The 461,373-nt window shown below is 36.3% G+C and carries 497 protein-coding genes, 8 tRNA genes, 1 other RNA gene, 2 pseudogenes, 5 riboswitches and 8 other annotated features (2 of these 521 running past the window's edge); of the genes and pseudogenes, 87 read left to right on the top strand and 421 right to left on the bottom strand.

The window, feature by feature from the left end:
* The 15 genes from EDC24_RS03335 to EDC24_RS03265 all read right to left on the bottom strand — a co-directional run.
* Window positions 1–244, bottom strand: partial view of a DnaD domain-containing protein gene (locus EDC24_RS03335; RefSeq protein WP_245997951.1) — the 5' portion only. 431 nt of this gene lie to the left of the window's left edge; 244 of the gene's 675 nt are visible here — the first part of the coding sequence; its start codon is at window positions 242–244; its stop codon lies off the left edge, out of view.
* Window positions 245–307: 63 nt separating this feature from the next.
* Entirely contained in the window at window positions 308–1,600 is a 1,293-nt protein-coding gene (gene asnS, locus EDC24_RS03330; RefSeq protein WP_124219723.1) for an asparagine--tRNA ligase, read from the bottom strand.
* A gap of 18 nt (window positions 1,601–1,618) precedes the next feature.
* Window positions 1,619–2,803 carry a pyridoxal phosphate-dependent aminotransferase gene (locus EDC24_RS03325; RefSeq protein WP_124219722.1) on the bottom strand — a complete coding sequence of 395 codons (1,185 nt, stop codon included), beginning with the start codon at window positions 2,801–2,803 and terminating at the stop codon, window positions 1,619–1,621.
* Between the two features lie 23 nt (window positions 2,804–2,826).
* Window positions 2,827–3,354, bottom strand: a complete 528-nt coding sequence (locus EDC24_RS03320; protein ID WP_170158453.1) for a cell wall elongation regulator TseB-like domain-containing protein — start codon at window positions 3,352–3,354, stop codon at window positions 2,827–2,829.
* Between the two features lie 77 nt (window positions 3,355–3,431).
* Entirely contained in the window at window positions 3,432–4,172 is a 741-nt protein-coding gene (locus EDC24_RS03315) for an MBL fold metallo-hydrolase (protein ID WP_124219718.1), read from the bottom strand.
* A 45-nt stretch (window positions 4,173–4,217) separates the two neighbouring features.
* Entirely contained in the window at window positions 4,218–6,899 is a 2,682-nt protein-coding gene (locus EDC24_RS03310; protein ID WP_124219717.1) for a helicase C-terminal domain-containing protein, read from the bottom strand.
* Between the two features lie 45 nt (window positions 6,900–6,944).
* Entirely contained in the window at window positions 6,945–7,328 is a 384-nt protein-coding gene (gene panD / locus EDC24_RS03305; protein ID WP_124219715.1) for an aspartate 1-decarboxylase, read from the bottom strand.
* Complete coding sequence (gene panC, locus EDC24_RS03300; protein WP_124219714.1) at window positions 7,321–8,199, bottom strand: pantoate--beta-alanine ligase; 879 nt, start codon at window positions 8,197–8,199, stop codon at window positions 7,321–7,323. Before panC ends, panD begins: the two co-directional genes overlap by 8 nt.
* Window positions 8,196–9,035 (bottom strand): 3-methyl-2-oxobutanoate hydroxymethyltransferase, encoded by an 840-nt coding sequence (gene panB / locus EDC24_RS03295; RefSeq protein WP_124219712.1) that lies wholly within the window; start codon window positions 9,033–9,035, stop codon window positions 8,196–8,198. Before panB ends, panC begins: the two co-directional genes overlap by 4 nt.
* A 12-nt stretch (window positions 9,036–9,047) precedes the next feature.
* Complete coding sequence (locus EDC24_RS03290; RefSeq protein ID WP_124219710.1) at window positions 9,048–10,016, bottom strand: biotin--[acetyl-CoA-carboxylase] ligase; 969 nt, start codon at window positions 10,014–10,016, stop codon at window positions 9,048–9,050.
* Window positions 9,992–11,194, bottom strand: a complete 1,203-nt coding sequence (locus EDC24_RS03285; protein WP_170158451.1) for a CCA tRNA nucleotidyltransferase — start codon at window positions 11,192–11,194, stop codon at window positions 9,992–9,994. The genes EDC24_RS03290 and EDC24_RS03285 overlap by 25 nt, the downstream gene beginning before the upstream one ends.
* A 13-nt stretch (window positions 11,195–11,207) precedes the next feature.
* Window positions 11,208–12,329 (bottom strand): N-acetyl-alpha-D-glucosaminyl L-malate synthase BshA, encoded by a 1,122-nt coding sequence (gene bshA, locus EDC24_RS03280; RefSeq protein ID WP_124220368.1) that lies wholly within the window; start codon window positions 12,327–12,329, stop codon window positions 11,208–11,210.
* Entirely contained in the window at window positions 12,322–12,738 is a 417-nt protein-coding gene (gene mgsA / locus EDC24_RS03275) for a methylglyoxal synthase (RefSeq protein ID WP_124219707.1), read from the bottom strand. The genes bshA and mgsA overlap by 8 nt, the downstream gene beginning before the upstream one ends.
* A 14-nt stretch (window positions 12,739–12,752) precedes the next feature.
* On the bottom strand, window positions 12,753–13,556 hold the full coding sequence (dapB, locus tag EDC24_RS03270) for a 4-hydroxy-tetrahydrodipicolinate reductase (RefSeq protein ID WP_124219705.1): 804 nt from the start codon (window positions 13,554–13,556) through the stop codon (window positions 12,753–12,755).
* Window positions 13,553–13,900 (bottom strand): nucleotide pyrophosphohydrolase, encoded by a 348-nt coding sequence (locus tag EDC24_RS03265; protein WP_124219703.1) that lies wholly within the window; start codon window positions 13,898–13,900, stop codon window positions 13,553–13,555. Before EDC24_RS03265 ends, dapB begins: the two co-directional genes overlap by 4 nt.
* Window positions 13,901–14,035: 135 nt before the next feature.
* Here EDC24_RS03265 and EDC24_RS03260 point away from each other — a divergent pair, with 135 nt between their 5' ends.
* Entirely contained in the window at window positions 14,036–14,905 is an 870-nt protein-coding gene (locus EDC24_RS03260) for a YitT family protein (RefSeq protein WP_124219702.1), read from the top strand.
* Between the two features lie 56 nt (window positions 14,906–14,961).
* Here EDC24_RS03260 and EDC24_RS03255 read toward each other — a convergent pair whose 3' ends face one another.
* The 39 genes from EDC24_RS03255 to EDC24_RS03065 all read right to left on the bottom strand — a co-directional run bounded on the left by EDC24_RS03255 (window position 14,962) and on the right by EDC24_RS03065 (window position 49,242).
* Complete coding sequence (locus EDC24_RS03255) at window positions 14,962–15,657, bottom strand: zinc metallopeptidase (protein ID WP_124219700.1); 696 nt, start codon at window positions 15,655–15,657, stop codon at window positions 14,962–14,964.
* Between the two features lie 21 nt (window positions 15,658–15,678).
* Window positions 15,679–15,858 (bottom strand): sporulation protein YpjB, encoded by a 180-nt coding sequence (locus tag EDC24_RS03250; protein ID WP_124219699.1) that lies wholly within the window; start codon window positions 15,856–15,858, stop codon window positions 15,679–15,681.
* 28 nt (window positions 15,859–15,886) lie between these two features.
* On the bottom strand, window positions 15,887–16,486 hold the full coding sequence (gene lhaT / locus EDC24_RS03245) for a lipoprotein heptaprenylglyceryl N-acetyltransferase LhaT (RefSeq protein ID WP_124219697.1): 600 nt from the start codon (window positions 16,484–16,486) through the stop codon (window positions 15,887–15,889).
* 116 nt (window positions 16,487–16,602) lie between these two features.
* Entirely contained in the window at window positions 16,603–17,424 is an 822-nt protein-coding gene (locus EDC24_RS03240) for a menaquinol-cytochrome c reductase cytochrome b/c subunit (protein WP_124219695.1), read from the bottom strand.
* A gap of 32 nt (window positions 17,425–17,456) precedes the next feature.
* Window positions 17,457–18,131, bottom strand: a complete 675-nt coding sequence (qcrB, locus tag EDC24_RS03235; protein ID WP_124219694.1) for a menaquinol-cytochrome c reductase cytochrome b subunit — start codon at window positions 18,129–18,131, stop codon at window positions 17,457–17,459.
* A gap of 3 nt (window positions 18,132–18,134) precedes the next feature.
* On the bottom strand, window positions 18,135–18,644 hold the full coding sequence (locus EDC24_RS03230) for a QcrA and Rieske domain-containing protein (protein ID WP_124219692.1): 510 nt from the start codon (window positions 18,642–18,644) through the stop codon (window positions 18,135–18,137).
* A 137-nt stretch (window positions 18,645–18,781) separates the two neighbouring features.
* Window positions 18,782–19,249 (bottom strand): DUF2487 family protein, encoded by a 468-nt coding sequence (locus EDC24_RS03225; protein WP_124219690.1) that lies wholly within the window; start codon window positions 19,247–19,249, stop codon window positions 18,782–18,784.
* 18 nt (window positions 19,250–19,267) lie between these two features.
* On the bottom strand, window positions 19,268–19,813 hold the full coding sequence (locus EDC24_RS03220) for a ReoY family proteolytic degradation factor (RefSeq protein ID WP_124219688.1): 546 nt from the start codon (window positions 19,811–19,813) through the stop codon (window positions 19,268–19,270).
* Window positions 19,814–19,830: 17 nt separating this feature from the next.
* On the bottom strand, window positions 19,831–21,084 hold the full coding sequence (locus EDC24_RS03215; protein WP_124219686.1) for a tetratricopeptide repeat protein: 1,254 nt from the start codon (window positions 21,082–21,084) through the stop codon (window positions 19,831–19,833).
* Between the two features lie 46 nt (window positions 21,085–21,130).
* Window positions 21,131–22,417, bottom strand: coding sequence for a 3-phosphoshikimate 1-carboxyvinyltransferase (aroA, locus tag EDC24_RS03210; protein WP_342769339.1), 1,287 nt, complete (start codon window positions 22,415–22,417; stop codon window positions 21,131–21,133).
* Window positions 22,389–23,501, bottom strand: a complete 1,113-nt coding sequence (gene aroB / locus EDC24_RS03205) for a 3-dehydroquinate synthase (protein ID WP_124219684.1) — start codon at window positions 23,499–23,501, stop codon at window positions 22,389–22,391. Before aroB ends, aroA begins: the two co-directional genes overlap by 29 nt.
* On the bottom strand, window positions 23,501–24,667 hold the full coding sequence (gene aroC / locus EDC24_RS03200; RefSeq protein WP_124219683.1) for a chorismate synthase: 1,167 nt from the start codon (window positions 24,665–24,667) through the stop codon (window positions 23,501–23,503). The genes aroB and aroC overlap by 1 nt, the downstream gene beginning before the upstream one ends.
* A gap of 40 nt (window positions 24,668–24,707) precedes the next feature.
* Window positions 24,708–25,484, bottom strand: coding sequence for a CheR family methyltransferase (locus EDC24_RS03195; protein WP_124219681.1), 777 nt, complete (start codon window positions 25,482–25,484; stop codon window positions 24,708–24,710).
* A gap of 137 nt (window positions 25,485–25,621) precedes the next feature.
* On the bottom strand, window positions 25,622–26,068 hold the full coding sequence (gene ndk / locus EDC24_RS03190) for a nucleoside-diphosphate kinase (RefSeq protein ID WP_124219679.1): 447 nt from the start codon (window positions 26,066–26,068) through the stop codon (window positions 25,622–25,624).
* Between the two features lie 84 nt (window positions 26,069–26,152).
* Window positions 26,153–27,118 (bottom strand): polyprenyl synthetase family protein, encoded by a 966-nt coding sequence (locus tag EDC24_RS03185; RefSeq protein WP_124219678.1) that lies wholly within the window; start codon window positions 27,116–27,118, stop codon window positions 26,153–26,155.
* 25 nt (window positions 27,119–27,143) lie between these two features.
* A complete protein-coding gene (locus tag EDC24_RS03180; protein ID WP_124219676.1) occupies window positions 27,144–27,848 on the bottom strand; it encodes a demethylmenaquinone methyltransferase in 705 nt (234 codons plus the stop codon).
* Between the two features lie 11 nt (window positions 27,849–27,859).
* Window positions 27,860–28,471 carry a heptaprenyl diphosphate synthase component 1 gene (locus EDC24_RS03175; RefSeq protein ID WP_124219675.1) on the bottom strand — a complete coding sequence of 204 codons (612 nt, stop codon included), beginning with the start codon at window positions 28,469–28,471 and terminating at the stop codon, window positions 27,860–27,862.
* A 194-nt stretch (window positions 28,472–28,665) separates the two neighbouring features.
* Complete coding sequence (locus EDC24_RS03170; RefSeq protein WP_054753168.1) at window positions 28,666–28,938, bottom strand: HU family DNA-binding protein; 273 nt, start codon at window positions 28,936–28,938, stop codon at window positions 28,666–28,668.
* 410 nt (window positions 28,939–29,348) lie between these two features.
* A complete protein-coding gene (spoIVA, locus tag EDC24_RS03165; RefSeq protein ID WP_124219673.1) occupies window positions 29,349–30,827 on the bottom strand; it encodes a stage IV sporulation protein A in 1,479 nt (492 codons plus the stop codon).
* Window positions 30,828–30,970: 143 nt separating this feature from the next.
* Window positions 30,971–31,699, bottom strand: coding sequence for a hypothetical protein (locus EDC24_RS03160; RefSeq protein WP_124219671.1), 729 nt, complete (start codon window positions 31,697–31,699; stop codon window positions 30,971–30,973).
* Between the two features lie 12 nt (window positions 31,700–31,711).
* The gene (locus EDC24_RS03155) at window positions 31,712–31,912 is read right to left on the bottom strand and encodes a DUF2768 domain-containing protein (protein WP_124219669.1); all 201 of its coding nucleotides are present in this window, start codon (window positions 31,910–31,912) and stop codon (window positions 31,712–31,714) included.
* 307 nt (window positions 31,913–32,219) lie between these two features.
* Window positions 32,220–32,483: a stage VI sporulation protein F gene (locus EDC24_RS03150; RefSeq protein ID WP_124219668.1), complete on the bottom strand. Its 264-nt coding sequence runs from the start codon at window positions 32,481–32,483 to the stop codon at window positions 32,220–32,222.
* A gap of 80 nt (window positions 32,484–32,563) precedes the next feature.
* Window positions 32,564–33,586 (bottom strand): NAD(P)H-dependent glycerol-3-phosphate dehydrogenase, encoded by a 1,023-nt coding sequence (locus EDC24_RS03145; RefSeq protein WP_124219666.1) that lies wholly within the window; start codon window positions 33,584–33,586, stop codon window positions 32,564–32,566.
* A gap of 12 nt (window positions 33,587–33,598) precedes the next feature.
* The gene (gene der / locus EDC24_RS03140) at window positions 33,599–34,909 is read right to left on the bottom strand and encodes a ribosome biogenesis GTPase Der (protein WP_124219664.1); all 1,311 of its coding nucleotides are present in this window, start codon (window positions 34,907–34,909) and stop codon (window positions 33,599–33,601) included.
* Window positions 34,910–35,091: 182 nt separating this feature from the next.
* Window positions 35,092–36,231, bottom strand: coding sequence for a 30S ribosomal protein S1 (gene rpsA, locus EDC24_RS03135; RefSeq protein ID WP_124219662.1), 1,140 nt, complete (start codon window positions 36,229–36,231; stop codon window positions 35,092–35,094).
* Between the two features lie 78 nt (window positions 36,232–36,309).
* Window positions 36,310–36,888: a lysophospholipid acyltransferase family protein gene (locus tag EDC24_RS03130; RefSeq protein WP_124219661.1), complete on the bottom strand. Its 579-nt coding sequence runs from the start codon at window positions 36,886–36,888 to the stop codon at window positions 36,310–36,312.
* 12 nt (window positions 36,889–36,900) lie between these two features.
* On the bottom strand, window positions 36,901–37,560 hold the full coding sequence (gene cmk, locus EDC24_RS03125) for a (d)CMP kinase (protein ID WP_124219659.1): 660 nt from the start codon (window positions 37,558–37,560) through the stop codon (window positions 36,901–36,903).
* Window positions 37,561–37,579: 19 nt separating this feature from the next.
* Window positions 37,580–38,248 carry a flagellar brake protein gene (locus tag EDC24_RS03120; RefSeq protein ID WP_124219658.1) on the bottom strand — a complete coding sequence of 223 codons (669 nt, stop codon included), beginning with the start codon at window positions 38,246–38,248 and terminating at the stop codon, window positions 37,580–37,582.
* A gap of 77 nt (window positions 38,249–38,325) precedes the next feature.
* On the bottom strand, window positions 38,326–39,669 hold the full coding sequence (ypeB, locus tag EDC24_RS03115) for a germination protein YpeB (protein WP_124219656.1): 1,344 nt from the start codon (window positions 39,667–39,669) through the stop codon (window positions 38,326–38,328).
* A 15-nt stretch (window positions 39,670–39,684) separates the two neighbouring features.
* The gene (sleB, locus tag EDC24_RS03110; RefSeq protein ID WP_245997972.1) at window positions 39,685–40,521 is read right to left on the bottom strand and encodes a spore cortex-lytic enzyme; all 837 of its coding nucleotides are present in this window, start codon (window positions 40,519–40,521) and stop codon (window positions 39,685–39,687) included.
* 140 nt (window positions 40,522–40,661) lie between these two features.
* Window positions 40,662–41,618 carry an asparaginase gene (locus EDC24_RS03105; protein ID WP_124219653.1) on the bottom strand — a complete coding sequence of 319 codons (957 nt, stop codon included), beginning with the start codon at window positions 41,616–41,618 and terminating at the stop codon, window positions 40,662–40,664.
* 5 nt (window positions 41,619–41,623) lie between these two features.
* On the bottom strand, window positions 41,624–42,610 hold the full coding sequence (locus EDC24_RS03100) for a YpdA family putative bacillithiol disulfide reductase (protein ID WP_124219651.1): 987 nt from the start codon (window positions 42,608–42,610) through the stop codon (window positions 41,624–41,626).
* 84 nt (window positions 42,611–42,694) lie between these two features.
* Window positions 42,695–43,963 carry a Glu/Leu/Phe/Val family dehydrogenase gene (locus EDC24_RS03095; protein WP_124219650.1) on the bottom strand — a complete coding sequence of 423 codons (1,269 nt, stop codon included), beginning with the start codon at window positions 43,961–43,963 and terminating at the stop codon, window positions 42,695–42,697.
* A gap of 175 nt (window positions 43,964–44,138) precedes the next feature.
* Window positions 44,139–45,068, bottom strand: a complete 930-nt coding sequence (locus EDC24_RS03090; RefSeq protein ID WP_124219648.1) for a D-alanine--D-alanine ligase family protein — start codon at window positions 45,066–45,068, stop codon at window positions 44,139–44,141.
* A 14-nt stretch (window positions 45,069–45,082) separates the two neighbouring features.
* The gene (locus EDC24_RS03085) at window positions 45,083–45,658 is read right to left on the bottom strand and encodes an adaptor protein MecA (protein WP_124219647.1); all 576 of its coding nucleotides are present in this window, start codon (window positions 45,656–45,658) and stop codon (window positions 45,083–45,085) included.
* 200 nt (window positions 45,659–45,858) lie between these two features.
* Complete coding sequence (locus EDC24_RS03080) at window positions 45,859–46,104, bottom strand: hypothetical protein (RefSeq protein ID WP_124219645.1); 246 nt, start codon at window positions 46,102–46,104, stop codon at window positions 45,859–45,861.
* Window positions 46,076–46,684: a CPBP family intramembrane glutamic endopeptidase gene (locus EDC24_RS03075; RefSeq protein WP_124219643.1), complete on the bottom strand. Its 609-nt coding sequence runs from the start codon at window positions 46,682–46,684 to the stop codon at window positions 46,076–46,078. Before EDC24_RS03075 ends, EDC24_RS03080 begins: the two co-directional genes overlap by 29 nt.
* Window positions 46,685–46,729: 45 nt before the next feature.
* Window positions 46,730–48,184 (bottom strand): RecQ family ATP-dependent DNA helicase, encoded by a 1,455-nt coding sequence (locus tag EDC24_RS03070; RefSeq protein WP_124219642.1) that lies wholly within the window; start codon window positions 48,182–48,184, stop codon window positions 46,730–46,732.
* Window positions 48,181–49,242 carry a YpbB family protein gene (locus EDC24_RS03065; protein WP_124219640.1) on the bottom strand — a complete coding sequence of 354 codons (1,062 nt, stop codon included), beginning with the start codon at window positions 49,240–49,242 and terminating at the stop codon, window positions 48,181–48,183. The genes EDC24_RS03070 and EDC24_RS03065 overlap by 4 nt, the downstream gene beginning before the upstream one ends.
* Window positions 49,243–49,283: 41 nt before the next feature.
* On the opposite strand from EDC24_RS03065, the gene EDC24_RS03060 reads away from it, so the two are divergent.
* Entirely contained in the window at window positions 49,284–49,529 is a 246-nt protein-coding gene (locus EDC24_RS03060; RefSeq protein ID WP_124219639.1) for a ferredoxin, read from the top strand.
* A 10-nt stretch (window positions 49,530–49,539) separates the two neighbouring features.
* Here EDC24_RS03060 and EDC24_RS03055 read toward each other — a convergent pair whose 3' ends face one another.
* On the bottom strand, window positions 49,540–49,995 hold the full coding sequence (locus tag EDC24_RS03055) for a helix-turn-helix domain-containing protein (protein ID WP_124219637.1): 456 nt from the start codon (window positions 49,993–49,995) through the stop codon (window positions 49,540–49,542).
* A gap of 117 nt (window positions 49,996–50,112) precedes the next feature.
* Here EDC24_RS03055 and EDC24_RS03050 point away from each other — a divergent pair, with 117 nt between their 5' ends.
* A complete protein-coding gene (locus EDC24_RS03050; RefSeq protein WP_124219636.1) occupies window positions 50,113–50,604 on the top strand; it encodes an inorganic diphosphatase in 492 nt (163 codons plus the stop codon).
* Window positions 50,605–50,654: 50 nt separating this feature from the next.
* Here EDC24_RS03050 and EDC24_RS03045 read toward each other — a convergent pair whose 3' ends face one another.
* From EDC24_RS03045 to EDC24_RS02875, 35 genes are all read right to left on the bottom strand, one after another.
* Window positions 50,655–51,818, bottom strand: a complete 1,164-nt coding sequence (locus EDC24_RS03045; protein ID WP_124219634.1) for a hypothetical protein — start codon at window positions 51,816–51,818, stop codon at window positions 50,655–50,657.
* Window positions 51,815–52,345: an RNA polymerase sigma factor SigX gene (locus tag EDC24_RS03040; RefSeq protein ID WP_124219632.1), complete on the bottom strand. Its 531-nt coding sequence runs from the start codon at window positions 52,343–52,345 to the stop codon at window positions 51,815–51,817. Before EDC24_RS03040 ends, EDC24_RS03045 begins: the two co-directional genes overlap by 4 nt.
* A 136-nt stretch (window positions 52,346–52,481) precedes the next feature.
* Window positions 52,482–54,227 carry an ATP-binding protein gene (locus tag EDC24_RS03035; RefSeq protein WP_124219630.1) on the bottom strand — a complete coding sequence of 582 codons (1,746 nt, stop codon included), beginning with the start codon at window positions 54,225–54,227 and terminating at the stop codon, window positions 52,482–52,484.
* Entirely contained in the window at window positions 54,227–54,943 is a 717-nt protein-coding gene (locus tag EDC24_RS03030; RefSeq protein WP_124219628.1) for a response regulator transcription factor, read from the bottom strand. Before EDC24_RS03030 ends, EDC24_RS03035 begins: the two co-directional genes overlap by 1 nt.
* A gap of 25 nt (window positions 54,944–54,968) precedes the next feature.
* The gene (ccsB, locus tag EDC24_RS03025) at window positions 54,969–56,156 is read right to left on the bottom strand and encodes a c-type cytochrome biogenesis protein CcsB (RefSeq protein ID WP_124219626.1); all 1,188 of its coding nucleotides are present in this window, start codon (window positions 56,154–56,156) and stop codon (window positions 54,969–54,971) included.
* Between the two features lie 15 nt (window positions 56,157–56,171).
* Entirely contained in the window at window positions 56,172–57,797 is a 1,626-nt protein-coding gene (gene resB / locus EDC24_RS03020) for a cytochrome c biogenesis protein ResB (protein ID WP_124219624.1), read from the bottom strand.
* A 16-nt stretch (window positions 57,798–57,813) separates the two neighbouring features.
* A complete protein-coding gene (resA, locus tag EDC24_RS03015; protein ID WP_124219623.1) occupies window positions 57,814–58,353 on the bottom strand; it encodes a thiol-disulfide oxidoreductase ResA in 540 nt (179 codons plus the stop codon).
* Window positions 58,354–58,418: 65 nt separating this feature from the next.
* Window positions 58,419–59,159: a pseudouridine synthase gene (locus tag EDC24_RS03010; protein WP_148087079.1), complete on the bottom strand. Its 741-nt coding sequence runs from the start codon at window positions 59,157–59,159 to the stop codon at window positions 58,419–58,421.
* A gap of 69 nt (window positions 59,160–59,228) precedes the next feature.
* A complete protein-coding gene (locus EDC24_RS03005; RefSeq protein ID WP_124219619.1) occupies window positions 59,229–59,753 on the bottom strand; it encodes a spore maturation protein in 525 nt (174 codons plus the stop codon).
* A complete protein-coding gene (locus tag EDC24_RS03000) occupies window positions 59,734–60,342 on the bottom strand; it encodes a nucleoside recognition domain-containing protein (protein WP_124219618.1) in 609 nt (202 codons plus the stop codon). Before EDC24_RS03000 ends, EDC24_RS03005 begins: the two co-directional genes overlap by 20 nt.
* Complete coding sequence (locus EDC24_RS02995) at window positions 60,330–61,232, bottom strand: D-alanyl-D-alanine carboxypeptidase family protein (protein WP_124219616.1); 903 nt, start codon at window positions 61,230–61,232, stop codon at window positions 60,330–60,332. Before EDC24_RS02995 ends, EDC24_RS03000 begins: the two co-directional genes overlap by 13 nt.
* A 102-nt stretch (window positions 61,233–61,334) precedes the next feature.
* Window positions 61,335–61,793, bottom strand: a complete 459-nt coding sequence (locus EDC24_RS02990) for a DUF3907 family protein (RefSeq protein ID WP_124219615.1) — start codon at window positions 61,791–61,793, stop codon at window positions 61,335–61,337.
* A gap of 32 nt (window positions 61,794–61,825) precedes the next feature.
* The gene (scpB, locus tag EDC24_RS02985) at window positions 61,826–62,401 is read right to left on the bottom strand and encodes an SMC-Scp complex subunit ScpB (RefSeq protein ID WP_124219613.1); all 576 of its coding nucleotides are present in this window, start codon (window positions 62,399–62,401) and stop codon (window positions 61,826–61,828) included.
* A gap of 1 nt (window position 62,402) precedes the next feature.
* The gene (locus EDC24_RS02980; RefSeq protein WP_124219611.1) at window positions 62,403–63,140 is read right to left on the bottom strand and encodes a segregation/condensation protein A; all 738 of its coding nucleotides are present in this window, start codon (window positions 63,138–63,140) and stop codon (window positions 62,403–62,405) included.
* Between the two features lie 167 nt (window positions 63,141–63,307).
* Entirely contained in the window at window positions 63,308–63,655 is a 348-nt protein-coding gene (locus tag EDC24_RS02975) for a GNAT family N-acetyltransferase (RefSeq protein WP_124219610.1), read from the bottom strand.
* 129 nt (window positions 63,656–63,784) lie between these two features.
* Complete coding sequence (locus EDC24_RS02970) at window positions 63,785–64,216, bottom strand: peptidylprolyl isomerase (RefSeq protein WP_124219608.1); 432 nt, start codon at window positions 64,214–64,216, stop codon at window positions 63,785–63,787.
* A 33-nt stretch (window positions 64,217–64,249) separates the two neighbouring features.
* Window positions 64,250–65,515: a diaminopimelate decarboxylase gene (gene lysA, locus EDC24_RS02965; protein ID WP_124219606.1), complete on the bottom strand. Its 1,266-nt coding sequence runs from the start codon at window positions 65,513–65,515 to the stop codon at window positions 64,250–64,252.
* A 184-nt stretch (window positions 65,516–65,699) separates the two neighbouring features.
* Complete coding sequence (locus EDC24_RS02960) at window positions 65,700–67,163, bottom strand: spore germination protein (RefSeq protein WP_124219605.1); 1,464 nt, start codon at window positions 67,161–67,163, stop codon at window positions 65,700–65,702.
* 5 nt (window positions 67,164–67,168) lie between these two features.
* The gene (gene spoVAE, locus EDC24_RS02955) at window positions 67,169–67,519 is read right to left on the bottom strand and encodes a stage V sporulation protein AE (RefSeq protein ID WP_124220365.1); all 351 of its coding nucleotides are present in this window, start codon (window positions 67,517–67,519) and stop codon (window positions 67,169–67,171) included.
* 7 nt (window positions 67,520–67,526) lie between these two features.
* Entirely contained in the window at window positions 67,527–68,534 is a 1,008-nt protein-coding gene (gene spoVAD, locus EDC24_RS02950; protein ID WP_124219603.1) for a stage V sporulation protein AD, read from the bottom strand.
* Window positions 68,535–68,552: 18 nt separating this feature from the next.
* Complete coding sequence (gene spoVAC / locus EDC24_RS02945) at window positions 68,553–68,999, bottom strand: stage V sporulation protein AC (RefSeq protein ID WP_124219601.1); 447 nt, start codon at window positions 68,997–68,999, stop codon at window positions 68,553–68,555.
* Window positions 69,000–69,008: 9 nt separating this feature from the next.
* Window positions 69,009–69,428, bottom strand: coding sequence for a stage V sporulation protein AB (locus EDC24_RS02940; protein WP_124219599.1), 420 nt, complete (start codon window positions 69,426–69,428; stop codon window positions 69,009–69,011).
* Window positions 69,418–70,041 (bottom strand): stage V sporulation protein AA, encoded by a 624-nt coding sequence (locus EDC24_RS02935; protein ID WP_124219597.1) that lies wholly within the window; start codon window positions 70,039–70,041, stop codon window positions 69,418–69,420. The genes EDC24_RS02940 and EDC24_RS02935 overlap by 11 nt, the downstream gene beginning before the upstream one ends.
* A gap of 226 nt (window positions 70,042–70,267) precedes the next feature.
* Window positions 70,268–71,020, bottom strand: coding sequence for an RNA polymerase sporulation sigma factor SigF (gene sigF / locus EDC24_RS02930; RefSeq protein ID WP_124219596.1), 753 nt, complete (start codon window positions 71,018–71,020; stop codon window positions 70,268–70,270).
* 4 nt (window positions 71,021–71,024) lie between these two features.
* Window positions 71,025–71,468 (bottom strand): anti-sigma F factor, encoded by a 444-nt coding sequence (spoIIAB, locus tag EDC24_RS02925; protein ID WP_124219594.1) that lies wholly within the window; start codon window positions 71,466–71,468, stop codon window positions 71,025–71,027.
* The gene (gene spoIIAA, locus EDC24_RS02920; RefSeq protein WP_124219592.1) at window positions 71,465–71,818 is read right to left on the bottom strand and encodes an anti-sigma F factor antagonist; all 354 of its coding nucleotides are present in this window, start codon (window positions 71,816–71,818) and stop codon (window positions 71,465–71,467) included. Before spoIIAA ends, spoIIAB begins: the two co-directional genes overlap by 4 nt.
* A 100-nt stretch (window positions 71,819–71,918) precedes the next feature.
* A complete protein-coding gene (locus tag EDC24_RS02915) occupies window positions 71,919–73,076 on the bottom strand; it encodes a D-alanyl-D-alanine carboxypeptidase family protein (RefSeq protein WP_124219590.1) in 1,158 nt (385 codons plus the stop codon).
* Between the two features lie 156 nt (window positions 73,077–73,232).
* The gene (locus EDC24_RS02910) at window positions 73,233–74,537 is read right to left on the bottom strand and encodes a pyrimidine-nucleoside phosphorylase (RefSeq protein ID WP_148087078.1); all 1,305 of its coding nucleotides are present in this window, start codon (window positions 74,535–74,537) and stop codon (window positions 73,233–73,235) included.
* A gap of 15 nt (window positions 74,538–74,552) precedes the next feature.
* Entirely contained in the window at window positions 74,553–75,374 is an 822-nt protein-coding gene (locus EDC24_RS02905) for a purine-nucleoside phosphorylase (protein WP_124219588.1), read from the bottom strand.
* 11 nt (window positions 75,375–75,385) lie between these two features.
* A complete protein-coding gene (gene deoB / locus EDC24_RS02900) occupies window positions 75,386–76,567 on the bottom strand; it encodes a phosphopentomutase (protein WP_124219587.1) in 1,182 nt (393 codons plus the stop codon).
* A gap of 69 nt (window positions 76,568–76,636) precedes the next feature.
* Window positions 76,637–77,524 carry a site-specific tyrosine recombinase XerD gene (gene xerD, locus EDC24_RS02895; protein ID WP_124219585.1) on the bottom strand — a complete coding sequence of 296 codons (888 nt, stop codon included), beginning with the start codon at window positions 77,522–77,524 and terminating at the stop codon, window positions 76,637–76,639.
* A gap of 118 nt (window positions 77,525–77,642) precedes the next feature.
* Window positions 77,643–78,092 (bottom strand): ferric iron uptake transcriptional regulator, encoded by a 450-nt coding sequence (fur, locus tag EDC24_RS02890; RefSeq protein WP_124219583.1) that lies wholly within the window; start codon window positions 78,090–78,092, stop codon window positions 77,643–77,645.
* 108 nt (window positions 78,093–78,200) lie between these two features.
* Window positions 78,201–78,830, bottom strand: coding sequence for a stage II sporulation protein M (gene spoIIM / locus EDC24_RS02885; protein ID WP_170158450.1), 630 nt, complete (start codon window positions 78,828–78,830; stop codon window positions 78,201–78,203).
* Between the two features lie 82 nt (window positions 78,831–78,912).
* Window positions 78,913–80,031, bottom strand: coding sequence for an endonuclease Q family protein (locus tag EDC24_RS02880; RefSeq protein WP_342769338.1), 1,119 nt, complete (start codon window positions 80,029–80,031; stop codon window positions 78,913–78,915).
* A 71-nt stretch (window positions 80,032–80,102) separates the two neighbouring features.
* Window positions 80,103–80,648 carry an NUDIX domain-containing protein gene (locus tag EDC24_RS02875; RefSeq protein WP_124219578.1) on the bottom strand — a complete coding sequence of 182 codons (546 nt, stop codon included), beginning with the start codon at window positions 80,646–80,648 and terminating at the stop codon, window positions 80,103–80,105.
* 101 nt (window positions 80,649–80,749) lie between these two features.
* Here EDC24_RS02875 and EDC24_RS02870 point away from each other — a divergent pair, with 101 nt between their 5' ends.
* The 3 genes from EDC24_RS02870 (at window position 80,750) to EDC24_RS02860 (ending at window position 83,379) form a co-directional block, all read left to right on the top strand.
* Entirely contained in the window at window positions 80,750–81,676 is a 927-nt protein-coding gene (locus EDC24_RS02870) for an aldo/keto reductase (protein ID WP_124220361.1), read from the top strand.
* 120 nt (window positions 81,677–81,796) lie between these two features.
* Window positions 81,797–83,029 carry a DNA polymerase IV gene (locus EDC24_RS02865; RefSeq protein WP_124219576.1) on the top strand — a complete coding sequence of 411 codons (1,233 nt, stop codon included), beginning with the start codon at window positions 81,797–81,799 and terminating at the stop codon, window positions 83,027–83,029.
* Window positions 83,030–83,040: 11 nt separating this feature from the next.
* Window positions 83,041–83,379, top strand: coding sequence for a YolD-like family protein (locus EDC24_RS02860; protein ID WP_124219575.1), 339 nt, complete (start codon window positions 83,041–83,043; stop codon window positions 83,377–83,379).
* Window positions 83,380–83,644: 265 nt separating this feature from the next.
* On the opposite strand, the gene EDC24_RS02855 is transcribed toward EDC24_RS02860, so the two are convergent.
* Window positions 83,645–84,619, bottom strand: coding sequence for an MBL fold metallo-hydrolase (locus EDC24_RS02855; protein ID WP_124219573.1), 975 nt, complete (start codon window positions 84,617–84,619; stop codon window positions 83,645–83,647).
* A 246-nt stretch (window positions 84,620–84,865) separates the two neighbouring features.
* Here EDC24_RS02855 and EDC24_RS02850 point away from each other — a divergent pair, with 246 nt between their 5' ends.
* From EDC24_RS02850 to EDC24_RS02840, 3 genes are read left to right on the top strand one after another with little or no spacing between them, the layout of a single operon-like run.
* The gene (locus tag EDC24_RS02850) at window positions 84,866–85,576 is read left to right on the top strand and encodes a glycerophosphodiester phosphodiesterase (protein WP_245997946.1); all 711 of its coding nucleotides are present in this window, start codon (window positions 84,866–84,868) and stop codon (window positions 85,574–85,576) included.
* A 45-nt stretch (window positions 85,577–85,621) separates the two neighbouring features.
* Window positions 85,622–86,548: a ribonuclease Z gene (gene rnz, locus EDC24_RS02845; RefSeq protein WP_124219571.1), complete on the top strand. Its 927-nt coding sequence runs from the start codon at window positions 85,622–85,624 to the stop codon at window positions 86,546–86,548.
* Between the two features lie 5 nt (window positions 86,549–86,553).
* The gene (locus EDC24_RS02840; RefSeq protein WP_211342331.1) at window positions 86,554–87,924 is read left to right on the top strand and encodes an aldehyde dehydrogenase; all 1,371 of its coding nucleotides are present in this window, start codon (window positions 86,554–86,556) and stop codon (window positions 87,922–87,924) included.
* A gap of 27 nt (window positions 87,925–87,951) precedes the next feature.
* Here the strand turns inward: EDC24_RS02840 and EDC24_RS02835 are convergent, their stop codons facing one another.
* From EDC24_RS02835 to EDC24_RS02810, 5 genes and pseudogenes are all read right to left on the bottom strand, one after another.
* The gene (locus EDC24_RS02835; RefSeq protein ID WP_124219568.1) at window positions 87,952–89,199 is read right to left on the bottom strand and encodes a DNA polymerase IV; all 1,248 of its coding nucleotides are present in this window, start codon (window positions 89,197–89,199) and stop codon (window positions 87,952–87,954) included.
* A 64-nt stretch (window positions 89,200–89,263) separates the two neighbouring features.
* Window positions 89,264–90,349: a M20/M25/M40 family metallo-hydrolase gene (locus tag EDC24_RS02830; RefSeq protein WP_245997971.1), complete on the bottom strand. Its 1,086-nt coding sequence runs from the start codon at window positions 90,347–90,349 to the stop codon at window positions 89,264–89,266.
* A gap of 58 nt (window positions 90,350–90,407) precedes the next feature.
* Window positions 90,408–91,955, bottom strand: a complete 1,548-nt coding sequence (locus EDC24_RS02825) for an acyl-CoA carboxylase subunit beta (protein WP_124219564.1) — start codon at window positions 91,953–91,955, stop codon at window positions 90,408–90,410.
* A gap of 2 nt (window positions 91,956–91,957) precedes the next feature.
* Window positions 91,958–92,766, bottom strand: a pseudogene (mce, locus tag EDC24_RS15295) (methylmalonyl-CoA epimerase).
* Between the two features lie 16 nt (window positions 92,767–92,782).
* The gene (locus tag EDC24_RS02810) at window positions 92,783–94,441 is read right to left on the bottom strand and encodes an acyl-CoA mutase large subunit family protein (RefSeq protein WP_124219559.1); all 1,659 of its coding nucleotides are present in this window, start codon (window positions 94,439–94,441) and stop codon (window positions 92,783–92,785) included.
* Between the two features lie 166 nt (window positions 94,442–94,607).
* Between EDC24_RS02810 and prli42 the strand changes: the two genes are divergently transcribed.
* Window positions 94,608–94,757 carry a stressosome-associated protein Prli42 gene (gene prli42 / locus EDC24_RS02805; protein ID WP_124219557.1) on the top strand — a complete coding sequence of 50 codons (150 nt, stop codon included), beginning with the start codon at window positions 94,608–94,610 and terminating at the stop codon, window positions 94,755–94,757.
* A gap of 55 nt (window positions 94,758–94,812) precedes the next feature.
* Here the strand turns inward: prli42 and EDC24_RS02800 are convergent, their stop codons facing one another.
* The 11 genes from EDC24_RS02800 to EDC24_RS02750 form a co-directional block, all read right to left on the bottom strand.
* The gene (locus EDC24_RS02800) at window positions 94,813–95,766 is read right to left on the bottom strand and encodes an aromatic acid exporter family protein (protein WP_124219556.1); all 954 of its coding nucleotides are present in this window, start codon (window positions 95,764–95,766) and stop codon (window positions 94,813–94,815) included.
* Between the two features lie 99 nt (window positions 95,767–95,865).
* Entirely contained in the window at window positions 95,866–96,297 is a 432-nt protein-coding gene (locus EDC24_RS02795; protein WP_124219554.1) for a BrxA/BrxB family bacilliredoxin, read from the bottom strand.
* 115 nt (window positions 96,298–96,412) lie between these two features.
* Window positions 96,413–96,877: a GNAT family N-acetyltransferase gene (locus tag EDC24_RS02790; protein ID WP_124219552.1), complete on the bottom strand. Its 465-nt coding sequence runs from the start codon at window positions 96,875–96,877 to the stop codon at window positions 96,413–96,415.
* Window positions 96,878–96,964: 87 nt separating this feature from the next.
* Window positions 96,965–98,233, bottom strand: a complete 1,269-nt coding sequence (locus EDC24_RS02785; RefSeq protein ID WP_124219550.1) for a dihydrolipoamide acetyltransferase family protein — start codon at window positions 98,231–98,233, stop codon at window positions 96,965–96,967.
* A gap of 27 nt (window positions 98,234–98,260) precedes the next feature.
* Window positions 98,261–99,244 (bottom strand): alpha-ketoacid dehydrogenase subunit beta, encoded by a 984-nt coding sequence (locus tag EDC24_RS02780; RefSeq protein WP_124219548.1) that lies wholly within the window; start codon window positions 99,242–99,244, stop codon window positions 98,261–98,263.
* 2 nt (window positions 99,245–99,246) lie between these two features.
* The gene (locus EDC24_RS02775; protein WP_124219546.1) at window positions 99,247–100,251 is read right to left on the bottom strand and encodes a thiamine pyrophosphate-dependent dehydrogenase E1 component subunit alpha; all 1,005 of its coding nucleotides are present in this window, start codon (window positions 100,249–100,251) and stop codon (window positions 99,247–99,249) included.
* 17 nt (window positions 100,252–100,268) lie between these two features.
* Window positions 100,269–101,690: a dihydrolipoyl dehydrogenase gene (gene lpdA, locus EDC24_RS02770; protein WP_124219544.1), complete on the bottom strand. Its 1,422-nt coding sequence runs from the start codon at window positions 101,688–101,690 to the stop codon at window positions 100,269–100,271.
* Window position 101,691: 1 nt separating this feature from the next.
* On the bottom strand, window positions 101,692–102,768 hold the full coding sequence (gene buk, locus EDC24_RS02765; protein WP_245997970.1) for a butyrate kinase: 1,077 nt from the start codon (window positions 102,766–102,768) through the stop codon (window positions 101,692–101,694).
* A gap of 34 nt (window positions 102,769–102,802) precedes the next feature.
* Entirely contained in the window at window positions 102,803–103,903 is a 1,101-nt protein-coding gene (locus tag EDC24_RS02760; protein WP_124219540.1) for a Leu/Phe/Val dehydrogenase, read from the bottom strand.
* A gap of 21 nt (window positions 103,904–103,924) precedes the next feature.
* Entirely contained in the window at window positions 103,925–104,824 is a 900-nt protein-coding gene (locus EDC24_RS02755; RefSeq protein WP_124220357.1) for a bifunctional enoyl-CoA hydratase/phosphate acetyltransferase, read from the bottom strand.
* A 24-nt stretch (window positions 104,825–104,848) separates the two neighbouring features.
* Window positions 104,849–106,897, bottom strand: a complete 2,049-nt coding sequence (locus EDC24_RS02750) for a sigma 54-interacting transcriptional regulator (protein ID WP_124219538.1) — start codon at window positions 106,895–106,897, stop codon at window positions 104,849–104,851.
* 138 nt (window positions 106,898–107,035) lie between these two features.
* Between EDC24_RS02750 and EDC24_RS02745 the strand changes: the two genes are divergently transcribed.
* Window positions 107,036–107,275 carry a DUF2627 domain-containing protein gene (locus tag EDC24_RS02745; protein ID WP_124219536.1) on the top strand — a complete coding sequence of 80 codons (240 nt, stop codon included), beginning with the start codon at window positions 107,036–107,038 and terminating at the stop codon, window positions 107,273–107,275.
* Window positions 107,276–107,305: 30 nt separating this feature from the next.
* Here EDC24_RS02745 and EDC24_RS02740 read toward each other — a convergent pair whose 3' ends face one another.
* From EDC24_RS02740 to EDC24_RS02600, 28 genes are all read right to left on the bottom strand, one after another.
* Complete coding sequence (locus tag EDC24_RS02740) at window positions 107,306–108,670, bottom strand: aspartate kinase (RefSeq protein ID WP_124219534.1); 1,365 nt, start codon at window positions 108,668–108,670, stop codon at window positions 107,306–107,308.
* A gap of 193 nt (window positions 108,671–108,863) precedes the next feature.
* Window positions 108,864–109,649 (bottom strand): sporulation transcription factor Spo0A, encoded by a 786-nt coding sequence (gene spo0A / locus EDC24_RS02735; RefSeq protein ID WP_124219532.1) that lies wholly within the window; start codon window positions 109,647–109,649, stop codon window positions 108,864–108,866.
* A gap of 193 nt (window positions 109,650–109,842) precedes the next feature.
* Window positions 109,843–110,925 carry a SpoIVB peptidase gene (gene spoIVB, locus EDC24_RS02730; RefSeq protein WP_245997944.1) on the bottom strand — a complete coding sequence of 361 codons (1,083 nt, stop codon included), beginning with the start codon at window positions 110,923–110,925 and terminating at the stop codon, window positions 109,843–109,845.
* A 184-nt stretch (window positions 110,926–111,109) separates the two neighbouring features.
* Window positions 111,110–112,822, bottom strand: coding sequence for a DNA repair protein RecN (gene recN, locus EDC24_RS02725; RefSeq protein ID WP_124219528.1), 1,713 nt, complete (start codon window positions 112,820–112,822; stop codon window positions 111,110–111,112).
* A gap of 14 nt (window positions 112,823–112,836) precedes the next feature.
* Complete coding sequence (gene ahrC, locus EDC24_RS02720) at window positions 112,837–113,292, bottom strand: transcriptional regulator AhrC/ArgR (protein WP_124219526.1); 456 nt, start codon at window positions 113,290–113,292, stop codon at window positions 112,837–112,839.
* Window positions 113,293–113,322: 30 nt separating this feature from the next.
* A complete protein-coding gene (locus EDC24_RS02715; protein WP_124219524.1) occupies window positions 113,323–114,144 on the bottom strand; it encodes a TlyA family RNA methyltransferase in 822 nt (273 codons plus the stop codon).
* A gap of 4 nt (window positions 114,145–114,148) precedes the next feature.
* Window positions 114,149–116,041, bottom strand: coding sequence for a 1-deoxy-D-xylulose-5-phosphate synthase (gene dxs, locus EDC24_RS02710; RefSeq protein WP_124219522.1), 1,893 nt, complete (start codon window positions 116,039–116,041; stop codon window positions 114,149–114,151).
* Between the two features lie 29 nt (window positions 116,042–116,070).
* The gene (locus EDC24_RS02705) at window positions 116,071–116,652 is read right to left on the bottom strand and encodes a hypothetical protein (RefSeq protein WP_124219520.1); all 582 of its coding nucleotides are present in this window, start codon (window positions 116,650–116,652) and stop codon (window positions 116,071–116,073) included.
* Between the two features lie 707 nt (window positions 116,653–117,359).
* Window positions 117,360–118,235 (bottom strand): polyprenyl synthetase family protein, encoded by an 876-nt coding sequence (locus EDC24_RS02695; protein ID WP_124219518.1) that lies wholly within the window; start codon window positions 118,233–118,235, stop codon window positions 117,360–117,362.
* A 3-nt stretch (window positions 118,236–118,238) separates the two neighbouring features.
* Window positions 118,239–118,475, bottom strand: coding sequence for an exodeoxyribonuclease VII small subunit (locus EDC24_RS02690; RefSeq protein WP_124219516.1), 237 nt, complete (start codon window positions 118,473–118,475; stop codon window positions 118,239–118,241).
* Entirely contained in the window at window positions 118,476–119,825 is a 1,350-nt protein-coding gene (gene xseA / locus EDC24_RS02685) for an exodeoxyribonuclease VII large subunit (RefSeq protein ID WP_124219515.1), read from the bottom strand. It abuts the gene before it with no gap.
* Window positions 119,826–119,842: 17 nt separating this feature from the next.
* On the bottom strand, window positions 119,843–120,691 hold the full coding sequence (gene folD, locus EDC24_RS02680; RefSeq protein ID WP_124219513.1) for a bifunctional methylenetetrahydrofolate dehydrogenase/methenyltetrahydrofolate cyclohydrolase FolD: 849 nt from the start codon (window positions 120,689–120,691) through the stop codon (window positions 119,843–119,845).
* Between the two features lie 10 nt (window positions 120,692–120,701).
* The gene (gene nusB, locus EDC24_RS02675) at window positions 120,702–121,085 is read right to left on the bottom strand and encodes a transcription antitermination factor NusB (protein ID WP_124219512.1); all 384 of its coding nucleotides are present in this window, start codon (window positions 121,083–121,085) and stop codon (window positions 120,702–120,704) included.
* A 169-nt stretch (window positions 121,086–121,254) separates the two neighbouring features.
* Window positions 121,255–121,656: an Asp23/Gls24 family envelope stress response protein gene (locus tag EDC24_RS02670; protein ID WP_124219510.1), complete on the bottom strand. Its 402-nt coding sequence runs from the start codon at window positions 121,654–121,656 to the stop codon at window positions 121,255–121,257.
* Window positions 121,657–123,030: an acetyl-CoA carboxylase biotin carboxylase subunit gene (accC, locus tag EDC24_RS02665; RefSeq protein ID WP_124219508.1), complete on the bottom strand. Its 1,374-nt coding sequence runs from the start codon at window positions 123,028–123,030 to the stop codon at window positions 121,657–121,659.
* A gap of 14 nt (window positions 123,031–123,044) precedes the next feature.
* Window positions 123,045–123,551, bottom strand: a complete 507-nt coding sequence (gene accB, locus EDC24_RS02660; RefSeq protein WP_124219507.1) for an acetyl-CoA carboxylase biotin carboxyl carrier protein — start codon at window positions 123,549–123,551, stop codon at window positions 123,045–123,047.
* A 177-nt stretch (window positions 123,552–123,728) separates the two neighbouring features.
* A complete protein-coding gene (locus tag EDC24_RS02655; RefSeq protein WP_124219504.1) occupies window positions 123,729–124,322 on the bottom strand; it encodes a SpoIIIAH-like family protein in 594 nt (197 codons plus the stop codon).
* Entirely contained in the window at window positions 124,322–124,957 is a 636-nt protein-coding gene (gene spoIIIAG, locus EDC24_RS02650) for a stage III sporulation protein AG (protein WP_124219502.1), read from the bottom strand. Before spoIIIAG ends, EDC24_RS02655 begins: the two co-directional genes overlap by 1 nt.
* Window positions 124,957–125,574, bottom strand: a complete 618-nt coding sequence (gene spoIIIAF, locus EDC24_RS02645; protein WP_170158449.1) for a stage III sporulation protein AF — start codon at window positions 125,572–125,574, stop codon at window positions 124,957–124,959. The genes spoIIIAG and spoIIIAF overlap by 1 nt, the downstream gene beginning before the upstream one ends.
* Before the next feature lie 12 nt (window positions 125,575–125,586).
* The gene (gene spoIIIAE / locus EDC24_RS02640; RefSeq protein WP_124219499.1) at window positions 125,587–126,750 is read right to left on the bottom strand and encodes a stage III sporulation protein AE; all 1,164 of its coding nucleotides are present in this window, start codon (window positions 126,748–126,750) and stop codon (window positions 125,587–125,589) included.
* Window positions 126,751–126,768: 18 nt separating this feature from the next.
* A complete protein-coding gene (gene spoIIIAD, locus EDC24_RS02635) occupies window positions 126,769–127,158 on the bottom strand; it encodes a stage III sporulation protein AD (protein ID WP_124219497.1) in 390 nt (129 codons plus the stop codon).
* The gene (gene spoIIIAC / locus EDC24_RS02630; RefSeq protein WP_124219495.1) at window positions 127,158–127,382 is read right to left on the bottom strand and encodes a stage III sporulation protein AC; all 225 of its coding nucleotides are present in this window, start codon (window positions 127,380–127,382) and stop codon (window positions 127,158–127,160) included. The genes spoIIIAD and spoIIIAC overlap by 1 nt, the downstream gene beginning before the upstream one ends.
* Window positions 127,383–127,406: 24 nt before the next feature.
* Window positions 127,407–127,919 (bottom strand): stage III sporulation protein SpoIIIAB, encoded by a 513-nt coding sequence (spoIIIAB, locus tag EDC24_RS02625; protein ID WP_124219493.1) that lies wholly within the window; start codon window positions 127,917–127,919, stop codon window positions 127,407–127,409.
* Window positions 127,855–128,847 (bottom strand): stage III sporulation protein AA, encoded by a 993-nt coding sequence (gene spoIIIAA / locus EDC24_RS02620; protein WP_124219491.1) that lies wholly within the window; start codon window positions 128,845–128,847, stop codon window positions 127,855–127,857. The genes spoIIIAB and spoIIIAA overlap by 65 nt, the downstream gene beginning before the upstream one ends.
* A gap of 166 nt (window positions 128,848–129,013) precedes the next feature.
* Entirely contained in the window at window positions 129,014–129,571 is a 558-nt protein-coding gene (gene efp, locus EDC24_RS02615; protein WP_124219489.1) for an elongation factor P, read from the bottom strand.
* Between the two features lie 22 nt (window positions 129,572–129,593).
* On the bottom strand, window positions 129,594–130,655 hold the full coding sequence (locus tag EDC24_RS02610; protein ID WP_124219487.1) for a M24 family metallopeptidase: 1,062 nt from the start codon (window positions 130,653–130,655) through the stop codon (window positions 129,594–129,596).
* Between the two features lies 1 nt (window position 130,656).
* The gene (gene aroQ / locus EDC24_RS02605) at window positions 130,657–131,103 is read right to left on the bottom strand and encodes a type II 3-dehydroquinate dehydratase (protein WP_124219485.1); all 447 of its coding nucleotides are present in this window, start codon (window positions 131,101–131,103) and stop codon (window positions 130,657–130,659) included.
* 42 nt (window positions 131,104–131,145) lie between these two features.
* Window positions 131,146–131,646: a YqhR family membrane protein gene (locus EDC24_RS02600; RefSeq protein WP_124219483.1), complete on the bottom strand. Its 501-nt coding sequence runs from the start codon at window positions 131,644–131,646 to the stop codon at window positions 131,146–131,148.
* Window positions 131,647–131,817: 171 nt separating this feature from the next.
* Between EDC24_RS02600 and EDC24_RS02595 the strand changes: the two genes are divergently transcribed.
* Window positions 131,818–132,153 carry an SA1362 family protein gene (locus EDC24_RS02595; RefSeq protein WP_124219481.1) on the top strand — a complete coding sequence of 112 codons (336 nt, stop codon included), beginning with the start codon at window positions 131,818–131,820 and terminating at the stop codon, window positions 132,151–132,153.
* 103 nt (window positions 132,154–132,256) lie between these two features.
* Here the strand turns inward: EDC24_RS02595 and EDC24_RS15105 are convergent, their stop codons facing one another.
* Window positions 132,257–132,496 (bottom strand): hypothetical protein, encoded by a 240-nt coding sequence (locus tag EDC24_RS15105; protein ID WP_170158448.1) that lies wholly within the window; start codon window positions 132,494–132,496, stop codon window positions 132,257–132,259.
* Between the two features lie 67 nt (window positions 132,497–132,563).
* A complete protein-coding gene (locus EDC24_RS02590; RefSeq protein ID WP_124219479.1) occupies window positions 132,564–135,122 on the bottom strand; it encodes a vitamin B12-dependent ribonucleotide reductase in 2,559 nt (852 codons plus the stop codon).
* A gap of 357 nt (window positions 135,123–135,479) precedes the next feature.
* Here EDC24_RS02590 and EDC24_RS02585 point away from each other — a divergent pair, with 357 nt between their 5' ends.
* Complete coding sequence (locus EDC24_RS02585) at window positions 135,480–135,815, top strand: rhodanese-like domain-containing protein (protein WP_425455173.1); 336 nt, start codon at window positions 135,480–135,482, stop codon at window positions 135,813–135,815.
* A 60-nt stretch (window positions 135,816–135,875) separates the two neighbouring features.
* Here EDC24_RS02585 and gcvPB read toward each other — a convergent pair whose 3' ends face one another.
* From gcvPB to gcvT, 3 genes are read right to left on the bottom strand one after another with little or no spacing between them, the layout of a single operon-like run.
* On the bottom strand, window positions 135,876–137,345 hold the full coding sequence (gene gcvPB, locus EDC24_RS02580) for an aminomethyl-transferring glycine dehydrogenase subunit GcvPB (RefSeq protein ID WP_124219475.1): 1,470 nt from the start codon (window positions 137,343–137,345) through the stop codon (window positions 135,876–135,878).
* A complete protein-coding gene (gcvPA, locus tag EDC24_RS02575) occupies window positions 137,338–138,687 on the bottom strand; it encodes an aminomethyl-transferring glycine dehydrogenase subunit GcvPA (RefSeq protein WP_124219473.1) in 1,350 nt (449 codons plus the stop codon). The genes gcvPB and gcvPA overlap by 8 nt, the downstream gene beginning before the upstream one ends.
* A 14-nt stretch (window positions 138,688–138,701) precedes the next feature.
* Window positions 138,702–139,796 (bottom strand): glycine cleavage system aminomethyltransferase GcvT, encoded by a 1,095-nt coding sequence (gene gcvT, locus EDC24_RS02570; protein WP_124219471.1) that lies wholly within the window; start codon window positions 139,794–139,796, stop codon window positions 138,702–138,704.
* Between the two features lie 70 nt (window positions 139,797–139,866).
* A riboswitch (glycine riboswitch) is annotated at window positions 139,867–139,949 on the bottom strand.
* Window positions 139,950–139,952: 3 nt separating this feature from the next.
* Window positions 139,953–140,046: riboswitch (glycine riboswitch) on the bottom strand.
* Between the two features lie 122 nt (window positions 140,047–140,168).
* On the opposite strand from gcvT, the gene EDC24_RS02565 reads away from it, so the two are divergent.
* The gene (locus EDC24_RS02565; RefSeq protein ID WP_124219469.1) at window positions 140,169–141,782 is read left to right on the top strand and encodes a DEAD/DEAH box helicase; all 1,614 of its coding nucleotides are present in this window, start codon (window positions 140,169–140,171) and stop codon (window positions 141,780–141,782) included.
* Entirely contained in the window at window positions 141,769–142,575 is an 807-nt protein-coding gene (locus EDC24_RS02560) for a YqhG family protein (RefSeq protein ID WP_124219467.1), read from the top strand. Before EDC24_RS02565 ends, EDC24_RS02560 begins: the two co-directional genes overlap by 14 nt.
* Window positions 142,576–142,713: 138 nt before the next feature.
* Here the strand turns inward: EDC24_RS02560 and EDC24_RS02555 are convergent, their stop codons facing one another.
* Window positions 142,714–143,205, bottom strand: coding sequence for a shikimate kinase (locus EDC24_RS02555; protein ID WP_124219465.1), 492 nt, complete (start codon window positions 143,203–143,205; stop codon window positions 142,714–142,716).
* Window positions 143,206–143,237: 32 nt separating this feature from the next.
* On the opposite strand from EDC24_RS02555, the gene comGA reads away from it, so the two are divergent.
* The 9 genes from comGA to EDC24_RS02515 all read left to right on the top strand — a co-directional run bounded on the left by comGA (window position 143,238) and on the right by EDC24_RS02515 (window position 147,537).
* Complete coding sequence (comGA, locus tag EDC24_RS02550) at window positions 143,238–144,230, top strand: competence type IV pilus ATPase ComGA (protein WP_124219464.1); 993 nt, start codon at window positions 143,238–143,240, stop codon at window positions 144,228–144,230.
* A complete protein-coding gene (locus tag EDC24_RS02545; protein ID WP_170158447.1) occupies window positions 144,205–145,233 on the top strand; it encodes a type II secretion system F family protein in 1,029 nt (342 codons plus the stop codon). The genes comGA and EDC24_RS02545 overlap by 26 nt, the downstream gene beginning before the upstream one ends.
* Before the next feature lie 16 nt (window positions 145,234–145,249).
* Window positions 145,250–145,534, top strand: coding sequence for a competence type IV pilus major pilin ComGC (gene comGC / locus EDC24_RS02540; protein WP_124219460.1), 285 nt, complete (start codon window positions 145,250–145,252; stop codon window positions 145,532–145,534).
* Window positions 145,524–145,964, top strand: a complete 441-nt coding sequence (comGD, locus tag EDC24_RS02535; RefSeq protein ID WP_124219459.1) for a competence type IV pilus minor pilin ComGD — start codon at window positions 145,524–145,526, stop codon at window positions 145,962–145,964. The genes comGC and comGD overlap by 11 nt, the downstream gene beginning before the upstream one ends.
* On the top strand, window positions 145,948–146,283 hold the full coding sequence (locus tag EDC24_RS15100; protein WP_170158446.1) for a hypothetical protein: 336 nt from the start codon (window positions 145,948–145,950) through the stop codon (window positions 146,281–146,283). Before comGD ends, EDC24_RS15100 begins: the two co-directional genes overlap by 17 nt.
* Before the next feature lie 97 nt (window positions 146,284–146,380).
* Window positions 146,381–146,728, top strand: a complete 348-nt coding sequence (locus EDC24_RS02530; RefSeq protein WP_170158445.1) for a ComGF family competence protein — start codon at window positions 146,381–146,383, stop codon at window positions 146,726–146,728.
* A gap of 64 nt (window positions 146,729–146,792) precedes the next feature.
* On the top strand, window positions 146,793–147,071 hold the full coding sequence (locus EDC24_RS02525) for a hypothetical protein (RefSeq protein WP_170158444.1): 279 nt from the start codon (window positions 146,793–146,795) through the stop codon (window positions 147,069–147,071).
* Window positions 147,072–147,107: 36 nt separating this feature from the next.
* Window positions 147,108–147,179 (top strand) — tRNA-Gln (locus tag EDC24_RS02520).
* Window positions 147,180–147,294: 115 nt separating this feature from the next.
* On the top strand, window positions 147,295–147,537 hold the full coding sequence (locus EDC24_RS02515; protein WP_124219456.1) for a DUF2626 domain-containing protein: 243 nt from the start codon (window positions 147,295–147,297) through the stop codon (window positions 147,535–147,537).
* An 86-nt stretch (window positions 147,538–147,623) separates the two neighbouring features.
* Here EDC24_RS02515 and EDC24_RS02510 read toward each other — a convergent pair whose 3' ends face one another.
* Window positions 147,624–148,253 carry an MBL fold metallo-hydrolase gene (locus tag EDC24_RS02510; protein ID WP_245997943.1) on the bottom strand — a complete coding sequence of 210 codons (630 nt, stop codon included), beginning with the start codon at window positions 148,251–148,253 and terminating at the stop codon, window positions 147,624–147,626.
* 138 nt (window positions 148,254–148,391) lie between these two features.
* Between EDC24_RS02510 and EDC24_RS02505 the strand changes: the two genes are divergently transcribed.
* On the top strand, window positions 148,392–148,574 hold the full coding sequence (locus tag EDC24_RS02505) for a DUF2759 domain-containing protein (RefSeq protein WP_124219455.1): 183 nt from the start codon (window positions 148,392–148,394) through the stop codon (window positions 148,572–148,574).
* Window positions 148,575–148,606: 32 nt separating this feature from the next.
* On the opposite strand, the gene EDC24_RS02500 is transcribed toward EDC24_RS02505, so the two are convergent.
* The 7 genes from EDC24_RS02500 to EDC24_RS15265 all read right to left on the bottom strand — a co-directional run bounded on the left by EDC24_RS02500 (window position 148,607) and on the right by EDC24_RS15265 (window position 154,607).
* Window positions 148,607–149,383: an ABC transporter permease gene (locus tag EDC24_RS02500; RefSeq protein WP_124219454.1), complete on the bottom strand. Its 777-nt coding sequence runs from the start codon at window positions 149,381–149,383 to the stop codon at window positions 148,607–148,609.
* A 9-nt stretch (window positions 149,384–149,392) separates the two neighbouring features.
* On the bottom strand, window positions 149,393–150,094 hold the full coding sequence (locus tag EDC24_RS02495; RefSeq protein WP_124219453.1) for an ABC transporter ATP-binding protein: 702 nt from the start codon (window positions 150,092–150,094) through the stop codon (window positions 149,393–149,395).
* 96 nt (window positions 150,095–150,190) lie between these two features.
* Window positions 150,191–152,080 carry an LTA synthase family protein gene (locus EDC24_RS02490; RefSeq protein WP_124219452.1) on the bottom strand — a complete coding sequence of 630 codons (1,890 nt, stop codon included), beginning with the start codon at window positions 152,078–152,080 and terminating at the stop codon, window positions 150,191–150,193.
* Between the two features lie 117 nt (window positions 152,081–152,197).
* Complete coding sequence (locus EDC24_RS02485) at window positions 152,198–152,395, bottom strand: YqgQ family protein (protein WP_124219451.1); 198 nt, start codon at window positions 152,393–152,395, stop codon at window positions 152,198–152,200.
* Between the two features lie 17 nt (window positions 152,396–152,412).
* Complete coding sequence (locus EDC24_RS02480) at window positions 152,413–153,600, bottom strand: rhomboid family intramembrane serine protease (RefSeq protein WP_124219450.1); 1,188 nt, start codon at window positions 153,598–153,600, stop codon at window positions 152,413–152,415.
* 57 nt (window positions 153,601–153,657) lie between these two features.
* On the bottom strand, window positions 153,658–154,209 hold the full coding sequence (locus EDC24_RS02475; protein WP_170158443.1) for a hypothetical protein: 552 nt from the start codon (window positions 154,207–154,209) through the stop codon (window positions 153,658–153,660).
* A gap of 17 nt (window positions 154,210–154,226) precedes the next feature.
* A complete protein-coding gene (locus EDC24_RS15265; protein ID WP_211342330.1) occupies window positions 154,227–154,607 on the bottom strand; it encodes a hypothetical protein in 381 nt (126 codons plus the stop codon).
* Window positions 154,608–154,765: 158 nt separating this feature from the next.
* Between EDC24_RS15265 and rpmG the strand changes: the two genes are divergently transcribed.
* Both rpmG and EDC24_RS02460 read left to right on the top strand, forming a co-directional pair.
* Window positions 154,766–154,915 carry a 50S ribosomal protein L33 gene (gene rpmG / locus EDC24_RS02465; protein WP_054752974.1) on the top strand — a complete coding sequence of 50 codons (150 nt, stop codon included), beginning with the start codon at window positions 154,766–154,768 and terminating at the stop codon, window positions 154,913–154,915.
* Window positions 154,916–154,997: 82 nt separating this feature from the next.
* A complete protein-coding gene (locus EDC24_RS02460; RefSeq protein WP_124219446.1) occupies window positions 154,998–155,561 on the top strand; it encodes a 5-formyltetrahydrofolate cyclo-ligase in 564 nt (187 codons plus the stop codon).
* A gap of 65 nt (window positions 155,562–155,626) precedes the next feature.
* Here EDC24_RS02460 and EDC24_RS02455 read toward each other — a convergent pair whose 3' ends face one another.
* The 9 genes from EDC24_RS02455 to EDC24_RS02415 form a co-directional block, all read right to left on the bottom strand.
* The gene (locus EDC24_RS02455) at window positions 155,627–157,729 is read right to left on the bottom strand and encodes a peptidoglycan D,D-transpeptidase FtsI family protein (RefSeq protein WP_124219444.1); all 2,103 of its coding nucleotides are present in this window, start codon (window positions 157,727–157,729) and stop codon (window positions 155,627–155,629) included.
* 75 nt (window positions 157,730–157,804) lie between these two features.
* Entirely contained in the window at window positions 157,805–159,025 is a 1,221-nt protein-coding gene (locus tag EDC24_RS02450) for an MFS transporter (protein WP_124219441.1), read from the bottom strand.
* A 109-nt stretch (window positions 159,026–159,134) separates the two neighbouring features.
* On the bottom strand, window positions 159,135–159,746 hold the full coding sequence (locus EDC24_RS02445) for a superoxide dismutase (protein WP_124219440.1): 612 nt from the start codon (window positions 159,744–159,746) through the stop codon (window positions 159,135–159,137).
* A 227-nt stretch (window positions 159,747–159,973) separates the two neighbouring features.
* Window positions 159,974–160,066: transfer RNA gene (locus EDC24_RS02440), tRNA-Ser, on the bottom strand.
* Between the two features lie 8 nt (window positions 160,067–160,074).
* A tRNA-Ile gene (locus EDC24_RS02435) sits at window positions 160,075–160,151 on the bottom strand.
* Between the two features lie 42 nt (window positions 160,152–160,193).
* Window positions 160,194–160,270: transfer RNA gene (locus tag EDC24_RS02430), tRNA-Met, on the bottom strand.
* Between the two features lies 1 nt (window position 160,271).
* Window positions 160,272–160,346, bottom strand: a tRNA-Asn gene (locus EDC24_RS02425).
* Between the two features lie 148 nt (window positions 160,347–160,494).
* Complete coding sequence (locus tag EDC24_RS02420) at window positions 160,495–162,126, bottom strand: Na/Pi cotransporter family protein (RefSeq protein WP_124219438.1); 1,632 nt, start codon at window positions 162,124–162,126, stop codon at window positions 160,495–160,497.
* Window positions 162,127–162,313: 187 nt separating this feature from the next.
* Window positions 162,314–162,940, bottom strand: a complete 627-nt coding sequence (locus EDC24_RS02415; RefSeq protein ID WP_124219436.1) for an NfeD family protein — start codon at window positions 162,938–162,940, stop codon at window positions 162,314–162,316.
* 149 nt (window positions 162,941–163,089) lie between these two features.
* On the opposite strand from EDC24_RS02415, the gene ispG reads away from it, so the two are divergent.
* The gene (ispG, locus tag EDC24_RS02410; RefSeq protein ID WP_124219435.1) at window positions 163,090–164,196 is read left to right on the top strand and encodes a flavodoxin-dependent (E)-4-hydroxy-3-methylbut-2-enyl-diphosphate synthase; all 1,107 of its coding nucleotides are present in this window, start codon (window positions 163,090–163,092) and stop codon (window positions 164,194–164,196) included.
* 56 nt (window positions 164,197–164,252) lie between these two features.
* Here ispG and EDC24_RS02405 read toward each other — a convergent pair whose 3' ends face one another.
* The gene (locus EDC24_RS02405; protein ID WP_170158442.1) at window positions 164,253–164,675 is read right to left on the bottom strand and encodes a hypothetical protein; all 423 of its coding nucleotides are present in this window, start codon (window positions 164,673–164,675) and stop codon (window positions 164,253–164,255) included.
* 140 nt (window positions 164,676–164,815) lie between these two features.
* Between EDC24_RS02405 and EDC24_RS02400 the strand changes: the two genes are divergently transcribed.
* Entirely contained in the window at window positions 164,816–165,088 is a 273-nt protein-coding gene (locus tag EDC24_RS02400) for a DUF2624 family protein (protein WP_124219431.1), read from the top strand.
* On the opposite strand, the gene EDC24_RS02395 is transcribed toward EDC24_RS02400, so the two are convergent.
* Together EDC24_RS02395 and EDC24_RS02390 are read right to left on the bottom strand one after the other, a co-directional pair.
* The gene (locus EDC24_RS02395; RefSeq protein ID WP_124219429.1) at window positions 165,089–165,985 is read right to left on the bottom strand and encodes a deoxyribonuclease IV; all 897 of its coding nucleotides are present in this window, start codon (window positions 165,983–165,985) and stop codon (window positions 165,089–165,091) included. It lies immediately after the preceding gene.
* Complete coding sequence (locus EDC24_RS02390; protein WP_124219427.1) at window positions 165,985–167,304, bottom strand: DEAD/DEAH box helicase; 1,320 nt, start codon at window positions 167,302–167,304, stop codon at window positions 165,985–165,987. Before EDC24_RS02390 ends, EDC24_RS02395 begins: the two co-directional genes overlap by 1 nt.
* A 141-nt stretch (window positions 167,305–167,445) precedes the next feature.
* Between EDC24_RS02390 and EDC24_RS02385 the strand changes: the two genes are divergently transcribed.
* Window positions 167,446–168,405, top strand: coding sequence for a 4-hydroxy-3-methylbut-2-enyl diphosphate reductase (locus tag EDC24_RS02385; protein ID WP_124219426.1), 960 nt, complete (start codon window positions 167,446–167,448; stop codon window positions 168,403–168,405).
* Window positions 168,406–168,436: 31 nt separating this feature from the next.
* On the opposite strand, the gene guaA is transcribed toward EDC24_RS02385, so the two are convergent.
* From guaA to rpsU, 24 genes are all read right to left on the bottom strand, one after another.
* The gene (gene guaA, locus EDC24_RS02380; protein WP_124219424.1) at window positions 168,437–169,975 is read right to left on the bottom strand and encodes a glutamine-hydrolyzing GMP synthase; all 1,539 of its coding nucleotides are present in this window, start codon (window positions 169,973–169,975) and stop codon (window positions 168,437–168,439) included.
* A gap of 76 nt (window positions 169,976–170,051) precedes the next feature.
* A riboswitch (purine riboswitch) is annotated at window positions 170,052–170,153 on the bottom strand.
* 25 nt (window positions 170,154–170,178) lie between these two features.
* Window positions 170,179–171,645, bottom strand: coding sequence for an IMP dehydrogenase (guaB, locus tag EDC24_RS02375; protein WP_124219422.1), 1,467 nt, complete (start codon window positions 171,643–171,645; stop codon window positions 170,179–170,181).
* Window positions 171,646–171,784: 139 nt separating this feature from the next.
* Complete coding sequence (locus tag EDC24_RS02370; protein ID WP_124219420.1) at window positions 171,785–172,894, bottom strand: Nif3-like dinuclear metal center hexameric protein; 1,110 nt, start codon at window positions 172,892–172,894, stop codon at window positions 171,785–171,787.
* A complete protein-coding gene (locus EDC24_RS02365; RefSeq protein ID WP_124219418.1) occupies window positions 172,857–173,588 on the bottom strand; it encodes a tRNA (adenine(22)-N(1))-methyltransferase in 732 nt (243 codons plus the stop codon). Before EDC24_RS02365 ends, EDC24_RS02370 begins: the two co-directional genes overlap by 38 nt.
* 98 nt (window positions 173,589–173,686) lie before the next feature.
* On the bottom strand, window positions 173,687–174,049 hold the full coding sequence (locus EDC24_RS02360; protein ID WP_124219416.1) for a c-type cytochrome: 363 nt from the start codon (window positions 174,047–174,049) through the stop codon (window positions 173,687–173,689).
* A gap of 105 nt (window positions 174,050–174,154) precedes the next feature.
* Entirely contained in the window at window positions 174,155–174,694 is a 540-nt protein-coding gene (locus tag EDC24_RS02355; protein ID WP_124219414.1) for an LTA synthase family protein, read from the bottom strand.
* A gap of 21 nt (window positions 174,695–174,715) precedes the next feature.
* Window positions 174,716–175,840, bottom strand: coding sequence for an RNA polymerase sigma factor RpoD (rpoD, locus tag EDC24_RS02350; protein WP_124219412.1), 1,125 nt, complete (start codon window positions 175,838–175,840; stop codon window positions 174,716–174,718).
* A gap of 34 nt (window positions 175,841–175,874) precedes the next feature.
* A complete protein-coding gene (gene dnaG / locus EDC24_RS02345; protein ID WP_124219410.1) occupies window positions 175,875–177,695 on the bottom strand; it encodes a DNA primase in 1,821 nt (606 codons plus the stop codon).
* A 321-nt stretch (window positions 177,696–178,016) separates the two neighbouring features.
* Window positions 178,017–178,817, bottom strand: coding sequence for a pyruvate, water dikinase regulatory protein (locus EDC24_RS02340; protein WP_124219408.1), 801 nt, complete (start codon window positions 178,815–178,817; stop codon window positions 178,017–178,019).
* Between the two features lie 17 nt (window positions 178,818–178,834).
* On the bottom strand, window positions 178,835–179,458 hold the full coding sequence (gene ccpN / locus EDC24_RS02335; protein WP_124219406.1) for a transcriptional regulator CcpN: 624 nt from the start codon (window positions 179,456–179,458) through the stop codon (window positions 178,835–178,837).
* A gap of 112 nt (window positions 179,459–179,570) precedes the next feature.
* Window positions 179,571–180,314, bottom strand: a complete 744-nt coding sequence (recO, locus tag EDC24_RS02330; protein WP_124219404.1) for a DNA repair protein RecO — start codon at window positions 180,312–180,314, stop codon at window positions 179,571–179,573.
* A gap of 24 nt (window positions 180,315–180,338) precedes the next feature.
* Window positions 180,339–180,488, bottom strand: a complete 150-nt coding sequence (locus tag EDC24_RS02325; protein ID WP_124219402.1) for a YqzL family protein — start codon at window positions 180,486–180,488, stop codon at window positions 180,339–180,341.
* 166 nt (window positions 180,489–180,654) lie between these two features.
* Window positions 180,655–181,560, bottom strand: coding sequence for a GTPase Era (gene era / locus EDC24_RS02320; protein WP_124219400.1), 906 nt, complete (start codon window positions 181,558–181,560; stop codon window positions 180,655–180,657).
* A 133-nt stretch (window positions 181,561–181,693) separates the two neighbouring features.
* A complete protein-coding gene (locus EDC24_RS02315) occupies window positions 181,694–182,044 on the bottom strand; it encodes a diacylglycerol kinase family protein (protein ID WP_124219398.1) in 351 nt (116 codons plus the stop codon).
* A complete protein-coding gene (gene ybeY, locus EDC24_RS02310) occupies window positions 182,037–182,513 on the bottom strand; it encodes an rRNA maturation RNase YbeY (protein WP_124219396.1) in 477 nt (158 codons plus the stop codon). The genes EDC24_RS02315 and ybeY overlap by 8 nt, the downstream gene beginning before the upstream one ends.
* Entirely contained in the window at window positions 182,514–183,956 is a 1,443-nt protein-coding gene (locus tag EDC24_RS02305; RefSeq protein WP_170158441.1) for an HD family phosphohydrolase, read from the bottom strand.
* Between the two features lie 33 nt (window positions 183,957–183,989).
* Complete coding sequence (locus EDC24_RS02300) at window positions 183,990–184,943, bottom strand: PhoH family protein (RefSeq protein ID WP_124219393.1); 954 nt, start codon at window positions 184,941–184,943, stop codon at window positions 183,990–183,992.
* Window positions 184,944–184,946: 3 nt separating this feature from the next.
* On the bottom strand, window positions 184,947–186,146 hold the full coding sequence (gene yqfD, locus EDC24_RS02295; protein ID WP_124219391.1) for a sporulation protein YqfD: 1,200 nt from the start codon (window positions 186,144–186,146) through the stop codon (window positions 184,947–184,949).
* Window positions 186,097–186,402, bottom strand: a complete 306-nt coding sequence (yqfC, locus tag EDC24_RS02290) for a sporulation protein YqfC (protein WP_124219389.1) — start codon at window positions 186,400–186,402, stop codon at window positions 186,097–186,099. Before yqfC ends, yqfD begins: the two co-directional genes overlap by 50 nt.
* A 132-nt stretch (window positions 186,403–186,534) precedes the next feature.
* Entirely contained in the window at window positions 186,535–186,990 is a 456-nt protein-coding gene (locus tag EDC24_RS02285; protein ID WP_124219387.1) for a hypothetical protein, read from the bottom strand.
* A gap of 23 nt (window positions 186,991–187,013) precedes the next feature.
* Window positions 187,014–188,015, bottom strand: coding sequence for a flotillin-like protein FloA (gene floA, locus EDC24_RS02280; RefSeq protein ID WP_124219385.1), 1,002 nt, complete (start codon window positions 188,013–188,015; stop codon window positions 187,014–187,016).
* A gap of 25 nt (window positions 188,016–188,040) precedes the next feature.
* Window positions 188,041–189,363, bottom strand: coding sequence for an NfeD family protein (locus EDC24_RS02275; protein ID WP_124219383.1), 1,323 nt, complete (start codon window positions 189,361–189,363; stop codon window positions 188,041–188,043).
* A 151-nt stretch (window positions 189,364–189,514) separates the two neighbouring features.
* Window positions 189,515–189,958, bottom strand: coding sequence for a GatB/YqeY domain-containing protein (locus EDC24_RS02270; protein ID WP_124219381.1), 444 nt, complete (start codon window positions 189,956–189,958; stop codon window positions 189,515–189,517).
* A 20-nt stretch (window positions 189,959–189,978) separates the two neighbouring features.
* Window positions 189,979–190,155, bottom strand: coding sequence for a 30S ribosomal protein S21 (gene rpsU, locus EDC24_RS02265; protein ID WP_124219378.1), 177 nt, complete (start codon window positions 190,153–190,155; stop codon window positions 189,979–189,981).
* 157 nt (window positions 190,156–190,312) lie between these two features.
* Here rpsU and EDC24_RS02260 point away from each other — a divergent pair, with 157 nt between their 5' ends.
* Window positions 190,313–191,266: a Na/Pi symporter gene (locus EDC24_RS02260; RefSeq protein WP_124219376.1), complete on the top strand. Its 954-nt coding sequence runs from the start codon at window positions 190,313–190,315 to the stop codon at window positions 191,264–191,266.
* A 137-nt stretch (window positions 191,267–191,403) separates the two neighbouring features.
* Here the strand turns inward: EDC24_RS02260 and deoC are convergent, their stop codons facing one another.
* The 13 genes from deoC to gpr all read right to left on the bottom strand — a co-directional run bounded on the left by deoC (window position 191,404) and on the right by gpr (window position 205,940).
* The gene (gene deoC / locus EDC24_RS02255; protein ID WP_124219374.1) at window positions 191,404–192,075 is read right to left on the bottom strand and encodes a deoxyribose-phosphate aldolase; all 672 of its coding nucleotides are present in this window, start codon (window positions 192,073–192,075) and stop codon (window positions 191,404–191,406) included.
* A gap of 15 nt (window positions 192,076–192,090) precedes the next feature.
* Window positions 192,091–193,443 carry a tRNA (N(6)-L-threonylcarbamoyladenosine(37)-C(2))-methylthiotransferase MtaB gene (mtaB, locus tag EDC24_RS02250; RefSeq protein ID WP_124219372.1) on the bottom strand — a complete coding sequence of 451 codons (1,353 nt, stop codon included), beginning with the start codon at window positions 193,441–193,443 and terminating at the stop codon, window positions 192,091–192,093.
* A gap of 2 nt (window positions 193,444–193,445) precedes the next feature.
* On the bottom strand, window positions 193,446–194,201 hold the full coding sequence (locus EDC24_RS02245) for a 16S rRNA (uracil(1498)-N(3))-methyltransferase (protein WP_124219370.1): 756 nt from the start codon (window positions 194,199–194,201) through the stop codon (window positions 193,446–193,448).
* A 14-nt stretch (window positions 194,202–194,215) separates the two neighbouring features.
* Complete coding sequence (prmA, locus tag EDC24_RS02240) at window positions 194,216–195,160, bottom strand: 50S ribosomal protein L11 methyltransferase (RefSeq protein WP_124219368.1); 945 nt, start codon at window positions 195,158–195,160, stop codon at window positions 194,216–194,218.
* Between the two features lie 105 nt (window positions 195,161–195,265).
* Complete coding sequence (gene dnaJ, locus EDC24_RS02235; RefSeq protein WP_124219366.1) at window positions 195,266–196,387, bottom strand: molecular chaperone DnaJ; 1,122 nt, start codon at window positions 196,385–196,387, stop codon at window positions 195,266–195,268.
* A 163-nt stretch (window positions 196,388–196,550) separates the two neighbouring features.
* Complete coding sequence (gene dnaK / locus EDC24_RS02230; RefSeq protein ID WP_124219364.1) at window positions 196,551–198,371, bottom strand: molecular chaperone DnaK; 1,821 nt, start codon at window positions 198,369–198,371, stop codon at window positions 196,551–196,553.
* 44 nt (window positions 198,372–198,415) lie between these two features.
* The gene (gene grpE, locus EDC24_RS02225) at window positions 198,416–198,982 is read right to left on the bottom strand and encodes a nucleotide exchange factor GrpE (protein ID WP_245997942.1); all 567 of its coding nucleotides are present in this window, start codon (window positions 198,980–198,982) and stop codon (window positions 198,416–198,418) included.
* A gap of 145 nt (window positions 198,983–199,127) precedes the next feature.
* A complete protein-coding gene (hrcA, locus tag EDC24_RS02220; protein ID WP_124219362.1) occupies window positions 199,128–200,159 on the bottom strand; it encodes a heat-inducible transcriptional repressor HrcA in 1,032 nt (343 codons plus the stop codon).
* Window positions 200,160–200,240: 81 nt separating this feature from the next.
* On the bottom strand, window positions 200,241–201,401 hold the full coding sequence (hemW, locus tag EDC24_RS02215) for a radical SAM family heme chaperone HemW (RefSeq protein ID WP_124219360.1): 1,161 nt from the start codon (window positions 201,399–201,401) through the stop codon (window positions 200,241–200,243).
* A 49-nt stretch (window positions 201,402–201,450) separates the two neighbouring features.
* Entirely contained in the window at window positions 201,451–203,259 is a 1,809-nt protein-coding gene (gene lepA, locus EDC24_RS02210; RefSeq protein WP_124219358.1) for a translation elongation factor 4, read from the bottom strand.
* Between the two features lie 91 nt (window positions 203,260–203,350).
* Window positions 203,351–203,650 (bottom strand): hypothetical protein, encoded by a 300-nt coding sequence (locus EDC24_RS02205; RefSeq protein ID WP_124219356.1) that lies wholly within the window; start codon window positions 203,648–203,650, stop codon window positions 203,351–203,353.
* A 25-nt stretch (window positions 203,651–203,675) separates the two neighbouring features.
* Entirely contained in the window at window positions 203,676–204,776 is a 1,101-nt protein-coding gene (gene spoIIP / locus EDC24_RS02200) for a stage II sporulation protein P (RefSeq protein ID WP_124219354.1), read from the bottom strand.
* 69 nt (window positions 204,777–204,845) lie between these two features.
* A complete protein-coding gene (gene gpr, locus EDC24_RS02195) occupies window positions 204,846–205,940 on the bottom strand; it encodes a GPR endopeptidase (protein WP_124219352.1) in 1,095 nt (364 codons plus the stop codon).
* Window positions 205,941–206,142: 202 nt separating this feature from the next.
* Between gpr and rpsT the strand changes: the two genes are divergently transcribed.
* Window positions 206,143–206,409 carry a 30S ribosomal protein S20 gene (gene rpsT, locus EDC24_RS02190; protein WP_124219350.1) on the top strand — a complete coding sequence of 89 codons (267 nt, stop codon included), beginning with the start codon at window positions 206,143–206,145 and terminating at the stop codon, window positions 206,407–206,409.
* Between the two features lie 52 nt (window positions 206,410–206,461).
* Here rpsT and holA read toward each other — a convergent pair whose 3' ends face one another.
* A complete protein-coding gene (holA, locus tag EDC24_RS02185; protein WP_170158440.1) occupies window positions 206,462–207,547 on the bottom strand; it encodes a DNA polymerase III subunit delta in 1,086 nt (361 codons plus the stop codon).
* 246 nt (window positions 207,548–207,793) lie between these two features.
* Here holA and EDC24_RS02180 point away from each other — a divergent pair, with 246 nt between their 5' ends.
* Window positions 207,794–207,928 carry a YqzM family protein gene (locus tag EDC24_RS02180; RefSeq protein ID WP_124219346.1) on the top strand — a complete coding sequence of 45 codons (135 nt, stop codon included), beginning with the start codon at window positions 207,794–207,796 and terminating at the stop codon, window positions 207,926–207,928.
* Window positions 207,929–208,002: 74 nt separating this feature from the next.
* On the opposite strand, the gene EDC24_RS02175 is transcribed toward EDC24_RS02180, so the two are convergent.
* The 3 genes from EDC24_RS02175 to EDC24_RS02165 are packed head-to-tail and all read right to left on the bottom strand — an operon-like array spanning window position 208,003 to window position 211,409.
* Window positions 208,003–210,207 (bottom strand): DNA internalization-related competence protein ComEC/Rec2, encoded by a 2,205-nt coding sequence (locus EDC24_RS02175; RefSeq protein WP_124219344.1) that lies wholly within the window; start codon window positions 210,205–210,207, stop codon window positions 208,003–208,005.
* Window positions 210,208–210,777, bottom strand: coding sequence for a ComE operon protein 2 (locus tag EDC24_RS02170; RefSeq protein ID WP_124219342.1), 570 nt, complete (start codon window positions 210,775–210,777; stop codon window positions 210,208–210,210). It lies immediately after the preceding gene.
* A 50-nt stretch (window positions 210,778–210,827) separates the two neighbouring features.
* Complete coding sequence (locus tag EDC24_RS02165) at window positions 210,828–211,409, bottom strand: helix-hairpin-helix domain-containing protein (RefSeq protein WP_124219340.1); 582 nt, start codon at window positions 211,407–211,409, stop codon at window positions 210,828–210,830.
* 68 nt (window positions 211,410–211,477) lie between these two features.
* On the opposite strand from EDC24_RS02165, the gene comER reads away from it, so the two are divergent.
* Complete coding sequence (gene comER / locus EDC24_RS02160; protein WP_124219338.1) at window positions 211,478–212,311, top strand: late competence protein ComER; 834 nt, start codon at window positions 211,478–211,480, stop codon at window positions 212,309–212,311.
* Window positions 212,312–212,391: 80 nt separating this feature from the next.
* On the opposite strand, the gene EDC24_RS02155 is transcribed toward comER, so the two are convergent.
* From EDC24_RS02155 to EDC24_RS02120, 8 genes are read right to left on the bottom strand one after another with little or no spacing between them, the layout of a single operon-like run.
* A complete protein-coding gene (locus EDC24_RS02155; RefSeq protein ID WP_124219336.1) occupies window positions 212,392–213,129 on the bottom strand; it encodes a class I SAM-dependent DNA methyltransferase in 738 nt (245 codons plus the stop codon).
* A 12-nt stretch (window positions 213,130–213,141) separates the two neighbouring features.
* A complete protein-coding gene (gene rsfS / locus EDC24_RS02150; RefSeq protein ID WP_124219334.1) occupies window positions 213,142–213,486 on the bottom strand; it encodes a ribosome silencing factor in 345 nt (114 codons plus the stop codon).
* A 21-nt stretch (window positions 213,487–213,507) separates the two neighbouring features.
* On the bottom strand, window positions 213,508–214,074 hold the full coding sequence (gene yqeK, locus EDC24_RS02145; RefSeq protein ID WP_124219333.1) for a bis(5'-nucleosyl)-tetraphosphatase (symmetrical) YqeK: 567 nt from the start codon (window positions 214,072–214,074) through the stop codon (window positions 213,508–213,510).
* A complete protein-coding gene (locus EDC24_RS02140; protein ID WP_124219331.1) occupies window positions 214,064–214,627 on the bottom strand; it encodes a nicotinate-nucleotide adenylyltransferase in 564 nt (187 codons plus the stop codon). Before EDC24_RS02140 ends, yqeK begins: the two co-directional genes overlap by 11 nt.
* Before the next feature lie 11 nt (window positions 214,628–214,638).
* Window positions 214,639–214,929: a ribosome assembly RNA-binding protein YhbY gene (yhbY, locus tag EDC24_RS02135; RefSeq protein WP_124219329.1), complete on the bottom strand. Its 291-nt coding sequence runs from the start codon at window positions 214,927–214,929 to the stop codon at window positions 214,639–214,641.
* 5 nt (window positions 214,930–214,934) lie between these two features.
* Complete coding sequence (gene aroE / locus EDC24_RS02130; RefSeq protein ID WP_245997941.1) at window positions 214,935–215,750, bottom strand: shikimate dehydrogenase; 816 nt, start codon at window positions 215,748–215,750, stop codon at window positions 214,935–214,937.
* A gap of 11 nt (window positions 215,751–215,761) precedes the next feature.
* Window positions 215,762–216,865, bottom strand: a complete 1,104-nt coding sequence (gene yqeH / locus EDC24_RS02125; protein ID WP_124219325.1) for a ribosome biogenesis GTPase YqeH — start codon at window positions 216,863–216,865, stop codon at window positions 215,762–215,764.
* A 1-nt stretch (window position 216,866) separates the two neighbouring features.
* Window positions 216,867–217,418, bottom strand: coding sequence for a YqeG family HAD IIIA-type phosphatase (locus EDC24_RS02120; protein ID WP_124220351.1), 552 nt, complete (start codon window positions 217,416–217,418; stop codon window positions 216,867–216,869).
* 302 nt (window positions 217,419–217,720) lie between these two features.
* Here EDC24_RS02120 and sda (EDC24_RS02115) point away from each other — a divergent pair, with 302 nt between their 5' ends.
* From sda (EDC24_RS02115) to EDC24_RS15095, 9 genes are all read left to right on the top strand, one after another.
* Window positions 217,721–217,861: a sporulation histidine kinase inhibitor Sda gene (sda, locus tag EDC24_RS02115; RefSeq protein WP_124219324.1), complete on the top strand. Its 141-nt coding sequence runs from the start codon at window positions 217,721–217,723 to the stop codon at window positions 217,859–217,861.
* A 217-nt stretch (window positions 217,862–218,078) separates the two neighbouring features.
* Entirely contained in the window at window positions 218,079–220,412 is a 2,334-nt protein-coding gene (locus EDC24_RS02110; protein ID WP_124219322.1) for a Na+/H+ antiporter subunit A, read from the top strand.
* A 1-nt stretch (window position 220,413) separates the two neighbouring features.
* Complete coding sequence (locus tag EDC24_RS02105) at window positions 220,414–220,752, top strand: Na(+)/H(+) antiporter subunit C (RefSeq protein WP_124219320.1); 339 nt, start codon at window positions 220,414–220,416, stop codon at window positions 220,750–220,752.
* The gene (locus EDC24_RS02100) at window positions 220,745–222,232 is read left to right on the top strand and encodes a Na+/H+ antiporter subunit D (protein ID WP_124219318.1); all 1,488 of its coding nucleotides are present in this window, start codon (window positions 220,745–220,747) and stop codon (window positions 222,230–222,232) included. Before EDC24_RS02105 ends, EDC24_RS02100 begins: the two co-directional genes overlap by 8 nt.
* A gap of 7 nt (window positions 222,233–222,239) precedes the next feature.
* Window positions 222,240–222,716: a Na+/H+ antiporter subunit E gene (locus tag EDC24_RS02095; protein ID WP_124219316.1), complete on the top strand. Its 477-nt coding sequence runs from the start codon at window positions 222,240–222,242 to the stop codon at window positions 222,714–222,716.
* Window positions 222,716–223,021, top strand: coding sequence for a monovalent cation/H+ antiporter complex subunit F (locus tag EDC24_RS02090; RefSeq protein ID WP_124219314.1), 306 nt, complete (start codon window positions 222,716–222,718; stop codon window positions 223,019–223,021). The genes EDC24_RS02095 and EDC24_RS02090 overlap by 1 nt, the downstream gene beginning before the upstream one ends.
* Window positions 223,002–223,349, top strand: coding sequence for a monovalent cation/H(+) antiporter subunit G (mnhG, locus tag EDC24_RS02085; protein ID WP_124219313.1), 348 nt, complete (start codon window positions 223,002–223,004; stop codon window positions 223,347–223,349). Before EDC24_RS02090 ends, mnhG begins: the two co-directional genes overlap by 20 nt.
* A gap of 123 nt (window positions 223,350–223,472) precedes the next feature.
* Entirely contained in the window at window positions 223,473–224,195 is a 723-nt protein-coding gene (sigK, locus tag EDC24_RS02080; protein WP_124219311.1) for an RNA polymerase sporulation sigma factor SigK, read from the top strand.
* An 82-nt stretch (window positions 224,196–224,277) separates the two neighbouring features.
* Window positions 224,278–224,427 carry a hypothetical protein gene (locus EDC24_RS15095; protein WP_170158438.1) on the top strand — a complete coding sequence of 50 codons (150 nt, stop codon included), beginning with the start codon at window positions 224,278–224,280 and terminating at the stop codon, window positions 224,425–224,427.
* 49 nt (window positions 224,428–224,476) lie between these two features.
* Here the strand turns inward: EDC24_RS15095 and EDC24_RS02075 are convergent, their stop codons facing one another.
* The 18 genes from EDC24_RS02075 to EDC24_RS01995 all read right to left on the bottom strand — a co-directional run bounded on the left by EDC24_RS02075 (window position 224,477) and on the right by EDC24_RS01995 (window position 240,936).
* The gene (locus EDC24_RS02075) at window positions 224,477–225,175 is read right to left on the bottom strand and encodes a 5'-methylthioadenosine/adenosylhomocysteine nucleosidase (protein ID WP_124219309.1); all 699 of its coding nucleotides are present in this window, start codon (window positions 225,173–225,175) and stop codon (window positions 224,477–224,479) included.
* A 15-nt stretch (window positions 225,176–225,190) separates the two neighbouring features.
* On the bottom strand, window positions 225,191–225,910 hold the full coding sequence (locus EDC24_RS02070; protein ID WP_124219307.1) for a YrrS family protein: 720 nt from the start codon (window positions 225,908–225,910) through the stop codon (window positions 225,191–225,193).
* Between the two features lie 131 nt (window positions 225,911–226,041).
* Window positions 226,042–226,518: a transcription elongation factor GreA gene (greA, locus tag EDC24_RS02065; protein WP_124219305.1), complete on the bottom strand. Its 477-nt coding sequence runs from the start codon at window positions 226,516–226,518 to the stop codon at window positions 226,042–226,044.
* A 71-nt stretch (window positions 226,519–226,589) separates the two neighbouring features.
* On the bottom strand, window positions 226,590–227,219 hold the full coding sequence (gene udk / locus EDC24_RS02060; protein ID WP_124219303.1) for a uridine kinase: 630 nt from the start codon (window positions 227,217–227,219) through the stop codon (window positions 226,590–226,592).
* An 8-nt stretch (window positions 227,220–227,227) separates the two neighbouring features.
* Window positions 227,228–227,857 carry an O-methyltransferase gene (locus EDC24_RS02055; RefSeq protein WP_170158437.1) on the bottom strand — a complete coding sequence of 210 codons (630 nt, stop codon included), beginning with the start codon at window positions 227,855–227,857 and terminating at the stop codon, window positions 227,228–227,230.
* 71 nt (window positions 227,858–227,928) lie between these two features.
* The gene (gene mltG, locus EDC24_RS02050; protein ID WP_124219299.1) at window positions 227,929–229,056 is read right to left on the bottom strand and encodes an endolytic transglycosylase MltG; all 1,128 of its coding nucleotides are present in this window, start codon (window positions 229,054–229,056) and stop codon (window positions 227,929–227,931) included.
* Window positions 229,057–229,229: 173 nt separating this feature from the next.
* Entirely contained in the window at window positions 229,230–229,508 is a 279-nt protein-coding gene (locus tag EDC24_RS02045) for a DUF1292 domain-containing protein (RefSeq protein WP_124219297.1), read from the bottom strand.
* A gap of 20 nt (window positions 229,509–229,528) precedes the next feature.
* A complete protein-coding gene (ruvX, locus tag EDC24_RS02040; RefSeq protein ID WP_124219295.1) occupies window positions 229,529–229,945 on the bottom strand; it encodes a Holliday junction resolvase RuvX in 417 nt (138 codons plus the stop codon).
* A gap of 2 nt (window positions 229,946–229,947) precedes the next feature.
* The gene (locus tag EDC24_RS02035) at window positions 229,948–230,211 is read right to left on the bottom strand and encodes an IreB family regulatory phosphoprotein (RefSeq protein ID WP_124219293.1); all 264 of its coding nucleotides are present in this window, start codon (window positions 230,209–230,211) and stop codon (window positions 229,948–229,950) included.
* A gap of 47 nt (window positions 230,212–230,258) precedes the next feature.
* Window positions 230,259–232,904, bottom strand: a complete 2,646-nt coding sequence (gene alaS, locus EDC24_RS02030; protein ID WP_124219291.1) for an alanine--tRNA ligase — start codon at window positions 232,902–232,904, stop codon at window positions 230,259–230,261.
* Between the two features lie 104 nt (window positions 232,905–233,008).
* Window positions 233,009–233,211, bottom strand: a binding site (T-box leader).
* A gap of 98 nt (window positions 233,212–233,309) precedes the next feature.
* Window positions 233,310–233,444 (bottom strand): hypothetical protein, encoded by a 135-nt coding sequence (locus tag EDC24_RS15355; RefSeq protein WP_281274487.1) that lies wholly within the window; start codon window positions 233,442–233,444, stop codon window positions 233,310–233,312.
* Between the two features lie 29 nt (window positions 233,445–233,473).
* Window positions 233,474–233,650 (bottom strand): hypothetical protein, encoded by a 177-nt coding sequence (locus tag EDC24_RS02025; RefSeq protein WP_211342328.1) that lies wholly within the window; start codon window positions 233,648–233,650, stop codon window positions 233,474–233,476.
* 112 nt (window positions 233,651–233,762) lie between these two features.
* Entirely contained in the window at window positions 233,763–236,054 is a 2,292-nt protein-coding gene (gene recD2 / locus EDC24_RS02020; protein ID WP_124219287.1) for an SF1B family DNA helicase RecD2, read from the bottom strand.
* A 15-nt stretch (window positions 236,055–236,069) separates the two neighbouring features.
* Window positions 236,070–236,735 (bottom strand): tetratricopeptide repeat protein, encoded by a 666-nt coding sequence (locus EDC24_RS02015; protein WP_124219285.1) that lies wholly within the window; start codon window positions 236,733–236,735, stop codon window positions 236,070–236,072.
* A gap of 72 nt (window positions 236,736–236,807) precedes the next feature.
* Entirely contained in the window at window positions 236,808–237,920 is a 1,113-nt protein-coding gene (gene mnmA / locus EDC24_RS02010; RefSeq protein WP_124219283.1) for a tRNA 2-thiouridine(34) synthase MnmA, read from the bottom strand.
* Between the two features lie 12 nt (window positions 237,921–237,932).
* A complete protein-coding gene (locus EDC24_RS02005) occupies window positions 237,933–239,087 on the bottom strand; it encodes a cysteine desulfurase family protein (protein WP_124219281.1) in 1,155 nt (384 codons plus the stop codon).
* Window positions 239,088–239,102: 15 nt separating this feature from the next.
* A complete protein-coding gene (gene cymR, locus EDC24_RS02000) occupies window positions 239,103–239,522 on the bottom strand; it encodes a cysteine metabolism transcriptional regulator CymR (protein WP_124219279.1) in 420 nt (139 codons plus the stop codon).
* A 136-nt stretch (window positions 239,523–239,658) separates the two neighbouring features.
* Entirely contained in the window at window positions 239,659–240,936 is a 1,278-nt protein-coding gene (locus EDC24_RS01995; RefSeq protein ID WP_124219277.1) for a replication-associated recombination protein A, read from the bottom strand.
* Window positions 240,937–241,143: 207 nt separating this feature from the next.
* Here EDC24_RS01995 and EDC24_RS01990 point away from each other — a divergent pair, with 207 nt between their 5' ends.
* Window positions 241,144–241,755 (top strand): RsfA family transcriptional regulator, encoded by a 612-nt coding sequence (locus EDC24_RS01990; RefSeq protein ID WP_124219275.1) that lies wholly within the window; start codon window positions 241,144–241,146, stop codon window positions 241,753–241,755.
* 69 nt (window positions 241,756–241,824) lie between these two features.
* On the opposite strand, the gene ssrS is transcribed toward EDC24_RS01990, so the two are convergent.
* From ssrS to EDC24_RS01940, 10 genes are all read right to left on the bottom strand, one after another.
* Window positions 241,825–242,006: non-coding RNA, 6S RNA (ssrS, locus tag EDC24_RS01985), on the bottom strand.
* Window positions 242,007–242,098: 92 nt separating this feature from the next.
* Window positions 242,099–243,871, bottom strand: coding sequence for an aspartate--tRNA ligase (gene aspS / locus EDC24_RS01980; protein WP_124219273.1), 1,773 nt, complete (start codon window positions 243,869–243,871; stop codon window positions 242,099–242,101).
* 12 nt (window positions 243,872–243,883) lie between these two features.
* The gene (gene hisS, locus EDC24_RS01975; RefSeq protein WP_124219271.1) at window positions 243,884–245,152 is read right to left on the bottom strand and encodes a histidine--tRNA ligase; all 1,269 of its coding nucleotides are present in this window, start codon (window positions 245,150–245,152) and stop codon (window positions 243,884–243,886) included.
* Window positions 245,153–245,263: 111 nt separating this feature from the next.
* Window positions 245,264–245,490, bottom strand: a binding site (T-box leader).
* A gap of 54 nt (window positions 245,491–245,544) precedes the next feature.
* Window positions 245,545–245,988 (bottom strand): D-aminoacyl-tRNA deacylase, encoded by a 444-nt coding sequence (gene dtd, locus EDC24_RS01970; protein WP_124219269.1) that lies wholly within the window; start codon window positions 245,986–245,988, stop codon window positions 245,545–245,547.
* A 15-nt stretch (window positions 245,989–246,003) separates the two neighbouring features.
* Window positions 246,004–248,196, bottom strand: a complete 2,193-nt coding sequence (locus EDC24_RS01965; RefSeq protein WP_124219267.1) for a RelA/SpoT family protein — start codon at window positions 248,194–248,196, stop codon at window positions 246,004–246,006.
* Between the two features lie 154 nt (window positions 248,197–248,350).
* A complete protein-coding gene (locus tag EDC24_RS01960; protein ID WP_124219265.1) occupies window positions 248,351–248,863 on the bottom strand; it encodes an adenine phosphoribosyltransferase in 513 nt (170 codons plus the stop codon).
* On the bottom strand, window positions 248,853–251,168 hold the full coding sequence (recJ, locus tag EDC24_RS01955; protein WP_124219263.1) for a single-stranded-DNA-specific exonuclease RecJ: 2,316 nt from the start codon (window positions 251,166–251,168) through the stop codon (window positions 248,853–248,855). Before recJ ends, EDC24_RS01960 begins: the two co-directional genes overlap by 11 nt.
* Before the next feature lie 63 nt (window positions 251,169–251,231).
* Window positions 251,232–251,552 (bottom strand): LapA family protein, encoded by a 321-nt coding sequence (locus EDC24_RS01950; protein WP_124219261.1) that lies wholly within the window; start codon window positions 251,550–251,552, stop codon window positions 251,232–251,234.
* A 96-nt stretch (window positions 251,553–251,648) separates the two neighbouring features.
* Window positions 251,649–253,922 (bottom strand): protein translocase subunit SecDF, encoded by a 2,274-nt coding sequence (secDF, locus tag EDC24_RS01945; RefSeq protein WP_124219259.1) that lies wholly within the window; start codon window positions 253,920–253,922, stop codon window positions 251,649–251,651.
* A gap of 35 nt (window positions 253,923–253,957) precedes the next feature.
* A complete protein-coding gene (locus EDC24_RS01940; protein ID WP_124220349.1) occupies window positions 253,958–254,242 on the bottom strand; it encodes a post-transcriptional regulator in 285 nt (94 codons plus the stop codon).
* 142 nt (window positions 254,243–254,384) lie between these two features.
* Between EDC24_RS01940 and spoVB the strand changes: the two genes are divergently transcribed.
* On the top strand, window positions 254,385–255,929 hold the full coding sequence (spoVB, locus tag EDC24_RS01935; protein ID WP_124219257.1) for a stage V sporulation protein B: 1,545 nt from the start codon (window positions 254,385–254,387) through the stop codon (window positions 255,927–255,929).
* On the opposite strand, the gene EDC24_RS01930 is transcribed toward spoVB, so the two are convergent.
* Together EDC24_RS01930 and EDC24_RS01925 are read right to left on the bottom strand one after the other, a co-directional pair.
* Window positions 255,926–256,567: a YetF domain-containing protein gene (locus EDC24_RS01930; protein WP_124219255.1), complete on the bottom strand. Its 642-nt coding sequence runs from the start codon at window positions 256,565–256,567 to the stop codon at window positions 255,926–255,928. The two genes, spoVB and EDC24_RS01930, sit on opposite strands and share 4 nt — an antisense overlap.
* A 78-nt stretch (window positions 256,568–256,645) precedes the next feature.
* The gene (locus EDC24_RS01925) at window positions 256,646–257,929 is read right to left on the bottom strand and encodes an ArsB/NhaD family transporter (RefSeq protein ID WP_124219253.1); all 1,284 of its coding nucleotides are present in this window, start codon (window positions 257,927–257,929) and stop codon (window positions 256,646–256,648) included.
* 125 nt (window positions 257,930–258,054) lie between these two features.
* On the opposite strand from EDC24_RS01925, the gene EDC24_RS01920 reads away from it, so the two are divergent.
* A complete protein-coding gene (locus EDC24_RS01920) occupies window positions 258,055–258,423 on the top strand; it encodes a TIGR04086 family membrane protein (RefSeq protein WP_124219251.1) in 369 nt (122 codons plus the stop codon).
* A gap of 180 nt (window positions 258,424–258,603) precedes the next feature.
* Here the strand turns inward: EDC24_RS01920 and yajC are convergent, their stop codons facing one another.
* The 34 genes from yajC to EDC24_RS01750 form a co-directional block, all read right to left on the bottom strand.
* The gene (gene yajC, locus EDC24_RS01915) at window positions 258,604–258,867 is read right to left on the bottom strand and encodes a preprotein translocase subunit YajC (RefSeq protein WP_124219249.1); all 264 of its coding nucleotides are present in this window, start codon (window positions 258,865–258,867) and stop codon (window positions 258,604–258,606) included.
* A 15-nt stretch (window positions 258,868–258,882) separates the two neighbouring features.
* A complete protein-coding gene (gene tgt / locus EDC24_RS01910) occupies window positions 258,883–260,022 on the bottom strand; it encodes a tRNA guanosine(34) transglycosylase Tgt (RefSeq protein ID WP_124219247.1) in 1,140 nt (379 codons plus the stop codon).
* 15 nt (window positions 260,023–260,037) lie between these two features.
* On the bottom strand, window positions 260,038–261,066 hold the full coding sequence (gene queA, locus EDC24_RS01905) for a tRNA preQ1(34) S-adenosylmethionine ribosyltransferase-isomerase QueA (protein ID WP_124219245.1): 1,029 nt from the start codon (window positions 261,064–261,066) through the stop codon (window positions 260,038–260,040).
* A 15-nt stretch (window positions 261,067–261,081) separates the two neighbouring features.
* On the bottom strand, window positions 261,082–261,279 hold the full coding sequence (locus tag EDC24_RS01900; RefSeq protein ID WP_124219243.1) for a DUF2905 domain-containing protein: 198 nt from the start codon (window positions 261,277–261,279) through the stop codon (window positions 261,082–261,084).
* Window positions 261,280–262,278, bottom strand: coding sequence for a Holliday junction branch migration DNA helicase RuvB (gene ruvB, locus EDC24_RS01895; RefSeq protein WP_124219241.1), 999 nt, complete (start codon window positions 262,276–262,278; stop codon window positions 261,280–261,282).
* Window positions 262,279–262,294: 16 nt separating this feature from the next.
* Window positions 262,295–262,903, bottom strand: a complete 609-nt coding sequence (gene ruvA / locus EDC24_RS01890) for a Holliday junction branch migration protein RuvA (protein WP_124219239.1) — start codon at window positions 262,901–262,903, stop codon at window positions 262,295–262,297.
* Between the two features lie 118 nt (window positions 262,904–263,021).
* Window positions 263,022–263,741, bottom strand: coding sequence for a YebC/PmpR family DNA-binding transcriptional regulator (locus EDC24_RS01885; RefSeq protein ID WP_124219237.1), 720 nt, complete (start codon window positions 263,739–263,741; stop codon window positions 263,022–263,024).
* Window positions 263,742–263,759: 18 nt separating this feature from the next.
* Window positions 263,760–264,518: a (S)-benzoin forming benzil reductase gene (locus EDC24_RS01880; protein WP_124219235.1), complete on the bottom strand. Its 759-nt coding sequence runs from the start codon at window positions 264,516–264,518 to the stop codon at window positions 263,760–263,762.
* 51 nt (window positions 264,519–264,569) lie between these two features.
* A complete protein-coding gene (locus EDC24_RS01875; RefSeq protein ID WP_124219233.1) occupies window positions 264,570–265,070 on the bottom strand; it encodes a YhcN/YlaJ family sporulation lipoprotein in 501 nt (166 codons plus the stop codon).
* Window positions 265,071–265,121: 51 nt separating this feature from the next.
* Window positions 265,122–265,880 carry an NAD(+) synthase gene (gene nadE / locus EDC24_RS01870; protein ID WP_124219232.1) on the bottom strand — a complete coding sequence of 253 codons (759 nt, stop codon included), beginning with the start codon at window positions 265,878–265,880 and terminating at the stop codon, window positions 265,122–265,124.
* A 68-nt stretch (window positions 265,881–265,948) separates the two neighbouring features.
* Complete coding sequence (locus EDC24_RS01865) at window positions 265,949–266,497, bottom strand: LysM peptidoglycan-binding domain-containing protein (RefSeq protein WP_124219230.1); 549 nt, start codon at window positions 266,495–266,497, stop codon at window positions 265,949–265,951.
* A gap of 147 nt (window positions 266,498–266,644) precedes the next feature.
* Window positions 266,645–267,937: a GTPase ObgE gene (obgE, locus tag EDC24_RS01860; RefSeq protein ID WP_124219228.1), complete on the bottom strand. Its 1,293-nt coding sequence runs from the start codon at window positions 267,935–267,937 to the stop codon at window positions 266,645–266,647.
* 9 nt (window positions 267,938–267,946) lie between these two features.
* Window positions 267,947–268,456, bottom strand: a complete 510-nt coding sequence (locus EDC24_RS01855) for a Spo0B domain-containing protein (RefSeq protein WP_124219226.1) — start codon at window positions 268,454–268,456, stop codon at window positions 267,947–267,949.
* Window positions 268,457–268,580: 124 nt separating this feature from the next.
* On the bottom strand, window positions 268,581–268,865 hold the full coding sequence (gene rpmA / locus EDC24_RS01850; RefSeq protein WP_124219224.1) for a 50S ribosomal protein L27: 285 nt from the start codon (window positions 268,863–268,865) through the stop codon (window positions 268,581–268,583).
* A 14-nt stretch (window positions 268,866–268,879) separates the two neighbouring features.
* Window positions 268,880–269,212, bottom strand: a complete 333-nt coding sequence (locus tag EDC24_RS01845; protein WP_124219222.1) for a ribosomal-processing cysteine protease Prp — start codon at window positions 269,210–269,212, stop codon at window positions 268,880–268,882.
* A gap of 12 nt (window positions 269,213–269,224) precedes the next feature.
* Complete coding sequence (gene rplU / locus EDC24_RS01840; protein WP_124219220.1) at window positions 269,225–269,533, bottom strand: 50S ribosomal protein L21; 309 nt, start codon at window positions 269,531–269,533, stop codon at window positions 269,225–269,227.
* A gap of 13 nt (window positions 269,534–269,546) precedes the next feature.
* Window positions 269,547–269,623, bottom strand: a sequence feature (ribosomal protein L21 leader region).
* A 167-nt stretch (window positions 269,624–269,790) separates the two neighbouring features.
* Window positions 269,791–270,255: a hypothetical protein gene (locus EDC24_RS01835; protein ID WP_124219218.1), complete on the bottom strand. Its 465-nt coding sequence runs from the start codon at window positions 270,253–270,255 to the stop codon at window positions 269,791–269,793.
* A 29-nt stretch (window positions 270,256–270,284) separates the two neighbouring features.
* Window positions 270,285–270,815 (bottom strand): DUF5412 family protein, encoded by a 531-nt coding sequence (locus EDC24_RS01830; protein WP_124219216.1) that lies wholly within the window; start codon window positions 270,813–270,815, stop codon window positions 270,285–270,287.
* A gap of 9 nt (window positions 270,816–270,824) precedes the next feature.
* Entirely contained in the window at window positions 270,825–271,223 is a 399-nt protein-coding gene (locus EDC24_RS01825; RefSeq protein WP_124219214.1) for an EbsA family protein, read from the bottom strand.
* A gap of 34 nt (window positions 271,224–271,257) precedes the next feature.
* Complete coding sequence (locus EDC24_RS01820; RefSeq protein WP_124219212.1) at window positions 271,258–271,656, bottom strand: VOC family protein; 399 nt, start codon at window positions 271,654–271,656, stop codon at window positions 271,258–271,260.
* 66 nt (window positions 271,657–271,722) lie between these two features.
* A complete protein-coding gene (locus EDC24_RS01815; protein WP_124219209.1) occupies window positions 271,723–272,190 on the bottom strand; it encodes a hypothetical protein in 468 nt (155 codons plus the stop codon).
* A gap of 16 nt (window positions 272,191–272,206) precedes the next feature.
* On the bottom strand, window positions 272,207–272,809 hold the full coding sequence (locus tag EDC24_RS01810; RefSeq protein WP_124219207.1) for a hypothetical protein: 603 nt from the start codon (window positions 272,807–272,809) through the stop codon (window positions 272,207–272,209).
* Window positions 272,799–273,305, bottom strand: a complete 507-nt coding sequence (locus EDC24_RS01805; RefSeq protein WP_124219205.1) for an HIT family protein — start codon at window positions 273,303–273,305, stop codon at window positions 272,799–272,801. Before EDC24_RS01805 ends, EDC24_RS01810 begins: the two co-directional genes overlap by 11 nt.
* An 89-nt stretch (window positions 273,306–273,394) precedes the next feature.
* Window positions 273,395–273,781 (bottom strand): VOC family protein, encoded by a 387-nt coding sequence (locus tag EDC24_RS01800; RefSeq protein ID WP_124219203.1) that lies wholly within the window; start codon window positions 273,779–273,781, stop codon window positions 273,395–273,397.
* A 227-nt stretch (window positions 273,782–274,008) separates the two neighbouring features.
* Window positions 274,009–274,287, bottom strand: a complete 279-nt coding sequence (locus tag EDC24_RS01795; protein WP_124219201.1) for a hypothetical protein — start codon at window positions 274,285–274,287, stop codon at window positions 274,009–274,011.
* 24 nt (window positions 274,288–274,311) lie between these two features.
* Window positions 274,312–274,545, bottom strand: a complete 234-nt coding sequence (locus EDC24_RS01790; protein WP_124219199.1) for a hypothetical protein — start codon at window positions 274,543–274,545, stop codon at window positions 274,312–274,314.
* 312 nt (window positions 274,546–274,857) lie between these two features.
* Window positions 274,858–275,262, bottom strand: coding sequence for a DUF3221 domain-containing protein (locus EDC24_RS01785; RefSeq protein WP_124219197.1), 405 nt, complete (start codon window positions 275,260–275,262; stop codon window positions 274,858–274,860).
* A 74-nt stretch (window positions 275,263–275,336) separates the two neighbouring features.
* Window positions 275,337–275,627 carry a hypothetical protein gene (locus tag EDC24_RS01780; protein WP_124219195.1) on the bottom strand — a complete coding sequence of 97 codons (291 nt, stop codon included), beginning with the start codon at window positions 275,625–275,627 and terminating at the stop codon, window positions 275,337–275,339.
* 236 nt (window positions 275,628–275,863) lie between these two features.
* Window positions 275,864–276,250, bottom strand: coding sequence for a hypothetical protein (locus tag EDC24_RS01775; protein ID WP_211342327.1), 387 nt, complete (start codon window positions 276,248–276,250; stop codon window positions 275,864–275,866).
* 43 nt (window positions 276,251–276,293) lie between these two features.
* Window positions 276,294–276,614, bottom strand: a complete 321-nt coding sequence (locus tag EDC24_RS01770; RefSeq protein WP_124219193.1) for a hypothetical protein — start codon at window positions 276,612–276,614, stop codon at window positions 276,294–276,296.
* 81 nt (window positions 276,615–276,695) lie between these two features.
* The gene (locus EDC24_RS01765) at window positions 276,696–277,691 is read right to left on the bottom strand and encodes an alpha/beta fold hydrolase (RefSeq protein WP_124219191.1); all 996 of its coding nucleotides are present in this window, start codon (window positions 277,689–277,691) and stop codon (window positions 276,696–276,698) included.
* A 182-nt stretch (window positions 277,692–277,873) separates the two neighbouring features.
* Window positions 277,874–278,803, bottom strand: a complete 930-nt coding sequence (locus tag EDC24_RS01760; protein WP_124219189.1) for an SDR family NAD(P)-dependent oxidoreductase — start codon at window positions 278,801–278,803, stop codon at window positions 277,874–277,876.
* Window positions 278,804–278,849: 46 nt separating this feature from the next.
* The gene (locus EDC24_RS01755; protein WP_245997940.1) at window positions 278,850–279,434 is read right to left on the bottom strand and encodes a TetR/AcrR family transcriptional regulator; all 585 of its coding nucleotides are present in this window, start codon (window positions 279,432–279,434) and stop codon (window positions 278,850–278,852) included.
* Between the two features lie 198 nt (window positions 279,435–279,632).
* The gene (locus EDC24_RS01750; protein ID WP_124219186.1) at window positions 279,633–281,417 is read right to left on the bottom strand and encodes an ABC transporter substrate-binding protein; all 1,785 of its coding nucleotides are present in this window, start codon (window positions 281,415–281,417) and stop codon (window positions 279,633–279,635) included.
* 123 nt (window positions 281,418–281,540) lie between these two features.
* Between EDC24_RS01750 and EDC24_RS01745 the strand changes: the two genes are divergently transcribed.
* Window positions 281,541–282,419: a DMT family transporter gene (locus tag EDC24_RS01745; protein ID WP_124219185.1), complete on the top strand. Its 879-nt coding sequence runs from the start codon at window positions 281,541–281,543 to the stop codon at window positions 282,417–282,419.
* A 113-nt stretch (window positions 282,420–282,532) separates the two neighbouring features.
* Here the strand turns inward: EDC24_RS01745 and EDC24_RS01740 are convergent, their stop codons facing one another.
* The 18 genes from EDC24_RS01740 to EDC24_RS15090 form a co-directional block, all read right to left on the bottom strand.
* Window positions 282,533–283,012 carry a GNAT family N-acetyltransferase gene (locus EDC24_RS01740; RefSeq protein WP_245997939.1) on the bottom strand — a complete coding sequence of 160 codons (480 nt, stop codon included), beginning with the start codon at window positions 283,010–283,012 and terminating at the stop codon, window positions 282,533–282,535.
* Window positions 283,013–283,083: 71 nt separating this feature from the next.
* Window positions 283,084–283,566 carry a GNAT family N-acetyltransferase gene (locus EDC24_RS01735; RefSeq protein ID WP_124219181.1) on the bottom strand — a complete coding sequence of 161 codons (483 nt, stop codon included), beginning with the start codon at window positions 283,564–283,566 and terminating at the stop codon, window positions 283,084–283,086.
* A gap of 95 nt (window positions 283,567–283,661) precedes the next feature.
* A complete protein-coding gene (locus EDC24_RS01730; protein WP_124219179.1) occupies window positions 283,662–283,982 on the bottom strand; it encodes a hypothetical protein in 321 nt (106 codons plus the stop codon).
* Between the two features lie 116 nt (window positions 283,983–284,098).
* A complete protein-coding gene (locus tag EDC24_RS01725; protein WP_124219177.1) occupies window positions 284,099–284,596 on the bottom strand; it encodes a ribosomal-processing cysteine protease Prp in 498 nt (165 codons plus the stop codon).
* A 106-nt stretch (window positions 284,597–284,702) separates the two neighbouring features.
* The gene (locus tag EDC24_RS01720; RefSeq protein WP_124219175.1) at window positions 284,703–285,188 is read right to left on the bottom strand and encodes an immunity 26/phosphotriesterase HocA family protein; all 486 of its coding nucleotides are present in this window, start codon (window positions 285,186–285,188) and stop codon (window positions 284,703–284,705) included.
* 229 nt (window positions 285,189–285,417) lie between these two features.
* Window positions 285,418–286,263: a site-2 protease family protein gene (locus EDC24_RS01715; RefSeq protein WP_124219173.1), complete on the bottom strand. Its 846-nt coding sequence runs from the start codon at window positions 286,261–286,263 to the stop codon at window positions 285,418–285,420.
* Complete coding sequence (locus EDC24_RS01710) at window positions 286,250–287,017, bottom strand: M23 family metallopeptidase (protein ID WP_124219171.1); 768 nt, start codon at window positions 287,015–287,017, stop codon at window positions 286,250–286,252. Before EDC24_RS01710 ends, EDC24_RS01715 begins: the two co-directional genes overlap by 14 nt.
* Before the next feature lie 120 nt (window positions 287,018–287,137).
* The gene (gene minD, locus EDC24_RS01705) at window positions 287,138–287,935 is read right to left on the bottom strand and encodes a septum site-determining protein MinD (protein ID WP_124219169.1); all 798 of its coding nucleotides are present in this window, start codon (window positions 287,933–287,935) and stop codon (window positions 287,138–287,140) included.
* Window positions 287,936–287,937: 2 nt separating this feature from the next.
* Complete coding sequence (minC, locus tag EDC24_RS01700) at window positions 287,938–288,609, bottom strand: septum site-determining protein MinC (RefSeq protein ID WP_124219167.1); 672 nt, start codon at window positions 288,607–288,609, stop codon at window positions 287,938–287,940.
* A 36-nt stretch (window positions 288,610–288,645) separates the two neighbouring features.
* Window positions 288,646–289,176, bottom strand: a complete 531-nt coding sequence (gene mreD, locus EDC24_RS01695; protein WP_124219165.1) for a rod shape-determining protein MreD — start codon at window positions 289,174–289,176, stop codon at window positions 288,646–288,648.
* Window position 289,177: 1 nt separating this feature from the next.
* Window positions 289,178–290,041: a rod shape-determining protein MreC gene (mreC, locus tag EDC24_RS01690; protein ID WP_124219163.1), complete on the bottom strand. Its 864-nt coding sequence runs from the start codon at window positions 290,039–290,041 to the stop codon at window positions 289,178–289,180.
* Between the two features lie 17 nt (window positions 290,042–290,058).
* Window positions 290,059–291,093 (bottom strand): rod shape-determining protein, encoded by a 1,035-nt coding sequence (mreB, locus tag EDC24_RS01685; protein ID WP_124219161.1) that lies wholly within the window; start codon window positions 291,091–291,093, stop codon window positions 290,059–290,061.
* 195 nt (window positions 291,094–291,288) lie between these two features.
* On the bottom strand, window positions 291,289–291,975 hold the full coding sequence (gene radC, locus EDC24_RS01680) for a RadC family protein (RefSeq protein WP_124219159.1): 687 nt from the start codon (window positions 291,973–291,975) through the stop codon (window positions 291,289–291,291).
* A 153-nt stretch (window positions 291,976–292,128) separates the two neighbouring features.
* Window positions 292,129–292,974 carry a hypothetical protein gene (locus EDC24_RS01675; RefSeq protein ID WP_124219157.1) on the bottom strand — a complete coding sequence of 282 codons (846 nt, stop codon included), beginning with the start codon at window positions 292,972–292,974 and terminating at the stop codon, window positions 292,129–292,131.
* A 152-nt stretch (window positions 292,975–293,126) separates the two neighbouring features.
* Window positions 293,127–294,845 carry a sensor domain-containing diguanylate cyclase gene (locus EDC24_RS01670; protein WP_124219155.1) on the bottom strand — a complete coding sequence of 573 codons (1,719 nt, stop codon included), beginning with the start codon at window positions 294,843–294,845 and terminating at the stop codon, window positions 293,127–293,129.
* A 29-nt stretch (window positions 294,846–294,874) separates the two neighbouring features.
* Window positions 294,875–296,170 carry a bifunctional folylpolyglutamate synthase/dihydrofolate synthase gene (locus EDC24_RS01665; protein WP_124219153.1) on the bottom strand — a complete coding sequence of 432 codons (1,296 nt, stop codon included), beginning with the start codon at window positions 296,168–296,170 and terminating at the stop codon, window positions 294,875–294,877.
* Between the two features lie 53 nt (window positions 296,171–296,223).
* Entirely contained in the window at window positions 296,224–298,869 is a 2,646-nt protein-coding gene (locus tag EDC24_RS01660; RefSeq protein WP_124219151.1) for a valine--tRNA ligase, read from the bottom strand.
* 68 nt (window positions 298,870–298,937) lie between these two features.
* Window positions 298,938–299,160, bottom strand: a binding site (T-box leader).
* A gap of 79 nt (window positions 299,161–299,239) precedes the next feature.
* On the bottom strand, window positions 299,240–299,413 hold the full coding sequence (locus tag EDC24_RS15090) for a hypothetical protein (protein WP_170158436.1): 174 nt from the start codon (window positions 299,411–299,413) through the stop codon (window positions 299,240–299,242).
* A gap of 142 nt (window positions 299,414–299,555) precedes the next feature.
* Here EDC24_RS15090 and EDC24_RS01655 point away from each other — a divergent pair, with 142 nt between their 5' ends.
* The gene (locus EDC24_RS01655; RefSeq protein WP_124219149.1) at window positions 299,556–299,744 is read left to right on the top strand and encodes a hypothetical protein; all 189 of its coding nucleotides are present in this window, start codon (window positions 299,556–299,558) and stop codon (window positions 299,742–299,744) included.
* Here the strand turns inward: EDC24_RS01655 and EDC24_RS01650 are convergent, their stop codons facing one another.
* A complete protein-coding gene (locus tag EDC24_RS01650; protein WP_124219147.1) occupies window positions 299,745–300,860 on the bottom strand; it encodes a LysM peptidoglycan-binding domain-containing protein in 1,116 nt (371 codons plus the stop codon).
* A gap of 119 nt (window positions 300,861–300,979) precedes the next feature.
* Between EDC24_RS01650 and EDC24_RS01645 the strand changes: the two are divergent.
* Window positions 300,980–301,090: pseudogene (locus EDC24_RS01645) on the top strand (IS1595 family transposase); the annotation flags it as partial.
* Window positions 301,091–301,220: 130 nt separating this feature from the next.
* Complete coding sequence (locus EDC24_RS01640; RefSeq protein ID WP_124219145.1) at window positions 301,221–301,505, top strand: hypothetical protein; 285 nt, start codon at window positions 301,221–301,223, stop codon at window positions 301,503–301,505.
* A 108-nt stretch (window positions 301,506–301,613) separates the two neighbouring features.
* On the opposite strand, the gene hemL is transcribed toward EDC24_RS01640, so the two are convergent.
* The 6 genes from hemL to hemA are packed head-to-tail and all read right to left on the bottom strand — an operon-like array spanning window position 301,614 to window position 307,827.
* Window positions 301,614–302,900, bottom strand: coding sequence for a glutamate-1-semialdehyde 2,1-aminomutase (gene hemL, locus EDC24_RS01635; protein ID WP_124219143.1), 1,287 nt, complete (start codon window positions 302,898–302,900; stop codon window positions 301,614–301,616).
* A gap of 14 nt (window positions 302,901–302,914) precedes the next feature.
* On the bottom strand, window positions 302,915–303,892 hold the full coding sequence (gene hemB, locus EDC24_RS01630) for a porphobilinogen synthase (protein ID WP_124219141.1): 978 nt from the start codon (window positions 303,890–303,892) through the stop codon (window positions 302,915–302,917).
* On the bottom strand, window positions 303,885–304,667 hold the full coding sequence (locus EDC24_RS01625; protein ID WP_124219139.1) for a uroporphyrinogen-III synthase: 783 nt from the start codon (window positions 304,665–304,667) through the stop codon (window positions 303,885–303,887). The genes hemB and EDC24_RS01625 overlap by 8 nt, the downstream gene beginning before the upstream one ends.
* Window positions 304,667–305,599: a hydroxymethylbilane synthase gene (hemC, locus tag EDC24_RS01620; protein WP_124219137.1), complete on the bottom strand. Its 933-nt coding sequence runs from the start codon at window positions 305,597–305,599 to the stop codon at window positions 304,667–304,669. Before hemC ends, EDC24_RS01625 begins: the two co-directional genes overlap by 1 nt.
* Before the next feature lie 10 nt (window positions 305,600–305,609).
* Complete coding sequence (locus EDC24_RS01615) at window positions 305,610–306,437, bottom strand: cytochrome C assembly family protein (RefSeq protein ID WP_124219135.1); 828 nt, start codon at window positions 306,435–306,437, stop codon at window positions 305,610–305,612.
* Window positions 306,438–306,456: 19 nt separating this feature from the next.
* Window positions 306,457–307,827: a glutamyl-tRNA reductase gene (gene hemA / locus EDC24_RS01610; RefSeq protein ID WP_124219133.1), complete on the bottom strand. Its 1,371-nt coding sequence runs from the start codon at window positions 307,825–307,827 to the stop codon at window positions 306,457–306,459.
* Window positions 307,828–308,024: 197 nt separating this feature from the next.
* Here hemA and EDC24_RS01605 point away from each other — a divergent pair, with 197 nt between their 5' ends.
* The gene (locus EDC24_RS01605) at window positions 308,025–308,504 is read left to right on the top strand and encodes a LiaI-LiaF-like domain-containing protein (protein WP_124219131.1); all 480 of its coding nucleotides are present in this window, start codon (window positions 308,025–308,027) and stop codon (window positions 308,502–308,504) included.
* 159 nt (window positions 308,505–308,663) lie between these two features.
* Here the strand turns inward: EDC24_RS01605 and yihA are convergent, their stop codons facing one another.
* From yihA to EDC24_RS01580, 5 genes are all read right to left on the bottom strand, one after another.
* Window positions 308,664–309,245, bottom strand: coding sequence for a ribosome biogenesis GTP-binding protein YihA/YsxC (yihA, locus tag EDC24_RS01600; RefSeq protein ID WP_124219128.1), 582 nt, complete (start codon window positions 309,243–309,245; stop codon window positions 308,664–308,666).
* Between the two features lie 18 nt (window positions 309,246–309,263).
* Window positions 309,264–311,594: an endopeptidase La gene (gene lon / locus EDC24_RS01595; RefSeq protein ID WP_124219127.1), complete on the bottom strand. Its 2,331-nt coding sequence runs from the start codon at window positions 311,592–311,594 to the stop codon at window positions 309,264–309,266.
* Between the two features lie 162 nt (window positions 311,595–311,756).
* The gene (gene clpX, locus EDC24_RS01590) at window positions 311,757–313,043 is read right to left on the bottom strand and encodes an ATP-dependent protease ATP-binding subunit ClpX (RefSeq protein ID WP_124219125.1); all 1,287 of its coding nucleotides are present in this window, start codon (window positions 313,041–313,043) and stop codon (window positions 311,757–311,759) included.
* 251 nt (window positions 313,044–313,294) lie between these two features.
* On the bottom strand, window positions 313,295–314,581 hold the full coding sequence (tig, locus tag EDC24_RS01585) for a trigger factor (RefSeq protein ID WP_124219123.1): 1,287 nt from the start codon (window positions 314,579–314,581) through the stop codon (window positions 313,295–313,297).
* A 138-nt stretch (window positions 314,582–314,719) separates the two neighbouring features.
* Complete coding sequence (locus EDC24_RS01580; RefSeq protein WP_124219121.1) at window positions 314,720–315,700, bottom strand: tetratricopeptide repeat protein; 981 nt, start codon at window positions 315,698–315,700, stop codon at window positions 314,720–314,722.
* 265 nt (window positions 315,701–315,965) lie between these two features.
* On the opposite strand from EDC24_RS01580, the gene EDC24_RS01575 reads away from it, so the two are divergent.
* The 4 genes from EDC24_RS01575 to EDC24_RS01560 all read left to right on the top strand — a co-directional run bounded on the left by EDC24_RS01575 (window position 315,966) and on the right by EDC24_RS01560 (window position 317,836).
* Window positions 315,966–316,211, top strand: a complete 246-nt coding sequence (locus tag EDC24_RS01575) for a DUF1450 domain-containing protein (protein ID WP_124219119.1) — start codon at window positions 315,966–315,968, stop codon at window positions 316,209–316,211.
* A gap of 15 nt (window positions 316,212–316,226) precedes the next feature.
* A complete protein-coding gene (locus tag EDC24_RS01570; protein WP_124219117.1) occupies window positions 316,227–316,706 on the top strand; it encodes a DUF1189 family protein in 480 nt (159 codons plus the stop codon).
* Between the two features lie 256 nt (window positions 316,707–316,962).
* The gene (locus EDC24_RS01565) at window positions 316,963–317,307 is read left to right on the top strand and encodes an ArsR/SmtB family transcription factor (RefSeq protein ID WP_124219115.1); all 345 of its coding nucleotides are present in this window, start codon (window positions 316,963–316,965) and stop codon (window positions 317,305–317,307) included.
* A gap of 16 nt (window positions 317,308–317,323) precedes the next feature.
* Complete coding sequence (locus tag EDC24_RS01560) at window positions 317,324–317,836, top strand: SRPBCC domain-containing protein (RefSeq protein WP_124219113.1); 513 nt, start codon at window positions 317,324–317,326, stop codon at window positions 317,834–317,836.
* Window positions 317,837–318,037: 201 nt separating this feature from the next.
* Here EDC24_RS01560 and EDC24_RS15085 read toward each other — a convergent pair whose 3' ends face one another.
* The 3 genes from EDC24_RS15085 to EDC24_RS01550 form a co-directional block, all read right to left on the bottom strand.
* The gene (locus EDC24_RS15085; RefSeq protein ID WP_170158428.1) at window positions 318,038–318,208 is read right to left on the bottom strand and encodes a hypothetical protein; all 171 of its coding nucleotides are present in this window, start codon (window positions 318,206–318,208) and stop codon (window positions 318,038–318,040) included.
* A gap of 272 nt (window positions 318,209–318,480) precedes the next feature.
* Window positions 318,481–318,554 (bottom strand) — tRNA-Arg (locus tag EDC24_RS01555).
* A gap of 43 nt (window positions 318,555–318,597) precedes the next feature.
* Window positions 318,598–319,464: a fructosamine kinase family protein gene (locus EDC24_RS01550; protein WP_124219111.1), complete on the bottom strand. Its 867-nt coding sequence runs from the start codon at window positions 319,462–319,464 to the stop codon at window positions 318,598–318,600.
* A 104-nt stretch (window positions 319,465–319,568) separates the two neighbouring features.
* A riboswitch (cyclic di-GMP riboswitch) is annotated at window positions 319,569–319,654 on the top strand.
* A gap of 102 nt (window positions 319,655–319,756) precedes the next feature.
* On the opposite strand from EDC24_RS01550, the gene EDC24_RS01545 reads away from it, so the two are divergent.
* Entirely contained in the window at window positions 319,757–320,116 is a 360-nt protein-coding gene (locus tag EDC24_RS01545; RefSeq protein WP_124219109.1) for a response regulator, read from the top strand.
* 25 nt (window positions 320,117–320,141) lie between these two features.
* Window positions 320,142–320,288: a sporulation histidine kinase inhibitor Sda gene (gene sda, locus EDC24_RS01540; protein WP_124219107.1), complete on the top strand. Its 147-nt coding sequence runs from the start codon at window positions 320,142–320,144 to the stop codon at window positions 320,286–320,288.
* A gap of 432 nt (window positions 320,289–320,720) precedes the next feature.
* On the opposite strand, the gene EDC24_RS01535 is transcribed toward sda (EDC24_RS01540), so the two are convergent.
* The 22 genes from EDC24_RS01535 to zapA form a co-directional block, all read right to left on the bottom strand.
* Window positions 320,721–320,797, bottom strand: a tRNA-Arg gene (locus EDC24_RS01535).
* A gap of 13 nt (window positions 320,798–320,810) precedes the next feature.
* A tRNA-Gly gene (locus EDC24_RS01530) sits at window positions 320,811–320,884 on the bottom strand.
* Window positions 320,885–321,029: 145 nt separating this feature from the next.
* A complete protein-coding gene (locus EDC24_RS01525; protein ID WP_124219105.1) occupies window positions 321,030–321,620 on the bottom strand; it encodes an XTP/dITP diphosphatase in 591 nt (196 codons plus the stop codon).
* A 2-nt stretch (window positions 321,621–321,622) separates the two neighbouring features.
* Window positions 321,623–322,375 carry a ribonuclease PH gene (gene rph / locus EDC24_RS01520; RefSeq protein ID WP_124219103.1) on the bottom strand — a complete coding sequence of 251 codons (753 nt, stop codon included), beginning with the start codon at window positions 322,373–322,375 and terminating at the stop codon, window positions 321,623–321,625.
* A 136-nt stretch (window positions 322,376–322,511) separates the two neighbouring features.
* A complete protein-coding gene (gene racE / locus EDC24_RS01515) occupies window positions 322,512–323,354 on the bottom strand; it encodes a glutamate racemase (RefSeq protein ID WP_425455170.1) in 843 nt (280 codons plus the stop codon).
* On the bottom strand, window positions 323,323–323,802 hold the full coding sequence (locus EDC24_RS01510; protein WP_124219101.1) for a MarR family winged helix-turn-helix transcriptional regulator: 480 nt from the start codon (window positions 323,800–323,802) through the stop codon (window positions 323,323–323,325). Before EDC24_RS01510 ends, racE begins: the two co-directional genes overlap by 32 nt.
* A 117-nt stretch (window positions 323,803–323,919) precedes the next feature.
* Window positions 323,920–324,144: a helix-turn-helix domain-containing protein gene (locus EDC24_RS01505; RefSeq protein WP_124219100.1), complete on the bottom strand. Its 225-nt coding sequence runs from the start codon at window positions 324,142–324,144 to the stop codon at window positions 323,920–323,922.
* A 106-nt stretch (window positions 324,145–324,250) separates the two neighbouring features.
* Entirely contained in the window at window positions 324,251–324,715 is a 465-nt protein-coding gene (locus EDC24_RS01500; protein ID WP_124219099.1) for an acyl-CoA thioesterase, read from the bottom strand.
* Window positions 324,716–324,817: 102 nt separating this feature from the next.
* Entirely contained in the window at window positions 324,818–325,585 is a 768-nt protein-coding gene (sdhB, locus tag EDC24_RS01495) for a succinate dehydrogenase iron-sulfur subunit (protein ID WP_425455169.1), read from the bottom strand.
* 16 nt (window positions 325,586–325,601) lie between these two features.
* Window positions 325,602–327,359 carry a succinate dehydrogenase flavoprotein subunit gene (sdhA, locus tag EDC24_RS01490; RefSeq protein WP_124219097.1) on the bottom strand — a complete coding sequence of 586 codons (1,758 nt, stop codon included), beginning with the start codon at window positions 327,357–327,359 and terminating at the stop codon, window positions 325,602–325,604.
* A 34-nt stretch (window positions 327,360–327,393) separates the two neighbouring features.
* Window positions 327,394–328,008, bottom strand: a complete 615-nt coding sequence (locus EDC24_RS01485; protein ID WP_124219096.1) for a succinate dehydrogenase cytochrome b558 subunit — start codon at window positions 328,006–328,008, stop codon at window positions 327,394–327,396.
* A 154-nt stretch (window positions 328,009–328,162) separates the two neighbouring features.
* Window positions 328,163–329,959, bottom strand: a complete 1,797-nt coding sequence (gene uvrC, locus EDC24_RS01480; RefSeq protein WP_124219095.1) for an excinuclease ABC subunit UvrC — start codon at window positions 329,957–329,959, stop codon at window positions 328,163–328,165.
* Window positions 329,960–330,044: 85 nt separating this feature from the next.
* Window positions 330,045–330,359 carry a thioredoxin gene (trxA, locus tag EDC24_RS01475; protein ID WP_124219094.1) on the bottom strand — a complete coding sequence of 105 codons (315 nt, stop codon included), beginning with the start codon at window positions 330,357–330,359 and terminating at the stop codon, window positions 330,045–330,047.
* Between the two features lie 185 nt (window positions 330,360–330,544).
* Window positions 330,545–331,501 carry an electron transfer flavoprotein subunit alpha/FixB family protein gene (locus EDC24_RS01470; RefSeq protein ID WP_124219093.1) on the bottom strand — a complete coding sequence of 319 codons (957 nt, stop codon included), beginning with the start codon at window positions 331,499–331,501 and terminating at the stop codon, window positions 330,545–330,547.
* Window positions 331,502–331,531: 30 nt separating this feature from the next.
* Window positions 331,532–332,305, bottom strand: a complete 774-nt coding sequence (locus EDC24_RS01465; RefSeq protein ID WP_124219092.1) for an electron transfer flavoprotein subunit beta/FixA family protein — start codon at window positions 332,303–332,305, stop codon at window positions 331,532–331,534.
* Window positions 332,306–332,324: 19 nt separating this feature from the next.
* On the bottom strand, window positions 332,325–333,098 hold the full coding sequence (locus EDC24_RS01460) for an enoyl-CoA hydratase (protein WP_124219091.1): 774 nt from the start codon (window positions 333,096–333,098) through the stop codon (window positions 332,325–332,327).
* Window positions 333,099–333,111: 13 nt separating this feature from the next.
* A complete protein-coding gene (locus EDC24_RS01455; protein WP_124219090.1) occupies window positions 333,112–333,702 on the bottom strand; it encodes a fatty acid metabolism transcriptional regulator FadR in 591 nt (196 codons plus the stop codon).
* A gap of 74 nt (window positions 333,703–333,776) precedes the next feature.
* Window positions 333,777–335,486, bottom strand: a complete 1,710-nt coding sequence (locus tag EDC24_RS01450; protein ID WP_124219089.1) for a long-chain-fatty-acid--CoA ligase — start codon at window positions 335,484–335,486, stop codon at window positions 333,777–333,779.
* A 287-nt stretch (window positions 335,487–335,773) separates the two neighbouring features.
* Window positions 335,774–338,122 carry an endonuclease MutS2 gene (locus tag EDC24_RS01445; protein WP_124219088.1) on the bottom strand — a complete coding sequence of 783 codons (2,349 nt, stop codon included), beginning with the start codon at window positions 338,120–338,122 and terminating at the stop codon, window positions 335,774–335,776.
* A 1-nt stretch (window position 338,123) separates the two neighbouring features.
* Window positions 338,124–339,839 (bottom strand): DNA polymerase/3'-5' exonuclease PolX, encoded by a 1,716-nt coding sequence (gene polX, locus EDC24_RS01440; RefSeq protein ID WP_124219087.1) that lies wholly within the window; start codon window positions 339,837–339,839, stop codon window positions 338,124–338,126.
* A gap of 86 nt (window positions 339,840–339,925) precedes the next feature.
* Window positions 339,926–340,453, bottom strand: a complete 528-nt coding sequence (locus EDC24_RS01435; RefSeq protein WP_124219086.1) for a CvpA family protein — start codon at window positions 340,451–340,453, stop codon at window positions 339,926–339,928.
* Window position 340,454: 1 nt separating this feature from the next.
* Window positions 340,455–340,727 (bottom strand): cell division protein ZapA, encoded by a 273-nt coding sequence (gene zapA, locus EDC24_RS01430; RefSeq protein ID WP_124219085.1) that lies wholly within the window; start codon window positions 340,725–340,727, stop codon window positions 340,455–340,457.
* A gap of 134 nt (window positions 340,728–340,861) precedes the next feature.
* On the opposite strand from zapA, the gene rnhC reads away from it, so the two are divergent.
* Complete coding sequence (rnhC, locus tag EDC24_RS01425; RefSeq protein WP_124219084.1) at window positions 340,862–341,773, top strand: ribonuclease HIII; 912 nt, start codon at window positions 340,862–340,864, stop codon at window positions 341,771–341,773.
* A gap of 12 nt (window positions 341,774–341,785) precedes the next feature.
* The gene (locus tag EDC24_RS01420) at window positions 341,786–342,175 is read left to right on the top strand and encodes a hypothetical protein (protein ID WP_124219083.1); all 390 of its coding nucleotides are present in this window, start codon (window positions 341,786–341,788) and stop codon (window positions 342,173–342,175) included.
* Between the two features lie 133 nt (window positions 342,176–342,308).
* On the opposite strand, the gene pheT is transcribed toward EDC24_RS01420, so the two are convergent.
* The 3 genes from pheT to EDC24_RS01405 all read right to left on the bottom strand — a co-directional run bounded on the left by pheT (window position 342,309) and on the right by EDC24_RS01405 (window position 346,870).
* Entirely contained in the window at window positions 342,309–344,735 is a 2,427-nt protein-coding gene (gene pheT / locus EDC24_RS01415) for a phenylalanine--tRNA ligase subunit beta (protein ID WP_124219082.1), read from the bottom strand.
* Between the two features lie 14 nt (window positions 344,736–344,749).
* The gene (pheS, locus tag EDC24_RS01410) at window positions 344,750–345,784 is read right to left on the bottom strand and encodes a phenylalanine--tRNA ligase subunit alpha (RefSeq protein ID WP_124219081.1); all 1,035 of its coding nucleotides are present in this window, start codon (window positions 345,782–345,784) and stop codon (window positions 344,750–344,752) included.
* 58 nt (window positions 345,785–345,842) lie between these two features.
* Window positions 345,843–346,071 (bottom strand) — a binding site (T-box leader).
* 46 nt (window positions 346,072–346,117) lie between these two features.
* A complete protein-coding gene (locus EDC24_RS01405; RefSeq protein WP_124219080.1) occupies window positions 346,118–346,870 on the bottom strand; it encodes a TrmH family RNA methyltransferase in 753 nt (250 codons plus the stop codon).
* 92 nt (window positions 346,871–346,962) lie between these two features.
* On the opposite strand from EDC24_RS01405, the gene sspI reads away from it, so the two are divergent.
* Window positions 346,963–347,175 carry a small acid-soluble spore protein SspI gene (sspI, locus tag EDC24_RS01400; RefSeq protein ID WP_124219079.1) on the top strand — a complete coding sequence of 71 codons (213 nt, stop codon included), beginning with the start codon at window positions 346,963–346,965 and terminating at the stop codon, window positions 347,173–347,175.
* Window positions 347,176–347,318: 143 nt separating this feature from the next.
* Here the strand turns inward: sspI and EDC24_RS01395 are convergent, their stop codons facing one another.
* The 30 genes from EDC24_RS01395 to EDC24_RS01245 form a co-directional block, all read right to left on the bottom strand.
* Entirely contained in the window at window positions 347,319–348,404 is a 1,086-nt protein-coding gene (locus EDC24_RS01395) for a M42 family metallopeptidase (protein ID WP_124219078.1), read from the bottom strand.
* Window positions 348,405–348,478: 74 nt separating this feature from the next.
* Entirely contained in the window at window positions 348,479–348,967 is a 489-nt protein-coding gene (locus EDC24_RS01390; RefSeq protein ID WP_124219077.1) for a dUTP diphosphatase, read from the bottom strand.
* A 69-nt stretch (window positions 348,968–349,036) separates the two neighbouring features.
* Window positions 349,037–350,299, bottom strand: coding sequence for an MFS transporter (locus EDC24_RS01385; protein WP_124219076.1), 1,263 nt, complete (start codon window positions 350,297–350,299; stop codon window positions 349,037–349,039).
* 108 nt (window positions 350,300–350,407) lie between these two features.
* Entirely contained in the window at window positions 350,408–350,986 is a 579-nt protein-coding gene (locus tag EDC24_RS01380) for a TVP38/TMEM64 family protein (RefSeq protein ID WP_124219075.1), read from the bottom strand.
* A 55-nt stretch (window positions 350,987–351,041) separates the two neighbouring features.
* Window positions 351,042–351,299 (bottom strand): DUF1294 domain-containing protein, encoded by a 258-nt coding sequence (locus EDC24_RS01375; RefSeq protein ID WP_124219074.1) that lies wholly within the window; start codon window positions 351,297–351,299, stop codon window positions 351,042–351,044.
* A 65-nt stretch (window positions 351,300–351,364) separates the two neighbouring features.
* Complete coding sequence (gene rplT / locus EDC24_RS01370) at window positions 351,365–351,721, bottom strand: 50S ribosomal protein L20 (protein WP_124219073.1); 357 nt, start codon at window positions 351,719–351,721, stop codon at window positions 351,365–351,367.
* A 33-nt stretch (window positions 351,722–351,754) separates the two neighbouring features.
* Entirely contained in the window at window positions 351,755–351,952 is a 198-nt protein-coding gene (rpmI, locus tag EDC24_RS01365) for a 50S ribosomal protein L35 (RefSeq protein WP_124219072.1), read from the bottom strand.
* 31 nt (window positions 351,953–351,983) lie between these two features.
* Window positions 351,984–352,487 (bottom strand): translation initiation factor IF-3, encoded by a 504-nt coding sequence (gene infC, locus EDC24_RS01360; RefSeq protein ID WP_124219071.1) that lies wholly within the window; start codon window positions 352,485–352,487, stop codon window positions 351,984–351,986.
* Between the two features lie 120 nt (window positions 352,488–352,607).
* Window positions 352,608–352,756, bottom strand: a sequence feature (ribosomal protein L20 leader region).
* A gap of 109 nt (window positions 352,757–352,865) precedes the next feature.
* Window positions 352,866–354,806, bottom strand: a complete 1,941-nt coding sequence (gene thrS / locus EDC24_RS01355; protein WP_124219070.1) for a threonine--tRNA ligase — start codon at window positions 354,804–354,806, stop codon at window positions 352,866–352,868.
* 229 nt (window positions 354,807–355,035) lie between these two features.
* Window positions 355,036–355,256 (bottom strand) — a binding site (T-box leader).
* Between the two features lie 50 nt (window positions 355,257–355,306).
* Complete coding sequence (gene ytxC, locus EDC24_RS01350) at window positions 355,307–356,116, bottom strand: sporulation protein YtxC (protein WP_124219069.1); 810 nt, start codon at window positions 356,114–356,116, stop codon at window positions 355,307–355,309.
* Window positions 356,117–356,351: 235 nt separating this feature from the next.
* Window positions 356,352–356,786, bottom strand: coding sequence for a hypothetical protein (locus EDC24_RS01345; RefSeq protein ID WP_124219068.1), 435 nt, complete (start codon window positions 356,784–356,786; stop codon window positions 356,352–356,354).
* 327 nt (window positions 356,787–357,113) lie between these two features.
* Complete coding sequence (locus EDC24_RS01335; protein ID WP_124219066.1) at window positions 357,114–357,554, bottom strand: NUDIX hydrolase; 441 nt, start codon at window positions 357,552–357,554, stop codon at window positions 357,114–357,116.
* A 12-nt stretch (window positions 357,555–357,566) separates the two neighbouring features.
* On the bottom strand, window positions 357,567–357,902 hold the full coding sequence (locus EDC24_RS15290) for a hypothetical protein (protein ID WP_245997938.1): 336 nt from the start codon (window positions 357,900–357,902) through the stop codon (window positions 357,567–357,569).
* 126 nt (window positions 357,903–358,028) lie between these two features.
* Window positions 358,029–358,613 carry a hypothetical protein gene (locus tag EDC24_RS01325; protein WP_124219065.1) on the bottom strand — a complete coding sequence of 195 codons (585 nt, stop codon included), beginning with the start codon at window positions 358,611–358,613 and terminating at the stop codon, window positions 358,029–358,031.
* A 129-nt stretch (window positions 358,614–358,742) separates the two neighbouring features.
* Window positions 358,743–359,300 (bottom strand): hypothetical protein, encoded by a 558-nt coding sequence (locus tag EDC24_RS01320; RefSeq protein WP_124219064.1) that lies wholly within the window; start codon window positions 359,298–359,300, stop codon window positions 358,743–358,745.
* A gap of 41 nt (window positions 359,301–359,341) precedes the next feature.
* Window positions 359,342–359,998, bottom strand: coding sequence for an HAD family hydrolase (locus EDC24_RS01315; RefSeq protein ID WP_124220345.1), 657 nt, complete (start codon window positions 359,996–359,998; stop codon window positions 359,342–359,344).
* 217 nt (window positions 359,999–360,215) lie between these two features.
* On the bottom strand, window positions 360,216–360,617 hold the full coding sequence (locus tag EDC24_RS01310) for a hypothetical protein (RefSeq protein ID WP_124219063.1): 402 nt from the start codon (window positions 360,615–360,617) through the stop codon (window positions 360,216–360,218).
* A gap of 341 nt (window positions 360,618–360,958) precedes the next feature.
* On the bottom strand, window positions 360,959–361,171 hold the full coding sequence (locus EDC24_RS01305; RefSeq protein ID WP_124219062.1) for a hypothetical protein: 213 nt from the start codon (window positions 361,169–361,171) through the stop codon (window positions 360,959–360,961).
* Between the two features lie 300 nt (window positions 361,172–361,471).
* Complete coding sequence (gene dnaI / locus EDC24_RS01300; protein ID WP_124219061.1) at window positions 361,472–362,404, bottom strand: primosomal protein DnaI; 933 nt, start codon at window positions 362,402–362,404, stop codon at window positions 361,472–361,474.
* 12 nt (window positions 362,405–362,416) lie between these two features.
* Complete coding sequence (locus tag EDC24_RS01295; RefSeq protein WP_124219060.1) at window positions 362,417–363,808, bottom strand: replication initiation and membrane attachment family protein; 1,392 nt, start codon at window positions 363,806–363,808, stop codon at window positions 362,417–362,419.
* Window positions 363,809–363,829: 21 nt separating this feature from the next.
* The gene (nrdR, locus tag EDC24_RS01290; RefSeq protein WP_124219059.1) at window positions 363,830–364,291 is read right to left on the bottom strand and encodes a transcriptional regulator NrdR; all 462 of its coding nucleotides are present in this window, start codon (window positions 364,289–364,291) and stop codon (window positions 363,830–363,832) included.
* A gap of 366 nt (window positions 364,292–364,657) precedes the next feature.
* On the bottom strand, window positions 364,658–365,662 hold the full coding sequence (locus tag EDC24_RS01285) for a glyceraldehyde-3-phosphate dehydrogenase (RefSeq protein ID WP_124219058.1): 1,005 nt from the start codon (window positions 365,660–365,662) through the stop codon (window positions 364,658–364,660).
* Window positions 365,663–365,770: 108 nt separating this feature from the next.
* The gene (coaE, locus tag EDC24_RS01280) at window positions 365,771–366,382 is read right to left on the bottom strand and encodes a dephospho-CoA kinase (RefSeq protein ID WP_124219057.1); all 612 of its coding nucleotides are present in this window, start codon (window positions 366,380–366,382) and stop codon (window positions 365,771–365,773) included.
* Window positions 366,383–366,391: 9 nt separating this feature from the next.
* Window positions 366,392–367,039, bottom strand: a complete 648-nt coding sequence (gene ytaF / locus EDC24_RS01275) for a sporulation membrane protein YtaF (protein WP_124219056.1) — start codon at window positions 367,037–367,039, stop codon at window positions 366,392–366,394.
* A gap of 46 nt (window positions 367,040–367,085) precedes the next feature.
* The gene (gene mutM, locus EDC24_RS01270) at window positions 367,086–367,913 is read right to left on the bottom strand and encodes a DNA-formamidopyrimidine glycosylase (RefSeq protein WP_124219055.1); all 828 of its coding nucleotides are present in this window, start codon (window positions 367,911–367,913) and stop codon (window positions 367,086–367,088) included.
* A gap of 13 nt (window positions 367,914–367,926) precedes the next feature.
* Window positions 367,927–370,557, bottom strand: coding sequence for a DNA polymerase I (gene polA / locus EDC24_RS01265; protein ID WP_124219054.1), 2,631 nt, complete (start codon window positions 370,555–370,557; stop codon window positions 367,927–367,929).
* Between the two features lie 44 nt (window positions 370,558–370,601).
* Window positions 370,602–372,299 (bottom strand): two-component system histidine kinase PnpS, encoded by a 1,698-nt coding sequence (gene pnpS, locus EDC24_RS01260; RefSeq protein ID WP_124219053.1) that lies wholly within the window; start codon window positions 372,297–372,299, stop codon window positions 370,602–370,604.
* Between the two features lies 1 nt (window position 372,300).
* On the bottom strand, window positions 372,301–372,987 hold the full coding sequence (locus EDC24_RS01255) for a response regulator transcription factor (protein ID WP_124219052.1): 687 nt from the start codon (window positions 372,985–372,987) through the stop codon (window positions 372,301–372,303).
* A 67-nt stretch (window positions 372,988–373,054) separates the two neighbouring features.
* Complete coding sequence (locus EDC24_RS01250) at window positions 373,055–375,130, bottom strand: thioredoxin domain-containing protein (protein ID WP_124219051.1); 2,076 nt, start codon at window positions 375,128–375,130, stop codon at window positions 373,055–373,057.
* A 405-nt stretch (window positions 375,131–375,535) separates the two neighbouring features.
* Window positions 375,536–375,763 carry a DUF3892 domain-containing protein gene (locus EDC24_RS01245; RefSeq protein ID WP_124219050.1) on the bottom strand — a complete coding sequence of 76 codons (228 nt, stop codon included), beginning with the start codon at window positions 375,761–375,763 and terminating at the stop codon, window positions 375,536–375,538.
* A 106-nt stretch (window positions 375,764–375,869) separates the two neighbouring features.
* On the opposite strand from EDC24_RS01245, the gene EDC24_RS01240 reads away from it, so the two are divergent.
* Window positions 375,870–376,709 (top strand): protein-glutamine gamma-glutamyltransferase, encoded by an 840-nt coding sequence (locus EDC24_RS01240; RefSeq protein WP_124219049.1) that lies wholly within the window; start codon window positions 375,870–375,872, stop codon window positions 376,707–376,709.
* 43 nt (window positions 376,710–376,752) lie between these two features.
* Here EDC24_RS01240 and splB read toward each other — a convergent pair whose 3' ends face one another.
* The 9 genes from splB to EDC24_RS01195 all read right to left on the bottom strand — a co-directional run bounded on the left by splB (window position 376,753) and on the right by EDC24_RS01195 (window position 385,424).
* Window positions 376,753–377,781, bottom strand: a complete 1,029-nt coding sequence (gene splB, locus EDC24_RS01235; protein WP_124219048.1) for a spore photoproduct lyase — start codon at window positions 377,779–377,781, stop codon at window positions 376,753–376,755.
* Entirely contained in the window at window positions 377,774–378,037 is a 264-nt protein-coding gene (locus EDC24_RS01230) for a transcriptional regulator SplA domain-containing protein (RefSeq protein WP_425455168.1), read from the bottom strand. Before EDC24_RS01230 ends, splB begins: the two co-directional genes overlap by 8 nt.
* Before the next feature lie 73 nt (window positions 378,038–378,110).
* On the bottom strand, window positions 378,111–378,719 hold the full coding sequence (locus tag EDC24_RS01225; protein WP_124219047.1) for a class I SAM-dependent methyltransferase: 609 nt from the start codon (window positions 378,717–378,719) through the stop codon (window positions 378,111–378,113).
* Window positions 378,720–378,803: 84 nt separating this feature from the next.
* Window positions 378,804–380,543 carry an aminodeoxychorismate synthase component I gene (gene pabB, locus EDC24_RS01220; RefSeq protein ID WP_124219046.1) on the bottom strand — a complete coding sequence of 580 codons (1,740 nt, stop codon included), beginning with the start codon at window positions 380,541–380,543 and terminating at the stop codon, window positions 378,804–378,806.
* A complete protein-coding gene (locus tag EDC24_RS01215) occupies window positions 380,518–381,126 on the bottom strand; it encodes an anthranilate synthase component II (protein WP_245997937.1) in 609 nt (202 codons plus the stop codon). The genes pabB and EDC24_RS01215 overlap by 26 nt, the downstream gene beginning before the upstream one ends.
* A 185-nt stretch (window positions 381,127–381,311) precedes the next feature.
* Entirely contained in the window at window positions 381,312–382,259 is a 948-nt protein-coding gene (gene mdh / locus EDC24_RS01210; protein WP_124219045.1) for a malate dehydrogenase, read from the bottom strand.
* 24 nt (window positions 382,260–382,283) lie between these two features.
* Window positions 382,284–383,555, bottom strand: a complete 1,272-nt coding sequence (icd, locus tag EDC24_RS01205) for an NADP-dependent isocitrate dehydrogenase (RefSeq protein WP_124219044.1) — start codon at window positions 383,553–383,555, stop codon at window positions 382,284–382,286.
* Between the two features lie 73 nt (window positions 383,556–383,628).
* The gene (citZ, locus tag EDC24_RS01200) at window positions 383,629–384,744 is read right to left on the bottom strand and encodes a citrate synthase (RefSeq protein WP_124219043.1); all 1,116 of its coding nucleotides are present in this window, start codon (window positions 384,742–384,744) and stop codon (window positions 383,629–383,631) included.
* A 206-nt stretch (window positions 384,745–384,950) separates the two neighbouring features.
* Window positions 384,951–385,424: a DUF441 domain-containing protein gene (locus tag EDC24_RS01195; RefSeq protein ID WP_124219042.1), complete on the bottom strand. Its 474-nt coding sequence runs from the start codon at window positions 385,422–385,424 to the stop codon at window positions 384,951–384,953.
* Window positions 385,425–385,467: 43 nt separating this feature from the next.
* On the opposite strand from EDC24_RS01195, the gene ytvI reads away from it, so the two are divergent.
* On the top strand, window positions 385,468–386,568 hold the full coding sequence (gene ytvI, locus EDC24_RS01190; protein ID WP_170158435.1) for a sporulation integral membrane protein YtvI: 1,101 nt from the start codon (window positions 385,468–385,470) through the stop codon (window positions 386,566–386,568).
* On the opposite strand, the gene EDC24_RS01185 is transcribed toward ytvI, so the two are convergent.
* The 8 genes from EDC24_RS01185 to dnaE all read right to left on the bottom strand — a co-directional run bounded on the left by EDC24_RS01185 (window position 386,565) and on the right by dnaE (window position 397,081).
* Complete coding sequence (locus EDC24_RS01185) at window positions 386,565–386,960, bottom strand: FxsA family protein (RefSeq protein ID WP_124219040.1); 396 nt, start codon at window positions 386,958–386,960, stop codon at window positions 386,565–386,567. The two genes, ytvI and EDC24_RS01185, sit on opposite strands and share 4 nt — an antisense overlap.
* 13 nt (window positions 386,961–386,973) lie before the next feature.
* Window positions 386,974–388,734, bottom strand: coding sequence for a pyruvate kinase (gene pyk, locus EDC24_RS01180; RefSeq protein WP_124219039.1), 1,761 nt, complete (start codon window positions 388,732–388,734; stop codon window positions 386,974–386,976).
* A 26-nt stretch (window positions 388,735–388,760) separates the two neighbouring features.
* Entirely contained in the window at window positions 388,761–389,720 is a 960-nt protein-coding gene (pfkA, locus tag EDC24_RS01175; protein ID WP_124219038.1) for a 6-phosphofructokinase, read from the bottom strand.
* Between the two features lie 131 nt (window positions 389,721–389,851).
* Window positions 389,852–390,817 carry an acetyl-CoA carboxylase carboxyl transferase subunit alpha gene (accA, locus tag EDC24_RS01170; RefSeq protein ID WP_124219037.1) on the bottom strand — a complete coding sequence of 322 codons (966 nt, stop codon included), beginning with the start codon at window positions 390,815–390,817 and terminating at the stop codon, window positions 389,852–389,854.
* Window positions 390,814–391,671 carry an acetyl-CoA carboxylase, carboxyltransferase subunit beta gene (gene accD / locus EDC24_RS01165; RefSeq protein ID WP_124219036.1) on the bottom strand — a complete coding sequence of 286 codons (858 nt, stop codon included), beginning with the start codon at window positions 391,669–391,671 and terminating at the stop codon, window positions 390,814–390,816. The genes accA and accD overlap by 4 nt, the downstream gene beginning before the upstream one ends.
* A gap of 101 nt (window positions 391,672–391,772) precedes the next feature.
* Window positions 391,773–392,387, bottom strand: a complete 615-nt coding sequence (locus tag EDC24_RS01160; protein WP_124219035.1) for a FadR/GntR family transcriptional regulator — start codon at window positions 392,385–392,387, stop codon at window positions 391,773–391,775.
* Window positions 392,388–392,404: 17 nt separating this feature from the next.
* Window positions 392,405–393,640 (bottom strand): NADP-dependent malic enzyme, encoded by a 1,236-nt coding sequence (gene ystJ / locus EDC24_RS01155; RefSeq protein ID WP_124219034.1) that lies wholly within the window; start codon window positions 393,638–393,640, stop codon window positions 392,405–392,407.
* Between the two features lie 108 nt (window positions 393,641–393,748).
* Window positions 393,749–397,081: a DNA polymerase III subunit alpha gene (gene dnaE / locus EDC24_RS01150; protein WP_170158434.1), complete on the bottom strand. Its 3,333-nt coding sequence runs from the start codon at window positions 397,079–397,081 to the stop codon at window positions 393,749–393,751.
* A 133-nt stretch (window positions 397,082–397,214) separates the two neighbouring features.
* Between dnaE and ytrH the strand changes: the two genes are divergently transcribed.
* The 3 genes from ytrH to EDC24_RS01135 all read left to right on the top strand — a co-directional run bounded on the left by ytrH (window position 397,215) and on the right by EDC24_RS01135 (window position 398,335).
* Window positions 397,215–397,547, top strand: a complete 333-nt coding sequence (gene ytrH, locus EDC24_RS01145) for a sporulation membrane protein YtrH (protein ID WP_124219032.1) — start codon at window positions 397,215–397,217, stop codon at window positions 397,545–397,547.
* Window positions 397,544–398,053: a sporulation membrane protein YtrI gene (ytrI, locus tag EDC24_RS01140; protein ID WP_124219031.1), complete on the top strand. Its 510-nt coding sequence runs from the start codon at window positions 397,544–397,546 to the stop codon at window positions 398,051–398,053. The genes ytrH and ytrI overlap by 4 nt, the downstream gene beginning before the upstream one ends.
* A 99-nt stretch (window positions 398,054–398,152) precedes the next feature.
* Window positions 398,153–398,335, top strand: coding sequence for a YtzJ family protein (locus EDC24_RS01135; RefSeq protein WP_124219030.1), 183 nt, complete (start codon window positions 398,153–398,155; stop codon window positions 398,333–398,335).
* A 230-nt stretch (window positions 398,336–398,565) separates the two neighbouring features.
* Here EDC24_RS01135 and EDC24_RS01130 read toward each other — a convergent pair whose 3' ends face one another.
* Window positions 398,566–399,513 carry a DHH family phosphoesterase gene (locus EDC24_RS01130; protein WP_124219029.1) on the bottom strand — a complete coding sequence of 316 codons (948 nt, stop codon included), beginning with the start codon at window positions 399,511–399,513 and terminating at the stop codon, window positions 398,566–398,568.
* 89 nt (window positions 399,514–399,602) lie between these two features.
* Here EDC24_RS01130 and EDC24_RS01125 point away from each other — a divergent pair, with 89 nt between their 5' ends.
* Window positions 399,603–399,893, top strand: a complete 291-nt coding sequence (locus EDC24_RS01125) for a YtpI family protein (RefSeq protein WP_124219028.1) — start codon at window positions 399,603–399,605, stop codon at window positions 399,891–399,893.
* On the opposite strand, the gene EDC24_RS01120 is transcribed toward EDC24_RS01125, so the two are convergent.
* Window positions 399,883–401,187 (bottom strand): DRTGG domain-containing protein, encoded by a 1,305-nt coding sequence (locus EDC24_RS01120; protein WP_124219027.1) that lies wholly within the window; start codon window positions 401,185–401,187, stop codon window positions 399,883–399,885. The two genes, EDC24_RS01125 and EDC24_RS01120, sit on opposite strands and share 11 nt — an antisense overlap.
* 351 nt (window positions 401,188–401,538) lie before the next feature.
* On the bottom strand, window positions 401,539–402,219 hold the full coding sequence (locus EDC24_RS01115) for a metal-dependent hydrolase (protein WP_124219026.1): 681 nt from the start codon (window positions 402,217–402,219) through the stop codon (window positions 401,539–401,541).
* A gap of 114 nt (window positions 402,220–402,333) precedes the next feature.
* Here EDC24_RS01115 and EDC24_RS01110 point away from each other — a divergent pair, with 114 nt between their 5' ends.
* Entirely contained in the window at window positions 402,334–403,425 is a 1,092-nt protein-coding gene (locus EDC24_RS01110) for a M24 family metallopeptidase (RefSeq protein ID WP_124219025.1), read from the top strand.
* A 59-nt stretch (window positions 403,426–403,484) separates the two neighbouring features.
* A riboswitch (SAM riboswitch) is annotated at window positions 403,485–403,586 on the top strand.
* A gap of 78 nt (window positions 403,587–403,664) precedes the next feature.
* The gene (locus EDC24_RS01105; protein ID WP_124219024.1) at window positions 403,665–404,771 is read left to right on the top strand and encodes a 5-methyltetrahydropteroyltriglutamate--homocysteine S-methyltransferase; all 1,107 of its coding nucleotides are present in this window, start codon (window positions 403,665–403,667) and stop codon (window positions 404,769–404,771) included.
* A gap of 344 nt (window positions 404,772–405,115) precedes the next feature.
* Here EDC24_RS01105 and ald read toward each other — a convergent pair whose 3' ends face one another.
* Entirely contained in the window at window positions 405,116–406,228 is a 1,113-nt protein-coding gene (gene ald / locus EDC24_RS01100) for an alanine dehydrogenase (protein ID WP_124219023.1), read from the bottom strand.
* A gap of 98 nt (window positions 406,229–406,326) precedes the next feature.
* A complete protein-coding gene (locus EDC24_RS01095; RefSeq protein ID WP_124219022.1) occupies window positions 406,327–407,079 on the bottom strand; it encodes an SDR family oxidoreductase in 753 nt (250 codons plus the stop codon).
* Window positions 407,080–407,213: 134 nt separating this feature from the next.
* On the opposite strand from EDC24_RS01095, the gene EDC24_RS01090 reads away from it, so the two are divergent.
* Window positions 407,214–407,675 carry a universal stress protein gene (locus tag EDC24_RS01090; RefSeq protein WP_124219021.1) on the top strand — a complete coding sequence of 154 codons (462 nt, stop codon included), beginning with the start codon at window positions 407,214–407,216 and terminating at the stop codon, window positions 407,673–407,675.
* Between the two features lie 30 nt (window positions 407,676–407,705).
* Here EDC24_RS01090 and EDC24_RS01085 read toward each other — a convergent pair whose 3' ends face one another.
* From EDC24_RS01085 to refZ, 11 genes are all read right to left on the bottom strand, one after another.
* Window positions 407,706–408,518 (bottom strand): EcsC family protein, encoded by an 813-nt coding sequence (locus EDC24_RS01085; protein WP_124219020.1) that lies wholly within the window; start codon window positions 408,516–408,518, stop codon window positions 407,706–407,708.
* Between the two features lie 57 nt (window positions 408,519–408,575).
* Window positions 408,576–409,556: a class I SAM-dependent methyltransferase gene (locus EDC24_RS01080; protein WP_124219019.1), complete on the bottom strand. Its 981-nt coding sequence runs from the start codon at window positions 409,554–409,556 to the stop codon at window positions 408,576–408,578.
* 86 nt (window positions 409,557–409,642) lie between these two features.
* The gene (ytfJ, locus tag EDC24_RS01075) at window positions 409,643–410,125 is read right to left on the bottom strand and encodes a GerW family sporulation protein (RefSeq protein WP_124219018.1); all 483 of its coding nucleotides are present in this window, start codon (window positions 410,123–410,125) and stop codon (window positions 409,643–409,645) included.
* Window positions 410,126–410,127: 2 nt separating this feature from the next.
* Window positions 410,128–410,715 carry a hypothetical protein gene (locus tag EDC24_RS01070; protein WP_124219017.1) on the bottom strand — a complete coding sequence of 196 codons (588 nt, stop codon included), beginning with the start codon at window positions 410,713–410,715 and terminating at the stop codon, window positions 410,128–410,130.
* Window positions 410,716–411,011: 296 nt separating this feature from the next.
* A complete protein-coding gene (locus tag EDC24_RS01065) occupies window positions 411,012–412,595 on the bottom strand; it encodes an amidohydrolase (RefSeq protein ID WP_124219016.1) in 1,584 nt (527 codons plus the stop codon).
* A 148-nt stretch (window positions 412,596–412,743) separates the two neighbouring features.
* A complete protein-coding gene (locus EDC24_RS01060; RefSeq protein ID WP_124219015.1) occupies window positions 412,744–412,944 on the bottom strand; it encodes an alpha/beta-type small acid-soluble spore protein in 201 nt (66 codons plus the stop codon).
* 80 nt (window positions 412,945–413,024) lie between these two features.
* The gene (thiI, locus tag EDC24_RS01055; protein WP_124219014.1) at window positions 413,025–414,227 is read right to left on the bottom strand and encodes a tRNA uracil 4-sulfurtransferase ThiI; all 1,203 of its coding nucleotides are present in this window, start codon (window positions 414,225–414,227) and stop codon (window positions 413,025–413,027) included.
* 5 nt (window positions 414,228–414,232) lie between these two features.
* Window positions 414,233–415,366: a cysteine desulfurase family protein gene (locus tag EDC24_RS01050; RefSeq protein ID WP_124219013.1), complete on the bottom strand. Its 1,134-nt coding sequence runs from the start codon at window positions 415,364–415,366 to the stop codon at window positions 414,233–414,235.
* Window positions 415,367–415,469: 103 nt separating this feature from the next.
* Window positions 415,470–415,775 carry a hypothetical protein gene (locus tag EDC24_RS01045; RefSeq protein WP_124219012.1) on the bottom strand — a complete coding sequence of 102 codons (306 nt, stop codon included), beginning with the start codon at window positions 415,773–415,775 and terminating at the stop codon, window positions 415,470–415,472.
* 26 nt (window positions 415,776–415,801) lie between these two features.
* Complete coding sequence (locus EDC24_RS01040) at window positions 415,802–417,502, bottom strand: septation ring formation regulator EzrA (RefSeq protein ID WP_124219011.1); 1,701 nt, start codon at window positions 417,500–417,502, stop codon at window positions 415,802–415,804.
* A 127-nt stretch (window positions 417,503–417,629) separates the two neighbouring features.
* On the bottom strand, window positions 417,630–418,217 hold the full coding sequence (refZ, locus tag EDC24_RS01035) for a forespore capture DNA-binding protein RefZ (RefSeq protein ID WP_124219010.1): 588 nt from the start codon (window positions 418,215–418,217) through the stop codon (window positions 417,630–417,632).
* 103 nt (window positions 418,218–418,320) lie between these two features.
* On the opposite strand from refZ, the gene EDC24_RS01030 reads away from it, so the two are divergent.
* The 3 genes from EDC24_RS01030 (at window position 418,321) to rpsD (ending at window position 420,252) form a co-directional block, all read left to right on the top strand.
* Complete coding sequence (locus tag EDC24_RS01030) at window positions 418,321–418,806, top strand: GAF domain-containing protein (protein WP_124219009.1); 486 nt, start codon at window positions 418,321–418,323, stop codon at window positions 418,804–418,806.
* A gap of 108 nt (window positions 418,807–418,914) precedes the next feature.
* Complete coding sequence (locus EDC24_RS15260; protein ID WP_211342326.1) at window positions 418,915–419,421, top strand: hypothetical protein; 507 nt, start codon at window positions 418,915–418,917, stop codon at window positions 419,419–419,421.
* 228 nt (window positions 419,422–419,649) lie between these two features.
* A complete protein-coding gene (rpsD, locus tag EDC24_RS01020; protein WP_124219008.1) occupies window positions 419,650–420,252 on the top strand; it encodes a 30S ribosomal protein S4 in 603 nt (200 codons plus the stop codon).
* 53 nt (window positions 420,253–420,305) lie between these two features.
* Here the strand turns inward: rpsD and EDC24_RS01015 are convergent, their stop codons facing one another.
* Window positions 420,306–420,584, bottom strand: coding sequence for a DUF3219 family protein (locus tag EDC24_RS01015; protein WP_124219007.1), 279 nt, complete (start codon window positions 420,582–420,584; stop codon window positions 420,306–420,308).
* A gap of 121 nt (window positions 420,585–420,705) precedes the next feature.
* Between EDC24_RS01015 and EDC24_RS01010 the strand changes: the two genes are divergently transcribed.
* Window positions 420,706–423,468: a UPF0182 family membrane protein gene (locus EDC24_RS01010; protein ID WP_124219006.1), complete on the top strand. Its 2,763-nt coding sequence runs from the start codon at window positions 420,706–420,708 to the stop codon at window positions 423,466–423,468.
* Between the two features lie 57 nt (window positions 423,469–423,525).
* Here EDC24_RS01010 and tyrS read toward each other — a convergent pair whose 3' ends face one another.
* The gene (gene tyrS / locus EDC24_RS01005) at window positions 423,526–424,794 is read right to left on the bottom strand and encodes a tyrosine--tRNA ligase (protein WP_124219005.1); all 1,269 of its coding nucleotides are present in this window, start codon (window positions 424,792–424,794) and stop codon (window positions 423,526–423,528) included.
* A 49-nt stretch (window positions 424,795–424,843) separates the two neighbouring features.
* Window positions 424,844–425,044, bottom strand: a binding site (T-box leader).
* 149 nt (window positions 425,045–425,193) lie between these two features.
* On the opposite strand from tyrS, the gene EDC24_RS01000 reads away from it, so the two are divergent.
* The 4 genes from EDC24_RS01000 to EDC24_RS00985 all read left to right on the top strand — a co-directional run bounded on the left by EDC24_RS01000 (window position 425,194) and on the right by EDC24_RS00985 (window position 430,820).
* The gene (locus EDC24_RS01000; protein WP_124219004.1) at window positions 425,194–428,220 is read left to right on the top strand and encodes a transglycosylase domain-containing protein; all 3,027 of its coding nucleotides are present in this window, start codon (window positions 425,194–425,196) and stop codon (window positions 428,218–428,220) included.
* Between the two features lie 137 nt (window positions 428,221–428,357).
* Window positions 428,358–428,996, top strand: coding sequence for a GNAT family N-acetyltransferase (locus tag EDC24_RS00995; RefSeq protein WP_245997935.1), 639 nt, complete (start codon window positions 428,358–428,360; stop codon window positions 428,994–428,996).
* 13 nt (window positions 428,997–429,009) lie between these two features.
* The gene (locus tag EDC24_RS00990) at window positions 429,010–429,657 is read left to right on the top strand and encodes an acetoin utilization AcuB family protein (RefSeq protein ID WP_124219003.1); all 648 of its coding nucleotides are present in this window, start codon (window positions 429,010–429,012) and stop codon (window positions 429,655–429,657) included.
* On the top strand, window positions 429,654–430,820 hold the full coding sequence (locus EDC24_RS00985; protein WP_124219002.1) for an acetoin utilization protein AcuC: 1,167 nt from the start codon (window positions 429,654–429,656) through the stop codon (window positions 430,818–430,820). Before EDC24_RS00990 ends, EDC24_RS00985 begins: the two co-directional genes overlap by 4 nt.
* Before the next feature lie 113 nt (window positions 430,821–430,933).
* Here EDC24_RS00985 and EDC24_RS15080 read toward each other — a convergent pair whose 3' ends face one another.
* The 5 genes from EDC24_RS15080 to EDC24_RS00965 form a co-directional block, all read right to left on the bottom strand.
* Window positions 430,934–431,107, bottom strand: coding sequence for a hypothetical protein (locus EDC24_RS15080; RefSeq protein WP_170158433.1), 174 nt, complete (start codon window positions 431,105–431,107; stop codon window positions 430,934–430,936).
* Entirely contained in the window at window positions 431,100–431,900 is an 801-nt protein-coding gene (gene motS, locus EDC24_RS00980; protein ID WP_124219001.1) for a flagellar motor protein MotS, read from the bottom strand. The genes EDC24_RS15080 and motS overlap by 8 nt, the downstream gene beginning before the upstream one ends.
* On the bottom strand, window positions 431,890–432,714 hold the full coding sequence (gene motP / locus EDC24_RS00975) for a flagellar motor protein MotP (RefSeq protein ID WP_124219000.1): 825 nt from the start codon (window positions 432,712–432,714) through the stop codon (window positions 431,890–431,892). Before motP ends, motS begins: the two co-directional genes overlap by 11 nt.
* A 52-nt stretch (window positions 432,715–432,766) precedes the next feature.
* Entirely contained in the window at window positions 432,767–433,765 is a 999-nt protein-coding gene (ccpA, locus tag EDC24_RS00970; protein ID WP_124218999.1) for a catabolite control protein A, read from the bottom strand.
* 114 nt (window positions 433,766–433,879) lie between these two features.
* Window positions 433,880–434,935: a bifunctional 3-deoxy-7-phosphoheptulonate synthase/chorismate mutase gene (locus tag EDC24_RS00965; RefSeq protein ID WP_124218998.1), complete on the bottom strand. Its 1,056-nt coding sequence runs from the start codon at window positions 434,933–434,935 to the stop codon at window positions 433,880–433,882.
* A gap of 130 nt (window positions 434,936–435,065) precedes the next feature.
* Here EDC24_RS00965 and EDC24_RS00960 point away from each other — a divergent pair, with 130 nt between their 5' ends.
* A complete protein-coding gene (locus EDC24_RS00960; RefSeq protein WP_124218997.1) occupies window positions 435,066–437,216 on the top strand; it encodes a cell division protein FtsA in 2,151 nt (716 codons plus the stop codon).
* 195 nt (window positions 437,217–437,411) lie between these two features.
* Here the strand turns inward: EDC24_RS00960 and ytxJ are convergent, their stop codons facing one another.
* The 3 genes from ytxJ to EDC24_RS00945 form a co-directional block, all read right to left on the bottom strand.
* Window positions 437,412–437,729: a bacillithiol system redox-active protein YtxJ gene (ytxJ, locus tag EDC24_RS00955; protein WP_342769335.1), complete on the bottom strand. Its 318-nt coding sequence runs from the start codon at window positions 437,727–437,729 to the stop codon at window positions 437,412–437,414.
* 91 nt (window positions 437,730–437,820) lie between these two features.
* Window positions 437,821–438,249 carry a YtxH domain-containing protein gene (locus tag EDC24_RS00950; protein WP_124218995.1) on the bottom strand — a complete coding sequence of 143 codons (429 nt, stop codon included), beginning with the start codon at window positions 438,247–438,249 and terminating at the stop codon, window positions 437,821–437,823.
* 21 nt (window positions 438,250–438,270) lie between these two features.
* Window positions 438,271–438,675 carry a DUF948 domain-containing protein gene (locus EDC24_RS00945; protein WP_124218994.1) on the bottom strand — a complete coding sequence of 135 codons (405 nt, stop codon included), beginning with the start codon at window positions 438,673–438,675 and terminating at the stop codon, window positions 438,271–438,273.
* Window positions 438,676–438,825: 150 nt separating this feature from the next.
* On the opposite strand from EDC24_RS00945, the gene EDC24_RS00940 reads away from it, so the two are divergent.
* A complete protein-coding gene (locus EDC24_RS00940) occupies window positions 438,826–439,941 on the top strand; it encodes an aminopeptidase (protein WP_124218993.1) in 1,116 nt (371 codons plus the stop codon).
* 587 nt (window positions 439,942–440,528) lie between these two features.
* Here the strand turns inward: EDC24_RS00940 and murC are convergent.
* The 6 genes from murC to EDC24_RS00910 all read right to left on the bottom strand — a co-directional run bounded on the left by murC (window position 440,529) and on the right by EDC24_RS00910 (window position 446,301).
* Window positions 440,529–441,824, bottom strand: coding sequence for a UDP-N-acetylmuramate--L-alanine ligase (murC, locus tag EDC24_RS00935; protein WP_124218992.1), 1,296 nt, complete (start codon window positions 441,822–441,824; stop codon window positions 440,529–440,531).
* A gap of 141 nt (window positions 441,825–441,965) precedes the next feature.
* A complete protein-coding gene (locus EDC24_RS00930; RefSeq protein WP_124218991.1) occupies window positions 441,966–443,084 on the bottom strand; it encodes a nicotinate phosphoribosyltransferase in 1,119 nt (372 codons plus the stop codon).
* A 67-nt stretch (window positions 443,085–443,151) separates the two neighbouring features.
* Entirely contained in the window at window positions 443,152–443,757 is a 606-nt protein-coding gene (ytpR, locus tag EDC24_RS00925; protein WP_124218990.1) for a YtpR family tRNA-binding protein, read from the bottom strand.
* A gap of 5 nt (window positions 443,758–443,762) precedes the next feature.
* Complete coding sequence (locus EDC24_RS00920) at window positions 443,763–444,575, bottom strand: DUF1444 domain-containing protein (RefSeq protein WP_124218989.1); 813 nt, start codon at window positions 444,573–444,575, stop codon at window positions 443,763–443,765.
* A 97-nt stretch (window positions 444,576–444,672) separates the two neighbouring features.
* Window positions 444,673–445,704: a PTS sugar transporter subunit IIC gene (locus tag EDC24_RS00915; RefSeq protein ID WP_124218988.1), complete on the bottom strand. Its 1,032-nt coding sequence runs from the start codon at window positions 445,702–445,704 to the stop codon at window positions 444,673–444,675.
* A gap of 24 nt (window positions 445,705–445,728) precedes the next feature.
* On the bottom strand, window positions 445,729–446,301 hold the full coding sequence (locus tag EDC24_RS00910) for a hypothetical protein (protein ID WP_170158432.1): 573 nt from the start codon (window positions 446,299–446,301) through the stop codon (window positions 445,729–445,731).
* A gap of 44 nt (window positions 446,302–446,345) precedes the next feature.
* Here EDC24_RS00910 and EDC24_RS00905 point away from each other — a divergent pair, with 44 nt between their 5' ends.
* Window positions 446,346–446,786, top strand: a complete 441-nt coding sequence (locus tag EDC24_RS00905) for a YtoQ family protein (RefSeq protein WP_124218986.1) — start codon at window positions 446,346–446,348, stop codon at window positions 446,784–446,786.
* 57 nt (window positions 446,787–446,843) lie between these two features.
* On the opposite strand, the gene EDC24_RS00900 is transcribed toward EDC24_RS00905, so the two are convergent.
* Window positions 446,844–447,911: a M42 family metallopeptidase gene (locus tag EDC24_RS00900; RefSeq protein ID WP_124218985.1), complete on the bottom strand. Its 1,068-nt coding sequence runs from the start codon at window positions 447,909–447,911 to the stop codon at window positions 446,844–446,846.
* 142 nt (window positions 447,912–448,053) lie between these two features.
* On the opposite strand from EDC24_RS00900, the gene EDC24_RS00895 reads away from it, so the two are divergent.
* The 5 genes from EDC24_RS00895 to EDC24_RS00875 all read left to right on the top strand — a co-directional run bounded on the left by EDC24_RS00895 (window position 448,054) and on the right by EDC24_RS00875 (window position 452,708).
* Entirely contained in the window at window positions 448,054–448,362 is a 309-nt protein-coding gene (locus EDC24_RS00895) for a peptidase M4 (RefSeq protein ID WP_124218984.1), read from the top strand.
* A 116-nt stretch (window positions 448,363–448,478) separates the two neighbouring features.
* The gene (locus tag EDC24_RS00890; protein ID WP_124218983.1) at window positions 448,479–449,246 is read left to right on the top strand and encodes a gluconate 2-dehydrogenase subunit 3 family protein; all 768 of its coding nucleotides are present in this window, start codon (window positions 448,479–448,481) and stop codon (window positions 449,244–449,246) included.
* Between the two features lie 12 nt (window positions 449,247–449,258).
* Entirely contained in the window at window positions 449,259–451,001 is a 1,743-nt protein-coding gene (locus tag EDC24_RS00885) for a GMC family oxidoreductase (protein ID WP_124218982.1), read from the top strand.
* 19 nt (window positions 451,002–451,020) lie between these two features.
* Window positions 451,021–451,203 (top strand): twin-arginine translocase TatA/TatE family subunit, encoded by a 183-nt coding sequence (gene tatA, locus EDC24_RS00880; protein WP_124218981.1) that lies wholly within the window; start codon window positions 451,021–451,023, stop codon window positions 451,201–451,203.
* A 479-nt stretch (window positions 451,204–451,682) separates the two neighbouring features.
* Complete coding sequence (locus EDC24_RS00875; protein ID WP_342769333.1) at window positions 451,683–452,708, top strand: serine hydrolase domain-containing protein; 1,026 nt, start codon at window positions 451,683–451,685, stop codon at window positions 452,706–452,708.
* A 51-nt stretch (window positions 452,709–452,759) separates the two neighbouring features.
* On the opposite strand, the gene EDC24_RS00870 is transcribed toward EDC24_RS00875, so the two are convergent.
* From EDC24_RS00870 to thpR, 7 genes are all read right to left on the bottom strand, one after another.
* Window positions 452,760–453,212 carry an SRPBCC family protein gene (locus EDC24_RS00870; protein WP_124218980.1) on the bottom strand — a complete coding sequence of 151 codons (453 nt, stop codon included), beginning with the start codon at window positions 453,210–453,212 and terminating at the stop codon, window positions 452,760–452,762.
* A 185-nt stretch (window positions 453,213–453,397) separates the two neighbouring features.
* Window positions 453,398–454,249: a YtnP family quorum-quenching lactonase gene (locus tag EDC24_RS00865; RefSeq protein ID WP_124218979.1), complete on the bottom strand. Its 852-nt coding sequence runs from the start codon at window positions 454,247–454,249 to the stop codon at window positions 453,398–453,400.
* Window positions 454,250–454,270: 21 nt separating this feature from the next.
* Window positions 454,271–454,906, bottom strand: a complete 636-nt coding sequence (gene trmB, locus EDC24_RS00860) for a tRNA (guanosine(46)-N7)-methyltransferase TrmB (RefSeq protein WP_124218978.1) — start codon at window positions 454,904–454,906, stop codon at window positions 454,271–454,273.
* A 99-nt stretch (window positions 454,907–455,005) separates the two neighbouring features.
* Window positions 455,006–455,797 carry a phosphotransferase family protein gene (locus EDC24_RS00855; protein WP_124218977.1) on the bottom strand — a complete coding sequence of 264 codons (792 nt, stop codon included), beginning with the start codon at window positions 455,795–455,797 and terminating at the stop codon, window positions 455,006–455,008.
* 105 nt (window positions 455,798–455,902) lie between these two features.
* Entirely contained in the window at window positions 455,903–456,835 is a 933-nt protein-coding gene (locus EDC24_RS00850) for a diacylglycerol/lipid kinase family protein (RefSeq protein ID WP_124218976.1), read from the bottom strand.
* Between the two features lie 20 nt (window positions 456,836–456,855).
* Window positions 456,856–457,764, bottom strand: a complete 909-nt coding sequence (locus EDC24_RS00845) for an NERD domain-containing protein (protein WP_124218975.1) — start codon at window positions 457,762–457,764, stop codon at window positions 456,856–456,858.
* Window positions 457,765–457,774: 10 nt separating this feature from the next.
* Complete coding sequence (thpR, locus tag EDC24_RS00840; protein WP_124218974.1) at window positions 457,775–458,338, bottom strand: RNA 2',3'-cyclic phosphodiesterase; 564 nt, start codon at window positions 458,336–458,338, stop codon at window positions 457,775–457,777.
* 187 nt (window positions 458,339–458,525) lie between these two features.
* Between thpR and EDC24_RS00835 the strand changes: the two genes are divergently transcribed.
* Window positions 458,526–458,732: a DeoR family transcriptional regulator gene (locus EDC24_RS00835; RefSeq protein ID WP_124220335.1), complete on the top strand. Its 207-nt coding sequence runs from the start codon at window positions 458,526–458,528 to the stop codon at window positions 458,730–458,732.
* On the opposite strand, the gene EDC24_RS00830 is transcribed toward EDC24_RS00835, so the two are convergent.
* Both EDC24_RS00830 and EDC24_RS00825 read right to left on the bottom strand, forming a co-directional pair.
* The gene (locus tag EDC24_RS00830) at window positions 458,729–459,439 is read right to left on the bottom strand and encodes a pseudouridine synthase (RefSeq protein WP_124218973.1); all 711 of its coding nucleotides are present in this window, start codon (window positions 459,437–459,439) and stop codon (window positions 458,729–458,731) included. The two genes, EDC24_RS00835 and EDC24_RS00830, sit on opposite strands and share 4 nt — an antisense overlap.
* Window positions 459,440–459,456: 17 nt before the next feature.
* A complete protein-coding gene (locus tag EDC24_RS00825; RefSeq protein ID WP_124218972.1) occupies window positions 459,457–461,076 on the bottom strand; it encodes a putative polysaccharide biosynthesis protein in 1,620 nt (539 codons plus the stop codon).
* 90 nt (window positions 461,077–461,166) lie between these two features.
* Between EDC24_RS00825 and EDC24_RS00820 the strand changes: the two genes are divergently transcribed.
* Window positions 461,167–461,373 carry the beginning of a BaiN/RdsA family NAD(P)/FAD-dependent oxidoreductase gene (locus EDC24_RS00820; protein WP_124218971.1) on the top strand. It continues 1,053 nt past the right edge of the window, so the window shows 207 of its 1,260 coding nt (coding positions 1–207); the start codon lies at window positions 461,167–461,169; its stop codon lies off the right edge, out of view.

Raw genomic sequence — 461,373 nt, 5'->3', positions numbered from 1 at the left:
TGAGCAATCCTTGATTCCTAAGCTTTTTTAAGACATTTGAAACATCATTAGAATTTATAGACATATATTTTGCAATTTCATCAAATGAAGGCAAAAGTTCTCCTGTTGATTGTAATCTAACTAATTGTAAAACAACCATTAAATCAACTTCTGAAAGATTTAGATTTTGATAATCTTTAATCAATAAAGAAGGAATATTCATTTGTTCCATTAATAATCTTTGGTACGAAAATGGTAAGTTCAATGTTTACCCACCTTTATCTTCTAATAGAAAGGATGACTCGACTTGAGTCATCCTCTAATCTCCTTATGGATATAAACGGTTTAATAGTCTTGGGAATGGTATTGTTTCACGAATATGCTCAATACCCGCAATCCATGCAACTGTACGCTCGAGCCCTAAACCAAAGCCAGAATGTGGTACACTACCGTATTTTCTTAATTGTAAGTACCATTCATAAGCAGGTCCATCTAATTCATGCTCTTGATAACGTTGTTTCATTAATTCGAAATCATCAATACGCTCAGAACCACCAATGATTTCTCCGTAGCCTTCAGGTGCAATTAAATCAGCACATAAAGCCACATTTGGATTATCAGGATCTGGTTTCATATAGAACGCTTTAATCTCAACAGGGAAATGCGTAATAAAGACTGGCTTATCATAAGCTTCCGCAATAGCAGTTTCATGTGGAGCACCGAAATCGTCTCCCCAATCAATATCATCAAAACCTTGGTCTTTAAGGAATTGAATCGCATCATCATATGTGATTCTTGGGAACGGTGCCTTAATATTTTCTAGTTTAGACGTATCGCGTTCTAACGTTTCTAGCTCAAGTTTACAGTTTTGTAAAACAGATTGAACGACATGAGAGACATACTCTTCTTGCATTTGTAAACTATCATCATGGTCCATAAAAGCCATCTCAGGTTCAATCATCCAGAACTCAATTAAATGACGGCGTGTTTTGGATTTTTCTGCTCTAAACGTAGGGCCAAATGAGAAGACTCGTCCAAGTGCCATTGCGGCAGCTTCCATATATAACTGACCGCTCTGAGATAAATAAGCATCTTCATCGAAGTATTTTGTATGAAATAACTCTGTTGTTCCTTCTGCTGAAGCTCCTGTTAAAATTGGTGGGTCTACTTTTACGAACCCTTCTTGATTAAAGAATTCATATGTAGAGCGAATAATTTCATTACGTACCTTCATAATAGCATGTTGCTTTTTAGAACGTAACCATAAGTGGCGATGGTCCATTAAAAACTCTGTTCCGTGTTCTTTTGGTGTAATAGGATAATCTTCAGCTTCTTGAATTACCTCGACATCTGTCACCTGTAATTCATACCCTAATGGACTTCTACTATCTTCTACTACTTTTCCTGTTACATATAAAGATGTTTCTTGAGTTAGTGTTTTAGATAATTCAAAAACCTCTTCAGATACAGCTGATTTAGGTACGACACCTTGAATAAATCCTGTTCCATCTCTTAGTTGTAAAAATGCAATTTTACCACTTGAGCGTTTATTGTGTAACCATGATCCAATTGTCACGGTTTCATCTAGATGGTTCTTAACTTGATCGATCGTGGTTTTCAACTTTGTCTCCTCCTTCAATTATTTCGTATGCGTTTCAACAAATTTTTTAATCCGCTTAGCCGCTTCCTCTAATTGATCTAGTGAATTCGCATATGACAATCTAATATTATCTTCTGCTCCAAAACCAGAACCAGGTACAAGTGCTACTTTCTCTTCTTCAAGTAGCTTAGCTACCCATTCATCAGTCGTTTTAAATGGAGAGTTCTCCACGACTTGTTTCACATTCGGAAATAAATAGAAAGCGCCATCTGGTTTAACGCATGTAACGTTTGGAATTTCTACAATCCAATTATATAGTTTATGAAGCCGTTCTTCAAAAGCTTTATTCATTCGCTCAATTTCTTCTTCACCATGAGTATAAGCGGCTATTGCAGCATGCTGTGCAATAGATGTTGGATTAGAAGTGGCATGAGACACTAAATTAGACATCGCTTTAATAACCTCTGAGTTCCCAGCGGCATAGCCGATTCGCCAACCTGTCATAGAATGAGATTTACTAACCCCATTTATAATAATCGTCTTATCTTTAATTTCTTTTGTTGACGCTGCAATGGACTGGTGTTGCTTCCCACCATAAATTAACTTTTCATAGATTTCATCTGATACAATCCATATATTATGTTTTACTGCCACTTCTCCTAATGCTCTTAACTCTTCCTCACTATATAAAACACCTGTTGGATTACTTGGTGAATTAATGACAAATGCTTTCGTTCGATCAGTAATAGAGGCCTCTAGTTGTTCAGGTGTAATCTTAAATTGATTGCTTTCCTGAGCTTTAATATAGACTGGCACACCTTCTGATAACTTAACTTGTTCAGGATAACTAACCCAATATGGGATCGGGATAATCACTTCATCATCTTTATTTAAAAGGACTTGAAATAGCGTATATAACGCATGTTTAGCACCTGTAGTGACAATGACTTCATCACGGTTGAAATCTAAATTTTGATCATGTTTGAATTTTTCAATAATCGCATCTTTTAACTCAACTAAACCTCCAGCAGGTGTATACTTAGTTTTCCCTTCATCCATCGCTGTTTTGGCAGCTTCTAAGATATACTTTGGTGTATTAAAATCAGGTTCACCTGCACCTAATCCGATCACATCATGCCCGTCAGCTTTTAATGCTTTGGCTTTAGAGGTTATAGCTAATGTACTGGATGGTGTTAATGATTGTACTCGTTTGGCTAAACTCATATGTAACCTTACTCCTCCTTCAATTAATCCTTATTAAAAGAAATCGAATCGTAAATTTCACCGTTAATAAATCGATATGTTTGAAAATAAATACGGTTATTTTCTTCGTAAATGATTTCCCAGACATAACGGCTATTCATAATTCCAGGCGTAATACTCATCAAATCACATTGACTACAATTATTACGCCACTCGGTTAACATCTCTTCTTCCGTTAAGCCTTCTTCTGCTTCTACCCACTCAACTTCTAATTCTTCGTCATTAGAATCTGGTATAAACGCATGTAATAGCTTTTCGTTTTCATTTTGTCCTGTCACAACGATATAAGAAGATTGGCCATTAAATTGTCTAACGCCTTCAACCGTTTCAATCGGTGAGTTAGATTTTGCCTGATTAATTGACCTTTCTTCCATCTCGGACATATCATTTTGAATTCCATTATAAATAATTAAAAATGTGAATAATCCTATAATAGCTATTGCTATTAGTATAGTTAGGCAAATTAGTAATACTTTTCTCATAGTTCCGCCAAGTAATTGCAACGTATTCATCCTCTATGTCATCGTAATCCACCTTATTATTATAACAAGGAATGGCATGCAATTGTTAGTATTAGAATGAATAATCGTTAATCTTTTTTTAAATAAAAATCATAATCATTCTGAACAATGGATATATGAGCAGATGCTCCACGTTTTAACGTATAAATATCAACCCATTGCTTTTGAAATAATTCGATTAAAGATTTAATATTCTGCCTTTGATTAATAATAGCAACTTCTGGGTCTAATTTAATTAACTCCTGTTCCGTCAAATGAGCATAAGATGGTTGGTCTGGTAAATATAAAATTTGGACTTTATGGTCCCAATTTTGTATTTCGATATGGTTTTCATACCAAAAACAACTAAATTCTCCGTTAGATATGGCAAAATTTCCTGTTTCGCTGTCTTCACCGAAAATGAACTCAATATAGTATTTAGAACTAATAGCCATACGATCATTCTTTGTCAGCTGGTAAGTATACTTCTTCATTGACTGTGGTATTTCACACGTTGAGTTATCATGTTTTGCCATATAAATATTATCGATTTTATATCGATTAACAATTTCGGAAAGATTACCACAGTTATTAGCGGTCTGTTGTGTAATTAAGATACCTTTAATATGTTTGTCTTCGACTTTATTTAAATAACGTAAGACTTCACCCTGACTATTAGGGCTTCCTGTGTTAATTAAAAAAACCTCTTCATCATTTAAATGCAAAATGGCAAAGTTCCCAGAAGAAACCGGTTCAAATACGAGTTCTTCTGCTGAGGCTTGAAACGATGCCATAAGGACTAAAACCAATGCTGAAATCCAATATTTCAATTCCTTCACCTACTTCTAAGTAACTAATCAATAGGTTTTGTAATTTCAGTCCTTATATGACAACCAGTTTTTTGCATCCTCAATTAGTTGGTCGCGATGATTTTGTATAATTGGTACTTCAGGTATAGAATTTAAAAATTGTTTCCCATAACTTTTATTTAAAATTCTTTGATCTAGGACAAAGAATAATCCTTGGTCGGTTTCTGAACGAATCAATCTGCCAAATGCTTGCCTGAATTTTAGAATAGCTTGTGGTAACATCCAATGATAAAAAGGATTTTTGTTTTCATGCTCTAAATACTTGGACTTAGCTTGAAATAATGGATGGTTCGGCGCATCAAATGGTAATCGTACCATAATAATGATTTTAACGGATTGACTTTGAATATCTATACCTTCCCAAAAAGAATTTGTACCTAGTAGTATTGCTTGATCTGATTTTTCATATAGTTTCTTAAGTTTTTCACGACTACCTGATTGAACACCTTGGGCTAATACGACATGTTGTTGCTTTTCGTCCATCAATCTCATCATTTGATAAACAGATCTTAACATTTCATAAGACGTAAATAGAACCATCGCTTTATCATTCAATTGACGATTAAGTTTTAATAAATACTCAGCCACTTGGTATGCATAATCAGATGGTTCACTTGTTCGGACATCTGGAAAATCATTTGGGACATAAAGCCTTGCCTGATGTTGGTACGAATACGGTGTAGGAATATACACGCAATCTGTATCCTCAGGTAAACCTAAGTCATCCATAAATGATTGAAATGAATGATTCGTTCTCAATGTTGCACTCGTTAGGATTGTTGGCATTTCATCTTTAAGAATCTTTTCTTTAATAAAATACTGAACTTGTACTGGCTCTAAATTTAGCTGAACAGCATTCTTTGCTCCGTCTTGATCAATATTAATCCAACGCGCTTCATCGCGTATCGAATCAAAAAAGTCACGAATGGTTTCCAACATCATCTCTATTTCGAATAACAGATTCTGCTTCAATAATTGTTTCCATATACTTTCAAATTTAGATGAAGTTAATTTTGTAACTACTTGTTCCAAGGATAGTATTAGCTCATTTAATTCTTGTTTAATGTGGCCTGCTTTCATAACATCTAACTGAAACTGGTCAATCGATAGTTGTATTTTACCCGTATCAGAAAGCGCATCCTGTTCAGAATGCAAAAATAAGACCGCTTGATAAATTGACCTAAAGAATAAATCTGCTTTTGATTTTACGTTGTCAATCTCTTCATAATTGATGAGCTGAGATAAGTTATTTAACGCATGGGCAATTGAAACATAATCAATTTGTTGACCAAGTTGATGTCTGACAACTTCATCAAATCGGTGAGCTTCATCGATAATGAGCTGTTGGTAATTTGGCATGCGTTTATGATTTAGCAAATGTTCCGTAACTAAAAAGGCATGATTGACAATGACGACTGATGCTTGTTCTGCCCTTTTTAAAGCTAATTGAAAATACGAGGCTCTTTGATCATCCTCTTTAAGCTCATCACCTGAAATAAACGGCCAAATATCTTCACCTTTTGTCGGCAGTTGTAATTCATCTTTATCTCCTGTTGTCGTTTCAGTCAACCACACTAATATCATGGCTAAGCTAAGTGCTAAGTCATAGTTTAAATCTTCCGCATGTTCTAAAAACTGTCTTAATTTGACTAAATGTATATAATGAGTTGGACTCTTTAAAATAGATACGTGTGTATTTAAATTAGAATTTTGGTTAATTAGTGCAATATCTCGAGTTAGTATTTGATGTTGTAATTGAATCGTACTTGTACTGACAGTTGTTTTCTCACCCGTACATACAGCATGGTATATTGCAGGTAATAGATAACTAATGGTTTTACCAATTCCAGTTTCAGCTTCGATTACTGTATTTTGCCCTTTTTGAAAGGCATTATATATAGTTTCTGACATATTAAGCTGTTCATTTCTTAATTTTATTGTTGAATGTTTAAAGACTTGGTCTAGAAATTCTTCAAATGAATGATAATCACCATTTGAAGGCTCAACTAATGAACTTAATTGGCGGACAGCAAAACCATGTTGCATTATAGTTTGTTCTTTACCATACGTATACTCCTTTTCTTGGATCGCATCTTCAATAAATTGTTCTATGTCACTTTTTAAAAATCTTGTTAAAGGTTGTATTTGCGTTAACAACTCATAGGGCATCGATTCTAAACGTTGAATCATTTCAATAAGCAATAGCCCTGTTACGTATGCATCTGACAATGCTCGGTGCGGAGCATAATGCTCAATCCCTAAATATTGTGTTATATCTTCTAATTTGAAGCTGTCTGCTCTTGGATATAATACTCTTGCCAGTTCAACTGTATCTAGAAGAGGGCATTGTAGTTGCTCATAACCATAAACCTTTAACATATGGTTTAAAAATTGATAATCAAATTGCACTTGATGCGCAACAAAATAACCCTCATCAAAATAAGTCATTAATTTAGGTATGACATCGTAAAAGCTTGGTGAATGTTGAACATCTTTCTCTTCAATTCCGGTTAAATGTGATATAAAAGATGGAATGGAATGATTAGGTTTTATCTTAGTTGAAAATTCATCTACGATTTCACGATTTTCAATGACGACTAATCCGATTTCTATAATCTCATCACCTTTTTTAGGTGAGTGACCAGTTGTTTCAAGATCAACGACTACATAACGATTCAATGCTGCCACCTCTTTTCTGCCCTAGCAAAAATAAAACCCCCATCACACTGGGAGTTACATCATGGTCATAGGTGCTTCTTCTGTGATGAGTTGTTCAATTTGGTTTTTTTTGTCTAATACGGCAATTTTGGGCTGATGGTTTAATGCCTCTTCTTTAGTTAACATTGCATAAGACATAATGATGACAACATCACCTTTTTGTACACGACGTGCCGCTGCACCATTTAAACAAATAACACCACTATGACGTTCTCCAGCGATTACATAAGTTTCAAAACGCTCGCCATTATTGTTATTAACAATTTGAACTTTCTCATGAGGTAAAATATCTACCTCATCTAATAATTGTTGATCAATCGTTACACTACCAACGTAATTAAGGTTTGCTTCTGTAACGGTTGCCCTGTGTAATTTAGCATTCATTAATGTTCTAAACATCTGACTCACTCCCATACTTAATCTTCCCATTACAGTCGAGAATAATATTATCAATTAGTCGAGCTCTCTTATAATAAACGGCAACCGCAATAATCACATCATCATCTTTTGAAATATCAGCGGTTAATTCAGGAAAAGACAAACAATCAACATAATCTATTTCTCCAGAAATTCGTTTAACTAAATAATTTCTGACATAATCGATGACTTCCTGCCTTGTCCAAGTAGATGATGATTCAATAAATATTTGAACACTTTTTAAAGATTGATAGATTTCGCTAGCTTCTTGCCTTTCATGGTCTTCAAGGTTGACATTTCTTGAACTCATCGCTAGACCATCTTTTTCGCGTTTCGTTGGCACAGGCTTTAATTGAATATCGAAATTCAAATCCTGAATTAGTGCATCCACAACTGCTACTTGCTGTGCATCCTTAATTCCAAAATAAACTTGATTAGGCTTAACTATATTAAACAATTTACTTAGCACCATCACAACACCTTCAAAATGACCCGGTCTTGACTGACCACATAAAACATCCGTTCTTTTAACAATGCTCATATTGATCGTTAATGGATTGGGGTACATTTTATTACCCTCAGGATAAAACACGTAATCTACACCATCACGCTCTAATATTTGACGGTCACGTTCAAAATCTCGAGGATAGTTCTCTAAATCACTCGATTGATTGAATTGTAGAGGATTTACAAAAACACTAACGACGACGATATTATTTTCTTCTTTTGCGTGTTTAATTAACACTCGATGACCATCATGTAAATAACCCATAGTCGGTACAAACCCAACTGTTTGGGCTTTTAAGTTCCGTACCTCTTGATGCATATCACTCACATTAGTGATGACTTTCATGACTCTATTCCTCCATATAATCCATCTAAAATAGACTCATCAACAGTATAAGTATGACCCTTTTCTGGGAAAGACTGTTCTTTTACTTCTTTAACATAATGCTTTAGAGCTTGACTGGCTTCCTGATTAAGATTACCAAAGGGCTTAACAAACTTCGCTATACGATCAACGCCATATTGATTTAAGTCATGATAGACTAACACTTGCCCATCACAAATTTTACCGGCCCCTATTCCAATGGTTGGTATGTTTAATTCTTGTGTAATGATCCCTGCTAATTTTTCAGGAACACATTCTAAAACTAATGCAATTGCTCCTGCTTCTTCTACAGCTTTGGCTTCTTCAATTAAACGTTTAGCATCCTCATTCGTTTTACCTTGGACACGATATCCCCCCATAACATTTACTTGTTGAGGAGTTAGACCAATATGAGCCACAACAGGTATACCTGCTTGGGTTAAATCCTTTATAGTGTCAGTGACTTCATGACCACCTTCTAATTTTAAAGCTTGGCAACCAGTCTCTTGAAAGATTTTTTTAGCATTTAGTAGGGTGTCTTCTTTTGAAATATGAAAAGACATAAAGGGCATGTCGACAACCGTGTATGTATTAGGGGCCCCTCTTTTGACTGCTTTTCCGTGATGGATCATATCGTCTACTGTCACAGGGATTGTCGAGTCATAACCTAACACAACCATGCCTAAGCTATCTCCGACAAGTATGACATCAACGTCTGATTGTTCACTCGTCTTAGCTGATGGATAATCATACGCAGTTACCATAGCAATTTTTTCTTTTTCTTGTTTCATTTTAAGTAACGATCGATGTGTCTTCATTTCCAACACTCCTCACCATAATATTTCTGCCGAATATAGCTCGTGTTGTTGACCGTCTGTATCCCTAACTTTTAATGCTCCATCTTCATGAATTCCAATTAATTGAGCCTGCCATTCTTTGTGTGTCTTTACGATAATCCATTCTCCCATTTTATAGGCAAGTTGTTCCCATTCATGTTTAATCTCATGAAACCCTTCTTCTATAAAAAGTTCATATTTTCTTTCTATGTTCATTAGTAGACCGTTTAGCACTTCATTTAAGTTAAAGGATTCACCAGTTTCTATAAGTAGCGACGTTGCTTTTTCCTTAACTGTTTCATGCAAATCGTCTTGTGTATGATTGATATTCATACCAATTCCTAAAACGATATATTGAATCGCATCTTGTTCTGCCTGCATTTCGGTTAATATGCCTGCTAATTTTTTACCATTTAAAAATAAATCGTTTGGCCACTTAATTTTAACATCGACCGGGAATTTCTCTAAATATTGAGCAATTGCAACAGCAGCAACTAACGTCAATTGAGAAGCATCTTTCGGTTCAATATTGTCTGGTCTTAAAATGCTACTGAACCACAATCCTAAACCCGCTTTCGAATCCCAATGCCTTCTCATTCGACCACGACCAGAAGTCTGTTCGCCAGCTACAATGACGCTCCCTTGTTTTGCATCTTTACGAGCTAAATCATGTGCCACTAATTGTGTGGATCTAACCGACTCTTTATAAATTAACGATTGCCCTAACCACTTCGTTTGTAAATTCCATTGCAATGAGCTTTCATTCATTTGGTTGGGGATTTCTATTATTCGATATCCTTTATTTGTAATGCCTTCTATCTGGTAGCCTTCTTTCTTCAAATGGTTCATATGTTTCCACACAGCAGACCTAGATATGTTCAATTGCTCTGATAGCTCTTGACCGGATACATAGCCTTGATGGTTTGAAAGGAAATCTATTAATTGTTTTCTGGTGCTTTCCATTGCTTCACCAACCTCTCAATTTCGTTTCGGTCGTTCTCTAGTTCTTCTTTAACAATTCTATATTCAATCTGTTCAAGAAAATCACCAATCCACTTACCACGTTTGACGTTTGAAAACCAATTCATAAGGTCTTGGCCATTGATAGCCATTTCATGACGATTCTTTATTCGTAGGTGTTCATATCGTTCATAAACAGATTGTATATCTACTACCGGTTCATCTAATAAATGAATAAGCTTCATAACGTCTTTTAAAGCGCAGTCTGCTTTATATAGCACATAATTAGTTAGACCTTCTGATTCATAACGTTCATATACTTCAACTAAGTGGTTTGCTTTATTTCTTATATCATTCGAAAGTTTGTAAGCTTTAATCCATTGTTGTATGGAAATTCGCCGATCCAATAGATGTAAAAAAGCCACTAATAAGCCCGTATGTTCAAAAGGACTATCAAAGTCATAAGATAATAATTTCATAAAAACATGTTCTTGATCATTTAGTATCGGTAAAGATTTATATATACCTGTCTCATTCATCATATCTAAAGCAAATTGAATATGTTGTTTTGAAAAAAGCTTTGATATTTCGTCTGCTATTCGTTCAACTGATATTTTCTCTAACAATTGTCGTTGATTTTGAATCGCTTGAATCGCTTCATGACTCATACTAAAGTTTAGCTGACTTACAAAACGTATGCCACGTAACATTCTTAATGGATCTTCATTAAAACGGTCTTCCGCCTTACCTACTGTTCTTATTATACGATTCTGAAGGTCTTCCTGTCCGCCAAATGGATCAATTATTCTACCCATTAAGTCCATAGCGATTGCATTAATCGTAAAATCTCTTCTACTTAGGTCTTCTTGAATGTTCTTAACGAACTCTACATAACTAGGGTGTCTGTAATCCTTATATTCACCTTCAGTTCGATAGGTAGTCACTTCAAATGATACACCATCTTCAATGACTAACACGGTACCATGTTCAAAACCAACTGGAACAGTCTTTTGAAATATTCGTTGAATCTCCTCAGGCGTTGCATTTGTTGCAATATCAATATCCCCAATGGACTGATTTAATAAATAATCTCTTACAGCACCACCAACAAAGTAGCACTCAAATCCATTGCTATATAAATTCTCAAATATTGGCTTCGCCTGTGTGAATGGTTTATTCACCATAATGGTCACCTTAATTCTTCAAGACATTTTGATAAATGTTTTCGTATTGTTTTACAATTTGTTCTGCACTGAAATGTTTAATTGCGTATTTTTTCGCTTTAATAGAAAATTCATTCCATTTTTCATCATCTGTTAAAAGTGTTATAGATTTTTGGGCGATATCATCGATGTCACTTACTTGACTGATGAAACCAGTCTCATTATCAATTATAACCTCTGGAATTCCACCTATATCAGTTCCAATACAAGGTACGCCACTCACCATAGCCTCTAAAAGGACAAGTCCAAAACTTTCTTTCTCAGATAATAACAGCTTCAAATCACTGATCGTTAATAAATCATGAACATTATCCTGACGTCCGAGGAAAATAACACTTTCGCTAAGTCCCAGCTCATCAACTAAATTACGGATTTTAAGATGTTCAGGACCATCTCCTACTAAAAGTAGCTTACTATCCATTTGATCATGAACTGTTTTAAATACCTTTACAACATCATCAACACGTTTGACTTGTCTAAAGTTTGAAATATGTATTAACACTTTTTCATGCTCTTGAATACCCAATTGAGACCTTAAATTGCCTTGTGTATAACGTGGTTCAGGATCAATGAAATTATAAATAACTTCTATAGGCTTAGTTATATTAAATGCATTTTCTGTTTGTTTTCTCAAGCTGTTGGATACGGCCGTTACTTGATCTGATTGATCAATTGCATAACTAATCATGTGGTTGAAATTATCATCAATACCTAAAATCGTAATATCTGTTCCATGCAACGTCGTAACGATTTTGACATCACGATTAGCCATTTGTTTAGCAAAAATAGAACAAATCGCATGTGGTACTGCATAATGAGCATGTATGATATCTAATTCCTCACGGTCAATAACTTCTGCAATTTTGCTAGCTAAAGACAAATCATAAGGTGGATGCTTAAATACTGGATAATTCGAGACTTCAACTTCGTGAAAATAAATGTTTGGATACAGTTTCTTTAATCTAAATGGCATCGTAGTTGAAATAAAATGTACTTCGTGATTTTGTTCTGCTAATTGAATACCTAACTCAGTGGCTACAACACCAGAGCCACCAACTGTTGGGTAGCAGACGATCCCTATTTTTCTAGTCATCATAACGCACTCGCTTATCTTTGATGGCACGCCAATCAAGCCAACCACTGCTTAAACCTCTCACCAAAATCTCAGCAGATGCTTCATTAGTTGCAAGTGGTACTTTGTAAACATCACAAAGTCGTAGTAAAGCTGAAACGTCAGGTTCATGCGGTTGAGCTGTTAAAGGGTCTCTAAAAAAGATAATCATATCCATAGCATCTTCTGCAATTTTACTTCCAATTTGTTGGTCTCCACCTAATGGACCACTCTGGAATCGATTAATACTTAAACCTGTTTCTTTCGATAGAAGTTTTCCCGTCGTTCCAGTAGCATATAATTCATGTTCATTAAAAATTTCCTTATAGGCCGTTACGAAATCTATTAAATTTTGTTTTTTTTGATCGTGTGCAATTAGTGCAATATTCAAAGTGACAACACCTACTATTCCATTAAATTTTCTAATCCATAGACAAAATGATCAATGGTCATAACTTGTTCAACAGCAAATTTCACACCACTCATGAAGGATTTTCGGTCAGTTGAATTGTGGTTAATTGTTAACGTTTGTCCACTTTGACCAAAAATGACTTCCTGTTGCGCAATATATCCTGGTAGACGAACACTATGTATGTGCATCCCGTCAACATTAGCTCCACGCGCGCCTGGTAAGCTTTCCTGTTCATCTGGATGTCCTTGCTGATGAGAATCTCGTACTTCTTTAATTAATTGAGCTGTTTTAACAGCCGTACCAGAAGGTGCATCTAATTTTTCGTCATGATGTTTCTCAATAATCTCAACGCTATCAAAATACTTAGCTGCCATTTGAGAAAAACGCATCATTAACACAGCGCCTATTGCAAAATTAGGTGCAATAACAATGCCAGTTTGCTTGTCTGAACTTAACTGTTTCAATTCATCTAGTTGATCTTCTGAAAACCCTGACGTTCCAATTACAGGTCTAATATGGTGGTTAAGAGCTAGTTTTGTATGTACATAACCGGACTCAGGATTCGTCAAATCGATAAATACATCAGCGTTCAGCCTGTCAAATGCTTCTTGTGCATCACTGTAAATTGGAGCATCTATATCAGGTAATCCATCAATTTCTTTAATGGTTTTTCCTTGGTGTTTTCGGTCTACACAGCCAACAAGCTGGAAATGGTCAGTACCTTCAATCATATTTAAAGCCTCTGACCCCATTTTGCCTCTTGGTCCAGCTAACATAATGTTAATAGTCTCGGTCATGATTCATTCTCCTTATCCTTTGGTGTCCAACGATTTTGATCACGTGTTTCAATTTTTGACATACTTCTATCGAAGGCCTCTGATAAATCTATATCTAAGGAATTCGCAAAAGTCATCATTACGAAGAGGAAATCACCTAACTCTTCTTCAACTAGTTTTTCCTTTTCTGAGTCCTTTTTAGGTTTTTCACCGTAATAATGGTTCACCTCTCTAGATAATTCACCAAGTTCTTCAGTTAGTCTAGCGATCATAGCTAATGGTGAAAAATAACCTTCTTCAAACTGACTTATAAAATTATCAACTCGTTTTTGCATTAATTTTAAGTCTTGTTTTGAGTTTTCCATTATAATCACCTTTCTTATTACCTATCCTAATGGTAGCTAAATCCAAGTATTTTGACAAATCTTTTATTTAATCATTGAACCAATATTAACCATTGTCTATAATATTTAAAGGTGTGTTTATAAGGAGGGGTTCGATTGTTTCAACATATTAAAGTGAAAAATACATTATTTATATTAATCGGCTCGGCTATATTTTCCTTTGGGATTGTTAATTTTAATATGGAAAATAACTTAGCTGAAGGTGGGTTTACAGGAATTACACTTTTGCTTTATTTCATGTTTTCGTTAGATCCAGGCATTATGAACCTAGTTCTAAATATACCAGTCTTTTTTATCGGCTGGCGAATGTTAGGAACAACAACACTTATTTATACGGTAATTGGAACATTTGCGGTATCCATATTTTTATGGGTGTTTCAATTCTTTCCACTCGAATTTTCACTTAGAAATGATATGACGTTAGCAGCTTTGTTCGCAGGTACCTTTATAGGTGTAGGGTTAGGTATAATATTCCGCTATGGTGGTACTACTGGTGGAGTCGATATTATCGCCCGTTTAGTTCATAAGTATGTTGGTTGGAGTATGGGCCGGACAATGTTTTTGTTCGATGCTGTTGTCATTTTTTCATCCATTATACTATATCTTCGTCCAATTCAAGGGATGTATACGTTAGTCGCCGTATTCATTGGAGCTAGGGTTATTGATTTTATTCAAGAAGGTGCGTATTCTGCTCGTGGCGCTATGGTGATCTCCAATCATAGTGCATCAATAGCAGAACAAATCAATAAACAAATGGACCGAGGCGTTACAGTATTACACGGTAGTGGAAGTTTTACTGGTGAAGAACGTAAAGTGTTATACTGCGTTGTTGGTCGAAATGAAATTGTAAAACTAAAAGAGATTATTAATGAAACTGATTCTCATGCGTTCGTCTCGGTTATGTCGGTTCACGATGTACTTGGTGAAGGATTTACTCTAGATGAGAATAAAAAGCCGATCACATAAATTAACCCAACTAGCTGTATTTGCTAGTTGGGTATTTGTTTAGATATAAAAAAACCTTATTCGTTCATATGCAAGAACATTAAGACAAATCGAGCTAATTCCATTAGCGCTACTACTGCTGCAGCAACATATGTCAATGCTGCGGCATTCAGGACTTTCTTCGTTTCACCATGTTCATTATTTGCAATGACACCCGTTGATACGAGTTGGTCCATTGCACGATTTGATGCATTGAATTCAACTGGTAATGTGACTAACTGAAACAATACAGCAAATGCCATGAAAACAATACCTACACCTAATAATCCAGGTATCGTTAAAAGAATACCTGCAATAATTAAGAAGAATGAAAAGTTAGACCCTAAATTCGCTAGTGGTACTAATGAATGTCTAAAACGTAAAAACGCATAATCTTCTGCATCTTGAATAGCGTGTCCAACTTCGTGAGCAGCAATAGCAGCTGCTGCTTTAGATGGTTCATGATAGTTATGAGAAGACAATCTAACGACTTTCTTTCTTGGGTCATAATGATCACTGAGGAACCCCTTAGTTTCTTCAACTCGCACGTCATAAATACCATTTTCTTGTAGAATTCTACGTGCAACGTCAGCACCGGGCATTCCTGATGAGCTAGGAACTTTCATATATTTTTTATAAGTGTTTTTAACTTTACTTTGAGCCCAAAGCGGTAATATTAATAAGACAGCAAAATAAATTAGTAATGTACCTAACCCCACGACGCATTCCTCCATTATTCTATCTATACTTTTATTTTATTTGTGTTCGTTTTCCTGGTCAATATTTTTGCCTGTTTCATCGTTGTCATGATACTTCTTCCAGCCTACATAGCTTAACGTTAAGACCACAGCGCCAAAAATAATGAAAATAGTAACAAAAAAAGCACTTATCGATGCGTGAGTGGCTAATGTTAGTAAGCCGCTGATTAGTTCCATTCAGTCAGCCCCCACAACCTTTTTTATATTATATGGTTAGTGAGGTCGATTTAGTACGTTGTCCCATCCCGTACTTATAGACTATCCAAATTGAAATTAAACTTAACCAAAATGTGAAATAACCTATATGTTCCATATATTGATCAAGAGATCCGTAAATTGGCATCATACCATAAACATAGTCAATAATATCATTATGTAATGTCCAAATAGCTGCAATAACGACATGTACTGGTTTTATATCATAAAATGAGGCGTACAATAAACCTTGTACAGCCATAGCACCATGCGACACAATTAACAATAAACCAGAAAAAGTGATGATCCCTGTCTCATTAAACGTTAAAATGTTCATTACGACTGCCCAAACACCATACTTAAATAACGTTAACATAGCTAGTGCTTCAAACAACCTGTAGTGTTTTCCGGCAAGAAACCCGATTAATACTATAACAAAAAACAATGACGCAGTTGGACTATCTGGGACAAATGGAATGAAATGTAGCGGTGTACGTACTAGTTGATATTCATACCAAATATACCCGTAAATTGTCCCCAAAAAGTTAATAATTAATAAAAGAATGATAAATGTACGATCCATTAATATAAATTTGTATTTAGATAACATAAAATCACCATTTTTCTACAGATCTTAAATTTTTAAATCGTTTCAATCGCGTGCTGCATTATATAAAAAGCTGACTTGCCTTAAAAACAAGTCAGCTTAACTTAAAACAGAACCTATTATTCAGATTCTTCTTCAGATTCGCCTTCTTCACCTTCACCATTAGCCTGTTCATTTACAGATATAATGAATTCCGCTAATTGGTCTAATTCTTCATCAGTACCTTCGAACATGTTCGCTGGCATTTCTCCAACACCATTTACCGCTATGTCTTTAAGTGCCTCTTTTCCATGTGGAATACCAACTAGTGAAGGGCCACCTGACGCAGGATTACCTTCTAATTGTCCACCATGACAACTCATACAATTGTTTTGGTAAACTTCATATCCTGGGTCTTCTTCATCAATCTCTACATCAGGGACTGCTTCTACTGAGTAATTGGCTCTATCTTCCCAATTAACAGCTTCTACAGATTCATATGTTAACCAAATCGTAGCAATGACACCAAGCAACATTAACCCTGTAGCAATTGGTCGTTTTGAAGGTCTACGCTCTGGTCCTCGATCTAAGAACGGAGCTATTAATAGAGCACCAAACGCAAGGCCTGGGATGACAACTGTACCAATCACAACATAGTCACCTGCTGCAAATTCATACTTCAATAATTCATATAAGAATAAGAAATACCAGTCCGGTAACGGGATATAAGAAGCGTTGTTTGGGTCAGCCTGTTGTTCTAATGGTGATGGGTGTGCCGCAACTAGGCATAGAAAACCAATTAGAAATACAGCGCCGACTAACCATTCCTTCAATAAGAAGTTCGGCCAAAACGCTTCCGTTCTACCTGGGTATTCTGAATAATCTTTTGGTATTTTATTACGACTTTCTTTATCGAGGACACGTGAATCCTCAACAAATTTCATTCCTTTACCTCTTTGCACGGTGTTCCCTCCTTTTCATGACTTAGTAAAACTTATAGTGGACCTGAAATACCTTGACGTCTAATCATAATAAAGTGAGCACCCATTAATGCAAACAGTGCTGCTGGTAAGAAGAAAACATGTATCGCAAAGAAACGCGCTAATGTTTTCGCACCCACAATTTCAGGATCACCCGCTAGTAAAGTTTTCAGATCTCCACCGATATACGGAACACTTTCTGCGATTTCAAGACCAACTTGAGTCGCGAAGAATGCTTTATTATCCCAAGGTAATAGATATCCTGTGAAACCTAAACCTAACATCACAAAGAATAATAATACACCTACGACCCAGTTAAGCTCACGAGGTTTTTTATACGCACCTTGGAAAAAGACACGTAATGTATGTAGGAAAATCATTACGATAACAACACTTGCTCCCCAGTGGTGCATACCTCTTACTATTTGGCCGTGGGCAACTTGAGTTTGTAAATATTTAACTGATTCCCAAGCATTTACAATGTCAGGAACATAGTACATGGTTAAAAACATGCCGGATAAAATCTGAATAACTGTTACGAAAAATGTTAAACCACCAAAACAGTAAACAAATGCTGAAAAGTGGTGTGCTGGATTAACATGTTCAGGAACTTCGTGGTCAGCGATATCTCGCCAAATAGGCGTAATATCTAATCGCTCATCGATCCAATCATACAACTTATGCAGCATCTATTACGCCTCCTTTCTTGATTTCGCTTTTCCTAGATATAATTTTCCGTCTTCAACTTTGTACTCATAAGCATGTAAAGGCTCTGTAGGTGGTGTGTCTGCAATATTAACACCGTTCTTATCATAACGACCGTCGTGACAAGGACAGAAAAATTCATTAGAGAATTCTTCTCTTGAATTCCAGTCTACCGTACAACCTAAATGAGTACATACTGGTGATAGTGCAAGAATCTCTCCATTTTCATCTCTAAAGACCCATGCTGTTCGATCAACTTGTGACTCATACCAGCCATCTACTTGATCGACTTTAAAGGTTTTACGTTGTGGTTCGTTTGTGATTTCATTTTCATCCATTACGTAAACAAAATCAGTGTCTTTCTCACCTTTTAATAAAGGGTCCACAGCAAAACCTACCATTGGCGCAACTAATGCCGCACCCATAAAACCACCTACACCAGTAAGCGTATAATTCAAAAATTGTCGTCTTGATACTTGGTTCTTCTTATCAGTCATGTCTTTCCCCCCTCTATTCATCAATTACAACGAACAGGGTATTGATGATACACATATTTATTAGGACAATACAATAATAGCGTAAAGATATAAACCGGTCAATAAAAACCACATTTTAGATGAAAAAATGTCATAAATTATTCTGACCAACTATCTTTGATTAATGATTGAATTTCTTCGATTTGTGATTGCACCAACTGTTGTGTTTCCGATTGATTCAAATCTCCACCTTTCATTGCAGGAATCCATATTAATTCAGCATCCATATCTTTTGTAACTTTTCTCCATTTATTATCAAATGTTAATAAAAAGATATACTTAAACGGTTGACTCTTCATATGATTAATCAAATGTTCTAATCTAAAAGATTCAGTTTCCGTTATTTTATCAGTTTTTAAATAGTAATATTCAGGAGTTAGAAATACTCGCCCTTTCAACTCTTTTTCAATTTGATTAGCAAAAAGGTATATGTACTCTCCTTGTAAAGCTAGATCCTCCAATTCCTGATCATTTGAAAAAGAATAAGGAATTAATGGAATCAGTGCTGTATCAATGTATTCTTTGGCCTTTACATACTGATTAATGTCTATATTCTTATATTTCATGATTCAGTCTCCTAATTTTTAATGATTACTTTTCATTAAATCATTTAATTCTTGACTCCATTTATGGAAACCTTCAACATCACCAATGTCAAGTGCTTGGTCTATCTTTAACTTTAAAATATTAATTTTTGAGTAATAGGTGGCATTTGATAAAAACTTCTCGAGAAGTACATAGTCTTCATTTTCTAAATAATAATCTTCAGGCAAATATGGGTTGTCCTCTAGAACTTCTGCATATTCTAATGAAGAACGATTATAATCAAAAATTAATTCAATATAAAGTGTTTCATCGGGATTCAAACGAATGTCATGAAAAGCTTTATCGACATCAGTTGTCACAACATGGTCTTTATAATATCTAAAAGGACGTTTTGCATTTTCGTCTGATGTCATAACGATGCTACGAGGGCATAAATGAGCTTCATAAACAAAATGAATATTCTGTAATAAATTGTCTCGCTTCATAACATATTCTAATAACCATACCATTTCACGTTTTTCGGTATGAAAAGTTTCTAAGTACCATTTAATAAATAAACGTTTTTGATTGGTTGAAACGCCCATATTAGCACCCTCTTTTTTTATTCGCCTTTCATTCGATTAATAAACTCAGCGGTCTCTCTGTCTTCAGGATTTTGCGCTAAGTACTTTTCTAACAATGATATAGCTTGCTCAATCTGGCCTTCTTCAACTAAGAAATAACCATATTCACGTAAAAAGTCTGCTTCCTGATGAAAAGTGGTATGTGCTTTTGTATATGCTTCCTTCGCTAAATCATATTCTTCTAGTTCATTATAAACTTGTCCTGCTTTCCAATCTAAAATTTCTGGATATGGTTCGAACTTTTTCAATTCTTCGATTAGTTTTCTAGCATCTTCCCAATCGCCATGAGTTTCGTAAATATTATAAAGTTCCACGATTGCCTTTTCATGACCTGGGTCTAGAGCGATAGCCTCTTTTAAATATCGTTTTGCTTCTTCAATATGATCTTGTTTTAACTCGTTTTTAGCAATCGTTATATATAGTTCTATGTTGTGCTCGTCTTTCTTAAGACCTTTCTTTAATACATCGCTAGCTGCATCCATAATGCCTTCTTCTTCATAGGCTTTTGCTAAATATGGGTATACGCTTGTATAGTCAGGATCTAAATCAAGTAAATCGTTCCACACTTTAATTGCAATATCATAACGTTTTAATTGATAAGCCGTATAACCATATTTAAATAGTGGATCTGGCTCTTTTAATTCAAGCTCTTCATAATATGATAAAGCCTCTTCCCATTTTCCAATTGAGGAATATGATTCAGCTAACCGTTCGTGAATGTTTACAAAAGGAAATTCTCCTGAATGAGATTCAATCTTTTCATAATGTTCAACAGCTTTTTGGAACTCACCATTGTGAAAAGCTAACTCTGCAATGCCAAAATCAATTAAATAGTTGTCAGGTTGTAGTTCTTTTGCTTGCATTAATTTTTGTTCAGCCACTTCATTTAATCCTTGAGATTGATAAATATCCGCTAAAATCATTAGGGCATTTATATATTCCGGATCATCTGGTTCGATACTTTCTACTAACTCTAAGGCAACTTCGTCCATTTCTAAATCAATATAAATATCAGCTAACTGAAACTTAATTTGATGATCACCTGGATAAGTTCTGTGTAACTCTTCAAATAGTCTCCTTGCTTCATCCAAGAAACCCCATTGCTGTAGTAGCTCTGCTACTGAAAACTGGTCTTGTTCACTGATCTCATTGGCATGTTCCATAATATGGTTTACCGCCTCATTGACATTACCAGCTTCATATAAATCTAATGCTTCTGCTATTGGATCCATGTTACCCCTCCATACGTGCCGTTTAAAATACTAATAATGATCATTCTTAATTCGAATATCGATACAATTCCTTATAAAAACTTGGGTAAGATATATTAACACAATCACCATCACTTAACGTCACGGCACCGTCAGTGATTAATGATGCAATAGAAGCAACCATTGCAACTCGATGATCGTGATACGTGTTAATATAATTTCCTTGCAACCGACTTTTACCCTCTATAAATATTCCATCTTCCACCTCTTCAACGTTAGCGTTTAAGGCCTTTAACATATCGACGATAGCCTTAACTCGATTGGACTCTTTATACTTCAGCTCTTCAATGTGATTAATGTACATATTCCCCTCTGATTGTGTAGCTATTAAAGCTAATAGTGGCACTTCATCAATTAAAGAGGCCACTTCCTCTTGATAGAGTTCAGTTCGATAAAGCTTTGAGTACTGAACATAAATATCTCCTACAGGTTCTTCACCCTCATACCTTGTAATTTCTGTACGAATATTTGCGCCCATCCGTTTCAAAACACTAATTAAGCCTGTACGTGTTGGATTAAGTCCAACATTTCGTAAGACAATATGGCTATTGGGTGTAATGACCGCTCCGGTTATCCAAAACGAAGCTGAAGATATATCTCCAGGAATATTGATCGTCGTACCCACAAGTTTCTGTGGACCATCAATAGAAATATGATTACTGTCTTTATCTATGTTTCCATTAAATAGTGGAAGCATACGTTCAGTATGATCCCTCGTTGGATGGCGTTCAATAACTGTTGTTTTTCCCGTTGTCATAAGCCCTGCTAATAAGATGGCTGATTTTACTTGGGCGCTATCAACTGGTAGGTGATATTCAATGGGTGTCAAACCTCCTCCTCGAATCGTTATGGGTAACATATCATCGTTTGATTCAATCGTAGAACCCATTTCTTTTAGTGGACGAATGACCCGCTTCATCGGTCTTTTACTCAAAGATTCATCACCTGTGAGTTTCGTTTCAAACGGTAACCCAGATAAAATACCACTAATTAACCTTAAAGTAGTACCAGAATTCCCCATATACAAATGATTTTGAGGTGCTTTAAATCTCTGCCACCCAGCACTTTGTACAAGGACTGATGTGTGATCCATTTCAATTTTTACACCTAACGCTTTAAAAGCTTCTACCGTTCTCATGCTATCTTCCGAATTTAAAAAATTATTAATTCGTGTCTGTCCATTAGCAAGTGAAGCTAACATAATCGACCGATGTGAAATGGACTTATCTCCAGGTACTCTAATATCTCCTTTTAACCCTTTTTGATTAGCCGTTATTGTTTTCAATATAACCACCCTTTAACAGATCTAACGTTAAAAACGTATGTAAATAATGTTTTATTTCAACAGGTGTATAAGATTTAGTATACGGCTTTCCAGTCTCCTCAATTAATATAAAATTAATACGTCCATTTGAATTTTTCTTATCATATTTTATCGTTTGTATTACTTTATCCACATTTAAAGACGATGAAAGATTGATAGGAAAACCTAAACGGTTAAACCATTCAACCAGATCTGAAGTTAGTAATGTATGATAATTTAACTCCAAATCTGACAAATATAGAGCGAAAAGCATACCGTACGCCACACACTCACCGTGAGTATAACCTAGTTGTTGTGCTTCAACAGCATGACCTAACGTATGACCAAAATTCAAAACTTTTCTATGACCTTTTTCTAGTTCATCACTTTCAACAACTTGCTGTTTAATTCTAATAGACTCAAGTAATAAATGGTTAAATGATGCATGATTTGGATCGATTTGCTTTGGAAAAGTTTTTATTAACCCTTCTAATAAAGTGCGATCAGCTATAAACCCATGTTTGATCATCTCGGCAAATCCAGACTTTAATTCATTCTTACTCAATGTTAATAACGTTTCTGTATCATAAATAACCATTTTGGGTGGATAAAATTGGCCTACAATATTTTTAGTTCCATTAAGGTTAATGGCCACCTTTCCCCCTACACTACTGTCATGAGCCTGCAAAGTAGTAGGAGCTTGAATGAATGCAATACCTCTCATATAGGTTGAGGCTACAAAACCTGCTAAATCTCCTGCGACACCTCCGCCCAATGCAATTACTGCTGAGTTACGGTCAAAATTTTGGTTTAACATATAATTTAAAATTAATTCATATTGCTTCATTGATTTTGAATTCTCACCAGCTGGTAAGACATATGAAAAAACGTTGAATTTATCTTTTAATGCGACTTCAACATCTTTTAAATAAAGACCTGAGACGTTACTGTCTGTAATAATTAAAACTTGACTGAATTCATACTCAGTTAGTAGTTCTTTCATCTCATGTCGCAGTCCGTGTTTAATGAATACCGGATAATCTCCTTGGTTAGCATGAATGGTTATTTTATGCATTAGAATGATTGAATCCTTTCTCTGTACCGTTTAACCTCTGATTTTAGTTGATCAATCGTATCTGATGTGAACTGTTCTAAAAGTGCATTGGCGACCTCCCAAGCCACCACATGTTCCATCACAACTGATGCTGCTGGAACAGCGCATGAATCAGACCGTTCAATACTAGCTTGAAAAGGTTCCTTTGTATCTATATCGACACTATTTAAAGGTTTATACAAAGTTGGAATAGGCTTCATAACACCTTTAACTATTATTGGCATACCCGTCGTCATACCACCTTCAAATCCACCTAATCGATTAGAAGTTCGGTAAAAACCTTGATCTTGGTGATGGACTATTTCATCATGGACGTCACTACCACGTCGTTTAGCGGCATCAAATCCAACTCCGAATTCTACACCCTTAAAAGCATTAATACTAACAACACTTCCTGCTATTCGACTATCAAGTTTACGATCATAATGAACATGAGATCCTAACCCTGCAGGTACACCTTCAACATGAACTTCTGCTATACCCCCAATTGAATCTCCATCTCTTTTGGCTTGATCAATCGCATCCATCATCTCTTGTTCTTTTGAGGAATCTAGTGTTCTTACCGGACTTTGATTTGAACGTTCTATTTTTTCTTCAACAGATAAATGATGATGGTCTTCTGCTTCTACTTGGTAGATTCGTTTCACGTAACCAATTACCTTTATACCAAGTTCATTTAGAATTTTTTTTGCTACCGCTCCTGCAGCTACTCTCGCTGTCGTTTCTCTTGCTGATGATCGTTCTAATACATTTCTCATGTCCCGATGATCATATTTAAGTGCTCCATTTAAATCCGCATGACCTGGCCGTGGTTTGGTTATTTTCCTTCTAATGTTTGCGTCTTCATCAATAGGGTCTTCTCCCATGACATCGACCCAATGTTTAAAATCATCATTCGTAATAACCAAACTGATAGGTGAACCTAATGTGTATCCATGGCGAACACCGCTAGTAATTTCAACCAAGTCTTTTTCAATCTTCATCCTTCTGCCTCTTCCGTATCCACCTTGGCGGCGTAATAGAGAATGATTGATGTCATCTTTTACTAGCTCCATTTTTGCAGGAACACCCTCTATGATTGTTGAAACTTGTTTACCGTGCGACTCACCAGCCGTTAAATACCTCAACCATAACACCTCTAATCTAAACCTAGTAATTACGTAGTTACTACACAATTTTTCTGTAAAAGAACGTACTGACAACTTCTAAACCATATTCCTTAGGATTAAAAAGTTGTTCTGTACTCCCTACAAACAAAATACCATTCGGTTTCAAAGCATCAGCAAATTTTTGATAAACTCTGTGCTTCGCTTCTTCTGTAAAATAGATTAAAACATTTCTGCAAACGATTAAATCATATGTACCTTTCTTGTAATGACCAGAAAGTAAATTATGCTTTTGAAATGTTACACTTTCTTTTATTGTAGGGTCAACCGAATACATCTCACCATCAAAATTCATATAAGCTTGTTTTTTATCTTCTGGCATTTCTTTTAACGCTCTATCAGGATATACTCCTAATTTAGCTCGTTGTAAAACTTGCTCATCTAAATCAGTAGCTAAAATATTAATTTTATTGAGCTGAAAAAAATCACTCAATAACATAGCTAATGTATAAGGTTCTTCACCTGTCGAACATGCCGCACTCCATACATTAACGCTCGAACCCGTGTTAAAGTCGGGTAAAATATTGTTCCTTAAAATCTCCCAACGTTTGTAATTACGATAAAATTCGGATACGTTGATGGTCATTCGATCTAACATTTCATGAAGCAATATTTGGTCCGATTTTAATGCACTAAAATATGTCTTAAACGACTGAAAACCTCGTTTATCTCTAAGTGACGTTAATCGTCGCTTCATTTGTTTCTCTTTATATTGACTGAGATCAATTCCCGTCAATTCATACAAATCTTGAATGAATGCCGTATAATCATCTTTCATATGTTTGTCTGTTCTCCCTTTATGTAACCTTATAACCCTATTATAAAAAATACTGAATAAAAGTGCTAACATTTAGGTAGAGAAATTACAATTCCATAAGAAAAAGGCCTTGTATTAAACAAAGGCCTTTTTGATTATTAATAAATCCATTGATCTTGGTCTTTATTATAAGTTAATAAGTCTTCTTCGTTGAAGAATAGTCCAATTTCGCGTTCAGCTGATTCAGGTGAGTCAGAACCGTGAATGACGTTTTTACCAACTGTTAAACCATAGTCACCGCGAATTGTACCAATGTCTGATTCAGCAGGGTTAGTAGCACCCATCATCTTACGAGCAGTAGCGATGACGTTTTCGCCTTCCCAAACCATTGCAAAAACTGGACCAGAAGTAATAAAACCAGTTAACTCTCCGAAAAAAGGCTTGTCTTTATGTTCACCATAATGTTCTTCAGCTAGTTCAGGTGAAATTTGCATCAATTTTGCTGCAGATAATTTAAATCCTTTGTTTTCAAAACGAGAAACGATTTCACCCACTAGATTACGTTGTACACCGTCTGGTTTAACCATAATAAATGTTTTTTCCATGATAATTCACCTCTATATTAAATTTGTAAGCCGTCAAAAATTTTAACAAAGTTTGCCTTAAAAAACAATTGTTTTATGAATCGTTTAAAATTTCCTTTGACCTAAATACTCGGCAATATCTTCTAATAAATTTTTAGCCTCTATATCTGGTAATTCTTTTAAAGTGTTAAAAGCTTTTTGTAAATACCGTTGACTAATATTATACGATTGTTCAATAGCATTCGATTGTTTAATGGTTTGAATAACTTCTTCTATGGATAATTCATGAACATCTTCGTTAAAATAAGCTTTTACAGCTTCAAAAATTGTAGGATCTTCCATCGCAAACAATGTCGGTAATGTAATATGCCCGTTTAACAAATCACTTCCTACTGGTTTACCTAAATCTTTTTCCGTTGAAGTAAAATCCAAAATGTCATCCATGATTTGATAAGACATTCCAATGTGATATCCATACTGTTTTAATAGACGTTCTGTCGATGGTTCAACACCTGATGCAATCGCACCCATTTGAGTACTAGAGGCGATTAACAAAGCCGTTTTTCGTTTAATCCGCTTAAAATAAGTAAACTCATTTTGTTGAATGTTAAATTTATCTCTTATTTGTTCGATCTCACCAATACATAAATCGTGAATCGTGTTAGACAAAACTGTATGTAAGCGATTATTTTTAAATGGTTTGAGTAGTTCTAGAGTTCTTGCAAAGATATAATCTCCTGTATAAATAGCTGTACCATTATTCCATTTTTTGTTGACGGTCGGTTTGCCTCGCCTAACCATAGAGCGATCAATGACATCGTCATGAACTAAAGAGGCCATATGAATTAGTTCTAATGCAACAGCAACATCAATCATTTGATTTTTTTGACCATGACCAAATTTTGCAGCAAGCAATACAAATATAGGTCTAATACGCTTTCCACCAGCAGATAACAAATGGTTGGAAGCGGATTGGATCATAGAACTTTCTGTATTGGTGACTTGTTTAATCTGTTTTTCAACTTGCTGCATATCTTTATTCATGTATTTAAACGCTGTAGCTAACTTCATGACCTTTTTCACCTTTAGATATGGTTTATTTTTTAGATAAATGCATGGCTGCAGCACCTAATGCATAGCTTTTTACTTCCACGGATTGAAACCCTGCTTGTTTAAACATTTCAGCTAATTTCTCTTTATTCGGGAAGTTTTTTGTGGATTCGTATAACCAGACATATTCATCGTAACTTTTGGCAAAAACTTTCCCAAACAGAGGCATAATATGCTCGAAATAAAAGAAATATAGTTGTTTATAAATTGGTAACGTCGGTTGAGATGTATCTAAGCAAACAACCTGACCACCAGGTTTTACAACACGATGCATTTCTTTTAACACTTGAGTGTAATCAGGTGTATTGCGAAGCCCGAACCCTATCGTGACATAATCAAATTGATCTGTCTTGAATGGTAAATTCATCGCGTCACCGTGGATAAATGATACATTATTAATCTGTTGATCTTTAATCTTCTTTTCACCAACAGATAACATGTTTTGACTGAAATCCAGTCCCGTAACTTGGCCGTCTTCACCTACTGCTTCAGATAAAGCAATCGTCCAATCACCTGTTCCACAACAGACGTCTAAACAATCAGAACCTTTATCAACCTTCATTCGTTTCATTACATCTTTTCGCCATGACTTATGTCGTTGAAAAGAAATGATAGAATTCATGCGATCGTAACGTTTATAAATTTTTTCAAAGACAGAATGAACTTTTTCAGATTTAGTTTGTTGATCCATGTATTTTTCTCCTAGTTGATAAAATGATATAGTTCCCAATAGTTTATCCGGGCATCAAACACTCGTTTAAACTCTTGAGAAAATTGCTCTTTTAAAATGCTTAGCCAAAAATTATCTTTACTATAGACTAGCTGTTTAATTAATCTTGGTTTTAATTGTTCTTCATAATGGTCAACTTTACAAATATCATTGGTTGCATCAAAAAGTCCTGTATGAATATATTCAACTTGTTTGATTAACTCTTCTAGTGATAAAGCTTTGTCGTTATGTAATACTGACATTTTGCACTCATTAATCTTCTTAATGGCTTGTATAAAATGATACAGCTCATCTAGTAAGTTATGTTGTGATAAAAGATTATAGAAATATGAACTATGGTAATCTCCTACAAGAACTTGTAATTGATTTGAAAAGTTACGTCCCTTTGAATCTTCTTTAAATGTTAGATCAACTTGATCATGTATATCTAGAGAAGCTTGCATATGTAACAAAGACTCAAATAAAACATCGTGTGTCTTTGAATTAAATTTACTGAATAACTTCTTAAAGAAATCTATTTGACTATATGTTAGAACTTGCTCATACAATTGTTCCGGCACGTAAGAGTGCTTGTATTGTTTCATAAACTGATCTCTTATAAGTTCCACTTGTTTATTTAGCACAATTATCACCTAATTTATCCATTGAGTGCCTTATTGAGGACATTTCTATTGTAGCATGATATTGTTGTATAATCTAACATCAACTTTTATAAAACTAGTATTAAAACATAAAAAAAGGAGAGGAAAACCTCTCCTTTTATGCCCTATGTATTGCATTATTTTACAGCATCTTTAAGGGCTTTACCTGGTTTAAATGCAGGTACTTTGCTAGCTGGAATGTTAATCTCTTTGCCAGTTTGAGGGTTACGGCCTTTACGAGCAGAACGCTCACGTACTTCAAAGTTACCGAAACCGATAAGTTGTACCTTCTCAGATTTCTTTAAAGAGCCTGTAATAGATTCTAAAACAGCATCAACAGCTTTTGCTGCATCCTTTTTAGATAAGTCCGCTTGATCAGCTACTGAGTTTACTAAGTCTGTCTTGTTCATTGATTTCACCTCCTCTCAAATTGCTAATTATCAGATAATACCATTGTTACCACAATTTAAACAAAAATACGTGAACAATGCAACATATTATCGCAATTAACTACAAATTTTTACATAACCATTAGTGTTTAGCATAATTTTCTAGCTCGTTTAAGTGCATATTATCATAGGTTCAGAGGTTTAATCAAGGAAAAGTAGCGTCAAAATAGCATTTTATAAGCTTTTCGACTAGTTTTTTTGTATTTCGAGCACTATTTTAACCTAATATATACCATTTAGTTACATTTAATGTAAAACGTTGTTTTGTTGCGGTATTGATCATTTAAGGTATACCAAAACTATAACTTTTTAAAAATAAAATGAATTATCACTAATTAAGACAAAATAAAAAAGCGACTAAATCGTCGCTTTTATAATATAATCGCTATTAAACCACCGTTGCCTTCATTAATTATTCTCTCTAATGTATCTTTCAGTTTATAACGTGCATGTTCAGGCATAAGCGTTAGTTTTGCGTGGATTCCCTCTCTAACAATTGAGCTTAATGAACGTCCGAATATATCAGACTTCCAAATTGATAACGGATCCTCTTCAAAGTCTTGCATAAGGTATCTCACTAATTCCTCACTTTGTTTTTCTGTACCGATAATCGGTGCAAATTCAGATTCTACATCTACCTGGATCATATGAATGGATGGTGCAACAGCTTTTAATCTTACTCCGAATCTAGATCCTTGACGAATAATTTCTGGTTCCTCTAATCGCATATCTTCTAATGCTGGTGTTGCAATACCATAACCGGTTTGCTTAACCATTTGTAATGCGTCTGAGACTTGATCGTATTCACGCTTAGCGTCAGCATAATCTTGAAGCAACTCAAGTAGATGATCTTTCCCTCTAATTTCAACACCTACAATTTCCTTAAGCACTTGATCATACAATTCATCGGAAGCATGAAGATCAATCTCGGCTACCCCTTCACCCATTTCCATTCCAGATAAGTGAGCATCGGTAATAAATTCATAGTCATAGAAATCGCCAACTACACGATCTACATCCCGTAAACGTTTAATGTTTTGCACGGTTTCTTGAATAGCACCTTGGAATTGTTTACGCAACCAGTGATCTTCTTTTAGCGCCATAACCCAGCTTGGTAAGTTAACATTAACTTCTAGAACTGGGAACTCATATAATGCTTCTCTTAACACGTTGTAAATATCATCATCTGTTAAATTTTCTACCGATACTGGTAGCACTGGAATATCGTATTCTTCAGCTAGCTCGTTTCTTAATTCCATTGTCTCAAGCTCATGTGGTCTACTTGAGTTTAAAATCATAATAAACGGCTTTCCTACCTCTTTTAACTCTTCAACCACTTTACGTTCAGGCTCAACATAATCATCACGCGGAATATCACCGAATGAACCATCCGTTGTAACAACAATTCCAACTGTTGAGTGTTCCTGAATGACTTTTCGCGTTCCAATCTCAGCCGCATCATGGAACGGAATAGCCTCTTCATACCATGGTGTGTGAATCATTCTTGGCCCGTTTTCATCTTCGAACCCTTTAGCTCCTTCAACTGTGTAACCTACGCAGTCAACCATCCTAACTTTAACATCTAGCCCTTCATCAACTGAGATCTCAACAGCTTGATTGGGGATAAACTTTGGTTCAGTTGTCATAATGGTTCGACCAGCGGCACTTTGAGGAAGTTCATCTTTAGCTCTTTCTCTGTCGTCTTCACTTGTGATGTTTGGAATAACAACTAAATCCATGAACTTCTTAATAAATGTTGACTTACCTGTTCGGACTGCACCTACAACTCCTAAGTAGATATCACCGTTCGTCCGTTTCGATATGTCATGAAACACGTTGAATTTTTCCATTATATCCCTCCGACCCTGTACAATATCGTACACCTATTATTCGATGCAATATTAATTTATGATGTTGTCCTATTCAAATATGACTTAATTACAAAAAAAATAGAGATTCTTATTTAATTTAAATAGAATCTCCATACAATAGCTTATTCATTTGTTTCCTTTTCATATTCCTTAAATTGAATTTCTCCGTCTTCTAAAACCATTGGAGGTGAATAAGTTGGAACTATAGGATGTTGCTCCACTAATAATTCTCTTAGATCCCCTTCATACTGCGAAATATCCTCTTCTTCTAACATTTGATATACATCCGGTCTGTAATCAACTAGTGGTTGCCCTTCGTGGTCGATAATTACTTCAAGTTCACGATTACTATACGGACTTACGACTGTAAAAGGTTCATCTATATTCATTTTATCAAGATTAATTTCAAAATAATCTTGATTAATTTTCTTTCCATAAGGGGGGACAATCGCCTTATTGCGGTAAAGGTTGATTTCGTAATTAATAGACCTTAAATCTTGGTTAACTCTAACATCTGAAACTTTAACTTCTGTGTCATCTTCAGGGTCAATGATGACGTAGGAATATTGTCCACCATTTTCATAAGAATTACTAGGTGGTTGTCCTAATATATTTTCATCCTGAAGTGTTTTAAAATCAATTGCATATTTAATATAGAACGGTGTGTTTTCATCACTGTTTTTAATCGGTAATAAACCGGTATGACGTTCTCTATATTCTAAAACCGCTTGTTGTACCTCTTCTAGCTGTTCATCGTTCGTTGGCGTGTTTTCCATTTTGCGTTCTTCTGGATATAAACAAGCGGATAATATTAAAGTAATAAAAATAATAAAGACTAATTTTAACTTCATAAAACATACCACCTATTCTGGAGTTGGTCCGCTAAAGACAATGAAAAAGATAATGAAACCACCTATAATTAATAGTGCATAAGCAATAATACTTACCAAGATTCTAAAAAAACCATTTAATTTATGTCTTGCTAGCATAATTAAAACTGCTGAGATGACTAATGCACCCATTCCAGCAAAAGATATGTACATTCTAAGTAACGGTTCTGACATTTAATCAAACCCTTTCTGTATTTGCTATCCGGTGGTATTATAGCATATCTGAATAGTATTCAATGACTGAAATGATGGAGAAAATGTTAAAAATTATTCAATGGTTAGATTAATGTTGGTTAAATGGGATTCGTATAATAATGAACATTAATCTTAAGAATGCTTTAATAGAAAAAAGAGGTGCTGGGGCAAACACCTCTTTTTGACTAAATCCTCATTTAAAGTAGCTCATTTTTGACTGTTGCAATTTATAGTATGATGTGACACGAGCTGTGAAACTTCGCTTGCCTAGAACATACTAGTTCGTTTACTTTTTAAAGATCTGTTGCAATGTTTGCTGATCGATTTGGTGACCTTTTTCTGTAATCATCTTTACAATCCGATCTTCTTTTTGCTGACTAAGTGGCTTATTGGCCATAGCCGCTAATTGTTTGACTAACTTTCTAACGGTTCTTTCATCTGAAAAATTGGCATTTTGCATCGATTTTGCAACATTTAGTACTTCATTTGGAGAAATGTCAGCTTTCTTTTTCAGATGTTCAAAAATAGACTGTTGGAAATCTTGACTCATTTCATGCTCCTCCCTAAGATTGCATTCGTAATACTATATGCAATCCTAGGAAAGCTGTTGTGTGTGTTTATCGTCTATTTTTATAAAAATGATGATAAATCTTCTAACTCTTGAGTTTTTCCTCTTCTCATGAGTTCGTCCACTACTTTCTTCGGTTCTTTTTCATGAAAGAGCAGTTCATATAAACCTTCTGTAATCGGCATGGCTATGTCCATTTTTTGAGATAATTGATAAGCTGCCTTAGTCGTTCGGACACCTTCAACAACCATCCCCATCTGATCTAAAACATCATCCAATACATAACCTTTTCCTAACATATGACCAGCACGGTAGTTTCTTGAGTGTTGGCTTGTACATGTCACAATTAAATCGCCGACTCCCGTTAAACCTGCAAATGTTAATGGATTGGCGTTTAAGCTAGTTCCTAATCTCGCGATTTCAGCTAAACCACGTGTGATTAGAGCGGCTTTAGCATTATCCCCGTAACCTAAACCGTCAGAGATACCTGCACCTAAAGCAATAATGTTTTTAAGTGCACCTCCGATTTCCACTCCTACGACGTCATTATTCGTATATACTCTGAAATTTTCGTTCATAAATAAATCTTGAGTGAACTCTGCGCTTGACATATGATGAGCGGATACCGTAACAGTGGTCGGTTGTCTTAAGGCGACTTCTTCAGCGTGGCTTGGTCCAGATAAGACGACGACTTGATTCTGTGCCTGGTGTCCTACTTCATCAATGATCATCTCAGAGATACGTTTATGTGTTTCGGGTTCAATCCCTTTTGAAGCATGGATAATTATTTGATTTGAATTTAAAAATGGCCTTATTTGTCGACAGACTTCTCGAATTGCCTTCGTTGGTACAACTAACAAAATAGCTTCTGCATTTTGCACAGCACTTTGTAAATCTGCATAAGCAGTTAATTGATTTGGTAAGTTGATCTCCGGTAAATACTTTTTATTCATACGTTCTTGATTAATTTCATCCACTTGGTCCTGTCTGTGAGACCACAGACGAACTTCGTGCTGATTATCAGCAAGAACCATTGCCAAAGCTGTTCCCCAGCTTCCTGCGCCTATAACTGCTACTTGGTTCATAATCGTCACCCCTTATTTGCGCACTCGAGCATAAATTTTGATTGGAGTTCCAACAAACCCAAAGGCATCCCGAATTCGATTTTCTAAGAAGCGTTCATAAGTAAAATGCATTAATTCAGGATCATTAACAAATACAACAAACGTCGGTGGTTTTGCTGCAACCTGCGTCGTATATAGTATCTTTAACTTTTGACCTTTAATAGAAGGTGTTGGATTCATGGCTAGCGCATCTTCAATCACTTCATTTAAAAGGTTTGTTCTTACTCTTTTGGCGTGATTTTCACTAACTTCAACGATCATTGGTAACAATGTGTGCATTCGTTTTTTGGTTTTAGCTGATAAAAATATAATTGGAGCGTATGATAGAAATTGGAATTGTTGACGAACATCATCTTCAAACTCTTTCATCGTATCTTGATCCTTATCAACGGCATCCCATTTATTTACCACAATTACAATAGCTTTACCAGCTTCATGTGCATAACCTGCAATTTTCTTATCTTGCTCAATAATACCTGTATCAGCGTCTATGATAACTAAAACGACATCAGAACGTTCTATCGCTTTTAAAGCTCTTAGAACACTATATTTCTCAGTTGTTTCATATACTTTTCCGCGTTTTCTCATTCCAGCTGTATCAATAATCGTGAAATCTCGGTCTTCCTTCTTAAATTCAGTATCTACTGCATCTTTTGTCGTGCCGGCAATATCACTTACTATAACACGTTCTTCACCTAACAAAGCGTTTACTAACGAAGACTTTCCAACGTTCGGTCTACCTATTAATGAAAAGCGTATACGATCGTCATCATCATAAACATCCGACTGATCTGGAAAGTGTTTAATTACTTCGTCCAATAAATCACCTAAGCCTAAACCATGTGAACCAGAAATAGTATACGGCTGACCAAAGCCTAATGCATAAAATTCATATAATAAATCTTGCATTTCAAAGTTATCGATTTTATTAACGCCTAAGACAACAGGCTTATTTGATTTATATAATATTTTAGCAACTTCTTCATCAGCTGCGGTGATTCCTTCACGTCCATTGACTAAGAAAACAATAACATCTGCTTCATCAATGGCAATTTGCGCTTGTTCTCTTACTTGGACGATTAAAGGTTCATCACTTATGTCGATGCCACCTGTATCTATTAGATTAAAAGTTGTGTGTAACCATTCTGCCTCAGAATAGATACGGTCTCTTGTAACACCTGGTGTATCTTCAACAATTGAAATACGCTCTCCAACTAGTCGATTGAAAATAGTTGATTTGCCTACATTTGGTCTACCCACTATCGCAACTACTGACTTCTTCATTTTCATTCATCCTTTATGCTACGATCATAAAAATCTTTAATAAAACATGATTAGACAAAGAAAAAAGTGGCATGGTGCCACTTTTTTACGGACTACAGCGGCTAATCATGATGGTTTACTTTGGATTAAAAGTTAAGGAAAATAATCAAAAGCAACTAGCTGATCCGTTTAATTACTGCTTTTTATTTGTTAAGATCTTTTAAACGATCACCAATAATGTCTCCTAATTGGAAACCATTGTCATCATCTTCTTTTTTATATTTTTGTAATTCAACATTATCTTGTTCTTCTTGCGCTTCCTTTATGCTTAATGAAATGCGTTTTTCACTTTCATTAAGGTCTAACACTTTAACGTTTACTTTTTGTCCAATTTCGAGTACTTCTTGTGGGTTTCCAATATGTTCTTTAGAAATTTGAGAAATATGAACAAGACCTTCGACACCTGGTTTAACTTCTACAAATGCACCAAAGTTAACTAGACGCTTAACTTCTCCTTCTACAACGTCACCTGCACTTAGTTCTTGACTAATACCATCCCAAGGCCCTGGTGTTGTATCTTTCAAGGATAAGGCAATACGTTCTGTATCACGGTCAATCGAAAGTACTTTCACTTTGATTTCATCACCTTCACTCACAACATCTGATGCTTGTTCTACATGGTCATGTGATAATTGTGAAATATGGATTAAACCATCTACTCCACCTAAATCTACAAATGCACCAAAGTTAGTGATTCGTTGAACTTTACCTTCAACAACTTCGCCTGCATTTATGGACTGTAGTGTTTGTTTGCGTTTTTCATTTTGTTCGTCTTCAACTACAGCACGGTGAGACACAATGACTCGATTCTTATCTTGATCCATTTCAATTACTTTAATTTTTAATGTTTGCCCTTTATAAGATTCAAAATCCTCTACGTAAAAAGCTTCAACATGTGACGCTGGCATAAAGGCTCTTAATCCTGCGTCTAATACTAAACCACCGTTCACAACTTCTACAACTGTAGCTTCAAAGATTTCAGATTGATTAAACTTTTGTTCGAGATTCTTCCATGCTTCTTTTAAAGCTACTTGTTTTTTAGAAAGTACAATTGCTTCATCTTCTACTTTTGTTACAACAAGGGGTAATTCTTCACCTTCATCCAATACTTCCTTAGGATGTTCAATGTGTAAATGAGATAGTTCAGAAATTGGAATAATACCATCATATTTATGTCCTACATCTACGACAACTTGTTTATCTTCTAATTTAAGTACTTTTCCTGTCACTTCTTGTCCAACATCAAGTTGGATATCCATTTGTTCATCATGACGTTCACTCATAATATTTCCTCCTTAAGCTTTCAAACTGCTTTAAAACATAAAACTTATATGATTACTAATAATTTCATATTAACATGATTATCGATGTTCATCTAACAAACTTTTAATATTACCCATAATTTCATCCGTCACTTCTTGTGCACCAGGCTTTTCTTTCTCAAGTGTTTTAAATTCAATTGGTCGTCCATAAACAACCTGTAATTTTGAAAATTTTTCGTATGACCCTATTATAGCACACGGAATAACAGTTGCGTTTGAACGCATTGCGAAAAAACCTGCACCAGCCAGTCCCTTTTTTACTTCTCCATTTTTACTTCTAGTTCCTTCAGGAAAAAGTCCTAAAGTGTGACCTTTTTCTAAACGTTCTATTCCAGTTCTTAGAGCGTTACGGTCTCTCATTCCACGCTTAACCGGAAAAGCATTTAAATTGCTCAATAATACATTTAGCCACTTCTTTTCGAATAACTCTTCTTTTGCCATAAAATCAATAGATCTTGGACTTGTTATTCCTACAACAGGTGGGTCATAGTTCGAAATGTGATTAGAACAAATAATGACTGGACCTTTCTTCGGAATATTCTCAGTCCCAATTACTTCTATGCGGAACATGATTTTAAAGATCACTTTAACGATGAATCTTGCAAATCTATAAAACATATGGTTTCTCCTTTAACGTTTTGAATGAATAAGGGTTAATATTTGTTCAGCCACTTCATCAATGCTTTTACTTGTTGTATCAATTTCAACAGCATCTTCTGCTTTAATTAATGGAGCGACCTCTCGTTCTGAATCAATTTGATCTCGCCTTCTAATTTCATCTTTTAGGTTTTCTAAATCAGACTCAAAACCTTTTTCAATATTTTCTTTATGCCGTCTTTCTGCACGTTCTTCAACTGAAGCAATTAAAAATATTTTCAATTCTGCACCTGGTAAAACAAAAGTACCGATGTCTCGTCCGTCCATGACAACATTTCCTTCTTCGGCTAAAGATTGTTGCATTTCTACTAATTTTTCGCGAACTCGTTTATGTTTCGCAACATAAGAAACATGATTCGTTACATCATGGTTCCGTATTTCATCAGTGACATTTTGTTTATCTATGAATACTTTCTGTATTTCTCCTACATTTTTAAATGATATTTTTATCTGATCAGCTAAATTAGCAAGTGAATTTTCGTCCTCAAGATCCGTAGAGGTTTGTAGTGCTTTTAATGTTAAAGCTCTATACATGGCTCCTGTGTCTATGTACACATAACCTAATTTTTTTGCAATGATTTTTGCTACTGTACTTTTTCCTGCTGCTGCTGGTCCGTCTATTGCTATCTTCATCAGAGCTACCCCCTAGTTGTTATCGATTAATTGTTTTTCTGCGGTTTTCTAGCTGTTTTTCAAAACAGTACTTAATAATCTTTTCTCTATTTTGATCCGTAATATTAACAAATTTATATGTAATCTTAGAAGGTTCATTTCCAGAACCCATAATACATCTTACAACCTCTACATCTGTAAGTAAATAATTATAATGCGTTGAACTGAAAGGAAGAACAAGCGTTATTTTCATCTGATCTCCTGGCTGATAATTCAACTGACCGCCATCCCCAACGACAGCCACGCCTCCGCCACTTATATCAATAGTTCTAGTCATAAGCGGGTTTAATTCTTCAGTATATGGATGGATAGCAACATCCAGTGATACATCTACACGAACATATTCGCGGCGCTGAATTTTGCGAATGTCTTTTGGATTAGGTTTATGAATGGCTAGTACCGGTATTTTAATCTTTTTACGTTCCATAACCTCTGAAGAAAAAGTGTAGACATTACCATCTTCATGAACATAAGATACTTTAAACTCCGATCCATCCAAAAATAAAGAAGATCGTCCTGTTCTTTCATTGACAGGATAGTCTATATAGATTGTCTTTTGACTAACTTCAACAATTCGACATTGAAATTGTTCATCTACTTCACCATCTTTAAATGTTTCGATTGATAAACGTTGACCGATTTTGAACATAGTATCTCCCCCGATTAGAGTTACTATTATTATGTCAAAAAAAATGAAAAAGGGGAAGACAAAAATTGCCTTCCCATTTAATCCATGCCATATATTTCTTCTGATTGTTGAAGTCGCTCTACTTTTTCTTCAAAACCATCACTAGTGTTAATATAAACTCGATAAGTTTGGTCATTTAAGGTTCCAATCAATTCATAACACAATACTTCATCGCCTAAATCATTTTCAATGACGGCTTTTCTTGTTTCCATTATTTCGATATTAGGGTTAACATACTCTTCTGCTTCTTCTTCAGATATGTTTTCTGTGAAATCAACATCTTCACGTGCAGTTGTGTTTATAATATAATCTCTAGCAGTTAAGCCTACAATATCCCCTTCATCCAGTGCTACTTTTACTTGAAGGCTGTCAGGATAATATAAAACGCCATCTTCTTCTCTTACAAAACGAAACACCCCGACTTTTTCGTATTGCGAGCTTTCAACCATCTGAATCTCTTCATAACCTAAGCCACTTAATAAATCTTGAGCCTGATTCATAGCTTCATTAAGCCCAATCTCAGCTTCACCCATATCTCTTGTCAACATATACGAGATCATATTTCCACCTTGTTGCGTTACCTCTGCATATCCATGGAGATCTCCAGTATCAAAGGAAACGTTATACATCGGAATATCTGAGCCTTCACCTGTTTCAGTTACATTTAGTTCAATATCGTTTTCTAATTCAAATTGTTCTCTTACTAGATCTTTTATTTCACTTTCGTCATAAGTTCGACCGTCGAATTTGATCTCTTCCTTGTTTGTCTTATTATCTAAGGTAAATACACCCTCATTGTCATTACTATTAAATTGCTCTGTATTTTTTTCAATTGTTTGTAGACCATCAACAATCGTGTTATCTCCTGGTTCATTAGTAGCTAATGCAACTTCAACATCCATCCATCGTAGTCCTTGATCTAACACCTCATGTTGAACCGTCCTTAACTCACGCTTAATTTCATTAGAGCTATCGTGAAGCTCACTAAGCAATTGTTTTTCATCATCATTTAACGGATTTTCATCCAATCCCCTAATCGCTACACGATAGGAGAATTCACCAATATTGCTCAGAAATTCTTCCGTTTTATTAAATGGTAGTAAGGTTAGTGGTAATTGGCCGACATCCGCTTGAGCTTCTGATGATATTTTCCAGATTTCAGTTAATTGAGGTGATAAATTTTCAGGCGTATTCATTGCCATTACCGTACCAATTTTCTCATTTAACAAATCTATACGGTATGTTAAGTCATGAAAAGCCCGCTGATAGTTATTCTCCGCTTGTATTAATACAGCATTTTTCTCCTGGTGCTCCTGATAACCGTATATAATAGCACCTATAAACCCAATGAGTAAGACTATATAAAGTATCCAACGTATCACGTATAGACCTCCAATCTACTTACAAAATATATGCTTTCCGATTTTTTTAATTTGTGGCCTAGACCATATCCAATCCGACGTTGCTGTATCTGGATTAAAATAGTATGTTGCACCACCTGATGGGTCCCATCCATTAATGGCATCAAGTACAGCCTCTTTCGACTGTTCATCTGGGTCCATATAAAACTGCCCGTCTGCAACAGCCGTAAATGCTAAAGGTTCAAATACGATACCTGAAATAGAATCAGGAAACGTTGAATCTTCTAATCGATTTAAGATAACTGCTGCAACAGCAACTTGACCTGAATATGGTTCACCTCTAGATTCTGAATAAACAGCTTGTGTCATTAATTGAATATCATTTTGAGAGAACCCTTTAGGAACATTCGTAGCCGTTGGTTCTTGCGGTTGTCCTTCTCCTTCAGCAGTTTGGCCTTGTTCACCTTGTGGTTGTTCTCCTCCACCTTGACCTTGATTTTGAGATTGTTGTTGAGCTTCAGACCATGGACGTTTTTGACCACCATAATGGGAAAACTCATTTCCCTGTCTTATTTGCTCCTGTACCCAATCTTGGTCATACTCAGAAGCTTTAATTAGCTTATCTTTCGTCTCTTGCCCAACTAAACCATCAATTTCTAACCCAAATTCTTCTTGAAAATTTCTAACTGCCCAGTAAGTCCCCCAACCAAATACGCCATCTATTTTTCCGTTATAAAAACCAATGTACTGAAGCCGAGATTGAAGTTCAATGACATCTTCACCTACTGTCCCTTGTTGAATAACTTGATCTGTAAATGCTTCAGAAGATTGATTAGCCGTTAAAATACCAAAACATAACGTAATACTGACTATAGTTACTTTGAGAAACGAAAGCCTATTCAATGTTGTTCTTCCTCCTCATTACAAACTAATACGCTCTATTATCTTTTGTTTTTTCCGCGTTTATATTCTATAAAATATAAAAAAGCCGACAAAGAATATGTCGGCTTTTCTTAAAATTTAAATCCCGTTTCTAAAGAAGCAAGCTGAACTGCCAGTTTAACTTTCGCCTTTTTACTATCTAAATCGCTCCCTAAAATGACACCTTGATTTATAAGGTCATAAGCACTACCTTCATAATCATATGTAGGGTAAACAGCACCTTCTTCAGATGCTGTAGAAATAACGATTACTACATTTTCATTTAAGCTTTGTTTGATTGCTGGCATCATCAGTGGAGGTACTTGACCACGGCCAACCCCTTCTATAATAATACCTTTCGTACCGGATTCTCTTAAAGCATTTATGACTGTTCCGTCTGCATCCGTATAGCATTTCACAATATCTACTCTTGGTAATGGGTGTTGAAGTTGGTACGTTTCTCGTTTAATTGGTTTTTGAAAAACTTTAACCTCATCATTATCGATAATACCTAAATAGCCAAAACCAAAAGCATTAAACCCTTGAATATTACTCGCATGTTCCTTCTTAACGTGCTTAGCTGCAAAAATTCGTTCATTAAATACGACAACTGTTCCACAATGTTGAAGGTCCTCACTACATGCAGAATAGATTGCATGTCGTAAATTAATATATACATCACTTCCTAAATCTGAAATAGAACGTTGAGAACCTGTTACAACAACAGGACGATGGTCGTTAATCGTTAGATCAAGGAAGTATGCCGTTTCTTCCAAAGTATCTGTTCCATGTGTAATAACAGCCCCGTCTATATTAGGGTCTTCAAAATAATAGTCCACTTTCTCTTTTAATAACAACCAGTCTTCTGATGTTAAATGGGCGCTAGGTTTTTGAAAAGCTGAATCAATTTCAATTTGAATTTCGTTAGGAAGATCACATAAAGAAGCTAACTCTTCACCTGTCATTGCTCCTGAAGTTAATTTCCCACTGTTTTCGTTTGGTTTACTAGCAATAGTACCACCAGTTGTAATTAAAATGACTTTTTTCATCGACTTCACCTATTTTTCTTTTTTAACGTAATATGCTCTGCAATTAATTCACCATGGTGCCTGCCGTTCTCAATGAAGATTTCGTTATTATTGTATCCTGCTGCAATGACACCGGCAATATAAACATTTGGTACATTAGTTTCCATTGTATGACGATCAAACATGGGGCGGCCCGTTTCATAATCAATGTCAATTCCAATATTTTTAAGGAAGTTTTGATTAGGGTGATAACCAATCATAGCAAATACGTAATCCGATTCAATAACTTGTTCTTTACCATCAATGACAGCCAATACGTCTTTTGGTCTAATTTCTATAACATTTGCATTAAAGTACATATTAATTTTTTTATGTCTAACTAATGATTCAAATAATGGCAATATCCATGGTTTCACACTTGGGGAATAATCTAAACCACGATATAGGACGGTCACATCAGCCCCTGCCTTCTCTAATTCTAGTGTTGCGTCTACGGCCGAGTTCTTACCTCCAATTACAGTTACTTTCTTATTAAAAAATGGATGAGCCTCTTTAAAATAATGGCTTACATGAGGTAATTCCTCACCCTTTATTCCAAGTTTATTAGGATGGTCGTAATAGCCTGTAGCAATAATTATATGATCAGCGACGTAATAACTCGTTTCTCCAATTGACGTTTCTGAATGAATATGAAACTGATCGCCTTCTGGCTCTATTTTTGTCACTCTTTCATAATTATTGATTCGAAGCTCATTACGCTTAGCTACAGTTCGATAGTAAGTTAAAGCCTCGTTTCGAACTGGTTTTTGACGTTCTGAAATAAATGGTATATCTCCGATTTCTAGTTTTTCACTAGAGCTAAAAAACATCTGATGTGTTGGGTAATGGTAAATCGCATTCGCCACATTTCCTTTTTCAATTAGTAACGGATCGATGCCTTTTTCTCTCAATTTTAAAGCAGCCGATAGACCACACGGGCCTGCACCTATTATGATGACTTCTTCTTTCTGCATCTTACTCTCCACTCCTAAACGTACGAAAATCTCCTACCAAAACTATGATAGGAGATTGTTCTACAAATATCAAATATCCACACTTTAAATCCAACCGCGGAAACGAGCCGCTTCAGTTAGTTTTCTTACACCAACCATATATGCAGCTAACCTCATATCGATTTGACGATTTTGCGCTGTGGTATATACGTTGTTAAACGACTTCACTAATACTTCGCGAAGTTTCTCTTGCACTTCTTCTTCTTTCCAATAATAACCTTGGTTATTTTGTACCCACTCAAAGTAGGATACCGTCACACCCCCAGATGATGCTAAAACGTCTGGGACGATTAATATGTCTCGTTCTGTTAAGATCTTCGTTGCTTCAAGTGTTGTTGGACCATTAGCAGCTTCAACAACGATGCTTGCCTTAATGTTATGTGCATTATCCTTAGTAATTTGATTTTCAATTGCAGCTGGGACTAAAATATCCGTATCCAATTCCAACATCTCTTCATTTGAGATCGTATCTTCGAATAAGTTAGTAACCGTTCCAAAGCTGTCACGGCGATCTAATAAGTAATCAATATCCAAGCCATCTGGATCATGTAATGCACCTTCAGCATCTGATATGGCAATAATTTTTGCTCCCATATCATACATGAATTTAGCTAAAAAGCTTCCAGCATTACCGAAACCTTGTACAACTACACGTGCACCTTTTATCTCTATCCCGAGTTTTTTACACGCTTCTTCAATACAAATTGTGACACCTTTTGCTGTAGCAGATTCTCTTCCGTGTGAACCACCTAAAACAATAGGTTTACCCGTAATAAATCCTGGATTATTAAATTCGTCAATACGACTGTATTCATCCATCATCCAAGCCATAATTTGTGAGTTCGTGAACACATCAGGAGCTGGGATATCTTTTGTTGGTCCAACAATCTGAGAGATGGCACGAACATATCCACGGCTTAATGCCTCTAATTCTCTAAAAGACATCTTACGTGGATCACAAATGATACCACCTTTACCTCCACCATATGGTAAATCAACAATTCCAGCTTTCAGGCTCATCCAAATTGATAATGCTCTGACTTCATTTTCTGTAACATTCGGGTGAAAACGAACTCCACCTTTTGTAGGGCCAACTGCATCATTATGTTGAGCTCTATATCCAGTAAAAATTTTAATCTTACCATCGTCCATTCTAACCGGAATTCTAACCGTCATCATTCGGACAGGTTCTTTCATTAACTCGTACGCTTCTTCAGGATAACCCAGTTTATTCAAGGCAGTTTTAATCACTTCTTGAGTTGACAATAAAATATCATCTGACTTATTAGAATCTGCTTGCTTATCGGCTACCATGTGTTTACCTCCTATATTCAAAACAAGAAATAATAATAAAAATAGTTCTTTCAATGACTAGTATACATCCTCGTAATGATTATGCAACATAATTCAACCACATTTTTCCCTGCTTATATTCTTCTTTATGAGTTCAAAACTATTCATATATTTGAACTAAAACGAACTACTTATACTATTCCTCTAAAGTCAACTTGATAAACTTCTCAAGCATCTCTTCATAAGTCATCTGAACAGCTTTAGCAGCATCAGGATATAAACTTGTTGGTGTCATGCCTGGTAATGTATTGACTTCAAGAATAATCGGTTCATTTTGGTCATTTAAAATAAAATCCACTCTTGAATAGGTTTCGCAACCAAGCGAACGGTGAGCCTTAACAGCATACTCTTGAATTTGTTTTGTTAGCTCCTCTGAAATATTTGCAGGGCAAATATGCTCACTACCACCTTGAGAATATTTAGATTCATAATCATAAAATTCACTTTTAGGTATGATTTCAATAACAGGAAGCGAATATTCTCCTCCTTGTTTCCCTATAACAGCACAGGTCAGTTCGCGTCCTTTGACATATTCTTCAACTAATATTTCAAAATCATGTTTAAAAGCAGTTTGAACAGCGCGCTCGATTTCCTCCTGATCATTAACAATAGAAAGACCTAAAGTAGATCCTTCTTGATTTGGCTTTATCACAAATGGGAGTTCAAACTCATTTTTTATATCATCTATAATGTATTTTTGTAGCTCATGATTTCCATATGTTTTACCTTTAGCCACAGGAATTCCTTGCATATAAAAAATTTGCTTTGCTTTTGATTTATCCATCGCTAATGAAGAGGCTAAAACGCCTGAACCAATATAAGGAATACCCATTAGCTCTAACAGTCCTTGTACGGTCCCGTCTTCCCCTTGCTTTCCATGTAGCCCTATAAACACTAGATCCACATCTTGTATATGTTCCATCGTATGATTGAGATCCCTGGGGTTAAAATCAATCCCAATAACATCGTGATTTAATTTTTTTAAAGCTTGAATAATTCCTTTTCCGGTAGACAATGACACTTCTCTTTCTTTTGATGTACCGCCATACAATACTGCTATTTTCAATTTATTCACCTCAATTAGAAATACCTTACAACGGTTTGTAGAGCATTATTATTTATAATTAAATTCCCGTGTTCTCTAAGGATAAATGAAGTCATTGTACTAGGAGATGCATATTCGGATAATACAGAGATGAGGTCTAATCTTATTTTTTCGGTTAATGTAGGTTCACTAATATGAAGATAATAAACATCATCATGTACATATAAACTGGCATTCAAATCATACTGATATTGAATCCCTTTTGCAGCCTGAATCACATCTTCAATATCCTGGAATACAAAAATCATCTCTTTACTCTCATCCATGGTTACTTTCAACTCAATATACTCGTCATTTTCGTTTTGCTCCTGATCATTTTGAGTAACAATAATAATCATCCCTTGAGCTTGCAACATATGCACTTTGACCATTAACATACCATCTAAATCCATATTTAATTCTTCACAAGCTTCATATAACATATCCTGAAACAACTGATTTGCTTTCGGCAAATTATTCCAAAGGTCTTCTTTTGAATAACCGCGTTCATTTAAGTCGTCATAAGTCAAAAATATCTTAAATTGGTTAACGCTCAAACGTTCTAATCGCACGTAACCACCTCCACCATCTCACTATTATCTTATGTTCCTACCTAAGTTAAAATTGCCTGTATCATTTAAAGTTATTGAATATATTTTTATACGTATGGATAAATTAACGATTTCGATTATTAATAACAAAATCCTGCCAAAATGCATTAGTTTCCATAAAACATTTTAAAATATATAAGTAATATTTATAAAGTGTCATCTTATTGTAACCAGTAATGATATGCTACTGGTACTGCAATGATGATTAAGATAAATAAAACTACAATAACATTCAAAATAGCTTTATTGACTATTAATGAGTTTTGTTGATCTTGTTTTTTTGTCTTCTTATCATTTTTACTTCTACTGCTACTGCTACTCTTTTGATGTTTTTGGCTTCTTGGGGGTAGCTCTAATACATCAACTTCTTCTTGTATATCATGATGTAGTTGTTTTTTCTGTTCCATTGATGTCACTCCTGCGTAAACGATAATAAATTCCTAATAGAAAATCAATAGTAAAATGAGCTGTAATGGTTACGAGTAAATTCTCGGTTAATACATACATATAACCTATCAAAAATGAAAGAAGTAAAACAGAGACTAGAAGTACTATTTTTTTTAAATACCTAAAGTGTATTAATGCAAAAATTAAACTAGCAAATATATACCCAAAGTTTGTTTGAATAACACCTCTAAATAGGAGCTCCTCAGAAACACTAACGACTAAAGCGATTAAGAATATTCCAGTGATTGAGGCATTCTCAAAGACTTTCTGATTGATCCCACCGTCATCATAAGCTTTTTCTGGCAACCAGCGGATTAATAGAATATCAATGAGAACGACTAATAATCCTGGTACTAACCCAAATAATAAAATCTCTCTAGGGTTCCATTTAAATAGCTGAAACAAATCAGATATATCTTGAAACATAAAAATAGCAAACACTATTGCCAAACCTAGGAAAAGTAATTGAGAGAAATATACATTTAACATTAATTCTCTATGTGATAATTGCTTCACAATCTCTGCTTGAGTTTTTCTCATGACAAACTCCTCATCATAACCTACGTATTATTTCGTTGTGTTTATTCAAAATGAAACCCCATTAAACAAGTCGTTTAAAACACCTTCCCAGTTAGTTCTATTAACGACATAGCTTTTTTGATTGAGGTCTATATTATAAAATTCAAAACCACAATAATCACAGCAATCATAATCAGCCGCTCTAACATTTGGTTGATATAGTTTAAATAAACCTTCTCTTCTACAAGAATCTGATTTAATCCAACCCAGCAGATCCATTAAACTCTTGATTTTTACTTTCTTTCGTTGATCGCGAACCTGTTTAATTGTATCGATAAGATTAAACTCTGTTTCTGATGCATGATTAAGTTGATAGTCTAAAAACCTCAATTTAATCTCACTATATTCTTCATCTTCCAACTTACCATGGTCTATGTATTGCTTAATTTCAATGTCATTTGGAAGTTCTGAATCAATCATTTGAAATGGAATATTTTCATCTCCGTGAGTATAAAGCAAAACACTCACACTGTGGTTTCCGTCTCGACCTGCTCTTCCAGATTCTTGTATAAATGATTCTAGATTAGATGGAAGGTGATAATGAATGACTAAGCGAACATCGTCTTTATTAACTCCCATCCCAAACGCGCTTGTACAACAAATGATATCTAATTGCCCGTGCATAAACTGCTGTTGTATTAGTAATCGGTCTTGTTGTTCCATGCCTCCGTGATAAAAGGCAATTTGACGGTTCGGGAACTTTTTCTTTAATAGAGATGATACTTCTTCAGTTAATAAACGGCTCGAAAAATAAACCATTGTCGGTGCATGAACTTGATTTATTATATTTACTAATTGTTCTTGTTTTTCACTATGATTCTCTGAATACTGAACTTGATAAGTTATATTCGTTCGATCCATGGGATATATGATTTTGTTTAAAGAAATAGATAAATCATGTATGATATCTTGTTGGATTTTTGGTGTTGCGGTTGCACTTAGTGCTAAAACTGTTGGCTCCTCAAGTGATTTAATGACGTCCTTTAAACGCAAATAATCTGTACGGAATTCATGACCCCATTGTGATATACAGTGAGCTTCATCAATCACAAACAATGATATTTTAATTTGTTTTAAGCGGTTAATCACAACAGGCTGTTGTAGCATCTCTGGCGAACAATATATTAAATCATAGTGTTCGAGTTTACTCAATGTTTTATTTTTTTGTTCCTTATCTAATAAACTGTTTAAAGCTGCTACACGTTTAAAACCTTGTGACTTAAGTATTTTTACTTGGTCAATCATTAGAGAGATAAGTGGTGATACAACAACTGTCACGCCGTCTAAGAGTATTGAAGGTAATTGATAACAGATTGACTTACCACTTCCCGTTGGTAATGTGGCTAATGTATGGTTTCCGTTCATCACTGATTCAATAATTTCTTTTTGACCTTCCCTAAACGCCGGGAAGCCAAACTTTTCTTGTAACTGTTTTTCTAACTCAAATACCGTTTCATTCATATTGAAACACTCTCTTTAATTTGATTAAATTTAGCCAACACTAAACGAATCTGAAAATACGTCACTGCTTCATCTAATTGCAATTTTATATCTTTTAAACGTCTAGATTCTGATTTGTTAATAACCTGACCAACTTGATCAATCGTTTTTTGATCAACATAAGCTCCGATATCAAAATGGTCTACACGTGTAGCAATCTCAACGACATGATCATGAATCGTGCTAGTTTTTAGTTGCCGCAAACTCTCAATCTCAGGCAAGGTATAGCCTTTTTCTATTAGCTGAAACGTTCTAAAAGCTGATTCTGTCATTCCATATTGTTGATTTTGAACAGGTATAATCGAATTTAAGATTGGAAAACGTTGCTGGTCACTTTCTATAATCTTCAGCATTTGATGAATGATTTGGATATGTGTTATATGGATGTCGTCAACTAACAGATCGTATTCTTCGGCTAATTGGACTTTACTTAACCCAATTCGGTTATAGCCAGTTAATTGTTTTGATATGAAAGCAGCTTGCTCATCACTTAGCGCATGCAAGACTTGATATAATTCGCTAGTAAATTTTTGAGTTAACAACTTTTTATCTTGTTGATATTTCTTGATCAGTTGTTTAACACGAAATTGTATATGTAAATCATCTGTTACTGGAATAAAATATTTATCTCCATAAGACAAATTTGATAAAGTCTGAACTAACAGTTTAACCGATTCATCCCACTTTCGATCAATTCGATGATATTTAAAGCCGTTTAAACCACTAATCGTAAAATCATGCCAATCATTTAGAACGTCATATCCTTGGTCAGTTAAAGTATAAGTGTCTTCATCAATCGTTAACCATGAAGAGTCTTTAAAATACTGAATCCATTTATGATAAATATTAGGGTCTAGGTTTTGATATACACCGAAAACATGTTGCATTTGAAATAGATGAATATCTTGAATGGTTTGAGCAGACTTTTTACCACGCAAAATATGGAATGCAGATGAAATCGTGCGTTGTTTGTCTAAACGTGATAACATATATAATAACAATTTATTGAATTGAATCATCAGATTTCACCTCTATCATTCAAGACTCAAGGAGGGTCATAATGCCTTTATACACAATTGTGAATCAAGATACGTGTATTGCTTGCGGTGCATGTGGGGCTACAGCTCCAGATATCTTTGATTATGACGATATGGGTGTTGCCTTCAACTTAATCGATCAAAATAATGGGAATATAAAGATATCAGATAATTTAATAGATGACTTAGAAGACGCCTTCGAAGGATGTCCAACAGAATCTATTAAAATCTCTAAAGAACCGTTTACAGCTAATATACAGGCGAGATAAAGATGACTACCTAGTCATCTTTTTTTATGATCTGCTGAAAATGCCTAAGAACACTTGTCTTATAAAAGCTACTAAATATACGATTACCAAACTGATCAATTACACGATAATATTTCGTGATGGTGTTTTTTTGTAATATATAGCCATTTTGTTCGTCAATTTTTGCCCAACGACTCTTAGTTTGATGACCTGTATTAGCCACCACATTCTTCCTTGCCAATATTTGAATATAATGCACGACATCGTCTTCGCCTAACTTACGTTGAATATAAACACTATCACGAAACAGGCTTGTCAAGACAACAATCGTTGGCCAAGTTGCAGTCTTTCTCCCTTTTTCATATTGCACAAGCGTTTTTTTAGAAATCCCTAATAGTTCGGCCATTTGGTTTTGATTATAGTTGAATTCAGTACGTACGGTTTTAATCAAAGGTGTGAGAGTATGTTTCAACTCTTCAACATCCATAAAAAATCCCCTCGCACAATTTGTCATTTTATATCATTTTACCATGAATCTTGCTTTTATTACTATATAAAGATTGGTATAATAAGTAATTGAAAATACATAAAGGAGGAAATACTCATGGCAGACAATAAAATTGTTGAAGTGTTTGTAGAAATTCCAACAGGTAGTCAAAACAAATATGAATATGATAAAGAACAAGGTGTTTTTAAACTTGATCGCGTATTATTTTCACCACAGTTCTATCCAGCTGAATATGGATACCTAGATGAAACTTTAGCTTTAGACGATGATCCTTTAGACGCTTTAGTTCTTGTCACTAATCCAACATTCCCTGGATGTGTCATTGAATCAAGAGTTATCGGATTCCTTAATATGATCGATGATGGTGAAGAAGATCAGAAACTAATTGCGGTTCCAATCGAGGACCCTCGTTTCAAAGATGTATACACACTTGACGATATTCCTCAGCATAAGCTTGATGAAATCTCACACTTCTTCCAAACCTATAAAGATCTACAAGGTAAGAAAACGGAAATCGGTGAATGGGAAGGCTCTGAAGCAGCATCTAAACTTATTGAAGAATGTGTTCAGCGTTACCACAATCAATAAAATAGTAAAAAGCCAAGAAACATTTTCATGTTTCTTGGCTTATATTTTGTTTAATCACTAATAGGATTCACATAGACTGGCACTTTGACTGGTGAGTCTAAATTATATTTTCCTATTTGGTCACGGCCTAATTGCTCGAATTTAACCTCTGTAAAACCATAAGATTTAGCCGTTAGCAAAATCGATTCTACTAAATACAATAATTCTTGTTCTGTATTTACATTAGGTATTGATTCAAACGTCATTGTTAGCTCATTTTGATCTTCACTTAGTGTAAAGTTTAACTCCTCAGGAAGAGGAGCCATTACTCCTGATTCTTCATCTGACACTTTTAAATTATCTATGGCAGCTGCTATTGACGAATTTGACGTCATATTGGACTCTAACCATAATAACTGATTAGCGTTTGTATACAATTTATAAGTCTTCTTAGACTGCTGTAATTGAATTTCATTAGTCGTTCCCATCTGTGGGAACTCCACATCAGTTCCTTCTGAATTTTGTACGATGACTCGATTATAACCTAGTGGTTCAAAAAAATTTAAGGCATTAATAACAGCCGTCTCCATTGCTGAACCTTGAATTGATGATTGATCAACCTCAATTATTGGCAACCCTTCATCATTTAAACCTAAATATACTAAATGATTAAATATACTTGTATCAACCCCTAGTCTATCTTCATTTAGATGTTCGTTAATTAGATTAAACATTTCTTCAGGTTGTTCAGTTCTACTTGGTATTGATAGAGGTATATAACCCGTCAAATCGTTATTAGGAACGACATAAGTCATTTGCTCTTGTTGATTTGAACCCTCAAGTTCTTGTTCTGTGACCGTCATTGATTGACTCAGTAAGATATCCATTTCCTCAGCTTCTTCGTCTTGAGTCGATATTTGACCGGATTCATCAGCTGATTCATTTTCTTCCATACTTCCTTCTTCCGCCGATGATTCTGAGTCATCTTGTGCCATGTTCATATCCGTCGTTTCATTTGAGTTCATAAACTGTAAACCAATGATTATTAATAAACATGCAGCTGCAGCAGTCACGAATGCTGGCAACATCCACCGCTTATTTGTTTGATTATGAGTCTGTTTTTCATCATTTAATTGCGTTGATATACGCTGATAATATTCATCAAAAGAACGTTCATCATTTATATCGGGCATCTCAGATAATAAATTTTCTATGTCTTGATCTTTTTTACTCACTCTGTATGCCCTCCTTTTACCTTTTGCATTTGGTCCTTTAGATCTTGAATCGCTCGATGCTGAGTTGTCTTCACTTTACTTTCTGTCCAATTCAAAATATCAGCTGTTTCTTTGATTGACATTTGTTGAATAAACCTTAAGATCACAACCATTCTTTGGTCTTTAGTACAACCATCCAAACATTTATATAGCATTTGAATATCTTCACTCTTCTCAGCAATTTCATCTGGTGTTGGCTGTTCATCTTTAATTAAATTTCCGTGTTCTTCAAAATCAAATCGATTAGCAGATTGTTTCTGACGTCTTCCTTGTTTACGAAAATAATCAATCGTAACATGACGTGCTATTGAGAACAGCCATGTTTTTTGACTACTTCGACCTTCAAATGTGTCATAAGCTTTGAGAACTCTAATATATACTTCTTGAACTAAGTCTTCTGTCGTGTATTTGTCTTTAACCATGTAGAAAATAAATTGGTATAAGTCCTGGTGGAATCGATCATACAGCTCTTGAAAGGTCTCTTTCATCATCGAGCCTCCGTTCTCAATAAATTAGTCGAATAATATTCTATAATGTTACAACTTAATTTATTCTATCATATCAATAGTAATCTAAAATGAAAAAAACAGCATTATAGATTCTCTACAATGCTGTTCAAGTTGTTTATTCTTTCGGTAGAGTAAACGTAAATGTAGTGCCTTCGTTAACTTGGCTTTTAGCATAAATCGTTCCGCCGTGCGATTCAACTATATGTTTCGCAATGGATAAACCTAAGCCAGTACCTTTTTTCTTACCATTTCTCGTTCTTGCTTTATCACTTTTATAGAACCGTTCGAATATAAACGGTAAGTCCTCTTCTGGTATACCTGAGCCATTATCTGATATATGAACAGCAATCTCTTGATTAGCTTCTTCTATCTTAATGTGTATCTCACCATTTTCGGTCGTATGACGTAACGCGTTATCAATTAAATTAGTTAACACTTGTTCAATACGATCAGGATCCAGATCATATTCGATATTAGGAGGTACATCAGAAGAAATAGTTATTTGTTGCTTTTCAGCAATGGAATTAAATTTATTTAAAATACGATCAACAAAAGGTCCAATGGTAACCTTCTCTTTATGAATTTGTATATGACCAGCTTCCATTCTTGCTAAATCTAAAAGTTCATTAACAAGTCGTCCCATTCTTAATGATTCATCGTAAATAATTTGGGCTAGTTCCTGCTTTTCTTCTTTAGATTCTGCAATATCATCTACAATCGCTTCTGAATAACCTTGCATCATAGAGATTGGAGTTCTTAACTCGTGTGAGACATTAGCTAAGAAGTCTTTTCTCAGTTTATCTAATTGACGTTCTTCCGTCATATCTCTAATCAGTGCTACTGCACCTCGTATTTCATTCTCAATATATAATGGTGTCATCACAAGGACAAAGTTTCGACCTTGTGCAACAAATTCTCTTGAATATTCCTGTTTATGTTCAATAACCTGCTGAAAAACATCTCTTAATTCTTGTGGCAAAGTGTAATTCTGATCTTCTTGAGCAAAATCTAACTGAAATAAAAACTTCTCTGCAGGCGGATTCATTAACATAACACCCAATTGCTTGTTTACTGTTATGACGCCATCAGCTATAGATTTTAATATGCTAGATAACTGTGATTTCTCTTGATTAAGTGCTGTCATATGGTATCTTAGTTGTCGTCTCATTCGGTTAAATGAGATCGCTAATTCACCAATTTCATCGTGAGTTAACACAGGTACCTTTGTATTAAATTCTCCTCGAGATAACTCACCAGCAACCTTACGCATTTTTATTAACGGTGCAGTTATTCGACTTGATAAGAAAAAAGCAAATACCGTTGTTAAAATAATAGCAATTGTTGCAGCTAATAATATAAGCTTTGTTGCTCTACTCGTTGTTTCTTCTACAACTTCTAATGATTGATAAGCATAAATGCCCCCGTTAAAATCTTCAGTCGGAATTCCAACAATAATAATTTCAGCATCACTATTTGGAATATCTGTAATCTTCCGCACAGACTCATTCTCGTTTAAAACGCTATTCACGACGTTATTGGTAATAAACCAACTAGGTTCTATATCCGGTAGATAAGACTCATCAAATTCATTTTGCCAATAATTATGTTCATCAAAAAATACGGTCACTCTCGTTTGGGGTGCCAATAATTGATCAATTGTATTCATGGGTAATTCTGTTTGCTCATGCTGGTCAATGACGACCGCTACATTCTCAGCCTGGTTCATTAGATTTTCTTCGGCATCTTCAATATAATAGCTTTCAAAAAATTCAAGTAAGAAAATTGTTAATATGAGTAACACAAAGGCTACTAATAATATAATAGTAAACCATAGTTTAAAAACAACACTTCTCCAAAGCATTATGCGTCAATAACCTCGAATTTATAACCAATTCCCCAAACAGTTACGATCATTCGAGCTGCATCTTCTGAAACTTTACTAAGCTTTTCTCTTAAGCGTTTTACGTGCGTATCAACGGTTCTTAAATCACCAAAGAATTCATATTCCCAAACTTCTTTTAATAATTCTTCACGATCGAAGACCTTATCTGGCGTTTTGGCTAAATAATACAATAATTCATATTCTTTTGGTGTCAAATTAACCTCAACCCCATCTGCGATCACACGATGAGCATCTTTATCAATCGTTAAATGAGGATAAACAATAACATCGTGACTGTCAGTATCTGTTTTTAAATACTTAGTCGTCGATGAGCGTCTTAATAACGCTTTTACTCTCAATACGACTTCTCTTGGACTGAATGGTTTAACGATGTAATCGTCAGCGCCAACTTCAAAACCTTGAACTCGATTAGATTCTTCACCTTTAGCCGTTAGCATAATGACTGGTGTTGCCTTACGCTCTCTAAGCTGCGTACAAACATCAATTCCGTCTGTTCCAGGAAGCATTAAATCTAATAAAATTAAATCAAAATCCGTATCCAAAGCTTTAAGTAAGGCTTCGTCACCGTCTTCAGCCTCTTCTATTTCGAATTCCTCACGTTCTAAATATAACCTTAATAAACGCCTGATTCTTTCTTCATCATCTACTACTAAAATTTTGACCTGCTCAGACATGTAAGACAACTCCTTTTCCCATTAATTACGCATAAGAATGAATACCAGCAATCACTAAATTAACGACAATTAAATTCATCATAATTATAGCAAAGCCTATAACGGCTAGCCACGCAGACTTTTCACCATGCCAACCAGCACCTAATCTAAGATGTAGGAACACAGCATAGAACAACCAAGTCACTAAAGCCCAAACTTCTTTAGGGTCCCAGCCCCAGAAACGACCCCATGCTTCTTGTGCCCAAATGGCCGCAAAGATTAGAGCTCCTAGTGTAAAGATTGGAAAACCAATTGCGACAGCACGATACATAATTTCATCTACTTTTTCTAGGTTAACATTATCTAATTTTGGCTGAATAGCCGCAGCTACACGTTTTCTAACAATTAATCGAATAATACCATATAAACCTAGCCCAACCAATAATGACCACACTAAGGTATTCAGTTTTTTACCAGCATCTTCTCCTTGCATCCATTTTGGAGCTTCAAAACCAGTTGTGAAAACACCATCAGTAACTAATTCAGCGTCATTTGGCTCGATTAATATCGGCATATGATACGTAATTTCTGTTTCTTGCTCAGCTACTTCTTTTGTAAAAGTAGATTCATACCCTGTTGTGTTAAATGTAATCGTCACGATGATAAATGCAAGGGTTGTTATTAGTAGAAATAAAACAATTTCTAACCATGTTGTATGCTTAGATGTTGAGGTTTGATCAATCTTTTTAATTAAATATACCAAACCAGCAACAAAACTGATGGCTAATATTGCTTCACCTAAAGCAGCCGTTGTGACATGAATATAGAGCCAATTGGACTGCAATGACGGTACAAGTGGTGAAATTTCTGTTGGGAACATACTTCCATAACCAATGATTAACACAGCGATCGGAAGTGCAAATAGCCCGACCGTTGTTTCACGATATATAAAGTAGATGACGATGAAGCCAAATACCATCATCATGCCAAAAAATGATATAAACTCAAACATATTACCAATAGGTGCGTGTCCTGAGGCAATCCACCTTACAATAAACGCGACTAAATGAGATATAAAACCAAGAATCGTAACACTAATTCCAATGGCTGCCGCCTTTGATTTTACATTCTCAGTTCGTTTATTTCCCATTGTTGCACCAAAGAATATAGTGGCAATTAAATATAAAACAAATGCAGCATATAAAAAGTTGCTGCTAATTGCATGATAATCCATCATAATGCCTCCTTTTTAAAGCTTTTCCTGTTGGTCCTTAACCAAATTTAAAGACGTATCTGACATGGCTTGTCTAATATCTTCTTTAAGCCCATACCAGTTTTTATTCGTATGCCCTGCAATTAATAAGCTGCCATCTTCTTTTGGATGAATCCAGACTCGTCTGTGATGCCAATATAAACCTTGTGCGACACCAACCATAAAGATCATCGCACCAATCAAGAAATAAATTAAAGAGTGGTCCTTTTGCACAAGTAGTCCGGTAGCCGTAATTAACTCAGTATCTTCAACGTCGACGTTATATACTGAATCATCTGATAGCGGAATAATTTGTTCACCTAAGTAAAAATATCTTCCTTCAACGTCACCATTAGGATTATGGACCTCAAATACAAAACCTGGATTTCTAGGGTGTTTAGAAGATGACGATGGCCCTTCTTCTGTAAATTCTAACTCTGGATAATAACTATCAATATAGGCAATATAACCATCATTTAATTCATATTCTCTTTTATTATTATTTGGTAGAAAACCAAATGAACCTAATGAACTACCATCTTCATTATTTACAGATAATGTGATCCTTCCATATTCACTTCTTAACTGTGTACCTGACTGATAGATCTTATAAGAATCAACATTTAATGGTTCATTTAAACGAATTTCATGACGTTTGACTTCTTCCATCTCTGGTAATTGACCAGTAACTACTTCTTCTTTAGCTTTATAAACAACAGCATTCGTTTGAAAGTTACTTGGGACATCAAATTCTTCATTTTTTAAGGCTTCCTGGAATCGATCATCATGTCGGTCCCAAGTTTCATATACAAATTTCTCGTTTTCAATGTAGTATTCTCCATTAGTTGTTGGGACTTCGCGTGTCTCACCTTCGCGGACCCAAACATAGCCCTCATCATACATAAAAGGAAACATTCTTAAGATGGCCGCTAATAAAATTATAATAAGTCCAATATGATTAACGTATGGCCCCCAGCGTGAAAATCTATTTTTTTCCGCCATTATATGACCATCTTGTTCGGTAATTTTATAACGCCTTTTCTTTAAATTTTCAATTAGCGTTTTTCGCTCACTTTGGTTAACATTTTCTGTTTCAGCAAAGAAACGCTGTCTTTTGACGAAAATTTCATGTCGTTTCGGTTTTTGGTTTTTTAGTGCTCTATGTAATGGTACAACGCGATCAATCGAACAGATGACTAGTGAAATACCTATTAAAGCAATTAGTATAATAAACCACCATGAACTATATAGTTCATGAAAACCTAACTGATAAAATATTTGTCCCGTTATACCATATTCTTGTTCATAATATTGATTAGCAGGAATTGGTGTGTTGGCATTCATATATTGCGGATAGATTGTACCAATTGCCGATGCAATTAAAGCGAGTGCAATAAGCCAAACCCCAACTTTAACTGATGAGAAAAAGGCCCAAGTCTTATCTATAAATGTACGCTTATACGTTTGTGAACGCCTTGCAGAACCATCATAACGCATGTTTAATAATTTATTTTGATCATTACCATCGATATGTTGGTTACCTTCGATCGGTTTACCACACGCTTCACATAGTACAGTTCCTTCATGGTTAATATGACCACATTCACATTTTACTTTCTTCATCATTCATCCCTCGCGGTTAGTCTTCCGGTAATATTTCTTTAAAATAACCTTCTAATTTCTCTAGCGTTAGAGGACCTTTAACCACACGTTCAATCGTGCCATCTGGATTGATAAAATAAGACGTTGGTAAAGGAACGACTTGATATCGGTCCATAACAGTACCGTTTTTATCATGAACTAATGGAAAACTTAGATTTAGCCTATTATAGAAATCCTCTATAACCATGCTATTTTTATCTACACTTACTGCGACTATTTCAATACCCTTCTCTTCATATTCTGCATATAATTCTTCCATATGAGGCATTTCTTTTTTACAAGGTTCACAATAAGTAGCCCAGAAGTTAATCATAACGCCCTTTCCTTTAAGCTCTTCAAGTTCTATTGTTTCATCACTCAACATACGCTCTAGAACAAAGTTAGGTGCTTGATCTCCTTGAGCTAATAATGGGTCGTCGCTTTTGGCATTTATATATAAAACAAAGATCGTTGTTGCAACTAGCACTGTCAAAACAACAGTACGGAATATTAGTCGTCTTTTCTTCTTCTTTGTCAACGGGCATCCTCCTTTAATCCCATTATAACACCTTGCCTATATGAACCGTTTTTCATGTTTGAACATTATTTAACATTTTTTTCTGCAAGATTTAAGAGTTGTTTAACTTCTTTTGGTGTTAATTCACGGTAATCTCCAGGGTTTAAATTACCTAACGTCAATGGTCCAAAATTTTCGCGCTTTAATTTTTCCACTTCATACCCTAAAGACTCAAACATACGTTTAACTTGTCTATTCTTGCCTTCTTGTAGCGTTAATTCAATAATGCTTTTTCCTTTTTTCTTATCTACTTTTAGTATTCTGCTATGAACACATTTTAAATACTCACCATTATGTTCTATACCCTTTTTAAAAGATGATATTTCAGGTTTAGTTGGAACTCCCTTGACTTTTGCCACGTAGACTTTATTTATTTTGTACTTAGGATGAATTAATTTTTGTGTGAATTCCCCGTCATTCGTTAACAAAATAAGACCAGACGTGTCATAGTCCAATCGTCCAACTGGGTATAGGCGAGTCTCAATCTCTTCGCTTAATAAATCTCCTAAGACCTTTCTTCCTTTATCATCACTTACACTTGAGATCACGCCTCTAGGTTTATAAAGCATGATATATAGTGGTTCTTCCTTTTCGATTGGAATTCCGTCAACTTCTATATCGTCATTAGGACCAACTTTGGTTCCTAATTCTGTTACCTTCTTATTATTAACTTTTACTCTACCTTCTGTTATTAAGTTTTCAGCCTTTCGTCTTGAAGTATAACCACTCTTAGCAATCACTTTTTGTAAACGTTCTTTTGAACTCATTAAACCACCTTTTCTCTCCATAATAAAGACAAAAGCGTTAACTTAAAGTTAACGCTCCCCCTTTTCTTTCTAACCGAATAGCAAATAACATATGATTAACGATGCTATTATACCAATAAAGTCAGCTAACAGTCCAACTTTAAGCGCATCACCCATTTTTTTAATACCAACTGCTCCAAAATAAACGGTTAGAATATATAATGTTGTATCAGTACTACCTTGCATCGTCGAAGCTAGTTTACCTAAATAAGAATCTGGTCCCTCAGTTTTTATAATATCTGTTGCAACACCTAATGATGCTGTTCCTGATATAGGCCTCGTTAAGGCAAGTGGCACAATATCCGGTGGGACATGCAAAAATGTCAATAAAGGAGATATTAATAATACAAATGCATCCATTGCACCAGAAGCCCTAAAAATACTAATAGATACAATCATTCCTAATAAAAAAGGAAGCAAGGAAATAGCGAGTGATACTCCTTCCTTACCCCCTTCTACGAATTTTTCATATGTAGGAACTTTCTTATATGTTCCGTACAATAAGACAAATAAAATGATAAATGGGATGATGTAATTACTTAACTGTAAGATCATAGTCTATTCTCCCTTGTCTACGATAATAAAAATAACGATCAACTAAAATAGCACCAATTGTCGATATCAATGTCGCAAAAATAGATGAAATAACTATTTCTGTCGGTGCTGTTGATTCGTACTGCATCCTGATAGCAATCATCGTAGTTGGAATAAGGGTTACACTCGATGTATTTAAAGCTAAAAAAGTAATCATAGATCTCGATGCTTCATCTTTGTCATCATTTAGACTTTTCATTTCTTTCATAGCTTTAATACCTAATGGTGTTGCAGCATTACCTAACCCAAATATATTAGCTGAAAAATTGGATAATATATATCCCATTGCTGGGTGGTTATGAGGTATATCAGGGAACAACCTTGTAAACAATGGTTTAAAAAATTTAGCCAGCTTAACTAATAAACCTGCTTCTTCAGCAACTCTCATTAAACCTAACCAAAATACTAATATACTAACTAAACTAATTGTTAAATAGACGGCTTCATTAGCACTTTCGAAAATGACTTCATTTACTTCTTCAATTGTACCGTTAAAAACAGCATATATAATGCCAATCGCCGCCATACTCACCCAAATTATATGGACCATTGTCTGACACCATGCATTCTATGGATCACATCAAAGTACGATTCTATAAATTGAGGGAAATCAAGAATTTCTTCATCAATGGGGTCTGATTGATCCTCTAAGGCTTTAAAACCATAATCATACAACGTTCGATGGTCTTGCCAATCACTTGAAGCATTTAAAGTAACCACCACTATTTGTTCACCATTACGTTCAGCTGTTGTTACTAGTGTTCTGCCGGCGGATTTCGTAAAACCTGTTTTTCCACCCGTACAATAATCATTCGTCATAAGCATTTTGTTTTTATTAAACCAATAATAATTAATATTTTCTGGTAGATGTTTTTTTGTTCCAAAGATCTTTCTAAAATCACTATTAGTGCTCATTGCATATGACGTCAAAAGAGCCATATCATATGCTGTTGAGTAATGGTTCTCTTCATCAAGTCCATGCGGATTTTGAAATGAGCTGTTATTCATTCCAATCCAAGTTGCTTTTTGATTCATAAGAAAAGCAAAGCCTTTTACGCTTCCCCCAACATGTTCTGCAATAGCAGTTGCCGCATCATTACCTGACCTTAACATTAATCCATATATTAAATCTTCCAAAGTATAAATATCACCAGGTTTTGTATAAATAGAAGAACCCTCTTTCATAGCTGCATTTCGGCTAATGAGGACACGATCTTTTATTTCTTCCTGTTCAAGTGCAACAATGGCAGTCATGATTTTAGTTATACTAGCAATATTTTTTTGTTGGTTTGCATTTTTTTCAAAAATAATTTCATTCGTATCCATATCCAATACAACAGCATTTTCAGCTGAAATTGAAGGTGTAACTTCTGTTTCGGATGGAACAGTCGTCAAAAATAATAAAGTAAATACCAGGATTATCATCAATGCATTTTTCATGTGCGAACTCCTCACTTGGTGGACTTGTCTACCTAGTATTCAATATATGAACTTGTCTTTTGTGTATGAATAAAAAATAAAGCTGAGGAAGAATCCTCAGCTTTATAAATCTAAATAATCTAATTGTTCTCTCAGTTCATGAAATGAAGGTTCTACTTTTTTCATTGTCTGTTCAATAATCTCCCCGGGATCATCTCGAAAATCAATTGAGCACTTATTTCGATAAGAAGCTCGACTATCCTCCGTCCAAATCTCATCTTTTGGCGAAAAATACTCAATCACACATTTATAGTAAATACCTTTATAAACTCGATCAACATAATTTTGTTCGAGTTGATCGGTCTGTATTAGTTTAGTGATGGCCCTTTTACCTTCACCACAATAGACAGCTAAATACCTAAATTCACGAAATATGTTTTGTATATAATCAATTGGAACTTGATGATTAGAATCCAATACTTTATCTATACTTGTAAAATCTAAAAAATCATTTAATTCATCTTCAATTATTTCTAAATGGTCATTGATTAACTCTGCTTGTGAGCGAAGCTGCGTATCCATTCGAGTAATATATCCTCCTTAGAATGTTAAACCTACTCATTTTCTGGCAAATCGCTAAAAAATAAATCAGCCTCTTGTACTGCCTCATTGAAGCCTTCTTCAGGTAATGGTGGTAATTCGTCTAACGACGTTAAGCCAAAGAATGTCAAAAACTCTTTTGTTGTTTGGTAAAGAATTGGTCGTCCGCTTGTTTCCTTTCTCCCACATTCTTCTATTAAGAATCGAGATACTAATGTTTGGACTGGCCCATCACTTTTAACTCCTCGGATATCTTCTACTTCAACCTTTGTAATGGGTTGACGATAAGCAATAATCGCGAGTGTTTCTAATGCCGCTTGCGATAAACGAGAAGACACCGTCGTTTCTATCATTTTTTCATAATAAAGAGCATGTTCCGGCTTAGTTGTTAGATAAAAAACCCCCTTTAATTCTAATATAGATAACCCTCGTTGATTATGTTCATAATCAAACCTTAATTCATCTAATAGAACATGAACGGTATCCTCATCTATTGAAAGAACGTCTTTTATTTGTTTAACGGATAACCCTTCATCTCCAGACACAAATAATAGTCCTTCTAGAACCCCTTTTAATTGTTTCAGTTCCATCTTAAACCTCCATAAGTTCAACCATTATATCTTCGAAGTTATGTGTTTGATAACAACTAATCTTTACTGCTTTCATTAACTCCAAAATAGCTAGAAACGTTGCTACTATTTCAAATTTTTCTTGGTATGGAAACAATGATTCGAAGTTTTTTCGGCCTTCTGACACTTTTAATTCACCGATGACTTCATCCATTCTTTTTTCTATCGAAATCTCTTGCCTTTGTACTGTTGTCTCCATCGGTTTAAGTAACTGTTTACGTCTAAGAACTTTTTGGAACGCTTGTGCTAAATCTACAATTGACACACTGTCACTTTTAGTCACTTTAACTGTACTTTCATAGTCAGATAAATCTGATGGAGGTTTTGTAAATATTTGATTACCTTCTTGTTCCCTTTCTTTTAATTCTTTGGATGCCTCTTTATATTTACGATATTCAATAATTCGTTGTATAAGTTCATCTCTTGGGTCTTCTTCGTATTCATCTTCTACCTCTAACTCTTGTTTAGGTAAAAGCATATGACTTTTTATAGCCAATAACGTTGCTGCCATAACTAGATATTCACTGGCAACATCTAACTGCATTTCTTGCATGGTGTGTATGTAATCTAAATACTGGTCCGTGATTTCTTTTAATGGTACATCGTATATATCAATTTCATATTGATTAACTAAATGTAATAGTAAATCAAGTGGGCCTTCGAAAGTATCAAGTTTAACTTGATAGATGGATTGTCCCAATTTATCTCACTCATTTCAACGTCATTTCATTATTCTCATTCAAATCTTAACAAATAATGAATGAGATTGAAATACTATATAAACCCCTAAACCTAATATGGTGCGTGTTTTTAAGAAATTACAACTGAAAGAAGTCCTACCAGTTAACATACTAGTAGGACTTCGAATCACTCTTCACAATGACTGACGAAGTTCTCCGTCTTTTCATTAGCACAGATTAAATATTCTTGACCAAACTGATCTTTTAGTGCTTGCACCATCTTTTTACCGATACCTTGGTTTCGGTGCGATGGGGTGACACTTATGTGTTGGACAATCATTTTTTGGTCATCTTCAATACGTACTCCAACGGCACCTAGGACGTCTTCTTCTTTCCAAAGAAATAAACGCCATTGGTCATTAGTTTCGTACTCTTTAATCGTAGATTGTAACTTTTTGACTTCTTTTTCATCAGGCATGAAAGAAAGTAAGCCCATGGCAATCTTCTCAAAACTCTTTTTATATTTAATAAGCATAAAAACCCCTCTTAGTTCATACTCTATCTACTTACTAAAGATTTATAGTTTTCTCAATATATACTTTAATCATTATAACTAATTTGTCAAACGACAAAAAGAATATTTTAAATAGAGTATGTCAAATCACTACTTGTCGATTGTGACTTTATCCATAACATCACCGGGTCTAACACGATCAACGACTTCAAAACCTTCAGTTACGTTTCCAAACACTGTGTGTACACCGTCCAAATGAGGTTGTGGTGAATGGCAGATAAAAAACTGACTACCACCAGTATCTTTACCCGCATGTGCCATAGACAGTGTTCCGCGCTCGTGTTTACGTGGATTATCTTCTGTTTCACATTTAATAGTGTAACCTGGACCGCCTGTTCCATCTCCATTTGGGCAGCCCCCCTGAATAACAAAGTTTGGAATAACTCTATGGAATGTTAAGCCGTCATAAAACCCTTTCTCAGCAAGCTCCACAAAATTTTCGACTGTTTTCGGGGCTTCTTCATCAAATAATTGAATTTGAATCGCTTCACCGTTTTCAAAATGAATCGTTGCTTTTGTCATAATTCATTTCTCCCTCTTCATCATTCATAATGTTTATTCATATGATAAATCACTTTGTGTTAAATCTCTATACGTTTCTCGTTTTACAACTAAATGATCTTGGCCGTCCTCAATAAATACAACAGCAGGTTTTGCGAAACGATTATAGTGATTAGCCATCGAATAGCCATATGCGCCTGTCGATTTTACAGCTAATAAATCACCACTCTCAACTTTAGGAACCTCTAAATCCCAAATTAACATATCACCTGACTCACAACATTTGCCTGCAACGGACACGATCTCTTCTTTTGGTTGGTCCATTTTATTAGCTACAACAGCATCATATTTAGCTTGATATAAAGCTGGACGAATATTGTCGGTCATTCCACCATCGACCGATACATATTTTCGAATACCTTCTAGTTCTTTTATAGATCCTATGGTATATATTGTTGAGCCAGCCTCTCCAACAATTGACCGACCGGGTTCAATCCAAATCTCTGGCGTACTTAATCCATGTTGACTAGCTTCTTCTCTTACAGTCTCAACTAATGATATGACGTATTGATTTAACGGTAGTGGTTCATCTTCTTGTGTATATTGTATACCAAAACCACCGCCTAAGTTTACGACTTTTGCTTCGAACTGGAATTTTTCCTTCCATGATTTTAACATTTGATAAATCTTTCTTGTAGCTAAAACAAAGCCTTGAGTTTCAAAGATTTGTGAACCTATATGACAGTGTACACCTTGTACATGGATTCGGTCACTTTGAATTAATTGGCTAAGAGCATCATCAGCCTGTTCGCTTGAAAGGTCAAAGCCGAATTTAGAATCTTCTTGCCCAGTTAAGATATAGTCATGCGTATGCGCCTCAATTCCAGGTGTTACACGCAAAAGGACTTCCATCTCAGTATTATGTTGATCTAATAGTTTCTTCAATAGGTCAATTTCATAAAAATTATCAACGACGATACATCCGATATTATGTTCTATAGCCATTTCGAGTTCTTCTATGTTTTTATTATTACCGTGAAGATGTATTTTTTCTACTGGAAACCCCGCTTCTATCGCTGTATATAATTCACCTTGTGAAACGACATCAAGGCTCAACCCTTCTTGCTTAGCAACCTGAAGCATAGCAATCGAAGAAAATGCTTTACTAGCATACGCGACTTGATAATCAACATTTAATGATTCAAATGTATGAACAAAAGCTCTAGCATTTTCCCTAATTTGATTCACATCATAAACAAAAAGTGGTGTGCTATATTTATTAACTAAATACTCAGCACTGACTCCATTGATATGTAACATATTCTCCCGCACCACTTCATCACCTTCCTGAATCAGTTCATAAATATATGTATAAACAAAAGAATTAAGAGTTTTTGTAAATAGAAAACGATACTTGTTGTTAGCCTTTGCAAACAAACAAGTATCGATTACTATATCAATAATCTCTAAAACTATACCATAAAGTTTTAAATATTATCAATAATTAACGACGCTTTTCATCTTGTGGGTGTACTATACTCGGTCTAACTTTATGAAGTGGAACTGGTACTCTGAACAAAATATGATAAAGAGCCTTAGCATTAAACGGAATCACTGGCCAAAAGTAAGGTGTGTTTAAAGAAAGTGTCCTTGTTAATAGTAGAATGTATAATGTAAAGCCAACTACGAGCCCTATAACGCCTAACCAGGCAGTAATTACAACTAAAAGTAACCTTGCAATTTTATTAGCTACGCTTAGTTCATAACTCGGTGTCGCATAAGCTCCCATTGCACTAATTGCTACATATAAAATGATCTCTGGCGTGAATAAACCAACTTGTATAGCAATTTCACCAATCAAAATCGCGGCAATCAACCCCATTGCTGTAGAAACAGCTGTTGGCGTATGAATAGCTGCAATTCTGAGGAACTCTACACCAACATCCGCCAACAAGACCTGTACTAATAAAGGAATATTTCCTTCTTCATTTGGCCCAATATAGGCTAAGTTTGGTGGTAGCAACTCAGGGTTCATAACAAATAATAACCACAATGGTAATAAAAATATAGAAAAGAAAATAGCAAAAAATCTAACCCAACGTACGAACGTCCCAACCACAGGAGATTGTCTGAATTCTTCTGCATGTTGAACATGATGAAAAAAGGTTGTCGGAGTGATAATGACACTAGGTGAAGTATCCACCATAATTAACACATGACCTTCAAACAAATGTGCTGATGCAACGTCTGGCCTTTCAGTAAATCTGACAAGCGGAAACGGGTTTCCTTTTTGATTGACTACGAACTCTTCTAAGCTCTTTTCAGCCATGGATAAACCATCAACATCTAGCTTTTTTAAACTCGAGCGAATCTCATCGACTAACCCTGGGTCTGCAACGTCATCTATATATGCAATAGCTACGTCTGTTCTAGATCTAGCCCCTATTCTTAACATCTCAAAACGCAAGTTATCGTCTCTAACTCTTCTTCTCGTCAACCCAGTATTTACGATAATATTTTCTGTATAGCCATCTCTTGACCCTCTTACGACCTTTTCAGTATCAGGTTCTGATGGTGGTCTCCCAGGATAACTACGTGTATCAACAGCAAAAGCTTCGGCATATCCATCTACAATAACGACAATTAGTCCGGAAAGGATTTCAGTCACCGCATCATAAGTGACATCCACTTTTTCGACTTGATTATTCACTAGTCGATTTTCAATGAGTTCATGAATGTTTTTAGGCTTAGATTCGACATCATTTAATTCTAATAGTTCCTTCATTACGATGTTGATGTGATCTTTATCATTCAATCCATTAACAAAATAGATGTCAATTTCAGTTCCTAAAATGTTTAATGTTCGAAACTCTGCATCAAACGACACATCGATTCCAAGCAACTCTTTTAAAAACTTTCGATTATCCTTAAGTGACTTACTTAATTTTCTCTCTTTATCCGGTTTCATTAGGCTCATCCTTTAGGTTTGAAGATTAATGCGACAATAAATCCAAATAGAATAGCTGAAGCAATACCGGCTGATGTCAACTGAAATATCCCAACTGATACACCGATAAACCCATGCTCTTCTGCTTGTGTCATAGCTCCATGAAGTAATGAATGACCAAAACTTGTAATTGGCACAGTTGCACCGGCTCCGGCGAATTCAATTAATTTATCATATAGATTAAAACCATCTAAAACTGCTCCTGCCACGACGAACGAAGACATCACATGAGCTGGGGTTAATTTAAAAACATCTAATACAATTTGACCGACAACACATATAGATCCGCCAACTACAAAAGCCCAGAAAAAATCCATAAACATTTTATACATCAACCCTTTGTAACACCACGCCGTGTGCAATACATGGAATGGTCTCTTTTTGCTGAACAATGGTTGGACTAAGTAGTGCACCAGTCGCAACAACAAGCACTTTTTTAAGCTTATTTTGTTTTAATTGTTGAATAATATAACCATAAGTAACGACAGCTGAGCATGCACAACCGCTACCACCTGAGAAAACTTGTTGGTTCGCTTGGTAAACCATTAAACCACAATCTCGATGAATACCTTCCATATCATAACCTGATTGCTCGGTCATTTTTTTTACAATTGGTGAACCAACACTAGATAGGTCACCCGTTAAAATAAGATCATAATCTGAAGGGTCTCGGCCAAAGTCTTTAAGATGCTGAACAATCGTATCAGCTGCAGCAGGTGCCATAGCTGAGCCCATATCTAGTGGATCATTCATACCATAATCAATAACTCGCCCAATCGTTGCACCTTCGATTTGAATATCTGAAGGTTCATTATTAATCAACAGTGTCCCAGCGCCAGTAACAGTTGTTGTTGCTGTATCAGGCTTTTGTCCACCGTATTCTGTTGGATATCGAAATTGACGTTCTGCTGTTGAATAATGACTACTTGTGCTAGCCAGTACATTTTTACAATTTCCACTATCGACTAATGAAGATCCGATTGCTAAAGCTTCCATGGATGTTGAACAAGCTCCAAATACACATAAAAATGGTGACTCAATATTTCGTGCTACATAATTTGATGTCACATTTTGATTGAGTAAGTCACCACTTATAAATAAATCAATCGCATCTTCACGCATATTAGTCTTACCCATACAAATATCAATTGATTTCGTTAACAGTGCTTGTTCTGCACCTTCCCAAGTTGATGCTTCACAATGAAGATCTTCAAAAGAATAATCAAAGGTTTCACCTAATGGACCTTGCTTTTCTTTTGGACCAGTAACGGTTGCTGATGATTGAATATAAACACCTTGATTAAATTGCCAAGAATTTTTTCCTATTTTCATGATGTTATTCACCCTTAGTTATAAAAACTGTTCTACTAAATAACGAATTAAGCCAACAACATATGCAGATACGGCACCAAAAACGATCACTGATCCTGCTAATTTAAACATATTAGTCGCAATCCCTAATACGATGCCTTCACTTTTGTGTTCCAGAGCAGCGCTGGCTATGGAATTGGCAAAACCAGTCACCGGAACAGCTGAACCTGCACCTGCAAATTGTCCAATTTTATCGTAAACGCCAAAACCAGTAAGGATAGCTGCTATAAGTATTAAAGTAGTAACAGTTGGATTTCCTGCCGTTTTTTCAGTAAAACCAAAAACTTCAATATAAAAAAATGTGAGCCCTTGGCCAATAGCACATATTAATCCACCAACTAAAAACGCTTTAATACAATTACGTAATAGTTTGGGTTTTGGTTGATATTTTTTGACTTCACTGGCGTAATTATCTTTTGTAATCATTCGTTTTCCCTACCTCACATATATAATCCATTGAAATAAAGAGCCAATTATCTTACCAAACACGATGGCTAGCACTAACAATTCAATTTTTTCATTTAACTTCATTCGTTTTGCCATTATGGGAAATACGTTTAATACTTCAGTTAAAGCTGCTGCAAGCATTCCGATAAATATTCCATGTAACAAACCCCAAATCATTTCAAATACTATTGGGAGGTTGAAAGTCAAATGAGAAAAAGACAGAAAAATACCAAATAATGCACCTAATATGACTGCCCACTCATAAAACTGTAAAAAAGGTTTTGATTTACTTAATTGAACCAGCCTTGGAATAATCCCTAAAACGGTAATGAAAGCTACAAAACCCGACCCTACAGCCAATCCTCCGGCTAAGCCGACAAACATCTCAACAACATGACTAACGGTCATCTTCTTTATTCAGCTCATTCTCATTAAAAGATACATAGTGGTGTAGGTCCTGATCGTAGTTAAACATCTCAACTTCTAACGGACTTGGTTCTTCATTGAATCGTTTTTTGAAAAAATGATTAAAAAATAAAATCATGCCAAGCCCCAAGCCTATCGAATAAGGAATTTGTAGCCACAATACGCTGCGGTTTTTATGATCTGCAGACGACATCATGTTGTGTAATGATGACTGTACTTCTTCCATACTTACGTCAAAGTGAAAGTTCATAATCGCCATAGCTGCACCTACAAAAAGTAATAGCCAAATGAAAAGTACATATAAGGGGTAAACTTTTGGTTTAGGTTGATAGATCACTAAAATTGCTTGTGAAGCCCCGACTGACTCTATTTCGATTTCAGGGTATAAAGTGTGGATTCGCTCAATTATGTTAAACAAATCGAAAACTTTATAAGTTTGATCATCTTTTGTGACTGTGTGTAGATAAAGGGTTGAAAGTTTCTTTTTCACATCTACATTATTCGTGCTAATCCAGGCAATATCATTGAGGTGAATTTGTTGACCCATTTGTACGACTTGCTTTGGTTTTAATCTGATATAAATCACTCGTGTCATCTCATCCACCCCGTTACAATATTTCCTTTCCATACATATATAGCCATCGCTCTATCATGTATTATGTACATTACATTCTTTAAAATGTATGTTGAAAATAAAAAAAGAGCTTGAAACTACAGAAAATAACCATAATAAAAAACCGTACAATGAACCAATCGTTTTAATCATTGTACGGTCATGATTATTCTTGCTTTTTACTCGTAAATACATCTTTAAACCATTACTATTTATTCAGTAAATGCCCCATATCTTTTAGTATATTTTTCTCAAGCCGTGAGACTTGAACTTGTGATATGTTTAATCGCTTGGCCACTTCCGCTTGTGTTTGATCCTTGAAATATCTTAAGTAAATAATTAGTCGTTCCCTTGGACTCAACTGACGGATTGCTTCTTTTAACGCAATATGTTCAAACCAGCTAGAGTCTTTTTCTGCTATTTGATCCATAAGCGTAATTGGATCACCTTCGTTTTCAAATACGGTTTCATGAATTGAATGTGGATTTTGGTTAGCTTCAAGTGCCATAATGATATCTTCCTTAGGAATATCTAAGGCTTCACTAACTTCTGATATGGAAGGAGAACGTCCATTCTGCTTAGAGTACTCCTCCATATGCGCTTTAATTTTATTATTTAATTCTTTTAAAGAACGACTTATTTTAATTGAGCCGTCATCCCGAATAAAACGTTGAATCTCCCCTATAATCATAGGCACTGCATATGTTGAGAACTTCACATCGTACGATAGGTCAAACTTATCAATCGATTTAATCAAACCAATACATCCAATTTGAAATAAATCGTCCGCTTCATACCCTCTATTTAAAAACCGTTGGACAACAGACCACACCAGGCGTTGATTACGTTTAACTAGTTCATCTCGAGCTGCTTCATCGCCAGATTGACTTCGTTCAATCAATTCCCTAACTTGTTCAGGTGATAATGCTTGCTCCTCTTTTACTTTACCGTTTTTGCTCATAGCATCACCTATGGGAGGCGGTTTCGTTTTGATTGAACTTCTTTTTTAGCCTTACGGTGGTTCCATAGCCAACTTGAGAGTCTATCGTCAGATCATCCATAAAGTTCTCCATAATTGTAAAGCCCATACCTGATCGTTCTAATTCAGGTTTTGAAGTATACATTGGTTGAACGGCTTCATCTACATCTTCAATTCCCCGTCCATGGTCCATAATTTTAAGTTCGACCTCACTATTTACGATTGAACATTCTAGAGTTACGAGGCCTTCTTCAGATTCTTCATATCCATGGATGATTGCATTTGTAACTGCTTCTGACACCACCGTTTTAATTTCCGTTAATTCATCAACTGTCGGGTCTAATTGAGCAATAAAAGAAGCAACCGTCACCCTAGCAAAAGATTCATTTTCACTTTTTGCGGAAAAATCAACTTTCATGTAATTATTCATGAAGCCACCCCCAAACGCTCAAGAGCCGCTTCTTCATCGTTAGCTGTTCGAACAAGCTTGAATAAGCCTGACAGCTCAAATAATCGTTTAATAGCCTGGTTATATGAACATACAACCATTTCACCGTTTTGTTGTTTTACTTCTTTGTAACGGCCTAAAAATACGCCTAATCCAGACGAATCCATAAAGGATAACTTCTCTAGATTAACGACAACATGCTTAATGTTTGAATCGTTTAATTGCCCTTTCCATTCATCTTTCAACCGTTCCGCCTCATGGTGATCTAACTCACCCACAAGCCTTACTAACAATACATCTTCTCTCTTTTCAAAATGTGAAATAAGACTCAACGCTTTTTCCTCCTTACAAATTGAAATTAAGCTATTGAGTCTTTCTTTCTTTTCCTTGTATATTCCTGCTAATAGACAAAACTAGTTATGTTTCGACTATTTATTTACCTTGGTGGATTGATCTTAGAGTCTTTTTCCACAAATTCCAAAGGTTAGCGTCTTTGACATCTTGATTAATAACCAAAGGATACTCAGATACTGTGTTTTCATCTTTCATAATTTTAATCTTACCAACCACATCCCCTTTTTGAACCGGCCACTGATTTACATTTTCTTTCACGATTTCGGTTTGATAATCCTCAATGGATTCTCCCTTTTTTAGTAATAGTGATATGTTGTGTTTAGGAGAAGCTGTAATCTTTTGTCTTGATTTGAGCGGTTCCCATTCAAAAATGGCTTCATTCTTGCTGTAAAGCCTCTCAATATCGTAATGACCAAAAGCATAATCCAATAAATTAGAGATTTCCTTATTCCGATCTTTTGAAGTTTCAGCTCCCATAACAACTGCAATGACTCTCATATCATCCCGTTTAGCCGTTGCCGTTAAACAATATTTAGCTTTAGAAGTATATCCTGTCTTTAATCCATCTACTCCATCATAAAAGCGCACTAATTTGTTTGTATTTACTAACCAAAACTCATCTTCACTACCTTTTCGTAAGTAATCTTCGTAGATTTTAGTGTATTCCGTTATCTCTTCATACCCTAACAATGCCTTAGCCATAACCGCCATATCCTTTGCTGTTGTATAGTGATTATCAGCTGGTAGACCTGTAGCATTTACGAAGTTTGTATCCTTTAGCCCAAGTGCTTTTGCTTTTTCATTCATTTGTTCTACAAAAGCTTCTTCGGTAACAGAAATACGTTCAGCAAGAGCCACTGACGCATCATTTGCTGAAGCAACGGCTACACTTTTTAACAGATCTTGTACACTCATCTCTTCAAAGGGTTCTAAATATATTTGCGTACCTCCCATTGACGCAGCGTGTTCACTAATCCTTACGTTTTCATCAAGTTTTAACGTTCCTTCATCTAAAGCTTCCATGATTAATAACATCGTCATAACTTTTGTCATACTAGCCGGCGGAAGCTTTTTCGTTTCGTTTTCCTTATATAATATTTCACCTGTGTCCGCTTCCATTAATAATGCAGATTGAGCAGAAGTTGTCAGTTTCGCCGTTTCTTGTTCCTCAGCAAACAAACTGTAACTAGGGAACAATAGAGTAAAAATTAGTAAACATGATATAACTTTCTTCATCTTCAATTCCCTCCATTTCATGTTTCATATTTTTTCCAAGGTCTTAATTTTTATTACAAATATTTAATGACATTATTTGTTTGGAATATAAAAAAAGACTGTTCTTAACGTCACTTATTGTGATGACGTCAAGAACAGTCTCATAATGGTTACTTATTATTCACTAATGATTTGATAAACAAGTTGAGGTTTGTCTATGTTGCCAGATTTAATCGTTATATTGTTATACAATTTTTCTTTAACTAATTCAACTTCTGATGTATTAGCATGGATTGTTAAAATAGACTCGCCTTTTTCAACATAATCGCCTACTTTTTTATTTAATACAAGCCCTACAGACAAATCAATTTCAGATTCTTTGGTCTCTCGTCCTGCCCCTAGCATCATAGCTGCATGACCAATTTCATCTGCTACGATCTCATGAATATAACCTGCTTCTTTGGCTTCTAAATCAAATGTTTGTGATGCTACAGGTAGGCGTTCGGGATGGTCGACAACGCTTGCATCTCCACCTTGAGCAGATAAGAAATCTTTTAGCTTTTGAATAGCTTTCCCATTTTTCATATTGTCTTCAAGCATTGATCTCGCTTCTTCTAGCGTATTTGCTTTACCACCTAATACAACCATTTGACTTCCAAGTGTTAAGGATAACTCTGTTAGATCTTCTGGACCTTGACCTTTTAACGTATCAATAGCCTCTTGAACTTCTAATCCATTACCAATTGCTAAGCCTAGTGGTTGACTCATATCACTAATGACGGCCATTGTTTGACGCCCAACATTGTTTCCGATTGACACCATAGCTTTAGCAAGTTCTTCGGCTTCTTCTTTTGATTTCATAAACGCACCTGCACCCGTTTTAACATCTAAAACAATTGCGTCTGCTCCTGAAGCGATTTTCTTACTCATAATGGAGCTTGCGATTAACGGAATCGAATTGACAGTGGCTGTTACGTCTCTAAGACCGTATAGTTTCTTATCAGCAGGCGTTAGATTGCCTGTCTGACCAATAACCGCAATTTGATTTTGGTTCACTAAGTTTACAAATTCTTCACTTGAGATCTCAACATGGAATCCAGGAACAGATTCTAGTTTGTCTATCGTACCACCCGTATGTCCTAAGCCACGACCACTCATTTTAGCTACTGGCACACCAACTGAAGCAACTAACGGAGCTAATACTAGTGTCGTTGTATCGCCTACTCCACCAGTTGAATGTTTATCTACTTTGATACCATTAATGTCGGATAAATCAATGGTATCACCAGAATGAACCATTGCCATAGTTATTGCTGCTCGTTCTTCTTCATTCATGTCTTGGAAGAATACTGCCATTGCAAGTGCACTGACTTGATAATCTGGTATACTCCCATTTGTATAACCTTCAATAAAGAAATCAATTTCTTCCTGAGTAAGTGGTTGACCGTCTCTTTTCTTGGCAATAATATCGTACATTCTCATACTTTAACACTCCATTTAATTCATCTTTTCAACTACATGTCTAACAAGCTTAATGAAATCTTCACGAACTTTTTCAGTCGTCTCAATGACTTCATCGTGTGATAACGGTTGGTCTAAAATTCCTGCAGCCATGTTTGAAATACACGAAATACCTAATACGTCTATTCCGGCATGGTTCGCGACAATAACCTCTGGAACTGTCGACATGCCTACCGCATCACCGCCAAGTGTACGAAGCATTTTAACTTCACTACCTGTTTCATAAGTTGGACCTGTATTTCCAACATAAACCCCTTCACGTAATTCTAAGTTTAAATCTTCGCCACATTGCTTTGCTAATTGAATTAATTCACGATTATAAGCTTGTGACATATCTGGGAATCGTGGACCTAAATCATCATCATTTGGGCCGATTAAAGGATTATCACCCATCATATTGATATGATCATTAATGATCATTAAGTCACCTGGATTAAATGATTCATTAATTCCGCCAGCAGCATTAGTTACAACCAGTTTTTCAACACCTAGCGCTTTCATGACACGCACTGGAAATGTCACTTGATTCATTTCGTAGCCTTCATAGTAATGAAAGCGCCCTTGCATAGCGATGACGTTTTTGCCTTGTAAGTTTCCAATCACTAATTGACCTTTGTGGCCAGATACCGTTGAAGTTGGAAAGTGCGGAATTTCTTTATAAGCAATCGTTGTTGGGTTTTCAATTTCATCTGCTAAAATCCCTAGACCTGAGCCTAAGATAAGTCCAATATCAGGTTTGAAATCGTTAAGTTGTTGTTCAATATAAGACTTAGTTTCGTTAATTTGTTCAATCACTATAATAACTCCCTTTACTTAATATCATCTAAGAAACTTTGACCGTGTTTTGGTGCTTTAACATCAAAGTTGTCCGCAATCGTCGCACCGATATCTGAGAAAGTTTGACGAAGTGGTAGTTCTTTACCTTCTTTAATACCATTGTGATACACCAATAATGGTACATATTCACGTGTGTGATCCGTACCGTGGTGTATAGGGTCGTTCCCATGATCAGCAGTAATTATTAGTAGATCTTCATCCCCAATTTTGTCCAACACTTCTGGTAATTGACGATCAAATTCTTCTAATGCTTCACCATAGCCTTGCGGATCACGACGATGTCCATATTTTGCATCAAAATCTACAAGGTTTAAGAAGCTAAGGCCATGGAAGGATTGATCTAAACTGTTTAACAATTTATCCATACCATCATTGTTATCTTTTGTACGAATAGCTTCTGTAATACCTTCTCCGTCATAAATGTCACTAATTTTACCTAAGGCAATGACATCGTAATTTTCATCTTTCATTTCACTCATAACGGTTCTACCAAAAGGTTTTAACGCATAATCATGACGATTGGATGTACGATTAAAGTCTCCAGGTTCCCCGACGAATGGTCTTGCGATAATTCGACCAATCATGTACGGTTCATCCTTCGTCATCTCACGAACAGTCTCACAAATTTCATATAATTCTTCTAGAGGAACTACTTCCTCATGTGCTGCAATTTGAAGAACAGGGTCTGCTGATGTATAAACAATTAAGGCACCTGTATCCATATGTTCTTTACCAAGCTCTTCAATAATCTTTGTTCCAGAAGCTGGTTTATTTCCAATTACTTTACGACCTGTTTTTTCTTCTATTTGTTGAACTAGATCATCCGGAAAACCTTCTGGAAATGTACGGAACGGTTGGTTCATACGCAAGCCCATGATCTCCCAGTGACCAGTCATCGTATCCTTACCAACGGATGCTTCTTGCATTTTAGTATAATGAGCTTTTGGTTGCTCAGCTGGGCTAATTCCTTTTATTTCTCTAATATTACTCAGACCTAATGATGCCATATTGGGCATCGTCAGACCTTGCATATGCTCAGCGATATGGCCTAATGTGTCCGCCCCTTCATCATTAAAGTCTTTCGCATCTGGCGCTTCGCCAATTCCAACTGAATCCATAACTACTAAAAATACGCGTTTAAATGATTCGTTCATGATGATTCTACCTCCGTTAAATACAAAATTCTAAATTACAAGTACCCACAATTAAAAAACTATAACATATCATGCCCTTGGATGGTAATTTTGATAAATATCTTTCATCCGAGTTTTTGAAACATGGGTATAAATTTGAGTCGTTGAAATGTCGGCATGGCCTAACATTTCTTGAACTGCACGTAAATCTGCACCATTTTCTAACAAATGTGTGGCAAAGGAATGTCTTAATGTATGCGGTGTCAAAGGCGTTTTAATTCCTTTTTCCACTGCGATTTTTTTCAAGACTTTCCAAAACCCTTGCCTGGACATTGGAGAGCCTCTATGGTTAACGAATAAAGCATCTACATTTTCCTTTTTTATAAAGGTCGGTCGTGCAAATTCAACATACTCCTCTAATGCTTTCTGGGCATGCTTCCCGAGAGGTACAATGCGCTCTTTACCTCCCTTACCTACAACCCTTACAAATCCCATTAACAAATGCAAATCATTAAACTTAAGCGATAATAATTCTGAAATTCTTAAACCGGTTGCATATAACATCTCTAGCATGGCTCGATTACGTATCGTAAGTGGATCATCACCAGGTAAATCTAACAACTTATCGACATCTCGATTAGATAGTACTTGAGGTAATTTACGCTCTTTTTTCGGTGTATGAATATGTAGAGTTGCATCGTGTCTTAAGTCATACTCTTGAATTAAGAAGCGATGAAAAGATCTTAGGGTTGATATCATACGTGCTAAACTAGATGAAGATTTCCCCGCTTCATCTAAGTATTTTAAAAAAGCGCGTATATGAGCTCTTTCAATAAGAACTGGATCAGTAATCTCCTCAACTTCTTTCATATATTGATTGTATTGATTTAAATCCCGTCGATAAGAAGCAATGGAATTAGTCGCTAATCCCTTTTCGATTTGTAAAAAGTGAAGAAAATCATTTACGGCATCATCCATCATTCATCCTCCTGAACTAGGTGATTGGTATATTTAACATAAACCGTTTGGTTCCCGTGAACAATGTTTAAACAAAAAAACCTTTTTTCCTGATGAAAAAAGGTCGCTCTATGTAGGTCTATTCGTTCCCATTATTTTGACATTGTTTGCAAATGCCATGAAATGTTAAACGGTGGTCTTTTACTTGAAATTCCCATTGCGATTCAATTGTTTCTTCGACATCACCTAATAAATCTTCTTCTATTTCTTGTACAGAACCACATTCCACACAAACAAGATGGTGGTGAAAATGTTCGGCCCCTTCTTTTCTTAAATCATACCGTGAAACGCCATCACCGAAATTAATTTTATCAACCACTTTAAGCTCTGATAGTAATTCTAATGTACGATAAACCGTTGCAAGACCAATTTCAGGTGACTTTTCTTTTACGAGGAGGTAAACATCTTCCGCACTCAAATGATCTTCTTCGTGTTCTAATAACACACGTACAGTGGCTTCTCGTTGTGGTGTTAATTTATAGCTTTGAGAATGCAATTGTTTTTTTATTTTTTCAATGCGGTTTTCCACTAGTATCCCCCCCTCTGAACTACTCATTATCATTATAAGTAACAGGGGGAATAGTGTCAAATTAAAATGATTATAATTAACACTTTATAATTATTATTATTTAATAATTTATTTTATAATCCAATACATGATTTGAGACGAGATAAACGCTTCAACAATTGATCCACCAAGAACGATCAATAAAGCTATTAAATAACTTCTAAAATATAGTGAAACAGCCTGGCCAATCGTATAATAACTTTTTCCCTTAGCAAATAGCATTTTCATAACATGTATACAGAAAATCATACTACTTGCAACAATTAATAAATAAGCCGGTACAATGAGTAAATTTTGTGGTGCAACGGATGTGATGGAAATAAAAAATCCCTGCCACGATAATTGATTAACTAAAAAGCCTACCGTAAAACCAATGACAATGCCTTTTAAAAATAATAAAAACCATACAACGGGCAGGCCAATAAAGGATAAACCAAACAAAAAGAGAAACGTGACATACTTGCCATGTGTCCAAAAAGTGCTAAATAGTTCTTGTAAACTATATTGTCGATCTGATTCGGTAAATGAGTGAAAAAACTGTTCAACAAAAAATAGCAAATCTTGCTTCTGTAAAAAACTCAAGCTTCCAACCAACCCTGCTCCAAACATTACACCAATGACAAATAAAACAAATAAAAATACGTATAGACTGATATATGGCTCCAATGTGTAGGACGACCCTTTTAACCAACGTTTCATCCCGGTTCCTCCATTCATTTCTAACTCTAGTAAAATCCTATGTCGATAGAAATGAAAGTAGAACCAATAGAATCAACCAAATTTAATTTTCACGATCAGGAAGTTTTACACTTCCATATGTGCCTCCTCCACCAGGGTTAATTTCAAGTTCACCATGTCTAAGCTGTAAAATTCGGTCAGCTAATACCCTAGGACTAATCGCTAGTAACTGCTCTTCACTTGCCTTATGAATAATATACATATCATGATGTAATTCTTTCCTCATTTTCTCTAGCGTTTTTGGACCTAACCCTGGAATATACTCTAAAGGCACTTGATGAATGTACGGTGGCCTTGGCCTTTGTGAAAGTTGGTGATCTTGACTAACTTCCTGGATTCTCTCACTTACACCTTTTATAATTTTCTTCGACTGACAATGCGGGCAAGTTGGTGCATATTGAATGCGACTACCACATCCTCTACAAATCGTCGTATAATACTTCCCTAACAATGGGTTCATCCCATAATTGGCAACGACGGTTCGCTCACCTGATTCGGAAAGCACGCTTCTAAATTCCTCAAATGAAGGTTCTTTCATTTTGATTTCTTGATATTCCCTACCTATTTTCTCAAGAGAATGAGCATCTGAGTTCGTTAAAAAGACATAGCTTTCCAATTCAGAGATCGTATCTGCCATTGATGTGTCTGAGCTTAGTCCTAGTTCCACACCATCTATTAAATTTGGGTCAAAAACCTCAGTTAGACTGTACTGAACCCCTTTTCCATATAAACTCTTAAAGGGTGTAAAAACGTGTGCTGGAATAAATAAGCCGTCCATACTCTTAACTTTTTTCTGTAGTACAGGGGCTTCAATATACATTCGTTGAGAACTTAGTGTTTCGTTTTTAACATATTGCTGATACCAAAGAGAGAATTCCTTCATCCTCTTTAATGTAGGTAAAAAACACAACACATGAATAGGACCTGAACAATTTTCATCATAAAGCTCGATCTCTGAACCTAACAACATCGTGACAGAACCATTAGAGATCCCCCCACCATTCAGTTCGACACATGCTTGTTGGTTGATTAATAAGTCGATTTCTTCTAATACTTCAGGGACATGGGCGTCTATGACTCCAACTAGGTCCAGCCCTTTCTTCTCACTGACATAATGAAAAATATTAAAGATCGTTAAATGATTGGACGCAGAAATTTTCACCGGATTGTTGCGAATAGTTCTTCCGATATGAACATGTAGGTCCGCAAAATAGCTGTTTAACGTCACAAGCCTCATCCTTCTTTTTGCATTAAGTAATAAATGGCATGAATCGTTTTTGCATCGTGAATTCGTTGTGATCGAATTAATTCTAATGCTTCTTCTATACTCACTTCAATTAACTCGACAAATTCATCGTCATCACCATCTAATTTGTTCTCAACTTCATTAAGCCCTCTTGCTTCGAAAACGTAAATAATCTCATTAGCAAATCCAGGCGATGTATAATATGAAACAACGAAATCAAGGGATTCCGCTTGATAACCTGTCTCTTCCTCTAGTTCTCTTCTAGCCGTAACCTCAGGCTGTTCACCTGATTCTAGTTTACCTGCAGGAATCTCAATAATACTTTTTTCTAATGCTTTTCGGTATTGCTCTACCATGACGATTTTATCGGCTTCGGTAACAGCAATAATTGCAACAGCTCCTGGATGCTCGACTAACTCTCGTTTGGACGTTTGGCCATTTGGTAATTCAACATCATCGATTTTGACATCTATCACTTTGCCTTCATAAATAGTTTCAGTATTAATGGTTTTCTCTTCAAATTTCTTCGACATACAGATCCCCTTTCTAACCCCCATTGTAGCATATACAGACTTATCGTTTGTCTTCCCTAATTGTTATACTAAAATAGATTAAAGAAGGAGGCATGATGATGATCCAAAAAAGAACATTAGGACATTCTAATTTAAAAGTGTCCGAAATTAGTCTTGGCTGTATGAATTTAGGTACCAATGTGAAACAGGCTGAAAACATTATTCAAACAGCACTTGATCAAGGGATTAATTATTTAGATACTGCTGATTTATATGATTTTGGTGAAAACGAAAAAATAGTCGGTCAAGCGATTAAAGGTAAGCGTGATCAAGTCATGATAGCAACTAAAGGTGGAAACCATTTTGAACCTGGACAAGAAGGTTGGTATTGGGATCCATCTAAGTCTTATCTAAAAGAAGCGTTCAAAAACAGTCTTCAACGCCTTGGTCTCGATTATATTGATCTATACCAGTTGCACGGCGGAACAATTGATGACCCAACTGATGAAGTGATTGAAGCGTTTGAGGAGCTACAACAAGATGGGTTAATTCGTTATTATGGAATCTCTTCTATTAGACCTAATGTCATCAAGAAATTCGTTGAAAAATCTAACATTACCAGTGTTATGATGCAATACAGTTTATTAGACCGTCGACCTGAGGAAGAAATATTGGAATTATTAAAAGAACATCAAATTGGTGTTGTTGCAAGAGGCGCCTTAGGAAAAGGCATGTTAACTCACCATGGTCAAACACAATGGCAAAAGAAAGGTCAAGACGGCTTTTTAGATTATAACGGAAATGAACTTAAATCTGCGATTACCTCTTTACAAGACTTAGCTCATGAGTCAGGCATATCTCCTCAAGCATTAGCTATTGGGTATGCTTTGAAACATCCAACCTTATCAAGTTTAGTGTTAGGTGCAAGCGACTCGCAACAAGTCATCGATAATGTACGTGCTTATCAAGAAGCTCAAATTTCTAATGAAACTTATGAACGTTTAAAACAAATTACAAAAGCAAATATATATCAAAATCATCGCATATAACTTAACTCGCTACTCGATTTTCGGGTAGCGAGTTTTTGTTGTCATAAATTTCTATTGATAAAAGAACAAACGTTCGTATATAATAATATCACGAACATAAGTTCTGTTGGAGAGGATTATATGGACAACAAATTAATTTTTTTAGTTGATATGCAATCATTTTACGCTTCCGTTGAAAAATCGGCGAATCCAAAGCTGCAAGACCACCCAGTTGTTGTAGCTGGAGACCCAGAGCGAAGAAGCGGGATTATATTAGCGGCATGCCCGATTGCCAAACAGTATGATGTGGAGACAGCTGAAGCTCTCTGGCAGGCACAGCAAAAATGCCCTGACCTCATCATCGTTCGGCCTAGAATGAAATTATATATTGAGTTATCTTACCAAATCACTCAAATCCTTGAACGGTTTACAGATCAAGTCGAAGTCTTTTCAGTTGATGAACAATTTCTAGATTTAACAGGAACGGAGCGATTGTTTGGGGATCGTTATACAGTTGCTCATAACATTCAGGACGAAATTCAAGAGGAACTCGGTGTTTATGCACGTGTTGGAATAGGACCCAACAAAGTTTTAGCGAAGATTGCCTGTGATGCTTTTGCTAAGAAAAATGAACAAGGAATCTTTGAGCTTACGCATCACCATATGAAAGATACGATGTGGAAACTTCCGGTCGGAAAAATGTTTGGTGTCGGAAGTCGTATGGAAAAGCATTTTAGTCGTATGGGGATTCAAACGATCGGTGACCTTGCCAACTACCCTGTCCAATATTTAAAGAAACGTTGGGGAATTAACGGTGAAGTGCTTTCGAATATTGCTAACGGTATCGATTACTCACCTGTCAGCACACAAACTCATAACGGCCAAAAAGCCGTCGGGCATCACATGACATTGCCAAGAGATTATGAAACGTTAGAAGATATTAAAATCGTCTTATTAGAATTAAGTGAGGAAGTTGCTAAGCGTGCGAGGGCTAAAAATTACCGCGGACACACTTTGTCCCTTGGGTTACGTGGGGCTAATGTTAATGACCCGACAGGATTTCACCGACAAATCAAACTGACATCCCCGACTAACTACGGAATGGATTTGTTTCATGCTGCCCTGCAGCTATTAAATAAACATTGGGATGGACTCCCGGTCCGAAGCGTTGGTGTAACTTTATCGCAGTTACAATCAGCAGATGTTTATCAACTCAGCCTGTTTAACCCTTCCGTTGAAAAAGATCAACTAAGCAAGGCTATGGATGATATTCGAAAGAAGTTTGGGCAAACAGCCATTGTACGCGCCTCTTCTTTACAAGAAGCAGGGCAAGTGTTTGACCGTGCTCAAAAAATCGGTGGTCACTATAAATAAGGAGGGACATCATGCAACCTAATAAATTAACACGCGGCCATAACTTACTATGGGAATCTAGTCGAATGATGCTACCAGAGCATAAAGAATTAATTGAACACCATCAACAACGAATAAGACAACAAACGAAACCACAACTAGATGAACAGGAAATCGAGTGGCTAGAACAACGTATTCAAAAAGCTTTATACGACCAATCACTTGTTCAATTAACCCTGTTTGACCCTTACCAAAGCCAAATCATTTCTGGGGTCATCGTGCAGGTTGACTCATTAACACAACGGCTATTACTCCAAACCCCACAACATCAGCAGTGGATCTTATTTCATGATCTGATAGATGTAAAATGAACTGGGACAATAGAATTTAAATTGATAGAAACTCCGTACTTTGATTAAGTGCTTTGAAGCAAAGTACGGAGTTTCCTATTACGCTCCGTCAAAATGCTCCACTTTCCGCAGGCACGGCTTCAACTTCCCAAAACTCACTTCCGTTCGTTTTGCGTGATTTTCAGCTCGTGCTATTCCTGCAGGAGTCTACGCATTTTGACTACGCTTAATTAATATTTCAACTAATCCAACTTACAGTTTGTCTTTGGCACCCTTTGACTCATCCTCATTCTTTGGTTATAACGTACTTAGGTGCGAAATAGCTGGTGCCTGAATCTTGTTGCTCAACTATTTCACCCACATCCATTAAATAGTCTAATTGGCCGACCGTCTCAGACATGGTGAGACCGAATTGACGCTCATAATGTTTCGGGAATAAAAATTGACAAACTTCAAAAGGTGTTGCCGGCTTTTCTTTTAGAAAATCAAGAACTTTATAAGCACGTTTTTCCTGTTTAGCTAACCGGTCTAAAATTAATGAATGATGGCCGGAAAAAATCTCCCCGTGCCCTGGGTAAATACTGGAAAAATTATAGTCCAAAACCTTTTTCATCGAATCGCGATAATGAAGTAATGGCTTAGGGCGCTCCTTTCCCTTTGTTCTAGGTGGCTCTAACAAAGGGTTAGATGAAATATGCTTAATTAAAAAGTCGCCGCCTAAGAAATCACCTGTTTTAGAATTATAAAATGAAAGGTGGCTTTCAGCATGACCGGGTGTTTCTAACGTTATAAAGTCAGATAACCCTGGAATAGCATCACCTTCTGTTAACACATCCGTTAACGCCCCTTCAGTTGAAAATTTCAAAGTCTGAGATAATGATTTATGAATAATACGAAATGGCTCAGGTACTCCCCATTTTTCATACATTTGATTAAAGAAATCCAAATAATGATCAAAATAAGCTTGATCACGGGTTAACCAAGTATGAACTAATTCATCTCCATAAATTCGATCAACGTGGTCTAATCGCCCAACTAATCCTATATGATCAGGATGATGATGTGTCAGCACAACTTGATCAATATCATGAATTGTTAAATTAAGCTTTTTAAGCTCTCCTTTAAAGACTTCCCATGCTTCATCGGTATGAACGCCTGCATCAATTAAGGTAACCGCTTCATCTATGACAACATAAAGATGGACATCCCCGACAGCGTAAGGGGTAGGTAATGTTATTTGATGTATTGTTTGTTCAGTCATTTTGTAGCCTCCACTGAATAGGTATTCATTTTTATTATACTACAAAAACACTTTACATTCATGTTATGAAATTAGATTTATTCAAGTTAAGTTTAACAAGCTTCTCCACCCACTTTTTCCTTGAATTCAATTGACTTTTTATGCGTAATAAACCACAATCATAAAAGAAATGACAGGATTTATATATTTTTTATCGTAATTATTAATATGACCATATAGAAAGAGGTGGCCATTATCTCTACAAAAGTGTTCGCACATCGAGGTGCCAGCCAATATGCACCTGAGAATACATTGCCAGCTTTTGAGCTAGCTGAGCAATTAGGGGCTGACGGGATTGAATTAGACGTCCAACTAACTAAAGATTTAATTCCCGTAATTATTCATGATGAAAACATTAGACGAACAACTAATGGAACCGGATTCGTCCAAAATTACACATTAGACGAATTACAAGAATTTGATGCTGGTTACTGGTTTTCTAAACACTATATACATACCCCTATTATGTCACTAAAAGAATTTTTACAATGGATTCAAAATAGGGACTTACTCATTAATGTTGAACTTAAGACAAATGTCATTGAATACCCAACGATTGAAAAACGCGTGATGGATCTAATAAACGAGTATAATGTTATCGATCGGACTATTATTTCTAGTTATAATCCAAATACGATTAAACGTTTGCGAGACATTAATGACGATATAGAACTCGCTCTATTAACCAATATACAGTTAGGAAAAGTGGATGAAGTATTAGACGATATAGGTGCAAATGCATTACACTTCAAGTCACGTTTACTATCATCTAAAATGGTCAAACTTTTATTCGACAAAAACATTCCTTACCGTGTCTTCACAGTTAATCGCGTGAGTACAATGAAAAAATGTGTCACAATGGAAGCAGATGGCATATTTAGCGATGTTCCTGATATTATGAAGAAACATAAACCCTAAATTAAAAACAAAATTAATATAGATTAGATGGGAGGCTATTTAACCGTGGAGATCACGTTTATCGGTACAGGTTCTGGGGTACCGTCAAAAAAGAGGAATGTCTCATCACTTGCTTTATCCATGCTTCAACAACGTGACGAAGTATGGTTATTTGATTGTGGTGAAGCCACACAACATCAAATCTTACATTCTAAAATCAAACCTAGAAAAATCTCTAAAATATTTATTACGCATATGCATGGTGATCATATTTTTGGTCTTCCAGGTCTCCTCAGTAGCAGATCCTTCCAAGAAGGGACAACACCATTAGAGATATACGGGCCACCCCGTTTAAAAGAATTTATTGAACTGAGCCTTAAAGTAAGTGAGACTCATTTAAAATATCCGATTGTTTTCAAATCGATTGATTCAAATATACTCTTTGAAGATGAGCACGTTATCGTAAAGTCATTACGATTAAAACATGGTGTGCCTTCTTATGGTTTTATTATTGAAGAAAAGGATTCAGTTGGTCATCTATTACCAAATAAATTAAAAGAATTAGGAATTAAGCCTGGACCGATCTATCAAGACATTAAAAACCATGAGAAAATAACGCTGCCAGATGGACAAACCATTTATAGAGAAGATGTGACAGGCCCAATAATTAAAGGAAAGAAAGTGTCTATATTAGGTGACACACTTCCAACCGAAGAAATTATAGAATCTATTTATGATTCGGACCTACTAATTCATGAAGCGACTTTTACGGATGAAGACCGAGCTTTAGCAAAAGACTATAACCACTCAACGAGTATTCAAGCAGCCGAACTTGCAAAGAAAGCCAATGTAAAACAATTAATATTAAATCACGTCTCATCTCGTTATCAAGATCATGACTTAGAAAAAGAATTAGACAAAGTTAATGACGTGCTTCCAAATACAATCTATGCAAAAGACTTATATACTTACACGGTTCAAAAGGAGGGGTGATGAGTATGACCGATATTCAAACGCTAGTTCAAAATCAAAAGACGATGTTTCGAGCTGGGAAAACAATGACCTATACGTATCGAATTCACCAACTTCAAAAATTACAAGAAATGCTTAACCGTTATGAACCTAGAATATATGAATCGTTGCACAAAGACTTAAATAAGTCGAGTTATGAAGTTTTAACAACTGAGTTTGGATTCTTGCAACAAGAAATAAATTATACGATTAAACATTTACGTGAATGGATGCAACCTAAAAAGGTTAAAACTCCAACGACCCATAAAGGAGCTAAAAGTTTAATCTATAAACAGCCATATGGTGTAACATTAATTATTAGTCCTTGGAATTATCCATTACACCTGGCAATAGCTCCACTAATTGGTGCCATTGCCGCTGGTAATACAGCCATTATAAAACCATCTGAACTAACACCTTATACGAGCGAATTAATTAAAGAAATGATTACAGAAACATTCGAAGAAAAATATATAACTGTCGTTCAAGGAGATAAGGAAGTAAGTCAAGAGCTTCTTGAGCAACCTTTAGACTTTATCTTCTTTACTGGTAGTGTAAATGTTGGGAAAATTATTATGGAAAAAGCGAGTCAACAACTCATCCCAGTCACACTAGAATTAGGCGGTAAAAGTCCTTGTATCGTGGACAAAGATGCCAAATTAGAATATGCAGCAAGGCGGATTACTTGGGGTAAGTTTGTCAATGCGGGTCAAACTTGTGTTGCACCCGATTATTTATTAGTACATCGAGATATCAAACAACCTTTAATTGACCACTTGAAAAAAGAAATTGAAAAAATGTATTCAGAAGACCCTATGCAAAGCGGAGATTTCTCTAAGATTGTAAATGATGCTCATTTTGATCGCTTAGTGAGCTATTTGGATCAGGGTAAAATCGTTTACGGTGGAAAGTCGGACAGAACGAATAGGCAAATTAATCCTACTTTAGTTGATAACGTTGATTGGACTTCAAAGATGATGCACGATGAAATTTTTGGACCTATTCTTCCAATTCTAACGTATGAAAATCTAGAAGAAATTCATGATCATATCGAACATTCTCGTAACCCATTAGCCTTATACTTCTTCTCAGAAAATGAAAAAAAACAAGAATGGGCTATAAAGAACATCTCGTTTGGCGGTGGGTGTATAAACGACACAATTATGCACCTCGGTAATAACCAACTTCCATTTGGAGGAATTGGTACGAGTGGGATTGGTAAATATCATGGTAAATATAGTTTTGATGCGTTTACACACGAAAAAAGCGTCCTGAAACAAACAACTTCGTTTGACTTAGCGTTTAGATACCCTAATTCAAAAGTGGGACGAAAAATACTAAAGAAATTATTTAAATAACTCAAAAATAACTCCAAGTGATTACGATCATTTGGAGTTATTTTGGTTATTTTTATATTCATTTAAAAAATCTTTTTGAAAGCTCGTACTCATTTTTGCCTGCCTCTGGCTTTTTAATTTTACGAAAGTATTGTCTCCATACTTTTCCTTTAACTGATCCACAGTAAGGTATAGTTCTTCCTTCTCTGCCTCTTTCTCATAATTAAACAAATCAAGTTGTTTAAACATTTCATCTTTTGCGGTTAATTGCTGGGCTGTGACTCCTAAAAGTCTGACAGGGTCCTCATTCCAATGTTGCTGAAATAGTTGCTTAGCAAGTTGACTAATCTCTTGTTTTGTCTCAACAAATTCACGTAATTGCCTGCTACGAGTAATTGTTTTTCGGTCATGATAACGAATCATAATTTGAATATTTTCTGAGACGACTTCTTTTCTCTCCATTCGATCAGCAACTTTTTCAGATAATTGATCAAAAATCCGATTAATCTCCTGTTGGTCTGTCATGTCATATGGGAGTGTTGTAGAATTTCCGATACTTTTAAAATCATTAACGGCATCTGGGTCCACAGGGCGATCGTCTATACCATTTGCTCTTTGATGTAGCCTCTCACCGTTTATCCCTAATAAATTTTTTAGTGTCATCACATCTTTTAATGCAAGGTCACCAATCGTTTCAATATCAAGCTTCTTTAATTTATCAGCCGTTTTTTGGCCAACACCATACATTTCACCAATAGATAACTTCCATAATTTTTCCTTAATTTCTCGTTTTCTAAGAACGGTAATCCCTAAAGGTTTTTTCATATCAGATGCCATTTTGGCCAAAAACTTATTAGGCGCGATTCCAATGCTAGATGGGAGATCTAGTTCATTTAAAACTCGCTTTTGCAATTCCTCTGCAAGTTTTATTGGATTTTGACTACCGACATAATCTGTCACATCCATATACCCTTCATCTATGGATACTGGTTGAACAATCGGTGTGACTTCTGAAAGAATAGAAAACATATGACGTGACGCTTCTCTATATCGATCAAAATTTGGTTTTAAGACGATTAACTCAGGGCAATGCTGGAAAGCTTGCCACAAAGGCATCGTCGTTTTGACACCTTTTGCTCTTGCCTCGTAACTGCTCGTGACGACAATCCCCCTTCTTTCTTCTGGATTTCCTGCAATTGCTACAGGCTTTCCTTTCAATTTGGGATTATAAGCCATTTCAACCGAGGCATAGAAGCTATTCATATCAACATGATATATAATTCGACCTTTTTTCATCTTAAAACCACCAACAAAATATTAATATGAAAAGTGCTTGATGACGAACACCAAGCACTTTAGATTACTGTTCTTTGGCTTCGATTATAATCGAAGTAACGAATTCAGAGATCTTAACTAATTCATCAACTGGCATACGTTCATTTGTCGTGTGGATGTTCTCATAACCAACACACAAATTAACCGTAGGAATACCTAATCCGGCAAAAATATTAGCGTCACTTCCACCGCCGCTCTTCTTAAGTTCACTTTCTCTACCAATTTTTGAAGCTGCCTTTCGAGCGACTTCGACTACCTGGTCTCCTGCTTTATGCTTATAGCCTGGATACATCGTTTCGGTTTTTACTTCGATTGAACCACCTAGTTCATTTTCCGCTACTTGGCACGCTTTTTTCATTTCCTCTAATTGCCTATCAAGTTTCTCAGGATCAAGCGAACGGGCTTCGGCTAAAATATTCGCTTCATCACTTACTATATTGGTCGCTTTACCACCTTCAAAACGGCCAATATTAGCTGTTGTTTCATCGTCAATTCGACCTAGTGGCATTTTAGCAATGGCTTTAGCAGCTAATGTAATAGCCGATATTCCTTCTTCTGGTGCCACACCAGCATGAGCAGTTTTACCGTGGGACGTCATATAGAGCTTAGCCTGAGTAGGTGCTGCTACAATAATGCCCCCAACTTGCCCATTACTGTCGATGGCATAACCGTATTTCGCATTTAATAAGCTTGAGTCAAACGCTTTGGCCCCTACAAGACCTGATTCTTCCCCCACCGTGATAACGAATTGTAGATCACCGTGTTCAACATCTTGTTCTTTAAGGCTCTTAATTGCTTCAAGCATTGCTGCAATGCCAGCTTTATCGTCAGCGCCTAAAATCGTCGTTCCATCCGATACGATAAAATCGCCTTCAATAGACGGTGTAATTCCGGCACCTGGAACTACTGTATCCATATGGGAAGTAAAAAAAATTGGGTCAGCATCCTCTGTTCCTTTTAACGTAAACACTAAATTGTTAGAACCATGACCCGTTTTTTCTTTGGCATTATCTTCTTTAACTGTTAGACCTAGGGCGGTGAATTTTTCTTTAAGAACCTCTGAGATTTTCTCTTCATGCTTCGTTTCTGAATCCACTTGTACTAATTCCATAAATTCATCAATTAATCGTTGTTTATTTACTTCAATCAAGATGTAGCACCTCCACTAATTATAGAGGAATATTACCGTGTTTCTTATTTGGTCTATCCTCTTGCTTGTTCTTTAACATTTCTAAGCTCTGGGTCAATTTAATTCGAGTTTCTCTAGGGTCAATGACATCATCGACCATGCCTAAACCTGCTGCGACGTATGGATTTGCGAATTTTTCGCGGTATTCGTTAATTTTATGTTGACGTGTTTCTTCAGGGTGATCACTTTCTTTAATTTCTTTAGCAAAAATAATATTAGCAGCTCCGTCAGGTCCCATAACAGCAATTTCAGCATTCGGCCAGGCGAATACTAAATCGGCACCTATAGATTTACTATTTAAAGCGACGTATGCTCCGCCATAAGCTTTTCGCGTAATCACTGTAATTTTAGGAACGGTTGCTTCTGAATAAGCATAGAGAATTTTTGCTCCATGTCTAATAATACCACCATGTTCTTGCTTAACTCCAGGGAAGAATCCTGTTACATCCTCAAATGTAATAATAGGGATATTAAATGAGTCACAGAATCGAATGAATCGAGACGCTTTATCACTAGAATCAATATCTAATCCACCCGCTAAATATTTAGGTTGGTTACAAACTAAACCGACACTCTCACCATTAATTCTGGCAAAACCGACCACAACATTCTTAGCGAAGTCTGGATGTATTTCGAAGAACGAGTCGTCATCCACCACTTCATTAATAATCGTACGGACATCATAAGGTCTTACCGCATCAAATGGAATTAAATCTGTTATATCTTCTCTAAATGCTTCTTTTTCACCTGAGTCAAGTTTTGGCGTTTTTTCATTTTGATTTTGCGGGAGATACTCAATTAGTTGTTTTACTTGATCGAGTGCTTCCTCTTCATTTTTTGCTTTTAAGTGGGCATTCCCACTCTTACTATTATGTACGCCAGCCCCTCCTAGGTCTTCAGAAGAAATGGACTCACCTGTTACCGTTTCGATCACTTTAGGGCCTGTAATAAACATTTGAGATGTTTCCTCTACCATGACGACAAAATCGGTAATCGCTGGCGAATAGACAGCTCCACCAGCACATGGCCCCATAATAACAGAAATTTGTGGTATGACACCAGAATAAATAGAATTACGATAGAACACGTGACCATAACCATCTAGTGATGCAACACCTTCTTGAATTCTAGCACCACCAGAGTCATTTAGCCCGATAAACGGTGTTCCATTCTTCGCAGCTAAATCCATAACAGCAGCAATTTTTCTGCCGTGCATTTCACCTAACGCACCACCATAAACCGTGAAATCTTGAGCGAATAAATAAATCGGACGACCGTTAACCGTACCATAGCCGGTTACGACACCTTCACCAGGTACGTCCTTACCATTCATCCCAAAGTCCGTCACACGGTGTTCGATGAATGGATTTAATTCTACAAATGACCTTTCATCAAGCAAATAATCAATTCGTTCGCGTGCGGTCATTTTACCTTTATCACGTTGTTTTTGGATTTTTTCATCTCCGCCACCTAGTTCTACTTTACGTCGTTTATCGTACAATTCATTAATTTTATCATAGATATCCATAACTATTCCTCCTGCTTCTGTTCACAAAGTTCGAATAATACGCCGTTTGCAGCTTTGGGGTGTAAAAATGCCACTTGACTCTCATGTGCACCCATTTTAGGTTCTTCATGAATCAGTGGAATCCCGTTTTCTTTTAGATGATCAAGACGCTTTTGAATATTGTCGACATCTAAGGCAACATGGTGAATTCCTTCGCCTTTCTTTTCTATATACTTAGCAATTGGTGATGTCTCATTTAAAGGCTCTAATAATTCTATGGCACTTTCGCCAATTTTAAAGAATCCAACTCGCACGCCTTCAGATTCAACCTCTTCAGTACCTTGAAAGGATAGCCCTAATTGATCACGGTAAAAAGGAATCATGGCATCTAAATCCGATACAGCAATACCAATATGAGCTATTTTTTTCATACCTTTTCACCTCGGATTAACTCATCGATAAATTTCGCAATTTCTGTCGTCGGAGTTCCTGATGTAAAGATCTTCTTTACACCCTTTTCCTCTAAAAAGTCGACATCCTCATCTGGAATGACGCCACCTCCGATGACGGGAATATCCTCAGCATCACGTTTTGATAACTCTTCTACCACTTTTGGAAATAAAGCTTTATGACCACCGGATAAAGATGATAACCCAACAACATCTACGTCTTCTTGAATAGCAGCTTGTGCAATTTGAGCTGCTGATTGACGTAAGCCTGTATAAATAACTTCCATTCCATAATCTCTTAACGCTTGAGCAATGACTAAAGCACCGCGGTCATGACCATCTAACCCTGGTTTTGCTATTAAAACTCTAATTTTCTGTTCCATTGATTACCCTCCTTCATTAAGCTCCCGTGTACTCTCCAAATACATCACGTAATGTGTGACAAATTTCACCGACTGTTGCATAGGCTTTAACCGCATCTAAAATGTATGGCATTAAATTTTCCGATTCGTCTCGTGAAGCTTGCTTCAAATCATTTAATACGCGATCTACTTCACCTTGGTTACGGTTTTTACGTATATTTTGAACTTGGTTAACCTGGTTCTGTTCTAATGCTTCATCTACTTTTAATAGATCTGCTTGAACATCTTCATCAATCTGAAATTCATTCATACCGACTATAATTTCTTCATTAGATTCAATTTTCTTCTGAGCTTCGTATGCAGCCTGGTGAATCTCTCGCTGCATATACCCTTCTTCAACAGCTTGTACCGCTCCACCTATTTCTTCAATTTTGTCTATATAAGACATAATATCTTCTTCTAATTGATCCGTCATAGATTCAACATAATACGAACCTGCTAGTGGGTCGACTGTATCTGCAACACCACTTTCATGAGCGATCACTTGCTGTGTTCTTAATGCAATACGGGCTGATTCCTCAGTTGGTAACGCTAACGCCTCATCACGAGAGTTCGTATGCAGACTTTGTGTTCCCCCCATGACAGCAGAAAGCGCTTGGAGTGCAACACGAACGATGTTGTTATCAGGTTGTTGAGCCGTTAAAGTAGAACCTCCTGTTTGAGTATGAAAACGTAGTCGTAGACTTTTTTCACTCTTTGCACCAAACTTCTCCTTCATGATGCTCGCCCATATTCTTCTAGCTGCCCTAAATTTAGCAACTTCTTCAAAGAAATGATTATGAGCGTTAAAGAAAAAAGCTAATCTTGGAGCGAATTCATCCACATCTAAACCGCTTTCAATTGCTGCTTTAACGTAAGCCATGCCGTTAGCTAGTGTGAACGCGACTTCCTGTACGGCAGTCGAACCAGCTTCGCGAATGTGATAGCCTGATATACTAATGGTGTTAAATTTAGGTACTTCTTTAGCACAGTAATCAAAAATATTTGTGATCAGTCGCATTGATGGCTTTGGTGGATATATGTAAGTTCCTCTTGCAATATATTCTTTTAATATATCATTTTGAATCGTACCGGTAATCTTTTCTTTAGGAACATCTTGCTTTTCTGCTACAGCAATATACATACATAATAAAACAGATGCCGGTGCGTTAATCGTCATAGACGTACTAACTTGATCTAATGGAATATCCTTCAGTAAAATCTCCATATCTTCCAACGAATCAATGGCTACGCCTACTTTTCCAACTTCGCCTTCAGCCATTGGATCATCTGAGTCATAGCCAATTTGTGTTGGAAGATCAAAAGCAACAGACAAGCCTGTTTGGCCTTGTTCTAGTAAATATTTAAAGCGTTCATTTGTCTCTTTAGCCGATCCAAAACCTGCGTATTGTCGCATCGTCCAAAAACGACTACGATACATCCCAGGCTGAATGCCACGTGTATATGGGTATTGACCCGGAAACCCTAATTTCTCCATATATTCATCATATACAGCTTCATTTTCGGGATAATACAACGGATCAACTTCAATATCCGATTTATTCACAAATGGATCTTTCCTTTCAGGAAAACGTTTCTGAGCTTTTTGTAAGCTTTCTTGCCAATTTTGTTTCGATTGATTAAAATCGTTTCCCATTTTTATGAGCTCCTTTCCCTTCTAATCTATTACTTCTCATTTTAATTCAAAAAAATTTAAGAAAATTCTATCCTATTTCTATTTTAAAGGAAAGATTCATCTTGTCCAATCTTACTTTTTCTTTTACAATAAAATTAGTGTTAACGTTTTAAGGGAGGAATCTAGCGTGACTAAAAAGCAACAAAAAAAGAAGCCTCAGGCTCCTTTTTCATCAGGTAGAAGAAAACGCAAAAAATGGACAACGGTTGTAATTTGGTTAATGATTATCGCAATGCTATTATCCACATTCACATTCGCAGCCGCTATGTTTATATAAACTCGAGATCTAATTATATTAAAATCCCTCAGACTTATGTCTGGGGGATTTTAAATTATATGTCACTTTTTTTATAAGAACGTTTCAATATTAAGTATTGTTCAATTTCATTTAATAGTAAATATAAATTAGCTCTTTCCTCAAATGCTTGCCTGTCTTGAGGTAACTCTTCTTGATTAAACTGCTTTCGAATATTCCGGAGTTGCTCTAAGTACTTAACTGCGGTGTTTTTAGGTTGCACGTGATAAGCTAACTCTTCAAATAACTCCCCTATATATTCATACTCATCATCATTTGCTTTAATTCTGCTAATTAATGGCAGCATCCGCTCTAAAATTTCAAATTGTTTCTGTCTCATTTGAAAGTAGTGATAATGCGGATGATGACTTCTTAACAGGTGATTTTCAACATCTCTTGAAGCTAAATGATTAGCTTGCTCTAACAAATGCGATACTTCAGTAAGCTCTGAGCCATTCCAAGTATGATCGCCTGTCTTTAGAAAATGTGCAATTTCTTTAAGAATCACCCCGAAGTTGTACTCAATTTCTTTTTGTACGTTTTCAAGATCACTCTCTAAACTTGGCATATAAAGATTTAAAATTAGCGCCACACCAATACCTACCGAAAGCAAAATCACTTCATTAAGTACGAGGTCAAATGTAAATTGACCTGCACCATAAACGTGTAGAATAATGACTGCGCTCGTGATTACTCCCTCAGTAATCTTTAAGGCTACAGTAATAGGTATAAATATAATAAGAACTAATCCTACAGATAAAGGGTGATAACCGATGAGCTCAAATACAAGACCTGAGACAGCAATTCCTACTAAACAGGCATAAAACCTGTACCAGGCACTTAAAATCGAACTTCGTCTAGTCGCTTTGATACATAGAATGGTTAAGATTGCGGCTGAGATGAAGTTATCTAGACCTATTATTTGAGCTATGAAAATGGATACAGGAGCACCAATGGCTGTTTTAATGGTACGTGAACCAATTTTAAACATGCAGTCTTGCCTCTTTCTTTATCATTGTTCTTTGTCATAACTATATCTTATTAATTTATGAAACAAAAGAAAAAGGTGGTCCAAAACCACCTTTCATCTTTAGTATTCTTCACAGTATTCATCAAATAAAGCTTGAAGCTGTTGAACAACTTCCATTGGTGTTGAGCTTTCAATCTCATGGCGCTCCACCATCTTTTGGATTTTACCGTCTTTTAATAAAGCAAATGAAGGTGATGACGGTGGATAACCTTCAAAGTATTCACGTGCTCTTTCAGTTGCTTCTCGGTCTTGACCAGCAAAAACCGTTACTAAGTAATCTGGACGATGATCATGATGTATTGCATTAGCTGCAGCTGGACGTGCAACACCACCAGCACATCCACAAGTTGAGTTAACCATCGCTAAAGTTGTACCTTTTCTAGCAAAAGCTTCGTCAACTTCTTCAGGTGTAGTCAGATTTTCGAAACCGGCTTCGTTAATTTCCGTTCTAGCCTGGTTCACAAAATCTTGCATATAAATGTTAAAATCCATGAGTTAAATGGCTCCTTTTTTCTAAAAATTTAAGTTTCAATAACATATTAACAATTTTAGGTGTACGTTTCAATTATATTAAACCACACCACGATATAACCTATTTTTTTATTTTCTAGCTAACAATTTCTCTGTAAAAGCGTTGATCTTCACCTTTTTGTTTAAACCCTCTTGATTTGTAAAATGGTATACCTAGCTTATTCCCTTCTTGTACGGAAGCATATTGTTCTGTTGCACCCTTTTTGATATGTTCCTTGGTAAATGCCTCTAGAAGTTTAGTTCCTATACCACTATATCTATAAGCGTCATCTACGTAAAATACATAGATTTCACTTGTACCTAACTTACTCACTATTCCACCTATGGTTCCGGCAACTTGTTCATCTACGATGGCTACGTGAGTATAAATACCGTTAACAATATCTTCATGAACGCGTTTATGATTATACCAATGCTCGACGTTTTTTATTTGGTACTCTTCACTATAGATTCTTTGAACCGTTTGTCTCCAACCTAGTGAACAAATTCTGCTAATGTCTTCTGTATGTTCAGGAGCTGCTTTAACAATTGAAACGTTCATCATTATCTCTCCCCGAAATATTATTGATACATATAAACCCCAGCAAGAACTTTATTAAAGTTCAATTACTGGGGTTTGGACTATCATTTAGTAGACTGATGTATTGTCCTTAGACATATTTTCAAGAATTTCTTTAACTCTGGATAAGAAATTACCGCATACTAATCCATCTAATATACGGTGGTCTAATGATAAGCATAAGTTCACCATGTCACGCGCAGCAAACATACCGTTCATATATACTGGTCGTTTAACAATGGATTCCACCTGTAAAATGGCAGCCTGAGGGTGATTGATCACACCCATTGACTGAACAGAACCAAATGATCCTGTATTATTTACCGTGAATGTTCCGCCTTGCATATCGTCATTGGTTAACTTGCCATTACGGGCTTTCGTAGCTAAGTCAACGATATCTTTCGCTATACCTTTGACGCTTTTCTCATCAGCATTTTTGATAACTGGTACAAAAAGTTGGTTATCATTCGCAACAGCAATCGATAAGTTGATATCTTGTTTTTGTATGATTTTATCTCCAGCCCATGTACTATTTAGCTCTGGGAATTCTTTTAGGGCTTGAGCGACAGCTTTTACAAAGAAAGCAAAATAAGTTAATGAAAAGCCTTCTTTACGCTTGAATTCATCTTTTAATTCATCTCGCATATTCACTAATTCAGTCACATCAACCTCTACCATCATCCAAGCATGTGGAATTTCAGTCGTTGATTTAACCATATTTTGTGCAATAGCTTTTCGAACGCCAGATACCGGAACTTCTACATCTCCTGCTTGAGTAGTTGGCATATCAGCAGGTTTGGATACGTCTTGCTGTGGCGTTGCGAATGATTCAGTTTGTGATTTTTCTTGCTTGCTAGCTGATTTTGACGGTACATGATCAGACTGAATTAATTTTTCTAAATCTTTTCGTGTAATACGTCCACCACGACCAGAACCATCGACTTGATTTAAATCAATGTCATGTTCTTGTGCCATTTTTAACACGGCAGGTGAATAGCGCTTCTTCATCGATTGATCTTTTGATTCTTCGTTTGTTTCTTCTTTAGGCTGTTCATCAGAATTAGATGAACCAGCATCACTTGACGTATCAGAACTTCCTTCTACCTCGATGTAGCATATCAATTCGCCTACTTCAATGGTGTCTCCTTCATTAGCTACAAGCTCTGTAATTTTACCTGTAAAGGAAGACGGCACTTCAGCATTGACTTTATCTGTCATGACTTCGGCGATTGGATCGTATTTATTTACTTGATCTCCGACGCCTACTAACCAAGAACTAATAGTACCTTCCGTCACACTTTCTCCTAATTGAGGCATCGTGATTTTCTCGACACTCATCTATTGAAACCTCCTTTATACAACCAATTAAAATTCTGCTAAATCGCGCATCGCTGCTTCTACTTTATCAGGACTAACCATGAAGAATTTCTCCATTGTATGGGCATAAGGCATTGCTGGTACATCTGGTCCTGCTAAGCGCTGTACAGGTGAATCAAGATCAAATAAGCAGTTTTCTGAGATAATTGCAGAAACTTCACTCATCACACTGCCTTCTTTGTTATCTTCTGTAACTAATAACACTTTACCCGTTTTCTTAGCTGCTTCAATTATCGCTTCTTGATCAAGAGGGTATACTGTTCTTAAATCTAAAATATGAGTAGAAATACCTTCTTCTTCTAATTTTTCAGCAGCTTGAAGGGCAAAGTTGACACATAACCCGTAAGTAATAACCGTAATATCATCACCTTCACGCTTAACATCGGCTTTTCCGATTGGTATTACGTAATCGTCCTCTGGTACTTCTTCTTTTAAAAGACGGTACGCACGTTTATGTTCAAAGAATAATACAGGGTCTTCATCACGGATCGCCGCTTTTAATAGACCCTTAGCATCATATGGATTTGAAGGCATGACAATCTTTAGCCCTGGTTGATTGGCAAAGACCGCTTCAACTGATTGTGAATGATAAAGGGCACCGTGCACACCACCGCCATATGGAGCTCTGATCGTAATGGGACAACTCCAATCGTTATTTGAACGATAACGAATGCGAGACGCTTCAGAAATGATTTGATTAACAGCAGGCATAATAAAATCAGCAAATTGCATCTCAGCAATTGGACGCATGCCATACATAGCGGCACCAATTCCGACACCGGCAATTGCCGATTCAGCTAAAGGCGTATCAATGACTCGCTGCTCTCCGAATTCATCGTACAAGCCATCAGTAGCTTTAAAGACACCGCCTTTCTTACCAACGTCTTCACCTAATACAAATACTTTCTCATCACGTTGCATCTCTTCACGCATCGCTTGTGTCACAGCTTGAATATAGGACATGACTGGCATGATTATTCCCCTCCCTCTTCAGCATATACGTATTTTAGTGCATCTGTCGGTTCTGGGTATGGTGCATTCTCTGCATACTCCGTTGCATCATTAATTTCGTCATCAATTTCCTTCATCATCGCTGTCTCAGCATCATCTGTTAGTACACCTTGCTCTTTAAGGTATTCAGAGAATAACATGATACAATCATTTTTCTTCATTTCTTCTATTTCTTCTTTATCACGATAAGCCGTGTGGTCATCATCACTTGAATGTGCAGTCAGGCGATTTGTAATGGCCTCAACTAACGTAGGTCCTTCACCATTTACTGCACGTTCTCTTGCTTCTTTAATAACAGCAAAAACGTCTAACGGATCATTACCATTTACTTGATAACCTGGCATTCCATAACTTTTCCCACGATCTGCAACCGTCTCAGAAGCTACCTGACGATCAAGTGGAACCGAAATAGCGTATTTATTATTTTCCACCATCGTAATGACAGGTAATTTATGAACCCCAGCAAAGTTTAACCCTTCATGAAAATCACCTTGGTTAGATGAACCTTCGCCTAGAGTTACGAATGAAACAAAATCTTTCTTTTCCATTTTCCCTGCTAAAGCCACTCCAACTGCATGTGGTAGTTGTGTTGTAACAGGTGAAGATCCTGTTAAGATTCGATTTTTCTTTTGACCAAAGTGACCTGGCATCTGCCTTCCGCCTGAATTCGGGTCTTCAGCCTTGGCGAAGCCAGATAGGAATAAATCCCTCGTTGTCATTCCAAAGGCTAATACGACGCCCATATCACGATAATATGGTGCAGCATAATCCTCTTCTAAGTTAAGAGCATATGCAGCTCCTACTTGTGCTGCTTCTTGACCTTGACAAGAAATCACAAAAGGTATCTTACCTGCGCGGTTTAATAACCACATTCTTTCGTCAATTTTACGTGCTCTTAGCATTGTGCGGTACATGTCCAATACTTTTTCATCAGTTAGTCCTAATTCCTGATGACGACTTTTTGCCATATTAAAACCTCCCCTTTTTATCCATGAATTTGTTTTCCTTCAACAGCTAACGCCGCCTCACCAATAACTTCTGATAATGTTGGGTGAGGGTGGATTGAGTGAGCAATTTCCCATGGTGTTGCATCAAGTACTTGTGCAAGTCCTGCTTCTGAAATCATGTCTGTTACGTGTGGGCCAATCATATGCATCCCTAATAAATCTTCTGTTTCTTCATCAGCTATGACTTTTACAAAACCATCCGACTCACCATGAACTAACGCTTTCCCAACTGCTTGGAATGGGAACTTCCCAACTTTTACGTTGTATCCTTGATCTTTTGCATGTTGTTCTGTTAATCCGACGCTTGCCATTTCTGGATTTGAATAAATACAACTTGATACATGGTCATAATTTATAGGTAATGGTTCTTCATTTGCAATATGCTCAATAGCCACAATTCCTTCGTGTGAAGCGACATGGGCTAATTGCATGCCACCTATCACATCACCAATGGCGTAAATATGAGACTCTTTTGTTTGATAGAACTGATTCGTTTTAATAGCGCCATTTTCAACTTCAATATCGGTGTTTTCTAACCCAATCTGTTCTACGTTTGGTGTACGTCCGACAGATACTAACATTCTGTCAGCCGAGAACGTTTTATTCTCACCATTTAATTCTGCTTGGATTTCAATATTTCCTTCTTTTTGTAAACTATCAGGCATCACTTTAGCACCTGTTACAAAGTGAATTCCTTTCTTCTTGAGAAGTTTTTGGGCCTCTTTTGCCACATCCTCATCTTCAGTCGGTAAAATCCGATCCATATACTCAACTACCGTTACATCTACACCAAAGTCGGCTAACATTGACGCCCACTCAATACCGATGACGCCGCCACCAACGATCAAGATAGATTCCGGTAATTCTTCCATATGAAGGGCATGATCTGAAGACATCACATACTGACCGTCTAATTCTAAACCTGGTAAGGACTTTGGTTTAGATCCCGTTGCAATAATGACATTTTTAGGGATTATAATCGTGTTTTCTTCACCATCATTACGTTCAACTGAGATCGTACCTGCCGTTGGTGAGAAGATACTTGGACCTAAGATTCTTCCAAACCCTTCAAATACGTCGATTTTCCCTTTTTTCATTAATCCCTGAACGCCTTTATGTAGTTGATTTATAATGCCTTCTTTACGCTCTTGAACTTTCACAAAATTTAATGATGTATTCTCTGTTAAAATACCAAACTGTTCTGCTTCTTTTGTTTGTTTAAAGACTTCCGCACTTCTAAGTAATGCTTTAGAAGGAATACAGCCATTGTGTAAGCATGTGCCCCCTAACTTCCCCTGTTCCACTATTGCCACTTTCAACCCAAGTTGACTGGCACGAATGGCTGTTACATAACCACCCGTACCGCCGCCTAATACGACAACATCATATTCTAAGGCCACATTATAACCCCTTTCTAAACACTTCGTACTCTTTTGGTTTCTCTACTTGCTTCAAAACGCGAAGTGCCCCTTCAGCAAGGGCCTCCATTTCATTTTCACCTGGAAACACTAATACATCCGCAATCCACTCAACACGTTTTGTGATTTTACTAATGAAATCCTTGCCATATGCTAAACCGCCAGTTAAGACAATAGCATCTACTTGACCATTTATGACAACGCTTTGCGATCCAATCTCTTTAGCAATTTGATAAGCCATTGCATCATATATCTTAGCGGCCTGGCTATTATCATTCTCCATCATTTGCTCAACGTCTATGGCGTCATTTGTTCCTAAATAGTCAACTAATCCACCCTTGCCTACTACTTTTTTCTTTAAGTCATCCTTCGTATACTGACCGGAAAAACAAAGGTCTATTAATTGTCCAACAGGTAAGGTACCGGCTCTTTCAGGTGAAAATGGACCATCACCATCAAGTCCATTATTGACATCGATTACTTTCCCAAAACTGTGAACGCCAACCGTTATTCCGCCTCCCATATGGCAGACGATTAAGCGACTATCTTCATAATGTTTGTTAAGTTGTTCACTCGCTTTTCTAGCTACGGCTTTTTGATTTAGTGCATGAAATATACTTTTTCTTGGCAGCTCTTCTAATCCACTTATTCTAGCTATATCTTGCATCTCATCAACAACTACAGGGTCTACAATATAAGCCGAAATATTTAAATCCTGTGCAATTTCATATGCTATTAATCCACCTAAATTTGAGGCGTGTTCACCATTATATCCTTGCTTCAAGTCCTCAATCATAGCCTGATTAATCGTATAGGTTCCACCTTCAATCGGCCTTAATAAGCCGCCTCTTGCACATATGGAGTCGAATTTTGATAAGTTAATACCTTCTTCATCTAAAACACCTAAAATGATGTCTTTTCGATATGGAAATTGATTGATTAACTTAGGAAATTCATCTAACTCGTGAACATCATGACGAATGGTTCGTTCGAATATACTTTTATCATCTTCGAATACTGCAATTTTCGTCGATGTTGATCCTGGGTTTATGATTAGCATTCGAAATAATATAGACAAAAAGACTCCTCCACATTTATGAATTTCTTCTTGAGATGATATTGTGTTCATTTCTTAAAAATGTGTTTCTTGAACGGTTTACACTCTCGATTCTTTCTTCAGCCATACGATCAGCCGCTTCATGAGTTGAAATGTCATCACGTTTAGATATTTCAAAGATTTTTTCTAAACTATCATAAATCTTTTCAATTTGCTTAAACGCTCGGTCTTTGTTATAACCATTTAATTCATCGGCAACGTTTATAACGCCCCCAGAGTTAATGACGTAATCTGGTGCATAAGCAATACCTAAGTCATGTAACTTTTGTCCATGTTTCTCTTCTGCTAACTGATTATTAGCAGAACCAGCAATGGCTTTAGCTTTAAGTCTAGGGATGGTATCATCATTAATCGTTGCACCTAAAGCACATGGGGCATAAATATCACAATCCACATCATAAATCTCATTAGGGTCAACAGCCTGTGCACCGAAGTCTTCCATCGCACGTTTAACTGATTCCTCATTGATGTCAGTTACAATTAATTTTGCACCTTCTTCATGCAAGTGTTTACACATGTTATACGCAACATTTCCAACACCTTGTACTGCAACAACTTTACCTTCAAGTGAATCTGTTCCAAATGCTTCTTTCGCTGTTGCTTTCATCCCTAAATAAACACCATAAGCTGTTGCTGGTGAAGGGTTACCTGAAGAGCCAAACTCTGGTGAAATACCTGTTACAAAATCAGTTTCCATATAGATAGTATCCATATCTTGGACAGTTGTGCCCACATCTTCTGCTGTGATATAACGGCCATTTAATCCTTGAATGTAACGGCCAAACGCACGGAACATCTCAGGGTTTTTATCTGTCTTAGGGTCACCAATAATAACTGTTTTACCTCCACCAAGATTTAAACCAGCTGCCGCATTTTTGTATGTCATTCCTTTAGCGAGTCTTAAGGCATCGACAACAGCTTCTTCTTCAGAATCATAAGTCCACATTCTTGTACCACCTAATGCAGGTCCTAATGTTGTGTCATGAATCGCAATAATCGCTTTCAATCCTGAATTTTTATCTTGGCAAAAAACAACCTGTTCATAATCTTGATCCTCTAAATACTTGAATAATTCCATTTCGTATTCCTCCCTTAAAAATTAAGATGATAATAATGCAAACGCTAATGAATATATTTTACTCTCTGCCGTATCGGCTCGAGAAGTTAACACAATAGGTGCTTTAGCTCCACTTATAATTCCAGCTACTTTTGCTTCTGCAAAATACGTAAACGATTTATATAATGTATTGCCAACTTCAATGTATGGACAAACTAATATATCTGCATGACCTGCTACGTCAGATTGAATACCTTTTTGTTGTTTCGATTCTAATGAAATCGCATTGTCAAAGGCAAGTGGCCCATCTACGATACAGTCGGTAATTTGTCCACGTTTTTGCATTTGTGATAATACAGCTGCATCGACTGATGCTTGCATGGCTGGATTAACAACTTCAACAGCTGCTAGTGGTGCTACATAAGGGTTGTGCATTCCAATTCGATTAACAACGTCAACAGCATTTTGAATAATTTGGACTTTTTCTTCTAAATTTGGTGAGATATTCATTCCTGCATCTGTTAAAAACAATAATTTATCTCGACCTTTCATTTCAAACATAGCTACATGAGATAAAATTCTCCCATTTCGTAATCCCGATTCTTTACGCAACACAGCTTTTAACAATATTTTGGTGGCTACATTTCCTTTCATCAAAATATCTGATCGTTCTTCTGATACAGATGTAACAGCTTTATCTACGGCATTTTCGACTGATGTTGCATGGTGTAAGGTTATTTTGTCTGTATTGAGGCTTAAGTTAATCTTATTGGCTGCTTCTGTAATGTCTTCTATGTTTCCAAATAGAGTGAATGCTGCTAAATCTTGATCCACTCCATCTTTTACAGCTTTTAATGTTTCGATATTGGTCGCTTCAGCAACAGCTACCACTTTCTTTTCTTTCTTATTACATAATTGACTCACTAAACCATCTAATGTCATTTCTTTTGTAATCATGATGTTAATCTATGAATCCTTTCCAATGTTGTATTTTTTCATTTTATAGTATAAATTCCGAATCGAGATGTTTAATTGCTTTGCAGTTTTAGATTTTATAAAATTATTTTTCTCAAGCGTTTCTAAAATCAGCGTTTTCTCAAATTCATCAATAGCTTCTTGTAATGGAATAACTTCTTCTTCCTGAGAGCCATACATAATATCTAAGTCTTCTAACGACGTTTTTCTAAGAGGTGGTAAATGATGTTCTTGAATAACTTCCTCAAACACCCCCATATTAATCATGGCTCGCCCGATAATATTTTCTAATTCACGAACATTACCAGGATAATTATATTTTTTCAGTTTATCTAAAGCATGTTCTGAAATACTTGTTACATTTCGCCCATAGTTTTCATTTAATTGGCTTAAAAAATGTAAAGTTAATGATTTTAACTCATCTACTCGATCACGTAGCGGCGGAATATTTATAGGAAACTTGCTTAGTCGATAATATAAATCTTCAAGAAATTCTTCTATCATAATCGCTTTTTCAAGATTAACGTTCGTTGATGCAATCAATCGAACGTCAGTATAGATCGGCTTATTTCCATTCACACGTATTATCGTGTGTTCTTCTAATACCCTCAGGATTTTTTGTTGTAAGTGAATAGATAAATCGCCAATTTCGTCAATGAATATGGTTCCTAAATGGGCCTCTTCAAAATAACCCCGTTGTTGTTCAGGTGAACCTTTCTCATCCCCGAATAACATTCGCTCTAGGACATCTTCATCAAAAGCAGCACAATTAACACGAATAAATTTCATGTGTTTTCGGTCACTTTCATTATGGATGGCATGTGCTACTAACTCTTTTCCAGTCCCCGACTCACCACGTAAAAGTACCGTAGTGTTAGTCTTGGCACCGACTTTTGCTTGTTCTAAAGCGAGTTTCATATCTTCTGACTGAGCTATAATATCATCAAATGTATACTTAGCTTCTAAATTACGAATGATTTGTCTAGCTCGTTTCAATTCAGAAGTTAATGATTCAATTTCGGAAAGGTCATGAATCACTCCTACGCTTCCTTTAAGTTTACCATCCACTATAATTGGCGCTACGTTAACGAGTACATCCCGCCTATTCGGGCCAACTTTCATTCTAGCCCCTCTAACTGGCCTTCTCGTTTGAAGAACTTTCATGTGCATACTTTCGCCTTCAGATATATCTGCTGTTGCTGGTTTACCAATGACTTCATTTTCGGATAAACCTGTTAACTGAGTATAAGCAGGATTAATCATAATCCCTTCTCCACGCTCATCAACAACAGAGATGGCTTCTTCACTTGAATGAATAATCGACTCTAACATGACATGCATCTCTTTAAGGTTTGTAATTTCCTCAGCTAGACTGACGACTTCTGTTATGTCTTTAAAGACCGCAAAGGCCCCAAGTAATTCTCCGGAATCACTAATTAGCGGAATTCGAGTCGTAATGACTTTCTTCCCGTTTTCTAGCGTCAAGCGTTGATTGATTTCCTGTTTACGACTATGTAAGATCTCAGGTAGTTTAGAATCAGGTATAATATCCGTCACTTTTTGCTTAATCATATGACGTTTATGAACACCTAGCACTTCACTTGCTGATTCATTAACAAATGTGATGTTTTCATTTGTATCAATAACAATCATACCATCATGAATAGAATTTAAAACGAGCTCTCTAATTTTCGTGTTCTTTTGATTTTGTTGTACAAGTGTTTCTTTTTCATCTAATAACTGAAAAATGATATGTGCAATTGTCCCTGGAATTAATACACAATGATCTGGTTTTAATTCCATTAACTGCTGAAACACTTTTTCTTTACCTGTGGCATCTACAATAATATCAACTGAGGACGAAATTATTTTTTTATATTCTGTATGAGTCTTGATATTTAATTGTTTGGCTACATGTATTCCAGGTGCTTGTGAATCGATATCAGCTACGGCTTCTATATTCAACATTTCAACTTCATTAAAAAGCTCTAATATCGCTGTACCACCTTGACCTGCTCCAACTATGATAACATTTTGCATGTTTTTCACCTACACCCTGCAAAAAATTGCACACTTCTATCATAATGAAAGCGCTTTAATAATGCAAGTTATTTTCACGATTTATATTTTACATATGTTATACTATTTAAGTACTATTTCAACGAAGGTCGTGTAAAAATGGTTCGATTAATTGCTTTTATTATTCTTTTAATACCAGGGATCGTTGCCGTATATGGCATTAAGCTTATAAGAGACTCATTTTTTGGGATCTTAGATTCCATTTATCCGAATGTTTTTCTTCAATTATTTTTTGGTTTTGTATTTGTCGTATTAGGTATTGGCTTTATTGGTGGATATCTATTACATAGAGACCGTAAGAAAAACAAAACAAAAGGCCGATTTGAGGCAAATAAATAACCTGACATCCAAAAGGTGTCAGGTTATTTATTATCGAACTGGCATGGCTGATTCAAAGAAATCGTAATATAAGGATTGTACTGTTTTATTTATATCCTCTTCTTTTATTCCAAACATCATCGAAACATCTGATGACCCTTGGTTGATCATTTCGATGTTCACACCAGCTTTTGCGATTGCCGTCGTGGCGATTGCTGCAACATTTACACGTTGACTTAACCCTTCACCAACAATCACAACCATCCCAATGCCATGTTCAATGGAAACTGTATCAAGATCTAATTCTTGTTTTAACCTTCTCAACAACCGCTCTTCCTTCTTTTCGTTCAATTGCTCAGAGCGAACAATAACAGACATACTATCAATTCCAGATGGTGCGTGCTCAAATGAAACGCCTTCTTCAACCAAAATATTTAATAAATTACGTCCAAAACCCAGCTCACGGTTCATTAAATACTTTCCAACATAAATACTTGAGAATCCTTTGTCACTTGCAATACCAACAATCGGTCCATTATATTCATTTTTTTCTGATTCAATCATTGTACCAGGTGCTTGTGGGTCATTTGTATTTTTAATGCAAACAGGGATTTTTTGATTAAACGCAGGTATTAAGGCTTCATCATGAAATACTGAAAACCCTGAATAAGAAAGCTCTCGCATTTCTTTATACGTTAACCCTTTGATTTCCTTAGGCTGTTCAACAATAGATGGGTTTACACAATATACAGAACTAACATCTGTAAAGTTCTCATACAACTCGGCTTTTACACCTGCAGCAATAATGGAGCCTGTAATATCAGAACCACCTCTTGGGAACGTTGTTAATATTCCTTTTTCTGTGTAACCAAAGAAACCAGGGATCACCACAATGCCTTCGCGATTTCTTAAATTGTATATTAACTCATAACTTTTATCCAACACCTGCGCATCACCTGGGTCATCACTCACATATATACCAGCATCCTTTGGATTTACATATGTAGCGTTTAGTCCCATTTGATTTAAATAAGCACTTAATACTCTTGCTAATGAGTCTTCACCCATTGCTTTTAACGCATCTTTAAGATGGTTAGTATTATTCGTTTCATTCAAAACATGTTCCGTTTCCTTTTTTATTCGGTTAACAATCTTGTCTGAAAGATTTAATTCTTGTGTTATCGATAAAAACCGATCCATGATTTGACTTAATGTTTGTTCAATATCTTGACCACTTACGTGTTGCTCTCCAAGTTTAATGAATAAATCTGTTACCTTAATATCATCATCAAAGCGTTTTCCAGGAGCTGATACGACGATAAATTTTCGCTCTTGATCTTCCTGGATAATGTTTGCAACTTTTCTTAGCATGTCCGCGCTTGCTACGGAACTTCCGCCAAACTTAGCGACTTTCATGTTTTTAAACTCCCTCCAAAGTTGTAATACATTTTTTAATTTTATCACTTCCCTTAATATTAATGAAACCGTATATTCGCAAGGACTATTAAGGATGATGACATAATTTAAAGCATATTAAATTTGCGGAAACAATTAACAAAAAAAATAACACCTCATAGTATGAGGTGCTAAATAATCAAAAAATTTGGTTTTAACCTACTTTATGTTCCAAACGTAATTTGTCTGCAATCATTGCGATGAATTCAGAATTAGTCGGTTTCGCTTTAGAAACACTAACCGTATAACCAAAAATGGATGATAGCGAGTCAATATTACCACGATTCCACGCCACTTCAATTGCGTGTCTAATTGCACGTTCCACACGTGAAGCCGTCGTGTTATACTTCTTAGCAATATCAGGATATAACACTTTCGTAATGGACCCCAACAGCTCAATATCGTGATAAACCATTGAAATGGCTTCACGTAAATATAAATATCCCTTAATATGCGCCGGTACACCTACTTCGTGAATAATGGATGTAATGTTTGCATCTAAATCAATCTTTTTGGTTGGTCTAGAAGGTGGTTGTTCAGCTGTTTTAAATGGTGTTTGATAACTTGCACCCGCAGCCTGAAGGACTTGATCTCTTAACATATCTAAGTCAAAAGGCTTCAACATGTAATATGTAGCACCTAATTCGACTGCTTTCTTTGTTACTGACTCATGACCAAATGCTGTTAGCATGATGACATTCGGTAATTCATCTAAATTCAAACTGTGCATCTTCTCTAGTACAGCTAAACCGTCAACATGTGGCATAATAATGTCTAAGATGAGTACGTCTGGATTAATGTCTTCGATCATTGTTAAGCATTCTCTACCATTAAATGCCGTACCGACAACGTCAACCAATTCCTCCTCGCCAAAGTAATTTTCCAACATTGTGACTAACTCTCTGTTGTCATCTGCGATCCCTAAACGTACTTTTTCCATTAATGTTACCTCCCAGAAATTTCTGCTATCTTCATTAACTAACTTCCATGTAACTCTAAAAAATCCTTCTTTTATCTTAAAAAAAATTAAAATTATTATAATTTTTCACCTTTTCTTATATTTTCTTCAAATTACGACATTTTTCTTTTTTATTTAATAAAAAATGTCGATTAATTAAAAAAGAAACGAGTTATTAACTCGCTTCTTTAAAGGTTTCTTTATCTTCTATCTGTAATCCTGCTTCATTTAACATCCATTCCACATGCACTCCATAGCCACTTGTTGGATCATTCAAAAATACGTGCGTTACAGCACCAACAATTTTACCGTCTTGTATAATAGGGCTGCCACTCATTCCTTGTACAATACCACCAGTTTTATCTAATAACTCTTGATCAGTTACTTTAATAACCATACCTTTTGTCTCAGGGTTTTTACTTGGAACACTGCTTATAATTTCTACATCAAACTTTTTAACTTGTTCTTCCTCTACTACAGTTAAAATTTCAGCCTTACCCTCTTTAACTTCATTAGCTTTAGCGACAGGTAAAGGCTTTTGATTATGATCTATAAATGACTCGTCATTTATTTTACCAAAAATGCCATAATCACTGTTTCGTTGTATGGTCCCTAAGCTATCATCATCCATTGAGAAACGGGCCTTTTTCTCACCTGGACTTCCATTTTTTCCTTTGTTAATGGAAGTGATATCAGAGGTTACAATTTTTCCATTATAAATATCGATTGGCTTTTTGGTTTGTTGGTCCATTATAACATGGCCTAATGCGCCGTATTTTTTAGATTTCGGGTCGAAAAACGTAAGTGTGCCAATACCAGCCGTTGCATCTCGAATAAAAAGACCTAATCGGTAAGCTTCATCCTCTTCATCTAAAGTAGGTTGAATCGATAGCGGGAAAATGTGCTGTTCTCGTTTGATGAGTAATTGAATAGGGTCTTTCTTTTTCTCTAATGTTTTCATCTCTTGGACAAAATCATTCATATTGTTAACTTTATCACCATTTAACTGAAGAATTATATCTCCAACTTTAACACCAGCTTCTTCTGCTGACGATACTTTTCCTTGATCAGTCTCAACAGGACTGAATCCGACGACAATGACGCCAGATGTGTGTAATTTAACACCTATCGATTGACCACCAGGAATCACTTCACTAACTGTTGAATCAGTTTGGGCTAGAACTGTATCTGCATGTGTCATTGGAATCAAAAACGAAACAAGGAGAATAAGATGTAAAATTGGGCGAGACTTTTTCATGTTCACACTCCTCATTTCTTGATTGAGCTGTAAGCTTAATTTGAGCATTTCACGGTGTTTTTAAACGATTAAAACACATGCAATACAGTTTAACTTTTCCTACGTTACGTTTTATTTAACAGTATAAAAAAATCGCCTAATTAAACGTTCATTAGGCGAAGATCTTATCAATAAAATACATGCATTATTTAACACTTTTGGCTTGCTCAATTAATTCCTCTGCATGTTGTTTGGTGGTTTCTGTTATTTCAGTTCCAGAGATCATCCGGCTTAATTCTATAACCGATTCATCTTGGTCTAACTTACGGACGAATGTTTTAGTTTGATGATCATCTTGGCTCTTTTCAATAAGTAAGTGATGGTCCGCAATAGCTGCTACTTGAGGTAAATGGGTTATACACAACACTTGGGAATGTCTAGATATACGGTGTATTTTCTGTGCAATCGCTTGAGCGACACGACCACTGACACCTGTATCCACTTCATCAAAAATAACGGATGTCATATGTTGATGTTCAGAAAAAATACTCTTCAAAGCCAACATAATTCTTGAAATTTCTCCACCAGATGCAACTTTTTGTAGAGGTTTTTCAGGTTCACCAGGATTTGTACTAATCATGAATTGAATATGATCCATACCGTTTTTATTCAAAGCAATGTGATTATTGTGATACTTAATATCCCCAGATAATGTTTTAAAAGCCACATTAAACTTAGACTTTTCTAAATATAGATCCTTTAATTCTTCATGAATGGAATGTGATAAATCTTCACTTATTTGTTTGCGGAGTTCATGTATTTGTTCAGCTTCCATTAGAACATCTTTTTCAACATCTGCAATTTGATTTTCTAAGGCTTGTAGGTGTGTATCTTTATTCTCGAGCTGCTCTAATTCCTCTTCCATACTTGCCATTAAATGAAGCATGTCATTAACGTCTTTACCATATTTTCTCTTTAAACGGTTAATTTCATGCAATCTTTTTTCAATTTCATTGAGACGCTCTGGTTGAAATTCCAATTCATCCAGATCATTACGAAGTTGAAATGATATCTCTTCTATTGCATAGTAATGATTTTTTAGCTGTTCAGAAAGCTGTGAGTATGTATCATTTACATCTTCTAATTGCTCTAATGATGTCATGGCATGGCTAAGAAAATCCAAGCCTTTATGTTCACCATATAAAGAATAATAAGCGGTTTGTAAGTTTTCATATACTTTTTCGAAATTTGATAATTGGTGACGTTCCTCTTCAAGCTGTTCATCTTCATTTGATTGTAATTGCGCTTCTTTAAGTTCATTGTATTGAAATCTTAATAAATCCATACGCTGTGCAATTTCTTGTTCATTCTCAGACAAATCCTTAAAACGTCTTTTAAGCCTTAAATAATCTTCGTATATGTGAAGATAAGATTCTTTTGCTTCAGCAAGAGCTTGTTGATCAAATTCGTCTAAGAGTTCAATATGTTGATCAGATTGCATTAAACTTTGAGTTTCATGCTGACTATGTATATCTATAATTGTTTGTCCAATTTCTTTTAAAATAGCTAACGTGATTAGCTTTCCGTTAACACGGCAAATACTTTTACCTTTTGAGGTAATTTGACGTTGCAACACGATACTTCCTTCATCATCGTAAGGTAAATCAAAGTGATTTAACACGTTATAAACATCATGATCAGCGTCATCTATAAAAAAGATACCTTCTATATTTGCTTTCTCAGACTCATGACGCACAAATTCAACTGATGCTCTTGCACCAGCTAATAATTGAATAGCATCGATTATGATGGATTTACCTGCACCTGTCTCACCTGTTAAAACAGTTAAACCATCGTTAAAACTAAGGCTTACTTCATCGATTATTGCAAAGTCTTTAATCGTAATTTCAGCTAACACGTTAGACACCCTCTTTATTCATTTAACATATCATGAAAACTGTTAAATACGTCTTCACAATTTTGTGGTGAACGACAAATAATTAAACATGTATCATCACCACAAATGGTTCCCATTATTCCATCCCAATCTAATTGATCTAATAGAGCTCCTACAGCTTGAGCATTGCCCGGAATTGTTTTTAACACAATGAAATGATCTGCTTTGTCAATTGACACAAAGCTATCCGTTAACATACGTCTTATTTTCTGAACCGGATCATATCGTTGATCTTGTGGCAAACTATATTTATAAGAACCATCATGTGTTGGAACTTTTACTAATTGTAATTCCTTAATATCTCTAGATATAGTCGCCTGTGTCACTGGATAACCCAATTCATGAAATCGACTCACCATTTCATCTTGTGTTTCGATAATTTCATTTGTTATCAGTTCTCTAATTTTCATTAATCGCTGAGCTTTTTTCACGTATGATTCACCAACTTTATGTCAATAACCTTACTTATTTTCATGAAACCTTTGATGTGCAGTTTCAACTATATGATGAACTAATGATTCCGTTAAGTGGTATTCAGGTGCATCATCAGTCCATTTCACATGTACTAAAAATTCAATATTTCCATCTCCACCTGTAATCGGTGAATGATCTAAATTAATAACACTATACCCTTCTTCATGCAACATTTGAACAATGTCATTAATAACCTGCATGTGCACTTTCGGATCTCGGACAATTCCTTTTTTTCCAACTTGTTCTCTACCTGCTTCAAACTGAGGTTTGATTAATGCGATCGCATCAGAACCGGGCATTAACAACTGTTTTAAAACAGGAAAAATTAATTTTAATGATATAAATGAGACATCGGTCATGGCAAAATTAGGTGCACCATGTTTTAAATCGTCCGGTGTGACATAACGAAAATTAGTTCGTTCCATGACATGCACACGAGAATCATTCCGCAGACTCCAATCTAATTGATTATACCCAACATCTATTGCATAAACAGCTTTCGCTCCATTTTGAAGAGCGCAATCAGTAAATCCACCTGTAGATGAGCCAATATCTATAACCGTTTTACCAGAAATATTGACTTCAAACGTGTTTAATGCCTTTTCTAACTTTAAACCTCCACGGCCAACATACGGAATCGCTTTTCCTTTTACATGGAGTTCAACGGTTGGGTCAATTTTTAAACCAGGTTTATCTAAACGTTCATGTTTATGATAAATCAGTCCAGCCATAATAGACCTCTTGGCTTTTTCCCTTGTGTCAAAGTGTCCTTGTTCAACTAATAATGTATCTAGTCTTACTTTCTTCATAAAATTAAGCTCTTTTCTCTTTAGTTGGTACCATGTCCTTTATTTTATTAGCAATACCATCTGTTGTTAGTCCAATTTCATTTAATAAATCTCCAACGCTTCCATGTTCAATAAATCGATCTGGGATTCCCATTCGTTGAATATAAGGGAATGGTTTGTTTTCTTCTTCAAAAAATTCAAGTACAGAGCTACCAAAACCACCTTTTAATGCATGTTCTTCAACAGTTAGCATAGGCATATTCTGATTAGAAAGTTCTCTTAATAAATCCTCATCCAGCGGTTTGATAAAGCGAGCGTTAACGACTTTTACAGATACATCTTGCTTCTCTAATACTTCTGCAGCTTCAAGAGATAGATCAATCATCGTACCAAACGTTAAAATAACAGCGTCTGAGCCTTCTTTTAAAACTTCCCATTTTCCAATAGGTAGAGTTTTTAACTCGCGTTCCTCTGGAGCTTCACTTGCATTTCCTCTAGGGAATCTTACTGCTATAGGGCCATTTTGATGTTCTAAAGCTGTATAGACCATATCTTGGCACTCGTTCGCATCTTTAGGCATCATAATAGTCATATTTGGTAAATCGCGTAAGAATGATATATCGAAAACACCTTGATGTGTTTCACCATCTGCTCCAACTAATCCAGCACGATCAATTCCAAATGCGACGTTTAAATTTTGACGGCTTACATCATGAACAACTTGGTCAAAGCCCCTTTGTAAAAACGTTGAATAAATGGACAAGAATGGCTTCAAGCCTTGTGTTGCAACACCGCCAGCGAGAGTTGTCGCATGTTGCTCTGCAATTCCAACATCAAAAAGGCGATCAGGGAACTTCTTCTTAAAATCTTCAAGTTTTGAACCTACTGTCATAGCAGGTGTTATAGCTACGACATCTTGATCTTTTTCTGCCACTTTAATTAATGTATCACTTACAACTTTACTCCAACCTGGACCATTGGAAGCTTTCTTAAGGCTTTCACCTGATTCAATTTTATACGGTCCAACGCCATGCCAAGTACCTACTTTATCGGATTCAGCTGGATGATAACCTTTTCCTTTTTTAGTAATGACGTGCACTAATATTGGACCTTCTGTTTTTTTAGCATAATTAATCGAATTAAATAAATCTTCATAGTCGTGACCATCTACAGGACCATAATAAGTAAACCCTAATTCTTCAAAAAACATACCTGGTACGACTAAGTATTTCATGCTGTCTTTTACGCGTTCTGCTACAGTTGCTAAACGTCCGCCAACAGCTGGTATCTTTTTAAGAACCCATTCAAGTTCATCTTTAACCCAGTTATACTTCTGACCACTTCTTAACCGACCTAATATATTGTGAAGAGCTCCAACGTTAGGAGCGATTGACATTTCATTATCATTTAAAATGACAATAACATTCTTCTTTTCACTACCGATATGATTTAAAGCTTCCAGTGCCATTCCGCCAGTTAATGCTCCATCACCAATAATCGGGACGACCGAATGATCTTCATTTCTAACATCACGTGCAATCGCCATTCCCATAGCAGCAGAAAGAGATGTAGAGCTATGACCAGTTTCCCAAATATCGTGTTCACTTTCATTCATTTTAGGAAAACCACATAAGCCCTTATATTGTCTTAAAGTTGAAAATTGCTCTGTTCGACCAGTGAGCATTTTATGAACATAAGATTGATGACCCACATCCCAAATTAATTTATCCTTAGGACTATCAAAAATCTGGTGCAAGGCTAATGTTAGCTCTACAACCCCTAAATTAGGTCCTAAATGGCCACCTGTAATGGATAATTGTTCAATGAGAAAATTTCTAATTTCCTCACTTAATTGTTTTAATTCATCAATTGATAAATTTTTAATATCAGATGGTTGTTTAATCTCATTTAGATCCACAACGGATCACTCACCTTTATTCTTAATATTTAACTCTTTTTTCTCTTTTTTATATTAGGTAAAATCTTGATATGTAGTTTACGTTCGACAAAGTAAATGATTTTCCCTGCTATTAAGATGATATCAGTGGATTTCGTTATTGCTAGCGTCTTTCCCATCGCTTTACCTCCAACGGTAAGCGCTGCAACAACACTCGTTAAGACAGTATTTAATGTCAGTTGTTCTAAATTGATGACATAATTCAACTCAATAACAACCAAGGTTGCTGCAACCCCACTAATTACTCCGGCAATATCCCCTATTACATCGTTACAGAATGATGCAAATCGATCTGCATTCCGTACGATGACGATGGATTCTTTGGCACCTTTAACTTTTTCAGAAGCCATGGAGTGAAATGGAGTTTCGGACGCTGCTGTTGCAGCTATCCCCATCATATCAAAAAAAACACCAATAAATACAATTATAAAAACAATGATTAATCCAATTGACCAAGCTGTCCCATCTAATGCTGCGTTTGAAGCGATTGAAAAAATTGCCGCTAACACGAACGTGATAACGGCGATACTTATGCTAAATCGGATTGATTTTTTTATCATATTTTTATTCATAATTTACCTCGTTACAGCTCAAAATATGTGTAATAAACAATTTCAATATGTAGGTAGGGATGGTCACTTAAAAGGTAAATATTGCGGCTTAGGTCCAGTAGGTTTTCCCAATTCGGTACCGTGTGTTGCCACACCGGCGGTTCCCCCTTTAAACCGAACTTAGCTGCGTCACCACAGCTAGACTGGATTACCACTCAGTCCACACTACAATCCCTTTTAAGCGTCTACAGAACAGTCTAGGAGTTTTCCTCGACAGTCTTTGACCACTTCCTAGCCTCTTTTGCAGTGTTTATTTCATACAATGTCAACAGCACGTCCTCGGTGGCCATCCGAATCTGCACTTTTAATTGTAATCCCCTAAACACCACTCAAGGCAGGCTACGCTGCACCATAAGGGGGTTACCCTTATAATACAGGTTCATACCCCATTTCGTATCCCATTAAGCGCGATTAATGGGACACAATAATGGGCCTCCGCGGAAGCAGGGTCAACGCCCACATGCCATTGTGGATCGCCCTGCAACCTTAACTCCCAGCATTGACCCAAGGCTGGGCGCCTCAAGCCAACACCAGGAACTTCATCGATATGCCCTTTGGCGGATTTTTAGGCCCGCCTTCAGAAGTGGAGGACCGACTAGAATACTGCACCATCCCTAATCCATTAACTATTTTATCATATGCTAGAGAATAAAAACAATTGAAGATGACTAAGCATTACGATTTCCAAAAATGTTTAATAGGCCCAGTAAAATAGGCTCGTCAATATTTGCTTCATCATATTTTTCTTTTGCATATTCCATATATTCTTCCTTTATAGAAATAGCTTGATCGAGTCCTAATAATTCAGGGTATGTGCTTTTATTATTTTCTTCATCACTTCCAACTGGTTTTCCAATTAACTCCATTTCACCACTGACATCTAAGATATCATCTTGAATCTGGAATACTAATCCTAAATATTTACCAAATTCATCTAAGGCTTCTATTTGTGGTGGTGCGGCTCCACCCAAGTAAGCTCCAATCTTGATAGATGCCCTGATGAGTTCTCCTGTTTTTAGTAAGTGAATATGATGAAGCTCTTGTTCATTCATTTCTTTGTTTTCAGCTTGTAAGTCAAGGAATTGACCTGAGATCATACCTTTAAAGCCACTGGATTGACTTAATTGTTGAATAGTATAAATCTTCTCTTCAGCTTCTAAAGCGTTTGAATTCACAACGAATTGAAAGGAATAGGTTAAAAGACCATCTCCCACTAAAATTGCTGTTGCTTCATCAAACTTCTTGTGAATCGTCTCTTGACCTCTTCTAAAATCATCATCATCCATCGCAGGTAGATCATCGTGTATTAAAGAATATGTATGAATCATTTCTAATGCCAAAGCCGGATGAATGACTTTATTTAAGTCTTTAGAAAAAGCTTCGAATGAAGCCATCATTAATATAGGGCGAAGACGTTTGCCCCCAGCTTGGATTGAATATACTAAAGCTTCGTGTAAATGACTTGGTAGATCTAAGTTTGAGAATTCTTTTTCAAATTGATCATTTATTTGATTTTGTTTCTTTTGAATGTATTGTTCAATCACCGGTTACTCTTCCTCCACATGATAGGGTTCTGTTTCACCATGGTCTTTCATAATTTCGGTCATTTCATTTTCCACCGATTGAAGTTTACCGTGACAAACCTTCGAAAGTTTCATACCTTCTTTGTAGTACTCAATCGCTTTTTCTAAAGGAACATCGCCTTCTTCTAACTTCTCAACAATACCTTCTAGCTGATTCATAGCCTGCTCAAAAGTCATCTCTTTTTCTTCTTGATTAGACATCTACAATTCCTCCTCCTTTTCTTCAATTCCCCAAACTTGACAATCTAATTGTCCATCACTTAATGATAAGTGAATAGCATCCCCAGGCTCGACATGTTTGACTGATTTTACGATTCGTTTGTCTTTATAAGGGATTGAGTAACCTCTTCTCATCGTTTCTAATGGATTTAAAATGGTAAGCTTGTTTAATTGGTTTTGAAAATTATGGCCTTTTTGTTCTTTGATGTTTGTCATCTGCTGATTTAATCGTGACATTTTATATTCAAGTTCTTTAGTTTGTTCAAGGATCACTTGTCTTGGTTGATAAGTTTTGATTTGCTCACCCAACCTTGAATATCTCGTTTTCTGATCTTGAACAAACCGCTTAGCAGATTTGTTTAATTGATTTACAACTCGGTCTAAATCTTGTTCTTTTTGCCTTGTCATTTGAATTGGGTACTTAAAAGCATAAGATTGATCTATTGACTTTATTTTTTCTCTTATATGTTCAATTTTATATTTCATGGATTGATTTAATCTTTGATTTAGGTTTTGTACTTGTTGAGTTAAGTCAATCAGTGACGGAACTGCTAATTCTGCTGCAGCTGTTGGGGTTGGCGCTCTTAAATCAGCAACAAAATCACTGATTGTAAAATCTGTTTCATGACCAACTGCTGAAATCACAGGTGTTTTAGACTGAGTAATCGCACGAGCAACTTCTTCTTCATTAAAGGCCCACAATTCTTCAATCGAACCTCCACCTCGACCAACAATAATCGTGTCAAAATCATTCAATTGATTCGCATATTCAATGCCTTTTACGATGGAAGGCGCCGCATGTTCACCTTGAACCGATACAGGAATAATGGTCCGTCGCGCCATTGGATATCGACGTTTTAAAGTGGTTATAATATCACGTACAGCTGCTCCTGTTGGTGATGTAATAATGGCAATTCTTTTTGGAAATTGAGGGATGGGCCGCTTGCGCTCTGGATGAAATAACCCTTGTTGGTCAAGCTTCTTTTTTAGTTCTTCATATGCTAAATACAATGAGCCAATTCCATCTGGTTGCATATTTTGAACATAAATTTGGTACTGGCCTTGTGGTTCATATACCGATATATCGCCTAGAACTAATACTTTCATTCCATCTTCAGGACGGAATTTTAAGTGTCTGTTAGATGAAGCAAACATGACTGCCGAAATTCTCGCTTTTTCATCCTTAAGCGTAAAATACATATGACCTCGAGAATGATGCTTAAAATTAGATATTTCGGCTTGAAGCCACACATCTTTTAAATGCTGATCTGATTCAAACTTACGCCTTATGTATTTAGTTAAAGCGGTTACGGTTAAGTACTGCTTCTCCAAGTTTAGAACTCCCTTTTCTACATAGAATATTTGGCAGCTTTAATCGTGTTGTTTAATAGCATGGTAATGGTCATCGGTCCAACCCCTTTAGGGACTGGTGTAATTTGACTAGCAATATCTTTAACTTGATCAAATGCCACATCTCCAACAACTTTTCCAGTCTCTAAAAACGTGTTGCCAACATCTACTACAACGGCTCCTTCTTTCACATATTCCTCATTAATTAACTCAGCACGCCCTACTGCAACTATTAGAATGTCAGCTGTTTTTGTTATTTCTTTTAAATTTTGAGTTTTCGAATGACAATACGTCACTGTTGCTTGGCGATTTAACAATAATTGACCCACTGGTTTCCCAACAATGTTGCTTCTTCCAATGACGACTGCATGTTTTCCCTCTATTGACACATTATAGTAATCTAATAAAGCCACAATACCTAAAGGTGTACACGGAACTAATGCATCTTGGTCAATAGATAAACGCCCTACATTTATAGGGTGAAATCCATCAACGTCTTTATTTGGGTCAATATATTCTAATACTCTTTTCTCATTTACATGCTCAGGTAAAGGTAGCTGCACTAAAATCCCATGAACTGAGCGGTCATTATTCAATAGTTCAATTTGTTTTAATAATTCATCTTCAGAAACATCTGATTGAAGTTTAATGACATCGGATTCAATTCCTACTTTTTCACAAGCTTTCTGCTTCATCCGAACGTAAGTTTTTGATGCCGGATTATCACCTATGATCAAAACACTTAACTTTGGCTTAATCTGATGTTGAACTAACTCTTGAACGTCTGTTTTTATCTCTTCTCTTATCTTATCTGCTAATACTTTTCCATACATAATAGAGGCCGACATCAAATCACCTTCACTCTTGCATAAATTTCGATAATACACCGTTTATAAACTTACCGGATTTATCTTCGTTAAAGCGTTTTGCGATTTCAACCGCTTCATTTATAGCTACCTTGCTTGGCACATCTTCTATATAAATAATTTCAAATAAAGCTATACGCAACACCGTTTTTTCAACTGTACCAATCCGGTTTAACGACCAATTTTCAAGTTTCTCATCTAGTTGTTTATCAATAATTCCTCTCTTTTCAACAACACCTTGAATTAAAGATTTAGCATATTGACTAATATCTTCATCCACCGCTTCATACATACTTTCTAATGATGCGTCTTGATTAATATCTAATTGGTATAAAACTTGAAATGCCTTCTCTCTTGCATGTCTACGTTCTTCCATTCGGTTCGTTCTCCTTTAAATATCAAAATCTCTTCTATATCCTATCACGTCCAACTATAGTTTACCACGATTTTTAACCTAAGAAAAAAGAAGGCATTAACTCCGGACGGCTAAGCTGATTTTCTGAATAAAAAGACTTGCTAGTATGAACTAGCAAGCCCCAAAATAATTAAGAATTTTGTTGTTCTTGTTCTTCTGTTTTTTCTTCCATTTGAACGCCTACAACATGAACATTTATCTCTAAAATCTCTAAAGCTGTCATGTTCTTTAATGTAGAACGAATACTGTCCTGAATTTTTTGGGCAACAGTTGGAATGGAAACACCATAATCTAATACTGTAAAAACATCAATGACTATTCCTTGGTCAGAAAGGTCGACTCTTACGCCTTTTCCATGTTTCTTTTTTCCGAAGCGCTCTGTGACATTTGAAGCGAGATTGCCTCGCATATTAGCGACGCCACTTACTTCGTTCGCTGCAATACCTGCTATTACCTCAATGACTTCCGGAGCAATTTCAACTTTACCTAAAGACTGGTCATCACTTACATTTAATAATTGTTTTTCCTCCATTTAGTTCACCTCTTCAACAGAATCATCCGTTAATACATCGTACTCTTCTAAAAATTTCGTGTTAAATTCGCCTTGGATAAATACTGGATGATTCATCATACGTTTATGGAATGGGATGGTCGAGAAAATCCCTTCAATAACAAATTCATCTAATGCACGGTTCATCCGTTTAATGGCCTCTTCTCTAGTTTGATCATAGGTAATCAGTTTTGCAATCATTGAGTCATAATAAGGCGGTATGTTCCATCCAGTATAAGCAGCGGAGTCAACTCTCACACCTAAACCACCCGGCGGAAGGTACATCTCGACTTTACCAGCGGAAGGCATAAAGTTACGGAATGGGTCTTCTGCATTAATACGGCATTCAATCGCCCATCCTTCAAACTTGATATCTTCTTGTTTGAAGGATAATGGCTCACCATTGGCTACTTTTATTTGTTGTTTGATTAAGTCAACGCCAGTTACCATTTCTGTCACAGGATGCTCCACTTGAATTCTTGTATTCATTTCCATGAAGTAGAAATTACTTTGTTTACGATCATAGATAAATTCGATCGTTCCAGCACCTACATAATCGACAGCTTCAGCAGCTTGAACCGCTGCTTGCCCCATCTTTGCTCTCGTCTCTTCATCAATGGCTGGAGATGGCGTTTCCTCAATTAACTTTTGAAGACGACGTTGAATGGTGCAATCTCGTTCACCTAAATGAACAGTGTTACCATGTTTATCAGCTAAAACTTGGATTTCAACGTGGCGGAAGTCTTCAATAAACTTCTCTAAGTAAACACCAGGGTTACCAAATGCAGTTTCGGCTTCATTTTGAGTTAATCGAATACCTTTAACGAGTTCTTCTTCGTCTCTAGCTACTCGAATCCCTTTTCCGCCACCACCGGCTGTCGCTTTAATGATCACAGGATAGCCGATTTCCTCAGCAATTTTTTTACCCTCATCAACATCTTTAATAATTCCTTCTGACCCGGGAACGATTGGTACATTTGCTTTACGCATCGTCTCACGCGCGACATCTTTTGTACCCATTTTTGAGATCGAATCAGCAGATGGGCCAATGAATGTTACGTTGACCGCTTCACACATTTCTGCAAAATCTGCATTCTCAGATAGAAAACCGTACCCAGGGTGAATAGCGTCTGAGTTAGTTAATTTAGCCAGACTCATAATATTAGTTTTATTTAAATAACTTTCTTTACTAAGCGTAGGTCCTACACAATAAGCTTCATCTGCTAACTGTACATGCAATGAATCCTTATCTGCCTCAGAATAAATTGCAACAGTTTCAATGTCTAATTCTTTACAAGCACGAATCACTCTTACCGCAATTTCTCCTCGGTTTGCAACTAAAACTTTTTGAATCACGGACAATCCCTCCTTTATTTATTTTTCACTCTGAATAGTGGTTGTCCGTATTCAACTAATTCACCGTCGTCTACTAATATTTCTACAATTTCACCTTTAACTTCAGCTTCAATCTCGTTAAATAGCTTCATTGCCTCAACAATGCAAACAACTGAATTAGCATCTACTGTATCGCCAACTTTAACATATGAATCGTCGTCTGGAGATGGTGACGCATAAAACGTTCCAACCATTGGGGATACGATTTCATGGTCAAAATCAGTTGAAGTAGTTGCTGGCTCTTCAGCAGGTACTTCTTTAGGTTCTTCTTTAGGTTCTTCTTTTTCAACTTTAGGTTTAGCTGAAGGTTGAGGTGCTTCTTGTTGAACAGGTTGTTCTTGCACTGATTTGCTAACCGTAACAACCTCTCCTTGTTCTTTTTTTAGCGTTACTTTAGTTCCATTTGTTTCATAAGTAAAATCAGAAATTGATGATTCATCAATAAGTTTAATCAGTTCACGAACTTCTTGTACTTTTAACATACCTTGCAACTCCTTTTACTTTTATTAACAGGTACTAATAATTCCTACTAATTATTGTACGATAAACAACTCACAGACTTCAACTTATCTTCAAGAATAATTTTAAAACCTTTTAAAAATTAAGTTTTAAACACAATAAATCCCATATCCTTTTAGATATGGGACTAGTTTAACAGTTTATTCTTGATTATCGTCTTCTTTGTTATCTTCTTCTTGATTATCGTCTTTTTGGTTACCTACAATGACATTCATCATGCCAAATTCATCTCTTGCCATTTGCATAAGTTCGTTTGCTTCTGTTTTCGATAATTCATCTGTAATCACAGTAATTCTTACATCATCTTCATCCTTTTGAACTAACACATCGCGATAATCCTTATCATATCGGATTGTATTTTCAAGTACTGCTTCCTTTTGACTAACGGTTAGAATCTCATTAATTTGCTCTTTAGCTTCGTTCTTTTCTTCAGAAGAGGCATTGGCTGATGCGATTACATCTTCCCACTGCTCAATTTGCTGACTTCTAGTTTCATCTTGCTCTAAACGAGTTGTTGTGAATAACTCATCGACTGTCATACCAGAAACATCTACATTTGTACCTTCGGATTCTGTACCACCTTCACCATTTTCTTCACCGTTGTTTTCATCCTGTTGTTCATCATCTTGGTCTACCACCGCCATATCATCTGGAGCAGTCATGTAATACACACTTAAAACAATTAACAAGCTTAACATTGTAATTAACCATACAGTTTGTTTTTTCAATACCATTATGATTCCTCCCTATCTTTTTGCATTACAGCAATTCGATGTGTTGAAACATCTAATAATCTTGACACTGCTTCAACCACATTTTGTTTACTCTGAACATTATCAACCCCTTCCGCGATGACCAGGACACCTCGAACAGGTGGGTTTTTCTGCTGGATCAATAATGGCTCTTCCGAGTTGTTTTTACGAAGAATGACCGTTTGATGTTCGATCGTTTCATCTTCTACGTTTCGTGTCCCACCATTTTGATCTGTTTCACTTGTTCTTTGGCGTCCGGTAATTGTATTTTTTTCATATACTTTAGAGGAAGTAGCTTCTAATTGAAGCATGACTTGTACATTTGAGATACCTTCTAGCGTTTCCAAAGCTTGAGCCAATTCTTTTTGCATTTGATTTCTAAGTTCACTTGCAACATCACCCTTTGAAGAGCTGCTGGATTGTTCTTCTTCCTTTCCTAGAAACACCTCTTCTTCCTCTATGACTGTAGGCTTCGGCTCATTTGTGTTATTTGAAAACATACTAGAAGCTATTAGAAATAAAAGACCAATCAAGCCAACTAAAATAATGTAAGAACGTTTGGTTGGCTGATTATCTTCATTCTTGAACTTAAATAGTTTCTTTAAGCTTTGAATCATTATGAATCTCCTTCCCAAATGATCTTAATTTGATCAGATGATAAATTTAATTTAGAAGAGATTTGCTGTTTGATTTCTTGATCTTGTTGTGAATTTTTTTCAGTTTCGTTTTTATTTGGTATGGTAATTGATTCTATTTCTTCGACATGGTTGTCCGATTTTTCATTGAACTGAAATGCAATAGAGTCAATATATTGTGTGGGGTCCTGGACATCGTTTAAATTGATTCCTTCTTCTAGATTGATAGATAGATTTTGTATTGCATATCCGAACTCTTCTTCAAGGTCAGGTTCTACTAAAGTTATTACTTCTTGTTCTAACTGTTCTAATATATATGCATGTTGTGAGGCTTGTATTTCATTTTTTTTAGAATTTATTTCATCTTCTAAATCTTCCCCTACGATATTTTCAACAGACGCTTCCCATTCATTCACGAACTCATTTGGATTAACGTTAAAAAGTTCAGTCAATGGGTATAAAAACAACAGGAAAATGACTAATCCAAAGACAAGTTTAATAGCCTTGTCATGTGCTGTTGAAGGAATAAGTAGTGAGATGATCGTAGCTAAGAATATGAAAAATACAACTTGTGATACCCAATCTGTAATAAAATTCAAATGCCTCACTCCTTACCTGACCATCAGCGTTAAATTTCCTACGATAATTAACATCACTAATGCAAAAAAGAACATAATCGCAACAGCTAATAAAGCTGCTAGTATATAGAAAATGTGTTTTCCCATCGTATCGATTGCTTCAACAATGGGTCCTTCTGCTACAGGCTGTAATAATGCTGCTGATAATTTAAAGATTAATCCTAAAACGAGTACTTTTAATACTGGGAATAAAACAATAATCATGATTAGGACAACACCAGCAATGCCGATTGAGTTTTTGAGCAATACAGATGCTGATAAAACGGTATCTGTTGCGTCTGTGAACATCCTTCCAATAACAGGAATAAAGTTACTCGTCATGAATTTTGCTGCTCTTATGGCAACACCATCCGCAACTGCTGCGTTCACCCCTTGTAATGACATGATTGATACAAATAATGTTAGAAAAACACCTAAGATAATAAATGCAGCTTGTTTCATCAAATTAGCTAAACGATCCACGTTGTATTCGTTGTTAATCGTACTTGCAATACTTAAAATGGCTGATAAGAAAAAAAGTGGTAAAACAACTTTACTAATTAAGACACCACTAATTTGCACAAAAATTAAAATAATGGGATTAAAAAAAGCAACGGACGCTATATTGCCAAAGGCTGCCATAAGACTTAACATTAACGGCAAAAGGGCAATCATAAAATTTCCCATAGCATCTATGGTTGCAGTTGTATATGACACAGCGTTCTGAAAGCTTGTGATGGCCAGCGTTAGTAGTACGCCAAATATGACCAGATAACTCACTTTTGAAACAGACTGATTTTCAAATGACCCAATCAAGACTTTTAAAAATACACTAAGTAACGTCAGGAAAATGAGCATTCCTAATAATTTGCCATTTGCAATCCATTCATGAATAAAAAACATCAAAAATCCATTCAACCAGTCTTGAATTGAAAATACAGAGCCGTCTTTTACAGCATCAAGCCAGTGATCACGAGTGGAAAATGGTAAATATTCTTGATAGTTTGCTAGTATTTCTTGCCACTGAGCTTGCATTTCTTCGCTTTCTGACCACTCTTCTGGTACTTCAAATAATTGATCACGTTCAGTTGCATAAATAGGCTCCACAATCGAAAAAACGGCGATAAATATTAATAAGGAAACCAAGAATTTCTTCATGAATAAATCCCTTCTTCACTAATGCGGTATAAAATTCATTAATGTCTCAAGCACAGCTATAAATATAGGTAAGGCAAAAAGCAGAATGAATATTTTTCCGACAAGTTCAACTTTTATAGCAATCGCTTCTAAATCTGCATCTTTTAATAATTGAGCCGTAAATTCTGTGATGTAAGCTATTCCTATAACTTTGAAAATCGTATCTAGATGAAGAAGTGACACGTTAAATCTAGCAACAATCTGTTGAATGACAACAAAAAGTTGTTCGATTTTATCAAGTATAAAAATAAAGACGATAACACCTGTGAAAACAATTAATAAAAAGCCAATGGATTCATGTTTTTCGCGCACTAAAATGATTAATAAAGCAGCAACAATTACGACCGTTAATATTTGTAAGATTTGCATTACATAAATAAACCTCTGACGATAATTTGTAAGAGAAATACAGATTTGATTTGTTGGAATAGTCTAGACAGATGATCGACTACGATCACTAAAACAATAATAAAACCGATTAATGTCGCCCATTGTGCCATGTCTTCCTTCCCCATTTGCTTCAGAATGGTATGAATCATGGCGACGATAATGCCAATGCCTGCTATTTGAAATAATAAATATACATCCCCCATCTATCTAAACCTCCTAGATCATTCTTATAAGAATATTAAAGTCAGTAATAAACCAAATAACACTCCTAGTGCGCGAAACATATTAGAAAACCTTTTTTCCTCTTCTGATGCCTCATTTAGCTCATGTTGAAGGTGTACCTTGGCCAGATGAATTTGTTTCTGTTGTTGTTCTAGATTGTGAATACCTAATGTTTGTCCAAACTGAATCATAATTTCTTTCTCACGGTTTTTCATAGCTGTATGATGCCATTTCTTCTCGAACATTCGATTCCAAATGGTATGTAGAGGTTCATGGGTATTTTTTAACTCAACAGAGATGTCATAAAACATATAACTTAAAGGGGGGTGAAGCTGTTTGGATATTTTATTTAACACCTGGTGTATCGGTTCTTGTCCATAAACCATTTCTGCTTCCATAATCTGAAGAGCATGTAACATATCACGAATTTGTTTGGGACGCTTGGCGTAATTTCTAGCGATATCGAGTCCGACCCACGTGCACGTGAACAGTATCAGAATGGCCCCGATCCATTTCATGTCGATTTCCCCTTACTTTTTTTGTTAATAATTTAAAGTTCTCATCATACACGCTTTCTACTACTCCAGGAGAGTTTTCATAATTGAGCACGATATACCGCTCGAATACTTGTCCATCGAATAATGGTTTCAACGAAGGACGTTTTAAAACTTCATCTAATGTGTAACCATGAACACTACAGATGACTTGTACACCGGCATGTATAGCTTCATTAATGCTATTAACATCCTCTTCATCACCAATTTCATCAACGACTATGACTTCTGGTGACATAGAGCGGATCATCATCATCATGCCTTCTGCTTTGGGACAATCGGCCATAACGTCCGTTTTTCTACCTACATCATGCTGTGGGATACCTTCATATGAAGCTGCTATTTCTGACCGTTCATCAATTAATGAAATCCGTCTTGGCTGAAAACCATTAACGCCATTACTAATCGTACGAACAAGATCTCTTAATATCGTTGTTTTACCAGATTTAGGAGCACCTATTATCATCGTATTGTGTATCTGTTTATTTTTATGATTGTAAATATGATTCATCACTTTAGATGCAGAACCAATATGTTCTTTAGCAACCCGAATGTTAAAAGAAGAGATTTGCGTAATAGCTTGAACTTGTCCATCTGATAACGTTACTTTCCCTGCAATGCCGATGCGGTGACCTCCCTTGATCGTTATAAAACCATTTCTAAGTTCTTCTTCCATTCGATAAACGGAATGTTGACTAATTTTGCCTAAAAACTCTTTTGCATCTTGTTCACTGAACGTTAAATGCTCTAAAAATTCACTATGATGGTGAAAAACATATTCGATAGGTTTATTAATACGAAGGCGAATCTCTTCTAAATTTTGTAGTCGATCGTTTAATTGTATGGTCGAATGCTCGATATGTTGGGGAAGCATGTCTAATATTTCTTTCATCTGTCACCCTCCTATAGATACAACTATTCTATGAAAGCTATGATGTGAATATGAAAAACGTTAAGGAATTCTATTAAAAAAGATAAATCGAAGGAGAAAGATTTAAACAAAAAAAGAAGTGCCTTAAAAGACACTTCTTTAAAACATGTTATTAACTTATAAATGACTAGGCACGTGATACATATTTTCCATCTGATGTACTAACAACTAGAACATCACCTTTATTTACGAAAAATGGTACCTGTACCGTATATCCTGTTTCTAATGTAGCCGGTTTTGTTCCGCCACTTGCTGTATCACCCTTAACTCCAGGTTCAGTTTCTACAACTTCTAACTCAACGTTATTCGGAAGCTCTATTCCTAATGTATCACCTTCGTACATTAGAACTGTTACTTCCATATTTTCTTTCATGAAGTTTAAATCATTTTCAATAGTTTTATTTGGAATCTCAATTTGTTCAAATGTTTCTGTATCCATAAATGCGTGATTGTTTCCATCTGCATAAAGGTATTGCATTTTTCTTCTTTCTAAGTGTGCTTTATTAACTTTCTCACCAGCTCTAAATGTTTTTTCTTGAATACTCCCAGTTTCTAAATTACGAAGTTTAGATCTAACAAAGGCTGCACCTTTACCTGGCTTAACGTGTTGGAATTCAATGACTTGCCATATAGAACCATCTAGTTCAATGGTTAGTCCTGTTTTAAAATCGTTTACTGATATCATGTTACTTCCTCCTTCAAGTCCATTATAACGTAATAAGTTCTTTTGTTGAGAATGTTAGTGTTTCATTACCGTTTTCAGTAATGACTGTATCGTCTTCAATTCGGCAGCCTCCGACGTCTGGTACGTAAATACCAGGTTCAATTGTAACAACCATGCCTGGTTCTAATTTCTTTTCTGATCTAAAGGATAGCGCAGGTCCTTCATGTACGTCCATGCCTAAACCGTGACCTGTTGAATGTCCGAAATACTCACCATAACCTTGTTCTTTAATGTAATCACGAGTGAGTGCATCCGCTTCAACCCCGGTCATTCCTGCCTTGGTTCCCTTCATTCCACGTAGTTGTGCTTCTAATACGACATCATAAATTTCTTTTAATTGATCGTTAATCTCACCAACGGCTAAGGTTCTTGTAATATCAGAGCAATAACCATTATATAACGCACCAAAATCAAGTGTCACTAGTTCTCCTGATTGAATTTCTTTCTCTGATGCTACGCCGTGAGGTAATGCTCCACGGTAACCTGATGCGACAATGATATCAAATGACGAAGATACAGCCCCTTGTTTACGCATAAAGAATTCTAATTCATTGGACACATCAATTTCTTTAACACCAGGCTTAATAAACGATTGAATGTGTTCATAGGCTGCATCTGCTATTTGAGCAGCATCCTTAAGGACTTTAATCTCATCCTCTGTTTTAATTAGTCTTAATTCCTCAACCATTCCTGATAAAGGGATAAATTCACTGGATAATTCATCACGATATGTTTCAAACGTCGAGTAAGTTACATGTTCTTTTTCAAACCCTAAGCGTTTAATTCCTAGTTTTTTAACTTGGTCTGCCACTTCTTTATGAATAGGGCCTTTGTGTTCAACGAGTTCAAAACCTTTTACTTGTTCACGGGCTTGAACCGTATACCTGAAATCAGTTATAAATAGGGCTTGCTCCCCTGTTACTAATACAACTCCAGCTGTTCCTGTGAAACCCGTTAAATATCTTCTGTTCTGCCCATTCGTTACTAAAAATCCGTCAACGTCTTGTTTTTGTAGCTGTTCACGTAAACGTGTTAGTTTCTTCATTTTAAGACTCTCCCTTTTCTAGTATTTTTACCATTGCAAGTGCTGCTGCTAAATAGCCATTTGAACCCAACCCAGTAATTTGACCATCAGCAACTGGCGCGATATAAGAATTAGATCGGAATGATTCGCGATTATGTATGTTTGAGAGATGCACTTCAATGACAGGAATGTCAATAGCATCAACGGCATCTCTAATGGCAACACTGGTATGAGTGTATCCTGCTGGGTTAAAAATTACACCAGAAGAAGATTTACTTGCTTTTTGCAAAGCATCTACCAGTTCCCCTTCGTGATTTGATTGAAAGGTTTCTACTTCCAAATCATAACGTTTTAAAAATCGAATTACTTCCTGCTCAATGTCTTGTAACGTTTTCGCACCATAAACCGATTGATCTCTTTGCCCTAAAAGGTTAAGATTAGGTCCATTCAGCAATAAAATTTGACGCATGATTATCCCCTTAAAAATTTTTCTGATAATAGTTTACCATACTTATGCTTCATTTTGTGTACGTTCTGGCACAACCCTTCGATCATGATGTTCATATGAAATCGTATAACCAACAAAAACACCGTATAAAATAAATTGACACAACGTTGTTACAATTGTATCAGATTTCATCTCTGTAATTGAAGGCACGTAAGAGAACATAGGGTTCATAATAATTAAAATAAGGACCCAAATACCAATTCCAAACATAACCCCTGGCATAATTCCATGTAACTTCTTAAATAAAAAATAATATATAAGCGCTGGAATAATACCGAGAATGATTAAGATTAATAAACTGATGACTTCACCAAGTATTCCTTCAGTCCAACTACCACTGAAAAATGAACGTAATATAAATGAAGCATGTGAAACTTCAGAGAATGAAAAGAAATAAGCAATTGAGCTTACAATCCCCCAAATCAACCCACCAGCGGCTCCACAAAACAAACTTTTTAAAAATACGGAATGCTGACTTTCCTCTTGATTATTATGTTTCGACATCTCCTATCACTCCTTCGATTCATATTTTATACGTTTAAATTGATTTCATACTCGAGGTCTTCATGTACGAATATCTTATTTTTTAGTAAAATATAAATAGGATATTGTATAGATTTCTACATACATGGAAATATAATAATAAGTTAAAAGATTCATTGAAAGGAGCTTGACATGGGTAATAATTTTAAATATTTCGTATATGGAATTATTGGTCTAGCCGCTATTGGACTTTTATATAATCTTTTTTTTAATACCGTTAGCTTCTTTAAAAGTATCTTAATGATGGTTGGATTTGCTGTCATCTTAGGATTTGTGATTTACTATTTTCTAATTGGTAGACATAAAAGTTCCGTTAGTTCGGGATATCGAAAAGCAGTTAAACAGTCTCGTAAAAAATATGGCAAAGCTAATTCAACTTACTCCTCAAATACATCAAAGCCTGGTAAAATACAACGGCATAGCAAAAAGGCTTCTCATTTAACCGTTATAAAAGGCAATAAAAAATAGCTGTGATCTAGTGTCTAGATTCAGCTATTTTTTATGGCTTCCATGTTTTAAAAAAGGTCTCTGCTCTAAGCTTTCCTAATTCATACAAATACTCTTCCTCTTCTCAGTCAAAATCAGTAGCATTTATGCTTTCTTTTATCGGAATAAAAATTATATCCTTGGCTTTATCTTTGGAGATATATCGCGAATCGTGAGCATGAATCATCGTTGAAATAATAGGTGGCAACATATCTATAGCATTTTTAATCTCTTGTTTTGGAACTATTGAATCCTGTGAACTTAGTTTAATACCTAGAGTCGGACGATCCGCTCGTTTCTTTTCATCTCTATTTAGACATAACATTTTATGACGGAGAAAGGTGGGATAGAACAAAAAAAGAGCCTAGCAAAAGCTACTAGACTCTAGTAAATTATATTCCGCATTTAAGTTGTGCACCACAGTTGGTACATGTGTTACATCCGCCAACGTCTTCAATACTTCCTTGACGGCAAACAGGACATGTGTCGCCAACTTCAGATCCAATGGATACGTCTGTTTTATCTAATTCTTGGACGGTATCCATTAACACAACCTTCTTTTCTTCTTCTTCAAATAACTCTTGTTGCTCTGATTGATCATTCTCTTCAGCTTTTAAGGTTAACACTTGTGTATCTCGGCTACCGTCAACGTATACGGTGCCACCCTTAGCGCCTCCTTTGTAAAGACGACGATAGACTTTCTCGACTTGATCGACTCGATAACCTTTTGGAGCGTTAACAGTTTTTGAAATTGAACTATCGACCCAACGCTGAATAACACATTGTGTATCCGCATGCGCTTCAGGTGATAAACTCATAGCTGTTATAAACCAATTAGGCAGTTCGTCTTTCGGTGCTTCTGGATTTAAGTCGTAATACTCTTCTGCAATATCTGCCTTTACTTCAATAAATTTACCTAAACGGCCACTACGATAATACGTGAATGAGAAGTAAGGTTCTAACCCAGTAGATACACCTACCATAGTTCCAGTTGACCCAGTAGGAGCCACCGTCAACAAGTGGGAATTACGAATGCCGTGCTCAAGGATACCCTCTTTAATGTCATCAGGCATCTTTTGCATGTACCCCGTATTGACGAAGCGTTCACGCAGTGTTTGTGTTTCCTCTTCTGTCTCACCAATTAAAAACGGAAAACTTCCTTTTTCCTTCGCTAATTCAATAGATGCTCGATAAGCTGTCGTTGCGATCGTTTCAAAGATTTGATCTACTAAGTGATTACCTGCTTCAGACCCATATTCAGTCTCACAATAAATTAGCAAATCATGTAAGCCCATAACACCTAAGCCAACACGACGCTCACCTAATGCTTGTTTACGGTTTTCATCTAGGAAATACGGTGTTGCATCAATGACGTTATCTTGCATTCTAACGCCAACTTCAACTGTCTCTTTTAGTTTCTCAAAATCGGGTTTTCTGCGATTTTTATCTGCTATATTTGCTAGATTAACAGCAGCTAAATTACAAACTGAGTACGGTGCTAGTGGTTGTTCCCCACAAGGGTTTGTGGCAACAACTTTTTGACCATACGCTTGTGCGTTCGTTTCTTTATTTGCATTATCAATAAAGAAGATACCTGGTTCAGCAGAATAAGTGGCACAAATGTTTATTAAGTTCCACAACTCACGAGCTTTTATGGTTTTATATGTTTTTGTTGCAAATCCTAATCTTTCCCATTCGCGAACATCACCATACTCATGCCAATGTTCATTATAGTAAGCCATCGATTCTTCATCATAACGTTCAACGTCAGGAAAACGAAGGTCATATGACGTATCATGATCAACAGCTTCCATGAATTCATCCGTAATACAGACCGAAATATTCGCACCTGTTAAGAATTCAGGATTATGAACACTATATGTTCCGCCATCACGTAATTTATTTTCAGCTTCACGAATATTCTCTTCTGAAAATCCACCTTGCCCAGGTATGTGTTTGTAGTTAACAATACCTTGATACATTTGTTCCTCAGCAATTGATAACGGCGTAAATTTAAGTTTATCTTTTGCCATTTGTTGAATCGTTTCATCATCGATGTTTTCAATTAAATATCTTAAAATTCTAGGGTTTTGCATTTTAGAGATAATAAACTCAATAATATCTGGATGCCAGTCATTGAGCATGATCATTTGTGCCCCACGTCTAGAGCCACCTTGCTCAACTAAATGGGTTAACTTAGCGATATCATCAAGCCAAGATACAGACCCTGATGACTTACCATTAACACCCCTAGCTAATGCGTTACGAGGTCTTAATGTAGAACCGTTCGTACCAACTCCGCCACCGCGTGACATAATTTCCATCACTTGCTTACGGTGATCACTAATTCCTTCTCTAGAATCTTTTATAAAAGGCATAACGTAACAATTGAAATATGTAACGTCAGTATTAGACCCAGCTCCATATAAGACTCGTCCAGCTGGAACAAAGTTTAGATTAGATAATTCTTTGTTAAACTTTTCGAACCACTCTTGTCGTTTATCTTCTGTTCGTTCCACTTCAGCAAGACCCGTAGAGTTTCTTAGTGCAATCTGTTCATAATAAACTTCTAATGGCTTGTCGATAACACTGATCGATCTTTCAATAATACCTGTTTCTTGTTCATGTTCATCTTCAAGTACATGAGTAAAATCATTATCTACTTTAATTTCAGCCTTTTGCATTTCATGATTAATTGATACAATATATCCGGTACCTCTAGCAGGAAATTTTGGGTCGTCTTTAACTGTTAAGACAACAAAATCTCCTTCTTTTAATGTTTTCTTTTCTGTGTCCTTAAATGCATAACGATCAAGCATTACTAATCGGGATACACCTTTATGTGTTGTGTTCATCTCTGAAGTGATCGGGTGTACATGCGGAAATTGTTTAATATCTTCATTTAAACGTTCCACATCAATTTCCATTTCCCGTGCTTTAACACCTAGCATTTGCGTCACTCCTTTTTCGACAATATATGCAATGTCTTCAAAATTGCTTGTTGAATTAAAGATAACAGAACGTAACATATAATTCAATATGTAGTATTAATTTTTTAATTTTAATACTATATATCGGACATTAAGCATAGGAACCTTTTAAAGTCAAGTTAAATTTAATGTCGAACTTTATAATTTTATGTAAGTTAGAACTTGATTATTTCCTTTTTAACAAATTTTATCTTTGAATAATGGGCCATTGCCTAATATAATATTAATAGAAAGACTAGAGAGGGGATAGGGATTAACATGCTTGATATTTTAGTCACTATATTAATAGTTATTGCTATTTTTATCCTAATTGGTGTCATGCGCTATGTTAGAACACAGCGGTATTTAAAAACTTTAACAGAACCACAATTTATTGAAGGTTACCGTAAAGCTCAACTAATTGATGTGCGTGAGCCTAATGAATTTGAACGCGGACACATTCTAGGTGCTAGAAATATTCCAATGTCACAGCTAAAAACACGTCTTCTAGAAGTTAGAAAAGATCAACCGGTATACCTTTATTGCCAAAGTGGACAACGTTCATTACGTGCAGCAACTATTTTAAAGAAAAATGGTTACCAAGACTTAAATCACTTAAAAGGTGGCTTCCGTAAGTGGACAGGGAAAGTTAAAGTTAAAAAGAAAGCTTACTAAAATTTAAGTCTATATAAAAAAAAGCTCGACCTATCAAAATGATAAGGTCGAGCTTTTTCTTTATTCTTCAGTTCGATAATATCGAAGAACTGGTTTTCTTGCAGCTTGTGTTTCATCTAAACGACTAATAACGGTTGTATATGGTGCCTCTTGAACTAATTCAGGATCTTCTTTTGCTTCATTGGAAATTTGAATCATAGCATCTATGAATTCATCCAACGTTTCTTTCGATTCTGTCTCAGTCGGCTCAACCATTAATGCCTCTTCCACGTTTAACGGGAAGTAAATCGTAGGTGGATGATAGCCAAAATCAAGAAGTCTTTTCGCGATGTCTAATGTTCTAACGCCAAGTTTTTTCTGATTTTTACCAGATAGCACGAACTCATGTTTACAATGTTGCGTAAACGGTAGTTCATACTCTTCTTGAAGTCTACGCATCATATAGTTAGCATTTAAGACCGCATTCTCGCTTACTTGTTTTAACCCATCTGGTCCCATCGAACGGATATAGGTATAAGCTCTGACATTGATACCAAAGTTACCGTAATACGGTTTAACTCGACCAATTGAATCCGGTCGGTCATGGTCAAAGTAATATGATTCACCATTAGTCGTTAACACAGGTTTTGGTAAAAACTTAGCTAACTCTTCGGATACACCGACTGGACCAGAACCCGGTCCACCACCACCGTGTGGGCCAGTGAATGTCTTGTGTAAATTTAAGTGAACCACATCAAATCCCATATCACCTGGTCTAGCATATCCCATGATCGCATTTAAGTTTGCGCCATCATAATACAAGCGTCCGCCTGCATCATGAATGATATTGGCCATTTCAACGATATGCTCTTCAAACAGACCTAGCGTATTTGGATTCGTTAACATTAACGCAGCTGTATCATCGCCAACTACACGTTTTAGATCTTCGAGATCCACTAAACCTCTTTCATCTGATTTAACTGTTACAGCTTCAAAACCGGCTACTGTAGCTGATGCTGGGTTAGTTCCGTGTGCTGAATCAGGAACAATGACTTTCGTACGATTATAGTCACCATTCGCTTCGTGGAAAGCACGAATCATCATGAGTCCCGTCCACTCACCTTGCGCACCTGCTGCAGGTTGCAAGGTTACATCATACATTCCTGTAATTTCAGATAAGGAACTTTGAAGATCATACATTAACCCTAATGCACCTTGTACTGTGCTTTCATCTTGATACGGATGAATTTGACTAAACCCTGGGAAACGAGCCACGTCTTCATTAATTTTTGGATTATACTTCATCGTACAAGACCCAAGTGGGTAAAACCCTGAATCTACTCCATGGTTTCGTTTAGATAATGCTGTATAATGACGCATAATCTGTAGTTCACTTACTTCAGGTAAATCTGGATTCGTCTGACGAATGTAATCTGAACTGAATTCAGAGTCTAAATCAACATCTGGTACATCCAATTCTGGCAAACTATAACCTTTGCGATTTTCCTGACTTAATTCAAAAATGACTGGGAAATCTGCTTGCTTAGTCATTCAAATCACCTACTTCCTTAACGAACTGATCGATTTCTTCTTTCGTTCTAATCTCAGTCACAGCGATTAACATATGGTTCTTCCATTCACCGCTTAACGAACCTAAGTTAAAGCCTCCAATAAAACCATTTTCTCTAAGTTTTTCATTTAATTGACTTACATCTTGATTCACATTTACGACAAATTCGTTAAAAAACGATCCTTCATAAACAATATCTATTCCATGTTGTTCAAACTGAGTTTTAGCGTAACGGGCTTTTTTCATATTAAGTTCAGCCATTTCTTTAACACCTTGCTTACCTAATGCGCTCATTGCCACTGATGATGCAAGGGCATTTAACGCTTGGTTGGAACATATATTAGAGGTTGCCTTATCACGTCTAATATGCTGTTCACGTGCCTGAAGGGTTAATACAAAGCCTCTATATCCTTCTTCATCTACAGTCTGACCGACTAAACGCCCAGGTACTTTACGCATTAACTTTTTAGTAGTAGCGAAATAACCACAATGTGGTCCACCAAACTGTCCAGGGATCCCAAACACTTGAGTATCACCTACGACAATATCTGCGCCAAATTCGCCCGGCGGTGTTAAGTATCCTAACGCTAGTGGATTACTCGAGACCACCATCATCGATTTCTTTCGATCAGCTAATAATTCGTTAACTTCTTTTAAAGGTTCAATTTGACCTAAGAAGTTTGGATATTGAAGAACAACACTAGCTGTATCATCATCTAATTCACTTTTAAGCTGTTCTAAGTCTGTTAGGCCATTTTTTACATCAATCTCTACAACCTCTAACCCTGGACCTTTCGCATACGTATGAATAACCTCTAACGATTCAGGATGGACAGCTTTTGAGACAAGTACTTTCTTCTTGCGAGTTTGACCCGCGCTTAGGTTAACCGCTTCAGCAAGCGCTGTTCCACCGTCATACATGGAGGAGTTAGAAACTTCCATTCCAGTTAACTCACTAATCATCGTTTGAAATTCAAAAATCGCTTGTAGTTCACCTTGTGAAATTTCAGGTTGATAAGGTGTGTAAGCCGTATAAAACTCAGATCTTGAAATCACATGGTCTACAATCGATGGGATATAGTGCTGATAAACACCAGCCCCTAAAAATGACGTATGTGTTTCTAAATTAACATTTTGATTCGCTAATTGACTTAATTCTTTCTTTAATTCGAATTCATTTTTTGCTGGTTTAATATTAAGATCGCCTTTGAACCGGACATCATCAGGGATATCAGCAAATAATTCTTCAGTTGAATCAACGCCTACTGTTTTAAGCATTGACTTTTTGTCTTCTTCTGTCATCGGAATATAACGATGTTGCATAGAAATCACCCCTCTTACTTTCTTTTATAAAATGGTGTTGGAACCACTTTTGCTTGTAAAACTCGTTTCCTTACTTGAATATCCAGTAACTGATTTTCTTCAGCATATTCTGACTGGACTAATGCTAACCCTAAGTTTTTACCTAAAGTTGGCGATTGGGTTCCAGATGTAATAAAACCTATAACTTCTCCATCTTTAAGTACATCGTAGCCATGACGCGGGATTCCTTTATCAATCATTTCAATCCCAACTAGTTTACGTTTAGGGCCGTTTTGTTTCTGTTCAGCTAAAACGGTTTTCCCAATAAAATCTGCATCCTTCTTAACTTTAACGGCAAAATTCAGTCCCGCTTCAATTGGTGTAATATCTTTTGATAACTCCTGACCATACAGTGCAAGATTTGCCTCGAAACGTAACGTATCGCGAGCCCCTAATCCAATTGGTGATACTCCATAAGCTTCTCCTGCTTTCAGTATTGCCTTCCAAAGATCGATACCACTTTCATGATGGATATAAATTTCAAATCCATCTTCTCCTGTATACCCCGTTCTTGAAATTAAAGCTCCGTTCTCAATACCTTTTAAGTTAACATCTTGTTTGAAACGAAAGAATTTAATCTCACTTAGATCTTCATCAGTTAATGTTTGCAATATTGCTTCTGCTTTAGGGCCCTGAATCGCTAGCTGAACATATTGTGACGAAACATTCTGAACTTTCACGTCACCTTCAACATGTTTCATGAGCCATTCATAATCTTTTTCAACATTAGCCGCATTTAGGACTAGCAAATATTTCTTTTCATCTAATTTGTATACAATTAAGTCGTCAACCGTTCCACCATCTTCATAGCACATGATTGTATACTGAGCCTGATTTACGCTTACTTTCGATAAATCGTTCGTAAGCATTTTTTGTAAGTATGCTTCACTATCTGGTCCTTCAACTAAAACTTCCCCCATATGAGAGACATCAAATAATCCTGCTTTTTCACGTGTCGTATGGTGCTCATCTTTAATACCTACAAATTGAACAGGCATTTCCCAGCCACCAAAATCTACTGTCTTAGCATCGTAAACAGGATAAATTGGCGTGCGCTTTAAATCTCCCATTCTCATCCCTCCAATTAAGTTGTCGTTTAAAACATAAAAAAAGAGAATACCAAATGAAACATTCGGAATTCTCTGTCCTGACACCTGAAAGTTTGATAACACTAGGAGTGTTACTTGCATCTTTGGTGGCTCTAGATCGAGCTCTCTCCAGAGTGGCGTCCTACAAGAGTCTTTTTGCCTGAGAGATTCATACGCACATACGTACTTGCTCCGTCGGCGCCACAAAAGTGATCTCTCCCCTTGTAATCATTCGCCTCATGATATTTTCTTTTTATGTACATAATAATACTATACTTGTGTCACATTATAGCATATGTGTGTACATTGTGTAAGCGTCATCATCGATTTATATTTTAGAGAGGAGTTAGGTCGATGAGTTTAATTATTGATGCTCAAGAATTAAATGAAGAATCACTCAATCACGACCAGCTTTCAGACTGGGATACTTTTAAACAAGCCTATCAATTAAGCCAAATAAAAACAAACCATAAAAATGACATCTCCTGCATGCAATATTTGCCTAATTTAACATTAATGCCCCACCAACTGGATGCTGTAAAAAAAGTCTTACATCAAATGCATGGTCGAGCTATACTCGCAGATGAGGTTGGGTTAGGTAAAACCATAGAAGCAGGGGTAATATTAAAAGAATTAATGGTCAAAAACTTAGTGAAAAAAGTTTTGATCTTAGTTCCTTCATCTTTAATTAGACAATGGGAAACCGAATTACAGCAAACCTTCTACATCCCAGCTCGCGCTAAACATCGTTCTTACCCTTGGCAGGCTTATGATATCGTTGTCTCATCTATTGACTTAGCCAAAAAAGAACCGCATTCCAGTGAAATTTTGAACGAAGAATATGACATGCTAATTATTGATGAAGCTCATCGTCTTAAAAACCCTAAAACTAGAAACTATCAATTTGTTAGTCAGATTAAATCAACTTACTGCTTGTTACTGACCGCAACGCCCATACAAAATAAAATAGATGAGATATATTATTTAATGTCCATCGTACGACCAGGGTTACTTGGCGATAAAACATCATTTAAAAAGACCGTTAGACAAGAAAGACAAAACTCTGATAGTCAAGCGATACAAACACTTGTAAAACAATCCATGATACGTAATAGACGATCGGAAACAACGAGTGAATGGACAGGTCGTGAAATTGAAACGATTCATGTAGATTTTACAGAAGAAGAATTTGAGTTTTACCAAGAATTAGAAGCCATAAATACACCTCATTCGTTTACAACCCTAACGTTACAGCGAGAGATTTGCTCAAGCCGAGAGGCTTGTTATCAATCCATTAAACAATCCAAATGGAATGACGAGGTTAAGAAGGAATGGATGAGTAAAATTGAACGACTACCACATCATGCAAAAGCATTAAAAACAGTTGAATTTGTTAAGTCATTGAATGAAAAATGCATTATTTTTACCGAATACAAATCAACTCAAATATATTTACAATGGCTATTACACCAAAACGGAATCTTCTCGGTGACGTACAACGGGGACTTTCGTAAAAGCAAGAAAGAATGGATGGTACAACTATTTAAAAACAAAGCTCAAGTATTAATCGCAACTGATGCTGGTGGTGAAGGGTTAAACCTACAATTCTGTCATCATATGATTCACTATGATTTGCCTTGGAATCCGATGAAATTGGAGCAACGTATTGGACGAATACATCGATTTGGACAAGAAAAAGACGTTAATATTTATTACACTGTGCTCAATAATACGATTGATCAACGTATTTTAAACTTACTATATAATAAATTAGATTTATTCAAAGACGTCATCGGTGAACTTGATCAAATATTAAGTTCGTTAGGTATCCAAAGTTTAGAGAATGAAATTGAAGAGATTATGTATGAATCACAATCTGAGAAAGAAGTTTCTATTAAAGTCGACCATCTTCTTTCAGTTATAAGTGATAGTCATGTAGAAAGGGACATAGCCAATGAATCAAGCTGAGATTCACGAGTTTCTCATTGATTTCTTTTATAAACGAAAAGCCACAATTGAATATAACGAACAAGGTATACTTAAGGTTAAACTAACTGAAGAGCTTGATAAAAGACTGATGAATCGTCCATTTTATTGGCAGTATGTTAAAAAGTTAGGGTATCAAGGAGACCCTATGACCGTAACATTTATTTCTGATGAAAATAAGAAAGAGGAAAAAGGTGAATGGATTCACTACGGTTCTCCGAGACTTGAACAACTATTTCAGGTTATTCGTGAAGAAGGTCAATATACTGAGTTATATCAAAGTGCCAACTCTAACAAAAGACAAGCGCTCCACCCATGGTTAATTTGTAATTTAATCGTACGTTACCAAGGTGCTTATACACACGAAGAACCAGTTAGTATTGGTGTTTATTTAATTAATGGTACAATGCGATTTAAAATGATGGATGAAATTATGAATAAAGACTTTTTAACGACGATACCTGATTTTTGTTATAAGATTCCACCTATTATCTCAAAAAATCGTGCGATTAAAATGATTAACCAAGAACTATCAGACCGTATCAAGACTAAGTCCAAAACATTTGAACAAGAATCTATAGAATTATATGAAAAGGAAATAAACATGACCAATCAATTATTTCAAGGGCGAGATGAAGAAGACGGTACTTTAAAACAAAATATTGAACAACAAATTCAGGATCGACTCTACCCAAAAGTACATCTAAATTTAGTTAATTATGGTGTGTTTTATATGACTGAACAACACTCAAAGGAATTAATGTCGATTTCTTAAAAAAATATAATTTACTTGTTTTTCAGTTTTCTTATTGTTTTTGAACACTTTTGTTAAAAAAGCGATGAGAAAACTGAATTTTTATATAGAGAAAATTAAATTTTCGTATATTTGACGACTCATAAATTCGTTTATATATTAAATATACTTAAGTATTTGGTTGCTAACTTCTTCTCTAGTAAGAGCATCTGTTTGTATCGTTAATGAAGAAGATTCTTCATAATATGCTTGTCTACGATTAAATAAGGTTAAACGCTCATGGTCTGTTTGCTTCCATAATGGCCTCGAATCATCATTAACTAGCCTCTTCAGAATGGTATCATAATCAACTTTTAAATATACGGTATTGTTATGTTCCTTTAATAAGGCTCTGTTTTCTTCCTTTTCAACGATTCCCCCACCAGTTCCAATCACATAATTGTCTAAAGGGATTTCCTTCAAAACCTGAGTTTCTAGTTCTCTGAAATAATTTTCACCATATGATTCAAAAATCTCCGGAATCGATAGTCCAACCTGCTTTTCAATTTCATGATCTGTGTCTAAAAAAGAATAGCCTAGTTGATCAGAAAGCTGATAGCCAACAGTTGTCTTACCTGCTCCCATAAAACCTAATAAAATAATTGATGTCAAAATAATCACCTAACCTTAAGGAGGGTTGTCGTATGGATCCAGAAATACAATCCAGTAAATTACTTACAGAAGCCATTAAGAATAGTGCTACGGATATCCACTTTACACCTAATGATTATGGTATATCTATACACTTTCGTATTAACGGTTATCGTTGGTATTACGGAGAAATCTCTTATAAATCGTATCACACTTTATTGAGTTATTATAAATTTTCATCTGGAATGGATATCGCCGAACACCGAATTCCACAAAACGGGACGATTCAATTCCAAGGAAAAGATTATTTATATGATCTCAGACTATCAACATTACCGACTAGGGACATAGAGAGTTTGGCAATAAGATTACTGCCAACCAATTACTTTCCTGACATTGAACATCTTTTCGTCTTCCCCTCACAAGCTAGTCAATTAGTCAGTTGGATTAATAAGAGAGCCGGAATGATTTTGTTTACTGGACCGACCGGATCTGGTAAAACGACAACGATGTACGCTCTACTTAAAAAGTCAATAGAATTATACGGGTTCCAAGCGATCACATTAGAAGATCCCGTAGAGCAACCCATACAAAACTTACTTCAAGTTCAAGTGAACGAAAAAGCTGGGTTTGATTATGATGTTGGTCTAAAGGCGGCCTTGCGACATGATCCTGATGTCATCATGGTAGGAGAAATCCGTGATGAAAAAACAGCGAAATTTGCATTTAAAACTGCACTGACAGGTCACTTGGTTCTATCGACCGTTCATGCTAAAGATGCTTATGGAACTATTGCACGGTTAAAGGAGATGGGAATGAAGCAAAGTGATTTGTCAGAATCCATTATTGGAATTGCCTCACAGCAGTTAGTTAAGATGGACCGAACTAATAAATCCGAACAAACAAGAGCTGCATTAGCAGAACTATTAACTGGACAAAATTTAAAGCAAGCTTTAATGGGAAAACCGCCTACACCTGATTACCAATCCTTTCAAGATTTAAGGAGGAAAGCACATGCTCATGGCTATATTAGTCAATCGTCGTAAACTATCTATGTCCCTACAGCTAGCCTTTTTAAGCAGACTTACTAAACTTTTAAATCAAAACTACACCATTCGACAATCTTTAGAATTCATGAGGTTTGATCCCCAGTTAAAATCAACTGCTAGTCAATTAACGGTTTATCTACAGAAAGGCCATACGATACACCGCTGTTTTAACTATCTAGCCTTTCACCCAATTGTTATCACATTTATGAACTTCTCAAAAGAATCTGGACAGCTGTCTCAGCACTTATCATATTGCCAACGTTTATTAATAATGAAATTAAATCTCCAAAAAAAGCTTATGAACGTTTTGAAATACCCTATGCTTTTAATTTTCGTGTGCATCGTGATTTTCTCTGTTATAAATATGTATCTATTTCCTTCACTATCGAGAACCTTCGAAAGCCTCAATCAACATAACTCATTATGGTTCTTTAAGATTATGATTCGTTTTATCAATATATCTTTTATGATGTTCGGCCTGCTTTTGATGACATCATTAGTGATATACATCATAACGAAACGAACAACTATCCATAAACGACTTACCATCATGAAGCAAATACCCATCGTAAATAAAGTTTTTCGACGTCTCTTAAGTCTTCAATTTGCCTATCAACTATACGCATTATTAATAAGCGGGAAAAACCTACAGGAATCACTTAAATTAATAAAAACTCAACACTATATGCCATACCAACAATATTTAGCCAATTTAATTCTAAAACAGCTAGCAATTGGTAAATCTTTTTACGAATCAGTAATGAATATTGAATACATTCAAGATGAACTAAAGTGGCTCATTAAACGTGGTGAGGAAACATGTACGCTAACAGATGATTTACAACATTATACAGAATTGATGTTAGATCATTTAGAAGAGAAAATGAAAACTTTTATATTACGCATTCAACCTATTTTTTATATTATTATTGGTCTATTAATTTTGACCATTTATATGCTGACGTTGTTTCCCATTTATCAACTAATGAAACAAATTTAATTATGGAGTGATCTTTATGTTAAAAGAAAATGGTTTTACATTAATTGAGATGTTAGTTGTTTTGCTCGTTATATCTTTTCTGCTTATTATTACAATACCAAACTTCGTTAATTACAATAATTTAGTCGAGGATAAAGGGTGCGAAGCGTTTGAAGATTTATTACAATCTGAAGTTCAATTATATAAACTAGAGCATCAATCATACCCTACTTCGATTGATGAACTGAACATTGAAGATAATACTTGTACAGAACTAAATAATTATACAATCATAGATGGTGAAGTGAAAATTGGTTCATAATCAAAAAGGATATACGCTTATTGAAATGGTGGTTGTGTTAAGTTTAGTATTTACAATATTAACGGTTACGTTAAGTAAAATTCATACACCTAAGCCTCCAGATTCGTTAAATCAATTTATTTCAACTTTGGAACAGGATATATTCAGCATGCAGCAACACGCCATAACTTATCAAAGTGTCATGTCCCTCGTTTTTAACTTAGATGAACATTATTATTATATCTATGGTTCATCGCACGTCCCAACTAAAATAAAGCGTAGCTATGACCCTAACATCTCCATTGAATTTTCATCAATCACTCAACCTATTCAATATAATGCACTGGGCACCCTTAAAAATCCAGGTACTTTAAAGGTTAATTATAATAATCAATCAGTTAAGCTTATATTTCCATTTGGAACAGGAAGATTTTATGTATCTGAAGAATGAACGTGGTTCGATCGTTATTGACGTCCTATTAACTATATCCTGTTTGATAGTGATGCTAAGTATATTATTACCTTTTATAACGAGTGTAATGCAATTAAACAGTGAGAGAGAATACTACTTATATGCTGATGAATTTTTAAATCAAGAACTAAAGGATCCAAACTTTTTAGAGCCCTCAAACCCTCACTCAATAAGCTATAAAAATAAACCATATACGTTACACATTCAACTAGCTGACCAAAAATATTTAGTTTGTTTAAGTTGGAGTATTGTAAATGATGATGAAAAAGAACTCTGTCGTTATGTTCCGAAGTATTAATACTTTAAATACTAAAGGAATGTCACTTTTATCCGTACTATTTGCCATAAGTACGTTAATAATCCTGACCCCTATATTAGTAAGATTTATAAGCCTAATGGATTCAATTCAACCTACTGAAGGAATTCAAGACCTTGAATTCCACCAACTACATTTCACGATCGATAGAGAATTAATACAAACCGATGAAATAGCAATCTACTCAGATGCCATTCATTTATATAAGCAAGATGGTAAACATGTCATCTATGAACTGTATGGTGACATCATTAGAAGAAGAGTTGATTATTCTGGTAATGAGTATATTCTTTTGGATGTTAATACTTTTAATGTGAATTATATACAAGATGGTATTTTTACAATTACTTGTGAAAGAAGTGATGGAACGATCTATGAAAAAACTTATTACGAGGATACGTCTAAAATTATCAATATTACATCATAACCAAAAAGGGATCATATTTCCTTACGTACTTTCAGTCATGCTGTTGGCCTCTTCATTTTTACTAATGACTTTTGAACAAGAATTGTACCAAAAAGAACAACTTAAATTAATTGAAACTCAGCAACAGATACAAAATCTAATCCAAGCTTCCACTTTTGACTTTAACCAAAATCTAGATCATCTCGACTTATCTCATCCTAATTCAATCGAATTTAATTATGTGACTGGACATGTTAATATTGAGTATGAATTAATAAGTGATCATATCGTTCAATTAAAATTTATGATAGAAGTTGACGGTCTCAACAAACCATTCGTCACCCATACCAAAATCCATGTATAAGTGTTATTATAAATTCACATACTATACGTTGTAAAATGGGCCATAGCCAAGCGGTAAGGCAACGGTTTTTGGTACCGTCATGCGCTGGTTCGAATCCAGCTGGCCCAGCCTCATGATAGGCTGAGGAAAATCTTACTAATGTACAAAATTTGTTCATTTACATTTGTATGGGATTCATATATAATGTTTTTGACAACATTCCTGCACAAAGGAGGAAAAAGATATGCCACGAATGTTTCGAGGAATAGCATTTTGGACAGGTATTTTTACAGCTATGTTTTATGCTGGCGGCATGACTCAACTGTCACTTCTATTCTTAGCACAAACAATTTTCTTTTTAGGCATTGGATACTTAAACCTTTCTGAACGTCTTTATATGTATATTTTCGGCGCTTATTTAACAGTTTTCATGGTAGGTTTCACTTACTATGTAACCTTCCTCTTAGAACCAGGTTTTGCGCACTAAGAAAGGTAATTGGACACAAAAATAAACAAAACATAACTAAAAAGGATGGTTTTTCACCATCCTTTTTTAATTTAATTTAAAACATCTCATTGTAAGAAAGGATTTATTTGCTTTTCTTGTCCTACTGTTGTAGACGGTCCATGACCTGGATAAACTACGGCATTCTGTGGTAAGGTTAAAATTTTCTCTTTAATCATACTAATTAATTTCTCGTGATTGCCAAATGGCAAATCAGTTCGACCTATTGATCCATTAAACAAGGTGTCTCCTGCAATTAGTATTAAATCTTCTTCAAACCACAGTGAAACACTACCTGGTGAATGTCCGGGTGTGTGTAACACGTTAAATTTAAAATCTTCTACCTCTAACATCCCTTCCTCTAAGAAGTGATTCGGTGGCATAGATGATGCAATTTGTCCAACTCCGAATAATTCTGAACCATTTAATGAAGCATCCGTTAACCATTCCTTCTCTACTTCATGCATATAAACAGGAATCTGGTACTCTTTTCGCAAAGGTTCAACTGCTCCGATATGATCAAAATGAGCGTGGGTTAAAATAATGGCTCTAGGTGTGATGTTGTGCTCTTGTAAGACTGAGTTTAACTTTTCATAATCACCACCTGGGTCAATAACGATAGCGTCTTGATGACGTGTTATTATGTAACAATTGGTCCCTAACATGCCTAGTTCTAAATGAATAACTGATAAGTTCACAAAAATGTCCCTCTTTTCTTATTTAGATTTTATGAATATCACTCGACAGTATTATTTTTTTTGTTTAAAATATACTAGAGTATGATACGTCAATAAATAACATAGTTGTATAACAGATTTTGAGGAGGCAACAAACATATGGTATTAGGAATTATCTTATTGTTCGTAGCGATCTTAAGCTTCATTGCTGTTTTTAGAGAATTTAAAAACCGAAATGTCTTAGCGCTATTATTTGCTGGTGCTTCTGCATTAGTTTTTGGCTGGTTCTCAGTCATGACGATTTATTCAGAGATCTTAAATTTAGTTACAAATAACTCATAAAAGATTAAACGGTTGACGGTGCTGTCAGCCGTTTATTTTTGTAATTGCTCCAAATCAACCAATTGCATATTTTGATTAAAGAAAAAACGATACATGACTAATGATACAATAATCGCACTTATTGAAACTGATGAAAAAATACTAATTGAAATGACTAATTGATACTTAATAGCTACTATAGGTTCGATCCCACCTAAGATTAAACCCGTCATCATACCTGGAAGTTGAACTAATCCAATTGTTTTTAGTTGATCAATATTAGGGATCAAGGCCGCGTTTAATGTCCTTTTTACTGTGATGTGAGAAGCTTGTCTTGGTGTTGCACCTAAAGATAGTGCGGCTAGTATCTTCCCTTGATTAGTTCCAAATTCAGACTTCATCCTCTCAAGCGATAACCCCATCGCAACCATACTGTTCCCAATAACCATTCCACTCATAGGAATGACTTCTTCCGGTGTAAAAGATACCATGTCAAAACCTAACCACAGGGCTAATACAAATATTTCAATAACGATAAGGCCTGTTAAAATCGTAATAAATACATTCGGTAATTCTTTTCCTTTGTTTCTGGCATGAAAAGTCGCAATTGTAATCATCACACTTAACATAATTGGGATCCCGACAATCGGACGCAAATTAAATAAATACGTTAAAATTAATCCAATCAAAAATAATTGTAAGGCCCCACGAATGGACGACCACATTATGTCTTTTTTTAATCCTAATTGATAAAAATAAGATATCGTAAATGGGACCATCACAAAAACAATTAAAACTAATAGTGAAAAGTTTGATACATCACGTTCCATATGGCCCTCCTAATAGTTTGTAGTAAATCTTTTTAAAGCCTCAGTTTTCGGGTGGTCAATCATATCAGGTAGAGATCCTTGTTCAACAATTCTTCCACCTTCTAAATAAACCCCTTTATTTCCTAACCTCTTAGCTTGTTCTAAGTTATGAGTTACCATTACTACTGTTAATTGTTTTGATTGAATTAAATTCAATAAATCTTGTTCTATAGATTCAATATTCTGGTCATCTAATGCGCTAGTCGGCTCATCAAGCAATAATATTTCAGGTTTATTTGCTAAAGTTCTAGCTAAAGAAACACGTTGCTTCTCTCCACCAGATAAATCATCTACATCTTTATCAAGGTAATCAATAGGTAGGTTCACATAATTCAGAAGGGTTTGTACTTCTTCTTCCTTCCAATCTTCAAATAAATTTGGCCCATACTTTAGGTTATCCAAAACTGTATCCGGGAATAAATAAGGCTGCTGAAGTACTAAACCAATATTTTTCCTTAACTCCGGAATACGATACGTTTCAATTGGTTCGCCTCGAAACATAATTTCACCTTGTTCAGGGTCTTCCAAACGATTAAATAAATGTAATAACGTTGATTTTCCAGATCCAGAAGGTCCAAAGATCATCACACGTTCGTTATGATTGATTTTTAGTGATATATCTTGTAATACTATTTTATAGACTGATTTTAGCTCAAATATGGTTTGTGACATGTTTTCATCTCCAATAAAGACAAAATTAACCTATAGTTAAACATACTAAAAAAGGTGAAGCGGCTCAAGTTATAGCCACTCCACCTTTTATTACTCTTATTCTTGATCAGCTATTTCTCCACTTTCAAAGTCGTAAAAGCGAAGTAAATCACCGTAAATAATTTCATCTGAATAATTTAATTCTTGTTCAGCTTTCTCCCTTATTGGAGCGCAATGCTGATCATCTACAATGTCTCCTGAACTATGTTCAAAACAAGCGCCACCGGCAGAGACGTAGTCAGTTCCAACAACCCTACCATCTCTAAACGCTATAAAGTCTTTACGTTCTTTTGGTGCGTCAAACATATTACTTCCAAAACGAATATCCCGTTCAAGTTCTATACCAAGCATATTTAATACAGTAGGTTTATAATCCACTTGACCAGTCAGAGTTGAAATTGTCTGATGATCATCATGACCTGGTATGTGAATAATCATTGGGACTTGTTGTAGTAATGCATCTTCATAAGCTGTCATGTCCTTATTTAAAAATTCACCTAAAGCATCGTTATGGTAAGATGGAACTCCATAATGGTCTCCACCAATAATAAAGATTGTATCTTCGTATAACCCTTCTTGCTTCATTTTATTCATAAATTGTTCAATCGCTTCATCTGTATAACGCACGGTCTGGAAATACTGACTTAGCGTTTCTGATTCTGACTCATATGGTTCTAATGACCTTTCGTCTTCCGGAATATCAAATGGAAAATGATTAGTTAGTGTAATGAGTTTTGCGTAATAAGGATCTTCTTGCTCTTTTAATAAATCCACTGTTTGGTCAAAGAACATTTTGTCATTCATACCCCAACCTATTACATCATCTTTTGTAAAATCGTATGATTGCACATCATAGTACTCTTCATACCCTAACGTTTCATACATGACGTTTCGATTCCAGAAACTTGCGTTATTAGCATGAAAGGCATATGATTGATAGCCCTTTTCTTCCTTTATAATTTCAGGTAATGCGAAGTATTCGTTTTGTGCATGAGTGAAAAATGCTGCGCTATTAGGCAATGGGTATAAACTAGTGTCTAATAAGAGCTCATGATCTGATGTTTTCCCTAAAGCTGTTTGATGATAAAAATTATCAAAATAATAACTTTCGTCAATCAAGTCATTTAGGTATGGGGTGATTTCATCCCCATTTACTTCTTGATCAATTACAAAATCTTGTAAAGACTCTACCGCAATATAGACAATATTTTTATCTTCAGCCATGCCGGTGAGATCTATATCTTTGTTAACATCTTTTTCCTTGTCAACTCGTTCACTGACGTATTCTTCTATTTCATTAAACTCGGATCCATCGGCAAAAATGCGCTTAGATTGGGTCGACGCTGTTACAAACGCATCATAACCGTGGAACGTAAAGATACCAACGTTTTTCACAAGATACTCACGGTCAAAACCACGTTTGAATAACATTGGTCTCTCTATTTCTGCTAATGTTAAGTTTAAAACCAAGAAAGCAAGTGCCACAGTAATCGTTCGGCGTTTAAATAACTTACTAAATTGTGTAATTGGAAAAATCTTTTTTCTCGCAAAAACAAAGATTAAAATAAAATCTAATAATAAGAAAATATCTAAGAAATAAACTAACGAAGTAACACTTGTTCCTAAGTCCCCAGCATTATTAACTTGCATCAATGTAGGCAAGGTAATAAAGTCAGTAAAATTACGATAATACATTAAATTTGCGATCAAAATAAATGTCATTAATGTAGACATTATTAGGATGTACTTCCTTTGACGTTTTGGGTTCATCCAAACGCCAATCGAGAAGATAAAGAAACTGAACGCAAATGCATTAATAAATAAGATGATCTCCTGAAATGTAGATTCAATAGATAAATTAAAATAAAAACGATATATAACATATGTTTTTAACCCCACTAATATAGCCGCAACAATAAATAGTGGTATTCTCTTTATACGTTCCATGTCATGGTCCTCCATTTTTCTTTCTCCCATATATTAGACGATGTAAAGAAAGAAAAGTTTCAAAAAAGTTATTATTATATGCTATACCCCGAATTTTATACGTTATAACACCATCTCTTAAAATTTTTCTAGGTCTTTTTTCTCTTTTTTAATAATTAACAAAGCTTTCGCATATTCTTGGTTTGATATTAATTGATTCTCAAATAATGATTGTAACTCATCTTCCATTAAAAGTAAATCCGCTTTTTGTTCCCCTATATATACAAATATGCCAAATCTCTTCAATAAGTTTCTTACATCAATCATACTATCCATATGGTGTCACCTACGATTTATGCATTATTTAAACCATATAAAAACATCATACTCATCACAATTAAAAAAGTAAATAGTGCAACAGTCTGTAGTACTCTTGCTTTTTTATTCGGCAAATGAACAATCTGGGATGCCATTAAACCACCAATTAGTCCTCCAATGTGTGCGCCATTATCAATTTGCGGTACTGTTAAACCAAATACGATATTAATACCGATTACGATAATTAAATTTAAACCCATCGTTTTAAAAAATATATCTTTATAATGAATTCCGAAAAATAATAGTGCACCAAACAAACCAAAAATCGCACCTGATGCCCCTGCTGATACAGAATCATTTGTAGCAAAACTTGCAACACTACCAAAGATCCCAGCCAAAAAGTAAATCATAAAAAATCTTTTGGTACCATATATCTTTTCCGTTAAATCGCCTAAATAGTATAAAGCAATCATATTCATAAAAAGATGGAATGGACCAATATGTAGAAACATTGAACTTATAATACGCCACCATTCACCTTCTACAATCTTAGGATTGAACTTAGCGCCCCAATCAATCAAATTTCTTACATTAGTACTTCCACCATTTAACTCTAATAAAGAGAAAATAACTAAATTGATAAAAATTAACAAGAACGTCAGCCGAGTTTTACCATATGAGAAAATTTGTTGAATTTCTTTTTGTTTTTGAAAAAGTTTAGCACTCATTTTTTGTTCCAAATACATGGTTTGTTTTTCTTGCTCTTCAACACTTGGAATGTCAGTAAGCAAATAATCATGACCATCTTCCATATTAGAAATAAAACGTTGCCACTCGTCTTGTCGATTTTTTTGATCTAAGTAATACATATTCACAAATGTTGGCTTTGATTGTTTAACTTTTATCGTATTTTTTAGTGAATCAAAGTCATCTACAGGTGCAAGGTCGGAAACATATACAAAATGCATTTGAATGGACTTGCCTTTTTTTATTAAAGATTTCTGGCGTAAAATAGCAGAAATACGTTGTTCTATATCTTGCTTTAAATGATTGGACCAGTCAAACGTCTGTCGTTTTAACCTTATTATTTGACTCACTTTTCGATCATGTTTATGTAAAATATATTCATCACGATTTTTAGATACATATACAATTTGATACGAAAGTTTTTCTACGAAATGATTAATGGTTCTTAATAGTAAATATTGTTCGGTGATGTACAAACTAACAACTCCTATCCAACCAACACCTTACACATATATGTATTATGCAAACTTAAATTAATTCGTTATAATTTGTGCAATTTCTTCATATGTTGCATCGTTACTAATACGATACTCACCTAATTGTATCAATCTGCTGTAACCATTGTCTTCTAAAAAGTTATTGAATTGGTCAGCATCATCTACTATGTTAGCAGTTTCTAAATTTTGAGCAATATCAATTGATGTCATTCCGCTTTCAATAGATAAAAGATATTCTGATTCACTACTTGGTTGATTGTTTGATTCAGATTCTTCAGCCTCATTAGAACTTGATTCCTCTTCTATTTCATTAAGTTCTTCTTTCAATTTAGATTGTTCTTCTTTAAAATCAGATACTTCTTTTTCTAATTGTTGTTTTTCTCTAATTAAGTCATCGTATTCGGAATCTTCTATTACAGAAAAACCTTCATCAACTAAAAACTTTTTAGCATCTTCAACGATAAGTGTTTCTTCTTCTTGCGCTACGTCTTGTACATTTTGACTAGGATTGGATAACATATAAACAGCCAAAATGATTAATGAAGATACAAGAACCCCTGTCGCAAATGCTTGCACTATCGGTTTCATCATTTATTCCCCTTCTATTATTTAAATGATTCGTTTTTATTTTTCTGATTGACGATCACTTTAATATCTTCTTTGCGTAAACCTGTTTTCTCTTCCATTTCTGTATAAGTGTATCCTTGTTCATATAATGCTTTAATATTTTGGATTATAGCTGGTTCTTGCTGCCCTTTGATTGGTTTCTCAGTTGTATTAGAACTCATTTTCATGTCCATTGAATCTGTCAGTAATTCTTCTTCCAATACTTTAATTTTATTTTTTAATACATAACTATCCTGTAAGGCTGAAATGGAGATTTGTTCAATCTGACTTTCTAACTCATCAAATCGATTGCTCATAAAAAAAGAAATTCCCCATAATACAACAGCAATGACCATTAACGTTATTATAGCTGTTAACACTAGTCTCACCTCTCTATAATTTCTAATATTTAGTTTAACATTATATAAATTGAAATAGAATGTCTTTCTCTATTAATTGGTTCTTGAATATTTAATGGACATTTGGTATGATGATGTAGTCAAAAATTGATTGTAAATGCAGAAATGGAGGGATTATCATGCGTGTACAAGTTACTTTAGCATGTACTGAATGTGGTGATCGTAATTATTATACGACTAAAAATAAACGTACGAACACTGAACGTATTGAAATGAAAAAATATTGCCCGAGAGAAAAACAACATACGCTTCATCGTGAGACAAAATAACAGTAGGATTTATCCTGCTGTTTTTTTATTACTCTAAAGTATGTTTTAATATATTTAGAATTTAACCAAAGGGGTTCATCAAATGTATAAAGACACCTTTCGCACGTTAGTCAAACGATTACTTAAACATATTTCACCTAAAGAAAAGGAACAGTTTTTAGTAGACATAACCAAACATTTGTATGAAACAGAATGGTGGGAACAAGCAGATACAATTGGTATAACCATATCAAGAAATATAGAATTAGATACTGACCCCATCATCCAACAAGCTTGGAAACAAAATAAAGCGGTTGTCATCCCTAAGTGCTATCCTGAAGACGATCATCGCATGGAGTTTTACCAATATACGAATAAACATGAGTTAGAAAATGTGTTTTTAGATTTGTATGAACCCAAAAAAGACTTAAATAAATTAGTCCAACCTCAAGAAATTGATTTGCTCATCGTGCCTGGACTATTATTCGACTATGATGGTTTTCGTATCGGTTATGGTGGCGGATATTATGACCGCTTCTTAGAAAACTTCCTGAATCACAAAATTTCACTTGCAATGGAACAGCAGTTAGTCAAACATATCCCACGAGACCAATATGATTTACCAGTAGATGCTATTATAACTGAGAAGAGTATATACACGATCTAACAATTGCTAGATATAAAAAGCCCAGTTAAAAGACCTTACCTTAATGCCTTTTAACTGGGCTTTAATTATTCTCCAGATTCTTCTTCTGACTCTTCATTCTCTTCATCTTCAGTTGAGGATTCTTCGCTTGATTGACGTTCTTCTTTAATTTCGAAATATTTATCTAACATACGTCTTCCAATTTCATTATTTATATGCGAATCACTTTCATCAAGGTGAGGAGCAACAATTGCAAAGGCTACTTCAGGATCATCGTGTGGCGCATATCCGACTAATAGTAAATTTAAAGTATCAATTCTAATGTTATCCCCTGGATATATGGCGCTTTCAGCAGTACCCGTTTTACCAGCAGGACTATACTCGGCATCACTAAAACGATATGAAGCTGTACCACCTGGTTCTTGAAACACTTGCCTAAACCCTTCTTGAACTCTTTCAATATATTCGTCTGGAACATTTACTTTGTTTAGCACATTAGGTTCATTAGCCTCATACACTGAATTTGAACCATCATTAGTAGGATTATTAATTTGTTTAACAATGTGAGGCTCCATACGATAACCACCATTTGCTATAGTTGAAACATATTGTACTAATTGCATAGCAGTGTAGTTTTCGTGCTGGCCAATCGCCATCTCCAACACATCGTTAGCCTTTACATCACTTCCTAAGAATCCATTTTCTTCTCTAGGATAATCGACACCCGTGTAACTTCCTAATCCAAACTGTCTATAGTAACTAGATAATAGATCAAAACCTTCACCGTTATACCTTAACGATTCGTTAGGTGTATAATCCCAATGTCCTCCAAGCCTCATAGCTGTTCTATACATATAGATGTTAGAAGAACGTTTTATTGCATCAATATCATCTACAACACCTATCCCAGGCGTCCAAGAAACTTTGTCTTGTGAGCCTCGAAAACGTAAAGGCTGGTCACGAAAAGTCTCACCAGGTTCAATCACACCAGAATCAAGCCCAGCAATGACTGTGGCACCCTTGACGGTTGATCCTGGTAAATGTGTATCCATTAATACTCTATAAGCTTCATTATTAAAGTAAGGTTCTGTGTCTTCGTCGCCTTCATAATATTTCTGACCTGACATCGCTAATACTTCACCAGTATTTGGGTCCATCATGACAGCTAATGTCTTATCAAAATGTTCATTTTTGTTTGGATTTTCGTTAATAACCTTTAACATTTCTTCTTGCACAATTTCGTCTAAAGCCTGCTGCATTTCCATATCAATGGAGAGTACTATATCTTTACCGCGTTCGCCTTGACGAATAACTTCACTTTTGATGACATTACCGCTTTTATCTGTGATGTGTTCTCTGATCTCTTTATTACCTTGTAAATATAATTCATATTCTTCTTCAATGCCTCGATCACCGACACGGTCATTTAATTTATAGTTAAGGTTTTGATAAAAATTAACCTTATCTCTAGGTAAACCTCTATTTCGATTTCTAACTGTTCCTATTAAAGATGTAAATTCTTGGTATGGCACCATTCGATCCCAATCAGTAGATACATTAATCCCTGGCATTTCATGAGAATTTTCAGCAATTACAGCATATTCTTCTTTCGTTATGCCTTCACTTTTAATGACATGCGGTGTTAATTGCGTTGCTCGATCTAATTCACGTTTAATCGCAGCAACTTTCATATCATCTTCTGTTAATGTAGATAATTCATCTTCCGTAATACGTTCTAAAACGAGTTGATACTGGTCACTGTCTGACAACTGTTTTTCTTCTTCATCTAATTTTGCAAAACCTTTATCCCAATTTTTTAGAAGCCAATAGTCCTTCTGGTCTCGCTCTGTGACTTCACCTGTTTCCATGTCCATGTATTGTGATAATTGCTCTGCAATTCTTAAATTATCTTCAGGCTGCACATTACGGCGTGGTGTATATGTAATGGCATACTTCTGCTCATTATCAACTACAATCTCTCCATTGCGATCAAAGATTTTACCACGTGGCACAGGCGTCTCTGATACGACTTTATCAGTACGATTAACCTCTTGCTGAGCCTCTTCCCCATTTAAAATTTGGACCACCCCTAATTGCAGAATTAAGAGTGAAAACAATATAAATATAATAAAAAACAGTATATTTAAACGAAGAGGTAAATGTGATTTTTGTTTTTTCTGATTAGTCAAAGTCGGTCTCCTCCCCTACTTCTTCTAATCAATATTATATCATTTGGAGTTAAACTACTAAAGCTGTTTCACGATTTATTCATGTTTTAGATGATGGATTTTATAGATCACAAGTGCTGATATAAAATATCCTACACCAAATATCATCACAGAAATCTTCAACCATTGATCTGTAGTAAATATAGATAAGCCTAACAAAAATAACATTAATGATAATGTTCGACCACTATTTAAAATAATATCCCTAAATATAATATACTCTACTCGATACTCCCTGGCTTTTCTCGCTTGTCCAATGATATCGTAAGAGATTGACATATATGGAGCAAAAAACAGCGGTAAAAAAATCCCTAACGTTGCAGCATAAACGTAAAAGTCGACAGCTTCATTGGCGTATAATAACCAAATGATAGATAAATACAGCACGATCGCACCGATTAATATTAATTGTTTTCGATTATCAGGTTTTACAATACGAGCTACAATCTGATACATGACAAATGAAGCAACCGCATAAATCATATTATATACACCAACAATTAATTCGCTTTGAGTCCCCAAATAAACCCATAATCCAATCAAAAATAAAAAAACACCTTCACGCATTCCTTGAAACAAGTGTGCAACTAAAATCCAAAACCACTGAGGGTTGTTCTTCCTTTCTCGAATCACTTCTTTAATATTATAGTCACCCTCAACTTCTCTTCTTTCTAAAAAGACACTGCAAATAATCGCTAAAATAAACAAAACAAACGAAATAAAAAAGATTGTAAAATAACCTTTATAACCAGTAAGTGTTGTTATAATCCACCCTGCTGACACGGGACCCACTATGCCACTTAAAGATTGAAGCGCACCGAACATCCCATTAAAATAATCTCTTGTATAGGGTTCTGTTACCTCAAACGTTAAAATATTATAGGCTAGCCAAAACAGAGCATAACCTGCTCCAATTAACCCACCTAATATTAAATATACATCAGAAGCTCTACTACTAAGTAGTAAAACAGAAATAAAAAAGACTGAAATAACAAAGATACCAGCCCTTAAAATAATCACACGATCTATTCGTTTGACCCACTTTCCAATCAGTATAAAAATAATGGTTTGAACAAAGTAAATGGACAAATTGTATAACGCTAAAATATACAAATCACCTGTTTGTTTCCAAAGAAATATATTAATGAAAATACTCGACAAATAGATACCCAGCGTATATAACCAACCTATAACTAACAGTAATACTAAGTTCTTTTTCTCATTATGACTAACATCAACCAGTTGGTTAAAAAACATGTTATCCCTCATTTCTCTTCCATATTTTTTGCAAATTGAGGGAGTCTATACGCTGGCAGTTTGGATCCATAAAAAAAGTCAGCTCTATTTTAGAGCTGACTTTAACATTTTATTTTGCTTCTTCGTAACGCTTAGCAACTTCATCCCAATTAACTACATTCCAGAATGCATCAATGTAATCAGGACGACGGTTTTGATATTTCAAGTAATAAGCGTGTTCCCAAACGTCTAAACCTAAAATAGGTGTTACACCTTCCATAAGTGGTGTGTCTTGGTTCGGAGTAGATGTAATCTCAAGATCTCCATTTTTCACAACTAACCAAGCCCAACCTGATCCGAAACGGCCTGTCGAAGCAGCTTTGAATTGATCTTTAAAGTCATCAATGCTACCGAATGCTTGATTAATTTTATCAGCTAATTCACCTGTTGGAGCGCCTCCTCCGTTTGGAGAAAGTATTGTCCAGAATAAACTGTGGTTAGCATGACCTCCACCGTTGTTACGAACAGCAGTTTGAATGTCACTTGGTAATGAGTTTAAGTCACCTAATAATTGTTCTAATGACTTATCTTGAAGATCTGCATGGCCTTCTAATGCTGCGTTAAGTTTTGTCACATATGTGTTGTGGTGTTTCGTGTGGTGAATATTCATTGTTTCCTTGTCAATGTGTGGTTCTAATGCATCGTATGCATATGGTAATTCTGGTAGTTCAAATTTAGCCATAATGAGATTCCTCCTTTATCATTATCAGGGATTCTGAATCCCTACTCACTTAAAAGATTACCAATGCTAGCTAAACCATGCAACTTTTTTGCATGAAATAACAAATAAATCTTTTATATTAATACAATTACCGAACCAAAAAGGAATTAAACATATCTTTTGAAGCGAGATTCAATAACATCAATGATAATAAAAAAACAAGCTTATTTCAGCTTGTTAATATGTAATGGCGGAGGAGGAGGGATTCGAACCCCCGCGAGCCGTGAAGCTCCTGGCGGTTTTCAAGACCGCTCCCTTCAGCCGGACTTGGGTACTCCTCCGTATAAAATGGTGGACCCTGCAGGACTCGAACCTGCGACCGATCGGTTATGAGCCGATAGCTCTGACCAGCTGAGCTAAGGGTCCAAATTATAAGGTTTTAGTGTAAGTATTAATAAAAATATGTAATGGTAGCGGCGGAGGGGATCGAACCCCCGACCTCACGGGTATGAACCGTACGCTCTCGCCAGCTGAGCTACGCCGCCATGGCTCCAGCGGCAGGATTCGAACCTGCGACCAATCGGTTAACAGCCGATTGCTCTACCACTGAGCTACGCTGGAATAAATAATAAACTTTTCAGGACCGTCATAATGATGACGACGAGATATAATTTATCATGATACGAACAAGTTGTCAATATAATTTAATGGATTAAATTTAATGAAATTGTAACCCGTACTACCTAGTCTAAGTACGGGTTACATCATTTTATTCTTCTTCTTTTTTACCGACCACTTCTTGAGCGATATTTAACGCGTGATCGCCAATACGTTCTAGGTTACTAATGATATCCACAAACACAATACCAGCAGAACCTGTGCATAGGCCTTCATTTAAGCGTAATATATGCTGCTTTCTATACTTACGCTCCATCGAATCAATTTCTTGTTCTTTTTGTATAACTTCATTTGCTTTATCTTCATCCATATTTTTATATGCGTCAATAGCTTCTTTAACTGTATCTACTGTTAGATCATACATCGTATTTAGATCTTCATATGCCTGTTCAGTCATATGCACCTTGTTCGAAATACGATATTCAATTAACTCAATAATATTTTCAAAATGATCTCCGATTCTTTCTATATCTCTTACAATATCAACTACTGATGAGTGTGCAGAAGTATCCGCCTCTGAAATTGAACTTGAAGCATCAACTAAATAATTTGTAATTTTTTTATCCAAGTTATTAATAGCATCTTCTAAAGAATAAGCTATTTCAGCATGCTTTGATTGATTGGTATTTAAAAATGTCTTAGTTTCTTCTAAACCTTTAACCGCAATCTCACCCATATGAATCGTTTCTTCTTTTGCTTGAGCGATTGCAACGGATGGTGATTGCTGAATAAAAATTGGATCTAAATGTTTAGGTTTATAATCAATAATGCTATCTTTGCCAGGTATAATTTTTGTCACAATAACCGCTAATAATGCTATGAACGGAAATTGAATGATTAAGTTCGATAGGTTAAAAATACCATGCGCGAATGCGATTTGCATTTTAGGCTCTAATAGTAAAGCGTTTGAGATCCATTCTACAAGAGCTGTGAAAGGTGGAAGCAATAATAAGAAAACCGTTGCACCAATCACATTAAAAATGACATGTACGGCAGCCGCTCTTTTAGCTGCTACACTAGCCCCTATAGCAGCTATAGCTGCTGTTACAGTTGTACCAATATTATCACCAAATAAAATAGGTAATGCCATGTCTAGATTTGCTATTGCTCCTTCAGCATATAATTGTTGAAGAATACCAATTGTTGCAGAAGAGCTTTGTACTATGAAAGTAAATAAAGTTCCAACGGCAACACCTAATAAAGGAACATCACTCATACTAACCGTTAGCTCATGAAATGCTTCAACTGAACGCAATGGTTTTAATCCTGAACCCATTAAATCTAAACCGTAGAATAAAGCTCCAAGGCCAAATACTGTCTGACCAATATAATTTACCCTCTTTGTTTTAAAGAAGAATATTAGAAAGGTACCTAATGCTAATATAGGTAAAGCATACTCTTTAATATCAATACCGATAATAAATGCGGTAACCGTTGTACCTAAGTTAGCACCCATTATGACACCTATAGCTTGTCTTAATGTCATAAATCCGGCATTTACTAAACCAATCACTAACACAGTTGTACTTGAACTCGATTGAATTAAAATAGTCACAACCATACCTGCTAGTACACCCATAAACGGATTAGTCGTGAACCGATCTAATATTTCGCGAAGTTTATCGCCTGCAGAATTTTTTAGTCCATCTCCCATATACTTAATTCCAAAAAGGAAGATACCTAAGCCACCAATAAAAGTAAAGATTATTTCTTGTAAGTTCATTTTGTCACCTCTGCACTCTGAATAAGTCTAATTTAAAAGCCGAGTTTTATTTTATGATTCAATGATTATAATGTAAATATAATCTTCGTATTCTTTACAAAAACTTTACATTAAATTAATAAGAAAAGGACATACTATAATTCCTTACAAATTAATTTCCTCTTTAGTATTAGATTAAATTACCCGATTATTCTTCTTCCTCGACTTCAATTTTGGTTCCATCAACAGCTACAACTTTAATTCTTTTCCCTTTTTCTATCCATTTTGATATTGAAACTGCACTATATTCTTGACCATCAATCTTTACCGTGCCTGAAGGCCTTAAAATTGTTACAGTTTCCCCCTCTTGATTTAGTAAATTTTTATAATATGTATTCAATGAATTATACCCCTTGTCACTCGTTAATTGGTCCATAAGTGTAATTTTTGACCACATATCACGCCTAGGTAGTACTTTTATTAAAAAGAAACTGGAAAATGTACCTAATATGACACCACTCATACTATACATTGCATGTGTCCAAGTCGATGCAGCGAATGCCACGGAGATCAAAACAACAAGAAATCCAATGATTCCAAAAACACCATCATTAAGAAGTTTTCCATCCAAAATAATTAACCCTAACCCAACAAAGAAAGCAAACCCCATCATTATGACATTCATAGATGTAGCATGATCTATAAAATAAAAGGTGATAAAACCAATTCCAATAATGATGCCAAGTCCTTTTAATTTAACAATTAATTCACCGATCATAAAAAACATGGCAAGAAATGTCACAACAAATACGCCAATTAAACTGTTTAAAATCATCCTTCTCCCCCTAAAAATTTTTACATTTTCGTTTTGAATTTTTCACTTCATAGTTTATTATAACAGTTAAGCTAATAGCATAATGCCTTAAAATTATGTTATAGTTTATCATAGTAAGTATTTTTTATAGACAAAAAGGGGAGTTGAACATGTCTTCCATTATTCATCGTAAAGATACAAGACCGGTTAAAGTCGGCGATTTAATTATAGGTGGCAAAGACGAAGTTGTTATTCAGTCCATGACCACGACGAAAACACATGATGTTGAAGCGACAGTTAATGAAATACATCGTTTAGAAGAAGCTGGTTGTCAAGTCGTTCGTGTTGCTTGTCCAGATGACAGAGCAGCAGACGCTATACCTGAGATCAAAAAACGTATAAATATACCGCTTGTTGTGGATATTCACTTCAACTATCGATATGCACTTAAAGCAATCGAGGGTGGTGCTGATAAGATTCGAATTAACCCTGGTAATATCGGTAAACGTGAACGCGTTGTAGAAGTGGTGAAAGCAGCTAAAAGTAGAGGTGTTCCGATTCGAATCGGTGTTAACGCAGGTTCATTAGAACGCCATTTACTTGAGAAATATGGTTATCCTACTGCTGATGCAATGGTTGAAAGTGCATTAGGGCATATTAGGATTTTAGAGGAATTAGATTTCCACAATATTGTCGTGTCTCTAAAAGCTTCTGATGTTAAATTAGCTATTGAAGCGTACGAAAAAGCAGCTGAGGTTATTCCATACCCTCTACACTTGGGCATCACTGAGTCTGGTACTCTATTTGCAGGTACCGTCAAGAGTGCTGCGGGACTTGGTGCAATTTTAAGTAAAGGGATCGGTAGTACACTCCGTATTTCTTTAAGTGCAGACCCAGTAGAAGAAGTGAAAGTTGCGAAAGAATTGCTTAAATCCTTTGGCTTAGCTTCAAACGCTGCCACATTAATTTCTTGTCCAACATGTGGTCGTATTGAAATCGACTTAATTAGCATTGCTAATGAAGTTGAAGAATATATACAAAATATTAAAGCACCAATCAAAGTTGCTGTATTAGGTTGTGCCGTTAATGGCCCAGGTGAGGCACGTGAAGCTGACATTGGTATTGCGGGTGCAAGAGGTGAAGGTCTTCTATTCAGACACGGAGAAATTATTCGTAAAGTACCTGAAGAAACAATGGTTGAAGAGCTCAAAAAAGAAGTCGACAAATTAGCCGAAGAACATTATAAAAAGCGTGAAGAAGAAAAACAAAATGCCTAAATAGATAAGCTGCTCAATTAAATTGAGCAGCTTTTTTAATTCTTTAATTTATTAAGCTACATAATCGGGAATACAAACAATCGTACAGCTACCGCCAATAATGCAAGACCAATGGCAATATTACCTAACGTATCTGCACCACGTCGCTTCGCATAAATCCCCATGATTGCCCCTACTACTGCAAACAATAAGGTCCATACAAAAAATGATAATAGGGAAACAACGAGGGCGATCCAACCCCAACCAGCATCCACATGCTCTTCATAGCGCGATTCCTTCTCTTCTTTTTTAATCTTATCTTTATCTAATTCATTGGGGTTGAACGTAGCAGTTTCGCTTGAAAATTCCGTGTCATACCCTTCATCTCTTGCGCTATAGTCATCGTAATTATGATATATTTTTTGTTCTTTCCCTTTATTAGGGAAATAATCTTGATCATCATTATAACTGGTCGGATACTTATCATCGTGATCTGCCATCATCAATTACCTCACTTTCTTAGTGGTATTTATAGTGTGTGAGGAAATTTTATTTTTACCTAAGTAATTTATGGAAATACAACAACTTTATATAAAGTCTGCATATATATAAGCTGAGTTTAGTTAGAGAGGAGTTTAATATGCTTAAACAATTAATTAGATCTAGAATTTACTCATCTACGCCTCAGGAAATTGTAAAATACGGTAAACAATACGGCATCACAATAAACCAAAACCAAGCGAGTCAATTATTAAGCTATATAAAAAAAGAATCGATCGATCCCTTTTCAGAAAGAGACCGATCGAAAACTTATCGTTACGTTGAGAAGAATATCGGCCCAAAAGAAGCACGTCAAGCTGATCAGTTATTGCAGCAATTAGCTAAACAGTACAACTTAGACCATTTATTGTAATTATTGATTCATGATTTTTTCTTTTAAATCAGGATCAAATTCGCCATTTTTTAGCATATCAATTTCAAATTTATAAGGTGGCTTTTTGTTTTTCTTATCTTCTCCAACATAAGGTGTTTCTAAAATTTTCGGTAAGTGCATTAAATCTGGATGATGAACAACTTGATGAATGGCATCAAAACCAATATGCCCAAATCCAATGTTCTCGTGGCGGTCTTTATGAGCGCCACGTTCATTTTTACTATCGTTAATATGAATGACTTTCATACGGTCTAAACCGATTGTATCATCAAATTCTTTTAATACACCGTCTAAGTCATTCACGATATCATAACCTGCATCATGTACGTGGCACGTATCAAAGCAAACGGATAAATGCTCATTATACTTAACTCCATCGATAATTTGAGCAATCTCATCAAAGGTTCTTCCACATTCTGAACCTTTACCTGCCATTGTTTCTAAAGCGATTTGAACATGTTGATCTTTCGTTAGAATTTCGTTTAATCCTTCAATGATTTTCGGAATTCCTAAATCAGCACCTTGTCCAACGTGCGAGCCTGGATGTAGAACAATTTGCTTAGCACCTAAAGCTTCCGTACGTTCAATTTCTGATTGTAAAAAATCTACACCAAGCTTAAAAGTAGCTGGATTCGTTGTGTTCCCAATGTTAATAATATATGGTGCATGAACGACCATTTCTTCAATTCCATGCTCTTTCATATGTTCTTGACCCGCTTCAATATTTAGCTCTTCTATATCTTTGCGTCGCGTATTTTGAGGTGCTCCAGTATATATCATAAAGGTATTCGCACCATAAGAAACAGCCTCTTCACTTGATGCTAAAAGCATTTTCTTCCCGCTCATTGATACGTGTGATCCGATTCTTAATGTCATTATGATCTCCTTCCCTTTTTCTTATATTGTTCTTTCTTTAATTGCTTTTTAAATTGCTCTTTTTCTTGTCTCATTTTTTTCTTATAACCGGGTTTGACTTTCTTACGTTTTTTCACGCGTTTCCAGGCTTCTTTTTCTAATTGGTTCTCTTCTTGCTTACGTTTTTGACGTTGATTCCAATCTTTAACTTCAACCCATTCACCTTTTTTAATATCATAATTATGAAATTCAATGCCCTGTTCTTCTAGTTTTTCAATGATCGGCATATTCTCATCATCATAAAACGTGACAGCCGTTCCTTTATTACCTGCTCTTGCGGTACGACCGACTCGGTGAGTATAAGTTTCGACATACATTGGAAATTCAGCATTAAAAACATGGCTAACGCCGGGTATATCAATACCACGTGCAGCTAAGTCTGTTGCGACAATATATTGATACCTTAAGTCTCTAAGGTCATTCAATACACGCTTTCGTTCTCTTGGTTTTAATCCACCGTGTATAACACCTGCTTCAAGCCCTTGGTCTAATAGTTGTTCCCTTAACTCATCTGCGTGTTCCTTCTTATTCACAAAAATTAACGCAATATACGGATGAATCAGCTTAGATGATTCAACGATTAATTGAGCAGCACTTCTGTGACGTCTTGGAATGAGTCGGTGTTCTAATGCTCTATTCCCCGAATCTTCAACCGTTATATAAGTTGGATTAATTAAGTATTTGCTTAATAGTTGTTGAAGCCTTTTAGGAATTGTAGCTGAAAATACCAAAGTTTGAATATCAGCATGCATACGATTTAAGGTTTGATCTACTTCTTCGATTAAACCTAAGTCAATTAATAAGTCCGCTTCATCGATTACAACACTTTCCACATAAGATGGATTAATCGCTCTTTCTTGAATAAAGTCCAATATCCTTCCGGGAGTTCCCACTACAACGTGTGGTTGCGTGTTGAATTTTTGAAGCTCTCGTTCCTTATCAGTTCCACCGATGACCAGTCTTGATCGGAATTTAAATTCATCAGAAGAGAATTCATTTATTTTCTTCACTTCTTCATGAATTTGCATCGCTAATTCCCTTGTCGGTGCAATGATCATTTTTTGCACAACTTCCTCTTCGACCTTTAATTGATCGATTAAAGGGATTAAATAAGCATGTGTTTTCCCACTCCCTGTTTGGGATTGACCTATAATGTTCCCCGTTTTCAAGGCTGCAGGAATCACTCGATGTTGGATTTCAGTTGGATGTTTAAAATTTAATTGATGAATGACGTTCAACATATTTGAACTCAAATCATATGATTGAAAATAATGTTTCATTTTGACTCATTCTCCTTTTATGACTACCAGTTTCATTATAAAGGAGTCATACTTTAAATGCTACTCGAATAAACATTTTGTCAATTAGTACTCTAGCCTTTATAATAGAGCTAGAGAGTACACATGGGGAGGCCATTTTCTATGGAAGTAATAAAAATTGCACCAAGAGGCTACTGCTACGGCGTAGTCGACGCCATGGTGATCGCAAGTAATGCAGCTAAAGATCCAAATTTACCAAGACCCATATATATATTAGGTATGATTGTTCACAATAGTCACGTAACGAATGCATTCGAAGAAGAAGGCATTAAAACCCTTGATCAAAAAGGAAAAAGCCGACTAGAACTATTAGAAGGAATCAACGAAGGAACAGTCATTTTTACCGCTCATGGTGTCTCACCTGAGGTTAAAGAAATTGCTGAAAATAAAGGTTTAACGGTATTGGATGCCACTTGCCCTGACGTTACACGTACGCACGATTTAATCCGTGAAAAGGTTTCTGAAGGCTATGAAGTGGTGTATATCGGTAAAAAAGGACACCCTGAGCCAGAAGGTGCGGTCGGTGTCGCTCCAGACCACGTTCACCTAATTACCACTGAAGAAGAAGCCGCTGAATTAAACTTCAGTGAAGACACAAAAATCATCGTTACAAACCAAACGACGATGAGTCAGTGGGATGTTTATGATGTCATGCAGCAAGTTAAAGAAATCTATCCGCAAACGGAAATGGTTCAAGAAATTTGCATGGCCACTCAAGTCAGACAAGAAGCTGTCGCTGAACAGGCTAAAGATGCCGATTTAACATTAGTAGTTGGAGATCCAAAGAGTAATAACTCAAACAGACTCGCTCAAGTTTCCAAACAGATTGCCGGCACTGAAGCTTACCGTATTGCCAGTGTTTCAGATATTGACTTAAATTGGTTAGAAGGTTGCGAAAAGGTTGCTGTTACAGCAGGTGCATCCACACCTACACCAATTACGAAGGAAGTCATTCGTTTCATTGAGAATTATGACCTGAATGATCCATCGACTTGGGGTAAAGAAACGAGAGTTACAAACAACAAGATTTTACCGAAAGTTAAACCGAAAAAGCGAGCATAAATAAGCCCCGGGCAATTAGCCCGGGGTATTATTATTCCCACTCAATCGTAGATGGCGGTTTACTCGTAATGTCATAGACAACACGGTTACAATGCGTGACTTCATTGACAATGCGAGTTGATATTTTTTCTAATACGTCAAATGGTATTCTCGCCCAATCAGAAGTCATCCCGTCAACAGACGTCACAGCCCTGATTGCAATGGTATGATCGTACGTTCTTTGATCACCCATAACACCGACACTTTGAATTCCGGGTAAAACCGTGAAATACTGCCAAACATCTTGTTCTAATCCCGCTTCTTTTATTTCTTCTCTTAAGATTGCATCAGATTGTCTCACTAAACTAAGTTTTTCTTCTGTTACTTCACCTAGTGTTCGAATGGCTAAACCTGGTCCTGGGAATGGCTGGCGCCAAACCATATGTTGTGGAATGCCTAATTCCTCACCAAGATGACGAACTTCATCTTTAAATAACGTATTTAAAGGTTCAATTAAGTCGAAGTTCATTTTATCAGGTAGGCCTCCGACATTGTGGTGAGATTTTATTGTTTGGGCTGTTTCAGTTCCGCTTTCAATAATATCCGTATAAAGTGTGCCTTGCGCTAAATAGTCAACATCTTCTAATTTTGAAGCTTCCTCGTCAAACACGTAAATGAACTCATTACCAATGATTTTACGCTTCTGTTCTGGATCTGATACGCCTTTTAGGAGATTGAGAAAACGTTGCTCGGCATCAACACGAATAACGTTAATATCAAATCCTTCACTAAACATCTTCATGACGTCATCAGCTTCATTTTGACGCAACAAACCGTGGTCGACAAAAATACACGTCAATTGATCACCAATCGCTCGATGTAGGAGAACAGCAGTGACTGAAGAATCGACACCACCGCTTAAAGCACATAACACTTTGCGATCCTTTACTTCATCTCTTATCTTTTGCACTTCTAATTCTATAAAATTCTCCATCGTCCAATTGCCGAAACAACCACATATATTGATTACGAAATTCTTTAGGATGTCACGGCCGTATTCCGTGTGATTTACTTCTGGATGAAACTGAACACCGTAAATTGGTCTGCTCTGGTGACTCATCACGGATACAGGACATGAAGGATTTGTTGCGTCAACATTGAATTCATCTGGAGCCGTTGTGATATGGTCACTATGACTCATCCAAACCGTTTGTTCATCAGGTAACGTCGCTAGTAACTCTGAGTCATTTTGTCTTAAAATTTGAGCCTTACCATATTCTCTTTTATGAGCTTTTTTGACTTCACCATTAAAATGATGTGCCATTAACTGCATACCATAACAAATCCCTAAAATGGGGACATCAAGGTTATATATTTCAGGATCAATGGTAAAAGCTCCCTCTTCATAAACACTATTTGGTCCGCCTGACAAAATAATGCCAGAAGGTTTTAAGTCTTTAATTTGTTTAGCCGTTAATCGATGAGAATGTAGTTCACTATAAACACCGATTTCGCGAATACGTCTTGTGATTAATTGATTATATTGACTCCCGTAATCAAGCACGATGATTTTTTCGTTTAATTCTTCCATCAATGTCACTCCTTTTAATTCGAACCCTAATAAAATAGTCTAGAATCCTGCATAGACTATAAAGGCAGAATTCTAGACATATCATTCTAACCTTCATAGTCAGGTTGTTAATGGCAACCTGGTAGAAACTCTCGCACCGTATTAGCGAGTATATATGAAGTATCCGTTCAATGTTATTAAAAGGGTTCGGTATTTAATTGTTTTTAAAATGAATAATTAGGAGCTTCTTTTGTAACTTGTACGTCATGTGGATGACTTTCTTTTAATCCGGCATTGGTGATTTTAATGAAAGTTGCTTCTTCTCTTAACGCCTGTAGATCCTTCGTTCCACAGTAACCCATCCCAGACTTTAGTCCGCCAATGAGTTGATAAAAGGTATCAGCAAGCGGTCCTTTATAAGGAACTCGGCCTTCAATGCCTTCTGGAACAAACTTCTTATTTTCCTCTTGGAAGTAACGATCTTTACTACCACGTTCCATAGCACTTACAGATCCCATTCCTCGATAGACCTTATAACGTCTACCTTGATAGATTTCCGTTTGCCCAGGACTCTCTGATGTGCCAGCAAACATACTACCAATCATTACTGTATGAGCACCTGAAGCTAATGCTTTCGCAACTTCTCCAGAGAATTTGATGCCCCCATCCGCAATAATAGAAACACCATGATTTCTAGCCTCTGTTGCGCAGTCATAAATGGCTGTAATCTGAGGCACGCCAACGCCTGCGACGACACGTGTTGTACAAATGGATCCAGGTCCAATACCAACTTTAATAATATCTGCGCCTGCTTCAATTAATTCTCTGGTTGCTTCTTTAGTAGCAACATTACCAGCGATGATATTTACATCAGGATAAGTTTGACGAAGTCCTCTTACAGCTTGAATGACGCCATTCGAATGACCATGAGCTGTATCAACCACTAACGCATCTACACCTGCTTCAACAAGTTTCTCTGATCGAAGCATGTAATCACCTGATACGCCTATGGCAGCCGCTACAACTAAACGGCCTTGATCGTCAACAGCTGAGTGAGGAAACTCGATGACTTTTTCAATATCCTTAATCGTAATTAAACCTTTTAGACGATTGTCGTCATCTACAAGAGGTAGTTTCTCAATTTTGTGTTTTTGCAAGATTTGTTCAGCTTCTTCTAATGAAGTATCAACTGGCGCTGTAATTAGTTCATCTTTAGTCATGACATCTTCAATCGTTGAAGAATAATCCTGAATGAAACGTAAGTCTCTGTTCGTTATAATTCCAACTAGCTGACAGTCGTCCTCATCATTTACAATAGGCACACCTGAAATGCGAAATTTACCCATAAGATGCTCAGCATCATACACTTGATGGTCCGGCGTTAGATAGAAAGGATTTGATATAACACCTCGAATAGAGCGTTTCACCTGATCGACTTGATCGGCCTGTTCCTCAATCGACATGTTCTTGTGAATTACACCAAGTCCACCTTCCCTGGCCATTGCTATCGCCATATCGCCTTCTGTTACAGTATCCATGCCTGCACTAATAATCGGTGCGTTAAGTCGTAACGTTTTCGTCAACTGAACGCTTACATCAACTTGACGTGGTAACACATCAGATTTTGCCGGCTGAAGTAACACATCATCAAACGTTAAGCCTTCCTTATTAAATTTTTGCTCCCAAACCATTAATTAAATTCCTCCCCCTTTTATATTTTAAATAAGGTTATCAACGACCCAATCGTATGTCAACAAGCCTTAAATAAATAAAAACATTCAGAATATACAGAAAACACGATTAAGCAGCATCATTGCTGCCTAATCGTGTTTATACAAAGCGAAATGGTTCTGTTACAACATTTGATGTCGTAAATTCAACATCTATATTTTGTGCTTTGTTTGATAGTAATTTTACTAGGTCTTTTTTCATCACTTGCTCAATGTGGTGACCTGGGTCAATCATGGATAAGCCCATTCCTAAAGCATCATGTGCTGTATGGTAGTAAACATCACCGGTAATTAGAACATCAGCACCCTTACGTTTAGCTTCATGTATGAATTTATTGCCATCTCCACCAATCACAGCAACGTTTTTCACACTTTTCGTTGAATCGCCAATTAAACGAACAGCTGGAACATCAAATGCTTCTTTAACTAATTGTGCGAATTCTTGAAGCGTCATGTCTTCTTCTAATTGACCGATTCTCCCAAGTCCGAATTTTGAACCCGTGATGGCTTCAGGGTAAACGTCATACGCCATTTCTTCATAAGGGTGTGCCTCAGTAGCAGCCTCTATTGCCTTAGACAAAATAGACTTTGGAACAATAGTTTCCATTCGGACTTCTGAGACCTTCTCAAGATCGCCTTGTGTGCCAATATAAGGATTAGTGCCTTCTTGCGGCTTAAACGTGCCTGTTCCAGGCGTATTGAATGTACAATGACTATAGTTACCAATATGGCCTGCTCCAGCGTTAGACAACGCATCTCTTAACTCGTTTTCATGCGTTTCAGGCACAAAAACAACAAGTTTGAATAACTCGTCTTCACCTGTCTCAACTAAAATTTGATGGTTCTCGATTCCTAATTGGTTCATTAGCATATCATTAACGCCGCCAGATGTGATATCAAGGTTTGTATGAGCAACATAAACCGAGATCTTATGTTGTAGTAACTTTTGTATAATACGGCCTTTCTCACTATTAGTATTAATAGATGTTAAAGGCTTAAAGATTAAAGGATGATGGGCAACAATTAAATCAACATCACTATCAATCGCTTCATCTACAACGTTTTCTAAGACATCTAAGGCTACCATAACTTTATTCACCTTATGATTAAGACTCCCTACGTGTAGCCCTATCTTATCCCCTTCAAACGCTAATTGCGGTGGAGCAATGTCATCAACTAAGGTCACGATATCCTTTACTGTCGTTGTCATTGTCTATCTCCTCCTTAATCCATTGAACTTGTTGCTTGAACAACTGGATTTTATTTTGATCCACTTGTTTTGCTTGAGCCATTTGGTCAATGATTCGTTGCTTTTTTTGTAAAACTTGTTTCCACTTCGTATAAAAAGCATCGTTTTTATCATTTATAATTAATGGTCCTAAATATTTTTCTTTGTCGGTATAAGAAACGTTGGTATCTACAGGTTCTAAAACAAGAATTTCATAAATATAACCATCATCATCTAATATATTTTCATGACATATTTGAAATGAAAAATCCTCTGCAAATTCTCGAATAGATTGTGCATCGATATTAGGTTGTAAGATTAAACGTTGAACACCTTTTAACTTTGAAACGTCATTTGTTAATATATCCGTAATGAGCGTACCACCCATACCGGCAATCGCAATACAATCAACTTCATGTTGTTTAATGACTTCCAAACCATTGCCTAAGCGTACATCTATTCGTTCACTTAAATGATATTGGTCTACTTGTTGTTTAGCTGACAACCAAGGCCCTCGGTTTACTTCACCAGCTATAGCTTGTATAGATGAATTATTTAGACAAACATAACAAGGTAAATATGCATGGTCAGAACCAATATCTGCGAAAGATTGAATATTGTCTGGTATGTAGTCTGCTACTAATTTTAATCTTTTAGAAAGTAAAATTGGATTCATTAGAAACAATCACCTTAAAATTTATCTTAATGTTGAGCTTTGAACAAAATCGTAAAAAAGTCCAGAAACATGAGGTTGCTTCTGGACTTTTCTAGATTTTATTCTTGTTCATTCATGAGCCATTCTGCAATAGCCTGTGCTTCTTCACCATTAGCATAATCACCTGTCATTTGACTACTACCTTCAACACCGTTATTAATAATGTCCGCAAGTTCATCGACCGATGAATATCTCTCACTTACATCATTTAAAGAAGGACCTGAAGCACCTTGTAGGTCTTCCCCATGGCATGAGATACATGCATTTTGTTCTACTAACTCTGCAGGGTCAAGTGTCCCCTCGTTTCCGCCTTCACCTTCAGCTTGATCTTGTTGGGAAAGGCCGACACCACCCATAACAATCATTGCTACAATTCCTAACGTTGCAATAAGAGCGAATGGTATTACTGGATTCTTTTTCATGTTTTATAACCTCCTCCGTTGCACACTATGTAAATACGAATAATTCCAAACTATATTTATTTTACTCGAAAATAGTTTAAACTAAAAGGGAGAAATTGTGAAGATTTATATAACAATTAAATAACCCACTAATAAGATGATCCCTATAGCTCCCGATACTGTTAAATACACATATTTTTTCCAATACCCAAACAAAATCCATGTTAGACAATTTAAAAGAATTAATCCAGATATCATAACAGTATTTAAATATGGTTCAAAAATAACGATCGATCCGAGAAATAATATAATAAAAAATAAAATAACAGGTAAATGAATCCAGATGAGCTGTTTTTTTCTAAAAAAAATATAATGCATAACTGTAATGAACAATATTACGGCGACGCTTGTAACATGAAATACTATTGATGCGTCCATTGATAAAGTTAAAAATAAGGAAACAGGAATAAAAAGCAACAAGAAGATCAAGTCGATATACAACCCAATACTTCTCCCTTGTTGCTTTTGTACAGCGTCTTGTTCCTCAACACCTTCACCTTCAGTGTAAAGCATGATTAGAAAATCACAATAATGTTCAGGTAACAATTTAGTCTGTTTCCAATATTTAATTTCATCAACAATCAAGTCTTTTCGCTCAATATCCATTTTTCCCCCAAATGGTTTTATTTACTCAAGAAAATCTTTGAGTCGCTTACTTCGACTCGGGTGTCTTAATTTACGTAATGCTTTGGCTTCAATTTGACGAATACGCTCTCTTGTTACACCGAACACTTTCCCTACTTCTTCAAGTGTACGTGTTCTACCATCGTCTAATCCAAAACGTAAACGTAATACATTCTCTTCACGATCTGTTAACGTATCTAACACATCTTCTAATTGTTCTTTTAGTAACTCATAAGCTGCATGGTCTGAAGGTGATTGAGCTTCTTGGTCCTCTATGAAATCACCTAAATGGGAATCGTCTTCTTCTCCGATTGGTGTTTCTAAGGATACAGGTTCTTGAGCAATTTTTAGAATTTCTCTTACTTTATCTGGTGTTAAATCCATATCTTCTGCGATTTCTTCAGGAGTTGGTTCGCGGCCTAAGTCTTGGAGTAACTGACGTTGAACTCTAATAAGTTTATTAATGGTTTCAACCATATGAACCGGAATACGAATTGTTCTAGCTTGATCGGCAATCGCACGTGTTATGGCTTGGCGAATCCACCAAGTTGCATACGTACTAAACTTAAACCCTTTTCGGTAATCAAATTTTTCAACGGCTTTAATTAGCCCCATATTACCTTCTTGGATAAGATCTAAGAAAAGCATGCCTCTTCCGACATAACGTTTTGCTATACTGACAACTAAACGAAGGTTTGCTTCAGCAAGTTTTTGCTTAGCGATTTCGTCACCTTGTTCAATGCGATGAGCTAAATCAATCTCATCATTAGCACTTAGTAAATCAACACGCCCTATTTCTTTTAAATACATTCTAACGGGGTCGTTAATTTTCACCCCTGGTGGTACACTTAAGTCGTTTAAGTCAAACTCTTCTTCTTTTTCGATTTTCTGCATATTAGGGTCTTCGTCATTTTCGCCAATCACATCAATCCCTTCATTTGCTAGGGATTCATAGAATTCATCCATTTGTTCCGAATCAAGTTCAAAATGTCCTAATTTATCTGCGATTTCTTCATAAACGAGCACACCTCGTTTTTTACCCATTTCTAGCAGTTGTTCTTTTGATTGTTCAAGTGTAAGCTCTTGTTCTTCTAATCCTTCTTTTGGATCGACTGGCTTATTAGCCATCTATACCCCTCCTTCCAAACTGGTGGTTGTCAATTCATGTCGTGTGTTTCTTTTTTAGTTCAATAATTTTCATGCCAATTCTTGCTGCAGATTGTGGATCGTTTTCCTTTTCTGCTTGTTTTAACATTTGCTTTAATGTTCGAAGTTCTTTACTCCACTCATTTTCTCTATTTATAGCATTGAAGTAATCATCAAGCTCTTCTTCGCCAAGTGTATCGTTTATCGGTAAAAGAGCTAACTCCGTTACAAGCTGTTTTGTCGAGTTATCCGGTAAGCGCTCAACGAATTGGCTAACGTCTGGTTCGTTCCCTTCCTCATAATATGCGTATAAATAAGTGACTAATACTTGATGGTCTTCAATATTAAATGAAGATCCTAGCCTATCTTGAACCCGGTCTGCAATATATGGGTCTTGAAGCATATGAGCGATTAAGTGTCGTTCGGCATTTTGATATGCACTGTATAACTTTTGGTTTTTGTTCCAATTATTATGTTCAATGCTGGATTTTTTAACATAATTATCTTGAGCTTTTGTTTGTTGCTTTATTCTTCTACGTTGTTCAATTTCTTGAGTTAACGTTTGTTTATCCAGATTAAACGTTTCTTCAAGTTCATTTAGATAAAAACCTCGTTCAACAGCTTGGTCAACTTCAGCCACAATATCTAAAGCTTTTTCTACATATTTTACTCGGTCGTGATCGATATTCAGGTTGTAGTTCTTTTTTATATACTCTAATGCAAACGAAACGTAATTCTCAGCCGAATCAATCAAGTTCTGGAATGCTTCTGATCCGTGTTCCTGATAATAATCATCAGGATCCATCTCATTAGGTAAATTCGCTACTCGAGCGTACATTCCTGCTTTTTTTATAATATTGGCGGCTTTATAACTTGCATCCCGCCCCGGTTGATCTCCGTCAAAACAAATAATGACTTCATCGACATAATGACTTAGGATCTTAGTATGTGTCTCAGATAGGCTTGTCCCCATCGTAGCCACACCATTTTTAACACCTGCTTGATGAGCTTTTATAACATCTGCGTAACCTTCAAATAAGACAACTCGATTTAACTTTTGAAAATGTTTTCTAGCCTTATGGAAATTATATAGAATTTTATTTTTTTGGAATAAGCTTGATTCTGGGCTGTTTAAATACTTTGGTTCTATTTCATCTTGAATAGATCTACCGCCATAAGCCACGATTTTTCCTTGGTGATTATGAATAGGAAAAATAACTCGCCCTTGAAATCTGTCAAAAAAGCTATTCCCATCTCGGCTACTTAATAAACCGAATTCAACCAAATTCTCTACTTTAAAGCCTTTTCCTTGTAAAAATGCACCTAAAAATTGATCTTTCAGTGGAGAATAACCTATTTGAAATTCTTCTATAGCTTCCTCAGAAAATCCTCTATTTATAAGGTAATCATGAGCATTTTTTCCGTCTTTCGTATGCTTAAGTACATGATGGAATAATTTATTAGACCATTCGTAAGCTTGAAGAACGTCTTGCTGCTCATCTGTATAAGAGGGTCCACGTTGTTGTCTCGCAAGGTACTCTTCAGGTAGTGCATCGCCACTTTTATTAGCCAAGGCTTCTACAGCCTCTATAAATGAAATCTCTTCAATTTCCATTAAAAACGTAGCAGCACTACCGCCTTTTCCACAACCAAAGCAGTGAAAGATCTGTTTTTCAGGTGATACTGAAAAAGAAGGAGTATCCTCACCATGAAAAGGACATAATCCAAAATAATTACGTCCTTTTTTCGTTAGTTTCATGTATTCACTTATGACATCAACAATATCATTGTTGCGCATAATGGTATCTATTGTTTCTTGTGGGATTTTATTCACCATTCAGAATCACCATGTCATATAATTCGATAAGATTTAAGAAATACCTTCAAAAATCGACAAAAATTTATAAAGTTTATAAAGTTGTCATATTTCTGCTCTCACTATTATATTTACCCCTAGTATGTATTAGTCAAACTGTATTCTATTAAACTACTTAATTCCACAAATATTGATTATAACCTATTATTTTTTAAGATGCGAATACTTTGATTTAAGTTTTAATATTAAAAATTGAATGACATTAACAGACTAAAAACTCAAAAGGGCAGCCCCAATCCACTGGGACAGCCCTTTTATAAACATAACTTCTAGGTAATGAATTTATCTTTTTATTTTTCTTAAAATCACATTAGCTGTCTCTTCGACAGCTTTGTTCGATACATCAATGGTATCACAGCCTATTTTTTCAACGACTTTGTTAAAATATTCGATTTCTTTCTTTATACGATCTTCTTTTGCATAATTAGCAGAACCGTCTAGACCTAATGCTTTAAGCCTTTCTGTTCGAATATGGTTTAATTTCTCATGATTAATATTTAACCCAATGCATTTCTCAGGTGAAACTTGAAATAACTCTTCTGGTGGTTCAACTTCCGGCACGATTGGAACATTAGCAACCTTTAATTTTTTATGAGCTAAAAATTGCGATAAAGGTGTTTTAGAAGTTCGCGACACACCAATTAAGATCAAATCAGCCTTCAGTATACCTTTCGCATCTCGTCCGTCATCATATTTAACCGCGAATTCAATGGCTTCAACTCGCTTGTAATAATCTTCATCGAGTTTATGTACTAAGCCAGGTTGAAGTGTTGGTTGTTCATCTAAATGATTTTCTAATTGCTCCAATAAGGGTCCCATTAAATCGATTGCAACAATACCAAACTCCTGTTCTAACTCTCTCATTTTAACTCGAAACTCAGGCTTCACTAATGTATAAGCCATCATGCCATTGTTCTCATGAGCTAAATGGAAGGCATCCACCATTGTCGCTTCATCATCTACATAAGGAATACGTTGAATTTTCATATTTTGATCTTTAAACTGACTTAAAGCAGCTTTTGCCAATAACTCTGCTGTTTCGCCTACTGAGTCAGATAATACGTAAAAAACAGAACTGCTCATTTTCAAACCCCCTAGACTTACTCATCTTTCACCAAATCTACAAATGCTTTTGTAATATTTGTTTTTGTTAAGCGCCCTATAACTTCTTGACCATCTTGACGATCGATAACAACTGGGAGTGCATCAATTTGATTTTCAATCAGTTTTGTCGCCGCATCTACAAGTAAATCATCTTTATAACAAACCGTAATCTTAGGAATGCGTGTCATTATAATATGAACCGGAACTTCAGATAGTTCTTGATTACCCATTGTTGCGCGAAGAAGATCTTTTCTTGACAATACGCCAACAAGCATGGATTGTTGGTTAACGACAAATAATGTCCCTATATCTTCTAAAAACATCGTTGTAATAGCATCATACACCGAAACTTGATCATTCACAACGACCGGAACAGAATGTTGGTCTCTAACTTTTAACTTTTTTAGCTGATCTGACATGAGCTCTGTCCCAGTTTTTCCAGTGTAAAAATAACCTACACGTGGTCTTGCATCAAGGAACCCTGCCATTGTCAAAATAGCTAAATCTGGCCTTAAGGTTGCCCGTGTTAAACTTAATTGATCAGCAATGTTTTCTCCAGTAATAGGTCCGTTTTCTTTCACGATCTCTATAATTTGTTCTTGTCGGTGTGTTAATTCCATCTACGATTTCCACCTCTGTCCAATCTGACATACTATATTTAATTATTATATATTATTATGTGGATTAATTAAATAAAGGATGACAAAATGTCAGTATTCTGTCACCCTTAGACTATTCTAACAAATGCATTTGATCTAGGAATCGTTTAGATTTAATTGGCATTCCACCGTATCGTTCATAATAATGCTCAAGCATTTCGCGTATCAATTTTAAAGTATCCGACTTGATCGATATGTCCCGTATTCGTTTAATGCTCGTTTGACTCATTAATTTTAACACTTTATAGGCATTAGGCGTCAATTTAAAATAATCCTCACTACGATGGATACATTGATCACATATGACGCCACCATCAGAAATTGAAAAGGCTGCGATGGGTCTGTCTCTATGTCCGAAAACACAGTGATTAACGATTGGTGCAAATCCACCTATGTAATACATTTTAAGCTCAAACATGAGTGTAATAGCTAATGGGTCATCTCCATTTTCAATACGCTCAAGACTCGTATAAAGTTCATCAAAAACAGAAGAGTTCGGCTCACGCTCATTAACAACTTTGGTTAATAACTCAGTTATGTATGAAACATACGCTGTCTTTATAATATCCTCTCTTATGCCTCTCATACTATGCAATAAGTCACCTTGCTGTAATGTACCTAGCCCCTTATTCATTTGAACCAAAAAGGAACCATATATAAATGGCTGCGTAATCGCAGCCATTCGACTTTTTGACTTTTTCGCACCTCTAGCAACGGCACTAATCAGACCATATTCTTTTGTATATAACGTTATTATTTTATTGGATTCTCCGTAATCACGGGATCGAACAACAATCCCCTGTACTTTCTCGAACATATGTCTCCCTTACTTTCATAACTCTTATTGACCATTATTAACGAGTTTAGAATTTGTATCTTGTATATTACTCTTTTGATGCGTGCTTTGATAAGCTTCCTCCATTTGTTTCATCAATAAATACGTTTCAACACTGCCAGTCTTACTGAACACTTTCCAAGGTAAATCAATCACAGAAATCTCCACCTTTCAGATTTATTGATCACAAACAAATGTCCACGCTGCTTGACACACTTGCAAAAGATGAATGCGAGTGTTTTCAACAGGATGAAAACATTTCTATAGTCATATCATTTGTCGTTATGAACTTTTCATTAGTTAAAAATATTACCAGTTGACATTAATAATCTTCTTCGTTATAGCCAAAATCACGTAATTGATTCATTCGATTACGCCAGTCTTGTTCAACCTTAACCCAAAGCTCTAGATAAACTTTTGAACCTAATAAGCTTTCAATATCTTTACGCGCTTCACTTCCGACTTGCTTAAGCATTTGTCCTTGTTTGCCAATGATAATGCCTTTTTGTGATTTGCGTTCAACAATAATTGCTGCTTGAACATCTATTATGTCGCTATCTTCATCAGCTTGTATACCTTCGATCACAACCGCGATTGAATGTGGAATCTCTTCTCTTGTATGGTGCAGTACTTTTTCGCGTACAAGTTCACTAATGATAAACCTCTCTGGGTGGTCTGTAATATGATCTTCAGGGTAAAATTGCGGCCCTTCAGGCAAATAGCTCTCCATAACATTTAATAAATTATTGACGTTGTTACCGTTTAGAGCAGAAATTGGTATGATCTCTGCAAATTCCAGTTTATCTTTGTACAAATCAATTAAAGGTAAGAGCTCGTCCGGATGTACTTCATCAATTTTATTAATCACCAAGAAGATGGGTTGGTCAACTTGTTTGAGCTTGTCTATTATAAATTGATCACCTTTTCCGAAACCTTCTTTGGCATTTACCATAAACATAACCATATCTACTTCGTTCAGTGAGTTGATTGACGACTGAACCATAAAATCTCCAAGCTTATGTTTAGGCTTATGAATGCCTGGTGTATCAATAAAAATGAATTGAGCTTGTTCAGTCGTGTATACACCTTGAATTTTGTTACGTGTCGTTTGTGGCTTATCACTCATAATAGCAATTTTTTGTCCAAGCACATGATTCATAAATGTTGATTTACCTACATTTGGTCGTCCAATAATTGAAATAAATCCTGATCTAAAGTTGTCCTTCATGTTTATTCTCCTATATCTCTTAGTGTTAAATATTTTACTATAAACTCGTTGAAATTTCATTTGTTCGACAAAACCTATCGATAAAAGACAAAAGAGCACCCGTTTTGCACGAATACTCTTTACTAATCTTTCGTTATAATAAACTGATTATACGAGGCACGAAAATGATAATCCCTATGATCAAAGCAAAAATCGAAGCTATTAATACAGCACCAGCACTGATGTCTTTTATTTGTTTTGCTACGTCATGGCGTTCTGTAAAAATTTGATCCGTAATAATTTCAATTGACGTATTTAGTAATTCTGCTACTAAGACCATGGCTATAGCAATTAATAAAAATAGCCACTCTATTACCGTGACATTTAACCATAAGCCCGTAAATAATACTAATAACATAGCCACAAAATGAATCTTCATATTACGCTCTAATTTAACAGCCGTAAAAATTCCTCTTATGGCATGTCTAAACCCAATCTTATCCATTTTGATCCCTTTTCAAATCAAATTCTTCTAAAATATGCTCCTGGCGTTCAAACATTTCCTTTTCTTCTTCAACCGTTTGATGATCATACCCTAATAAATGAAGAAATCCATGAACTGTAAGGAAACCTAATTCTCTTTGAAAAGAATGTTGATACTCTTCAGCTTGTTGTTCGGCTCTTTCAACTGAGATTATGATATCACCTAAATGATCGGGCAAATCCACACCTGAGATTTGTAATTCTTCTCCTCCTTGCTCTTGCATGGCAAAAGAAATGACGTCTGTCGGTTGATCTTTACCACGGTAGTCCCGGTTAATCTCCTGTATATCTGCATTGTTTACAAACGAAACTGATAGCTCAGCATCTTCCTTGATCTCTTCCATTTCAGCAGCATAATTTAATAATTGCTCTAATAACCCTAATTGTTCTTCACTAAGTAAATTCTGTTCATCAATAAAATCTATATCCATTTAGTGCCCTCCTTGAGTTGGTTGCAGCATACTGTCTTTAGGGTACTCGATTCTAGCATGGAAAATACCGTTAAGCATATCACAGATATCTTTTTCAACTTTTAGGATCTCGTGAATAGTTAATTGACTATCATTAAATTGACCATCCATTAAACGGTCATAAATAATGGCTCTAACTAATTCGTTAATTTCATCATTTGTCGGTTTATCCTTTGAGCGAACTGCCGCTTCAACAGAGTCACAAATATTAATAATTGCCGCTTCTTTCGATTGTGGGATTGGACCATCATATCGAAAATATCTTTCCATTACGTTTGATTTACGGTCTTTCGCTTTATAGTAAAAGTATTTTAACAACGTTGTTCCATGATGCTGTTCAGCTATATCAATAACTTCTTTAGGTAAACCGTGTTCTTTTAATAAGCGAGCACTGTCTTTCGGATGCTCTAGAATAATTCTGGCACTTTCTTCTGGAGGTAACGAATCATGTGGGTTTTTGCCTTTGTTTTGATTTTCTATAAACATATGAGGTTTGATTGCTTTTCCGACATCATGATAATAAGATGCCACACGAGCTAATAACCCGTTAGCCCCAATAGCCTCACAAGCAGATTCACTTAAATTGGCAACCATAACACTATGATGATATGTACCAGGTGCTTCAACCAATACTTTTCTTAATAAAGGGTGGTTTGGATTTGATAACGCTAATAATTTCGTGTCAGTTAACATATTAAAACCAGCTTCGAACAAAGGTAATATACCTAATGTTAGAATAACCGCAAATAATACAGATAATGATACAAATAATAGTGACATTAAAAAGTCCGTTGATGTAATAGACATCCAACTCGTCATCTCAAACATGACGACTAATAAAATATGAACGGACAACAATGACATGGATGTCTTTAATAATGATTTACGGTCTTTAATCGATTCAAAAAAGAAAATCGCAAACCATTGAGACAGTAATAAAAATAAAAATACATAATAGCCATTAGCCCCATTTAGGCTAAAAATAAAACTTCCGAAAATCGCCATTAAAACAGAAGAAATAATAGCAAATCGCTCTTCATTAAAGTATTTAATCAAAATAGAATAAGCCGCGATTGGTGTTATATAGTAAATGTAATTCATTTCAGTACCAATGGCTTGAAAAGCATACATTAAAATTAATAAACCAGACCCTATAAATGTAAAGGTAACTGTTTTTTGACGACTCCAATTCTGATCTTTCGTTATTTCCATAGAGAGAATAAACAGAGTTAACAGCACCATACTAAGGCTAATTAGAAACTGATTTAGGGATACATGTTCTTGAATGTATTGAACTAGCATAAATGTCAAAAATATCGCAGGTGTCAAAAATGATGCAAGAACAGAATGAATGTTAAATTTTTTAATGTTCATCATAACCATTGGAATTTTTCGTTTAGCCACTTTCATACGATAACACCAGCTTTTTAAATATCTTTATTTTTCATACGCTTCAATGACTTTTTGAACAAGTGGGTGACGAACAACATCCGTTCCCTTTAAGAAGTTAAATTCAACGCCATCAATTTTACCTAAACGATCTTCTGCAACTTTCAAACCAGATACGACCCCTTTAGGTAAATCAATTTGTGTAATATCTCCTGTAATAACCATTTTAGAGCCGAACCCTAAACGTGTAATAAACATCTTCATCTGTTCTGGTGTCGTATTTTGTGCTTCATCTAATATAACAAAAGCATCATCAAGCGTACGGCCTCTCATATAAGCTAATGGGGCAATTTCAATAGTGCCTCTCTCCATTAAACGCATCGTATGCTCTGTTCCAATTACATCATGCAGAGCATCATATAAAGGGCGTAAATAAGGATCTACTTTTTCTTTTAAATCACCAGGTAAAAAACCTAAACTCTCCCCTGCTTCAACGGCGGGTCTCGTTAAGATAATTCGTTTTACTTCACCATTTCTAAGTGCTTTGGCAGCCATAACAACCGCTAAGTACGTTTTACCTGTACCGGCAGGACCAATACCAAATACTAAATCGTGTTTCTTCATTGACGCGACATAATCACGTTGACCTAGCGTTTTAACGCGGATTGGCTTTCCTTGCTGATTTTTAGTGATTTCATCTTCAAATAGAGCTTCAAATTGTTCAATCTTGCCTAATTTGGCAAGCTCTAATCCGTAGATTACATCACGTTCAGTGACGTTAATCCCTTTCTTTATGACCTTTAAAACGGATTCCAATAAAACGTAAACCGTATTAACATCTTTTTCTTCACCAGTAACTTTAATTTGACCGCCACGTGTTAAAATTTTGACAGGAATAAAATACTCGATTTGCTTAATATGTCGATCGTTTGTTCCAAATAATTTTAATGTATCTGAATGATCTTCTGAATGTAAGTCGATCGTTTTATTCGTCTCTGTCATACATCAATCTCCTTGATCTATAATTTCTTCTTTGGTGATATCTTCCATGACTTTCACAAACATTTCTATTTTAACTTTATCACTGTCTTTATCAAGGTGCAAAACATTTTGTGAGATCACCTCTACCGACTGACCTAACTTTCTTTTGAGTTGTTCTTCTATAACTTGATCAATGATTTCTTCATCTATTGTTTCAGTTATTTCCCCTTCTTCATAGTAGTACTTTTTCTGTATATTCAAAGGCGTCTTCCAGAACAGAAAATATATTGGCTTTTCCTCTTCTAATAGTAACCGTAATTCATCAGGTTCATTTATACTAATGTCACGATTACCTATCCCTAAACTATAATGGTGTTGAACATCATCAATTAAATCTCGCTTCTCCTGTGATAGGTCAATTGTTCCTGTAATATTATACCAAACCTCAGCTAAAACTTCCCCCTCAGAATACGTATAAACATCATTCTCATCATCCAGTCTTCCTGTTACAAGAACATCGCCTTTACGCACGACATCATTTACTTGAACCAATGGTCGACCGTTTGTAATATATACTTTTTGAACGGTTCCTGAGTTTGTAGCGACTAAATTACTTGGAAGTCTGTCTTCATTAATATTATTATGGTCATTTTCTTCAATCATAATATAAAAAGAAGTGCCTGTCCGTTTAATCCCCACATATGATACTTCTTCTACTTTGTTCATAATTTCCCTTTCAATCGAGCTAATACTTTCCATTGATTGCATAAACGAACCTCTATTCATACCGAGATCGCCTATTAACTCGTCAACCTCATAACGTACTTCAGGCGAACCTCCGCTTATTTCAATTTTCCAGACCATATTTGATAGTATAAAGATTAAACCAATGGTGAATAAAAGACTTAATAAAAACGGCATCCACTTTCGTCTTTTTTGATAGTAATAAGGCATACCACCACGTTTATCAAATGAAAAATTAAACTTAAATTGTTTTCGAATAGATCTTAAATGAAAAGCATCCGTATACCGCATTCTTAATTTAATTTCTGTACTATTTATTTTCCTAAGATTATAAAATGGAATATCTCTTTGACTTAAGTAATTAAGAAGCTTGTCCAATTGTTTTCCAGTCAATTTGACATCGACATAGCCATTTTTAATAAATTGTTTCTTAATGGTTCTCCCCTCCTGTCTTATTAGAGTATTTTTGATAAATAGCATGAATATTGCCTTCAATGACAATTTCTTTTTTTAATAGATTTTTGATGACCATCTTTTCACCTTCAATACGTAGTACACCCAGATGTTGTCTAACTTCAATCAGATTGGATTCAAATGTTAATAAACCTTCATGATTCTCTATGTATAAATGAATATCACCAATTAATGTAATACGTGGGTAGTCATATATAATATCAGCTGGCAGCTGAAGTTGGCCGGTTAACCATTGATTGATCCGCTTTCGAACTGGCTTCATAAAAATCCCCCTATCATCACCAATTTATGATAGAAATCCGAAATGTATCACTATATCCTATGTTTGACATAAAAAATACCGAGACCGTACCAAGTCAAAGAATGACTATAGGAACGGTCTCGGTTTGGACCTTTATCTTCTAGATTGTTTTGATTTTGGTTGACCTAACACTTCACTCATCACTAGGCTTTCAACTAACCTTTTTCGGTCTTTTACCGTATTTTTAATTGAAATACGTTCGATCGCGGGTTGATCTTTTTTATATAATGAGTTTCGCTTAATTTTATCAAGGTCTTTTTCTGTTTCACTTTCCTCAAGCCGTTGTTGGGATTCTTGGAGTTGCTCATACCACTTATTAGACGTGTCAATTTGCACTTCATCGTCCCCTGAATCTTTCGATAATGTATCGATTGTTACTTCAGGGCGTTTTTCTTCTTGAGGTTCTACTTTTGATGGCTGTGGTCTTCTTTGAGGGCGTTGGTGTTCCTCTTGCTCATCTGCTTCTCCTCGTTTAAATAAACTCATCAGCCCTGCAATAATAGCAATCAAGACAAAAATGTTACCCGCTATTGCATCAAAAAATCCCATCATTATCACCTAACCATTCGGGATTATTTTTGTTCATCGTGATGGTCGTCTGATTCATCTTTATTAAGCTTACTAATCATATCACGCATATCGGTATCAGCTAGGACGTTTTTGTAATTCACATAATCCATGACACCCATATTGCCACTGCGTAAAGCTTCTGCTAGTGCTAATGGCACTTCTGCTTCAGCTTCTACAACGCGTGCTTGCATTTCTTGCACTTTCGCAATATTCTCTTGCTCTTGGGCAACCGCCATTGCACGACGTTCTTCGGCTTTAGCTTGCGCAATGTTTTTATCAGCTTCAGCTTGATCCATCTGTAACATAGCACCGATGTTTTTACCGATATCCACATCAGCAATATCAATGGATAAAATCTCAAATGCTGTTCCCGCATCTAAACCTTTAGATAATACGTTTTGAGAGATCTTATCTGGGTTTTCTAAGACTTCTCCATGACTTTTAGAAGAACCAATTGTACTTACTACACCTTCACCAACACGTGCGATGACAGTGTCTTCACCAGCACCACCGACTAAGCGGTCAATGTTTGCACGTACGGTAATTCTTGCTTTCGCTTTCACTTCAATACCGTCCATCGCAACACCTGCAATAAATGGTGTTTCAATAACTTTCGGGTTAACACTCATTTGAACCGCTTCTAATACGTCACGACCCGCTAAGTCAATCGCTGCACAACGCTCGAAGCTTAGTTCAATATTAGCACGGTGAGCTGCAATTAATGCGTTCACAACGCGGTCAACATTACCACCTGCTAAATAGTGACTCTCAAGTTGGTTCGTTTTAACGTCAAGACCAGCTTTGTGAGCCTTAATCAATGGGTTAATAACCATTCTTGGTACAACTCGACGTAGTCTCATACCAATAAGAGTGAAAATACTAATTCGAACACCTGCGGCTAGGGCACTAATCCATAGCATGACAGGTACAAAGGTAAATAAAATTGCAATGGCAATAATTAAAACAGCCACAATAATAAGTGGGAATAATTCTTCAGTACCCATTTAAAATCTCCTCCTATATATTAATTTATTTTTGAATTTCTCGAACAACTATCCGAGAACCTTCAACTTTAACAATTTCGACCTCAGCATCTCGATTAATAAACGAACCTTCTGTTACAACATCGAGACGTTCACCATTAAAAACAGCAGTGCCTGAAGGCCTTAAAAAGGTTAATGCTCTACCTTTTAAACCGATTAAATCCATTCGATTTTCATTTGAAACATAACCGTATTCGGATTTTGTTGCATCCGACAACACAATGTGTCTTAATATACCTTTATTAAAATCTAATTTCCTAAATAAAACAATCGATAAAATAATTGAAACTAATAAGGCGATTCCAACACTAAATGCCATATGCCCCATATCTGCTCCAGATACGAGTAATGCTCCTAGTATAGCACCTGCCCCTATAATCCCTAATATACCACTAGGTACAAATATTTCGAGTATAATACATATGAGACCGACCAGTAACAGAATCACTGATTCATATCCAGCTAACCCCGCGACTAAATGTCCGTAGAAAAACAAGATTAATGAAACTAACCCTAATATACCAGGAATACCAAAGCCTGGCGAGTATAATTCGACAATTAATCCAATACTAGCAATTGATAATAAAATTGGAATAACAACTGGGTTTGTAATAAAACGAGCAATTTGCTCAGATATTGTTAATTCCATTTCTGTTACTTGCGGATTGCTGATTTCTAATTGTTCAAATAACTGCCTACGATCTTCAGCAATTCCTTCTGCATACCCCACTTCAACAGCTTCTTGGGGGCTTAACGTTAAAAATTCGCCTTCTGGTGCACCAAGATCTGGAAGGTCAATGTCACTGTTCGCCATTGCCTCTGCATATAAAGGATCTCGGTCATTAGCCTCAGCACTTGCCCGCATTGCTTTAATCCAATCTGATTGAGCTTTAGAGTCTGCAGCTGTGCCATCAGAGTTAATGACGCCCGCTGCTCCCATTCGGCCATTAGGCTGAAAATAAATCTCATCTGCATTAAGCGCTATGTATGAACCTGCTGATGCTGCTTGGTTTATAATGTAGGCAACAGTCGGTATATCTGCACTTGTAATTAAATTAGCGATATCATTAGCTGAATCTACACGTCCACCAGGTGAATCAATTTCAAACACAATTAAATCAGCAAAACTTTCTTCAGCTTCATTAATACTACGTTCTAAGAATGAAGCTAACCCTTGTTCGACATCATCCTCAACTGGAACAACATAGATGGATGACGAGGTATCATGTTGATCTGCTTGAATTGATGCCTGATTAAGCCATACGAATGATAATAAAAATATGATGACCAGATACCACTTTTTCCTCATGAGCTACCCCCTCTCTTTTATTATCCTAAACATCCATACGGTTTAGCAACTACTTTTGTTTCAAATTTGAAAATAATTTGTAAAAAATAAATACCTAAGCAGGAACAATTCATAAAATTAAATTGAACTTTGCTTAGGTATTTATTAAACATTATTGTAAATGGTTCATGACCATTTTATTTACTTTAGAGCCATCTGCCTGACCTTTTACTTTAGGCATTACTGCACTCATCACTTTCCCCATATCACTTTTAGATGTAGCGCCTACCTCATTAATGGTATCCACAATGATTTGCTCTAATTCTTCATCAGATAGTTGCTCTGGTAAATAGTCTTGAATAATTCTTAATTCTTGTTCAGTTTTTTCTGCTAGATCTTCTCGATTGGCATCTTTAAACTCCTGGAGGGAATCATTTCTTTGCTTTACTTCACGCGTTAGGACTTGTAACTCATCCTCTTCAGATAGCTCTTCGCCCTTCTTGATCGCTTCATTTTGTAATGAGGCTTTCACCATACGAATTACGGCAAGTCGTTCTTTTTCCTTGTTCTTTAATGCCTGTTTCATATCTTGATTCAAACGTTCAAGCAAAGTCATTCCATGTTACACCCTCTTCGTTATTTTTTGCGTTTTCTAGCAGCTTCTGACTTTTTCTTTCTACGTACGCTAGGCTTCTCGTAAAATTCACGCTTACGATACTCAGATAAAGTGCCGTTCTTGTTAACACTTTTTCTGAAGCGTCGAAGAGCATCTTCAATAGACTCATTCTTTTTAACGCGAGTTGTATTTGACATGCTCAACCCTCCCTCCAAATAAAACACAAAATAAAACATGTACGAATGTCGCACATCTCTAGTTATTATATTAAACAATTCAATAAAAATCAATAACCATCAATCTTTTATTCATGCTCATCATCTCTAAACCATAAGATTAAATGAGGTGTTAAGCATGTACAGTATCTTAATTCAAATCATCTTACTAATTGGAATATTTTTATTTGGTATTACATTAATGCGAATTGGCATAAAAGGGTTAACATTCCAAAAGCTAGAATCCATTACACCTAAATTATCACCAGTTAATGGTCTGTGGTTGGGTTTGGGTTTGACGATGATACTTCAAAGTAGTTCGGCATCTATTGCACTACTCATCACGTTTCTTGCCACATTAAAGGTTTCATTTCCTTTTGCTATTTTTTATTTAATTGGGGCTAATATTGGAACAACCTTTACAGCACAATTATTTGTTTGGAATGAAACGCATTTAATGTTTTTATGTTTAATTATAGGGTTAATTTGTTTGTTCATTCCCAAGCCTAAATTTATGTTAACTGGGGCAATTGCATTTGGACTAGGTGTCATCTTCAGTGCTTTAAATGGATTTGAGAATTTAGTTTATCTCATTCCACCAGATCGATTGGATATGGCTATTAATGCAGAATATAACTCCCCATTATCGCTATCTATTTTCGGTATGTTTTTTACTATGATTATCCAATCATCGACTGTTGCAACAGGAGTACTGATGAGCTTTTCGCATGATGGATCAATTCCGCTTATACAAATCTATTATGTTTTAATTGGGGCTAATATTGGAACATGTTTCACTGTTTATTTAGTATCCATTAGTCAGCCTTTAAAGGCACGTATAACGGCTTATGCCCACATTTGGATGAATGTCATAGGTGCTTTAATTGCCTTTCCACTTTTTGTTGGACAACCAATCGTGGAAATGGCTAAATGGTTATCAAATATACCGGAACAACAAGTCGTCTGGATTGCTGTTCTCTATAATATCTTTACCGGAATCATCTTTATCGTTTTTATGAAACCTTTTATTCAGTTCCTAAAATATGTACACCGATATAAAGAAAATGAGGCTGGAACAAAAGATTATAAATAGATTAAAGACCGTACAATGACTAAATCGTTTCAATCATTGTACGGTCTTTATTATACGCTCCGTCAAAAAGCTCCGCTTATTATACATTTTAAATTAATGTTCATTACTTACCTTTTGTTCAAAATAAGTTTGAATTTTTAATAATCACTGTCAGATTCATTTCCTTTAACGATATCAACACCAGCTGAAGCGCCAATACGAGTCGCACCAGCATCAATCATCGCGTTAGCATCTTCAAGGTTTCTGACGCCTCCAGAAGCTTTTACGCCCATTTCTGGTCCTACCGTTAAACGCATAAGGCGAATATCTTCAACTGTTGCTCCTCCACCAGAGAATCCAGTTGATGTTTTAACAAAGTCAGCGTCTGCTTTTTTAGCTAACTCGCAAGCTTTAACTTTCTCTTCTTTCGTTAAAAGAGAAGTTTCAATAATGACTTTTACTAAAGCTTTATCCTTTGCAGCTTCTACCACAGCACTGATATCATGTTCAACCTCTTCATAACGTCCATCTTTCATTGAACCGATATTAATAACCATATCTACCTCAGTAGCACCGTTTTGGATTGCTTGAGTTGTTTCATAGGCTTTTGTCTCAGACGTTGTTGCCCCAAGTGGAAATCCAATTACTGTACAAACTCTAACCTCAGTATCTTTAAGCATTTCATAGCAATGTGTTACCCAAGTAGGATTTACACATACTGACGCAAATCCGTATTCTTCAGCTTCTTTACAAATTTGATTAATTTTTTCAGCTTGAGTATCAGGCTTAAGCTGAGTATGATCGATCATGGTTGCTAGTTCTGTGTTCATTGACATGCACTCTCCTTATTGATTCGCGGCTTCTTTAACAAAGTCATCATCCATTACTCTGACAAATTCTGCCTGGTTATATGGATAGCCGGCTTCCGTAATTTTAACCCTAACAATCTTCCCTACCATATCTTCAGTGGCTGGGAATACAACTTTTAAGTAGTTATCCGTATAACCTTCATAAAGACCACTCTCTGGATCTTTTTTATATCGTTCTTCTGGAATTACTTCTAAAACTTCATCTTCATACTGTGAAGCGTATTCCTTCGCCTGTTGGTTAGAAAGTTCAATTAAACGACGTACACGGTCGTGCTTAATATCATCCTCTACTTGATCTTTCATTCGAGCAGCAGGCGTACCCGTGCGTTGTGAGTATGGGAATACGTGAAGTTCAGAGAAACCAATCTCTTGAATAGAACGATAAGTTTCCATAAATTCTTCGTCGGTCTCACCAGGGAATCCGACAATGACATCAGATGTAATCGCAAGACCTGGTAACGCTTCTTTAACCTTTTTAACTCTAGACATATAAAAATCCATTGTATACTTCCGACGCATACGTTTTAATACTGTATCAGAACCAGATTGTAAAGGGATGTGCAAGTGACGAACAATCTTTTCTGATTGGTCTAGTACTTCAATCACTTCATCAGTAATTTGGCTTGCCTCAATTGAAGAAATACGGATTCGTTTAAGACCTTTTACATTCGCTTCTAACTCACGAAGTAATTGAGCTAAATTATAATCTTTTAAGTCTTCACCGTATCCGCCAGTATGAATCCCTGTTAGCACAATCTCTTTATAACCTGCATCGACGAGTTGTTGAGCTTGATTAATAACGTCCTCTGGTGGACGTGAGCGCATTAGACCTCTTGCCCATGGAATAATACAGAAGGTACAGAAGTTATTACAACCCTCTTGGATTTTTAGTGAAGCACGCGTACGGTCAGTGAAATGCGGAACATCCATTTCTTCGAACACGCGTGTTTTCATAATGTTTTTAACACCGTTAATCGGTTCGCGGTCTTTTTTATATTGCTCTATGTATTCGAGCATTTTTCGACGATCTTGTGTTCCAACGACAATATCTACACCTGGAATTTCCATAATTTCATCAGGTGAAGTTTGGGCATAACAACCAGTCACACATATAACCGCCTCTGGATTTTTACGAACGGCACGTCGTATGACTTGCCTACTCTTACGGTCGCCTGTGTTTGTGACCGTACATGTATTAATGACATAAACATCTGAATGTTGGTTGAACCCAACACGCTCATAATCATGTTCTTTAAAAAACTGCCAAATGGCTTCTGTTTCATAATGGTTAACTTTACAGCCTAAAGTGTGAAAAGCTACAGTGGTCACACTTAACACCTCCATTCTTCGAAATAAAATGACAATGCTGATAATGCGTATAATGGCGCCGTTTCAGTTCTTAAAATTCTAGAACCTAACCTAATAGAGCGAGCATCGTTTTGTTCTAAAAATTGTATTTCAGATTCTGTAAATCCACCTTCAGGACCAACAATCAATAAGATGTGATCACCGTCATGAACTTGGTTAATAGCTTCTTTAAAACTTTGTTGTTGGTCTTGACCTTTTGCGAGGAACTCACTTGCTACTAAAACATGATCAAAAGTTCTTTGTTTAAATAAACTTTCAACGGGTTGAATCGGTTTAATATCAGGAATAAGAGAACGATGTGACTGTTCGCTAGCCTCTTTAGCAATTTTATAGAGTCGATCTAGCTTTTTTTGTTCCTTTTTATGGTCCCATTTTACAATAGTTCGTTCCATTTGTAACGGGATAAAAGTACTTATACCTAATTCTGTCGACTTTTGAACGACATAATCTAGTTTATCACCTTTTGGAATCCCTTGAGCTAACGTGATATGAATAGGAAGTTCATTATTTTCATTAAGTTCTTTTACGATTTTACAGTCCACTTGTCCTTTTGTTATTTGATCGATTGTTAATAAATAAGCCTGTCCATTAGGTTTACAACCTATAATGGAAGTCTCCTCTTTCATTCTCATAACGTTTGCAATATGATGATAGTCGTCATCTCGAATGACGACTTGTTCGTCCAACCATTGATCACCAGGGATAAAATACCTCTGCATGTGTCATACCTCTTTTACTCAGGTTTTTGAGCTACAATTGAAATCCAGTCTTCCATTTGATTGACTTCTAATATTTTGAACCCTGCTTGTGTTAACTTTTCTTTAACAAGGTCTTTCTTGCCTTGTATAATCCCAGAAGTAATAAAGTAGCCCCCTGCATTAACTTTCTCGTAAGCTTCATCTACAAACTGAACGATAATCTCAGCCAAGATATTTGAAACAATAAGGTCAGCTCCAAGTTCTACATTTTCTAGTAAATTATTATGTTGAGCTTCAACCTGGTCCTGAACACGGTTTAACTTAACGTTAATTGTCGTACTTTTTACAGCAATTTCGTCTAAATCAAAGGCTTTAATCCTTTTGGCGCCTAATAAAGCAGCTGCAATTGATAGCACCCCTGAACCAGAACCAACATCATAAATGACGTCACCTTCTTTTACGTATTGTTCCAATGCTTGAATACTTAATACAGTTGTCGGATGAGTTCCGGTTCCAAAGGCCATACCAGGATCTAGTTCTATAATAATCTCATCGCTGCTAACCGGAGTGTACTCTTCCCATGTCGGGATAATTGTGATTTTCTCTGAAATCTTAACAGGTTTATAATATTTCTTCCAAGCCGTTGCCCATTCCTCTTCATTAACTTCAGAGATGGTTACATTATTCTTACCAATATCAATATCATATTTATCTAGATTGGAGATGGCCTGTTTAATTTCATCGACAGTTTCGCCCAAAAAACTATTAACAGGTAAGTAAGCTTTGACGTAAACTCCTTCATCCGGATAATCACTCGGATCCAACTCATATATGGTACCAAACAATGTGACATCATCTAACTTATGTAAATCTTGTGGGTCTTCAATAACAACACCGCTTGCTCCTGATTCATGCAGAATGTTAGATATAGGTTCTATGGCTTCATTTGTCGTATGAACCTTTAGTTCTGACCATTTCATGAACATCACTCACTTCACATATAATCTTGGCATTATAAAATTAAACAAAAGCAGTAGTGCTCCAATGTTTATCAAGTATAAACAAAAGGAGCACTGCCTTCATTTTTAACCTTTAAAAGCGCGTTTCATACGTTTAAATAAATTATCTTGTTGCTCATCTAACGTTTCATCGCCACTTAACTCATGGAATTGTCTTAGCAATTCTTTTTGTTGGTCGTTTAAATTCTTAGGTACCATGACTTTAACTAAAATATGCTGGTCACCTTGACCATATCCATGAACATTTGGTGCGCCTTTCCCTTTTAGTCTAAAGTGCGTACCCGTTTGCGTGCCTGCAGGAACTTTTAACTTAACTCTACCATGTACGGTTGGTACTTCAATTTCGTCACCTAAGGCAGCCTGGGTGAACGTAATCGGCATTTCACATAGAATATCATCACCATCACGCTCAAAGAATTCGTGTCGTTTGACGCGTATGACAACGTATAAGTCACCAGCAGGACCTCCGTTGACTCCAGGACCACCATGGCCAGTTACACGGATCTGTTGGCCATCGTCTACACCTGCAGGGATATTAATGTCGATCTTTTTGCGTGTTTTAACTTGGCCGTCACCACCACACGTTTGACACTTCTCTTCAACTTGTTTACCAGTTCCATCACAATAGTGACAAACACGGCGATTAACAACACGGCCAAATGGTGTGTTTTGTTCCATATTAAGTTGCCCAGAGCCATTACAATGGCTACAAGTATGCACTGATGTTCCTGGTTTAGCTCCAGAGCCGTCACATGTGTCACACTTTTCTTCTTTCGGTATTTCGATGGTCGTTTCTTTGCCAAAGATTGCTTCTTCGAATTCAACTTCCATCGTATATTGTAAATCTTGACCTTGGCGTGGTGCATTTGGGTCACGACGTCTTCTGCCGCCACCAAAGAACATATCAAAAATGTCACCAAAATCTCCAAAGTCTTCGAAACCGAAACCTTGACCTCCAGCACCTTGTTGTGCGCCTGCATGGCCAAATTGGTCATATTGTTGGCGCTTTTGTTGGTCACTTAATACTTCATAAGCTTCTTTGACTTCTTTAAATTTTTCTGCCGCATCCTCTTCCTGACTAACATCAGGGTGGTATTTGCGGGCTAATTTGCGATAAGATTTTTTAATTTCATCTTTTGATGCATCTTTTGATACACCTAAGACGTCATAATAGTCTCGTTTACTCAAGCTAAGATCACTCTCCCGTACCTTCTCACATAAGTTTAATCATAACATTACATTCTTAGTTACTGCAATAACTCACACGATTATGCGAAGTATTCAGTCATAACCCTGAAAAAAAGTCAAAGTCAAGAATGTCCTGACTTTGACTTTTAACAATGCGACCTACTTATTTTTTCTCGTCGTCATTAACCTCTTCATAATCAGCATCGACTACATCATCTTCGTTGCCTTCAGAACCTTGTTCTTGAGCTTGTTGTTGTTGCGCTTGCTCATATAACTTCACTGATAAGTTTTGAACTTCTTGTTCTAGAGTTTCTTTCTTAGCTTTGATATCTTCAAAATCTTCGCCTTCTAATGCTTTTTTAAGTTCTTCTTTTGCATCTTCGGCTTTTTGTTTCTCTTCGTCAGAAACATTATCTCCAAGATCACTAATTGTTTTATCTGTTTGGAATACTAGCTGATCTGCTTCATTACGAAGTTCAACTTGCTCACGACGTTTCTTGTCTTCTTCAGCATTTTCTTCCGCTTCTTTAACCATTTGTTCCACTTCGTCTTCTGATAGACCTGAAGAAGATTTAATTGTAATGGATTGTTCTTTGTTTGTGCCAAGGTCTTTCGCACTTACGTTCACAATACCGTTAGCATCAATATCAAATTTAACTTCGATTTGAGGTACTCCACGTGGTGCTGGTGGAATATCAGATAATTGGAAACGACCTAGTGTCTTGTTATCTTGTGCCATTTCACGTTCACCTTGTAGGACGTGAATGTCAACAGCCGTTTGGTTATCTGCTGCTGTTGAGAATACTTGTGAATGACTAGTTGGAATCGTTGTATTACGTTCAATTAGTTTTGTTGTTACGCCACCCATTGTTTCAATTCCTAACGATAGTGGTGTAACATCTAATAATACAACGTCTTTTACATCACCTTGTAAAACCCCACCTTGAATCGCAGCACCTAATGCTACTACTTCGTCAGGGTTAACGCCTTTAGAAGGTTCCTTTCCAGTTTCGTTCTCAATCGCTTTTTGTACAGCTGGAATACGTGTTGAACCACCAACAAGAATAACTTTATCGATTTCTGAAGCTGACATATCAGCATCTTTAAGTGCTTGACGTGTTGGTTTCATAGATCTTTCAACTAAGTTAGAAGAAAGCTCTTCAAATTTAGCACGAGTTAAGTTCATCTCTAAGTGCATTGGACCAGCTTCACCAGCTGTGATAAATGGTAGTGAAATTTGTGTTTGCGCAACACCAGAAAGGTCTTTCTTAGCCTTTTCAGCAGCATCTTTTAGACGTTGTAATGCCATATTGTCTTGAGAAAGATCAATTCCGTTCTCTTTTTTAAATTCAGAAACCATGTGGTCGATGATCACTTGGTCAAAATCGTCACCACCAAGTTTATTATCACCAGCAGTAGCGACAACTTCAAAAGTGCCATCGCCAATGTCTAAGATTGATACGTCAAATGTACCGCCACCTAAGTCATAAACAAGAACTGTTTGATCTTGGTCTTGGTCAATTCCGTATGCTAACGCTGCAGCTGTTGGCTCGTTAATAATACGCTCAACTTCTAAGCCTGCAATTTTTCCAGCGTCTTTTGTCGCTTGACGTTCTGCATCATTGAAATATGCTGGAACTGTGATAACAGCTTTTGAAACTTCTTCACCTAAGTAATCCTCAGCATACTGTTTAATGTGTTGTAAGATAATAGCTGAAACTTCTTGTGGAGTATACTCTTTACCTTCAATTTCAACTTTATGGTCAGTACCCATATAACGTTTAATGGATTGAATTGTATTTGGGTTTGTAATTGCCTGACGCTTCGCTACTTCACCCACCTGGCGTTCTTCGTTTTTAAACGAAACGACTGATGGTGTTGTACGGTTACCTTCAGGGTTTGGAATTACTTTTGATTCGCCACCTTCCATTACGGCAACACATGAATTTGTAGTACCTAGGTCAATACCAATGATCTTACTCATTTTAAAAATCCTCCCTTATTCTTAACAGTTGTTTTATAATGTTTTTATTCATTAACTTTGACCATAGCTGGTCTAATAACACGATCTTTTAGTGTATAACCTTTTTGAAGGACTTCTACAACTTGATTAGATTCATATCCCTCTTCTTGAACCTGCATAACAGCCTGATGCATATTCGGGTCAAACTGTTCATCTTCTGCAGCAATTTCTTCAACACCAGCTTTTTCTAAAGCTTGATGCAATTGGTTATAAACCATTTTTACGCCATCGACAAATGAATGAGCCGAATCCTCTTCCACATTTGCCTGTAGGGCTCTCTCGAAATTATCTAATACAGGTAAAATCTCTGTTACTAGTTCTTGAGATTTATATTTTGAATCAGTTTCTTTTTCTATCTGTGTACGACGGCGAAAATTATCAAAATCAGCCTGTGTACGTAACAGTTTGTTTTGCAACTCTTCTTTTTCTTGTTCAAGTTGCTGTATTTTAGACTGCTCTTCATTCTCTGAATTTGCAGCTTCTTCAGTTGCTTCGACTTTTTCATCGGTTTTTTCAGAATCGTTGATGTCTTCTTGTATTTCATGATCCTGATTCATTGTTTTTTCATCCATTTCGTCACCTCCACATTTCACCTACAATTTCCAATTTCTTAATATATCATGTATAAAGAAAAATACAAATAAAAAACTCAAGAAAAACTTGGCGAAGGAGTGCCAAGTTTAACTAAGATTTATAACAATATAAGCATTACCGCTTTTATTGTTCGTTAAACCACTTTTTAAGCGTGTTCGTCATTTGTCCACTCCACATATCTAGAATTGAAACAGCTTTTGCATAATCCATTCTTGTAGGACCTAATAACGCTATTGTACCTACTTGGTTTTCACCTAAAGAATAGGTAGCCGTAATTAACGTACAATCGTTCATAGCTTCGATTTTATTTTCATGTCCAATGTAGATATGCATTCCTTCATCTTCACTCTTTAAAATAGGAGCCATTTTCTCTTCACTTTCCATAATATTAAAGAGTGATCTAATTTTATCAACATCTGCAAATTCCGGCTGTGATAAAATATTTGTCTTGCCACTCACATACAGATTAGTTGGCTGCTCTGTAAAAAGTGCTTGATTTAATAGCTGATATGACTTCTCAAAATCATTTGTGTACTTTTGAAGTAAGTATTTAACTTCAGATTTTATTAAATGATCAAGATAGATAATCGGAACACCTGAAAGCCTCTCATTTAAGATGTTAACGGTCTTCTCTAGGTCCGATTGTTCTAAATCAGCGGGAATTGCAAATGATCGATGTTCCACGTGCCCTGTATCTGTAATCAAAATGGCAATAGCTGACTGTTGATTAATCGGGACAATTTGCAACTGTTTCAACTTAGTTTCATAGACTTGGGGTCCTAATACAAGTGTTGTATATTTCGTCAATTCAGATAAGATATGGGCAGAGTTTTGCATAACACGTTCTAATTCCATCATGCGTTCACTGAACGAATGTTGAATTTGATTGACCTCGCGCGAAGATAACTTCAACGGTGACATAATATTGTCTACGTAATAACGGTACCCTTTTTCAGATGGAACACGACCCGATGAAGAGTGAGTCTTTGATAAATAACCTAATTCCTCTAAATCAGCCATGTCATTTCTAATCGTTGCAGGGCTGAATGTGATCTCTTCCTTTTTGGCAATATTACGTGAGCCAACTGGTTGAGCCGTCTCCACGAAATCATCAACAATGACTTTAAGTACTTGTAATTGACGATCAGTCAACATGTGTTATCACCCCTGTTAGCACTCAATATCTTCGAGTGCTAATTCTAACTATAAATTATCAAAATCCATTTAAGCTGTCAATTATGAAAATACTTGTTTATATAATTGCTCATCTAGCAAAAATGATGCAAATACTTCATTACCAAACATTAAGCCTTCATTTGTTAAATAAATTTGGTTACCTGAATCAACGATCCACCCTTTTTGTGTTAACCGTTTAATCTCCTTTTTATATAAGTCGTAAAACGACAAACCATATTTAGCTTTAAAGATTCCGTCCATGACACCTTCTTTTCGCCTAAGTCCTAGGAACATTTCTTCTTCAATTTTTTCCTTTAACGAAACTTTATCACGATGTAGAACTGGTTTTTCTCCTTGTTCTAGTGCTTGATTATAATGATTGACAGGCCTTAAATTAACATAGCGTGAGGCATCTAAATAACCGTGTGCGCCTGCTCCAAAGGCATAATATTCTTCATTACTCCAATACGTTAAATTGTGCTGACTCTCAAATCCTTTTTCGGCATAGTTACTAATTTCATAATGATGCTTACCGTTTTTCTCCATCATATCCATTAGCATCCATAGCATCTCCGCTTCATCCTCTTCTTTTGGTTTATGAAGCTTCCCTTGCTGATGACGCATGTGGAATACCGTTCTTGGTTCGATTTGTAACGCATAAGCAGAATAATGTGGAAGATCAAAATCTAAAGCTAAATTCAATGTTCGTTTAAAATGTTCAATGGATTGATCTGGTAATGCATAAATAAAATCCATACTAATATTTGTTAAATCATGTTGCTGTAATAAATTAACGGTTTGATAGACATCATTTACTCCATGAATTCGATTTAACATTTTTAGGAATTCGTCGTCTAACACTTGAACACCTAACGATACGCGATTAACACCATATTCGCGCATCAATTTCACGTGACCCTCTTCGAATTCTCCAGGGTTTGCTTCTATCGTAAACTCCCGGGTTTGATCAACATGAATGTATTGATGAATTGTTTCAAATAAACTTTCTAATTGCTGTTCATTTAAACTAGTAGGTGTTCCTCCACCAATATAGATGGTTTGCGGACTAATTTTTTGTTCACCTATATATAACTTCATTTCTTTATTTAAATTATCAAGATACTGATCTGCCAACTCACGATTATAATACATTTTAGCAAAATCACAATAATGACAGATCTCATGACAAAACGGAATATGGATGTACACTGAACGATCCATTCCATCACCCCCACACAACATAAAAGGGCGCCTTTAAGGCCGCCCCTTATTAATCATCATTCATTTCTAATACTGACATAAACGCTTCTTGTGGTATTTCAACTTTCCCTACCATCTTCATGCGTTTTTTACCTTCTTTTTGCTTTTCCAATAATTTACGTTTACGAGAGATATCCCCGCCATAACATTTAGACAACACGTTTTTACGCATAGCTTTAATCGTTGACCGTGCAATGACTTTATTCCCAATCGTTGCTTGCACCGGCACTTCAAATTGTTGACGCGGAATTAAGTCTTTTAATTTCTCAGCAATTTGCTTCCCGCGGTGGAAGGCAAAATCACGGTGTACAATAAACGATAATGCATCAATCGTCTCACCGTTTAATAGTATATCCATTTTAACAAGGTTCGAAGCTCGGTATCCGCTTAATTCGTAATCGAATGACGCATAACCCTTAGTTTGTGATTTTAATTGATCAAAGAAATCATAAACAATTTCAGATAAAGGAATATCGTAAACAATATTAACTCGATGTTCATCTAAATATTGCATATCAACATAGTTCCCACGTTTTTTCTCGCAAATTTCCATAACCGGTCCGATGAAATCTGACGGCACCATAATGGTTGCTTGAACAAATGGTTCACGAACCTCTTTGACATTTTTACCTTCTGGCATAAGGGATGGATTTTCAATATTAATGACTTCATCAGTCGTTAGTTCAACTTCATAAATAACACTAGGTGCAGTCGTGATTAATTCAATATTGAACTCACGCTCGATTCGTTCTTGTATAATTTCCATATGAAGCAAACCTAAGAAACCACAACGAAATCCGAATCCAAGGGCTTGAGATGTTTCAGCTTCATATTGTAATGATGAATCGTTTAACTCTAATCTCTCTAATGCTTCACGTAAATCATTATAGTTATCCGATTCAACAGGGAATAAACCACAGTAAACCATTGGATTTAACCGTTTATAACCTGGTAACGGTTCTTCTGCTGGTTGTTTAGCCAAGGTGATCGTATCACCGACTCGTGAATCCCCAACGTTTTTAATCGATGCTGTTAAAAATCCAACATCCCCAACTGTTAATTCTTCCTTACTCACCGGATTTGGTGTAAAGACGCCGAGGTCTGAAACTTGGAAAGTCTTATCAGTTTGCATCATTTTAATTTCATCGCCGACTTTAAGTGAACCTTCTTTTACACAAATATACGCAATAACCCCACGATACGAATCATATAACGAATCAAAAATAAGCGCCTTCGTTGGGTTCTCTGATTTACCAGATGGAGCTGGAATATCTGTTACGATTCGTTCAAGAATTTCATCTATCCCTACACCATCTTTCGCAGAGGCTAAAATAGCATCGTCTGCATCAATCCCAATAACATCTTCAATTTCCTGTTTTACTCGTTCTACATCGGCACCTGGTAAGTCAATTTTATTAATTACTGGGATAATCTCTAAATCATTATCAAGTGCTAAATAAACATTTGCTAACGTTTGAGCTTCAATTCCTTGAGCAGCGTCAACAACTAGTAACGCACCTTCACACGCCGCTAGACTTCTGGAAACCTCATATGTAAAATCGACGTGTCCAGGCGTATCAATTAAATGGAATAGATAATCGTCACCATTATTTGCTCCGTACTTTAATTGAACAGCGTTTAACTTAATCGTAATGCCACGTTCACGCTCTAAGTCCATCGCATCGAGAAACTGCTCTTTCATTTCACGGTCTGTTAAAGCCTTCGTTTTCTCTAAAATACGATCGGCTAGTGTAGATTTACCATGGTCTATATGAGCTATAATCGAAAAATTTCGTACGTTTTCCTTCTTTATTGCCATCTTTAATATCACTCCTGTTTCTACGTGCCATACGCTAGCTCGATTATAGCAATTGAACTATGATTATTCAATCAAATATCCTATCTCACGATCACAAAAACATAGCACTGAACCGATAGAGAAACTGAAACAACATGGAGAAGAACGTTTTTACGACATTCTCAAATACGACTGCTACTTGATAAAAAGAGCTTTTCGTCTCCTCGGTTTCTTGATCCAAAACATCATCGTGTTTTTCCTGAAAGTTTTCCTCGTAACTTATACTGGACTGTTTTAAATCGTCCTCATTTTGAATAACCGCTGTGTTTACACTTTCATCTTGAACTGTAGCCGTCTGTAACCCTAAATAAAAAACAAAGAAGCAAACAACGATCCAAAATACAATTCTCATATTCATTCTCCTTTTAAGGTGAAGGTTATTCCCCTTCTTGTTCAAAATAATAATCACTAAACACATCAGATAAAGCTTCTAATGACAAATTAAGTTCCGAATAGTTGTTATAAACCCCACCAACTTCAACTAATATGGCATGGTCTGATAAGTCTTGGTTAAATGTAGAGCTCTCTTTCACTTCTACACCCCGACTTAAACCAGGATAATTCTCTTCTAGAAGCTGATGTAGTTCCGTTGCAAATGCTAAGTTCTCTTTGTAATGTTCATTTTGTCCGCCAACAATAAACCACAACCTTGCCATTGTTTGTCCATTAACTTCTGTTGTCGTTAAATTATGAGATTGTGCATCGCGGTGAATATCGATTAAATAATTGACCTGTTCATTGTCTCCCATAGCTTGATTAACAATATCCCTAGAAATATCGTAAGAAAGACTATATTGGTTCTCTGGTAACATACGCCAAATATCAGATTGATCAGCATATGCCTTTATGCCCTCTTGTTCTAGAAGCTCTTGTAGTTTTCCACTTAATTTCATAACGTTTTCTTCTTCATGAAATGATTCATTAAAACCAGTGCCAGCAGGCAAATGTGGAAGGAAAGACTCACGATTGTGCGTCGTATAAATAAATACTGATTCATCCGCCACATCGATTTCTGGTTCCTCAACTGGCTCTTCATCTTCTTGTTCTTCAAACAAATAATCTGGAGGTGCTGTTTCAATCGCGGTTGTAAACATGTCCGTACCTTCTCCAGCTATTACGATAGTACTGTCCGTATTAGGAAAACGTGGTAACTCATGACCAAACAACAATCGAATGTCTTGATATGGTAGACTCGTTAAGATTGGTAATGCGACACTACCAAGCGTAAGTTCCTCATCTGTTTGATTATTCAGCCCGTCCATAACCGGTTGATCAATCGTCATAAAAAAAGAATAAGAAGCACCGTCGATCTGCTTGACCCAATCTTCAAGAACATTCGTCGATGCTTCACTAAAAGGCTTTATGGAAAATAGGGGGATGAACAAGATTAAAGATATAAATAAAATTTGAAATAATAGAAAAGGATGCTGCTTGACTTTTCGTATTTGCTTCCAGTTAATGTTCGGTAATTTCTTCATCGACCTTTTCAACCTTTCTACTAAAGTTCTATTAAAACTCTATTCAAAAGGTTAAAAAGGTAGAACCATTTATTTTAAATAATGTTCCGCATTTTCAGGTGTGACCGATTCATGTAAAGCTTGGTTAATACCAGAGGCGACAATTTTACTCATATATTCAACTAATTCATCAACTTCTTTTGGTGTAACAATGAGGTTATGTCCAGTTGGTCTTAGAACCTCTCTAATCAATTGCCGTTTTTCATCTTCTTTTAAGGCACCAACGATACCTAAATATGTCTGTCTCGCTTCTTCATCAGGCAAATCCTCATCCGTTAAGTTTCTGCGCTCACCAAAATCCATCCCTGCAGGTTTTAACGCATTTCCGGGTTTATCTTTTTCCTCCATTTCACGTCCAAAATGTTTTAATATATAATCGATCGTGTCATTCGTAATCGTGACTGCATCTACGACTGTCGGAATTCCAATCGAAAAGACCGGGATGTTCAACGTATCTTTACTTACTTCCTTTCGATCATTCCCGACACCTGAACCTGGGTTAATCCCTGTATCTGAAAGCTGAATCGTCGTATTCACACGGTCTATCGAACGAGCAGCGAGAGAATCAATCACAATCATAAAGTCAGGATTTGTCTTCCGAACGACACCAAAAATAACATCAGACGTTTCCATACCAGTGAGGCCCATGACACCTGGAGTGAACGCTGAAACTGATCTATCTTCTTCTGTCACTAATTCTGGGTGTAATTTAAAAAGGTGTGTTGTGACATATAGTTTGTTTACAGTAAATGGACCCAACGCATCTGGTGTTACGTAGCTATTTCCTAACCCTACAATTAAACATCTGGCATCTTGTTTAATGCCATGCTCATTCATTAAGCGTTTAATTTCTTGTGATAGAATCGCTGCTGATTGTCTACCAAATGGATTATCCATCTCTCTTAATTTCTGAGCCTCAACCGTAACGTAATTTCCCGGTTTCTTACCTACTCGGTCGGCTCCGTTTTCATCAATGACGACACGCGTCAATTTGAATTCATCTTCTTTATATTCATTAATCACAATTCCGTCTAATTCATGTTGTTTATCAGGGTTTTGCTCTACAAACATTTCACGAGCTTCAACCGCTAAATCAGTTCTTGGCATAAAATCTTTTCTATTCATTAGACCCCTCCTAAATCAAGACACATATTCATTATCAATAGTGTTTCCGTTGGCTTAGAAATTAAACAAAAGGAGATAGTAAATAACGCCAAGTAAAATAACTTAACAGCAAACTATTGAAAACTTTGGACCGCTTTGGTAAAATGACTTTTGTCCATATTTTGATAAGTATACGGGGACATTTCATCAGGAGGTGAAAAAAGTGGCTAATACACCACAAGCTACTAAACGAATTCGTGTTAATCATGACGCTCGTTTACGTAACCAATCAGTAAAATCTGACATGCGTTCAGCTATTAAAGATGTTGAATCAGCAGTTTTCGCAAAAGACGCTGAAGCAGCAAAAGAAGCTCTTACAGATGCTGTAAGTAAAATTGATAAAGCTGTTCAAAGAGGTGTCATTCATAAAAATAATGGTGACCGTAAGAAGAGCTCACTTATGACAAAAGTTAATCAATTAGCTAACTAAAGCCATTAAAAAATCCATTTCGCCTTCGAAATGGATTTTTTAATTTAAATTTTTAACTAGCTTGTTTGATCCGTTGAATCACGCGGTGTAAAAATAATTCTAATGCTAACCATTGTTCCTGCTTACCTGTCTTCATCTTTTCATCGGTCAATGCCGCTTCTTTAATCATATCTTTTAATGCTTGCTCTGAAAACCTTTTTTCCCGCTTCATTGCCATCTTAACCGCATAAGGATGAGATTGTAATTGCTTTGCCATCTGTTGCTGTTGAAACCCTTTACTTTTTAGCAGCTTTACTTGAAGAATTAACCTTAATTGAGAACTAATTAAAGCAAGTAATCCGATCGGCTCTTCATTTTGTTTTTTCAATTCTTTCATTAGCTTAATGGATTCACCAATCTTTTGTTCAACAATATAATCGACAATGTGAAATGTATTTGATTCTGCATGAATACTCACAATCTGCTTAGCTTCTTCTACAGTTATTGGTTGATCTTTAAAATATAGACTTAATTTTTCTAGCTCCTGCATAGTAGCCTCTATATGTTCACCAACACGTTCTGTCAGTAATTCAACAACATCATCATTTAGTTGAAGCCCTTTCTCTATTGACATGTTTTGAATGACTTGTCCCATTTCATAAGCTTTAGGTGAGCTGCAGTCAATGAATTCCGCAGATTGTTTTAATGTTTTTACGATTTTCTTCCGCTGATCTAATTTCTCGTAAGGAGCAATGATAATCAAAGTTGAAAAATCTACAGGTTGGTTAACATACTCTTCAAGTGACTCTAAATCATGTTCGATGTCCGTTTTTAACTTTTGTCCAGTCAAAAAGTAAGCTCTATGGACTTCGACTAATTTATGCTCACTAAAAAACGGGAAGGTCTCGGCATCATGAAGTGCTTCTTGTATAGGCATGGTTTCCATATCATATGTATTCCGGTCAAAGTCAGAATCTTTATGTTCAATCATGGATTCAATTTGCTTTTTTACTTCTTGTATAAAATAGGATTCTTCACCATATAATACATAAATAGGAACCATTGAATGGGATCGTTTTTTTAGAAACTCCTGTGCGTGCATCGATTTCAACACCTTTCTATGCATTTTAATCGTATTACGAACCCCTAAAAATGACAAGACCTAAAGTATAAAGAGGGGAACAGCAAGCCATTCCCCCCAATATCTATATAAACGCCAAAAATAAAATCCCGGGAAATTTTATTTTTAGCGGCGTTTGGTGTATAGTTATTTTGTGCTGAACTAAGTTATAATATTGCTGTTAACTCTTAACAGTTCAATCTTTACATTTTTTTGAACGGTATAAAAAATGTAGATTTTTTCGGAAAGATGAATTATACTTGAATTAGCGTAGGAGGGATAATCGTGAACGAATTTGAAAAAGATGTACAATCTAAAAACAATGATGTTGTCGATTCCATTAAAGGTTTCAGTTTTTCATTCATCTTCTTCTTCGTCATTTTCTTTATCGGTACCATCTTTACTGTGATCGGTGACTAATAAAGATTTAAGAGTGACAACGTTACAAAGAGACTGTATCCCGTTGATACAGTCTCTTTTTTACTTACTATAAGTTATGGCTTATATCGGAAAATTGTGTCTTGTCCCTTTCGATATTTTATCGTTATTGAACCCATTTTGTCCGTTCGGAATATGTCTATATTCCGATTTTTTAATTTTGTAATCACATCGGGGTGTGGATGTCCGTAAATGTTATTGGTACCCACAGATATTAACGCCTTCTTGGGTTGAGTTACTTCTAGCCACTCATCACTAGTGGATGTCTGACTACCATGATGGGCAATTTTTAATACATCTATGTCCTCTCCTAATCCTTCAGATAAGATTAATGATTCAACCTCTTCTGATATATCACCTGTAAATAAGACATTATAATCTTCGTAAGAAAATAAAAACACTAAAGACTGGTCATTCTCAGAATCGAATGAATCGTTGCTTCGTGGTGACCAAACCGAAAAAACTCCCCCGTTGTATTTGATTGTCATACCTTGATTGACCTCTTCATGGTTAATTCCTCGGAGTTTAATGGTTTCATCCATAGGATACGTAAAAAGTTGAGTCGGTTTAAATTGTTTTATAACTGATTCCATTGAGCCACTGTGATCAACATCTAAATGCGTTATCCATAAAGCGTCAATTTTAGATATACCTTTCGACCATAAAAATGGCTTAATTTTATACTGAAAGTTTTCCTGATTACTTTCGTGCATCATTTCTTCTCCAGAATCAATCATAAAAATACCTCTTCTAAAGGGAAGTTCAATTACAATACTTTCAGCTTGTCCTACATCTAATACAGTTATCGTTAGATTTGGATTCAATTGATAAATTATCAATTGTATAAAACATACACTCACTAACAAAATAGCTGAAATTGCAGCTTTCTTTAGCAAACCTCGATCCCAAAAATACATTAATATAAGAAATACAATAAAATAACTAACAATTACTAAAAGATGTGGCTCTCCAACAACCCATTGAAAAAGAGATGGCTTTCCTAAATACAGCATAAATTGAATCATCCATTCATGAATGACTTGAAATACATGCTGTAATAAATTAGATATAATATTCGGAAGCATTAAGCTGACAATAATGAAAATTAATAACGGTATGACGATTAATGTAAAGTAGGGTACAAATATTAAATTTAAAAATACAGAGAAAACATTTGTGTAGTAGAAATAATGTAATTGAAGGGGGAGGATTGCTAGTTGGCTAATCAAGCTTACTTTCATTGAAAGCCAGAACCAATTAGAGTTCATTAATAATCTTCGAGATAAGATTAAAGCTACGGTAACAATAAACGAAAATTGAAAAGATAGCTGATAAATTAAATAAGGATTAAATAATAAGATTATAATCATGATCATCAAGACAATATCAATAACGTCGGGCTTCTTGACTTTTAAAAAACTCCAGATAATAATCCCCATGGCCATTAATCCCGCTCTTACTATAGGAGGATTTGCACCTGCAAGAATAATATAAATTGGTAGGAGTATTAATAATAAAATTTTAGTTTGTTCGAGCGTTAAGTTAAATATTTTAAGGAACACAAAGTACGTAATGATCAGTAAAATACCTATATGTAATCCGGAAATGGCTAATAAATGTGATAATCCCCAAAATTGAAATGCCTCAATTATTTCCTCATCAATACCCGATTGATCCCCTAATAGTAAGGCTTGAATCCAAACATAAGATTCTGCTTCTAATTTCTCTTCTAAGAGTTGTTGTAAAGACAAACGCCAATCGGCAATGTAAGACATCCATGAACGATCATGACAGCTATGTATTTCTGTATCATAACCGATGTAAGAGATGTTCTGCTTGGCTAAAAAATCTCGATAACTAAATTCACCTTGATTCGTTGAATGGTTTGGCGCGTTTAATTGGCTTGTAACTAAACATGAGGCACCATGATAAAGGCCTTTATCAGAATGTCCGCTATAGAAAATAGCTCGAGTATCATTTTCTAATGAACCTACAAATTGAATGTTGTCTCCATATTCTGGATGTGACCGTACTTCAATCCACCCTTCATATTGATGTGAGTCTATTGGATCTTGTGGAATTTCTGGCGATAAGTAAAGAGAGAGAAGAAAGAATGTTAAGGAGAAGGCGAATAGCGGCCGGTTAAGGATTAGCATTTTGCGAAAGATGATACACATGATGCAAAATGCTAATAAACCGATCTTGAGAGGTAGATATCCAAGTAAAAAAGCAATAGCCAAAATATACGTTTTACCACTCATTTATTCAACGTCTGAAAATAGCTGATTAGCCTCTTGTTTTAAATTTTTTAACTCTTCTCCATCCATTCCGTTATCTTCAAGCTTTTGAAGTAAATTTGAGATAAAATACATTTTATCTTTCGTATTCGTATCAATATGTAAATAATCAAGCTCTACTTGTTCATACTCTACGCCCGCTTCTTCTAACAACTCAATTGCATACGGATGATTTTTATAGTCGTGTGCGTAAAAAATTTTCCTAATTCCACTTTGAATAATTGTCTTTGTGCAATTTAAACACGGGAAGTGAGTTACATACATCTCAGCACCTTCAGTCGGCACACCGAATTTTGCGCATTGTAAGATCGCATTAACTTCGGCATGAATCGTCCTGACACAGTGCCCGTCAATAACTTTACAACCTTCATCTGCACAATGGACACTTCCTGACACGCTCCCATTATACCCACCGGCTATGACACGTTTTTCTCGCACAATAGTGGCTCCAACAGCTAAACGTTCACAAGTGCTTCTTAATGCTAATAAATGACTTTGTGACATAAAATATTGATCCCAGGATATCCGTTCCATATCAAGTCCTCCTAAAAAAATATATATGAATTCATTATAAAGGATTGAGCTTAAGGTACAACAATAAATTCGACAATCTTCTCTAATGTTTTCTCTCCGATTCCACTAATGTTTAACAAGTCCTCAGATTGTTTAAAAGGGCCATGTTCTTCACGATATTGAATAATTGACAAAGCCTTCGTCTCACCAATACCCGGAATAGTTTCCAATTCCTCTTTTGTAGCAGAATTAATTCTAATTTTCCCTTCACTATTTGTAATGGGTGAAGAGGTATGCTCAGTTGTTTCTGAATTAATTGATGGCACAAATATCACCATCTCATCTTGAAGAATCATGGCTAGATTAACTTGATACTGATCAGCATCTTCAGTAAAACCTCCTGCAAGATCGATTACATCTTTGACACGTTTCCCTTCAGGCATTTCATAAACACCGGGTAGGTTAACCTCACCTTTTACATCCACAAAAATGGTTTGCAACTCTTCTTGATCGTGAATACTTTCTTCTTGATCTAGATTGTCATCACTAGTAGGAATCACCACTTCATAATCACTTTTTGGCCAGATGAGATAAATAATTAGTATGATAAATATCATTACAATCAACCAAAGCCATTTGTGAATAAAAGGCATGATTTACTCCTTCTTTCATATACATAATGGTGAGCTATGAGTTCTGTTATTGAAAAGGGGGTTTAGTCATGAAATGGGGAATAATCGGAACAGGTAATATGGGGACAGTTTTGCTTCATGCTCTGACCTCCAGCGGTGCCGTTTCAGAAAAAAATGTATACTTGTATAATCGAACGTTTATGAAAGCTTACAAACTTAAAGATCATTATCCGGATGTTCATGTTTTACAAATGCGGGATTCCATCGTGGACGAATGTGATATTATCTTTTTGTGTGCTAAACCGAAACAAATTGTTTCTATAGCACACGAAATCAAAGATCAGGTATCTCCTAATCAAATCATCATTTCCATCACCAGTTCTGTATCGGTCGAACTATTAGATGAAATACTTCCTTGCTCTGTTGTTAGAATGATTCCAAGTATAACAAACAGGGCATTAAAAGGTGTTTCATTACTAACATTTTCTGACACAATTGATGCAAATCAGAAATTACTCATTCAACAAACGTGTAAACATTTCTCAAAACCTATTGAGATTGAAGAGGAGCACGTCAGAATTGCATCAGATATCGTATCATGTGGTCCGGCTTTTTTGAGTTTCATTTTGGAAGATATGATCGATGCGGCTCATAAGAAAACTGGAATTCCAGTTGATCAAGCTACTTCATTAGTAGAAGAAATGATTATTGGGTATGGAAAGCTGTTTGAAGAAAGAATTTATGATTTTTCCTCATTGAAGGATAAAGTTATGGTTAAAGGTGGTATTACAGGGGAAGGCATGGTGGCGCTAGAAGATTCATATCATCAAGTATTTAGTCATGTATTCGATGCCACACATGAAAAGTTTTATAATGAAAAAGATCACATTGACCATCTCGTCAACCAAGAAGATCTTAAGTAAGCTAACCTTTATTATTAATTGTAATCAAAATTCGATAAATTGCAACAAAAAGCTGGTGCAATTATTTTTGCACCAGCTTTTTATTTTTCACAAACAAAAAATAATCTGTTAGCCTGCTCTTCATCTACTAATTGGTCTAATGTGAAATCTTGATAAACGTTAACGTGACGAAAACCAGCATTCTGTAATAAATCTTGATATGTTTTTACAGAATGTGTTTGTTGGACATGCTCTTCATCTAAACGTTTGTAAAGCCCATCGGACTGTTTAACAAAAAACGTTAAATCGTGACGAATGCCGCCCTCATGCTCTAAGGGTTCGCACATCCACACATAACTTATATCATCACGAATTTCTGAGAAGATTTCTTCATCTATCAACCAATTTACATATGACTGGCTATGAACATCGAATACGAATAATCCTCCAGGTCTCAGGTGTTGGTACGCATTTTTTAAAACAAGCTCTACATCATTTACATCCGTAATATAATTTAGAACATCACAATAGCTGATGAGGGTGTCAAACGTTTGTTCATACGAAAAATAACGGGCATCTCGGACATCGAACTGACAACTTTCCTCTTGATTATTTAATTTTTGTTCAGCTACCTCGATCATGTCTTTTGATTGATCAAATGCCGTAACCTGATAACCCTTCTCCGCTAGCTGTATCGCAATTTCTCCCGTACCACATCCAATTTCTAATATGGAACGGACTTCCTTACCTTCTATAACTTCTTCTGTAAACTTACACCATTCATCATACGGTGCATCCTGCATTAATTCATCATAAATATTGGCCATTTGTTTATACATAATTAATACCCTTTACACATCAAGTTGAACACGGTCCGCATCTCCCCATAGTTTCTCCAGATTGTAATAATCTCTTTCTTCTTTATGGAAGATGTGTACAACGACATGCTCTAAGTCAACTAAAACCCAACGAGCTTGATCTCGTCCTTCTATTTTTCTTACTGTGAACCCTTCTTCTTCCACAGCATCCTGAATACCTTTACTTATTGCATCTACTTGACGTTCATTTGAACCGTGACAAATTAAAAAGTAATCTGCTATGAGTGATACATCTCTCATATCTAATGCCACAATATTCTCTGCCCGCTTATCATCGCAAGCTTGTGCGGCTATTTGTAATAATTGTTGACTATCCATAAATGATTCCTCCAATGTCATCTATGACAATTGCTTTGTCAGATGGTTATATGCAAAAAACGTATCTGGGTAAACTGGCTGTTCCTTACTCATTAGAAAGTGTATTGAGTTTTCTAATGCATAATGACAAGCACGATCTAAACTATGTTTTGCAATTTCTCTCGCTTCGTATACAGCTGGAAAATCCCTGCCAGGTTCTATATAATCTGCTAAAAATACAATTTTTTCAGTCTTGGTCATATGGATTCGACCAGTTGTATGATAACGCACTGCATTTATAATATCATGATTCTGAATCATAAATAATGACTGAATCATCTTAGAGCCAACTGGTCCGTGCCAAAGTTCATGATGATAGTCTAATAAATCTTTCGGTAAATCATGATGATCTAAGATCCATTGTTTAAGCAATAATATCTCCATATCCTTTGCATAATCGTGTAAAGCTGCGGCAAGACCAACTTCGTATTCATTCCCTTGATATTTTTTCACTAGATCAAGAGCCGTTTCAGTCACTCGTTCTACGTGTGCGTACCTCTTAGGTGTTAAAACTTTTTCTGATTCGTTTAACGCATCTTCAATCTTCATAAAGACGATGCTCCTTTATATACTGCAACACTTTCTCGGTTAAACCATCTGGATGCTCACCTCGACGAATTTGCTCTCTAATAAGTGTTGATGATACTGGAATTTCATCCATTGATACCATTATGACATCACCATCTTCCACTTGTTCATATTCTTTTCGAGTGACACCCACAAACTGGATCAATTTTTTTAACTCATTAATTTTATACCATTTTGGTAAATAATCAACCATATCGCCACCAATAATAAAGTAAAATTCTATTTCTGGATATTTTTCTTTTAGATGGCTTACGGTATTAAATGTATAAGATTTACCTTTTAATTGATACTCAATGTCTAATAGTTGTAGTTTTGATTGGTCATTCAATAACAGGTTAAGCATATCCAGCCTTTCTTGAGGCGACGCAATCGCATTCCTTTTATGAGGTGGCTCATAAGTTGGAATATACCAAACCTCATCTAAAGAAAGCGATTGTTTTACGGTTTCGGCTAATTTTATATGTCCGATATGTGGCGGGTCAAATGTTCCCCCAAATAAACCGATTTTCTTCATATGGTCACCCTTTATGGTAACGTTAATGTCTTGTTGTCTTCAGATTCTTTATACAAGACAACAACATTACCAATCACTTGTACTAATTCTGCACCCGTTCCATCAGTTAATTGTTCTGCGACATCTTGTTTGCTTTCAAAATTATTTTGCAAAATGCTAACTTTAATTAACTCACGTTTTTCTAGAGCTTCGCTAATCTGTTGTAGCATATTATCATTAACACCTTCTTTACCGACTTGAAAAATCGGATTCAGATGATGTGCTTCTTTTCTAAGATAACGTTTTTGTTTGCCTGTAAGCAATCTTCTCAATCTCCTTCCTTAATAGGAACTAAATGGGTCACCTTGTAACCCGTCCATATTTCAAACGCTTTAGCTGCTTGATACCATAACATGGATTCACCAAAGAGAATTCTTGCCCCTCGGTTTTCAGCTTCTTTTAAAAAATTAGTGTATTTAGGCTTATAAATGATGTCACTTACTATTGTATTTTCCTTCAATTGGTTCAATTTTATAATTTTATGTGAAGTATTAGGCTCCATGCCAACAGAAGTTGTTTGAATGATTAAGTCATAATCATTCAGTTTAGCCTCTGCGTCTAATAACGATAAAGCATGGCTGTTCGTATAATCACATGTTAGATGTTCAGCTCGATTCACTGACCGGTTTGCTATATCAAGTTTATAAGGGCGCTCGTTTTGAAGTGTGTAATATATTCCTTTAGCAGCGCCACCCGCACCCAATATTAGAATAGATTGTTGGTTTAATGATTGATAAAAGTCTGGATAACCTTGTCTTAATGATTCAACATAACCGACTCCATCCGTATTATAACCAACTAATTTCGTACCTTCTATTTTGACAGTGTTAACTGATTTTAATGACTTCGTGGTTTGATCTAAATCGTCTATTAAAGGAATAATTTTTTCTTTATACGGGATCGTGACATTGAACCCAGTTAGTTGGTGGTCAATGAGTTGGTTTAATTGGCTTTCTAAATCAACTTCTTCGACTTCATATAGATTATATTGACCTTCTAATTGAAGGGAAGACAGAAAATGTTGATGTATTTGTGGAGACTTTGATTGATTGACAGGAAAACCAATTAATCCTAATGAATACAACTTAAATCCCCCTAAATAATAGCCTCTCGTAAAATAACACGAACCCCTTTTGGTACGTGTGCTGTAATCGTAACACCAGCATTTGGAACTGTAATCCATCCTAACCCCGAAAACAATACATCTGTTTTATCTTCTGAGATCTTCAATGTCCTCTCTTCCATTTCAGGCCAGTTATCTAAAGCCTCCTCAGATGGAGGTGACAACATCTCTCCTAAATGTTGATCATATAATAGATCTGCTTTTTCTAATTTCGTACGATGAATGTTTATTTCGTTTGAGAAATAACACACATATCCTAATCGTTCTTGAGCAGATTCAATATCAAACCTAGCTAATCCACCAATAAATAAAGTTTGATCTTCATCTAGCTGAAACACTTTTGGTTTGACCTCTTTTTTAGGTGTAATGGTTTTAAGGTCTTTATCATTCAAGTAATGAGCCATTTGGTGGTGATTCATTATACCAGGTGTATCAATCATAGATGAACGTTCATCTAAAGGGATATCGATAAACCCAAGGGTTGTCCCAGGAAAATATGATGTCGTAATGACATCTTTTTCATCGTTAGAGTTCTGAATAAAATAATTAATAATTGTGGATTTACCTACATTTGTACTACCTACTACAAAAACATCTTTTCCATCTCTTAATCGTTCTAATTCAAAAGCCGCTTCTTGCATACCGATTCCCTTTGTGGCACTGACAAAGAAAATATCATTCACTTTTAATCCGAACTCCTTCGCTACACGGTACATCCATTTTTTGACCTTATTCAAATTAATGGATTTTGGCAATAGATCAACTTTATTCGCTACTAGAACAACTGGATTCTTTCCAACGAATCGATTTAAACCGTGAATAAAACTTCCGTGAACGTCAAATAAATCGACTACTTTTACGATAAGAGCATCGTGCTTTTCAATCTCTTGAAGCATATTTAAAAAATCATCTGCTGTCATATCAACATCTTGCACTTCATTGTAATGCTTTAACCGAAAGCACCTTTTACATATAACTTCGTCTCGTTGAAGAGCTGATTTAGGAGCAAATCCTGCTTTTGTCTCATCTTCTGTTTGAATTGCTGCCCCACAACCTTGGCAATATAATTCTTCCATTCTAATCCTCCCAGTTCAATTTTCCTGTTTTTTTAAAGTGATGTAGTATTCTTCGCTCTATTTTTCGGTTAAAACGTGTAAAAAAGCCATCAGTTCGTACAATAGGGACGACTAAAATCGTATGTAAATTAGCACGGTTCCCTCCGAAAACATCCGTTAGTAATTGATCACCAACCACTACTAATTCATCTCCAGATAATTTCATTTCTTTCTTTGCTCTCTTAAAAGCCGTTTGCATCGGTTTTCTTGCCTTTGATATAAACGGAATGCCTAATGGTTTAGAAAAAAATGAAACTCGATCCTCTGTATTATTAGAAATAATGGTTACTTCAATTCCAGCCTCACGTAATACCCTAAACCATTCTATCACTTCAGGAGTAGCTGCAGGCTGATTCCATGCGACTAACGTATTATCTAAATCGGTTATGACACCTTTAATTCCTTTATTTTTAAGATAATCAGGTGTTACTTCTAAAACGGTATCGACTTGATCATTTGGTAGAAATCGATTTAACAATTCGTTCACCTCAACAATATCATTACTATTGTACATCATATACAATTCAACCTTATGTTTCAAAGAAAAGTTTATTTTATTAAATATTTATCGGAATATTCTAAGAATCGTTCGACAAATAACTTCATTTTTCAACTTGTGGATAAATCTATCAACATTATACACATTGATATAACAATATTTTTGTATTGAATAACTATTTTTATAAACAACTTATTCACAAGTTATTAACAGCTTATAAAAGTTGTCCAACCCCGAAAATAATGGTAGGATAATAACTGTTACAAGGTGGACGACTTTCAAGGAGGTGCAATCCGGCGATCTTTACCGGGACGATTATGGAACAATTATCGGACGAATTGTTAGTAGAATCGTATTCAAAAGCACAACAATTAGAATTAAATCATGATTTTATTAAATTGATCGAGGAGGAGCTCATTAGAAGAGGACTATATAACCACCTAAAAGAATCATCCTAAATAAATGATGTTATAAAAATCAAAGATATAAAGATAGCGTAAAACTGACACGGACGTGTCAGTTTTTTTATGGTTAATTGCGTTATGTTATATTGCCACTTAATGTTCATAAATTATTAATGGTTTTTCTTTTCATTAAATTTGAAATACCGTTATAATGTTACTGTAGTAAACAGATTGATTGCAGTTACATAATGAAAGGATGGAAAACTTACATATGGTATATGCCGTATTTGCACCACTTATTTTTGCAATTTTAATCCCTTTCCTTAGTCGAATAAAACAACGAATCCATACCGGTTGGTTAATCCTTCCTGTTCCATTACTTATTTTTATTTATTTTCTACAATTCGTCGGAGCTAATTTTGAAACCAAAATGCAGTCCACCACATGGATTCCGACTTTAAACATCTCATTAGACTTTTACTTAGATGGTTTAAGTTTATTATTCGCACTTTTAATTAGTGGAATTGGTACACTTGTCGTGCTTTATTCCATCTACTATCTCAATAAAGAAGAACAACTAGGGCATTTCTATACATATCTTTATATTTTTATGGCCTCAATGTTAGGCGTGGTCCTTTCTGATAACGTTTTTGTTCTATATACGTTTTGGGAGTTCACTTCATTATCATCATTCCTATTAATCGGTTACTGGCATCATCGTGAAAAATCTCGTTACGGTGCTTTAAAATCAATGCTCATTACTGTCTTAGGCGGTTTTAGTTTGCTCGGTGGTCTAATTTTATTAACCATTGAAACAGGTACGACAAGCATTCGTGAAATGGTTGCCATGACAGACGTGATCATTAACAGTGAATATTTTATTGCTATTTTAATTTTCTTATTATTAGGTGCTTTTACAAAGTCTGCTCAGTTCCCATTCCATATCTGGCTACCAGATGCCATGGAAGCGCCTACGCCTGTAAGTGCTTATTTACACTCAGCTACTATGGTTAAGGCCGGCATTTATTTAATGGCACGTTTCTCACCGATTTTCAATGAGGTGCCGCTATTCTTCATTTTATTAAGTATATTTGGACTGGTTACATTAGCATGGGCTTCGTACATGGCAGTAAGACAGACTGATTTGAAGGGTATTTTAGCTTTTTCTACGATCAGTCAGCTAGGAATGATCATGGCCATGCTAGGTTTCGGCACGACATATGGCGTTTTTGCAGCCGTGTTTCATATTTTAAACCATGCAACTTTTAAAGGTAGTTTATTTATGGTTGCTGGAATCGTCGACCACGAAACTGGTACAAGAGATATCCGTCGTTTAGGTGGATTGATGACCTTTATGCCAATCTCTGCAACACTTGCCGTGTTTGGTACATTCTCTATGGCCGGGGTTCCATTACCATTCTTAAATGGTTTCTATAGTAAGGAAATGTTCTTTCAATCCTCACTCGGATTAGAAGGTTCAGGTACCTTTGTTGAAGGCTTGATAACAGCCATTCCTATCATTGCTGTTGTTGGAAGTATTTTTACGTTTATTTATTCCATGTATTTATTCTTCGGAACATTCCGAGGTGGATATAAAGAAGATCAATTACCTACCAAGCCTCATGAAGCTCCAATCATGATGTTGGTGCCACCAGCTATATTAGTTCTTGGTGTTATTGTAATTGGGCTATTTCCAAACATTTTCAACAATGCTTTAATTACGCATTCTGCTGATGCTATTTATGGAGATACCGTGACGAAGGATATTAAGTATTGGCACGGACTTGATAGTAGGGCTTTTCAAATGTCATTAGCGGTCGTCGTTTTAGGTGTTGTCTTATATCTAACGAAGGATAAATGGAGCAAGATTTACTCCGTTTTACCTGGTTCGTTAAGTTTAAATCGTGTTTATGACTGGATCGTCGAAAAAATTGAGTCCGTTTCAAACAAAATTACGACATCTTATATGACAGGTTCATTACGTTTATATATGATGTTAATCTTAACAGCAATCATTTTGATGACAGCCGGAACACTCCTGTATTCAGGGGGCATGAACTTTAACACAGTCGATTTAGCACCAATTACGGCACAAGAAGTAATTGTTGCTATTGTAATGGCTATTGCGGCTATTGGAACAACCGTAGCAAGGAACCGCATTGCGGCTATTTTAATATTGGGTGTTGTTGGTTACGGGTTAGCCATTCTTTTTGTCATGTATAGTGCACCGGACTTAGCGTTAACTCAATTAATCGTCGAAACTGTAACGGTTGTATTGTTCTTGTTATGCTTCTATCATTTACCAAACTTATCATCAGAAGGTCAGTCTGTTGCCAAAACAGGTTCTAATATCCTCGTGTCGATTGGGTACGGTTTACTAATGTTTGTTATAGGTATTAGCGCATATAACAGTCGTTTCGCTGAAACAATCTCTTCTTACTTCATGGAAAACACTTACGAAGAAGGCGGCGGACACAACGCTGTTAACGTGATATTAGTTGACTTCCGTGGAATTGATACTCTATTCGAAGTAGCTGTTCTATTCGGTGCAGCTTTAGGTATTTATGCTATGATTAAACTTCGCTCGAATAAGGGGGCGAAATAATATGGAAATTATTATGATCGTATTAGCTGCCATTTTGTTTGCAACAGGCGTCTACAACATTCTACAAAAACAGTTATTAAGAATTGTCATTGGCACAGTTTTAATTTCTCATGGCGCCCACTTATTCATCTTGACGATGGGTAAATTAAAGCGTGGTGCTCCACCTGTTGAGGTTTATGGGGTAACAGAATATGCTGACCCTCTCCCTCAAGCCTTAATACTAACTTCTATTGTTATAAGCTTTGGGGTAACAAGTTTCTTACTTGTTTTAGCATACCGAGCGTATAAATTAAATCAAACGGATAACATGGAGAAAATGCGAGGTTCTGAACATGAATAACTTAGCAATACTTCCAATCATACTACCAATACTAGCAAGTGTAATCGTAGCGTTTTTCCCCGGAAAACTAAATATTGTTCGACCATTATCTAAAATTTTCATGGTCGTATTTTTAGGCGTTATGCTCTTCATTACGTTTAAGGTTTATAGTGATGGCATGATCGTTCTTCAAGGCGGAGGATGGGATGCTCCTTTTGGAATCTCTCTCGTTCTTGATTACTTGTCCATAATTTTAGTATTAACCACATATGTTATTGCAACTGCAGCTGTATTTTATGCACCGCATTCATTATCTGATCAACAAGAAAAATTTTATTTTTATACGTTCTTTTTCCTGTTAATCTCAGGTGTTTCAGGTGCATTCATTACCGGTGACTTATTCAACTTGTTCGTATTTTTTGAAGTCTTATTAATGGCTTCATATGGCTTAATCGTCTTAGGGAATGGCAAAGCCCAATTAAGAGAATCACTTAAATATGTATTGATTAATCTATTTTCATCCATGTTATTTGTTACAACTGTTGCGTTTATTTATTCGTTAGTTGGAACAGTTAACATGGCGCACATAGCTGAAAGAGTCGATTCAATTCCAGCTGAAGACCAAGGTATTGTCACGGTCATTGGAATTCTCTTATTCTTTGTATTTGCTGTAAAAGCAGCCATTTTCCCATTATATTACTGGTTACCAAATTCCTATGTCGTACCTAATCCAGTTGTCTCAGCTTTGTTTGGTGCTTTATTAACAAAAGTAGGTATTTACTCGATTTTCAGAGTGTTTACTTTGATTTTTGTTCACGATACCGGAGTTACACATCAATTATTTATTTGGCTCGCCATGCTGACCATGATTTTTGGTGTTATAGGTGCATTATCAACGAATAATGTAAAATTAATCATTACGTACAATATCATTCCAGCCATTGGGTTTATCTTGATGGGAATTGGTTTATTTAATGAAGATGGTTTATCAGGATCCATTTATTATTTAATGCATGACATGGTGATTAAAGCAGCTTTATTTTTATTAATTGGGGCATTAATTGTCGCAGCTGGAACTAAAGACTTGTCCCAAATGAGTGGTGTCATACAAAGGTTTCCATTACTAGGATGGTTATTCTTTATCGGTTCATTAGTATTAGCAGGAATCCCACCATTTAGCGGCTTTATAGGAAAGCTATTATTATTGAGAGGTGCCCTTGATCAAGGAGAAATTTTATTAACCGTCGTGGCATTACTATCTAGTTTATTAATTCTCCTTTCTATGATTCGTATATTTATTAGAGGCTTCTGGGGAGAGAAAATGGAAGGTATGACCACAAATCCTTCAAAAGTGCACGCTCTAACCATACCAGCTACATTCTTAATTAGTATATCTATTTATTTAGGAGTAGGAGCAGAAACTGTTCTACCTTATATTGATCAGATTTCAAGTTATTTGTTGGAGCGTACTGAATATATTTCTTCAGTGTTAAAGGGGTAATGATTAAATGACATTACAAATTATTCTAAACATACTTATCGCCATGCTATGGATGTTTTTGAGCGAGTCATACGACTTTCTTACGTTCTTTACTGGGTATTTAATTGGTATGGCACTACTCTTCTTCCTAAGAAGATTCGTACCAGATGCTTATTATTTGTTGAGGGTTTGGAAAGTCATTAGCCTAATCCTTTTATTTATAAAAGAATTAATTTTATCAACCTGGAATATTGTAAAACTTGCATATGTTCCAAAATTAAAGGTCCAACCAGGTATTTTCGCTCTACCGACTGACCTTAAAAGCAATTGGGAAATAACCCTTTTAGCCAATTTAATCTCTCTTACACCTGGAACGTTATCCGTTTCAGTATCAGATGATTATACAACTATTTATATACATGCCATGGATATGCCAGATGTAGAAGAAGAGATTAACGACATTAAAAACACATTTGAAAAAGCGATCATGGAGGTGACACGATAATGCTTGAAGAGTTTGGAGATCAGTTGTTAGATATTGTACTAATCATATGTTTCATAGCTATGACGATATCTATATTTCTACTTGTCATTAGAGCATTTAGAGGTCCCTCTAACGCCGATCGTGCAGTTGCTATTGATACCATGGGTATTAATATGATGGCTATTACAGGTTTAGCGTCAATTCAACTTGTAACCGACAAATTAAATGATGTCGTTTTATTAATTGGGATCTTACTATTTATAGGAACAATCGCTATTGCGAAATTCATTGAAAAGGGTGTTATTATTGATCAAAATCATCATTAGTCTATTATTATTAAGTGGCACCTTTTTTGTCTTATCCGGTTCCTTAGGCATATTACGATTCCCCGATATTTATACGAGACTTCACGCGGCAACAAAAGCTGCAACGCTTGGTGTCGCTGGCGTTTTATTAGGTGCATTTCTTTTCTTATACGTAGAAAATGGAATAATTAGTGGTAAGTTAATCTTAGGGATTATTTTCATTCTAATAACCGCTCCAGTTAGCGGACACATGATCTCAAGAGCAGCGCACTCAAAGGGTGTCGAACTTTGGGAACACAGTATTCGAGATGATTTAAAACGAGATCAAAAACAGAAGGATGGCTCATAAATAACGTCGGCTCAAAACTTTTTGAGCCGACTTTTTATATGTGTACAGGCACTAAATTCATATTGCATCATACACTCTAATTATAGGTGTTCGCCTATAAATTTATAACGTGGGGTTGATGCGATGTACACAATGTTGAAGCTTTTGACGATCATCTTTGAGAATTTATACTTCTTCGCTTCGTATGTTAAAGGTAACGCATTCCCACAACCTCTTAGCCGAGATGAAGAAGAAGAGTATTTAAAACGGTTCGAACAAGGCGATCTTGAAGCAAGAAATAAGCTTATAGAACATAATTTGCGTCTTGTTGCTCACATTGCTAAAAAATATGAAAACAATAAAGAGGACCAAGAAGATTTAATTTCAATCGGTACAATCGGTCTGATTAAGGGGGTTGAAAGCTTCTCAAGCAGTAGGGGTACCAAATTAGCGACGTATGTAGCAAGATGTATTGATAATGAAATTTTAATGTACTTAAGAACGTCTAAGAAAAGTAATAAAGATATGTCATTACAAGACCCTATAGGTCAAGATAAAGAGGGTAATGAGATTAGTTTAATTGATATCTTAAAATCGGATCAGCCTGATTTAGTTGAAAAAATACAAACCTCTATGGAAATCGCAAAAGTCTTTAAATATATTGATCTTTTAGATCAACGTGAAAAGGAAGTCATTGTTAAAAGATACGGCCTTAATGAACGAGAAGAACTAACGCAACGTGAAATTGCAAAAGAATTAAAAATATCACGAAGCTACGTATCAAGAATCGAAAAGCGTGCGCTTATGAAAATGTTTCATGCCTTTTATAGAGATGAACAACAGCACGAGAAAAATAAAGATTTATAGAAGTTAGGCAAATATCTATCCAAAAACCGTTACAAACGCATATATTGAAGCAAATAAGTCCTGTGAAATGGAGATGATCTGAATGTATGGAATGTATCCTCCATATTACAACCCGTATGATGTCCCATATCCGAACTACTATCAACCAAACACATTTGCCTATAGTCTTCTGATTGTGACATTACTTTTATTATTGATTCTCGGTGGATATTATGTTTACTACTACAAATAAACCAAAACCCCAGAAAGTGAAATATAACACTTTAACTGGGGTTTATGCATTACGGTGTACTTTTTAACACTTCTACAATTAGATTAGCACTATATTTCGCAGCCTTCTCTAAATACTGATCAAACGAAACGTCCGATTCTTTACCTGCGATATCTGATAGTGATCGGATAACTAAGCATGGTGTATTATATTGGTGACAAACTTGTGCGATTGATACTGCTTCCATTTCCAATGCTCTTACCTCAGGAAGTTGATTTAATACAGCGCTAACCCGAGTTTCTTCAGACATAAAGGAGTCTCCTGTCCCTATTACTCCTTCTACGATTTGGATTTTTGTATCGACTCGATTCATAGCAAGCTTTGCCTTTTCCATCAATGCAGAATCAGACTGATAAAACTTTGGCATTTGAGGAATTTGCCCATAAGCATATCCAAATGCTCTAGCGTCTGCATCGTGATGAATAACTTTCTCACCAATAACTACATCACCGACATTTAAGTTAGGGTCTGTGCCGCCGGCTGAACCTGTATTAATCACATAATCTGGCTTGAAACGTTCATGCAAAATGGTTGTAGAAAGTGCAGCATTTACTTTCCCAATCCCAGATTGTAATAGGACGACTTGTTGACCCGCTATCTCACCTTCATAAAACTTACAATTAGCTACGGTTAATTCTTCTTCAACCGTCATCTTCGTTAATAACCACTCTAATTCTTGTTCCATTGCTCCTATGATGCCGTATTTCATTTAATAAATCCTTTCTTATTCATCGTTGTTTTCATAAGTTCCTTCTAGTTTTTGTTCCCCTATATTCTCGTATAATTCTTCTACGCGTTGAGGTTGCCAACCTTCTGATTCAATCCACTCAAGATAGACACGATAATATTCATTCGTACCGCGTTGCTCTACGTATCCGTTAACTTTGTCAGGTGCTCCTCCATTCTCAACATACCAATATATTAAGTCTTCACTGGAGACATCTAATGATGACGCGATCGCCATCTTCATTTCGTAAAAGTCTTGTGACTCCGTATCCCAATTAATTGTATGGGGTTCCTCTTGTTCAGTAGGATAAGGGTCCCATGAACCACTAATCACTTCTTTTACTTCAGCGCTATTTTCAGCTGGCTCATTTTGTTCTGTTTCATCATCAGTTGTTTCATTTTCGTCTTCATTATTAGAAGATTGTTCCTCTTCATCTTCATCTGTATTGTCTGTTTCAGTTTGGTCAGTATTATCTTCATCTTCATTATCATTAGTTCCTTGTTCTGATTGATCTTCTGAATCATTAGATTCATCAGTTTGGCTTTCTTGTGCTTGGTCCTGGTTGTCCTCATCTTCATCATCACCAAATACAAGCATTCCGATTAGAAAAGCAGTTAATAAAATAGCGATGATAATTAATAGGTTCATTAGTTTCGTATTTTTACGCCGACTTTCATAACGATCCGACCTTGTAGTACCAATAGAATCATAAGCCATGTTTCTCCACTCTCCTTTTAAATGATGCTTACACCACTCAATAGTCTACTCCATAGATTATTGATATTCAGAAAGAGACCATAATATTATGTCCTACACGTCTATTTGTGTAGGACATAAGGTTGATTTAATTATGAAACTTCTACAATTTTAACGTCAATTTCGCCACCAGGTGTTTGTACAGTGACTTGTTCCCCAACTTTTTTACCTAATAAGCTTTGAGCCATTGGAGAGTCATTAGAGATACGACCTTCAAACGGATCTGACTCTGCACTACCAACAATTTGATATTCTTCTTCATCGCCATCCGGTAGCTCTACAAACTTAACAGTCTTGCCTAATTGAACTGTGTCATTAGATTCTTCATCATTTTCAATAATAACAGCATTTCGAATCATATTTTCAACTTGAGCGACTCGTGACTCAACGAAGGCTTGTTCATCTTTGGCTGCATCATATTCAGAGTTCTCAGATAAATCACCGAAACTTCTAGCAACTTTAATACGCTCAACCACTTCGGGACGGCGTACTGTTTTAAGTTCATTTAATTCTTGTTCTAGTTTTTCTAGCCCTTCCTCTGTCATATAATAGCTTTTTTCTTCAGCCATAGTTCATACACTCCTTTGATTATTTACGAATACTACTTCATTAATTGATTCATTTTGAATCATATTTATGATTATGTTTTATTAATAATACTTTCAATTTTTGTCGTAAGCAAATCTACAGCCACATGGTTTTGTCCGCCTTCTGGAATAATTACATCTGCATAACGCTTAGCTGGTTCTACAAACTGCAAATGCATTGGGCGTACAACGTTTATATATTGATTAATTACGGATTCTAACGTTCGACCTCGCTCATTAATATCTCTCAATAAACGGCGAATAATACGAATGTCAGCATCCGTATCTACGAACACTTTTATATCCATCATATTACGTAATCTTTCGTCTTCTAATACTAAAATTCCTTCCAAAATGATAACTTCTTTTGGTTCGACAAAAACTGTTTCTTCTGAACGCGTATGCATTTCATAATTATAAACCGGTTTTTCGATGGTCTGCCAGTTTTTCAATTGATTTAAATGCTCCATTAACAAATCGTTATCAAAAGCCAATGGATGGTCATAGTTTGTATTTAATCTTTCTTCAAAAGGCATATGCGATTGGTCTTTATAGTAGAAATCTTGTTCCATCATTAGAACAGAAGTATCTTTGAAATGGTCACAGATCGCACGAGTTACGGTTGTTTTTCCCGAACCTGTACCACCTGCTACACCTATTATGATTGGTTTGTCATGGTACACGCTGTTTTTCACCTCTTTAATGCTATTGCGACGCCATCCCCTGTTTCCACAATAGTGGTTTCAAAATGAGGATGTTCAATTAACCATTGATTAAATTGATTAATTTTTTCGCCTAATTGATCAAATCTTTTATGTCCTTGGACTTCTTTAGAAACATAACCTTTAAATAAAACATTGTCAATAATAATCAGAGAACCACTTTCCAGAATTGGGTGGAGTTTTTCTATATAATTCTTATATTGTCCTTTTGCTGCATCAACAAACACTAAATCATAAGCATGCTGATGTTGCTCTAAGTATTCATTGGCATCACTTAGAACCACATCAATTTGATGATCTAGCCCCGCCTTTTGAATATTTTTTTCGGCAATAGCTTTATGTGATTCATCAATTTCAATTGAAGTAATATGAGCCTTTTCGTTAGCAATTGCCATTTGAATGGCAGAATAACCAATTGCTGTACCAATTTCTAAAATAGTTTTCGGCTGATGCAAACGAACAAGTTGTTTTAGAAGTTCGATTCCATCTCGTTCCATGATTGGTACTTGATGTTCTAAAGCATAAGCCTCCATTTCTTCGAGATAATCTTGTTGAGGCTTATGGTCATTATACAGCTTTTGTATATATGTCTTTGACATCTTCTTACACTCCATTCCAATATACAAAAAAACAGGAGAATGTGCTTTAAACACATTCCCTGTATATTGAGTTAATCTTGTGGTGGACGGTGTTCTTGTATATTTTGATTATGCTCTTCGTTTGTCTCAGCATAGTATACTTCACCATCATACCCAGCAACGAAGTAAAGATAATCATGTTCTTCGGGATACAGCGCTGCTTGTAAGGCATTCTCTCTAAAGTTAGATATTGGACCAATTGGTAGCCCGCTGTTTACATAAGTGTTATAAGGGGATTCAACTTCTAAATCTTCGTATAATACTTGTTCTTTATGCTCGCCTAACGCATATAACACAGTTGGATCTGTTTGTAATGGCATCTCTGGTTCTCGATTCATACGATTATAAAATACACCAGAAATCATTTTTCTGTCTTCTTCACCAACCGCTTCTTCTTCTATTAGTGAAGCCATCGTGATCACCTCATGATAGGTCAATCCCATATTCTCAATGTCAACTGTATATGCCATGACACGATCTTGCGTTTCTTGTAACATCTTTTCGACAACTTGTTCTATCGTCGGGTCTTCCTCAAAGAAAGGATAAGTTGCAGCATACAAATACCCTTCTAGTGGGTAACGAATGTCTTCTTGAAGTATATCTTCCTCATTAAGAATACCAGGATAAAGTTCTACTAGCGATTGAATATAACTTTCATCAGTCATCATTTCTAAAAATTCTTCGCCATCAATGGATGTATTTTCATCATATATTTCAGCAATTTCTTCAATGGTTGTCCCTTCAGGAATCGTAACTGTAAATAAAGGTTCTACCAAGATCTTCCCAGTTTTTAACGATTCAATGATATTATCCATTTTCATACTGCTTGATAGCTTATACTCCCCAGCCTGAAATCCAGTTTCATTTTTAAATTTAACGTAATACTTAAAAATGGTACTATTATCTATAATGTCTTTCTCTTCTAGAATCTCACCTATTTGATCAACACTAGATCCAAGGGGGATTTCAATTTCTTTAATTGTGTGATCATTGGGGTCAACTGGACTTAGCCCTTCAGATAAATAGTTATATGTGAAATAACCGACTGCACTGATCACGATTAATAATACGGCAATAATCGTTATAATAATAATTCTAGAAATTTTAGCTTCTTTGACTCGTTGATTTCTTAAATCAGAATATCCGTTGTTAGAAGACATATTTCTTCCCCCTTCACCCGTAATATTATAAATTATTTTAAGGAATTTTTCTATCTTTTTTGTACATTGATAAAAAAAGTTCACTCAAATAGGTTCTATTATGAGATTAGACTAAAATAAAAACACTCGATCGCTCGAGTGTTTAAGTTCATTGTTCAATTATGTCTTTTTATTTACTCTTCATCCGATTCAGTAAACGTAGCAAGCATTTCTTCAATCATTTCCCATTCTTGATCCGTTTCAATTTGATAAAGGGTTAGGTCATCTTCGTTTTCATCATTTTCTTCAAATCGGAATGCGAAAACTTCTTGTTCCTCATCTTCATTCTGTTCTGCCGGTACTGCGACTAAATAAGACTTTTCTGTTTCATCAACGTCAAATGTAAACAGAATATCAAATAAATGTTCCTCACCGTTCTCATCAGGAATTATAATACGTTCATTCTCATCCATTTTAAAAAACCTCCTATTTATTAATGACCGGCATCCAAATAACTTTGTAAAATCATGACAGCCGCCATTTTATCAATAACTTTCTTTCGCTTTTTTCGACTCATATCAGCCTCTAATAATACACGTTCTGCGGCCATAGTCGTTAAACGTTCATCCCATAAAACAACAGGAATGTTCCACTCTTGTTCAATATATGCCGCAAATGACTCAGAAGATTCCGCACGCTCACCTATTGTATTATTCATATTCTTCGGATGTCCAATTACAATTTTAGTCACTTCATATTGGTCAATCAGTTCCTTTAACCTCGGAAGTGCTGTATTATAATCCGATTCATCCCACTTAATGGTTTCAATTCCTTGTGCTGTAAAATGTAAAGCATCGGAGACCGCAACACCAATCGTTTTTTCTCCGACATCTAACCCTAATATTTTCATTCCTATGCCTCTTTATTCGATTTCAAATAATATTTTACAACCTCTTCTATAATTTCATCTCGTTCAACTTTCCGAATTAAATGTCTCGCATCCTTATGACGAGGGATGTAAGCTGGATCACCTGATAGCAGATAACCTACAATTTGGTTGATTGGGTTATAACCTTTCTCTTCTAAAGAACCGTAAACGGAATGTAAGATTTCGTTTACTTTTTGTTCTTGTGAATCATCGTTAAATTGGAATTTCATTGTGTGATCGTTTGACATCTTATTAATACCCCCTCGTATCACTTCTATCCTCATTATAAACTTAATTAGCTAGAAGTTAAAACACTTTGTACATATTCTTTTGCACCAATTAATGCTTCATCGATTTTCTCAGGTTGTTTACCACCAGCTTGCGCCATATCTGGACGGCCACCACCGCCGCCTCCGCAACGTGTAGCTGCTTCCTTAATTAAATGACCTGCATGATATCCTTGATCAACTAGATCCTTAGTAACACCTGATGCTAATTGTACTTTTCCTTCATTCTCCATAGCAAGTAAAACAACGACAGAGCCTACTTTATTTTTTAAATCGTCAACCATATTGCGCAAGGCATTCATGTCACTTACATTAACTTTTGCAGCCAATACAGGTACACCATTAATGTCTTCGATTTGTTCTTCTATATTCGCTGATTCAAAGTTAGCTAGTTTGGCTGTTAGTGATTCTTTCTCACGCTCTAATTGTTTCATATCTTCAAATAATGTTTCGATTCGTGATGGTATTTGTTCAGTTGTCGTTTTTAATAAATGAGCGGCCTCATCTAATAATTTCTCACGTTGTTCATAAAATTGATAAGCACCATACCCTGTTCTTGCTTCAATACGACGCGTACCTGCACCAATTCCACTTTCAGTCGTTATTTTGAATAATCCAATCTCAGCTGTGTTGCTAACATGGCAGCCGCCACAGAGTTCAATACTATACTCACCAATCGATACAACGCGAACAACATCACTATATTTCTCACCAAATAATGCCATAGCTCCCATTTGCTTAGCTTCATCAAGCGAATGGTTAGATATTGTAACGTCAATCGAATCCCAAATTTTTTGGTTCACGATCTCTTCGATTTGTTTGATTTCATCTGGGCTAACTGAACTGAAGTGTGAAAAATCAAATCTTAATCTGTCTGGTGCAACTAACGAACCTGCTTGATTGACATGATCACCTAAGACATCTTTTAATGCCTGATGCAATAAGTGAGTTGCCGTGTGATTTTTAATAATTTGTTTTCTAAACTGACGATATACGGATGCTTTTACGGATTGTTCCGCATAAACTGAACCATCCTCAACTTCAATTTGATGTAAGTTTTGGCCGTTCGGTGCTTTTTGTACGTCTAAGACTTGAGCGCGACCAGTGTCAGTTTCAATTAAGCCTTTATCGGCAATTTGCCCACCGCTCTCAGCATAAAAAGGTGTTTCTTTTAAAATTAGATAACCAGTATCACCAACGTTCAATTCCTGAACTTTTTCTTGGTTAGCCACTAACACTTCAATTGTTGATTGAACATTTAATTGATCGTAACCGACAAACTCACTTTCGTTATGAATTTGTTGGAATACTTCGCTTTGTACTTGCATGGAATCCACTTTTTGTCGAGCTTCACGTGCGCGTTCACGTTGTTTTTTCATTTCAGCTTCAAAGCCTTCTTCATCGATTGTGAATCCTTCTGCCTGCACATACTCTTCAGTTAATTCTTTTGGAAATCCGTACGTATCATATAGTGTAAAGACTTCATGTCCAGGAAACACTTGGCTCCCTTTTTGTTTTTCTTGATTCATCACTTTTTCTAAAATAGCAAGACCATCTTGTAAAGTTTCATGGAAACGTTCTTCTTCTGTTTTAATAACGTTTTGAATGAAATCTTGCTTATCATGAACTTCATGGTAAAAGTCTTTCATAATTTCAGCTACTTGGCCGACTAAACGATACATAAACGGTTCGTGAATACCTAGTTCTTTGGCAAATCGAACCGCACGTCGTAACAAGCGGCGCATAACATAACCGCGTCCTTCATTAGATGGCAATGCTCCATCGCCAATGGCAAAGGCAACTGTACGTACATGGTCTGCGATTACTTTAAAAGCCGTATCCTTATTTACCGACTCACCATACTTTTCTCCTGAAATCTCCTCTGTCTGTTGAATAATCGGCTTGAATAGGTCAGTTTCAAAGTTTGTTGGCGTATCTTGGATAACAGATAAAATACGCTCAAGCCCCATACCAGTATCAATATTTTTCTTAGGGAGTGGTGTATAAGTATCATCAGGATTATGGTTAAACTGCGAAAATACTAAGTTCCATATTTCTAAGTAGCGTTCGTTTTCACCACCTGGGTATAACTCAGGGTCTTGAGGGTCATTTCCGTATTTTTCACCACGGTCATAGAAAATTTCCGTATTTGGGCCACTTGGACCTTCACCAATATCCCAAAAATTCTCTTCGATACGTATGATTCTCTCTTCAGGAACACCTACTTGATCACGCCAAATCTCATAAGCTTCCTCATCTTCTGGGTGAACAGTTACCGATAATTTTTCTGAATCAAAGCCAACCCAATTTGGACTCGTTAAAAATTCCCAAGCCCAAATAATCGCTTTTTCTTTAAAATAATCACCGATTGAAAAGTTCCCAAGCATTTCAAAAAATGTATGGTGACGAGCTGTAAAGCCAACATTTTCAATATCGTTTGTTCTGATTGATTTCTGTGCATTAACGATTCTCGGATTATCTGGGATGACACGACCATCAAAGTATTTTTTTAATGTTGCCACACCACTGTTGATCCATAGTAATGTTGGATCTTCATGTGGAATTAAAGAACGACTAGGCTCAACTGAGTGTTCTTTTTCCTTGAAAAAATCTAAAAACATTTGTCTTACTTCAGTAGACGTTAAATGTTTCATGTGTAAGTCCTCCTTTTACATTAATATTTACATACGAGTGCTCAAAAGACGGTGATTAATGATTTCTACAAAGCCCACAAAATAAAAAACGCCCCTACAGTTACTGTAGGGACGATGGATTCGCGGTACCACCCTATTTATAAGCTTAACGCTTATCAACTCAAACACCGTAACGTGGTGTGAATCGGTGGGGATTAGCCACACTCCGGAATAGCTTCAATGACCCTTAACTTAGCATGGTTTCAGCAAATTCCAATGCCTCTCTGTCAAGCAGGTATCATTTACTCAGTTCCTTCACCGTTTTCAAATCATTATATGCCGTTATTATATGTAACAACCTTATATATGTCAACTAAATATGTAAACGCTAATTCCCTAGAAAAGGGAATTAGCGTACAGCTTCATTTACAGATATTGCTTTCTTAATCGTTTCCCCGTTTTACGCATCCGCTTCATAAAACGGTTCTTTCGAAATGTTTTATGACGCATCATATAGCCCATAGCAGCACCCATACCTATTTTAGCGCTGTTCGAAATCATTCGGTTCAACGCCAATCACCAACCTTGTATTATCCGTTTTCATCTAAAAACAGATCATCTAAAGAAGAGAGGGACCCATCTTCTTCTATTTCACGCACATGCATTTGGCCATCTAAAAACGACATTTCAATAAAACAATTCCAACAGTAATACTGCTGCTCACCAATTCTCCCAATATCGGAAGACTGACAATTTGGACACTTCATCAGACAATCTCCTTTAGCTGAATATCTCTATGTGAAAATGAGTTTGTCCTCAGCTTTTCCAAATTTCTTAATCCTATACGCTACCGTATAAGATAGTCTTAGTTTGGGTTAATTACATGAAATCATAAGGTGTAATTTCTTCCTCTTCTTCACTTTCATCTTCCACTTGATCAATTGAAAACATGCTCCCTAATCGTTTGACTAATGTGGTCCGACGTTTATAGGCATTGTCTTTTTGTAAACCGTCTAAAAATGCATCATAATCACCGCAAATAATTAATGATGTTTTGCTCCTTGTAATAGCCGTATACAACAGTTTTTTGACTAACATGCGCTTGAATGCCCGGACAACCGGCATGACAACGATTGGAAATTCACTACCTTGTGATTTATGGATGGAGATTGCATATGCCAACATAATTTGGTTGAAATCTTGCTTCGTATAAGACACTTGCAAACCTTCAAAATCAATGACAATCTCGTCTTTTTTCTGTTCTGATTCATTCGGTTTTTTAATTGCAATGATCTCACCAATGTCTCCATTGTAAACTTTTTTTTCAGGTTGATTAACTAATTGAATAACTTTATCGCCAGTACGCAAAATAGTATCAAAATGTTGGATTTGACGTTTTTGTTCGCTATACGGATTAAAAATCGTCTGTAACGATTGGTTTAGCTCATGAATTCCTACTTCCGTTTTATACATCGGGGCTAGAACTTGGATGTCTTTCATTGTATACCCTTTATTAAGCGCACGCTCAACAATTTGTTCCACTACATTTAATGTGTGATCTTGGTTACTCGGAATTAAGTTAAAGTCTCCGGATTTTTCTAATGGCAATTCAGCTACATCATTATTTTTAATCTTATGGGCTAACTGTATGATAAAAGAATCTTCTTTTTGACGATAAATCTCAGACAAATGGCTCACTGGAATACACTTTGATTCTAATAAATCTGCTAATACTTGACCAGGGCCTACTGAAGGAAGCTGATCCTCATCACCGACTAATACGACTTTCATATTAGATGGAATAGCTTTTAGTAATGAATTGGCCAGCCATACATCCACCATTGAAAATTCATCGACTATGATCAGTTCACCTTCTAATTGATTGCCAGCGTCGAACTCAAAAGAGTCATCCCCAGACCAGCCTAACAGACTGTGAATCGTTTTAGCCTTAAGACCAGTAGCTTCTGATAAACGCTTGGATGCTCGACCTGTTGGCGCTGCTAAAATATAATCAGATTCATGTTTGCCCTTTTTAGTCGTGCGGAATAATTCGTCATAGCAATGTATAATTCCTTTAACAACTGTTGTTTTACCCGTTCCAGGACCGCCAGTTAAAAGCATGACTTTTTCATTCATCGCTTTTTTGATTGCTTCATATTGTTCTTCGCCATACGAAAAGCCTTCACGTTCTTCAATATCACCGATCGTTTTGAGCAATAAACTCTCATCCACGGGGTCATCCGTTTCTAAATCCATAATGCGCTTGATTTGAGAAGCGATTCCCTCTTCGGAATAATAAAGATGAGGTAAATATACTTTAGTATCTTCAGCCACAATTAGATCTTCTTCCTCTAGGGACTTAAGATAAGGTTCAATCACTTCTTCTGTCAGAAGATGTTGCCTCTGATACAAAAGCTTATTTGCTTGTTCGATAAGGTTATCTTTCTCCATAAATACGTGTCCACTCATCGATTCTTGTTCTAATGCATGTAGAATGCCTGCTTCGATTCGAGTTGGATGGTCTTTTTCAATACCCATCTCTTTAGCCATTTCATCTGCTCTTTGAAAACCGAAACCCTCTACATAGAACACAAAACTATATGGATTTTCATTTAATTGCTGTATCGTTTGTTCCTGAAATACTTCATAAATTTTTTGGGCTAATTGTAAACCAATTCCGTATTTCGCTAGCTCAACAGCTACTTGATCAAAACCTTGATTCAATCTTAAATCGGCGATTAAACGTTTTTTAGTTTCTGAGTTCAATCCTGGTACTTTATTTAGGACTGATTCGTCTTTTAAAATTTGGTCAACCGCGTTAACGCCTAGTGAATAAACAATTTTCTGAGCTGTTCTAAGACCTATTCCATAAAACAAATCACTAGCAAAATATTTAATCAGGCTTTCTTCAGTTTTAGGCATTTCCTTTTCATATGTAAAAACCTGATACTGATCACCAAATTTAGGGTGCGTTTGAATCGTTCCGTAAAAAACATAGTCGTTTCCGTATGTAAGTGGTGGGAAATGTCCCTTCACCACTAATTCTTCTTCATCTAACTCTTCGTTAGAATCAATGACAGAGACCGAAGCAATTGAAAATTGTTCTTCAGGTTTATGGAAGATCATATGATTTAATTTTGCTTTCACAAAGCCTTTTTCTTGATCCGCCAAAATGCTCGGCCTCCTTTATGATGGGTTATCTAATAATTCTTCTACTTTCTGCTTCCCATTTCCTGCTAATACATGATCGGGTTGAATCTCTAACGCTTGATTAAAGTGTTCTAAAGCCTTCTCTGGTTCTTCTTTATAAAGGTAAGTTACTCCTATATTATAATGAGCATCACTATGGTGATCATCTAAACGAATGACATATTGAAACTGATCATATGCCTCATCAATCAAATTAGCGTACGCTAGTGATAATCCGTATTGGAACTGAATGTCTATATCTTCTTTATTCATTTCGCTTGCCCTTTGTAAATAAGGTAGGGCTAACCTTGGTTGTTCTTGATTCATTAAAGACATACCGAGCATCAAGTAAACATCCGCTTCATCTAGACCTTGCTTAACAGCTTCCTGAAACTGTTGAGTGGCTTCTGCATACTCACCTTGTTCAAAATAAAGGTTACCTAAACCGTAATAAGCAGTTGGTAATTGTTCACCTAAAGATAAGGCTTTATCAAAAAAGCGTTTGGCACGTTCGTATTCTTTTATGTGAACGAGTAAATTTCCAAAGTTAATATAACCGATTGGATCTTCTGGATGTTCCTCAATGTGTTGATTAAACTTCTCAACCGCTTGGTCAATTTCGTTTTCTTTCATGTGGGTTAAGCCTTCTTGTATTAAATCCACTTTTTCTCGCTCCTTTCTATAACTTAGCAGGAAAAAAGCCACCACATATTCATGTGCTGACTTTTTAACCGTCTAGGCTAAGTGTTTAACTGTTTGTTCATTTTTAAAAACTCGATCAATTGTGCCGCCACCTAAGCAGACATCTTCATCATAAAAGACTACAGCTTGCCCAGGTGTTATCGCACGCTGCTCTTCATCAAAATGAACCATAACCGTACCATCATTTTTCGGTTCAACGGTAACAGGTGTTACCTCTTGACGGTAACGGAATTTAGCTGTGCATCTAAACGACTCCGTGAAATCACCTTCAACTAGCCAATTGAGCTCACTAGCTTCTAAGCCATCTGCATAAAGAGCATCTTGGTTATAACCTTGACCAACATACAATACATTATCTTCAAGATTTTTTCCAACAACAAACCATGGCTCTCCTGAACCACCAATGCCAAGACCTTGTCGTTGACCAATCGTATAATACATTAATCCATCGTGCTTACCTTTTACTTCACCTTGTAGTGAGCGCATTTCACCAGGCTGAGCTGGTAAGTATTCACTTAAGAATTCCTTGAAATTACGCTCCCCGATAAAACAAATTCCAGTACTGTCTTTTTTAGTAGCAGTCGCTAAATCATGTTCTTTAGCGATTTCTCTTACTTCTTTTTTATCCATGCCACCTAATGGGAACATAATTCTAGGTAAAATGTCTTTTGGAATTTGATTCAAGAAATAAGTTTGGTCTTTATTCTCATCAATTCCTTTTAACATGACATGCTGGCCGTCACGTTCTTCTACTTGTGCGTAATGTCCAGTTGCTAAATAATCTGCACCTAATGACATAGCATGATCTAAAAATGCTTTAAATTTAATCTCTTTATTACACATGACATCAGGATTTGGCGTACGGCCTGCTTTATACTCATCTAAGAAATACGTAAACACTTTATCCCAATATTGTTTTTCGAAATTAACCGCATAGTATGGAATGTCTAACTGATTACATACACGAACCACATCTTCATAATCTTTAGTTGCTGTGCACACGCCAAACTCATCTGTGTCATCCCAGTTTTTCATAAAAATACCAACGACATCATAGCCTTGTTGTTTTAATAATAAAGCCGTAACAGATGAGTCAACACCACCTGACATCCCAACTACAACTCTTATATTTGAACGATCACTCATAATTTCACCACCTTAATTATTCATTGCTAATCGGTTCATAATATTTTCAATCCGATCAGCCACTTGCTCCATTTCTTCTTCTGTATTATCCATGCCAAAACTAAAACGAACAGAATTCCGTAGTCTTGGGCTATCTTCTCCATACATTGCTTTTAAAACATGAGAAGGATCAATCGAACCCGCCGTACAAGCAGAACCAGATGATACTGCAACACCTGATAAATCAAGGTTCGTTAGAAAAATTTCAACATCCATTCCTTCAAAACTCAAATTCAAAATATTGGGGACATGGCATTCTTTTGATAAGTCACCATTTATAGCATAGTCAATTTGACGATTATTTAATGCTTGAATGAGTTGTTCTGATAGACGTTCATAATGTTGAATTCGTTCATCACGTTCTTGCTGTAATACTTCGACAGCTTTTTTAAATCCTTGAATGGCAAGCGTGTTTTCAGTTCCGGAACGGAAGGTTCTCTCTTGCTCTCCACCATATTGACGTTGGATGAGATTTAATCCATCTCGTTTGTATAAAAAGCCAATTCCTTTTGGACCATAAATTTTATGAGATGAAGCTGTTAGTAAATCAATTTTTAATTCTTCAACATCAATCTCTTCAACACCATAAGCTTGAACAGCATCTGTATGAAAAGGAATTCCTTTACTTCTTAATAGATTTCCAATCATTTGAATAGGCTGTTTCATGCCTATCTCATTATTAACGAACATGATGGTAACTAAGATTGTATCTTTTCTTAATGCATGTTTAACATCCATAATATCGACTAAACCATTTTCATCAACTGGAAGATAAGTTACGTCGAATCCTTCTTTTTCTAATTGTTCACAAGGATGAAGTACGGCGTGGTGCTCAATTTGTGTTGTAATAATATGATTACCTTGATCTTGATTGGCATAAGCAGTACCGAAAATGGCTAAATTATTTGCCTCAGTGCCACCACTTGTAAATATGATGGATTCATAATGGCCGTTTATACTATTTGCCATTGTCATTCTTGCTTCATCTAGACGCTTACGGCTTTCTCGTCCAAAATGGTGAATACTAGAAGGATTTCCAAAACTCTCATCCATGACTTGATGCATGGCTTCTTTCACGTCCGGATGTATAGGTGTTGTCGCTGCATGGTCCAAGTAGATGCGTTTCATCTCATCACCTTCCCATTAAATATAAAACATATTCTCTTCCTGATAGTTTTGATCATTATGTTCAATTAAATCTTGTAAAGTCGTTTGTTCTAATACATCTTTTACGGCATCCCTAATTCGTTTCCATAATTCCCTTTTAGAAGGTTCATCATCATCCATTTCTTCTACTGGACGAATCGGTCCCTCAAGGGTCCGGATAATATCTGCAGACGTAATTAATTTAGGCTCTCTCGTTAAGAGGTAACCGCCTTTTGCACCTCGAACACTTTTAACTAACCCAGAGTTACGTAAAGGCGCGATTAATTGTTCTAAATAATGTTCTGATAAGTTATATTCATTAGCTATGGATTTTAATGGTATAGGTTGATTTCCGTAATTTTTGGCTAGGGCAATCATAATCGTTAGCCCATAACGCCCTTTCGTTGAGATCTTCAATCAATGGACCTCCTTATATTACATCTATTTAAATTTTAACATGACTGTATGATGACTTTAATTAACTTAGACAAAAACTATTTGTCATTATAGCATGAAGAAGTCTTGTATGCACAACTTTGAACTATGATTGTGATTAGTCCTTCTGCTTTAATTGTGATAATTTATCATAAACCTGTTTATAGCGTTTTTCCTCGCCCAATTCATTAGGTTGAAAATACGACATATTTTTAATAGATTCAGGTAGATACTGTTGTTTAACCCAACTATTTGGATAGTTATGAGGATACTTATACTCTGCACCATGACCTAACTGCTCGGCGCCTTGATAATGAGTATCTTTAAGATGATCCGGGATTTCTTCAGTAGCTCCTTTTTGGATATGCATAATGGCTTTATCTAATGCTTTATAAGCTGTATTAGATTTCGGTGACAAACTAAGCTCAACCGTTATGACCGATAGCGGTATTCGAGCTTCAGGCAGTCCTAACCGTTCCACCGATTGAATCGCCGGTAACACTCTTGCACATAACTGTGGATTTGCTAAACCTACATCTTCATAGGCAATAACTAAAAGACGACGCGTAATCGCTTCAAGATCTCCGCCTTCTAATAGTCTGGCTAAATAATAAAGCGAGGCATCTGCGTCACTACCACGGATGCTCTTTTGGAAACCTGAGAGCAAATTGTAATAAATATCACCCTTTTTATCGTGTGAAAACCCCTTGTTTTTAATACAGTCTCGAACCGTCTCTTCTGTTACTTTAATTCCATCGTCTGTTTCATCAGAAGCAAATACAATATCCTCCATTAGTGATAGAGCCGTACGACCATCCCCTGTTGTTTCAGCTATTTGCTCAATATATTCATGTTCAATCTGAATATTTAGATGGCCTAAACCTTTATCTTCATCTTCTAATGCTCGGTTAATTAATCGAATAATGGCTTCCTTAGTTAATGGTTTTAACTGTTTAATCTGACCACATCGTGAGCGAATGGCATTATTCACACTATGAAACGGATTTTCGGTTGTTGCACCAATGAGTGTGATGATGCCTTCTTCTAAAGCTTTTAATAATGAATCTTGCTGACTTTTATTAAAACGGTGAATTTCATCGATGAATAATATGGCATTATTCGTCATCCGAGCTTCTTTAATAATATTTTCAACATCTTTTTTTCCTGCATTTGTAGCATTTATAGCAAAAAATTCTTTGTTAGTTGAACCTGAAATAGCAAATGCTAAAGATGTCTTACCCGTACCTGGCCCACCGTAAAGCAATAAAGATGGGACATGACCTTTTTGGATCATTTTATATAATGGAGTATTAGGTCCGACAATATCATCTTGTCCGACGACTTCTTCAATTTTTTCTGGTCTCATTCGATAAGCTAATGGTTCTTGAAATAACATAATCTGACTCCTTTAGCATACAACTCCTATAGTTTTCTATTTTACTATAATTGAAGGATTATTGGCGAATAATAGTATTAAAACCTAATATTTGAGCTTTATATAAATCATTTCTTGTAAAATTTAGTTAAAACATATGTATATATTGAATTCAGATTGCGCATGATAGAAATAGAGCACTAACACTAGTAAAAGGAGATGAAAATTGTGGTCAAAGTAAGACAGGACGCATGGTCTCATGAAGATGATTTACTACTCGCTGAAACCGTATTACGTCATATAAGAGAAGGTAGTACTCAATTAAATGCGTTTGAAGAAGTTGGAGATAAACTAAATCGAACGGCTGCGGCATGTGGTTTTCGTTGGAACGCAGAAGTGCGCCAAAACTATGAAAAAGCAATAGATTTAGCGAAAAGACAACGAAAACAACGCAAGCAATCTGAAAAACAAAAACAAGCCGTGACTCGAAAAATGAAAACGGTAGCTTCAAAGGCTAGTTATTCAAATGCGGACTCACCTTCAATAGATTCGATTATTGCTCAGTTACAAGAATTAAAGTCTAACGAAGTTAAAGTCAATGCAGCGGAAGTTGAGCAATTAAAAGAAGAAAACGATCGTCTGAAGGAAGACAACATGTCATTAGAACGTGATCTCGAAAAATTAAAGAATGAATATGAAACGTTACAAGAAGATTATCAAACCTTCATATCCATTATGGAACGGGCTCGAAAAATGGTTGTGTTAGATGATGATTCTTCCCTATCTTCACCAGCTTTTAAAATGGAGAAGAATGGCAACTTACAACAAATCGCAAAATAAGAACTAACAAAAAGTTAAGGCTATTTGCAAGAAGCAAATAGCCTTTTTAATTTAACGTTCATTATGTAAAACAATCCCAATTGTGCCGTCAATCTGGTTATAGTTTTGAACCCGCTCTAAGCAGGTGGGTGTCCTGTTCCATGTTTTGTAAGTCCTACATGAGGCATTTACGCCGCATGGAAACAACAGACTCCCTTTTCTATAAGTGTTCGGTCAAAACGTGTAAAGATCAACGCACACATTAGGATTGTTTTTGTGTTCATTTGTTTGTGTAATTGAATAATAGCATAATACAAAAATCAATTCAACAACAGACAAGTAGTAAATTAGATGTATTTTTTTCCTATTCTGCTGACTTCTTATTAAGCTTTAAGTTCAGTTCATCTAATTGATTAGAACTCACCTGTGATGGCGCGTCTGTTAATAAATCTGATGCTGAAGCTGTCTTAGGGAATAATATAGTATCCCTTAAGTTAGTCTTTCCAGCTAAAATCATAACCGTTCGGTCTAACCCTAAAGCAATACCGCCATGAGGAGGCGCGCCAAACTCTAATGCTTCAAGTAAGAAACCAAACTGTTCATTTGCTTCTTCTTCAGTAAAGCCTAAAGCTTTAAGCATTTTTGCTTGTAGGTCCTTTTCGTAAATACGTAATGAACCTCCACCAAGTTCATAACCATTTAGAACCACATCATAAGCTTGTGCCTTAACATTAGCTGGGTCATCTTCAATTCTGTCTATATCGGTTAATTGTGGCATCGTGAAAGGGTGGTGCGCTGCATGATATCGATTTTCATCTTCATCGTATTCAAACAACGGCCAATCCGTTACCCATAAGAAATTAAGCTTTGATTCATCAATTATGTCTAATTCTTTTCCTAGCTTTAACCTTAAAGCACCTAGACTGTCTGCAACAACATTCGTTTTATCAGCTACAAATAGTAATAAATCTTGATCTTCTGTATCTAGCTTATTAGATAGGGCTTCAACTTCGTCTTGTTCAAAGAATTTAGCAATTGGACCTGTAAATGAACCTTGATCAACTTTAATCCAAGCCAGACCTTTTGCGCCATAGACTTTTACAGCCTCTGTCAGTTTATCAATGTCTTTTCTTGAAAACTGATCAGCAGCACCTTTAACATTGATTGCACTTACTTTACCGCCCGATTCAACTGCGCTCTTGAATACATTAAAACCGCTATTTTTCACAACATCATTTACATTAACTAATTCCAAACCAAAGCGTGTATCTGGTTTATCGGAGCCGTAGCGCTCCATCGCTTCGTCGTAAGTCATACGTGGAAATGGTGTCGGGATTTCAACATCTTTCACATCTTTTACAACTTGTTGTAACATCTCTTCTGTTAGGTCCATAATTTCTTCTTGGTCCATAAAAGATGTTTCAATATCAAGTTGTGTAAATTCTGGCTGGCGGTCTGCTCTTAAATCTTCGTCTCTAAAACAACGAGTGATCTGAAAATAACGCTCATAACCAGAGACCATTAACAATTGTTTAAATAATTGTGGTGATTGTGGTAGAGCGTAAAACTCACCAGGGTGTACACGACTTGGAACTAAATAGTCACGAGCTCCTTCTGGCGTACTTTTTGTTAACATAGGTGTTTCCATTTCATAAAACCCATGATGACCTAAATATCGTCGGAATGATTGGGAAATCTCGTGACGTAATTTCATTGTTTCTTGCATTTCTTGACGTCTTAGGTCCAAGTAACGGTACTTAAGTCGAACTTCTTCTGTTGCATCAGTGTCATCCTCAATCTGAATTGGAAGAGCTTTAGAACGGTTTAAGATCGTTACATCATGTGCGACAACTTCAATCTCACCTGTTTTCATTTTGGGATTCACGGTTGCTTCATCACGTTTTTTGACAGTACCTTTAACTTCAATGACGAATTCACTTCGTAATTTTTCAGCTACTTCTAAAGCTTCTTTATTGTTATCTGGATTAAAAACAACTTGAACAATACCTGAACGATCCCTAAGATCAACGAAAATTAAACCGCCCAAGTCTCTTCTTTTTTGAACCCACCCTTTCAATAATACGTCTTCTTCAACATACTCTGATGTCAAATGTCCACTATGTGTTCGTTTACCCATGATGTTACCTCCTTAAAAACCTGCTTTAATTTCATCAGTCATTTGGTCAAATTCAATCGTTTTTTGATCACCTGTTTTTAAATTCTTAACATTAGCTACACCTTGTTCAAGTTCTTCTTCACCTAAAATAATAGCGTATGTAGCACTTAGGCGATCAGCTGCTTTGAATTGACCTTTAACCTTTTTATCTAAATAATCCTGATCAACTTTAATCCCATTTTTTCTAAGTTTATAAACAATATCAGACGCTTTATATTTAGATTCTTGTCCAATGGCTATAACATATGCATCTACTGATTCATCTTGTTCAAGCTCAATTTCTTCTGCATCCAATGCCATAATTAGTCGTTCTATACTTAAGGCAAACCCAATACCTGAAATACTTGGCCCGCCTAATTCTTCAATTAATCCACTATAACGACCACCGCCAGAAAGTGTTGTAATTGAGCCAAAACCTTCTGCTTCGCTCATAATTTCAAACGCTGTGTGCGTATAGTAATCTAAACCACGAACTAATGTATCATCCACAACGTATGGAATTTCCATTTCATCAAGATGTCTTTTAACCTCTTCGAAATAAGTGGATGATTCTTCGTTTAGATGATCTAAAATCGATGGAGCTGTTTTCATCGCGTCGTGATCTTGATCAACTTTACAATCTAATAGACGAAGTGGATTCTTCTCTAAACGACTTTGACAATCTTGGCATAGTTCATCTTTAACGGGTTTAAAATGTTCTATCAAAGCATTTCGGTGTGCTTGACGACTTTCCTGATCACCTAGACTGTTTAGGACTAGTTTTAGTGACTTTAATCCTAATGCTTGATAGCAATCCATTGCAAAAGCCATAACTTCAGCATCAATAGCTGGGCTGGCGCTTCCAATAGCTTCAATGCCGAACTGAGTAAACTGTCTAGTTCGACCTTGCTGTGGACGTTCGTAACGGAACATCGGTCCCATGTAATATAGCTTCGTCGGTTGATCAGGTGACCCATGGATTTTATGTTGTACATACGCTCTTGCAACCGAAGCTGTGCCTTCTGGTCTTAGAGTTAGACTTCTTCCACCACGATCTTCAAATGTATACATCTCTTTTTGAACAATATCGGTTGTGTCTCCTACGCCGCGTTGGAATAGCTCTGTTCGTTCAAAAATGGGCGTTCTAATTTCTTTATAATTATAAAGTTGCGCAAGATGGTTTAAGCGCTCCTCAATGACTTGCCATTTTCTAGTTGCTTCCGGTAATAAATCTTCTGTACCTCGTGGAACATGAATATTCATCGCTTGCCCTCCTAATTAAAATTTTTTTATAAACCTAAATGTTGCATTTAACACTGGTTATATTCAGAACCTTCTAAAATAAAAAAGTCCCTATCAATGTCTAAAGACATTGATAGGGACGAGTATATACCCGTGTTGCCACCCTGGTTAGAATGTGTATACATTCTCACTTGTTTAAGTTAACGCTTTTCGCGGCTGACACCTACTACCATTAGCGGCTTCGATGTAGCACCTCCAGAATGTCATTCGTAAAAGCTAACGTTTTAGGTTTATTTTCAGCCTCGATAAACCCTCTCTGTAAAGTTAAACTTTACTACTCTTTCCTTCATTGGTTTTACGTATTTAAATGTTTTTCTTATCATAAGACGCTTTTAAATTCTTGTCAAGCATTTCTACTGATCCGTATCTAAGATTAACGTCACAGGCCCATCATTTAATAAGGAAACCTTCATATACTCCTGGAATACACCAGTTTCAACAGGTACACCTTGCTCTTTAACAGTCTCGTTAAACTTCTCGTACATATTATTAGCAAAATCAGGCTTTGCTGCTTGCATGAAGTTAGGTCTTCTTCCTTTTCTACAATCACCATACAGCGTAAATTGAGAAATAGATAAGACTTTGCCTCCAATTTCTTTGACAGACAGATTCATTTTTCCATCATCGTCTTCAAAAATTCTTAAATTGGAAACTTTATCAGCGAGAAACTTTACGTCTTTATCTGTATCTTCATGTGTGACACCTAAGAAAACGAGTAAGCCGTCTTGAATATCACCTGTTGTCTCTTCATTTACATCCACACTCGCTTGTGTGACTCGTTGAACAACTGCTCTCATTTCATATCTAACTCCTTAGTGAATCGTTCGTTGCACTGTGAAGACATCTCTAATTTGCTTAATTCGATCAACAATTTTCTTTAAATGTTCAACATTATGAATTAAAATTGTTAAATTAATCGTCGCCATTTTATTACGATCTGATTTTCCGTTGACGGCTGTAATGCTCGTATTCGTTTCGTTAACGACTTGTAAGATTTCATTTAATAATCCGCTTCTGTCAAACCCATTAATCTCTAAGTCAACACTATAACTTTTTTGATTTTGACGTTTGTCCCATTCTACTTTAATCAATCTCGTTTCATCTTCATTCGAAATATTCGGGCAATCACTCCGATGAACGGATACGCCTCGACCTCTAGTGATGAAACCAACAATTTGATCTCCCGGAACAGGGTTACAACAACGAGATAAACGGATTAGAAGATTGTCTACACCTTCAACGACAACGCCTGAACCTGATGAATTATTTTTGCGGTTTTCAACTTCCTGCTGCATCTCTTTAATCGAATTCTCTAAGTCAGTGGCTTTTTCTTGCTCTCTTAGTTTTTCTGTAACTCGGTTAGCCACTTGTTGAGCCGTGACACCTTGGTATCCTACTGCAGCGTATAAGTCCTCTGTATTATTGAAATGGAACCGATCAAGTGCCAATTGAATATTTTCGTCCGTTAACACTTCTTTCGGCTCAAATCCAAGATTTTTAATTTCAGATTCGACGGCTTCTTGACCTTTTTGAACATTTTCTTCTCGACGTTGCTTCTTAAAGAATTGTTTAATTTTATTTTTGGCTTGGGACGTTTGTGTGATCTTAAGCCAATCTTCTGATGGGCCATAGGAATGCTTAGACGTTAGCATCTCTACAATGTCACCCGTCTTAAGCTTATAATCAAGCGGCTCCATTTTGCCATTGACTTTAGCACCTATCGTTTTATTACCCACTTCAGTATGAATTCGATAAGCAAAGTCTAATGGAACTGAGCCTCTCGGAAGTTCAATAACATCACCATTAGGCGTAAAAACATAAACCATATCAGAAAAGAAATCGACCTTTAATGATTCCATAAACTCTTCAGCATCGTTGGTTTCGTTTTGCCATTCTAAGATTTCTCGGAACCAAGCCAACTGACGTGACATATCTTCTTGTTTTTCAGCACCGGTTTTACCTTCTTTATAAGCCCAATGTGCCGCAATACCGTATTCAGCAATTTCATGCATGTCATGTGTTCTAATTTGAACTTCTAATGGTTCACCTTTAGGTCCAATGACTGTCGTGTGTAAAGACTGATACAAATTAGGCTTTGGCATGGCAATATAATCTTTAAAGCGACCTGGCATCGGTTTCCAACAAGTATGGATAATACCGAGAACCGCATAACAGTCTTTAATGCTTTTCACGATTACACGAACGGCTAATAAGTCGTAAATTTCGTTAAAATCCTTCTTATCGTAAACCATTTTTCGATAAATGCTATAAATGTGTTTAGGGCGTCCTGAAATTTCAGCCGTAATATTTACATCTGCTAACTGTGAGTTAATTTCATTGATGACTTGTTCGATATACTCTTCTCGTTCTTCTCTTTTTTGTCGCATTAAGTGAACAATTCGATAGTATTGTTGTGGGTTCATATAACGTAAAGCAGTATCTTCAAGTTCCCATTTTATTGTGGAAATACCTAAGCGATGGGCTAAAGGTGCAAAGATTTCGAGTGTTTCATTAGAAATTCGCCTTTGCTTACTTTCTGGTAAATGCGATAACGTTCTCATATTATGTAGTCGGTCGGCAAGTTTTATTAAAATAACACGAATATCCTTAGCCATAGCGACAAACATTTTCCGGTGGTTCTCAGCTTGTTGTGCTTCTTTAGATTTATATTTAATTTTCCCTAATTTCGTTACACCGTCTACTAATAATGCAACTTCTTCACTAAAATCTTCTTTTAAGTCGTCAAACGAAATTTCTGTATCTTCTAATACATCGTGTAAAAATCCACTAGCAATTGTTGCCGGATCCATCTCTAGTTCAACTAGAATTCCCGCAACTTGTACTGGATGTATAATGTAAGCCTCTCCCGATTTACGAACTTGACCTTCATGAGCTTTTTCAGCGTACTCAAAGGCAAGACGAAGCATAGACGTATGCTCTTCGTTTAAATATCGGCTAGCATCATTTAATACATCTTCAATTGTCTTTGTTTGATGTTTTGCCATACAATCACCTAGTCATCCATATTCATAAGTCGTCTGCTAATTTGTTCTTTGTTTTATTATTAATAATATATCGAAAATTGTAAAGTCAATTTGCCCTTTTTATTTTCTAGTTTACAATACCGGCTGACTCAATCGGAGCCAGCCGGTATATAATTTAATATTGCATTAATGTTAAAATATCGTACCCTTCAAGCTTTTCACGACCATTTAAGTATGTTAATTCAATTAAAAAGGCGCAGCCTGCAACTTCGCCGCCTAACTGTTCCACTAGATCAATCGATGCTTCTACAGTTCCACCCGTTGCTAGTAAATCATCGATGATTAACACACGTTGACCTGGTTTGATCGCATCTTTATGAAGTGTTAGAACGTTTTCTCCGTATTCTAGCCCATAATCAACTTTGATCACATCACGTGGCAGCTTGCCTTCTTTTCGCACAGGCGCAAACCCGATCTCTAGAGCATATGCAACTGGGCAGCCTACAATAAACCCTCGTGCTTCAGGTCCTACTACAATATCTACATCCTGCTTTTTAGCATATTCTACAATCTCATCGACAGCAGATTTAAACGCTGTTCCATTATCCATTAGCGTCGTTATATCTTTAAATTTAATTCCTTCTTTTGGCCAATCCTCTACAATCGTAATGTACTCTTTATAATCCATGTACAACTTCTCCTTCCTTGAATTGAGGCATCATCGCTTCAAGCATCCATTGCTTCAATTCGTCTGTCTTGGAATAATATAAGACTTTTTCAATTTCAAGTTTTTCCATTTGTTGTCTATATGTGTTTGAATTCGTTAATGGTTGTTGTTGAGTATTCTTCTGTAGAACTATCTCACCATTGTTCATTGTAACAAAGTTCAATTCAAAAAACACTTCCAGCATAAAATCCAATTGCTTTAGACTCCAGCCCTTAGCTTGTGCCAACTGTGCTTTTTGTTTTTCATTGATCTTTTCATGTTTAGCTAACACCGTATACAATACCTTGAACTGTTCACGGTTAGTGTTTGATGAGAAAAACTGTCCATGATCATTTTGAAAGCAAGCATAAATGGCTTGATATTGATTTTGAGAAAGTATATGTCTTATATCGTCTAGTTGTTGTGGTAGATCAAGAAAAATAAGACATTCTGTCGTTTTTAAACGCTCATTAACTATTTGGATATCTGTATGATAATCCAAAACAGTGTGGTCTGATAACGTTGATTGGCCATTAAATGAAATCATCGTCGTTCCATCTTCTACTGGAATTTTTGATGAAAAATCTTTCCCACGATAATCGAAGACTTGTGTCTCCAAACACCTAATATCTTTTAATTTAATTTGTAATTTACGGTGACCATTCCATTCGTTAACTTCTATCTCACCCACTACATCAATCTTACTACCTGGTGTTAGTTGATCAGCGACGTCCCCAAGTTGAAAACCTACCATCTCAATTTGATTAGAATCACTTTGAGCATTGAGTTTAATATGGTTCTTTTTAGCACCTATTTTACGTATATCCATTAATGTTAAATGATTGATTTGAAAATATGGTTTAGTATTCCCCATACCATACGGTGCTAAATATTGTAATTGTCTAGGAAAATCTAAATCAACTTCTTCCCAATCTACTTCACCTTCAACCTCTAGTGATGGACGGAAATCTTCGTCTGATAATATGGAATCAGCCTGCTTATTTAGTGCTTGTCTAAGCGTATCTATCTGATCAACTGAAACAGTCATACCGGCTGCTTGAGCATGTCCACCAAACTGTAAAAATAAATGTCTTAGTTCCATCCCATTTTTGAAGATGTCATAGTTAGGAATACTTCTGGCACTTCCTTTAGCTTCATTTGTCTCAGGATCAATGCCTAAAACGATTGTAGGTTTGTAATATTTATTAACGATCCGAGAAGCAACGATCCCTAATACGCCTGGATTCCAACCTTCCTTAGCTAGAACAAGAACTTTATCATCTCGATAATGCGATTCGATTTCTTCAAACGCTTCTTCAGCTAATTCTGATACAATCTTTTGACGTTCCTTATTTAATTCGTCAATTTCACTAGCCATGTCTTGAGCAACCATTTCATCTTCTTCTAATAATAAATCTACGGCCAAAGAAGCATCTTGTAACCGTCCAACCGCATTTAATCTAGGCCCAAGAATAAATCCAATAGAATCCTCTGTCACATGGTCTTCTATTTTACCAACATCCATCAGCGCTCTAAGTCCTGGAATATTAGTATGTTTGAGTTCTTTTAATCCATTTTTAACAAGGACTCTATTTTCACCTTTTAACGGGACTAAATCAGCTACAGTACCGATTGCGACTAATGCAAGTAATTCTTTTGGGATTTCACCTAATAAAGCATGTGCTAGTTTAAACGCGACTCCTACACCTGCCAAATAATCAAATGGATAGTTATTTGCTAATCTTGGATGTAGGATGGCAAAAGCCTCAGGCATTTCATCCTGCTCTTCATGGTGATCCGTTATGATTAGATCCATTCCTAATTCTTTCGCCACTTTAGCTTCATTCGGCGCTGCAATACCCGTATCTACTGTAATGATTAAATTAATTCCAGCTGCACTCGCCTCTTTAAAAGCCGCTTCATTTGGTCCATAACCTTCAGTAAAGCGATTAGGTATATAATAATTAACTTGTGCTCCTAGTTGACGAAGTGTGCGTACTAAGACGGACGTTGCCGTAACGCCGTCAGCATCATAATCTCCAAATATTAAAATTTGCTCTTCATTAACAATCGCTTGATTAACTCGATCTACGACTTTATTCATATCTTCAAATTGAAAAGGATCATGTAAGTCATTTACATCCGCATGCAAAAATTGATTGGCTTCATCTGTTGATTGAATACCTCTTCTTGCTAACATGCGTTTTATGACGTTTGAAACAGGTAAATCTATATCTGGTGTATATTCTGCTTTATGTACGACCCAATTCATTTTACTTTCTAGCATAAGTTCACCCCTGACGAAATTATTATACTAGAGCTCATCAGGGGTATCAATGAGATATTAATATTAAACTTCTTCTTTACCATTTTCGTCATTTGTTGAATCGTCAATAGACTCACCTGTTTCTTCTTGTTGATGCTTTATCAATCTTTGATTTTCTGCTTTTAACTCCTTAATTTCACGTTGTAACTTATAAATTCTTGAAAAACTAAACCCTACTATTAGTAAAGTACCCATCAGTACGGACAGTAATATAACTAAAATTAATGGCGCATCTGTCGTCATAAACAGAAAGTCAACTTCTACCGTATCGACATTAATAATAGCAAAGACCGCAATAATAAGTGCAAAAACAAGCGATAAAATAATCCACGATTGCTGTTTCATTTAAACAACTCCTTTGTCCTTTATTCAAATTATACCTTAAACCTTGTTCATAATAAAAACAGACTGACCTTTAAGTGAGATCAGTCTGTTTTGTTATTAAACTTGTGGTCCATCATTTTTTTGTTTCTTTCGGAAGTCAACAGGTTTCTTATTGAGCATCTTACCTCTCCACACTAACCATAGCTGTGATGCTAGGAATAAGGAAGAATAAGTACCTGCGAGTAACCCTACAATTAATGCAAACGCGAAATACGTAATGGCTTGGGCACCAAATATGAATAACATTAAGGCTGCAAATACAACCGTAATCACCGTGTTAAAACTACGTGCTAATGTTTGCATTAAACTCTTATTGACAACACTTGCAAGATGACTAAATGACTTGACTCGTTTTTCAAGTCGCAAGTTTTCCCGTATGCGGTCAAACGTCACAATCGTATCGTTAATAGAATAACCTACAATCGTCAGTATCGCCGCAATAATGACAATACTAAACTCGAATTGGAAGATACTGAACAATGCTAGGATAAAGAATGCATCGTGTAATAAAGCGATAATTGATGTGATCGCAAAGAACATTTCGAATCTAAAGGCGACATAAATGATAATGCCAATAGATGCATAAAGGACTGCTTGAATAGCGTTCATAGCTAATTCCTTACCAACTTTAGGTGTAACAGTGCTCACATTCGGTTCATTACCATATAAATCAGCAAAATGTGAATTGACCTCTGCTATCTCTTCTTTATTTAATACCGTATCAAACCTAACTTGTCCAATTTCTTCGTTGTCTCCTGCTAATACAACCTGTTTTGGTTCATAGCCTAAATCGTTAAACTCTTCTTCTACTTGCTCTGTTGTCAGCGGCTGATCGGCTAATACTTCAACTCGAGTACCACTCACAAAGTCAATTCCAAGGTTCAAGCCTCTGAATATTAAGAATCCAGCACCAATCACAATAAGTGCAATGGAGATGATAAAGAATTTCTTTCGATGTTTAACAAAATCAAACGATTTACCTAAGAAATGAGCTTCAACTTCTTCACCTTTAGCAATATCTTTAATTTCATCAGGCTTAACGCCAAACCATTTTGGCCTCTTATTTAAGAATTTACTCTTAACCCATAATCCTAATAAAATTCTAGTTAAGAACACAGCTGTTATAAAGCTCAATAACAGACTGATGATTAACATCGTCGCAAAACCTTTTACGGCACTCGTACCAAAGATAAATAGGACAATGGCAGCTAGCATCGTAGTGATATTCGCATCCAATATCGTACCTAAGGAACGTTTATTACCTGCGCTAAATGCGGCTCGAATCGATTTTCCTGATTTCAGTTCCTCTTTTAACCTCTCATAGGTAATAATATTAGCATCAACCGCCATACCAACACCGAGTACAAGTGCTGCAATTCCTGGAAGTGTCAACACACCATTGATTAAGTTAAAAACTAATAAAATTAAGAAAATATATACAGTTAGCGTAATAGAAGCCACAGCACCAGCAAATCGATAATAAGCAATCATGTATAAGAAGATTAATAATACACCAATTAAACTAGCCATAACTGTTTTATTTAAAGCTTGCTCACCGAATTGCGCACCGACAGAAACAGAATAGATTTCATTTAAATCAGCCGGTAATGAGCCTGCGTTAAGTAAGTCTGCTAATTGTTTGGCTTCATCGACTGTAAAGTCTCCTTCAATCATCACATCAGTACCTGGTATAGGATCACTAATTCCCGGGGCTGATATTATTTTACTGTCTTCTTCAGATTTTTTAATTTCTTCTTCAAATGTATTTCCTTCTTCGTAATCAAGCCATATAGCCATACGATTATCAGGCTTTTGCATGACTTCACGAGATACCGCTTCAAAGTTTTCGTATTCACTGTTTTCAAAAGAACGTTTTACCTGTAGGGTAACAATCGGTCGATTAGTTTCTTGATGGTAATCTTGTTGTGCGCTACCTCCTACAATCTCAGAGCCATCAAAATATAGCTGGTCATTAACCCCTCTAAATGAAAGTTCCGCAGTTGTTGATAGAATTTCTCTAGCTTCATTCTGGTTATCGACACCTGCTAATTGTACCCGTATCCGGTCATCACCCTCTATGTTAATTCTAGGTTCATTAACACCTAAAATATCAACACGTTGATAAAGTGATTCAACAACAGCATCGAGCATATCGTCAGTAACTTCTTGATCGTCTTGTTGAGATTTAACTTCATATAATAGTTCGAAACCACCTTGTAAATCTAAGCCTAAGGGAATCCCTTTGGCAATATTCGAAGTGGTTGAACCTACTAACCCACCTAATATGATCACAATTAGAAAAAAGGCGGCTATTCTGCCTTTTCTACCCATATGTATGTCCTCCTAACCTTCCTGGTTCATGTCAATTATTTTTCTGCTTTATTTAATGCTTCGATCTGGGCCATTAAATCAGAATGTTGCTGACTTTGTACCGTTAAATAACTCATGTACACATTATCACTTAAATGCAGAATATCTTGGATGACTTGATAAAGTGGGAGCTCTTTATTCTTTTTCCACACTTTTTGCTTTAGGCAATCCCAAACCTCCATCTGATTCACACCATCATAACCTAATAATTCAAGCTCATTAACTTTACTCTCAATGACGTCTTTTATATAAGGCCTCCACACATCTACATGTTGCACCATTGGTTCCAATTTAGGAATCCCCCTTTAATTAATAGGAGCATAAGCTTCTCTATTCAAAAGTCAATGTCATGACTTGTACATCCATCAGCATATATATTATTGTACCGAAATTTCATCTTTTTGAGAAGGTAGGCTCATAAAAATGTCAAAACAAACATTCATAAAAGGAGCTCTAATCTTAATCATTGCAGGTATGATTAGTCGTTTACTTGGATTTATTAATCGAATTGTCCTAGCACGTTTGCTTGGTGATGAAGGTGTTGGAGTCTACATGCTCGCCTTACCTGCGTTATTTTTAATGATTACACTATCTCAAATTGGCATCCCCGTTGCCGTTTCTAAATTAATTGCTGAAGCTAATATCCAAAAAGACCAAAAACGTATTAAAAGAATTTTATATTTATCATTTTCTATAACAACGAGTTTAAGTGTTATATTAACTGTTCTATTTATTCTATTAGCACCTATTGTGTCAAAACATCTTTTATTGGACGAGCGTACGTATATTCCGATGCTCATGATTAGTCCAATCATACCTATTATAGCGGTATCCTCTGTTTTAAGAGGCTATTTTCAAGGTATGCAAAACATGAAACCGCAAGCAACAGCACAAGTAATAGAGCAAGTTATTCGAATCGCCCTAGTGTTTTTATTCATTAAAATGATGCTCCCATATGGGATCGCCTACGCTGCTGGTGGAGCCATGTTTGCAGTTGTAATTGGCGAACTAGCATCGCTTGCTTATATTTATTACTGCTTTAAAGTCGATCGCAATCGACCTGTTTCAATATTTATGAAAGAAAAGTTTAGCCAACTAAGGCAAGTTTTAAATGATATTATGCACATCGCTATCCCTACGGCCGGGACAAGGATGATCGGTTCAGTGACTTATTTTCTTGAGCCTATCTTAGTATCCCAAAGTTTATTTATCGCGGGATACACAATTTCTCAAAGTACTGCTGCTTATGGACAATTAACGGGATATGTTCTACCTTTATTATTACTACCAACATTCATTACGCACTCATTATCTGTGGCATTAATCCCTTCAGTCAGTGAATTTAATGCCCTAAATCATAAAGGATCTGTTCACTATCGTATTAGACAAGCTCTGAGACTTTCTTACGCATCAGGTGGATTAGTCACCATTGTGTTCATGCTTTTTGCTCAACCAATCTTAAATTATATTTATGGAAATGTAAATGGGACTCAATTTTTAAGTTTTATGGCACCATTTTTCTTATTACTTTATTTTCAGGCACCATTACAAGCCGCCCTTCAAGCCTTAGATTATGCAAAACAAGCAATGGTTAATAGCTTAATTGGATCAGTCGTCAAACTGTCGACTTTATGGTTATTAGCAACTAAACCATCGTTTGGAATAGAAGGTGTTGTGGTTGCCATTATCGTTGGTATCATTGTTGTAACAGGTTTACATTTTGTTACATTATATAAAACCATTGATTTTAAACTTCCATTAGCATTGTCATTAAAGATGGTTGGACTGTTAATATTGGTATATTTCATAGGTTCGAAAATGCGAAATATCTGGTCGACTGATACCAATATAATAGGACTTGCTGGGATGATTGGTGTTTTAATAATGGTTTACTTTATTGGCCTTATTCTTCTTCGCATTGTATCAAAAGAAGAATGGCAGCAAATACGAAAGAGTAGTCGTATTTAATCTTTAAAATCAATAAATAATTTTTGATCATCGTTCATCTGAGCTAATGAAATATGCTGCGTGTCATGAATTCCTTTTTGACTCAGCATATTCATTAGCTCTTCTTTTGTCATATTAAGTTCTTCTAGTGAATTTTCTTGGATTTTTCCATCAACTATAATTGGATCAATAATCGATGGTGGACGGTCTTTTTTTTCAAACACAGAAAGCTTGCCACTCGTCTCTAGAATGGCAAGCTCTACATCTCTCAAATCAATAATCCCATTTTCCCTCAACTGAACTAATAAATCATCCATATTATAGCGCTGGCGTTTCATTTCTTTCTCATCTATGTTGCCGTTCTTAATAATAATCGATGGGTTCCCGTCAAGAAACGTACGAACTTTATTACTTTTTAATGAAAGATAGGCTGTTATAATCTGTACAGTCAATAGGACAGCCATTGGTGTTAATAACAAAATAAACGATTGGTCTGTGTTTTCTACTGAAAATATAGCAATCTCAGCCAATAAGATAAACACAACTAAATCCATGACACTTAATTCACCAATCTCTCTTTTTCCCATCAAGCGAAAAACGATAAAGATGGCAATATACACCCCGAATGTTCGGGCAGTTAAAATCCAAATTTCTTCCATGGCTAGCCTTCCTTTGTTGTATCTTGGTTTTAAACTAACCAAAATCCCTTTATGCTATGCAACTAGAAGGCTTTAACCTTACAGAAAGTAACGACCCACTACATATACAGATGAAATAGCTAAGGAAATCAATACGATAATTAAACCATAGAACATGAATTTGATAAAAGGAATCTTTTCCCCTTGAGTACTAGCAATCCCTGCAACAACCACATTAGCAGACGCTCCCAATAACGAACCGTTCCCACCTAAACACGCACCAAGCGCTAGTGACCACCATAAAGGGTCAATCGGGTTAACGCCAAATGATTGGAATTCCTCAATAACCGGAATCATGGACGCAACATAAGGAATATTATCAACAAACCCTGACAGAATCCCTGCAGACCATAAAATAACTAACGAAGACGTTAAGGAATCACCTTCAGTCCAATCGATAAACGTATAGGCAATATGATCAATAATACCAGCTTTCTCTAACCCTCCAACTAATACAAATAATCCCACAAAGAAAAATAACGTGGTCCATTCAACTTTTTGAAACACAACCTCACTTGATTCATCATTTTCAGAGATTAATAACATTAATAAGGCTGACATAATCGCAATCGTCGTTAATTCTATATGCAAAAACCCATGTAATGTAAAAGCCACAATTGTTAGAGTTAATATGGTAATAGATTGGTATAGTAATGGAGTCTTTTTTAATGAATCAGCTGGATTTAATGACTCGATTAATTGCTGATCCATTCGGTTGTCTTTAGATAAAGAGCGCTTAAAAATCATATATAACAACATCATCGTCACAGCATGAATGACGATAACAATTGGAGCAAGATGCACAATAAAATCTAAGAAATCTAAATAAGGAACGGCTTGTCCAATCATGATGTTCGGCGGATCGCCTATCATCGTGGCAGTCCCACCAATATTAGAACTTATAATGACATTGACTAAATAAGGAAAAGCTTTTAAATTTAATTGCCTAATCATATGTAATAAGACTGGAACTAATAATAAAACCGTTGTGACATTATCTAGCAAAGCAGACCCAATTGCTGTTAATATTCCAATCCAAAAAAATAGCGAAACAGGTCGTCCACTCACTTTTTTAATCATCCATAACGCAATAAATTCAAAAATGCCAGTTCGTTGCGTAATCGTGATCATCACCATCATAGAAAATAATAGCGCAATCGTACTCCAATCAACGTAAGATGATAAGGCCTCATCCCATGAAAAAATTCCAAATAGAACCATCAATGCAGCTCCAGTTGCTGCGATTAATGCACGGTTGATCTTGTCCATCAATAAAAAGACATAACTAATGACAAATATAGTGATAACAATTGTGGCTTCCATTTGTTCAATCTCCTTTTCTAGTCCCTTATCAAATAATTACGTCTTTTCTTGTACAAACATGCATATTTTATACTAAGAAAGCTCGATTAGGGCGTACAAATGAAAGGAAAAGGAGGATAAGATACATGAACGAAAGAATGAAAGCCAGTTTCATAGGTGTTGTTACCGTGATTGCTTTAATGTTAGTCAGTAGTTTAATCATTGCACTACTTGTTAATTTTACAGATATGTCAAGTTCCGCTTTTAGCTGGACAAGTTTCATTACGAGTGTGCTAGTCTTAATCGTCGGTGGTTTCTATGGCGGACGAAAATCAGAAGAAAAAGGTTGGTTAACCGGCATCATCGTTGGGGTAATTTATATCATTGGAATTATGATTTATCAATTTTTAGCACAAGACGCTTGGATGTACGAAAGCCAGGCCTTATACTTCCTGATCTTTATCGTCGCAGCCATAGTGGGTGGAATGCTCGGGGTCAATACGAGAAAAAATTAGTCCAGTTAAAAGAGCGCATAAACCTATTTAAAAAGGCGCATAAAATGAAGATTGGGTGCCGTTCGACAAAATTCACGGCGCATAAGTTTAAAAAATGGGCGCATAAATGGAAAATAGTAACGCATAAAATAAGCTTTGACGTAAAAAAGCCGACTCAACCATATTGAGCCGGCTTTTTGATTAACTAGATTGAACAACTTCACGTACCGCTGATCGGTCATATGTAAGTTTCGTTCCATCTTCAACTTCAAGGACTAATGAACCTTCATCTAAAGCATGTACAGTTCCATGAAGGCCGCCGATCGTAATAATACGATCTCCCTTTTGTAAGTTAGTTTGCATTTCTTTTACTTGTTTTTGACGCTTTTGTTGTGGTCGAATTAAGATCAACCAGAATAATAAAATGAATAGAATAATAGGTACTAAACTACTTAGTATTTCCAATTGTGCCCCTCCTTTCTAGAAATTCTTGGCATTAGGTTTATTAAAACCATACTGATCAAAAAATTGATCACGAAAATCGCCTAAACGATCTTCTTTTATGGCTTCCCTCACATTCTCCATCAATTTTACCAGAAAATATAGATTGTGATAAGTTGTAAGCCTTATTCCTAGTGTTTCGTTTGTTTTAATTAAATGACGAATATAAGCTTTTGTATAATTTCTACACGTATAACAATCGCAATTCTCATCAAGTGGCGTAAAGTCTCTTGCGAATTTAGCGTTTCGAACGACAACTCGTCCATTTGAAGTCATACAAGTCCCATTTCGAGCAATTCGGGTAGGTAAGACACAGTCAAACATATCAACGCCACGAATTGCGCCATCTACTAATGAGTCAGGAGATCCTACCCCCATTAAGTAACGTGGTTTATTTTGCGGTAACAGCGGACTGGTAAACTCTAGCACCCGGTTCATCACATCTTTCGGCTCACCGACTGATAAACCACCAATCGCATAGCCTGGAAAGTCCATTGATACTAAATCGCGTGCACTTTGCTTACGTAGATCCTCATATTCGCCACCTTGAATAATTCCGAATAACCCCTGTTGATCGGGCTTTTGATGAGCTTCTAAACATCTTTCTGCCCAACGGCTTGTCCGCTCAACAGATGATTTCATATATTCATGACTCGCAGGATATGGTGGGCATTCATCAAACGCCATCATAATATCAGACCCAAGCGAATTTTGAATCTGCATAGCGCCTTCAGGTGATAAAAATAACTTCTCACCGTTAATATGATTACGAAAATGAACGCCTTCTTCTTTAATTTCTCGCATATCGCTTAGACTAAAGACTTGAAAACCTCCTGAGTCTGTTAAAATCGACCCATCCCAATTCATAAATTGATGAAGGCCACCCGCTTCTTCTACGATATCTTCTCCTGGGCGGAGCCATAAATGATAAGTGTTGGATAATATAATATTCGCTCCGATGTCCTTTAATTCCTCCGGAGCCATTGTTTTAACGGTTGCTAATGTTCCAACCGGCATAAATACGGGAGTTTCAAAAGACCCATGAGGTGTCGTGACTCGCCCTAGCCTTGCACCCGTTTGTTTACATGTTTTTATTAATTCATAACTCACTGCTGTCATAATAAGTCACCTTCATTATAAAATAATCATCGCATCGCCAAAGCTAAAGAAACGATACCGTTCTTGAACAGCCTTATGATAAGCATTCAAAATAAAGTCCTTATTCGCAAATGCACTCACTAACATAATAAGTGTTGATTTTGGCAAATGGAAATTAGTAATCATCCCATCTATGGCTTTGAAATCGTATGGCGGATAAATAAAAATATCTGTCCACCCACTCGTTTCTTTAAATTGACCATTCTCATCACGAGCAATCGTCTCTAACGTTCGAACAGAAGTCGTACCAACGGCCACGATTTTATTAGGACCCTGTTTAGCTTCGTTTAATAAATCAGCCGTCTCTTGTGTCATTTGGTAGAATTCCGCATGCATATCATGTTCTTCAATATTGTCTACTTGAACCGGTCTAAACGTGCCTAGTCCAACATGGAGCGTGATATAAGCAATATGCACACCTTTAGCTTTAATTTGCTCAAGCAATTCTTGTGTAAAATGCAAACCCGCTGTTGGTGCCGCGGCTGAACCGACTTCTTCTGCATAAACCGTTTGGTAACGATCTCGGTCATCTAGTTGTTCTTTAATATACGGTGGCAATGGCATTTCTCCAAGTTTGTCCAATACTTCTAAAAAGATGCCCTCGTATTCAAAACGAATAACACGGCCGCCATGATCTTTAATACCGACACATTCGGCTTTTAAAAGTCCATCTCCAAATGTTAAACGTGTTCCGACCTTAACCTTTTTAGCCGGTTTAATTAAAACTTCCCATTCGTCACCTTCTAGTTGATTTAAAAGTAATGTCTCAACTTTTCCACCTGTATCTTCTTTTTGCCCAAAAAGTCTTGCCGGTAACACTTTTGTATTATTTAACACTAAGCAATCACCAGGGTTAAGGTAATCGATGATTTGATAAAAATAACGATGGTCAATTTGTTCATGTTCTCTATTTAAAACCATTAAGCGTGATTCCGCACGATTCATTAAAGGTGTTTGGGCTATTAATTCTTCTGGTAGTTCAAAATCAAAATCCTCAATATTCATGATGAATCACTTCCCTTATCTAAACCTACCTATAATAAAAAATATTAAGCTTAAAATAATACTAATCACAATAGAAGTTACAATCGGAAAATAAACTGTCGTATTCCCTTTTTTAAACGTAATATCACCAGGTAATTTTCCTATAAAACTCCATGATAAGCCAATAATGACTAACACAATTCCCATTATTACCAGGATTCGACCAAAATCCATTTATGATTGGACCTCCCTATCAAAGTGCTCATAAGCTTTCAACGTGGCTACTCGACCACGTGGTGTTCTTTGAATAAAGCCCTGTTGTAATAAAAATGGTTCATACACGTCTTCAATCGTCTGAGATTCTTCACCAATGGTCGCTGATATGGTATCCAATCCAACTGGACCACCTTGGAATTTATCAATAATACCTAATAAAAATTTATGATCAATATGATCTAATCCCGCTATATCGACTTGTAGCATACCTAGTGCTTCTTGTGTTGTTTTGAACGAGATGGTTGGTTCTTGTTTAACTTGAGCAATATCTCTTACGCGTTTTAACAAACGGTTAGCAATTCTAGGCGTACCACGAGAGCGTGACGCTATTTCATCTGCTGCTTCTGAATCAATATCGACTTCAAAAATATCTGCCGTCCTCTTTATAATCATGCTCAATTCTTCTACTTTATAAAACTCTAACCGACTTAAAACGCCAAAACGATCTCTTAAAGGTGCCGATAATAAACCTGCTCTTGTTGTTGCCCCCACTAATGTAAACGGTGGAAGCTCCAAACGTACTGAACGAGCTTCTGACCCCTGGCCAATCACAATGTCTAAAACAAAGTCTTCCATTGCAGGATACAAAATCTCCTCAACCGATCTAGGCAGTCGATGAATCTCGTCAATGAATAATACATCTCCCGCTTCAAGTGAGGATAAAATGGCTGCTAAATCACCTGCACGTTCAATAGCAGGACCAGACGTTGTTCTAAATTGAACTCCCATTTCATTAGCGATAATCGACGCAAGTGTCGTCTTACCTAAACCAGGTGGTCCATATAATAAAACATGGTCCAAAGATTCTTCGCGCATTCTAGCAGCTTCTATAAAAATACTTAAATTCTCTTTTGACTTCGATTGTCCAATATATTGAGCTAACGTAGAAGGTCTTAAACTTTGCTCTACGTCTTGGTCATCTCGTTGTAATTCACCTGATACCATACGATCATCCATTAGACTCACCTACTTTTTAACGCATTAATAATTGCAATCCCTTTTTGACAACATCATCTGTGGACTGTCCTTCATATGTTTTTAACTGATTAGAAATACCCTGTATTTCTCTTGCAGAATACCCCAACGCCTTAAGAGCTTCAACAGCCTCATCATAGTAGCCACTATCAGCAGGAGAGGCTTGATTCACCATCGAATCATCTGGTTGAGATACATGGCTCATCCATTCACTGACTTTTCCTTTTAAATCTAAAATCATTTGACGGGCAGTTTTCTTTCCAACACCAGGAAACTTCGTCAGAAATTGATCATCTTCTTGTTCAATGGCTTTAGCAAAGTCATATACCGATGATTGTCCTACAATGCTTAAGGCATTTTTTGGTCCAATCCCCGATACATTTAAAAGTTTTCTGAATAAGTCCTTTTCTTCTTCTTCTATAAAACCATATAACATTTGCATGTCTTCTCGAACATAGAAATATGTAAAAACCTGGGCCATTTGACCGACTTGTTGTTGAAAACGATAAGGATTCGGGCAATAGATCTCATAACCAATACCTGAAACCTCTAAAATGATAAAATCATCTTTAATCTCTGTCACTTCACCTTTTATGTAAGCGTACATGAAGCTCCTCCTAATCCCTTATATCCTAAAACAACTACTAATAGTGTAACACGAGATGATTTAAATGAGTGATATAAAAATGTGAAAACCTCTCCGCCATAGGGAGAGGCTCAACAGTTTATTCCATATTGTGATAAACTTCTTGCACATCATCTGAATCTTCTAGCATGTCGATTAGTTTACTCATATGATCTTGTTGTTCTTCAGAAACCGATGTATAAGTATCTGGAAACATCGTTAACTCTGCCGCTTCAATTGGGTATGATTGTTGAAGTTCATTTCTAACGTTTTCAAAATCTTCTACTGTCGTAAAGATTTCATAAACTTCATCATTAGCTTCAACCTCTTCGCATCCAGCTTCAATTGCTACTAGCATAAACGTTTCTTCATCTTCATCTACATGCTCTTTCTTAATGACAATATAACCTTTACGTTGGAACATAAAGGATACACAGCCATTCTCACCTAAGTTACCATTATTTTTTGAAAAGGCATGACGAACTTCAGATGCTGTTCTGTTCTTATTATCTGTTAACGTTTTAACCATAACGGCAACGCCTTCTGGACCATAACCTTCATAAATAATTTCTTCATAGTTTTCCCCATCAAGGTTACCAGAAGCTTTATTTATAGCTCTTTCAATATTATCATTTGGCATATTGTTTGATTTTGCTTTATCAACAGCCAATCGCAATGCTGAATTCGTTTCAATATCAGTTCCGCCTTCTTTGGCGGCTACATAAATTTCTTTTGCTAATTTCATGAACAGTTTTCCGCGTTGAGCATCCTTGGCACCTTTTTTATGTTTAATATTATGCCATTTTGAATGTCCTGCCATGATTTCTCCTCCCTTATCTTACTTCACTAAATCATAGACTTTATACACTTTTCCATTTTTAACCGCCTCTTTGTCCTGTATTAAACCTGTTAGGATATCGGCGACTTCTTTAGGGCTTCTTAATTGCCCTTCTTCTTTATATTGTTTGAACTGTTCGACGTTCTTGAAATCTTCCTCATCCGTACTTCGGATTTCCTTTTGCATGTCTGTATCCATAATTCCAGGACTGAAGGCGATATGTAGATCTTTCGAATTTGTCTCTTCCGCTTCTAAGGCAGCGGTTTGAGTATATAAATTCACTGCTGATTTTGTCGAACAATAAGCATTCCAACCATATACAGCTCTTTCACCAGCACCTGATGACACATTTACTACAAATAATCGATTTGCGTTTACATGTTTTTTTATCGTATTCACGATAATCATAAGCGATGTTAAGTTAACCGAAACATGTCGAGCAATATCATGACTCTCTAGTGAACCGACGGGACCGATAGGCGCTACCATGCCTGCGTTATTAACAATTAATAACTCTTCAACTGTCTGACCTTGAAGTTTTGTAATGATTTCATAAAGTGTATCATTGAGTTTTTCAAGATCACTTAGATCACATGAATGATGGTAATAAGACTTACGATTTTCATTAGCTAAATTTTTAAGCTCATTAGTTTTACGTTTTCTAGAGATAGTAAACAAGTGATAGCCCTGTTGAATGACATTTTTTGCGACTTCCTCACCTAACCCTCTAGAAGCTCCTGTGACAATTGCAAACTTCATTGTTTGACCTCCATTCGTATGTAAACGAAAAGGAGTAACCTCCTTTTCGTTTTAATCTTTCTTTCTGTTTTCGATTCGATTGTGAAACTCTTCGTTGATATTAACGATAATATCTGTTCGGTCAGTTATATTTTCCACTACTTCTTTAACTTTTTCAACCGTCTCTTCTTCATTCGAACGACTTTCTAATATAATATAAACATAAATTTGGTTATCCTGAACAGATACACCTGCATCTCTAACCTCGTCTAATTCGCGTAAATCGTAATAAATTTGACGATTTTGTTCGTTTCGTTCTCTAAATTCTTCATCGCGAATTCGATCGTTATTATCGGTATTACCTAGTGAATTATCTGTTTCTCGATCATAATAGTACTCATAGGGATTTTCGTACGTGTTATAACGTATTTTCTCCTCAGTACTTGGCTTTTGGTCGAGTTGAATATCTGTTGTTTGTTCACCGTCAGACCAACTTTCTTCCTGGTCTGGATTTACAAACGTACACGCACTAAGCAAACCTATACTGATCAATAACATAAGTTTCTTAAACATGAAAACACCTCCGTATTCATTAGTTTGAAATAAGAGGTGTTTATCATTCGTTTATTCTAATGTGAAATGATGGAAATCAGGTGGAGAAGCTGGTAATGCACGTTTATGCGCCGTTCGCTCATGCATGTTAATAATTTTCTTTTCAGCTTCATCATCAACTTTTTCACCTTCTAAGAAGGCATCGATCGTATCATACGAAATTCCCATCTCTTCCTCATCTGTTTGACCTTCCCATAATCCGGCACTAGGCGCTTTATTGATTACCTCATCAGGTACACCTAATTTATTAGCCAATTCACGTACTTCTGTTTTTGTATAATGTAAAAGTGGAACTAAATCCACGCCTCCATCTCCATATTTAGTGAAATACCCAGTATACCACTCTGCGGCATTATCCGTTCCTACCACTAAATAGTTATAATTTGTTGCGATGGTATAAAGCGTACTCATTCTTAACCTTGCGCGTAAATTTGCATCAGCTAAACGTTCTTTATCTGAATTCCAATCTTCTTTAGCTTCTAATCCTTGTTTAATACCATTAAATAACAAATCATGTTGATCCGTTAAATCAATGGTAACAGAATCAATTTCAGAAGTATTCACAACTAATTGAGCATCTTCTTCGTCTTTACCATGACTTTTACAAGGCATAATGACACCTAATGAGTTGTTAGGAAATGCTCTTTTAATTAAATGTGCAACAACTGAAGAATCAATTCCACCACTTAAACCAACTAACAATCCGTTGACATTAGCATCTTTTACTTGCATTTGTAGCCACTTCGTTAATTGCTCGATATGTTTTTCCATTTTTCATTCCCCTTCGTCTGCCAATACTAGTGCTTATTTTACCACATTGTAAATGACTAACTCAAAAGTTAATAGCTATAACCACCACAACCACAAGGATTATAAGGACGGTAATAGTTTTGATAATAAGGTTCCATATATGGATTGCCTGGGTAATAGTTGTATTGATTGTAATAAGGTGCATATCGATAATCAGTTGGGACTGGATTAGCTTGAACTGGGTATTCATATGTGCTCATGTATTGTGGGTACATATTAGGGTCCCACTGCACGTACTGTTCAGGTAAAAACTGTTGAATAAATTCATTATCTTGATCGTCGTCTATTGAAGAAATAAGTTTATCACTAAACACATATTCATCTTCTGCAATTCTTGGAAGGGCTTTAGGTTTATCTGGATTGTGTGGCGGAGCTAATCGTTTGTCGTTTACATTAATATCACTTGATCGATCGGCAAAAACAGGTTCTTTTAATGGTACTTTTACTTTCATTTTCGGCATCAGATCTTGATTAAAGTCTATGTGACGGTTCATCTCCTTTAATTCTTCAATTGAAAGGTCATATTCATTTGCAATATCACGGATCGTTTCACCTTTTTGGACAACATGAATTTTCATGGTGTCATCTCCTTTCACATAATGTTCCACTATCACATTATGCAAATACGAAAAAAAGTTGAGCGTTTGCCTAATTTAAATATGATATATAAAAGAAAAATCCCGCCTGATACACACCATATTATGTGTAGAGGCGGGGTAAACATTTTACTCAATAAATTCAAATTCAAAATCCAATAACCGAATAATGTCGCCATCGGTAGCGCCTCGTTTTCTTAATGCATCATCTACTCCTAGATGTCGCATTTGTCTTGCAAAACGGCGAACCGATTCATCACGATTGAAGTCCGTCATCTTAAAGATTCGTTCAATCGTTTTTCCAGAAATCACAAACGCTCCATCCGGATCACGCATAATCTCAATCGAATCGTCATCTTTTTCAAATTTATATAGCACGCGTTCTTCGGTTTGGGTTTCGTCTTCTTCTGTTTCAAACTGATGCTTTGGAATCTGCTCTAATGTATCTGCAACTGCATAAAGCAGTTCATTCACACCATCTTTTGTAATAGTAGAAATAGGGAAAATCGGATACTCATCATCAATTTTAGCTTTAAATGCCTTAAAATTCTCCTGGGCATTCGGCATATCCATTTTATTTGCCACAACTAATTGCGGACGTTGTAGCATCTTTTCATCATACTGTCTTAATTCTTCATTTATCGTTACGAAATCTTCATATGGATCTCGTCCTTCCAAACCTGACATATCAATTACGTGAACGATAACCCTTGTACGTTCGATATGCCTCAAAAATTGATGACCCAAACCAACACCCGAATGCGCTCCTTCAATTAACCCAGGCAAATCCGCCATGACAAAGCTACGATCATCTTCTGTTCTAACCATCCCTAAATTAGGATGAATCGTCGTAAAATGATACTCTGCAACTTTAGGCTTCGCTGCACTAACAACGGACAATAACGTGGATTTTCCTACGCTTGGAAATCCGACTAATCCAACATCAGCTAACACTTTAAGTTCAAGTGTTACATCTAACTCATCACCTGGTGCTCCGTTCTCAGCTAGTTCTGGTGCGCGATTACGTGCATTCGCAAATCTAATATTACCACGGCCACCGCGGCCACCTTTGGCTATGATTGCACGTTGTTTATGTTCCGTTAAATCAGCGATTAAATCACCAGTCTCAGCATCTCTCACAGTCGTCCCAGGTGGTACAGGTACAACTAAAGGTTCGGAATTCTTTCCGTGCATTCCTTTACTCATACCGTTTTCTCCTCGAGATGCTTTAAAATGTTTTTGATACCTAAAATCCATTAAAGTATTTAAACCTTCATCCACCTCAAAGATCACGTCACCGCCGTTACCACCATCACCACCGGCTGGTCCACCTTTGGGTTCATACTTTTCACGTCTGAAAGCAACTAATCCATTACCACCGTCACCGGCTTTTATATATACTTTCACCTGATCGACAAACATGCTTCTCACCTACCTATAAGAAAATTCAAACGATGTTACTTCTTTGTTATGTTTTACCTCGAGATTAGTTTTTGATAACTTGTCTATATTATTTAATAAGTCTATTCTAGATACATCATATTGGATATACCAACTCTGATTATATTGCACTCGCAATGTAATATGTAATTCTGCTAAAGAACCTAAATTATTTCTCAGGTGATCCATTAACATTTTCCCATCCAAGACGAGTTCTTCATCATAATTCCCAATTGAATGATCATGGCTTTCAATCTCAAATTCAAATCTCGTTTCTCGCTCATTTAATTTCAACTGAATGAGCCAATAAACGAATTGCGGTGCATGAAGGGTTTGAAGCGTCCGTTCTTCCCTTAACTTACTAATCAACCCATCTAATTTCTCTTTTGATAAATCATGCTTATTCATACTTGCATATCCTTGAACTAATTGCAAATCATTCATTAAATCATGTCGATACAATCTTAGTAACGCTAATAATTCCTCAACCTCGACTTTCATCCAAATCCCCCAAGTATCTTTTTTTATATCATACCATAATTTACACTGTGAGAATTCGGCTTAATAATCGATGTTTTAGACAAAATAAAAAGCTGACCCATGAAGGAGTCAGCTTTTTGAAATCTTATTGAGCGACAGGATAAACGCTAACTTTTTTACGGTCACGACCTTGACGTTCGAAACGAACAACACCATCTACTTTTGCAAATAGTGTATCGTCGCCACCACGGCCAACGTTTTCACCTGGATAGATTTTCGTACCGCGTTGACGGTATAGAATAGAGCCACCAGTAACAGTCTGGCCGTCAGCACGTTTAGCTCCTAAACGTTTAGACTCTGAGTCACGTCCGTTTTTAGAGCTTCCCTGACCTTTTTTCTGTGAGAAAAATTGTAAATCTAGACGTAGCATTGACATGCACCTCCTTAATTTTCAGAGATGGATAAATATTGCTTATTATCTCTTTCAATCGTTTGGAATGTAACTAACATTCCTTCTAATAAAGTCTGAGCTTTATCAAAAGCTTCATCAGACATCCCATGAGGTAAGAGCATTTTTAAATAACCACCATCTGACCCTTGCTCAATCTCGGGATCGATCTGACAAAGTTTTATAATTGAATTGACAGTTCCGAATGAAACGGCTGAAACCGCAGCACACACTAAATCATGTCCATGAGGACCACTATTAGCATGTCCCGAAAGTTCAAAACCGACAATCATTTGGTTATGGTTTTTAAATAAATTCAATTCAACCATGTTCAAATACCTTTATGCATTGACTTTTTCAATCGTTACTTTAGTGTATGGCTGACGATGGCCTTGTTTACGCTTGTAGTTTTTCTTTGGCTTATACTTGAAAACGTCAATTTTACGGCCTTTACCTTGTTTTTCAACTTTACCTGTAACAGTTGCGCCATCTACTAATGGAGCGCCAACTTTTACAGAATCGCCACCAACAAAAAGTACTTTGTCAAACGTAACTTCTTCACCCGCTTCAGCATCTAGCTTCTCGATGAATACTGATTGACCTTCTTCTACTTTAATTTGTTTACCACCAGTTTCAATAATTGCGTACATCTTCTGCACCTCCTCAAAGACTAAGACTCGCCATCCGAGGTACTTACCGAGTAAGTTTAAAAAACCTCTTCTGAGCGGTTGTAGCAACGGTGCTACAATTAAGCATAACAAAATAAATCATAGCACGATGTCTAAACGTTTGTCAACCACTTCACGGCTGTTCTTGGTTGTTACCAAAACCTATTTTAAACACCATGAGTTCTTTTTGTAAAGGTTAAATTGTAAGCCATTCATTCACTTAAGATAAGTATAAGTTTCTATTTACCTAACTTTTTATAAACAACCCTAAAATCGTGCTCCCAGTGTATTCCATCATTTGATGTCTCCCATGAGCTTTGTATCACATCACCTGACTCATTAAATTCTCCAAAAAATCGTTGGCAAAAATCTAATTGTGAAAAATCTGATGTATCTCTCCATACTTTCCAGAGATTTTTTTCTAAGCTCATATGATATAAACGAGTTATGCCTCGGGAATCAAAATAATGTTGTATATAGATACCGGCATTAGGATCATAGTCGTAAACAATCGTACTACTCGGGAACTCTGGTTGATTGATATTAGTTCTCTGAACCACAAACTTCTCTTTCTCCATCCAGTCAAATACAGCTTGTCCATTGATCGAATTTGTTTTGAAATGCGGGTGAATCACCTCTAATTCCCATTCTCCTATAAAAAACTCTAATTTCTCTAATTTTTCATCACGAACTGAGTTACCCATGAATAAACACTCCTTTGCTAATAGGGAGACTAATATCCATAAGAACCTCCCTTGTTCAAATTTAAAGTATGATTATTAACCTCTACTGTACTGTCATCTTTCCATTCAACTTCAACTAAATGAGCGGAGTCCTCGTAATAAATACGCTTTTTAAACCACAGTGGTCCATCTAATTCTCCCCTCACACCAAATGAACCTGCTGCACCCGCGTTATAACGGTAAAAATCAATAGTATAATGACCATCAGGTGAATTTACGGTTTTTACATGTTCATTTACACCCGAAAAAATAGCTGTAAATGTTAGCACCACAAATAGTCCGATAGATGTCAATGTTGACAAAGTGATTGTTAACCAGCTTCTCGTTTTTGTAAGCCTATTTCTTTTATCTTCAAGACCAAGAATCCCTAAAGTAAGCGCTAACAAACTAATGATAAATAATATATAATTTGGAGGTGCAATCAGCCAAGTATGATAAATATTTGAATACAATGAGTAGGCTGCTAAACCTATGCAAATAAGTATTAAATAAAAAGACCATGAATTAAATCTGTTTTCCATAAGTATCCCCTATCTAATAATGACTGAGTGAGCTTTAAGTTCTTTTTTGAATTCAACTAAATCTTCGTGTGATATCCAGTCTTTCTTAAGTTTGTATTTACGTTCATCTTCTAGTTGAAGAATGACTGCTTTCTCCAAAAATTCAGCCTCTTCTATTTCATGGTTATTTATCTTCTTTTTGCTCAAAAACCCTCTTAGGTGTATAGTTAGCGAATTATTTCCTAAAGTTAAATAAGTCAAATTCTTCCTCATTAAAAATCCTAATCCTAATAAAATAAAACTGATACCCGAAAGAAAATACGCTGAGGAATAGTAACTGTGTGCACCCCAAAATTGAATGACGGCAAACACAAACGACAATGCTGCAACCCCCTTCCAAAGCGGCCTATCAACAATTTTGATTTCCAATTACTATCCCTCCCACTATTCAGTAACTTAACTATCAGTTAAATGTTCTTTCTAAGTTGTTTTTGATACTCTTCTTTTCTTCGTCCTTATCCAAGTATTCAAAAAATCCAAGGTGGTTACCCCAAGGATCTTTGAAAGTTCCCCATTTAACTGGAACTTCTGGCCTTGAATTTATCTCAAATTTATCAATCTTAAGTTCCTTTATAAGTCTCTCTCTTTCGGATTCAATATTAGAAACACCCAAACGTAATGGACCGTTTCCTTCAGTGGGTTTTCCTTCTGCTATTTGAAGCCAACAACCTGGTATAAGTTCAAATTCTACAAAACCCTCGTGTGGAATAAAATCAGGCTTCTTGTTCAATAAAGTTTCATACCATTTACGCCCTTCATCAAAGTTTGATACACGCACCTGAGTGGTCATTTCAAAAATCATTCAAGGCCTCCTATATTCTATTCAATAAATCTCTTAATTTAGGATTTATAATCTATGGAGATTTTTTTATTCACTAACAAGAAAAGGTTCACCTTTATATTGTAAATGTTCTGCTGATATCGCGATGCTCTTAATAACTTCCCCATTCTCCTTCATTATCGTAATGCCATTAGATAATACTGGATCCACATCTTTATGACCCCTTGATTGCTGATAAAAACCTTCATTAAAAATGATCAATACTGGAATTTCTTGATCATCATAAACGATTTGATTTGTTTCTTCATCATGGGTTGCTTTTCTGTACACTCCACTGCCAATAAGATATGCTTTAGAATCATCGAACTTATTAAAAATACCTGGTGTTGCCTCTTTCGCAAGTTTTGAACTCGGATCAATAAATACTCCTGTACGTTCAAATTCCTCATCAGAATAACCCTCGATCCCTAAGGTGAAATGAGATGTCGCATTATTTTCATGACCACAAGCCATTAATAATAAAAGAAATAAAAGGAATATAGGTTTTAACTTCACATTTTCACCCCTTTTACTAAACTGTCTTGACAATTAATGGATCAAGAAATAATACTCCATAATTTTTGTTTATTTCCTCTATAATCACTTCTAGAATTTCTTCAATTCTTTTTATATTTTCATCTTCATTAGCCCCTGATAAAGCAATAGCATTATCTGAATAGAACATTTCACTCAAATATTTTTGTTGTTCGTTAATTACTTTAGCTAAATTATGTATTCTTTTTTCATCTTTCACTTCATCTCTTGAGACATCACCAATGAACTCTTCAATGATCCAAATGTGTTCTTCGTATTTTAAGTATTCATCCTGACCTCTCCTAATAAATATACGATTTAGATTCTTCCCTATTTCATTTAAACGGTTTGCTTCTTTACCCAAAGAATAAAGATAAAGTTCCTTTTCATCTTCATTCATAGAGGCATCATATTGCGCTAGTTCTTGCGATACATAATGAAGGCTACCAATTAAATCAGTAAATTCATGCCAAACTGTACTGTTGGTTATTTGATTTGATTGTTCAAGCTGTTTATTTAATTCAAAACTCCTATACGCAAAGAAAATATTAGATAGAATTAATACAAATATCATGCCAATTAAAATTTTATTATTTTTCATAATCTCCCCCCCAATTATTTAATTCTTTATTTAGAGAGTTAATTGCTTTTATTACTTCATTAACATTTTCATGGTTGTTCATTTCGTTTCGAGCATAAAGTAAAACAGGTCTAACAGATTCAACAGAACGACCAAAATCATACATCCATTCATATCTTGGCACCATCCAAGTATGAAAATGGTGAGTTGTATCTTCATTATAAAAATAATAAACATACTCAATTCCTAGAACTTCTCTTTGAGCTTGTCTTAATTTTGTTAAAACTTTTATGTAATCTAATTTTTCCTCATCCGTCAACTCATCAAAACATTTGATGTGACGTTTAGAAGCTAATATGATCAGTCCTCTTATTGGATATGCAACATCTTGATGAGCGTGAAAGTGTTCAGTTTCAATTATTACTCCCCCATCTGGTTCAATAAGTCCACTTGTCAGAGCACAACTTAAACACTCTACTTCAATTGTTTTACCATTCGATAGATTTATCTCCCTCATATTTAGCCCCCAACACTTCTTAAAATTATTTCCCCATTAATACAAGAGCAACTGCTCTAATTGAACTATTGCACTGTTAAAGCAAAAGCTTACTTATGTTCAAATGAACCACTGGAACTATTGATTTCACCTAATTCAATTCTGTTTCCATCAGGATCAGTAAATACGGCAATAGTCCCCCAGTCAAACTCAATCTTTTTATTTATAAAAGAAATACCACGTTCTTCTAACCTTTCTACTTCAGTCTTTAATGTGTCTACATCAAAACGAATGACCGTGGGGTTTTGTTCTCTTTGTTTTTCTTGATTTGAAGCAATTCCACCTTGCTCTACCATTAAATAACCATTTGGTAAATCAAATGTAACTAAAGTATCTTTAATATTTCTTATCGGTAATTGCAACACATCTCTATAAAAATCAATACATTTTTCGTACTCTTCAACAAATAGGATTAATCCAAATTCACTAAACTTCATGCAATCCCTCCAGGTTTGTTTAAGTTTCTTTATTTATACTAATTAAACAAACTTTTTAAAATAACCTACATTAAGTCAAGATCTTTCACCTAATGTTAACATAATATTCCAAAAATTTGGTGTTTACAAAAAAAGACGACCATTTAGTGATCGCCCTTTTACTATTTACTCAAGATAGCTTATGTAGGAATTAATATACAGCATTTCGTCTAACTTATGTAGTTCTTCTAAGAACTACCCATGCCTGAAACGACTAGGACAGTTAAGTATAATACGGAAGTAATTACGGAAAAAATAACCGAAATAAAAGATAGAAACTTTTTATCATACGACCGAAAAATACCTAAAAGACCGAATACAAAACTAATTAATAATAAGGATGGTGTCAAAATATTTAAGATAACTCCCCGAACATCCCAACCAGTATAAAACAGCACTGCTGGTAACCAAGCCAGTGTGACACACAATAAACTAATATAGCTAAATGTTTCTCCAGATTTTTGCAAATTAAAACCTCCTAATGATGGATTTTAGAATATATCATAATAACTATTTAAAAAATTATAAACTTTCTTGATATAAAAAGATATCCCAATTAAAGAGACGATACTGCCGCCAATAAATGTTAATAGAGGTATAATACTACTATCTTCTTGATGCACATAGAAGTCTGGCAAACCTATCATAAGAATTTTCCCAATACCAGATAAAGCCATAATAATAAAGCCTGTACAAGTAAATTTAGTAGCAATGTATTTATCCACTTGTGTCCCCACCTTGTTTATTAATTGATTAATAAGACAACTTTCATATCTATTTCTTTAATATTGCTGCCAGTCAGCACTCCAGTTAGTGAATATACAATTAAATTTTCTATTTATTGTACTTCTACAACAAATGTATAAGAAGCTTCCCCTTTTGCCCATTCAGCTTGAAGATGTGAATGCAGCCATGTGGTTGGAGATCGGATCCTTCTGATGTTCAAAGAAAATAGGTAGATCAAGTTCATGGATTTCTCTAAGTGTAACTTTTTTCATAAGGCCACTCCTTATTAAACTATAGCTTCTAAGCTACTTTCATTTTGATACCACTTCTATTATTTCTGCGCCACGTTGAGGAGGGTCTGAATGCAACTCAGGGTATTCCCAATAAACTATAATTTGTGATCCAACGTTTAATTCATTGAACTTTTCTTCTGAAACGTGATAATAAGCACCTTCTTTTTCTTGAGCCATTACTTCCAATTCTATTTTTGTTTTGTCTTTCATGTCGTCTTGGTCGATATTTGGAATTACTAATAATTGTCGTTCTTCATCAATTTGCCTAAATTTTTTCATTACAATAATGCCTTCTTGTTTGAACATATTTTCTTTAATTGATGTAGAAGGACCAAAAATAAACCATAAAGGAAGGGTGATCATGAGCAAAAGTGGAATAAAGATCATAAAAAAACGAACTTCTTGCTTTACATTATTGTTCATTATAATCTCCTCCCCCTAACCCTGATGGGTACTCCACTAACACTCTCAAAAGTTCAAAATAAAATTCTTTAGGTTCATTCATACGTTTCACTACTTCTATTTTCAAAAGGGCTTGTTGGTAAGTTATTAATAACAAAAATAAACAGCGATATTTCAACTATTAATATTGTTGTAGTTGTGATTACTCCCGACCAACCAAAGAAGTTCGATATGTCCATTAATATTAATAAAGGTACAAGGAGAATATATAGTAGCCCTATTACAATAACTACTTTCTTAAAAAGGTTTGAATGATTAACTTGTTCAATCTGAACCATCTGTAAATAAACAATTAATGCAAGCACGGACATTATAATATAATTCATTAACCTCTCCCCTTAATCTTTAGAGGCTCATCAACTAAAGCCCGGATTTTGTGAAAAATAAACTAATTTTAATTAAACTTTATCATTTCATAAAGATCAGGTAATTGTTCAATAAATTTTAACATAATATTCCAACAATTCATTTTAAAAAATATTAGGCAATCAACTTTATGGTTGCCTAGTTCAATTTATGCCTTCCATTAGAATATAAGGATAATCCTAATAATTGACTAAATTCATAAAACCATATTTACAATTTTATTAACCCACTCTGAATCCTCTTTAATGTCCAGTTCATCACATAAGGAACGGTGAACTTTTTTAAATTCAAGAACAATGCTTTTCATAACATTTATAATTTCTTCAGTATCTCTTCCACATTCCCAGGCTTCAAGTAGAGATTTCTGCCAATCCTCTAACTCACTTCTTTTACCTTCGTATTTAGCCCAGTCACCAAACGTATTTGGTTGAATGCCTGCATCCATATACCAGGCAGTTGATATTGATAGTCTTAATTTATCAATGCAGTTCAAAGCATAATAATACTCTTTTCTAATAGCTCTTCTATAGGCTTCATCCCTATAACTTAATATATCAATTACAATTCTATAAGAATTTGTCAATTTCCTCTTAAACAAAAGGCCCCGTTAATTGAATAAGAGAAAGTTAACATTGATTCATTGCTTTCATTTCAATAAAGTTTTCTTCGTTTATCTCCTGCTTCTCACTACTTAAAAGCGATTGGAATGCTTTAAATAGTTCATATATTTCTTCTTCTTCATTAATTAAGTTAATACTTTTTTGGTACTCTTCTTCATCCTTATATTTTGTAATCTCCATCCATTTCGTATTATCCTCCTTGCTTTGAAGATAAGTGGTTTTAAAGTCCAAATATTTTCCATAGATTTCTGACGCTTTTTCTTGAATGCTTATGTATTCGTTCACTTTATCATTTTGGATATGGTATTTATAAACTTTTACAAACATACTTACACCTCCAATTTTCTAGCAAGGGACCTGAAATATTGCATCTAATAATTTAAGAGTAAATAATACTAAAGTTATTTATTAATCAACTAAACTTTTTCCCATACTTAGAACAGCATTTAATAAATTTTGTGGTTGATCATACATAACTGCATGGCTGCTATTCTCTACATTAATTAATTCACTGTCTTTTGAAAGACTTGTTAATTTTTCCTGACTTTCCTTCCATTTTTGATTAATTTTTTCTGATTGCTCCTCCGAAAAACCAAAAGCTTCTGCGCCAGCATCAATATTTTTAGGTGTGATAATCATTAATGGTTTATCTTCAAGTGATTCTAAATTATTTAGCTTCTTAACACTCCTAGGAATTTGTTCAATTTCTTCATCTAACACTTTAAAAAATGGTGCATCATACTGAACCTGTACGTATTTTTCTTTAGAAATAAAATCTGGCATTCCTTTCAATGTATTATCAGCAACTAATCTAATAATTCCTAAATGAGATAGAATTATATTAGTCGATTGGTCTTCCGCGTCAAGAAACTTCTCATTAAATTTAGGAGCAGCTTCTCTAAAGAATTCATTTCGTGAATCAACAAGAATTAGCCCAGAAACTTTTTCAGGATATTTATCAGTAAAATGACGGGCATACACACCCCCATTAGAATGTCCAACAAGAATAATAGGTGTTTCAATTTCAGCATAATTTAGAATTTGGTTAAGGTCTGAAGTTGTAGAATCAAGACTAAATCCATTGCTCGGTGGGTCGCTCCACCCATAACCAGCACGATCATAAGTAATGACCTGAGTGTGCTTTGACAGTTTATCTTGAAATTGAGACCAATCATACGACCAATTACCTGTTCCAGCTTCAATTACTACAGGTGGTAAATTAGACTTTTCTCCTTTAACATTTATATGAAGTTCTCTTTCTTCAAACTTAACCATTACTCCATCTGGTGGATAATTTTCCTCTACATTTTTGTAGCTTAATAACTCATAAACAACCCCACTTAAAAGCAATACAATTACAGTAAGTATTACGATTAAACTCACAATTTTCAATTTTCTCTTCACTCAATTATCTCCTCATCTAAACCGAGTATTTTAAACCTGACATAATGATATTAACATAATATTCCTAAAATTCAATTTAAAGAAATGAAGACGATCAATTAAAAGGACAACACTTTTAAACTAGGGTTGCCCTTTTAATTCATCAATAGATCTTCTTGTCCCAACAGAAAACTATTCTAGATTTATTTTTTCATTGTTTCCAACGTCTTAATTAAGCCTTCCCGATATGGCGTTTTGGGCACTGGACCAATTTCTTTTTCATATTTTTCACCAGATAATACTACCGGCTCTTCGTTTAAATACATCATCTCAACAAATTCCCTCATCATCTTATCAAACAAGCCGTAGACTCGAACCATTCTTTTTGTTATCGTAAAAACTCTTTTGTTATATCCTGTTTCCTCTTTCAAAATTTTTAATATTTCATTACCTGTAATAACACCATACCCTGGGATATTCCAACTTTGTCCAAAGGCATTTTCTTTATTAGCTAATTCTACAATTGCCTTAGCACCATCTGGTGTATATATAAATTCCTTCTTTAAGTATTTCCGACCTATAAAAATACCAGATTTGTTATTGGAAACTCCTTGTAAGGTCTGACCTAGAACGGTGTTTTCAGCATTAGGACCATAAAAATCTGGAAAATGAACAATTAACCAAGGTGTAGCAGAAGACTTTACGATAGTCTCCAGTTTGAGTCGAATAGCACCTTTTTTCGTATGTGGATTTTTAGGTGAATCCTCAGTAATCTTTTCTCCGTTACTTATCCCATAGGCATAAATATTATCAACAACTACAAGTTTACTACCAACTTGTTCAGATGCCTTGACGATATTTGTCATGAGAAATTCTTGTTTGGATGCCCACTCATAATATGGAATATTAACAGAATGAAAAATAACATCCACTCCTTGTGCTGCTTTAACTAATTCCTCATATTGAAATACATCGCCTGGAAAAATTGTAATCCCAGAACGTTTGGCAAATAGTTTCTGTAGCTTTTCTTCAGTTCTTGCAAACGCTACTACTTCCACCCCCTTGCTTTGTAATTCATTAACGATAGAATATCCCATCCCACCTGAAGCACCTAACACTAAAGCTTTTTTCATAAATATCCCCCTTTAATTAACCAGTGGTCAGTTAAGTTTAAAAATTTTATAACTCTAATGATTTTATTAAAAAATCAGCATGAGAATTCACTAGTCCTTCTATTTCATCAAATGATTGTCCGCTTTTAATATAATGAGTAACAAAACCATGAAGAGATAAAAAGATTGACCAAATTCTTTGCAGATTCACCTTTTGAGGATCACATAGTTGATAGACAGCTTTGGCAAAATTTTCATAACTCTGATTTGGCTCTTGATGAATTAAAGTATTTAGCTCATCATCTTTAATTAAGAACATAATCTCATAATAATTTGAGTAGTTTATGCCAAACTTCATGTAGGCTATAAAAACTTCTCTTAATTTCGTTTCATTATTTAACTCCATAGCCATTGTATTTTCTAGTTCTTTATCTAAAGATAGAAAACCTTCTGTAACTATGGCATAAAAAAGACTAGCTTTATTCTTGAAATGATAATAAATAGCTCCGTGACTCACTTTTAATGACGAAGCAATTAAACGCATAGAAACTCCACGATAGCCTTCACTTACGAATAATTCTCTTGCAGTGTCTAAGATATCTTTACGTTCTAGTTGTTGATCAACAGGTTTTCTGGGTGAAATTTTAAGCACCTCCGAAATTAATTAACCACCGTTCAATAAAATATATATTAATATGTTCGAGTTGTCAAATTCATTAAAATATGACTTGTGTGAATTAAATAAATCATCACCTTATTCTTGTAATACTTCCAACTTATTGGATATAATTTAACTTTCTTCTTTAACTCTAGCTCCAGTCAGGTGTTAAACACCATAGTTGGTCATGTATTACCTTAGTTGTTTTCTGTAAAATAAATCTTTAAAAGGAACTAATCCAAAGGTACTTAGAGATACGCCCATTAATTCCTTATCATATAAAGCTTTTTGGTATGTCCAATACAATGGAATAGTAATACAACTTTTACATAATAACGTGTCGATGTTATTTAATACATCTATTCTATTATGCATATTTTCTTGTTCAAAAACTTTATTTAGAGTTCCTTCTATAATTGCCTTATTTTCAAAATCAATGAGATTATTTATAACTCCTGTTTGAGATTCAAACAAATTATAAAGCGAAACTTCTTCCGATTCTTCTGTTACATACTCTGAAAGAATTAAGTCAGCATTTTCTACATTATCTATAAAAGTCGAGAATGGAAGATATTTAGTTTGAATCGTTATCCCATGTTTCTTGCACTCCTGCTGTATCCATTTAGCATCATCACTATGTGGCAGAAGATCATAAGTCATTAAGGTCAATGTTTCTTTTAATGTACCATCAGATGATTCCTGATGATTTTTGCCCGATTGAGGAAATGAACGTTGTTTCATAAATGAACTTGCAGGTTCACTCCTTGGATAACCTAATTCATTTACCATTTTTTCTTTATCAAGTATATCTGACAACTTTCTTCTTAATTCCTCATTCGTTCGTATTTTTTCTTTATTCATATTCCACATAAGATACTTAACGGATAACCTTTTCCTCTCGATATATTGAAATTGTTTATCATGATCTTTCATAGTTGTAAAAGGAATATAAAAGATAGGATCCAAATCAACATATTCTACATTAAGATACTTTTCAATTGAGGGCAGCACAAAAATGGCAATCTCATCAATATGAGCACGTTCCTGAAAATAGTCGTTATGAACTTTAAGTTCAAGAAAATTGGTTTCATTTACTTTGATTTTATATGGACCTGTCCCAATGGGGAGCTTGGAAAACTCTTTTGTTGACTTATTAGCATAATCATTAGGAAGAATTGAGCATTTCGGTGAAGTAAGAAGAAGAAGCCAATGAAAAGAAGGTTTATTAAAAGTAAATTGTACTATGTACTTCCCCATACATTTAATAGCTTTCAAATCTTGAACAATCCATTTTGATGGTGTTACCTTTAACCTTTCAAACGTGAATTTGACATCCTCTGCACAAAGATGTTTTGAATTATGAAACAAAATCCCTTTTCTAAGGTAAAAAGTGAATGTCTTTCCGTCTTGACTTATCTCCCAATAATGAGAAAGACACGGTTCCACCTCTTTTCGCTCTTCGTTATACCGTACTAATGTATTAAATATTTGTTTTACTATATGTCTTTCCGTTTGTCTTTCTGCTTGTGAAGGATCTATGGAGTAGAGAGACCGGAAATAAGGTATTTTTAAATGCTCATATTCATCTGGGACATCTTGAGAAAAATTAATTTTAGTACCAAAAAGCTTATTAATAAACGTATTAATTAGTTGATGACTTTCATTTAATTGGAGATTATTCTCAAACATCGATATGAGACGTTCAATATCTTCCGTTTTTAGTGAATATCTTTCGTAAATCTCAAACATATCTTCGAGTGTTTTTAAAAAAGTAATATTTGTGGTATTTCCTCTTCCTTTTCCTCTAATAATCTTAATCCACTGTTTTTCCTCCATTTTATTCAATATATGAATAACATTACGTTCTGAACATTTCAATTCTATGCTGATTGAATGTCTTGATACACTCGTTGGATAATCAATCTTAATTTCTTCAAAGGTAATAAATAGCTTAATGTAGTATTCAACTAACCTCAATGACGAACCTCCTATTTAAAAAGGTGAAATCTCTATCATTAATTTACACTTTTTATTCTCCTTTTATCAAATATAATTAAAGTAATAAAATGTGACAGTAAATATGATTGGATGGTGAACATAATGAATGATTTACAAAAAGGGCATATATTTAATGTACTCTCAGTACTCATGTTAGCTGTCGGTCCATTATTATCGAAATTTGGACTAATGCAAATTTCCCCTGCTAAAGCAGCACTTATAAATGTGCTAACAATTATAACCGCCTGTTTTTTATTAGGTTTTTTCACTAAAAATTATGTAAAATTTTATTTTGAAAAAGATATTATACTGTTAGCTGTTTTTAATTCTTTAGGCATCATCTTTCTTTTTTTGAGCATTGATTTACTCTCACCAGTGGAGATTGGTTTCCTGGGAAGGTTCTATACGGTGTTTGCTGTAATTTTATCTGTGATTTTCCTCAATGAAAAACTATCTAGAAAAGAATCATTTTTTATCATTTTTGCTATTCTTGGCGCATTTCTTTTTGTTGAAGTAGGTGGTGATTACACCAATAATTTAATAGGTAGCTTTTTCGCTCTTGCATATACATTCTTCTTTGCATTAACAAATATATTTATCAAAAAATCGATATCTAAACAAAAGAGTTCTAATTCTATCATGTTTACTAATAACTGTGTTTCGTTATTCTTTGTATTGATCTATGCACTAATTTTTGGGGAACTTTTTGATGGAAATTATTCATATGAAGGGATCGGATATTTAATTATATCGACACTCTTCGGAGGATTCCTTGGAACATTATTACTATATGAAGCGCTAAAGTATTTACGATTTTCTATCGCGAATGTTACCAGAGCTTTTAGCCCAATATTGCTTGCAGTTATTTCTTATCCCTTTTTCCCAATTGAAATAACAATCAAAAATACCATAGGTGCCTTAATATTGATTATCTCGATTCTCTTGCTAACCGTGGGAGATAAGAAGAAAAACGAAAAATAAAAAATCACTGCAAGACCTATTTAATGTTAAACTAATCTGCTTAGATAGTTGATCAATAAGTATAATTCTTATTGAACTAAATCCTACTATTAATTAGGATATTTTCTTTTTTATCATGTTATTTTATCGGTATTAAACTCTTGAATATACTGTCCATCTTCAAAACGATTTGTGAAATTTTCTTTAGTAATTTCTTTTATCAATCCATGCCAAAAAGCATAAGCAGGTCGGTTACTTTCTATCTGAGTGATTTTCCAATCACCAGGAAACATTTCAAACAATTCTTTAGCAATTTTCTTGCCGTAGCCATTGCCACTATGTTTTGCCATAATAAAAAACTCTTCTATTGAATTGGGTTTTGATACTGTTGCACTTTCCACAAGTCCAAATCCAATTAACTCGTTGTCTACCTTTATAAAATAAGCATGAAAATTATCACTATCCCAATATTTTTCTAATATAAATGGCTTGTACACACCATCTTGTTCCAATCGAATGTCAGGAATGTATTTGCTAAATTCATATATGTAAAATTGCATAATATTATGTAACACATCTTCTTCCTCTGCCTTTACCTTTTGTAAATATAACATTCTATCTTTCCCTTCATATTTATGCGCTATTTACCTCCCCAGATTATTAAAGAAGAGTTTTTTGGTTTTCATTAAGATTCAATGGAATAAATTGCTTGCTCGGCTCCAAATCTCATAATTGTTCGTTCTGGTTTCATACCTACTCTCTCTAATAGCTTACAAGAAGGTTTATTTGCGGTTTGTGTTTCAGCAACTACTTTTGAAAGGTTTAATTCATTTAAAGCAAAACTAATGATCATCTGAACTACTTCAGTGGCATAACCATTTCCCCACCAATACGGTAAAAATTGATATGAAATTTCGAGGTGAATATCGTCGTGATAAGGGTCAAGAGAAACTAACCCAATAAAATTTTCTTCTTGTTTTTCTCTAACAACCCAGTAAAAAGAGTCAACACTTGAATTATGCATTTCGTCTAATTCTACTTTAATCGAATTTTCCTGACGTATGCCCCCAAGAAATTTTCTTACTTCCTGGTTCACAAATAATTTTTTCACATCATCATAATCCGATTTTTGAAAGGTATTAACAAAACATCTTTCTGTTTCAAACAAGTAATATCCTCTCCTAAAAATGATTAACAATAATTATTGATTACGATTCTTAATTTGGTGTATAAATAAAAGGACAATTTATTGGAGTAAGAATTTTAACACGAATTTATTTCTTTCATTTCTACAAAGTCTTCTTCGCTTATCTCCCGTTTCTCACTACTTAAAAGCGTTTGGAATGCTTTAAATAGGTCTTGTATATCATCCTCTTCGTTAATTAAATTAATACTTTTATGGTATTCTTCTTCATTCTTATATTTTGTAATCTCCATCCATTTCGTACTATCCTCTTTACTTTGAAGATAGATAGTATTAAAGTCCAAATATTTTCCATAGATCTCCGCAGCTCTTTCTTGTATGCTTATGTATTCATTCACTTTATCATTTTGGATATGATATTTATAAACTTTTACAAACATTCATTTCACCTCCATTTTTAAAATTAGCTCTTGCCACATTTTTTAAGCAAAGTGTAAACTTCCTTGTTTAACTATTGCCACCTTTAGATGAATAAACTCAACACTTCATTATATATTTATTTATTATCACTAATTTCCATTACTTTGAAGTATTCATCCCCATACTCTTGCTCAATTTGCTTTAACCCAAGCTTTAACGATTTTATTAATACTATTGATTTTTCTTTATCAACTTCACTACCAAAATTGTTCATTTCTATTTCGATAGAAGGTAATCCATTTATAGGTTCATGGTTAAAACTTAATTCATTATCTGTAAGTTCATTTAGTGAATTTACTGTGTTTATAGTCAAAACTGATATCGCAGATGCTAAGATGTCGGTACCGTATTCAGAATAATTAGTTTCACCATTCACAATGACTCTATATATAAAATCATTACTATTCTTTATAAACAATGCCGTAACACCATCGTTTGAATTATAATCCTCTATATTTATAGTTGTATCTCCCTTTTCAATTTGACCATTAAAATTTTCATTATTACAACCACTCATAAACATTATTGTTGTAATTATATAAATTAACCCAAGTTGATATTTTTTATTTTTCATAATATTATTAACTCCCCCGTTAACAAATTTCAATTAATTTGAGATCTTAATCAAATATAAGTCATTAAGCACTTTATTTTCTTTTTCACCTTTAGCCACTGTTACATTAATAGTCACCTTCATGATAAAGGTCAAAAACCTTCTTTACTGAATATCCAACCGAACCATAACTCCCTATACCAAAATCTTCATGTATAGCTGGAACGTGATCTAATCGTTCACCTTCTTCATCTACATAACCTTTAATTTTTATGTCCCAGAATCCAAAATCGATATTTTTTTCTTCCTCTAAAACAGACTGTATATCTACTGTTTGGAAGTAGCCTTTCAACCAACCTTGGTTATTAACTATCTGCGGTGGTATTAGAAGTTTATTAGGATTTAGTTCCTCTGGAATATCAACTTCTTTTGAGTGTTGGTTATAGATGTAAATTAGGTTCATTCCTTCCACCATAAGATTTTTACTTGGAAGTTTTGTTCTAATTACTTTCCCATAGTCAAAAGTATTTTCAAAAGGCTGTATTACAAAAACTTCACCTTCTTTTCTTCGCTTTCTTGAAGGCTGCATTTTAACTAATAAATCAAATCCCATCGCTACCAACCCTTTAATAAAGTTAAATTATCATAACGGAATAGCTCTGTTTCTTATTGAACTATACTGCCCTGTTAATTTAAGTACACCTTTTCACAATCTTATAAAAATAATATTTTAATTATTCTAACACAAATTTCTATTCCATATATTTGAAATTAACAAAATAAAACAAGTGAATTCTTAGTCGAACTCACTTGTTCTAAAGATATTATTTTGTTTTGGTAAGTTAAGCACCTTTTGAAGATAGTTTTGAGATGGTGAGGTGAGGTTGTTGGTATGTAAATAAGGCGCGCAAGCAATCCTCTTCAGATATCGGTGTTCTTTTGTCATTTACATAAATGTAATGATAATGATCTTTTTTAAAATGTTTAACTATGTCGTTGATCCGGGCTTTGGGTTGTGCTTTTAATAACTCAATTTCGCTCATGTGTTCTTGTCGAACGAGGTAGCGTGCTAATAAATGCTTAAGCAATATGATATGTTTGTTTTTCCATAACAGCCAATTATCGAACACTAAAAACACCGACAAAAATAATAAATGAATACTTGTCCAATTAATGCTCAGTAAGCCGATATTTATGAGGACAATTATTACCATTGAGAAAAGTGACATACAAATTAATGATTGGTGAAAAGAGACCATCTTATTTAATCCGATGAAAACTAATTTTCCACCATCTAACGGCATAATGGGAATTAAATTAAACAATAAAATGATGGTATTAATCCAAAATAATCGATCAAGTAAAACATGCTCAAATCCGTTCATACTTATAATCCATAAAACGATGTAAATCCATATATGTTGGATTGGCCCTGCAATTGTAACCATAAATTCTTCCCTATTAGGTCGAGTATAGAAATCTTCCGTTTCCATTACGCCGCCAAATGGCCATATCATAAGTCTGGTAATATTCCACTTATAGTACCTAGCAGCGGCATAATGACCGAGTTCATGAATGGAAATAATAATAAAAAAAGAAATTAATTCAATAAACATCCCTAAAAAATAACTTGCTACTAATAATAGTAGCAATAAGGGATGAACCTGAATGATTTTATTCTGAAACATTGGTATCGCCTAAAATATATTGTAAGGGATCCACATAATGGCTACCTTCTTGAACTGCAAAATACATATTCGTGTAACCCATTAAGTCATCTGGTTCAACCTGTGCAATGGCTTGTCCAGGCGAAACAAATTGATAGTGAAAAACATCAATTGTATCTAGATTACCATAGACCGATTTGGTTCCATCATCGTGTTGTAAAATAATCGTGTTGCCTGTTTCAGATTTTTGGCCGGCAAATAATACAGTTCCACGATCCAAAGGATAAACTGTCTTACTTTCACTTACTTCAATATAGACACCATCTTCATAGTTTCTAACATGGTCCATTTGAAGTCCACTTACGGGGACCGATTCCTGACTTTGACTAACCATTCGCTCTTCATCTCTGCCAAATGATAAAAGTGGTGTCGCAAAATGTTCGTCATACCAGGCTTGTACTGTCGCAAAGGGTAAATCTTCTGTCATGGCGTCATGAACGTAAGGCTTTATTTGATTTAATAATGGTAATTGTGTTTGATATATAAATAGTGTTAAAAACACAATGATGGCGGAAGCTAAAAACCGAGATAGTAACTTCACTGTTCTAGGAGGTCGAATTTCACTTGAATCTACTTTTGGCATCGATGTATATCCATGGCGTTCTTCATCATCTAACAATGAGCTATGTGAATAATTTGAAGGTCTATTAGGCATTTTACGTTTCATTTTTCGTTTAGCTATATTACTTCTTATTTCTTCTAATTTTCGATTCATGTCTCACCATTCCCTTTCTATTTTGTACTAGCTTATTCAGGGAATGTGAAAGATATGATAGGACGCCATAAATTAATAGACCATAAAAAAAGCAACACTTATGTAAGTGTTGCTCGAAAATCATTTCATCCCTAATAATTTTTTAACTTTCGTTACAAATCCTTTGTCGTCTTCTAATGACATTAATGGAACTGATTCTCCTAGTATGCGTCGGGCGATGTTTCGATAACTAATCGATGCTTTTGTGTTGGGTTGGAATGCGACTGGCTCACCATGGTGCGAGGCTCGAATCACGTCCTCATCATCTAAAATGATGCCCAGTAGCTCAATGGATAATGTCGAAACAATTTCATCTACATTTAACATATCACCACTATCTACCATATGTTTACGAATTCGATTAACAATTAAAAACGGCGGATCACTTAAACCTTCCTGTTCCAACAATCCGATGATACGATCGGCATCACGAATACTTGATTTTTCTGGAGTTGAAACTACAATTGCTTTGTCTGCACCAGCGACTGCATTTTTATAGCCCTGCTCTATACCTGCTGGTGAATCTATTAAAATATAGTCATAATCTGGCTTTAATTGCTCAATTAAATCTGAGAGTGCTTCAGGCGTTACTTCATTCTTATCACTTGTTTGTGCAGCAGGCAGTAAATGCAAGCAATCAAATCGTTTATCTTTTACTAATGCCGATTGAAGTTTACAACGCCCTTCAATTACATCTATTAAATTAAAGATGATTCGGTTTTCTAAGCCTAAAACAACATCCAAATTTCTTAGACCAATATCTGTATCTATTAAACAAACTTTTTGATCCATTAACGCTAGAGCTGTTCCGATATTAGCTGTTGTCGTCGTCTTTCCAACGCCACCTTTTCCAGATGTGATTACGATTGATTCACCCATATTTACAATCCCCTTTCAAATACATCCAATAAGTTTGGACGAATTTTTTGTAAGTGCTGCATTTGATTCAATTCAATTTGTTCGGTTGTTGGATTCACATATGCAAATTCACGCGGAGATCCCTCCACATCATAATCTGGAGCTCGACTAATCTTATTCGCAATTCTAATTTGATTTGGATGCATAAAGGAGGCAGCGACAATACATTGAACATCTCCTTCTATCCCTGCATGTGCTATGCCTCTTAATTTTCCTAATACAAAGATATTCCCGGTTGCTTCAACTGTCCCACCAGGATTTACATCGCCAATGATTAAGGCATCCCCTTTGACAGAATGTATCTGTCCTGAACGGATGGTCTTCATAACTGTTTTGACTGTCGATTTTTCAAAAAGGTCATGTGCTTCCTCTCTAGTCATTACATATGAATCTATACTTTTAATAGATAAATGGTTATAGTGTTTGATTATTTCCTCTATTTCTTGACGTTGTGTCTCAGTTAAATATCGATACTGACTATGTATGGATATTTCGGTATTCCCTGATGATGTATTTGAGGTTAATTTTTCTTCTAGTTCTTGTAACACTTGTTCAAAAGAGCATTGATCGTCTAAGTATACAACGATTCCATGATTGGTACCCTTCATCGTTACAAAGTGATTCCATTCTGACATATAGGTACACCCCAATTTTCTTCCGTACATTAATAATTACTTCATCTGTTCGTCGACTTCCTGCCATTTTATTAAACGTTTTGTAAAAACCGGATAGATTATTAACAAGAACAATAAGTTAATTAGCGTTGTTGGAATTAGTCTTATTTGAACGAAGTCACTTATTACCATGTCAACTTGCCCAACAATTGTATAAACGGCAAATAACACAAACTCTGCTATAACTAGGCCTACAATAGATAACACGATGGCTACGAATAGGTTTTGCTGTAGAAGCTTATTTAGTAAATGGATCACGTACAATGAGCTTCCATAAGCGAGTAAATACACCCCGAGTAAATCCGTGTAAACTAATTCTGTTAGAAAGCCGAAAATAATCCCATTCATTAACCCATGATACGTTTTACCTTGGTCATAAAACAGTAAGATCAAAATGGAAAAAATTAATATCCAATGCGGGATATATAGCAATTCGGATTGCATTACGCTATTAGGCAGAAACTGAATCGCAACACTCTCTAATACTAAAAAGATGATTAACCATAAAGGCAGATAGAGGAATCTCATACTATTCCTCCTCCCCTTCAAACACAGCTGACTGGATATCCCGATCAATTACCATGACATTATCAATATCCAGTAGTTCAGCCGCTGGTTCAACGTGAGCAACTTGAGTCAGCCCATATTGATCTAATTCAACAGACGTTACTTCGCCTATTAGGAGACCTCTTGGAAATACGCCTCCCATACCTGAGCTGATAATAGTTTGTCCTACCTCAAGCTCTCCACTGTCCGTCATTTCTCTAAAGACTAACTGATCAGTCTCTTGGTCATAACCTTCAATTAAACCAAAAATATCCTCATTCCCATCAACTACAACAGAAATTTGATAATCCACATCAAAACCACTTAATAATTGGACAGTAGATGTAAGTTGAGAGGAGCCAACAACTTTACCAATCATGCCTTCAGGTGTTGCAACGGCCATATTTGGTTCTACACCGTGCATTCTGCCTTTGTTGATTTTAACTTGTTCAAACCACTGTTCCGGGCTCCTTGAAATGACTGTCCCTTTAATTGGTGAATAATCTCGTATTGACTCTTCCATTTCTAACATAGATTTTAACTCATTATTTTCTTTTTCTAATTCATTAACACGTGATGCAATACTTTTATAATCCTGCAATTCTTGTTTTAGTACTTGATTTTGATTGTGGACATCACGTATTTCACCAATTTCATCAAAAAAATCAATCACATAATTAACGGGTTGATAAACAATGTTTTGAAAAAAACCAACAGTATCTGAAATAAATTGAACACCTATATTCGATTGTTCATCCGTTCTCAATGAATATCCGATAATAGCGACAATAAGAATAATGCTTGTAAATAAGACAATTAGTTTTCTTTTTCTAAAAAACGAAGGCATATATGTAGCACCTACTCTTAGTTAAGTATGTTTCTTCGTGCGATGTTAGGAGAATTTTTAAAGTGATCGAGTTGATCTAACGATTTCCCTGTACCAATAGCAACACAATCTAATGGATTGTCAGCCACAAAAACAGGTATTTTAGTTTTCTCTCTTATAACATCATCTAAATGCGTTAATAACGCTCCTCCTCCAGTTAAGACTATTCCACGTTCCATGATATCTGCCGATAGCTCTGGAGGTGCTGATTCTAATGTTTCTGTAATGACTTCAATTATATCATTTATTGTATCTGAAATGGCATCAACCACTTCATGATTAGAAATGTTTTCACTTTTAGGCATACCAAATATAGCATCTCTTCCGTGAATTTCTAGCTCTAAAGTTGATTCCGACTTTTTAGCTGCACCAATTTCTTTCTTGATCTTTTCCGCAGTAGAATCACCAATGATTAAATCTTTTTCTTTTCTTACATAATACATGATTTGTTCATCAATCTCATCCCCTGCAGTACGAATGGATTGACTCGTGACGATTCCACCTAAGGATATAATCGCGACTTCTGTGGTACCTCCACCAATATCAACGACCATATTTCCAGTAGGTTCCCAAACGCTTAATCCTGCTCCGATAGATGCTGCAAAAGGCTCTGATATTAAATAAACGTTTTTAGCACCAGCTTGTTTCGTTGCATCTGTAACCGCTCGTTCTTCAACCATCGTAATACCAGATGGTACACATACCATAACGTTGGGTTTTCCAAACCAAGAATGGTTTTTTAATTTTCCGATATAATATTTCATCATAGAAGATGTTGTATCATAATCTGCAATGACTCCGTCTTTCATAGGTCGGATAACTGATATTGACTTCGGTGTCTTTCCGATCATTCGCTTAGCTTCATTTCCGACTGCTGTAATTTCCCCCGTATGATTATTCATGGAAACAACTGATGGTTCTCTAAGAACAATTCCTTTTCCTTTAACAAACACCAGGGTATTGGCTGTCCCTAAATCAATTCCAATATCTTTCGTGAAAATAGATGAGCCCATTACAATCTTCCTCTCCGCTGTCTGCTATTCTTATATTTAAAAATATGTAATGGCTTCTTAAAACATGAATAAGCGCCACGATAATGTCTTAGACAACTTTGGCGCTTAAGTCAGTTCTATTTAATATTATACGAAAAATGATAGAAAATAGATAGAGCTAAAGAAGGCAAAAATTGTGGGATAATGTAACTAATTTTATAAATAACCCTTTTCTTTTAATGAAATATAACGTTGATCACCAATGACAAGATGATCTAGTAGCTCAATTCCTAATACTTTACCAGATTCAAAGAGACGTTTAGTAACTTGAATATCTTCATTAGAAGGCGCGGGGTCGCCAGACGGATGGTTATGTGCGCAGATCACAGATGCCGCAGAGCGTTTGATTGCTTCTTTAAATACTTCTCGAGGGTGTACGATAGAAGAGTTTAAGCTTCCGATAAAAACAGTTTGACGATGAATAACTTGATTCTTTGTATCTAAATAAATCGCAACAAAATGTTCTTGCTTCAAATCCCTCATTTCTTCCATCAAGAAATTCGCCCCATCTTCGGGACTGCGAATCGTATATCGATCGCCAATTTTAAAGTTATGTAACCTCCTACCAAGTTCAATGGCCGCGATTAATTGAACAGCCTTTGCCTCGCCAATTCCTTTTATATTGGTTAATTCATTAATATTTGCATCTTTTAAAAGTGATAAACCTTCACAATGAACTAACACCCTAGTTGCCAGTGACAAAGCAGACGTCCCCTTCGTACCACTACCAATTAATATAGCGATTAACTCTTGATTAGATAATGCATGTGGCCCTACTTGTATGAGGCGTTCCCTAGGTCGATCATCTTTTGGCACATCTTTAATAAAAATCATATCTTCCATTCAAATCTCTCCTTTGATTGGTGCAATTAAAATTAGTTTACCTATTTAAATTGTTTGTCACAAAGCATAGAAAAACACGATTTCCTATAAAGAAAATCGTGTTTTTTACCCCAAAATTGCAATAAAATGATTATTTTTTAAGAGAAAATTAAATTAGGCTAAAGAATCATAAAATATATGCATATTTAACAGAATCGTATGTTGATAAATAGTTCTCAATGTTTGATTCGTATTTTCTGCTTCAGTCGTTAATTGTTTTATCTGCTCCAATGATTCAGAGTTTTGGTATGCTTTAGGTTGCTGATCTAACCAAGCATTAACCTCATCAACCCATGATTTATCAATACCAGATTGAACAGATTCAATTAAACTTTTCCCTTCGTTTAACCAGGTGAACTCATTTTCACTCACATCTAACTGAACCGCATCAAAATTCCAAGTTTTATAGAAAAAGTCATCCATATAAACTAAATCATTTGATTCAAACCAATTCGTAATATCGTCTTTATTTTGTTCAGATAAAACTAAATGACTAATGACCAAAAATTGACCATTTTCCTCTTGTACAACAGCCGGAACCGAGAGTGGATTTAATGAATCGCTAACTAATTCATCGGCATTTGCTCGATTTGAAAAGACTCCAAATTGAATGACATCATAAGCTTCAGCTGCCTTTTCAAAAGTCGTAGATGAAGAATCCTCATTTCCCTCTTCATTTGAATCATTTTCCTCGTCATCATCACCAACTGTGCTTACAGGAACATCATCTTCAGCTCCTGGTGTCATATCAGAGAAAAAGTAAATGATTCCTGCCCCAAAAATAACACCTAACAATAAAGCAAGCATGATCGGTTTAAGAATTTTAGGGAGCATTATACGGCCAGAATTTCCAAATTTCTTTGAGTTACCTTTAGGCGTTAAAAAATATTCCAAGTCATGTTTTTGATCGGATTCATTATTTTGATTCATCGTGACTCTTACTTTTTTACGCTCGTCCATTTTCTAACCACCTTACCTCATGATGCATTGAGGTTATCATAATTCAAGCGCAAAATAAGTTAAAACTTGTCATATACGTTCGACAAATTTATTAATGTTTAACAAACTAAAAACCTCCTAAACCACTTAGTGATTTAGGAGATTTATCAAACTTATACAGATAGTGATGCAACTTTATTCTTACCGTCGCGTTTAGCTCCAACATACATGGATCGGTCAGCGTTACGGATAAGTTCTTGTGGTGTTTCGCATTGATCCGGATATGTTGCGACACCAAAACTTGCTGTAACATGAATCTCTTGTACTTCATAGTTTCCATTAATAGGTTTGTACAATACAAACGGCTTACTCGCAATAGCGTGACGGATGTCTTCAGCTAATTGAACGACCTCATGATGAGGTATGTTTTTAACCAGAATTGTAAATTCCTCACCGCCATATCTAGCAATCACACCATAATGACCGAACATATCTACTAACCGTTTAGCTAATTCAGCTAAAACTTCGTTACCAGATTCATGGCCATATTTGTCATTAATCGCCTTAAATGAATCAAGGTCTAAAATAATAACAGAAATGGTTTCATCTAGTCCCTTAGCTGTTAAGTCATTGACGTAACTGTCGAGATATTCGATGAAATACCTATAATTATATAAGCTAGTCAATTGATCTCGTTGACTTTTTGTTTTAGCTGATTCATAATGTCGAGCATTTTCAATAGCTACGGACAAGAAGTTTGCCAAAATTTCTAATAGCATTAAATGATATTTTTCATACGCATTAATTTCATCGGATGCAACCGTTAAAACACCGACGATCTTATTATTCCTTAAAATCGGCACTCCTAGAGCACTATTAATATGAGCTGGTAACTCATTATGATTTAAGTTAAATAAATCTTTCTTTCGTGTAATCATTATACTTCGATTGTCTTCATAAACTTTTCCGGCAAATCCTTCACCTTTATACATCTTATAATCTTTTTTCAAGTTATACCCATTTTCATCCATATAACGTATTAAGTTCATACTCTCAGTGTCACTTGTAATATCAAACACGTAGATATTAGTTGCTGGAATTAAATGCTTTACTTCATTGATAAAAGTATCTAAGACACCTTTTACATTTAGGCTCTTCGATAACTCATGACCAACTTGACTTGTTAAATGCAAATATTTATTGACTCGTTGACTGTTGTGATAATAGGAGAATACGAGTGAAATTAGGACAAAAGGAATCCCTACAAAAAAGACGGCTATGGCCTCAATTTCTACATACATTAAATATAGTAAAAGTCCTAATGGGAACCCTAATAAAGTTGTGCCCGAATCTATTAACAGACTCTTAGGGAATATAGAAAATTTTTCACGGTTAACATATGACTGAATGATCGTTAAACCAAATTGGTTTACTAAAATAGATGTAAGAATATAGCCGATGACGGGAATAACCTGTTCTACTGTATCAAAAGTCAGAATTCCTGTAGTTCCTCCTAATAAATAATATACACCGGCTGCACTGATTGATGTTAATAAGAGGTTGGTGGAATTAGTCGGAATTCGATGGGCTTCATCTTTTTTTAGTTTAATTTTCACAAATAAGGCGAGTAATGAAATCTGTGTTAACATTAATTCAACAAATAATCCGTAATATAAAAAGGCTGCCAAACTAATTCCGTTAACGAAGAAAACAGTTATTTTCCCTACTCTAATAGGAAAAATGGCCACAGCGCTAACGACGATTGCAAAAGCTAATAAATCAAACCAATTCCCATTAATAACTGGTTTGAATTCTATGTACGAATAGATCGTAATCGTCGGAAATGCTATAAGCCAGACCGTCCATATTGTGATGAGTTTAGATTTCGCCATATATACCCCTACATTTCCCTCTAAATTAATCAATCATAACGTATTAAATACTCACGAACCTCAGATACAAAGTACAAGGAACCAGTCACTACAAGAACTTTAGATAAATCTCTCTCTCTAATAAAATCGTCCAAAATGCTTTTCCAATTTTCTGACACTATTATATCATAAATATCAAACTTTTGTAATAGTTCTTTTTTACTATAACTCTTAAAAAAGTCAAAAGTGGTAAGTGTTATATCGTCATAATATTGATTTAACGTTTTTACCATTAATTTGATCGATTTATTTTTTACAACAGACATTAATATTTTTACATCCTGATCATCATATCGTTTTCTTAGTGAATCAATAAGTTCACGTAAAGCCTCGGGATTATGAGCACCATCCATTATAATAGTCGGTTCCCTCTGAACCATTTCAAAGCGTCCAACCCATTTTGAATTTTCTATACCTTTACTTATTTTCTCGATTGATATAGAAAATCCTTCAATTTCAGACAACTTTTTAAAAGACTTAATAGATAATGTCGCATTTTCGACTTGGTGCTTTCCGACCATGTTTAATTTAATAGAAGATATTTCCAAAGATTCATCTTGATATGAAAAAATCTCTCCTCTTTCAAAAGAACTTCTCCACTCATATTCATAATCCTCATGCAAATGATCTATGGAACAGTTTTCTGAAATAGCTTTTTGACATATGACTTCATAGGCTTCCTTTTTTATCTCATTCGTAATTACTGGGGTATTTGCTTTTATAATCCCGGCTTTTTCATAAGCAATTTTTCCTAATGTATCACCTAATATATCCATATGGTCATAACCGATCATTGTAATGATAGATAATAATGGATTAATGATATTAGTCGAATCTAAGCGACCACCTAATCCAACTTCCATAATCGTATAGTCTACGTTTTCATCTTGAAAATACTTCAGCGCTATTACGGTAATAATTTCAAATTCCGTCGCTCTTCCTAAGTGAGTTGTATCGGCTAATTCTTCACATAAAGGCTTAATGACAGAGACATAGTGAACAAGCTTGTCACTGTCAATTGGAGCGCCATTAATACTGATTCTTTCATTAAAAACTTCTATATAGGGTGAGGTAAACGTACCAACTGTAAAGTGATGCTCTTGCATAATATTTCTTAAAAATGTAACGGTAGATCCTTTTCCATTTGTCCCTGCGACATGGATGAGCTTTAATTCCTTTTGTGGATTATTTAGGCGGTCTAATAACCACTCCACCCTTTCTAATCCAGGTTTAATGCCAAATTTAATTTGATCGTGGATCCATTGAATGGCTTCTTGTTCGTTCATTGAAATCCCCTCATATGAATAAATTGCCTGCACGAGGCAGGCAATTTTTATTATTACACATTCTTTAGTTCGTTTAATCGTTGCTGGACTAACTTTTGTTTTTCAAGGTAATCTTGTTCTTTATCTCGTTCTTCTTGAACGATATGCTCTGGTGCTTTACTAACAAAGCTTTCGTTCGCTAATTTCTTTTGAAGGCGATCGACTTCTTTATTCCACTTCTCTAATTCTTGTTCTAAGCGTTCAACTTCTGCATCAATGTCAATTAATCCTTCAAGTGGGAAAAAGATTTCCGCACCCGTTACAACATCGCTTTTAGCTTGTTCTGGAACATCTGGGTTAGTCGAAATCGTAAGTTCTTCCGGATTACAGAATCGATCTAGATAAACTCTATTTTGATTTAACTCTTCAACAACTGTTTCATCATTGGCTTTGATGATGATTTTAATTTCCTTAGACATTGGTGTATCCACTTCAGAGCGTACATTTCTTACTGAACGGATGATCGATACGAGTCTTTGCATTTCTTTAGACGATTGTTCGTTACTATATTCTGTCTTAACTTCTGGCCAAGGTGCTTCAACTATTGAATCGCCTTGATGAGGAATGTGCTGCCAGATTTCCTCAGTGATAAATGGCATGAACGGATGAAGCATTTTTAAGATATGGTCAAGCGTCACAATTAATACAGAGCGTGTTGTTTGTTTAGCTTGCTCATCGTCACCATATAAAGGCAATTTAGCCATTTCAATATACCAGTCGCAGAACTCATCCCAAATAAAGTTATAAAGATAACGTCCCGCTTCACCGAAGTCATAACGGTCAATATTTCGTGTGACATTCTCAATCGTTTCGTTTAAACGAGTTAAAATCCATTCATCAGCTAACGATTTATCCTTTGATAAATCAATATCTTCATATTTAAAGTCCTCAAGATTCATAATCACAAATCGTGAAGCGTTCCAAATTTTGTTGGCAAAATTCCATGTTGCTTCAACTTTCTCCCAATGGAAACGTAAGTCCTGACCAGGTGACGATCCAGTAGCTAAGAAGTAACGTAATGAATCCGCACCATATTGATCGATGACATCCATCGGGTCAACGCCATTCCCTAATGATTTACTCATCTTACGGCCTTCAGCATCTCTTACTAATCCGTGAATTAATACGTCTTTAAATGGGCGACGATTCGTAAATTCTTTTGATTGGAAGATCATTCTGGAAACCCAGAAGAAAATAATGTCATACCCTGTAACTAACGCGTTTGTTGGGAAATAGCGTTGAAAATCAGCACTGTTTTCATCTGGCCAGCCCATTGTAGAAAATGGCCATAACGCAGATGAGAACCACGTATCTAATACATCATCATCTTGTTTCCAATTCTCGATATCTTTTGGTGCCTCACGTCCAACATGAACCTCGCCCGTTTCCTTATGATACCAAGCTGGAATTCTGTGCCCCCACCATAATTGACGAGAAATACACCAATCGCGAATGTTTTCCATCCAGTTTAAATAAGTGTTTTCAAAACGTTCTGGGATGAAGTTAACTTTATCCTCTGACTTTTGTAATTGAATGGCTTCTTCAGCTAATGGTCCCATTTTAACGAACCATTGCGTTGAAAGATAAGGTTCAACAACAGCTCCGCTACGCTCTGAGTGTCCTACCGAATGTTCATGTTCTTCGATTTTGAATAAAACACCATCGTCTTGAAGGTTTTTCACTAACTGTTTACGACACTCAAAACGATCCATTCCTTGATATTTACCAGCGTTTTCATTCATCGAGCCATCTTCATTCATAACAAGTACACGTTCTAGATTGTGACGATTACCAATCTCAAAGTCATTTGGATCGTGAGCAGGTGTAATTTTAACCGCACCAGAACCGAATTCCATGTCGACATAATCGTCAGCTACAATTTCAATTTCACGACCAACGATTGGCAAGATTGCTTTTTTACCAATTAGATGTTTATAGCGTTCATCCTCTGGGTGTACAGCAATTGCCGTATCCCCTAACATTGTCTCAGGACGTGTCGTCGCAATTTCAATCTCACCTAAGCCGTCTTTAAGAGGATATTTCATGTGATAAAAAGCACCTTTTACCTCTTTATAAATAACCTCAATATCAGATAGAGCTGTTTGCGTGCTAGGGTCCCAATTAATAATATACTCGCCGCGATAAATGAGCCCTTTTTCGTAAAGAGTGACAAAAACTTCTCTTACAGCATTTGAAAGCCCTTCGTCTAAGGTAAAACGTTCACGAGAATAATCCAGTCCTAATCCGAGTTTTTCCCATTGTTGACGAATAAATGATGCATATTCTTCTTTCCAATCCCAAGAACGTTCTAAGAACTTCTCACGCCCTAAATCATAACGTGAAATACCTTCTTCTTTAAGTTTGCCTTCAACTTTTGCCTGTGTCGCAATTCCCGCATGGTCCATCCCAGGAAGCCAAAGAACATCATAGCCTCTCATACGCTTGTAACGTGTAATGATGTCTTGTAGCGTTGTATCCCAAGCATGCCCTAAGTGCAATCGACCTGTTACATTTGGTGGCGGAATGACAACCGTAAACGGTTCTTTACTTTCATCATCTTTCGCTTCAAAAACCTTTCCATCCACCCAAAACTTATATCGGTCTTTTTCAACCTCTTGCGGATGATACTTTGGTGCCATTGATGTTTGTTGATCAGTCATCCATTACCCTCCTAAACATTTATACTTAAAAATTTTAGTAACAAAATAAAAAAATCTTTTCATCCAACATAAAGGACGAAAAGATTATTCGCGGTACCACCTTTGTTCACAGACTACGAACTAGACTGTGCGGCTTAAATACATAACGGAGTTCCCGGGTTCATATACTTAATTTCCATGAACCTGCATATTCAGAGCGACCTTCCAAGCTTTCATACCGAGGAAACTCTCAGCAACTGTTTCCCTTTCTGTCGGAATCCAACCTGTACTCCTCTCTTACAAGCATTTAGACTATTAATTTATTGTGCTTATATTTTATACACAAACCGCCTATTAGTCAATCATTTCCTAGAATGTTTTACATCATACATTAATCTGTGTTTTTAGCTTTGAGTTCGTGAAGAATTTCTTTTAAAACACTATATACATTTTGCAATGTAATAATCACAAACCCTAGCATGATAAATGTTACGATCTCACCTGTTATTACAGATATGAATGCTAATATTATGGCATATAAAACGTATAGCCAACTAAGGTTCATTACCGTCACTCCCACTTCATTATAAGCTGTCTATAATCTATCAGTTCAACAAAAAAAGCATAAACCCTTTTTTGAGTTAATGCTTTTTTTAACACACTTTATCTCCTTCCATCATATCGTGATAATAGAGAGGAGGAGACAAATGGCTAGATATTATCGCTACCGCCTACCGCCTTGGGCAAGGCATTTTATTTTTGTTATTGAAAAATGTACTCTCCCAATCATGATCTTCCAACTCATCAGAACGTTACTCTTCCCAACTACGCTAGATGTATTCTTAGCAGGTGTCCTGGTGGGATTGTATATAGCATTTTACTTAGAATGGATTTAATTATTTTTTATACGGAACATATAATACATCGCCGGTTTTTAAATCGGCGCGATCTTCTAAGCCATTAAGATGTTCTAATTGAGATACCGACACTTGATAAGCATCCGCAATTGAGTCGAGAGTTTCATTTTCCTGGACAAATCTCATACGCACACTTACTTTCTCAGGTTCCTCATCATCTCTAAAGAAATTTGATAAATATTTTAGTCCAAATGGCTTTTTCTTTTGTTCTCCACTTTGATCATCATCTTTGTCATCTTTCATATCATAATCGTCTTCATCCTGTTCTTGAGTTGGTTTTTCTTTTTTCTGATCTTTCACTTCTTGAACAGATTTTTCTTTTTCTTCTGGTTGATCTTCTACCTCTTGAACTGGTGATTCTTTCTCTTTTTCTTTTTTTACTTCCTGTACAGGTTCTTCATACTCCATATTTTCATTTTCTTCATCCATCATTTCTTGATTTTCTTCTGCTTCTTGTTTGGCCTTTTCTTCTTTTTTATTGAAAAACTCACTGAAAGATTGAGACTCTTTCTTCTGCCAGAATTCACGTCCTTTTTCTGGCGGTTCATGAGCTGGTGCTTCATCTACTTCATCATCTTCATAACTTGGAATTTCTTCAAGTTCAAAATCAGAATTCATTTGTTCCTCTTCTTCTACGTCTTCTCTATTCATGGATTCTTCCTGCATTTCGACTTGCGACAAACGAATTTTTGCATACACGTGAAGACTTTTCGGTTCTGGCAATTCATAATCAAAATACTCAATCTCAACATCCGGTTCACCCGTTTGGGTCACACGATTACTAGGAATGGTAATATCTACCGGGATTGGGTATTGAAATGTAGTAAATCCATTGTCCAAAGCCTTGACTTGCTGAACGTAATTTTCCGATTCTTCCTGATCATCGACATAATACATTGGCTCTTCACGAGGCAAAGATTGATAATCCCCAGATACCATCAAAACCCCACGCAACTGGATGTAATTCGATTCTTTTATAATATTAACATCCGGTTGAATGGAGATGCCGTATAAATCGTCAATCTCTTCCCCTTGGCGAAACGTGATGTGTTCATGTAAATCGAATAAAAAAGGTTCATTTCCGTTATGACTCACGACTCATCCTCCTCACAAATATCCTTTACCACTACATATATGACAACTTGTTTCTAAAAAGAACTTTTTGGAAGGAGAATTCGAGAATGAGACTTAGAGATTTTTTGACTTCTTCAACTAATTACCTTGCGTGGTTCCAAGTGCTTGAGAGTAATCAACACCAACTTAACGAAGTCACGGTTAATGATATGATATTAAAAGGGAATTTAATTCCAATTGTCGAAACATAAACTAAAGATTGTCTAAGTTTACTGTTAAATTTCTTTATTCAACTAACAGTACATGTTTGTTCAATTAGAAATCACAAAAAGAAAAGCAGTATTATTCCAAGGTATAAATAAAACATATGGAGGAATAGTTATGTGGGTAATATTAGGTGTTATTGCTATAATAGTAACTTTTTTAAATCTTTATATGTATTCAGCAGGAAAGGATTATAAGCTTGCTATGGCGATGGGATTATCATTTACAGCATTAACACTTTGTGCAGAATACAGTCTTGTATCGGAGTGGGTAGAAGCGGAAGATTGGGCAGCTTTAGAGGATGTAGTACCTGGTATGGAAAGGGCATTATGGTTTTTGACAATTGTTTCTATCTTACTAAATATAGCACCTATACTATTAGAACGAAAAGGTAAGAAATAATGACTTATTTTCACATCATTTATATTTTTTCTATAAATATCAACATTTATCTTTAACATAGCCTTTACCATAAAAACTCCTACCGTTATTAAACGATAGGAGCCTGAATTACTTAGAATAAGATTCAAATGCTTTTTTGACTGCTTCGATTGTTTTTTCGATGTCCTCATCAGTATGAGCAGTTGATAAAAATACGCCTTCAAACTGTGATGGTGGTAGGAAGATTCCTTGTTCAGCCATGGAACGGTAGTACTTCGCAAACCATTCTAAATCAGATGACTGAGCCGTTTCAAAATTAATTACCTCTTGATCAGTAAAGAAAAAGCCTAACATGGAGCCTGCACGGTTAACTTGAAGAGGAACGCCGTGCTCCACCGCTGCTTGATTATATCCTTCAATTAATCGGTCGGCTTTACGGTTAATGTCTTCATAAGACTCTTCTGTTAACTGACTTAACGTCTCATATCCTGCCGCCATAGCGAGTGGGTTCCCGGATAGTGTGCCGGCTTGATAAATGTCACCGACTGGAGCAATTTTCTCCATAATGTCGCGTCTTCCACCATAAGCCCCAACTGGAAGGCCGCCACCGATGACTTTTCCTAAGCACGTTAAGTCTGGCGTGACATCAAAGTGGCCTTGAGCACAGTTATAGCCTACTCGGAAACCTGTCATGACCTCATCAAAAATAAGCAATGACCCGTGTTCGTTCGTCACATCTCTTAAAAAGCTTAAGAAGTCATTCACAGGCGGGACAACACCCATATTTCCTGATACTGGTTCCACGATTACTGCTGCAATATCATCCCCATACTGTTCAAAAGCATACTTGACGCTTTCCTGATCATTATAAGGGACTGTAATCGTATTCTTCGCAATAGATGCTGGAACACCAGGGCTATCAGGAAGGCCAAGTGTGGCAACCCCTGAACCTGCTTTTATTAGTAAAGAGTCTCCGTGACCATGATAGTTTCCTTCGAACTTGAGAATCTTATCACGGCCTGTAAAGCCACGTGCTAACCGTAGTGCACTCATAGTCGCTTCTGTACCAGAGTTAACCATTCTAACCATTTCAATTGATGGCACACGGTCAATTAGCAACTGCGCGAGTTTGTTTTCATACTCCACATTGGCACCAAAGCTCGTCCCTTTTGCCATCACTTTTTGTAACGTGTTTACGACTTGTTCGTGTGCATGACCTAAAATTAACGGTCCCCAACTTAGAACGTAATCAATGTACTCATTGCCATCAACATCATAAATCTTAGACCCTTTACCTTCTTCCATGTAAATCGGGTCCATATTTACTGAGTTGAACGCTCTTACAGGTGAATTCACACCACCTGGCATTAATTCAACAGCTTCTTGAAATAATTCTTTAGATCTTTCTTGATTCATAAAATGAACCTCCTTTATCTTTGAATCCATTTAGCTGCATCTTTTGCAAAATACGTAATAATTAAATCTGCTCCTGCCCGCTTCATTGATAAAAGTTTTTCTAAAACGATTTGCTCTTCATCAATCCAACCGTTTAAAGCGGCGGCTTTAACCATTGAAAATTCACCGCTCACATTATACGCAACAACTGGAACGTTAAAACGGTCACGTACTTCACGCATGATATCCAAATATGTCATCGCTGGCTTGACGATTAAAAAGTCTGCACCTTCCACGATGTCTGACTCCGCCTCACGCTGAGCCTCTAAGCGATTCGCTGGGTCCATTTGATAAGTTTTTCGGTCGCCAAACTGTGGCGTACTTCCAGCAGCATCTCTAAAAGGTCCGTAAAAAGCCGACGCATATTTGATCGCGTATGACATGATCGGTATATTTTCGAATCCTGCTTCATCCAATCCTTGGCGAATTTCTGTTACGAAACCGTCCATCATATTAGATGGAGCAATGATATCCGCTCCTGCCTTCGCTTGGGAAACCGCCGTTTGCACTAATAAAGGCAAGGACTTGTCATTATCAACGAACTGGTGTTCAATCACACCACAGTGGCCGTGATCCGTATACTCGCACAAGCAAGTATCCGCAACGACTAATACGTCAGGGTAGTTTTCTTTAATAAAGCGAGTTGCTTGTTGAATAATGCCATCATCATTATAAGCCTCTGATCCAACTGCATCTTTATGGTCTGGAATTCCAAATAATAGAACGCCTCGAATACCTAATTCAACGACTTCGTCCATCTCTTCACCTAAACGGTCAATAGATATCTGATGAATCCCTGGCATTGATGGTACTTCTACTTTCTTCCCTTTTTCTTCTAACACAAAAATAGGATAAATTAGGTCCTCAGTATGTAAATGTGTCTCGCGTACTATATCGCGCATGCTTTTAGACGATCTTAATCTTCTGTGACGATCAAATGGTAAATTACTCATCAAATGACTCCTTTCGTTGATAGAAATCAATAACAGACTCTGCTAAATCTTCTAACGTATAAACTTGTGGCATAATGGTTTGACGAAAACCTTTATTTATAGCGTGTTCTTTAGTTGTTTGCCCAATACAAAAGCAAGGCAAATCCAAAATATAAGGCTTTTGAACTTTTAGTAGTTCAAATAATGCATCAATAGATGAGGGGGAAGTGAAAGCCCAGGCGTCCACGTCATGTTGATTATAAGTATCTTCGATGTATGGCTTGGCTTTTTCATTCACAATGGTTTGATATACGTAAAGATTTTGAAACGGAACCTCATGATCGTTTAGACTTTCATCTATTATTTGTCGAGATAAATTACCTTTCACTAATAACACGTGTTGAGGTTTCTTTTCATCTAAAAATTGTTGGCTGAAATGTTCAGCATCAAACACCTCTGGGACAAAATCCGCTTCAAATCCATACCGATTAAGCTCAGCTTCAGTTTTCGTACCTACTACTGCGAATTTAAAATGTCTTAATTGTTCCGTCGACAAACCATATTGCTTTAAAGCATAGAAAAAATAATATACACCATTGGCACTCGTCGTCACAATCCAGTCAAACCTAGATATTTGGCTTAGTACGTTCAGGCTTTTCTCTGGTATCCAAGGTTCGAAGGTGATTAACGATTTTCCCAAAACATCAATCCCAACGTGCTCAAGGGGCTTTATAAACCCCTCAGCCTGTTGTCGATCTCTTGAGATAAACACTCGCTTCCCCACATGTAAAGACATTAGCTCTCATCCAATTCTCTTTTAGCTTCTTCGACTAAATCTTTAGCCCCTTGTGAAATTAATTCATTGGCTGCTGCTTCACCAGCTTTGATCGGGTCTTGATCACGTTTTTGCGTTTTTAAGATTATTTTACCATCTGAAGATGATACTAAGGCTGTCAACACGATATCATCACCTTCACGCACTGCATAACCTGCAATCGGGACCTGACAGCTTCCTTCTAGCATACTTAAAAACTTGCGTTCAGCTGAAACCGTTGTTGCCGTATATTCATTGTTAATTTTATTTAATAACTCTATTAGCTCATCATCGCTTTCACGACATTCGATGGCTAACGCACCTTGTCCTACTGCCGGAAGACAAACTTCAGGTTCTAAAAATTGTGTGACTAATTCAGTCGACCAGCCCATACGTTTTAACCCCGCTGCAGCTAAAATAATCGCATCAAAATTTTCTTCTTTTAGTTTTCTTAAACGTGTTTCAATATTACCGCGAATCCAATGGATATTAAGATCAGGACGATAAGCTTGAACTTGTGCCCCTCGTCGCAGACTGCTTGTTCCAACAACGGCACCTTCTTTTAAATCATCTAATGAAACGTGATCATTAGAAATAAACGCATCACGGTGGTCTTCACGTTCCGGTACGCAAGCAATTTTTAAACCGTCTGGAAGTTGTGACGGCATATCTTTCATACTATGTACTGCCATATCAACTTCATGGTCGAACATAGCCTCTTCGATTTCTTTTACAAATAGACCTTTACCGCCAACTTTAGAAAGAGTGACATTTTGAATTTTATCGCCTTTTGTGACAATTTTTTTGATTTCAAATTCATATTGGTCTGTTTCTTTTTTGAGTTGATCAATCACCCATTCCGTCTGAGTCATGGCGAGATTACTTCTTCTTGAACCAATCACAATTTTTCTCATCGTGTGCCTCCTAATTAAAATGGAAATTTGAAAGTAGTGTAAATAGGAAATAGTTTAAAAATAAAATCGAAAAAGCCATTGAATTCAATATAGCTAAATCTTTTCCCACTGTACGTTTAGTCGCTCTTCTATAAATAATGACACTGTATATAATCAAAACAATGAATGACCCAATTGTTTTCGGATCAATCCAGTAAAATAATTCTTGTGCTGTATATGCCCATATTACCCCTAAAACTAACGAAATAAACAGTAACGGAGCTGAGAGAATCATTAATAAAAAAGATAAATCTTCTAATTGACCTAACTGGCCTAAACGTTTAATGGTTCGTCCCCATTTCTTTTCCTTCAACATCTTAAATTGTAATAAATATAAGATTGAAAAAGCAAAAGATATAGTAAAAAGTGTATACGACAAAAAGGCTAATACGATATGAGCTAACAACATTTCACTCATAAACTGTGTTCCAAATGTTGTATCCGCTTGATTTAAATGTGACACTAGGAAAATTAACATAATAATAAACCCAATGACATTCATGACAAATACTAAGAAGTCTACTCTGTAAAAGTAATTAACGACGACAGATACAAGTAAAATCAGCCAAGCATAAAAATATAAGCCTTCCGTTATACTTAAAATCGGTAATGTTCCTGATACGTAAATCTCTCTAAATAAAAAAATGGTCTGTAAAAACCAAACCAATAAAAGTAACCAGAAGGCCATTTGATTGGCCTTCCGGTCTTGTTTGACAAAATCATAGAAGTACATCATTAAACTGAGACCATACAGAATAACGATTAACTCATATATATGAAAATCTTCAAAGGCACTCATAGGAGTTTCCCCTTATTTATTAACGGTGTTGAATTGCCTGAATTAAACCTGCTACAGGATGAGAATAGCTGACTTTCTCTTGACTTTGATGTTTTTGACTTTGTTGTTCTAATTCTTCTTTCACTTCATCATCTATGCCAAAGACGCGAATAAATAGTTTAAGCATATCATCTGCATGCTCTTCTCCAGCCATTTCTTTTGCCTGTAAAATTGGCTCTTTCAACATTTGATTAATAATACTTTTTGTGTGCTTATTTAACACTTTTCGTTCACGTGCCGTTAAATCAGGCATTTTTCTTTCAATAGATGCCATGGTTTCCTCTTGAATGGATAGAGCCTTTTTACGTAACGCTGAGATGATTGGAACGACGCCTAATGTGGTTAACCATTCTTCAAATTCGTCCATTTCCGCTTCAATCATCGTTTCAATCTGAGCAGCTGCCTTTTGACGCTCCGATAAATTTTGATCAACAATACCTTGTAAATCATCAATATCATATAAGAAGACATTCTCAAGTTGATCAATTGCCGGATCTAGATTTCGTGGTACGGCAATATCTACTAGGAAAAGCGGCTTTCCGTTACGTTTTTTTAATAATGAAGCCATTTGGTCTTTAGATAAAACATAGTCATCTGTCCCAGCTGATGTAATCAGAATATCAGCTTCTTGTAATACCTCTTCGAACTTTTCTAATGACTTAGCTTGACCATTAAATCTAGAAGCTAATTCTTCTGCCTTAGATAGCGTTCTGTTGACCACAGTAATTTGGCTCACACCACTTCCATGTAAGTTTTCAACTGCTAGTTCACCCATTTTACCAGCACCTAGAATTAGAACGTGCTGATTTTGAAGTTGTCCAAAAATGGTTTTCGATAATTCAACAGCTGCATAACTAATAGAAACCGCGTGTTCACCAATATCTGTATCCTTATGACCACGTTTAGCACTTGTAATTGCTTGCTTAAACAACTGATTAAAGATTAGACCTGATGCATCTTGTTCTTGCGCGACTTCGAAAGCATTTTTAACTTGGCCAAGAATTTGGGTTTCACCTAAAACCATGGAATCTAGTCCTGCCGATACACGGAAAAGGTGCTGAATGGCATCTTTATCTTCGTAAATTTCCACATGGTCCGTAACGTGATCCACCTCGACAGAGAACCAGTTAGCCATAAATCGTTTAACATAATAACGCCCAGTATGTAACTGGTCCGCCACTACGTATATTTCCGTGCGATTACAAGTTGAAACTATTACATTTTCAAGAATACTTTTTTCATGGTTCAAAGCGACCATGGCTTCACCAACATGGTCTTCTTTGAAAGCTAAGTTTTCCCTAATGTCTACTGGGGCTGTCCGATAGTTTAAACTGACGACTAAGACATGCATACCCCTTCACCCCTTATCTATGCGTACAATACTTTATAATGTTATTATACCAATTAAATGGATTTTATTACGTCAACAATCATGAACATAATATGAAAATTTGTGATAATATTAAATTAGAATTATTATTAATAACCATTATTAGATTAACACATGGTTAAGGAACCTTCAAGAATACTGTTTTGGGAGCGGAGTACATGAAGCAACAAAAATCTTTTCTAGGAATTATTCTAATTGGTATTGGAATTTATTTTTTATTACAACAATATTCGATTCCATTCTTATCTCGTTTCGACACATGGCCAACCATACTTATCATATTAGGAATTGCCTTTTTATTCAACGGATATGGTAATAAGCAGCATGAAAGTATCTTCCCTGGGGTCATTTTACTTGGGTTAGGCATTCATTTTCATGCACTCGAACATTCTGCACAGTGGATTGATCATTGGGGAATGTATACGTTAATCATTGGGTTTGCATTTTTATTAAAATCGCAGAAAACAAACCAAGGGATGATGGTTGGAATTATCTTTTTAATTATTTCATTTTTAGCGATTACAACGATTGCCATGCCAAGTTGGTTTTATTGGTTTGATTACGCCTTTTATCATCTTGAGAGGTTTTGGCCTGCTATATTAATCTTAATTGGTGGGTTTTTAATCTTTAAAAAGTAAAAAAGGTCTGAAAAAATATTTTTTAATACACTTTCGACAATATTCACGACCATAAGATCAGAAAAAAGGTCTGAACGTATAAAATTTGGGTCTAAAACACAAAAATATTGGTCTAAAAATTAAAGCTGGGACTAAAATCAATTAGGTCCCAGCTTTAATTTATATATATTGTCTTAAATGTTTCCAAGCTTGATCTTTACCTTCACCTGTCTCAGCGGAGAATGGAATAAGATGATCCTCTTCTTCTAATTCCAACTCCTCTTTAATAATTTTAATATGCTGATCGCGTTTACCCTTTTTGACTTTATCTAGTTTGGTTGCAATCACTAAAACAGGTGAATCAAAATGTTTTAAGAAATCATACATAATAATATCATCTTCAGTTGGTGGGTGACGCATATCAATTAACAGGACGGTCGCTTTTAATGTATCTCGCTCCTGGAAATACTCCTCCATCATACGTCCCCATTTTTCACGCTCTGTTTTAGACACTTTGGCATAACCATAACCCGGCACATCGACAAAATAAAAGGACTCATTAATTTTATAAAAGTTTAATGTCTGGGTTTTCCCTGGTTTAGAAGACGTTCTAGCTAAATTTTTACGCTGAATCATCCGGTTAATAAAAGACGATTTTCCAACGTTCGATCGCCCTGCCAATGCAATCTCGGGAAAGCCTTCATTGGGGTACTGCTGTTTGCTTACGGCACTTATTACAATCTCCGCTTGATTTACCTTCATAACTCATTCTCCTCTATATTATTCATCTTCATTAGGAGGTAGTAAAGCTTGATCCAACACTTCATCTAGGTGTTTAACTTTGACAAAATTCAAGTCTTCTTTAATACTATCTGGAATCTCTTCTAGATCCTTTTCATTCTCAGCTGGCATTAAAATAGTTGTCAGTCCAGCTCGGTGGGCACTTAATGACTTTTCTTTTAAGCCACCAATCGGAAGCACACGTCCACGTAAGGTAATTTCACCCGTCATACCTACTTCCTTTCGAACAGGTCGATTCGTTAAAGCAGATACTAAGGCCGTTGCCATTGTTATACCCGCAGATGGACCGTCTTTTGGTGTTGCACCTTCAGGAACATGAATATGGACATCATATTTTTCATGAAAATCAGGTTCAATTTTTAGCTCATCCGTTCTTGAGCGAATGTAGCTAAACGCTGCTTTTGCTGATTCTTTCATGACGTCTCCTAATTTTCCGGTTAACGTTAACTTACCTGTCCCTTTAGATAATGACACTTCAATCGATAACGTGTCTCCACCAGCTTGTGTATATGCTAATCCTGTCGCTGCTCCGATTTGATGATCGGTTTCAGCTTGACCATAACGAAAACGAGGTTTTCCTAACAGTTCTTCTAACCGTTTTTCGGTAATTACGACCCGTTTTTGTTCACTTGAGACAATGATTTTAGCGGCTTTACGACAAATGGAAGCAAATTGACGTTCCAAGTTACGTACGCCTGCCTCACGCGTATACATACGAATGAGTTTCAAAATTGCATCATCTCTAATTTGCAGCTGACCTTTTGACAAACCATTTTCTTTTAATTGCCTTGGAATAAGGTGCTGTTTAGAGATGTGAAGTTTTTCAAGCTCAGTATAACCAGCTATTGTGATGACTTCCATTCGATCTAATAAAGGTCCAGGAATGGTTGATAAATTGTTAGCCGTTGCAATAAACATGACCTTCGATAAATCATAAGGTTCTTCAATAAAGTGATCACTGTAAGAATGGTTTTGCTCAGGATCTAAAACTTCAAGCATGGCTGATGATGGGTCACCTCTGAAATCACTAGCCATTTTATCAATTTCATCTAATAAAAATACAGGGTTAATCGTTTCAGCTTTTTTCATTCCTTGAATGACACGGCCTGGCATCGCACCAACGTAAGTACGGCGGTGACCTCTAATCTCCGCTTCATCACGAACACCACCTAATGATGCTCTAACGAAATTACGACCTATCGCGCGCGCTACTGATTTTGCAAGAGATGTTTTACCAACACCTGGAGGTCCTACTAAACATAAAATAGGCCCTTTTAAAGAGTCCGTTAATTTTTGAACAGACAAATACTCTAACACGCGCTCTTTCACCTGATCTAAACCATAATGATCTTCATTTAAAATACGCTCTGCACGATTAATCTCTAAATTATCCGTCGTCTCATCAGTCCAAGGTAATGATACGAGCCATTCAATATAATTTCTGATCACAGAGCTTTCAGCTGACGATTGAGGAACTTTTTCATAGCGGTCTAATTCTTTGTAAGCGACATTTTCAATACGCTCTGGCATATCAGCCTGTTCAATCTTTTCTTTTAGTTCCGCAACTTCACCTGTTTTGCCGTCTTTTTCACCGAGCTCCTTTTGAATCGCCTTTAATTGCTCACGTAAGTAATATTCTCTTTGAGTACGTTCCATCGAGTGTTTGACGCGTTGGCCGATCTTTTTCTCCATGGATAAGACTTCTTTTTCATTGGTGATGAGTTGCATAATATAATCAATACGTTCTGGAACGTGGACAATTTCTAATACACGTTGTTTATGTTGAATTTTTAATGATAAGTGCGAGCTAATAATATCAGCTAAATGACCAGGGTCTTCTATGTCTTTAACCGAATCGAACGTTTCTTGATTCAGCTTCTTTGATACTTTTGTAAACTCTTGAAAATCTTCCATTAGCATTCTCATCATGGCTTGTTCTTCAACAGTTTCTCCGTGCTCTTCTTCAAGATTCTCATATGAGACCACAAAAAACTCATCTTCATTTGTAAAACCTTGTACTTCAGCTCGATTTAACCCTTCTACAAGAATACGTCTTGTCCCGTTCGGAAGGTTAACCATTTGTTTAATATGAGCGACGGTACCTGTTTTATATACATCATCTTTAGAAGGCGTATCTAAAGATGTTTCACGTTGAGTTGCTAATAAAATATGATGATCTCTCATCATGGCTTCTTCTAGTGCCTTTACTGATTGATCTCGTCCCACATCTAAATGCATAACCTGTGATGGATATACAACTACGCCACGTAATGGCAGGAGGGGGATGTCTGTTTGTTTATCGTTACCCAATGATGAACACCTCCAACTTTTTCCGTACTCTTATCATATAGAATTACAATTCGCTTGTAAATTAATCAGTGCCTACCTTAGTATGTACGTTCAATATTAATGATATAAATTAAATAAACTCGCCAAGAAGGCGAGTTTATTTCTCAGGCAACTATTTAACGTTTAAGCACTTTCTTTTGGTTCTTCTTCGTTTTGGTCGACGACCGAACCATCTTTCATAACGAGTTTCGGCTTACCATTTTCAAGTTTCACCGTGTCTTCAGTAATGATACATTTCTCAATATCATCTCGAGAAGGTAAGTCGAACATTACATCTAACATAATGCCTTCAATAATCGAGCGTAAACCACGAGCACCTGTCTTACGTTCAATTGCTTTGTTAGAAATGGCTCTTAATGCGTCTTCTTCAAATTCTAACTCCACATCGTCTATATCAAATAATTTCTGATATTGTTTGACTAATGCGTTCTTTGGTTGCGTTAAAATTTCGACTAATGCATCTTCGTCTAATTGCTCTAAGCTTCCAATGACCGGTAAACGACCAATAAACTCTGGAATTAATCCGTAACGAAGTAAATCTTCAGGTAACACCTTCGTTAGAAGATCTTCTTCTTGAACTTCAGCATTTTTAGCTTCTGCACCAAACCCGATTACTTTTTCACCTAAACGACGCTTAACGATTGTATCAATACCATCGAAAGCACCGCCAACGATGAACAGAACATTCGTTGTATCGATTTGGATAAATTCTTGATGAGGATGCTTACGTCCACCTTGTGGCGGTACGCTTGCTTGAGCACCTTCTAAGATTTTAAGTAAGGCCTGCTGAACACCTTCACCTGATACATCACGTGTAATCGATGGGTTCTCAGATTTACGTGCCACTTTATCGATCTCATCAATATAAATAATACCTTTTTCTGCTTTTTCAACATCATAATCAGCTGCTTGAATTAGTTTTAATAAGATATTCTCAACATCTTCACCCACATAACCAGCTTCAGTTAATGATGTTGCATCTGCAATCGCGAATGGTACGTTTAAAATACGAGCTAATGTTTGAGCTAATAAGGTTTTACCACTACCTGTTGGCCCAAGAAGTAGGATGTTACTTTTAGATACTTCTACTTCATCGTTTTTATTTGTATTTGCCATTGAGTTTACACGTTTATAGTGGTTGTAAACAGCGACAGATAGAGACTTCTTCGCCAGTTCTTGACCAATGACATAATCATCTAAAATATCGCAAATCTCTTTTGGTTTTGGAACTTCTTTAAATTCCTCTGTTTCCGTTGAACCTAATTCTTCTTCAACGATTTCTGTGCAAAGATCTATACATTCATCACATATATAAACGCCTGGTCCAGCTACTAATTTTCGAACTTGGTCTTGCGTTTTTCCACAAAATGAGCACTTAAGCTGCCCTTTTTCTTCGTTAAACTTAAACATGCTTTCACCCCATAAAAAAGTTTATCTGTATCTAATCACGGTGTCGTATTATTGTTTGTTTAAATCAATTCCGTAATTCTCATTATGTACTTCAAAATTAAATTAGTCAAAAGAAAAACTTATAACCATCTTATGCATTAAATTATAAATGTTACACATCTTATGTACAAATTAAGATTATAAATTCTAGAAAATAAGAACGTAATTGTAAAACAAGGCACGTTAGAAACGCGCCTTGTTTTGTTCAGAAATTATACAGTTTTGCTTTCTTCTACTAGGAAGTCTATTGCTTTCTTCATCTTAAGGTCATCCTTAAGCATATCTGTTTGGCCGCCTAGCATTTGTTTTAGATTATCTACATCTGTATTGTACTGAGTTGCAAGCTGTTCTAATTCTTTTTCAATATCTTCTTCAGTTATTTCTAAGTTTTCAACTTCAGAAATAGCTTCAAGTGTTAAGTTTGTGCGAACGCGTTTTTCAGCATCATCTTTCATTTGCTCTTTTAAGGCGTTTTCGTCTTGGCCAGTGAATTGAGCGTACATATCTAATGTTAAGCCTTGCATTTGTAGGCGTTGCTCAAATTCTTGAACCATACGATCTAATTCGCTATCAACCATCGCTTGTGGAATATCAACTTCCGCGTTATCAGAAGCTTGGTTAACTAGTGAATCACGTTTTTCAACGTCAGCATCATTAGCTTTTTCTTCTTCTAGGCGCTCGCGAGTTTTCTGTCTTAATTCATCAAGCGTTTCAACTTCTTCGTCAACATCTTTAGCAAATTCATCATCTAACTCAGGTAGTTCTTTTGTTTTAATATCGTGAATTTTAACTTTAAACGTTGCTTCTTGGCCAGCAAGATCTTCAGCTTGATAATCTTCAGGGAATGTCACAACAACTTCTGTTTCTTCGCCAGCTTTCTTGCCAACAAGTTGTTCTTCAAATCCTGGAATAAACTGACCTGAACCAATTTCTAATGAATGGTTCTCAGCTGAACCACCTTCGAATGGTTCTCCGTCTTTAAATCCTTCGAAGTCCATAACGACTGTGTCGCCATTTTCAATTCCGCCATCTTCTTTAACAACTAACTCAGCTTGTTTTTCTTGTTGGTTTTTAAGCTCTTCTTCCACTTCTTCGTCTGTAACTGATGTGTCTTTTTCTTCAACTTCAAGACCTCTATATTCGCCTAATTCTACCTCAGGCTTAACCGCTACAGTTGCTGTGAAGATTAGTGGTTTACCTTGTTCAATTTGCTCGATATCTACATCTGGTTGAGCAACAGGAGTAATACCCGATTCTTCAACTGCTTTCATATAAGCATCAGGTAGTACGATATCAACAGCATCTTGGTATAACGCTTCTACTCCAAAACGCTTTTCAAAAATATTACGAGGTACCTTCCCTTTACGGAAACCAGGGATTTGTACATCTTTTACAACTTTTTTGAAGGCTTGATCTAATGCTTGATCAAATTCATCAGTGTCTACTTCAAATGTTAAGACACCTTCATTGCCCTCTTTCTTTTCCCATTTCGCTGACATAAAAAACTTCCCTCCAAAAACTATTTATTCTATTGAATGATAAGTAGCGAACACAGTTAATCAGTATTCATGCATAATGCAACCACTATATTATAACATAGAAACTGCACCGTTCAATAATCTAATACTAGGAAATTGTTAATCTTCAACCTGTGAAAAATAGATTTTTTCTAAGTGTTCAATCTCGTTCATCCATTTTTGAGAATCTTTCGTTATGTATTCATTTTGACTATCCAAGTTCAAATAACGCTTCGCCAAATTAAGTACTGCCTGAGCAATCGCTTCAGATTGTTCAATTTCAGGTGTGAACGGAAAATTGATATAAAGATAACGGAACAAAATTTGTTTTGTAAACTGATAAAGCGTCGGGTCAGATTGTTCCACTTCTTCTAATTCCCGTAATCCTTTAATCGCAAAATCCGTCTCAAGCACATCTCTTAATGAATTGGGGCTTACCCAATCCGTTTGACCAAATTTCTCGACTTCTACTTTTCGGTCAACACCATCTTCCATGCACCATTGAATAATTCCAGTTTTAATCACAGGATTTAACTGAGAATCACTCAAATATGGTATCAGTTGATCCAAATAAGGTTTAATCGAATGGTTACGGTGGAAGGATAGTAACTTCCATTGTTCTTGAAAATTCCCATTCTCAAGTGAGTCAAGAAAATGATTCATATGATCTTCTGACTCTTGTTCTGTCGCTTGACTTTGAAATTGCTTGCTCATGTCGTACAATTGTTTAAAAGCATCTTCATATTCCCATGGGATTGTAGAGGATTCTTTAATCTCATCTAATAAATCAACTAATTCAGAGTATTGGCTTGTTTGGAATAAAATAGTTAAATAAATATGTAAGTATTTGTAGTAATGCTCATCGTCTTCTTTCATTAACTTACGGCATAAGCTAATGGCTTGTTCATAACGATTTAATTCAATTAAGCAAATCACTTTTGCTGTTAAAATATCATTAGACGCTTCACGAAAAGACTCTAACTGTTCAATATGTAATAAAGCTTCTTCATAATTTTTATGTTTAACCGCTTCAAAACTCTTACTCTCTAACTCTTTCCTCCAGCCCGGGAACATGACGACATCATGATGTTCAAATTCCATAATAAATCCATCCCGTCATTTTAAAATTACTCGTTTCATTAACATACCCATAAACGTTGATTTAAAAACATAAAAACATCATCACATCCTTTGGCAAAATATTCATTTAGTAACCTACCTCTTATCATACACGATTTTGTTTAATTTTACATCGTAGAATAAATTTAAAATAACAACTCCATTTTTTAAAACACTTGTAAACTAACTTCAAATCATATATAATAACAGTTTTGAGAAGAATGAAATATAAAGGAGGGAAGCAGCTATGGGACTTGTCGTTGTCGAGATTTGTGATGGAAATTTAATAGCTCAAGTTAATCTAGAGGAAATTCTTGAAGAAGAATACCCAGAAGTGGCAGTCATCGAAAATAGCTGTCTTTCCTTCTGCGGTCTTTGTGCGGTTCGCCCGTACGCTCTAGTTAATGGTAAACGTGTTTTCGGCAAATCGACCGAAGACGCTATTGAAAAAATCAAAAAAGCGATCGAAGAAGAATTAGCCGTATTCTTTTAATCGGAGGAACCAAAAGTGAATATAATAAACATTTTAAAGAATAGCTTTCAATTACCTCATAAACAAGCCCTCTTCCGATTAAATCGAATGAATATGAGAGATACGCTTGTTTATATCAATTTATTATTCTTCATCTTATTTTTACCTGATGCTGTTAATTTCGTATTAAACATTATAGACGCTAACGGTAGCATCCCTGATGTCGTCTATATACAAGTCATATTCCTATATCCTGCTTTGACGATTTTTATTACAACGATTAGTGTGACAGGATTATCAGGTATTGCTTATTTAATGAGAACTTGGTTAAGTCGCAAGCTAGCCTTCCATCAGTTATGGAAAATGACAGCATTTGCTCTAACGGTTCCTATCATCGTTTATTTAATGTTCAAATTAATTAATCAAGATAGCTTAATTCTAGTTTCACTCGCCATTTGGCTATGGTTCATTTATAAAATGATTACGGTATATCCAAAAAAAGCTCAACCCCAATAAGGTTGAGCTTTTTTAACGTCCCAGGAGAGATTCGAACTCCCGACCTACGGCTTAGGAGGCTGTAACCGCTGATTTTTCATTTTTTCTTCAAATGCTTGTATCTTTGATTATATCTTACTCATAAAACCTTTTTAATCCACAATATAACTTTACAGTTATATACCAATTGTGTTATATTCAAATCACATTACTAAGTCAACTATTAGAAAGGGGATGCGATGACAAAAATAGAATTTTATTGAATGAGGTGAGCGACATGTCAGGTGAAATTCCAGGCATGGATGTGTCTATGCTGGGTGCATTGGCTGAACCAAATAGGATGGCAATCGTAGAAATGCTACGCCATGAGCCTTTAACTGTGGGGGAAATTGCTAGTCGATTGGAAGTTAGTCAGCCTCATGCATCAAAGCATTTAAAAGTGTTAAGTAACAATGGAATTGTAGAATCGAAGCCAGAAGCTAATCGTCGATATTACAAGTTGCGACTCGAACCCTTCCATGCTTTAAATTATTGGGTAACTTCCCTTCAAAAAGACATGGAAAGGAGATTCGATAGCTTGGACGATTATGTACAAGAATTACAAAAGAACAAAAACGAATGAAAATAGGAGGAAAATCATGCCAAATAACAATATGGTTTCAAGAGTAGAGAATGAAAGGTTTCTTGTTTTAGAGCGTGTTTATGATATGCCACGTGATCAACTATTTCAATTATTTAAGGAACCTGAGCACTTAAAACGCTGGTGGAGTACAGATGGTTGGGAACTACCGGTTTGCAACTTGGACTTTCGTCCAGGAGGCGTATGGCATTACTGCATGAAATGTGTAGATAAAAATCAAGAAGAATATGGAATGGAGTCATGGAACAAGACCATTTATAAAGAAATTATTGAGCCAGAGATAATTGTCTATAACGATTATTTCTCAGATAAGGAAGGCAATATAAATGATTCCATGCCTTCTCCGGAGGTCACAATGGAATTCATCGATTTGGGAAGTCAAACTAAATTAATAAGCCGTTCTGAATTCGATTCTGCAGAATCTCTTCAAGCAGTATTGGATATGGGACTGCTTGAAGGTATCACGCAAACGTGGGATAGTTTAGATGCACTAGTTAAAAGCTTTAAGTAAAATAGGGAAAAAGCTTTAACTTATACACGAATGAAACACTTTTATGATAATTAACCATATAATACATTTTAACAAAGAGGATTGTAGTGGCACAACAACATAAACGTGAAAAAGCTTTTTTTCATGAAGCCTTAAAACCTTACTCTTTTACAAAAGGTAAATATGGTTATTTTACAGTTATAAAAGTTAAGGAGCCTGTTATCATAAGGCTCCTTTTGCATCAACAGATACATACATAGTTACTTCATCAGGTTTTCCATATGTTTCTTCTACGTATGGAAATGATATAAATGTAAATATAATAGAAATATCAACACCTTGTATCTTGATGGTATCTCTATTAACATTTACTAATTCACTTAATTTCGCCATGAGTATCCTCCTTACGATACAGTTATGGTTGCCGTATCGGATTTACTTGAACACGTTGCTGTATTTGTTACTTTATCATCTGTTGATGCTAATTCATCTACTGTACCAATCCACTAGAATCAACCGTAGCAATCGATTCATCGGATGATTACCAAGTTACACGAATTATTTAATAAAACTTTAAAATTAAATATGGTCCCCACACAAAAATTTTATATCCTTAAACCAAATTAAAACCCCTGCAAACATTGAATTTACAAGGGTTTCGCTAACGTCCCAGGAGAGATTCGAACTCCCGACCTACGGCTTAGGAGGCCGTTGCTCTATCCTACTGAGCTACTGGGACCAACACTATATTATTAAACCAATTTTTTATGAAACTATCAACCCTATTCACCAACATAATATTTAAGCACTCGATCAACGGAACCACTATAAGCCTCACCAAATATATTCAAATGAACTAAAAGATAATAAAGTTGATATAGAGCCTTTACATCATCATAGTAATGGTCTATTGGATATTCTTGTTCATAGGCCTTATAAAAATCCTCAGAAAATCCTCCAAAAAGCTCTGTGAACGCCAAGTCTAAATGACGGTCTCCAAATAAAAAGGATGGATCAATCACATAAGGAGTACCATTAGCATCACAAATCCAATTACCAGCCCATAAGTCACCGTGCAAATAAGAAGGTTTTATATCTTGGGGGATCCATTTTTCTAAATCAGTTATGACCCTCTCCAGGCGTTCACGTCTTTTACCAGTGATATGCTGCTCATCAACACCTATTTGAAGTTGTCGTTTCAATCTACATTCTCGGTAATAATCAACCCAATCACGATACATTTGATTAGATTGTATAATAATCCCTATATAAGTTGGTTCATGGTACCCATGTCCTTCACCCATGGCTTGATGCATTTTGGCAATATTACGACCTAACTCTAGCTGCGTACTCGATTGTGGTGAGCCATCGATCCATTCTAATGCCAAATAAGCTTTACCAATTTCATCTGAATAACTATAAACTTCTGGGACTTGAATTGATTTAGTACTTTTAATGTATTCAAGGCCCTCTTTTTCTAGTTTAAAAAAATTCTCAGGCGGATTTGTATGACTCTTGATAAAGTATTCATGTTGTTCTGTTTGTACATAAAAACTATCATTGATTGAGCCACCACTCACACGTTTCATTTCCTTTATTTCAGATGCATCTTTTGAACTACGTAATGCTAATTCGATTACATCCTGCATATAATCACCTCATCAATAGCATAACATTATAAAAATTGTAGCAAAACTCTTCACATGAGCCTTTAAATTTAGTACAATAGTCGTAACTAAATAGGTCGGTTTATGTCCGATAATGGCAAACTTACTGAAAAGTAAGGACGCAAAGCTACGGGTCTAAGGTATTAATTACTATGATCGCCGGGCCGCCGAAGACTAGAGTCAATAAGGTCAGTCTCGATTTTCGGCGGGACTGACCTTTTTTGGTTAAATAAATAAAAATTCGGGTATCATGACAACAAAGAGGTTGAGGTCTATGTATAACATACTAATTGCAGATGATTCATTGTTCATGAGGCAATGGATTCGAAAAATGGTTGAAGAGCACGGGCACCAGGTTGTTGCTGAAGCGAAGAACGGAAAAGAAGCGATCAACCTTTACCAACAATATAAACCGAATATAGTACTTTTAGACATTACAATGGACGAGATGGACGGTATAACCGCATTAAAGACTATAATCAAGCGAGATTCGAATGCAAAAGTTATTATGTGTTCGTCACTCGGATCACAACAAATTGTGATGGACTGCATTCATAGTGGAGCCAAGGATTTTGTTGTCAAACCATATTTTTACAAACTTTCTGAAACCATACAAAAAGCGATTAACGCTTAAATTTATTCATAGGGAGCTGATTCATATGCATCATTTGGACAATAATCAATTAATTGATGCTTACATCAAAGCCCTGAACTTAAAGTTAGAACAAAAATTTATTTGGTTATTAGCTTCTGAACTACGTCTCAGAGGCATTGATCCAAAATCACTTCAATATATGACTGGGTAAGATAGAGGTAGTATGAGCAAATGTAGCTAGACTCAGTCGTTAAAGTACGATTCTCGCCCGCTGAAGAACAAAAACTCACCTAATACAGATCGAAACTCACCCACGAGAGACAGAACTTACCCGCAGGAACTTAAAACTCACTGGATAGAATACCAATTTTTGCACAAAAATCGAAAATAATGTCACAATTTCGATATTTTTGTTGACTTCAATAGCATTTTCTTTAATGATGAATATAGCTGACTTTCATATCCCCTATGGACGAGTTATAAGGACTTAAGAAAATATAGTATAAGATAGTGTTTAAATAGCCTTATTAATAAAAAGAGAAATTGGGATATGGAAGTCAGGTTTTTTTGTATTTAAAATCGGACTTAAATATAAAAAAGCCCATTTCCTTATGGATAAAGGAAATGGACATATAGATTAATATGGTGTCCCGAGCAGGATTCGAACCTGCGACCCACAGCTTAGAAGGCTGTTGCTCTATCCTACTGAGCTACCGGGACTTAATCAAAAAAATGGAGCGGGTGATGGGAATCGAACCCACGACATCAGCTTGGAAGGCTGAGGTTTTACCACTAAACTACACCCGCAAATCAATATTAACTTATTTAACATTATTATGTATGAAGATTCATCTGTTGCGGACAAGAATTATTATATAAAAGGATGCCCTTATGTGTCAACACATGTTTTGAATTTAATTGGGTATAATCAGAGGATTACTCTGATTATACCTTACAATAAAGGTCTGATTTGTTTAAGCATTTCATCTAGTGCACGTTTTCGATGACTAATTTGGTTTTTTACTTCAGAACCTAGCTCTGCCATCGTTTGGATATATCCAACAGGCACAAATACAGGGTCATATCCGAACCCTTCTGTTCCTTTACGTTTTTCAGTAATTTCTCCTTCACAACGTCCTTCGGCTACGATTGTATCTTTTCCAGGTCTAGCGTATGCAATGACTGATACAAATGCCGCGTTACGTTGACTTTGACCTTCTAAATTATTCAATAATTTAATGATGTTTTGATCATCATTTTTAGCTTCTCCAGCATAACGAGCTGAATATACGCCTGGTTCACCATTTAGTGCATCAACAACTAGCCCTGAGTCATCTGCCATGACAGGGACCTGATATGTTTTACAGTAAGTCTCAGCCTTTAATTTGGCGTTCTCCTCAAAAGTTGTCCCTGTCTCTTCTACATCTTCAACGTCATCAAAAGCTTCCATGAGACTAACCATTTCAATATCTAAGGATGAAAACATATTTTTAAATTCATCGACTTTACCTTTATTCGTCGTTGCCACATAGATTTGTTTCATGATTATTCCCCTTTGGCTTCACTAATTAATGAGGCTGTATCTCCAATTGCTTGGCGTTGATAGTCAAAAAGCTCTTGAATCCCTTTTTGAGATAGTTGAATCATGTCGTTTAACTGCGAAGGCGAGAACGTTGCCTCTTCACCTGTTCCTTGAAGCTCAACAAATTCATTTTCATCTGTCATCACTATATTCATATCAACCTCTGCCGTAGAATCTTCTTCATAACAGAGATCTAAAATAGTTTCTCCATCTTTTGAAACGCCAACAGATGTTGCCGCAATAAAATGTTTGATCGGCAGTTTTGTGATTTTCTCCTCATCTAGAAGCTTACGGCATGCCAAAGCAACAGCCACAAAAGCACCTGTAATAGAAGCCGTTCTCGTACCGCCATCGGCTTGAATGACATCACAATCAACCCAAATGGTTCTCTCACCAATCTCATCAAGGTCAATGACCGCTCTTAAGGCCCTTCCGATTAACCGTTGAATTTCCATTGTTCTACCGGATGCCTTGCCTTTCGAAGACTCCCGGATATTGCGCTGTTCTGTCGCACGCGGAAGCATTGCATATTCAGCTGTAATCCAGCCTTTGTTTTGTCCTCTCATAAATGGTGGAACACGTTCTTCCACACTCGCATTACATATAACTTTCGTTTCCCCAACTGTAATTAATACAGATCCTTCAGGGTGTTTTGTAAATTGTGTTTTAATTTCTACGTCCCTTAATTGTTCGGCTGAACGGCCGTCAATACGCATATAATGCCCTCCTGAATAAAAGTAAAAATAAAATAATTGCACATTTAGTCTATACGTTTACCTATTTTATAAACACAAACCAAAGTATAACACAAAAAAACTTATACCTCATAGTTTGTCGGGCATAAGTCCAAGTTCAAATTAATGAAATTTGTTTTAAAGATGCGCTTTTAAGTTGAAATATTTCTTCTTTAATCCGTTCAAAGACATGGAGACTACCAGTTGTTAATATGACTGGTTCTAAACTAGTTTCGTCTACTGTCTGAGATTGATGAAGATTATAGAAAGTTAAAACTGTGCTGACTTCTGATCCTGTCTCTATTGCTGATGATAGCACGGTCATTTGATCCCCAACGACTTGCTCAATTAACGGTTGGATGATTGGATAATGCGTGCAACCTAAAATTAACGTATCAATATCGTACACTTCTTTAATGGACGCCAAACTTCTTTCCACCACATCAATTGCATCTGATTCAACAAATCGTCCACTTTCAATTAACGGTACAAACTCAGGGCAAGAAACACTTGTCGTATTAATGTTAGGTTTTATATTCCTTAAAGCAAGATCATACGCCTGGCTGTTAACCGTATTTTCAGTTCCGATTATAGCAACATGGTTCGTCTCAGTTGATTTAATAGCCGCTCTTGCGCCTGGTTCTATAACACCAATGACAGGAATCGATAAATTTTCTTTTAATTGATCTAACACCAATGCTGTTGCCGTGTTACACGCTACAACAAGTACCTTAATATCAAATTGTATTAAGTAATGTACCATTTCCCAAGTATATTGCTGAACTTCTTGATCACTTTTTGAGCCATAAGGGCACCTTAGCGTGTCTCCTAAATATATAAAACGTTCTTTCGGTAGTTGACGTTTTAATTCATGTAATACCGTTAAACCACCGACACCCGAGTCGATGACACCTATAGGTCTATCCAAGTTAATTCTCCTTTGATTCTTGATGATTAGCATTATCCTCATGTAGTTTCATTTCATCAAAAAGCTTATACATGAGCACATGAAGCGATTCTACTTCTTCCGCTGAAAAAGATTGTAAGACCTCTTTTAAATATAATTGGCGTTTATCCACGACTTCGTGAATAATCTCTTTTCCCTTATCTAATAAATGTATTCGTACAACGCGCCGATCTTTTGGGTCTCTGATACGTTCAATTAAATTGCTTTTTTCCATACGGTCGACTAAGTCCGTTGTCGTACTAAAAGCTAAATACATTTTCTTAGATAATTCTCCAATTGTTAAATCACCCGAGTCCTTCAACCATTGTAAGGCGACAAATTGCGGTGGAGTTATTGGATAATGGTCAAGAATCTCACGGCCGCGCTGCTTGATAATGTGCGATATGTAACGAATGCTTTTTTCAAGTTCAGCAATAGTTTTAGCATCAATCGTTGATTGCACAGGATTTCCTCCTCAAAATTGTTTATGGTACTATTTTCACGCTTTTCTAGGAAAAATTCAAGTAAATCTATTAAAAAGCTTAAAAGAACCGGCTATTTTTAAAACAGCCGGTTCAAGTCAAAGCTGAATTTCTCCAAGTCTAATTAACTCGACTACAGCTTGAGAACGCCCCTTCACTTGTAATTTTTGAATGGTGTTTGAGATATGATTACGCACAGTCTTTTCTGAGATGAATAGTAGTTCTGCTATTTCCTTCGTCGTTTTATCTTGCACAAGTAATTCAAAAACTTCTCTTTCTCGTTTTGTCAATATATTGGTAGGACGATATTTTTTGCTATCCAAACGGTAACCCCTCCTCTGTTAAAGAGTGAGCTACTTGTTCCACATGAGGAATTACTTAGTCATGATAGTTTATGTAATCACGCCCTAATTGGTTCGCAACATTAGACTACTTATTTAAAGTTTTATAGCCATTTTCTAGTTTTTTTAACTGATCAGATTCGAACGGTGTTGATTTTCCGGTTTGTGGATTAATTTGAACCACTTTACCTCTTCCTGTAATGCATAGTTCGTCACGTTGATTTAAACCCATATAGTGAATATCTACTGAACTGTTTCCAACCTCAGCCACTTTCACATGAAGTTTTAGCTCGTCACCGAAATACACTTGTTTAAAAAAATCGCACTGCAGGTCGCCAACAACTGGAACTTTATCATTTGATTCATTTAGTGTACCGAACAGCTGAATTGCATTAAAAAACTTAATTCGCGCTTCTTCAAAATAAATAAAAGGTGATACATTATTCATATGACCAAACATATCTGTTTCAGAAAAACGAATTTCAATCGGTGTGTAAAAATAAAAATCAGATTTCCAAGTATCTACGTCTTGAATATATTGTGGTAATCGCATGATTAACCTCCTCTTAAGTTGAATGAATAGTCATTCATTAAATTTTAAAATAAAGGGCTGACAAGTATGCCAGCCCTTATTTTTGGTAAGAATAATTTTGGATTAATAGTTGTAGTCACTGCCGAAGAAGCTCTTGAATGAATTAACAGTAGCTTCTCGGTTAAGTGCTGCAATCGATGTTGTTAGCGGGATACCCTTAGGACAAACTTGGACACAGTTTTGTGAGTTACCGCAATTCTGTAATCCTCCATCTCCTGTTACAGCGTCCATGCGTTCACTCTTGTGCATTTCACCGTTTGGAGTTGAGTTGTGTAAACGAACCTGTGATAAAGCAGCAGGTCCAATGAAGTTTGACTTACTGTTAACGTTAGGGCAAGCTTCTAGACAAACACCACATGTCATACATTTAGACAGTTCATAAGACCATTGACGTTTGGACTCAGGCATTCTTTCCCCGGGTCCTAAATCATGTGTACCATCAATTGGTGTCCATGCTTTAACTTTCTTAAGTGAGTCAAACATGCGGCTACGATCAACTGCTAAGTCACGAATAACTGGGAATGTGTCCATTGGTGTTAAGCGAATTGGTTGTTCTAATTGATCGACTAATGCTGTACAAGATTGTCTTGGAACACCATTGATATTCATAGAGCAAGCTCCACAAACTTCTTCTAAACAACCCATTTCCCAATGTACAGGTGTTGTTTCTTCACCTTTTGCATTAACTGGGTTACGTCTAATCTCCATTAAAGCTGAAATAACGTTCATATTACGTCTATGTGGAAGCTCGAATTCTTCCTCATACGTTTGTGAATCCGGGCTGTCCTGACGCTGTATAATCATTTTGATCGTTTTATTCTCTTCCGCCACGATTGTCTACCCCCTTTTATTTTGATTTAGAATAGTCACGCTTACGAGGTTCGATTAATGATGTATCAACATCTTCGTAAGTGATATCTGGACCATTTTTCTCTGCACTAAATGTTGCTTTAGTTGTCTTTAACCATTCTTCGTCATTACGTTCAGGAAACTCTGGTTTGTAGTGAGCTCCACGACTTTCATTACGGTTATAAGCACCAAGTGTAACAACGCGTGCAAGTTGTAACATATCCTGTAGCTGACGTGTAAACATAACACTTTGGTTACTCCATCTAGATGTATCAGCTAAGTTGATGTCTTTCCAACGATTCATTAATTCAACAATTTTCTCGTCTGTTTTCTGTAATTTTTCATTATCACGAACAACCGTAACATTATCCGTCATCCACTCACCAAGTTCACGGTGAAGTTGGTATGGGTTTTCACTACCGGAGTTCATGTTCATTAACTCTTCAAACTTATTCTCTTCTTCTTTTAATTTTTCATCAAATAAAGAAGATGTTTGATCTTCCGCTAGTTCGTCTAAGCCCTCAATATAATTAACCGCATTCGGTCCTGCAACCATACCACCATAAATACAGGATAATAGAGAGTTAGCACCTAAGCGGTTTGCACCGTGAATTGTGTAATCTACTTCACCTGCTGCAAAAACACCAGGAATACTTGTCATTTGTTCATAGTCAACCCATAGTCCACCCATAGAATAGTGAACGGCAGGGAAGATCTTCATTGGTACCTTACGAGGATCTTCACCAACGAATTTTTCATAGATCTCAATAATACCGCCAAGCTTAACGTCCAGCTCTTTAGGATCTTTGTGTGATAAATCGAGGTAAACCATGTTTTCCCCGTTAATACCTAACTTTTGGTTTACACATACATCGAAAATTTCACGTGTTGCGATGTCACGTGGCACTAAGTTACCGTAAGCCGGATATTTTTCTTCTAAGAAGTACCATGGCTTACCGTCTTTGTAAGTCCATACACGACCACCTTCACCACGAGCTGATTCACTCATTAAGCGAAGCTTGTCATCCCCTGGAATGGCTGTTGGGTGAATTTGAATGAACTCTCCATTAGCATACGCTGCACCTTGTTGATATAGTCTTGATGCTGCAGAACCTGTGTTAATAACAGAGTTCGTTGATTTACCAAAGATAATTCCAGGTCCACCAGTTGCAACAATCACTGCATCAGCTTTAAAAGATCTCATTTCATGAGTGGTTAAATCTTGTGCAATGATTCCTCGCGAACGTCCATCATCATCTAGAACAGATGAGATGAATTCCCAACCTTCATATTTTGTTACTAAACCATTCGCTTCTTGGCGACGTACTTGTTCATCTAGCGCGTAAAGTAATTGCTGTCCAGTTGTTGCACCAGCATATGCTGTACGGTGATGTTGGGTACCACCAAAGCGACGGAAATCTAATAGACCTTCAGGTGTACGGTTAAACATAACTCCCATACGCTCTAACATGTGAATAATGCCTGGAGCTTTGTCACACATATCTTTGACTGGAGGTTGGTTCGCTAAGAAGTCTCCTCCATATACCGTATCGTCAAAGTGTAACCATGGTGAGTCTCCCTCACCTTTTGTATTAACAGCACCGTTAATACCACCTTGAGCACAAACGGAGTGAGAGCGTTTAACCGGAACTAGTGAGATCAAGTCGACGTGCACACCAGCTTGAGCAACTTCAATAGTAGCCATTAAGCCAGCTAAACCACCGCCAACGATTACGACATTTTTGTTACTACTCATTGTGTTGTTTCACTCCCTTATAATTCCGATTCAATTAAAATGCAAACGCGATTAGTGATGATATTCCCATGTAAGTGAAAATGGCAAATACACCAATTGTAATGTACGTTAAGATCACTTGTGATCTTGGTGTTACCGTAATACCCCAAGTTACGAAGAATGACCATAAGCCATTCGCGAAGTGGAATACTGTTGAAATAACACCAATAACATAAAACCAAAACATAAATGGTGATGATAGAATAGTTGCCATTAAGTCAAAGTTAATCTCAGTTCCATAAATCGCATTAGCTAAGCGTGTTTCCCATACGTGCCATACAACAAATATTAATGTGATAATCCCCGTAATACGTTGGAATACAAACATCCAGTTACGGAAATATCCAAACTTAAAACTGTTTGGAGACGACGTAAAAGCGATATACACACCATAAATTGCGTGAAATAATAAAGGTAAAAAGATGATGAAGATCTCTAAACCTATACGCAATGGTAGGCTTTCCATGAAATGCGCAACAGCATTGAATGTATCTGGACCATATGTAGAAAAGTAGTTAACAACCAAGTGCTGCATTAGGAATATCCCAACCGGTATGACACCTAATAGAGAATGTAGCCTACGATAAAAGAACTCACGGTTTTCCGCCATGTGTTACCCCCCTCATTTTGTGTAAAATATTCTTTCAATTAGACAATCATAAAAGTAAACATGACATGTTTTATTGTACTTCTAACCAATTAAAGCGTCAAGAAATCCTTACCAACCACAACGACACTTTTCTACACTTTTCTACAATCAATGGTTAGTTTTCGTCAGCCTGTTCATTTTCATTCAAGAAATACGACTGTATATTCTCTGCAATATGCGATGGAATACCTAATTTAGTCATATCTTCAATATCTGCGTTTTTAATTTCGTCGATTGAACCAAAATGTTGAATTAATAAACGTTTACGCTTCGGTCCAATGCCCTCTATTTCATCCAAACTTGATTGGAAAGCACTTTTTCCTCGTAACTGCCTATGGAATGTAATAGCAAAGCGGTGAACCTCATCTTGAATGCGTTGAATTAAATAAAACGATTGTTCATTACGCTTAAGTGGTACTGTCTCAGGTGGATCACCATATAACAATTCGCTTGTTTTATGTTTATCATCCTTTGCGAGACCGCACAATGGAATATCTAACCCTAATTCATTTTCTAAAACATCGAGTGCAGCAGACATCTGACCTTTTGCGCCATCTACCATGATTAAATCCGGTAATGGCCTTTCTTCTTTCAATACGCGTTTATACCGTCTGCGAATCACTTCTCGCATCGTTTCGTAGTCATCAGGCGAATCAACCGTCTTAATTTTATATTTACGGTACTCATTCTTCTTCGGTTTCCCATCGATAAATGTAACCATTGCAGATACAGGGTCAGTCCCTTGAATATTCGAGTTATCAAAAGCTTCTATTCGGTGAGGCGTTTCAATATTTAAAATCTCACCTAACCTCTCGACGGCATTAATCGTTCGTTCTTCATCTTGCTCGATAAGTGAAAATTTTTCATTTAAAGCAATTTGAGCATTTTCTAAAGCCAGTTCAACTAGATCTTTTTTCTTACCACGGAGAGGGGTTTTAACTTTTACATCTAACACATTAGCTAATAGTTCCTTATCACTGCCGATCGGAACAAAAATCTCTTTCGGTTTTATGTGGTTTGAATGCTGGTAAAATTGAGCAACATAACTAATAAATGACTCATTGGGATCATTATAAAAAGGAAAAAGCGATATATCGCGTTCGATTAATTTCCCTTGTCTAATAAAGAAGACTTGAATACACATCCAGCCTTTATCGTAGGCAAATCCGAAGACATCACGGTCAGTCATGTCATGCAGATCCATTTTTTGTTTCTCCATCACACTTTCGATATGCTCAATTAAGTCGCGATACTCTTTGGCCTTTTCAAAATCTAGGTTTTCTGAGAACCGATGCATTTTTTCTGTTAGTTCTTGTTTGATTTCTTTATGTCCACCACTTAAAAATGACGTAATCTTTTGGACGAGATCCTCATTTGTTTCCTGACTAACAGGATACTCACATGGTCCTAGGCACTGGTTAATATGATAATATAAACAGACCCTTTTAGGCATGACATTACATTTTCTTAGCGGATAGAGTCGGTCTAATAATTTTTTAGTTTCTCTAGCAGAATAAACATTGGTATAAGGGCCAAAGTATTTCGCTTTGTCTTTTTTGACTTGTCGCGTTACTAACAAACGTGGATGTTCCTCGTTCGTGATTTTTAGAAATGGGTAACTCTTATCATCTTTAAGCATGACGTTATATTTAGGGTCATACTTTTTGATTAAATTCATTTCTAAAATTAACGCCTCCATTTCAGAAGACGTGACAATATATTCGAAGTCCGCAATTTCATTAACTAATCGTTGTGTTTTTAAGTCATTGGCGCTCGTGAAATAAGATCGCACCCGATTTTTAAGGATTTTTGACTTACCAACGTAGATGACTTCTCCCTTTTTACTTTTCATTAAGTAACATCCAGGTTTATCTGGTAAAATTGCTAATTTTTCTTTAATTTGATCTGACATGACCAACACCTCAACTCTCATTTTACCATGAGGAGCATTGAATATAAAAAGAAGAGCTAACCATGATAGTTAGCTCTTCAATGCATTATGCATGTTTTTGTACAAATTGTTGTAACGCCTCTTTAGGCTGGAAGCCCATCGCTTGATCGACTTTTTCACCGTCTTTGAAAAGAATTAGCGTTGGAATACTCATAACACCATATTTTTGTGCTGTTTCCTGGTTTTCATCAACGTCTAATTTAACGATTTTAACTTGATCTTCCATTTCAGAGTCAAGTTCTTCTAATACAGGTGCAATCATTTTACAAGGGCCACACCAAGCTGCCCAAAAATCTACAAGAACTAATCCATCTGAAATTTCTTCATTAAAAGTTTGATCAGTTGCTTTTGAAATAGCCATAGTACAATATCCTCCTCAATTTCAAGTGTAACGTAAGTATAGCACGTTAAATATTATCTTTTCCAATACTTTGTTTGTCATTTAAATTTGGGTTAAAAAGTATTGTTTTGAGCACTCAATAATTTTGTCTTAAAATAAATGAGCTCTTTACCATTTATATTAGGTAAAGAACTCATTGTCAAAAATTAGGCTTGTGCTTTAATTTCTTCAGTTAACTTAGGTACGACGTCGAATAAATCGCCTACGATGCCGTAGTCTGCAACGTTGAAGATATTTGCTTCTGGGTCTTTGTTAATCGCGACGATGACTTTTGAGTTCGACATACCAGCTAAGTGCTGAATCGCACCTGATATCCCGCAAGCAATATATAAATCAGGTGTTACAACTTTACCTGTCTGTCCGATTTGTAGGGAATAATCACAATATCCTGCATCACACGCACCACGAGAGGCACCAACTGCTGCACCTAATTCGTCAGCTAATTCATGAAGCGGCTCAAAGCCCTCTTCACTTTTCACTCCGCGGCCGCCAGCTACAATAATATTCGCTTCTGATAAGTCAACACCATCTGATGCTTTACGTACAACGTCTTTAATGATCGTACGTAGATCCTTAATCTCAACATCTACTGATGACACATCGCCTGAACGGCTTTCGTCTTTATCTAATGGTGCAATGTTATTTGGACGAATCGTCACAAATGTTTTACCGCCTTTAATCGACTTTTTCTCAAATGCTTTTCCTGAATAAATAGGTCTTACAAACTGGTCACCTTCAACACCTGTAATATCAGAAATAAGCCCACTGTCTAGTTTACTTGCTAAACGAGGGGATAAATCTTTACCCGATGACGTATGGCCCATGACCATGCCGTCTGGGTCCTCTTGTTCAATGACTGCCATAGCAGCTTGAGTATAAGCATCTGATGTGTAATTAGCTAATTTTTCATCAGTTACTGTAACAGCTCGGTCTGCTCCAAACTGAATCATTTGATTCGCTGCATCTTCAACGTTTTCGCTTCCAAGTACAATTCCAACTACTTCTGCACTTTCATCTATTTGGCGAGCAGCTGAAACGGTTTCAAACGAAACGTTACGAGCCTCACCATCTTTTAATTCTGCAAATGCTAATAATTTTGTCATGGTTACATTCTCCTTTCTACACCTGTCAAATTAAAGTACTTTCGCTTCTGTTTTTAGTAGTGATACCAATTCTTTCACTTGGTCTTCTGTTTCGCCTTCTAATACTCTACCAGCCTCTTTTTCAGGTGGAAGGAAAACTTCTACTGTTTCGGTTTTCGCTTCAACATCATCTTCATCTAGATCTAAATCATCTAATTCTAGTTCTTCAAGCGGTTTCTTCTTCGCTTTCATAATACCTGGTAAAGAAGGATAACGAGGCTCGTTTAACCCTTGCTGACATGTCACCAATAGTGGTAATGACGTTTCAACTGTCTCTTCGTCACCTTCAACATCGCGAACAATCTTAACGTCTTCGCCACCAATTTCTAAATTCGTAATCGTCGTGACATAAGGAATATCTAATTTATCAGCAAGTCTTGGACCTACTTGACCACTTGCCTCATCAATCGCCACGTTACCGGCTAAGATGATATCTACATCTTTATCTTCAAAATATGCTTCTAGAATTCGAACAGTAGAATACTGATCGCCATCTTCTAGGTCATCTTCAGTGTTTACTAGAACTGCTTTATCTGCTCCCATAGCTAGAGCCGTACGAAGCTGTTGTTCTGATTCTTCATCACCAACTGTGACAACTGTTACTTCGCCACCGTGATCATCACGGATTTTGATAGCTTCTTCAATTGCATATTCATCATATGGGTTAATGATGAATTCTGCACCTTCTTCCTCAATAACTCCCCCATCAATCTGAATCTTCTCTTCTGTATCAAATGTCTTTTTCATTAGAACATAAATGTTCATAGGATTACCTCCTTTAAATCTATTGATCTTTGAAATTAGGTTGACGCTTTTCTATGAATGCTGAAATACCTTCTTTCGCATCATCATTACCAAAAACTTTTCCAAATTCCTCAGCTTCTAAGTTAACGCCATTTTGGAATTGAGACGTTTGAGCGTAAGGTAATAACTTCATTACTGCTTGAATAGATGGACCACTCTTACTAGCAAACTTGTTTGCTAGATTCATAGAAAATGAATCTAATTCTTCCTCATCAACTGCATGATTAGCTAATCCATATTGTGCAGCTTCCTCACCTGATATTGGTTCACCTGATAAAATCATTTCGTATGCCTTTGGTAAACCGACATATCGAGGTAGACGTTGAGAACCTGCAAACCCTGGAATTATACCTAGACTCAACTCAGGCAGGCCTAATTTAGCTTGTTTCGTCACGATTCTCACATGACAAGCCATAGCTAATTCAAGTCCTCCGCCCAATGCTGCACCATGAATAGATGCAATGACTGGAATGTGATAGTTTTCTAAGCGGTTAAAAAGGTCTTGTCCTTTCTTAGCTAAACCTGCATAATCGCTTTCATTTTGGAATGTTGTAAACTCTTTAATATCTGCCCCAGCAGAGAAGAACTTTCCTTCTCCTTTTAACAAAATTGCCTTAATTGACGGGTCTTGATCGATATCATCCAAAACCGATGAAAGATCTTTCAAAATTCCTGAAGATAAGGCATTGGCTGGTGGGCTATTGATGATTACTTGAGCAACCTGTCCTTCTTTAGTCCAAGATAAATGCTCCATCAAGACAACTCCCTTATGATTGATGTATTTTTAATCCATTTGAGATAACGAAATGGACTTCTTTAGCTTGGTCTACTAAATCATATCTTTGTTCTTTCATAACCCAGTTCGTCACAATTTCATCTAACATACCAAAGATGATTTGGCGAACCAGTTTAATATTAAGGTGGGAATGGAAGACTCCCTCTTCCATCCCTTCCTTTAAAATATCATCAACCAAAGCTAAATAACGTTTAAGTACTTCATTAATTTTTAATCTTAATTCTTTCTTAGATTGCCTTAACTCTAACTGTGTAACGATGGCCAAATGTGGATCTTCAGCTAACTGTCTAAAATGCATTTCAATTAGAGAATACAATTTTTTGTCAGCTGTTTCGTGATCATTAATTTGATTTTCAATTCTTTCAATAAATTGGCCCATCTTTTCTTGGAACACAGATACTAAAATATCTTCTTTGTTCTTAAAGTATAAATAAATTGTTCCATCCGCAACACCAGCTCGTTTAGCAATCTTGGATACTTGCGATGAATGATAACCATTTTCAGCAATAACTTCAACTGCTGCATCGATAATTTTTTTATATTTAGGTTTGGTGTTCTTCATACATAATACTCCTTAACTGAATGAATGGTCATTCAGTTATTATAATATAGCCTAAAGTGAAAACTGTCAACTTATTAAGAAGATGAATTCGCTTTTTCCTGTTCCATTTTTTCTTTTTCTTCATCGACTAATTTTCTCCTTAAGATTTTTCCTACTGCCGTTTTTGGTAATTCCTCTCTAAATTCATACAACTTAGGTACTTTAAATGCTGCTAAGTTTTCTCGGCAATATTGGTCTAACTCTTCTTCTGTTAGTTGTGCGCCATCTTTCAGCACAATATACGCTTTAACTGTCTCACCTCTATAAGGATCTGGTATTCCAGCTACAACCGTTTCTGCTATTGCTTCGTGTTCATATAATACTTCTTCGACTTCTCTAGGGTAAATATTAAATCCACCAGCAATAATCATATCTTTTTTACGGTCCACAATATAGAAGTAACCATCTTCATTCATATATCCCATATCACCTGTTAAAAGCCACCCGTCTTTTAAGGTGTTTTCTGTTTCTTCAGGACGATTCCAATAACCTTTCATAATTTGAGGGCCTTTAACAGCCACTTCGCCAACTTCACCGACAGGCATTTCTTCTAGTGTATCCGGTTTAAAAATCTTTGAGTCGGTATCTGGCCAAGGTATTCCAATCGTGCCAGCTCGGCGATCGTCATAAATTAAATTTGAATGCGTAACAGGAGATGATTCCGTTAAACCATATCCTTCAACTAACTTTCCACCTGTTACTTTTTCAAAGTTTTGTTGAACTTCAACAGGTAATGGTGCTGATCCACTCAAGCATGCTTCAATAGAAGATAAGTCATACTTTTGAATCTTTGGATGGTTAAGTAATCCAATATAAATGGTTGGTGCACCTGGGAATAACGTAGGTTTTTCCTTTTCGATTAACTTCAAGACCGTATCGACATCAAACTTAGGCACTAACACCATTTTTTGTGCCATCATGATGGATAAATTCATCACGGCTGTCATACCGTAAACATGGAAGAATGGTAAAATTCCTAAAACAGTCTCTTTACCATACTCAGCTTTATAAATCCAAGCTTTAGACATTTGTGTGTTGGAAACTAAATTGTGATGCGTTAACATGACACCTTTTGGATAACCTGTTGTACCGCCAGTGTATTGTAGTAGAGCAAGATCTTCTTCAGGGTCAAACTCATGCATCGTCACATTTCCGCTTGCTTCTTCTAGCATTTTCGTCCAAACGTGAGTGTCACCTGCATGCTCAGGCTTAACGACCATGTTATACTCACGCTTTTGTATAAAAGGATAGACTAAATTCTTAGGAAACGGTAAGTAGTCTTTGATACCGGTTACAATTAAGTGCTCTAAATTAGTTTCACCTTTCACATTATTTGCTCGAGGTAATAAAATATCTAGACAAACTAAAAACTTAGCACCTGAATCTTTCATTTGGTACTCTAATTCTCTTTCGGTGTACAGCGGGTTTGTTTGTACAACAATTCCACCTGCAAGCAATGCCCCGTAATAAGAGATCACCGATTGAGGTGAGTTTGGAAGCATGATTGCTACCCGATCACCTTTTTCAAGACCAAGGCCTTGCAAATAGCTTGCAAATTTCTTTGCTGAATCATATACCTCCTGGTACGTTAATTCTTTCCCCATAAAATGAATAGCGACTTTATCTGGGTAATTCTCTGCTGCGTCCATAAGCAATCCATGTAAAGGCCTGTTGTCATACTCCATCGTCTTCGGCACTTCCTCTGGGTAGTGCTTAAACCAAGGTTTTGTTAAATCTACCCCCATTAATTAATAGCCTCCTTTAATTTATATTACTTAATATTATAAACAACATTAGTTGAAAATTAAAATAATTATTTTAATTATCAGACAAAAACACCTCAAAAAAAGTAGCTCTCTAACATTATATGTCGTAAAGACAATGCTATATGAGCTACGTCATCATTAACTATAAATTAAAAAGAAAATCCCTACCACAACAAACAAAATAGCAACAACTATTAAAACTTTAGCTAGTGTCTCCATATCCCTATGTCCTCTCTACATAATATGCGCGTAAAACCGATATTAGACTACTTTAGCTCTAATATCGTCACACCATTTCCGCCTTCATTAGCATGGCCAAATCGTTTACCTTTAATAGATGGATGCTCATCTGCAAATTTTTGGACACCTTTCATGAGAACTCCAGTTCCTTTACCGTGAATAATGGAAACCTGATGGAAATTTGCTAATAAAGCTTCATCAACGTATTTCTCCAATCGCTGAATCGCATCTTCGTAACGTTCTCCACGTAGATCTAATTCGGGTTTTACATGATGGTGTTGCCCTTTTACTTTCGTCATCGGTTTTGTATTTAAAGGATCCTCACGTTTAACGAATTCTATTTGATCTGCTGGAACTTTCATTTTTAGAATTCCTAGCTGAACTTCGTATTCTTTATTACTCACTTGTTCAACGATATGTCCATTTTGATTAAAGGATAACACATGAACTTCATCGCCAGGTAACAGTTTCTGCGTTTGTTTAGCCTTTTTCTTAGGCTGATTATCTTTTGTATCTGCTTCTAATTGTTCTTTCTGATCGGTTAATTTCTTCTTCGCATCAATAAAGCGATGCTCTTTAATATGAGCTTCATCTTTCATTTCACGAATTTCTTTTAAGATGCTCTCTGCATCTTGCTCAGCTTTTTCAACAATTTTAGAAGCTTTTTCTTTAGCTTTTTCCCTGTACTGCTGCTTCTGATTTAAATATTGTTCATATTCACGATTTAACGAATCATGAAGATTGCTCGCATCCTCAAGTAATTGATCCGCTTCTTCAAAACGACTCTCAGCTTTTCGTCTAGAGTCTTCTAAAGATGAAATCATGTTTTCAACAGAACGTGAATCATCACTAACCATGGATTTGGCCTGTTCGATTACCGAATCATTTAAACCAAGTCGTTTTGAAATATCAAAGGCATTACTACGACCTGGTACACCTAATAAGAGACGATAAGTCGGCTGTAGTGTCGTCACGTCAAATTCGACTGAGGCGTTGATGACTTCATCACGGTTAAAACCGTAAGCTTTAAGCTCAGGATAGTGCGTTGTCGCAATAATGCGAGCGTTTCTACCAACGACATAGTCCAAGATTGCCATAGCTAACCCCGCACCTTCCTGCGGGTCCGTTCCAGCACCTAGTTCATCGAATAAAACTAATGAATTGGAATTGACTTCGTCTAAAATATTAACAATATTACTCATGTGAGATGAGAACGTACTTAGACTTTGCTCAATTGATTGCTCATCACCAATATCTGCAAAAACATGGTCAAATACCGCTAATTCACAACCGTCTTGAGCCGGTACTTGCAAACCTGATTGAGCCATTAATGTACATAAGCCAACCATTTTGAGCGTGACGGTTTTACCACCTGTGTTCGGACCTGTGATAACAATGGCCGTATAGTCCTGACCAATTTCAACATCATTACTTACGACTTCATCATCTTCAATTAGTGGATGACGAGCCTGTCTCATAAGAATATAACCGTTTTGATTCATCGTCGGTTTGGCAGCTTTTAGCTGACGCGAAAGTTTCCCCTTAGCGACAATGAAATCAACTTGCTGAAGAAGATTAACATTTTGTCTTAACAGGGTTGCATCTGCTTCTACAAGACCTGATAATTCCTTCAAAATACGCTCAATTTCATGTCCTTCTTCCACTTTCGCTTCTTGAAGTTTATTATTAAGTTCGACGACGGATTGAGGCTCAATAAATAGCGTCTGACCTGATGATGATTGATCGTGAACAATCCCGCCAAACGTCGAACGATATTCTTGCTTCACCGGTAGCACATAGCGTTCATTACGTATCGTAACTATGGCATCCGATAACATCTGGCTTTTCGATTTTGTGTATTGTTCTAGCTGATCTCTAATGCGGCTTTCATAAGAACGAATTTGATTACGAACGGTTCTAAGTCGACTTGATGCACCGTCCATCACATTGCCGTAATCATCAATACAGCTTTTGATTGATCGTTCTAATTGATTAAGCGGAACAATCTGATCAGCATATTGACGCAAATGAGGGATTTCAACATCTTCTAATTGCTCAATAAAATGTTTGAATTGTTTTCCGCCGTATAATGTATTTGAAATCTCTAGAAGTTCGCTAGCATATAAAATACCACCAATACTCGCTCTTTTGATATTAGGTCGAATATCTGTAATCCCACCTAAAGGCACATTTCCCTTTAGTCTTAATACGGTTACGGCCTCATCAGTTTCTTCCTGCCAATGGACAACTTCGTCTAAATCCATTGATGGTGATAATTTATTGGCTAATTCCTTCCCTAAACTATTAGAAGCATGACTTTGAAGCCAATCTTTAATTTTAGGAAATTCTAACTGATTTAGAATTTTATTATTCATATTAATCACCTTTTTTCTGCTTTAAAAACCTAAGCAATTCATCGATGCTCCAGGTGTTTACAACACTTTCTTTGCGGATGAACCCTTTCTTAGCTGCCTGTACACCGACTTTCATATCGTCCAGCATAGTAAAGTTATGCGCATCCGTATTAATCGCAATTTTAGCACCACGACTTTGTGCTTCTTTCAGCCAATGCCATGATAAATCCAGTCGATTAGGGTTCGCATTTAGCTCAATAATTGTGTTGGTTTTGACAGCCAGATCGATGAACTCCTCATAGTTTATCGGATATCCCTCACGTTTTCCAATCAATCGACCTGTCGGGTGAGCGATCATATCAACGTATGGGCACTCAAGTGCATTTTTTAATCGACTCATAATTTGTTCTTCCGATTGACTAAAACTTGAATGAATCGAGGCAATGACAAAATCCATATCTTTCAAAAAGTCATCTTCGAAATCCAATTGACCATTTGGTAAGATATCCATTTCAATACCTGATAGCACCGTTATGTCAGGATATTTTTCATTCCACTTTTTAATATGCTCTCGTTGTTCAAGAAGACGTTTTTCATTTAAACCATTAGCCACTCTTAAAAACTTCGAATGGTCGGTAATGGCGATGAATTGATAGCCTTTATCCTGTGCTTTTTCAATCATTTCATCAATCGATTGCGCGCCATCACTCCAGGTCGTATGCATGTGCAAGTCGCCTTTAATATGGCTTAAGTCTACTAGTTCCGGCAGTTTTTCGATGGATACTTCTTCACCAGACTCTCTAACCTCAGGTGGTAGATAAGGTAAGTCTAAGAAATTAAAAAATTCTTCCTCTGTTTTAAACGTATAAACGTTTTCCGAATCATTATCATGAATGCCGTACTCACTAATTTTGTAGCCTTTTTCTTTAGCTAAACGTCTCATTTCTACATTATGGTCTTTCGAACCAGTGAAATGATGTAACGTCGTGACAAAATGTTCAGGCTCAATCAAGCGAAAGTCAACGGATAGATCCCAATCACCGGAGACAACAACTGTCACTTTAGTTGTCCCTTTTGAGACAACTTCCTTAACAGACTCTAACGATACTAACTGTTCTGCTACTTCTTCTGGTTGTGTCGTCGCTATGATAAAATCTAAGTCCTTAACCGTTTCACTTAAACGACGAAGGCTTCCTGCTACCGAGAAATCCAGAATTTCTGGAATGGTTCTAAGACGAGCTTCAATGTCATTTTTTATTGGAATGACATAAGAAAGCGGCAGTCTTTCTGGTCTTGTATAAGCATCATCTAACGCTTTTAAGATCTTTTCGACTGACTTTTTACCAAAACCACTTAAGGCTGCCACTTCTCCATTTTCACAAGCCTTACGCAACGTTGCCTCGTCAATCACACCTAATTCCTGATAAAGTCTAGATAACTTCTTACCACCTAATCCTTGAATTTTAAGTAATGGAATAAGGCCTTTAGGAACTTCTTCGGCTAAAGTGTTTAAAACCTCTGTCTCACCGTGTTCTATAAATTCTTCAATCACAGCCTTCGTACCTTTGCCAATTCCACTTAAGGCACCAACGTCATCTATTTCGTTTAATGAACGGTCATCTCGCTCAAGTGCTTGAGCCGCCTTTCGATAAGCTGAGGTTTTAAAGGCATTCTCACCTTTTAGTTCTAGATATGTGGCAATGGTTTCTAAATGTTTAATCACTTGTTTTTTATCCATAATTTAAACCACCTTTTTGATTACTAAACGCTAAAGTATTAATCAAAAGAAAGAGGTTGACTCCTACGAGTTAACCCCTTCGTCGATTAATTTAAATTTGTAAACCATTTTTCTTTCAATTGTTCAGAGAAAACAGGTGTTTTTTCGATGATAAAGCCTGCTAATGAGGATTGATCCAATAACCCCTGTACTAACTCAACTGGAATTAAAGAAGCAAAGAATAAAATAACGAATAAAATAACATACATTTCAATAAAACCTAATATACCACCTAAAAGGTTATTGACACTATGTAAGATTGGTAAATGCGCTACAAAATCTAGTAGATTCGCAACTATTTGCATAATAATTTTAACGACGAAAAATATTGCAAAGAACGCGATCCCATGATAAAAAGCGCCTTCTAAATTAACCGAATCCCAAAAATGTTGATCCGTCATATCCGGAAACGGAATCCACAGCTCTAGATTAGCTGCTAGATCATTGAAATAAACTAAAGCTATAATAAATGCGATTAAAAAGCCAGTAATATGTAATACTTGTAATATGAATCCTCTTTTTAATCCAATCAAAAATCCTAATATGAGTAGTACGAAAAGTATTAAGGTAACCATTTTATCTTCTGTTTTTCTTCCTTTCTTTCTGTTCTTTCTGCAGTAGAGCGTTGTGTTCTTCTTTTAATTTCAAGTAATCGCTCATCGTATTTAAGGCTGTTAGAACAGCGGTTTGTGATGTATCTAAAGAAGGCTTAGCATAGCGGATTTCATCCATTTTTTGATCCACTAAACTAGCGACCATTTTAATATGTTCAGCAGATTCTTCACCAACGACGGTGAACTTCCGATTATTAATTTCGACTGTGATTCTATTTTTATCTGACTCTGACATCACGAGTCCTCCTCAAATACATTTCTATTCCATATAGTAACACGATTTTACATCAATAGGGAAGTAGAATAAGACGGATTCATAGTTTTCATAACCATGATATAATAAGTTTATCATAATAAAAGGAGTTCGTTATGGGACAAAGTGTTATCAAATTAGACCCACTCGCATTAAAAAAACTTGTAAATTATTATACGCCTAATCGGCTTTCTAAAAAACCCCCTTATGCAGTAATCGCTGCTAAAGCAAACGGTTGTACCATCACCGCTTACGAATCTGGAAAAGTCATGTTCCAAGGTGACAACCATGAAGAGGAATCTTCTAAATGGGGCTCGCAATTTGAAACAAAAACAAACAAAACTAAAACAAAAAGTGCCATACCGAAATGGATTAACCAAGATCATATCGGAACAGACGAAGCAGGTACGGGCGATTATTTTGGACCAATAACCGTTGCTGCCGTCTATGCGACTGAGAAGCAACAAGCTTTATTACGTGAATTAGGAGTCAAAGACTCGAAAACCATGAAAGACCCAACTATCCAAAAGATCGTGAAAGACATTTTAAAAACCGATATCGTATACAGCTCATTAACGCTTAAAAACGAAAAGTATAATCAATTACAAAAGCGCGGTTGGTCACAAGGCCGCATAAAAGCCTGGATGCACCATCACGCGATTAAAAATGTTTTGGGTAAATTAGATGATTCGGTAGACCCGAGCGGAATTTTAATCGACCAATTTTGTGAACCCGATGTGTTCCACCGCCATGTAAAAGCAACTGGGGCCGAATCACATGATGGACTAACGTTTATGACTAAAGCCGAAAGCTACTCAACTCCCGTTGCAGCTGCTTCTATGATTGCACGTTACAGATACGTATACGAAATGAATCAAATGTCTAAGGAAGTTGGTTTTGACTTACAAAAAGGCGCATCCAAAATCGTCGATCAACAAGCTAAACGAATTATCAAATCTCATGGGGAAGACTACCTTAACCAAATCGCAAAAGTGCATTTTGCGAATACGAAAAAGGCTAAGCAATGATGGGGGGAGATTATGAAAAACAGACTATTATTCTTCGTTATAATAATTCTGTTAGTTGGTTGTAACGATCAATCAAATAATCAACCTGATTTAGAAATAAGTAAGAATCTTGATGCAGAAGATATATTAGAAAATAACCCAGATGCGGATATTCTGATGGTTGATGATATCATCTACAAAAATGCCAAGAATATAAATTGGGTCCAAGAAAAGAACTATACTTTAGGAGAGAAAATAGGAGTAGTTGAAAAAGTAACAGACAGTCATAGCCAATTCGATAACTTCTCAGCAACTAAACTCCCAAAAGGTGCTGAAATTTATGAACCAAAAGAAAAAGGCGATATCTATATCGTAGTAGTTGATGAAAAAGAAATAAGGTATTTAGGGCTCCGTGAAGGCTAAATCACGGAGCTTTTTATAATTTTTCTAGTATTTTATATAAATCTCTAGTAACGGATTAGATTTTCTAGTAACAACATAAAATTTATAAAAAAATATATGCGCTCCAGTTTTCTTGACTGGAGCTCATTTGACTTTATCCGCGTAATACGGCTTGATATTCTGTTTCAAGATGTTGAACAATCGCTTGTCTGGTTTCTTCGATTTCTTCGTCTTTAAGTGTACGTTCATCGTTTTGGAAAATAAGGTTAAAAGCGATCGATTTCTTGCCTTCTTCCATATGCTCACCTTGGTAAACGTCAAATACTTTCACTGACTCTAAATGAGGTTGACCTTGCTCATAAATCGCTTGCTCGAGTTGTTTAGCTGGTAGCTCACGATCCACAACGAAGGCTAAGTCTTGAGCAATCGTTGGATACTTCGTGATTGCACGGTAATCTTCGCCGTCATCTGTCTCATCTAATACACGGTCTAAGTCAACATCAAATACAAACGTCTCTTGAAGATCAAACTCGCGTTGGACGATTGGGTGAATCTGACCTACATAACCCATTGTTTCACCATTAAGCTTCATGACCGCTGTCTGACCAGGGTGCATGTCTTCAAGTTCCGCTTTTTCAAATTCGACTTGACCGTCTAAGAAGTGGTTGAACAGTCCTTCTAGAACACCTTTAACCACAAAGAAATCAGCGGGAACTTTAATACCTTGCCATGGGTGGTTTTCCCAATGACCCGTTACAGCAGCCGTTAAGCGTACGTTTTCTTCAGGTTGTTTTCTTGGCTCATGTTGTAAGAAAACTGACCCGATTTCATATAATGCCACGTCGTACTGATTACGTGCGACATTATATTGTAAACTTGATAACAATTCTGGAACAGCACTTAAACGTAGGTGACTGTGTAAGTCTGTCATCGGAAGCGACAAACCAATTGGTGATAAGTTTTGGTTTTGTATTTCTGGACTTACGAATCGAGTTGACCATTCCGCTTTTGTTAAAGAATAAGTAAGTGATTCATTTAACCCAGCGCTTTGAAGATAGTCATTAACTTCTCTGATGAGTTTTTGACGTTTCGTTAATCCGCCTTTATCTCTAACACCAACTGGTAGTGTGTATGGAATGCGGTCATAACCGTATAACCTTGCGATTTCTTCAACCATATCCTCTTTAATCACAATGTCTTGTCGACGTGCAGGTGATTCAACCGTAAACGTCTGACCGTCTAATTCATAATTAAAACGCAGTCGCTTAATAATTTGCTTCATATCGTCAATTGAAATATCAGCGCCGATTCGCGCATTTATTTCATCTTGTGTAAACGAGACGTTTATAGGATCTTTTTCAGTTGAGCCTTCCTCAACAAGATTTCCTAATACTTCGCCGTCAGCCACTTCTGATAACAACTGAGCAGCGCGAGTCGCCGCTTCTTTTACTCGTGTAATATCGATTCCTTTTTCAAATCTCGCACTCGCTTCACTTCTTAGACCATGGTCTTTAGAACCTTGTCTAACCACGCCTGGGCTAAAGTAAGCCGCTTCAAGAAGAATCGTCGTCGTATCCTCTTGAACTTCGGATTCTTCGCCACCCATCACACCTGCAATGGCATGAGGTTCTTCACCATTTGTGATCACTAAATGGTGTGACGACAAAGTACGTTCTTCTCCATCTAATGTTTTGATGGTCTCACCCTCGTTTGCTAAACGTGTAACGACTTCTTTTGAGCCAAAACGATCATAGTCAAACGCGTGTAATGGCTGACCGTATTCCATTAAAATATAGTTCGTGACATCGACAACGTTATTGATTGGACGAATACCCGCACTAATCAGGCGATTTTGCAGCCATAATGGAGACTGACGAATAGTTAAGTCTTTTAAGATCCAAGCGCCGTAATAAGGATTCGCTTCTTCATCATCAATTTTGACCGATATATAGTCACTAGATGAACCTGAAGAAATATCGACTTCTGGTTGAGGCAGATGAATGTCTTTGTCGTACATCGCCGCAACATCATATGCAACCCCAATTAAACTTAAACAATCGGAACGGTTAGCTGTTAGTTCAATCTCAATCACTTCATCATCTAAATTAAGAAGGGGACAAGCCGCTTCACCGACAGTTACGTCTTCATCAAATACATAAATGCCGTCTTTAAATTGCTCTGGAACATATTTTTCATCATAGCCAAGCTCTTGAAGTGAACAGATCATGCCGTTCGACGTCTCACCACGAAGCTTCGCTTTCTTAATTCTGAATCCGCCTGGTAATACAGCCCCTGGTTTCGCGACCACAACGTACTGACCTTGTGCCACATTAGGCGCTCCGCAAACAATTTGTAAAAGCTCGTCTTCTCCGACATTCACTTGACATAGGTTTAATTTATCAGCATTTGGATGCTGTTCACACTGTTCAACATAGCCAACAACAACATTTTCATCATCTAAAGCAGGCCCAGTAACCTCTTCTACTTCTAAGCCGCTTTTCGTCATTTTTTCAGCTAAATCATCTGTACTTATATTTGATAAGTCAACATACTGTTCTAACCATTTTCGTGATACTAACATAACGATCCTCCTCCTTAAACACCGTGGAATTGCTTTAAGAATCTGACATCATTGGTATAGAAATGACGTATATCTTCAATACCGTATTTCAGCATAGCTATACGCTCAGGTCCCATTCCAAAAGCAAATCCAGAGTATTTATTTGAATCAAATCCAGCCATCTCTAGCACATTAGGGTGAACCATACCAGACCCTAAAATTTCGATCCAACCAGAACCTTTACAAACCGAGCATCCTTCACCTTGACAAATTTTACAGGAAATATCCATCTCAGCTGATGGTTCTGTAAAAGGGAAGAAACTTGGTCGAAGACGAATGTTACGCTCTTCACCAAACATATGCTTCGCAAATGTATTTAACGTCCCTTTCAGGTCACTCATGCGAATTTTTTCATCCACATAAAGTCCCTCAATTTGTGTGAACTGGTGTGAATGTGTCGCATCATCTGTATCACGGCGATAAACTTTACCAGGGCAAATAATTTTAACTGGTCCTCGGCCTTCATGTTGACGAAGTGTGCGAGCCTGCACTGGAGAAGTTTGTGTTCTCATAAGTAAATCTTCAGAGATAAAAAATGAATCTTGCATATCTCGTGCCGGATGATTTTTCGGTAAATTCAACGATTCAAAGTTATAGAAGTCTGTTTCAACTTCTGGGCCTTCTGCTACTTCGTATCCCATCGTTGTAAATAAATCTTCTATGTCACGGATGACTTTTCTTAGTAAATGTGGTCCACCTTTTTGAACTGGGCGTCCAGGCAGTGTCACATCGACCGACTCTGCTTTTAGCTGCTTTTCAAGTGCGGCTTGTTCAAGCTTCGACTTTTTGCTTTCTAACGCTTCTGTAATTTCATCGCGAACTTCATTGGCTAACTGTCCAATGACTGGGCGCTCTTCTTTAGAGAGCTTGCCCATTCCTTTTAGTACTTCTGTTATTTGACCTTTTTTACCTAAAAAGTAAACTTTAACATCTTGAAGCTTTTTCTCATCAACGGCTGCTTCAATTTGTTCTAACGCTTCCTGCTTAATTTCCTTCAGGCGCTCCTTCACGATCAATTCCTCCTTATACAATTAACCTTAATATACATAAAAAACTCGTCCCTTTAAACAAAGGGACGAGTTGTATTCCGTGTTACCACCCTAATTGGCAGTCTGAATTAGACTACCCACTTCATTTCGATAACGGACGACATCCGGGTCACCTTTACAACTTGGTCCAGGTGCCAGCTCCTGAGTGAAATTCGGCTTTTCATACGAATAGAATACTTTCAGTCTAAGATATTCTTCCCTGACAATCGCAACTAGAAAAGCTTACTTGGCTCATTCATAGCTTTTAACGTTTTATTGTTCTGTCATGTATTATAGAAAACTTTTATCAATTTATCAAGTTAAATCCTGTAAATGATATAAGGCAATACTTGTTGCCACACCGACATTTAACGATTCACTCTTAGAATGAATGGGAATATAAAGCTTTTCGTCAACAACTGATAAAATATCCTCACTCACACCTTGACCTTCATTCCCGACCACAAGTGCATATTCAGATGATTGAACTTCACGCAGAGGCATTGCATTTCGGTCTAACGCCGTACCATATACCGGGATGGATTGTTGTTTCAAATCGTCAATCCAATCGGTTAATACGCCCCTTACAACTGGCAGGTGAAAAAGTGCCCCTTGTGTTGACCGAATGACTTTATCATTAAACAGATCAACACTTCCAGAGCCAATTACGACCAAATCCACATGAAATGCAAGCGCACTCCGAATCATCGTGCCCACATTACCCGGGTCTTGAACAGCATCGATTAACAATACCTTTTTTAAATGACTCAGTTCAAAATCGTTCTTCTGTTTGACGACTGCCATCACACCTTGTGGCGATTCAGTTTGAGATAAGTCTTTAAACACCTGTTCAGACACACGCTCAACAGGGTAAGATTCCAGATTTTCAGGGAGTGTTTCGTTTTCATTTAAAATCAATGTATCAATGATCCACTCACTTTTACTAACTTCATGAATCAAATGCCAACCTTCGATTAAAAATAAACCTGATTGATCTCGATATTTTTTACGATGGAGTTTTTTCCATTCTTTAACCTGCTTATTTTGTTTGGATTCGATCATGCTCATACTCCTCGTGTTCAATTTGATACTATCATACATAGTTTGGCATCAATTGGTCAAACTACAAAAAAATCAACTATTAATGAGGTGACTAGTTCATGGACCTAAATTTACGCAAAGCCATAAGAAGCAATATCGCAGGCAATAATGAAGAAGAACTGGAAGCAACGATTTTAGATGCAATTGAAAGTGGAGAAGAAAAAATGCTCCCTGGTCTTGGCGTCTTGTTTGAAATGATTTGGCAAAGTGCAGAAGACACTGAGAAGGAACAAATGCTTAATATTCTTGAGCAAGAAGCACAAAAGTTGTAGAAATATAAATCAAAAAACTCCGAGGCGGCTCGCTCAATCTAAACGAGTACCTTCGGAGTTTTTACTATTAAGCACTAAATTGGATGTATTAAGCAGTAATTAAAATAAGGCTAGAACAGAACTGTTCTAGCCTTAAAAAACTTTTAGCTATATGTTAATTTCTTTACTGTTTCACTGTCTAGTTTCTTGATGACTTTTACTAATAAATCAACTGTGTTTTCAAAGTCATCGCGGTGTAGCATTGCCGCGTGAGAGTGAATGTAGCGTGTTGGAACTGTGATTGATAAGGATGGAACACCGTCTCCTGTTAAATGAATTTTACCAGAATCAGTTCCGCCACCTGCCATCGTCGCATATTGGAATGGAATATCATTTTCCTCAGCTGTACTAACGACTAAGTCGCGTACGCCTTTGTGCGAAACCATTGACGCATCATAAAGGACGATTTGAGGACCTTCACCAATTTTACTGTCAGCATCTTTATCATCCACACCAGGCATGTCACCAGCGATTCCAACGTCAACGCCAAAACCAATATCAGGTTGTACTGCATGCGCTGATGTTCCCGCACCACGAAGTCCGATTTCCTCTTGTACAGTTCCTACGCCATAAACAGTGTTAGGATGCTTTTCATTCTTTAGGCGTTTTAATACTTCGATCGCAATTGCACAACCGATACGGTTATCCCATGCTTTGGCTAATAAAACTTTTTCGTTCTTCATTTGAGTAAATTCAAAATAAGGAACAATGGAGTCGCCTGGGCGAACGCCAAATTCTTCAGCTTCTTCCTTACTTGAAGCACCAATGTCAACGAACATATCTTTAATTTCAACCGGTTTCTTACGTGCTTCTGCTGATAAAATATGAGGTGGTTTTGAGCCAATAACACCAGTAAGATCACCTTCACGCGTCATAATCGTTACGCGCTGAGCTAACATGACTTGGTTCCACCAGCCACCAACAGGCTGGAAGAAAATAAACCCTTTATCATCAATACGAGTGACCATAAAGCCAACTTCATCTAAGTGGCCTGCAACCATTACTTTAGGGCCGTTCTCTTCCCCAGATTTCTTAGCAATTAAACTTCCTAAGTGATCTGTAGTGACTTCATCTGAATGTGAAGCTATGTACTTTTCCATCACTTCACGTGGTTCTTTTTCATGACCTGGAATACCTTTGGCATCGGTAAGGTCTTTTAACATGGTAAGTGTTTCATCTAGCTTAGCCATATAGATCCTCCTAAAACTATAATTAAATTTTCCTTCTTCATTATAAAGGTTTTTCAAACATTTCACAAAATTATTTAATAACCCGTTTGTTGTCGCTCATGATTCACTTTATTTTTATCCAAATAAGCCTTAAATATATCTTTCTCTTTAAAATTCAATAATTGTCCCAACTTCATATAAGATTTAAACAACTGTTGATAGTGAATATTAGTTGGATTTTGCTTAAAGCGATTAATCCGATCATAGACTTGATGGAACTGGTCAGTTTGATTTAAACCAGAATTCTCATCGGTTTCTCCATTAAATCGATAGCCATAATCAAGCCCTAGCGATAATAAAAAATGAATACCATCGACAAACTCTTCTAAGATGACCGAAGACTCACTAGGCCCTTTATGACTCCAATATTTAAAGCATCTCGTTTCATTCGCAAGCTCACCGATCTCAACGAGTAATGCTAAAATTTTGTCATCTAAAACACTTTCTCTTGTTAACGAATGCGTTTCTAAAATGCCTTCATCTAACTGACGTTGCAACCCATATAACTCGTCCCAATTTTCCATAGTAAGCTCCCTTACAATTAAAATTTTATATTAGTTTAACATATCTTTTATTGATTATTTAAGCCTCTATTATGCAGTTGTTTCCTCTTCCTTATTTATATCGTCTGGCTTGATGTCACTTAATTTCCCGCTAATGTTTCTAAACTTTAGAAGTAAGATCCCAGGAATTAAGAGCACCAATGCGCCAATAAATAGAGCTAATTGAGATGAAAAGAACTCAGGTATGGTACCGGCAAGGAACGTCCCTAATGTCGAACAAACGGCTCCCACCACATAAATTGCACTCCGGATTCTTGATAGTAATTCATCTGGAGTAACTCCTTGGTGCACTGCACCTTGTACAATAAAAGCCATTGACAATGCGCCATCAAAAATCATCATGCCTAAACATAAGAGTATAAAATTCCCTGAGAATGTGAGTATTAAAACACCGACAGAAGATATCAATAAAAGTATACTTAAGAAATATAGCCAATTGATTTCTTTGAACCACTTCATGATTAATATACCAATAATATTTCCAACGCCTGCAAAAGATAACAATATACCAATTAATTCTTCAGAAAGACCTAAATGGATCTCAGCATGAAATATTACGGATAGCACTATGTAAACAGTTGAGAAAGCTAAACAACTCATCACGATAATATTTACGATTTGTTTTAGATTGGATACCAGATAGATGAGTCCTTCTTTTGTTTGTTCAATGAACACTTTACCATTGGCATTTGTTGATGGGTTATCGCCACCTTGCTTTTCTTCACGATGTGCGACAGAAGCAATAAATATCATTGAACCTATGGCCAAAAATCCGCAAACTAGTAATGTGAAGCTTGACCCTGTTTGAGCTAAGATAAAACCACCTAATGCTGGCCCAATTAAGGTGCTAATAGCATCAGCAGCTTCAAGACTAGTATGAGCCTCTAAAAGTCGATCGCGCCCAGCTATATTAGGGATCATAGCTGAGAAAGCTGTACGGCTAATGAGTGCTACAATTCCCATAATAAATAACAGCAATGCAATATAGATTGAACTATATTGACCTTGAAATATTAGAAACGAGAGAATGAATATACAAATAGCATAAATAAAATGACAAACTGTAGCTATTCTTACTTTGTTTCGCTGTTCGACCCATGTTCCAATTGGGATTGAAAATAAGATCGTACCTAATTGTTGGCTCAACAAAACCAAACTCGTTATGATGGGAGATTGCGTTAGACCCAATACTATTAGTGGAATAACTAATTCTTTAAAACGCCCGTTTAGAATCGAGGTAAAATTAGAAAACCACATAAAAGTAAAGTTCTTGTTTAGAAATATTTGCTTCATCTTTAATACTTCCTTAATAGCTAATAGTATGATTTTTACGAAAATTAAAGTTGTTTATTAATTCAAATGCTATAGTAATGAATTGTTTTTTTCAATATTAAAAGTGAATCACTTCTGAAGGCCTGGTGTAAAAAAATCTTCCCATTTCATAACGATTTCTTTTTTTCTTAACATATAAAATATAACTAAGATAGAGGTTAGCAATACGAGCACATGGTGTATGTGAAGCGCTTGAAACCACTGACCGAACGATGTATATAAAACCGCCAAGGGTACATTAGACAAAATGGATAACTTCGCATACTCCTTGAAATTACGTGTCATCTCGATTAGGCAGATCGAAACTAAATGAAAGTGAATAAATGGTGTGACACGCAGTAATAACACTTGCGGGAACGATAATTGTTGGTGTCTACCAAACATCTTCTCACGTAACCGGTGGAATCGTTCAAATAAGGCTGGTGTTAAGCGAATTAAGAAATAAAAGATAAGGCTTGATAATGTTACACCAATTAAGGAATAAATTGCTCCGTAGGTTAGGCCAAATATTAATCCGCCGGTAATACATATAAAGGCAACAGGTACGAATAAGAAAGGACGAATTAAGTGAAAAAATATAAACAACATAGGTGCAGCATAGTGATAAGACGACAATGTATCTTGAACCCATGTCATTACATTCTCCATAGCAATCTCCCTTTTTAACCTTTTTACATATAACTATATGACATAAGACGAGCCATTATGACACGTATATAAACCCTAGCACGACTAACAGTGTCAAAATAGGTAGTCCAAAACGAAAGGATGTATGCTTTGTTTTATGTCTAAATAAGCTCATCCCAAGCCACATTCCTGGTGCACCACCAAGGATTGCAACCGTCCACAAAGAGGCTTCAGAGATTCTCCATCTTCCCATTTTCGCCCTACGTTTATCAACGCCCATCATGATTAAACCGATAACGCTCATGATTAAAATCCCATAAAACAATGGCGACATAGTTGTTCCTCCTCCATATAAAACAAACCCTGAAAGTCTAAACTTTCAGGGTTTATAATCCGACCTTATTTTAAAGCTGATTTTGCTTGATCTGCTAACTCAGCAAAAGCTTTTTCATCACTTACAGCTAAATCAGCTAGCATTTTACGGTTAATGTCAACGCCTGCAAGCTTTAGGCCATGCATTAAACGGCTGTATGAAATGTCGTTCATACGAGCTGCTGCGTTAATACGTGCGATCCATAGCTTACGGAAGTTACGTTTTTTCTGACGACGGTCACGGTAAGCATACTGACCCGACTTCATCACTTGTTGTTTAGCTGTTTTAAATAACGTTCTTTTCGAACCATAATATCCTTTTGCTAGTTTTAAAACGCGTTTACGTCTTTTACGCGTAACTGTTCCACCTTTTACACGTGGCATTGTAATCCCTCCTAGATCTTTCTGTTATATGACTTATTTATAAGGCATTAATTGATTTAGACGTTCTTCGTCTGATTTATGAACCATTGCACTCTTTCTTAGTTTACGTTTTTGCTTTGTTGATTTGTTAGCAAATAAGTGACTAGTGAATGCGTGTGAACGCTTAAAACGTCCAGTTCCTGTTTTCTTAAAACGTTTTTGAGCGCCTTTATGAGTCTTCATTTTTGGCATAATTAAGTCCTCCTTCTAAAGTTTGAACCCCTTACTTCTCAGCTTTAGGAGCAAGCATCATGAACATGTTACGGCCTTCCATTTTTGGTTTCGTCTCAATCGTCGCGTGCTCTTGGCACTGATCAGCGAAACGCTCTAAAACTTCCTGGCCTAGTTCCTTGTGTGTAATTGCACGACCTCGGAAACGAACACTAACTTTAACTTTATCGCCCTTTTTCAAGAATTTATGAGCGTTACGTAATTTTGTGTTAAAGTCATGTTCTTCGATGGTTGGTGTTAGACGAACCTCTTTGATGTTAATTATTTTCTGATTTTTACGTTGCTCTTTTTCTTTTTTCTGTTGTTCGAAGCGATATTTACCGTAGTCCATAATACGACAAACGGGCGGTTTAGCGTTCGGAGCAACCAACACTAAATCAAGATTTACACGGTCTGCAATATCTAGTGCTTCTTGACGAGATTTAATTCCTAATTGTTCGCCATTCGCGTCAATGAGTCGTACCTCTTTAGCACGAATCCCCTCATTAACATTCATATCTTTGCTAATAGTGAGCCACCTCCACATAATTGTGAGGAAAACATTTGTGTTTTCCACTGTCTTTAACTCTAATAACAAAGTTAAATACATGAATAAGGCATTCTCGACAAGTTTATAACCATAAAAAAAGTGTCGGTACAAGATTGCACCCACACGATTATTTCTCAACGAAACATACTAATTCCGTATGCTAGCTTGAAATATGATGACCTGCCAACTACTCAAAGCGTCGATCAGGTGAGAAGCGGGTGCTTCTACTTGTCTATAAATGACCTTATTTAATTCACTCTCACTAGTATATAGCCCTCGCTTAAGATTGTCAAGAGGACTATAAAGTGAAAAAGCAGTTACGCTTTAAAACGCAACTGCTTTGTATTATAACTTATGCTGACTGATTTCTTCAACCATCGATTGAACAAATTCTTCTATATTAATTGTCTCACTATCTTGTTGACCATACTTACGAGCGTTAACGGCATCGTTATTCATTTCCTGATCCCCTAAAACTAAGGAATAAGGAACTTTTTGAGTTTGAGATTCACGAATTTTATAACCTAATTTCTCATCACGCGTATCTAATTCGACACGAATACCTTCACGGCGTAAGCGATCCTCGACTTGTTTTGCATAATCTAAATGCGCATCTAGTGAAACCGGAATGATTTTTGCTTGAACAGGTGCTAACCATGTCGGGAAGGCACCTTTGTATTCTTCAATTAAGAAAGCTACAAAACGTTCCATCGTTGATACGACTCCACGGTGAATAACGACTGGACGATGTTCTTTACCATCTTCACCAATGTAAGTTAAATCAAAACGTTCAGGTAAGTGGAAGTCCAATTGAACTGTCGAAAGTGTTTCGTCTTTACCTAAAGCTGTTTTGACCTGAACGTCTAATTTCGGACCATAGAATGCCGCTTCTCCGATCGCTTCGACAAACTCAACGTCCATCTCTTCCATCGTTTCTTTTAACAGAGCTTCTGCATTATTCCACATCTCATCATTATCAACATATTTCTCTTTATCTTCTGGGTCACGATAAGATAAGCGGAAGTAGTAATCGTTAATGTCAAAGTCTTTGTAGACGTTTTGAATTAATTCAACAACGCGGATAAACTCATCTTTTAACTGATCAGGACGTGCGAAAATGTGAGCATCATTCAGTGTCATTCCACGAACACGCTGTAAGCCTGCTAAAGCACCTGACATTTCATAACGGTGCATTTGACCAAGCTCAGCAATACGAACCGGTAAATTACGATAACTGTGAAGTTCATTTTTATAAACCATCATGTGGTGCGGACAGTTCATCGGACGAAGAACTAAATTCTCATTATCCATTTCCATTTTAGGGAACATATCATCTTGGTAATGATCCCAGTGACCGCTTGTTTTATATAGCTCTTCACTACCTAAAACTGGAGTATATACGTGGTCATAACCTAGCCTAGTTTCTAAGTCTACAATGTATCTTTCAATAGTACGACGGATTGTTGCACCTTTTGGTAGCCATAATGGTAACCCTTGACCCACTTTTTGAGAAACCGTAAAAATATCAAGTTCTTTCCCTAATTTACGATGGTCTCGCTCTTTGGCCTCTTCAAGTAAGTGTAAATATTCTTCTAACTGGCTTTTCTTCTCAAATGCTGTTCCATAAATGCGCTGAAGCATTTTGTTATCACTGTCACCACGCCAATAAGCACCTGAAATATTTAATAACTTAAAGATTTTAATCTTACCAGTATGTGGCACGTGAACGCCTCGGCATAAATCAAAGAATTCGCCTTGTTCATAAATGCTAATCGGTGCACCTTCTGGAATATCGTCAATTAACTCAAGCTTTAAGTCATCACCAATTTCACGATAACGCTCTTTAGCTTCGTCACGTGATACGTCAACGCGACGAATCTCTAACGCTTCATCTACAATCTTCTTCATTTCTTTCTCAATCTTAGGTAGATCTTCTGGAGTAATCGTCTCTTCCATATCTAAATCGTAATAAAAGCCATTTTCAATGACTGGGCCAACACCTAATTTTACATTTCGGTATAATCGCTTAATCGCCTGAGCCATTAAGTGAGCCGTCGAGTGTCTTAAAACCTCAAGCCCCTCTTCATCACGGTACGTAATAATCTGAACCTCGCCATCTTCAGTTAGAGGCGCGCGCAGATCAACCATTTCTCCATTAAATTTACCTGCAAGCGCCTGTTTTTTCAGACCTGAGCTAATGGATGAGGCAATATCTTCAGTTGTCGTTCCTTTAGGAAACTCCTTCGTATTCCCGTCTGGAAACGTAATTTGAATCATGTCAGACATCGTTAACACTCCTTCTATTGAACTTTATTTTTAAGGGTAGGGGATAGCGTTATATTGTATTGTGACGAGCTGAAGGTGACGACGCCTGTGGGAACAGCACGAACCGAAAATCACGCAAAGCGAAACGGCAGTGAGCTTTGGGAAGTTGAGGTCGTGCCCACGGCAAGCGTTCACCGCAAGCGAAGTCACAAAAGACAATTAACGGAAATAAAAAACACCCGTCCCTAATAAAAGGGACGAGTGTTATACCCGTGGTTCCACCCTGATTCTGCTTAAAAGCAGCACTTCAGACATCGTTAACGCCGATGATACGTTAATCGCTAACTTATAAAGCTTCACGATTAATGCTCTGAGGTGGTAAACAAATAGCCTAACCCGAAAGCTCTCAGCCACGGCTTTCCTCTCTGTAAAGCAGAACCCATTTGTTCGCGTCCTCTTCCTAGCACGTCTAAATATGATTATGTAGGTATTATAACGATGTCTGACATTGAAATCAAGTTTTATTCAACCAATTTAAACGGAAATTGCTCCACAGGAAATAATTTAACTCTTTCTTGGAAAATATTCATCATCCAATATAGCGTATGCATATGATCATTCGACGCATAAACGTCAATTTGCTGAGGTGCAATCGAAATTAACGTTGATATTAATTTAGACTGATCATAGTCTTCTAATGTTGTCGTACCAGAAACTTTTCGAAAATGCTTTAAGACTTCCTCTCGAATAGGCTGACCATGCGAGTCATAAAACCTGATGGCTTCCTTAATATTAATGACAACCTTGGGGAGTTTAGGCTTTTTTTTAGATACATACTCACGAATATCATTCATCTTTTCCTGAAAATTTAATTCAAACTGCCACTCTTCAATCCCGTACCCAACAATCTCAATCCAGTTTTCCTCATTTTGAAACAACGTTAAATATAAATGCTTCATATCAATCAGGCCACGCGTTTGATGTGTATACAAATAATAAATCAATCGTTCATATAAAGAAAAAGATAAATCCGTGTGTAACTCTTTCGAAATTGAACTAACAGATAATACAAACGGAATGATTTGTTCAATTTCATCGTCATGATAGTAATACGTGTTCTTAAGTAAGTAACTCGAGATTCTCGGGACGTAATAATTCACGATAAAAGGAAAAATAAAATCGGCTAACCAGGATTGCTTGTCCATATTAGCATGTGATAATCGTACTTCACTCCCCTTAATGTCGCATGTGCCATCAAAGACCTCAGACATGGATGAATAAAATAAATTAGCGTCTTTCTCATCTTGAAACAGAAATAACGTCTCTTTCATGTTTCATCCCTCTTTCCACTTCATTCACAGTAGTACAGTTTATGAGAGAGGAATGTAAAACATGAGAATTTAGGACAAACTTTATTTAAACTTACTTAAAGATCAAGGACTGAAAGGATTCTTAAGCAATAAAGAAGAGGGTGTGTCCTAACGGGTTCTGTTGTGAGGTACAAAATGTTAAAACGCAGTTAATATCACATTGCAATTCATATCAAAAAAGGACCTGTAATTTTTTCTAACTCCCCGCTGCTCCGAAATGAGTTTCTTCACCATTATTAAAAAGTTTAATATAATCATATTTTTTATCTAAGTTCACTTTATAATATAATTCACGTCTTTTAGATTCATCTGAATAATCCAATGTTTTATCACTTTCATAAAATATTTTTAATGTGTCATCGTCTGCTTGAACATCAAAATCAGTAAAGTAAACAGCTTTTTCACCTTGAATAACGTTTCTTTCATTTAAATATAGAAATATAGTATTTTTATCATTATCTTCGAATGAATGTACGCCATTTTCATATTTTAAATTGTGAAAAAATGATTGAACATCCTTATTCAGTTCACCGTCACTCTTCTCTGCGAAAGACAAAGGCTTGGACGAATTCATATTACACCCATATAATAGAACGATGCATAAAAAAGTGATAAAAAATAATTTTTTCATCTTACCCCTCTCCTTCTTATTAAACTCTACCCCCAGCTAATTTAAGATAACTCTTCTGGTTTATTTGGATTATTCTTTTTACGTTCAAAATGATTCCAACTATAATAGATAACCCAAAAGACAATTATTAATAAAAATGAAAAGTACCTGTAATTATTAGGGAGAAAGGTAAATAGTAATAGTGCAATAATTAAAAATGGTAGCATAAGGATCCAATAACGCTTGTTTTTAAAATCTTTAAACACAATAACTCCCCCATATATTGAAGATTATTCTCCTAAATAGGAGCAAATCCTTACTTCAATAACGATTTTTTCTACGAAAAACTTACTGACCTTCAACTAAAACGTTATTGTCAGAAAACAAGCTATCTTTGACCATATTTACTTGTTCTATCATATGGCCAATGTTTCCTTCACCAGCATATAGAGACATATCAAAAAAGTCTTTATTCAAATCGGACCAATACAGATCATTTTCATCTCCAGAAACATTGACATCTCGCTTTAATCTTCCAACGTAAACTTCTACATAACAATCTTGCAGATAATATGTAAAATCCATTAAGTGATGGAGCATAACATCCTCTTCAGAGATACTTGTTTCCTCATTAAGTTCTCTGTAAGCAGATTCTATACCAGATTCCCCAACCTCGATTTTCCCTCCTACTAGATTGCTTAATCCTTTATACGGGTTCTTTAAACGTTTGCACATTAGCAATTGATTCATATCTTTGCTATAAATCATCAAAACATTATATCCTTGCACAAAAAATCCTCCTTAAATTACTACTCCGTTAAATAAATGGTTAATTAAGCTTGCCCAGTTTGATTTATGGTAAGTGTTTGAATTTGAAAATTTGAGATTAATTTGATACTTATTAGTAAAATCTTCTTCACTTAGAACTGACAACTCTTGGCTATTATATTTATAGTTAATGTGTAATATATCGAATCCTTTATTGTAAAATAAGGCTGTTGTAAAGTGTAATAATGGTGCCTGTGTCGTGTAGCCAGCCCCAGGTAAGACAATAGCTAAATTATTCGTTTTTTCTTTTTGCTCTATCATTCTAAATGGGATACTTTTAGAGTTAACAACTTTATAGTTTTCTGCCAAACTTCTCACCCCCTTAGTTTGTATGTTAGTATTCCTTCTTCAACTCTCCCGCCCCGTCAGTTGATCAACGAGCAAAATTTCTACTTCAACTAAAGCTCCTTTAACTGAAGAAGATGATTTTATGTGCTATGCAATTTGTTCTACTCTACACTTTTGGCAAAGTGGATACTCAGATAAAAAAGAAGTCATCCTTTGCTTCATTTCTCCAAATGAAATACCGTAAAAATATAAAGCTGTATTTTCTGGACCTTCCCAATAGCTATAAAAGCGTCCAGAACCATCGAGCACTTCCTCAATTTTTTCAATCACATAATTTATATCACAGTTTTGATACACTTCTTCTGACAATTCTGTACCATTTAAATAAAGTGCTAGACCTTCAAGCGTTCCAACAGATTGTTCGAAACCATCAGCTCTCAGAAAGGAACCCTTAGGCACGCCAATTCTATCAATAATTTGTAGTAGTTTATCAACATTTTCCATACTGTTATCTTTAAGAAGTATTTCTATATCGCAAAACTCTATTTCGCCTGTTGCCTGTTGCATGGTTCCACCGCCGTCTGTGGTTCCGCATTTACAAGACTCTAAAGCTTCGTTAATAGGCTCCTCGAAAAATTCTCCACGGTCAATAGGTAGTAACCGTGCATTAAGTTGCAATGTTAAATGATATGTATTATTTTCCTTTTTTTTGAAAATATCAAACAGTCCCATTATTACCTCCAGATATTTTTTATTAAATTGTATCATTTCTTATTAAACTATCCTGCCCCCATAACTGATCAACACGTAATTTGTTTATTAAACTATTGACCCCAATATTTTAAGAACTTCTTTATTAAATTAATCCTCTTTAAATGTAGAATAAATTAATTTTCCAGATTCAGAAAATCCTCTAATGTTTACAGGCGATACTACTTTTTCTTCTGATTTTACAAAGAAAAAACGAGCTTCTTCTAAATTAAATAATAATGCATCTTCAAAAGTGTTTACCTGTGTTTCCACTTTTATGTCCTTTATATTAGGGTTGATAATTTGCCCAAAGTAATATACTGGTTCTCCCTCTTCTGTACCTGCCGCAACCCAAGTAAATTCACCATCATGTGCAGGTGGATAATAAGTTGAGACTAATGAACTTTCTGCCCCAACATCATCTTTGAATTCCCAAAATCCCATCCAATTTTGCTCTAATCGGGCAACCAAAATTGACTGAGCACTTCTAAAAATAGTTAACCACTCCCCGTCTATTTTTCTCACCATATAGACTTGCTCTGTAGCTGGAGACCAATTTTCTGTAATTTTAAATACATCCTCATTATTAGGGTGTTGATTGTGATTATATATTAGAAACACAGTTAAAATTAATGTAATTATAGCTATACCAGTTAATAATCTTCTCATAATCCTTACCTCTCTGTATTTCAACTAATCTGGCCATCAGTTTATGTAAAATAACTTATCAATCTATCAAAAGAATTAATCTCGTCGTATGGTTTTATATCAGTAGTATTATTGGTGTTATATGGGTTAAACCATATGCCATTTATATTTGCATTTTGACATCCACCAATATCCTTTTCCATGTCATCGCCAACGAATAATGCTTCTTCAGGTTTTACATTAAGCTTGTCTAATGCTAAATCAAATATGTGTTTATCAGGTTTAATTAACCCCACTTCTTCAGAAATAATTATTGTCTCAAAATAGCGATCTAAATTAGTTTTAATTATTTTCGCTCTTTGTCTCTGAGTTGAGCCGTTTGTAATTATTGCAACTTTAACATGCTTCTTTATCGTATTTAGGGTGTTTATAGTCTTTTGATTTATAGAGAAACAATTAGGAAAGTTATTATTCCAAAAATCTTGAATGTCATGGCTTGATAACCTGTATTCTGTTGGAAATTCATCAAAAAATGCTTCAAAAACTTTTGCTTTATCACCATCACCATAAGCTTTCTTATCATATTCTTTGAACTTTTGTAGCATTTCGATTTTTGCAGAACGCTTAATATCCTCGTAACATTTTTCAATAAGTATAAAAAACATATTTTCTACTGCCTGATCCCTATTAAGTAAGGTGTCATCTAAATCAAATAACATAGCTTTATAAATCAAATCATTCCACATCCTTTCTAACTTATAAAAATCTGATTTGTTAGTAGTTCAAAAGCGATTGTTCATTCAATTCACTATTACCCCGCTATATGAAACATCTTTAAACTAAGTGGTTCGAATTATAAACACCTACATCTTTATATTTTTTATATCTGTGCTCAACAATCTTGTTCAACTATTACCCCAGTTACTTAATGAAGGATTAGTCTCTGTTTAACGCTCTTACTAAAAGAGTACCTGATAATATAGTTATAACAACGTTTATTTCTGGTAAACCTAACATTTCAGTATAAAATGGAGTCCCTACACCAAACCACTCAACCCATCTTATAATGGGGATGAATCCAATAATTATTAATAAAACAGCTGGTGCTATCAACCAATTAACACGTATATTACCTATTAAAATATTTCTTAAGTCTTTCCATTCCATTAAAACTCCGAACAAAAATCCCCACAGACTCATTTTGAATCCAACTAGATATGGATTATCTTGCATTTCATTCCCTCTTCCTCTTAATTCCCAAAAAGCACCATTCATAAGATAAAGCAATCCAACCATACCTACAAAAATAAAAGTGTAGTAAATAAACTTTTTATACAACGTATCACCCCTTTACCTAAACTCTTCTTTTCTTTTGTGGTTCAAGGAGCAAAGTCCTTTTTCAACTAACCCCCGGTTACTTGAACAAAGTTATTTAACTGTAAGATATTCATCTTCATAAAAAACATCTGTAAAACGTCGTAATTTTACTTCGTCAACTTCATACTTAGTATCATTGATAATTGCTATGTTTTCTCCCACAAATTCAACTGTTAGGAATTTTTCGTTATTCTCATCAAATAATTCAAATGTTTCACTACTATTTAATTAAGTATAAATAAACACATCAATATGATTGATCGCCTGTTCAACTCATGACTCCAGTTAGTTCAAGAAGATTATTATTGAAGTCCATGTCTTATAATCTGATATCTAATTACCTCGTTTCCGAATGTGAACCATAGTAGTAACAACAGTACAATAATTCCCATCACAAGGCTAAACCACGCAAAGTACCGATTTTCTTTATTAATTATTGGATATAAAGCAATTAACAATGTTCCAAATGCAAGAGTCACAACGATAGAAAGTTGTCCTGTAAGTGTTTCAAACATCTTAATCCCTCCTTAATATAAATCATTTCTTATTAAACTCTTCTTTCTTGTTGCTTAAGTACATTTCTTCACAAACTTTTAATATTCATACCACGATTTTAACATATTTTTCAATTTAATCTGAATTTTGGGATAAAAACATATAAAAATTATAAGGTTCACACTTACCACAATTTTTATTTCAGACCATGTGAATAGCTAACAACAAAATAAAACACGTGAATTCAAATGTGAATTCACGTGTTTTATTTTATATGCCTATGTCTGTGTGCATCTCTGAACGGTAGTCCACTTCTTTTATTAATCCCTATAATTCTGACCAACGACTTCATACGTTTCACTGACTTGTTTAATCCGTTCCATAATACGAGCTGCTTTTAGCTGTTCATGGTCGCCTTTTCCAGACTTCGATAAGATCGATTCGAGTTCATCTGGCGCGTAGTTCGACGTAAAGAATACAGGTAATCGTTCCATCATTCGGTATTGTAAAATCGCACCTAACACTTCGTCTCTAAACCACGCTGAAGAGAACTCGGCGCCAATATCGTCTAAAATCAGGACAGAAGCATTTTTAAACCGGTCAATTTTACCATTAATTGATGAATCATTGATTGAAGCCTTCATTTCACGAACTAATTCAGGCATGTAAATGAAATACGTATCGATTCTTTGGTCGGCTAACGCGTTTGCGAGCGCGGCTAATATATAGGTTTTTCCAACGCCGAATTTTCCATATAAATAGAGTCCTTTTTTCGGAAGTTCTTCATCACTTTGATCAAAAAATTTCTTAACTTGTGAGAAAACATTAATTCGCGCTTCTTCATCCAAATAAATTTTGTCAAATGACGCTTCATGAATTTCTTTTGGCATATGAAGGCTTTGGATGAATTTCTGCTTTTCGACTTCCTCTAAATGCTTCTCTTTTCGCGGACATTCATGATAACTTAATTTAATTAAGCCATTTTCATAGCGTATTTCTGGTGCATAACCTGACACAACGTTACAGCACTTCTCTAAAGATGGGCACTTCTCACATGCTTTTGATTGCACATCGTATTCATATAACTTAATTAATTGTTTTCGAATTTGATCCTCGGTGATCTCAGGATGTTGTTTAAGGAAAGCCTGAACGTCTTTTGAAGAGAGTACATCTTCTTCCATGTTGTTCAATGATTTCTGGAAGCTTTCTTTCCCTTTCATCCATTTGCTTAATGCTGATTGAATCGATTCCATTCATTTTCACCCTTATGACTTCGTTTTTGAATAACTTTTGATGAAGGCTTCTAATTCTTCACGCTTTTTCTGAACGTCTTCATTAGACGTTTGTTTCGGTTGAGCAGCTGAGGCTTTTTTATTTTGTCGCTCTTCTTCAAACCATTTCGGCAATACTTCCTTAGAGCCCTGCTTTTTCTTTTGATTTTGAGATTTTTTCTTCTTCCACGTTTCATACATATGATGCTCACGCTTAGCGATTTGCATCGCTTCTTTCGCATTTGTAATTCCTTCGCGGCTCCAGTGGGCAGCAATGGTTTCTAAATAGTTTTTGGAAAGCTTATTTCCATTACGTTTTAAGACATAATCGACTAACACATTCATAACTGATTGTGTTAAACCATGCTCTTCCATCATGGTTGTAATCATATCAACTTCTTTAACCGACGCTTTACCTGAAGCTGATAGGTCTTCTAATAATTCGCGGTGTGTAATGGTATTAAAATGTTGAATTAACTGCTCTTCTTTAGTTTTGGGTTCAGCTTCTTCTGAAGACTCATTTTTTGTTTGTTCTTCTGAAGGTGCTTGTGCCTGGGTCTGATTATTAGAATAAAGTCTAGGTGGTACACTACCGTGTTTTTTATAAAAAATATCTTTACACATATCCTGAAATTCTTTTCGATCAAAGACTTGGTCTTCATTAACAGCCCATATTATAGCTTTTTCAAGCTCTAAGTCATCGACATCGTAAATTTTAATTAGCTTCTCGATATATTCTATATTGGAATGAGTTAGAACTTGCTTAGGGTTTATACTTTGCTGTTTCAACATTTTATGAAGCCAGTCTAAAGGTAATTTAGTTTTTATGGCTAAAGGTTCTTCCTTAGTCTTCGTTTCTTGTTCTGGATTTGGATTATTTTCTGGATAAATCGTTGTAAAAACATCATCAAATGAGTGCGTCACACTTTGAACATTATTAGGAAGTTGTGCAGGTGTCAGTAACCTTTTTTTCAAACGATAAAACGAATCTCGTCCAATATGATGTTCTAGCAGTACAGATAACATCGGATCTTCAAAAAAACCTTTTGCTGAGAAAGGTTTTTGAAGCATGTAATATAACGTGCGGTAAGTTCCTTCTTCTTTAAAGGAGTGAAGTAATCCGATAGCTTCTAGTTTCTTTCTAGCTTCATAAAACTCATCTAACGTTATATTTAACGTATTCATCATTTGGTGATGGGAGATTGAGGTTTGAGGTTGTTGAAACCTAGATTCCTTCCATAAAGCTTGAAAGACAGCGACACCTTTCATAGATATAAGCGGTTGATACAATAAGGTTAATACAGTCTCAGTATCCTCATAAAAAGGCTCTTGTTGAAATATTTTCATCCGATCATTCGGTAATAGATGACGAATCCGTTCGTTCATGTTTCCACCTCGTTATCCCCATTACTTTTTATTTTTATTAATCATCTCATTTAATTCTTTCATAAAGACATTAATATCTTTAAACTGTCGATAGACCGAAGCGAATCTAACATACGCTACCTCATCTACTTCAGCAAGCCTGTCCATAATTAATTCCCCAATATCTTCACTCACAATCTCGGAATTGCCTTGATTGCGCAAATCACGTTCGACATCAAATGCAATCCGTTCGATTTCTTCAATGGAGACAGGGCGTTTTTCACAGGCTTTAATTAAGCCTCGTTTAAGTTTTTCTCGGTTAAATTCTTCGCGAGTTCCTTCTTTTTTAACGACAATAAGCGGAATCTCTTCTACTCTTTCAAAAGTTGTAAAACGGTATTCGCAAGACTCACATTCACGACGACGCCTAATCGAGCGACCCTCGTCAATAGGCCTTGAATCTAAAACTCTTGTATTTTTTGCATCACAGTTTGGGCAGCGCATATATTTCACTCCATTATGACATCATAAATCATCTTTTTAATAGTATAACAAAAACCGACGATAAATGAGAATAGTAAAAGAATGGTCTTAGAATGAACGAAGTAATATAGAGTTGGACAAAAGGAAGGTGACAAGTGCAAATACCCAAACTAGATTTGAAAAAATAACTCAGCGAAGTCAAAATACGGAGACTCCAGAAGGAACAGCACGAGCTGAAAATCACGCAAAACTCACGGTAGTGAGTTTTGGGAAGTTGAAGCCGTGCCTTCGGAAAGCGGAGTATTTTGACGGAGCGTATAAGAAACTCCGTACTATGATATAAACACTTTACCATAGTACGGAGTTGTATAGTGATTTTGTGTCAGTTTATAACGACTGACCAACGTATTTTGCTAGGTCAACAATACGACAAGAATAACCCCATTCATTGTCATACCATGCTAAAACTTTAACCTTACGATCACCCATTACCATCGTTGATAAACCGTCAATAATTGATGAATATGGTGATGTCGTGTAATCGATCGATACTAATGGCTCTTCATTGATAGAAATAATTCCCTTCATGTCACCTTCCATTGCATTATAAAAAGCTTGATTAACGCTTTCTACGGTTACATCTTCGTTTAGATCAACGACTAAATCAACCAAAGAAACATTCGGTGTCGGCACGCGAAGCGCCATTCCGTGCAGGCGTCCTTTTAACTCCGGTAAGACTTCGTTAATCGCTTTAGCTGCACCTGTAGATGTTGGAATAATAGATTGTGTTAACCCTCTCGCGCGTCGTAAATCTTTATGAGGGTTATCTAAATTTTTCTGGTCATTTGTAAACGCATGAACCGTTGTCATAAGACCTTCTTGAATTCCAAAACGGTCATTTAATACTTTTACGACCGGTGCTAAGCAATTCGTCGTGCAAGATGCATTAGAGATGACTTCATCATTTTGGGCATCATAGTCTTCTTCATTAACACCCATCACAATCGTACGATCAACTTCTTTACCAGGTGCTGAAATAACGACACGTTTAGCACCAGCTTTAATGTGTTCACCTGCTGTATCTTTTGTTTTGAACTTCCCTGTTGCCTCAATCACGATATCAACGTTTAAATCAGCCCAAGGAAGCTCCGCTGGGTTACGGTTTGATACCTTTTGAACAGTATGACCATCTATCATAATCTCGTCATCATTAAAGGTAACTTCTCCATCATATATTCCATGAATAGAATCATACTTAATTAAATGCGCTAATGTTTCGGTAGGGTAACTTGCATTAATAGCAACAACCTCTAATTGATCATCTTTCATCGCTCTTCTAAAGACCATTCTTCCGATTCGTCCAAAGCCGTTAATGGCAATACGTGTTGTCATAAAAATACCTCCCAGACTATATATGTTACACTTAAAATCGTTTTCACAGAAAAAGTATAACACATTTAATATATAATAGGGGAGGACTTTTTAAAAATGTTACTATTTTTATAGATTTTTATGTTCGATGCCCCATTTTTTTAGGATATGTTCAAGCTGTTCCTGACTATTAGCAATCGTTCCTGTATTATCTACAATGGCATCCGAACGCTCTTTCTTCTCAGTTATAGGAATCTGTGCATCAATCCTGCTTTTGGCATCCTCACGGCTCGACTGATCACGTTCCATTAAACGTTCCATCTGCGTTTCTGGGTCAACATAGACCACTAACACCTTATCAACATAATCAAATAGTTCACTCTCAAATAATAAAGGGATGTCCAACACGACAGCCTGCTCACCTAATTGTATGTAATAATCTCGCTGTCTTAACATCTCTTTACGGATTTCAGGATGAATAAATCCATTAAGTTTTTTTCGTTCCTCTTCGTTTTGAAACACAATTTCTCCAAGTTTCTTCCTATTAATCGTGCGGTCCTCAAATAAGACTTGTTCACCGAAATAATCAACTATTTTCTCATATGCGGGCCACCCAGGCTTGACCACGTCTCGTGCGATTTGATCTGCATCGACAACCGGAATATCCCACTCCTTAAACATCTTGGAAACCGTTGACTTACCAGTTGCAATACTGCCTGTTAAACCAATAATAATCGACATTATCATCACCTACTTTGTTATATTCCATATCCCTAACATGATAAAAATTAATCCAGGTAGAAAAGATAGCTGCTGCATCCATCTAAAACGTTGCATAAACTGCCCTGTTAATCCGCCTAAAGCTAGAAATAACATCGAGCTCATACCTACCATGAGAGCTGTTAATAAAAATGGCAAGACCGTAAAGGCTGATCCAACCCCGCTTCCAAACGAATCAAACGATAGCGCTAATGCTACAATTAAAGCTTCTTTCCCTGAGATTGTGCCAGAGTGGTCAACATCTGCCATTTGGGGATTTTTTAAGATATACCAGATCGTCCTTATATTCCAGCGAAAAGACTGATTAGGATAATACTGATGGAACTTTTCACGCTGTTCAGTAATCCACTGCCAAATGACGTAACAGCCAACAAATACAAAAATGAAACCACCTAAATACTCCGTAATCCTTGGAATGACTAACGATAAAAAGCCTCCAAGTAAATAACCTGTCAAAAAACTCATCGACGTGACGAGACCAACTGTTAAAAATGTTGTTTTCTTTACTTTAATCGATTTTAAGCTGTACGTAAAACCAAAAAAGTAACTATCAAAGCTAACAGCAAAACTCAATAGCAAAACTAAGACTAGGTGGTCCAAAATAAAAGCTCCTTCCATAAGGATTCAACCTATCTTATGAAAGAAGCTGATTTGATGTGTTACGTTATAGTGGCTGACAAGTAGGGCAGAAATGCGTTCCTCGACCACCAACTTTAATTTTTTCTATAGGTGTGGTGCAGCTCTTACAGGGCTCTCCTTCTTTGCCATATACCGATATTTGCAACTGGAACATGCCAACTTCACCAAGACTATTTAAGTAAGAGCGAATCGAAGAGCCTCCATGTTCAACAGCATCTTGCAAAACTTTTATCGTATAGAAGTGCAAGGTTTCCGCTTCTTTAGGCGTAACCGTATTCGCAATACGCTCCGGATGAATCTGACTCCAAAATAATACCTCATCTACATAAATATTACCTAAGCCCGTGACAATGGCTTGATCTAACAATGCAGGTTTAATCTTACGGCTTGTACGACTTAATTTCTCAAACAAATAACCTGATTGAAAATCTTCACTAAATGGTTCAACACCCAGTTTATTTAGTGGTGCTGTCGTAAACAGATTTTCCGGTTCTTTTAAGTGCATCGTGCCGAACTTGCGAACATCACGGTATCTCAGTTCTTTTCCATTGTCTAATTCGAAAACGATATGGGTATGTGGATCTTGAGGTTCTCCTTTTTCATATACTCCGTATTTGCCCTCCATGCGTAAATGTGACACTAACACATGGTCATCTAAATAAAATAATAGAAACTTTCCTATCCGACCTATTTTTTGAATTGTTTGGCCGGTTATTTGATGCTTAAAAGCTTCGGAGTCGCTTGGTTCCTTTACTATCCCAGCATATTGGATATTGACTTGTGTAATTTGATTACCTGTAATAATCGGTTCTAATGTACGTCTGACGGTTTCGACTTCGGGTAGTTCTGGCATTTGACTTCATCCTTTACTTCGCATCGTACCAAGTATCGCCGTATTCAGCTTCAACTAATAATGGAACATTTAATTCAACGGTATTCTCCATTGCTTCTTTAACGAGTTTATTCAATGAATCGATATCATCTTTGGCTACTTCAAAAATTAATTCGTCATGGACTTGTAAAAGCATCGTAGCATTAATATTAGATTGGTTAAGTTGGTCCATAACATCAATCATTGCTTTTTTAATGACATCCGCGGCACTTCCCTGAATTGGTGTATTCATTGCCGTTCGTTCTGCAAAACTGCGTTTGTTAAAATTACGACTTGTTATATCAGGTAAATACCTTCTGCGTTTCATAATCGTCTCAACATAACCATCACGTTTTGCCTGTTGAACAATGTCGTCCATATACTGTTTAACACCTGGGTAGCTTTCAAAATACTTTTCAATAAATTGACCCGCTTCTTTTCTCGCGATTCCAAGACTTTGACTCAAACCATAATCACTAATTCCATAAACAATCCCGAAGTTAACTGCTTTTGCGTGACGTCGTTTTAAGTCATCAACTTCATCTTCTGATACGTTAAAAACGTCCATTGCCGTTTGCGTATGAATGTCTTTACCTTCATTAAATGCGGAGATTAGCTTTTCATCATTGGCAATATGAGCTAACACACGTAATTCAATTTGAGAGTAGTCAGCAGCCATAATGACATAATCGTCTTTAGACGGAATAAAGGCTTGTCTAATTTTCCGTCCTTCTTCAAGTCTAATCGGGATGTTTTGTAAGTTCGGATCTGTTGAGCTTAAACGTCCTGTTTGTGTTAAGACTTGATTAAACCTCGTATGAATTTTATTCGTATCTTCATGAACAACTTTTAATAAGCCTTCAATATACGTTGACTGAAGCTTTCCTAACTGTCGATACAATAATATTTGATCAACGATTTTATGTTCGTGCTGAAGTTTTTCTAAGACGTCTGCTGAAGTAGAATAACCGGTTTTAGTTTTCTTAATAACCGGAAGTTCTAGATCTTCAAATAATACTTTCCCTAATTGCTTTGGAGAATTAATATTAAATGACTGTCCGGCTAATTCATAAATGTCTTCTTCGATTTTTTCAAGACGCTCACCTAAGTCTTGTTGCATTTCTTTAATTCGCTCGACATCAACGGAAACGCCTACATACTCCATTTCAGCTAAAATATGGGATAACGGCATTTCAAGATTATAATAAAGGTCATCTTGTTCATTCTGAGACAATTCATCTTTTAGCGTAGAATAAAGCTTTTTCGCTGCCACACCTTTTCTAACAATATGTTCTGCTAAATCGTTTTGCTCTGGAACCTTTTGTTTAGCTCCTTTACCATAAACCTCTTCATCATAAGATACCTCTACCAAACCGTAACCATTGGCAATTGACGCTATATCATGATTACTGTTAGAAGGATTTACGATATAAGAAGCAAGAATGAGATCAAACGTTACGCCTTTTAGCGAAAGGCCTCTCCAGTTTAACGCTACTTTTACTCTTTTTAGATCTGCTACTACCTTAGGGCTTTCTTCATCCTCTAGCCATTTTTGGAAAGCTTCAGATTCTAAAGCAACATCTGTAGGAATGAAGTAATAACCATTGTCGTTAACTAAAGAGAAACCGAGAATATCACCATGATGATAATTATCTTCCAACATTTCCATCATAAGAAAATTCTCTTCAGAGCTAACCATGTCTTGAGAGAAATGGTCAACTTGATCGAATGTAATCTCTTCTCGCTCGACCTCTTCTTCAGCCCCTTCAATTCTTCCCATAAGTGATTTAAATCCGTAAGTTTTAAATAACTCAATAACATCGCGAGATTGATAACCTTCGTAGTTTAAATCATCAATTGCTATTTCAATAGGAGACTCACGATTAATCGTTACTAAGTCCTTACTCATAAAGGCGTCATCTTTATGATTCGTTAAATTTTCTTTAAGTTTTTTACCACTGACGTCATCTACATGTTCATATAAGTTTTCTAGCGTTTCATATTGATTTAATAGTTTAACTGCCGTTTTCTCACCGACGCCAGGTACTCCTGGAATGTTGTCCGATTTATCACCCATTAATGCTTTTAGGTCGATAATTTGATTGAGCGTAACCCCCATCTTTTCTTTAATCCCATCCGGGGTATACTCATCGATATCCGTAATACCTTTACGTGTCACGCCGACTGTCACATGATCTGAGGCTAATTGAAGCAAGTCTTTATCACCTGAATAGATAAACGTTTGAATACCCTTTTGATCAGCCTGCTTTGAAATCGTTCCGATAATATCATCTGCTTCATATTGTGGCAGTTCATAATGTTTAATGCCTAATGCATCTAACATTTCTCGCATAACTGGAAACTGCTCAGATAACTCTGGTGGTGTCTTTTGGCGCCCACCTTTATATTCTTTATAGGTTTCGTGGCGAAAAGTCGTTTTCCCAGCGTCGAAAGCTACTAGAATATGGCCTGGGTCTTTTTCTTCTAGAATTTTTAACAACATATTCGTAAATCCGAACACAGCATTTGTATGTACGCCACTTTCGTTACTCAAAAGAGGCAAAGCAAAGAATGCGCGATAAAGTACACTATTACCATCTATTAAAATAATCTCTTGATTAGACAAAGGAAACACCTCTTTAACATTAAATATAACTTCATTATAACAAACTATAGTAATTGCGGGATGGAAACCGTAATTGACGTTCCTTCTCCTTCTTTACTTTGGAGGTCAATGGTCCCTCCATGAGCTTCTACAATATGTTTGACGATTGATAAGCCTAATCCTGTCCCACCGGTTTGTCTACTTCTGTCACGGTCAACTCGATAGAAACGCTCAAAAATTCGATCCTGGGCTTGTTCTGGAATACCAATGCCAGTATCTTGAATATTAAAATGAACAAATCCATCTTCTTGAACCACGTTCCATTCTATTTTTCCACCTAACTGAGTATATTGAATGGCATTCGAATATAAGTTAAGAACGACTTGATATAGTCGATTGTAGTCCGCGTAAATCTCTAAATCCTCAGGAACGTCTAAATTTGATTCTAATTGATGTTCTTCTAACTGTCTCTCCATTACAAGATTTACTTCACTCATTAAGTCCTGTATAGAGAAATAAGATTTGGTCAATGTAAAATCATCTTTTTCAATACTAGATAAATCTAATAAATCTTTAATTAGGGTATTAAGACGTCTTGTTTCTTTATCAATGATTTTTAAGAACTTATTAATAATCTCTTCATCATGCTGATTACCATCTAATAACGTTTCAACAAACCCTTGAATGGACGTAATGGGTGTTCTTAATTCATGTGACACATTGGCCACGAAGTCTTTTCGAACATTTTCAAGTTGCTTAATCTTTGTAATGTCGTGGCAGACAACGACAACCCCTTTCCATGTTTCTTGATCATTCCAAATAGGGGCTAAATAAACTTCAAAATAATGGCCTCGATCTGTTTCAATGGTCACTTGTTTTTTTCGTTCCATAAAAATAACTTCTTGCAAAGCTTCATTTAATGCCTGATTTTCAATCACATCATAATAGACTTCACCGACAATATCATCTTGGTTTGAAAAGTAATTAACAAACGCCTGATTCGCCAAACGAGTTAGACCTTTTTCATTAATTAGCAAAAGTCCACTCTCAACATTATTAACAACTGTTTTAAGTCGATCGTTTTGATTTTCATATTTCGCTGTAATATATTCTAAGTTTCTAGCTAGTTTATTAATGGATTGACCTAGTTCAGAAACGATTCCATATGGTGCATCATGGATTCTAGCCTTATAATTCCCTTCAGATAATTCTGAAGCTGTCTTTGACGCTTCTCGAATCGGCGTCACATAATTCTCATAAAGCCGATTACCTAAACTCCAAATAAAAATACCAACTAGTAATGCTAAGACTATAATGACAGACCAAAGAGTGGTATTTAAATAATAAATTGGCAGTTGTTCGGATACTAACGTGATGACGGTATTATCATTTAACCGAACCGATTGTAGTAAATGAGAGTCAATTACTTTCGTATTATTAGATAATTCTTCACCTAATACCTCATTTAAAAATTTTGATTCAGTAGATGTAAACGTATGTAAATATTCACGATTTGCCTCATCATATAAAATTAGATCAACAGGGAGTGCTTCACTATAATAATCCAATTGGCTCTGTAGATCCGTTTGGTTTAAATCAATGTCCTGACTGACAAACTGGGAATCATAATTTAATTGCTCTTCATAAGCCTGAATAACATAATGCTTAGCAACTTGAACAAACAAAACCCCTAATACCATGATGAACATAATACTTAAAACCGTGTAAACAAATAATGTTTTCCGATCTCGAATTCGATTCATTTTAAGATCCCTCAAGTTTATAACCGATTCCACGAACCGTTTTGATCATAGTAGGTTTTTTCGGTTGGTCTTCTAGTTTCTCTCTTAAGTGACTAATGTGCACATCAACAATTCTCGTATCACCAATAAAATCAAAATCCCATACATCCTGTAATAGCACTTCACGTTTAACCGGCTTATTCATTCTGTTCGCTAAATAGAGTAGTAGTTCAAATTCCTTTTTAGTAAATTCAATGAGCTGTTCACCCTTAAAAACTTCATAAGTCTCAACATTAATTTTTATATCGTTAAAACGAATCACTTCTTGCTCTTCTTCAGATGGAACAGAACGCCTTAAAACAGCACGAATCCTTGCTAAAAGCTCTTTTGGACTAAATGGTTTTGTAATATAATCATCCGCACCAACGTCTAGGCCAGTAATTTTATCTTCTTCTTCCCCTTTTGCCGTCAACATAATAATCGGAACTTGATGACCATGACTTCTTAATGTTTGACAGACTTCAATCCCATCCATACTTGGAAGCATCAAATCGAGTAAGATTAAATCAAAGCTTTCTTTCTCAGCTAACGTTAAGGCGGTTTCACCATCGTGAACGACTGCTGTATGATACCCTTCTTGCATCAAATTATAATCAATCAACGTCGTAATCGATTCTTCATCATCTACAATTAATATTCGTTGATCCAATTTCCCCAACTCCTATTTATATACTTGAGTTCATCATAACCATTCGGATGAATTTTGAAAAGACATACTATGCATCATGACTTAGCTTTTCAACCACTTGATCAATATCTGTTGTTGGCCTCTGACATGCAAAGTTTTCACAAATATAAACGGTCGTTTGATTATCGATCCCACTATAGTCTTTAGTAAAAGGCGCTACTTTTGATAACTCATCTTCTTTATATAACCAAATAAGATGAGGTAAGAAATGAGTTTGTTTAAACTGTTTTAGCTTATCCCATTGATCATCTTCTTGATCTACGACAACGACTTCCTTAGATGGGTACTCTGTCAGCATTAAACTGATTAAGAAGTAAGTGCTTCCTTGTGGTATGCGAGATAATGCTGGATAGAAGACTCGGTATTGATCTTCAGCCCAATCCGCATAATGGGTTTCACCAGTCAACAAAGCAAGTTTTGTTAATACGACGGTTGCTACACTATTTCCAGACGGTGCCGCACCATCATGTATGTCTTTATCGTTTGAAATGAGCTGTTCACTGTCTAAACCATTAAATAAAAATCCACCATGCTCTTGGTCCCAAAATAATTCATACATCTGACTCGCTAATTCCTTAGCCCGTTTTAGGTCCTCCACCTCATATTCGGCATCATAAAGTTCTAAATTCGCCCAAATTAGATAAGCATAGTCATCTAAATAACCTTTAAACTTCACTTCACCGTCGCGATATCTAGCCATCAAGCGCTCATTTTCTACTAGATTTTCTTCTATGAAACGAGTCGCCTTTCGCGCCATTTCAACGTATTCATCCTGCTGAAAAACTTGGCCCGCTTTGGCTAACGCTGCAGCCATCATTGCATTCCAAGACGTTAGAACTTTATCATCCAAGTGCGGGTACACCCGTTGTTCACGAGCCTTAAGCAACTTCACTCTCGCCTCTTCAAGTTTTTGATGTAATTCTTCTTGAGTTAAATTGAATTGTTCCGCTATGGATTTTAAATCAGTTCCAATTAGATTCGGAATGTTTTTGCCATGAAAGTTCCCTTCTGTTGTGATGTTGTAAACCGTTGTAAAAATGCCAGCCAGTTCATCACCTAGTACTTGAAATACTTCTTTTCTTCCCCAAATATAATATTGCCCTTCTTTTCCTTCAGAATCAGCATCAATAGCTGAATAAAAGGCACCTTCTGAACTAGTCATCTCTCTTTTGACGAATTCAATAACTTGCTTGCTGATCTGTTTATAATGTTCTTTCCCTGTGAGCTGATAAGCTTCTGTATAGGCAATCAAAAGCAGTGCTTGGTCATATAACATTTTCTCAAAATGAGGCACCAACCACTCTTCATCTGTTGAATAACGAGTAAAACCAAAGCCTATATGGTCATATAAACCTCCTTCAGCCATGGAATTTAATGTTTTCTCAACCATTTGACGCGCTAGCGTTTTGCCGGTCTGTTGATAATAACGCATGAGAAACATTAAATGATGTGGCGATGGAAATTTAGGTGCACCTTCAAAACCACCGTATAAGGTATCAAACGTTTTTCCGAGTTCATGAAAGGCTTGATCAGCCGCTTCTTTCGTCACACGTGCATCTCCTTTTGAGAAGATCACTTGGTTTAATGACTTTTTGACACTATCTACGACGTCTTTAATTTGCTGAGGGTCTTGATGGAAAGTTTCCGATAAATAACCAACAACCTGCTTAATGCCTGGCAAACCATATTTACTCTCTTTAGGAAAATACGTCCCGGCATAAAACGGTACTTGTTCTGGTGTCATAAAAATACTTAACGGCCAACCACCTTGACCATTCATCCGCTGACACACTTTCATATAAACCGCATCAATATCAGGGCGTTCTTCACGGTCCACTTTAATCGGTACAAATTTCTCGTTAATTTCCTTCGCTACCTCTTCATCCTCGAAGGATTCATGGGCCATGACATGGCACCAGTGGCAAGTAGAGTAACCAATACTTAGAAAAATAGGCTTATTTTCCTTTCTCGCCACCTCAAATGCTTCATCGCTCCATGGATACCAATCAACAGGGTTATAGGCATGTTGCAGTAAGTATGGTGATTTTTCATGAATGAGTCGGTTTGGGGCATGTTCTGTCAAAAGCTCACCTTCTTTACGCATATTTCTTCTAATTCCATTCTACCCTATTTATTAAATAGCACACTACTAATTTGCAGTGAAGTGAATATGTTACAACAGAAATTTAGTGAAAGGTAGCAAGAGAATTATGAAAGATGAAATTTAATCAGCGGAGTTAAAAAGCGTAGACTCCTTTGGGAACAGCGCGAGCCGAGGGGCCACAGGATGTGGGTCAGTTCGGCGTTGCAACAGGACGTTGCGAACTTAGCCGAACATCCTCCGTTTAACTCACGGTAGTGAGTTTTGGGAAGTTGAGGCCGTGCCCAAGGAAAGCGGAGCTTTTTAACGGAGCGTATAAGAAACTCCGTACTATGATTCAAAACACTTAATCATAGTACGGAGTATTATCAATTAAAATCTTTTGTCCCAGACTCGAGAAGATTTATATTAAAAACTTTGTAGACTATCTAAATTATTCGTTGGATCTCCATCTGCATTACCTCTGATGACAGGTCTACCATTCCTAGCTTCTCCGATATTTACTCCAGCAATAGTTCCACCCTGCACTTCTTCTAATGCCTGTTCATAATCAAGTTCTCGCCCACTTGACGTTTTAAAATGCGTGATATCCCCATCTTCATTTTTTCTTACTGCGACAAACGTTTCTTGATCCATGATATCACCCTCCTTACTCATAAAATGTGTAAATTCTAAAAACTTATGCATCACCTAATCCTCAACCAGTGAGTAGTATAATATAACACACTAAAGGAGCGATTTTATGATCATCATTAACGGAAGCGAATTTCAAAACACCAATATCGTTCCTTCTCAAAGTTCGGAACAAATCATTTTAGAAAAATTAATGGAGGACCGTCTAATCTATAGATACCGTTCATTAAACGAGTTAAACTTTGAGATGACACTTCGTAAAAATATTATTAGAAGTTCAAGACTCATGTATGAGAGTCAGGTTAAATTTGAGATTTTTGAACATTCGCGTTGTAACCCAGATTACTGGATTCGAACAAAACCTGGAGGCTTTCAATTAATAAATGATGTGTTGCCTTCAACTGCCATTAACGACATTTACAATAATAGTCACCTATATGGATTTGAATGTGCCACAGCCATGCTCATTGTCTATTACCATGCTGTATTAAATACCATTGGTGAGGACTTATTCAACCGATTATTTGGGGATTTATACTTGTATAGCTGGCACGCTGATCCAGATCTCCGAATACAAAACGTCAGCACAAGGCATTTAATTCCTGGTGATATCGTTTATTTCAAAAACCCTGATGTATCACCTGAAACACCTTGGTGGCAAGGGGAGAATGCAGTCGTATTAGATGACGGCCTTTACTTCGGTCATGGTATTGGGATCACGACAGCGGAGAGAATCATTGAATCTTTAAACCAGAATAGACGCACTGGTAGTGAGCGGTCTGCCTATTTATTAACAACTGTTACAAGACCAAACTTCACTTACTTAGCAAGAGTCACTTCAAATAGGCAAACAGAACCAAAAACTCAGCCCCTCATCATTCATCACAACGAACCGTCTATAGCGAGAAGCCAATATGAATATTACTTAACGGTTTTTTATCTTAAGTAATTGATAAAGCATACCGTCCATTTTGGAGCTGGTATGCTTTTACTTAAGTAAAATATTCAAATTTGGCCTCAGGAAAATACTCATTCAAATACTGACTTAAGGTTTGTTTCATGTCATCTTGTTCTTCATCTGTATAAACATATTTCCAAATCCCGTATTTACCCCACCTTGGCTTTCGTTTAGCTTCATCTAGTTCTAATTTTGTCATAGGATAGTTTTGTTCAATTGTGCGTTTAGCTGGCTTCGTAAATCGGTGTTGAATAAATTCAAACGTAAGATCTTTCCGAGCATGCTTAGGAAGAGATGCTTCTAGCTTCTCAAACATGACTCTATAGCCTTCTTTCCATCCCTCATGGAGATAAATCGGTGCCACAATAAAACCGAGAGGATATTCAGCATCTGCTACCTTCTTCGCCGCCTCAATCCGGTCGTCTAGTTTTGATGTACCAGGTTCAAAATACTTAATAACATAATCAGCATTAACGCTAAATCTAAATCGCGTTTTACCATTATGATTAGCATCTAAAAGATGATCGACATGAGCAAATTTCGTTACAAACCTTAACTGCCCTAAATCTGATTGACCAAAATACTCGATAGCATGTTTTAAAGTGTGGGTTAAATGATCAATGCCAACAATATCTGATGTACATGAGGCTTCAAACCGAGTAATATTTGGTGCTCGTTCTTCCATATACTTCTCAGCCTGATCCAATACTTCTTCAACATTGACATAAGTTCGAATATAAGGCTTGCTCCCCATCGTTGTTTGTAAATAACAATAATGACAATGCCCCATACACCCCGTTGCCAACGGAATGGCATATTCGGCAGAAGGCTTGGATGTATCGAATTTTAACGTTTTTCTAAGGCCTACTACGAGGGTCGATTTTGCCATTCGATATCTTTGAAAATGATTATCTCCAGGCAAATTACGGATATGGTTATGAGACGTTGTTTCACGAATATCGATTCCCTTACCTTCTAATCTGTTGATTAATTGTTTACCCAACGGATACTCTAACGCCCTTGGTTCAACATAAACTAACTCAGGCATAAAAGGTTTAACCATAGTAATTCGCTCCATCCGCATCACCGAAGTAAAACTGATACGCTTCATTTGCTTCTTCTTCCGTTTTATAAACCGCTATTTGTTCATTCAAAGGGTAGTACGTATCATAGAAAAATAAAGCCAACTCTCCAGGCTCTTCTGGATGTTGAACAACCGCCGCTTCTTGTATTTGCGCAACACTCTGCGCATGTGGATTTCGATACATCACGTATACGATATCACCTTTTTCATAATCTTCTTGTAAATTCACAAACACACCTCCATAAAAAAATGGTACAAACTAGTCATAGCCTGTACCACTGAAGGAAATTTATCCTTTAGCTGAAATGTTATTTATTAGGTGACAATACTAGCTTTCGCATAATCGACGTCATAAGAAAATCTTGTTCTAATACCTCTAAATTAGCCTGATAAATGTTAGAAACCGTTTTTCGATTAATATTAGCACCGATTAGGTTAACACTTACAGGATTAAAAAAGTCTAACACCTTGCCCATTAACTCACTTTCACTTCTCATATGCTCTAGCATGACAATTCGCCCATCTGGTTTAACGACTCTCCTTAATTCTTTTAACCCTTTAACAGGGTCAGGAACTGAGCAAAAAACACATGTTGAAACGATATAATCAAAGCTATTGTCTTCAAATTTTAAATCCTCTACATTCATCTCATGTAGCTCAATATGAGCGTTACTCGATTCAGCTTTTTGTTGAGCAATCTCTAACATACTAGAGCTAAAATCAATACCAATGACATGTGCATCTTCGGAGTAATATTTAAAATTAGCCCCCGTGCCGACGCCAACCTCTAGTATATCTCCTTTTAATTCTTCAATTAACTCGCTCCGCCAGTCATCCTTAATCATTTTATCCATCTTATCAAAGTGCTTCGAGATCCGATTATATTTATGTTTAATCCTGTCTGCCTGCTCGGACATGATCTTTCACCTCTTTATCTCATTAGAATTTACTTATATTAATCCTCTATAACACATTCGATTAAACTCAATTCAGTATGTCGGTTATACTCTTTCTTTAACACATTGTTCAATCGACACCCAACCCCTGACACTATTAATAAACCATAGTTTATCCACTTGATCGAGTTTTGATTTATGCAAAGATCTAATATTAATAATCCCTTGTTCAAGGAGCCGTTCTCGGTAGGTTCCTGCAAGTAGTCCATCAGTTTTGGGTGGTGTAAAATACTGACCTTCTAACTCATAAACCAGATTTCCATTAATAAACTCTGTGACATAACCAGCTTCATTCCATAATAATGTCTCATCATAAGTCTCATTTTTAAGGCCATGATAATGATCTCTAAACGTTGTTTTATGATAATAAAATATGTCCTGTCGATTAATTGGCCGACTTGCGAGTGTGGCGTTATATGATTGAGTCAAGTGATCAATAGGCGTAACCTCTGTTTGTATTTGTCCATCCTCCGATAATAACAACCTAATTTTATATACACCATCGTTATACTGTTCTCTTATTTGATTAAGCTTTTGATTAATCAATTTAAGATCATAATTAAAATTAAAAAAGGTCGCTGATTTGAGTAAACGGTTCATGTGTTCTTGCCATAAATCAAATTGTCCTTGTTCAAGCGTCATCGTCTCAAGCAGTTGAAAAGTAGCTGGTGATGGTTTTAAAACCTTCGCTTTAGCTAACGCTTCATCGTATTCACCTTCTGCAGTTGAATCCCATGTGATTCCGCCACCAACACCATAGATTGCTTGATTTCGTCTGTGATCAACCCAAACGGTCCGGATAGGTACATTAAATATAGCCTGACCCTCAGGTGTAATGATTCCAACTGCACCACAATAAACTTCTCTCGGTGTTGACTCTAAATGTTTAATAAGTTCCATCGTGCTAATTTTTGGTGCACCTGTAATCGAACCACATGGAAATAATGATTCAAAAATAGACACTAAATTGACCTCAGGTTTCGTTTTAGCCCTCACAGTAGACGTCATCTGAAAAACAGTGGGGTACTCTTCTATATCAAACAATTTTGGTACATGTACTGAGCCTTTTTGCGCGATTTTCGAAAGATCATTTCTAATTAAGTCAACAATCATGACGTTTTCAGCACGGTCTTTAGTGGACTGGCGTAAATAATTCTTGTTTAAATTGTCCTCTGTGTCCGTACTTCCACGCTTGATGGTTCCCTTCATTGGTTTTGTTTCGATCTGTTCACCATCCCATGCAAAAAATAGCTCTGGTGATACAGAAATGATTTCAAAATCATTAAACGATAAATGCGCTGTATAATGCGCTTGTTGGGATTGGCGCAATTGTTCATATAGCTTTCTCGTATTTAGTTGTTGAAATTCAGCAATTAACCTAATTGTAAAGTTAACTTGATAGCTTAGGCCTTTTTTAATAGCGAGATGAATATTTGAAATGGATTGATGATAACCTGAGCGGCTCGTGTCACTTTTCCAATTTAAGTTTTCTAAGGGCGTATTGTCTATTTCATAGATGTGATGATAATCTTCATAAATACCGAAATACACATAAGGCAAACGAACACTCTCATATGTTACCATACGTTCATTGAAGGCTTTCGACGCCTCATAACTGACATAGCCAACAGCATAGTAACCATTTTTGGTATACTGTTCAACTCTTCGAATAGCCGTTTTTACTTCACTAAGGTCATTGGCTACCACAAAGTCATAAGGTTTCTCAAACACAAAAGAATCATCATCCAACCAAGGATGTTTAAAATGTACAACTTGTTTCGTCATCTTTGTCACTCCACTTATAGTAATCCAAGAAATTTCGCAAGATGTGTTTTCCTTGTGTGGTTAAGATAGCTTCAGGATGATATTGTACTCCTTCTATAGGGAGTGTTTGATGCCGGCATGACATAATCTCACCACTTTTTGACCTAGCTGTAATCTCAAGCTCATTAGGAAAATGTTCACGATCTGCAACTAATGAGTGATAGCGTGTCACTTGTAACGGTTGATCTAAATTAGTGTAAATGGTTTTACTGTCATGTGTCACCAGTTCAATATGCCCATGAATTGGCCTATTAGCTTCAACAATCTGACCACCTAGAGCTTGTACAATGATTTGAAAGCCTAAGCAAACTCCAAAGATTGGAACTGTACCTTTGATTTGGTTAACGATTTTTATAGAATTTTTCTTATCGATTGGATGACCTGGGCCTGGTGATAATAAAACGAGGCGAGGGTTTAAATCCAAGATGGTGTTCTCGTGAATATCCTCATAATGGACCACCTTTACCTCATCTATTTCTTCAAGATCATGAACTAAATTATATGTAAACGAATCTTCGTGATCAATAACCAATATCAACTTCATACACCCTGTCTTATAAAATTAGAGAATAAATTGATCATTTTAGACAATAAAGCCTGTCAAATAGAGAATAACGAAATGCTAATAGAGAATAAAAACTGTAATTAGAGAATAAAAGCAAAAATTAGAGAATAAATTGTCTTAAAAAAGCTCGAGGAAAAGATATTCCTCGAGCTTTATAATAACACTTATTCGTTATCAGCTAACACTTTCATGACATCTTTAACAGAATCAGCTGATTTGTCTAATTGAGCTTGCTCTTCTTCGTTCAGATCTAGCTCAATGATTTCTTCAAGGCCGTTTCCACCTAAAATAGTAGGAACGCCTAAATACATATCTTGATAACCATATTCGCCTTCTAAATAAGCGATGGCTGGGAGGATTCGACGTTGATCCTTAAGAATGGCTTCTACCATTTCCGTGATGGAAGCTGCAGGCGCATAGTAAGCCGAACCATTTCCGAGTAATCCAACGATCTCACCGCCACCTTTACGTGTCCGTTCAACGATCGCGTCTAATCGTTCTTTGGAAATGAGTTTTTCTAGCGGAATACCTCCTGCGAATGAATAGCGCAACATTGGTACCATGTCATCTCCATGACCGCCAAGAACAAATCCAGTAACATCTTTCACTGAAATATTAAGTTCTTGAGCAACAAATGTGCGGAAGCGTGCTGTATCTAATACACCTGATTGACCGATGACGCGATTTTTCGGTAAGCCTGATTCCTTAAAAACGGAATAGGTCATTGCGTCCACTGGGTTTGTTAACACCAAAATGTAACAGTCAGGTGAATACTTCACAATTTCTTGTGTCACTTGCTTCATAATCTTTGCATTCGTTGCGACCAAGTCATCTCGGCTCATGCCAGGTTTTCTTGCAATACCAGCTGTAATCACCACAACGTCAGAACCTTCAGTGTCTTTATAATCAGCTGTACCGACGATATTAGTATCAAACCCTTGAACAGGACTTGCTTCTAACATATCTAGCGCTTTCCCTTTTGTTGGGTCTTCCATATCCGGAATATCCACTAAAACGACATCTGCTAGTTCCTTTTGTGCAACCATTAATGCTGTTGTGGCACCAGTAAAACCAGCACCTATAACCGAAACCTTCCTACGCTTAATTGTCATTATTGGTATCCTCCCAAATCGTTATTAGTCCATGTTCTTAATTAGCTCGTCAGCAAACTCAGAACACTTAACTTCTGTAGCTCCGTCCATTAGACGAGCAAAGTCATAAGTAACGACCTTACTAGCAATAGTTTTATCCATTGCTTTATGGATTAATTCACTAGCTTCTCTCCAGCCTAAATGATCTAACATTAATGTACCAGAAAGAACAACTGAAGATGGGTTAACTTTGTCTTGACCTGCATATTTAGGAGCTGTACCGTGAGTCGCTTCAAAAATAGCGTGGCCTGACTCATAGTTAATGTTCGCACCTGGTGCAATACCAATACCGCCAACTTGTGCAGCTAGTGCATCAGAAATATAGTCACCGTTTAAGTTCATTGTTGCAACAACATCGAACTCTTTCGGGCGAGTTAAAATTTGTTGTAAGAAAATGTCCGCAATGGCATCTTTCACGATGATACGACCAGCATCTTCTGCTTCTTTTTGTGCTTGGTCAGCAGCTTCGCGACCTTTTTCTTCAACGATTTGGTCATATTCTTTCCATGTGAATACTTTGTCGCCATATTCACGTTCAGCAAGGTCATAACCCCAAGCTTTAAATGAACCTTCTGTAAATTTCATGATGTTACCTTTGTGTACTAGTGTAACGCTCTTCTTACCTTCGTTTAGCGCATACTCAATGGCAGAGCGAACTAAACGTTCAGTACCTTCTTTTGAAACAGGCTTGATTCCGATACCTGATGTTTCAGGGAAACGGATTTTATTAACGCCCATTTCGTTTTGAATGAAGTCAACGACTTTCTTAACTTCTTCAGTTCCTTCTTCCCACTCAATACCAGCATAAATGTCTTCAGTGTTTTCACGGAAGATTTGCATATCAACATCTTCAGGCTTCTTAACTGGAGAAGGAACACCTGAGAAGTGTTTAACCGGACGTAGGCAAGTGAAAAGATCTAACTCTTGACGTAGCGCTACGTTTAACGAACGGATTCCTCCGCCAACTGGCGTTGTAAGAGGTCCTTTAATCGCGATTTTGTAATCACGAATTGTTTCTAATGTTTCTTCTGGTAACCATTCGCCTGTATTGTCTTTAGCTTTTTGACCTGCTAAAACTTCTTTCCAAACGATACCTTTTTCACCGTTATATGCTTTCTCAACAGCTGCTTCTAATACTCGAGAAGCTGCCGCCCAAATATCTGGTCCTGTTCCATCCCCTTCGATGAATGGGATAATCGCTTGATTAGGTACATTCATTTTTCCATTTTCAACTGTAATTTTTTCACCTTGTGTCAAAGTCATTACCTCCTAGTATATTTCATAATAAATTAGTAAACATCACAAAAGCCGGTTTGCCCGGCTTTTGGTATTATCGTTGATCAATTGGGGTATAAGCTTGTTTGCTTGGACCCACATATTCAGCGCGTGGGCGAATTAAACGGTTGTTAGCGTATTGTTCTAAGATGTGTGCTAACCAACCAGATACACGGCTGACTGCGAAAATTGGAGTAAATAGATCGTGGTCAATACCTAAGCTATGATATACAGATGCTGAATAAAAGTCTACGTTAGCTGGTAGGCCTTTATTTTCTTTGATGTAGTCTTCGATTTTAACAGACATATTGTACCACTTAGATTCGCCTGAAATGCTAGTTAATTGTCTGGACATTTCTTTTAAGTGTTTGGCGCGTGGGTCACCATTTTCATAAACACGGTGTCCCATACCCATAATTTTTTCTTTATTAGCTAGCTTTTTTTCAATGTAACTGATGGCGTTGTCTTCTTCACCGATCTCAGTTAACATTTTCATTACGCGTTCGTTAGCTCCACCGTGAAGTGGACCTTTCAACGCACCAATAGCTGCTGTAACACCAGAATAAACATCTGACTCAGTAGCGACACAGACACGAGCTGTAAACGTTGAAGCATTTAATTCATGGTCAGCATGTAGTATAAGTGCTTTGTTAAACGCTTCTACTTCAATGTCTTCTGGTTCTTTACCACTTAACATGTATAAGAAGTTAGCGGCAAAACCGTAGTCATTTCTTGGAGATACTGGTTCTTTACCATTTCGAATGCGTCCAAAAGCTGTTACAACCGCAGAAATCTTAGCTTGCAGACGAAGAGCTTTACGACGGTTAGCCTCTTCTTCCATAACATCTGCTTCTTCATCGTATAAACCTAGCATTGAAACAGCTGTACGAACTGCAGCCATAGGATGAACTGTGCTTAAATCATAAGATGTTAAGTGATCGATAATTTCTTGAGGTAAGCTCATGTTATCTGCTAGTTCTTGTTTAAAAGAATCTAGTTCAGATTTTGTAGGTAACTTTTGGTTCCATAATAAGTAAATAATTTCTTCAAAACTTGAATTCTCAGCCAAATCATCAATGTCGTAACCAACATATGTCAGTTTGTCATCAATGATTGAACTAATTGAGGATTCAGTTGCGACAATTCCTTCAAGACCCTTAGGATTTGACATAGTATCTCTCTCCTTTTTCACAATATAATCATAGAACAATGAAGTGTATGTAATCACACTTAATCTATTTGCCCTCTAGCATTCCGTCCCACAGACCATTATAAACAAAATTATAACGAATGTGAAATTTTTCTGCCTAAAATAATAATATCTTTTAGTTTAGCATAGCTATTAGAATATATTCCCTTATATTGAAAGTATAAAACTTACGTAAATATTTTCATGACGTTATCAACGATTTGCATCAATAGATAAGCAATACCAGCGCCAATCAAAGGCCCTACCGCAATACCTTGGAAGAAGATTACAGCTAAAATAGTTCCAATGACTAATACAGCTGTTAGGTGGGGTTCGTTCGCCAACAATTGCAAGCCATCTTTAGCTACGTAGGCAACAAACATACCAGATATTAACGCAATCCATGCGTAATATGATTTAACACTTGCCAGTAAATCTTTAAAGCCTATATCGCCTGTAGCTATGGGAACTAATACAGCAACTGTAATAATAACAACACCAATAAACAGGCCCTTTTGCTCTATATATGGCAAAACCTTATCTTCTAGTTTTAATAATTTAATCCCTAACAATATATAAACCGCTATTAAAATCGCCTGATTTTTAGCTATAAACCCAATGGCTAGAAGTACGAGTAAAAATAACGTCGATGATGATAACAATTCAATCACAACTTTCTTTTATAACAATGAGAGGATTAGCACTATGGCTATAAAATATCAAAATTTGTTTAAATTGATTGGTTGGATTTGCTTTGGAATCCTGATTGGTTTCCTAATTTATAAGCACTTATTACCGTTTGCGATTAGTTTAATGATAGCTATTGCCATTAATCCTCTTGTACAAGTTTTAGAGGACAAGCTTAATTTAAACCGTCGCTTAGCAGTCATAAGTGTATTATTACTCATGTTGTTGAGCTTTATCACGGTTATTACCTTTAGTTTAGTTGAACTCATTCATTTACTTCAATACTTAACGAATATTATGCCCGCATCTATTGATGATTTGTTTAAAGAGATTGAACGAATAAGTCAAACAGTTATTGACCGAGCTTATTCGATGTTAACGTCATTCATGGACTCAATCCAACCTCAATCACAAGTTATATTAAAGGAAATGATTGCTGAAACCGTTAATACATTAAAAGAATACAGTCAGCACCTTTTAATTAATGCTTTACAACAAACCATAAACACCATCACAAATATTCTTAAGGCAAGCTATTATTTACTATTCATCTTAATCAGTACATTTTTTATAAGTGCTGATGGTCCTAAATGGTTAAAGTATTTAGATCAACAAGCTCCGAATACGTTTCGCCATTATTACATAACCATTAAAACAAGTTTTATTTCCCTCATAAAAAAATACGCTCTTGCGCAATCCATGATTGTTATGATTACGGGAGCGTTAGTCTTTATGGGGTTAACATTTTTCAATATAAACCATGCCTTAGCATTAGCTTCAATCGCTATGTTCTTAGACCTAATTCCATTCATCGGGATTAGTGCGTTATTTTTACCATGGATTATATATTTATTTTTTACCGATCAATATTCCTTAACCATTCAAATTAGCATTCTTTATCTCTTACTCATCATCATTCGTAATCTAATTGAACCGAAATTAATCGGATCATCTATTGGGGTACACCCATTATTCTTAATTATCATCTTATTTCTATTTATCAATTGGTTCGGAATATTTGGGGTTTTGCTTGGCCCAATAGCTGCTGTTAGTTTTAAAGCATTAGGCCAAGCTGGTGCTTTTACAGCCATAAAAAATTATATTATAAAACCCTCTTAATAGTTTCGAAAGACTTTAATCGAACCTTTTCGAAACATTTCATTTAGCACTTTTTTAATATATTGTTTAATAGGCTTGCGCGTTTGAGGGATGAGTAGTATAAAACCGATTGCATCCGAAACGAAGCCCGGGGTGAAAAGTAGCACGGCTCCTACTAAAATGGCTAAACCATCTAAAATCTCTTCTGTAGGTGGTCTTCCACTTGCCATCTCGTACCTTGCTCGGTTTAATGTATGAAAGCCTTGATGCTTTGCCAGTGCAGCCCCAAGCAAACCGGTAAGAATAATACCGAATAAAACGAACCATACATTAAAGACATTACCTAACCATACGAAAATCGCTATTTCCACAGCCGATAAAACAATGATTAAGAAAAATAGAATTCTAAACATGGTCTACTCTCCCTTATATAACGCTTGTACGACCTTGATATACACTACCATTCGTAGGATCTATAGTAATCTCTTCTCCATCTTTAATTTTCTTCATAGCATCTTCCACACCTACAATAACCGGAATCCCAACATTCAGTGAAACGACTGCCGCATGGCTCGTTAAGCCACCTTCTTCTGTAATTATACCTGCTGCTTTTTGAATATAAGGCATTAATTCACGGTCTGTACTTGTTGTAACAAGAATATCGCCTTCGTTAAATTCTTTTTCTAGTCGGTCTTGATCATTCGTCACAACAGCTTTACCGGCAGCACCTGACTCTCCGATGCCTTGACCTTTAGCGACAACATCACCGACAACATGAACTTTAATTAGGTTAGTTGTCCCGCTTTCGCCAACAGGCACACCTGCTGTAATAACGACGCGATCGCCATGGTGGAATAATTTTGTAGATAACCCTTTATCTATTGCAAGTGCAAGCATTTCATCAGTAGACTCCACTGTACTACCTTCAACAGCATGCACGCCCCAGACAAGGCTCAATTGTCTGCTTACATAAGATTTTGATGTAACCGCGACAATCGGTGTTTGCGGTCTATATTTAGATACCATTCTTGCAGTATTTCCGCTTTCAGTCGGTGTAATGATCGCTTTAACTGAAAGATCTTTAGCTAAGTTTGCCGCTGAATGACTAATGGCGTCCGTAATTGATAAATCTGGAGCTAATTCTAAGTCTGATTGATTTCCATTTTTCTCTAATGTTTTTTCTGTATAAACCGCAATGTTATACATCGTTGTGACAGCTTCTACTGGATAATCCCCAGCTGCTGTTTCACCAGAAAGCATAATTGCATCCGTACCATCATAAATAGCATTGGCCACATCACTTGCCTCAGCTCTTGTCGGACGTGGATTACGCTGCATTGAATCTAACATTTGAGTGGCTGTAATCACAGGCTTTCCAGCGCTATTACATTTTTGAATCATTGTCTTCTGAATGAACGGTACTTCTTCAGCTGGAATTTCAACACCTAAGTCCCCACGTGCGACCATAATTCCGTCACTGACTTTAATAATATGATCTAAATTTTCGACACCTTCCCGGTTTTCGATTTTAGGAATAATTCTGATATGATCCGCTTTATGGTTTTCAAGTAACTCTCTAATTTCTAAGACATCTGAAGGCCTTCTGACAAATGATGCCGCAATAAAATCGACATTTTGTTCAATACCAAACACAATATCACTAGCATCTTTATCCGTTATACCAGGTAAGTTCACTTTAACATTTGGTACGTTAACACCTTTTTTGTTTTTAATCGTGCCTGAATTCAATACTTTTGTTTCAATTTCGTTTTGATCACGTCTAACGTCTGTAACTTCTAAGCCAATTAGCCCATCATCTAATAATATTTGACGACCTTCTTCAATATCATCAATTAAACCTTTATAAGTAATGGTAAAGCGTTCTTGAGTCCCTTCTATTTCATCCATTGTTAGGACGACAGTTGAGCCTTTTGTTAATTCTGCTTCACCATCTTTAAAGTTACCAGTTCTAATTTCAGGGCCTTTCGTATCTAGGAGAATGGCTACTGATTTACCCGTTTCTTCTGCAGCTTGTCTAATGTTAGCAATACGCTGCTTTTGCTCTTCGTGATCGCCATGTGAAAAATTTAAACGTGCCACATTCATCCCTGAATGAATTAATTCTTTTAATGTATCGACTGACTCAGACGCAGGACCAATCGTACATACTATTTTGGTTTTGTTCATCTTTAGTGACCTCCTTAATCATAAAGTTAAATCGATAGCTGATTTGATAATTCGTATAAGTCTTTAGATATTTTCCTCTTTTGGTCTAAGGCTTCAATAATATCATGATGGACAAGTTGATTATGTTCAATTCCAACCATTCGACCTTGCTCGCCTTTTAATAGTAAATCAACACTAAACGCACCTAAACGCCCAGCAAGTACTCGGTCATATGCAGTAGGAGAACCTCCTCGTTGTGTGTGCCCTAGAACCGTAACACGCGTTTCAACATGAAGTTCGTTCTTTATTTGATCCGCATAGTCAACAGCACTTCCGACACCTTCAGCAACCAAGATAATGCTGTGGCGCTTTCCACGTTCGTGACCGCGTTTGATTTTATCAACAACTTCTGCCATATTAGGTGGCACTTCTGGAATTAAAATACTCTCAGCACCAGCAGCTACTCCTGACCATAGGGCTAAGTCCCCTGCATCACGACCCATGACTTCGATGACGTAAATTCGCTCATGAGATGTCGCGGTGTCTCTGATTTTATCGACTGCCTCGATCACGGTGTTTAATGCCGTATCAAAACCAATCGTATAATCAGTTCCAGGAATATCATTATCAATTGTACCTGGAATACCGACGCAAGGAATTCCACGTTCAGTTAATTTTTTAGCACCCTTAAAAGATCCATCTCCACCAATTACAATTATTCCATCTATGCCATAATGATTTAATTGAGCAATGGCTTTGTCTCGACCTTCTTCTGTTTTAAATTCTTCGGAACGAGATGAATAGAGGACTGTGCCCCCTTTTTGAATAATATCACCAACAGAACCAATATGTAATTGCTCAATATGACCTTCAATTAAGCCTTGATAACCATAATAAATGCCAAATACTTCAATATTATTATAAATGCAACTTCTAACAACAGACCGAATCGCAGCATTCATTCCTGGTGCATCGCCACCACTTGTTAAAATGCCAATTCGTTTCATACTATCACCCCGTTCAATTCTGTTATGTGCTCTATTTTAAATCATATAGTTAAGAAATACCATGAATAAGACAAACATTAAAAAAGTCTAAAATTTAAGAGTTTTAAATGAAAAACGGAGCTGACTTAAGTTCAGCTCCGAACAACGGATGTAACGGCTCCGATTTTTTGATACTTTTCCCATCTTTGTTCTAATAAATCATCTTCTGAGATCTGTTCCAGTTCGTTTAAAGCTTTACGTAAGGTTTGACGGATCGCATCTGATTGATCTGTGATATCACGATGAGCTCCGCCTTGGATTTCTTGAATAACATCATCAATAATACCTAATTCTTTTAAGTCGTAAGACGTAATCTTCATGGATTCCGCTGCGTTTTGAGCTAGGTTTGAGTCCTTCCAAAGCAAAGCAGCTGCACCTTCTGGCGAGATGACAGAATACGTCGAGTTCTCTAGCATGTATAATCGGTCGCCAATACTAATGCCGAGTGCACCACCTGAGCCACCTTCGCCAATTACAATACAAATAATAGGAACTGTCAATCCGGCCATCTCTCTTAGATTACGAGCGATTGCTTCACTTTGACCACGTTCTTCTGCCGAACGGCCAGGGTAAGCCCCTTTTGTATCAATAAACGTAACAATTGGACGGCTAAACTTCTCAGCCTGATACATTAACCTTAAAGCTTTTCGATAACCTTCAGGGTGTGGCATACCGAAATTACGTCTTAAGTTCTCTTTTGTATCTTTTCCACGCTGGTGGCCAATAACTGTAATCGGAGTTCCTTCAAACTTTGCAATACCTCCAACTATCGCTTCATCATCACCATAATAACGGTCACCATGCATTTCTAAAAAGTCCGTAAATAAATTTTCGATAAAATCTAATGAGGTCGGTCGCTCAGGGTGTCTAGCCATTTGCACACGGTCCCAAGGTGACATATTACCGTAAACTTCTTTTTCAAGTTTTTCTAAACGACTCTCAAGTGTTTCAATTTCATCCGTTAAATCTATATCACTTTCACTAGTAAACTTTTTTAATTCAGCAATTTTTTCTCTTAATTCTACAACTGGCTTTTCAAATGGTAATACATGTTTCATGTTTGCTCACCTCCAGATTGGTGAATGTCTAAAATCGTCGTTAGTGTCTCTTTCATATCTTGTCTGCTAACGACTTGGTCTAATTGGCCGTGTTTGTATAAAAATTCTGCCGTCTGAAAGTCATCTGGAAGTTTTTCACGAATTGTTTGTTCAATGATCCGTCTTCCTGCAAATCCGATTAAAGCTCCTGGTTCTGCAAAGTTATAATCCCCTAATGAAGCAAAACTTGCAGAAACTCCGCCAGTCGTTGGGTTTGTCATATATGAAATAAACAACCCGCCTGCGCGAGAAAAACGCTCTAGTGCCACGGATGTTTTAGACATTTGCATTAAGCTTAATACACCTTCTTGCATACGGGCTCCACCAGAAGCTGTAAAAATAATGATTGGTAGACGTTCATCTTTCGCCTTTTCTATAGCACGGGCAATTTTTTCACCAACAACAGATCCCATACTACCCATACGGAAGCGAGCATCCATAACGGCAATAGCTGTTGGGTAACCATTAATCATACCTTTTCCAGTAACGACCGCTTCATTAATACCCGTTTTCTCACGGTCTTTATCTAATTTCTCTAGATAACCTGGGAAATCTAGTGGGTTCTGAGACATCATATCCTCATCCCACTCTTCAAACGTCTCACCCATTAAATGCTCAATTCGTTCACGAGATGACATTTGATGGTGGTGTTCACAATGTGGGCAAATCATTAAATTCTTCTCTAGTTCTTTTCGATAAAATATTTGTCTACAAGAAGGACATTTCACCATTAAACCTTCAGGTACGTCATCACGTTCTTCTTGCTTAGTTACAGTAGCGTATTTTTTCTTTTTATTAAAAATATCTTTTAACAAGCGGATTCCTCCCTATTGAACAAGCTCCACTCAACTATATAAAAAATAGCTCAAAAAGTTTGTCAAAATTCATCGTTTAATTTAAGACAACTGAAAATCATTTAGTACTTTTCATAGATTTTTTTGATTTGACCTGATGCTTGTTTAATATTGTGTTCGCTTAATGCTTCTATAAATTCTAAATAAAAGTCTTGATTAAGATGACTTGAAAAAGTAGTTTGAGAAAAATTATTTATTAAGTGCCAAATCTTCGTTAATAATTCATTACCTACATGTTGAAATAAATAATTAAATACGTGTGTATGAATGTATGGGATCTCTAATTCAAGAATCTGGGATTTTAAGTTTTGTATATCTGATTTTGTTAGTGTTGTATGAACCCGACTCACACATTCATGTTCTATCATTTGTCTGACATCAAGAAGTTCTTCTTTTGTTGTTGGTTGTCTTAGTACAAACGTCGCTAATAATTCCACCGTGTGGTAAGGGCGGTACGTTTTTAAAAACGTCCCTTCACCATGTCTCGTCTCAATTAAACCTAATAGTTCAATTGCACGTAATGCTTCCCTAACGGATGAACGCCCCGCATTCAGCTGTTCTGAGAGTTCACGTTCAGATGGAAGCCGGTCCCCTTCTGATAGTTGGTTCTCCTCAATAAAAAGTCTAATCTGGTCTAAAACTTCCTGATAGACTTTTATTTTTGCCGAATTAGTCATCGTAGCACCTCAAGAAATTATTCTCTATCAATGGATGTCAATTCTTGTGTGCGCTTCCTTACATTCTCGGGATCAATTTGAATTCGAGCCACGCCGGACTCCATAGCGGCTCTTGCTACCGCGCTAGCCACTTCCGGTGCAACTCTAGAATCAAATGGATTTGGAATGACGTAATCCTCTGATAGCTGATCACCAACTAAATTAGCAATAGCTTCAGCTGCCGCTACTTTCATTCTTTCATTAATGCGCGTAGCTCGTACATCTAAAGCACCTCTGAAAATACCAGGGAATGCTAACACATTGTTTACTTGGTTTGGAAAATCAGATCGACCCGTACCAATCACTTTCGCACCAGCGGCTTTTGCATCGTTTGGCATAATCTCTGGGTCAGGGTTTGCCATTGCAAAAATAACAGGTTCTTCATTCATGCTCTCAACCATTTCTTTAGATAAAGCTCCACCTACAGATACGCCGATAAAGACATCTGTTTCTTTAACAACTTCTTCTAGTGAACCTTCAACTTTATCTTTGTTCGTCATTCTTGCAACTTCTTCTTTAACAGAATTCATGCCGTAAGGGCGACCTTCAAAAATCGCACCTTTGGAATCACACATAATCATGTCACGAACGCCGAAATTGTATAAAAGGTTAATGATGGCTATTCCCGCAGCTCCAGCACCATTAATGACAACTTTTATTTCAGAGAAAGATTTTCCATTTAAGCGAAGCGCATTGATTAAACCAGCAGCTGTAACAATCGCTGTACCATGCTGGTCATCATGGAAAATCGGAATATTAGTTTCTTTTTTTAACCGGTCTTCAATGATAAAGCAGTTTGGTGCTGCGATATCTTCAAGGTTCACTCCACCAAATGTCGGCTCCATTAGTTTTACGGTATTAACAATTTGGTCCACATCATTCGTATTTAAGGCAATCGGAAATGAATCAACACCAGCAAAACCTTTAAATAATGCCGCTTTACCTTCCATTACAGGTAGTGCTGCTTCTGGACCAATGTTCCCTAGACCTAACACCGCTGACCCATCTGTCACAACTGCTACCATATTTCCTTTCATCGTAAAGTCATAAACGGAATCTTTATCGTCATATATCGCTTTACAAGGCTCCGCAACACCTGGCGAATAAGCAAGGCTTAAATCTTGCTCGTTACGAATTGGGATCTTAGAATGAGTTGCCAACTTCCCTTGATTGACTTTGTGTAAATGAAGTGCTTCTTCTTTTAAGCTCGTCACGAGAACCTCTCCTTTAATTTCAGTCTGAAATCAGTGGTCAGACCACTACTATGTAACTTTATTTATTATAACAAAACACTCTCATGTGTAAAGCATTTCAAGTGTGCATTAATTTCTCTTAACTTTCACATGTTCATGGCCAAATGCTTCCTCTAATTGCTTTAATGCTTCCGATGTTTCAGCCAAATCATACGCCTCAGACAACTGATATGTTTTGTTCCGATATGGCGCATAAATAACTACCGGTGTATTGCCTCCATATTGCTCACTAATTTGTTTCAATTGTTTGAGCTGTTGTTTTTCATCACTTCCATGAAATTTGATGAAAATTTGAGCGTCATTTGCTTTCGGAACTGAATCAATATCAAATGGCTTAACTGAATTAAGGATTAACTGCAATTCGCCTTGGCGTTCATCCAACTTACCATTTAATTCAATGAATTGATCTTCCTCTAACCAACGATAAACCTCACGATGTAATTTAGGAAATAATACCGCTTCAAGCTCTTCAGTTTCATCTTGTACCGTAAGAAACGCCATTTTTTCACCACGTTTCGTCCTAATTTCATGAATACGCTCCACATTAACCACTAAATTAACTCGAGTCATTTTACGCTGTATGGATTCTGTAATGGAATAAAATTGTTTTTTCTTAAGTGTCCTGCGTATATGGCGGATTGGATGTTCACTAATAACAAATCCTAAAACATCCTTCTCCATACTTAATTGCTTCATTACCGGAAAAGGCTCAACATTCGGATATTCCACATCCATATGAAATAGCTCATCAGACCAATTAAGCTGTTCATTCATATCAGAGAAAAGCTCACCTTGCTCCATAGCCGGCATCACAGTGGCCAAGAGCTGAGCGCGGTGTTTTTTCATTTCATCAAGAGCGCCCGCCATAATGAGTGTTTCGATAACAGATTGGTTGATCGTTTTCAGATCAACCTTTTTACAAAAATCAAATATATTTTTATAGTTTCCATTTTTTCTGCCTTTTAAAATTTCATCAAACGCTTGCTTACCGACATTTTTAATGGCCAGTAAACCAAAGCGAATTTTCTTTGCAGATTCTACCGTAAATTTACCAAAACTATGATTAATAGATGGTGGTAAGATCTCAACTCCTTGATGGCGTGCTTCTTTAATGTATTTAGCTACTTTTTCATCATCATGCATAACGGATGAAATGAGTTCAGCATAAAAATAGGCTGGATAATTCGCCTTAAAGTATGCCGTCTGATAGGAAATAATGGAATAGGCAACGGCATGACTTTTATTAAATCCATAGTCAGCAAATCGCTCAATCCAATCAAAAAGCTTTATTGCAGTCGAATCGTCATAGCCATGTTCCTTACTTCCTTGTAAAAATTGCTGCTTCATCTGATGAATGGCTTCTCGATCTTTTTTACTAATGGCTCGACGTAATAAGTCAGCTTGTCCTAAAGTGAACCCAGCAAATTGATTAACCGCCATCATAATTTGTTCTTGATAAACCAATACACCGTAAGTTTCTTCTAATAGAGGTTTTAAGTCTTCGTGAATATATTGAACACGTTCTTCCCCATGCTTACGCTTAGCGAAAGTCTCTATAAACTGCATAGGACCTGGTCTAAATAAGGCGTTGACAACGACAATATCTTCAAGTCTATTAGGTTTAATCGCTCGTAATGCCTGCTTCATACCACTAGACTCAAACTGGAAAACCCCTGTGGTCATCGCTTTTCTTAATATCTGATAAGTCCGTTGATCTTCTAATCCTAGTTTTTGTAGTGAGACCGTTCTTCCCTCATGTTCTTCAATCTGCTTTATAATACGTTCTAGTAACGTTAAATTTCTTAACCCTAACAAATCCATCTTTAATAGACCGACAGACTCTAGCTGGTCCATCGGATATTGTGTTAACATCACGGATTCTTGACCTTCGATAACAGGAATGGAATTCGTTAATGGCTGATCTGCTATAACGATTCCAGCTGCATGCGTTGAATAATGACGTGGTAATCCTTCAATTACCAATGCTGCTTTAAACAGTTGTCTTAACACATCCGATTGTTTGATAAACGCTAGTAATTCACTGTTATCTTTAACTAATTCTTTTAATGTTGTGCTTGATGACAGTTGTTTTAAAAGGTACGTTAACTGATCCTTTTCAATTTCAAACACCTTGCTTAACTCTCTAATTATGGACCTCGCTTGGAACGTCCCAAACGTCATAATTTGTGCCACACGTTCACGTCCATATTTACGTGACACATATTGAATCACTTCATCTCTTCGATAATCTGAAAAGTCAATATCGATATCGGGCATTTGTCTACGTTCTGGGTTTAAGAAACGCTCAAATAATAAACCATATTTAAGAGGATCCACTTCGATAATACCGAGTAAATAAGCCACAATCGACCCTGCAGCGGAACCGCGTCCAGGGCCAACTAAGATCCCTTCTTTTTTCGCATAATCAATCATGTCTTTGACAATTAGGAAATAATCAGAGAAGTGCATCGACTGAATGACGCTTAGTTCATGATTTAGACGATTCACAGCTTCTTGATGATTAGTCGAATAAACCTTATCTAATTGTTTCTCACATAATTGCCTTAAGTATTCGTCCGAACTAATTCCACCCGTTTCTTCGTACGACGGTAGACCAAACCATTGATCAGGAAGCTCTATGTGAATTTGATTAGCTATTTTGACTGTATTTTCTTTCGTAGACAGCCACTTCTCTTCAATCAATTCATCAATTTCTTCTTCTGACATAAAGTATGTACCCGGCACCCCTTGACGACGCACTTGTTGCAATGTCGTAGAATGCCTCATAGCTAAAAGAGACTCATAACCGATTCGGTCCGAGTCAACTAAATAACGAACATCACACATTAAAACAGATTTCTCAAACAGAAACGAATCATTCTCAATCCAGTTAGTTACTAACTGCTTTTCCGTACCTATAGGCTGGACGTGTATATACCAATCGTCAGACTTTTCATCAATAGTGTTTACTAATTCACGAATTCGCTGATGGTCCTCAAGGTACATGATTTCTTCGACATACGTTGCATAAAATGAAACGACCGTCGTAAGCCCCTTACATTGAGCAATATGGTCTAGTGTTACCTTTTCTTTATGATATTGTTTTAAATTCGATAAATGTACAAGTGATTGATACCCCTCAATATTCTTAGCATATAAATAAAACGTCACCGGTCGTTGTTCATCACCAATGACTGCTTGTATGGACATGCCGATAATCGGTTTAATGTCTTCCTTTTGACACGCTTGATAAAAAGCATAAGCACCATGAAGCACCTCATGATCGGTAAGTGCACAGGCGTCATAGCCTAATTGTTTGGCTCTTTTTACATAAGAATCTATTTTAATCGTACTGTTTAAAAACGAATAACTGCTTTTCACTTGTAAATGAACAAAACTCACGTTCATCACACCTTCTTATTTTGACCTAGTTTTATTATATCGAACCTATGTCAAAGTTGAAATGTTCAACATATAATATTTAGAAATCTCATATTGTTTATTAAAGACAAGCAATATGAGAAGGTTGATGATCATGGAAGAACGGTTTTTTGCAGCACTAATCACTTGTTTTTTTATATCATTTGGTGTTTTGCTCGGTGGCTCATTGTTTGGTAGCTTAAGTGCGTATATTACGGGAGAACCACCAGTATCTGAAATGATGGTATCTGCTCAAAGGCTTCGAATTTGGGCCATTGTTGCAGCTATTGGTGGTACTTTTGATGCGATATCGACCTTTGAAAGAGGCATATACGACGGATCTACCATGGACTTATTTAAACAGATTATGTTGATTATCTCGGCTATGGGTGGGGTGAAGGCCGGGGTATTAATTATTTCTTGGATCACACAAGGTGACGTGACATGATGCATATACCACCCTATTATAAAAAACCGAAGTGGCAAGCATTTTTTCTTGGCGTTTTAGCTGGCGGAATTATCGGTTATATCGTGTTCCTTTATATGTTTGGCGAACATACAGAACGGTGGATTGAGGAAAATTTAACCCTCAGACAGGATCTTAGACAACTTGAAAATGATTATGAATTAATCAAGGAAGAAACAGATGACCTAAACAAACAAAATGAACAGCGCCTTAATATTAGGGACGTTGAAATTGAATTCGTTAATATCGAACAGATGCGGTTAGACCGTTTCACATCCCTTCGTTTAACAGCTCTGGTGGAGGATGAAATCAGTACGGTCATCGGACGAAATATTGAGTCTGTTGGTGAACAACACGAATTATTAATCCGTACCATTGAAAATAAAAATTTTAGAGTTAATGACATAAATTATCAAGTTAAAGTGACCCTTCTTGTAATTGGACCCACTTTAGACATTTCATTGGAAATTAAAGTTCAAACTAGCTAAAAAAATTGACTTTTTTTTGAAAGTTATGTCATATAAACCAATAAAATCATACTTTTCGGGTACAATAGAAGTGTAAACAGATTTAAAGAGGTGAGTAAGATGTTTGTATTTGATAAACGGCAAATGGCAGATGATAAATTAAATGAACTGCTAAGTGGTAATACCGTTTATGCAGAAACTGAAGAACTCATCCGACTAATGAATCGACGCATTGAATCACATGATTTAGACATAACAGTTGATAGCACTGACTTAGGTTGTTGGTTTATACCGAATAACTAAACTTAAACCCCTGAGTTGTTGTATTGTGATGAGCGAAGGTGGCGACTCCTAGCGGATTAAGCGCGATTCGAAAATCACGCAAAGCGAACGGGAGTGAGCTTTGGGAAGTTGAGAACGCGCCCCCTGGAAAGCGTCCACCGTAAGCGTTCACAATACAACAACGTATTATAACTGGGGCTAGACTTTTAAAAAGGCTGACCTTCATCATAAATGATGAGGTCAGCCTTTTTTTATACATGTTGAGATTTATATTCCTTGCAAACTTTCTCTAAGTCATCAATTAGACGATCGGCTTCCTCCCATGTATTAACCTTAGCACCAGACGCCATAGGATGACCTCCACCATTATATTTAAACGCGACATCATTAACCACTGGCCCTTTCGACCGTAACCGAACACGAATAACATCCTCGTCTTCAACAAAGAACACCCAAGACAATATGTCTTCAATATCACCAGCAATTCCAACAAACGCATGAGTTTCCTCAGATGTTAACTCATATTGGTCTAACAATTTACGATCAATCTTAAAGACAGCAACACCACTTTCGCGAGGTTCCAGCTCTGATAATAACTGTCCTTTAAATTTAGCCACCTTCAAAGGTACCTGATACATATTTTCATACAATTCTGAACGGTCAAAATCATATTTCGTAAGGTCACTTGCTACTTCAAACGTTCTACCGGTCGCACTCGGAAATAAAAACCTTCCTGTATCCCCTACAATGCCAGCATATAATAACCTTGCGCTTTGATCATTTAACACTAACTCATCACTAGCAGCATATAACTCATATACCATCTCACTCGTTGATGAAGCTTCAGTATCAACCCACATAAGGTCACCATATGGTTCACGGTTTGGATGATGGTCAATCTTAATCACTTTATCACCTAGTTCAAACCGCTGATCACAAATTCGCTCTTGATTAGCGGTGTCACACACTATGATTAAAGCACCTTTAAACTGTTCATCATTGATTTCATCTAACCGGGCTAAGTAATGAAGGGAAGGGTCTTCTTCGCCAGCTAACTTCACAGTTTTTTCTGGATAAGTTGCTTTTATGATTTCAGCCAGGCCTACCTGAGAACCGTAAGCATCAGGATCTGGCCTCACGTGTCGGTGCAAAATAATATGATTGTATTCCTTAATCAGTTTCAAAATATCTTTTTTCATCATTTCGTCAACCTTTCTTAAGTTATAGTACTAGAATTTTTTTACCACACCCGATACAATGAATGAAGATTGAATGAAGGAGGGTTTCAATGCCAATATTTATATCTGTTATTATCATTTCGTTTATTTTATACATTTTCTTCAAAGTACAAATTCTTAAATCTAAAGACCCTTTATATATGCATTTTACCAATGCAAAAGGACGTATAGCTTTAGGTTTTTTTGTCTCAACGTTTGGCATGAACCAGTATTATGCTTATCAAACACAACTCGCATTATTTATAAGCATCGCATTTTTAATTCTAGGAATTGCACAAATCGTTCATGGGTTTAAATTGTACAAACATTATCGTCAGGAATTAATGAATGCTAACGGTTAATAAACTGCGTCATGACCATGGCTTTACCAGCCAGTTCATCGTTCGACAGGATTTGAACATCGACTTTGGCGTATTTCCGGCCGAGTTCAAGAATTTGTGGCACGATCGTTAGATGACTTCCAATCTGTACAGGCTTCATGTAGTAGATCGATAAATTCTCGATCACCATGTCGCCTGTTTTTTGTTGTTTTAAAACTTGATTACATACCTCTGTAACAAAAGAAGCAAACACCCCATAAGATAGCGAACCTAACTGATTCGTTAGTTGGGGTGACACTTCAGTTGTAAAAAAGGCAGATTCAGCGTCATAATGCAGTTGTTTTTGAACAATATCATCGATTGTCTCACCAATTTGAGGCTGTCGTTGATTACTTTGAAGCCCCTTAATCACATCCTGCCTTGTAATAACACCTTTAAACTTATTATGTTCATCAACGACTGGTAGCAACTCAATCCCTTGCCACACCATTGTATGAGCCGCACTCGCTAATGAAGTGGTCAATTGCACGCTAATAGGTTGCTTCGTCATTACCTTTTCAATCTTGATATCGTCAGGTTTACCAATAATATCCTTAGAAGTCACCATGCCTACAATATGATGCTCATCATCAACGACAGGATAACGGCTATGTTTTGTTTCGTTATTTAATTCGTACCATTTTTGAATGGTATCACTTTCTTGCAAAACAAAAGTATCTTCAAAAGGGGTGTAGATATCATCAACAATAATAATCTCTTTTTTGATCAATTGGTCATAGATGGCACGGTTAATCATAGCGGCAACGGTAAATGTGTCATACGTACACGAAATAACAGGGAGTTCATATTGATCTGCTAATTGCTTCACATGATCGGTTGTATCAAACCCACCTGTAATTAAAATGGCAGCTCCAGCATTTAACGCCTTCTCCTGCGCTTTTACACGGTTACCAACGATTAATAATGAACCTTTATCTGTATAACGCATCATGGCTTCTAACTTCATCGCGCCAATGACAAATTTGTTTAACGTTTTATGTAACCCGCTTCGTCCACCTAAGACTTGTCCATCGACAATATTGACGACTTCAGCAAACGTTAGCTTTTCGATATTTTCTTTCTTTTTCTTTTCAATACGAATCGTACCCACACGCTCAATCGTACTTACAAAACCGATATTCTCCGCCTCTTTAATCGCACGGTACGCTGTTCCCTCACTAACATTCATGTCTTTGGCAATTAAGCGTACAGATATCTTCTGTCCAATGGGTAATTGTTCTATATAATTTAATATTTGCTCATGTTTAGTCGCCATGACGATCACCATTTTCTATATATAAATTTTTATGTAAACAATTAGTCAAACTATTAATTTAATTATACCGATTTCCTTCTCATAATTAAAGTGCCAGACAAAAGGTGAGAAAGACGAAGGATGGGATGGAAATTAATCAGCGTAATCAAAATACGTAGACTCCTTTGGGAACAGCACGAGCCGATAATCACGCAAAACGAACGGGAGTGAGTTTTGGGAAGTTGAGGCCGTGCCCAAGGAAAGCGAAGTATTTTGATGGAGCGTATAAGAAACTCCGTACTATGATTCAAACTCAACCAAAGTACGGAGTTTAAAAATTACTATTTTGTTACAGGCGTTTTTAGAAAATCCTTATAATTCAATTACACCGCCTGGTTCCATGTAATGACCAACACCCGGTTTTAAGCTATTACAAAACGCTTCAGGGTCCTGCTCGATAACAGGGAACGTGTTATAGTGTACGGGCACGACTTTATCCGCCTTAATCCACTCTGATGCCAGCTTCGCATCCTCAGGTCCCATCGTGAAATTATCACCAATTGGAACAAATGCTAAATCAATATCATTTAAATCACCGATTAGTTTCAAATCAGAGAAAAGTCCAGTGTCCCCAACATGATAAATCGTTTTTCCTTCAATCGTTAGCAAGATCCCGCCTGGCATACCTGTGTAAATAATCGTTCCGTCATCTTCTGTAAAACTTGAACCATGAAAAGCTTGAGTGTATTTAACTTTTCCAAAATCAAATTGGTATGAACCACCAATGTGCATGTTATGAGTCTTCAAACCTTTACCAGCTAAGTAATCTGCTAATTCGTTCGGTGCAACAACAAGCGAATCATTGCGCTTCGCAATATCCACTGTATCACCCACGTGATCGTTATGTCCGTGCGTTAACAAAATCACATCTGCTTCTACTTCATCTGCATTTAAATCACATAATCCATTACCTGTAATAAAAGGATCAATTATTATCTTCGTGCCTTCATGCTGAACTTGTACAACAGAATGTCCATGATAAGATACCTTCATAACATAAACCTCCTAAAGAATTGTTTTCTTAAAATTAAGTTCTACATGTTCATTTATTTCCCTTGTTTCGTTATGATAACACATAGAAGTTAAAATTTTTTAGAGGTGATCCGGATGGATAGTAGATTAAATTATTTAATTCAAGCTTTAAAAGAAAACGATATGGACAGTGTTTTTATTACTTCTAAGGAGAACGTATTTTATTTCACAAACCTTTATGCTGAGGCTCACGAACGATTAATTGGAGCCTATATCGATCAAAAAGGAAACCAAGCCTTAATTGTACCTGCATTAGAAAAGGAAGATGTTAAAAATGCTGGTTGGGAAGCTCATACGATTACATATTTTGATCATGAGAACCCTTGGGAGAAACTATCTTCATATATTCAAGATATTGGACAACCTCATTCATTGGCCATTGAAAAAGAAGATTTAAACGTTTTACGTTTTGAAACGCTAAATCATTATTTATCGAACACCGAGCTAGTAGATGGTCAGTGTATGTTAAATGAATTAAGACTAATTAAAGATGACAATGAAATGAAGATTCTTAAAGAAGCAGCACAATACGCTGACTTTGGTATTGAAACGGCGTTAAAACATATTAAAGAAGGTCAAACTGAGCTAGGGATCATTGCAGAAATTGAGTACGCCATGAAAAAGGAAGGTATTCGTAATATGTCATTTGATACAACCGTTTTATCTGGAGCAAAGTCAGCTGCCCCACACGGAACACCAGATTTAACAACACTTAAGCAAGGCGACTTTGTCTTAATGGATATGGGCGTTGTTCACAAAGGTTATTGTTCAGATATTACGAGAACGGTTGTGTTAGGGAATGCTACTAAAGAACAACGTGACATTTATGAGACTGTTCTACAAGCTGAAAATAAAGCGATTAACTCTTGTCATGTTGGTATGCGACTTGGCGATTTAGACAAGATCGCAAGACAAGTCATTAAAGATGCTGGCTATGGTGAGTATTTCCCTCATCGAATCGGTCATGGTCTAGGAATTAACGTTCACGAATTCCCTTCATTAGCTTCTAACAACAATGACCACCTAAAAGAAGGTATGTGTTTTACCATTGAACCAGGAATTTACGTCCCGGATATTGGTGGTGTGAGAATAGAAGACGATGTGTTTATGAACCGAGATGGTGCTACGACACTCACTGAATTTATGAAAGAGCTTATTGAATTATAAGAGTACCTTGACATTCCAAGATCGAAGCTTTAAGATTTTCATCAAGCCAATTTAATAATTTCTTATCCAGAGAGGTGGAGGGACTGGCCCTACGAAACCTCAGCAACAGGTTCTTGTAACACTGTGCTAATTCCAGAAGCCTATAGGCTGAAAGATAAGAAGAGATATGTCGTTCAAGCCTCTTCTTATGGAAGAGGCTTTTTTGTTGGCTTAAATTTAGAAAGTGAGGGATTTAAAAAATGACAATCAATACAAAAACCATTCCATTTCGTGCAGACCACGTTGGAAGCTTGCTACGCCCAGATCGATTACATGAAGCACGGAAAAATTACAAAGAAGGAAGTATTAGTGCACAGCAACTAAGACAAGTTGAAAACGAAGAAATTGAACGTATAGTGGATAAACAAATTGACATCGGGCTTGAAGTTGTAACAGACGGTGAATTCAGAAGGACTTGGTTTCATTTAGATTTTATGAAGCATTTCAATGGAATGGAAGGTTATGTTCCTGAAACAGGGTTCCAGTTTGCTGACCTTGAAACAGAACGCTATGACGTTTGCAATATTGGTAAAGTTACTTTTAATCCCAATCATCCATTTATTCAAGACTTCAAAGAGTTTAATGAAATTGTTAATGGAAGAGCAATACCTAAATTAACAGTCCCGAGTCCAAATCAATTTTTTAATGCTGGCATCAGAAATAACGAACTTTATCCTGATATTGAACAATTCGCACAGGATATTATTCAGGCATACCAAGATGCAATTCAAGCTTTTTATGATGCAGGCGTCCGTTACCTTCAGCTGGACGATGTCTATATTGCAGGACTTTGTGCACCTGAAATCCCATTCAATGACGGCAAATATTCACGCGACTATTTAATTGATTTAGCTTTAAGAATCGTAAACGGAAGTTTAGAAAATAAACCTGATGACTTGTATGTCACGACTCATTTATGCCGTGGCAACTACCGATCAACTTGGGCATTTTCAGGCGGTTATGACGTTATCGCACCTACCTTATTAGCGAATGAAAATGTCGATGGATTCTTTTTAGAATATGATGATGAACGCTCGGGAAGCTTTGAACCGTTAAAACATATTCCAAATGACGGACCACGTGTGGTATTAGGGTTATTAACATCAAAATCTGGTGAACTTGAGGACCGCGAGACAGTTTTAAGAAGAATAGATGAAGCCTCTAAGTACTTACCGATCGAACAATTGTGTTTGAGTCCACAGTGTGGTTTCGCGTCAACTCATCACGGAAATGAACTAACAGAAGACGAACAATGGCAAAAACTTAAGTATATCGTTGACTTATCAAAAGAGATTTGGTCTGATTAACACCCTCGATCATTTATGCGCTACATTTTTGCATTTATGCGCTGGTTTTTCTGATTTATGCGTATCAAAATTTGTCGAACATGCAAAATCGACAAATTTCTGCGCCCTTTTTAACCCGTTTATGCGCTCTTTCCATTAAAAAAAGTTGCCCTTCAACTCAAGGGCAACTTTTCATTATATAGCTTTCTTTTTCTTATTGCGTCCGAATTTATTTTTCATTTTTTGTATAAACGGAAAAATAATCGGACCATATTTTATTAATCTAACTAGCCATTTTTTCATCAATAAGATCTCCTTCAATCATTGCTTTAAATTAGTTTCTCACGATTGAAGGAAAATATAATTTACAATAATTCACTTAGCTCTGTATAACCTAAATTATGTGCATCAGCTACGGCTTTATAAGTTACTTGACCTTTAAGTGTATTAACACCTTTTGCTAAGTATTTGTTATCTTTCACAGCTTTAGTATAACCTTTATTCGCCAATTGAAGGGCGTAAGGTACCGTAACGTTTGTTAGGCCAATTGTTGAGGTTCTTGGAACAGCACCAGGCATATTGGCAACCGCATAATGTAAGACACCGTGTTTCTCATACGTTGGATTATCATGCGTTGTTATATGATCGACCGTTTCAACAATTCCACCTTGGTCAACGGCAACATCAACAATAACAGAGCCTGGTGACATCTCTTTAACCATTTCCTCTGTTACTAATTTCGGCGCTTTAGCACCAGGGATTAACACAGCACCAACGACTAAGTCGGACTTCGCTACCGCTTCTGCAATATTTAACTCATTAGACATCACTGTATTGATTTGATTACCGAAAATATCATCGAGTTGACGTAAACGTTCAGGATTCAAGTCAACAATCGTCACATCTGCACCTAAACCGACAGCAATTTTAGCAGCATTTGTACCTACAACACCACCGCCGATGACTGTCACATTACCTCTATGAACACCAGGGATTCCGCTTAACAAGATTCCTTTACCACCACGAGATTTTTCTAAAAACTGAGCACCAATTTGACTCGCCATACGACCAGCAACTTCGCTCATCGGCGTAAGTAAAGGCAATGAACCATTATCCAGTTGAACCGTTTCGTAAGCAATACCTACAACTTTGTTGTCAACTAAGGCTTTCGTTAATTCTGGTTCAGCTGCTAAATGTAAATAAGTAAATAAAATAAGTCCTTCATAGAAATAATCATACTCTTCAGGAAGAGGTTCTTTAACTTTCATGACCATTCCTTGTTTCCATGCTTCAGCCGCTGTTGAAACAATTGTTGCTCCCGCTTCTTCATACTGCTTGTCCGTAAAATTAGAACCTTCACCAGCATCTGTTTCGATAAACACTTGATGACCCGCATTCGTAAGGTCGTTAACGCCAGCTGGAGTTAGAGCAACACGATTTTCATTGTTTTTAATTTCCTTAGGTACTCCGATATTCAAAGTATGACCTCCCTTAATCAACTATTTAATTTTGCCGCTATAACTATAACACTTCTTACACAAAAAATGTATAGTTTGCGGCATTGATTTTTATTAAATTATAAATAACGATGGATGACATCTTTACCACCGTTAACATCTACAACAGTTCCTGTGATCATATCCGAATTATCATCACATAAAAAGCCAACTGTTCTCGCGATATCCTCACCGGTACCTTCTCGTCCAACAGGTGTATCAGCTTGTTGCAACTGTCTGCTTTCTTCAATCGTCTTTTCTTTCATGTCATCAGTAATCTTTCCAGGAGCAACCATATTAGCCGTTATTTTATGTTCAGCTTCTTCTAGAGAAATCGTCTTCATCAACGAGGCCACTCCCACTTTGGCAGCAGCAAAAGCTGAACGATAAATCCAACCTGAACTATGGTCAACACCTTGAAACCCTAGGAAAACAATTCGACCAAACTGTTGTTTACGCATAATCGGCAAACAACCTTTTACTAAATGAAAAGAAGCATCTAAATTCCCGCGAATCATTTGGTTCCATTCACTTTCATCGTAATCAAACAATTTCTTTCGCTCAAAAACGAATGGCCCAGCATTAGCAATCAAACAGTCGATTCTACCATATTTCTCATATGCTTCTTCAATCACTCTTTCTATATCTTTTGGTTTCGTAACATCTAACTGTGTTATATGTAACGGAGCTTCCGTGTACTGTTCTCTAAGAGTCTCAGCCCTTTTAGAATCTGAATGGTAAGTTGTTGTGACGCTGCACCCTTGTTCTAGAAAATAATCGGTTATTTTTCTTCCTAGCCCTTTTGTACCTGCTGTAATTAAGACGTGGCGCATACTGGATCTCCTTTTCTATTTCACCTGTTTATACTATATTTTACCACTAATTTAATAAAAATAAAAAATCGCTTCCATTCATGGTTATTAATATAATAGTAAAAATGATATACTACTAAAAAGGAGGGTCTGATTTGGCATTTGAATATCACAATATTGTCATTGCTGTTGATGGTTCTAAGGCTTCTGATTATGCATTCCAAAAAGCAGTTGATATTGCAAAACGAAATCACGCTAAACTAATTATCTCACATGTGGTTGATACTCGAGTATACTCTACGATTGAAGCTTACGACAGACATGTATCAGACCGTGTTCAAAATGATGCACTAGAACTTTTGAAAAGTTATGAAGAACGAGCTGAACGTGCAGGGGTCGAAAATGTCGTTATAGACATTGAACATGGTTCCCCTAAAGTGAAAATCGCAAAAGAAGTCGCCCCAAGACATGGAGCTGACCTCATCATTTGCGGAGCTACAGGTATGAATGCTGTTGAGCGCTTCTTCATCGGAAGTGTTTCTGAACACATTACACGCTACGCAAAAGTCGATGTGTTAGTCATCCGTCCAGAAGACGACGAAAAACAGAAAAAATAAGCCTACTCGAGGAGATCTCATTCTCCTCTTTTATTTGTGTTCATTTAGGTGTCTGTACTGATAAAAATGTTTCGCAAAATCTGTTACATCTTTAGCTAATTTATAGTTTGAGAACGCTCCAATACCAACACTTATTAATGGAATACCTTGGAATAATTTTTTGCGAAACATCACAATTGCTAACGTTTTAAACACTTGATTAATCGGTTGTTCGAACCATGTATGATCCGTTAATAAAGCCTCATACTTCATAATCGTTTCAAGTTCGCTACTCTCACGTTTTAACTCTTCCCAAGCTTCATACTTCAACCTTCTAGGCAAGATGCCTCCGTGTAAAACTTTTAACGCTAAAACCATTTCAATTGGATTGTTCATATCATAGCCAAAACTACTTCCAATCAATTGAACACTTCGCAAGTTAAGCGTCACCATAAGTGGAAAGTCAACACCTAATAAGAACCATCCGCCAGTACCGGTTATACCGCCTTGTGTAAATGAATAAACACGACTTTTAGCTAATTGTTGATCAGCCAAATAAGTGAGCTGTTCTACTCTCAACTTTTTTAAATCAGAAATATTCTGAATATCATCATGGAAGGTACGAGCTGTTTGCAGAATTCGTTCTTGTGCGTTGATTTGATAACTTGTTCCTTGCAAAAACGCATAAGTGTATAAAAACCATTGATCTGTCAGTTCAAAAAACTTTTGCTGGTAATGATCAGGTATTTTATGAAACATACTTTGCGTCCACAATTCATACATTCGTTCAAAATCATTCGTGTTGTATTGTTTAATCTCGCCTTCCCACTGATGCAAGGATTTTAGAATACGTTCCTCTCCCATAAAAAATCCTCCTCAACATATGGATAAAACCAGCCCTAAATAGGACTGGTAATCATTTTATCGCTCATTCTCGAACCATTGATTAATTTGCATTAGAATACTGTCCATTGCCTGAACATCTTTAAACGACGGTAAATCAGCTAATAGTACCTTTCTAGGATCGCGTGTATTTTCCCCTTTTTTCTGTAAAACAAAAATGCTTTTTCGCATTTGTTCATGTTTAAACATGGTCTCAGGCAACTGTAATAAACCAACGATATGAGCGTGTTGTTTTAGAAACTGTTGCAATTGATCTTTCTGTTCACTTTCAAACAAGGAGCTTGGTACAACGAAGAATAGGTACCCGCCTTCTTTTGTATACTTTAAGCTCTGTTCGATGAATAGATGATGAGCAAAGGAATGTCCTTCTTCTGCTTTAAGGTCATAAGCAGAGGCCGTATCATCATCTGGATAAAAACCTACAGGTAAATCTGATACGACTGTATCTACTGGCTCAAGCAATATTGGTTTCAAGCTATCTTGATGAAAGTATTCAATTTCCCTTTCTTGTAGATTAGTATTACTATATGCCAAACGAATTAAAGTTGGATCCACTTCACTTCCATAGGCTTTAATTTGCTTGTTTTCTAATTGATTAATGACAGAAATCAATAAATTAGCCGAACCGCACGCAGGATCAAAAACAGAGAATTTATTCGTATCCCCCATAAAACGTTGAAGTAAATACCCCATAAACATTCCAATTGTGTCAGGAGTAATGTAGTGATGCTGTTGAGTCGAACCTTTCATTCCTTTTAGAATAGCTAATTGCATGGCTTTACGACGCGCTTCTAAAGGATACTCATTTAATTGAGCTTGGTTTAGCTGTTCTGTTAAACGCTTTTCGTAGTCTTCGTCTAAATCCTCAGGTAGATCTCTATAAAAAAGCAACTCACTCGCTGCGATTAATGCTTCCAAATAAGGAACATCTTCTTTTTCGACAATCATATTCGTTGTTGTATCTAACCAGGTAAATAATTGCTCGGTTTGTTGTTCCAATCAAAGTCCCTCCGCTTCTTAAGGCGTACATAATGCTACAACTTATATTTTAGCAAAAAAACGAAGACTTTGATAGAAATTTAAAACTACTCAGGCGTACTCGTTGATTGGTTCGATTCTTTCGATTGTTGGTCTTGTTGTTGGCCTTGTTTCTTATTGCCTTTATTTTGTTGTTGGAAATATTGCTGAACTTTCTCTACTGCTTGAGGTGCCAGTTCAATAAGCTTTTCAACAATGTGGGTGCCTTCATCTAAATGAACCATTTTGACTTCATTCGTTCTAACGATTAAAAATCCAATTGGGTTAATGGATACTCCGCCCCCAGCACCACCACCAAAAGGATAAGAAGAACCGCCTGATTGTGATTGATCATCACTTTGACTAGACTGTCCACCTTGAAACTCACTACCACCTGCGGCAAAACCGAAACCTACTTTGGATACTGGCAAGATAATTGTTGATTTATCAGGGGTTTCAATTGGCTCACCTATAATCGTATTCACATCAATCATATCTTTTAAATTTTCCATGGCCGTAACCATCATCTCATGTATTGGATGTTCACTCATGTTTAAGACCCACCTTTTCTTAAGTATCGTAAAATCCCCAATAGTTCACGCATAATTTGACCGAACTTAAATGATAATATACATTCAAGCTCAGTTTGATACGTAGCCTGTTGGTAGTTCGGCTGAATGCTGTAAACAGGAATCGTTTGATTATTCATAACCTGAGTAACAGAGGTACTAATTAAACTCTTAACACTATATAACCAACCCGTAACAACAGCTGTTTGGTCAGCTGATGTTAATCCAATCATCGAGTGCCAATTCAGTTTATCAACGTGGATGGATTGAAGGAGAGCTTTTATGTAAGGGACCAGATCTTTTAACGTATCTAATGATTTCATCTGCTTAAAATCGATTGATTTAGATTCAGTAGTCGTCTTCTGTTCCTCAAATGATTGAAGTATGGCCTCTTCTTCAAGTGTAAAGTTTTTCTTAAACGTCATAAGTCGCAAAAATTTAACTTTAACAAATAAATTTTTGTAATTATTTGTATAGTTCAAATTAATTTCAATCCGAATTTGTGAAAGAAGAAGACTTAAAACGAACAATAGAATTAAACCTAATAAACAAGCAACGATGATCAAAACCATCCTACAGCACCCCTTAAACTTAGAATGGCTCATCATTGGAAAATTATTCATACCTAAATGACATTGAAAAAAAAGCTGAGTGATTGAGACAACGGTAAAAATATTCGTCAGCGCAGTCAAAATGCGACGACTCCAGCAGGAACAGCACGAGGTGAAAATCACGCAAAACTCACGGTAGTGAGTTTTGGGAAGTTGAAGCCGTGCCTGCGGAAAGCGGAGCTTTTTGACGGAGCGTATAAGAAAACTCCGTACTATGATTAAACTTTAAACATGGTACGGAGTTTATATTAATATATTTAAGATTGGTAGACCACTTGTTCATTAACAATAGTTGTTCGAACACCAATGTCTTGAAGCTTTTCTTTCTCAACTTTAAATGGATCTTGATCTAACACTACAAAATCCGCAAAAGCTCCTGGTTTAATTTGGCCTTGAACATCTTCTTTATTAATCACGCGTGCGGGATTTACCGTATATAACTTAATCGCATCATAGACGGATATACATTGTGACTCATTATAAGCTTCTCCATCATATGTTGAGCGTCGGTTAACAGCTGCACTAATACTTATCATGGGGTGCACCATCTCAATTGGCGCATCTGAACCGCCAGCACATAACAAACCTTGTTCCATAAAAGATCTCCAAGGATAAGATTGCATCGCTCGCTCATATCCAACACGATCAATCACCCATGGAAAATCTGATGAGACAAATAACGGTTGAATATCAATTATGAGAGGAAGTCCTTTCATACGCTCAGTTAATTCTGGTCGCATAATTTGTGCATGTATGATCCGATCTTTTAACTCTCCAGTTGGAGGATACATCTCAACTAACTCAACTATTTTCTCAACCGCTTGATCACCAATCGTATGCGCGGCAATTGGCATATGATAATGCCGAGCTTTTTTGATCAGGGCTTCTAACTCTTGATCAGTGTGAATAGATACACCTTTAGTCGTTGGATCATCTTCATATGGTTCGGATAAAAGAGCTGTACGGCCACCTAATGCTCCATCGACGAATAATTTCATAGCGCCGAACTCTAACCAGTCGTCTTTTTGTTGGGACTGATAGCCTTCTTCATGCAAATCATCGACAACAGCATGATGCACTAATAAATGCGCACGAAACAGTTTTTCATTAGGAATGACTTTTTTAAAAGCGTCGTATGCTTGATTAAAACCGCCATAGTAACTTAAATCTTCACTATGCCCTGATACAATGCCTTTTGATAATAAGTCCTCAACAGACGTTTTAATGGCTTTAGTTAAAAATTGATGGTCAGGTGTTGGCATTACAGCTTTAATTAATTCTTGCGCTTGATCATGAAAGGCGCCTGTTAAATGGCCAAACGGATCGTGTTCGATCACTCCACCTGCAACTTCTTCAGTAAACTCATCAACACCAGCAATCTCCATAGCTTTTGAGTTAGCGACTAAAGCGTGACGGCAAACTCTTGTTAAAACTACCGGATGTCCATCAGAGACATCATCTAGCTCTTTACGATGAATCATGATTGGCTCATCCCAGTTATTTTCATTAAACCCTTCACCGATTAACCATTCTCCATCACTTAATGTCTTAATCGAATCTCCAACTTTCTGAATCACTTCTTTTCTTGAATTGACCTCAGATAAGTCTAAGCGTATAAGCTTTTCCCCGTGTCCTACAATATGTAAATGACTATCGATAAAACCTGGTAAAACCGTGCCACCCAATTCAACTTCTTCAACGATTTCATCGCCATATTTCGTTTTAAGATCATGTTTTAAACCTGTATCTATAATTCGGCCTTCTTTTGTATATATGGCCTCAACTTCTTCACCAAAACCTGTCATGGTATAAATCGCTTCACCATACCACAGTTTTCCCATCATAATCCCCTCGCATTCTAATCCTGTTTGACTGACCTTATACTACTACCAAACAACTATTGAATTCAACTCTAAAGTACCTTTTATCATTTAAAAAAGGGCAGCTTTTTTTACACTGCCCTTTAACATATATTCAATTTTAGTTTAATTATTGGCCATTCATTTGTTGCTGAGCTTGTTGTACTAGACGTTTTGTAATTTCCCCACCTACTGAACCGTTCGAACGGGACGTAGAATCTGGGCCAAGTTGTACACCAAACTCTTGTGCAATTTCAGTTTTCATCTGGTTTAAAGCTGCATCAATACCAGGAACTAATAATTGGTTTGAGTTATTGTTTTGGTTTGCCATCGGCTTCTTCACCTCCTCGTTAACTATTGTTAGCAACGAGAAGTTTTAAATACAATGCAAAAGTTGGAAGTCAACTAGTTTTATAATAAGTCCTCAAACTCATCTTCAACTTGCGATTCATTCGCTGAAAGCGTAACAGTTTCCATATTCTCAATAGCCTTTTCTATATCTTTTGAGAAGTCAATTGGATTTTCAAATTCATTAACTTTTTCGCGAGTTGGTCTAGTTTTTGGTTGCTTAGGAACAAAAATCGTACAACAATCTTCATAAGGAAGAATTGAAATGTCATAAGCACCGATTTCTTTAGAGACTTTAATAATATCTAATTTGTCCATGGCAACTAGGGGACGAATCACTGGATAATTTGTGACTTCATTAATGGCATGCATACTTTCCATTGTTTGACTGGCGACTTGACCTAAACTCTCACCGGTTGTAATGGATAAAATATCACGCTCTTTTGCGACCCGTTCACTGATTCTCATCATTAGACGACGCATAATCGTCATACCATAATTTTCAGGTGCTTCTTGAAAGATTTTTTGCTGAATTTCAGTAAATGGTATGACATGCAATTTAACATCGCCACCATAATTCGTTAGAACACGGCCAAGATCCTCCACTTTTTGCTTTGCACGCTCACTTGTAAAAGGTGGTGAGTGGAAGTGGATGGCTTCAATTTCAACTCCACGATTCATCGTTAAATAACCTGCGACCGGACTGTCAATGCCACCTGATAGCATAAGTAACGTTTTTCCAGTCGTTCCAACCGGAAGTCCACCTTTTCCAGGAATTTTCTTTGCGGTAATATAAGTTGCGTCATGTCTAATTTCGACACGCAACTCAACATCAGGATTGTGAACATCTACTGTCCAACCTTCTGTGTTCGTTAATAAATGACCGCCAAGAATCTGATTCATATCTTGAGAAGAGATCGGAAAATCTTTGTTTGGACGTTTACAAGTTACTTTAAACGTACGACCATTTTCGAGTTTTAAAGCTTCTAATGCCCCAGCTTTAATTTGATCTTCGTCATTCTCAATCTTCATGGCTAAACTAAATGATTGAATACCAAAAATATCTTCACATGTTTTTAAAATCGGTTCATGATCTTCTCCGTTTAATAAAATATACATGTGATCGCGTTTGGCTTTCACTTTTATATTAGGAAAATCTGATAGCTTTTTCTCAACATTCCGCTTTAGAATTTGCATAAACGTTTTCCGGTTTTTACCTTTTAGTGCTAATTCGCCGTAACGAACTAATATGTGATCATATGTCATGTTAACTACCCCATTATATTTTCATATTGCTGAATTGTTTTAAACAATTCCTTTATAAATAAATCAATATCTTCTTCAGCTTGGTCCATACTCATACTGACCCTTAATGCTGATTCGGCTGCTGTTTCTTTTCCGCACGCTAAAACAACATGACTCGGTTCATTCTCTTTTGAAGAACAAGCTGAACGTGTCGAAATGAAAATGTCCTTTTCAGCCAAAGCATGTATGAGTACTTCTGGTTTAAAACCAAGCACTGAAAAATTAAAAATGTGTGCTGCGCCATGTTTTGGTGAATTAATCTCAATCGCAGAATGGTTGCTTAATTGCTCGTATAGTTTTTGTTGTAACGTTTTAATTCTTTGATACTCTCTTTGATGATTAAGCGCTAAACGCATGGCTTTTGCGAAAGACACAACACCAGCTAAATTTTCGGTACCAGGGCGAATTGATTGCTCTTGAGAACCACCTTGAAATAAAGGTTGTAAGCTTATGTGACGCTTTTTAATTAAACACCCAGTGCCTTTTAAACCATGTATTTTATGTCCAGAGATTGTAACTATATCTAGACCTTCCATCTCATAAGGTAAGGGTAATTTACCAAAACCTTGAACATGATCCGTGTGAAAAGCAATCTTCGGATAATGACGCAGTAAATTCGCAATATCTTCAATCGGCTGAATGCTTCCAATTTCATTATTGACATGCATAATGGTTACCAAAATCGTATCTTCTCTAATGGCCGACCTTAAGTCTTCGATTGAGATAAAACCGTTTTGATCGACTGGTAAATACGTCACTTCATACCCTTCACGTTCTAATTGCTCACAAACTTGCAAAACGGCAGGATGCTCAATCCGGGTTGTAATAATATGTTTCCCTCTATTTTCATGAGCATAAGCGATACCTTTAATCGCTAAATTGTTACTCTCCGTACCACCAGAGGTAAACACAATTTCTTCTGGTAAAACTTTCAATAACTCAGAGACCTGTTTTCGAGCTGATTTGAATAATTTTTCCGATTCACTGCCAGCTGAATGTATAGAAGATGGATTAGCAAAATAATCCATAGATACTTTTTGAAATGTCTTAAGCACTTCTGGTGCGGGTTTCGTTGTCGCACTATGATCCAAATAAATCATTCTTCAAACCCCTCATCATCGACTTTTGCATCGAATAATATTAACACAATTTAAATACATACTGCAACTACTCAAAATTCATCCAAATAAAAAGCCACTCCCATTATGAATTTGGAGCAGCTTCTTCGTCTATTTCTAAAATCTCTAAAAGTGTATCAATTGAGACACCTTCACCGTCGTTATATTCAATTGCTTTTTCAATTTGTTGATTCGTGTTATTAGTTAATTTATCATCATTGACAAGAACATAGAAAGTTGAAGCGTTTTTATCTTCTAGAGCGATTTCCGTGGAAATACTATTTGTTTTTGCTTTCAAAACAGGTTCCTCAGGTTGCAAAATTAGTATTAGTAAGAATGTCCATGTTATGACGAATAAACCACTCGTCAAACCAATAACTAAACGATTCATCCTTCATCTCTCCCAACAACGAAGAACTATGATACCGTGCTTTCCGAAATCACTTCTTCTAACCTTTTAATTGCTCCTGGCTCAACTTCTTCTAAAGCTTTAGATGCTTTTTCAAGAGCAACTTCATAATTATACTCGTGGAACGCAATCTCAGATTCTGAGATCTGTGCAGCTAAGATTGGATAACTTGTTCGATAACGGTTCGCATACTGTATGACTTTCTCAGCTAAGTAAGCCTGATCAATTAACAACTGAGTTTGCTCAACCGTTCGATTCACAGATTTCTCAGCTTGCTCTATCGCATGATTAATACGGTCCATATTCAAAGGCTGGTCTTCTAAGGCTTCCATGGCTTTAGAAACAGAATCCCGACCTTCTTCAACTAATTCAATAATGTAATTCGGTATTCCAGGTAAATTACTCTTTTGTAAATTTTGTCTTACCTGAATAATGCTTTGTTGTAATTCATTAATCTGGCCTCTTGCATCCAATTCATCTTTTCTTAAATTATGCAAATAAGAATCAAAATCATTTTGTGGCTGTTCCCATTCCTCAAACTCTTCAAGCCACTTCTCTAAATCCACACGTATTGTAGAGAATAAATTCTCTTCACGTTCGACCATGTCTTTAATTCGCTCTGCCTCTTTCTCTAAACGATCAATCATTTTCTCAAGCTGATATTGTTCCTCATATTTATCATCGTTCAAATGATAATTTTCTTTAACGGATAAAATGTTTTCTTTTGTTTTTGCAAAACGTTCCTTAGCTTCAGTTATTTTTTTATCTAATAACTCGATTCGTTGCATGACAAAGTTTTTATCTAGTGCTTCTTTTTCTAGTTGGTCATAAACTTCAAGAATTCTGGAACGGATTTGTTCTATATGTTCCTCAACACCTTCGTCTGACCCTTTGTTCAACTGTTCAATAAGTGTTAAGAGTGTTTCATGATGTGTATGTATTTCCTTATCAAATCCTAATAAATGAATACGATAATCCTCGTCCCTCATTTCCCTAATGCCATTGTGTAAATGATCGAGATCTTCAGGAATCACTTGTTTACATAAACGATATAGTTCAGGGAAAGTTTGGACTTTGCGTTCAAGTTCATTTAACTTATCACTAGATTTTTTCACTAGTTCGTGAGCATCCGTATAATTTCCTGAAGCTGTAAGGTTTTCATACTCAGCAATTTCCTTCTCAATGTCATCTAATTCAACTTCAAACACGACTTCAGCTTTACCTAATTGGTAACCATTCTGAAGTACCTTTTTACGAACCTCCCCAACTTGGGGTTTAATTTTCTCAACCTCTTCTCGACTATCTTTTTCCGAGTGGAGAAGGCGATCGACTTCTTCAAAAATATCGTCAATGGTCTTTTCTACTTGCCCTAATTCACGACTTACATGATTTAAAATTCTAAACGCTTTAGTAAAGCGATACTTTTCAGCTGCTTCCTCAGCATCAAGCAAATATTCCTCTACATTAGAGAAAACATTATCGTTAATGTCATCCCACTCATCACGCCAAGTCTCAAACAGTTCTTCTGTCTCACCTGTCAAATTTAAGCCGCGTACTTTTCCCAGTTCTTCAGCTACTTGACGGTTCATTAATAGGACTTTTTTCTCTTCTAAAGCGTCAACACGCTGATAAACCTTTTTACGCATGATCACACCGACAATAATGAATAGGATAATTGCTACTATAAGAATGGCTATAACGAGTTCCATAAAAAGCCCCCTAATCTCACACAACTATTGACTCAAATAACTTTATTCTATGATAGCATATTTTTGACAATAATTTGCTAAAAAATTGCGATTTTATCGGAAAAACTTACATGTTTAGACATAAAATTTAAGAAAACCACTTTTTAAGTAATTGTACATATTGACTAATAAACGTATCCTCACTTCGGTCCCAATGATATTGATCCTGCCAATCATTGGCATATGTAAATGGGCCATTTATTAAGCTTTTTAATTGTAAATAAAACACTTCCCGTTCTGTACCATTTAAATTCCATTCCCTAGAAAATGAATTTGTAATCTTTTTTAACAAATATTTCTCTTTTGCAACGTATGTCGAAAACAATTCTCTTATAAACATATTATCTAATGATAATTCACGTTGAATAAAACAACTGAATTGAAAACGTTCGTACTTATAATGTATAATTTCATCAATAACATGAAAGAAATGCTCTTGATCAGTCAATTCTTCTTCGTTAGTTATTTCTTCTAGCATATCTATATACTTTTCAAAATAATCAACGGTCATATGCTCAAGTAAACCTTGTTTATTGTTAAAATAATATTTTATCATAGACACGTTAACGTTAGCATGATCGGTGATTGAACGAATGGAAGTCCCATCAAAACCATTATAATAAAACAATCTGGCTGCTTCTTCCATGATTTTTTCTTTTGTGCTTTTTTCTGACATCAAACATCACCTCTTTCATGTATTTATTCGATTTTTTTCGCGAAAAACCTTTTAGATTTTAAGTAGATTTTGTGACAATTATTATGATAAAGGAGTGAATGACATGTTTGAAGCAATAACTTATAATGGCTCACGAGAGGCTGATTATGAACTTGTCATTAAACAACTGGATAGTTTATTAGAAGATGAATCTGATCTAACGGCGAATTTAGCCAATGCAAGTGCATTACTAAACCAATTTCTAGAACAAGTTAATTGGATAGGTTTTTACATCATGAAAGAAGGCGAACTTGTTTTAGGGCCATTCCAAGGCCTTCCCGCCTGCGTTAGAATCCAAGATGGAAATGGTGTGTGCGGAACTGCTACATCAAAAAAAGAAACAATCCTTGTTGATGACGTTGAACAATTCCCAGGCCACATAGCTTGTGATGCACAAAGCCAATCTGAGGTCGTCGTTCCAATTATAATTGACGGTCAAGTTTTTGGTGTTTTAGATATCGATAGCCCAGTTAAAAACCGATTTGATTCAACAGATCAAAAGTATCTGGAGGCCTTTGTCGAAACACTTAAAAAGCATATTCACTTATAAGTTTTATGGCACCAATTAACACAAAAATTGGTGCTTTTTTTATGTCAAAACTTGTCCATATCATGGTATAATAAAACATAAAATAATTATATGAGGTGATTTGATTAAATGAGCGAAACAAAACTAGATTTGATCTTATCAGAACTTCAAAGCATCAACAATAGAGTAACTTCACTAGAAAACGAATTTCACAAGTTTGCAACTAAAGATGACCTAGAAAACTTTGCGACTAAAGAAGATCTGAAAAACTTTGCTACGAAAGATGACCTGAAAAATTTTGCTACAAAAGAAGACTTGAAAAGTTTTGCTACGAAAGATGATTTTAACGAGTTTAAAAACGACTTAGATCGCTTTGCTACGAAAGATGACCTTAACGAGTTTAAAAACGACTTAGATCGCTTTGCTACGAAAGATGATTTACAACCTGTTAAAGATGACCTTCAAGTCTTAAAACAGAACCATGAGGAACTTAAAGACGAGCAACAACTTATTAAGCAAGCGGTATTAGAAACGAAAGATGACGTAAAAGAGCTAAAACAAAACCAATCTTCTATTTATCAAGTTATAGGAGAGCACGAAGTATCTCTTCGCAATATAAAAAACTTCATTTTATAAACCTACCAAAAACACTTGACTCTTCTCTTTATTTTTCTTATAATATCCTTTGTGTAAAATAAAAGGCAGCTTAGGTGGTCTTACTATGTGATCATTTTGTACCTCAAGTTGAGGTGTATCGCGTAACTCTCTGCTGCTGGAGCGAAGATACATGAATGCAAAATGAGCATAGCGCAGGAACACACCCTTTTTATTTTATGCAAATTTAAAATAAAGGAGGAGAAGCTCGTGGCACGTTTCACAGGTTCTCTATGGAAAAAATCACGTCGTTACGGCATTTCTCTTAGCGGTACAGGAAAAGAGCTAGAGAAGCGCCCTTACGCTCCAGGTCAACATGGCCCACACCAGCGTAAAAAGCAATCAGAATATGGACTTCAGTTACAAGAGAAGCAAAAGCTTCGTTTCATGTATGGTTTAACTGAACGTCAATTCCTTCGTATTTTTGACGACGCAGCTAAATTAAATGGTGTTCATGGTGAGAACTTCATGATCTTACTTGAATCTCGTCTTGATAACCTAGTATACCGTGCAGGTCTAGCACGTACTCGTCGTCAAGCACGTCAGTTAGTAGGTCATGGTCACATCACAGTAGATGGTAGTATTGTAGATATCCCTTCATACCGTCTGAAACCAGGCCGTGTTATTGGTTTACGTGAAAAATCACAAAACCTTGACATCGTAAACGAAGCGATTGAAGTAAGCAACTTCGTACCAGAATTCGTAACGTTCGATGCAGACAAAAAAGAGGCGACATATAACCGCTACCCTGAACGCTCTGAGCTACCATCAGAGATCAACGAAGCGCTTATCGTTGAATTCTACTCAAGATAATAAATTTATCTTTATTAAAATCCCTGAAACTTTTCGTTTCAGGGATTTTTTTATTACTTCTTCTCTATCAATTCCAAATGAAACTGTCCAACATTTCCTTTCTTATATAAATTAGTTACTGACGTCCAATATTTATAAATCGTCGCTTGTAAACTAACATTCTCACTAGGTATCTCAACTTTAAAATTATTCTGATACAGTAATGTCGTAACGTCATGATAGTCTTCATGACTGACTTTAAACTCTAATTGAATATGTGTTCTTCCATTTGTTTCATAAACCTTATAATCATCAACTTCAACAGCATAATCATTTAGGACTACCTTTTTCATTGTTATTCCACCTTTACATTGGATAATTTGTTTTACATCTATTAGACTTATAATGGGTTGAAACTTAATCCATACGTCATTCGTATAACAAAATACATAATAAAAATTTGGGGAGGTCAACATGAGTGGTCAAGACTTTTTTGAACAATTGAATCAGAAACAGACAGAAAATTTAAAGAAACTCATGAAGCGTTTAAAATTTATCTTTTTTATTTTATTACCTATAGTCATTTTAGGAATCATCGGGTTTCAAATTGCCACTAACTACATATGGTTAGAAACATTAGATTTTGAAAGTGTTTATATGACCATTTTGACAAGTCGTGTCGCGCTTGGCGTCATCGGATTTATACTGTTTTTAGTAGTCGGTTATATCACGTTAAGCTGGATTCGAAAATCTTACTTAACTTATTTAAATCCTAATGTTATTCCAAATATGATTTCAAGTAAGAAGGCTTCACGTCAGGTGATCTTACTAACATCCATTGTTTTTGGTGTACTTGGTACTGTTTTAATACAAGGCTTAGGATGGGAACCTGCGTTAAAATTATTAAATCACGAACCATTTGGCACAACAGATCCACATTTTAACTTAGATATTTCATTTTATCTTTTTGTGTTGCCATTCTTAGAATTTATTTTAGGCACGCTATTGAGCTTAAGTATCATTGTGCTACTAGCTGAGATTGGTGCATATTCAGTGTTTGAAATGTACCGAAAAAGCCGAAATGCTCAACTTCATTTAGGATTTACCTTAGGAGTCATTGGGTTAATTTTAGCGGCCCAACATTTCTTAGAACCTTATGGCACATTATTAACCAATCAAGTTAACGCATTTCAGGAAAGCGCCGTTTATGGCTTAAGCTATACGGACGATGTCGTAAATATTCCTAAATCGTATATTTTAGCAGTTGCAGCTATTTTACTAACCGTTTGGATGATTGTCGCTCTAATTAAAGGTAGCTTAAAAGGAATGGTCATTCCGATTGCGGCTTATTTTGTCATTGTCATCTTAGGACAACTAGCTTCCGTAGCAGTTCAACAATTCGTTGTGTCACCAAATGAATTCCATCAAGAAACTCCTTACTTAGATGAAAATTTAGAATTTACTCGAGACGCATATGGGTTGAGTGATATTAATGAAATCGATCATCCAGGCAACAATACTTTAGATGAAGATATGGTTGAAAATAATGCACCAACAATCGATAACGTTCGAATTAATGATTCCCGTCCATTATTAGACGTTTATAACCAAAAACAAACCATCCGTAATTATTACAAATTTAATGACATAGATATTGATCGTTATATGATTGACGGTGAATACAAGCAAGTCTTTATAGGGGCACGTGAATTAGATATCTCGAATTTGCCTGAGGAGGCCAAGCAATCTTGGGTTAACAATAAGCTCCGTTATACGCATGGTTATGGTATTACGATGAGCCACGTTAATGAAATTGATAGCCAAGGCCAGCCAGAATATATTATGCAGGACTTTCCGGCGGAGGGTGTTTTTGACTTAGAACGACCTCAAATTTATTTTGGTGAGGAAAGTGCAGATAGCGTCATCGTTAATACGAATGTAGAAGAATTTGATTACCCTAACAATGATAACCGTTATGAAGCCAATACTGGGGTTCCGTTACAAGGAATTAATAAATTATTATTCTCGATCAAAGAAGGTTCTTTCAGAATGTTCGTATCTGATCAGTTAACAGATGAAAGTCAGCTACTAGAAACACGTAACATTAAAGAGCGTGTTAATCGTATTGCACCATTCTTTGAATACGATCAAGACCCATATTTAGTCGTAAGGGATAATGGGACACTAACTTGGATGCTTGACGGTTATCTGACAGCAGAAGGTTACCCATACGCAGAACCATATGAAGATAACAGAAATTATATTCGCAACTCAGTTAAAGTAGGCGTAGACGCATATACGGGTGAAGTTGATTTTTATGCTGCTGACCCAGAAGATCCGTTGTATCAAACTTATGCGAATATATTCCCTGACTTATTTACAGAAGATGTACCTGAAGACATTCAGGCACACTTCCGTTATCCTGAAAAGTTATTTAAAGTTCAGGCTGAAAAATGGGGCACGTATCACATGTCAGATTTAGAAACCTTCTATAATCGTGAAGATGCTTGGCAATTCCCAACTGAGAAATACTATGCGAATGATACAGTAATGGAACCGTACTACATCAGCATGAAAATGCCAGATGAAGAAGCAGAAGAATTCGTTTTAAACATTCCATTCACACCTAAAAACAGACAAAACATGATTGCTTGGATGGGTGTTCGAAATGATGGCGACCATTACGGAGAATTATTTGTTTATAATTTCCCTAAACAAAAGAACATCTATGGTCCGCAACAAATTGAGAATAGAATCAATCAGGACAGCTATATTTCGCAACAACTAAACCTATGGGCTCAAGGTGGCTCAAATGTTATAAGAGGTAACTTATTAACTTATCCAATTGAGGATACGGTGCTTTATGTTGAGCCGATTTATATCGAATCATCTAATGCTACGTCGTTACCAGAGGTTAAGCAGGTTGTAGTCGCTTATGAAGACTACATTGTTATGGAGCCGACATTTGAAGAAGCATTAGACGAAATTGTTAGAATGGTTGAAGAAGGGGCTCCTGGTAATGCACCAGAGATTGACCCAGACGCAGACCCGGATACTGATCCAGGTAATGTAGAAGAAGGTGAAGACACACAAGATCAGCCAATTTTAGATGCTGAACAAACACTTCGTGATGTTTCACAACTATTCGATGATTACCAAAATGCACTAACCAACGGAGAATGGGAACGTGCAGGTGAAATTATGTCCGATATTGAAGAAATGTTAAACCAAAATTAATCCATTATTTAAGGGCATCAGATTACATAGAATCTGATGCCCTTTTATTAATGTTTCTTATTGGTGACGAATTAAGAAATACTTCTTCTTACCTCTTCTAATGACGGTAAAAGCCCCATCTATTTTATCTTGATCATCTAATACATATTTTAAGTCCTGTTGTCTGTCACCGTTGATATAAATCGCTCCATTTCCAATATCTTCTCTAGCTTGTCGCTTAGAAGATGAAATATTGGCAGCAACGAGTAGATCTATTAAACCTATTTCAGATGATTCTAACTCATACGACGGAACATCTTTAAAACCTGACTCAACGTCAGATTTATTTAAACTTTTTATATCACCTTTAAATAATGCATTAGAAATACGAATGGCTTGATTTAGTGCCTCTTCACCATGAACCAATTTCGTCATTTCTTCTGCCAAACGGCGTTGAGCTGCTCGTTCTTCAGGACGTTCTTGAACTTCTTTTTCTAATTTGTCAATTTCATCTAATGTTAAAAATGTAAAGTACTTTAATAACTTAATGACGTCTCGATCATCAGCATTAACCCAGAATTGGTAAAACTCATATGGTGATGTTTTTTCCGGGTCTAACCAAACAGCACCACCAGCAGTTTTTCCGAATTTAGATCCGTCTGCTTTCGTAATGAGTGGGAATGTTAAGCCAAATGCTTTAGCTTCCTCCCCTTCTTCACTTGTTCTACGAATAAACTCTAAACCTGCAGTAATATTTCCCCACTGGTCACTACCACCAATTTGTAGAGTACAATTTTGTTCTTCGTTTAACTTTTTGAAATCTAGTGACTGAAGTAGCATGTAAGAAAACTCAGTGAAAGATATACCATTTTCAATTCTCGACTCAACTGAATCCTTTGCCAGCATGTAGTTAACACTAAAATGTTTCCCCACATCTCTCAACAATTCGATTACAGACATTTCACTTAACCAATCAAGGTTATTGACAGCAACTGCTCCCTTTTCTTGATCTTCAAAGTCCAACAATTTTGCAAGCTGCTCTTTAATACGATTGCTATAGTGCCGAACAACCTCTGAATCATTTAACTGGCGTTCTTCATTACGACCACTAGGGTCACCAATCATACCTGTTCCACCACCGACAAGTGCAATTGGTTGGTGACCTGCTTTTTGAAAACGTTTGAGCATGATGACAGGTAGTAAATGGCCTATATGCAAACTATCCGCTGTAGGATCAAACCCACAGTATAGCGAAACTCTTTGCTCATTTAAATGTTTTTCTAAACCTTCTTCATCTGTGATCTGATTAACAAGCCCTCTAGCTTTTAATTCTTCCAATAACTTCATTTGCTCCACCTCCATAGTTTTATAAGCATAAAAAAATCCCTCGTCCCAATTTAGGGACGAAGGAATCGCGTTACCACCCTAGTTGCAGTTCTAATAACTGCCACTTCATTGACATATCGGCCAAATTAACCGCTCTATAGTAGAGATGCTCCAAGCCGTAATTCGTCCTATACCTTGCACTGATTCGCAGCTACCACCAGCTCTCTTTAGCATTGGGTATATTTCTACTTCAACTTTTCGACGCATTTATATATATATTTGTTCTATAGAAATATTTTTACCACACCCATTTTAAAAATGCAATAAAAATTAATAAATGATCGTTTAATCATTAATTTTCGGATAGGATGAATCACTAGATTATGCTATAATAGATTTGACATTTTAGGGGGTTCAATCATGAAGCGTAATGAACGAAAAAATAGATGGTTAGCTGTTTTTCAAGAGGGTAAATTTATATCATCAACTAGAATTACATTAGATGTCTTATGGCACGTGGCTCTATTCTTTATTGTCATTGGACTTATCGCGATGTTTTTCATGGCTGGTACTGGGTTTGGTTATTTTGCTTCTCTTGTACAAGATATACCAACTGAAAAAAAGGAAGACATGCGTGACCAAGTTTATAATTATGAAGAAACTTCTCACATTTACTTTGCGAACAATGTACATATGGGAGAACTGAGAAGTGACCTTCACCGTGAAGAAATAGCCTTAGATGAGGTATCAAAAGAATTAAAAATGGCTATAAAAGCGACCGAAGATGAATATTTCGAAACTCATAACGGAATCGTACCTAAAGCCATTATGCGAGCACTTTATCAAGAATTTGCTGGTACTGACATGCAATCGGGCGGTAGTACCTTAACTCAACAATTGATCAAATCTCAAATTTTAACGAATGAAGTTTCGTTTGAGCGTAAAGCCAAAGAAATATTAATTGCGCTTAGATTAGAAAACTTCTTTAATAAAGATGAAATATTTGAGGCTTACTTGAATATCGTTCCATTTGGTCGTGATTCTTCTGGACGTAACATCGCTGGGGTTCAAGCAGCTGCTCAAGGTCTATTTGATGTCGATGCAAGTGAACTTAATTTAGCTCAAGCTGCATTTATCGCAGGACTACCGCAGTCACCATCAATTTATACACCATTTGATGGTAATGGAAATGTTAAACCTGAAGAATCACTGGAAGATGGGTTAGAACGACAAATCATCGTATTGAACAGAATGCGTGATGAAGGAATAATCGATGAAGAAACTTATAATGAAGCAAGAGAATACGATACTATTGGAAACCTTACTGATAAAAATGAAAGTACAATCTCTGAATATCCTTTCTTAACATTAGAAATCGAAAGCCGCGCGAAAGACATCATGGTTGAACACCTTGCAGAACAAGACGGCTACACCAAAGAAGACCTAAATAATGACGATTCAATTTACGAACAATATGAAATTATTGCTGAACGCAACTTGCGTCAAAACGGTTATGACATTCACACTACCATAAATAAAGAGATTTTTGATCGTTTCCAAGACGTAACTGATGAGTATAGTTACTTTAGACCAACTCATACAGTTACAAGAACAGATCCAGATACAGGTGAGAGCTATCAGGAAGAAGTTCCCGTTGAAGCTGGTGCTATGTTACGAGATAACAAGACTGGAGCAATCATCGCCTATGTCGGTGGTCGAGATTATGAAAGAAGCCAAATGGATCACGTCTTCTATTACCATCGACCAAACGGTAGTACCATGAAGCCACTAGCTAGTTATGCACCTGCTATGGATATGGGCTATTTACATCCAGGTTCACCTCTAGCGGATGTGAAATTCGGTGATTCCCTAATCAATGAACACGGTGGTTGGGGGCCAACGAACTTCTGCTCATCCTGTGAACGTGGAATCGAGAGTGCTAGAACCGCCTTAGTAAATTCTCATAACCTCCCTGCCACTCGTCTTTCTTATGATTTGGCTAATAAACGAGGCATGAGAGAGGATATTTCTAATTACTTAATTAATCAAGGATTTAGTGAAGAAACCTTTGCACCAAATCGTATCGCAACACCGACACCGCTCGGTGGAGATTCTGTATATTTAAAAAATACTACGGATGCTTATTCAGTCTTTGCCAATCAAGGTAAATTTATTGAATCTTATATGATTGATAAAATCGTAGATGATGATGGTAATAGCATTTACGAACATGAAGTTGAAGAAACAGAAGTCTTCTCACCTCAAACGGCTTATTTAACACTCGATATTTTGAGAGATGTACTGACAGAAGGTACAGCGACTTATTTAAGAAGTCAATTAACTAATCAGGGGGTAGATTGGGCAGGAAAAACAGGTACTTCAGATCATACTCAAGATCTACTGTTTATTGGAACTAATCCTAATGTAACTTTAGGTACTTGGATTGGTTATGATACGTATGACTATAACGGAGATGGAACAGTATCAGATTATGAAAAACAAGACATTATGAATCTTGATAATTGTAGTAATTGTAGCTTACCTCCAAGTTATCGTAACCAAGGATACTGGGCAGAACTCGCCAATGCAGCAACTGAAGTTGATCCTGATTTAATGGCGCCTAGTGAAAACCATCAAAATCCAGGTGGAATTGTATCTCGAAGCTACTGTCAGCTCTCAGGCGACCTTCCAAGCGAAGCTTGCGAGGAACTTGGGTTAGTTAGCACCGATTTATTTAACATTGAACACGTACCTGATGAAAGTGATGACAGTGTCATTGAAGGTCGCTATGTACAAATCGGTGATGAATATTATGAGGCAATTGATGAGACACCAGAAGACTTTACTGAAGAAGGTTTCTTCTTACGGCCTGGTTTCATAGAAGAACAAGGCTGGGGAGATATTGATGATCTCAGCAAACTTTTACCTGATAACGAAGTTTGGGAGAACTTAATCGTCCCTGAAGATGAGACATTAGACGATAATGGTGCTCCATCTTCCCCTAGTGGTTTAGGTATTGATGGTAATACGCTAAGTTGGAGCGACTCAGAACAAGATGTCATTGGCTATCACGTTTATATGGCACCAACAGAAGAGGACGAATTTGAATTAGTCGGCTCTACAAAAGATACTAGTTTTGAATTACCAAGAAACAATAGCGTGTATGTTGTCATGGCAGTTGATTATCACGGTCACGAATCTGATTTCTCAAACGAGATCGTCTATGGCTCTATTGAACCGCCAGAAGAGGAAGAAGAGGAAGAAGATGACGAGGATAATGAAGACAGCGATGAAGAAGGTAACAGTGATGAACAAAACGATGGCGACGTGGATGACGACAACAGTAATGACAATGATAATAACAACGACGGTAATTCTAACAATAATGATGACTCTGGTAGTAACGAAAATAACGATTCAACCCAAGACAATTCAATTGAATCTTAACATTCAAAGCCAGGAACCCTATATGGGGCTTCCTGGCTTTTTCAATGTCCATAAATATTCGAATTTGTAATTTTAGCGCATTTAAAACATGTTATACTATATTTAGATATTTATAAAAGTTACCAGGTGGTGTCGTTTTGGAACATCCTAAAACTTATCATCAACAAAAAATACAAAAAAATGGGAAGTCCATCATGGTCGAAGGGCCTTTATCAACCAAAGAGTTAGAACGTTATTACTTCGATAACGGATTAAAAGCTTTTCGACCACCAAAGAAACAATACGAAGCGATTAAATCGATTGCGGATTTTCCGGAAGGACGTATTATTGTTGCTCGCGATGAAGATAAGATCGTTGGATACGCAACTTACCTACACCCTGATCCATTAGAAAGATGGTCCAAAATCAAAATGGATGATTTACTGGAATTAGGTGCCATTGAAGTCTCTAATGACTACCGAGGTTTAGGCATCGGTTCGACTATCTTAAAAGTATCCATGATGGATGAACACATGGAGAAATATATTATCATTACGACAGAGTACTATTGGCACTGGGATATGGAATCAACTAGATTAAATGTTTGGCAATACCGCAAACTCATGGAAACCATGATGGGATATGGCGGTTTAAAACCAATGTCTACCGATGATCCGGAAATCATGTCACATCCAGCAAACTGCCTTCTTGTCCGAATTGGAAAAGACGTTCTTGAGGAATCCATTGAAACGTTTAATTCTCTACGTTTCATGGGTCGAGATGACTTAATACTATAAGCGAGGTGAGAGCATGCTAGTAGAAGAAATTATGAAAAAAGATGTTATGACGTTACAAGCTCATAATACGATTAATGAAGCCTTGAATCTATTAAATGAACATCATATTCGACACATTCCGATTGTAAACGAACACGATAGTGTCATTGGCATCATATCAGACCGTGATATTAGAGATGCTGCACCATCCACCTTAGAAGAAACACAAAATCAAGAAACCTTAAACCATGAAGTTAAAACCATCATGACAAGCCCAGTCATCACTGTCCACCCTTTAGATTTCATTGAGGAGATGGCGTCTATTTTTTATGAACACGAAATTGCTTGTGTTCCAGTCACTAAGGAAAACCGGATCGTCGGTATTGTGACAGAGAAAGATCTACTATACACACTCATTCAGTTAACAGGCATCCATGAACAAAGCTCGCAAATTGAAGTCAAAGTCCCAAATAAAGCTGGCATGCTTCCAGAAGTCACACAAATCATCGGCAATCGCAAAATCAATATTTCTTCAGTTTTTATTTATCCATATAAAGGTGATCAAAAACAAAAAATCATCGTCTTACGCATCCAAACGATGAATCCAATGCCATTAATCGATGAACTCAAAAACAAAGGCTACGAAGTGCTGTGGCCAAATATTCCGGGGTTATCACAATGACAAATCAAGCGACGTTCATCTACTCACAAGATTTTCAAAAATATAAGTTTAGAGAAAACCACCCATTTAACCAAAAACGCGTCGAATTAACATATGATTTATTAAAAAGTTCTGGTTTATTAAATGATGAGGACATCATAAAACCCAGAATGGCAACAGACGATGAAATTTTAAGTGTTCATCATCCTAGTTATGTTGACGCTATTAAGCGAGCTAGTTACAACGGACTATCAGATGCTGAAGCGAGTGAGTATGGCATAGGGACTGAGGATACGCCCATATTCGCTAATATGCATGAAGCATCAGCATGGCTTGTTGGTGGCACACTCACTGCCGTTGAGGAAGTCATTAATGGCCAAAATCAACATGCTGTCAACTTAGGCGGTGGCCTGCACCACGGCTTTACTAGAAAAGCTTCAGGCTTTTGTATTTATAACGATGCAGCTATAGCTATTAAACATATTAGAGAACATACGGATTATAAAGTTCTATATGTCGATACGGATGCCCATCACGGTGATGGTGTACAGTGGATTTTTTATGATGATCCAAATGTGTGCACCCTTTCCATTCATGAAACAGGCCGTTATTTGTTCCCAGGGACAGGGAACGTCAATGAACGAGGCCGAATGGAAGGCTATGGCTATTCATTTAATGTACCCGTAGATGCTTTTTCAGAGGACGAGTCATTCTTAGAAGTTTATCAAGACGTACTAAAAGATGTAGCTGAATATTTTAAACCTGATATTATTGTGACCCAAAACGGAGCTGATGCACACGTTTACGATCCATTAACCCATTTATGCAGCACAATGAAGACATTCGAAGAAATACCGAAACTCGCCCATGAAATTGCCCATCAATACTGTGAGGGTCGTTGGATTGCTTTAGGCGGAGGCGGCTATGACATTTGGAGAGTCGTCCCAAGAGCTTGGGCACAAATCTGGAATGTAGCCTCCGATCAAGGGATTAAAGAAGGTGCACTACCTGAAGAATGGTTACAAACATGGCAAAACGAAAGTCCAGTAACCCTACCAACAACATGGCAAGACCCACCAGGAATATATAAAAACATCCCACGAAAACAAGAAATCACAGAAAAGAACCGACTGTCATTACAAAAATCCGTTCAATTTATCACAAATCAACAGAAATATATGTAGTCAAAAGCTAGAGGGAAACTTCTCTAGCTTTTTTTATATTATATAAAACTATTAGTATACCTGATGCCGCTGGTATGTTTCATTTTCCAACGGGGGGTTCATCCTTCTATCGATTATGGTACATTTTCCACCGGGTATGTTCCGCCTTCCACCGGGTATGTTCCGCCTTCCATCGGGTACGTTCCGCCTTCCACCGGGTATGTTCCGCCTTCCATCGGGCCTGTTTCGTCAACCACATAAAAAAGGACTGTCTCAAAGTCATAGACTTTGGACAATCCTTTACTCATCTTCCATAATAATAATTTCAACTCTTCTATTTTTCTGTCTGTCTTCCTCATTTTCATTCGAAGCAATAGGCCTTGTATCGGCGTAACCAGCAATTTGGAATCTAATAGGATCTAAACCTGTCTCCTCTGATAAATACCTAACAACGCTACTCGCTCTTGAACCGCTAAGCTCCCAGTTAGATGGGTAACGATATGAACTCATCGGAACGGAATCCGTATGTCCTTCGACTTTGACAAAGTTCGGTATATTAGCGAGTAATGTTCCGACTTTATCTAGAAAAGGCATAGCTCCTTCTAATATCTCAGCTTGTCCAGACTCAAATAGTAAACTCTCTTGTAGAACTAAGACGATTCCTCGGTCGGTTCGATTAGCCGTAATGACTTCAGATAATCCTTCTCTTTCAAGGTAGTTTTCAATTTCATTTAATAGACGGTCTAATTGATCCGGCTCTTGATCAATAGTTGGATCTTGTTCCAATTGATCTAAGATGTCATTCATATCCTGCTCTTCATCCTCATTTCCGTCTTCTTCACCTAATGGGTTTTTCGATTCATCTTCGTTATTTTCCACATTAGATGCTTGATCTAACGGAATAGCTGCTGGATAATAATCAAAAATAACGCGTTGCTGATAAGATTCCGTTACTGTTTTCAATTTCTCTGCGTCAATTTGTGACATTGAAAATAACAAAATGAAGAATACTAAAATTAATGTCACCATATCTGAATATGTAACCATCCATAATGGGGCTTGTTTTTTAGGTCGTTTCTTTCTTTTATTATTAAGATTCATTGGCAGTCTCTCCAACGATCTCTTCTTCTTCATCTTCATTTTGTTCTTTGAGTTCTTCATTGGATAAGAACGCACTTAATTTTTCTTCTAAGATCTTAGGATTTTGACCAGATTGAACGCCAATAACCCCTTCAATTATAATTTGTTTAATAAAAATCTCTTCTTCAGTCATATTAAAAAGTTTACCTGACATTGGAATGAAGACTAAATTAGCAAGCACCATGCCGTAAAAGGTCGTCAATAAGGCAACAGCCATGCTTGGTCCAATCGTCTCAGGAGAGGTTAAGTTATTTAACATGAGGACAAGACCGATTAACGTCCCGATCATCCCCCATGACGGAGCGAACTCACCCGCTTTTTCAACTATCGCTCGTCCTTTTCCATGACGTTCTTCCATCGCTGTAATTTCAGCGTTCATGATGTCATTAATGACTTCTGGTTCAATACCATCAATGGCTAAATAAACACCTTTTTTTATAAATTCATCATCTAACTCTTCAATCTCTGATTCTAAAGCTAATAACCCTTCTCTTCTAGCTTTTTCAGAAAGGCTAATAAACAATTGAATGAGTTCTTTTAAATTGTGATCTGATTTACTGAATGCTTCTTTAAAGACACGCCAAGTCAACTTCATTTCTTTCAAGTTAAAATTAATCAATAACGCACCGGTTAAACCACCGATGACAATCATAAATGAAGACATCTGTAGAAATGTCGAAAAACCGCTCGTTCCACTGTTAAAATATATCCCCAACAAAATCATCGTCGAACCGAGTGCAATCCCAACAGGCGTTAAAATATCTCTTCTCTTCATTAACCTCTCACCCTAAATATGCAAATTGTCTATATCTATTGTATCGACAAAATTATTCTTTTGTTGAGCTTCTTTTTATAATTCGGTGAGGTAAAATGACTTGATCTTCCTCAACGTCTTCATTTTTTAGAAGCTTCGTCAATAATCGCATTGAAACAGCGCCAATATCATACATTGGCTGAACAACCGTTGTTAATTCAGGACGTACCATAACTGATAAACGCGTATTATCAAATCCTATAACCGCTAATTCATCCGGGATTTTTACACCTAAATCCTGAGCTCCATGAATAACACCTAGAGCCATTTCATCAGATGATGTTAAGATGGCAGTTGGTTTTTCATCTAAATCCATAAAATAATGGGCGGCTTTAATTCCGGATTGATAAGTGTCATCGCCTTTATAGATTAAATTAGAATCAACCGATAATTTATGTTCTTTAAATGTGTCTTGATAACCATTAACTTTGGATGTTTCAATACTTGAATCAATAGAGTTAGAAACATATCCAACTTTTTGGTGCCCCTTCTCAATTAACTCATGAACAGCATCCGTAATCGCTGAATAATAATCAATATTTACCGATGGCACTTGGTTGGACTCATCAACAGTAGCAGCAAGTACAACTGGAACATTTGATTGATTAAACGCTTTAACGTGTTCTTCTGAAATGGAACCACCCATAAATATGACACCATCCACTTGCTTCTCAAGCATATTATCGAATAAGTCTAGCTCTCGATTTAAGTTTTGATCCGAACTACTTAAGATGATGTGGTAGTTATACATCGTGGCAATATCTTCTATTCCTCGCGCTAATTCTGCGAAGAACATATTCGAAATATCGGGGATAATAACACCTACTGAAGTGGTTTTTCGGCTGGCCAGGCCACGTGCAACAGCATTTGGTCTAAACTCAAGTTCTTCAATCGCTGCCATAACCTTTTTCCTTGTGGTTGGTTTGACATTCGTGTTTCCATTAATAACTCTTGAAACAGTCGCCATGGATACATTTGCTTTTTTAGCTACATCGTAAATTGTAACGCTCATTATAACCCCTCATTTCATACCGTATTCTATTTAATATTGTTAGCATACGACATTCTAAACATTCTATCAACAGTGATGAAAAGGAAAAACAGAAATACGAAGTATGTATTTCTGTTATCTTAATTCATTTATAAACGATTCAAATGTCGGAATGTCCATTTGTTGTTGCGAATCTGATAAAGCAGTGGCTGGATCTGGGTGAACTTCAGCCATGATTCCATCCGCTCCTATTGCCAGTGCTGCTTTAGCTGCCGGCAATAATAAATCACGCCTGCCAGTCGAATGTGTTACATCAACAAAAACCGGTAAGTGCGTTTCTTTTTTCAAAATTGGAACTGACGTAATATCTAGCGTGTTTCTCGTCGCCGTTTCATAAGTACGTATGCCACGTTCACATAACACAATCTGGCCGTTACCTTGAGAAATAATGTACTCAGCTGCATTTATAAACTCATTAATCGTCGCAGCTAATCCGCGTTTTAAGAAAATCGGCTTCGAAGCTCGTCCCGCTTCTTTTAATAATTCAAAATTGTGCATATTACGAGCACCAATTTGAATGACATCAACGTACTCATGCGCGGTTTCAATATCATTCGGATTGACAATCTCACTAACGACTTTAAGGCCGTGCTCATCGCCAACTTGTTTTAAAATTTTAAGCCCTTCAATACCTAACCCTTGGAAATCGTAAGGCGACGTACGAGGTTTAAAGGCTCCGCCTCTAAGCAGGCTCAATCCCTGTGCTTTAATCGATTTGGCTACTTCATTTACTTGTTCATAAGATTCCACCGAACATGGACCAAAAATATGTTCTTGATGACCATTACCGATTTCAATATCACCTATATGAACGATGGTATCGTTCGGCTTCTTCTGCCTAGATACGAGTAACGCATTTAGCTGATCTTCCTCTATTAACTCTTTAGCCGCTTTGAAAATTTCCTTGAATAAATGTTCAATCGTTGAATACTCAAAAGGCCCTTCATGATTTCGTAAAATTAAATCCAGCATTTCACGTTCACGAATAGGATCAAAAACTTTCATACCTTGATCCGTCTTGATATCCCCTATTTGTTTAATGAGGTCACCTCTACGATTAATTAAATCTAATATGCGTAGATTGACTTGGTCAACTTCTTTCCTCAGTTCATCTAATCGATTAGGGTCCATGTGCGTCTCCTCCGTTCCCTAGTTTATTACAATCAATATTTATGGTACATTATGCTTAACTATATTCTTCTAGTAATTATAAATGACGATTGACCACTTGTCATTCAATCCATACAAAAGGGGTCATAATATGAGTGAGAAACTGTTTGCCTTAGATATTGGAACGCGAAGTGTCGTAGGATTAATTTTAGAAAAGGAAAACGAGCGATTCAAGGTTCTCGATATGATCAGTCAAGAACATAAAGAGCGCTCCATGCTTGATGGACAAATACATAATATTTTAGATGTTGCGAACGTCATTCGTGATGTAAAAGTACAACTAGAGCAAAATCACGGCCCACTTACAAAAGTCTGTGTGGCAGCTGCAGGTCGCGCCCTTAAAACAAAGCGTAGTTCTTATTCGACTAAAATTTATGAACAGCCATTAATGACCGAAGAAGATATTTTGCATTTAGAATTAGCTGCCGTCCAGCAAGCTCAGTATACATTAGCGGAAGATGAAAAACTTGACCAAAGTAACAATTACTATTGTGTCGGCTACTCTGTTTTGCATTATTATTTAGATAATCAAGAAATTGGCTCCTTACTCGACCAACAAGGCGAAGAAGCGAAAGTCGATATTATCGCGACATTTTTACCGAAAGTCGTTGTGGATTCTTTAATATCTGCTTTAAAACGTGCTGACTTAGACATGGAAGCTTTAACGCTAGAACCAATTGCAGCCATACAAGTACTCATCCCTGAATCTATGAGACGCCTTAACGTAGCTCTCATTGATGTTGGTGCAGGGACGAGTGATATTGCCATTACAAGTGAAGGAACGGTCACAGCTTATGGGATGGTGCCTAAAGCTGGAGATGAAATCTCTGAAGCGATTAGCGAGCAGTTTTTATTAGATTTTCATCAAGCTGAACAGGTTAAGAAAGATCTCATACAACATAACCTTGTGGAATTTGAAGACATTTTAGGTTTTAAACATGAGATGGAAAAGGATGAAATCGTAAAACAAATCTCTGGTTCTCTTAATCAACTTGCCGAATCCATCTGTCATGAAATTTTAGCGCTAAATGGACAAGCACCAAAAGCTGTTATGCTAGTTGGTGGTGGAAGTTTAACCCCTGCTTTACCGGAGAAAATCGCAGAACATCTAAATTTACCAACGAATCGCGTTGCCATAAGAGGCATTGACGCTATTCAAGTTTTAGATGAAAAAGAGCAACTACCAGACAGCCCAGAATTCGTTACCCCAATCGGAATCGCGATTGCTGCTAAACAAAACCCAGTTCAGTACATCAGTGTCGAAGTGAATAATCGGACGATTAGGCTGTTTGATTTGAAACAACTAACGCTTGGTGACTGCTTGTTAGCTTCAGGAATTGAATTAAATAAGTTATACGGGAAACCTGGCATGGCTATTATGGTGCATTTAAACGGGCGTAAGGTCACGTTACCTGGCAAATTAGGCGAAGCACCAACGATTAAAATTAACGGAGAATCAGCTTCTGTCAGTAATACTATAAAGCACGGTGATGTCATTGACGTTGCAAAAGGAGAAGATGGAAGTACACCAACATACACTGTAGGAGATGTCGTAGGTGATGTTTCAGGCGCAAGGGTTCAAATCAATCAACATAATTATGACTTACCTTCATTGGTCAATGTGAATCAACAACAAGCTGAGTTAACTCAAGCACTTTCTGATGGAGATCAAATTCAATGGGAAAGCCAGTATACTCTAAAACAGGCCCTGCAAGCTTGCGGAATGGAACATCTCATCCATAAATTCAAACCATTTAATATTAGGTATAATCATAAAGAACAAGTTGTATTAAAACAAATGGTACAAGTTTCACGCGGTCACAAAACTTTAGATTTAACAGACAGTATAGAAGCCAATGACCAACTAAACGTTCAAGTAACCGATACGTTAAGCCTAGATGACTTTTGCGAAAGGATGAACATCAAGCGCAAGCAAAGCGTAAAAATTTTCTATAATCAAAAGCCCATTGAACTCACAAAAGACCTATATAAGTTTTACCGTAACGGTCAAAAGATGGATCAGGACTCTATCATATATCCAGAAGACCACATCATAACTGAAGCATTAGACGACGAACCATTTATCTTTCAAGATATTTTTAGACATATCGAACTGGATCTATCACAAACGCGTAACCAGACTTTTAAATTGATAAAAAACGACCAAGAAGTAGGATTTGTCGAGGAAATAAACGACGGCGATCAACTAGCCATAGAATGGGATACCATAAATACTTACTAGAGCATCAACTTTGATGCTCTTTTTGTTTGACTGTACGCAATCCGGGCTTAGTGCTCAAAACATCTGTCTGAGTGCTCAAATCATCAAGTTTAATGCTCGAAATGACAATCTGAATGCTCAAGACAGCCCATTTAGTGCTCAAAAAGCCACCCAATAAAAAAAGTCCAATTCTCAAATTGGACTTTTTTAACTAAGTTATGTCGTAACTTTTTCCAGTTTTTTCGCTGTAACATCCCAATGTGATGCATGGTGCTTCACTTCACCATTTTCAATATAAAAAACTTGTGGTGATTCATGTTTAATATCAAAATACTCAGCAACATAGTTTGAAAGTTCGCGGTTGTCCTGAATGTGAATAATATAAGTCGGATACGCTTGAGATGCCTCAAACTTCTCCATTTGACCTTTGGCATCTGCACTAATCGGGCACGTTAAGCTATGCTTAAGAAGCACTAAATTCTCATTGTCCTTTAACACTTGTTCAAATTGCTCTTTTGAAGTTAATATTTCCATTTCCATTCTCCTTTTCCTACAGGTATTTATGTAAGCTTGTATTGAATTAATCATAAAAAAAGTTGTTGGGAGACAACCCAACAACTTCATTTTAGTTTTTATTGACGGATTCTTCAAATGTTTTGTCTGCTTCTAAGCGGTCTAATTCTTCAGCCGCTTCTTCAATCGCTTCAGCAACTTCTAATGCTTCCTTGTTTTCTTTTGAAAACTTCTCGTCTTTAAATTCGTTAACGCGGTCTTGTAATTCTTCTGTTTTATCTTTTACACGTTCTGATAATTCTTTACTTCTCTCTTGAAGCTGTGAAGACCATTCCGTTCCTTTTTCATAAGCAACGTCTTTCCACTCACTAGCTCTTTCTCTTACTTGCTGAGCGCCACTGTTTAAATCATCTCTCATTTCACGTCCTGATTTTGGAGCAAATAATAGCGCTACCGATGCACCAACAATTCCACCGATTAAACTACCGATCAAAAAGTCCTTACTATTGATATTTTCTTGATTCTCTTTCTCGTTTGCCATAAAAAACATTCCTCCTCAAATTTATTCCTTTTTATATTTTTTCCATAAATGAATCGCTGCCTCGCCCCATTTTATAGTCTGCGAGGTCTTTTCAGCATGTTCATTCGCTTGCTCACGTAGCTCTTCAGATAATTTCTGCAAGGACTCATTAAAATCCTGCACAGTATGGCCAATTCCTTTTACACCATCAAATAAAACGTTCACTTTATCCGTTTTAGTTGAGATATCTTCTGCAAGGTGATTTGTTTTCTTAAGGAGCTCAGTTGTTTCATGCGTAATGCCCTGCATTTGTTTCTCAATGCCTTCAACCGTGTTTGCCACATGATGAAAGGTTTTTCTTACCGAGATTAACGTGTACGAAATATAAATGACCAAAATTAGAAATGCGATTGCTGCGATCAATGCTGAGATATGTAACAGATTCAAATTTAACACAACCTTTCTAATCTCCTTTTATATTTAATCTATACCCCAATAAAGCCAATGTCAAACAAGTTCTAAGTTCAATTTTATTTAAACTTGTTAAAATTATGATAAAATTATAATGATAAATACTTACATAAAGGCGGGTATAAAATGAGAGATCCACGAATTAATAAACTAGCTGAATTACTAGTCAACTATTCTGTAAGATTACAACAAGGTGAAAAATTGCTTATTGAAAACACAAATCTCCAACGTGAATTAGTATCTGCAATTATTGAAAAAGCATACGAAGCAGGTGGACATCCATTTGTCGAACTTAAAGATCAAAAAATTATGCGCTCATTACTTAAAGGGGCAAATGAAGAACAATTAAAAGCATGGGAAAAATACGAAGCGACTGTTATGGAAGATATGGATGCCTATATCGCCATTCGTTCAGGTGATAACATTAATGAATTATCTGATGTACCTGGTGAAAACAACAAGTTGTTTGGTCAAACCGTTGGCCGTGTCCATCGCCAAATTCGTGTACCAAAAACGAAATGGTGTGTCTTACGTTATCCAAACGAATCGATGGCTCAACTCGCAAATATGAGCACAGAAGCATTTGAAGACTTTTACTTTGACGTATGTACATTAGATTACGCAAAAATGGACAATGCCATGGACGCCTTAGTTAAAAAGATGGAACAAACCGATGAAGTTCACATTAAAGGCCAAGGCACTGACTTGAAGTTCTCAATCAAAGACATTCCAAAAGTTAAATGTGCAGGCCGAATGAATATTCCAGACGGTGAAGTTTACACAGCGCCGGTTCGTGATTCCATTAACGGAACCCTAACATACAACACGCCTTCACCTTACCAAGGCTTTACGTTTGAAAACGTACAACTAACATTCGAAAACGGTAAGATTGTTGATGCTAAAGCGAACGATACGGAACGCATTAATGAGGTATTAAATTCCGATGAAGGCGCTCGATACATTGGTGAATTTGCCATCGGATTTAACCCGTACATCTTACATCCTATGAAAGACATTTTATTTGATGAAAAAATTGATGGAAGCTTCCACTTTACACCAGGTCAAGCTTATGACGATGCCTACAATGGTAACGATTCCTCCATCCATTGGGACATGGTTGTGATCCAACGTGAAGATTACGGTGGTGGTGAAATCTATTTCGATGGCGAGCTCATCCGAAAAGACGGCCGTTTTGTCGTTTCAGAATTAGAAGGATTAAATCCCGAAAACTTAAAATCATAAACAAAATAGAGTATCAAGTTGCACAGCAATTTGATGCTCTATTTTTATATATGTAACTTATTCACTTTTATGTGCTAGTGATCTAACTAATAAAACACCTGATAAAACTCCTAGTAACATTAATGTATTTATACTCTGCAATGGTGTAATGAAAACACCAATAGGAAAAAATGTCGGTATGAAGTAAATCCAAAATACATGAGTGTATAGGCAATAGGCGTAAAACTCAAAAGCAATAATAATATAGACGGAATAAACAGCCTATTAGCTTTTATATGACCTTTCAAAATGGTTAAAACTCTCTTCCATTCGATTAATAAACCAAATAAAACACTTAGTAAAGTTATATAGAAATATTCCCAACTAATACCATCAATCCTATTAACTACACCCGTGTTAAGACTTCTATCAATTTCCACAATCGTGTTCAAAATAATCAAACCTATTATAACGAGTAATGAGTATTGAACTGCTTTTTTAATAGTAAATTTACCTCCAATCCCTTTTTGCTTTACAATTATGTTAACATAATTTTCTATTAATAATAAAAAACCTAAGGCTTCGACATCAAAGCCTTAGGTCTTCCATTACGCTAGCTGTTTAAATTCTTCTTCGTATTTCTGAATATCTCCAGCACCCATAAACAGGATCACACTATTTTGATGATTATTGAGTACTTCAGTCTCTCCCTCATTGAGCAAGGTCGCGCCATCAACCTTCTCTAACAAATCATTAATAGAAAGTTTATCTGATTTTTCACGCGCTGAGGCAAAAATATCACACAAGTAGATATAGTCTGCCTGAGATAAACTATCGGCAAACTCATCTATGAATTGCTTCGTTCTTGTAAAAGTATGAGGCTGAAAAACAGCGACAATATCTTTATTCGGATACTTCTTACGTGCTGAATCAATCGTCGCTTCTATCTCTTTTGGATGGTGAGCATAGTCATCAATTAAAATCTGCCCGTTCTTCCATTCAGTTTCAGTAAAACGACGCTTCACTCCAGGGAATGATTTTAAATGACTAATCTCCTGTGCTGTGAAACTCTCATACTGCATTAAAGCCACCACGCTTAGTGCATTCAGCACGCTGTGATTGCCATATGTCGGGATCGTAAACGTATCATAATAAGTACTTCTAACATAAACTTCAAACGTCGTACCTTCACTAGACTCTTGAATGTTCTTCGCTTGAAAGTCATTGCCTTCTGTAAAGCCGTAATAAACAACAGGAACTTTAGCTTGAATCTGTTGTAAATATTCATCATCACCACAAGCAATGATTCCTTTTCTCACTTTCATCGCCATTGATTGAAAGGCGTCGAATACATCTTCAATACTCTTAAAATAGTCCGGATGGTCAAAATCTATATTCGTCATAATGGCATAATCTGGTTCGTAAGCTAAGAAATGTCTTCTATATTCACAAGCTTCAAACACAAAATATTGACTATTTGTCGTGCCGTACCCCGTGCCATCACCAATTAAATATGATGTCGGGATATTTTGTTTTAACGTATGCGCTAATAAGCCCGTCGTGGACGTTTTACCGTGTGCACCTGTAACCGCAACACTTGTATAGCGATTTAGAAATTCTCCTAGAAACTCATGATAGCGATAAAATTCTAATCCCATCTCTTTTGCTTTAACGATTTCTTCATGGTCATCACTAAAGGCATTACCCGCAATGATCGTTAAGCCTTCTTTAATATTTGCTAGATCAAATGGCATGATTTTGATGTTTTTTTCTTTTAAAGCTTCCTCTGTAAAGAAATGCTTTTCTATATCTGAACCCTGCACGTTCTCCCCAGAATCGTGTAAGATTTGCGCTAATGCACTCATCCCAGTGCCTTTTATTCCTATAAAATGGTAAGTCGGCATTAATCGAACCTCCGATTTAATCATCCTGTATATAATATATGCTTAATCTTTTCATTTTGCTTTTATACATTATAGCAAAATTAGAACATAAATACATTAATACTTATGTATGAAATATGAAAAGATTGATTGCATAAGCAATCAATCTTCATCATTAACTGGATAATCGACTTTTTCTAATCTTGGATTATAGTTAAACTTGCGACCAGCTTTTGCCTCTTCGTCATCATTAAGAAGCACGTTATCACCTGTAAATCCAATCTTAACCTTTAACAGATTGCTTCCCACACCGTACATATCGACTGGGACGCCAAGAGATTCAAAACGCTTGATTTTTTCCTCATCAAAACCGCCACTGGCCATAATCTTCACGTGGTTGAAGCCTTCTTGATCAAGAGCATCTCGAAGCGCAAAGATTAATTGCGGATTAACACCTCTAGGGTCGAATGAACCCATGACCTGAGGGTTACGGAAGAAGTACTGATCGACCATGTTTTTAGATGTATCAATACGTACACCTTTTAATTCCTCGCCAAAATGCCTAGCAACCTTTAAGGAATCTGTAATGACATCGTTATTATAATCCACTAATGCGACTAAATCATCATCTGGGAACGTATCCTTATAAGCTTCAGCAGATTTAACAATGTCACCTTTAAACATTTGAATGAGAGCATGAGGCATCGTGCCCATTCCTTGTTTACCCCACCATTCATTCATCGCATGAGTTGCTTGAGCGGTAGAGCCACCAATATAAGCCGCATAACCATCGCCAGCTTGTTGTGTATAGTGATCATCACGGTCACCCATGAAGATGACGGGCTTCTTAGACCCTGTTGATTTCGCAGCCGTTACAACTTTATAGACATTTGTTGCAACTGAAGTTCTTCTTGATAAAATGCCGTCAATAATCCCTTCTAGATAGCCAAAACTTTCATAAGGGCCTCTAACGGTCAAAACAGATTCATAAGGACTAATACGGTCGCCATCCTGTAATGAATGTATTTCTAATTCCTCGGGATTATCAGCAAACGTATGTAATAAGGCGATTGCCTCATCCGTCCCACATAGCACCGCATCTTGTTTTTGGAAAAATTGCATCGTGACGACATTATCTTTTAAATGTTTTTTAACAATGTCCTTCGTTTTTAAGAAATAAACAGCTGAGAACCAGCCTTCCCCTACACGATCATCAAATTTAAACGTTTTATTCGTTAACCGCTTAATATTACCTTGTTGTTTTAATGTAAATTCTTTCATCGTATACCCCTCAAATCTATTTGAGATTCTCCTCCTCAACTATTTTCCATTATAACAGAAAACATTATTAGGCTTTAAAATCGAACTGTTCACCAACGCGATAAGAATCATCGAGCACTAATATGCCTTTCTTCTCACTAGCATTAGGTAAGTTAAGTTCTTTAGCTGAACAGATCATGCCGGTCGACTCCACACCTCTTAGACTAGATGGTTTAATATGCATTCCATCTGGCATCATAGCGCCTACTTTTGCGACCACTACTTTCTGCCCTTCATCCACATTCGGTGCACCACAAACGATTTGCAAGCTTTCATCACCCACATCAACTTGGCAAACATTTAATTTAGTCGCATCTTCGTGAGGTGCTTTTTCCTTAACATATCCAACGACGAATTTAGGTGTTAAATCAATAGTCAACTCATCATGGACTCCGTTTTGTTTAAAAGCTTTCTGAACCTGATTGACTAAACCTTCATCAACACTCAAAGGTCCATTAGTATCTATAGAAACGTAATTAGATGCATGAAACAAGTTATAACCGACAACTTGCCCATCTTCGTCGGTAAGACGCGTCACATCACCAATTGTTTCGTGGTCCACTTTAGTTTCTTTTTGATCTAACGTGATAATTAATACATCGCCAATTCCTTTTGGGTTATAAACAAATTGCATAACGATTACTCCTTATCATCTTTTGGTTTATTTTGAGCTAAAATAAAAATCGGCTCGAGGTTTCGATCTTCATATATAAACGGCAGTGATGTAATTGGAATCTGCCCTTCAGCGAAAAATTGCATCATCATTTGCGCTAGAATATCGTAGCCTGTTTTATTTTTAACATCAACAAAAATTAAAACATCCTGATGAGGGACACCAACCGCTAATTCACCTTCAACAACACTTGCCATTTCTTCTAATAACGCTTCATTTAAGATGCGACTTGCATCATAACCATCCTGAGTCGATAGGAAGTAGAACGTATTACCGGCTACTTCTTCCTGTTTCATTTCCGTTGATAACCGGCGCACGTTAAACATCGCAACTTCTCTTACTCGCTCTTCTTCCCAACCCTCTTGTTTAAGCATTCGCTCATCAATTAAGCGATAAGATTTACCTAAATCCAATGCATAATAAATACGGGTTTCAGCCGTATGTTCTGTATATAATAATGGATCGCCATTTTTAGACTCTAATGGGAATGAACCTGAACGAATAACTGGGAAAACATTAGCCTCTTTCCCTTCTAATGTCTGTTCGTCATTCATAATTCGTAACGCTTCTCGGATATGGTTTTCAATCTCGTCTAAAGCATCTTCCTGACGATCTTCCCATTTAGAGATCACACCAGGCAGTGAAATGGTCACCCCTTGCTTACTATCTTTCCATTCAATTCGGAATGTATCTTCATCACGATCAAAATGCGTATGCCAATCATCATTTTGAAATCGTTGTTCGAGTTTTCGCTTCATTTGAACACTTGTCATTTTCATTTTATTCGCCTCCTTTTCGAAGCCACACTAATAAATATTTTACCATTTTCCCGCAAAAGAAAAAAGCGTGACCGACTATCGTCAGTCACGCTTGTGATTAAGCATCTAGCTTCATATCTCCGAACTTAATTAATCCTTTTCGACGAAGGAGTTCTGAGACCATTAGACTAATAATGGCTGGCGCTAAAACATGTAATGATAAAATAATCATAAAGATTTCAGTAGTAAAGCCCATAGTTTTCAATGTCATAATCGGACCAACTAAGCCACTCGTTCCCATACCAGCCCCATATGCATTATTTTCTAATTGCAGCCAAACCGTAGCAATCGGAGCTAACAATGCCCCTGCAACGGTTGGTGGTATGAGGATTGCAGGGTTTTTCATAATATTACCGACTTGCAGCATCGATGTGCCAAGTCCTTGAGAAATTAAACCACTAAACTTATTTTCTCGATAACTACTAACCGCAAAACCGATCATTTGCGCTGCACATCCAACAGTAGCAGCCCCAGCTGCTAGCCCTTGTAAATCTAGCATAATTGCAATTGCAACACTCGATATAGGTGCTGTTAAAGCGAGTCCCATTAAGACGGCTACAATGATCCCCATAATTAACGGCCTTAAGTCGATGGCCCATTCAATAACATCACCAAATGCGACTAGAAAACTAGCAATCGGTTCACCTACTAAACTAGCAACCAAATAACCAATCATAATCGTAACGAAAGGTGTCACGATAATATCAATCTTAGTTTCCTTACTAACTAATTTCCCAACTTCAACGGCAAGTAAAGCAGCTATAAATGCACCAGCTGGACCTGAGTTAATAAAATCAGGACTTGCCGCGAATGAACCAGCAAACAAAGCACTGAACATAACTAAAGGTGGAGCGTTTAACCCATAGGCGACAGCCACTGCTATAGCTCCACCATAAACTCCACCTTGAATGGCATACCCACCAGCTTCAACAAAAAAGTCTGGCGCATATGGTACTTCTTGACCAATCGTTTGAATAATGACACCGATAATGAGTGAAGCGAATACACCTAGTGCCATATAACTTAATGCTGTAATTGCATAAGCATGAAAACTAATTTCTACCCCTTTTCGCTCTAAAAAAGCTTTCACGTTAGTACAACTCCCTTTAAATGATTATTTCTCTTCTACTGATTTAACAATCTTAATCATTTCTTCTACATCGTGTTGCAGTTGATCTAGAGTTGTAATCGTCGCTATTTTTATTCCGCCAATTCCTAGCTGGACCTCATAATGGTCCTCTTCATCTTCTCGTTCAACGACGTTAAAATAAGCGAACTCTTCTTCACTTTCAAATGTTTTTAAATGAACATGGTTATCCTCATTCTGTGCGCTTTCTAACTCATTGTAATACCACTTGCTGTTAGGCTCTTCAAATTCATTAATGAATAATAGAAACGGCTGCTCGTCTTCATAGAATATAATGTTGTTATCTCTTTCCTCTGAGAACTCAAACGAATCAGGTTTATAAATATGCATATTAGTCAACTCAAAATTCGTCTCGATCGTCTCACTCGAGAGGAAAATCTCTTTCAACTGACGGTCGGCCTCATCCAAAATTTCTGATTCAGATTTTGAGCACCCGGCTAAGAATGCAATCAAAACTAAACCGACAACACTTAACGCTAACTTTTTATTAATCACTTCTCTCTCCCCTATATTAATAATTTGACAAACCAATACTTTCATTAGAACATAATAAACAAATCACTCTATTGGAGGTCGTATATTCTATGAAACTATCAATCTACTTAGCTGGCCAAATTCATGATGATTGGCGTGAACAATTAAAACAAAAGGCTTCTGAACACCAATTAGATATCGAATTCACAGGACCACAGGAAAACCATGACCTATCAGATGATATTGGTGAAAATATTCTAGGTAAGCAACCTAATCAACTTTACAGAGATGATCAAGGTGCGAGCATTAATAACTTCAGAACATCGATTATGATGAATCAGGCAGATGCTGTGATTGCTTTATTCGGTGAAACTTACAAGCAATGGAATACTGCAATGGATGCCGGTATTGCACTCGGACTTAACAAACCACTCATCTTAGTTCGACCTGAATCACTCATTCATCCACTAAAAGAACTATCAAACAACGCCACTGTAACCGTCGAAAACATCGATCAAGCCATTGAAGTCTTAACATATATCTATAAGTAATGTTTTGAATTAACTGCCTTAAAACATTCAATGTTTTAAGGCAGTTTTTTTATTTGTTTAACCATTTTTACGAATAGAATCAACCGTTGATTGATCGACTGATTTCACCAGATTAACGAGTAATTCCTTAGCTGCTGCATAATCATCAACATGGACAATCGATGAGCTTGTATGAATATAACGCGAGCATACTCCTACAACTGCTGACGGCACACCATCATTCGAAATATGCACTCGTCCAGCATCCGTTCCACCTTGTGAAATAAAATACTGGTAAGGAATGTCCTTAGATTCCGCTGTATCTAACACAAAATCTCGCATACCTCGATGCGTCACCATTGATCGGTCAAAAATGCGGACTAAAGCACCTTTTCCTAAATGACCAAACTCAGAATCTTTTCCTTCCATATCATTGGCAGGTGATGCATCTAATGCAAAGAAAATATCCGGATTGATCATGTTCGCGGCAGCTTGAGCACCTCTTAGTCCAACCTCTTCTTGAACAGTTGTACCTGAATAAAGTTCATGGTTCAACGTCTCACCTTGTAACTCTTTTAATAGCTCAATCGATAAGCCACAACCATAACGGTTATCCCATGCTTTTGCCATGATCTTTTTATCGTTCGCCATCGGTGTAAATGGACAAACAGGTAAAATTGGCTGACCTGGTTTGATGCCAATTTTCTTAGCATCCTCTTCATCGTCTGCACCAATATCGATTAACATGTTCTTCATGTCCATCGGTTTCTTACGTTGTTCAGGTGTTAAGTTATGTGGTGGGATCGAACCAATAACACCATCCACTGGTCCTTGGTCAGTGATGACTTGTACACGTTGAGCCAATAACACCTGACTCCACCAGCCACCTAACGTTTGAAAACGGATCATTCCGTTTTTCGTAATCTGCGTGACCATGAAGCCAACTTCATCCATGTGTCCAGCGACCATGACTCTCGGTCCCTCACCTTTTCGAACACCAAAAACACCGCCTAAACGATCTTGGATGATTTCATCTGAATACTTCTCTAGTTCACCCTTCATGTAATCTCTTACTTGATGTTCATGTCCTGGTGCCCCTGGTAATTCAGTTAATGTCTTAAACATATCTAGTGTTTGTTGCTTCATTTATGTTCACTCCGATCCATTATATGTTCCACTGTATATTCTATCGAAAATTTAGTAAATATTCCATTCCTCTATGAAATATATTTTAATATAATCTAAAAAAGCTTATAATGAATCATAAGTTCATAGATGGAGTGATTATATGAAATGGTATAAATTAATAGCTCCAGCTGCGATTGGAGTCACGGTTGGCACCTTAGTCGGAAAAAAAGTACGAGACAAATACTTATTTCCTGAAAAAGTTTTAAAGCAAGTAAAAAATTCTCTCAAACAAGATGGACCTATTAGTGGCTCTTGGATTTTAATGGAGGTAAAAGATTATACCGTAGATGGTCAAACGATTAAAGCTTATCAAGGTGGCGTAACAAGACTAGAAAACGGTGAAAACACGCAATATCTATTTCATGTCAATGCCGAGAATGGTGACATTATAGATCTTGAAAAACTTTAAACTTAATTACTTTTAAGAACTAATCAAGTTTTACACTTGGTTAGTTCTTTTTTTATTACATAAATTAACCATTTTCGGTAAAAATAAATTCACGTTACCAAAAGGAGGTATAGATTATGGCAGATGAAGAAAAACACAAAACTGATGAATCCCGGCGACAATTTCTGAAAAACAGCGGTTACTTCGCCGGAGGTTTAGTTGGGGGTGGGATCTTAGGTTCTGTAATTGGTTGGCAGGTTGATGAAGATACGCAAAATCAAACCCAAGGTGAACAAACGGATCAGGGTAATCAGGGCGGCCCGAATTTCAATCGAGCTTTAAAATTCTTTAAAAACCAGGAAGAATTTCAACGTTTAAGTGCAGCCACTGAACGCATTTTTCCTGAAGATGACAATGGTCCGGGTGCTATTAAACTTGGAGTTCCATACTTTATTGACCACGAATTAGCAGGTGAATATGGAAATAATGATCGTTTATACATGAATGGACCTTTTCACGAAGGAACTCCGTATCAAGGATTTCAAAGCCGTCTAAAACGAAAACAGATTTTTAAAGAAGGGTTAAGAGTCATGGAACAAGAAGCTCAAAATTCCCATGACGATTCTTTTGTAAATCTCGATCAAGAACAACAAGATGAAATTTTAACTAAATTCCAAAACGATGAGGTGAAACTTCGTGGAGTTAAAGCTTCTGATTTTTTTGGGATGCTAAGAGAATCAACGCTCGCAGGTGCTTTTGCAGACCCATTATATGGTGGAAACACGAATATGGAAGGTTGGAGAATGAAAGAATTCCCTGGCTCTCAAATGAGTTATATGGATGAAATTGGCTCTGAGGAGTTCGTCGAAATGGAACCACGAGCACTTTACGATCACCTACATTAAGGAGGATGCAATATGGCTACACGTCTAGAGAAAACCGATGTTGTCACGGTCGGAGTCGGATGGACAGGCGGTATTATCGCAGCTGAACTAACTAAAGCCGGCTATAATGTTGTTGGACTTGAACGCGGTGAAGACCGTTCAACCAAAGATTTTCAAATGATTCATGACGAGTATCGTTATGATATTCACCACGATTTAATGCAAGATGTTTCAAAAGAAACAATCACATTTAGAAACAATCGGGACGAACGCGCATTACCTATGCGACGTTTAGGTTCTTTCTTACCAGGTTCAGGTGTTGGTGGGGCCGGCGTTCACTGGAACGGTCAAACTTGGCGCTTTTTGCCTTATGACCTTCAAATTAAATCCATGACTGATGAGAAGTACGGTTCAGGTAAATTAGGCGATGAGTATACTTATCAAGACTGGGGAATTAGTTATGAAGAGTTAGAACCCTACTTTTATCAATTCGAATTAGTCGCAGGGATTAGTGGTGAAGACAATCCTAAAGGAGCACCAAGAAGTAATGAGTACCCCACACCACCAATGAAAAGTACACCAATCTTAGATAAATTTAAGAATGCGACAAGCAATATGGGACTTAACCCTATTCAAATGCCTTCAGCGAACCTTTCGGAAAACTACGAAAATCCAGATGGTCAAACGATTGCGCAATGTCAATATTGTGGGTTCTGCGAGCGATTTGGATGTGAATATGGCGCTAAGTCTTCACCAAATGTTACAGTTATTCCAACCGCTCAACAAACAGGAAAATTCGATATGAAAACACATTCAGAAGTCGTTGAAGTCATTCAAGAAGGCGGTAAAGCAACTGGCGTTCGTTTTGTTGATACAGTTTCAGGTGAAGAGTTTATCCAACCGGCTGATGTGGTCGTCTTAACAAGTTATGTCCTAAATAACACGCGTCTTCTATTACAATCCAACATTGGTCAACCTTACAACCCAGAAAATGGACAAGGGGTCGTTGGTAAAAACTATTGCTATCAAATTTTACCTGGTGCGGCAGGATTTTTTGAAGACCAAAAGTTTAACACCTACATGGGAGCAGGTTCATTAGGGGCAACAGTAGATGATTATAACGGAGATAATTTTGACCACAGTGACCTTGATTTCATTCATGGTGGATCCATCTCTATTACGCAAACCGGCAGAAGACCAATCGGTTCAAACTTAACACCTAGTGGCACACCATCATGGGGGCCTGAATTCAAAAAACAATCGTTAAATTATCACAATCGAACGTTAAGCGTTGTCGCACAAGGGGCATCCATTCCACATCGTGAAAATTTCATGGATTTAGACCCAACATATAAAGATTTTTACGGAAACTCATTATTACGTTTAACGTATGATTTTACTGAACAAGACCGTAAACTTCATCAACATATCACAGAAGTTTGCGGAGAGATTATGAAGGAAATGGGCGCCGATATCATCGAGAAAAATCAAATGGATGACCACTACGACATTGTTCCTTATCAGACAACTCACAACACAGGTGGCGTCATTATGGGAGCTGACGCTGAGACGTCTGCTGTAAACAATTACTTGCAAATGTGGGACTCTGAAAGTCTATTTGTTGTCGGCGCATCAGCCTTTGTTCATAACGGCGGCTACAACCCAACCGGTACCGTAGGCGCATTAGCTTACCGCGCAGCAGAAGGTATTCAACAATATCTAGAACAAGGCGGCGGACAACTCGTTAAAAGCAAAAGTAAAAGTAAGCTAACCTAACTTGAAAGGAGGAGCCTCAATGGGAATCTCCACAATCGGCATCCCAGGGTTAATCTTAATCCTCATGATCACACTGATCGTATTCGGACCGAAAAAACTACCCGAGATCGGGTCAGCCATCGGCCAAACTCTATCCGAATTTAAGAAATCGGCAAACAATCTAATTGAAGAACCGAAGCAAGAAGAGAATTCTAAAGAGTAATGAAAAGAAGTTTTTTCTAATAGATTCCGTTGTAATGTACAAAACATTATATTGCACTTAACATCACAAAAAAGGACTTAGGTTTTTCTAAGTCCTTTTTTCATTGAACTTCCTTACAAATTACAGCTATACAACATCTCGTACTATGAATGATACTTTTGAGACAGTTCACCAGCAAGTTTCTTTAAATCAGTCAATTCAATGGAACTATGTTTGGTATCGAACATTGCTATAAGGTTTAAATCTGATATTTCGGTAATAGCCTCTCCTCTGGCTAAGCTATCGTACACATAAACACTATGCAAATGTAGATGGAATTGTTTTTTAAAAATTTGAAAAACTTTCTCTGAATGCTATACTAATAAAAGCAAAGGAGGAGAGCTATATGATTCATTATCAAATGTGAAGAGGTTAATTGAATGTGTTTTATAAGATGCATTAAATTATTTTTGTAATAACACATTCAGGGGGAAATAAAAGTGGATAAGCTAATGAGTTGGAACAGTCTGTTCAAAAAACAAAAAGAACTTCAATTTTCTGGGAGTATACACGTACGTAAGAGTGGAAATACAATGTTTTCTGAGGGCTATGGCTATGCAATCCATTCGGAAAAAATCGAAAATCAACCACACACTCGCTTTTCAATTGCATCTGGTAGCAAGATTTTTACATCTGTTGCAATTTGTAAGTTGGTGGAAGAAGGAAAAATCAAATTTGACACGAAAATCATCAACTGCTTAGATTATGATTTTCCGTATTTTGATGAGGAAATTACTATTCATCATTTACTAACGCACACATCTGGCGTTCCAGATTATTTTGATGAAGATGAAATGGATGATTATGAAGAGCTTTGGGAAACCTTGCCAATGTATCGAGTTCGTTCTGTAAAGGACTTTTTGCCGATGTTTCAGTATGAACAAATGCAAGACAAAGTAGGTAGTCCTTTTAACTACAATAATACTGGTTATATTATCTTAGGACTTGTTATTGAACAGATTAGTGGGATGAAATTCGATGAATATATCGAAAAAATTATATTTAAAAGAGCTGGCATGAATGACTCAGGATATTTTTCAATGGATGAATTACCTGAAAATGCTTCGATTGGGTATATAGAAAAACCAAATGGTACGTGGAAAACAAATATTTTTTCATTGCCAGCAAAAGGTATGCCTGATGGCGGTGCGTATGTTACTGCAACTAATATGGGGAAATTCTGGGAAATGTTAATGAATGGCAAACTATTGTCAGATGAAATGACTAGTATCTTATTAACTCCACAAGTAAATGTTGTAGAAGATATCTTTTACGGTTATGGTGGGTATATGCAATCAAATGAACAGGGTGTTGTGAAATGCATTCAGATGGGATATGATCCAGGAGTGAATTATCGTTCTGTACATTATCCAAGTGAAGATCTTACTATCATTGTTTGCTCAAATAAATCTGAAGGTGCATATGATATGCTTAAGGAAATAGAAAATATAATAGAAAATAAGTAAAGTGTGAATAAGGGCTAATCTTGCTATTAGCCCTTATTTTTTAGAATTTTTTTAGTAACCCTCTGCAATCCTCTTTAATTCTCTTGCACGAGAGATGATAAAATTAGTCATGTACTTTTCCAAAAACAATTTGTCAGCCATCACTCCAACCAGACCAAAAGGTGATTTATACTCAAATCTATCAATCATGAGAGTGCCGCCACTAACTTCTTGGAAATGGTGGGTGTGGGTAAAGGAATGAAAAGCTCCTTTTACCATACAATCTACAAACATGGTCGGCCTTTCCATATGAGTAATTTTAGCAGTTAATCTTTGTCTAACTCCAAGGTGAGTTGCTTCCCAAGTCACCATATCACCCTGTTCTAACAACCCTTCCGTTACGCCCCCGACAGCCTTTTCGTTTGTCTTAGGAGTCGTTTGAGTATGTATGTCTACGTTTCTTGCAAGATCAAAACACACTTCAACAGGCGCTTCTAGGAATTGCTCATGCTTAATAATCGGCATTTCCTTACTCCTTTAAATTCTAAGTTTCTATTAAAAAGTCCGATTGAATCTAACCAATCGGACTTTCTTTTGAGCACTAATTAACCTGTTTTGAGCACTCTCACGGTCGTTTTGAGCACTAAATTCGTACTTTTGAGCACTCAGGGCGAGGTTTTGAGCACTCAAACCGCGCTTTTGAGCACTCATCAATATTCATAACGCTCGCGCTCAATAGATTTTTCAATTTCTTTATCATCATTAAATTGAACTGCTCTATAATAAGCGTCATGATAAAACACAAACCAACTATTTTTAGCATAAGCTTCATCCTGCAACGCTTTTTTCTCTTGCACGCTTGTCACTGGATAGTCATCATACGCTAAGACCCATAGTGGATTCTGGTGGGCATGTGTTGGCATCAAGTCTGCCATATGGATAAAGGATTCATCTCCATCCACAAATTTAATGACTGAATGGCCGTCACTATGGCCGCTCGTATGATGCATCGTTAAACCAGGTACGATTTCTATCGACTCGTCAAAGGTCTTTACCTGATGCTGAACAGGTTCCCAGTTTTCTTTCCAGTACGTATTTTTAGAACGAATGTTAGGTTCTCTCATTTCATCCCACTCGACCTGAGACGTAAAAATCGTCGCATTTGGAAAGGCACTGACTAGATCGTCTCCTTCAGGTTTTGTCAGTCCATTGGCGTGGTCGAAATGTAAGTGCGTCATTAACATCGCATCGATGTCATCCGCCGATAGTCCAAGCGTCTCCAACGATTCATCGACCTTCGATTCTTCAAAAACACCAAAATTCCGCTTACTTTTATCATTCAACTTACCCTTACCAATTCCAGAATCAATCAAAAAGTTCTTCCCATCGATCTGTACTAAAATCGAATCACAGCGTAATTCGATTTGATTACGATCATTATGCGGGTATTTTTTACTCCAAAGCGGCTTCGGGACTACGCCGAACATCGCGCCACCATCCATGTGAGTGACCCCGCCATTTAACCATGTTAATTTAGCTCGTCCAATCGATAGTGTTTTCATTGTTCATCCCCCTTTTGATGATTAGAAAGTTGCGATACAACGATAAATAGGTTGACCTTTACTAGAAAACTTCTCCTCATATTCGGTCATGATATTGGACTCATCACCTGAAGCATGCAGGTCCAATGTCACATCCTCAAGCGTCATCCCATACTGAGAAAAACTAACTAACGAATACTCAAAAAATGATCGATTATCCGTTTTTAAAATGAGCTTTCCATCTTCTTTCAAAATGTCCTGATACTGTTCCAAAAACTTATGATACGTCAGCCGACGCTTTTCGTGCCTCACTTTTGGCCACGGATCGGAGAAATTTAAATAAATCGTATCCACTTCATTCTTACCAAACATATCTCGTAAGTCTTCAGCATTCTCATGCACCAAAAGCGCATTGCTGACTCCTTGATCCATCACTTTTTGCATGGCTGTCACAATAATACTTTCCGCTTTTTCAATTCCTATAAAATTCATATCGGGATTATGACTTGCCATATATGCGATAAACTGTCCCTTGCCTGTCCCAATCTCAAGGCCCAAAGGCTGTTCTTTAGGAAAAAGCTGCTGCCACTTCCCTTTTTGTTCAAATGGATCCGGGATCACCAAGTCTTGATGTTCTTTAATAAAATCCGCTGCCCACGGTTTATGTCTTAGACGCATGATGTCGTCACTCCTAGTCTGATTTAATCTCATTAAATGCTATTATACTAAAAAAAATCTATATCCAAAAGCGACCTTCTGGATATAGATTGATATGAATTATGAATAAATAGCCATTTTGTGTTCCATTAAACGTTCTTTCCATTTCATCGCGTACTCATCGTGGTCCTGCTCTAAATACCAAATATAATAAGATAATGATAAAGCAATCATATACCATTGAATCCGCATATGAAGATTATGTGTCAGCGTGACTCCATACTGTTCGAGCCATTCATCCCACTGCTCACGCGGAACGTACTGATAGAGTAATAAACTTAAATCTAACGCTGGGTCGGCAATGACTGCCTGATCCCAATCGATTAAATATAAGTGATCATCTTCACCTTGCAACCAGTTTTCATGGTTAAGGTCTGAGTGACAAACGACTCTCTCAGGTGTTTTCACTTGCTCTAAATGCTTGTGTAAAAACTCTAACGCATGCGCAATCAATGCTTGGTCAACGCGCTGATTGCCTCTATATTGATTAATTAAACGCACAAGTAAATTGGCTGGTTCTAAAGGTTTTTTACCCATTCGCATGAATAAATGTAAAATCTCAGATGAGTGATGGATTTTACTTAATAGTTTAGCAACCTTTTGTTCTTTCATTTCGTTTTTCGAAAGGACTCGACCTTCTAGCCATTTCTGTGCGGTAATGACGTCACCATTTTCTAATCGCTTTGTCCAAACCAGCTTCGGAACAATTCCTTCTGCTGATAAAACGGCTAAAAACGGTGAAGAATTACGTTTTAAAAATAGTTTTTCATTCTGTTTTTCAGCTAAAAAGGCCTCTCCTGTTGTACCACCTGCAGGAGATATGGACCATTCGGAACCAAGTACATGTTCCAATTCACTCACCTACTTTTTGTCCATGATGCAAAACGCATGATTAAAACAAGACTCAACTAGATTAACCTATATCCCCAAAGCGTTTCAAGGGGACAAACGTAATTTCTACAATTTTCTCTTCACTAATCTAGCATTTGGATCTTTACGAACGAGGCACCGATAGCAGGAGTCTGTGAAGCCATCGGCATGATAAGTCAGCTTTTGATCTGACGTCAATTCTAAGTCAGTTACTTGGAAGGTCTCAACTTCTTTTAACTGTAGATGTTTGCCGAAAAATACAGTTAAAAATAAGCACAAAAGCTTCCATTTGGAAATTTGATGAACAATCGTTATGTAAAAAGTTTGTTTGTTTATTGTAGCATTAGGTGCTATTTTCATGCCACCACCAAAATAAGGATGATTGCTCACCGTTAGCATCCAAATCCCCGTCAGATCACGCTCTTTGCCATCATAAATTAATTTTAATTTTTTTGGTTTAAACTTAAACGTCATCAAAATTAATCCATAAATGTAAACGAGATATTTTAACCGAGCTTTGTTTAACCACTTTTTCGCTCTTGATTCATTGGCCAGAGATGCAACTTCAGCATCAAAGCCAAACCCCAAACTAGAAGCAAATAACTTCTCATGTCGGTCATGTTTAAAATCCGTTTTATATTTGCCAGCCCAGTAAGGATGTAATGAAACATCATGTAACGTCTCGTGCAAATTGATGGTGGGCTTAAGCGGCATCGCACACCCTCTTGCAAAATCATTTCCAGAACCAACCGGTATAAAGGCTAAAGGAATACCACTGAAATCTTTAAGGCCATTCAACACCTCATACATGGTCCCATCGCCACCCACAACAATTAGTAGCTTAATAGATTCTGAATATAACGTGGCTACCTGCCTTGCCAATTCTTTCGCATGACCCGGGTACTCCGTCACATACGTTTTAAAGGATCCTTTTAATTCAGGATGCTCAACAAGATAGTTTTGAACCACCTGCTCACCTTTACCACTGCCAGCTACTGGATTAATGATGAACACATTCATGCTCCACAATTCCCCTTATACTACGTCATGTCCTGATCTTCGTCCATCCAGATCGGGCGTTTAACAAACGTTTTTTGTGTATGTTCTAATAAGGCTTCTGAGACTTTCAACTGTTGATATTTGATTGGGTAACTTGTCTCACGCTGACGTTCAAACCATTCAGCGTAGTTCGTCTCATCGACGTACTCCGTTTGGTACGGAGCTTGTTGATGTCGAATTTGATTATGTTGGGTTAAAACAACCTTCTTTATCGGAAACTCAAGCTCATTGTAATCTAAAATACTCTTAATGGTTTTCTCTGTCCGTTTAAGCGACACAAGCGGGCTTACAATTTGCTTTTCCACTCCGTCTTGTACTTTCATCCACTTCCGATCATCAACCGGCTGGTATGTAATGTTTTCACCCTCCTGATCTAAAACCACAATACACTGAATCTCAGTTGGAGTAATTAACATCACGTCCGCCTCGACAACAGCTTTTTTTAGTTTAAAAATAGGGTTATAGAATAATAGATATGTATCCGGAAAACGCTGTAAAAAGTACTTCAACAATAGATCATGTTCATAATATCGGTCAAAATAAGACACTTCTTGAAGGGTACTAGAAGCCCATTTCAACTGAAAAGAGAAAACACGATCTAAGAAAAAATATTTCAGTTCACTCTCTTGCTCTGGCAGAGGAATCGCTTCTTCCTCATCATCTTCCCAGACATCAAATTGGTCTTTTCTCTTAAACCATTTCTTAAAAAACGATTTCTTCTCTTCTATTTCTTCAGGTTCTGCGATTTGAGGTGTGGCCTGTTCATCTTCCCACTGCTGCCTCAAACGTGCGTAATTATCCTTTTTCATTCTGATAAATTGGCTCGGATAACGAAACATATCAATTTCGTATCGAGAAATATAATCCTGTAGTTTCACTAATTGCGCCATATAAGCCACCTTACTCTAATGAAAACGTATCAATTACTTCATATTTCTTAACACGGTCAGGGTGTACTTGAAATAGTTGAATAGACGAAATATGAAAATCAAATTCATGATGTTGTTCTAGTATTTTTCGCTCCAACACATCTTTCGGGATTTGAAGCTTACCCTTTCGCCACTTCTTCGCTAATGTGATATGCGGGCGATACGGCCTTTTTTCAGGTTCAATCCCTAAATCTAATAACAAATCATCTACGGATTGTTTTAAATCAAAGATCGCCTCATTCCGCTCAACTTCTGCATACATCACACGGGGTTGATCTTCTTTACCAAAAAAATCAATCCCCTTAACTTCGACTTGAAATGGCTTGCCAACTAAATTCGTTAACTTGTTCTTTAGCTGCGCTAACTCTTGATTCGCTAACCCGCCTAAAAAACGGAACGTTACATGAAAGTCGTCCATATTGACCCATTTTCTGTAGTCCACAAAAGGCTCCAAAGACTCTTGCCATTTTGATAAGAACTCTTTGTACTCATCCGGAACGTCAATTCCAATAAAATAATGAGCATCGTCAGGCATTTACACGTCACTTCTCTTTCTTTTATAAATATTTTGATTTTTTAATTAACTTTATTGTACAATATTTTTATAGAAATGCACGAATTGTCATTTAATGTCGAGTTAATATTTACCACTTTGATTTATAATAGCATACTTTTAATATCTTTTTTCAGAGGTGATCTTGTTGAGTAACCCGTCCCAAGCTATGATAAACCGTATTAAGGACATTTATCTTTACTTAAACGACCAAGGTTCTGCCACAACGAAAGAGTTATCCGAACAGTTCGGCCTTTCCGATCGGACAATTCAACGGGACATAAACGTTTTACAGTATAATGGACTCGTTGAAAGCTGCCGAAAAGGTGAATGGACGACGACGGATAAAAAAGTAAAACTACCAAAAGTAGACTAGTGTGCTTGTAAAGCTTTAATCTCATCTTCTGTTAACTCGCGATATTCTCCAAGCTCTAGCGCTTCATCCAGGACAAGACTGCCCATTTTTAAACGTTTTAACTCTTCTACACGATGCCCGCGAGCGGCAAACATTCGTCTGATTTGATGAAATTTACCTTCAGAGATTTTAATTCGAACAATTGAGTCATCTCCCGATTCTAAAATCGTTAATTCAGCTGGTTTGGTCACATATTCATCATCTATTTGAACACCTTCACAAAAGGCTTTCACATCATCTTCTGTAACACGCCCACTAATTTCTGCTTCATATAATTTCTCCACATGATGACGAGGCGACAGTAATCGATGAGACAAGTCACCATCATTCGTTAGCAATACTAATCCAACGGTATCCTTATCCAAACGACCCGCTGGAAATAACGAAAATGGCTCATACTTTTCATCTAATAAATCCGTTACCGTCTTCTCATGATCGTCACGTGTGGCTGAAATTACACCTTTAGGCTTATTCATCATGATGTATATATAATCACGATATTCTAAAGTTTGCCCATTAATCACAATTTCGGATTCTTTAGGGTTGACTTGGAAAGATGAATCGCGGATCACTTTGCCGTCGATGGTCACCTTTCCTTTTTTAATTAACTTCTTCACATCTTTTCTAGAACCATAACCTTGATTGGCAAGCGTTTTATCTAATCTCATTCAAACACCTCATCTACTTAAGGGAATAGCTTCGCAAAGCGTTTCACACGATCACCGAATAATCTATCTAATAACGTGGTTTTGTAAGCTAACCAGAAATATACGTAACCCCCAATAGGAACCGCTACAGCTAACTGAACAATGAATTTAATTTTAGATGCTTCTTCACCAAACGGCAATCCTGCAAGCCATTTAAAGAAGATCACGACAACCGACATAACCGCCGTTAAAATAATGATTAATAACGAACGACGATATAATGAGCGGATTTTAAAACGAGTCACTTTATAAATAACTAACAAATTAATCGATGATGCTGTTAAAACAGCTAAGCCAGTTGCAAACACAGCCCCTTTTGCCTCAAATACATAAATGAGTGGGAAGTTTAATGCTATTTTAATCAATAAGCCAAAACCTAAACTCACTAAAGCAAAATTTTGACGATTGATCCCTTGTAGCATGGATGAACTCACCATAAAGAGGGCCAGAAACAATGCAATAGGCGCATAATAAGTGAGTAACTCACCGGCAAAATTCACTGAGGAGTCCACATTATATAAAGCCCCGTAAACTTCTTCTGCCACAATGGATAATCCAATTGACGCTGGAAAAACTAATAACACAATAATTAACAACGCCTGGCTAATATAGTTTTTATACTCAGCAGGTTTTTGCTCAGTAAAAGATTTTGTAATAGCTGGTAACACTGCCATTGCCAAGCCAATAGCTAAAGTGACCGGTATAATAACAAGTTTATGCCCGTACAAAATAATGACTGAAAGCAATTGTTCTGATTGCTCAGCTAAACCAATCTGTGACATCGCTCGGTTAAACGTAAACTGATCGACCATTTGATATAACGGTGTGGCAATACCAACTAACACAAACGGGCCAGCATAAGCGAGTAACTCTTGATACATATCTTTATAAGGAATAGTCCGGTTTGCTTCCTCAGAATCTAGTTCTTTTTCAAAATAAGGTCTACGTTTTTGATAAATACGGACTAACACTAAGCTAGAGGCAATCGCACCAATGAATGCAGCAAATGCTGCGACACCGACAGCAAGTCTTACAGTGCCATTTAACACGTTAATCACAATAAAGGCACCCGCTAATAGGAAAACGATTCGAACGATTTGCTCTACTACAATAGATATGGCGCTTGGCCCCATAGACTGATGGCCTTGGAAATAACCTCTAAGTAAACTCATTGGGGAAACAACCAGTAATGCAAAGCTGACCATTTGGATGACAAACGTGACATCACTAACACTGTTTGTTAAATCATCGTTCGTAATAAATATTTGAGCTAACCATTCAGCACTAAAGAACATAATTAAAAAGCCAATTAAGCCCATGAGAACCATGACCATCATGCCTGACCTGAACATCGCTTGTTTCGTTGCATGATCCTCTAACGTATCATATTTTGCGACGAACTTGGCCATAGCCATCGGAATCCCTAAAGATGATACCGTTAAAAATATTTGATATGGATTATAAGCATAAGCATATAAGGCTCCGCCAGATTCACCTACTAACATATTAAAAGGAATGACATATAGCATTCCTAGAATTTTAGACGTATAATTAGCACCAGTTAAAAGCATGGTGCCTCTAAGTACGGAATTCGACATTATTTCACCTTCATTTTTATGTTCAATCTAACTCTTTTATTTTATCATATATTATAGACAGAAAAACGAATAGAAAGGCATGAAATAAAATTGAAATATGATGTTGTCGTAATCGGGGGAGGCCCATCCGGACTCATGGCTGCAATCACAGCCGGACGAAATGGCGCCAAAACCCTACTCATAGAAAAAGGAAATAAACTCGGACGGAAATTGGCGATTAGTGGTGGTGGACGTTGTAATGTGACGAATGTACTGCCAGATGAAGAACTGATTGCACACATTCCAGGAAATGGAAAA

The organism is Aquisalibacillus elongatus (genome assembly GCF_003843875.1).
GTDB lineage: Bacteria > Bacillota > Bacilli > Bacillales > Alkalibacillaceae > Aquisalibacillus > Aquisalibacillus elongatus.
The sequence above is the reverse complement of the archived record's forward strand: the minus strand, read 5'-3'. Positions and strand labels throughout refer to the sequence as shown.

What these genes read in the sequence shown, in the direction of transcription:
- EDC24_RS01675 (WP_124219157.1), bottom strand. Translation starts at nt 292,974, where the DNA reads ATGGACGAGCGTAAAAAAGTAAGAGTCACGATGAATCAAAATAATGAA.
- spoIIIAB (WP_124219493.1), bottom strand. Translation starts at nt 127,919, where the DNA reads ATGAAATGGATCGGGGCCATTCTGATACTGTTCACGTGCACGTGGGTC.
- mdh (WP_124219045.1), bottom strand. Translation starts at nt 382,259, where the DNA reads ATGACAATTAAGCGTAGGAAGGTTTCGGTTATAGGTGCTGGTTTTACT.
- EDC24_RS00985 (WP_124219002.1), top strand. Translation starts at nt 429,654, where the DNA reads ATGACAAATCAAGCGACGTTCATCTACTCACAAGATTTTCAAAAATAT.
- rsfS (WP_124219334.1), bottom strand. Translation starts at nt 213,486, where the DNA reads ATGGATAGTCAACAATTATTACAAATAGCCGCACAAGCTTGCGATGAT.
- EDC24_RS01940 (WP_124220349.1), bottom strand. Translation starts at nt 254,242, where the DNA reads ATGGTGCAACATGTAGATGTGTGGAGGCCTTATATAAAAGACGTCATT.
- ytxC (WP_124219069.1), bottom strand. Translation starts at nt 356,116, where the DNA reads ATGAAAGAGACGTTATTTCTGTTTCAAGATGAGAAAGACGCTAATTTA.
- radC (WP_124219159.1), bottom strand. Translation starts at nt 291,975, where the DNA reads ATGGAAGATATGATTTTTATTAAAGATGTGCCAAAAGATGATCGACCT.
- EDC24_RS02275 (WP_124219383.1), bottom strand. Translation starts at nt 189,363, where the DNA reads ATGAGGAAAAAGTGGTATCTGGTCATCATATTTTTATTATCATTCGTA.
- EDC24_RS01800 (WP_124219203.1), bottom strand. Translation starts at nt 273,781, where the DNA reads ATGAAGTTTAGTGAATTTGGATTAATCCTATTTGTTGAAGAGTACGAA.
- rph (WP_124219103.1), bottom strand. Translation starts at nt 322,375, where the DNA reads ATGCGTATTGACGGCCGTTCAGCCGAACAATTAAGGGACGTAGAAATT.
- refZ (WP_124219010.1), bottom strand. Translation starts at nt 418,217, where the DNA reads ATGTCAGAAAAAAGCACAAAAGAAAAAATCATGGAAGAAGCAGCCAGA.
- EDC24_RS01245 (WP_124219050.1), bottom strand. Translation starts at nt 375,763, where the DNA reads ATGGATCAAGAAACGTTTGTCGCAGTAAGAAAAAATGAAGATGGGGAT.
- EDC24_RS03175 (WP_124219675.1), bottom strand. Translation starts at nt 28,471, where the DNA reads ATGAAACAATACAAGCACTCTTACGTGCCGGAACAATTGTATGAGCAA.
- EDC24_RS02340 (WP_124219408.1), bottom strand. Translation starts at nt 178,817, where the DNA reads ATGAGCAGTTCTGTTTTTTACGTATTATCTGACTCAGTAGGCGAAACA.
- EDC24_RS01250 (WP_124219051.1), bottom strand. Translation starts at nt 375,130, where the DNA reads ATGCGTAAAGAAGGTGAGCTTTTGACAGAACATGCCCCAAACCGACTC.
- der (WP_124219664.1), bottom strand. Translation starts at nt 34,909, where the DNA reads ATGAAGAAGTCAGTAGTTGCGATAGTGGGTAGACCAAATGTAGGCAAA.
- EDC24_RS03145 (WP_124219666.1), bottom strand. Translation starts at nt 33,586, where the DNA reads ATGAACCAAGTAGCAGTTATAGGCGCAGGAAGCTGGGGAACAGCTTTG.
- rpsA (WP_124219662.1), bottom strand. Translation starts at nt 36,231, where the DNA reads ATGAGTGAACGTCATGATGAACAAATGGATATCCAACTTGATGTTGGA.
- EDC24_RS01805 (WP_124219205.1), bottom strand. Translation starts at nt 273,305, where the DNA reads ATGAGGGAGATAAATCTATCGAATGGTAAAACAATTGAAGTAGAGTGT.
- EDC24_RS02840 (WP_211342331.1), top strand. Translation starts at nt 86,554, where the DNA reads ATGACCGATATTCAAACGCTAGTTCAAAATCAAAAGACGATGTTTCGA.
- EDC24_RS02370 (WP_124219420.1), bottom strand. Translation starts at nt 172,894, where the DNA reads ATGACAACGACAGTAAAGGATATCGTGACCTTAGTTGATGACATTGCT.
- EDC24_RS02715 (WP_124219524.1), bottom strand. Translation starts at nt 114,144, where the DNA reads ATGAAGAAAGTAAGACTAGATACATTATTAGTTGAACAAGGACACTTT.
- EDC24_RS02825 (WP_124219564.1), bottom strand. Translation starts at nt 91,955, where the DNA reads ATGGATATCTATGATAAAATTAATGAATTGTACGATAAACGACGTAAA.
- EDC24_RS01450 (WP_124219089.1), bottom strand. Translation starts at nt 335,486, where the DNA reads ATGGGGGTAGATTTAACAAAACCTTGGTTTAAGCACTACCCAGAGGAA.
- dnaI (WP_124219061.1), bottom strand. Translation starts at nt 362,404, where the DNA reads ATGGAATCGATTCAATCAGCATTAAGCAAATGGATGAAAGGGAAAGAA.
- EDC24_RS02170 (WP_124219342.1), bottom strand. Translation starts at nt 210,777, where the DNA reads ATGGAACGGATATCCTGGGATCAATATTTTATGTCACAAAGTCATTTA.
- EDC24_RS03180 (WP_124219676.1), bottom strand. Translation starts at nt 27,848, where the DNA reads ATGGATCAACAAACTAAATCTGAAAAAGTTCATTCTGTCTTTGAAAAA.
- EDC24_RS01445 (WP_124219088.1), bottom strand. Translation starts at nt 338,122, where the DNA reads ATGAATAATAAAATTCTAAATCAGTTAGAATTTCCTAAAATTAAAGAT.
- EDC24_RS01560 (WP_124219113.1), top strand. Translation starts at nt 317,324, where the DNA reads ATGCCAAATAACAATATGGTTTCAAGAGTAGAGAATGAAAGGTTTCTT.
- EDC24_RS00910 (WP_170158432.1), bottom strand. Translation starts at nt 446,301, where the DNA reads ATGAAAGTATTGGTTTGTCAAATTATTAATATAGGGGAGAGAGAAGTG.
- yqeK (WP_124219333.1), bottom strand. Translation starts at nt 214,074, where the DNA reads ATGAAGATTGAAGATGCGTTAAACGAATCAGAAAAAGTTTTAACACCT.
- thpR (WP_124218974.1), bottom strand. Translation starts at nt 458,338, where the DNA reads ATGCCTGACGATGCTCATTATTTTATTGGAATTGACGTTCCGGATGAG.
- ytvI (WP_170158435.1), top strand. Translation starts at nt 385,468, where the DNA reads ATGGCTATAAAATATCAAAATTTGTTTAAATTGATTGGTTGGATTTGC.
- EDC24_RS01305 (WP_124219062.1), bottom strand. Translation starts at nt 361,171, where the DNA reads ATGTTTGAAACACTTACAGGACAACTTTCTATCGTTGTGACTCTTGCA.
- comGC (WP_124219460.1), top strand. Translation starts at nt 145,250, where the DNA reads ATGTTAAAAGAAAATGGTTTTACATTAATTGAGATGTTAGTTGTTTTG.
- gcvT (WP_124219471.1), bottom strand. Translation starts at nt 139,796, where the DNA reads ATGGGAGATTTAAAGCGCACGCCAATTTATCCTGTTTACGATGCTAAG.
- rplU (WP_124219220.1), bottom strand. Translation starts at nt 269,533, where the DNA reads ATGTACGCAATTATTGAAACTGGTGGTAAACAAATTAAAGTAGAAGAA.
- EDC24_RS01455 (WP_124219090.1), bottom strand. Translation starts at nt 333,702, where the DNA reads ATGAAGAACACCAAACCTAAATATAAAAAAATTATCGATGCAGCAGTT.
- EDC24_RS01730 (WP_124219179.1), bottom strand. Translation starts at nt 283,982, where the DNA reads ATGTTTGTAAAAGTTTATAAATATCATATCCAAAATGATAAAGTGAAT.
- EDC24_RS02775 (WP_124219546.1), bottom strand. Translation starts at nt 100,251, where the DNA reads ATGGCAAAAAGTCGTCATCAGGAATTAGGACTAACTGATGAAAAAGTA.
- EDC24_RS02990 (WP_124219615.1), bottom strand. Translation starts at nt 61,793, where the DNA reads ATGGATACGCAGCTTCGCTCACAAGCAGAGTTAATCAATGACCATTTA.
- EDC24_RS00950 (WP_124218995.1), bottom strand. Translation starts at nt 438,249, where the DNA reads ATGGCAAACGAGAAAGAGAATCAAGAAAATATCAATAGTAAGGACTTT.
- EDC24_RS02760 (WP_124219540.1), bottom strand. Translation starts at nt 103,903, where the DNA reads ATGGAATTATTCAAGTATTTAGAGGATCAAGATTATGAACAGGTTGTT.
- EDC24_RS02155 (WP_124219336.1), bottom strand. Translation starts at nt 213,129, where the DNA reads ATGTATAAACAAATGGCCAATATTTATGATGAATTAATGCAGGATGCA.
- EDC24_RS02495 (WP_124219453.1), bottom strand. Translation starts at nt 150,094, where the DNA reads ATGTCACAAACCATATTTGAGCTAAAATCAGTCTATAAAATAGTATTA.
- racE (WP_425455170.1), bottom strand. Translation starts at nt 323,354, where the DNA reads ATGCTAATCATCAAGAATCAAAGGAGAATTAACTTGGATAGACCTATA.
- minD (WP_124219169.1), bottom strand. Translation starts at nt 287,935, where the DNA reads ATGGGTGAATCAATCGTAATCACATCTGGAAAAGGTGGCGTTGGAAAG.
- EDC24_RS03150 (WP_124219668.1), bottom strand. Translation starts at nt 32,483, where the DNA reads ATGAGTCAAGATTTCCAACAGTCTATTTTTGAACATCTGAAAAAGAAA.
- EDC24_RS02785 (WP_124219550.1), bottom strand. Translation starts at nt 98,233, where the DNA reads ATGAGTGTCGAGAAAATCACGATGCCTCAATTAGGAGAAAGTGTGACG.
- pabB (WP_124219046.1), bottom strand. Translation starts at nt 380,543, where the DNA reads ATGACGAAACAAGTTGTACATTTTAAACATCCTTGGTTGGATGATGAT.
- yqfC (WP_124219389.1), bottom strand. Translation starts at nt 186,402, where the DNA reads ATGAAGCCAGTTCGAAAGCGGATCAATCAATGGTTAACCGGCCAACTT.
- ytaF (WP_124219056.1), bottom strand. Translation starts at nt 367,039, where the DNA reads ATGGAAGGAGCTTTTATTTTGGACCACCTAGTCTTAGTTTTGCTATTG.
- ytfJ (WP_124219018.1), bottom strand. Translation starts at nt 410,125, where the DNA reads ATGAGTGAACATCCAATACATGAGATGATGGTTACGGCCATGGAAAAT.
- ybeY (WP_124219396.1), bottom strand. Translation starts at nt 182,513, where the DNA reads ATGGATATAGATTTTATTGATGAACAGAATTTACTTAGTGAAGAACAA.
- EDC24_RS03000 (WP_124219618.1), bottom strand. Translation starts at nt 60,342, where the DNA reads ATGGTCCATATAATTTGGGTGAGTATGGCGGCGATTGGCATTATATAT.
- EDC24_RS03255 (WP_124219700.1), bottom strand. Translation starts at nt 15,657, where the DNA reads ATGGAGGAATGCGTCGTGGGGTTAGGTACATTACTAATTTATTTTGCT.
- aspS (WP_124219273.1), bottom strand. Translation starts at nt 243,871, where the DNA reads ATGGGTAAACGAACACATAGTGGACATTTGACATCAGAGTATGTTGAA.
- EDC24_RS01115 (WP_124219026.1), bottom strand. Translation starts at nt 402,219, where the DNA reads ATGAAGGTATCTTATCATGGACATTCTGTTGTACAAGTTCAGCATGAA.
- panD (WP_124219715.1), bottom strand. Translation starts at nt 7,328, where the DNA reads ATGTTTAGAACATTAATGAATGCTAAATTACACAGGGCAACCGTTACA.
- pheT (WP_124219082.1), bottom strand. Translation starts at nt 344,735, where the DNA reads ATGTTAGTATCACGAAAATGGTTAGAACAGTATGTTGACTTATCAAAT.
- ispG (WP_124219435.1), top strand. Translation starts at nt 163,090, where the DNA reads ATGTCTTCCATTATTCATCGTAAAGATACAAGACCGGTTAAAGTCGGC.
- EDC24_RS01615 (WP_124219135.1), bottom strand. Translation starts at nt 306,437, where the DNA reads ATGAGTGCCTTTGAAGATTTTCATATATATGAGTTAATCGTTATTCTG.
- EDC24_RS01640 (WP_124219145.1), top strand. Translation starts at nt 301,221, where the DNA reads ATGTGGGTAATATTAGGTGTTATTGCTATAATAGTAACTTTTTTAAAT.
- EDC24_RS01885 (WP_124219237.1), bottom strand. Translation starts at nt 263,741, where the DNA reads ATGGCAGGACATTCAAAATGGCATAATATTAAACATAAAAAAGGTGCC.
- yqfD (WP_124219391.1), bottom strand. Translation starts at nt 186,146, where the DNA reads ATGCTATTTATCAAAAATACTCTAATAAGACAGGAGGGGAGAACCATT.
- spoVAC (WP_124219601.1), bottom strand. Translation starts at nt 68,999, where the DNA reads ATGATTACAAAAGATAATTACGCCAGTGAAGTCAAAAAATATCAACCA.
- EDC24_RS01965 (WP_124219267.1), bottom strand. Translation starts at nt 248,196, where the DNA reads ATGGCAAAACATCAAACAAAGACAATTGAAGATGTATTAAATGATGCT.
- EDC24_RS01285 (WP_124219058.1), bottom strand. Translation starts at nt 365,662, where the DNA reads ATGACAACACGTATTGCCATTAACGGCTTTGGACGAATCGGAAGAATG.
- EDC24_RS01725 (WP_124219177.1), bottom strand. Translation starts at nt 284,596, where the DNA reads ATGAAAAATAAAAAATATCAACTTGGGTTAATTTATATAATTACAACA.
- EDC24_RS01385 (WP_124219076.1), bottom strand. Translation starts at nt 350,299, where the DNA reads ATGAAGCAAATATTTCTAAACAAGAACTTTACTTTTATGTGGTTTTCT.
- EDC24_RS02005 (WP_124219281.1), bottom strand. Translation starts at nt 239,087, where the DNA reads ATGAAACGCATCTACTTGGACCATGCAGCGACAACACCTATACATCCG.
- EDC24_RS02405 (WP_170158442.1), bottom strand. Translation starts at nt 164,675, where the DNA reads ATGGCAGATCACGATGATAAGTATCCGACCAGTTATAATGATGATCAA.
- spoIIAB (WP_124219594.1), bottom strand. Translation starts at nt 71,468, where the DNA reads ATGAATAATTACATGAAAGTTGATTTTTCCGCAAAAAGTGAAAATGAA.
- motS (WP_124219001.1), bottom strand. Translation starts at nt 431,900, where the DNA reads ATGAATCTTAATAATAAAAGAAAGAAACGACCTAAAAAACAAGCCCCA.
- EDC24_RS02105 (WP_124219320.1), top strand. Translation starts at nt 220,414, where the DNA reads ATGGAAATTATTATGATCGTATTAGCTGCCATTTTGTTTGCAACAGGC.
- EDC24_RS02035 (WP_124219293.1), bottom strand. Translation starts at nt 230,211, where the DNA reads ATGTCAAACGATCACACAATGAAATTCCAATTTAACGATGATTCACAA.
- EDC24_RS02525 (WP_170158444.1), top strand. Translation starts at nt 146,793, where the DNA reads ATGACTTTTGAACAAGAATTGTACCAAAAAGAACAACTTAAATTAATT.
- accA (WP_124219037.1), bottom strand. Translation starts at nt 390,817, where the DNA reads ATGAAACATGTATTACCATTTGAAAAGCCAGTTGTAGAATTAAGAGAA.
- EDC24_RS01715 (WP_124219173.1), bottom strand. Translation starts at nt 286,263, where the DNA reads ATGTTTCAGAATAAAATCATTCAGGTTCATCCCTTATTGCTACTATTA.
- EDC24_RS02590 (WP_124219479.1), bottom strand. Translation starts at nt 135,122, where the DNA reads ATGCTAGGTGTTAAAGCACGGGAAATGGAAATTGATGTGGAACGTTTA.
- EDC24_RS03185 (WP_124219678.1), bottom strand. Translation starts at nt 27,118, where the DNA reads ATGAAGTTAGCTACAGCGTTTAAATACATGAATAAAGATATGCAGCAA.
- zapA (WP_124219085.1), bottom strand. Translation starts at nt 340,727, where the DNA reads ATGTCAGAGTCAGATAAAAATAGAATCACAGTCGAAATTAATAATCGG.
- pyk (WP_124219039.1), bottom strand. Translation starts at nt 388,734, where the DNA reads ATGAACAAAACCAAAATAGTATGTACGATTGGTCCTGCGTCTGAGTCA.
- EDC24_RS02740 (WP_124219534.1), bottom strand. Translation starts at nt 108,670, where the DNA reads ATGAAAGTCGCTAAGTTTGGCGGAAGTTCCGTAGCAAGCGCGGACATG.
- thrS (WP_124219070.1), bottom strand. Translation starts at nt 354,806, where the DNA reads ATGTCTGACATGATTCAAATTACGTTTCCAGACGGGAATACGAAGGAG.
- EDC24_RS01655 (WP_124219149.1), top strand. Translation starts at nt 299,556, where the DNA reads ATGGCTAGATATTATCGCTACCGCCTACCGCCTTGGGCAAGGCATTTT.
- EDC24_RS02420 (WP_124219438.1), bottom strand. Translation starts at nt 162,126, where the DNA reads ATGAACTTACAAGAAATAATCTTTACTTTTATTGGTGGCTTAGGTATC.
- dapB (WP_124219705.1), bottom strand. Translation starts at nt 13,556, where the DNA reads ATGACCGAGACTATTAACATTATGTTAGCTGGACCAAGAGGCAAAATG.
- hemL (WP_124219143.1), bottom strand. Translation starts at nt 302,900, where the DNA reads ATGAATCAAGAAAGATCTAAAGAATTATTTCAAGAAGCTGTTGAATTA.
- EDC24_RS02855 (WP_124219573.1), bottom strand. Translation starts at nt 84,619, where the DNA reads ATGACTGAACAAACAATACATCAAATAACATTACCTACCCCTTACGCT.
- spoVB (WP_124219257.1), top strand. Translation starts at nt 254,385, where the DNA reads ATGTCAAAACAAACATTCATAAAAGGAGCTCTAATCTTAATCATTGCA.
- spoIIIAD (WP_124219497.1), bottom strand. Translation starts at nt 127,158, where the DNA reads ATGCAAATCTTACAAATATTAACGGTCGTAATTGTTGCTGCTTTATTA.
- sda (WP_124219107.1), top strand. Translation starts at nt 320,142, where the DNA reads ATGCATCATTTGGACAATAATCAATTAATTGATGCTTACATCAAAGCC.
- era (WP_124219400.1), bottom strand. Translation starts at nt 181,560, where the DNA reads ATGAAGGACAACTTTAGATCAGGATTTATTTCAATTATTGGACGACCA.
- EDC24_RS00835 (WP_124220335.1), top strand. Translation starts at nt 458,526, where the DNA reads ATGATAAACCGTATTAAGGACATTTATCTTTACTTAAACGACCAAGGT.
- EDC24_RS01780 (WP_124219195.1), bottom strand. Translation starts at nt 275,627, where the DNA reads ATGAATTATATTATAATGTCCGTGCTTGCATTAATTGTTTATTTACAG.
- EDC24_RS15085 (WP_170158428.1), bottom strand. Translation starts at nt 318,208, where the DNA reads ATGGCGAAATTAAGTGAATTAGTAAATGTTAATAGAGATACCATCAAG.
- EDC24_RS00900 (WP_124218985.1), bottom strand. Translation starts at nt 447,911, where the DNA reads ATGAAGCAACAAACACTAGATATGTTTAAGACATTAACTGAATTACCA.
- EDC24_RS01820 (WP_124219212.1), bottom strand. Translation starts at nt 271,656, where the DNA reads ATGATTTTTGAAATGACCACTCAGGTGCGTGTATCAAACTTTGATGAA.
- EDC24_RS03060 (WP_124219639.1), top strand. Translation starts at nt 49,284, where the DNA reads ATGCCTTTATACACAATTGTGAATCAAGATACGTGTATTGCTTGCGGT.
- EDC24_RS02545 (WP_170158447.1), top strand. Translation starts at nt 144,205, where the DNA reads ATGGCTATATTAGTCAATCGTCGTAAACTATCTATGTCCCTACAGCTA.
- panB (WP_124219712.1), bottom strand. Translation starts at nt 9,035, where the DNA reads ATGAAGACACATCGATCGTTACTTAAAATGAAACAAGAAAAAGAAAAA.
- hemC (WP_124219137.1), bottom strand. Translation starts at nt 305,599, where the DNA reads ATGAGAAAAATTGTGATTGGTTCAAGAAGAAGTAATCTCGCCATGACT.
- mnmA (WP_124219283.1), bottom strand. Translation starts at nt 237,920, where the DNA reads ATGAGTGATCGTTCAAATATAAGAGTTGTAGTTGGGATGTCAGGTGGT.
- rpoD (WP_124219412.1), bottom strand. Translation starts at nt 175,840, where the DNA reads ATGGCTAATAAGCCAGTCGATCCAAAAGAAGGATTAGAAGAACAAGAG.
- secDF (WP_124219259.1), bottom strand. Translation starts at nt 253,922, where the DNA reads ATGGGTAGAAAAGGCAGAATAGCCGCCTTTTTTCTAATTGTGATCATA.
- EDC24_RS02690 (WP_124219516.1), bottom strand. Translation starts at nt 118,475, where the DNA reads ATGTCTAATCAAGAAGAAAAAGAGATGACTTTTGAGCAGGCTATGAAT.
- EDC24_RS02045 (WP_124219297.1), bottom strand. Translation starts at nt 229,508, where the DNA reads ATGGATGAGAATGAACGTATTATAATTCCTGATGAGAACGGTGAGGAA.
- EDC24_RS02860 (WP_124219575.1), top strand. Translation starts at nt 83,041, where the DNA reads ATGCAACCTAATAAATTAACACGCGGCCATAACTTACTATGGGAATCT.
- rpsU (WP_124219378.1), bottom strand. Translation starts at nt 190,155, where the DNA reads ATGTCAAATACAACTCGCGTTAAAAAGAATGAGTCTATTGAAGATGCT.
- EDC24_RS01325 (WP_124219065.1), bottom strand. Translation starts at nt 358,613, where the DNA reads ATGGGACTGTTTGATATTTTCAAAAAAAAGGAAAATAATACATATCAT.
- EDC24_RS02915 (WP_124219590.1), bottom strand. Translation starts at nt 73,076, where the DNA reads ATGAAGAAAGTTATATCATGTTTACTAATTTTTACTCTATTGTTCCCT.
- EDC24_RS01900 (WP_124219243.1), bottom strand. Translation starts at nt 261,279, where the DNA reads ATGGATTTTGGTCGAATCCTGGTAATAATGGGAATTGTGTTAGTCATT.
- EDC24_RS01575 (WP_124219119.1), top strand. Translation starts at nt 315,966, where the DNA reads ATGGGACTTGTCGTTGTCGAGATTTGTGATGGAAATTTAATAGCTCAA.
- EDC24_RS02600 (WP_124219483.1), bottom strand. Translation starts at nt 131,646, where the DNA reads ATGTCGAAACATAATAATCAAGAGGAAAGTCAGCATTCCGTATTTTTA.
- mreC (WP_124219163.1), bottom strand. Translation starts at nt 290,041, where the DNA reads ATGCCTTCGTTTTTTAGAAAAAGAAAACTAATTGTCTTATTTACAAGC.
- EDC24_RS02830 (WP_245997971.1), bottom strand. Translation starts at nt 90,349, where the DNA reads ATGGAATTAGTACAAGTGGATTCAGAAACGAAGCATGAAGAGAAAATC.
- ccsB (WP_124219626.1), bottom strand. Translation starts at nt 56,156, where the DNA reads ATGGATTATCATGCAATTAGCAGCAACTTTTTATATGCTGCATTTGTT.
- EDC24_RS03080 (WP_124219645.1), bottom strand. Translation starts at nt 46,104, where the DNA reads ATGGAACAGAAAAAACAACTACATCATGATATACAAGAAGAAGTTGAT.
- EDC24_RS01015 (WP_124219007.1), bottom strand. Translation starts at nt 420,584, where the DNA reads ATGAAAAAGGTAGTCCTAAATGATTATGCTGTTGAAGTTGATGATTAT.
- EDC24_RS01345 (WP_124219068.1), bottom strand. Translation starts at nt 356,786, where the DNA reads ATGAAAAAATTATTTTTTATCACTTTTTTATGCATCGTTCTATTATAT.
- EDC24_RS15080 (WP_170158433.1), bottom strand. Translation starts at nt 431,107, where the DNA reads ATGAGTAAAGGATTGTCCAAAGTCTATGACTTTGAGACAGTCCTTTTT.
- EDC24_RS01580 (WP_124219121.1), bottom strand. Translation starts at nt 315,700, where the DNA reads ATGGAATTTGAACATCATGATGTCGTCATGTTCCCGGGCTGGAGGAAA.
- EDC24_RS01785 (WP_124219197.1), bottom strand. Translation starts at nt 275,262, where the DNA reads ATGAACAATAATGTAAAGCAAGAAGTTCGTTTTTTTATGATCTTTATT.
- EDC24_RS01465 (WP_124219092.1), bottom strand. Translation starts at nt 332,305, where the DNA reads ATGAACATTTATGTTCTAATGAAAAAGACATTTGATACAGAAGAGAAG.
- hemW (WP_124219360.1), bottom strand. Translation starts at nt 201,401, where the DNA reads ATGGATCGTTCAGTGTACATCCATATTCCGTTTTGTCATGAGATCTGT.
- EDC24_RS02205 (WP_124219356.1), bottom strand. Translation starts at nt 203,650, where the DNA reads ATGAGAATTGTATTTTGGATCGTTGTTTGCTTCTTTGTTTTTTATTTA.
- coaE (WP_124219057.1), bottom strand. Translation starts at nt 366,382, where the DNA reads ATGTCGATTATTATTGGTTTAACAGGCAGTATTGCAACTGGTAAGTCA.
- gcvPB (WP_124219475.1), bottom strand. Translation starts at nt 137,345, where the DNA reads ATGACTAAGCAAGCAGATTTCCCAGTCATTTTTGAATTAAGTCAGGAA.
- efp (WP_124219489.1), bottom strand. Translation starts at nt 129,571, where the DNA reads ATGATATCAGTAAACGATTTTAAAACAGGACTAACCATTGAACTAGAT.
- clpX (WP_124219125.1), bottom strand. Translation starts at nt 313,043, where the DNA reads ATGTTTAAGTTTAACGAAGAAAAAGGGCAGCTTAAGTGCTCATTTTGT.
- EDC24_RS02315 (WP_124219398.1), bottom strand. Translation starts at nt 182,044, where the DNA reads ATGGATAAGATTGGGTTTAGACATGCCATAAGAGGAATTTTTACGGCT.
- EDC24_RS01320 (WP_124219064.1), bottom strand. Translation starts at nt 359,300, where the DNA reads ATGAGAAGATTATTAACTGGTATAGCTATAATTACATTAATTTTAACT.
- mreD (WP_124219165.1), bottom strand. Translation starts at nt 289,176, where the DNA reads ATGAGATTCCTCTATCTGCCTTTATGGTTAATCATCTTTTTAGTATTA.
- EDC24_RS01045 (WP_124219012.1), bottom strand. Translation starts at nt 415,775, where the DNA reads ATGAATCGTTTAGTTATTGGTTTGACGAGTGGTTTATTCGTCATAACA.
- EDC24_RS02415 (WP_124219436.1), bottom strand. Translation starts at nt 162,940, where the DNA reads ATGATTTTAAACAGTTTAATTGGCGTATTTGTTGTGACATTTCTTGCC.
- EDC24_RS02810 (WP_124219559.1), bottom strand. Translation starts at nt 94,441, where the DNA reads ATGGGAAACGATTTTAATCAATCGAAACAAAATTGGCAAGAAAGCTTA.
- EDC24_RS02595 (WP_124219481.1), top strand. Translation starts at nt 131,818, where the DNA reads ATGGGTAATAATTTTAAATATTTCGTATATGGAATTATTGGTCTAGCC.
- spoIVB (WP_245997944.1), bottom strand. Translation starts at nt 110,925, where the DNA reads ATGAAAAAGTCTCGCCCAATTTTACATCTTATTCTCCTTGTTTCGTTT.
- EDC24_RS00870 (WP_124218980.1), bottom strand. Translation starts at nt 453,212, where the DNA reads ATGCCGATTATTAAGCATGAGCAATTCCTAGAAGCGCCTGTTGAAGTG.
- bshA (WP_124220368.1), bottom strand. Translation starts at nt 12,329, where the DNA reads ATGACTAGAAAAATAGGGATCGTCTGCTACCCAACAGTTGGTGGCTCT.
- EDC24_RS02780 (WP_124219548.1), bottom strand. Translation starts at nt 99,244, where the DNA reads ATGCCAGTCATGTCCTATATTCAAGCTGTGACACAAGCGATGCGTGAA.
- EDC24_RS01710 (WP_124219171.1), bottom strand. Translation starts at nt 287,017, where the DNA reads ATGAATCGAAAATTAGAAGAAATAAGAAGTAATATAGCTAAACGAAAA.
- sdhA (WP_124219097.1), bottom strand. Translation starts at nt 327,359, where the DNA reads ATGAGTAGTAACAAAAATGTCGTAATCGTTGGCGGTGGTTTAGCTGGC.
- tig (WP_124219123.1), bottom strand. Translation starts at nt 314,581, where the DNA reads ATGTCAGCGAAATGGGAAAAGAAAGAGGGCAATGAAGGTGTCTTAACA.
- EDC24_RS01770 (WP_124219193.1), bottom strand. Translation starts at nt 276,614, where the DNA reads ATGTTTGTAAAAGTTTATAAATACCATATCCAAAATGATAAAGTGAAC.
- murC (WP_124218992.1), bottom strand. Translation starts at nt 441,824, where the DNA reads ATGCCGACTTACCATTTTATAGGAATAAAAGGCACTGGGATGAGTGCA.
- nadE (WP_124219232.1), bottom strand. Translation starts at nt 265,880, where the DNA reads ATGGAAAAACATATCGAGCAATTAACGAAGTGGCTACAAATGCAAGTA.
- EDC24_RS02795 (WP_124219554.1), bottom strand. Translation starts at nt 96,297, where the DNA reads ATGGATTTTAACATTTATATGCAAGATTTTGTGAACCAGGCTAGAACG.
- obgE (WP_124219228.1), bottom strand. Translation starts at nt 267,937, where the DNA reads ATGTTTGTCGATCAGGTGAAAGTATATATAAAAGCCGGTGACGGTGGT.
- ruvA (WP_124219239.1), bottom strand. Translation starts at nt 262,903, where the DNA reads ATGTACGCTTACATAAAAGGTGAAGTGACAGAGATTAAAGATGATTTT.
- dnaG (WP_124219410.1), bottom strand. Translation starts at nt 177,695, where the DNA reads ATGGTGAATAAAATCCCACAAGAAACAATAGATACCATTATGCGCAAC.
- hemB (WP_124219141.1), bottom strand. Translation starts at nt 303,892, where the DNA reads ATGAGTAATTTACCATTTGATCGTCACAGAAGATTAAGATCGTCTAAA.
- EDC24_RS00965 (WP_124218998.1), bottom strand. Translation starts at nt 434,935, where the DNA reads ATGGACCCTAATCGATTAGATGAACTGAGGAAAGAAGTTGACCAAGTC.
- EDC24_RS02460 (WP_124219446.1), top strand. Translation starts at nt 154,998, where the DNA reads ATGTATAAAGACACCTTTCGCACGTTAGTCAAACGATTACTTAAACAT.
- EDC24_RS02100 (WP_124219318.1), top strand. Translation starts at nt 220,745, where the DNA reads ATGAATAACTTAGCAATACTTCCAATCATACTACCAATACTAGCAAGT.
- EDC24_RS03130 (WP_124219661.1), bottom strand. Translation starts at nt 36,888, where the DNA reads ATGTTTTATAGATTTGCAAGATTCATCGTTAAAGTGATCTTTAAAATC.
- EDC24_RS03170 (WP_054753168.1), bottom strand. Translation starts at nt 28,938, where the DNA reads ATGAACAAGACAGACTTAGTAAACTCAGTAGCTGATCAAGCGGACTTA.
- ccpN (WP_124219406.1), bottom strand. Translation starts at nt 179,458, where the DNA reads ATGGAATTAACACACCGACAAGAACAAATTATAGAGATCGTGAAAGAA.
- panC (WP_124219714.1), bottom strand. Translation starts at nt 8,199, where the DNA reads ATGAAAGTCATCACTAATGTGAGTGATATGCATCAAGAGGTACGGAAC.
- EDC24_RS02055 (WP_170158437.1), bottom strand. Translation starts at nt 227,857, where the DNA reads ATGTCAAAGACATATATACAAAAGCTGTATAATGACCATAAGCCTCAA.
- guaA (WP_124219424.1), bottom strand. Translation starts at nt 169,975, where the DNA reads ATGGAAGAATTAAACGAAAAAATCATCGTGCTTGATTACGGGAGTCAA.
- EDC24_RS01930 (WP_124219255.1), bottom strand. Translation starts at nt 256,567, where the DNA reads ATGGAAGAAATTTGGATTTTAACTGCCCGAACATTCGGGGTGTATATT.
- folD (WP_124219513.1), bottom strand. Translation starts at nt 120,691, where the DNA reads ATGTCGGCCTCTATTATGTATGGAAAAGTATTAGCAGATAAGATAAGA.
- EDC24_RS01215 (WP_245997937.1), bottom strand. Translation starts at nt 381,126, where the DNA reads ATGAAGTTGATATTGGTTATTGATCACGAAGATTCGTTTACATATAAT.
- EDC24_RS02120 (WP_124220351.1), bottom strand. Translation starts at nt 217,418, where the DNA reads ATGTACAATAGTAATGATATTGTTGAGGTGAACGAATTGTTAAATCGA.
- EDC24_RS03075 (WP_124219643.1), bottom strand. Translation starts at nt 46,684, where the DNA reads ATGAGAAAAACTCAAGCAGAGATTGTGAAGCAATTATCACATAGAGAA.
- EDC24_RS03230 (WP_124219692.1), bottom strand. Translation starts at nt 18,644, where the DNA reads ATGACTGATAAGAAGAACCAAGTATCAAGACGACAATTTTTGAATTAT.
- ccpA (WP_124218999.1), bottom strand. Translation starts at nt 433,765, where the DNA reads ATGAGCGTTACAATTTACGATGTAGCTAAAAAAGCAAATGTATCCATG.
- EDC24_RS01855 (WP_124219226.1), bottom strand. Translation starts at nt 268,456, where the DNA reads ATGAAAGTCGAGGTTGAGGAATTATTAGCGTTACTAAGATTGTATCGA.
- ndk (WP_124219679.1), bottom strand. Translation starts at nt 26,068, where the DNA reads ATGGAAAAAACATTTATTATGGTTAAACCAGACGGTGTACAACGTAAT.
- trmB (WP_124218978.1), bottom strand. Translation starts at nt 454,906, where the DNA reads ATGCGTCTAAGACATAAACCGTGGGCAGCGGATTTTATTAAAGAACAT.
- prmA (WP_124219368.1), bottom strand. Translation starts at nt 195,160, where the DNA reads ATGAAATGGTCAGAACTAAAGGTTCATACGACAAATGAAGCCATAGAA.
- EDC24_RS01105 (WP_124219024.1), top strand. Translation starts at nt 403,665, where the DNA reads ATGACAATCAATACAAAAACCATTCCATTTCGTGCAGACCACGTTGGA.
- EDC24_RS15260 (WP_211342326.1), top strand. Translation starts at nt 418,915, where the DNA reads ATGAGCGAAACAAAACTAGATTTGATCTTATCAGAACTTCAAAGCATC.
- dnaK (WP_124219364.1), bottom strand. Translation starts at nt 198,371, where the DNA reads ATGAGTAAGATCATTGGTATTGACCTAGGTACTACAAATTCATGTGTT.
- lhaT (WP_124219697.1), bottom strand. Translation starts at nt 16,486, where the DNA reads ATGTTATCTAAATACAAATTTATATTAATGGATCGTACATTTATCATT.
- hisS (WP_124219271.1), bottom strand. Translation starts at nt 245,152, where the DNA reads ATGAATATTCATGTTCCACGAGGTACAGAAGATTTATTACCGGAAGCA.
- EDC24_RS00850 (WP_124218976.1), bottom strand. Translation starts at nt 456,835, where the DNA reads ATGAATGTGTTCATCATTAATCCAGTAGCTGGCAGTGGTAAAGGTGAG.
- mutM (WP_124219055.1), bottom strand. Translation starts at nt 367,913, where the DNA reads ATGCCAGAACTACCCGAAGTCGAAACCGTCAGACGTACATTAGAACCG.
- lepA (WP_124219358.1), bottom strand. Translation starts at nt 203,259, where the DNA reads ATGGCAATAAAGAAGGAAAACGTACGAAATTTTTCGATTATAGCTCAT.
- recJ (WP_124219263.1), bottom strand. Translation starts at nt 251,168, where the DNA reads ATGCTAGAAAGTAAAATGAATTGGGTCGTACATAAAGCAGAATATACA.
- citZ (WP_124219043.1), bottom strand. Translation starts at nt 384,744, where the DNA reads ATGTCAAATCCTAAGGGTCTTGAAGGAATTGTCGCAACTGAATCCTCA.
- EDC24_RS02165 (WP_124219340.1), bottom strand. Translation starts at nt 211,409, where the DNA reads ATGCCTTTTATTCACAAATGGCTTTGGTTGATTGTAATGATATTTATC.
- EDC24_RS01130 (WP_124219029.1), bottom strand. Translation starts at nt 399,513, where the DNA reads ATGAAAAAAGATATTTTGAAACTGATTAAGGAATACAATCATATTATT.
- EDC24_RS02355 (WP_124219414.1), bottom strand. Translation starts at nt 174,694, where the DNA reads ATGGATATTGAGCGAAAAGACTTGATTGTTGATGAAATTAAATATTGG.
- dtd (WP_124219269.1), bottom strand. Translation starts at nt 245,988, where the DNA reads ATGAGAGCAGTTGTTCAACGAGTCACACAAGCGAGTGTGGATGTAAAT.
- infC (WP_124219071.1), bottom strand. Translation starts at nt 352,487, where the DNA reads ATGAATGTTAATGAGGGGATTCGTGCTAAAGAGGTACGACTCATTGAC.
- EDC24_RS03070 (WP_124219642.1), bottom strand. Translation starts at nt 48,184, where the DNA reads ATGAATGAAACGGTATTTGAGTTAGAAAAACAGTTACAAGAAAAGTTT.
- EDC24_RS01920 (WP_124219251.1), top strand. Translation starts at nt 258,055, where the DNA reads ATGAACGAAAGAATGAAAGCCAGTTTCATAGGTGTTGTTACCGTGATT.
- EDC24_RS01395 (WP_124219078.1), bottom strand. Translation starts at nt 348,404, where the DNA reads ATGGCTAAGCTAGATGAAACACTTACCATGTTAAAAGACCTTACCGAT.
- EDC24_RS00940 (WP_124218993.1), top strand. Translation starts at nt 438,826, where the DNA reads ATGAGAGATCCACGAATTAATAAACTAGCTGAATTACTAGTCAACTAT.
- EDC24_RS02500 (WP_124219454.1), bottom strand. Translation starts at nt 149,383, where the DNA reads ATGGAACGTGATGTATCAAACTTTTCACTATTAGTTTTAATTGTTTTT.
- gcvPA (WP_124219473.1), bottom strand. Translation starts at nt 138,687, where the DNA reads ATGCAACATCGTTATATTCCGATGACAGAAGAAGACAAAAAGTCAATG.
- tatA (WP_124218981.1), top strand. Translation starts at nt 451,021, where the DNA reads ATGGGAATCTCCACAATCGGCATCCCAGGGTTAATCTTAATCCTCATG.
- yqeH (WP_124219325.1), bottom strand. Translation starts at nt 216,865, where the DNA reads ATGGAAGAATTATATTGCCAAGGTTGTGGGGCAGCAATTCAAACAGAA.
- spoVAE (WP_124220365.1), bottom strand. Translation starts at nt 67,519, where the DNA reads ATGGATTTTTTCTGGGCTTTTGTAGTTGGCGGATCTATATGTGTTGTC.
- EDC24_RS03040 (WP_124219632.1), bottom strand. Translation starts at nt 52,345, where the DNA reads ATGAAAGAGACCTTTCAAGAGCTGTATGATCGATTCCACCAGGACTTA.
- EDC24_RS01760 (WP_124219189.1), bottom strand. Translation starts at nt 278,803, where the DNA reads ATGAAAAAAGCTTTAGTGTTAGGTGCTTCAGGTGGGATGGGATATTCT.
- EDC24_RS01000 (WP_124219004.1), top strand. Translation starts at nt 425,194, where the DNA reads ATGAAGCGTAATGAACGAAAAAATAGATGGTTAGCTGTTTTTCAAGAG.
- ruvB (WP_124219241.1), bottom strand. Translation starts at nt 262,278, where the DNA reads ATGGATGATCGTATGGTATCAGGTGAATTACAACGAGATGACCAAGAC.
- EDC24_RS01225 (WP_124219047.1), bottom strand. Translation starts at nt 378,719, where the DNA reads ATGTCCGAGCAGGCAGACAGGATTAAACATAAATATAATCGGATCTCG.
- gpr (WP_124219352.1), bottom strand. Translation starts at nt 205,940, where the DNA reads ATGAATAGAAAAGATTTTATGCCAAGAACTGATTTAGCGGTTGAAGCT.
- buk (WP_245997970.1), bottom strand. Translation starts at nt 102,768, where the DNA reads ATGCTAATCATAAACCCAGGATCAACATCGACGAAAATTGCAGTATTC.
- spoIVA (WP_124219673.1), bottom strand. Translation starts at nt 30,827, where the DNA reads ATGGAAAAATTCAACGTGTTTCATGACATATCGAAACGGACGAACGGT.
- EDC24_RS02090 (WP_124219314.1), top strand. Translation starts at nt 222,716, where the DNA reads ATGCTTGAAGAGTTTGGAGATCAGTTGTTAGATATTGTACTAATCATA.
- recO (WP_124219404.1), bottom strand. Translation starts at nt 180,314, where the DNA reads ATGTTCGAGAAAGTACAGGGGATTGTTGTTCGATCCCGTGATTACGGA.
- EDC24_RS03290 (WP_124219710.1), bottom strand. Translation starts at nt 10,016, where the DNA reads ATGGAAAGCACCAGAAAACAATTAATAGATTTCCTTTCAAACCATCAA.
- EDC24_RS03035 (WP_124219630.1), bottom strand. Translation starts at nt 54,227, where the DNA reads ATGCTTTGGAGAAGTGTTGTTTTTAAACTATGGTTTACTATTATATTA.
- EDC24_RS02865 (WP_124219576.1), top strand. Translation starts at nt 81,797, where the DNA reads ATGGACAACAAATTAATTTTTTTAGTTGATATGCAATCATTTTACGCT.
- EDC24_RS01010 (WP_124219006.1), top strand. Translation starts at nt 420,706, where the DNA reads ATGAGTGGTCAAGACTTTTTTGAACAATTGAATCAGAAACAGACAGAA.
- aroB (WP_124219684.1), bottom strand. Translation starts at nt 23,501, where the DNA reads ATGCATAAAATAACCATTCATGCTAACCAAGGAGATTATCCGGTATTC.
- scpB (WP_124219613.1), bottom strand. Translation starts at nt 62,401, where the DNA reads ATGGAACTGAAACAATTAAAAGGGGTTCTAGAAGGACTATTATTTGTG.
- EDC24_RS03155 (WP_124219669.1), bottom strand. Translation starts at nt 31,912, where the DNA reads ATGTCAGAACCGTTACTTAGAATGTACATATCTTTTGCTGGAATGGGT.
- EDC24_RS01120 (WP_124219027.1), bottom strand. Translation starts at nt 401,187, where the DNA reads ATGGCGACTAAACATGAGCAAATATTAAATTATATAGAACAATTACCC.
- ruvX (WP_124219295.1), bottom strand. Translation starts at nt 229,945, where the DNA reads ATGAAAATATTAGGGTTAGATGTCGGAGAAAAAACGATTGGTGTTGCG.
- EDC24_RS01160 (WP_124219035.1), bottom strand. Translation starts at nt 392,387, where the DNA reads ATGACTAATTCGGCAAAAATAAAAGTCTATCAGGAAGTTTTAGACCAG.
- floA (WP_124219385.1), bottom strand. Translation starts at nt 188,015, where the DNA reads ATGGGTACTGAAGAATTATTCCCACTTATTATTGTGGCTGTTTTAATT.
- EDC24_RS01125 (WP_124219028.1), top strand. Translation starts at nt 399,603, where the DNA reads ATGCCAATATTTATATCTGTTATTATCATTTCGTTTATTTTATACATT.
- EDC24_RS01500 (WP_124219099.1), bottom strand. Translation starts at nt 324,715, where the DNA reads ATGCGATTACCACAATATATTCAAGACGTAGATACTTGGAAATCTGAT.
- EDC24_RS02790 (WP_124219552.1), bottom strand. Translation starts at nt 96,877, where the DNA reads ATGAACGTTTCAATTGTTAAAGCAGCTCCTGAACATACAGAAGACATT.
- comER (WP_124219338.1), top strand. Translation starts at nt 211,478, where the DNA reads ATGAAATGGGGAATAATCGGAACAGGTAATATGGGGACAGTTTTGCTT.
- rnhC (WP_124219084.1), top strand. Translation starts at nt 340,862, where the DNA reads ATGGGACAAAGTGTTATCAAATTAGACCCACTCGCATTAAAAAAACTT.
- EDC24_RS01460 (WP_124219091.1), bottom strand. Translation starts at nt 333,098, where the DNA reads ATGGAGCATTTATCTTGGACTAAAGAAGGACAGGTTGCTCAAGTAATC.
- tgt (WP_124219247.1), bottom strand. Translation starts at nt 260,022, where the DNA reads ATGACAGCAGTGAGTTATGAATTAATAAAAACATGTAAACAAACGGGT.
- mreB (WP_124219161.1), bottom strand. Translation starts at nt 291,093, where the DNA reads ATGGGCTCATCTATTTTCACGAAAGATATTGGAATTGATTTAGGGACA.
- EDC24_RS01375 (WP_124219074.1), bottom strand. Translation starts at nt 351,299, where the DNA reads ATGTCGCCATTGTTTTATGGGATTTTAATCATGAGCGTTATCGGTTTA.
- EDC24_RS02140 (WP_124219331.1), bottom strand. Translation starts at nt 214,627, where the DNA reads ATGAAGAAAATCGGTTTATTTGGGGGAACATTTGACCCGCCACATATC.
- yihA (WP_124219128.1), bottom strand. Translation starts at nt 309,245, where the DNA reads ATGAAGGTAAATCAAGCGGAGATTGTAATAAGTGCCGTAAGCAAACAG.
- tyrS (WP_124219005.1), bottom strand. Translation starts at nt 424,794, where the DNA reads ATGAAGTTATTGGAAGAATTAAAAGCTAGAGGGCTTGTTAATCAGATC.
- mltG (WP_124219299.1), bottom strand. Translation starts at nt 229,056, where the DNA reads ATGTCTTCTAACAACGGATATTCTGATTTAAGAAATCAACGAGTCAAA.
- EDC24_RS03100 (WP_124219651.1), bottom strand. Translation starts at nt 42,610, where the DNA reads ATGCAGAAAGAAGAAGTCATCATAATAGGTGCAGGCCCGTGTGGTCTA.
- EDC24_RS00865 (WP_124218979.1), bottom strand. Translation starts at nt 454,249, where the DNA reads ATGAAAACACTATCGATTGGACGAGCTAAATTAACATGGTTAAATGGC.
- EDC24_RS02875 (WP_124219578.1), bottom strand. Translation starts at nt 80,648, where the DNA reads ATGTCGAAGAAATTTGAAGAGAAAACCATTAATACTGAAACTATTTAT.
- EDC24_RS02490 (WP_124219452.1), bottom strand. Translation starts at nt 152,080, where the DNA reads ATGGAACGTATAAAGAGAATACCACTATTTATTGTTGCGGCTATATTA.
- spoVAD (WP_124219603.1), bottom strand. Translation starts at nt 68,534, where the DNA reads ATGAAAATAGGAAAAAATTCTTGGCAATTTAATCAAGGTGTTTATATT.
- EDC24_RS01960 (WP_124219265.1), bottom strand. Translation starts at nt 248,863, where the DNA reads ATGGATTATAAAGAGTACATTACGATTGTAGAGGATTGGCCAAAAGAA.
- ytpR (WP_124218990.1), bottom strand. Translation starts at nt 443,757, where the DNA reads ATGCAATTTGTTTATAACCCAAAAGGAATTGGCGATGTATTAATTATC.
- EDC24_RS01950 (WP_124219261.1), bottom strand. Translation starts at nt 251,552, where the DNA reads ATGAAACAGCAATCGTGGATTATTTTATCGCTTGTTTTTGCACTTATT.
- EDC24_RS02655 (WP_124219504.1), bottom strand. Translation starts at nt 124,322, where the DNA reads ATGGTATTGAAAAAACAAACTGTATGGTTAATTACAATGTTAAGCTTG.
- comGA (WP_124219464.1), top strand. Translation starts at nt 143,238, where the DNA reads ATGGATCCAGAAATACAATCCAGTAAATTACTTACAGAAGCCATTAAG.
- EDC24_RS00890 (WP_124218983.1), top strand. Translation starts at nt 448,479, where the DNA reads ATGGCAGATGAAGAAAAACACAAAACTGATGAATCCCGGCGACAATTT.
- spoIIIAG (WP_124219502.1), bottom strand. Translation starts at nt 124,957, where the DNA reads ATGATTCAAAGCTTAAAGAAACTATTTAAGTTCAAGAATGAAGATAAT.
- EDC24_RS01060 (WP_124219015.1), bottom strand. Translation starts at nt 412,944, where the DNA reads ATGGCAAACCAAAACAATAACTCAAACCAATTATTAGTTCCTGGTATT.
- resB (WP_124219624.1), bottom strand. Translation starts at nt 57,797, where the DNA reads ATGAAGAAAGTAAAATGTGAATGTGGTCATATTAACCATGAAGGAACT.
- EDC24_RS02935 (WP_124219597.1), bottom strand. Translation starts at nt 70,041, where the DNA reads ATGACACGAGTGATTTATATCAGATTAAAACCAAAGCAAGTCGTACAA.
- splB (WP_124219048.1), bottom strand. Translation starts at nt 377,781, where the DNA reads ATGGTTAAACCTTTTATGCCTGAGTTAGTTTATGTTGAACCAAGGGCG.
- EDC24_RS01625 (WP_124219139.1), bottom strand. Translation starts at nt 304,667, where the DNA reads ATGTCTTTACATGTGGGGAAGCGAGTGTTTATCTCAAGAGATCGACAA.
- EDC24_RS01660 (WP_124219151.1), bottom strand. Translation starts at nt 298,869, where the DNA reads ATGACTGATCAACAAACATCAATGGCACCAAAGTATCATCCGCAAGAG.
- EDC24_RS15355 (WP_281274487.1), bottom strand. Translation starts at nt 233,444, where the DNA reads ATGATTTCGAACAGCGCTAAAATAGGTATGGGTGCTGCTATGGGCTAT.
- EDC24_RS02530 (WP_170158445.1), top strand. Translation starts at nt 146,381, where the DNA reads ATGGATTCAATTCAACCTACTGAAGGAATTCAAGACCTTGAATTCCAC.
- polX (WP_124219087.1), bottom strand. Translation starts at nt 339,839, where the DNA reads ATGGATAAAAAACAAGTGATTAAACATTTAGAAACCATTGCCACATAT.
- EDC24_RS02560 (WP_124219467.1), top strand. Translation starts at nt 141,769, where the DNA reads ATGAATCAAGCTGAGATTCACGAGTTTCTCATTGATTTCTTTTATAAA.
- hemA (WP_124219133.1), bottom strand. Translation starts at nt 307,827, where the DNA reads ATGCATGTCTTAGTCGTCAGTTTAAACTATCGGACAGCCCCAGTAGAC.
- EDC24_RS01405 (WP_124219080.1), bottom strand. Translation starts at nt 346,870, where the DNA reads ATGAGCATGATCGAATCCAAACAAAATAAGCAGGTTAAAGAATGGAAA.
- EDC24_RS03220 (WP_124219688.1), bottom strand. Translation starts at nt 19,813, where the DNA reads ATGGGCGTTTCAACCAATCAAAAACGTTTATTTATTAAATGGTACTTA.
- EDC24_RS00960 (WP_124218997.1), top strand. Translation starts at nt 435,066, where the DNA reads ATGAGTGAGAAACTGTTTGCCTTAGATATTGGAACGCGAAGTGTCGTA.
- EDC24_RS01040 (WP_124219011.1), bottom strand. Translation starts at nt 417,502, where the DNA reads ATGGAACTCGTTATAGCCATTCTTATAGTAGCAATTATCCTATTCATT.
- EDC24_RS01295 (WP_124219060.1), bottom strand. Translation starts at nt 363,808, where the DNA reads ATGAACGAACGGATTCGTCATCTATTACCGAATGATCGGATGAAAATA.
- EDC24_RS15105 (WP_170158448.1), bottom strand. Translation starts at nt 132,496, where the DNA reads ATGTTATGTCTAAATAGAGATGAAAAGAAACGAGCGGATCGTCCGACT.
- EDC24_RS02585 (WP_425455173.1), top strand. Translation starts at nt 135,480, where the DNA reads ATGCGCTATGTTAGAACACAGCGGTATTTAAAAACTTTAACAGAACCA.
- EDC24_RS01745 (WP_124219185.1), top strand. Translation starts at nt 281,541, where the DNA reads ATGAATGATTTACAAAAAGGGCATATATTTAATGTACTCTCAGTACTC.
- EDC24_RS01085 (WP_124219020.1), bottom strand. Translation starts at nt 408,518, where the DNA reads ATGGGAGAGGAACGTATTCTAAAATCCTTGCATCAGTGGGAAGGCGAG.
- EDC24_RS02445 (WP_124219440.1), bottom strand. Translation starts at nt 159,746, where the DNA reads ATGGCTAAATTTGAACTACCAGAATTACCATATGCATACGATGCATTA.
- EDC24_RS02960 (WP_124219605.1), bottom strand. Translation starts at nt 67,163, where the DNA reads ATGAAACCGGATAAAGAGAGAAAATTAAGTAAGTCACTTAAGGATAAT.
- EDC24_RS03250 (WP_124219699.1), bottom strand. Translation starts at nt 15,858, where the DNA reads ATGGAACTAATCAGCGGCTTACTAACATTAGCCACTCACGCATCGATA.
- EDC24_RS02610 (WP_124219487.1), bottom strand. Translation starts at nt 130,655, where the DNA reads ATGAAGAAACTAACACGTTTACGTGAACAGCTACAAAAACAAGACGTT.
- EDC24_RS02485 (WP_124219451.1), bottom strand. Translation starts at nt 152,395, where the DNA reads ATGGATAGTATGATTGATGTAAGAAACTTATTGAAGAGATTTGGCATA.
- EDC24_RS01810 (WP_124219207.1), bottom strand. Translation starts at nt 272,809, where the DNA reads ATGAAAAATAATAAAATTTTAATTGGCATGATATTTGTATTAATTCTA.
- nusB (WP_124219512.1), bottom strand. Translation starts at nt 121,085, where the DNA reads ATGGAAGAACGTAGACATGCAAGAGAGAAGGCATTTCAAGTTTTATAC.
- EDC24_RS01185 (WP_124219040.1), bottom strand. Translation starts at nt 386,960, where the DNA reads ATGTTTAGAATTCTATTTTTCTTAATCATTGTTTTATCGGCTGTGGAA.
- EDC24_RS02565 (WP_124219469.1), top strand. Translation starts at nt 140,169, where the DNA reads ATGAGTTTAATTATTGATGCTCAAGAATTAAATGAAGAATCACTCAAT.
- guaB (WP_124219422.1), bottom strand. Translation starts at nt 171,645, where the DNA reads ATGGTTTGGGAGCAAAAATTTAATAAGGAAGGCTTAACGTTTGATGAT.
- rpmG (WP_054752974.1), top strand. Translation starts at nt 154,766, where the DNA reads ATGCGTGTACAAGTTACTTTAGCATGTACTGAATGTGGTGATCGTAAT.
- qcrB (WP_124219694.1), bottom strand. Translation starts at nt 18,131, where the DNA reads ATGCTGCATAAGTTGTATGATTGGATCGATGAGCGATTAGATATTACG.
- EDC24_RS03160 (WP_124219671.1), bottom strand. Translation starts at nt 31,699, where the DNA reads ATGAAGTTAAAATTAGTCTTTATTATTTTTATTACTTTAATATTATCC.
- EDC24_RS01435 (WP_124219086.1), bottom strand. Translation starts at nt 340,453, where the DNA reads ATGGTTACCTTAATACTTTTCGTACTACTCATATTAGGATTTTTGATT.
- EDC24_RS02995 (WP_124219616.1), bottom strand. Translation starts at nt 61,232, where the DNA reads ATGAAAAATGCATTGATGATAATCCTGGTATTTACTTTATTATTTTTG.
- EDC24_RS02450 (WP_124219441.1), bottom strand. Translation starts at nt 159,025, where the DNA reads ATGTTTTTTAACCAACTGGTTGATGTTAGTCATAATGAGAAAAAGAAC.
- EDC24_RS02360 (WP_124219416.1), bottom strand. Translation starts at nt 174,049, where the DNA reads ATGAAAAAGAATCCAGTAATACCATTCGCTCTTATTGCAACGTTAGGA.
- EDC24_RS00990 (WP_124219003.1), top strand. Translation starts at nt 429,010, where the DNA reads ATGCTAGTAGAAGAAATTATGAAAAAAGATGTTATGACGTTACAAGCT.
- EDC24_RS02670 (WP_124219510.1), bottom strand. Translation starts at nt 121,656, where the DNA reads ATGGAGGAAAAACAATTATTAAATGTAAGTGATGACCAGTCTTTAGGT.
- aroQ (WP_124219485.1), bottom strand. Translation starts at nt 131,103, where the DNA reads ATGCGTCAAATTTTATTGCTGAATGGACCTAATCTTAACCTTTTAGGG.
- EDC24_RS03325 (WP_124219722.1), bottom strand. Translation starts at nt 2,803, where the DNA reads ATGAGTTTAGCCAAACGAGTACAATCATTAACACCATCCAGTACATTA.
- accB (WP_124219507.1), bottom strand. Translation starts at nt 123,551, where the DNA reads ATGTTAAAAGTACAAGAAGTTCGTGAACTGATTAAACTTATTGATGAA.
- EDC24_RS00895 (WP_124218984.1), top strand. Translation starts at nt 448,054, where the DNA reads ATGAAATGGTATAAATTAATAGCTCCAGCTGCGATTGGAGTCACGGTT.
- spoIIIAE (WP_124219499.1), bottom strand. Translation starts at nt 126,750, where the DNA reads ATGAAGAAATTCTTGGTTTCCTTATTAATATTTATCGCCGTTTTTTCG.
- EDC24_RS01670 (WP_124219155.1), bottom strand. Translation starts at nt 294,845, where the DNA reads ATGGCGAAATCTAAACTCATCACAATATGGACGGTCTGGCTTATAGCA.
- EDC24_RS01315 (WP_124220345.1), bottom strand. Translation starts at nt 359,998, where the DNA reads ATGTTATTTGATTTAGATGACACCTTACTTAATAGGGATCAGGCAGTA.
- EDC24_RS01095 (WP_124219022.1), bottom strand. Translation starts at nt 407,079, where the DNA reads ATGCGCCACGTCTTAATTACAGCAGGTACAAAAGGGCTAGGAAGAAAA.
- EDC24_RS02800 (WP_124219556.1), bottom strand. Translation starts at nt 95,766, where the DNA reads ATGTTTAAAATTGGTTCACGTACCATTAAAACAGCCATTGGTGCTCCT.
- xerD (WP_124219585.1), bottom strand. Translation starts at nt 77,524, where the DNA reads ATGGATGATGCCGTAAATGATTTTCTTCACTTTTTACAAATCGAAAAG.
- EDC24_RS01865 (WP_124219230.1), bottom strand. Translation starts at nt 266,497, where the DNA reads ATGAAAATTCATGTTGTCCAAAAAGGTGAAACGATCCGTGATATTGCA.
- EDC24_RS03225 (WP_124219690.1), bottom strand. Translation starts at nt 19,249, where the DNA reads ATGAAATATAAGAATATAGACATTAATCAGTATGTAAAGGCCAAAGAA.
- EDC24_RS01135 (WP_124219030.1), top strand. Translation starts at nt 398,153, where the DNA reads ATGTTTGTATTTGATAAACGGCAAATGGCAGATGATAAATTAAATGAA.
- EDC24_RS02975 (WP_124219610.1), bottom strand. Translation starts at nt 63,655, where the DNA reads ATGCTTATTAAATATAAAAAGAGTTTTGAGAAGATTGCCATGGGCTTA.
- EDC24_RS00825 (WP_124218972.1), bottom strand. Translation starts at nt 461,076, where the DNA reads ATGTCGAATTCCGTACTTAGAGGCACCATGCTTTTAACTGGTGCTAAT.
- EDC24_RS03195 (WP_124219681.1), bottom strand. Translation starts at nt 25,484, where the DNA reads ATGAAAGATGATTATACGGCATTCATTCAAGATTTGTATGAATTGACG.
- EDC24_RS01420 (WP_124219083.1), top strand. Translation starts at nt 341,786, where the DNA reads ATGAAAAACAGACTATTATTCTTCGTTATAATAATTCTGTTAGTTGGT.
- rpmI (WP_124219072.1), bottom strand. Translation starts at nt 351,952, where the DNA reads ATGCCAAAAATGAAGACTCATAAAGGCGCTCAAAAACGTTTTAAGAAA.
- EDC24_RS01875 (WP_124219233.1), bottom strand. Translation starts at nt 265,070, where the DNA reads ATGTTTAAGAAACTTATGTTATTGATCAGTATAGGTTTGCTTAGTGCG.
- motP (WP_124219000.1), bottom strand. Translation starts at nt 432,714, where the DNA reads ATGAAGAGAAGAGATATTTTAACGCCTGTTGGGATTGCACTCGGTTCG.
- queA (WP_124219245.1), bottom strand. Translation starts at nt 261,066, where the DNA reads ATGAATATTGAGGATTTTGATTTTGAACTACCAGAAGAATTAATAGCC.
- EDC24_RS02075 (WP_124219309.1), bottom strand. Translation starts at nt 225,175, where the DNA reads ATGAAATACGGCATCATAGGAGCAATGGAACAAGAATTAGAGTGGTTA.
- EDC24_RS00885 (WP_124218982.1), top strand. Translation starts at nt 449,259, where the DNA reads ATGGCTACACGTCTAGAGAAAACCGATGTTGTCACGGTCGGAGTCGGA.
- deoB (WP_124219587.1), bottom strand. Translation starts at nt 76,567, where the DNA reads ATGAACGAATCATTTAAACGCGTATTTTTAGTAGTTATGGATTCAGTT.
- EDC24_RS01545 (WP_124219109.1), top strand. Translation starts at nt 319,757, where the DNA reads ATGTATAACATACTAATTGCAGATGATTCATTGTTCATGAGGCAATGG.
- EDC24_RS01720 (WP_124219175.1), bottom strand. Translation starts at nt 285,188, where the DNA reads ATGGGATTTGATTTATTAGTTAAAATGCAGCCTTCAAGAAAGCGAAGA.
- EDC24_RS00920 (WP_124218989.1), bottom strand. Translation starts at nt 444,575, where the DNA reads ATGAAAATGACAAGTGTTCAAATGAAGCGAAAACTCGAACAACGATTT.
- EDC24_RS03050 (WP_124219636.1), top strand. Translation starts at nt 50,113, where the DNA reads ATGGCAGACAATAAAATTGTTGAAGTGTTTGTAGAAATTCCAACAGGT.
- spoIIIAC (WP_124219495.1), bottom strand. Translation starts at nt 127,382, where the DNA reads ATGGGGGATGTATATTTATTATTTCAAATAGCAGGCATTGGCATTATC.
- EDC24_RS01550 (WP_124219111.1), bottom strand. Translation starts at nt 319,464, where the DNA reads ATGCAGGATGTAATCGAATTAGCATTACGTAGTTCAAAAGATGCATCT.
- thiI (WP_124219014.1), bottom strand. Translation starts at nt 414,227, where the DNA reads ATGACATATGATCACATATTAGTTCGTTACGGCGAATTAGCACTAAAA.
- EDC24_RS01525 (WP_124219105.1), bottom strand. Translation starts at nt 321,620, where the DNA reads ATGAAACAAATCTATGTGGCAACGACGAATAAAGGTAAAGTCGATGAA.
- sigF (WP_124219596.1), bottom strand. Translation starts at nt 71,020, where the DNA reads ATGAGCAAAAACGGTAAAGTAAAAGAGGAGCAAGCATTATCACCTGAA.
- hrcA (WP_124219362.1), bottom strand. Translation starts at nt 200,159, where the DNA reads ATGTTGACTGATCGTCAATTACAAGTACTTAAAGTCATTGTTGATGAT.
- pnpS (WP_124219053.1), bottom strand. Translation starts at nt 372,299, where the DNA reads ATGAATCGAATTCGAGATCGGAAAACATTATTTGTTTACACGGTTTTA.
- deoC (WP_124219374.1), bottom strand. Translation starts at nt 192,075, where the DNA reads ATGAACACAGAACTAGCAACCATGATCGATCATACTCAGCTTAAGCCT.
- EDC24_RS02390 (WP_124219427.1), bottom strand. Translation starts at nt 167,304, where the DNA reads ATGAAACATTATTTTCAATCATATGATTTGAGTTCAAATATGTTGAAC.
- ytxJ (WP_342769335.1), bottom strand. Translation starts at nt 437,729, where the DNA reads ATGGAAATATTAACTTCAAAAGAGCAATTTGAACAAGTGTTAAAGGAC.
- EDC24_RS03120 (WP_124219658.1), bottom strand. Translation starts at nt 38,248, where the DNA reads ATGTTCAAAATCGGTCAACGTTTATCAATCGAAACATTTAAAGATGGT.
- spoIIIAA (WP_124219491.1), bottom strand. Translation starts at nt 128,847, where the DNA reads ATGAAAGAAATATTAGACATGCTTCCCCAACATATCGAGCATTCGACC.
- EDC24_RS03320 (WP_170158453.1), bottom strand. Translation starts at nt 3,354, where the DNA reads ATGAATACGTTGCAATTACTTGGCGGAACTATGAGAAAAGTATTACTA.
- EDC24_RS02070 (WP_124219307.1), bottom strand. Translation starts at nt 225,910, where the DNA reads ATGGCTTATGATTCTATTGGTACTACAAGGTCGGATCGTTATGAAAGT.
- spoIIM (WP_170158450.1), bottom strand. Translation starts at nt 78,830, where the DNA reads ATGAAACGTTGGTTAAAAGGGTCGTCCTACACATTGGAGCCATATATC.
- EDC24_RS02910 (WP_148087078.1), bottom strand. Translation starts at nt 74,537, where the DNA reads ATGAGAATGTACGATATTATTGCCAAGAAAAGAGACGGTCAACCACTT.
- minC (WP_124219167.1), bottom strand. Translation starts at nt 288,609, where the DNA reads ATGTCAGAATGGAATCACTTTGTAACGATGAAGGGTACCAATCATGGA.
- sda (WP_124219324.1), top strand. Translation starts at nt 217,721, where the DNA reads ATGGAACAATTATCGGACGAATTGTTAGTAGAATCGTATTCAAAAGCA.
- EDC24_RS01070 (WP_124219017.1), bottom strand. Translation starts at nt 410,715, where the DNA reads ATGGTTTTGATCATCGTTGCTTGTTTATTAGGTTTAATTCTATTGTTC.
- EDC24_RS02755 (WP_124220357.1), bottom strand. Translation starts at nt 104,824, where the DNA reads ATGACATTAGATGGTTTAGTGAGTCAATTATGTAATAAGAAAGAAAAG.
- trxA (WP_124219094.1), bottom strand. Translation starts at nt 330,359, where the DNA reads ATGGCTATTTCAAAAGCAACTGATCAAACTTTTAATGAAGAAATTTCA.
- EDC24_RS02260 (WP_124219376.1), top strand. Translation starts at nt 190,313, where the DNA reads ATGTACAGTATCTTAATTCAAATCATCTTACTAATTGGAATATTTTTA.
- EDC24_RS02970 (WP_124219608.1), bottom strand. Translation starts at nt 64,216, where the DNA reads ATGACAAAAGCAACGATTCATTTTGAAAACGGTGAAGCGATTCAAATT.
- EDC24_RS01485 (WP_124219096.1), bottom strand. Translation starts at nt 328,008, where the DNA reads ATGGCGGAAAACCGTGAGTTCTTTTATCGTAGGCTACATTCTCTATTA.
- grpE (WP_245997942.1), bottom strand. Translation starts at nt 198,982, where the DNA reads ATGGATGAAAAAACAATGAATCAGGATCATGAAATACAAGAAGACATC.
- EDC24_RS02025 (WP_211342328.1), bottom strand. Translation starts at nt 233,650, where the DNA reads ATGAAGTGTCCAAATTGTCAGTCTTCCGATATTGGGAGAATTGGTGAG.
- EDC24_RS03105 (WP_124219653.1), bottom strand. Translation starts at nt 41,618, where the DNA reads ATGAAAAAAGTCATTTTAATTACAACTGGTGGTACTATTGCTAGTAAA.
- nrdR (WP_124219059.1), bottom strand. Translation starts at nt 364,291, where the DNA reads ATGCGCTGCCCAAACTGTGATGCAAAAAATACAAGAGTTTTAGATTCA.
- sigK (WP_124219311.1), top strand. Translation starts at nt 223,473, where the DNA reads ATGTACACAATGTTGAAGCTTTTGACGATCATCTTTGAGAATTTATAC.
- EDC24_RS02835 (WP_124219568.1), bottom strand. Translation starts at nt 89,199, where the DNA reads ATGAAAAAAGGTCGAATTATATATCATGTTGATATGAATAGCTTCTAT.
- EDC24_RS03065 (WP_124219640.1), bottom strand. Translation starts at nt 49,242, where the DNA reads ATGATTCAATTCAATAAATTGTTATTATATATGTTATCACGTTTAGAC.
- EDC24_RS01565 (WP_124219115.1), top strand. Translation starts at nt 316,963, where the DNA reads ATGTCAGGTGAAATTCCAGGCATGGATGTGTCTATGCTGGGTGCATTG.
- EDC24_RS01050 (WP_124219013.1), bottom strand. Translation starts at nt 415,366, where the DNA reads ATGATTTATTTGGATCATAGTGCGACAACGAAACCCGCACCAGAAGTG.
- EDC24_RS02475 (WP_170158443.1), bottom strand. Translation starts at nt 154,209, where the DNA reads ATGAAACCGATAGTGCAAGCATTTGCGACAGGGGTTCTTGTATCTTCA.
- EDC24_RS03265 (WP_124219703.1), bottom strand. Translation starts at nt 13,900, where the DNA reads ATGGAAAACTCAAAACAAGACTTAAAATTAATGCAAAAACGAGTTGAT.
- EDC24_RS03010 (WP_148087079.1), bottom strand. Translation starts at nt 59,159, where the DNA reads ATGAGTTCAAAAGAACGTTTACAAAAAGTGATTGCTAAGAGTGGTTAT.
- EDC24_RS15090 (WP_170158436.1), bottom strand. Translation starts at nt 299,413, where the DNA reads ATGAACCTTAGTTGGCTATACGTTTTATATGCCATAATATTAGCATTC.
- EDC24_RS00830 (WP_124218973.1), bottom strand. Translation starts at nt 459,439, where the DNA reads ATGAGATTAGATAAAACGCTTGCCAATCAAGGTTATGGTTCTAGAAAA.
- rpmA (WP_124219224.1), bottom strand. Translation starts at nt 268,865, where the DNA reads ATGCTACGTCTAGATTTACAATTTTTCTCACAGAAAAAAGGTCAGGGA.
- EDC24_RS02515 (WP_124219456.1), top strand. Translation starts at nt 147,295, where the DNA reads ATGCCACGAATGTTTCGAGGAATAGCATTTTGGACAGGTATTTTTACA.
- EDC24_RS01925 (WP_124219253.1), bottom strand. Translation starts at nt 257,929, where the DNA reads ATGGAAGCCACAATTGTTATCACTATATTTGTCATTAGTTATGTCTTT.
- EDC24_RS01845 (WP_124219222.1), bottom strand. Translation starts at nt 269,212, where the DNA reads ATGGTTGAATTGAATTTATTTAAAAACCATAACCAAATGATTGTCGGT.
- EDC24_RS03215 (WP_124219686.1), bottom strand. Translation starts at nt 21,084, where the DNA reads ATGGATCCAATAGCAGAAGCATTAGATTTATATGAAGCTGGTAATGTC.
- EDC24_RS03055 (WP_124219637.1), bottom strand. Translation starts at nt 49,995, where the DNA reads ATGGATGTTGAAGAGTTGAAACATACTCTCACACCTTTGATTAAAACC.
- EDC24_RS01880 (WP_124219235.1), bottom strand. Translation starts at nt 264,518, where the DNA reads ATGAAGTTTGCAATTGTCACAGGAGCTTCTAGAGGGTTAGGTGAGGAA.
- pfkA (WP_124219038.1), bottom strand. Translation starts at nt 389,720, where the DNA reads ATGAAACGAATTGGCATTTTAACAAGTGGTGGCGATGCACCAGGAATG.
- EDC24_RS01740 (WP_245997939.1), bottom strand. Translation starts at nt 283,012, where the DNA reads ATGTTATATTTACAAAAGGTAAAGGCAGAGGAAGAAGATGTGTTACAT.
- EDC24_RS01835 (WP_124219218.1), bottom strand. Translation starts at nt 270,255, where the DNA reads ATGGGTAACTCAGTTCGTGATGAAAAATTAGAGAAATTAGAGTTTTTT.
- EDC24_RS01065 (WP_124219016.1), bottom strand. Translation starts at nt 412,595, where the DNA reads ATGGGAAAACTGTGGTATGGTGAAGCGATTTATACCATGACAGGTTTT.
- EDC24_RS02285 (WP_124219387.1), bottom strand. Translation starts at nt 186,990, where the DNA reads ATGGGATTTTTTGATGCAATAGCGGGTAACATTTTTGTCTTGATTGCT.
- rplT (WP_124219073.1), bottom strand. Translation starts at nt 351,721, where the DNA reads ATGCCACGTGTAAAAGGTGGAACAGTTACGCGTAAAAGACGTAAACGC.
- EDC24_RS00930 (WP_124218991.1), bottom strand. Translation starts at nt 443,084, where the DNA reads ATGAAAGAATTTACATTAAAACAACAAGGTAATATTAAGCGGTTAACG.
- EDC24_RS02245 (WP_124219370.1), bottom strand. Translation starts at nt 194,201, where the DNA reads ATGCAGAGGTATTTTATCCCTGGTGATCAATGGTTGGACGAACAAGTC.
- EDC24_RS02395 (WP_124219429.1), bottom strand. Translation starts at nt 165,985, where the DNA reads ATGACATTAAGAATCGGATCACACGTATCAATGAGCGGGAAGAAAATG.
- EDC24_RS02175 (WP_124219344.1), bottom strand. Translation starts at nt 210,207, where the DNA reads ATGAGTGGTAAAACGTATATTTTGGCTATTGCTTTTTTACTTGGATAT.
- EDC24_RS00905 (WP_124218986.1), top strand. Translation starts at nt 446,346, where the DNA reads ATGAAACTATCAATCTACTTAGCTGGCCAAATTCATGATGATTGGCGT.
- EDC24_RS01995 (WP_124219277.1), bottom strand. Translation starts at nt 240,936, where the DNA reads ATGTTATTTCAAGAACCATTAGCTTATCGAATGAGACCAGAAAAAATT.
- EDC24_RS02940 (WP_124219599.1), bottom strand. Translation starts at nt 69,428, where the DNA reads ATGACCGTTAGTCATGTTGTTGAGATGTTTGTCGGCTTAGCCGGAGGA.
- EDC24_RS02505 (WP_124219455.1), top strand. Translation starts at nt 148,392, where the DNA reads ATGGTATTAGGAATTATCTTATTGTTCGTAGCGATCTTAAGCTTCATT.
- EDC24_RS01605 (WP_124219131.1), top strand. Translation starts at nt 308,025, where the DNA reads ATGAAGCAACAAAAATCTTTTCTAGGAATTATTCTAATTGGTATTGGA.
- EDC24_RS02385 (WP_124219426.1), top strand. Translation starts at nt 167,446, where the DNA reads ATGGAAGTAATAAAAATTGCACCAAGAGGCTACTGCTACGGCGTAGTC.
- EDC24_RS01240 (WP_124219049.1), top strand. Translation starts at nt 375,870, where the DNA reads ATGATCATCATTAACGGAAGCGAATTTCAAAACACCAATATCGTTCCT.
- EDC24_RS01665 (WP_124219153.1), bottom strand. Translation starts at nt 296,170, where the DNA reads ATGAACGAACAAGAAGCCATTCAATGGATCCACGATCAAATTAAATTT.
- EDC24_RS02750 (WP_124219538.1), bottom strand. Translation starts at nt 106,897, where the DNA reads ATGCAAAATGTTATCATAGTTGGAGCAGGTCAAGGTGGTACAGCGATA.
- EDC24_RS00845 (WP_124218975.1), bottom strand. Translation starts at nt 457,764, where the DNA reads ATGGCGCAATTAGTGAAACTACAGGATTATATTTCTCGATACGAAATT.
- EDC24_RS03005 (WP_124219619.1), bottom strand. Translation starts at nt 59,753, where the DNA reads ATGATCTTACAGTTAAGTAATTACATCATCCCATTTATCATTTTATTT.
- EDC24_RS01470 (WP_124219093.1), bottom strand. Translation starts at nt 331,501, where the DNA reads ATGACAAAATTATTAGCATTTGCAGAATTAAAAGATGGTGAGGCTCGT.
- sspI (WP_124219079.1), top strand. Translation starts at nt 346,963, where the DNA reads ATGGACCTAAATTTACGCAAAGCCATAAGAAGCAATATCGCAGGCAAT.
- uvrC (WP_124219095.1), bottom strand. Translation starts at nt 329,959, where the DNA reads ATGTCAGATCAAATTAAAGAAAAATTAGCAATTTTACCAGATAAACCT.
- spoIIP (WP_124219354.1), bottom strand. Translation starts at nt 204,776, where the DNA reads ATGAAGAAATTACCGAACATTAACTGGAAGCAAATACGAAAAGTCAAG.
- ytrI (WP_124219031.1), top strand. Translation starts at nt 397,544, where the DNA reads ATGATGCATATACCACCCTATTATAAAAAACCGAAGTGGCAAGCATTT.
- EDC24_RS02365 (WP_124219418.1), bottom strand. Translation starts at nt 173,588, where the DNA reads ATGAATCCAATTTTACTTTCTAAAAGATTAAAATTAGTAGCAGACTAC.
- cmk (WP_124219659.1), bottom strand. Translation starts at nt 37,560, where the DNA reads ATGAAGATAGCAATAGACGGACCAGCAGCAGCAGGAAAAAGTACAGTA.
- EDC24_RS02705 (WP_124219520.1), bottom strand. Translation starts at nt 116,652, where the DNA reads ATGAATAAAAATATGATAAAAAAATCAATCCGATTTAGCATAAGTATC.
- EDC24_RS02400 (WP_124219431.1), top strand. Translation starts at nt 164,816, where the DNA reads ATGCTTAAACAATTAATTAGATCTAGAATTTACTCATCTACGCCTCAG.
- EDC24_RS02300 (WP_124219393.1), bottom strand. Translation starts at nt 184,943, where the DNA reads ATGACAGAGACGAATAAAACGATCGACTTACATTCAGAAGATCATTCA.
- lysA (WP_124219606.1), bottom strand. Translation starts at nt 65,515, where the DNA reads ATGTTACATATCAATGGAGTCAGTGCTGAGTATTTAGTTAATAAATAT.
- EDC24_RS01030 (WP_124219009.1), top strand. Translation starts at nt 418,321, where the DNA reads ATGTTTGAAGCAATAACTTATAATGGCTCACGAGAGGCTGATTATGAA.
- EDC24_RS15095 (WP_170158438.1), top strand. Translation starts at nt 224,278, where the DNA reads ATGTATGGAATGTATCCTCCATATTACAACCCGTATGATGTCCCATAT.
- EDC24_RS02110 (WP_124219322.1), top strand. Translation starts at nt 218,079, where the DNA reads ATGGTATATGCCGTATTTGCACCACTTATTTTTGCAATTTTAATCCCT.
- ytrH (WP_124219032.1), top strand. Translation starts at nt 397,215, where the DNA reads ATGGAAGAACGGTTTTTTGCAGCACTAATCACTTGTTTTTTTATATCA.
- EDC24_RS02095 (WP_124219316.1), top strand. Translation starts at nt 222,240, where the DNA reads ATGACATTACAAATTATTCTAAACATACTTATCGCCATGCTATGGATG.
- EDC24_RS01380 (WP_124219075.1), bottom strand. Translation starts at nt 350,986, where the DNA reads ATGGAGAATGTAATGACATGGGTTCAAGATACATTGTCGTCTTATCAC.
- EDC24_RS02745 (WP_124219536.1), top strand. Translation starts at nt 107,036, where the DNA reads ATGGTTCGATTAATTGCTTTTATTATTCTTTTAATACCAGGGATCGTT.
- EDC24_RS02270 (WP_124219381.1), bottom strand. Translation starts at nt 189,958, where the DNA reads ATGACTTTGCTTGAACGTTTGAATCAAGATATGAAACAGGCATTAAAG.
- EDC24_RS01390 (WP_124219077.1), bottom strand. Translation starts at nt 348,967, where the DNA reads ATGGAAAATTGGGACGAGTTATATGGGTTGCAACGTCAGTTAGATGAA.
- EDC24_RS01110 (WP_124219025.1), top strand. Translation starts at nt 402,334, where the DNA reads ATGGATAGTAGATTAAATTATTTAATTCAAGCTTTAAAAGAAAACGAT.
- EDC24_RS03095 (WP_124219650.1), bottom strand. Translation starts at nt 43,963, where the DNA reads ATGGTAGCCGATAAGCAAGCAGATTCTAATAAGTCAGATGATATTTTA.
- spo0A (WP_124219532.1), bottom strand. Translation starts at nt 109,649, where the DNA reads ATGGAAAAAGTACGTTTAGGGATCGCAGATGACAACAGAGAGTTAGTC.
- EDC24_RS01830 (WP_124219216.1), bottom strand. Translation starts at nt 270,815, where the DNA reads ATGGAAAACAGATTTAATTCATGGTCTTTTTATTTAATACTTATTTGC.
- EDC24_RS15100 (WP_170158446.1), top strand. Translation starts at nt 145,948, where the DNA reads ATGTATCTGAAGAATGAACGTGGTTCGATCGTTATTGACGTCCTATTA.
- alaS (WP_124219291.1), bottom strand. Translation starts at nt 232,904, where the DNA reads ATGAAACATTTAACGTCTACTGAAGTAAGACAAATGTTTTTAGATTTT.
- EDC24_RS03030 (WP_124219628.1), bottom strand. Translation starts at nt 54,943, where the DNA reads ATGTCTGAGCAGGTCAAAATTTTAGTAGTAGATGATGAAGAAAGAATC.
- greA (WP_124219305.1), bottom strand. Translation starts at nt 226,518, where the DNA reads ATGGCTGAAGAAAAAAGCTATTATATGACAGAGGAAGGGCTAGAAAAA.